This is a genomic window from Sulfuricurvum kujiense DSM 16994 (genome assembly GCF_000183725.1).
GTDB lineage: Bacteria > Campylobacterota > Campylobacteria > Campylobacterales > Sulfurimonadaceae > Sulfuricurvum > Sulfuricurvum kujiense.
In genome coordinates this window covers 746,591-1,207,963 of record NC_014762.1, presented here as the reverse complement: position 1 = coordinate 1,207,963, position 461,373 = coordinate 746,591, and the positions used below count along the sequence as shown (strand labels likewise).

The following is a 461,373-nucleotide window of genomic DNA, read 5'->3' as shown; positions in this document are numbered from 1 at the left end:
ACGAGATTATCAGCCCCTTCGGTTACCGATTGTATAGCGGCCAAATCGATGATACTGCCGTCATAAAACGTAATCGTTTCGACTCGGTCGAGGGTGTTGACCCAGTTTTTGATCGTGATAACGTCACTCAGTTCTTCGAAACTTTTACCCTCCTCGCGCACTCCCACGAGCAGATCATTACTGCCGGGTTTGACAACCTCGATCAGATCGCTCTGTGCGATCCCCTCGCCGAACGCAAGAGTATCGGCTCCGGCCTCGTCGATAACGGTATCTTTGCCGTCGCCGCGCACGTAGAGATAGAGATCATTTCCTCCACCCCCTTGCAAGGTATCGACTCCGCTGCTGCCGCTGAGGGTATCATTCCCCGCTCCGGCACTCAGTATATCGGCTCCGCTTCCCCCTTCTAGACTATCGGCTCCGCTTCCGCTCATAAGAGTGTCATCCCCTTCACCTCCATGAACACTATTAGCTCCATTCCCCGCATTGATCGTGTCGTTTCCGCTGCCGCCGTCGATCACATCGGCTCCACTTCCGGAGGTAACCCGATCATCGCCTCCGAGTGCATTAAAAACGATACCGCTATCACCGAAGAAGAGGGTATCCGCCCCCTCACTTCCGACTTGCAGCGTATCAATACTCAGTGCGGTGCCGTCGCTCAGAAGAATCTGCTCGATACGGTTAGAAGCATTGCTCCACCCTTTGATCGTGATGGTATCACCGAGTTCCTCAAACGTTTTATCCGCGTCTTTGAGGGCGATCATCATATCACCGTTGGCGAGATATCGTACAGCGATTAACTCTGCCGTTATCCCTGCACCGAATCGGAGACTATCCGCCCCCGACAAATCCGTAATGATATCTTTACCGTCCCCGAGATTATAGATATAAGTGTCATTACCCTCATCGCCATAAAGAGTATCATCTCCCTCTCCACCATTAAGGGTATCGCTTCCACCCAAACCATGTACTACATCGTTACCCGCTAGTGTATTGATGATATCTGAAGAGGCTGTTAGATCGATACGATCATCATTGTTCGTAATAAAATAATCTTTAATCACCTGAGAGAAATCGAGACTGCTGCCGTCGCTGAAACGGACATTCTCGATTCGGTTCGCACTCTCCGCCCAATTGACAAGCGTTACGGTATTGCCCAGTTCTTCAAACGTTTTCCCCTCTTCGACACACCCGATAATCAGATCGGTGCCTGATGAGCGCAAAATGATATCGCTTTGGAGGATATCGGTGAGACGGAGGGTATCGCTTCCCCCTCCGTCGATAATCGTATCGACTCCGTCACCTCTGCGGTAGAGATAAACGTCGTTTCCGCTTGAGCCGCGGAGAACATCGTTCCCCTCACCTGCAAGTACCGTAGAACCTGCCGAACCGTTGATGGTGATCGACTCGCCGTTCTCACTTCCAACGGCGAGAATATTGCCCGATGTGTAGGTACCGTTTTCATAGACGTGCGCTTTGTAGGTTCCGGCATAGATTCCGCTGATGAGCTCTTTCATGAGCGGGTCGGTGATACTTGCCGTTACATCGGCAGCGCTAAAATTTAGAAACGTCGTCTCCAGCGTATTCATGGTATCGGCAAGATAGAGCTTGGATTCGAGTGATTTATCCGCATTGTTCAGATAATCGATGACATTTTGGGTAAATACCGCTGTATCGGGAATAGTAAATTCATCGATACTGACATTATATGTCATGATATCCATGATCTGGGGATAAAGTGCTTGGAGAGCGAATACGGCTTGATAGCGATCGTGAAGTCTGCCATAAGCGGCATTGACATTGGCATCTGTATACCGTCCTGAAGCTACATTCGCCGAAGCCCCTGTCTTCATCGCCGATGCCGTTGTATTAATCCGTGCTTCGATACCGCTGCTGAAACGGTCAATTCCGATAAAGTGTTCGTAAATCCATACTTTTTTATCCATTTCCGAGAGGATTGGTGCGGTGGTGAGAGCGTATTTCTCCTGAGCGTTTCGCAATAGAGTATTCAATCCCGACCATTCGGCGATAAACGCATCAAACTGTGTGGCTACGGCGGTAATATCTTGTGACATACCGATAGCTAGATTTCGGAGATTATCGTTGACGTTGTAGGCGATTTCACTGTTGTAGACCGTTCCGTATCCTCGCAGTTTCGGCAGGGTTGCTGCATCAGGATGGACGGTATAATCGGGGATCAGAGAGGTATCGACGGTAGTGATCCGCGAATCAAAGGTGAGTTCGATATCGGCGGCGAGAGAACGGGTACCGCTACTGTCACCGTAGCGTCCCGCTTCGGATAATACATTACCGTTAAGATTGATGTTGGTGGCAAATACGTTTAACTCTATATTTTTGACTCCTGCTTGGGTGAGGGATTTGAGTTCATTGGATTGGGAAATACCGTCACCGTTGGTGTCTTGCCAGATTTTCAGCTGATTGTAGAGTTCGTCACGTCTATCGATGATGTTGTCATAGTTGCTGTCGGCGATACTTCTCAGTTCCGCAAATCCGCTCGTCGTAGCGGTTCCGAATACTTCACTGATTCCGTCTATCTTACCGTTACCGTTTTTATCGAATGCTACGATCCCCTCAGAGGCACTTACCCAGCCCACTTTTTCTTTTATCCCATCCCCTGTGAGGTCGAAATAGGCGGTGGAATCAGCAAGCGATACGGTGGAAATCAGACCGTCTTTGTTTAGGTCGAGTACCAAGGGATCACGGCGCGGTGGATCGAAGCGCTCAAGGGCAAAGGGGTGACCGTCGGCGGGGTTGTCAGGCTGTGGTTCGGGTGTCAGCGGATCGGGATCGATGTCATCAGGGATACCGTCATTATCCATATCAGAATCTTGGTTGTCAGGGATTCCATCGTTATCCATATCGGGATCATAGATATCAGGGATACCGTCATGATCGAGATCGGGTTGCGGTGTGTTTGGATTAAACTTACTTGGGTCGTAGGTGAGGTCGTCTGGAGAAGGAGTGTCTCCGTTATCGTTTAGGTAATCTGTTACTTGATCCCATTTAGATTTGATATCATTATACATTTCTGTGGTATCGTAGTTATGTTCGTCGGCATAGTCTAATGCTGCTAAACCAAGACCTAATCCAAGCAATAATAATGGATTTACTGCAACTAAACCTGTTAAGTTTGCTAATGCTGCTGCTCCAGTTCCAACTGCACCTATATCTTTCAATACATCAATATAGTCATTACGTGTAACAGTACCATTGTCTATTTTGTTAATCAAATCGCCAAGACTGGTTACTAATCCCCCATTCGCACTTAAAAATCCTATATAAGGTTTTTGTGGACCAGGTATTAAACCCATTAGTTGTATTTTGTCAGCAAAAGCTTCAATTTCGGTAGTTGATGTCGCCATAGTTCTTCCTTAGTAAACTGATTTTAATATGCATCCTATTGCAACAACTATCAAGCCAGCTACAATAGATACTTTTGAAATACTCTTCATAATACTTTGTGATCGTAAATTAAGATAATCACCAAAACTAAGTGTTTCTTTCTTTCTTTCTTTTTCTTCAAGATTTTTTAATTTCTCTTGAAATCCAGGAGCATTCCTATTATCCCAATAAATAGTCGCATATAACCAAATACCAACAACTATTAAAATCACACCAATAATACATAAAGAAGATGCCTTAACCATTTTTTATTCCTTGCTGATAAATTCCTTTATTGTTTGTCATGCTGCTTTCCTTTGTGTTGAATTTGATTTAAAATACCGCCCCGCTGCTACATTCGCCGAAGCCCCTGTCTTCATCGCCTGTGCCGTTGCATTAATCCGTACTTCGATACCGCTGCTGAAACGGTCAACTCCTATAAAGTGTTCGTAAATCCATACTTTTTTATCCATTTTGGAAAGTATTGGAGCAGTGGTGAGGTTGTATTTATCTTGTGCAGTTCGTAGAAGAGTATTCAGCCCCGACCATTCGGCGATAAACGCATCAAACTGTGTGGCTACGGCGGTAATATCTTGTGACATACCGATAGCTAGATTTCGGAGATTATCGTTGACGTTGTAGGCGATTTCACTGTTGTAGACCGTTCCGTATCCTCGCAGTTTCGGCAGGGTTGCTGCATCAGGATGGACGGTATAATCGGGGATCAGAGAGGTATCGACGGTAGTGATCCGCGAATCAAAGGTGAGTTCGATATCGGCGGCGAGAGAACGCTCACCGCTACTGTCACCGTAGCGTCCCGCTTCACTGAGGAGGTTTCCGTTAAGATTGATGTTGGTGGCAAATACGTTTAGTTCGATGTTGCTTACCCCTGCGGGGGTGAGGGTTTTTAATTCACTTTCCTGAGAGATACCGTCACCGTTGGTGTCTTGCCAGATTTTCAGCTGATTGTAGAGTTCGTCACGTCTATCGATGATGCCGCACCCCAGGGTGGTCTCTCTGGCTTCGCCATTCACCTTCTCATAATTGCTGTCGGCGATACTTCTCAGTTCCGCAAATCCGCTCGTCGTAGCGGTTCCGAATACTTCACTGATTCCATCTATCTTACTATTACCGTTTTTATCCATTACGACGATCCCCTCAGAGGCATTTACCCAGCCTACTTTTTCTTTGATACCGTCTCCTGTGAGGTCAAAGAACGCTGTCGAATCCGCGAGGGAAACGGTAGAGATCAGACCGTCTTTGTTTAGATCTAGGACTAGCGGATCACGACGACGGGGCGGATCAAAGGTTTGAGGATCGAATGGATGACCGTCGGCGGGGTTGGGTTCAGGTGCTGGTATAGGAATTAAATTAGGATCAATGCCAAGTTGTTCCAGTAAGTCATCAATACTGTACTGTTTTTCAAGATCGTACCATATATCAAGCCATTCATCTTGTGTCAATGGATTTGAGAATAAGTCTAATATGTCACTTTTGAGTTCAGGATGTGTATCTAAATAATCCAATACACCTCGCGTCCCACCAACAATTGTCAGCCATCCAAACATCCAAGGATTTGCATATCCTGCCATTACTCCGAATCCTGCAACAATGGATGCCATATCTTGCAGTGCATCAGCGACATCGTCTCCTGTGGCAGTCCCTTTATTGAGCTTATCAATAAGATCACCTATACTGGTTGTAGCAGCTCCATTTCCAGTTAAAAAATTTGAAAAAGCTTGCCCCGTAGTATTTCCAAATTTTTTCGCAACTATATTTGCTGTTGTTTGAATCCAATTCGCTATTATTTCAGCTCTTTCAATGTTTGACTGATTGTTATTAGGAGTTACTACAATTGGTTCCAATGTTATTGTTTCGATTGCCATTTTTTTTCCTTTTATTTTGTAATATAATTCATAAATAAGCCTGATATGACTAAAATAACACCAAATTGGAAGATAATGCTTCTAATTTTAGATGTGACGTATGCATACTGATTATTCCAAACAAACTCACGTTCTTCTTCAGTTTGATTTTCTTTTTTCTTACTAGATATCAAAAGATATTTTTCTCTATCTTCTTTGTTAATTAATCCACTTTCCAGCCATTGATGAATAAAAACAACTGCACTAACTAAAATACAAAACAATCCTATTGAAACTATAATCATGCTACTCTCCTTGTATTTTTAAAATTCCGATTATTAATTGTCTCAAATATAGCGGCGAGAGAACGCTCACCGCTACTGTCACCGTAGCGTCCCGCTTCACTAAGGAGGTTTCCGTTTAGGTTGATGTTGGTAGCAAATACGTTGAGTTCGATGTTGCTTACCCCTGCGGGGGTGAGGGTTTTTAATTCACTTTCCTGAGAGATACCGTCACCGTTGGTGTCTTGCCAGATTTTCAGCTGATTGTAGAGTTCGTCACGTCTATCGATGATGCCGCACCCCAGGGTGGTCTCTCTGGCTTCGCCATTCACCTTCTCATAATTGCTGTCGGCGATACTTCTCAGTTCCGCAAATCCGCTCGTCGTAGCGGTTCCGAATACTTCACTGATTCCATCTATCTTACTATTACCGTTTTTATCCATTACGATGATCCCCTCGGAAGCTTGTACCCAGCCTACTTTTTCTTTGATACCGTCTCCTGTGAGGTCAAAGAACGCTGTCGAATCCGCGAGGGAAACGGTAGAGATCAGACCGTCTTTGTTTAGATCTAGGACTAGCGGATCACGACGACGGGGCGGATCGAATGTTTCGGGATCGAATGGGTGACCATCGTCTGGACTGGGTTCAGGTGCAAATGGATCGGGATCGATTTCGTCTGGAATATTGTCTCCATCTCTATCTGTATCATCTCTATCGTCTATTCCGTCTCCGTCCATATCAGTATCACGCCAATCCGGTGTTCCATCGTGGTCGGTATCGCGATCAGGTGTAATTGGTGTAAGTTTATTGGGATCGTAGGTGAGGTCGTCTGGGGAAGGAGTATCTCCACTTTGGTAATCTTTGAGTAAATCATTAAAATTTGCCAGCGGTATCGAGTCATTGGTTGTCGAATCAAGCCATTTTTCCCATGTATCTTTATAGCCTAAATAATCCTTCAAAATCGGCATAAGATGCTCTTCAAATTGTTGTTCTAAAATTTTATCAACATCAATGCCATATTCCTTTTTTAAAAGATCATCCAAAGCCTTTCCAAATTCTGCACCATTTAATTTTCCAGTTTGTTTTACTGCAACATAATATGCCATAGCACCTGCAATTAATCTTGGGTCACTTGCTCTTCCTGATCTCAATATTAATATTGCTGCTGCAATAGCAGCCGTATTAACAACTGCACTACCTATCATTCCACCCGCTGTTTCTAATGTTCCTGCCATATTAAAATCCTTTTAAACAATATTAGAGAGCCAAGTTAATGCTCTTTTGAATGTATCACCTTGCTTACACTGATATTCTGAGTCATTCGTAACAAGCACTCGTATAAATTTCCATATAAATAAAAATATATAGATTACAATAGCTATTACGCTAGCAAGCAATATGACTTTTGAATAAGACTCTGCTCCTATAATTTTTACAATAATATTGACTGTTATTAGAAGTCCTACTAACTTCAATAATGTGAAAAATTCACATTTTAAAAACTGACTCATGCTGCTTTCCTTTGTGTTGAATTTGATTTAAAATACCGCCCCGCTGCTACATTCGCCGAAGCCCCTGTCTTCATCTCCGATGCCGTTGCATTAATCCGTGCTTCGATACCGCTGCTGAAACGGTCAACTCCTATAAAGTGTTCGTATATCCATACTTTTTTATCCATTTCCGAGAGGATTGGTGCGGTGGTGAGAGCGTATTTCTCCTGAGCGTTTCGCAATAGAGTATTCAATCCCGACCATTCGGCGATAAACGCATCAAACTGTGTGGCGACGGCAGTAATGTCGTGTGACATACTAATGGCGAGATTACGGAGAGTATCGTTGACGTTGTAGGCGATGGAGCTGTTGTAGACCGTTCCGTATCCTCGCAGTTTCGGCAGAGTTTCCGCATCGGGATGGATGGTATAATCGGGGATCAGAGAGGTATCGACGGTAGTGATCCGCGAATCAAAGGTAAGTTCGATATCGGCGGCGAGAGAACGCTCACCGCTACTGTCACTGTAGCGTCCCGCTTCACTAAGGAGGTTTCCGTTTAGGTTGATATTGGTGGCAAATACGTTGAGTTCGATGTTGCTTACTCCTGAGGGGGTGAGGGTTTTTAATTCACTTTCCTGAGAGATACCGTCACCGTTGGTGTCTTGCCAAATTTTCAGCTGATTGTAGAGTTCGTCACGTCTATCGATGATGCCGTCATAATTGCTGTCGGCGATAAGCCACATTTTTTTCTCTTTAGTCATTTTTAATTACCTCTTTTCATGAAATTGATTCCTTTTAAATGCTTTTTCTTCATCTCACACTCAACCCTTCATCGAGATATTTGATCATCGGGTAGATAAAGAACTCGATCACTCTGCGTTTACCGACTTTGAGTTCTGCTGTGACGCTCATCCCCGGATGGATGGAGAGGGTTTTTCCCTCCCCTTTGAGCGTCAGACTAGAAGGTGCGATAGCGATCTCATAGACGGGTCCGAGCTTCTCATCGTCTATCGCATCATCGGCGATGTGTTTGACCTCTCCGTGAATAAGTCCGTACTTTTGGAAATCGAACGTATCGATCTTCACCGCTGCTTCCATCTCCTTGGTTACGAATCCGATGTCTTGGTTGAGGACGGTCGCTTTGATGATAAGGGGGACCCCTTTGGGGATCACAGTGAGGAGTTTCTCTGCCGGGGTAACGACACCGCCTACGGTATGGACAAGAAGTTTGCCGATAGTGCCGTCAACAGGGGCGATGATCTGCTGTTTGGCATTACGAAACTGGGTCGTTTCGACTTCGGTACGCAGAGACGTCGCCTCTTTGGACTTTTGGGTGAGGTCGGCTAGGAGTTTGTTACGGTACTCTTGGGTAACGAGTCTGAGCTGTTGGTTGAGCTCATTGAGTTTCCCTTGGGACTGAGCGATGGCATGCTCTTTCATGGTGAGCTGTTCTTGGTATTCTATCCGCTGGTTTTGTGCATCGATATACTCTTTTTTGGCAATGATGTCGAGTACCTCTTTGAGTCTGGCTTCATGTTCTTTTGCGGAGGTGAGAAGTTGTTTGAGTCTGCTTTTATCCGCTTTTGCCGCTTCGGTCGCTTCATCGTTCTGACGAATCTGCTCTTGGAGCACTTGACGCTGTTGATCGTAGGCGAGTTTACCGGAGGTATACATCATCTGCTGAGTGGCGATGGCGGTGCTCTCTTGGCATTTGCGGCTAGGATGGAACGCTCTATCGTTGATCTGGGCATCGAGCCTCTCAATTTCGAGTTCGAGCAGTGTGAGGTTCTTTTGTTTGGATGCGAGATCGCTCTGCGTTACCGAAGGGTCGATCTCCATGAGCACCTCCCCTTTTTTAACGCTTTGCCCCTCTTTGACGAGGATGGAGCCGATCACCCCCGTCTCTACGGGTTGGAGAGTTTTGATCTCACCGTCGGGGACGACTTTACCCCGTGCACTGACGACGACATCGATTTTGGCAAGGAAAAGCCATAATAAAGAGATAGTGAGAAATGCGAACAGACTCCACAGCAGGCTTCTTCCCAGTGGTGAAGTCGGACGCTCTTCAATCTCAACGAGGAGCGGAGTAAATTCGTGTTTATCCTTAGTATGAAAAAGTCCCATTAGAATCCTTGTGAATCTTTCGCATTTATGCGAAAAGCTTTAGGGGATTGCAAAGGACAAGATTGTCCTTGCCATACAAAGCGGCTTTGCCGGTTTGTATGCGTAACATCAATATGTAAGTGAAAGAGTCCCATAGTTTTATCCTTGCTGAGTATAAAGTTTGTAGTAATACCCTTGAAGCCGCATCAGTTCCTCATGGTTTCCGCGTTCGACGATATACCCTTTTTCCATGACGATGATGATGTCGCAATCCTTGACCGTAGTGAGACGGTGGGCGACGATGAACATGGTGCGTCCGCTCTTGATCGTGTTTAGATTATCCTGAATGATCCGTTCGGACTCGTAATCCAATGCCGAGGTCGCTTCGTCAAATATGAGTATTCGGGGGTTAGTGATCAGGGCGCGGGCGATAGCGATACGCTGACGCTGACCGCCGGAGAGTGCGGCACCCCTCTCCCCGACCTGCGTATCGTACCCCTCTGAGAGTTCGGAGATAAACTCATCGGCTCCCGCCATACGCGAAGCCGCGATGATATGCTCCATCGGAGCATCGGGACGGGAGAGGGAGATGTTCTCTTTGATCGTGCCGCTAAAGAGGTAGTTCTCTTGTAATACGACGCCGATATTGTTACGGAGCCATTTGGGATTCATATGGCGGACGTCTACTCCGTCGATGTAGATCGTTCCGCTGTTAGGGATATAGAGACGCTGGATGAGTTTGGTAATAGTGCTCTTACCGCTGCCGCTGCGTCCCACCAGTCCTACACTGCTACCTATCGGAATATCGGCACTGATACCGTTTAGAACAGCGGGAGAATCTGGAGCGTAGGAGAAGACGATGTTATCGAAGTTTACACGCCCCTCGACCTTGGGGAGAGTGATCGCTTTATCATTGGTTTGCTCTGTCGGAGTGTTGAGGATGTCACCCAATCTATCCACCGAGAGGAGCGTTTGCTGAAACTCATTCCATAGGTTCACCAGTCGTAATACTGGACCGGTGAATTGCCCCGCGAACATCTGAAATGCGATGAGCTGACCGACACTCAGTTTCCCCTCCAACACTAACGTCACCCCCATATAGAGCATCGAGATTGTGAGGAACTTTTGGAGCGCTCCGCTCACCCCTCCGAGGATGTTCGAGAGATTGGAGAGCTGAAATCCTGCATTGACGTAACGGGCGAGGTAATCTTCCCAGCGCCGCTGCATCGAACCCTCCAGCGCGAGGGATTTGACCGTCTGCACCCCTGTCACCGCTTCGACGAGATAGGCGTTGCTTTGCGCCCCCATCTGAAACTTCTCTTCGAGCCGTCGGCGCAATTCAGGGGTGATGATTAGATAGAGGATCGCGATGATCGTGACAAACCCCAGTACGATCAGGGTGAGTTTGACGCTGTACAGCAGCATCACCGCGACAAAAACCACCGAGAAAAGGACATCAAGAATCAAAGTGACCGATTTGTTGGCGATGAATTCGCGTATCTGATCGAGTTCACGAACACGGGCGATGATATTCCCCACTTTGCGCTTCTCGAAATAGACAAACGGCAAGGCGAGGAGATGGTGGAAAAGTTTCGCCCCCAGCGTTGCATCGATTTTCGAGGTTGTATGGGCAAAAATGTAGCTGCGGATCAGGTTGAGCATCAGCTCAAATATCGCTACGGCGATAAAAGCGATCGCAAGAACATCGAGAGTACTCATCGAGCGGTGGACGAGAACTTTATCGAGGATTACCTGCGTAAAGAGCGGTGCGACGAGTCCGAAGAGCTGTAGGACGAAGGAGGCGATCAGCACCTCTGCCATCACCTTTTTATACTTCATAATCTGTCGAAAGAACCACCCAAACCCGAATCGTGCATCGACGCTGAGGATGCGGTGTTTAAGGACGATACTTTTCCCAGAACTCTGAGCGTTACAATCAACATATGAGATAATATAAGGCTCTTTACGGGTAATATCAAAGACCAGAAGCTCCTGCTTTTCCGTGTTCGCCTGTATGATACTCATATAGGTGCCGTCATGCTTTTGAACGATGATCGGCATCGGATAGCTCTCGACCAGTCTTTCGATGGAGAGTTTTTTGATGCTTGCACGAAACCCCTGCGCCGAAGCGATACGGGTCAGCTCTTCGATGGATGGCTCGTGCTCGCTGAGGGCGTACTCTTTGATGATGACACGGATATCGATGGCGATGCGGTTGAGTTTGCCCGCGACTTCGAGGGCGGTTAGCGCGGAGTGCATTCTTCTACCCCCCTATAAAGTAATTTCAATGCTTCTGTTTCAAAAGCATGTTGTATCGTTTCATTCTCCAGTGTCAATTCTCTCTCCAGTGCTTCGAGTTTTACGCTCACTTCGCCCACGGCATCCGCTTCCCCCTGTTCTCTTAGTCGGGTCAACATCGCTATTTTGCTACGTGACTCATTGACTATAAGCACGTCATTTTTTTGCAATTGATCCAAACGGTCTATTTTATGTTGGGATATTTGCGTCTGGGCATCAAATTCCCGTTTAGCTAGTTTGTATTCTTCATTTATACGGTCTAATTCAAAATGTAGCCGGGCCGATTCACTGTTGTATTTGAACCCTTCAAAAAGATTCCATCGAATACTCAAGCCCATATTCCAGCTATTAGGACGAATGTCGTTTAAGGCATCATAAGCGTTGTGCTGATCGGAGCCGTAGAGGTAGTAGTTCGAGTAGAACGATATTACAGGGAGCTGAGAACGCATGTTGAGAGAGATTTCTGCGTTTTTTTGTGCAATTTTCTCTTGGTATTGATGTGCTTGAACATTATCTTCAAATCTACCGATATGAATATTTTCAGGTTGTGTATTTAACGGAAGTAATTGTGTGTGCTTCAAATCAAGCTCGATATGGGAAAGTTTAGTAAGGGCTAGAAGGTTTTCCTCATAACTCATAAGTGAACGTTCAATATCCCGTTCAAGATCGATAAGTCGAACCGCTTCATCTCCTATCGAAACACGGGACTCTTTTCCTGCCGCATAAAGGCGTTGCTTATAACCATAGAGTTTTTTACGCAAAGCGTGCATCGCAGTTTTAAATTTATGTTCACTCTGGGCTTTTTGAGCATCGGCATAATGATCCAATAACTCTTTATAAAGTTTATTCTCTTCATTACATACTTCAAGCTTTTTGGAGGCAATCTCTTTTTTAGACATTTCGATCTGTTTAAGAGTCGTACCGAAGTGATAGAGTTCGTAATTCAGACTCAATGCCAACGAGTCTTTATTTTGAACGCTAGAGTTTATTGTCGTACCCCCTACCGAAAGGGTTCCTGAATCAGCTTTATCGATATTTTGATTATACTCACCGCTGTATCCGAGAGATAGTTGTGGATACAGTGATGAGTAGACACTTCCCAATCTGGCTTCCTCTATAGAGGTATCAATAGTACGGAGTTTGAGTCGATGCGAGTATAATGAAGCGGATGCTTTTAATTGTTCAAAGGAAAGATTTTGTGAAGCGGCAACCATCTCAAGAAATACTAAAAATAATAAATTTTTCATATGTTATTGATATTTAGACTCCGGCTAAAACTTCTTTCAAAGAATTTTTATCAATAATATACAACAATTAATAGCAATTAAAATAATTAAATATTAACTTATTCTTTGTAAAATAAAGTGATACTCATATTAAATTAAATATTAAAATATGTCGAATTACCGCAATGTGGCAACTACAGAACATATCATTATTTGAAAATATTATATAACAACAAAAAACCTAATTAATCGTAAAGTTACATTTTGTTACATTAACTGTACATTTAATTGAGAAATTCAGCATAGAAAAAACTGAAAAGAATCAGTCGCGATCAAATGCTTATGAAACTCTCATGGGTATATTGGCATACTACAAATGTCCCTCAAAAATCAGAACCGAATATCGTCTGATCAAATCATCAGATACGGTTTGGAATCTGATACTCCCAACAAAAGAATATTTGTTGAAGTGATCTGTGAAACGTTCACTTTCATTCATGAGCAAGCAGTTGCTAAACCCCAAAAGGGTTCCCCTTTAACATGAGAGGTGGCCAATGATACGTTTTCTCAAAAGATTGTTTAATTTTCGTCGTAGAGAGTATAAAGAATACCACATCACCAACATGACATTCGGATGTATTGAATAATATCAGAGTGTTATGTCCATGCAGTTGAGTATCTCCAACGTTTTTGTAACATCATAGAGGGCTGAGTGGTATTGATCTTCATCGAAATCGATGCGGTAATGTCGGCAGGTTTCTAACAGTTTCGGATTTTTGAGACTCCCTCTGATATTGAGGGCGCCGACGCTCTTCTTATTGGCTTTCATGGTACAAAAATGTTTCTCAAATGTAACAAGTTGGCCTAAGTGGCGCAGTTCGAAAGCTATATTGTGGGCTATGAGCGTTTCAGCCCCCCGACAGAACTCCACAAACTCATGATCTTCTGCAAAATACTCGGCATAATCAACATTCGAGCGCAGTCTCTTTATCCGATCGGGCGAGAGCTTATGAACGGCAAGCGCATGAAGATTTAGATCATATTCGGAAAAGTAATAACGGTGAAACGTATCGGCGATAACATAGGCGCCCGATTCTCTTTTTATCCGAAATGCCGCTGCTTCGATCACGTCATGGATGTTGGCGGAGTTGGTTTCAAAGTCCAGAATAATCACATGTTCTCCATCGGCATACACTAATATTGTTCGGCATTTTACCCAGAAGTGCAATCGATTGGTTTAGTGTGTCAAAATCTTCCCTGCCTTTCCATGTTTCCAACTCCCCTCTTACGTTGAGAGCATTGTCTAAATCTATAACATCGCATAAATACAACTTATAATATATTTAACATCCAGGGCATAAATCAGAACTGTTATAAATATATAATGTTTTTTTGTGTAAAAATTATGAAAGTAAGTAGGTTCTAACCTTCATGAAAGAGATTACGATCATGCTGGCATCTTTAATGACCTTTCTAAAAAACTCCCGCAGTAAATTTGGATGTCCCTGTAATGAGGGGGCTGATATTCCTCGGAGTCAAAACTTACACTCTCTAATCTACTTTCACAGCAATGACTGTATTGTTATTGCGGATGAGAGAGGGGTAATTCTCAGTGTTAACCCCGCTTTCGAGCGATTATCCGGCTATGATTCTTCCGAACTTGTTAATGTACTGCCGAACAAAATAGATACCTATATTAAAGACGGGGAGTTTTACAAAGCTTTAAAAAATGCCATAGCTTTAAAACAATCATGGGAAGGTGAAATTACCTATACCGACAAAGAGGGAAAAGAACTCTACTACAAATTATTGACGATTCAGCGTATAATCGAAGAGGACGGAAGCAGCAAATACATTGCCGTCTTATCCGATATGAGCAAAATGGAAGAAGCCAATCAAAAAATTTGGTACGAAACAAATTTTGATGCGTTAACCGACTTGCCGAACAGACATATGTTTCTGCATCATTTGGAACAGCAGCTTTCCAAAATTGAGCGCAACAATTTTCGCCGAACGGCTTTGATGTATATCGATCTGGACGATTTCAAAGAGATTAATGATATGTACGGTCACCAGATCGGCGATACTTTGCTGAAAAAGGTAACGACACGTATCATCAGCTGCATACGCAACACTGATTTATGCTTCCGTATCGGAGGGGACGAGTTTACCGTCATTCTACCGGATATCGAAAATCTGTATATGGTGGAAACCATCGCGCAAAATATCCTCAAAGAGCTTTCGTCCCCTTTTGAACTTGAAAACTCGAAAAACGTATTTATATCCGCATCGATCGGGATAGCCATAGCTCCGGATGACGCTGCGGATAGTGAAACGATTCTCAAATATGCCGATCAGGCAATGTATCAGTCCAAAAAATCAGGTAAAAACACCTCCAATTTTTTTGCGCAAAGTATGCAGGATGCTCTGATCAAAAGATTTCAATTGATCAAAGATATGCATATCGCGTGTGCCGAAGAGCAGTTCGTTTTATATTATCAACCGATTTTTGAAATCAAAACAGGGCAAATTCATAAAGCCGAAGCCCTAATACGATGGAAACATCCGGACGGGTATTTGATAAATCCGGCTGATTTTATCTCGATCGCCGAAGAGACCGGAATGATTTTAGAAATCGGCGAATGGATCGTCCACGAAGCCATCAAAACAGTGTCCCAATGGCGCCGTATGTATAATGAACGTTTTCAGATAAGTGTCAATATATCACCGGTTCAGTTTCATCAAAAAAACGGAAGCATGCCCGAATGGATAAAGGTTCTGACCTCCGATGCGTTTGCCAAAGATTCCGTCGTTGTAGAGATCACCGAAAGCGTTATGCTGGAAGATTCCGCGATAGTCTGGGAACGGCTAAAATTACTGGAAGATGCCAAGATTGAGATATCGCTGGATGATTTCGGTACAGGATATTCGTCTTTGTCCTATCTCAAAAATCATCCGTATCAGTACCTTAAAATCGATCAATCCTTCGTCAAACAGCTGGAAATCAATCTCAGCGACCAAATCTTATGCAAAATGATTATAGATATCGCACATCAGCTGAATATGCTGGTAATTGCCGAAGGGGTGGAAACACAATATCATCGAGATATTTTGCAAGAGATGAAGTGCGATTATCTTCAGGGTTATGCCATCTCAAAGCCGCTTCCGGCTGATGAATTTGTCAAACGATTTTTTAATTCCGAAGAATGACGATATCATCATGGCGTATGTAAATCGTTGCGATCCGTTTTAAATATTTCAGTACTCTATGTACACTATATCAAGCCGTCTCTTGATTTTGCAGCGTTCTTAACACTCTGCTTCCCTGCAGGAGGGTCGTAACGGTTTTATACTCGGATATTCTTATATCCGGTTTCCGGGTTAAATTCGGCTCTACTTTCAACGTGAGGCAAACCTGAGCATATTCGTTGTCCCACCCAAAATATCCGTGATAACGTTCGAGTAACAATTGTTCTTCTCCGATAGGCGCATACAGCTCAATCTCATGAACCAAAGCTTTTTTAAAAAGCAAAAGATTTTTTTCTTCGAAATATTCTATAGTCAAATATGGGGCTAATAGCTTCATGACTTTCGTCACTTCTCCGTTTTTTGCAAGATTATTAGCAGGCGTCACAATATTTCTTTTATAGGTATCGATTTGGTCTTTAAAAATCTGTGTCGTTCGCAGTGCAGGATATTCGGTTGAGAGCAAAAACAGCTTTGCGAGGTTATTACCCGCAGCGTAACTGACAAACGCGTCAAAAGCTTTGATTTGATTTTTAAAATAGTTACCGGTATGGAAAAACGGCTTTATTTTGATCAGCTTCACAGCATACTCTTCGGCTTGATCCATTTTTCCTGCCGCCATTCGTGCGAGTATTTTGTCGATAAGGGCTTCACCATAATTCATAAAACGGCGGTAAACTTTTGTCTGTCGCAATATCTCGTGCTGTTCGCCTATTTCCGCCAAAGCCGAGAAATTTCCTGAAGATGCGCTGGAAAGCAGTTTTTTATAATTCTCTTCGAGTTCCTCCGGTCTTGGAATGAGATTATGAACGCATTTATTGCATCCGCCCTCTACAGATGAGATGTATTCGTTAAACTTCTCCGGATCGATCTCCAAAAGCTTTATTTCGTGCATAAGCTCTTTTAAACAGCTGGAGCGGACTTCATGAAACTCGCGCAACTGCCGTAAATGGGGGGATTTATACACTGATGTACAGGCCCCTTGAGCATTTCCGAGCGAAATTTTCTCCATAAACGGTACGATCTCTTCAGAGCTGTACAAACTCTGCATCAATTCCCTACGCAATGTACTGTCGGCTATAATCAGCGATACAATGGCTTCATGCCCTTTGCGCTCATTAACGCCCGAAGGCTTGAAACGAAAAATCGCTTCATAATGCCGCTCCATTTTCGTACACAAATCCTGATTAATAAAAATCAGAGGCTGTTCCGCTACGAGACGAGAGAGTTTGGCAATATTTCCGCCTTCAAGTGCGCTTGATGCCTCTTTGAGTGTTTCATTCATGTCGATAACGACACCGTTTCCATCTGAAAATCCGACCAAAACTTTTTCCGCGGATACGCTAAGCGAAGTAATGCCCCAGAAATTGAAATTGAAACATCCCAATTTGATACCGTCTGAATTATTGTAAATCAATAGTTGATTGCTTCTTGTTCCGAGTAAAACAATATTATCATTAAAGCCCGACGCAACACGAGTCGGCCATTCAAAAGTAGGGTCTCCGATAAATTGTTGCTTTAGCAAAATATTAAGGACATACGTAGCTCCAAAGCGGGTAAATCCAATGATTTTATTATGATCTGCAGAGAAGGTTAAAGATTCGACTATCCCGTCCACACGAAAAGCGTGGATGATTTTGCCGGCATCGAGGCGGTACAGGTGTATTTTTTTATCCATCGTCGCGATAGCGACACTCGTACCGTTTTTTGAAAATGCGGCACACACAATCGAATCCGAAAAATGCAATTCGAGGATTCGCGAGCAATCATCCGTCTTGTAGATATCCAACCGACCCGATTCGCTTCCGATAATCAGCAATGTACTGTCTTCGTTAAATAAAACAACATCTGGCTTAGGCATTGATATGATCGAAAGCATCTTGATCGGCTCAAGAGATAAAAATAAAGCCCGGTTATTCGTTTGATCGCTGACCAAAGCGAATTTACCGTTGCTTGACATAGCAACTGATTTGCCATATCGATTAATAAAAGACTCGACACCTTTTAAATTGGCGTGCTTAACATATTCCCCCTCTGCCGAATAACCGTAAATGGTCGGCGTCGAATCGATCAATGTTATACCCTCTTCATTGATTGACGAAGCGAGGATACTTCTTAAGGTATGTAAGGATGAGGAGACTAAAGACATTGCTACCTCCAAACCATTGGGATATACTAATTCTTTCTCTTTAGTGTTGCAAATATGTTGCAAAATGAAAAATTATGTTGTAGTGAAATCAAAACCCTCTAAATCGCTCCGGAATAAAAGCCCTCTCGCCTATAGCAAGCGCGAATTTTACTTCATCCAGCAATCTCATCGTATCTTTAGGAAGAGTTCCGGCCAGATGCAAAGCATTGGAAGCATGGTTTGATCTAAAAATCACTTTATTGACGGGGTGAAGCAATTCCAGAAATCGTTTCTGTTCATCAAGAATTTGGTAGTCATTGAGCATTTGAAAATGTTCGAAGCATTTGAGAAATCGCTCTTTAACATCGTTCTCCAACCCCAGTTGCAATGTCGAAAGATAATTGATCGTTGAAGCGTTAATGATTGCGGCAGTATCTTTGATATGCTCTGCCGTGTATTCTTCACCGCCGATGCCCAGAATAACCGTCGCAGAGATTTTTATTTTAGCAGCCGATGCCTTGTTCAGCGATTCGATGATTTGCTTCGCGCTTACCCCCTTGTTAATCTTTTTTAACAAGCCATCGTTGCCCGTTTCAATACCGAAGTAGATCAAATTAAGAAGATTGGCTTGTAACAGCCGTAACTCTTCCTCTGATTTTTCTAAAACATTTTGAGCCGTCGCATACACGGAAACTCTGCTGAGTCTAGGAAATGAACGTTTCAAATACTGTAATACGGTGATCATGTACTCTGTCGGCAGCGATAAAGCATCGCCGTCTCCCAAAAACACTTTGTTGGCATCGGGGTACAATGCGGCAAGCGTATCGATATCTTTAAAAAGATCGCTGATCTCTCGTATCTGATACTTCTTTGTCTTATACATGGAGCAAAAAGTACACTGGTTATGACTGCAGCCGTAGGTCGCTTGAAGAATAACGTTATCGGCTTCTGCCGGCGGTCGGTACAGCGGAAAAGAGTAGTTGATCATGTTAGATTTTCAGACGAATCCCGACGGGACAATGATCCGATCCCATAATCTCTTGAAGAATAAAAGCATCTTCGAGCGATTCGGCAAGGTCATCCGAGATAAAAAAATAATCGATTCTCCAGCCTACGTTTTTCGAACGTGCACTGAAACGGTACGACCACCAGCTGTATTCGTTCTCTTTATCTCCGTGAACATGACGAAAGGTATCGATGTAGCCGTGTGATAACAGCTTGTCAATCCAATCACGCTCAATCGGTAAAAACCCGGAAGTCTTTTCGTTCGATTTTGGATTTTTGAGATCGATCGGACGATGGGCCGTATTGACATCCCCGCAGATGATTATCTTTTTACCCTCACGGCGAAGGGCCTCGCAATAGTCCAAGAAACGCTCATAGAACTCCAGTTTATAGGCGAGACGTTCTTCATCCTTTTGCCCGTTGGGAAAATAAACGTTAAACAGGGCAATATCTCCGTAGTGATGTTCGACGATACGCCCTTCATTCATAATATCGATATCGGCTCGCGTATCCGAATAGATCGGCTCCAGTTTGCTTGCGGTCAGTGTCCCCGAATATCCTTTCTTTTCTGCACTGTTGACAGTAATGTTGGAAAAATGATGTGAAAATAGATTCTGCGGTATTTGTTCACTCAGGGCTTTTATCTCCTGCAGACACACAATATGAGGCTGACGCTCTTCGAGCCAATCGAATCCCCCTTTTTCCGCAACCGCTCGGATGCCGTTGACGTTCCATGATATAATCTCGATTGATTCAGCCATTCTTTCCCTTTCCGTAATCTACCGTCGTATATTTATATTGATATATTCTCATACAGACCTCATCCGTTACGTTAGTAAACATGTTTTTCGCAAAAAAGCCTCTCTGGAGAGCACCTTTGCACCCAATACTTTTTTATACTCCATCTGCGCATGTCCAAGATTCCAAAATCGCACTTTCTGCGCTTCAAGATACTTTCCCAGCAGTACAAGCTGCAAAGTCCCCCAGTTGTCGTATCGCTTATTGTGGATATGAAATCCGGAGAGACTGGTATAGATATTATCTGTGATGTACCCTACTTCGCCGGCAATGAGTTCACCGTTCTCTTTATCAAAAAGCTCCGTACTGAACAAACGGAAGTTCTCATAGGTATTGTCTGAAAGCTCATGCATCAGCCCTTCATACTCTTTCGTGATCCAACACGGGTGATAAGCATCCTTGATCGAATTGATAACATGGCTAAAACAGGTATTAAACGAGAGCTTATATCGTTCCTGATTGAGCAGTTTTCTCACCTTCTTTGAAATGTGCAGATCCGAAAAATCCAGGACCGCATACTCGGTCTGCATCTCAGGCAGAAGGAATAATGTATTATCGATATCATGCGAAACACAAATAAACCCTGCACGGGCCAACGCAATATAAAACCGAGGTGAAAAGTCATCACTCCAGTAATAATTGATATCCAGATTGGGATAAATGTACCGCTTTACCAACTCACTCTCGCTGAGATCGTCTAAAGAGATATAAGGAATTTGTTTGATTTGTTTATTGACATCAGAGTTCATCTTTCAAACCTCATAAATACCATTATATCGAATCAACCTATCTATTGCAGGGAACCTATTATCATGTACCCGTAGCCGAGAGGATAAAAACATGTTATTATTTTCTTATCTAAATCGGTGAAACGGATCAAACAAGGGTAGAAGGAAATCCTATAAACAGATGAATATACAGGTATCGCCCTCTCACTATCAGTACTCATCCTACACTTCGAATCATGACAAACCATCAAAAGAACCTGCAACTCCCGAAAAATCGCCTTCCTATCAAGCTTTAATCTCTGAATTGGCATCCTCCGATACCAAAGTACGTGCCCATGAAGCGGCACACGTTGCCGCAGGCGGCGGTATCGTCAGCGGCGGAGCAAATTTCAGCTATACCAAGGGTCCTGACGGGAAGATGTACGCCACGGCCGGGGAAGTCCCCATCGATACGTCCGAAGGAAAAACCCCTGAAGAGACTATCCGAAAAGCACGCCAAATCGTCGCGGCGGCTATGGCCCCCTCCGATCCGAGTCCGCAGGACTATCGTGTCGCAGCATCAGCAGCCGTCATGGAGATGCGGGGCCATTTGGAACAAAGTAAAAAAATCCAAGACACACTAAACGGCCAAAAAGCCTACAATGCAATCGCATCTTCAGATACACCGCCTGCAGAAGCTTCCTCTTCTGTTCCGAGCCAGTCGTAATACTCTCTTTATTCCTTATACTTTCATACCCTTTTTCAACATACCCACTTAACCTATACCGTCTGATTCAATGCAGATACCTCGTGAATGGCTTTTCGTTCGGAATTTGAGAGCGCACATTTTTTTATATCGTGAACCAATCCCGTAAGGGAATGATAATCTCTAAAATCGACGTTCCTGCCATATAATGCCCGTTTTGAAAGCACTCGAAGAAGACTCTCATCGTCAATGCCTAGTTCGGGATGTCTACTAAGATTATCAAACTGGCGATCGACCTCAGCATGATTCGATAAAAAAAGACTCGATACTTTTTCAAACGCGGCTTCTTTCTCCAATCCCCCATCTTCCAATAGTTTCAATACACTGTGATGTATATTAGAAATTTCAGACTTTCTTTCAATTCTCGTTTCAAAATTTTCGGCATTGACTGTAGGTATAAATAAATTTGTAGAGAGAATAACGACCAATGCGGCACGGGGAGTAATCCAAAACATAATTTTCATAGCATTTCTCCGGACTTGTTTTCCATATCATCGTTTATTTTCAATAACCAATGGTAACAGAAAGGAAAAAAACGCAATTAAGTCGGAAGTAAATTTGATTGCTTGGGTTTAAAACAGATTCATGATGAAAAAAAGTTTTTTGGAAACTCATAAAATGAGTTAAGTAAGTGGTACCAGTGGGCGGACTCGAACCGCCACGACTCGCGCCACCGGATTTTGAATCCGGCGTGTCTACCATTTCACCACACTGGCATGTCTTGTGAAGAGGTGGAATTATAGAGAGACTTTGCTTAAAAATACGTAAAAGTGATTTATCTAATCAAATTTTTACTTTTGCCGATAATAGAGTATGGAACTTTTATTGCTTTAGGCAGATATGCTTGTACAAAAGGATTTGACATGAGAATTACATCAGGCTCTTACTACAATAATATATATGGCGAAAATAATAAAATTAATAAACAATTGTTTGATGTCAACAAACAAATTTCATCCGGCCAAAAAATTCAATATGCACATGAAGATCCGAGCATATTTATCAATACGATTCGTTTAGACGATGAGTTAACAACACTTGGGCAAGTTAAAAACAGTGCTCAAAATGCTTATAAATTCTCTACGCAAACCGATACGACGATCGGTGATATCGTAAAAACACTCGAATCAATGAAAGTAAAACTCCTAAATGCAGCGTCGGACACCCAATCGGATGCGAGCCGAAATGCTATTGCGCAGGATTTACGCGGATTACAAAACCATTTGCTTACATTGGCCAATACATCGATTGGCGGGCAGTTTATCTTTTCCGGAACAGCACTCTCCGTAAAACCGATTGACGAAAACGGTAACTACAAAGGAAACGACAAAACCTTGGAAGCCTTCTTGGGCGCAGGTCTTAAACAACCGTACAACATTTCCGGAGCCCAACTTTTTTTCGGTGACGAAAGTATAATCAATCGTAAAATTACGACCAACGTTCCCCAAACAAGTTTAACGGATCTCTATCCGAATATTATGCAAGGTTCACAAATACCCGATAGTTTCTCGAAAGAAACGTATATAACTTCCAGCAGTACCATACGTGATTTAATGGGGGACACCAATAGCGATGCTACTGACGATCCGTTGAGAAAAGCTTATTTTTACATCCAAGGAACCCGTTCAACCGGAGAAACATTTAAACAAAAAATTACTCTGGGAACAGATGCGACAATGGAAGATTTAACGAGAGAAATCAGTGATGCGTTCGCTCCCAATCAAGTCGATGTCACCATTAATACCCGCGGACAAATTGAGATTAAGGACAAAATTGCCGGCTCGAGCAAATTGGATTTCCATATGATCGGTGCCATGGATTTGGGCAGTGACGGTATTGACAGTGCTGATACGCCGGATTTAAGTACGCTGCAATCGGGAACAACCGATTTTGCCGATGTCCTCTCAGGCTCAAATCAGCTCTACATCAAAGAATTTGTCAAAAGCGGCCTGGCACCTACCGATTCTACAGCTACTATAGAGGGGTTAATTTACGACCAATTTAATTTTACAAAAGACGGGGCAAAGCTTTTATCCAATATGTCGCAGATTTTAAAAGATACCAATGTGTACGCCACTCCGAGCGATAAACTTGTCGACGCATCGGGTTCAAACAATGTCAACGGCAGAATTTTAGCATTAAAAGGGACCAATATAAACGGTTCTGCATACGATATCAGCATTAATCTAGGAACGCCGTCCACCTTTACCGATAATATCGGCGGAACTACCTACTCTATCTACGGATCGGCTTTTAATGACTTAAATGCAAACGGTGTGAAAGAGGCATTGGAAGGTATTCCTTCCAATGCAAATGAAGTTACCTATCAGCAGCTTATGGACGTCGTGAATATGGCGGTAACCAATACCTTGCCGACGGTACCGAATGATCCGGTAAGCTATGATGCCGCTATCAGTGCTTCAAATGTATTAGGCAAAGTCTCATTGAGTACAACCGGTAATCTAGGGTTTGAAGATTTGAATCATCCGACAACCCGCGCTGAGCTTGCATTGTATGATCAGACAAGCAGCAGTTTTTTCCCTCCTCTGATTACGGGAAACGCACTTTCGTTTCAAACTAATAACGCTTTAACGATCAGCGATCCGAAAAAAAACTTTTTTGATGAAATCGAAGAGATGATAAAATCGGTTGAAGAAGGAAAAATGCAGGCAAACGGGCAAGACGATATAGACCCTCGAAATATCGGCATTCAAAACTCGATTCAGAAAATGGATGATCTTACCGATCATGTTTCGCGTCTTCAAACATTAGCGGGGTCTTATTCTCAAGTCCTGCAGGCTTCATCTGACCGAAGCGATCTTCTAATCATCAGTACCAAAACACTTCAGTCCGATGTCATCGATACGGATATTGCCGAATCGCAATTGAAATTGCAGCAGCTTACACTTAATTACCAGGCACTTTTATCTAATATCTCAAAAGTTTCTCAACTTTCTCTTGTCAATTATTTATAGCATAGTGCAATAAAAGGGGTTTATATCCCCTTTTTTGCTATAATCGATCTACTTTTCAACCTGAATTGCAAGGATCTCTCATTTTACGCGATACACTGTTTATTGCCGGCTTCGGTATTTTATTTTATTTAGGAATTGCGACAATTATCGCGGATGCGTCCATAATCGGAGCATACGGCGAATCATTTGCCCAGATGAATGTCCATGTGTTCGGATATGTGGCGTATACCTATCTTCTCCTTTTAATGGTCCCCCTGTTTTATTGGTATAAATACCATGGTGACCTACATCGACGTCTGGAAATGACCGGAATTTTCGCTTTACTCTTTTTCGCCCTCCTATTTTTTCAGGCAATGGTGGTAGATGATATTTACAGAGGTGCCCTGGTCGGAACAATCGTAGACTTCTTATCACTGTATATCGGAGTCTTCGGGTTATGGATATTATGGCTCATGATGGTTACCGTATCAATCATTTTAGTGATGGAGCAAAGCCTATCCGAACTCGCACAGCCGATCAAAGAGTATATGGACAAACCCCTGACTTCTCCTAAACCGACCCAAACGCCTGCTCATGCAGATGATATTTACGCATCAGACAATATCAAAGAAGAGTTTGCGATACATCACGAAGAAGAAAAACCGTTTGTTCCGGTTTTTGAACCGGCACCTGTTGTGCAACACCATGAAACAAACTCACATGTTCCCGTATCAAAACCGAATGAAACTCTTTTCTCAGAACCTGCTGAGACTGAAGAAACCCCGAAAACAGCCGACATCACTCCTAAAGAGTCAACGATTTTGAGTATGGCAAAAAAAGTCAAAGAGTCCAAACAGCACGCACTTGTCGTTGATGAACTCGAAGAGAATAAAATGCTCTTGGAACAAATCGACAAAGGGGTCAGCGAAAAACCGAAAAATTTCAAGCTTCCCCCTTTGGATTTCTTTCAAAATCCCCCTAAGAAACAGACTTTGGTGGACGAAGCGGAGCTGGATGATAAAATCCGTGATTTGATCGAAAAACTCAAGCACTTTAATATCGAAGGGGATGTGGTACGAACCTACGCCGGACCTGTCGTCTCCACATTTGAGTTTAAACCGGCCGCCAATATCAAAGTTTCAAAAATTCTGGGACTTCAAGATGACCTAGCGATGGCACTCAAAGCGCAGACGATCCGGATTCAAGCCCCTATTCCCGGCAAAGATGTCGTAGGGATCGAAATACCGAATAAAACCGTCGAAACGATCTATCTGCGCGAGATGCTGGAAAGCCAGCTTTTCCAAGAAGCGGCTTCCCCGCTCACATTGATATTAGGAAAAGATATCGTCGGAAAACCGTTTATCACCGATCTTAAAAAGCTTCCCCATCTTTTGATCGCAGGGACAACAGGGAGCGGTAAGAGTGTCGGTATCAACTCGATGATTCTGAGTCTGCTGTACAAAAACTCGCCCGATCAGCTCAAACTTTTGATGATTGACCCGAAAATGCTGGAGTTCTCTATCTATAATGAGATACCGCACCTTTTGACCCCGGTCATCACCAAACCTAAAGAAGCTATTTCAGCCCTCAACAATATGGTCTACGAAATGGAACGCCGTTATCAGCTGATGAGCGAGACACGTACCAAAAATATCGAAAACTTTAATGAAAAAGCGAAAAAAGAGGGGCACGATCTTCTCCCCTACATCGTCGTTATTATCGATGAGCTGGCCGATTTGATGATGACCAGCGGAAAAGATGTCGAATATTCGATCGCACGTCTTGCCCAAATGGCCCGCGCTAGCGGTATCCATCTCATCGTAGCGACCCAGCGCCCGAGCGTCGATGTCGTCACCGGTCTGATCAAAGCCAATCTCCCCTCTCGTATCAGTTACAAAGTGGGGCAGAAAATCGACAGTAAGATCATCCTCGACGGCATGGGGGCCGAATCGCTCCTCGGCCGTGGGGATATGCTCTTTACCCCTCCGGGGATGAGCGGCCTTGTACGGCTGCATGCTCCGTGGAGTACCGAAGTCGAAATCGAAAAAGTGGTTGATTTCCTCAAAGCACAGCGTGAGCCGGAATATGATCGTCGATTTCTTCGCGATAAAGAAGATGTTGCGAAATCCGATAGCGGAAGCGGAAATGATGAAGAGTCTGACGAGCTTTATGAAGAGGCAAAAAACATTGTCCTCACGGAGCAAAAAACCTCTATCAGTTATTTGCAGCGGCGACTTCAAATCGGCTACAATCGCTCTGCCCGTCTTATAGAGCAGCTTGAAAACAACGGTATCCTCTCCGCCCCAAATGCCAAAGGGAATCGTGACATTATCGTCAACGACCCTTTTTAACTCCATCTGTGCGGAATTTTTCCGCATCCACCGGATTTGTAACTTTTTATCCCATTCTTTCTTTTTGAAAAAAAAAATATTCTTATGCAAAATTTTCTATATGTTACTTTATTACTCATTTTTTTCGGTAAAATCAAAAAGAATTGAGTAATATAGTAACACTGTGATTAAACTGATTTTTTCTTCTGATATAATCATTCAAAATTAACATGCACAGGAGTCACTATGGCTTTTATGGACGAATACAAAGCACACGTAGCGGAACGTGAAGCACAGGGAATCCCCCCGTTGCCACTTACAAAAGAGCAAGTTACCGCTCTTGTTGAACTAATTACGGCAGAGAGCTCTAAAAACGCTGAATTGGTCGAAATGCTTGCAGAGCGTGTCAATCCGGGTGTGGATGACGGTGCTCACGTTAAAGCGGCATTTTTACACCAAGTCGTCCAAGGTCAAGTAAAAGCTTTCTTGGCTGATAACAGCGATATCAACAGCGATGATCATAAAAAAGCGGCTATTAAAATCCTCGGTAAAATGGTCGGAGGATATAATGTTAAGCCTCTAATCGACGCACTCAGCAACGATGCCATCGCAAACGAAGCGGCGCATGAACTCAAACATACCCTATTGGTATACGATGCGTTCAACGATATCGTCGATCTGTCACAAACGAACAAATATGCTAAAGAAGTTCTTCAATCATGGGCTGATGCGGAGTGGTTCACAGCGAAAAAACCGCTTGCTGAAAAATTCAGCGTTGTTGTTTTCAAATTCCCGGGTGAAACGAATACGGATGACCTCTCTCCTGCAAGTGCGGCATTTACCCGTTCGGATATCCCGCTTCATGCGACAACTATGCTTTCGGCTAAAATGCCTGAAGGTATCGCTAAAATCGCTGAACTTAAAAAAATGGGGAAACAGATCGCTTACGTCGGTGACGTTGTCGGAACCGGTTCAAGCCGTAAGTCTGCTGCAAACTCTGTTCAATGGCACATGGGTGACGATATTCCGGGTATCCCGAACAAACGTACCGGCGGTGTTGTAATCGGAAGCATTATCGCTCCGATCTTCTTCGCTACGTGTGAAGATTCAGGCGCATTGCCGATTGAAGCCGACGTATCTCAAATGGAAACCGGTGATGTACTCGATATCGATACAAAAGCGGGAACTATTACTAAAAACGGTACGCAAATCGCTACATTCAGCCTTCGTCCGAATACGATCGAAGATGAAGTACGTGCAGGCGGACGTATTCCGTTGATCATCGGCCGCGGTTTAACGGCTAAAGCACGTGCGGCACTCGGTATGGCTCCGGCAACTATTTTCGCAACTCCAATCCAGCCTGCCGATACGGGCAAAGGGTATACCCTTGCTCAAAAAATGGTCGGTAAAGCATGCGGTATGGAAGGGGTACGCCCGGGTATGTACTGCGAGCCGATGACTAGCACCGTAGGTAGCCAAGATACTACCGGACCGATGACGCGCGATGAGATCAAAGAGCTTTCAGCTCTCGGTTTCTCGGCTGATTTCGTATTGCAGTCTTTCTGTCATACGGCGGCGTATCCTAAACCGTCCGACGTGAAATTGCACGCAACATTGCCGGCATTCATCAGCTCACGCAGCGGTGTAGCTCTTCGTCCTGCGGACGGTGTTATCCATTCATGGTTGAACCGTATGGTTCTTCCGGATACTGTAGGAACCGGCGGTGACTCTCATACCCGTTTCCCGATCGGTGTGAGTTTCCCTGCAGGTTCAGGTCTTGTTGCGTTTGCAGCGGTTACCGGTTCTATGCCTCTTGAAATGCCGGAATCCGTTCTTGTACGCTTCAAAGGTGAAATGCAGCCGGGTATCACTTTACGTGATCTCGTTAACGCGATCCCGTATTATGCGATCAAACAAGGATTACTCACGGTTGAGAAAAAAGGTAAGAAAAATATCTTCAACGGACGTGTGTTGGAAATCGAAGGTCTTCCGAACATGAAAGTGGAACAAGCGTTCGAACTTTCCGATGCATCGGCTGAGCGTTCAGCGGCTGCTTGTACCGTTCGTTTAAACAAAGAACCGGTTATCGAATACCTAAAATCAAACGTAACGCTGATCGAAGCGATGATTAAAGACGGTTACGAAGATGCTCGCACGCTTCAACGCCGCGCCGATAAAATGAAAGAGTGGTTGGCCGCTCCGTCATTGATGGAACCGGATGCGGATGCAGAGTATGCAGCGATCATCGAAATCGATCTTAATGAAGTTAAAGAGCCGATCCTTGCTTGTCCGAACGATCCTGACAATGTTAAATTGCTCAGCGAAGTTGCGGGTGAAAAAATCGATGAAGTATTCTTGGGCAGCTGTATGACCAATATCGGTCACTACCGTGCAGCGGGTGAAGTAATGCGCGGCGAAGGCAAAATTGCGGTTGAAAAGTTCTGGATCGTTCCTCCGACCCGTATGGATGAGCAACAACTTATCAACGAAGGGTACTACGACGTTTACAAAGCGATCGCAGCACAAACCGAAGTTCCGGGATGTTCACTCTGTATGGGTAACCAAGCGAGTTCACGCGAAGGATCAACCGTATTCTCAACCTCTACCCGTAACTTCGACAACCGTCTTGGTAAAGGGACTCAGGTTTACCTAGGATCAGCCGAGCTAGCAGCGGTATGTGCAAAACTCGGACGTATCCCGACCGTAGCGGAATACATGAGCATCGTTCCTGAGAAATTGGCAGGAAAAGCGGATGACGTTTACAAATATCTCAACTTTAACGAGATCGCTTCGTATTCGCTTCAAGCGCGCAACGTGGCTGAAGAAAAATACGGCGTTACGATTAAAGCCGTATAACGCATACCACTCAAACTCCCTCCCCTGCGGGGGATTTCCAACTATGCTATAATCGCGTATCTATATTATAAAGCGACACAATGTCCACCTTCGAAACCTTAGCATTACGTATCCCCCTAAAAGAAGCATTGAAACGGTTGGAGTTTACTCAAATGACCTCTATTCAATCGCAAGCTTTGCCTGTTATCTTACAAAAAAAAGATTGTATCGCCCAAGCCGCCACCGGAAGCGGAAAAACCTTGGCATTCGGACTAGGCGTTTTGGAACGGATCAACCCCAAATCCTTCGGCACCCAGTCACTGATCCTCTGCCCTACCCGCGAACTTGCCGAACAAGTGGCAAAAGTGATCCGTTCGTTAGCATCTGAAATCGGCAATATCAAAGTTCTCACCCTCTGCGGAGGGGTTCCGATGAAAGGGCAGATTCATTCGCTCAAACACGGCGCCCATATCATCGTCGGCACCCCGGGGCGCGTCTTGAAATTGCTTCAGATGGAGACATTTGATCCGGCTCAAATCCAAACGGTAGTACTCGATGAAGCCGATCAGATGATCGATATGGGATTTATCGAAGATATTACCTCTATTCTAGGTTTTACGCCGCCATCACGCCAAAGCCTCCTTTTCTCCGCCACCTTTCCCGAATCGATCCAAACCATCACTTCGGATTTTATGAAAGACCCCGTCATGGTCACTGCCGAGCATTCGCTCAGTAAACCCAAAATTGAGGAGATCGCCTATCTCTGTAACGATAAACTCCCCGCGATCAGCATGGTGCTTCAACTTCACGGAATTACCAATACGATCATTTTTTGCAATACGAAAGTAGACGCAAATGCATTATGCGAGGATTTAAACCGCATCGGAGTACATGCCCTTACCCTTCACGGAGATATGGAGCAGTTCGACCGCAACGAAGCGATCATCCAATTTCGCAATCTAAGCGCCCCTATCCTTGTCGCTACCGATGTCGCCGGCCGCGGAATCGATATTGAAGGGCTGGACGCCATTATCAACTACGAAGTACCGATTCAAAACGAACGCTACACCCACCGTATCGGACGTACCGGACGGGCAGGAAAAAACGGTATTGCCATTACCCTGGTCAATCACTACCAATATGAACGGTTTATCGATTTAAAACGTCCCGTCACCCCAATAGAACTCCCTGGCATTAAAAATGCATCCCCATTAAAAACCCTAATGCGCACGATCTGTATCGATGCCGGCAAAAAAGAAAAACTCCGTGCAGGCGACATTGTCGGAGCGCTAATCCATGAGTGCGGCCTGAGCAAAGAAGAGATCGGAAAAATCGATCAGCTTGACCATCTCAGCTATGTTGCGGTCCCCCGCAACATAGCCGAAAATATTTATCAAAAACTGGTTAATCGGCCGATAAAAGGGAAAACATTCAGGAAATGGCTGTTAGACTAGCGGAAACGGTTTATGATTTTTTATTATGCAGATGAGGATGATTATGTCTAACCAAGAACTATCTTTCGGTGACGAAGAGTTTATCGTATCTAAAACCGATTTGAGCGGAAAAATTACGTACGGTAATGCCCTTTTTATTAAGATGTCCGGCTATGAAGAGAAAGAACTGCTTCATCAGCCGCATAATATATTGCGGCATGAAGAGATGCCCGCAATTGTGTTCAAGCTCCTTTGGAGCCGTATTAAAGAGGGGAAAGAAATATTCGCCTACGTAAAAAATAAAACCAAGAACGGTGATTTTTACTGGGTATTTGCCCATGTAACCCCGTCATTTGATACTAACCGAAAAATCAGCAATTACCATTCAGTACGGCGCAAACCGACACAAAATGCACTAAATATCATAAAACCGCTGTATACCGCTTTGTTGCAAAAAGAAAAAAACGGCGGTATAGCCGCTTCGGAAGCGGCACTCAATCAAATACTCAAAGACAAAGGGATGTCATATGACGAATTTATCCTCTCTATCTAAAGTTCAGTATGCCAATATCATTTCGATAGCCCTTTTTGTTGTTGCCCTTTTTATCGAAGTTATTCTATACGGATGGAGTTGGATTCGACTCTTAAATATTGCCAATTTCGGCCTTGCATGGTTTGTGTTTATCAATATCCGTGAAGCGCAAAAAACAATCCATGAAGTAGCCGCCGTTATAAAATCGGCGGAAGTCGGACATTTAGAGAGCCGTATCACCAATATCAAAGACCACGGCGAACTTCACAACCTGTGCTGGAATACCAACAATATGCTCGACCAGACTGAAGTTTTTATCCGTGAAATCCGTGCCAGCGTCGAAGCGGCAAGCCGTGATGAATTCCACCGTAAAATCAATACCCAAGGGTTGCAAGGAGAATACAAAGAAGCCAGTAATTTTGTCAATATGGCTATCGGTTCGATGCATTCAACCTATCTTCATATCCAAAAATCGCTTCTTAACAGTTCATTAGGAAAAATCGGTGCAGGCGTCGGCGGTGGTATGGAAGTGATACAAAAAGATCTTCAAAATACCATTCAGCGTCTTCACACGATTGCAGCGATCAGTCAGACAACCTCAGAAAAATCGTCTCACAGCGTTGAAGAGCTTGAAGAAATTATCGGTAAACTAAGCCGTCTTATCGAGTTGGTTCAGGTTTCCGTCGATGCTATCAACTCGCTCAACGAAAAAACGGGTGAAATCAGCTCAGTCGTCAATCTGATCAAAGATATTGCCGATCAGACCAATCTTCTGGCTCTCAATGCTGCGATCGAAGCGGCACGTGCCGGAGAGCACGGACGCGGATTCGCCGTCGTAGCTGATGAAGTGCGCAAACTCGCCGAGCGGACCCAAAAAGCGACCGGAGAGATCGGTATCGCCGTCCAGACACTTCAGCAAGAGACCACTGAAATTCATTCAAATTCAGAAATCATGAACGATATCGCCCAAGAGTCGAGCGAATCGATCGGTTCGTTCCGCCAAACGATCCACATGTTCAATGAAGATGCCAAAAAAGCGGCATTGCAGACAACCGCTATCGAAAACACGACCTTTATTACGTTGGCGAAAATCGACCATATCATCTTTAAATCCAACGCCTATAAAAGCATTGCCAACGGACAAAAAGAGGCTGAATTTTCCGATCATCACGGCTGCCGCCTAGGCAAATGGTACGATTCTGGACAAGGTCAAGAGCGTTTCGTACATCTTCCAAGCTATAAAAGTATGGAACAGCCTCATGCAAATGTTCATACAATCGTTCTACATAATATGCAATATATTGAAAAAGAAGATACCTCCATCTATCACAAAGAAGAGATTCTCAGCAGCTTCCAAGATATGGAAGATCAAAGTCAAATGCTCTTCACGATTATGGATGCTCTGAATAAAGAATCGGAAGACGATTTGATGAAGAATGTTTAGGCACTTGGCCTAAACGAAGTGTAAGAAGATTTAGAACTGAGTTTCTAATATCTTTTTGCCGATTTCTACCCCCGGCTGGTCATACGTGTTAATCTCCAGCAATGCCCCGCTTAGCGACGTCAAAAGCTCATAATAGAGAATCAACTCTCCCACAGAAGCCTCATCGATTTGTTTCCAAGCTATCTCATCCACACTGACACCGCTTTGCAAAACACTCTGCATCGTAGCGTGGCACTGCGCGTTGATCAGTTCATTGAAACTCTTTCCGTTGACAAAATCACTTTTTTCCAAATAATGGAGTGAAAGTTCGGGAATCATAAGATGATCTTCCGAATGCTCAATATGCATAAAGGTAACGGTTTTATTCAACGGCCCTTCAATAATCAACTGCAAAAACGAGTGCTGATCGACCGAACCTATCAAGGAAATCGGAGTCAACCCGACCCGTTCACCTCGGCGGTTACGTTTGCCGAGCGATTCGCCCCATATCTGAACGACCCATTTACCGAACTCTTCAAACGTATCGGAATAGGCAAAAAGGACATTCATAGGATACTGATCGCTTTGGGTTACGTAATAGGCCGCTTTTTGGAGCATATGCTCTTCCTGGCGGTTCCAGAATTGCTCTAAAAAGGTTTGTGCCCCTTTGAGTATTGCAGCCGTATCAAACCCTGCCAGCGTTAACGGAACCATACCTACGGCGCTTAAAACCGAAAATCGTCCTCCGACATTACTCGGTATAACAAAACGGCGCAAATGGTGCTCATCGGCGAAATGGGCTAGGATAGAATTCTCATCGCTCACGACATAAATCTGATCGGAATGATCCAGCGGGAGTTCAAAACTTACGACAAGACGTTTAAAGATGGAAAGGGTCTCTACCGTACCGCCCGATTTGGATATAACGATAAAAAGGGTACGAAACTTATCGATCTGTTTCATCTCCTGCATAATGCTGATGGGATCAGAATTTTCGAGGTAGATAAGTTTTTTGGCATTTGGAGTACTGGGGCGGAGCAATCTCTCAATCGCCTTGATCCCCAACGATGATCCCCCGATTCCGATGATTGCAATCGTATTAAAACGGCGGTCGATATCGTGATAGAGAGATTTGAGCTCTTCGACAAGAGGCTGTGAAGAAATAGGAAGATGATAGTAGCCTACCTCTCCCGAGGCAGCTTCGTAACGAACCGCCTCAAACCCTTTTTCAAGGGTGAAAGGATCGAGTGTTTTCGTATCGAAATGGTTCGTATAGGTCAGCATTATCGTGTACCGATAAGAACCGTCATATCAACCAAACGGCTGCTGTATCCCCACTCGTTGTCATACCATGCTAAAACTTTGACCGTATGTCCGTCAACGACACTCGTCATGTCCGGAACATACGTCGAACTGTAGGTCGATCCGATGAAATCGCACGATACGCGTTTGTCGTTATCGACTTCAATCAACCCTTTGAAATCACCGGCTGCCGCAGCGTTGAAAACAGCATGGATATCTTCTTTAGTGACCTCTTTTTTCAAATTGACGGTCAAATCGACGACGGAAACATCCGGCGTCGGTACGCGCATCGCATAGCCGTTAAGCTTGCCGAGCAAATGAGGCATGACTTTGCCGATCGCCTTTGCCGCACCCGTAGAAGTCGGGATCATGTTAAGAGCCGCCGCACGCGCACGACGAGGATCTTTTGAGTGTTTAACGTCCAAAATATTTTGGTCATTGGTATATGAGTGGATCGTTGTCATCAAACCGTTTTCGATACCGAACGCATCGTCAAGAACTTTACAGATCGGCCCGAGGCAGTTGGTCGTACAGCTGGCGTTTGAGATAATCGCTTCGCCTTTATATTGATCCGAGTTTACACCGAAAACGTATGTCGGACTGTCATCTTTTGCCGGAGCCGACATAATGACCTTTTTAATTCCGTTTTTTAAATGCTTTTGACAGCTCTCCTGATCCAAAAAGACGCCCGTACATTCGATAACCACTTCAGCGCCGCAGCTTCCGAAGTCGACTTTATCGATGTCCCGTTCACGAAACATACGGACATTTTTCCCGCCGATCGAAATTGTATTCTCGTCGATCACTTTTGCGTCGATTCCGCGATGGACGCTGTCAAATTTAAGTAAATATTCCAACATGTCAGGTTTCGCCGTCGTATTTAATGCTACCAGCTCGATATCACTGCGCTCTGCAATGATCTTTGCTACGATAATTCCGATTCTGCCCGTTCCGTTAATCGCCACTTTGAGTGCCATGGAAACTCCTGTTCTTGTAGAAAATTTTAGATTATGATTAATTCTAACAGATTATCGTTAAAAAGAGGGTAATAAAATGGAGATTTTTCTCCCACAAACGGGAGAAAAGAGGAGTTAATAGCTGTAGGTCACGGTAACGGGAATTTGTTTTAAAGGCTGATCGCTCTCGACGGTGATCGTTTTGCCTTTGAATTTGGCGACATTCGAATAACCGCCCAATACCTGACGGCTTTTAACCGTAGTAATATTTTCGCATTTGCGAACGGTTTGATAGGTCGTCGTTCCCGGAGTGTTGTATTTGCTCCCTACGTTTTGACCGGCCAAGGTTCCCAAAACGGCTCCGCCGACGGTTGCCGCCGTTTTACCTTTTCCCCCTCCGATCTGATGTCCGAGCACACCTCCTAAGGCACCTCCGACAACGGCACCGACGACGTCGTTGTTACTGCTTCCGCCCGAGCTTACCGCTTCTTGGACATCGTAACATTTTTGGCTTGGAATTTCCTCTTGAATCGTTGAATAGATAGGGGTCGATCGCGTGACCGTAACATATTCAACCGTCGAAAAACTTTCCGCCATTACCGCTGACGTCGAAAAAAGAACTGTTAAAGCGACCGGTAAGATAATCTTTGACATTTGTATATCCTTAATAGTTTTCAGTATTCTAAATCGTATTCGTTAATCAATTGTGAATTGCTTAATTAATTGCCGTACAAAAGTGCGTTTATCTTTTCGTAAATATCCAATATCTCGCTTTTTTTCTCGAAAAAGCTGTTTTTATTGGCGATCAGATGGGTCGTCGATTCCATGATCGTCTCGACCACTTCCAAACCGTTTTGCTTCATCGTGCTTCCCGTCTCGACGACATCGACGATCATGTCGGCAAGCCCTACAAGGGGAGCGAGTTCGATGGAACCGTAGAGTTTGATGATATCGGCGGCAACGGCGCGCTCGGCGAAATAGCGTTTGGTGATGTTCACCATTTTGGTCGCGACTTTGATCTCGCTTTTGGTGAAATCGGGTTTTTCACCCGCACGCATCCCGATGGCGACACGGCATTTCCCTTTTTGCAGATCGAGCAGACGGATGACGTCCAGCCCCTGCTCTTCGAGGGTATCGAGACCGACGACACCGATATCGGCGGCTTGGTGATAGACGTAGGTGGCGACGTCTTGGTTGCGTACCAGCAAGAATTTGAAGTTTTCGGTTTGCAAGATCAATTTGCGATCATCGAATTTAAAACTGCTTCCGAAAATCGTTTCGAAAATTTCCAACGTATCTTCGGCAATTCGCCCTTTCGGGAGTGCGACACTTAGCATTTAGAACCTTTTTGAAGTAACTTTTCCATCCCGCGGAAGATCAAATCTTCATCCACTACTGCCCCGGATAAATAACGGGACAACAGCAAGCCGTCCCCTCCGGTCAAATAAAGGGGTTTTCCCAGACTCTCGATCTTCTCTATCAAAGGAGCCAAAAAACCGACCGTAAGGGCATCGGGAGTATTTTTCGCCATTTTAGCCAAATCTACCTCAAAGTTAAATGACACGTCCAGTGCGCCGGAGAGATTCGCGTACGCCGATTGTGCCGCACGAAGCCCTAAAGAAATAAATCCCCCCTGATACACGCCGCCGCGCATCACATCGACTGTGATGGCACTCCCCGCATCGACGATAACACCCTCTTCCACCGCTTCGCACACCATAATACGGTCAATGCCCATCGTAGGATAGTATTTATCCCAGTCGATTAACTCTCGTAAATTATGCCAATTTGTATAGTTTTGTACCCGTTCGTTAAACGCACTGTTTACACTGACAAAATAGACAGTGTCATAGAGTGTTGCAGGATCAAAATCGTCCACACTGAGCTTGGTCCGCTTACCCGCATAAAACAGATCAACCGATGTATTTCCGACGTCACATAATATCATGCGGGTATTATAGCTTAAGTACCCCGTTTACCCGTGCAACACTGTCACCTTTATGCAGACTAAGGCGGACAATCGAATCTTCGAGGGCATTGAGATCATGTATCACATTACCCTCTAATGCGACGACATCGCCAGCGACCAATTCGTAGCGCTCTTCCCCTACTCCGAAATCGATACGTCCCTGCACGATCATCACCGTGATCGGAAACGATGTTTTATGCGCTTTCATCGATTGACCGATGCGAAATACGATCCGAATCTCTTTGGTAAACTCGTTGGTAATGAGCGGCGTAATAACGGGCTGTGTATCGCCGTAGACGACATCTGCGGTAAATGAAGCGTAAGTCATAGGAACATCCTTTTATTGAATAACGGATGATAACCTTATAGAGAAAATTAATTCTTGATAAATATCAAGAGTGTGCCATCGGATGATGGCGAAGTACCGTCTCTTGAAGATTTTGCTTTTGAACATGGGTGTATATCTGCGTGGTAAGCAGTGACGCATGCCCGAGCAGTTCCTGTACGACGCGCAGATCGGCTCCGCCGAGGATAAGTGCCGTCGCGTAGGAGTGGCGAAGCGCGTGGGGAGAGACACCCAGATATTTTTGGGTGATTTTAAACGCCGAAATGCGGCTCAGAGGCTCTCCGCGGTAGTTGAGCCACAGATACGGCTTATTGTAGGGGGAAGCCTCCTGATAGGCACGAAGCGCTTTTAACGCCTCATGAGCTATCGGAACGTAGCGCTCTTTCTCCCCTTTACCGTGGCGTATACGGAGCCATTCTATCTCGATATCCCCCTCCTCGGCGATCAGAGCCTCGCTGATACGCGATCCCGTCGCGTACAAAAAGAGGATTAGGGCGTAATCGCGCAGTCCGATCCAATCGCTGCGGTCAATCATCCCCAGACCCGCTTGAATGGTCTCATAGGTTACATATTTAGGGAGATTTTTCGGTACTTTGGAGAGGGAAAATTTCGTGGACAGGGAATCAAAACGGTTACGGTGGCAAAAATCCAAAAAGGAGTTAAATGCGGAGAGTTTTCGGTTCAGGGTTCGTTTATTGGAGAGGGTTCCGAGGATTTGAAAAACGGTGTTTGAATCGATATCGACAAGGGCTTTTTGAGCGTTCTGCTCAATCTCTCCCAAGTCGCGGCTGTAGGCCTCGATTGTTCGAGGACTAAGCGCTTTGATAACGGTTATGTATTCGATAAAAGCCTCAAGCTCTTTCGACATTATTTGATATCGATATAGCGGTCGTCAAAATAAAAACGTCCGTCTCCGAGGAAAATTTTGTTGTCGTTGTCCATATCAACGTCATAAACATCGTACGCCAATAGGTTTTTAGTGATAGCGATCATGTACCCTTCTTGTTCAAGGGCATAAACGCGGTCATTTTGGACACTGAGCCCGACGAAGTGAGCAAACGGGAATTTTTTCTTCGCTTTAAACTGCAATGTCGGCGTCAGGGCGATGATCTCCCCTTGTTTGGTAGTCAGCCAGATACCGTCCGATGCATACGCGATGTTGCGGATTTCATACTTCTCACGCGCCTCTTTTTGGGAAAGCGCCAGAACAGCGTTATTCGTAGACACCACAAGATTGTTGTCTATGACATTCATATAGGTGACATTGTTGAAATATTCTTCCGAACTCACAACCACCGATCGCAAAACCTGTTTGGTTGCGGAGTTGACGATAACGATTTTACCGTCAAGCGTCAAAAAGAGTACCAGCTCTTTTAGAAAATAAGGGTTGGCAATACGAGAATCTACCGCGATAGGTGCATTCGCACTCTCTTTGAAAAGGAGTTTTTTACTTTCCAGCGAATACAGCGCCATTTCGTTGTTGGTAAATAAAATAGCGACGGTATCGTCTTGGATATTTGCGGCCGCGATCTGGCGTTTAAGTTCAAACGTTACTTTAGCATCGCTTCCGTCAGCCGGAAAAAGGACGAGATTGTTTTCCGGGCTCTCCGCAATGATCCACGTATCGGTAGCGTTGATGAGACGATACTCTTCAGGGATTTTAATGTTTTTCTCCCCTTTTGCCGTCAACAAACGGCCGTTATCCAGCAACGCCGCCGAGTCGGCCGTTTGGGAAATAGAAGAGCTCAAATGGCCGGCAGTGCGCCATTCGCCTTTGACATTCTCGGGTTTATACACCTCTTTATGGGAACATCCGCTTAAGAGAAGGATGGCCCCCAGCGATAGAGCTAAAGTCGATAATTTCATTATTTTACTCCATAATGGGAAAGAGATTGCGCGACTTGGTAAAGAGGAGAATTTTCACCGATAAGGGCGATTTTTTCGTTCGCCGCTTTCGTATTGCCTTTATTGATTTCCCCTACGGCAGTTTCCAATAATGCCAAATCTTTATAAAGGGCACCTTGCTGCTTGGTATAGTTCTCCAACGCTTTCGTGTCCCCTTTGATAGCGGCAGATTCATACGATGCGATATCGGCGACACCGAACGCTTGAGAGTTTTTGAGCCCTTCAAGTATCGTTACGTCATTTTGGGCGATCCCCCGGGAAAGTTTCCACAGATCATACAGTTTAGGATTGTCATTTTTCAATGTCTGTTCGGCTTTGGTATCTGCCGGATTCGCCAAAAGGAGATTTAAAGCGGCATTGGAACTCTCGATTTTTGCAGTCGTATACGATTGATATCCGATCGCCCCGCCCACAGCCAATAATGAAGCCGCCACCGCAGCCATTAACGGCTTTTGATACCGTTTGACGAAACGTTCTGTTCGAATGGCACTTTCAAAAAACTTCTCTTCGGAACTCAGCTCTTCTTTTAGGGCTTCCATATTCTCTTTTAGACTCAAAACGGCTCCTGTCATTTACAATCATTATATTAGAGCAATAATATCTCACCCTATGTTAAAGTTTTGTAAACCTCTTTTTTGGGTACAATTATTTCTATAAATTTATTATGACTTAGGTTAACTATGAAAATTGATGAAACTCTCTTGCAACGGCTAGAAAAATTATCTTATCTCCAGATTCCCCAAGAACATCGTGAAGAGATGATAGCACAACTTAGTGAAATCGTCTCGTTTGTCGACAACCTCTCAGAGCTCTCGACGGAGGGGGTGGACGCAACATTCGCCATGTCCGAAGTATCCACTCGGCTGAGAGAAGACGTCGGCACAGTCGACCGCGCCGTAAACGACGATATACTTGCCCATGCTCCCCATTCGCAAGAACATTTTTTCATCGTCCCTAAAATCATCGAGTAACCGATGGTAGACGTCTACGGAATCAAAAGTTGCGGCAGTGTCCAAAAAGCGCTCCGGTTTCTGGACGCCCGCGGTATCGCCTATACATTTCACGATTTTAAAACTGCTCCCGTTTCAGATAAAAAAATTCTAGACTGGACCGCAAAAGTTCCCCTTTCAACCCTTTTAAATACCAAAGGGACGACCTACCGAACGTTAGGGATGAAAAACCACGAATTAGACGACAACGGCAAAATTGAGTGGATGGGGAACCATAATCTTCTGATAAAACGCCCGGTTATCGAATACAAAGATGCGCTTGTCGTCGGATACGATGAATCTTACTATGAAGGGATATTTCGATCATGAATACCACGTTGGATATTTACAAGCTTCTTAAAAGCGTTGTGGCGTACAAGGCATCCGATTTACATCTTGTCAGCCGTTCAGAACCGCAGATTCGCATCGACGGACGCCTTGTCGCCCTGAACCTCCCCGTACTAACCGGGCAGGATATCGAAGAGATGGGATATTCTCTCCTCACCGAGAAGCAAAAAAAAGCGTTTGAAGAGAATAATGAACTTGACTTTTCGATTGTCATTCCCGATGTCGGCCGTTTCCGTGCCAACTACTACAAAACCATGGACGAAGTCGCCTGTGCGTTTCGTATCATCCCCGTCATTATCCCCTCTTTGGATGATTTGAACGCCAAAAAAGTATTTAAAGAGCTGATTAAACGCGAAAAAGGGCTAATCCTTGTCACCGGACCGACGGGAAGTGGTAAATCGACCACCCTTGCGGCGATGCTGAACGAAATCAACATGAACGAAGCCCGCCATATCATCACGGTCGAAGATCCGGTCGAGTTTGTCCATAACAACAAAAAATCGCTCTTCTCCCATCGTAATGTCGGAACCGATACCAAAAGCTTCTCGAACGCACTGAAATACGCTCTGCGTGAAGACCCGGACGTTATCCTGATCGGGGAGATGCGGGATCGCGAAACGATTTCAGCGGCGTTGACGGCGGCAGAAACGGGACACTTGGTCTTCGGAACACTCCACACCAACTCGGCACCGCAAACCATCAACCGTATCATCGACGTTTTCTCGGGTGATGAACAGCCGCAGGTACGGGCTCAATTGTCTACCTCCCTGATCGCCGTCATATCCCAAGCCCTTTTGCCGAAAATCGGCGGCGGACGTGTCGCTGCGCAGGAGATTATGATCACCAATCCGGCGATTGCCAATCTGATCCGCGAAGACAAAGTCCATCAGCTCTATTCGCAAATGCAGCTCAATCAGCAAGAGACCAATATGACGACCCAGACACAGGAAATCGTCGACTTCCTGCGCAAAAAACTGATCAACAAAGAGACCGCTTTGCAATATTCCAACAAACCCGACGAATTGGTTCGTATCATCAATTCACTCTAATGATTCTCCCTTTTGGGGGAAATCTTAAAAATTATTTCGAAACTCACCCTTTCTTTCATTGTTTATGAAACATAGCGCCTCCGATCGTTTATAATTCCTTATTATGAAACATAACCTATTATTAAAACAATATCATCTCAAGGCAACACCGCAGCGGATAGCCATTATTCAATTAATGCACCACAGCGGCCACATAAGTATCGATGAACTCTATCAGGAAGTTAAAAAGCGGTTCTCCTCTATCTCGCTTGCGACGCTGTATAAAAACATCCATACGATGCTCGACGTTTCCCTTATCCGCGAAGTCAAAATTCCGGGGCACAAAACAAAGTACGAGATTTCCAAAGAGTCTCACGCCCATGTTTTGTGCACAGCATGCAATGAAATTAAAGATGTTCCGCTGGAAGCGGCATCGCTCCTGCAAAAATCGATCGATGTGAGTCAGTACAAAGTGGAAGAGGTTTCGGTAGTTATTTCAGGACTCTGCCCGGAGTGTCAGAAAAAGTAATGCAGTGTGCTTCCGCAAAAGCGGAAACACTTTTAGCGATGCGCTTCTTTAAGCGTATCGGCAATCAAAAATGCCAATTCCAGTGACTGGTCTGCATTAAGACGCGGATCACAATGGGTGTGATAACGGCTTTTGAGATTTTCGGAAGTGATCTCAAACGATCCCCCCAGACACTCGGTAACATTTTTGCCGGTCATCTCCAAATGGACCCCTCCGGCGTATGTCCCCTCAGCCTTGTGTACTTGGAAAAACTGTTTCATCTCTTTAAGCACCGCATCGACCGGACGGGTTTTGTATCCGTTGCTGGTGATCGTATTTCCGTGCATCGGGTCACAGCTCCAGACCACTTTTTTCCCTTCGCGCTCAATCGCGCGGATCAAAGCCGGCATACCGTCGGCTACTTTATCGGCTCCCATACGGACGATGACGTTCAAACGTCCCGCTTCGTTATCAGGGTTGAGGATATCGCACAAACGGATCAAATCTTCCGGATCCATAGACGGTCCCGCTTTAACCCCGATCGGATTTTTGATACCGCGCATAAATTCAACGTGTGCACCGTCGAGCTGGCGTGTACGGTCACCGATCCACAACATGTGTGATGATACGTCATACCATTCTCCCGTTAGAGAGTCCTGACGGGTAAACGCCTCTTCGTAATTCAGAAGCAATGCTTCGTGAGACGTATAGAAATCAGTTTCACGCAAGGTTCGATACGTATCCGAAGTAATTCCGCACGCCGCCATAAAGCGCAGGGAATCATCGATTTGGCGCGAAAGATCATCGTATTTTTTTGTCATTTCGTTTTGACCGACAAAGCCGAGATTCCATGCATGGACTTGATGCAAATCGGCAAGACCTCCCGATGCGAAAGCGCGAAGAAGGTTCAAAGTTGCCGCCGATTGGTTGTAGGCTTGAACCATTCGATGAGGATCAGGTACGCGTGCGGCTTCGTTGAAATCGACACCGTTAATGATATCTCCGCGGTAACTCGGAAGGGTAATCCCCTCAACCGTCTCCGTATCGGATGAGCGCGGCTTGGCGAATTGTCCGCCGAGACGTCCCACTTTTACTACCGGAACTCCGCCCGCAAAAGTCATTACAACCGCCATTTGCATCATAACTTTAAAGGTGTCTCTGATATTGTGGGCATGAAACTCAGAAAAACTCTCCGCACAATCGCCCCCCTGCAACAAGAAAGCTTTTCCCTCACACACGTCGGCCAAATTCTTTTTTAACGTACGCGCCTCGCCCGCAAATACGAGTGGAGGGTAGTTGCGAAGCTGCGATTCGATTTGCTCCAGTACCGCCGTATCCGGGTAGGTCGGCTGCTGTTTAATCGGTTTTTCTCTCCAGCTTGATCGGCTCCATGTACTCATATGATCTCCTGCGTGCTATTGCACCTATTTATTTATAGTTGCCGAATTTTATCCTTTTATCCTAAAAAGGGACTGATTAAGGAAACCAAATCTTAGATTTATGTTTGAAAAAGTATAATGGCGCCAATTATATCGGCTCATAATCTTTGCTTTTTTCCCCGTAAAGAAGAACTTTTAAGTGTCCGTATCTTTTAAAGGTAAGTGTGTGGAATACAATCAAATTAATCCTTTTTTATTCCATTTTTGCAAAGAACTCTCTATCCATTTAGAAGCTGCCGCGAAGCGACAGGCGACCATAGAGCCCTCAGAATTCGCGGAGCTGGTTACCAATGCGACCCAAGAAGTGCTAGAGGCTTACACCTCAGGAGAGATCGATCTGCTGGCATATCGCAACACTTCAGCAGAAGAGTACAAAGCATTGGCCATAAAAAGTATCGATTCGTATGCCGATACCAATGAAAGAATCGGAAAGATCACCGAAGAACAAGCCGAATTGCTGGAACAAAGCAACGGCGATACACTGATAAACTTTGAAAAGATCACCGAAAAATTCAACGACATCCAGAATCATCTGAGCGATGAAGTTTCCCGTGCCAACGATGTTATCTATACGCTGATGGAACAGGTGAAAAGTCTGGAGGTCAAAACTTCGCTTGACCCTTTGACCAAAACATTTAACCGTTATGCGCTCAACGAACACCTTCGTACGATACTCGACAAAGGCAAACTTAATTTTGATATTTTCTGCTTTATGATCGATGCCGATAATTTTAAACAGATTAACGATAAATTCGGCCATATTGCGGGTGATAAAGTACTTATCTTTTTGGCTAAGTTATTTAAGAAAGCTCTGCGCGACGGTGACCGGGTCTATCGTTTCGGAGGCGAAGAGTTCATCATTTTGCTGAACCGAACCGATTTGGAAGGGGCGCGTTTGGTCGGTGAACGGCTGTTAACCCTTTGCCGTAACAATAAACCTCTCTTCCAAAACCAGCAAATTACTGTTACGCTCAGTATCGGTATGACGAAAATCAAAGAAACCGATACGATTGACGCTATTATCCAGCGTTCGGACACCGCTTTGTACAAGGCTAAAAACAACGGTAAAGACCGTTTGGAGATGGAGTTGTAATGGATTTGAATTATTTTGATCTTGTTGTCGGATCGGTAATCCTGCTACTGGGGCTAAAAGGACTTTTAAACGGTTTGTCAAAAGAAGTTTTCGGGCTTGTCGGAATCGTCGGAGGCGTTTTTGTCGCATCTCATTTGGGCGGGATTATCGGCAAGTTTCTGAGTGATGTCCTTTTTCATTTTGAAAGTTCGGCGGCCATTAATCTAGTCGGATTTATTTTCGCCCTGGGTATATTCTGGCTCTTAATGGTCGCACTCGGATCAGGATTTAAAAAGCTTACCAGCTTAAGCGGTTTGGGCCCCTTGGACAGAGTATTGGGATTTGTATTGGGGAGCAGCAAGTTTTTCTTTATTGTCTCTATCATAGTCTATGCCCTCTTCAGCGTCACGGCAATCCGTGAAAACTTTGAGGGGAAAATGGCTGACAGCTTTTTTTATAAACCGATGTTTGCGACGGGGAATTTCATTTTGCATATTGAAACCGATGATATTAAATCATTGATCAGTGATGAAAATGCAACCGATACCAACAGCTCGGATAAGGATCATTAACCGATGAATGCATATACCGATTTTACGGAACGAACCGTCGAATACAATAAGCTTTTAAGCGATTTCAAACAATTGCTGAAAGAGAACGGACTAAAATTCACGATTCAGCGTGAAGTCATTTTGGAGATGCTCTATAATTCCGACGAGCATTTAACCCCGGAAGGGCTGCATCATCTGATTCAGGAGAAACATCCTGAATTGGGAACGGGGATCGCAACCGTTTACCGTACCCTCTCTTTGCTTGAAGATTCGGAGATGGTTACCTCTCTCTCTTTCGGTGCGCAAGGAAAAAAATACGAACTCGGTGCCAAGGATCATCATGACCACATCATCTGTACTTCGTGCGGGAACATCACGGAATTCGTCGATGAAGAGATCGAACGTCGTCAAAAAGAGATCACCGAAGCCCTTGGATTCGTGATGCAGGAGCACTCTATGCAAATTTACGGCATCTGTAAAAACTGCCAAACCGATTCTAAAAAATAACTATCGAATAAAGGAAAAACATTGGCATTTGAAAACCAATACGTACAACAACGGATCGAAAAAGCCGAAGCACTAAGAGCACTCGGAATCGATCCGTATGCAAACCACTCAGAGCGCAACACGACCATCGATAAATTTCACAATGTCAATTCCGATCTTTTTCAAAAAGAAGAAAAACGGGATGAGCACCGCCACTACACCGTTGCGGGACGGATCAAACTGTACCGATTGATGGGTAAAGCGAGTTTCGTCAAAATCGAAGACGAAAGCGGAATGCTCCAAATCTATGTTGCCCGAGACAACCTTCCTGAAAATTTTTACAACGACGTTTTCAAAAAGCTGATCGAGGTGGGTGACATCATCGAAGTAAGCGGCTATCCGTTTATAACCCAACACGGCGAATTGTCACTCCATGCCGACAAGCTAACCCTCCTTACCAAAGCGATCTCCCCTCTTCCTGAGAAATTCCACGGGATTCAGGACAAAGAGATGCGCTATCGTCAACGCTATCTTGATCTGATTATGAACTCCGAAGTTCGCAAAACGTTTCATATACGTTCCAAAGTGATCAGCCTTACCCGCCGCTTTTTCGAAGACAAAGGATTTTTAGAGGTCGAAACGCCGATGATGCACCCGATCGCGGGGGGAGCAAACGCGAAGCCGTTCGTTACCCATCACAATGCTCTTGGGATCGACCGCTATTTGCGTATCGCACCGGAACTCTATCTCAAACGCCTCATCGTCGGCGGATTCGAAGCGGTATTTGAAATCAACCGTAATTTCCGCAACGAGGGGATGGACGCTACCCATAATCCAGAGTTCACCTCTATCGAATTTTACTGGGCATTTAAAACCTATAAAGACCTGATCAGTATCACCAAAGAGTATTTCGAGTATCTCTTCGATCATCTCGACCTTCCTAAACGTCTCCCGTACGGTGAGTTGGAAGTCGATTTCGACCAATTTAGCGAAATCGAACTGGTCAAGAGCCTCAGCGTCATCGGCGGTGTCCCCGAAGAAATCGTCAATGACAAAGACTCAATTTTGGCATTTTTGAAATCGAAAAACCTCGAAGCCAATGCGGCGATGAACCTCGGACAGCTGCAAGGGGAACTCTTTGACGAATTCGTCGAAGCCAAACTCATCAATCCGACCTTTATTACCCACTACCCGGTCGAAATCTCTCCTCTTGCGCGCCGTAACGACGAACGTCCCGAACTGACCGACCGCTTTGAGCTTTTCATTGCCGGACGCGAAATCGCCAACGCGTTTAGCGAGCTGAACGATCCGGTCGATCAATTAGGGCGTTTTGAAGGGCAAATGGCGGCCAAAGATTCTGGCGATGATGAAGCCCATGAGATGGACGAAGATTTCGTTACCGCTCTCTCCTACGGTATGGCACCGACCGCCGGACAGGGGATCGGAATCGACCGTCTCGTCATGATGCTGACCAACCAACACTCTATCCGGGACGTATTGCTCTTCCCGGCTATGAAACCAATCCACAACAACCAAACCAACAACGGAGAAGAAGAATGAGTTTCCTCAAAGAATACGACAACGAAATTTACACATTATGTGAGCAAGAGCTTGAACGCCAAACCGACCATTTAGAGATGATCGCATCGGAAAACTTTACCCTCCCTGCCGTTATGGAAGCAATGGGTTCTGTATTTACCAACAAATACGCCGAAGGATATCCCGCTAAACGTTACTACGGCGGATGCGAATACGCAGACGGTGTAGAGCAATTGGCGATTGACCGCGCCTGCGAACTGTTCGGGTGCAAATTTGCCAATGTACAGCCGCACTCGGGTTCATCGGCGAACGGCGCGGTTTATGCGGCGTTGCTTCAAGCGGGAGATAAACTCCTCGGTATGGATCTCAGCCACGGCGGACATTTGACACACGGTTCAAAAGTAAGCTTTTCGGGTAAAAACTATCACAGTTTTTCCTACGGTGTCGAACTGGACGGCCGCATCAACTATGAGCGTGTCATGGATATCGCAAAAATCGTTCAGCCGAAAATCATCGTATGCGGCGCTTCAGCCTATGCTCGCGAAATCGATTTCAAAAAATTCCGCGAAATTGCTGACGCCGTCGGGGCTATTCTTTTCGCCGATATCGCCCACATCGCAGGACTTGTATGTGCAGGTGAGCACCCAAGCCCGTTCCCATATGCGGATGTTGTTACGACAACGACGCACAAAACCCTAGCGGGTCCTCGCGGCGGTATGATCATGACCAACGACGAAGAGATCGCTAAAAAAATCAACTCGGCTATTTTCCCTGCACTTCAAGGGGGACCGTTGGTTCACGTCATCGCGGCAAAAGCGGTCGGCTTCAAATACAACCTCTCAGATGAGTGGAAAGTGTACGCTGCGCAAGTCAAAGCGAATGCGGCTGTTCTTGCCAAAGTATTGATGGAACGCGGTTACGACATCGTCAGCGGCGGAACCGACAATCACCTGGTATTGGTTTCATTCCTTAACAAACCGTTCAGCGGTAAAGATGCCGATGCGGCACTCGGACGCGCGGGAATCACCGTTAACAAAAATACCGTACCTGGAGAAACGCGTTCACCGTTCGTTACTTCAGGTGTCCGTATCGGAAGCCCTGCATTGACATCACGCGGTATGAAAGAGAAAGAGTTTGAACTTATCGCAAACCGCATCGCCGATGTTTTGGACGATATCGAAAATGAGACCAAACAAGCCGCTATCAAAGAAGAGCTAAAAGCATTGGCGAAAAATTTCGTTATCTATAACCAACCAACGTATTAATTCTGACCCGCAGGGGCAAGCTTTAGTGCCTCAGCGGCAAGCGAAAGGGTCGGGGACTTTGTTCTCGACCCGCAATTAAATATATAAAAGGCGCCCCAATGACATCGATGGACATGAAACTGATCAAAATGATTTCAGATCATTACTGGCTGAAACATGACACCGTCGTTGACAAAATCGATTTCAAAGGGCGCACTTTTTTCAATAAATACGAAAGAATCGACAAAACGCTTACTCAGGCGATTATCGATCAGCATCTAAAAAAACAGATCACCGTCGCCCATTCACTGATCAATAAGTTCGACAAAGTGGAAAACATCGTTATCGACTACAACGGGACTGATCCGCAGCGCTTTTACCATAAGGCACAATTATTGCTTAGAGAAGAGGGATTCATCAATTTTACCGCTTTTGAGACCAAAACACCGGGGCATTTGCACGTGTATATCCATAAAGGACATACGACTTTACAAGAAGCCAATCAACTGGGTAAAATGATTTCGATGAAACTTGCCGCAAAACAACCGAAACAGTGGCGAATGTTTCCGTCGTTAGATTTACCGATGGAATACAATATTCTTAACCTTCCCTACGAAGTGTACGCTAAAGAGCGCGGTGCTTCGTGGTCTAAACATATGTAAATTCGATAAGCACAACTCTTATAAGGAACGGCACTTCAATGGAAGAAAAAAATGAACTCAATGACATCATTCTAAGCAAAGGCGGATCAAATTCCAATAGTAAAAAGTTATTGTTGGCAATCGCTGCACTGACACTTATATTGATCATCGTTTTGGTAATTATGAATTCGCTCAAAACGCAAACGGACGAGAAGCCGCCGCAAGCCGTAGTTCCGCCTGCACCGACGTCGCCGACCGAGATTGCCAACGATCCTCTCTTTGAACCGGTCGAAGTGATCCAAGAAGGTTCAAATACATCTGCCGCAACAACGCCGTCTGCACCTCAGGACTTGGGACAAATCGCTCAAAAAATCAAACAAGAGTCGATGCAAAATTCTCCGGTAGAGGAAACGACCGTTATTCAGCCCGCGGTCCCGGCACAGCAGCCTAAAGCAGCTACACAAAGCGTTTCCGCACCTGTGACACCGGCACCGGCTAAAGCCCAATCGACCCAAAAATTCGCTCAGCCGGTCGTCAATACACCGACAATCAAATCGGTCAAGCCGACAGAGACCAAAAAAGCTTCTTCGGTACAAAAAACAGCTGCTGCGCCGAAACCTGCCGCTGAAACTGCTCAGAAAACAACCGATAAACCGGCGGCAGAGCCTGCAAAAACCGCAGCCGAAACAACGACGAAACCGGCTGCTAAAACCGTTGATACGACCGGAACCTATTACATTCAAGTCGGATCCTTTACGAAAGAACCGAGCAAAACCCTTTTCGATCGCCTCAACGCCAGCGGATTGAAATACACAACCGTTCCAAGCGGTGCTGCTACAAAAGTCATGGTCGGACCGTTCCAGGGTGAGAAAGCGGCACGTGACGTTTTAGGAAACGTAAAACGCAACATCGAATCCGGCGCATACATAGTAAAGGGGTAACGTGATTTCATCGCGCCATTTTTCTCTCGATCAATTCGCTCCCATAGCCGTCTACGAAAAGGCGAAAAGCCTTTTCCCTCAAGAAGTCAGTTTTCTCTTTGAAAGTGCCGGCAACAGCGAAGGTAACTACACGATAATCGTTATCGGTGCACGCGAGCGTCTCACCTACAGCCAAAAAAACACTATATACACAAATGCAAAGGGTAAAGCCGAACACCTGAACATTTCACCGTTTGAGTTTTTAAAAGAGTATTACCGCAAACTCAACCATAAAGCGTATCGTGAAAAAGCACAGGAGCTGGGTGTCGGGTATATCGACGGCTTTATCGGCTATATCGGATACGATATGGTACAGGTATTCGAACCGGTACTCGAAGAATCGATGGGCAATCTGATCGATCAGACCGATATCCCCGATATGGATCTGATCCTACCGAAACTTACCCTCGTCGTCTCCCATAAAAATGCGACCATCACGATGCTTAGTTCTCTCACACCGATGATTGAACGTTTTGAAGAGATAGAGAACGTTCTCAAATCTCCCTACAGCTATACCCCGCTAAAACCGATTGAAACCGATAACGGGGGAGAATTTATTTTCTCGAAAGAGAAATTTTTCTCAATGGTCGACAAGTCCAAAGAGATGATCAAAAGCGGTGACGTCTTTCAAATTCTGATGACCAACCGCTATATCCGCCATGCCCATATCGATCCGTTCAGTTTTTACCGTATTTTGAGACTCAAAAACCCCTCTCCGTATATGTATCTGATGGAATATGAAGATTTCAGCATCGTGGGAAGCTCCCCTGAAGTAATGGTACGTTTGAGTGACGGAGACATCCTCCTTCGTCCGATTGCGGGGACACGCAAACGCGGCGGTACCAAACAGCGCGATCTGGAACTCGAAGAAGAGCTCCTCTCCGATCCGAAAGAGCTTTCCGAGCATCTGATGCTGATCGATTTGGGACGCAACGACGTTGGCCGCGTCGCCAAAACGGGAACGGTAAAAGTAGAAGAGATGATGCATGTCGAGCGCTATTCGCACGTTATGCATATTGTCTCGGACGTTCATGCCCGGCTCGCCGATGATAAAGACATGTTCGACCTCCTCGCCGCCACCTTTACCGCGGGAACGATGACGGGTGCTCCGAAAATCCGTGCAATGGAGCTGATTGCCGAATATGAAGGGGTCAAACGGGGCTTTTACAGCGGAACAATCGGCTATTTCGGGTTTGACGGCAACATGGACAGTGCCATCACGATCCGTACTGCCCTCATCAAACCTGACTTTGTCGTCTTGCAGGCGGGTGCGGGAGTCGTCGCCGATTCGGTACACGAGCTCGAATACCTCGAAGTGACCAATAAACTGGGGGCTTTGATGAGTACCCTGGACGATCTGGTCTGCGTTGAATGAATGTTTTTACCATCTTCGGTGACCCCGTGAGCCATTCGCGCTCGCCGCTGATGCACAATTCTGTTTTCAAATCGCTCCGTATCGATGCGTGCTATACCCGAACCCCTTTGAAAGAGGGTTCGCAGCTCCGCGACGTTTTTTTTGCCAAAGCCCTTAGCGGCGCCAACGTTACCGTCCCCCATAAAGAGGCCGCCTATGCGCAATGCGACGAAGTTCGCGGTATCGCCCGGACGATTCAAGCGGTCAATACCCTCGTTTTGGAAGATGGGAAACTCATCGGCTACAACACCGATGCGGATGGCTTTATGCACGCTATCAAATCATTCGGTGCAATCAAAACCGCTCTGATATTGGGGGCGGGGGGAACGGCACGCGCCCTCAGCGTCGCCCTCAGCCAAGGGGGAATCACCCCGACGATTCTCAACCGCTCTTCAGGACGGCTGGAGTATTTCAAAAACGGCGGCTTTAAAACCTATTGCTGGGACGATTTCATCCCTACAGAGTACGATCTGATCATCAACACCACCTCCGCCGGTCTGAGCGATAACGAGCTTCCGATCCCCCAAGAACTTTTGGGTGTACTCCTCGTTAAGGCCAAAGGGGCGGTTGACGTCATTTACGGCAAAGTAACCCCGTTTTTGAAAGAAGTCAAAGCAAGTGCCCTCCCCTATAAAGACGGTTCAGATATGCTTTTAGCGCAGGGGGTTCTCGCTTCCCGCCTATTTTTGCACGGCGCCTATGAACCCGATACTATTGAAGTGCCGATGAAGCACAGCTTCAGGCTCCCATGAAAATCGACGGACGTTTCTGGCTTACCAAAGAGGGGCAGAGCTTTTTAGGTGCAGGACGTATCGAACTGCTGGAGCGGATCGACAAAACCGGATCGATCAACGCCGCCGCCAAAGAGATGAAAATGAGCTATAAAGCGGCATGGGAGCGTATCAACGGAATGAACGCCCTCGCCGACCAGCCCCTCATCGAGCGGTTAACGGGAGGTAAAGGGGGCGGAGGAACGAAACTCACCCCGTACGCGCGCGAACTTATCGCGACGTTCCACCGCTTCAACGAACTGCACCGCCAGTTTATCGACCGCTTTTCCGAAGCGGGTGACGACCCCGAACGTCTTGCCCGCATCCTCAGCCGTACCTTTCTCACTACCAGTGCGCGCAATCAGCTCCCTGCCACCCTTCTCAGCATAGAAGAACGAGGTTTAAACGGCATCCTTACCCTCTCATTGGCGGGAAATCATACCCTCCGTTCCGTTATCACCCTAAAATCGATCAAAAACATGGGGCTTAGCGTCGGATGCGACCTCTATGCCATCATCAAATCGAGCGATGTAACTATCGTAACCGATCCCGCTGAAACGGATGAAACGCTTAATTGTCTACAAGGGACAATCGTTCGTATCGAATCGCAGGACGAAACCGATGAAATCATTTTTCAGCTCAATCACTCAACCGAACTGGTCGCCCTTATGAATCCAAAAGATACGCAAAAACTTTCCGAGGGGATGAACGCCTACGCCCTTATCGCCCCTAGCCATATAATTATTGGATTATAATCTTTTTCGTCATTCCCGACTTCATTTAGCATTTAGAGTATATCTGCAATCTAGCATCTTTTCCTATTTAAGATATAATTTGTTGATATTAACATTCAACATATGACAAGGATTTTCTGTGAATTTATATGATTATATTTACGTAGACCTTGATAAAGTAATTTCGCTCTATAGTCAATTAACAGGTGGCGTGGTTGAACTAAGAGAAACTCAAATAGAAAAAAGTGCTAGTTCTGATAACAAACGAAACTATGATTTTACAGTTTTTAAACATGACGCTGGTGGAACAACTCAAAAAAATGAAGCCAATAAAGAAACAATAAAACCTCACCATTCTTTGCTTCAAGAACTTGAACAAGAGCTTTCTTCTTCAGGTTTTCTTGTAGATTTGTCTCAACTTCCAAACAATTTAACTCTTAAAGACAATGAAACAAGAGCTTTACTCAAAAGTGCCTTATGTGTTAAATGTACAGGCAGAATAGTTATTGAAGATTACGAAAGAATTAAATCAATAGGTCAAGTTTTTCCAGATATAACTAAACTAATCAATCGCAGTCATGAAGAGTCATTAAAAAATACTCCAGAATATAAGGAGATTGAGCATAAAATTATTGAATTAGAAAATGTAAATGGTGATAAAAATACTAAATTAAAAAAACAACAGGAAGCAAAAGAATTAAAGAAATTATTAGAATCGCTTGTAATATCTTCTTCAGCAATAGAGACAATTCCTCAATGGATATTAGAAGGCATGAAAACTTGGATTGATGCATTTCTTCCTAATATTACAAACATTAGAGTTTATCCTTTTCCTAATGAGACTGATGAACATTTATTTGGACATGTTGATACATTAAATTTTTCAATTCCAAATTCAAATGCATTTCATTTTACTTATGGCTCATTCCCAACAGAAGAATTTACAATGTTAGGTGTAATTACTTCTGTACCTATGCAGACTGATGAAGATTTTAATCCTCTAATCGAATTTGAAAAAGAAACAATAAATGACTATGAATCCGTTGAAAGAGGATTTCGTGGAATGTTTAAAGGATTTACAGGTATGGAATCAATGGTTAGAACTTGTCGTTATCCACGAGTATTAGTTCATCCAATATTAGTATATCGTCAATCTACCCCCAATAAAACACTACAAAAAAAAGTTACAAAAAAGTAAATTATTCCCATTCTATTCTTACAAAGATAGAGATAGGAGTCAGGAATTAAACCTTCATATTTCCCTGTTCGTAAAAGCCTATCGAACCATGAACATCCACACTTTGACTAATTTATGGCAAACGAAAGACAAAATTCAATTTACCTTTTTTTATTACTGCATTCTCTAAATCGATACTCGTACTACAAACTTTCATAAATATCTATGACAATAAGTTAAGAATAACTTATGTTAATAAATGTAAACTATTGTTAAATCTTTGCTTCACTTCACATCAATAGCTAAGGAATTTAAAATGGCAACTCATATTGACATCGAAAAGACAAATTCTTTTATAAAATATAATGCAGCTATTCGAAAGTGTTTTTTTTATCCATTATTACTACTTATATCAATATTTTTCATTTCATGTTCATCATCTAAATTTTCTCCTACATTGCCAACAAATGGAGATTCAGTGTCTGACTCCAATAGAATATATCCTGTAATAGTTCCCATGTTGAATACTAATTCTGATGTATTGAGAGAATCATCATTTCCTGAACCTGAGCACAATCTTCCTACACCAAAAGCTGTAAATCTGACCCCATTCAGTACCTACAACGATGAATGGGTTAACAATAAACCTGATGGGGCATCTTTTTCTAATGCTTATACGCGATTACTTATTTTCAGTGCACTCCCAGCAGATGGAGAAAATAACAACAATACAAATATCTTACCTTATGTTGGAAGACCTTGGTTAGTTCGGGCACTCATAGGAAAAGATTTTTCCGTTAATCTAACTGCAAATGTCACAGTAGGTGCATTCGAGTCTACAATTCCTTTGGCAACAATCGGACATCAAAGCAACTCTGACGGGGAAAAATGGAACAGAGTCATTCATCATTCAAAATCAAATTTTCCACTATTTTTAGTAAAAACTGACGGAAGTGCTTCTGTACCAGTAATTAAACTTTCTGTAAATGGAACAAAATCATATACTTCCCGTGGAGCAGCTGCAGCTCTTCAAATTGCTCTTGGTATTGCCCGCACCACAGGAGAAGCACCGTCTGTTATTACACAGCTATCAGAGCAATCAACAAAGGACAAAGCACGTGCTATTGATGATGCAATTTCAAAACTATTTTCAAGTGGAATAACAGAAGAACACTGGACTGATAGAGACCTACGTACTTGGAGTATAAATAATAATCAGCCGAGAGGCGTAGTTGTGAACTTCCGCATCCCTAGTGACGAAGATGATTGGAATTCTACTCTTTTAGATGTCGGGAATTGGACCATAACTTTCGATTATCCGCGACCGTCGATATTTTCAGATTGGCGAATTTGTTCAACCAATACATTGCCTCGTTGTACAATAAATCGTTCTTCCGCTGAAAAAAATATAACTAAAGAAATAGATGCAGGTCAGGTCTTAAATTACAAATTGATCAATGGAAATCAAGAGCTAGATACAATTAGAGCCTTTCTCTCTCAACAAGACTGGTATATTTCTGCACAAGTAGGCTTAGTAAGTAAAGATAAAAAGATTGTTCAAGAAACGGCAGCTAATATGTGCAGAAGAATCACAAATGAAATTACCGGTTTAGGGCTTAATGGTTTTGATGCATCAATCGTATTATGGTCAGTAGTAAATGGAATGCCTCTACCAACTGATATAGATTTTAAAAAAATAAAAGAGTGTAATACCTCTTTATCATTCATAGACAAAAATAGACAATAATTCAATGAAATTAGAAAGAGAAAAATTAAGTATAAATATTTAATTTTCAATTTTCTACGCTTTCAATAGGATTATTCAAAATTAAAGATAGCGTATTGAACTATAAACAATCACTTTTCGCCAAAAACAATGCTACCACATGCAAAGGGATGTTTCCTTGAACTGATAGCGAACGGAAGACGACCCTTAATTTGTTTCCTTTATAACACATTTTTATCAACTCCCTACAAACTTTAAGCCTTTTACTTTATAATTTCGTTGTATCTTACAAAACATAACGAAATTGTCGCATTTTTCTGCGAACCGTTTTTGCAATGTTTGGTTTGTGTTTATCGTTATATCAAAATAGATACTAAGGAAAGAAGATGAAATTACTCAAGCTTGTTCTTGCTTCATTGGCATTTGCCTCTGCCATTGCGGCTCAAACGATTACAGTAGCCGCTGCGGCCAACATGAAATATGCGGTGAACGATATTGCCAAAGCGTTTAGCCAAGAGAGCGGTATCGGTGTCAAAATCATCACCGGTGCATCGGGAAAACTTACTCAGCAAATTATGAGCGGTGCTCCGTATGATGCCTTTTTATCTGCGGATGTAGAATTTCCGGGAAAACTGGTTCAAGGCGGTTACACTACGACTCCCGCTCAAGTCTATGCCTACGGTACGCTGGTATTGTGGAGCGATACCGGTGTCGATCTCTCCAAAGGGGTCACAGTCGTAGCGAATCCGGCCGTCAAGAAAATTGCCATCGCTAACCCTAAAACCGCCCCTTACGGAATAGAAGCGATGAATACGATGCGCTTTTATAAAGTAGCCGATGCGGTAACCTCAAAAATCGTCACCGCCGAATCGATTTCGCAAGTGGGAAGCTATGTCACGACCAAAGCGGTCGATGTCGGCTTTATGGCAAAATCGATCGTTCTCTCTCCTGAGATGAAAAATGTCGGAAAATGGGTCGAAGTCGATCCAAAATCGTACAACACTATCGATCAGGCGATGGTAGGTCTCAAAAACGGCTCTCCTGAAAACCAGATTGCTGCCAAAAAATTCTTACGTTTTATGTCATCAGCCAAAGCACAAAGCATATTAAAAGAGAGCGGATACGGCTTACCGAAAAAATAAACAGCTCTGCTTTGGCAGAGACACATTTGCGGTATAGACAGTCGAATTTTTGAATCAATAGCGTTATATCAAAAAATATACAAGGATATAAAATGACAAAACTTAGTTTAGCAGCAGCATTGCTCTTGGGATCGGCAGTATTTGCATCGGCAGCGGATAATCTAGTCAGTGCTTTTAAAGAAGGAAAACTTGACGGGCGCCTCAGAGCCCAATATTTTGTGACCGATTGGGATAATGATGCAAAATACAGTGCAACAGGCTTTGCCGTCGGCGGAAGTTTGATCTATAAAACAGCACCATTGTACGGTTTTAGTTTCGGAACAGGTCTTTATACCACTCAAAATCCGGGTGGATGGACAGATGCGGAAGACGGCAAAAATGCCAATACCTCCAAAGACCTGTTTGCACGAGGCCCGGGTTCTGCCTACGATTATGGCGACGGATACGCCGTTTTGGCACAGGCCTATTTGCAATACGACATTGCCAAAAGCAAAATCAGAGCGGGCCGCATGCTGGTAAGTAATCCGTGGATGTCGCCCAACGACACCAAGATGATCCCGGTTGCTTTCGAAGGGGTTGATTTTGTTTCAAATGATCTCCTTAACACTACCGTTCAGTTGGACTATATCGATAAAATCAAAGAACGCGGTATGGACTATTTCGGAAATATGGCCGAAACGCTCGATACTCCTTCTAAAATCAGTTCGTATTACGATACCGGCTACGGTACCGCTACTCATAGACACGGAGACGCTCCGGATGTCACCGTTTTCGGTATCAAAAACCGTTCATTCGACAACCTTGAACTTGAAGGATGGGTCATGCATTGGCCGGATCTGGTAGATCATCTTCGTCTGGAAGCCAATTACGCGTTTGAAGCGGGTGATGTGATCCTCGGACTCGGCGGTTTATATATGCAGCAATACGACAAAGGGGCCGGGGATATTATCTTGCCTAAAACCAATAACTACGACAGTGATAACAGCGTCGATACCAATCTTTGGGCTTTAAGAGCTACGGCAAATTACCGTGCAGCAAAATTTCTGCTAGCGACATCACACACGGACAGCGGTGCAGATATGATTGCCCCGTGGCGCGGATTCCCGACCCAAGGCTATACGCGAAGCATGACGCAAACCGATTGGAATGCCAATACTACGGCATATAAAGCAGAGTTTGATTATGACTTTGATGCCATAGTAGCGGGTATGAGTACGATGCTCAGCTATGCCTATTACGATCGTGATCCGAGCAAAAAACCGTATCAAAGCATGACGGATAGAGCCTTCGGAAACGGGGATACCCACCAATGGAATTTCGATATTCTCTACAAACTTGCCGGAGACTGGAAAGGGACGGAACTCAAAGCCCGTTTGATGGATCAAAATAATGATAAGACAGCTTTAGCGACAGCTGAAACATCGAATCAGGAAATGCGTTTGGAAATCAATTACCGTTTCTAGAATACGTATTTTTTAAATCTCCGGCACATGCCGGTAGCTTTAGGGGATTGCAAAGGACAAGATTGTCCTTGCCGCTAATTTGAGCTTTGCCCAAATTAGCGTATCAAAACAAATGGAACATGAGTAGAGACGACGGGAGTGTTTGTCTGCGGTTAATTCAAATGCCTGTCGTCTCCCCTGATGTTCTATCAATACCACAAAAAAAGGATAAAAAATGACACACATAATGTCTGAGGGAAAACCGGTATCCCTATTTAGCGCGTGCGGGACTAAGCCGTTCGAACCTGCAAGTATGACACCCCATACGGCCGAAGCCAAAATCGATTTTGTGTATCCCGAAGTTCCGTTTCCAACCATCATCCTCATTCAGCAATGGGGAGAAGAGAATATCCGCAAAATGGTGCGTTATCATCATGAGTTATTGCGCAAAAGCGCAATCGGCGATCTATTCCCCTCCGATGATGCGGCATTTGCCCACGCGACCGAGAAAACCGCCGATTTTTTCGTCGAAGCCCTCGGCGGTGAAAAAAGCTACACACCGGTACATGGGCACCCTGCCCTTCGGATGCGTCATTTTCATATTACGATCGATGAAAAAGGGCGTGAAATATGGCTGATGATGTACAAAAAAACAATTAAAGATTTAAAGATGCCCTCAGGCTGCGTTGAAGAGTTTTGGAACTGGATTGAACCGCTCTCTATCCGTATGATTAATCGCAGAACCACTGTTGCGCCGATCGAACGCCACCCCTACAGCGCGATTTGGGGAAAATGATGATTTTTTTTGATCCCATCGTTATATCATTTAAGATACAACAAAACGATTTTGCCTTAAAAGCCAAATCGTTCGCCGCATCACTTTTCGTGCATGCAACCGTGCTGAGTACGGCACTCTATTTTTCACTCCACCAGCCCTCAGAGTTGCCGAAGAAGAAGCCGATCCTGATCTCGTTAGCCGACTATGCACCTGCTGATGTTATATCCGATCAACAAAAACCAATCATCAACCATGCCGAATCTGTGAAAACTTTACGATCAAAAACCGATACAATTCCCCGTCATGTGACTTCTCAGGAGAGGCTGCCACTCACTCCGGCAGCTTCTCCCGAGGCGTCAGCGCCTCAAACTTCTCCTGTGCGTCCCGGTGTTGCCCCATCGGATATCCAATCAAAAGAGCCGCTTCATTCGGCTCTTAACCCCATCGCAAATGATTCTCCTCATGATGCATCTACACTTAGACAAACGAACGAATTACCAAAACCGAACGTTTCATCGGAAGATATCAATGGGGCAACACTGGGACGCATACGAGCTATGATTGAAAACTCCCTTACCTACCCCTCTGTTGCACGCAAATTGCGCATAGAGGGGACGGTAATCGTATCCTTTGTCCTCAAACCGGACGGATTGGTGGAAAAAGCCGAAATACTTTCCTCGAGCGGCAGTCATCTACTGGACTCCAAAGCGATTCAAACCGTTTTGGCGTTGAGCGGCGATTATCCTAGCCTTTCCAAAACAGCCTATTTGAAAATACCTATCGTATTTTCACTCTCAAAATCTTAAGGAACTCCCATGAAACATCTTATACAGATACTGAGTATAGCGTTGATTGCGTTTACGCTTCACGCCAAGACTCTTAACGACATGGACGGTCATCCCGTCATATTGCCCGACCAGACCGACCATGTTTTCGGTTCATCTCCTCCGATGAACTATCTGCTCTATACGCTCAATCCGGACAAGATGATAGGGCTGAATTTTAAAGCCAGAAATCCGAATAACAGCGCCGATGAGCAGTTTTTGAATAAACGGTTTCTCTCGTTGCCGGTCATAGGATCGTTTCACGGCGGAGGCCAGAGCATTAACCTCGAAACCCTGATGAAATACAAGCCTCAGCTGGTACTGGTATGGCAAGACGATATGCTGGTGCAAACCGTTGCCAAAGAGATTGAAAAAACAGCGATACCGTCTTACCTGATCCCTTTTCGCCATATTAACGATATGCCGCGTGCATTCCGCCTCGCCGGAAATGCGATCGGCGAGTCGAAACGGGGCGAAATACTCGCAGCGTATTCCGAGAAAATCATCAAAGATGTCCAAAAAAGCGTCTCCAAAGCCAAACCGGTCCGCTACTACTATGCGGAAGGGTTGGACGGTCTCTCTACCGAATGCGACAGCTCGTTTCATGTCGAAGCGATGAATTTTGCCGGCGGACGCAATGTCCACTCCTGTCAACAAAGCGGCATATTGGGACTTGAAAAAATAAGCTTTGAAACCCTGCTCGCCTATAACCCCGATGTCATCATCGTCCAGAACCGTGCGGTGTATAACGATCTCATCACCGATCCGATGTGGAAAAGTCTGCGTGCGCTCAAAAGCGGGCGTATCTATTTGGTTCCGGTTCAGCCGTTTAACTGGGTCGACCGCCCTCCCTCGTTTATGCGGGTACTCGGTATTCAATGGCTCGCCCATCTCTTCCATCCCAAAGAGTTCAAAGCCGATCTGAATCAGCGAACCAAAGAGTTTTATGACCTTTTCTTACATGTCAAACTCAGTGACGAACAAATCAAAAACCTATTAGGAGCCAACCGATGAAACTTTCACCACTTGTCCTTTCTCTCGCCGCATGTGCGGTACTCACCGCTGATCCTCTCGGGATTGAACGGATCATCGTCAGTGATGCTGCTGATGACGGCACTTCCATGATCTCAGATTCCAATATAAGCGGGTCTAATCAGACATTCAGTGCCAAAAGCATTGCGACGCTCAGTACGCAGGCCAACATGAACCCCTATAGCGTTATCGCCTATTCGCCTTCCGTCAATTTTACCCCGGTCGATCAGGCCGGTTCCAACGAACCCTCCTATCACGATCCTATCCGAATCCGCGGCAAAAGCCAAAGCGGTCCGGGAGGGGTTTATATGATCGACGGCATGCCGATCTCCAGCAATCCCGGAGGCGGAAAACAGCTTCTCGATATGGAAAACGTCTCTTCTATCGACCTTCTCAAAGGGTATCTTCCTGCGGATAAAAACCTCGGGTTCTCATCTCTTATCGGAAAAGTCGATATGAATCTCCTCTCGGCACGTTCCCGCGCAGGTGCCGAAGTATCTCAATCGTTCGGTAGCGATGATTTTATGCGTACCTTTGTCCGATTAGACTCCGGTAAAATCGGAGACGTCGCGATTTTCGGCTCATTTTCCCATCTTAGCAGCGATAAAAACAAAGGTTCAGGCGATCTTACACGTCTCAACGGAACATTGGGGCTCACCTATACTCCTAACAATGCATTTAAAGCAAAAATCACCGCTATCCGCAACTCGGACGATCACCACAACTATTACAACCTCTCGTATGACGAAGCAAAAGATCTCGGATCAAATTTCACAAAAGATTTTGCAACCGCCAAACCGACCGTATCCAACGATGTCGATTATTACGACTGGAACAAACAACATTTCCTGACAACGGCATTGCTGGGAGAGTTCGAATACCGCCCGACTTCATCGGACACCCTCACGATCAAACCGTATTATAAAAAAGACGAAGGGGATTATTGGTTCTCTAAATTTGATACTGCCGCGGCCAAACAGCGTGTTATGGACTGGCGAATGGAGCACGATCTCTACGGTGCAACCGCCGCGTACGATCACGAATTTTCCGAAGCGCTGAAAGCCGAAATCGGATATTGGTACCACAAACAGCTCCCTCCCGGGCCGCCGAGCGATCAGATCAAATACAAAGTGGTCAACGGGAATTTGGTGTTTGACGGGTATGCCGTCCTATCCGACAACGACTACCATATTCTCCAAGCACCGTTTGCCCAAATCAGCGGTACGCTGGATCATTTCAACTATGTCGCCGGAGCCCAATTGCAATCTTTCAAACTCGGAGCACTGGAAAGCCATACATTCGGCAATCAAACGGGAGCAGCCAATCCCGATTATAATGCAGCGATTGACTCAACCGCAATCGATCCGTGGGCAAGCGTCGATGCGAAAACGTTTCATACCTTTATCCCATCGCTCTATCTCGGATATGCGTTTACCCCATCAACAACCGCCTATATCGATTATTCGCGAACCTACGGATTCGATGTCAATCTGTTTCCAACCTATATCTCAAACCGTGATACGTTCAAAGCCAAAAATGTCACCTTGCAACAGCTGTGGGACAAACTCGATCTTGAACTTTCCGACAATATCGACGTAGGGGTTAAAACGACGATAGGAGGACTTACCCTCAATCCGAGCCTTTTCGTCTCATTCGTCCAAAACAAACAGGCCAATATCTACGATCCGTCATTCGGCGTCAACTATCCCGCTAACGTCGGTGACGCGTTAGGCTACGGTGCGGAGTTCTCTGCCTACGGTCCGATCAATGAACAGTTGGAACTTTTACTGGGGCTCTCCTATAACCGCTATCAATTTACCCAGGATTTCAAAAGCGGCGCGACGACTACGGTCGATACCGACGGCAAACAGCTTCCCGATGCACCGAAGTACATGGCCAAAGCGGCCCTTTCGTATCACATCGGCGATTGGACCCTTACTCCGAGTGCCCGATACAGCTCCAGCCGCTACGGTGACGTCGCGAATACCCAAAAAGTGGATGCCTATACCCTTGTCGATTTTGACCTGACGTATCGTATGGCACAGTTCATGAGTTCACGTAATGCCCTCTTTCGTCTTACGGCAACCAATCTTACGAATGAGAAGTATATTTCAACCATCAACGCCGCCGACAATTTTCTAGCGGCAACCGGTACGGCAAGCACGTATCAGAGCGGTGCCCCTTTCGGACTGTTTGGCAGCATCAATCTAAAATTTTAAGGGCAGTAATGAAAAAGTTTAAAACGGCGGGATGGATGATCGGCTCGACACTGATGTTGTGCATGATAGCCATCTTATCCCTTTTGTGGGGTCAATACCCGATCTCACTGGAGACATTGATCGCTTATCTTCAGTTTAAACTGTTCGGCGGCGCAGGGTGCGATACCTATACACTGCTCGACAATATCATTTTGCAAATCCGTCTTCCGAGGGTATTGCTCGCCATCCTTATCGGATCGGCATTGGCCACGTCAGGTGCCGCATTTCAGGCGATGTTTGTCAATCCTCTCGTATCGCCCGGTATTTTGGGCGTATTGGCGGGTGCATCGTTCGGTGCTGCGCTGGGGATGTTGGTAAGCGAGCAATGGTATGTCGTCCAACTGCTGGCGTTCGCTTTCGGTTTTGTCGCCGTCGGCGTCGCCGTATTGATCGGAACGATGGTGACCAATTCACGATCCACCGTGATGCTGGTGCTCGGAGGAGTCATCAGCAGTGCCCTCTTTACCTCTTTGCTCTCAATCATCAAATATCTCGCCGATCCCTACAGTACCCTTCCCGCCATTGTCTACTGGCTGATGGGGAGCCTGACGATGGCGGATCTGCACGGCGTATTACTTATCTCTGTCCCTATGCTCGCCAGTATCATCGGCCTAATCGTACTGGGCAAATACTTCGACTTGATGAGTTTGGGAGACGAAGAAGCGAAAGCGCTGGGAATCAATGTCACCCTTGTTCGCCTCGGAGCGATCGTATTAGCAACCCTTGCCGGCTCGCTTTCGGTCGTGATGGCGGGGATTATCGGATGGATCGGGCTTATTATCCCCCACATCATCCGTATGGCACTCGGACCGTCCCATCGTGTTCTGATGCCCCTTTCGGCTATCGTCGGCGGAGCGTTTTTGCTCCTAGCCGATACGATCTCCCGCCTCTCTTTCAGTGTCGAAATCCCCATCGGGATACTCACGTCGCTCATCGGGATTCCTATCTTTATTATCGTACTTAAAAACGCGAGGGCAGCATGGAACTAACACCGATAATTACGGTCAACGACCTCCATTTCTCTTATCCGACACGTCCGGTACTCGAGGGTGTCGATTTCACCCTCCGACGCGGAGAAGTAGTCAGTCTGCTGGGGCCAAACGGATGCGGCAAAAGCACGCTGATCCGTCTTATCCTCAAACTCATCCGCGCAAAGCGCGGTGAAATATGGCTCCATGAGAAATCGCTTCATCGCTATTCGCACCGCGAGATCGCGTCGCATATCGCCTACATTCCGCAGTACCATAACGTGCCGTTCAACTACAGCGTATTGGAGATGGTAATCATGGGTCGGGTATCGAAGCTCGGTTTTTTTGCCGCCCCTTCCGCAGGTGATCACACCATCGCCCGCGAATCGCTCGAGAGAGTCGGAATTTCCGATTTAGCCAACCGTCCTTTCGGGCAGCTCAGCGGCGGGCAAAAACAGATGGTTCTTCTCGCACGAGCACTGACACAGGGTGTCGATACCTTTATCATGGACGAACCGGTATCGGGGCTAGATTACGGAAACCAGATCCGGCTTCTGGAACTGATCGTCCGTCTCAGTGAACAGGGATATACCTTTCTCAAAACGACCCATTACCCCGATCATGCCCTCCTGGTCTCCACCCGCGTTGCGGTGATGAACGGCGGAAAGATCATTGCCGATGGAAGCCCCGATGACGTCATTACCCCTTCCATGATCCGTGACGTCTACGGGATCGAAGCCGATCTCATCACCCATGACACCCATACGCGATGTCTTCCCATCTTTAACAAAGGAATTTCATGAAAATTGTGATTTTTCTCATTGCCGTTTTTATCCTATCCGTATCCTCACACGCCAGAACGATTACTGATGATTACGGGAGAGTCGTCACAATCCCTGAACGCGTGACCAAAATCTATGCGGCATCGCCGCCGATGACAATGAGCGTTTTAGCATTCGATCCATCCCTGATCGCCGCACTCAATTTCCCTTTTAAAGAAGATCAAAAGCCCTACGCCGGTATCGCCGCATCCAAACCGGTAGCCGGCGGTTTTTTCGGCCAAGGGAACACCCCTAATGTTGAAGTACTGGCTTCCGTTAAACCGGATGTCATACTGATGTGGGGAAAAGCGACCGGCGCCGAAACCCAACTAAAAAAATTGAGTGCGCTCGGTATCCCCGTACTGATGGTCAATAACGAATCGATCAACGATTTAGTCACCCAGTTCCAACTCTACGGGAAACTTACGGGAAATACCAAACGCGCCCAAGAGCTCGTCTCCTATACCCTAGAGACGCTGGGGCTCATCCGATCGCTTCAGCCGAAACTCGATAAACGAAAAGATATACGCTACTACTTTGCCGAAGGGCTTGACGGCTTATCGAGTGAATGCGACGGCTCGTTTCACCTCGAACCTTTCACCTACAGCGGTGCGAAAAATGCCCTAGAGTGCAAAATGTCTTCCAACTACGGAATGGAAAAAATATCACTGGAAACCATTATGCTGGCCGATCCCGATGTTATTGTTGCGATGGAACCATCTTTCGCTTCATCCGTTCGAACAAACCCGCAGTGGCAATCTCTTCGTGCCGTAAAAACCGGGCGGGTTTTGAGCGTCCCGAACACTCCGTTCAATTATATTACACGGCCCCCTTCATTTATGCGGCTGCTCGGGATACGATGGCTTATCCACTCGTTTAACCCCGATCTGATAAAACCGATCGATCAGGAGGTAAAACGGTTTAATACCCTTTTCTTCCCTGGGTACAGGGGCTAAACGTTTTAGATACCGTTATATCAAATTTGATACATTAAATCACAAAAAGATTCACATCTTAAGGAGTAAACAATGAACGTTACAAAAATCGTATATTCAAAACACGCTGTCCTCAGTTTATTTGCCGCAGCAGCTATTATTCCCTCATTCGCTTTTGCTGAAGCGGATACGGGGAGCACAAAAGCGTTGGAGCCGATCCATGTCTCAGTACCGCAGAGCGTTGAGCGCGATGATCTGAAACCAGACAGCGTCACCAATCTTTACCGTGTCGAATCCACCGCACAATTCGGTACGCAGGTAATGACTCAAAAAGAGATTGCGGCTTATGCCCCAAAAGATATATTTGATTTATTGGGCAAAGCCGACGGCTTAGAACTAACCTATCAGGGGCGTAGAAGTCCATACAGCTTGGAAATGAGAGGCGGAGGCAATATTACATATATGCTTGACGGTGCTATTTTGCCTCCCTCTGTGAGCCGAATCCTTCAAAACATCCCCTTAAGCGCTATCGAAGAAATTCAGATTATTCGCGGTTCCACTGCACTCGCCATAGCTCCCTCCATCGGTATCGGGGCTTCAAACAGCGGTTCAGGTTTGAATACCGGATTTATCGTCATTCGTACCAAACAGCCTAAAAAAACTGAGGGACTCATCACCGGATATCTCGAACAGGCCGTATCACAGCCCAGCGCAAACGGCGAAAGTCTCTATGTCGGAACACGGTTAGGTTCCGCGGCTTCAGGATTAAACGGCTACATCGGCGGGCTAATCTCTCGATATGACCGTCCGAGCAAAGAGAGCTGGTTTGACGGCAGCGATGCCGATTCGGGCATGATCTCGGGAGGGATCAATTTCGGACGCTTTAGTCTGAACATGATGGGATATAAAGACAGCGGACGCTTTGAAATGCAGCGGGGTATAACCCTAAGCGGCGGATTGGACAGTGCAAAATGGTATTATGATCCTCTGAAAACATCCGTTTTCTCTACCGATATGAGTATGCAGTGGAATGAATCCCATACAACTCTCTTTTCCGCATTCAAAACCGAGTATGAACAAAATGAACATAATGAAAACTTTGCCAATGCGACGAAATCGACACGGCACTATGATGAGAAAACAAAAGGCTATAGCCTCAGACATAATGCCCGTTTTGGGGATACACTGATTCAACTTGGAGGGCAGATCACCGATTCGGAAGGATTCGGACCTAACCTCAGCAGTACCTACAACCGCTATGACACTACCGTCACAGGATACTCAGCCTCGATCGAGCAAAAACTTTTCAATGGCGATGTTATTCTGGATGCAGGATACCGCCGTGACGTCAAACACATCGACAACTCCAGTACCAGCTCAGCCAAAGATGCCGCTAACAATGACGTCGATATGGCACCTGCCGAAGTGATCGCACTCGGAGCGCGCTGGAAAATTAACGAGATATTGAATACAAATGCCCGATATTTTCACGGAAGTGAAGGGACATCAGGCGATTTTGATCTCAGAACCCAAAACGGCGTTCCCCTCCATTCCGAAAAGCAAGATCGGATCGAACTAGCGCTTGAAGCCCGGTTAATTCCGTTCTTTAATCCGACCTTCACTTGGTTTGATATCGATACCAAAAACCAAAAAACAGCGACGACAAACACCTATACCGATACGGACGGCAATCTTTATTATTACTATACCGAATCAGACGTTCACCGCCGCGGTATCGAGCTTGCGATCAAAGGGGATATTGCACAAGGGACAAACTATCAGTTTGCATGGACCCACATGCTTAGCAATGAAACGGCAACAAACGGCGTGAGCACCGATGCGATCGGCTATTCGTCTCCTGAAGACGGTATAACGGCTATCGTATCGCATTCATGGGATGACTACCGCGCCAATCTCTCTTATAAGTACACGTCGGGATGGCAAACTTCTGCAAGCCCTATCGGTACGTTGTATGCCGATTTGGGTGATTACAACCGTATCGATGCCAATATCGCCAAAGATTTCAAATATAAAAACTATACCTTTACCGGCAAACTGTATGGACGCAATCTAAACAATGACCACTATGCGACCCGTTACGTTACGGGGTATTACTATGATCGAGGGCGCACGCTCGGTTTAGAACTGAGCATGGTTTTCTAAAGGAGGTCGAGTATGAAAGGCGCTACCAATCCCCAAAGTTTCGACTGTATTGTCCGTGAAGTATTCGCTCCGATCTATCCCGTAATCGCCGAGCAGATTAAAAATGTTACCTCCATCACCGAGGGGCGATGCCTCGATGCCGGATGCGGCACAGGAGCTCTCGGTATCGCAATGGCAAAAATAACCGATTTGCACATCACTTTTTTTGACCAATCCGAAGAGATGCTCGATCTGGTATTCGGCTACACCTTTACTAACAATCTGTTAGAACGCAGTGCGTTAGTCTGCGGTGATATACATGCTATTCCCTTGCCGGATGAAGATGTTCATCTCGTCATCAGCCGCGGATCATCTCCTTTTTGGGATGACTGGCATAAGGCCTACAGCGAGATACTGCGTATTCTAAAGCCCGGAGGGATGGCATACATCGGCGGCGGATTCGGCAATGCAAAACTGCGCGAGACAATTATTGCAACGATGAGTGAACGCAACCCCGACTGGCGCAGCCCGTTTAAAGATCGAATTCAGCCTGAACGCGAAGCCCTGCCGGAAATTCTTGCATCGCTCAAACCCTCCGAATATCAGATCATCGACGACGAAAGCGGCTTTTGGGCCGTGATTACCAAATAAAGGCATGGTATGAAAATCGGATTATTTTGCCTGGCCGAAAACTATTCGGGCAACGTCAATGAAAGTATATTAGAACAGCTTCATCTCGTCGAATTGGCCGATGAACTCGGCTTTGATGAAGCGTGGTTCGGCGAACACCATTTCAATGCCTTTAGCGTTATCCCCGACCCCGCCTCCATGATAGCCTATTGTGCAGCGAGTACCGGACGTATCCGTTTGGGAACGGCAGGCTTTCTGGCTCCGTTTTACCATCCGGTTCGCCTCGCCGAAAGTATCGCCGTACTGGACAACCTCTCAAAGGGACGGATCAATGCCGGCTTTGCCAAGGGGGGATTTGCCCCCGATACCCGACATTTCGTCCGTTCCAAAGAGGAGCTTAAAATCGTCATGTTCGAAACGGTAGAATCGATCGATCTGCTGCTGCACGGAAAACCTACAGAGTATAACGGGCAATTCGTCCACATCAACAATGCCCTTCTCGCACCTCTGCCTCTCCAACAAGAGATTCCCTTTTATATAGCCACCTTCTCTTCCGAAGAGACCATCGCATTCGCCGCGACACACGGGTACGGGCTGATGATGTCACAAGGAGCCTCGTTGGACGAATGCATCGAGGCACGCAACTTTTATCGCTCCATCGCCGGGCATGATCCGCAGATGGTCGTCATGCGGGTCTTTTACGTCGCCGAAACGACAGATGAAGCGCAATGCGGTGCGATCCCCGGCATCGATCATTTTGTCAAATGTATGCGCGCCGCACAAGCCGAACAGATACAGCCGCATTTTGACCCGGAAAACTATAAAGCCCTGTTAGAAGAACGCAACGCGTTTTTCAACGGTGCAAAGTTCTTCGAAAACGGCATTATCGGCAGTGTTGAGGAGTGTCTAAAGACGATTAAAACCATTCAAAAGGAGTTGTCGAATATCCATCTTGTTCTCAAACCTTCTTCCACCGACTACGGTCAAAATCGGTGGATGCTCTCTCGGTTCAATACCGAAATCCGACCGTACATTTAAACTTAAGGAAATGAAATGAAAAAACATCTGTTGCTGATCTCTCTAGCCGCTTCCGCGGTGCTGGCAGACACCTTTACTCTGGGACAGGTCAACGTCCTTAATACCCCGCTCGAAGAGAGTCCTCTGGAACAGACGATGAGCGCAGAGACCATTGCGCAGCAAAACAGCGAAACCGTCGCCGACGCGCTCAATAATATCAGCGGCGTCAGCATGAGTATGATGGGGGCACGCAATGAAGCGACACTCAGTATCCGCGGATTTGATGCAAAACGGGTCGGCGTATTCATCGACGGTATTCCGGTGTATGTTCCCTATGACGGAAACTTTGATTATGACCGTTTCCTGACAAGCGATATTGCCCAAATCGATGTTTCAAAAGGATTTTCATCCGTTGCGTACGGAGCCAATACAATGGGAGGCGTTATCAATATCATCTCCAAACGTCCTACCAAACCTCTGGAGGGCGAAATCAAAGTGGGAATGGTTCTCGATAGCGATACCGCACTCTCCCGTAAAACCGCTTCGCTTAATCTCGGTACACGCCAAGACCATCTCTATGCCCAGCTCGGAGCCGTATATAGCGATCAAAACCATTTCCGCCTGAGCGATGATTATTCAGGGAGCGCTTCACAGCCGGAGGGGGATCGTCTTCGCTCCGCTACCGAAGATTATAAAATCAGTTTTAAAACCGGATACATCGCCGATGACGGCAGTGAAATCGCCATCGGTTACTCGAACCAAAACGGTGAGAAACAGCAGCCGCCGAGCACAAATCCCGTCTATAACAGCGTCCGCTATTGGGATTGGCCGTACTGGGATAAAGAGTCCGTCTTTATCACAGGACAGAAAAATCTAGGCAACGGCTACATCAAAGCCCTCGCTTATTACGATACGTTTGAAAACTCACTCTATTCGTATGCCAATAACACCTATTCGACGTTCAACTCGTTCGGTTCGACCTTTAAAAGCAAATACGACGACTACAGCTACGGCGGACGGCTCGAATACGGTATCGAGTTGGAAAAACATTTCCTGAGTGCTGCACTCAATTATAAAAAAGATGTCCACAAAGGGTATGACATCAACAAAGCCACCAGCCATGAAACCCTTACCGAAAATTATGAAGACCACACCCTCTCCGTCGGTCTCGAAGATGTCTATACCCTCTCTTCACAATGGCAGATTCTCGGCGGTGTAAGTTATGACCGCCGCGATGCGGACAAAATTTACGACACCAATCCGACCTTGGCCAGCGCTCTGAGTCTGGAGACGCAAAGTTCTTTCAATCCCGAAGCGGCAGTCGTTTATTCACCCGATTCAACGTCCAAAATCCGCGCCAGTATCGCGCGTAAAACCTATATGCCCTCCATGAAAGACCGCTATAGCCGAACCCTTAAAATCCCGCCCCTTTACCCTAATCCGGAACTCGATAACGAAACGGCTACCCATTACGAGCTCGGTTACCAAAAAAACTTCGGCCTCTTCTCAACCCGACTTAACGGCTTTTTTACACGGGTCGACGATGCTATACAACAAACACTCTATGCTCCGAATCCGAGCTTTTACCAAAATCAAAACGTCGGAAGTTTCTACCATCGCGGTATCGAGACCGAGCTAAGCTATAAATCCGATACTCTCGAAGCGGGCGGAAACTACACCTATACCTCCGTCAAAAACCGTACCGATGCCAGTATCAAACGGACCGATGTACCGCGTCATCAACTTTTTGCCTACTCCCAAGTCGATGTAGGAGCAAATATTGCACTCTATGGCGATATGAAATTTAGAAAAGGAGCCTACGATCAAATAGCGGACAATTCGTATATCATCAGCCCGACCTTCACGACGTTCGATCTCAAAGCGATCTATAAACCGACGGCAAACGTCACGGCGGAAGTGGGAATCAAAAATCTTACCGATAAATTTTATCAATACGATTTGGGTTTCCCGACTGAAGGACGCGAATTTTTCGCTACTCTCGGCTACAAATTCTAATCCTCCCCTCTCCTCGGAGGGAGAGGAAACGGATACGTTAGATCAAATGTGATACAATAAAATACTTTTTCAAGGACACCCTATGTTTTTAGAACCGATCGATTTTGCCTCCATGTACCGCGAGCATAAAGCCACTACCGATTTCAAAGGCAAAACCAATACCGACTGGGATGAAAAGTCCAAAGATATGGCGGCATCCGTTATCAACAGCCCCTATGTAAACGACTTCATCTCCCATATGAAACTCACCGGAGATGAAGTGGTTTTGGATATCGGATGCGGACCGGGCACCCTTGCCGTTCCGTTGGCAAAATTGGTCAAAGAGGTAATCGCCATCGATTTCTCCGCACAGATGCTCGAAGAGCTAAAAGCCTATGCGGCACGTGAAGGGGTGACTAATATTAAAACATATCATATCGGTTGGGAAGATGACTGGAGCCATTTGCCGCCGATCGATATCGTCGTTGCTTCCCGTTCGATGGAAGTTTCCGATATCGACGCGGCACTCGCCAAAATGTCCGGCCATGCATCCAAAGCATGTTACCTCACCTACAAAGTCGGGGGAAGTTTCGTCGATATGAATATCCTAGACTACATCGGCAAAAAGGTCAAAACCAAACCCGACTACTGGTACATCCCGATCCTCCTTTATTCAAAAGGCTACCTTCCCCGCGTCGACTACATCGAAACGGGTCGGGGAAGCGTCCGTGCAGGCAATGAAGAGGAGTTTGTCGAATCGCTGATCTGGAGCGTCCATGAGTTGAACGATGAACAAAAGGTAAAAGCGCGCGAATACTACCGCGACGTCATCGTCGGACAAAATCATCCTCCGCGTGCCGTAAACTGGGCGTTCATCTCTTGGGAGTGCGCACAATGATCATCCTGAACGATCACGAATTGGAAGCCTTGCTTGCCGAAGATGTCCCCTACGGCGATTTGACGACGGCATCGTTGGGTATCACCGATCAGCGCGCCCGGATCACTTTTGCCACCCGCGAACGCCCGCTCGTCGTCTCCTGCACCGAAGAAGCAGTACGGCTGTGCGGACTCTACGGATTAGAGATCGACGGTTTCGTGAAATCGGGGACGCTGGTTCCGCCTAAAAGCGTCTTTCTCGAAGCACGCGGCGAAGCGGGCCACATCCACCGCATCTGGAAGAGTGTCCAGAACCTCCTCGATTACGCCGGCGGGATCTCGACCTATACCCGTGAGGCGGTACTGTTAGCCCGCAGTATCAATCCCGATATCGTCGTGGCCACTACCCGAAAAACGACCCCGTTTACGAAAAAAATCGCCATCAAAGCAGTCGAAGCCGGCGGAGGCGTCGCCCATCGTCTCGGCCTCTCCGAGAGTATCTTGATTTTTGACTACCACCGCGTATTTTTCCCCTCCGAAGAAGCATTTGCCGAAGCGCTGAACAAAACCAGAAAAGCGAACCCGGAGAAAAAAATCGTGATGGAAGCGGGGGACATCGCCGAAGCGTTGAAGTTCGCCCGTCTCGGTATCGATATCCTCCAACTCGAAAAGTTCCCGCTCACCAAACTCTCCGATGCGGTGCAGATACTGCGGGCTGACTATCCGCATATCACCCTTATCGCGACCGGAGGGATCAGTACCAAAAATATTGCCGAGTATGCAAGTACGGGGGTCGATATGATCGTTACCTCTTCTCCGTATAACGCCCAGAGCGCCGACATCAAAGTGAGAATTGAGCCGTTATGAACATTCTGAATGCCGTTTTGACCGCTATCACCTCTTCTGAACATTTGAGTATTCTCTCCGTTAGCGTGGGGGAAGACAACTTTCATCTTCTCCTTGCCGAACAGTGCCACGAGTCGATAGGCGAACCGTTGAAACTGGCATTCAAAGAGACCGAAATCATCCTCTCCAAAACCTATACGGCAACCACGGCGAATATTCACCGTGCCGTTGTTACCCGTATTTCACAAGGGAGCGTTCTAAGCCAGATTACCCTTCACTATCACGATACGGCTATCAATGCCCTCGTCCCGACCTTGAGATTCGATACACTCGATATCCATGAGGGGGATGAAGTGTGCTGGATGGTTCAACCGAGCGAAATATCACTCCTGAGAGGTCATCATGGAAGCTGAATTTATAAATACGATGCTGCTTACCTTTAAACTGGCCTCCATCACCACGGTCATTTTGCTGGTAATCGCCATTCCCCTCTCCTCATTCTTGGTCTTCAGCCGTATGCGGTTCAAGAGTATCATAGAGACGATTGTCAGTATGCCGCTTGTCTTGCCACCATCGGTACTGGGCTTTTATCTGCTGTTGGCATTCAGCCCCGCCTCCGCGATCGGCAGTTTTTTGACCGAACACGGCATCCGTTTGGCTTTCAGTTTTGAGGGGCTTGTGATCGGATCTATCCTTTTCAGTCTCCCCTTTATGGTACACCCGATCCAGTCGGCACTTGCGCAAGTTCCTCGATCGATCTTCGAAGCCGCCTATACCCTCGGCAAATCGAAATGGGAGACGATGATACGGGTTATCCTCCCCTCTATCCGGCACGGCCTTATTTCAGGGATCGTTCTCGCCTTTGCCCACACGGTCGGTGAGTTCGGGGTCATCCTCATGATCGGCGGAAACATCCCCGGAGAAACACGCGTCGCCTCCATCGCCATCTATGACGAAGTGGAATCGCTCAACTATGCTCTGGCACACCAGTACGCCCTGACCCTTTTTGCGGTAACGTTTGCCATCTTGCTTCTGGTTTACACTCTTAACAAAAAATCGTTAGGGGGGATTCGATGATATCAGTTAATATCACAAAGCGTCTCGATACCTCCGAAGGCTCACTAAACGCCTGTTTTGAGCTCACCATCACGGATGGTGAATTCCTGACCCTCTTCGGCCCTTCCGGGGCGGGAAAAACGACCCTGATGCGCATGATCGCCGGACTGGAACAGCCTGAGAGCGGTATCATCGAAGTGGACGGCGAGGTATGGTTCGACAGTACCAAAAAGATCAATCTCACCCCCCAAAAGCGAAGCGTCGGATTTGTCTTCCAAGACTACGCCCTCTTCCCGACGATGAGCGTAAGAGAAAATCTCCTTTTTGCCGCCGAAACGGCCGAGCAGCGCCGCAGTGTGGACGAACTGATAGAGCTGGTCGAACTATCGCAGCTCTCGGAGCGTCTCCCCGCTACCCTCTCCGGCGGACAGAAACAGCGTGTCGCCCTCGCCCGCGCACTGGTACGCCATCCGAAGATCTTGCTCCTCGATGAGCCTCTCTCGGCGCTTGATCCCACTATGCGCCAAAAGCTGCAGGACGAACTCTCACTGCTGCACAAGCGTCTGGGAATCACGACACTGCTGGTGAGTCATGACATTTCCGAAACCGTTAAACTCTCCGACCGGATGGCGTCGATTGAGCTGGGCAAAATCATCCGCGTCGGCGATCCGTTGGAATTTTTCAGTCCCCATACCCTGAGTACCAAGCTTCAGCTTATCGGAGAAGTTTTAAAGATAGAAGAAGATTTTCCGATCAGCGTAGTGACCTTGCTAGTAGGCTCGTCCGTTGTTCGTACCGTACTGAGCAATGAAGAAGCACATTTGTTATGTGTCGGAAAGCACGCCATTATTTCGACCAAAGCATTCAATCCGATCGTCATGCCGGTAGAATAAGCACATACGTTCTTGTTCCAATGTATATCCAAGACAGTTCTCTTATGTAAAAAAACAAATCAAAGAAATAGGCGGGAATGATTTCGGGCAAAGCCCGAAATTGAAGAATTATTTGGCAAGTATGATGAAATTGGCCTTAATGAGGGCATAGACGGTATCGCCGACATTAAAATGGAGGTCTTCCACCGCATCTTCAGTGATAACGGCGGTAAGCGTTTGGCTCCCCATCGCAAGCTTGAGTTCGCTGTTAACCATCCCGTTTTTCACTTCGGTCACTTTGGTTTCGATGATATTGCGCGTGCTGATATTCGTCGGTTTGTCTTTAGCGACCATGACAAACGGTGCTTTGATAATCGCGTAGGCCGTATCCCCTACACTCAGTTCCATTTCGTCAACCGATTCATTCGTAATGACCGATTTGATGACGATACCGCTCCCGATGGAGAGGACGACTTCACTGTTGATCTGCCCTGTTTTTATCTCGCTGATTGTCCCTTTGAGTTCATTGCGTGCACTTGTTTTCATAACATCCCTTTAAAATATATTGCGAATGTCTGCGGTTATGACAGTATCGCCAAATCAAACTTAATATTTTGCTTATTGTATTTCTGATATAACGTTCATTAACATATATTTTATATCCAAGGGATTTGTATGACCGTCACAAAAAACACTATCGTTACTCTCAATTATACCGTCACAACCTCCGATGGTCAGATGATCGACGAGGGAAAAGAACCTCTTGTCTATGCACACGGCGGGTATGAAAACATATTTGCCCCTGTAGAAAAAGCTATGGAAGGAAAATCTCTCGGCGATTCGTTTAAAGTCGCGGTCTCAGCAGCCGAAGCATTCGGAGAGTATGATGAAGAGCTACTCGTTATTGAAGCGTTGGAAAATCTCCCGGAAGAGCTGGCGGTAGGAATGCAGATTGAGGGATATATGCCCGAAAACGAAGACGATGTTCTTATCTATACCGTCACCGAAATTAAAGGCGACAACGCCGTTCTAGACGGTAACCATCCACTTGCCGGCATCAATATGGTGTTTGAAGGAACCGTTACTGAAATCTATCCGGCGACTCAAGAGGAAATCGATGCAATGCTTCATCACTCCCATTCAGACGATTGCGGATGCGGCGATCACTAAAAAGAAAACCGACATAATTGATTTAAATGCCTATTCTCAATGAGCGGATAAACCGCTCTACTCTCTTGCTAGCTTGTCGAATTCACCATTATCTTCTGTAACGGATAAGTTTACTGTTCTAACCATCCCTCTATCTCTTCTATGACAAATTCCATGGATCCGTCCAAAGCATGGTTGGCCCCCTCGACACCGTATTGTCGGTAATTTGCTCCGACAAGCGGTGCACGCAATAGGGCATATGCTTCGTCTTCACTGTTTTCTTTGCCCCAGATATCGAACGTTTTTATCTTAATTTTCGTCATATTATCGGTGCATGAAATCACCTTGCTTTTGTTCCCGCGGCACCCGATAGCGATATATCCCTTGATCGGCGCATTGGGATGAGAAACCAGATAGCCGTTCGTCATCCCCGCCCCCAGAGAGTGTCCCATCAGGTAGATCGTCTTGACCCCCTTGCTTTGTAAAAAAGCGATCGATTGATCAATCATAGCATCCACTTTCGGCTGTTCTTTTTCATAATCTTCATAGGCTTCGTGTTGATTAGGCATCTGCAGTGATAAGGTATGAAATCCCATATCTTTATGGAGTGCCAGCCTCAGCGGCTTCACCACTTTAAAATCGGGGTCCATTCCTTTACCGTGCGCCAAAATAATCCCCTTGTCGGATGAACCTTCCAAATAGAGAGCTTTCTCAGGGGCCGATACGGCAAATAGATAGATTGGAAATAAAATCGTCAACAGAGTAAAACGCATGAGGTATCCTTATTCTTCTTTTATATAAGGATACTTATATTGAGTAAATTTTATATAAAAAAATATTTTTTGATTGTTAAATCGATCAGCACTCGCATTTCATATCGGAGGCTTTGAATCCCTCACCGATCTGGCGATGGGTGAGGAAAAACTCATCGACTACGGCGCGGAAATGTACGGGATCATCGATGCGGTTGACCTGATCGCGCAATGCCGATGCCCCCTCGTACCCTTTTGAATAGGTGTGGACATGCTTGCGAAATGTCACGACACCGCGTGCGCCGTAAAAGCTTACCATCCCGTCGAGATGTTCCATAATGATCGCATGTTTGATCAACGGATCGACGGCAGAACTGCCAGATTTCAGCTGATGGAAAATCCACGGCGCACCGACCGCTCCGCGTCCGATCATCACACCATCGGCTTTAGTGTGTTCCAAAACCCATTGCGCTTTTTCGAACGAATCGATATCGCCGTTGGCGATCACGGGGATACCGATAGAGGCCTTAATCTCTCCGATCGCGTCGTAATCGACGGGAGCTTTGAATTTTCCCGCACGGGTACGTCCGTGAACGGCAAGGAAATCGGCACCGCATGATTCAACGAGCTTGGCGATCTCGATATGGTTTTTCGTCTCGAACCCCAAACGGATTTTGACGCTGAGGGTCGATTTGTTGGAGGTTTTTTTGATCGTCTCGATGATACGCGCCATGCGAGGCAAATCATTCAGAAGTGCACTTCCCGAGCCGTGACAGACGATCTTCGGAACCGGACATCCGCAGTTAAGATCGATAATATCGATATCATCGACCGTATTAAGCACCTCTACGGCACGTCGGACGATATCCTCCTCCGCACCCGCGATCTGAACCGAATAGGGATCTTCATTGGGACTGCGTTCTAGCATTTTAATCGTTTTTTGCGAGCCGTAGGCCAAGGCATTGGAGCTGAGCATCTCGCTTACCGTCAAATCGGCGCCGAACTTTTTTACGACGTTGCGAAACGGCAAATCGGTATAACCGGCTAACGGTGCCAGAGCATAAACGGGTGAAGAAAAATCTAATTTGGGAGTCATTATGTACCTGTAAGACGATTATTCTCGCCCTTTAGGGCGAAGCTTCAGTGCCATAGCGGCAAGCGTAGCTATAGGGGTTTTACTCCTATAGCGTTCTAAAATACTAACTGCGACGCAAGAAGATCGCGATATCGTAGTGTTTATTGGCACGTTTGAGGTCACGGTACGCTTTGAATATTTGATAATCGTTGTTTGACGTATTGTTCAAAATCTCGTTTGCCGTATCGATCATTTGCAAATCATACAGGGTATACAAATACCCTTCCATTGCATCGTCATTATTTTCGCTCAACATCTCAAAAAGACGGATGCGCTGTTCAGGGAGCATATTTTTGGACATTGCCGCTGATAGGTCGATCCAGTCATTAGCGTCGAGTTTAATCGATGCAAAAAGTGATGAGAGTTCTTCGTTGCTGATCTGGATCCCGTTTTCACCCGCATTGATGCGTTGAATAAAATCGGCCAAAGAAGCTTTGGTAAAAAATTGTTTGAACTTCATTACCGATCCGACGGAAGCCGTTTTTACATACGACTCATACGCTTTCGCACATACGATTTCACCATAACGTTCCGAGCGCGAGAGAATGCTGTCGGCATCCAATTCGCCGCGCTCAAAACGGTTAAGATTATTCTGAATAGCAATCGACGTGCTAGAAGGCAAATGGAATTTTTTAATTTCCACTTTTTTATTCTCTTTCACATCGCGCATAAGCTGCAAAGCGTCATCGATTTTTTCGTTTCCGACCGAGCGGAGCGTTTCATACGGCAAAATCACAGAGTTATCGATCAGCTTGCCCATAAGTTTATACGCATCGCTTTTATAAACGTTGTTGCGTTCTCCGACACCCAGCAGAGCGTCGCGAAGCGCATCGACCATTTTTTCATGGTCTTTGTTCAAACGGCGAAGTTTGAAATTTCCGACCAACGCGAAAACACCCATATGGAGCAAACTGGCTACATACATAATCGCCAGAGGAACTACGACCCAAAAAGCTACCGGAAGATTTGGAAAATGCATCCCTAACAAATCAAAAGATATCGATCCGTTATCGATCGAATAAACCGCCGCAGCGACTAAAATCATTAAAATAAGCGATGCGATGGTATACCGTTTTAACTGCATTTTCTTCCCCTTTTAGTGTTTGTTTTTTTCGACGATCGGACGACAGACAATGCAGTATTTTGCATGCGGTTTTACTTTGAGGCGCTGAAAACCGATGTCGTCTTCGCACATTTCGCAAATACCGTATTGTTTAGCCTTGATTTTACCCAGTGCAGCTTCAATTTCGTCAAGTTCATGCATTTGTTGTGAACCGATCGCATTTTCTACCATATTGTCATTGCTGACAGACGCATAATCACCCTCGTCATTGAGTTCCAACTCACGCAACTGGTTCATTTCACTCTCAACGCCGGTAAGATTTTTGATAATCTGAGTTTTTCGCGTCAGTAATATCTCCTCGAAATAATGCAGTTCATGGTCTCTCATCAATGCTCCTCATTTGTGGTACGGATGGTTTGCTAACAGTGAATAGGCACGGTATATCTGCTCTAACAGCACCGCTTTTGCGATTTTATGGCTCATTGTCATCTCAGAGAGGCTGATCGCCGCATCGCACTGGTCTACGAAACTTTTTTCAAAGCCGTATGCCCCGCCTATAAAAAATTGCAACGAAATTTTATCACTTATAAGCTTACTAAATGCAAAGCTGTCCATTTTTTTTCCCTCGGGGTGGAGGGCAATCGAGTAATTTTTACCCAACATCGGTGATAATAATTTCGAATACGCCGCTTGCGATGCTTCAGGACTGATCGTATGCGCTTTGACAATCTCTTTGGGAAAGAGTTCAACATCGTCCACTTTTGCAAAGCGGGAGATCATTTTCATCTGTTCTTGATAGAGGGGATCGTATAAGGAACGCTCTTTTTTCGCTATCGTGACAATGGAAATGTTCATAACAGTCCCGATCCTATGACATGATAGGCTACATGCTGAAATCTATCGTCAAGTTTCACTCCGCCGATAGCGGCAACAGGATGCTTGGAATGTGCGGCGATCGCATCGAGACGATCTCCCAGAACTTTGGCATCCGATTTTGTCGATGTAGCGCGATAAGCTCCCAAACCGACATAATTAAGGTCAAGGCGGTTTGCAATCTCAATCTCTTCAACATTATGGGTGGAGAGACCGATAATTTTATCTTCGCCGATTGCCATTTTCAGGATCTTGATCGCACGTGCGGGATCGGGATCGATCGTATACAAATCTTCCTGACCGATATGGACGCCGTCGCAAAAGGGGGCAAGTTCATAATGATCGTTAATGATTAAAAAACCCTCCCAAACTTGGCGTAGGGCGATCAATTCCGTTTTGATGGTAGCGATATCGGAGTGTTTGTTGCGGTATTGAAGAACGCTTGCCCCGAGAGATTTGGCACGTTTGGCAAAAGAGAGGGTATCTACCCCCTTTTGATGAAGCGTCTGCGTGTCACAAAGAGCGTAAAGCTGCATATTTACGGAAGAAGCAGTTTGAGCATATCACTCAACGTCTCTTTAAGTTCGCTGCGCTCCACGATCATATCGATAGACCCCTTTTCGAGTAGGAACTCCGCACGCTGGAATCCTTCGGGAAGATCGCTTCCGATCGTTTGTTTGATAACACGCTGACCCGCGAATCCGACCAGTGCACCCGGCTCGGCGATAATGATATCTCCCAGTGTCGCGAAAGAGGCACTGACACCCCCCATCGTCGGATCGGTCAGCAATGAGATATACGGAAGCTTCGCATCCGCAAGCTTCGCTAACGCTGCCGATGTTTTAGACATCTGCATAAGGGAGAACGTACTCTCCTGCATCCGTGCACCGCCGCTGGCGCTTACGATGATCAGCCCCATACGTTTCTCTAAGGCACGGTTTACGGCACGGACGATTTTCTCGCCCTCAACCGAACCGAGCGATCCACCCATGAAATTAAAATCAAAAACGACGAGCTGTGCGGGAACAGAGTTGATCGTACATTCCCCGCTGACTACCGAAGAGTAGGTTCCGTTTTTGGCATATCCCTCTTCGACACGCGCCGCATAGCTTTTTTTATCCACAAAGTTCAACGGATCGATCGGGCGGAGATTGCTGTCGTATTCGACAAAACTCCCCTCGTCGCTAATCAAAGCAAGTCTCTCTTTAACACCGATACGTAGATGAAATCCGCATTTTGGGCAAACATGGTTTTGTTTTTCAATCTCTTTGTAATACATCAGTGACTGGCACGAAGGACATTTTACCCAGTGAGACGGCGCCTCGCTTTTAGTGGGCTGTTTTTTCTTTTCGGAGTCCCCGAACAGGTTAAATAGACTCAAAAATACTCCTTTTCTACAATCGAACGTATCTGCTCAAAAAGCTCTTTATCCGCACACATCAGGATATATCTATCATCGTTAAACACATAAAGGTGCTCACTCAGATAAAGCCCGGCTTGGATATCGTATGGCCGCATTGTACCTAAAAATAGCACATATTTCACATAAGGGGCATACGCCAACGAGAGGGCTAAGGCCCCGGGAGAGCGAAATTTGAGCTTTTTTTCCATCAGTTTTCGGACTAGATCGGGATGTTCCGGCGCTTTTTCAAAAAGACCGATTTTGGCAGATCTGTTGATCGTAATTTCATGTTTTTGGGAAGAAGCGCGCAGCGTAGTCGTATAATATTCGTTCTGTGTGCGGACGAAAATATCACCGTTTGCCAAATTACAAACGAGTGCTTCGGTTGTATTTCCTTCTGTAACGCGCGCAATGGAAATACCGTAATAAGGAAGTCTGGAGATAAAATTGTCGCTGCCGTCGATGGGATCGAGGATGATATTGATCGAAGATTCGGGGCTCATCCAACCGCTTTCTTCGGAGAATACCGAACCGTACGGTGAAAGACGGTTAAAACAGATCGCTTCGGCTTTGAGATCGACGCCGTTGCTGATGTCTCCGCCCGCCCCTTCTTCATGAAGAAGGTATAAGGAGGAGTCACCCTCTTCCAAGAGTGCCGCTATCTCTTGGCATGCGGCGATGGCCGCATTGACAAAATCGCTCATTAGCGAAGGAGAGATTTAACGATAGAGCGTGCCGCTTCGCGACCGTCATACGCAGCCGTAACAACCAGATCGGCACCGCGATAGCAGTCACCGCCGGCGTAGATTCCCGCCGTCGTTGTTTCGTGTTTATCGTTGACGATAATACCGCCCCAGCTGTTCACAGAGATACCGTTTTCGGCTAAGAACGGAGGGACGCACGGATCGAATCCGAGCGCCATTATGATAACGTCGGCATTGACGTTAAAATCGCCCCCTTTGACCTCTTCCATTTTTTGGCGTCCCGACTCGTCTTTGGCACCGAGAACGGTTTTGGCCATATGGATACCGACCGCTTTTCCGCTGTCGTTTAGGATAACCTCTTTCGGAGAGGCGTTAAAGGTGAAATCCACACCCTCTTCGATCGCATTTTTGTACTCTTTGACCGAACCCGGCATATTATGCGCATCACGGCGGTAGAGACACGTGACACTTTTCGCCCCTTCGCGTTTTGCGGTACGGACACAGTCCATCGCCGTATCACCGCCCCCGATGACTACGACATCGAGGTCTTTGAAATCAAACTTTTTGTCATAGCTCAGAGCGAAATTTTTTCGCTGAATAGCGGTCAAATACTCCATCGACATATAAACGTTCGACGCATTTTCTCCGGAAATTTTAGCCCCTTTCGCTTTCGTCGCACCGATTCCGATGAAAACCGCATCGTGCTGATCGGCAATCTCGTCAAATTCGATATCTTTGCCCACTTCGCAGTTTAGAACCAGTTTCAATCCCGCTTCGATCAAAAGATTGACACGGCGCTCTACGATTTTTTTATCGAGCTTGAAATTCGGGATACCGTAGGTGAGCAATCCTCCCGCACGGTCTGAACGCTCATACATCGTCACGGCGATACCGGAGCGGAGTAGATACGTTGCCGCAGAAAGACCCGCAGGACCTGAACCGATGATCGCTACTTTTTTATCCGTCGTAATTCCCGGAAAGTACGGTTTTAGCCCTTGGCGGAATCCCTCTTCGTTGATAAAGGTCTCCACACCGCCGATTGTAATCGCACCGTGGCCGTCGTTAAGGGTACAATCCCCTTCGCAAAGACGATCGTGAGGGCATACGCGTCCCATCACTTCCGGAAACGGTGAAGGCTCATTGGAGAGGTTAAACGCGAATTTCAAATCTTTTTCGGCAACCGATTTAAGCCACTGCGGAATATAGTTGTGCAGCGGACATTTATTCAAACAAAACGGGTCACCGCATTGGATACAACGGTCACTTTGCGACGTTGCATCGCTCGCGCTCATAGGCTCATAAATTTCACTGAAGTCTTTTAGGCGTTGTAAAACAAGGCGTTTCGTGGGGTCGAGACGCTCAATCGTTAAAAATTCTCTCATATTTCTTAGTCCCCTTTATCCGGATTGAGTGGCAATTTGGTTAAGTTTTTCGGGCGAACAAGCCAGAAATTTCGGATTTCAACACGGAAGTTTTTAAGCAGCTCCTGGGCCATTTCGCTCTCGGTCTCTGCTACATACTCTTTTAACAAACGTTTGAGATAGTGGCGTGCTTCATCCCCATCATCAGTATCGATACGGAGCGCATCGATCAACTCACGGTTGACGTTTTCGACAAAACTGTGGTCTTGATCGTATACGAACGCAAAACCGCCCGTCATACCCGCACCGAAGTTGATACCCGTTTTACCGAGGATCACGGCAACACCGCCGGTCATGTATTCACACGCATTGTCTCCGGTCCCCTCGACTATTGCAAGAGCACCCGAGTTACGTACCGCGAAACGTTCGCCGACCGAACCGGCAATAAAGAGTTTACCGCCCGTCGCACCGTAAAGACACGTATTTCCGCCGGCACTGAAGCGCTCACCCTGGTTTTTCGATTTGATCACGATTTTACCGCCGTGCATCCCTTTACCGATGTAGTCATTCGCCACACCCTCAAGACGGATTGAGACACCGTTGATCAAGAAAGCCCCGAGGGCCTGACCCGCAATCCCTTTTAAATCAATACGGATCGTATCGGATTTAAGTCCGCCATCACCGTAGTAATGGGCGATTTCACCGCTGATTCGGGCACCGAAACTGCGGTTGAGATTGCAGATGTCACGGACGATTCGGATCGGACGTTCCGGATTTTTGATCGCATCCATCGCCTCAGCGAGAACCTCTTTTTCAAACTCGTTGGAATCAAACGGCTCATTTGAAGCGCTTTGGCAGGTATTGAAACCTTCTTCGCGGTGCAACACCGAACTGAAATCGAATTTTTGTGCAAATTCGGTATCGATAACGCGTAGCAAGTCGCTGCGCCCGACCAGTTCTTCGATCGTTTTATACCCGAGCTGAGCCATGATTTTACGGACATCTTCGGCTAAATAGGTGAAATAGTTGATCAATTGTTCAACCGTTCCGTTGAAATACTCGCTTCGCAATTTTTCGTTTTGAGTCGCAATTCCGACCGAACATTTATTAACGTGACAGATACGGAGCATTTTACATCCGATGATGGTCAATGCTCCCGTACCGAACGCATAACTCTCCGCACCCAACAATGCCGCTTTAACGATATCCTGACCCGTTTTGAGTCCGCCGTCGGTTTGAACGTGAACCAATCCGCGAAGATTGTTGACTTTCAATGCGTTATGCGCTTCGGAAAGCCCGAGTTCCCACGGATTCCCCGCAAATTTGATCGAGGTAAGTGGAGCCGCACCCGTTCCGCCGTCACCGCCGGAGATAATGATCTTGTCGGCATACGCTTTAGCAACACCCGCCGCAATCGTTCCGACACCTGCGGAAGAGACGAGTTTAACCGCCACTTTCGCATTCGGATTGACCTGTTTCATATCGAAAATCAGCTGCGCCAAATCCTCGATCGAATAAATATCGTGGTGCGGTGGAGGTGAAATCAAGGTTACGCCCGGCATCGTGTAACGAAGACGCGCGATCAGGCCGCTGACTTTATGACCCGGAAGCTGTCCGCCCTCACCCGGTTTTGCCCCTTGGGCTACTTTGATCTGAATCTCTTCGGCTGAGCGCAGATACGCCGGAGTAACCCCGAAACGTCCTGATGCTACCTGTTTGATTTTCGAGTTTTTGAGCGTTCCGAAACGTGCCGCATCTTCACCGCCCTCACCCGAGTTGCTTTGTGCACCAATGGTATTCATCGCTACCGCCAAACACTCATGTGCTTCCGGTGAGATTGATCCGAGCGACATTGCAGCCGAGGCAAACCGTTTGAAAATTGCCTCTTTCGGTTCCACTTCGCTGATATCGATCGGAGAACGGTCAGATTTAAACTCAAAAAAGTCACGGATGAATTTTTGTCCGCGGCCGTTAACCAATGCACTGAGCTTATCAAAATCTTCGCGCTTACCGGTTTTGGAAACACGGTGAATCGCATGGATCACATCCGGACTGAAATCGTGGTGTTCCTGACCGTTGTAGAATTTGTAGTATCCCCCTATTTTAAGCGGGAATATTTTATTAAATCCGCCCACTTCAAACGCATCTTTGTGATTGCGATCCAGTCGTGCGTCGATATCCTCATAGGTGAGTCCCGGAATCATCACATACGATTCTCCGAAACACTCATGAACAATCTCTTTACTAAGACCCATAACATCGAAAAGTCCTGAATTGCGATACGATGCGATCGTTGCAATCCCCATTTTCGACATGATTTTAAGAAGTCCCGCATTGAGGGCATGATGGACCGATTTAAACGCTTCGGAACAGTTCACATCATTGACGCTGTTCTCGGCACGTGCCGCTACGGTTGCAAACAATAGGCTCGGATAAACGGCGCTTGCACCGTACGCGATCAAGGTCGCCGCTCCGTGAGAATCGATCACCTCAGAGGTACAGGCGACGATAGAAGCCAAATGGCGGATTTTTGCATCCAGCAACGCACGGCTGATACGCCCTACCGCCATTAGCATCGGGATCGCTTTGTGCTCTTTGTCAAAACCGCTGTCATCCAGGATAACGATACGGACACCCTCTTCGCGGACTGCTTTAATCACTTTTTCAACCAACGCTTCAAGCGCCGGCTTCAGTGCACCGCTGTAAGCGGTTGAGAACTCTTGATTGGAATAAAACGATTGATATCGCGGCGATTTTTTATCTCCGAACGATTTGAGAACATCAAGTTTTTCACGGACGATAATCGGTGAAATCGCTTTGAGACGGTTCGCATGCGACGGAATCTCATCGAGAATATTGTGCGTTTCTCCGAATCCGGTGTTGAGACTCATCACCACTTTTTCGCGTATCGGGTCGATCGGCGGATTCGTAACTTGAGCAAAACGCTGTTTGAAATAATCGGAGAAGTTGCGTTGTACGGTACTGAACGCCGCCAACGGAGTATCATCCCCCATCGATCCGACCGCTTCTTTTCCGTCTCGCATCATCGGTTCGATCACCTGTTCAACCACCTCTTGGGTAATGTTGAAATAGCGCTGACGCTCGATCAAATTGTTTGTGTCGTATTCACAACGGGTAGAATATTGCTCTTCCACATGTTCCTGAAGGTAGATCATATGGTCGTTGAGCCATTTCATATACGGGTTGGACGATTTGAGATACTGGTTGATATCTTCGTCTTTAAGCACTTTTCCGAATTTAAGATCCAAACCGATCATTTGGCCTGACTGCAAACGTCCGCGCTCTTTAATCTGATCTTCGGGGATATCGATAACACCGTATTCGCTTGCGATTAAGAGGGTATCATCTTTTGTAATGATATATTTGGACGGGCGAAGACCGTTACGATCCAGTACACATCCGATATAGCGGCCATCCGTCAGTGAGAATGCCGCAGGGCCGTCCCATGCTTCGAAAACGGTAGAGTGGTATTCGTAAAACGCTCTCAGCTGCGGGTCCATATGCGGGGCATTTTGCCACGGAGCGGGGATAACGGCACGCGCCGCTTTAAAGAAATCCATTCCGTTGATGATCAAAAACTCGAAAAAGTTATCGGCACTCGCACTGTCCGATCCGCCCGGCTGAAGGATCGGGAGAAGGCGTGCGATCTCTTCGTCGGTAAATACTTCACTTTTGATCGATTCGGATTTAACCGCTACGTTGAAGCGGTTCGCCTCAACCGAGTTGATCTCACCGTTATGGGCAACCGCACGGAACGGTTGAGCCAAACGCCATTTTGGAAGGGTATTGGTAGAGAAACGCTGATGGAAAAGGGCAAAAGAGATTTTGAAATTTTCGTTTTGCAAATCGGTATAAAATTCTTTGATATGCGTCGGCATAATCAAACCTTTATACGAAACGACACGTGAGCTCATCGATGCGATGTAAAAATCTTGATCATCCACAAGAGCATGCTCGATCTCTTTTCGGCTCAAATACAATAATGCATCAAAACGCTGGCTTGCCATCAAAGAGTTCGCGGTAATAAAAATATGGTGAATTTCCGGCAACGTTGCAAGAGCCTGCTCTCCAAGAGCGTTGGTATCAACCGGTACACGTCGGTTCAGGACCACTTTAAGATCATTGGCAACACAAATTTGCTCAAAGCGCGCTAATGTTGAGGCATCACGGGTAAAAACTACGGCAACCGCGTACATTTCAGGGAGTTCAACCCCCGCTTCCGAAGCGCAGGTACGCATAAATTCGTGAGGAAGGGAAAGGAGCAATCCGCTTCCGTCCCCCGTCTTTCCGTCGGCTGCTACCGCTCCGCGGTGCATCATTCTCTCGAGCGCAGTAATAGCATTTTCTAAATTTTCATGCGAAGGACGGTTTTTGATGTTTGCAATCAAACCGAATCCGCAGTTATCTTTAAATGATCGTAATAGGTCTTGGTATTCCACTCTAATCGTCACCTTTCACCAAAAATTTCGGCAAATTGTTATTTTTTAATCTCTTTTTAAACATAAGTAGTTTAAAGGGAGATGAAATTTTCTTATTTTAACAATAGTCAGGTTAAAAAAGGTTAAAATAATAGGAAGTAACGAATAATTTAAAAAGAAACGTGTAAAAGTAGAACTAAAAATGCAGGGCTTTATTATCAAACTCAACCGTGCCCGCGAAGAAGATATGATTGTCAGTATCATAGCCGAGGAAAGCTTACAGACCCTTTACCGTTTCTACGGAGCCCGCCACAGCCCTATCAATATGGGATTCAAAATTGACTACGAAGCGGAATATTCTTTAAAATCTTCCATTCCGCGTATGAAAGATGTCATCCATCTGGGATTTTCATGGATGGGCGAATATGAGCGGCTGAGGCTGTGGCAGCAGTTTATCGCCCTTTTTCATCCCCATCTCAAAGATTCCGAATCGATAGGGAATTTTTACTTCGATCTGCTAAACGATGCATCGGCAAGGTGGAAGGATCAAAACCCCAAGCGGGTAGCCATCGAATCGTATATTCGTATCCTCGATCATGAGGGGAGACTGCATCGGGAATTGAACTGTTTCTTCTGCGATCTTCCCATCGAAAACGATATTTCGCTGATACGGGCATTTTTACCCGCACACCAAAACTGTTCCCACACCCTCTCGATCAATCCGAAAGGGTTTGAATGGCTCTACACCCGTGCATCAACCCTCTTTTTAGATGACAACGAAGTAGAGCGGCTATGGTATGTGCTCAATGAGGGGCTTTAGCCTACCGAATAAAACTTCGTCCCATCTTCATAATGCTCGTGCAAAGTAGCGGGCGTATTGACAAAATCGGCATGTCCGAAAAACAATATTGAATCTTTGCTTCGGGCAAGCCGACCGAGCCGTTCAACAGCCTTGACAACCGTCGCCTCATCAAAATAGATCAGCATATTGCGTGAAAAAATCGTATCAAACCGCCCCAGATCGAAAATACGGTCATCGAAAATATTGATCGTATAAAAGGTGACCAGACGCTTGACTTCATCCGATATTTTAAAAAAATCTTCCTCTTGTACAAAATATTTCTGTTGAACGGAAAGAGGGGTTTTATGCAAAGACCTGGCATTGTACCGCCCTTCTTTGGCTATGGTGCTGACATCACTGTTAATATCCAACGAAACGATATCGATGCGATTCGGAAAAACACCCGCATCGAGTAAAGCCATCGCAATGGAGTAAGGCTCTTCGCCGGTCGAGCCGGGGGCACATAGAATACGGACATTATCGTGATTCCGAACGACTCTCTCCGTTAAAAAATAGATTTGTCGGGATTCCCTGAAAAAATAGGTTTCATTGACGGTCAGCAAATTAATCAATGCTTCAAGAATATGACGATCGTTTCCGAGACGAAAATCGAGTTCCTCAAACGAACTAAGATTGTGATTTCGGCAAAAGTGGATAAGTTTAGAAGCGGTAATCGCCTCTTTATGATTAAAATGGATCCCGGTAATAGCGGTAAACTTTGCCAATACCGCTTGCGGATTATCAAAGTGTTCCACGGGTTTAACCGTTTTCTCTTGAGGCTCGGGGGTTTTATTCGATTTGAACCAGCTAAACACGGCACCCTCCGAAATCTTTGATCCGCTCTATTATCTCTACGATTCCCGCGACATGCGCATTGCTTACCAGCTCTTTAGCACGCCGCGGCATCCCGTATACGATAGAACTTTCTTCACTTTCAAAAAGGCATTCTCCGCCTGATTCATAAAGAGACAAGGCACCGAGGGCACCGTCATCACCGATTCCGGTCAAAATAATCCCTAAGCGTCTCATAGATGCGGGGAGAGACGATGCGGATGCGAATAACCGATCGATTTGAGGATTATAGGGGTAATCACCCTCTTCCATCGGTTCAATCCATACTTCGCCGCCTTTAAGAACCAACTCGGACGTAACGGAGCAGACATAAATATGCGCTCGTTTTATCTTTTGAGGTTCATTGACAGAAATGATAGGAAGCGAAACGATAGATTGAAGCTGATTGATAAAACTGGGGATAAACGGAGCGCTCATATGCTGCGCTATGACGACAGAGCCGACAAAATGACTCTCCAATGCCGAAAGAATCGAATAAATTCGACCCGGACCGCCTGTTGATGCTCCGATAAGGATTAATGATGATATATTCATAATGCTATTTTACACGATAAATCCGCACTTGGAATACCAAAATTTAGGTACGGTATTTGCTTGCATGATTGTATTCAAACAAAATGAGAACAGTATGCGAATCAATAAAACAAGCGAAGCGGTTTTAGCAAAATATGCCGCACCCAAAGAAAAAGTTCGAGTCGAGCCTTTTTACAAAACGCAAATAGCGACTAAAAAAGGTTCGTCGCTCCAAGATTTTTACGAAGAGGTCAATGCAAAAAGCCATCTATGGGTAGAGCAGGTCTATAGCGGTAAAAATGCCCATGAAATTGAGCTGATGATGATGGAAAAACGTAAGCTTATCGAATCAAAACGTACACAGCAATACTAAAATCATATTTCATAAAAATGGGGCTGGTATGCCTGGTCAAGTTCGGAAAGCTTCATACTGAAAAGAGTGCGCATCTTCTCTTCTATGTCGTTCCAAAAATACTCTAAAATCAGGCTTGATCCGATATTTCCTTCGATCTTGTAAAAGGGCCCTTCTAACGCTTCGATTATCTCAATGACTTCGATTTCGTGTGCAAGACGGGCAAGCTTGTATCCTCCCGATGCACCCCGTATACTGCTGACGAGATTATTTCTGCGTAAAATGGAAAGAAGCTGTTCAAGATATCCGTGCGATATCTGCGTCATAGCCGAAATTTCTCTTACCTGCATCGCTCGCGAACGGGGTGCATGGGCAAGCACATGCATAGCGGCAAGTCCGTAAATCGCTTTGGATGAGAGTGCCGCCATTACTCAAACCATTTCGGATAGATTTTTTTGGCGATGTAATAAATTTTACACGCAACACAATATCCGAAAAATAACTCCAATGATGCACAAAAAAGAAATATTCCTCCGATAACCGTTACCGCCGCATATGCATTCAAAAGTGTCCCGGCAAGCAAGAATATACTGAATACCAGCCCGAAAAATGCGGCTAAACGCTTAGCACCGGCATCTTCCATTTTAATGCCCAGTGACAACTTTTGCTGGATAAGCAACGAGCCTCTGTTAATAGGGCTGAACTGTTTGTACCCGTAGAGACGAAGAAAAAAATCGACAATTAAAAAAGAGACGATCAACGTGTTGTAGGTAACCATGAATCCGATAATACCGAGAACTACAAAGAGAGTATTGATCCGAACAACGGTTGCATCAACCTGACGAAAAATCAAAGGACATTGTTGAGCCATTGTTTCCTCCTAAATTTTTCACCATTCTAATATAGCTTTTTCTTATTGTCAAGTATTCATACTATATTACTAAGGATTAAATTTTTAGGCAAAAAAAAACGGAAGGCGAACCTCCCGAAAATCAGGAACGTACTTTGACCAATTCTCGTATTTTTTTCTCTACGTTTGCCAACGAGTCAAACGGCTTGAGAAGATAATGGTCCGCTCCGACTTTATGGCTTTGCAGTACTTTATCCAGTGTCGAATAGGCGGTCATCATGACAACCACACACTCCGGGTCTTTCGTTTTAATCTCTTCCAAAACACTCAAACCGTCTTTTTGGGGCATCATAATGTCCAACAAAACACCGTCATACTCCCCGGCACGAAAGCGGCTGAGCGCATTTACAGGATTATCAATATAGGTTATTTTGAAATCACCCGAACGTCCCAGTGCTTTTTCAAGCATCGTACCGATAGACTGCTCATCATCCACAATTAACAAACGTATCATTTTAACCCTCCAAACAATTTTTCAATAGCACTTCCCATCAAATCTTCCGATTTTTCGGCTACCAATACATCCAAAGCTTCAAAAACACCGTGGCTTGCTTCTTCAATCGTTTTAATACGCTGTTCGATCTGAGTACGCGAGCACAGTTTTTTCCCTTCGCCGCAGTCGGCAATCAACGCGTTAGCTTGTGAGTGGACGGCGGCATGCGGTTTCTCCAGCATAGCGTATGATTTAAGATGCCCAAACTGCTCTTTGCCGACTCCGTTTTCATACCATTTACCTAACCGGCATGAATGGTGATCCACCGGTTTAAAGTCGTTGGCTTGACCGAATAAGAACGCATAGACGTTATTTTTGAAAATTACATGGTCTATTTTTGCCAAGTTGCTGAAAATATAGTTGCTGATATCCATAATTTCATACACGCTGCGTGACGAATTACGTTGGAATATCGCCATACGATTACTTAGCTGCGAAACTTCGTCTTTTGTACTGGCGACGATACCGGAAAGTTCTTCCGTCGCGGATTCAATCTCATTGGTATCCTGCTGCATCGATTGGATGACGATTTCAATCTCTTTCGTCGCTTTTTGCGTCCGTTCGGCGAGTTTTCGTACTTCATCGGCGACAACGGCAAAACCCCGTCCGTGTTCACCGGCACGAGCCGCTTCGATAGCGGCATTGAGCGCAAGGAGATTGGTCTGATCGGCGATATCTTTGATCAGTGCGATAACGCTCGATACTTCATTTGATCGTGTCACCAAACTGGCCGTAGTAGCGAGTGTCCCCTCCATCAGCTCAGCCAGATTGTTCATATACTCATCGACACGATTTGAAATTTTTAGCCCCTCGACGGAACCTTCCGCCGTTTCGCGGGACTGCTGAACCATTTCTTTGAGTTTTTCAAGAATATCCATGAATACTTTTTGGGTCGCGTTCAAAGCCCCTTTGATGCTCTGCTGATGCATCTCCAGCAATCCGCCCTCTTCACCGCCGACTACCGATGATTTATGTAAAATAAATCCTTTCATCCCCTGGCTGAGATTTTTGCTTACAACCGAAGCTTCGCACTCTCCGACGACAATTTCATTCAGCCCTTTGGAGAGTTCTTGGACTACGGCATCTTTGTTGACGATTTCCTCGCCCCGTGAATTGAAGAAAAGCGCTTCTCCTTGAGCATTTAGGACAACTACAGCTTCTTTGTCACTCAAAGCCGCTATCTCTTTGTAGAGTGCCAATTGGGCTTTAAGTCCGTTGCATTCTTCTTGCAAAAGACGATTCTCTTCCTTTAGTTTTACGCTCTCTCCATCAAACCACATCCGCTTTCTCCTCATACGTTTTCAAACTTATTTTAAATGCGGCACCCTGATTCTCGTTCCGCACTTTAATGTTTCCGCCATGTTTCTCAATAATCGCTTTGGCTACATTCAACCCTATACCCATACTCTTTTTTTTCTCTCCGCTTATCGCAAAATCGAAGATTCCTTCCAGCATAGATTCAGGTATCCCCCCTGCATTATCGCTCACAGTGATATTAATCAGCTCTTGAGTACAATTAAAGTGAATATCGATTCGGCGATTTTCATACGGTATTGTACCCTTTTCAAATTCATCTAACGCATTATTTAATAATATTATCCACACCTGTTCTAACCGATTTGATATTCCCATCGTCATACATGCTGTCGCATCATAAGTACTCAAAGCCGTAAAAAGAGCGTCATTGATCCAGATTGGGGCGATATGTTTGGAACGGTTCAAAATGATCCGAAGAGCATAGATTAACGTCATATTGATATTGCACGGCTTCATCTCCTCTTTGCCGGTACCGGCAAATTCGTACATTGAACTCACAATCGATTCTATTCTCGCTATCCCCTCACGAATCGGCTGAAACGAAGCAACCGCTTCGGGCATTTTCTCCTCACACTCCCATTCAAGCAATTCCAGATTCCCTTTGATATACGTGATCGGGGTATTGATCTCATGGGTTATTGCCGCCGCCAGACGACCGACACTCATCAGTTTGGCATCATTGATCTTATCCTCTTTCAGCCGCTCCAAATGGGTAACATCGATAAAATAGAGAATATGATACTCTTCGCTTCGAATCATCGGATTAGGCATCGAACTGATGTGTACGGTAAAAAATTGCTTGTCAAGATTTAGATATTCCATCACCAATCTTCCCTCAATATTCCCGGAGTTAACACGTGTAAAAATAGACTCCAATACCTCTTTTCGGCTAGCTCCGCTCTCGGTAATCTGTTCCAAACCGTGAGATGTTTCAACATACCATCTGCATAATGCACACGATGAAAAAAACTCTTCATTGTTCTTAAATCCGTTTGATTCCAAATGCTTTTTATTAATCAAAATTGCTTCATAGCGGTGGTTAAACAAAACAGTCAGTGAAGATTCATAATCGATCAGTTGTTCCACACTCGCCAAAATCGCACGATTGACTTCACTGACATCCTGCGCGATACAGACGATCTCTTCGATCTCTTGATGCTGATTGCGAATAGCATAAATCGTGCTGTCAACCGTTATCGGTTCCCCTTTGGCATTCACCATTTCAAGAATTCCCCGATAGATTTCACCCGCCCTGAGCCGTTCACGCACCAAAGAACGTAAAAAATTCCAGAAACGTCGCTCGACAAACCGCATCCAGTGACTGCCGATCATCGTGTCGCTCTGGTAGCCCAACAAACGGCACAGCAGATCGTTGACTTCAATAATAAGCCCGTTCTCTTCCATTCGGATCAAAAGGGATGTCTTCGAGATGGCTCCGAACATCAGATTGATCTGTTTAAACGCTTTTTGAGCCTGTTTTGCCTCCAACGATTGACGTATTAGACGTTCGGCAACTTTTTGTACGGCACTGGGGAGAAGCGGTTTGAGGAGATATTTATCTACCCCGACATCTATCGCCTGCAAAAACAGATCGCTTCCGTGTGCACTCGAGATAACAACGGTCTTAATGGCAGGATTTTCCAGTTTACTCCGGCTGATCGTCTCGAAAATCGAGCTGTTCATCTGCATCGGATGAAGAATTAAGAGATCGATCTCGTCAAACGTTTCCGGCACGCTATTTTGAATGGTGATTTGAGCATCAAGCCCTAATATTACATCGCCGAATGGGTCACGGTTGGGAAGATAATTTTCTACGGCCCAATCAGTTACATAAATAATCTTAATAACTTCTGTCATAAGTTCCACATTCTTTTTTGTAATGGTACATTAATTTTTTTCATCTGCCTATAATCTTCATACAGATACAATTCGCGTTTATAATTTCCAGAGGATTAAATCAATGAAAAAACTGCTGCTTATTCTCCTTGCCTGCGCGGCTTTGAATGCCGAAGATATTTACGAGGGGGATGTGAGTGCCGCCGAAGCGTACGATATGCAAAAAAAAGGGACGGCGATTATTGTCGACGTCCGAACCACTCTCGAATATATTTATACCGGACACGGCGAAGGATTTATCAATATCCCGGCCTATGAATGGACCTATATCCCCAAATCGATCGAAGAACGGGTGAAAAGTTCCGAGTTTGAAGTCAAAACCGACAAGGCAAAAGGGCATGTCGATACCCAAAAACTTTATGACGCCAAAGAAGTTTTCAACAAAAACTTCGTCAGCGACGTCATGAAAGCGATGAAACTCCGCAACGTCGATTCGGTCATTCTGGTCTGCCGAAGCGGCCCCCGTTCAACTGCCGCCGCCAATCTTTTGGCTAAAGAGGGGATCAAGGCGTATAATCTCGAAAACGGATTTATGTTCGGATGGAGAGAGGCAAAACTGCCATACGACGGCTATTAATACCGTTTTATTTGAACGCCGACGGAGCGCAGGGCCCGCTCGGTTACCGATATGGCACTGAAAATTGCCTCTTACGAGACTACGTTATCGTTTGATAACGTCGCTCTCTTTTACCCACATATCCTGATCCGCTCTCTGCCAGACACGATTCACGAAATACCCCGTAATCTTAACCCATCCGTTGCTTGCCGTTCCGGACGTAAACGATCGTCGCTCTTCCCACGTATCGATTACCGATCCGCCCGGAGCACTGTAAATCGGAGCATTTTTCGCCATACGATAGGCGGACGGGGAGGATTTTTTCGGTGTTTCGGACGGAGTGTTAACAGGAGTTTTTGTCGCTTGCGATACTTTCTGAGCTTTTGCGGGAACAGCGGCAGCCGCTAGTTTCGTTTCTTTCGGCGGTGTCAGTTTCTGCGTTGCAGGTGCTTTGAGTTTCGCGGTCTGTGTCTCATTTTGTGCCAGTTTTTGATGCAGTGCTTTGTTCAGCTGTTCCGTCGGATTCACCGCTTTAGCCGCAACCTTTTCGACGGTTACCGGACGATCTTTATACACCACTTTTTCAACAACTTTTTCTTGCACGACGACTTTAGGAGAAGACCCTTTTTTAAGATTGGCTATCGTTAATTGTGCATTGGAAAGTTCGCGCTTCAATGCGGCGATTTTTTCGGTCGGTTCGACCACTTTGGTCACAATCTTCTCCTGTATGACAGGACGGTCTTTGTAGACCACTTTTTCGACAATTTTCTCTTGGGTAACGGTTTTTACCCCTTTTTGAAGATTCGAAATTGTTGCCTGAGCCGATGCAAGCTGACGCTGCAACGCAACGATCTTTTCGGTCGGTTCGACTGTTTTTATGACGATTTTTTCCTGTACAGCACTCTGAACCGGTGCTTTTTGCAGTTGGGTAATCAATGCATTGGCTTTGGCAAGCTCGCTTTGAAGCGCCTTGATTTTCGGAGTTTGATCAACAGGGGCAGGAACATTTACCGGAAGTTTTGCAGTATTCTGCCCTTGGGCAAGCGGCTGTGCACGAAGTTTTTCGATTTCGGCTTTGGCAGTTGCCAAAGAAGCACGCAGTACTATCACCTCTTTATCATTTTTACCCATCGACTTTTCAAGTTTTTCCAGATCCGCCTTTGCCTTGAGCAACGCATTTTTCATACTTTCACGTTCAATTTTCCCCACTTTAACCGCATTGGCCTCTTTAGCAAGAGCTTCCTTTTGGGTTACTGTTTGGCGGTATTGCTGGTCCTTTGTCGTCAGAGATTTCTCCATGCTTCGGATTACCCCCTGCTTTTGGGAAAGGTCCCGTTCCATCTCTGTTTTTTGCTTTTTGATTTGCAGCATCTCATTTTCACGCTGTTTGATCTGATTTTCGAGAACGGCGAGGCGTTTTTGATACCCTTGAATTTTTACCGCCGCATCAGAAGGTGAAAGGCTGTTTTGTGCTTGACGGCACTCTTCGTATTTTTGCCGTAGTTTCGCTACTTCATTCACAATGGCTTGCGGGTCATTGGAACCGTACAGGTATATCGCGCACAAAGCGCTTACTAAAACTGCTCTCACACGCATCCTTTTTTCGTTAGCTTTACACCCATCTCCAAATGGTGGGTATAAGGGAATTGATCGAATGCCGCCATAGCCTCTATCGTATGGGTACGGCTCAGTATCTCCAAATCGCGAAGAAGCGTTTCGGGATTGCAGGAAATATAAAGAATATGATCAAAGCGCGATGCAAACGCACACGGTTCTTCACCTAAACCGGCGCGCGGGGGATCGACAAAAAGAGTTTTGAGATGATAATCGGCTACGTTTAATCCCTCCAAACGGCGAAATTCGCGTACGCCGTCGAGTGCCTGGGTAAATTCTTCTGCCGAGAGGCGGACGAACTCGATATTCCCGACACCGTTAAGGGCCATATTTTGTTTCGCCGCATGGATGGAGGCTTTGGAAATCTCCGTTGCCAGGACACGGTCAAACTTGGTTGCAAACGGAATCGTAAAATTTCCCGCACCGCAATAGAGTTCGAGAAGATCGCCGCCGATTTTATCGATTTGTCCCAAAGACCATGTGATCATCTGTTCGTTCACTCTCGGATTCGGCTGGGTAAAACTGTTTTCAATATGGATATAACGGTACATACGGCCGCCGATGTTCAGTGTTTCGGTAACGTAATCCTGGGAAAGAACCACTTTTTGTTTACGGCTGCGTCCGATAACGTAAACTCCCAGCCGTTTTTCCAGTTCATGCGCTTTGCTCTTCCACTCGTCGTCCAGTGCTTTGTGATAGAGCATACTGAGGGTAATCTCTCCCTCTCCCGAGGCTAAGAAATCGACACCGAAAAGCTTATGGGAGATCCCAAGATCGCTGATTTCGATCAAAAGTTTTTCCATAACCGATGCGATAGACGGTGAAACGATCCCGCACCGCTCGATTTTCAATGCTCCCTGACGGTCAAGCCGGTTCATAGCATACGATATCCCGCCATCATCATGATAGATTTTGAACTCGGCACGGGATCGGTATCTCTCGGCAGGAGAAGGGCAAACGGTGATATTCCCTGAATATAAGGGAAAAAACAGCTCTTGAACGGCCGAGACTTTGCGCTCAAGCTGCCCCTCGTATCCCTCTTCATAATCGCGGCAGCTGCCGCAGATACCAAAATATTCACATTTCATTTTATTTCCTAATACGACACAGGAGTAAAACCCCTGTTGTCTGCGCTAACGCTGTGTTCTCTTCGGCAGAGAGCCCAAACACGCAAGCGTGTTTTGATATCACTATTCATTTATTTAACACTGGCGATCAAATTCCCGATCAGCAGATTCCACCCGTCCACCATGACAAAAACAAGTATCTTAAACGGCATCGAGATCATAACGGGCGGAAGCATCATCATCCCCATCGACATCAAAATGGAAGCCACGACCATATCGATGACCAAAAACGGCAAGAAGAGCAAAAATCCGATCTCAAACGCCGTTTTCAGTTCACTGATCATAAACGCGGGAATCACGATAGTGAGGGGTACTTCTTTGATCGATTGGGGATTTTGCATGTGACGGATACGCAAAAAGAGGGCCAGATCTTTTTCACGGGTATTGCGCACCATGAAATTTTTGAACGGTTCAGTCGTTTTTTCAAATGCCTCATCGTAGGTGATCTTCTCTTCGCTGTAGGGTTTGATCCCCTCATCATACGCTTTCGTCGCCACAGGTTCCATCACAAATACGGTCAAGATCAAAGCGAGCATAACCAAAAGCTGTGTCGGGGGAACCTGCTGTGTCCCCAATGCCTGACGCAAAAAACCGAATACGATGACAAAACGGGTAAACGTGGTCATCACCAGTACAAGGCTCGGTGCCAAAAACAAGACGGTGAGAACCAGCAATACATTCAGGGAACTGACGACTTCGGCGGGAGTTTCGGGTGCGGTGAGGTTGAAATTCATTGCCGGAACCTGCGGATCGGCACCCCATAGCATCAGCGGGATCATAAAGAGAAAAAAAGCTAAACGACCCAAACAAAACTCCGCGAATTAAAGAATAGTTTTAATGAGGCGATAATACCACAATCTAAGGGTGTATCTTCATTAAATTCTGATAAAATTGCAGGAAATAATCTCAGGAGCCTGTATGGTAAACTCTCTCTCCATCGTCATTTTAGCTGCCGGAAAAGGGAGTCGGATGAAATCGCCCAAAGCGAAAGTACTCCATGAAATCTGCGGTCGTGAGATGCTCTACTACAGTATCAAAGCCGCACGAGAGATTACCGATGACGTCATCGTCGTCGTCGCCCATCAAAAAGATGCCGTCATCGCCGCGATGGAAAAACATTTCACCGATTTGACGTTCATCACCCAGGATGCCGATAATTTTCCGGGGACGGGCGGCGCGATGATGGGAGTGAAACCGAAATACGACAATGTCCTCGTTCTCAACGGAGATATGCCGCTGATAGAGCGCTCTTCCATCGAAAAATTCCTCGCCAATCCGGCTGATATCGTTATGTCGGTTATCCCTCTCGACAATCCGAGCGGATACGGCCGTGTCGTTATCGAAAACAACTCCGTTTTGAGAATTGTCGAAGAAAAAGATGCCTCTGCGGATGAAAAAGCGATCAATACCGTCAATGCGGGGGTTTATGCTTTCAAACACCACGTCCTCCAAACGTATATCCCCCGTTTATCCAACGCCAATGCCCAAGGGGAATATTACCTCACCGACGTTATCGAGATGGCGCGCAACGACGGTTTGAGTATCTCACCGCTGTATGTCGAAGAGGTGGAGTTTAAAGGGGTCAACTCGAAAAACGATCTTGCTGGGGCCGAAATGATTATGATGGATCGCATCCGCCGTTTTTGGATGGATGCGGGGGTAATCATGCAGTTGCCTGAGACAATCTATATCGAAGAAGGGGTAAAATTCGAGGGGGAATGTATCGTCGAAAACGGTGCGCGCCTCTGCGGCAATACCCTCATCGCAAACTCCCACATCAAAGCCCACAGCATCATCGAAGACTCAACCGTTCGAAATTCCGACGTAGGGCCGTTGGCCCATCTGCGCCCGCTTAGCGTACTGGAGGGGACCCATATCGGGAACTTCGTCGAGGTGAAAAAATCAACCCTTACGGGAGTCAAAGCGGGACACTTGAGCTATCTGGGCGACGCTACTATCGATACGGGGAGCAACATCGGTGCGGGAACCATCACCTGCAACTACGACGGGGTGAAAAAATACCAAACGATTATCGGTAAAAACGTCTTCGTCGGAAGCGATACCCAGCTTGTCGCTCCCGTAGAAATAGCCGATAACGTCATGATCGCTGCAGGTACCACTGTCACGGCGGGAAAATACGAGAGCGACATCCTCATCCTCAGCCGTACCCCGATCCGTAAAGTAGCGGGATTTTTCACCAAATTTTTCGGTAAAGGGAAATAATGGAGATCCCGTCCAATCTTTTGAGAGGGAAAAAAATCCTCCTCGGTGTCACAGGGTCGATTGCGGCGTATAAATCGCTCGAACTCCTCCGACTCTTCATCAAAGCGGGTGCCGAGGTTCGGGTCGTAATGACTCCCTCCGCCAAAAAATTCGTAGCACCGCTCAGTTTCGAGGCATTAAGCCGCAACCGCGTTCTGGATGATACAAATGAGTCATGGGCAGATGATTTCAACCACATTAAGATCGCCCAGTGGGCGGATCTGCTCGTCATCGCCCCCGTTACCGCCAACACGATTGCCAAACTCGCCAACGGTATCGCCGATACGATCCTCACCCAGTGCGCCCTCGCCTATCCCGGGATCAAACTTCTCGCCCCCTCGGCCAATACCTCTATGATCCAAAACCCGATGATCCAAGCTTCCCAAAAAATGCTCGCCATCGCCAACTACGAGATCATCGCGACACAGACCAAAGAGCTTGCGTGTCAGGTCGTGGGTGACGGTGCCATGGCCGAACCGCAGGAGATTTTCTGGCAGAGTGCCCGTATTTTGCTTAAAAACGATTTTTGGAGCGATCGCCGTGTCATAGTGACTGGGGGCGGAACGATCGAAAAACTCGATGACGTACGCACCATCAGCAACCGCTCCAGCGGCAAAATGGCCTCCGCACTCGCAACCGCGCTGTTTTTACGGGGAGCGGACGTAAATCTGATCGCTACGCGCTTTGAATCTAATCTTCCGAATACGATCCATACCATCGATGTCGAAAGTTCCGAAGAGATGGGGGAATATCTCACCGATTCAATCCGCATCGCCAAAAAAGGGAAACTTTCCAAAGCTTCTCTCATCCATGACGCGCCGATAGCCTTAATCCAAAAAGAGCCTTTTTTGTTTATGGCGGCGGCGGTCAGCGATTATATCCCCGAGCATCCGCAAAACGGAAAACTCAAAAAAGAGATCATCGGAAAGCATTGGAATATCCCGATGAAACAGAATATCGATCTCTTGAGCACATGCAATAAAGAGGGGATAAAGACGGTTGCGTTCAAAGCCGAAACCGATACAACCGTTGCGGCGAACAATGCCAAAAAGCTCTTAACAAACAAGAGAGTCGATGCGGTCTGTCTGAATGTCATCGACGAGTCCAATCCGTTCGGCAGTGATACCAACCGGATCGACTTTATCACAGAAGGTGCTACCGTGCCGTTAAGCACAATGGATAAACTCACCCTTTCCCTCACCCTCTTGGACGAAGCGGCCCGTTTATGAGCAATCTCCCCAGCCATATCGCGATCATCATGGACGGAAACGGCCGCTGGGCTGAAGCTCAGGGAAAAAACCGAACCTACGGACATGAAAAAGGGGCGGAGACCGTACGTGCCATCACTACCTACTGCGCCCGCCATAGCGAAATTGACCGACTTACCCTTTATGCGTTCAGTACCGAAAACTGGAAACGGCCGAAAATCGAAGTCGAATTTTTGATGAAGCTTTTGGAACGCTATCTCAAAAGCGAACGCTCCACCTATCTGGAAGGGAATATCCGATTCGAGCCGATCGGCGATCTGAGCATATTTTCCAAATCGCTTCGAAGCGTTATCGACGATGTCCAAAACGCGACTGCACAATGCGACGGCCTGACGCAGTGTCTGGCACTGAACTACGGAGGACGCGACGAAATCGTCCGTGCCGCCAACGCTCTGCGTGAAAACGGCCCTCTAAGCGTAGAAACGCTTACCCGCGCCCTCGACTGCACCCACGACGTCGATCTGCTGATCCGGACGGGGGGAGACCACCGCCTCTCGAACTTTCTTTTATGGCAGGCGGCGTATGCGGAGCTGTTTTTTACCAAAACCCTTTGGCCCGAATTCACGACCGATGAACTCGAATCGATAATCAAAAAATTTAGAACCGTTGAGAGACGTTTCGGAGGATTGAACTGATGGAATTAGCTTTTATTTTTGTTTTGGGAGCTGCGATAGGCTCTTTTTTGAATGTCGTGATACTCCGTATTCCGTTGAATGAGAATATATCTTTCCCCGCATCGCACTGTATGAGCTGCAGTACGCCGTTGCGTTTTTGGCACAATATCCCGATCCTCTCTTGGCTGTTTCTCCACGGTAAATGTGCATTTTGCGGTGAAAAGATTTCGATGCAGTACCCGCTGATTGAGCTTCTCAGCGGCCTTATTTTTCTCTTCAGCGCACTGAAATTCGGACTGACGTTCCAAGCGCTCGGCATCGCCGTAACGTTTGATTTCCTCCTTGCCCTCTCCGCCATCGACTACCGCTACAAAATGGTACCGGACAGCCTCAACCTCGGTGCACTCACCGTTGCCGTTTTCAGCGTAACCTCATTGGAGAGTCTCGGTTACAACGTTACGAACGCCCTGCTGTTTGCCGGAGGTTTTTCACTTCTGCGTTTTTACATCTCCTATATCATCAAAAAAGAGGCTATGGGTGAAGCGGACATTATGATTGCCGCGACGATGGGGGCATTACTGGGAATCAAACTGGGACTGGCAGCCGTCTTTCTGGGCGCCGTTTTGGCCCTTCCGGCACTGATTCTTACCCGTGATGAAACCGAAGAGTCCAAAGAGCTTCCGTTTATCCCGTTTTTAGCGATGGGATGCTGGATCGTTTTGATGTTTGACACGTATGTCAATAATATTTTGGTGGGTATTTATGGATAAATTACGCCGATATATCCTCTCCAATCTTTCGATCCTCTTTTTTTCGATTTTTTTACCTCTATTTGCTATCGCTTCGGTCATTTTTATGATCAAGCTCGCCACCTATACGGCGGTCATTCAGATCACACTCTCAGAGATGGCGAAACTCTATCTTTTTGTCGTTCCCGAGCTCCTTTTTTACACGCTCCCCATCGCTTTCGTCGTCGGCGGCGCGCTGGCACTGTACCGCCTCTCCAACGACAACGAGATGGTAGTTGTCTTCTCACTTGGGATATCTCCCCTCTTTGTGGCACGGATATTAGCCGTCCCTGCACTGCTTCTTTCGCTTTTGCTGTTTGTCAATTTTGTCGTCGTCACCCCTTACATCAAAATCATCTCCGCCAATTTTTTGGAGAAAAAAAGGGCGGAAGCCAAATTCAATCTGGGTGCTTCGGAGTTCGGACACCATTTCGGCGACTGGATGCTCTTCATCAACAAAAACGATCCGCAATCGCGTGTTTTCGGGGATGTCATCCTTTTTAACAAATCGATGAAAGACGAAATCCTCATTAAAGCCGACAAAGCTGAATTGATCAATAAACAAGGGGTCTTACAGCTGCGATTGGACAACGGCGTAAGCTACAGCTATGACAATATTCTTCTTCGAACCATGCTGTTTAAAACCGGCTATATCAACGACAAGCTCTCCACCGATCCGATGGTATACCGCAATACGCTCGATTATTGGACCAATAACGAACTGCGTGAACGGAAAACCCAACGCTTTATTACCAACACTCTGCTCAGCCTCTTTCCCCTTATCTCCGTCTTCTTGATGATTGCGCTGGGGATTGTCCATGCCCGACACCAAAAACGGTGGATATACCTGTGGCTTTTTCTCTCCATCGTCGGTTTTTATGCGGCGGCCATCATCACTCAGCAATGGCTCGGATTTCACACGATATGGGTCGTCACTTTGGTATGGCTGATCATCACCTACAGTTTTTATAAACGTCTGGTAGGGAGCCGTTTTTGAGCCGTGTAAAAATAACACTGAGCTACAACGGCTCGGCGTTCATGGGGTCTCAACAGCAGCCCAATACCGATAACACCGTGATGGGACATCTTATCACCGTCTTGCATCGGCTTAAAATCACCGCCACCCCGAAAGCTTCAGGACGCACCGATCGCGGCGTTCACGCTACCCATCAGGTTATCCATGTCGATCTCCCCGATTTTTGGACCGACCTGCACCGTCTTCGTGAAATGCTCAACGTTCAGCTCCCCCCCTCCATGCGGATACAGCGCATCGAGTTCGTGGAGGATGATTTTCATGCCCGCTACAGTGCCAAGCGCCGTGTCTATCGATACGTCATCAAAGAGGGACTTAGCAATCCGTTCGAGGATAACTTTATCACGTTCGTCCCGAGCCTCAACCGTGAAGCAATTTGTGATGCGATAGGCTGTTTCGTCGGAACCCATGATTTCGAGTTTTTTAAAAAAAGCGGCAACGATTTGGAACACCATACCCGAATCATCTACCGTGCCTATGCCTACTCGTACAAAGGGCACTTTATCATCGTTTTCGAAGGAAACGGCTTCTTACGCTCCCAAATCCGCCTGATGGTCGGTTTTTTGCTCCGTATATCGGCGGGGAAAGCGACGAAAGAACAGCTGATAGAACAAATCAACTGTGTAAAGCGCCATACTACCGATATTGCGCCGCATAATGGGCTTTATCTTACCCACATTAAATACTAGTTTATTACTTTTCTTTTTCATAAGAAAAGTAAACAAAAGAAAATCGCCCTCACACCAGAACGCTAGCGGTACGCGTTAGCCCTACGGCACGCGACCTTGCTCTTGGTGTGCTGTGAGGGCATCATTGTTTTCATTAAATTCCCGCAATCCATTACCTAGAGCCGCTCCGGAGGCAGTCGTGCCGAGAGGAGCGAAGCGTTTTTGGATTGCGGTATGCTCTTTTGGTACTTTTCGGCTAAACAGAAAAGTACATATCTTTCTTTTCTAAAAAGAAAAGTACAAGAAAAAAACATTACAAAAAGTAAGTTTAGTGCATTTGACTAAACTTACTTGATACTTCTTGCATTATTAAAACTATTTTGTTACAATCACAGCTCAAATTTTTAAACAATAAAGGATAGTCACATGGCAAAACATCAGTTCCAGACTGAAGTCTCACAAATCTTGCATCTCATGATCCACTCTTTGTACTCCAACAAAGAGATTTTCGTCCGCGAGTTGGTTTCCAACAGCTCCGACGCACTTGATAAACTAAACATGCTCGTCCTTACCGACGAAAACTACAAAGGGGTCAACTTCGCTCCGCGCATCGACATCGTCATCGACAAAGAGGCGAAAACACTCTCTATCAGCGATACGGGTATCGGTATGAACGAGACCGATCTCGTTGAGAACCTCGGAACCATCGCGAAATCGGGAACCAAAGCGTTCTTGGAAAAACTCAGCGGCGATCAGAAAAAAGATTCCAAACTCATCGGTCAGTTCGGGGTCGGATTCTACGCGTCGTTCATGGTAGCGGACAAAGTCGAAGTTATTTCTCGCAAAGCGGGTGAAGAAAGCGCGTACAAATGGTCATCCATGGCGGGAAGCGAATACGATATCGAACCCGCAACACGCGATTCTCACGGTACGACGATCATCATGCATCTCAAAGACGATGAAGCGGAGTTCCTAGAAACGCACCGCATCGACTCTATCGTTAAAAAATACTCCAACCACATCCCGTTCCCGATCTTTATGGACAAAGAGGAGTGGGTAGCACCGGCAGAGGGTGAGGAAAAAGGTCACAACGAGATCGTTAACAAACAAATCAACAAGGCTAACGCTCTGTGGACAATAAGCAAAAACGACATCAGCGACGAAGAGTACAAAGATTTCTATTCGAGCATCGCGCATGATTCATCTGAGCCGCTTATTTGGATGCACAACAAAGCGGAGGGGGCGTTAGAGTACACTACCCTCTTCTACGTACCGTCTAAAGCGCCGATGGACTTGTACCGCGTTGATTACCAAAGCGGTATTAAACTCTACATCAACCGCGTCTTCATCACCGACGATGAAAAAGAGCTTATGCCGACCTACCTTCGTTTCCTTCGCGGGGTGATCGACTCTGCCGACCTTCCGCTCAACGTCAGCCGCGAAATCTTGCAAAGCAACCGCGTGATGGCGAAGATCAAAAACGCATCGGTCAAAAAAGTGTTGGGCGAGCTTGCTAAATTGGCGGAAAACGACACCGAAAAATACGACGCGTTCTATAAAGAGTTCGGAAACGTCCTCAAAGAGGGTCTTTACAGCGATTTCGGAAACCGTGAGAAAATCCTAGAGCTTCTCAAACTCAACACACTTAATGCTCACGAGCCGGTAATGTTCAGCAAATTCGTCGAGGGTGTCGATGCCGAGAAAAAAGAGATTTACTATATCACGGCAAAAATGTCTCTCCAAATGCTCAAAAACTCCCCTGCCCTAGAGCGTTTCAAAGCCAAAGGGATCGATGTGTTGGTGCTCAACGAAGAGATCGACACGATCGTATTCCCGATGGTGAGCGAGTACAACGACTATAAATTCGTCAACGTCACCGATGCGAAACTCGAAGAGTCCGAAGAGGAGAAAAAAGAGCACGAAGAGAAAGCGAAAAGCCTAGAGGGCTTCGTCGGACAGCTCCAAAATGCTCTTGGGGAAAACGTATCGAAAGTCGAAACGACCTTTGATCTCACCGAGTCAGCCGTATGTCTGAAAGTCGATAAAGAAGACCAAGGGTACATGATGGCGCAGATGATGAAACAGTTCGGAAACATGGGCGGGGATTTCCCGGCTCCGAAACCGATCCTCCAAATCAACCCGAACCATGAGTTGATCAAAAAACTCAGTGATTCAGCGGATATGAACCTCATCGACGATGCGGCGCATGTGTTGCTCGATCAAGCGAAACTCTATGAGGGAGAGACGCTTGCGGATACTGCAGGGTTTATTGCACGTCTTAATCGTATTATGGCGAAAGCGCTGTAAGTCCTCCGTCATTCCCGCGAAGGCGGGAATCCATTCACACTATCTTGAGAAATAACAAGGAAATGTGAAAGAAAAAGAAAGGTTTTGTATGTTTGAATTATTTCTTTCTGCAATTGGAGGTGCATCAATTGCCATAGCCATAGCAGCTTATCTAAGTAAATCATTTATCAAAATTCAAACAGATAAAATGTTAGCACGTCATATTCATGCCTTGGCTATTGAAAAAGAGAGATTAGGACATGAACTTGCAGTTGAATTACATCAAAAAAATCTACGCATATCTAGATATGAACAAGACAAAATTGAAGCACTAAAATCTTTATATGAAGCGGTAATTAATTTATACAATTCGCTTGGTGAATTAAGAAAATATGCAAGTCTTGATAAAAATCAAGATTTTGCAGCTTCTTATTTTAATGGCTTAAAAAATATGTTCCTTGAGTTAGCTAAAGCTTTTACTGATATTTCCCAGACATATCGTTCTCTTGAATTAAACTCAGTATACATAGATATTGAAACAGAACAACAACTAAAAACTATGATTGATAGTATACATATTTATTATACAAAAGCATTAGCACGCTGTGATCAAATTTTACTCGAAGCTCAAAACTTAGGAAGAGCGCTAAATAGTGAAACACAACCCATAGAACTCGTGACTTTATGGAATGAAATGGCATATAACTGGCAAAATTTAATCGATCCGAGTGCTAAATTATTAAAAGAAGCAATACGTTCTAAATTACAAGTTTAAAAAAAGCGGACAAACTACTTTTTCTTCCCTTTCTCTCATCCCACATTTCAAAACAACTCTCTACTTTTCTGTTTAGCCGAAAAGTAGCAAAAGAGCATACCGCGATCCAAGAACGCTCGTTCCTCTCGGCACTGCTGCCTTCGGAACGGCTCTAGGGTTTGGATCACGGGAATGTATCTATTTATTTTCGCTTTGCGAAAATTATTCTTTCAAAATTTCCTGCCGCGAAAACACACCAAGAGCCCAGCCGATGGCAGAAGTGCCGAATCGGCTGGAAGCGTTCTGTTTGAGCGGCGATTTTCTTTTGGTACTTTTCTTATGAAAAAGAAAAGGACATAATATCTTTCAATATGTAATACAATTCCAAGCTAACCTAACACGGCATTACAATAACCGATCAAAAGGTGTTTGACAATGCCAAAATATAGGAAATCAAACGATGAAGCAAATACACTCCATAAATTCCATTACGATACCATTTCCAGCCGAAGAAATATGGATGATTCTTACAGATATTACATCTTATTCTCTTTGGTGGCCTTCGAATGTCAAAATTAAAGTCCTTAATATTACAGAAGATTTTATAGGTTCTCAGGTAGAAGTTAGACCTTACGGTGGAATACCATTTTTTTGTGAGTTCTCTGAGTGTGTTACCAATGCTAAACTTGTTATGCAATATTCAGGTATTTACTCCGGATTAGGTGTTTGGACACTTACAGAGACAAATGGCCAAACAAAACTAGATTATGAAATAAATTTAGAGATAAATAATCTATTTATCCATCTTTTATCCTATGTGGTTCCCGTTGATACAATACACCACAATCTAATGAATGAAGTGCTTTTGGGTTTGGAAAATAGGCTCAAAAATTTTGTAAAATAGATATCTGAAAATAGTAAAAAAGGGAATAAAAAAGAAAAAAAAAGGGGGCAGCCTACTTTTTAATCCGATTCTCTCAACACACACCTCCGTACTCGCAATATCAGCCTAAAAATTAGGCAAAAAGCACGCTATTCATCGCTTGACTTAGAACATGGATCGTACTATCGTAGTAGGTGAAATTTGTGTTGTGTAAGGAGTTAGAAATGTATCAGGTTATTTTTTCAGAAGAGTTCCCGGGGCATGGAAGAGAACGAGGATTCAGAGCGTCACCTGCGGATGTCCTGCTTGCGATTGCCAAAAATCATAATGTACAAATCCCGTTTGACTGTGAAGACGGCGAGTGCGGAAGCTGTGTCGTAGAGGTCGAAGAGCTCGGCGAAAAAAGTGCATTTCATATGACCGACAAGGAACTCGATAAATTGATGGCTTTGGGTGTGATTACCCAGGCCGAAGCTGATGAATTGACCGAAAAAGACGTTATGTGCAAATACCGCCTCGCCTGTCAGTGCAAAATCTGGAATGACATCAAAGTCAAACCCTACAAAAAATAATCTCTCCTCTCGTTCCCAACGTCCTCGTTGGGAATGCAAATTTTCCTACCTAATTTAAAACATTTCTCTACTTTTCTGTTTAGCCGAAAAGTAGCAAAACAAGCGTAGCGCTCCCGAAGGGATGTTTCTCTGAAAAGAGCATACCGCGATCCAAGAACGCTCGTTCCTCAGCGTACCGCCAGCGTTCTGGTGTGAGCGGCGCTTTTCTTTTGGTTCTTTTCTTTTCTAAAAAGAAAAGGACAAACTTTCAATCATCATTAGAATACTTTATGTATACCGTTTCAAACCATCGCACGCAGGGAGAATACTTGAATCCATGTTTGATACGTATATGTGAACGATTTGAAACGATTGCCGATTTTCTCGCACACCGATCACCGGAACAAGACGAGGTCGTAAGTACTCTCTTTATCGATTTTCTGGAGTGTTTCGCATCGTTGCAATCAGAAAAACTGGAGTATCCCAAAGAGTTTCAAAAAGACGTGAAATACTATCTCCAAGGCGAACCGGTCATGATGAAACAATTCGAAGATGTCGAATTTAAGTATTTGATGCTGAGCGATTTTTACGATTTTTGCAGGCTGACAAAAAGGTATAAACAGATATAACCTCTAAAACTCTCTTTATGTACTCATAAAAATACTTGTTATACAATGAAAAAAGATACCTTTATACACTAAAAGACGTGCACGTATCTGATTTGCGGATTTCATTTGATGAGGGAAAAAATACATGTATCGTCAGATAGTATACTTTAGCATCGGTTGGATTGTTATCGTACTCTGTTCCTTCGGATGGGGATATTACAATAGCAGTCAGAAAGATGAGCAAAACATCCTAAAAGTGAGCCGTGCTTTCTTCGATCAGATTGTCCTCACCCGTGAGTGGAACGCTTGGCACGGCGGTGTCTATGTCTATGCTGATGAAAAGACTCCGCCCAATCCCTATCTTAGCAAAGACCCGGAGCGGGACATCTGCCTCAAAAACGGAAAAATACTGACCAAAATCAACCCCGCCTATATGACCCGTCAGATATCCGAGCTTGCCGCACAGTACAACGGAGCTCAAATTCACATTACAAGCCTCAAACCCATCCGGCCGGCAAACGGACCGACGCCATGGGAACGAACAGCCCTGAAAATGTTTGAAACGGGAGTCGATGAAGTGGGCACCTTTACCGACGGGCACTATCGCTACATGGCGCCCTTAATCTTGCAAAAAAGCTGCCTGCAGTGCCATGCGGAACAGGGATACAAAATTGGAGACGTCCGCGGCGGTATCAGCATCACCCTCCCCTACAACCGCTACGCTTCCCTCTGGCCGCGCATCGCCGGCTATCTGGCAGTCACCGTAACGGGACTCCTTTTTATCCAATTCTTCGGACGCCGCCTCGCCAAAGCCTACCGAATGCTCGAAGAACAGAGCATCATCGATCCCCTGACAGAGATCCCGAATCGCCGATTCTTCATGAAACGGGCCAAAGAGGAGTTTCAGCGCGCCGAACGCGACCATACCCCAATTGCTCTGATCATGGTCGATATCGACTATTTCAAGGGCTTTAACGACCGCTACGGCCACATAGAGGGAGACGTTACCCTAAAAACAGTGGCCGAAACGATGAAACAGCAGTTGCGTCGTCCGCCGGACTGTATCGCCCGTTACGGTGGGGAAGAATTCGTCATTATGCTCCCTAATACCACGCCGGAAGGAGCTGCCAAAGTTGCCGAGCTGCTGCGTACCGAAATCGAAGCCTTGAAGATCAACAACGAAGCGTCCAAGTGCGCCGACGTCGTGACCATCAGCCTCGGTGTCGCGACCGCTCCCCACGACGGCGTCTCTTTCGAAATCCAGCTCAAGCAGGCGGACGAAGCGCTCTACGCCGCCAAACAAAATGGGCGCAACCGCTGCGAGAATACGATCGTCGAGCCAACGGAGAAAAAAATATCGAGTGTTTTTTAATCTAAGTTATAATGTTCGCCTACCCCATCAAAAGGAGAAGATTATGAGATTCGCAACCGTATCCATCCTATGTGGCGTAATGTTACTCAGTACCGGATGTGTCAGTTCAAAGACACATGAGGCAACATTACAAGAACTTGAAAACACACGGAGCGCTTTAGCTTCGGCACAAAGAACCGTCAACGAACAAAAGCTCCAGATCAAACGTAACCAAGAAGAGATCGAGCGCTACAACAAAGAGATCAATGAGCTGAAAACGAAAAAGCAGGAACTCGAAGCGGAGTATCAAAAACTTCAGGCATCTTTGAATACAACCCGTATGGAACTGGCCGAAAAACAATCCATGCTTAATCTCACCGAAAAGCAGCTCAAAACGCTCCGACAGATCGAAGCAGAGACCCAAAAACGCAACGAAATCTACGCCCGTTTTGTCGGAAAACTGCAAAAAATGATCGATGCGGGCAAACTGACGGTATCCATCGAAAACGGACGCCTTGTCATCAACCTGCCTGAAAATGTCCTCTTTCCGACAGGGCGCACTACCCTAAATGCCGGAGGTAGCGAAACGCTCAAAGAGATCGCCGATGTCCTCAAAGAGCTGCCGGAGCGCCGTTTCCAAATCGAGGGACATACCGACACCGTGCCGATCCATAACGACCGCTTCGCCAGCAACTGGGAGCTCTCATCCGGACGTGCGCTGAGGGTTGTGCATCTGATGATCGATGAGGGGGTACAGCCTGCGAACATTTCGGCAGCCGGCTACGGAGAGTTCCAGCCCCGCGCTGATAACAATACCACAGAGGGGAAAGCGCTTAACCGCCGTATCGAGATCGTCATGCTTCCGAATCTCGATCTCCTCTCCAACGAGCTTCCTAAGTTGCCTCCGTCAAAATAATATTTTCGTGACGCTTTCTGCCGTTCCCGCTCTCCCGAGTGGGAACAAGCGTCTACACAAACGTAACGTTCTGCGCTTTAATTCTCTTCATATCATCTTCGTCCAGTCCGTCGATAGCATGGACGAAACAGCACGGTTTCTCTTTGATCTGTTTGTGTATTTCCCAAAACGTTTCTCTGTCTTTGACGATGTAAATGTTTTCGGCATACAATGCCTTCAGCGGCAGACCGATACATCCGTGCGCGAGGGTGATCGTGAGCAATTCCATCATCTCATTGTTGATCGTGATTCCTCCGTTGCCTTTGAGCAGTATGACCTTCGGGGATATGCTGTTTCGTGCCATGAAAAACCTTTTATCATTCCATATTCATTTACCGTTCCACCGCGGTAGCACATATTTTGCATTATGTATTAAAACCTTTTATCCCACGGCAGGAGAAAGAGCATGCAAGAGATCGAATATGAAGAGTGGATCATTTGGAACGCTTCATTGGGTATCCGCGATTTTGTCACCATCGGTCGTATCGACACCACTGAGAGCGTCGCATGGCTGGATGCCCCTTATGACATGGTAGGACCGTTTTCTCTGGATGAACTCATCACTGACGGGTTCATCCGTTTTGCCGCGTGCGCCGTCATGTCCAAACAGCGATGGCAAACCGACCGGGAAGCGCTGAGAGAAGAGGCGCTGAACAAACGCCGCAAAGCTCAAAAAGAGTTCTATGATGAACTCGAACGGCACAACCGACGCAAGATAAACGCCATGCAATGCAGCCAAAGGGAGTATCGTTCCGTATTGAACCTCCCCCAGATAGGTGCGCTGGAACTTTCCCAGATCAAATCCGCCTACCGAAAGGCCGCTAAAAAAGCTCACCCCGACGCCGGAGGCTCTCAGGAGATGTTTATCCGCATCAAAGAGGCATGCGACGCTCTGCTGGAGTTGGTATAGTTTTTGATCTGATGTTTAAAAATTATTTCGTCGGAATCGACAACGCGCTCAGCGCTTCGTTCACCGCAAAAATCTTGCCCCGTATATTGCTGTATCCGAATGCCTGTAGGCGCTCCGTATGTTTTTTCAAATACCGTTGCGCATCCTCTTCATTATCAAACAGATATATCCCCCCTGCTTCCTTGGTCGCTTCGTTTTCCGTCCACAGCTTTGAAATCAGCCCTTTTTCATTCGCGATGTCTTTTGCCAAATCTTCCATTGCCGTGCTCAGTTCGTCACCGAACGGTCCGTTATGGGGAAAATCGACTTGCAGAAGGTATCTCATGTTATACTCCTTTGAATATTTATAGAATCATAATTCAATACATCCAATTTGTCAACTAGGTTTACAATGTCAATCTGCTTTTTATCGTTAGAGACCAGTAAAATATTTAATCAGCTCATTCTGGATGAACTCTCATCTCAGGGATTTGAGGGGCTGAGCAATGCGTTGATCGTCCTGTTTCCCTACATCGACGAGTACAAAGGGATCACTACCAGTACCCTTGCGTCTAAAATCGGCTATACCCGACAGGCGATGCACAAGAATCTGATCAAACTTGAGACTCTGGGCTACATTACATTCGAGTCCGGAGAAAATAAAAAAGAGAAAGCGGTTGTATTGACCCAAAAAGGCTCTGAGCTAATGAAAAAAGCCACGGTATTCATCGAAAAGACCCAGCAGGAACTCTCCGGACTTTTGGGTGAAAAAGGGCTGCAGGAATATATGGAGTATCAATATAAAGTGGTCACTTTTCTTACTCATAAAAAATCGAATAACGCTCAGTAAATCAGCCATTTCAGCATCCAATCCTAATATATTTCAGAACGGATCGACTCTCGTATCAATCTCAACAGCCTAAGTCAAAAAGGCCTACACTAACCAATACCCTCACTAATTGCCAAAAAAACCTCTCCTTTCCGTCTGTACAAAATGACAATATATCTAAACATAAATTGATAAAAAAGAATAAGTTGATTTTAAACAAAAGAGCGTAAGATTATTATTAATAGTAATAAAATATTAGTAAATAACAATAGGTTGGAGTCTCTGGATTCTATCACTTCAATTCAAAGGAGCAATCATGATAACCGGAATCGCCGCAAGCCAGCTTGCGAAAATGGGTGAAAATGAGCTGTATGAAAGCCTAGGTGCCCTCCATAAGGAGAGTAAGATAAACTCGTTTCGCCTTATGTCGCTCGATAAGCTGACAGGCAACGTGAGCATTCAAAAAGACGAGGATGCAGGACGCTTATTTTTCCAACGGCTAAACAAACAGGCGTATGACTTCTTTTGCGGAGGCTGCGGACACGGAAAAGATCAAAGCTGTCTGGATCATCTCAAGTCGGCACTCAATATCAGCAATGATCAATCAACAATGATTTCGGCAGTAGCTGGGCTACTTGGAGCCAGCTTGGGGTGGAGTGCCGTGATAGCGGGTATCGTTGCGGCAATCTTGATTAAATTCGTGCTGCCAAATGCCGTAGAAGAGTTATGTAGGGTGTGGGGAGAGAATATTTCAGATGTAGCGGGCATAAGTATTTAAGTTGACTCGATATGATCAGAACAGATCTAAAATTCCTTTTCTAAACAAGATAATAAAGAGATTTCCTGTCTCGTATCCCCTCTTATGAAGGGGATTCATAAACCTAATTATAAAGCTTCAGCGTCTGTCCCACACTCACGTTCATTTCTCTCTGTTCCATCGGGATAGACTCGCGCCAAGGCATCGGATTTACATCCGGAGACATGAGCCCCTTTTTCTTGTGCTCGCGTATCACGTAACGGTCACTGAATACGAAGTAGTCATTATATTCCGCAATGTAGGGCATATCCCAGACGATACAATCTTCGGTCGGACAGACATCGGCGCATTTAGGGACTGCGGCATCGACACACTCGATACATTTCTCGGGCTTGACGTAGGTGTACTCTCCATTCTCAAGCGGCGATTCGTCGGCACTGACAATGGCCGTCGCGGGGCATTCCTCTATACATGCGTCACAATTGATACAAGAATCGGTAATCAAAACAGCCATAAAATACCCCCTTTAATTAGTCAAATACTGTGCATTAAGCATTCTTAAAAGTTTACCAATCTGCCAAACGGCTTAAAACTTAATATAATGTTTAATGTTTTTTTTTACTACAAAACATTGTTAATTCTTTGATAATTGTCTGCTACAATGATTACCCTCAAAAAAAATACGGCGGAGGAGAAAACAACCATGGAACCCATATTTAACCGTCACGGACGGACAATCGGATGGCTTTATAACGGTGTCATTTATGACCGTAAAAATTACTGCAGAGCATTTATACGGGACTTCAATGTCTTTTCCTACAATGCTCAACATCTTGGGATAATTCATAAAGGTGTCTTTTTTGATAAAAGAGGGCAGCGCATAGCCTATATGGACGAAGCTTCCTATGATCCGAGGCTTCCGATCCCTGAGATCTCGCCTCCTCCGCCTATTCCCTCATCCGCTCCGCAGGCTCCGATGAACACGGTCCCCTCAAAGACGCTCCGTGACTCAAATCATTGGAGCCCTCTAAATTGGGAAACTTTTTTATACGGATAAAATTAAAGAGCAGGTCTTTCCCTTAGAAGCGATAAATAGATATAATCAATTTATCAAACTTCTAAAGCGGTAAAAGACTCATGCGCCTATTCAACATCTTCTCTATCTCTTTTTTGCTAATTCCCATTTTATCCGCAAACGAAACAATCACCTATACCCTAAACGGCCAAAAAGATCCACGACTTGGTGCCGTATACGAACTCACCTATGTTGCCACAAACAAAGAGAAAGAGTGCACTGAAAAACGGGAAAATTCGCTTGTAGCCAAAACAAAAAAAGAGCTGTTTGAGGTGAATGAAGACACGTATAACCTCCGCATTATCGTCAATGCAACACCAAAAGAGGATGACAAATGCGCATACGAATTTCAATCGCTTAATCTGATCGTCAAACGTCTATACGATGAAGAACGCTACAATCAATTTCCCGTCGTAGGCCGCTACCCTTCCGCTTCTCCGCGGCAAAAAGGCAATTGGGCCATACCCGTTTATAACGGCACAAAAGAGGGTACGGCTTTACCTCTGGGATTTTTTAACAAACGCAATAAAATCCCTTACGCATACCGATCGGATGAAAACTATTTTCGTCTGCTCTATCAAACCAGATTCAACTGCATGACATCCCGCACTGATGAGTCGACGCACGCGGAGTTTATGTGTCTTATGGATATCTCCGATCCCCTTTATCGCTATCAGCCCTGCGACTCCTCAAGTCCGAAACCTCAAGATGAATGCGGTACGGTTCACCATTCCCAGTTTGAAATAAACCGTTTGATAGATCAAACTTTTACTATCGATATCATCGCCGATGACTCAAAGTCGATGAAATGGAATACATCCAAACTAACCATGGAAAACGATACGTTTCAAATGCCGAATCCATCCGTATGGGAAAAGTTCAAACATTTGTTTACTCCGTTTACACTCGATATCTTCCCTTTTTAAATGAATAATACGGCTGCATTATGTAATCTTTAAAAGCTGTGAATATGCTAGTATTGCGCATCTTAAAAATAATACGAGTTTTATGCAGATCATCCCCGTTACAGAAGCCAATATAGGCATTTACTATAATCTTGCCCAAACGTATGAAGCTGAATTTTCGCCTCTCACACAAAAACAACCTGATCCCTCGGGGATGTATGAGCTTGATACCTATCCAGGAGGCGATGTACTCGCTTTTTTGCTTGAAATTGACAATACTCCCGCAGGGATCGCCGCCATCGCCCGCAAGGGGGATCAGGGCTACGAAGTATGTGAATTCTACGTCATTCCCCGCTTCCGTAAAAACAGTATAGGGATGCGATTCGCACACGCCATATGGAACAATCACCCCGGATCATGGGAAATCAAACAACTTGTCGCGGCGGATTACGCCACCCGCTTCTGGCGTAAAACGATTCAAAGATATGAGAACACTACATTTTCCGAAGAGCTCTACGATGATCCCTACTGGGGGAATGTAACACGCCAACAATTTATCATTAATTTTATGCACTAAAGTGATTTCAGGCTATAATGGTTGCTATATATCTGTCGAAAAGGAGCAATCATGTCACAAGCCATTTTCAATGCCATCGCATTTCAGGACCTTGAAACGCTTGAGCAATGCCTCGAAAGCGGTGCTTCGCCTAAACTTCCGAATGACGAGGGGATTGCACCTCTGACTCTCGTCGCTTCCCAGATTAAAAAAAGCTTTGAGGAAGGGGCCTACCAAGAAGAAGATATGTACAAAAAGATGGCGGCAATGCTGATCGTCCACGGGGCTCCAGAAGATGACCTGCATCATGAATGCGGTGAAGTAAGCAATCTCTGCCGCTTCATCTGCCGCCATGTCATTGACCTCTCTCTCGCACAACAAGACTCACGAAGAATTTCCGAACTGATAGATGCGAACCGTCTGTGGTTTGAGGGGGATGATGTAGAGTTGAAAACAGCGTTTATCACTGCCATCGAGAAAGGAGACAAGAACCGGATCGATGCAATGTTCGACAACGGCCAAGTCCATTACACCTACGAACAATAAAAGATAAATGGAAAAGCGTTTTCTAGAAACGGAGCCGTTTTACTATAGCCGAAAATATGCTTCTCAATACGGATGTGATCTATCCCTTCCCAGTTGGGCGGCATTGGGAAGTATGGTTGTATATACGCGATTGATAGAAGCTTACGCCCTCAAACTTGGTAGACCTCTTAAAATTTTAACTGCTCCCCATTTTTATACGGAAGAGACTATCGCTCTCAACGAGAGACACTATCCCATACTCGATGAAAATCCGTATATTAAAGAGATTATCAATGCAGATCTTATTGATATAAAAATCATGCGTGAAGTTTCCGCTGAGATGGACAATTTCCCCCAATTAGGCCATATTACTGAAAATATCTGTGCGCCTTTTGGACTAAAGCCGCGAAAACTGCATGGTGATTTATACCTTACAAAAGAGGAAAAGCAAGCCGCACTGGAGACATTGAGCCATTTACCGAGACCCTTGGTCGCATTATGTCCTTATGGAAATTCATCTCCGCTTCAAGAGAGTGATTGGTACGAAAGAAAATGGTTGATGATTATTCAAAAGCTAAGCGATGACGCAGGTTTTTTTCAAATAGGACATGATAAATTTAATCATAAAGCGCTGCCGATATTTACCCCTATGAACACAACTGTCAGGGAAATGATGGCTTTAATATGGGCATGTGACATATATGTCGGGTTCGATACAGGGCCATCGCATATAGCAGCCGCATTCGAAAGACCGGCCATGGTGATTTGGGATGCCGTTAGAAAAGCCAAACTCGAAGAAAATAAAGAACCCGGATTTTCCCTTGCTACAATGGGCAGATGGACCTACCCCCATACTAAAAATTTAATCTTGCTTGGTGAAAGAGAGAATGAAGGCGTTTCATGGGTAGTCGATTTTATTTTAAATACGGATGTAATGAAACAAACGAGAGGATGAAATAATGGTAAACTTCGTCCATGAAATTATTACTCTCTTTTTGCAGTTCTCTACTCCTTTCTGCCTCTTTATTCAGTGCTCCGACCCAATGTGACGGGCTCTATTTCGGCAACGAAGCACCCGATATTTTAAACGCCAAACTACTTCCGAAAACCCAAGAGCTATGTTACAGCAGCTTTGCAGTTATGCACTCGGGAGTCTCTCGAACACCTTTATGGAGCGCTGAGCATCTCACTAAAGAAAGATTGCGCCATAAGAGCAAACGAACGAACGATTTTCATCCCGAAGAGCGGTTAAAGGGCGATGAACGTGCCGAGCTCTCCGATTATGCCAGATCAGGATATGATCGCGGACATTTGGCACCCGCAGCCGACATGGGAAGCAAAAAATCTCAGCATGAGTGCTTTACCCTCGCGAATATGGTTCCCCAAAATTCCGAAAACAATCGCGGAATATGGTCGGCGATCGAAAGTGCTACGCGCTATCTGACAAATCAAAAAGGCGAGCTCTATATTATTACAGGACCCATCTTCAGCGGTTCACAGATCAAACGTATAGGCGGAAGAGTATTGGTGCCGACCAAGCTCTACAAAGCGATCTATGATCCTTCCAGCGGACAGGGTGCCGCCTATATCGTTACCAACGCCGCCAGTGATGAGTATGAAGTTCTCAGTATTGCCCGACTCGAGCAAATAAGCGGACTGAACCTTTTCCCAAAAATGAGTTCAAGCGCAAAAGAAAATACGATGGATTTGCCCGACCCGCAGGAGCGTCGCGGCGGTTCGTACAACAATACGACGAATAAGGATATAATATATTTAATCGAAAAACTTTTAAAACGGATGTTCTAAAATGCCCACACAATCTTTTATGGCATACGAAAACGAAGCGGAATCATTTCAAATCGATAATCTGACTGTCGAAAACCGTTTGGACCGTATCTCGATCTACGGCTCGCTAGAACTTACAAAAGACCGTCACGGGCTTGAATCTGCCCTAACGCTAAAACGCCTTATCGATGCCTCAGTCGATGCGCTGAAACGGGATAAAAATTTACCCGATCGTATTGAGACAACCCCTTCCGAAGAGATTAGCAACCCTTTTTAAAAATAACGTTCTGCCGCTCACTCTCATATTCAGCATAGCAACCAATTAGAAACATAAACTAACTAAACTTATTTACACTACTGTAAGTCGATCTTAATCATAATACCAAACATCCATTGTTAAATTTTAATATAAACGGGGGGACAGATATGGAAAATAAAACTTCTATCATGATCAGTTCAGTTTGTATGCCTCTGGGGGCGGGAGTAATGTTTTTCTCTCTTCTCTCTGAATTCAGTATCCTTTTCCTCATAACGGGAGGATTAATAATGCTGCTTCCTCTCGCACTTTTCAAAAACACGTTGAAAGGTTCTGCCTCTTATGATAAAAAAACATATAACTGGTATCGGGAAAAATACCCTGATAGCGTTCAAGGCGACATTGTTACATGTTCGAGATGCGAAACTAACACTCTGGATATCCGACCGTTGAAAAACGAGATATTTAAAAGAGAAATTTACTGTACAGAATGCGGAAAGACCCTTTATTATTTCAATATATAAAGGTAATAACTTTCTCAGCAACAAAGAATAATCGGATACGCTTTTTTGAGAAAGGGTTAGGAGAAAAGAATGGACAGGTTTAATTACCTATCCGGAGAAAGAAAAGGCTTTTAAGCATGGAATCTGACACTCTTGTCCCTCTGATAAGAAGCGTACTCATCGTTTATCTCGGAATTGAAGTAATTTATGGATTCTGGGTATAGGACTACCGATTCCATACCGCAAATCGGGCACATGACGACCATGTCTCCATCTACCCACGCCGTTTCTACATCTTCACTTTTGCAAAAGCCGCATTCAGATTTCATAGCAACGTCCTTTCCGTTAAATATAACACTTTACAACTAATAAAATTAAATTAATGTTACTTTTTTTATTACTTCAAAATCAATGCAATAAATATAAATTTTAGATCAGGAAAAGGGAATATTTTTGTAGAATGGCATTAATAAAATATTTTTTTTGCCGATATGGTTTCTGACAATTTTTAAATGAGCTTTTTTAATGAAAACAACTAAACTTTATTCTCGATTTATGACTTTTTTTCTGCTTCTGCTTTTCGGATTCGCTATCGGTGCCAAGTCAAGCGGACTGGATACGTACCGCTTCGCCATCCTTATGACGGTAATCGGGGTGATATCGATATTCCATGTTAGAATGATGCGTAAAAAATTTGCCCGATAACAAAAAGCCCAAAGCAATTCAAGTCGGACTCTTTATTTTCTAAATTCTATTGCACGACAATATGGTCGAACTCACAAAACATTTTGGTGGCCGGATCTTTATGGACAATATGATTGGCTTCCAGTAACCGTTCGCAAACGCTATCGATCGATTCACCCTTTCTCAATATGATCAAGCTCCCTTTGAGTTCAAATTGTTCATACAGATTAACCAGTTTTTCCAAGGCACATCTAGCCCCTATATAATCTACAAATGTGAATAAAACAGCGATATAGTGTTCATTTACTTTTTTGATAACATCACTTTTGCGTACACTGTCCATAAGATGCGCTTTATCGATGTCGTAATCATCGCACGCGACTAAAGCCAAATTGGCATCAATGTTATATCGTTCAAGTGTATAAAGAGCCATTTTAATATCCTGTTCAAACGCAAGTTTTAAATCAGTTACGCTCAATTCTTTCATCTAATCCCTTGCATCTCATAGAATATTTTATTATATTAACAAAGATCGATATTTTATCGTGTATCTAAATTTTTAGCAAAAATAACTACAATACGATACACAAAAGGATACGAAGGATACCTCATCAAACCGCCAGCTACCAACAAAAAGCCCTCAATGTCGCGGGATAACAAACATCATCAGCAAAGTTTTGCCCGCAAAGCACCGCCGAAAAAAGAGAACATCGAAACGACCCAAAAAAATGAAATCAAAGCGATGTTCATGAACTGGTTCAAAAGCAGTCGTTCGGTTGCGGGAGATATCATGACCAAACAAGACGTCATCAGCGCCATTTTGAAAAAACTCGATTCCAAGCAAGACCGCCCTTTTCAAATCGCGATGGACGAGCTCAAAAATGACGGATTGATCGAACTCAAAGAAGACGGTGTGACGGTAGTCCTAACCCAAAAAGGTGCCGAAAAGCTTTAAGGAACAGCTATGATCGAAAAACTTGCATTATCGCTACTAACCGTATTCTCTCTTATTACCTCCGCTCATGCGGCCGAAAATACAACCGCATGGGAGCTGTTTGACTGGATGGACGCCGCTTTGAGCGGTGAGTGGAAACTCTCACCCTCCGAAGCACAGACCGGTACGGAATCGTATAAACATAAAGCAGTTTTGCCTCTGGCAGGAACCGACACAACGGCTATGGCGTTCAAACTGATCGGAGGCGAAGTGACGATCCAAGAAGACCTCCTCCCCAATACCTCAAAGCAGATGGTCACCATGTATCATTGCAAAGATATCGCGTGTACCAACCTCAAAGCAACCCATTACTGCTCCAAACAAAATCAGCCGGAATTTCTGGCGAATTTCAAAGAGAGCACACCGGAACGGTTTGTATTCGACTGCGATATGAGCACTGAGCTGTGCCGATCGGATGAAGACCATGTCCATCAGATCATACATGAAATCTCAAATGAGGGAAAACACCTAAAATCATCCTATCTGAGCTGGAAAGAGAAAAAGCCCCTCCAAAACAGTTCGATTTATCATTTCGACCGCAAATAAGACTACACAGAGCGAAAGCGGGCATACAACGCATTATGATCTGAAAGATGTTGGACATCGACGGCACGGCTCTCGATCAATTGCAGCCCCCGATAAAATATATGATCCAGTTTATGATTCATAAACGATTTAATCAAGTGGCTGTGTTCGATCTCGCTGTTTTTTAGATCCAAAGCTTCCGAGAGCTTCATCAGATATTCCATCCGCTGTTTATTCCAACTGTTAAAATCCCCCGTCACGATCATCGCCCCCTGGTGGTGGCGTATCGCATCAAAGATGAGTTCGATCTCTTTGTGGTAGATATTATCCGCTCTGAAATTGATCGCATGAAGGTTAAGCAGTAAAAGTGGCTCACCGCTGTAGAGCGTGTAGGTTGAAAAAATCGCACTTTTTCGGGTTTGGATCATCCCCTCGCGATGGGAAGAGAGAATCGAGAAACTATTGTTTTCAGGGATGCAGGAACCGTTTAAAACTCCGTATACATGGTTCAAAAATCGGATATTCGGTGCACAGGAAAAATGAAATTTTCCCGGCAATGATGCAGAAGAAAGATTGAGTTTTACCTCCTGAAACGCCAAAATATCAATCTTGTAATGCTCAAGCAGTTCAGAAAAAAAGCGGTTAAACCGGTATCCGAGATTCTTCTTCTGGACATTCCAGCACAAAAGTCCGAAATCCTCAGGTAACCGATTTTCTTCATGCGGTTCACAAATATGGCGAATTATCCCGGGCATAACAATTTACTCTACAGTTGGGGTGAAAAGATACGCATAAAGTTTTCCATGATGAGCCTTTTTTTTGATCCTTTTTTCATTCCTATTATCGAATGTTTCATAAGGCTTTTTATCCACTCTTCCATCTGAGTGATAATCGGCGGAGAATAGACGAAACTGACCACTTCATAATTAAGGAACAAACTCCGGTTATCAATATTGACCGACCCGAGCATCACCGAATAATCATCAATCAAGACAGCTTTGGTATGAAGCATGTTTCCCTGGTAGAGCATTACACCTATACCGTTCTCTTCAGCCTCTCGCATATAACTGCTCCGTCCTATGTCGGCAATCCAGTGATTCGTTATCTGCGGCGTGATCAATCGTACATCGACCCCTTTGTGTTTGGCAATGATCAGAGCGCGTAAGATTGTCTCATCGGGGACGAAATAAGGGGTAACGATCCATACTCTCTGCCGTGCCGAATAGATGGCATTGAGCAGTGCTTCATACAAAGCGTCGCCGCTCATATCCGGACCGGACGGGACGACTTGAACACGGCTGTTGCCGATGCCGTTTACTTCCTTTTTTATTACACTACTTTTTTGCCCCGTCGCATATTCATAGTCGGCATAAAAAATTTCTAAGTACGTCACAACAGCATCCCCTTCAAGGCGAAACATCATATCGACCCACCGTTTTTTCATCGGCTTAGGCCCAAGATACTGCTCCTCCAGATTCATCCCTCCAGTGAGTACGATACGTTCGTCAAACATATATATTTTACGGTGATTGCGCAGATTGATGTAGTTTTTCAGCGGGTGTTTTAAAATAGGCATAAAAAATACCGCTTTTCCTCCGGCATTTCTCAAAGTTTGGAGCGGACGCTGATTAAAATAGAGCTCAAAGGAGCCGACACTATCGATCAGTATTCTAACATCAAGTCCCTCTAACGCTTTTTGCGTCAATGCTTTTAAAATTGGTTCGGACGTTGAGTCATTTTGCAAAATATAGGTGCTGATATAGATTGATTCGCGTGCATTTTCGATCTCATTCATCAAGATAGTATAAGCCTCAACGCCCTCAAAGTACAATTGAAGCTCATTGTGCGGTGTCGTGTTCGAAATGGCATGTGAGGAGAGTACCGTTTCAATGGGGTTAAGTTCTGTCATTTTCGTGGGATGAAGCGTGCGAAGATTCAAAACCTTTTTTTTGCATTTTTGACGTATTTTTCGATTTCCGAAAATAAAATAGAGGATGAATGCGGGAAACGGAAACATGAGAATCGCCATCGACCATGCAAGTACGGTGCTGTGATTTCTCCGCCAATAAAGCATATGAAGCATCGTTACGGCTTGTGCCGATGCCACCAATCCTACATAAAGGATAATATAATCCATGATTTCGCCGCCCTGCTGTTTCTGTACTTTATTATACCGTTCCTGATCCGTAGGATATAATACTGAAAAAGTACTCAAGGCTTCCCTTTATGAACAAACACCCTTCCCTTCTTCAGCAATTTCGATCATTTTGTTTTCAAAACAACGCAACCGATATCGAAAAAGCGATAGAGTATTTTGCCGTGTTCGGAGGTATGGGATACAGTGTCGATCTCTCCAAACCGCTCGAAGAGCTGATCGAAGAGAAGGTTCTGAAAAACTACCGCTATATCCATGCCGATTTGACCAAAATCACCCAAAGCAACAAAGCGCACCATGCCCTCCTCTCTGCCGTCGCGCTGGGCGACCGACGCGAACACTCTGCCTACCGACGTGCCGATCTCAGCCGCAAAGAGGGTGAAGAATCCGCTGCTTTTTTAATCAAATTCGGCCTTCTGAGCCGCCAGGAATCCCAAGCAGACCCAATCGATGAGAACGAAGAAAAAAGTGACCGGCTCATCTTTAACGCTCCGTTTTACCGTTTCTGGTTCTCTTCCGTATCACCGTATTACAAGGGGATCAAAGAGGGGGATTTTAAAGAGATGAAAGAGAAATGGGAAAACACCAAGCAAAGCTTTTTCGATCAAATCTACGAAGGACTCGTTATCGCCCTCGTCAAACAAAGTTACAAAGAGGACTGGATAGCCAAAATCGGCTCCTACTGGGACAAAACAAACGAAATCGAAATTTTGGCTAAAACCAAAGGGGGAAAAGTGATCGCGGGATCGTGCAAATACGCGAAATCCAAAGCCAATAAAAGCGAACTCTCCAAACTTCAGGAAAAATGTGCGAAAGCGGAACTCACGGCCGACATCTACGTCATCTTCTCCAAAAGCGGATTTTCAAGCGAGTTCAAAAAAGAAAAAAGCGATACCCTGAAACTCTATTCTCTCAAAAATCTCAAATCACTGATGGAAGATCTGAGCGAAAAAGATCTCCTCGTCAATACCAACAAAAAATACTGATGATCCTATTATGAACCGCCTGTTCCTTGCCGTTCCGGTTCGCCTCTACGACTATGAGAAAATCCGATCTGATTTCTCGCCGCTTTTAGAGGGACGATGGCGAGACGAAAAGCACCTCCATATCACTATCGCTTTTTTAGGAGAGCGATTTAATGCCGATGAACTGATCGAAAAACTTTCACACTTTCAGTTCACGTTTACCGTATCCGAATTAACCCGGTTTGATTATTTCGCCAACAGCCGCGTCTTTGTCACAACGACATACAACCCAACTCTTCAGCATCTGTACGATCAGCTTGCATCTCTACTCGGACTGGAACACGTTGTCCTGAATCCTCATGTAACACTGATGCGCGTCAAAAACATCGTTGAGCCGTCTGCATTTTTTAATTGTTTGGAGGGGTCATCCCAAACGCCTATAGGGATACTTGAGCCGAAAATCGCACTGTATCAAAGTCATCTGTATCCGACCGGAGCCCAATACGAAATACTAAAAAAATGGAGCCCTTTTAACTGATGGATTACAGCCTCGCCCTCCTCCTCATCTTCGCCGCTTTGGGAACCTTCTTTTTTGCGGGGCTGTTCTACAACGATTTTCGGCGACAAAAACGCTTAGAGGAGATCAAAAAAATCCCTTTCAAAGAAGAGTACACCCTCTTTCTCGACAAAACGCCCCATTACCGAAAGCTCACCGATGAAGATCGGCAAAAAATTCAGCGTTCCATCGTCTATTTCATCCATTCCAAAGAGTTTATAGGGATAGGTCTACATGTGAGCGATGAGATGAAAGTGATTATCGCTTTTTACGCTTGTCTGCTGCTTCTGGGGAAAAATACCCAAAACTGCTATGACAATCTCAAAACGATCATCATCTATCCCCACTCCGTCATGATCAACCATGTGCGCTCATCCGGAGGGATATACGCCAAAGAACAGTTTATGATAGAGGGGCAATCGGCAAACGATACGGTCGTTATCACATGGCACGAAGCCAAAAAAGAGTCCTACCATATGCGTCATAACAACGTCATCATCCATGAGTTTGCCCATGAAATCGATTTTATGGACGGTGCGATCGACGGGATACCGCCGATTGAGAACTCCAAATACGACGGATGGGTAAACACCCTGCATAAGGAGTTCGACCGTCTTAGTTCCATCACCCTTAAAAACCGCGGGTGGGGAAAGTACAAACTTCTCGATGCCTATGCCGCCAACAACGAAGCGGAGTTTTTTGCCGTCGTTACCGAACGCTTTTTCGAATCACCCACAGCGCTGAAACTCCATTTTCCGGAGCTTTACGAAGAGTACAAGGATTTTTATCAGATCGATACGGCACAACTTTTCGGGTCTAACCGTTCGAAAGATTAATAAAAATCGTATTTTCCCGCTTCAATATCCGCTTTAATCGCATCGAGAGAGTCTTGCATAATGGAAAGCAAAATTTTTGCCGCTTCGCGATCATCGCCCTCCGGTACGTCCCAATCGGTGATCGTCATATTGGCTTTAAACATTAGTTTCATCGCACTTTGAATCTCTTCTTTTCGATTTTCAAGATCTTTTTGAACCGCATCCATATTAAATCCCCTCTTTTCGATTTTCTCAATCCATTATAGTACAAAATGATCGCCTATCCTGAAATGTGCTTAAAATTTAACCCATTCAATACTCTGTAAGCGGTTATAATGGACTCACTCACTTAAACTAATCGGCTCCTATGGAACTTTTTACTTCACTTGAGAGTAAAAGGATCCCTTATGCCTCACTATCACCTCGAATCGCTTGACCGTAACGGCTACATTGCTTCAACCGCACTGATTCAAGATTCCGAAACACTCCGATTTGCCGATCAATCGCTGGCATGGTGGGATCGACATTTTAGCTGGAATGCACAAGGGTGCAGTGTATTGTGCGATCAGGATAATAATCATCTATGCTATCTTTTCTCCAAGATCGACCGCTACGGCGAATACCTTATTTTGTACAACCTCTTTACACCGCTGAATGAACAACGCAAAGGATATGCAACACAAATACTTCATCTGATCATGGAAGAGGCCGTAAAAAAACATGTCCGCCGTATTACCTTCTCTTCGGTCTCCGCTTCATTGGACTTTTACCATTTGTTGGGATTTATCTACTGGGGAATCAACGATATCGGCGACTATTACTGCAATCTCCCCTTGCCGAAAGAGGGGCTGGAGGGGATTTTAGCTATGACGAAAAATAACGATCATAAAATGATGGCCGGTCAAAATCTAGCCAAAATTTATGCCAAAGTGTATGGAAATGAATCCAAACTCACACCGCAACAGCATCTTAAATTGATGGCGGATATTCTCAAACTCGGAAAAAGCTACGCCCATAATGAGCTTCAATGTTTAAAAGAACGTTCCTAAACAGAGAGGAATAGAGTAAAATTTCGAAAAATAAAAAGGATCATCATGGCATGGGCAACCGCACGTCATATTTTGGTAAGTACCGAAGCAGAGTGTAACGAACTCAAAAAACAAATCGAAGAGGGAGCATCATTCGCCGAAATTGCGGCTGATAACTCACAATGCCCATCAGGCCGCAAAGGGGGAGATTTGGGACGATTCAGTCCGGGACAAATGGTAAAAGAGTTTGATACCGCTGTTTTCAACGGTGATGTCGGTGTTCTCTACGGTCCGATCAAAACCCAATTCGGCTACCATCTTTTAGAAGTAACCGCCAGAGGCTGATCGTAAAAAATAATAAAAAAAATTATAAGCACCAACTAAAGATAGTCGTATTACACTTGTGAAAACCACAAGGAGTTCTCATGCGACATTCAAAAAAATTGTTGGCTCTTATCGTAACGGCAGGAGTTGTTTCAGGTCTGAACGCCGCCTCTATCAAAAGCGGAACCGTGTACACTAAAAATTGTGCATTGTGCCACGGTGCGAGAGCTGAGGGGAATTCCAAAGTTCCTGATGCTCCGGCATTAAATCGCCTGAGCAAAGAAGAACTCGTCACCAAACTTTCCGATATCAAAGGGCAAGGCTTTGACAATGCCCATGAACGGATGGAAAAAAATGCGAGAATCATAGAGTTGCGCGGTATGAAATACGATGCGCACGACATGGCGGAATATATCTACTCACGCTTCAATAAAGATAAATAATAGCTTTGCTATTACGCCCTCTCCAAAATTTTCTCGGCCATATTGGCGAATATAAGATGATGAAACGGTACGAGGGCGTACCAATAAAGACGGCCGCTGACGCCGTCAGGATAAAAATAGGCGCTTTGGATCAAATTTCCCTGATGAATTTTAAATTCAAGCCAAGCCGAACCGGGAAGTTTCATTTGTGCGTACAGCAATAGTCTTTCATTCTCCACTAAATCGACTACTTTCCAAAAATCAAGACTGTCTCCTATCCGCAAGCTTTGCGAATCACGCCGTCCTCGATTGACTCCGGCACCCCCTAAAAGTTTGTCGATTCCGCCGCGTACTTTCCAAAGCCAATCATATCCGAACCATCCGTTTCCCCCTCCGATTGCACAAAAACTTTTATAAACTGCCTCAGGAGATTTATCCCCCAGCGAAAGCACCCGACGATCAGTGAAAACAGCCGTAGCAATATCATGCGCATGGTCAATTTCCCATGCGCCGCCGCCGCTGTCGCTCCATCGGCTGATGATCTGATGATTCCGTATCTCATCTATCGCTTTTTCGACCGATGCTTCCAACCCCATTGGATGACGTCCAAACAACTCTTCCGCACGATTATTCGTCATAATGACTTCACTTTTAAGCCCCTCGATCAGCGAACTCGCTACACTGTAAGGGACGGGGGTAAACAAAGTGAGCCAATACGAAGAGAGCTTCGGTGTCAAAAACGGCACCGGAATCAGTCGGCGGTTCAGCCCCATCGCCGAGGCTGTACGGAGCATAAGCTCACCGTAGCTCATCGCTTCGCTGCCGATATCGATCATCTCATTTTGTGAACCGCTTAGTGTTTTCGCATCATCCAGATAGCCGATAACATCATCTACCCCGATCGGAGTGATACGGCTCTGTACCCAGCGGGGTGTAATCATAATCGGAAGTTTTTGAACCAGATTACGTATGATTTCAAAACTTGCACTTCCCGAACCGATAATTACCCCGGCCCTAAACCACAGGCATCGTACCTTATCGGGTCGTGAACTGAGGATTTCCCCCGTCTCTATACGGCTGAGAAGATGTTCGCTCGCACTGCTTTTCTCTCCCAAGCCTCCGAGGTAGATAATTGTTTTAACCTTATTCCGGATTGCCGCATCGAGAAAATTTTGAGCACTTTGACGATCCAGTTCCCGATAATTTGGACGTGCAAGGCCGTGTATCAGGTAATATGCGACATCAACCCCTTCCAATGCCGCATCGAGTGTCTCTTTTTTCAAAACATCGGCTTGAACGATATCGATATCTGAACGAATTTCTGATGAAAGGCTGGCTCGATTGCGCACCATCAGACGCAATGATATTCCCCCTTGTCCCATTAAAACACGTTTAAGACGGCGTCCGATGTAGCCGTCAGCTCCCGTTAAGAGTATCCGCATATTTTCCCTTTTTTCGTTTATCGTTTCGTATACTATAACAGATTGATTACTAAATTTTTTAATTTCCTTTTTGAATATAGTTCTTAGCCTATATAAACTACTATAATGAAATTATGTTTGTTTATAACATTTTATTCATTATAAAGGAGATCCCATGGAAACGTCATTGACAACATTCAGGGATGGTACCGGACGTTTATGGAACATAATATGGCAGGCACTGATACTCGGTGCACTCGTCGGCCCTCTGGAAGGAATCATCATCCATTTTTTGATGACATTTTTTGGAATCTTGGATACCCCTACTATTTACGGATAACCGTTCATTGATTGCCTTTAGCCTCTAAACGCTATAATGGCGTATGCAAAACTTTGATAAGACCTCTTATGACGTAATCGTCGTCGGTGCCGGAGCGGCGGGGCTGATAGCGGCAATTACCGCCGCACGGGGAGGTAAAAAAGTGCTCCTTCTCGAAAAACTCTCCAAAATCGCTTCCAAACTCAAAGCAACGGGGGGCGGACGGTGCAATCTCACCAATACCCTCGGCAATGACGAATTTATGTCCCGTTTCGGACGTGAGGGGCGGTTTATGACCCCTGCGCTCAATTGCTTCGATCATAAAAAACTCATCTCTTTTTTCGCTGAAATCGGTGTGGAGAGTCATGCGCCCGACGGATATCGGGTTTTTCCGCTATCCCACAGTTCGACCACAATCATCACGGCCCTTGAAGAGGAGCTGGAGCGCGTCGGAGTCACCCTTATCACAGAGGTTCGGGTGGAGCGTTTAGAACATGACGGCGAACGGATTTTAGGGGTCAGTACGGCGAATCAAACCTATAATGCCCCTCACGTTATCATCGCGACCGGAGGGCTGGGATATCCGCAACTGGGAGCTGAGGGAGACGGATTTGCCATTGCCGCTGCGGCAGGCCACAAAATAACCGAACTCTACCCCGCTATGATGCCGTTGCAAACCGCTGAAACATGGGTAAGCGGATGCCGCGCCGATACGATCCCCAAAGTGGAAATTCGCATCGATCTCCCCAAAGCCAAAAATATCCGTGCGTCAGGGGATCTCATATTCACCCAAACCGGTATACGAGGTCCCGTCGTCCTCGACGTTGCCCGCGAAATTACCCCTCTGATCGAGAAATACGGTTCCGTACCTTTGCTCATCAATATGACCAAAGGACTTAACGAAGAGCAACTCCGAAACCATATCAAAAATGAGATTCACAGAAATCCGGAACAACCGATTCTTACCCATCTCATGACCCTGCTTCCCGAATCACTCTGCCGTGCGCTGTGTACTCTCGCAAATGCCGATCCGGACATCGGATTCAATCAGCAAGAGGGGATTGTCAGAGACCGTCTCATCAAACTTCTCGCATGGACACCCCTCACCGTAATCGGACATGATGGGTTTAAAATGGCGATGATCACACGCGGAGGTGTATCGCTCAAAGAGATACGCCCCGAGAGCATGGAGAGCAAACTGATTAAAGGTCTCTATTTCTGCGGCGAAGTGATGAATCTCGACGGTCCCTGCGGAGGATACAATCTCCAATGGTCATTTGCCAGCGGTTATCTAGCCGGGCATTTGGGAAATATATCCGTACCTTCCTAACGTTAGATTTTTATATTTTATTGACTAAAAATCATCTCAAAACCATTCGCTTTTTGATAATTTTCTCATTTGCAACATATTTGCGACACTAAAAGGAAATAATCTGCTTCTATGAGTTAAAGTGCAGGATAAATAATATGAACCAACAACGAAAAAATTCTCTTAACATTGATCAAATCGATACCGAAATACAAGACATTATGAGTGAATTGGAAAGTTTAATTTCCGAAAAATACGAGAAAATGGATTATGAACAGAAAGTGGTAAACACCGAAGCATTTTTACAATTTTTTGATCGATTTATGGAGCAAAATCTACAGCCTTGTCCACCAATATAATTTGACTTCACAATAGCAGCGGCATCTAAACAATATTGTCTCTTAGGCGCTATAATAATTGGTATGAAAACAACAGCACTCTTTTTGCTCATTCCACTGTTTATATTCGGCGGATGCCAAAGATCCGACATTCAAACGTATAGCGGATATGCGGAAGGGGAATTCGTCAATCTCTCCTCTACCCAAAGCGGAAAACTCGACAAACTTTTCGTCAAACGGGGAAGTCATGTTTCCATCAATGAGAATCTTTTTGCCTTGGAGTGTGACAGTGAGCTTTTGACACTTAAGGAAGCAACTGCCGATCTCGCTGCAGCCGAAGCAATCCTCAAAGATTATCAAAAAGGCTCCCGCCCCGAAGAGATCCGCGTGATCGAAGCACAGCTCTCTCAAGCGACCGCTTCGGCGGAGAATGCCGCCAAAGAGTTTGAACGCAACAGCGCCCTCTCTCCTGCCAACGCCGTCTCAAAAACCCAACTGGACGCTTCGGAAACATTAGCCAAATCAACCGCCGCAAAAGTCAGAGAGCTCAAAAACAGCCTGAATGTTGCCAAACTCGCCAAACGCCTCGATCAAATTTCCGCTCAGGAGAAACGGGTTGAACAACTCCGTTCAGCGGTAAAACTGGCACAATGGAAAGTCAATGAAAAAGGGGTGAAATCCCGTTACGACGCTTTGGTATTCGATACTCTCTACCGTGAGGGGGAGTTTGTTCCGCAGGGGGGAATCATCATCAGACTCCTCCCCCCTGAAAATATCAAAATCCGTTTTTTTGTCCCTCAAAAGATTTCCGAATCCTTGCACATCGGCGACAATGTATCCATTGTCTCCCGCAGCGACGGCAAAAAAATCCCTGCACAAATCACCTATATCTCACCGGAAGCCGAGTTTACTCCTCCGATCATTTACAGCAATGAGACCAAAGAGAAACTCACTTACATGATCGAAGCGTATCCGCAAAAGAGTGATGCGGTTCATCTGCATCCGGGTCAGCCTGTGGAAGTCTCTCTTGAACGCCTCTGATGCCGTCATCGATGTTCGAGGTCTGAATAAATATTTCGGCGATAAACACGTCGTCAAAGACCTCTCGCTCCAAGTCGGACGGGGTGAAATACTCGGATTTTTAGGGCCAAACGGCAGCGGAAAAACAACCGCGATCCGAATGATGTGCGGATTATTGACCCCCGATAGCGGTGAAGGGCATTGTCTGGGATACGATATCCGTACCCAAAGTGATGCGATCAAACGCGAAGCGGGATATATGACCCAGAAGTTTTCCTACTGGGAAGATTTGAGTATCCGTGAAAATCTCGATTTCGTCGCACGGATCTATGAACTGGCCAACCGCAAGCATGTCGTCGATGAAGCGCTCGAAACCCTCGGTCTCACCTCCCGTTCCTCCCAATTGGCACGTTCTCTCTCAGGCGGATGGAAACAGCGTCTCGCCCTTGCCGCCTGCATGCTCCGCCACCCCAAATTGCTGCTCCTCGATGAACCCACCGCCGGAGTCGATCCCAATGCACGCCGCGATTTTTGGGAAGAACTGCATGAATTGGCTTCACAGGGGGTATCCGTCCTTATCAGTACCCACTATATGGATGAGGCAGAGCGGTGCCATAAACTCGCCTATATCGCCTACGGCAATCTCCTTGCACAAGGGAGTGCTGAGAGTATTATCGACAGCCAAAAACTTTTTACCTATGAAATTACAGGAAGTAATCTGATGGAGATTTCCAAATCGCTCGAGAAAAGTCCTGCAATTGAGCAAACCGTCATATTCGGCTCAACGCTCCACGTCAGCGGAAAAGACCCTATCGCGCTTGAGAATGCTCTTTCCCATCTCCGTTCTAATGCTATCGCAACCTCTTTGGAAGATGTATTTATCTATCTGATGAAACATACGCGCGATAATTACGGTGAGATTCATGAGCTTTAGTCTCAATCGCTGGTGGGCGATCGTCCTCAAAGAGTTTTTGCAGCTCAAACGCGACCGCGTCACGTTTGCCATGATGGTAGTCTTGCCTATCATACAGCTTGCCCTTTTCGGTTTTGCGATCAATACCGATCCGAAACATCTCCCGACCGCCGTCGTCGCCTATGATGAGAGTGAATTTACCCGCACGTTTCTCTCTTCCCTGCAGACATCGGAATATTTTGAACTCGATCCGCAGTTCGATACCGCCGAAAAAGCACAAACGGCATTAAAACAGGGGAAAGTGCAGTTTATCTTTACGATCCCGCCCGATTTTACCCAGAAGCTTTTACGAGGCGAAAAGCCCTCCATGCTTCTCGAAGCCGATGCGACCGATCCCGTCACGATCACGATCGCGTTGGCATCCATCGAGGGAATTTCCAAACAGGTTCTACAAAAAGATTTGACAGGAAGCCTCTCAACGCTATGGAGTCAAAAAGAGCCGTTCGATGTACGAATCCACCGCCTCTACAATCCTAACGGCATCAATCAGTACAATATCATCCCAGGACTCATGGGAACCATTATGACGATGACGCTGACCATGATGACGGCACTGGCCATCACCCGTGAGCGCGAACACGGAACGATGGAAAATCTCCTCGCCACTCCCGCACGTCCGTTGGAGATCATGACAGGAAAAATCATCCCCTATGTCTTTATCGGGCTTGTTCAGGCCACCATCATTTTATTTGCGTCCCATTTTGTCTTCGGTGTTCCGTTCAACGGTTCGATTCTCCTGGTCTATACCGTTGCACTCCTCTTTATCGCCGTCAATCTCACCATCGGTATCACGATCTCCTCTTTGGCGCGAAACATGCTGCAGGCGCTGCAGCTCACCATTTTCTATTTTCTCCCCAGTATTCTCCTCTCCGGGTTCATGTTCCCCTTCTCGGGAATGCCGATATGGGCCCAGCACATAGGGCAGCTGCTTCCCCTCACCTATTTTAACCGTCTTATTCGGGGGATTATCCTCAAAGACAACGATCTCTTTATGCTGTGGCCTAATATTTGGCCGTTAATGATCATAGGGGTGATTATGATGACACTGGCAGTCAAATTTTACAAAAAGACCCTCGATTAGAGGGTATAATGGCGTTTACTTTTTAACCGAAACGATACTGCATGACCAAATTTTTTGCCCTTTTTACCCTCATTTTCCAACTCTTTCTTTTTGCCGAGTCCAATGTCGTTTATGATATTCGCGGAGCATCACCGCTTTTGGATGCCAACATGAGCCAATTTCTGGATAAATGGCGTAACGATACGATCACACCCGTCCAAAACGGTATATATAAAAACGTCCTCGTCAACGGCGACCCTTCCCGTAAAAATATTGCCCTTACCTTCGATGACGCACCCGACGAAAACAACACCTATAAACTCCTCGATATCCTAAAATCACACCATGTCCAAGGGGCATTTTTCATGATCGGCGGAACGATGAGGGATACCAATGCCACCGTAGTTAAACGTACATTTGACGAAGGGCATCTGGTTTTAAACCATACCTTTAATCATCCACGTCTGAGTGATCTCAATGAAAGTACGATCGTCTATCAGCTCGACCATGCGGCCATGCGTATGGAAAGTATCACCGGACACTACCCTCTCCTAATGCGTCCGCCATACGGTTCGATCAATCCGATTGTCGTCGATACCATCAACGCCCAAGGGCTTACTACCGTGCTTTGGTCTCTCGATTCGCTCGATTGGACACTCAAAGACCCCGATGCCGTTGTCACCAATGTTCTCTCCAATATCCGCAACGGCGATATCATCCTGATGCACCGTAATCCGACCAGTGTCGGCGCCCTTGCGAAAGTGATCGAACAACTCACATCTATGGGGTATACCTTTCTGCGTTTGGATGAATTACTGGGAATAAAAGCGTACCGATAGAATTACGCTATAATTCCATAATCATTTGCGTCTTCGGTCTACGCTTGACATTCCCCAACGACCGCTTATCCCCCCTCTTTAATGAGGCTTATATACCCAAGGACTTCTTATATGTCATCGACACCTATCAAACGCCAGAATCATCGTATCCACCCGTGTAACCGCCCTCGCAAAAATGAATTAGTCCATTTTTTGATCGAACGCAATGCAGGTAAAACAATTCTGATCGTTACCTCCAACGACTCGGGAGAGCTTACGAGCCTCTTTACAGAAAATAACATCACCGTCCTAAGTGATACAGATTTGGCAAAAACTCCCGATCTGCGCTGTGATGTACTTATCAGCTACGACCTTCCTGAAAAAGCGATTCTTTATATGTCTCGCTTTGCGCGAGCCAACGAATATGCACTCATCACACTCGATGAGGAAGATCAAAAACGGCTCTACCCGATCGAGCTTCTAAACGGGCGCACCATCGTCCAAGAGGTGGTCAAAGGGTTCGAACCCGATTTCGGCATCGCCGTCGACAATCAGCAAAAAGCCGAAGCAAAAGCCCGCCGCGAAGAGCGTGAAGCTCGTGATGCGTCAGATCCTAGAAACCGTGATAAAAAACCTGTTCGTGACACCCGTCCTGAGCGCAAACGCGATGACGCACCTCGCAGTGACCGCCGTCCTGCACACGGCCAAGATGACGGATTCAGTGCAAAAAAACAGCACAACAGCAAACCGAGATTTGTCGGAAAAGATGAAAGCGGCAAGCCGATTTTCGAGGGCAAAACCCGCGAACGAAATCACTACATCGACGGTACACCGCGAAGCGATGCGGAAAAAGCAGCCCGAACCAAATTCAGCAGCAAACCGAAGTTTTTCGGAGACAAAGCGAAAAGCGGTGATGATTCCAAACGCTCTGAAGGGGACAAGAAGCCTTACGGTGACAAAAAACCTTACGGCGATAGACCGGCATTTGGAGAAAAGAAACCCTTCGGTGACAAGAAAGAGTTTGGAGATAAAAAACCTTACGGGGATAAAAAACCGTTCGGGGACAAGAAGCCTTTTGGAGATAAGAAACCCTTTGGAGAAAAGAAGCCTTTCGGTGAAAAGAAAGATTTTGGTGATAAAAAATCGTTCGGAGATAAAAAGCCATACGGTGATAAAAAGCCTTACGGAGACAAGAAACCGTTTGGAGAGAAAAAACCTTACCAAGATCGAAAGCCCTCAGAAGCTCCCGCCGCACCGAAACGTGCACCGCGCAGAATTGACGTCAAATCGTTCAAATCGCCGAAAGAGAGCGAATAATCTCTTCTAAATCGATGTCCTTAATGGACTATTAACGCTAACTCCAATACAATATCTCCACTATACCCAATAGGAGAAGAGATTGGCTGGTATTTCTACAAAAGGAAGCTATGGCCTCGCCGCCATGTATGAGTTAGCGCTTCATTACGGACAAGGGCATCTTCAAATCCGCGACATCGCCGAAAAAGCGAATATACCCCAAAATTATCTGGAACAAATTCTCGCAACCTTACGCAAAGAGGGATTGATTCAAAGTATTCGCGGAGCGGGCGGAGGCTATTTGCTGGCCAAAGCCCCGAATGCTATCGCGGTATTTGAGATATTGGTCGCGTTGGAGGGGGAGCTTTGCAACCCTACCGATGAGCGGTTGCAGCCGATTTTGCATCTCTACTGGGACCGCATTCGAGAAGACATGAAAAATGTATTTCATGAGACACTCCAAGACCTCGTTGATCAGGGCAATGCTCTCAATCAGCAATCAATGTATTTTATATAAATTCCACTTGTTGAAGCTGATATTCCGGAAGCTTTCCATGAAGGCTGACAACATCTCCGAACACGATAACCGCCGGGCCTTCCAATGTTTTTGCCGTTTTAGTCAATCTGCTTAGCGTCGTCACGACGCTTTGCTGATTTGCACGGGAAGCATTGGAGACGATTGCTACCGGAAGATTTTTAGGCACGCCCGATTTTAATGCCGCTTTTTGGATTTTACCTGCCAAACTAAGCCCCATCAAGACAACCGTCGTATGGTTTGAAAGTTGTAGCAGCGGCAACCACTCCGTATTGAATTCCCCCTCTTTAAGATGTGCCGATACGACGGAAAAACTTGCCGCATAACCCCGTGCGGTCGGAGGGATACCCGCACATGCGGGAGCGCTGACACACGATGATATCCCGGCGATTACATCGACTTTAAATCCCCTCTCCTGCAAAAAGATCGCCTCTTCGCTCCCCCGTCCGAAAATATAGGGATCACCGCTTTTGAGTCTCGCCACGCTAAACCCTTGCCCTGCGTAGTCGGCAATAAGATGATTGATTCTCTCCTGGCTGATGCTATGGTTGTCTTTGGGTTTTCCCACATAAATCTTGCGAGTTTCAGGTGGAATCAAATCGATAATCTCCTGCGGAATGAGATTATCGTATAAAACGATCTGCGCTTCTTTGATAGTCCGATACGCTTTAATCGTCAACTGTTCTACATCTCCCAGACCGCAGCCCACGAGATACACATTTCCTTTTCTCACCGAAAACGTCTGATTAGTTTCGGCTGAATTGTGTTGTATGATTTTTGTCATTCGAGCCTCTTTACTGATTTTTTAATCGCTTCCAATAACGCATCGATATCTTCTATTTCTTGCGAATAATGGATACTGATTCGCAGCCATCCCGGCCGCTCTTGAAGAGGCGTATCATCCTCCAGTCCTAATAGGTCATGTCCGTACGGCCCTGCACACGAACAACCTGCACGTGTTTGAAACCCTTTTGTCTGAGATAGAAGCGAGCATAATGCATAGGGATCGATCCCTTTGACATTAAACGACACGATTCCGATATTCTCTGCCTTACGACAGCCGTAGCAGGTCGATCCCTCAATCTCTTTAAGCCCGTCAACAAAGCGCTCGTAGAGACATTTTTTCCTCGCAGCGATCCATCCGAATCCGAGTTCGTTTCTAAGCTGATACGCCAAAGAGGCGCGAATAAGCTGCAATATCCCCGGAGTTCCCGCATCTTCACGATCTTCAATACCGTCTACAAAATAGTGGCTGGTACGGCTGACATAGCGTACCGTCCCTCCGCCCGCAAAGGTCGGCTTGGCATCAGCATCGAACAAATTTCTCCGAACCGCCAGCAATCCGCATGACCCGGGGCCGCCTAAGAGTTTATGAGGCGAATAAAACATCGCATCATAGAGATGACACGGGATATTCATATACGGCGATGAAGCCGCCGCATCAAAACAGACAATTGCCCCATATCGGCGCAGTATCTCCGATATCTGCTCATAAGGGGTAATCGTCCCCGTCACATTGGAAGCGACACAAAATGATCCGATAATCTCTCGATTTTCATTTATTTTTAAAATCTCTTCGAGCTGTTCTAGGTCAACCAGCCCACTGGCATTCAATCCGACCCGTACCGTCTCGCATAAAGCTTCCCGATAGCTGATCTCGTTAGAATGGTGTTCATACGGTCCCACGATAACCAAAGGCATTTCATACGTCGGCGGTAAAGAAGAGTATCGTGCGCGTGTTGCCGGCGGAATATACAGTCCCAGTATCTCCTGAAGCCGTTTTACCGCTCCCGTAGCACCGCATCCGCACGGCATCAAAGCAAATGAACTGTCCAGTCCCAGCAATGCCTTTAAATGCTCTCGGGCATGACGGTAATAACGATCCGTCGTTGCCGCCATAGTCGCCTCTTTGGAATGGGTATTCGCATACGTCTCAAGCACTTCGTGTATGCGCGCTTCTATCGGCTCGTACGCCAATCCCGACGCGGTAAAATCAAAATAGGTTTTTTTATGTACTCCGATCGTATTGCGGCCTATCTGCTCTAATTTGTCTCCTGGATCAAGCAGTGGACGGAACAGCTGTTTCATAAACGTATTTCTCCCATAAAAAATTTCCAAAACTGTTACTGCTGCCGGCCTCAAACTCATGAATCAACGATTCCACCAACGGCGCCACTTCATCCGCGGCAACCTTAACTCCCGTCTTCACGGCGAAACGGCTAGATTCCCCTTCAAGATGCCCTCCTACGATCAGATCGAACCCTTTGAGCCGTTCCTCACCGCGTTTGACGATAGCGCCGACAAATCCAAGATCGACGATATGCGGATGGGCGCAGGAGTTCGGACAGCCGTTGATGCTGATGCTCACCGGCTCATCAAAATCAGGGAAACGATGATTGAGGTATTCCACTACTTCAATCGCCAAATCTTTGGTCTCACTGACCGCGAATTTACAAAAATTTAGCCCCGTACACGCCAAAGTACGCGCTTCAAAAACCGAAGGATGCGGATGAAATCCCACTGCACTCAAAGTATCGATCATCGGTTCCGTCGCATCGGTATGAACGTTTAGAATCACAAAGTTTTGTGTCGTCGTCAGCGTAATCCCCTCGGCTTTATACAAATCAAGGATTCGTCCGAGCTTCAAGAGCTTCTCGCCGCTGATCCGACCGCTGGTGAGCGCACAGCCGATGGTGTTGTACCCTTTTTGAACCGTTGCACCGACACCGAAATGACTGCGTCTGGGATACGGGGTAAACGGGGCTCCGTCATATCTCTCCAAGGTCACATGCGACTCTTTTTCAAGCTCGCAGGCAAAGCGTTCAACACCCCATTCCTCGACCAAATGGCCCAAACGGGCTTTGCTTCGGTTGTCGCGTCTTCCAAAATCTCGGTAAATACGCGCCACCGCTTCGGAAATTTTGACGATGTCGCGCCGTTTAACGTATCCGATATGATCGGCAATGCGCCGATTGCTCGCCTGACCGCCGCCGACACTGACGCTGAAACGAAGTTCATCGCCGTTTTTGACGGCGGTAAACGCCAGATCCTGTACTTCATGATGGATACAATGTTTGTTGCATCCGCTCACGCCGATTTTGAACTTTCTCGGCAAATTTGAAAAATCGGGATTCCCCCGATAAAGATTGTTCAACGCTACGACCACATCCCTGACATCATCGATCTGATGGTAATCGATACCGTTGACCGGACAGCTGACGATATTGCGCGGACAGTCTCCGGAGGCTCCGAGGACACTTAATCCGACGACAGCCAGCCTTTCTAAAATTTCCGGCAAATCTTCGATTTTAAGCCAGTGAAACTGTATATCCTGACGCGTCGTGATGTCGCCGCTGCCTCGTGCGAATCGGAGCGATATCTCACCCAGTACTTCCACCTGTTTTGCGTTTAGATACCCCGCTTCCAGTTTGACACGAAGCATGTAATACTGTGTCTCATCCTCCGCTTCCTGGAGATTCCGGTTTTGCGTATAGATGCCGTACCATTTAAACCGGTCGACATCTTCAGGATCAATCGCTTCGCCGCTCTTGGCGTATCGATAGATGTCGGAAATAACGTCCAAACCGTCTTTCTCACGTTTGATACGTTCAATCCGCTCAGCTTTTGTTTCACTCGCCATAATCTGTTCCTTAAACGATTGTCGCGGCATTCCAATGCGGGAAATGCCGCCGTATAAGAGCATTCAGCTCAACTTCAAAGGCAGACGCATTGCTCTGCCCTTCTTTTTTAGACACTGCATCCTGAGTAATCATTCCGGCTGCCACCGTGTTGTTGGTGATTTTGTCAATCAGAATAAATCCACCCATCTGCCGATTCTCGTCGTATCGATCAAATGCAAGCGGCTCGGCCAAATTCAAACGTACCGATCCGATATCGTTCAGTTCGAGCTGCGTGACTTGAAATTTCTCTTGGGTATTGACATCGACACGATAATCGATACACTCGGCATACGCCATTGTTACACTCGATCCCCGTTTCAATAAAAAGCTTTTCCCCGTCGACAATTTCTCCTCATCCATCCACACGAGATTCGCGGTGATTTGATCGCTTTGCTCTATTGACTCACCCGACTTGCCCAAAACATTTCCTCGGCTGATATCGATCTCTTCATGCAATGTCAACGTAACCGCATCACCGCTGGAAGCCGAATCCAAATCACCCTCATACGTCACGATCGCTTTGACGCTGGCCTCTTTTAGTGAGGGATAAACCCTGATACGGTCTCCGACGCTAATCGTCCCCGATGCTATCGTCCCGGCAAAACCTCTGAAATCGAGATTCGGCCGGTTGACGTATTGCACCACCATCCGAAACGGAGCATCCGCAGCAGCTGAAGCCAAAGGGACATCTTCCAAAATATCCAGAAGGGTTGAACCTTCATACCAAAGACTACGCTCGCTTTTTGTCACGACATTGTCCCCATCCAGCGCCGAAAGGGGAACAGAATAGATCCCTTCAATCCCCAGCCCTTTCGCAAAAGAACGATATTCGGTATCGATCTTCTCAAAAACCCCTCGATCAAAACCGACTAAATCCATTTTGTTGATAGCAACGACTACATTTTTAATCCCCAAAAGACGGACAATGTACGAATGGCGGCGCGTCTGCGTCACAATCCCGTAACGCGCATCGATAAGGATAATCGCCAAATCGGCCGTCGATGCACCGGTCGCCATGTTGCGGGTATACTGTTCATGGCCGGGGGTATCGGCGATAATAAACTTGCGTTTATCGGTCGAAAAATAGCGATACGCCACATCGATCGTAATCCCCTGCTCCCGTTCGCTCTGCAATCCGTCGACAAGAAGCGCCAAATCGATTTTATCTCCCGTCGTTCCCGACTTTTTACTGTCGTTCTTGATCGATTCGAGCTGATCTTCGAATATCATCTTCGAATCGTGCAGCAATCGCCCGATCAGGGTACTTTTACCGTCATCCACACTCCCGCAGGTAATAAAGCGGAGCAACTCTTTGTGTTCTTGTTCTTTGAGATAGCCCTCGATATCGGTGGCTATCAAATCGCCTTGATGTGCCATTAAAAATATCCTTCTATTTTTTTCTTTTCCATAGAGCCTGAGCTGTCCGCATCGATCAGACGCCCCTGACGTTCCGACGTTTTCGTCAAAAGCATCTCCTGAATGATGTCGGGCAATGTGACCGCATCACTCACGACCGCTCCGGTCAGGGGATAGCACCCTAACGTTCGGAAACGGACATTTTCGATCGTCGCTACCTCCCCCTCATTAAAGGGAAAGCGATCGTCATCCACCATGATTTTTACTCCGTCTCGCTCAACAATCGGACGCGGTGCCGCGAAATACAACGGCACGATCGGAATCTGTTCCAAATAGATGTACTGCCAGATATCCAGTTCCGTCCAGTTCGAAAGAGGAAAAACACGGATGCTCTCCCCTTTGTGAATCCGTCCGTTGTAGATGTTCCACAGTTCAGGCCGCTGATTTTTCGGATTCCATCGGTGATTTTTGTCCCGAAACGAATAAATCCGCTCTTTTGCGCGGCTTTTCTCTTCATCACGGCGCGCTCCGCCGAATACCGCATCGAATTCATAATAATTGAGCGCCTGCTTCAGCCCCTCCGTTTTCATCACGTCGGTATGTACCGAGCTGCCGTGGGTAAACGGGCTGATGTTCTGTGCGATCCCATCAGGGTTCACATGGGTCAACAACGTCAATCCCAACTCTTTGACACGACGATCGCGAAACTCGATCATCTCTTTAAACTTCCATGTCGTATCGACATGCAGCAATGGAAACGGCAGTTTTGCCGGATGAAACGCTTTAATCGCCAAATGGAGCATCACCGATGAATCTTTGCCGATCGAATAGAGCATCGCGGGATTTTCAAATTCCGCAACCACTTCACGCATGATGTGGATCGATTCGGCTTCCAATGCTTTTAAATGTGTTTTTCTTTCCGGTGATATCATGGTCTACTCCTTTATTTGAACGCCAAAGGAATAAATCCCTTTGGCTACGCTAGCCGCTAAGGCACTAAAGCTTGCCTTTTCAAGGCAGAATTTTTATTATTTTTAGACAAAAATAGCCCAATCGGCCAAATCTTCGCGCTGCGATGCGCAATCATCCCCACAAATCTGCTTTAAAATTGCCAATAAAAACTTCATTGTTTTTCCCTTTTTAAATGGAGCCCGCACTCCTTGTGCTCGGGATTTTCCCACCACCATCTTCCGGCGCGGAGTTCTTCTCCCTCACGAATCGCTCTCGTACACGGCTCGCATCCGATACTCGGATAGCCTTGCGTGTGCAGAACGTTATAGGGAACTTTGTTGGTTTTAATATAGTCCCAAACTCTCTCTTCGTCCCATTCGATCAATGGGTTCAGCTTGATGAGGCCGTTTCCCTCATCCCATTCGATAAGCCGCATCGTCTCGCGTGTCGGAGACTGCGATCGGCGCAATCCTGTAATCCAGACTTCCAACTCACTGAGCGCACGACGAAGCGGTTCCAATTTCCTCACGTGACAGCACGTTTTTCGATTTTCGATGCTGTCTCGGAAGCCGTTGATCCCCTGTGCTTGATACATCGCTTCGAGCGCAGTGCGATCCGGACAGTAGACATCTACTTTAATCCCGTATTTTCGGTTCGTCTGATCCATCAGCGCATAAGTCTCCTCGGGGAGTCTTCCCGTATCGAGGGTAAAAATTTTTCCCAAAGGATCGATGTTTAAAATCATGTCGGTTAACACCTGATCTTCTGCACCGAAGCTTGACGCCAAAGCGATCCGTCCCTTATGGGATTCTAAAAAACATGCCAACAATGATTCAACCGCTTCATTTTCAAATCGCCGATTCAATACATCCAGATTGATGCTCATAACCTCTCCTAAATTTGGTAGTCGTTTTCAACGACTTTGATCCGACCGAAATTGGTTTTATCCCAAGCTCTCTCATGGAAGTAATACAAAACCATCTTGGTCAAGACCTCCACCGATCCGATCGAAACCGCCATGACCAAATTTCCCGTAATAAAAAAAGAGACGATCATCGTATCGATGGTTCCTACCGTACGCCAAGAGACCGCCTTGATAACACTTCTATAATGTTTTTCTTTCATCCGTATCCTTCCCCATGACGTTTGTCATCCGTTTTCAGAGGGAAATTCATACAATTCCGTACTCAGATACCGCTCGCCGGTATCGCACAAAATCGTGACAATGGTTTTCCCCTTGTTTTCGGGACGATCAGCGATTTTTTTTGCCGCCGCCACATTCGCTCCGGAGGAAATTCCGACTAAAAGCCCCTCTTTTTTGGCAATCTCTCTCGCCGTCTCAATCGCTTCGGCATTGGTTATCCGTACAATCTCATCGTAAATATCCCGATTGAGTACCTGCGGGATAAATCCGGCTCCGATCCCTTGGATTTTGTGAGGACCGGGACCTTCTCCCGATAAAACCGCCGATGCATCCGGTTCAACCGCTATAATCTGGATATCGGGATTGTAGTGTCTAAGAACCTCTCCGACACCGGTAATCGTTCCTCCCGTTCCGATCGCCGCTACAAAGATATCGATCTTTCCGTCCGTATCTCTCCATATCTCTTCCGCCGTGCTCTGACGGTGAATCTGCGGATTATCCGAATTATTAAACTGCTGCAAAACGACCGAGTTCGGTATCGTTTTACCCAGTTCGATCGCTTTGGCAACCGCTCCGCCCATCCCTTTTTCAGGTTCGGTCAAAACGATCTCGGCGCCCAAAGCGGCTAAAAGGCGTCTGCGTTCCAGACTCATGGAACTCGGCATTGTCAATATCAGCTTCAGCCCCAGACTCGCGGCAACGCTTGCCAGTGCGATCCCCGTATTTCCGCTGGTCGGCTCGATAATGACACTCTCATCGGTGATCTCCCCGCGCTGCAAGGCTTGGAGGATCATGTTGCGCCCGATCCGGTCTTTGACCGAACCTGACGGATTCATAAATTCACACTTTCCTATGACCGTAGTCGATTCATCTGAAAAATGGTTCAGCGTAATGAGCGGCGTATTGCCGATCAGTTCCGTAACATTGGCTGCAATTTTCATGTTCTCTCCTTTCACTCGATGAGATTCACACTAAATGAATGCTCATTCATTTTTAAACTGGAGAAATTATACGCCGAAAAAAAAGTATTGTCAAGTATTTCTACTGAATTAGTATGGTTTATTTAAAATCCGTAAGAAAACCCCGCAGTTTAGGGGCTTTTAAAATTCTAAAAAACAAGGGGATTTAGTATAAAAGGGGTAAGTAAAGTAAATCAGTAGGCTTTATTGTCCAAAAAAATCTTTGCAAATGCGTATAATTTTTTCCTGACGCTCTTTGCCGACAGGTTCGCTATGGCGAATCGAATCGACATGATCGATCAAATCACCGATCCCTTTTGGAATCAGCGTCGTCAAAAATTTCCGAAGCGCCGAGCTGACGGCGGGAGCACGTCCTGCGGTATTGATCCCTATGGTTAGATCATCGTTTACAATCAAGGCCGGGAAAATAAAACTGCATAAGAGCGGGGAATCGACACAATTGACATGGATATGGTTTTCCTTGCAATAGTTAAAAATCCTCTCCTGTTCAAACAGATCATCGAGCGCACCGATCACCAAGAACCGCCCTTCCAGATCGTTGATCGAGTAGCCGCGTTCATAGATTGCGATGGGATAGTGTCGAGCCAATTCGCTGATTTCGGGATGAACAGAGGGGGCAATCACGGTGAGTCTCGGAGAAAACTTTACAAGCTGCTCTATCTTGCGCAAGGCGACCTCCCCTCCTCCGACAACCAGACAATCACATTGTTCGAGATTAACAAACATCGGAAAATAAGCCATTTTTTTCCCTTTTTTAAACTCTTATGAGATGCATACCGCCATAGTAACCTAAACTTCTTTAGCGTAATGCCAAAAATTTTGACGATAAAATACTCTTTATGATACGATACCAAAAAAGTTAGCGAAGGTACTCCATGGCAATCATCTCAATCGCTTCGACCAAAGGGGGAGTTGGAAAGACTTCTCTGGCATTTTCTCTCGCCAAAGACCTGCGCTACCGCTACGCGACCAACGACATGTCGGTTGCCCTCAACAAATACAAAAATGCCCGCTATTATCCGAACAAAATCCCCCTTTATCCCGATACCGTCTATGACTTCGGAGGATTTGAAAATCCGCATGCGAATGAGATATTGAGAGAATCGGACATTATTATCCTACCGACGACGAACGATCTCAACTCCATCATGAAAAGTTTGATTTTTATTAAAAATTTCAAAGAGAAGCCGATCCTCGTTTTTGCCAATATGATCGACACCCCAGCCGATGCGGTGATGATACGGGAAAAAATTCACGAACATTTTCCCAATCTTGCATTCACCTATCTGCGACGGACGAAACTGCTGAAAAATGCGCTCGAAAGCGGTATGAGTGCAACGGAATTGTTTGAAAGCAACAACCACACTCAACATCTCTACAAGCAGGCGTTTGCCGAATATTCTAAAATCCTGAATCTCTTTGCTTCCGAACAAACCGGGTTTTAGAATCCGGCAGCTTTTTTCACCTCAAGACGATCATACATTTCGAGCATATTCATATAATCGCGGTGCAATGCACTTGATACCAAAAACTGCTCACCGCTTAGTATTTCCAGTGCTTTATCGACACGTTCTTGAGTATAAAGATCATACAGAGCTTGAGTGTAGTCATTCAAATCCAATCCCAGCTCTTCCATCCGGATAAGTTCAAGAACCAGATTCCCCATTATAGTGTTGCCGAATTCCAGATAGCTCACCGCTTCGTCGATATTGCCCATTGAAAGATTCAGCTGTGCTTTGAGCTCTCCGATCGTAAAATTCTCCTCGAAAATAACCCCTATGAACTTCTCGACATTCAAATGATCTTCAAGCGCTTCGATCTCATCGAGCACCGTTTCAGGATCATACTCGGCAAAATTCAAAATCACCTCACGATACATCTTGCCCCGATTACGGTTGTTATAGATCAGATCATCGATCGGATAGACTTCGGAAACTCCGGGAACGACGATCTGGCATGAATAGAATCCGAGGTAGTTGTACTCACGAATATAAAGTTCTTTGCCCATCGATTCAAATATCCCGGCAAGATAGGCAAATTCATCCTCGGTGGTATTGCCGCCGTATGTCCATGGGGCGAGTTCAAAGCTCTTTTTGTTACTTAAAAACTGTATCCCCATCTTGCCGTTGGAGTCGATAAAATGGGACTCGAGATTAAAGCACTCGGAAACAAGGCTCATATCAAACGTCGGGACTTCAAAGCTTTCCAGATTATCCAGCCCGCGCCCCTGCATCAGCTCCGTCATCGTCCGCTCCAACGACACTTCCAAAATCGGATGGGCACCGAAGGAGACAAACAGCGTCGCATTGGCGGGATTGATAAACGAAATCGCCGTTACGGGGAATTTACCCCCTAACGAAGCGTCCAAAACGTTGACGATATACCCGAGTTCCCGAAGCTTCTTCAAATCGCTGTAAAGACGTTCAAACTGTGATAAGAACTCATCATCGTAATGCGGCAGCGAATAGCCGTTTTTGATGATCTCGATCTTTGCGTACCGCTCCAATATCTCGCTCATCGACTGAACTTGTGCTTCTTTTGCCGTGTTACCCGTTGCCAGACCGTTACTGACATAGAGGTTGCTGAGGATATTGATCGGAAAATAGACCGCCTCATTATCGGAGAGCTTGCGAAACGGCAATGAGACGATCTTATCCTCGGTATCGCTGTTAAAATCGATCAACTCATCCATACTCAGCTCACCCTTAGGATCATAAAAACCCATCAGTTCAGGGTTCAGATAGCCCCCGTCCAAATCAAATTCCACTTCATCGGGATAATACTTCCGATCCGGCAGATGAAAATCGATAAAAAAGTTGTTGGTCTGAAGCCGCTCGATATACTCACCCAATGCACTCGCCGTGGAGGCTTCGGAATAGATACCCTTGCCGTTAGAGTAGATATGTTTCGGGGCTTCTACTGAGGCAAGATTGACCGAATAGCAGTGAGCCAAAGGGTGTTTCTCGCTTGAGTAGGTAACATTGCATCCCATATCGTTTAAGATGCTCTCCATCTTCTTGATGGACTCTTCGACCGGGGCATTCTTGGAGGCTAAATTCATAGTGGTTCACTTCATTTAAATTGTACTAAGTATAGCCAAAAGAGTTTACGTATTGTTATTATAGATACGTTACGATGTCAGTATTACTAAAATAAATCGAGGTTGCTTATGATGGAAATGATGCTGGGATTGAATCTGTTTTTAGTTTTTATTGTTATCGGTTTATTTGCGATATGGATATGGGCTATGATCGATATTATCACCTCCAAATTCAAAGAGGATTTGATGCAGATCGTCTGGCTGCTCGTCGTCTTCTTTTTGCCGTTTCTCGGCGTTTTACTCTATCTGTTGATCGGACGGACAATGAAACGTATTCCGCCCGAAGAGCAAAATCCGGCTGATAAATATGACCATCTTGCCAAACTCAAATCACTGCTTGATCGGGGAATACTGACCCCTGAAGAATACGAAGCGGAAAAAGAGAAAATACTCAACCGATTTTAGTCTATTCTCTTTGTAACCTGAGCCGTTATAAATTCAGTAAACGATTCAGGGCTTAAAGGCTTGCTGAAGTAATATCCCTGCACCTCATCACACCCCTGCTCTCTCAGATATTTAAGCTGTTCAACCGTCTCTACCCCTTCGGCTATCGCTTTTAATCCCAAAGAGTGTGCCATACTGATCACGGCATTGACAATAGCTTTGTCTTCGGGATCGGTACTGATATCACGAATAAACGACTGATCTATTTTGAGCTTGTAGACTTTAAATTTTTTAAGGTAACTGAGCGAGGAGTACCCGGTTCCAAAATCATCGATGGACATCCGGATACCTCTATCATGCAGATTATCCATAATAGCATAAGCACTTTTCGGATCATGCATGGCAACCGCTTCGGTCAACTCCAGTTCCAAATACTCAGGCGGCAGACCGACTTCTTCCAAAATTGTCGTGACCAGTTCCGGAAGATGGGGATGGCGAAACTGTACTGCGGAGAGGTTTACCGCTACGATAATCGGAGGAAACCCGCTATCAATCCACATTTTTGCCTGTGTCACCGCAGTTCGCAGAACCCATTCTCCGATCGGGAGGATCAGACCGCTCTCTTCGGCAAGGGGAATAAATTCGGCCGGTGAAATAGCACCTAACTCAGGATGATTCCATCTTAGCAATGCTTCTGCCCCTATAATATGGGCATCTGATATGTCCACTTGCGGCTGATACACGACATGCAGCTCATCTTTTTCCAGCGCATGACGCAGAGCATTGGTCAGTTGTATATTGCGTGCCAACGTTTCCTGCATCGCTTTGGTAAAGAATCGATAGTTATTGCGTCCGTTTTGTTTGGCTTGATACATAGCAGTATCGGCATTTTTGAGAAGCGTCTCGGGGTCGGTACCGTCGATCGGATAAATGGCGATACCGATTGAAGCGGTTACAATCAATTCATTTTGCTCAATCGAAAAAGGTTTCGTAATCGTTTCCAAAAGTTTTTCAACCACATTAGCAACCCCGTGTACCGAGGTGCTGGGGAGGATAAAAATAAATTCATCTCCCCCCAAACGGGATACCGTATCTTCTTCACGTATAGTTGATTGGATCCGTTTGGCCAATTCAATGAGTAAAATGTCCCCTATACTGTGCCCGAGCATATCGTTGATGTCTTTAAAATGATCCAGATCCAGAAACATAACGGCAAATTCACCGTCATGACGCTTAGCCACATTGATAAAATAGGTTATACGTTCAATCAATTGGACTCTGTTCGGAAGGCCGGTCAATAAATCATAATTGGCAAGATAATGTACACGCTCTTCCGTGCGCTTTTTCTCGGTGATATCATCTTTTATAGCCATATAATGGCTAAGGCTTCCGTCCGTTTGATAAATGGGGGCGATTTTGACCTCTTCGATAAACTCATTCCCGTCTTTTCCCCTATTGATAAACTCACCATGCCAGCTTTTCCCTTCCCTGAGCTGGTCCCACAAAGCAATATATGCGGATGGAGACGTTTTACCCGATTGAAACAAACGGGGATTTTTTCCGATCACATCATCAAGCGTATATCCCGTTGCCGCCGTAAATGCGGCATTAACATATTCGATATTCGCTTCGCTGTCCGTTATGATGACACTGTTCGGACTCTGTTCGATCGCTTGCGAAAGTTTTCGAAGTTCCCTCTCTGATTGTTTGTGTTCGGTAATGTCCTGTGCCGTCGACAATGCTCCGATCGGATGACCGTTCTCATCATTCAAAGCACGGCACCACCAAGCCAAAAGACGTATCTCTCCGTCACAGCGTCTTTGAAAACTTTCGACATAAATTATATTTTGGTCTCCCTCAAATAAGGGATTCGTCGTCTCATAGGTATCTTGTTCCCCTTCAAAATAATACGATGCCTCTTTTCCGATCACATCGTCTCCGAAAAAAGCGATACCGCTCTTGTTCGCCCAAATATATTTCTTATCATTATCCACCTGCATGATGATGTCCGGTACCGAATCCAATATGGCTTCATTCCGCAAAAACAATCGGTTAAATGCTTCAGCCGTTTTTTTACGCTCGGTAATGTCCCTCACAATTTTTGATAGCCCTATTATCGTATTACTGGAATCTTTTATCGGTGAAAGGGTTACGGCGACATCGACATACGCACCGTTTTTTGCAATAAATACCGTTTCAAACTGCTTTACAGATGCCCCATCTCTGATTTGACGAATATTTTCACGCTCCATCATGGCGGCAGAAGGGCTATAAAGAATTGACACCGATTTTCCGATCACTTCATCGGCCGTATATCCAAAAAGACTTTCCGCCGCCGCATTCCATGTCAGAATTAACCCATCCATAGATTTGGTAATAATCGCATCGGCAGAAAATTCAATAATGCTCGACTGTATCTCCCGATTAATAAAAAGTTGGTTTTTTTCTTCAATAAAGCGGATGAAATACAAAAGGAGAAAAAAGAAACCGGACAAACGGATAAAATGCCAATACCACCATGTCGCTCCCCAAAGCATTGAGTATTGAAAAAGAAAAGCTGCTGCCGAAAGCAGCAATGCAAGCGCGAAAAAATAGATGTCTTCATATTGGTGTTTTTGCCGGTAATAGTATGCAAAAGGGATCGAAGCCAAAAAGAAAAATATAGCAGAAAGGTTACTGACAAAAATCTCGCTGTTTGAAAATTTCCCACCAACAATCGGATCGGGAAGCATGTCATGCATATAGAATAACAATGCGGCAATAATGACTGAAATAACCGCAGAAACCAAAGGGAGTGCCGTATACACAAAATACGAAACTCTTCTTTCGGGTATAAAGACCGTAAGCATCAATAGACTCCCGATGAACATTCCGGTCGTATATAACCACACAAACATAGTCCCCGGAAGACTTATGGCATGAAAAAGCCCGATTACCGCGATAGCTATCAGTGAAAGCGAAACATAATGAAATCGGCTTAAATAATAGTTATTGTTGTTGTCAAACTTAAAAATGAAAAATGAAAAGAAAAGGGCGATAAACGAGCCTGACGTTTCCAATGCCACATGCAGAGGAACACTCTCCATCAATCCATACATTTGTAGGATCTTTACGCCGATCCCGCTCACTAAAAAAGTACCGGCAGCTAAAACCACTAAGCGATAAAAAATTGCAGTTTCTATTTTCATTATTCAATCCTGTTTCAAAAACACAGTTTAATGCAAATTATCAAATCACTTTGGTCAATACTCTTTTTACGTCTAAAAACAACACTTGTTTACCGGCACATAAAAAAAGATCAAAAATTTGGCGATTGTAACACAATACTACAATAACATCAAATCACATTGTTTAAAAAAGTGACTAATAAATAGTCAAGTATCAATTATGACGTTGAAAAAATTCAATTTCTGAAAAAATACTTAACCGTAATCTTATTAAATACTATTTAGCTGAATTTATTACTATTAGTTATTATAATAGTACATCTCTCTAAGGAAAGGGTTCAGTATGAAACATTCACTTATGGAACTGCCTTTTGGGCAAACGGAATTAGAACCTTATATTTCTGCCGAAACAATTTCTTATCACTACGGCAAACACCATGCCGGATATGTAAATAAGCTCAACTCTCTTATTGAGGGGACAGAATATGAGGACAAACCTCTTGATTACATTATCAAATACGCGCATGACGCAATTTTCAATAATGCGGCTCAAATCTACAACCACGACTTTTACTGGAAGGGGCTTAAAAATGGATCGACAATTCCCTCTGTGGAACTACTAGGCATGATCGAACACGACTTCGGATCGATTAAAGCCTTTGAGGATGCTTTTTTAGCCGCCGCTACAGCTTTTTTCGGGTCGGGATGGGTATGGCTTATTGTTTCAAAGAGCAAGAAACTGGAGATCAAAATGACCTCTAATGCCGATACACCTATACGACACGGAGACACTCCGCTATTGACGTGTGATGTGTGGGAGCATGCTTATTACATCGATTATCGTAACGGTCGGGCGGCATATCTTTCCAATTGGTGGAAACTGATCAATTGGAATTTCGTTTCCGATAATCTTTCCGATTTTATGAACGACCCGATTGCGGGCTATAATCAATCATGCAATGATCTCAATTCAGTATGTGAGTATGTCGATTTTATGCAAAACAATGAACGTATGCCGTCTTAAATGACAGCTAACCTACTTTAAGGAGTATATTATGGTACGACAATTATCTATTTTGATTCTCTCAGGTCTATTAAATTCTGCCGCTCTGTACGGTGTCGATTATGACGGTGAAAAAAGCACACTGACAGAGATTCCCTATGCGATGTGTGTCATTCCTCCGCAAATAAGCGAGGCCAAGGCTCAAGGGATAAACGTTGTGAATACAAAAAAAGCAAAATCACTGTATGATCAAAATGCTCTGTTTTTCGACGCACGTGAAAAACGCCACTATGCGCAGGAACATATAAAAGGTGCATATCCTGTCTATTTCGATCAATCAAAAGCACAATACGTGGCTCTGCAACTCCCTACAGATAAAAAACAGCCTCTTGTTTTTTACTGCTACGGCGAATCGTGTGCCAATTCGTATGAAGCAGCTCTATCGGTACGAAAACAGGGATATAAAAATGTCTATTGGCTCCTAAACGGCTATGCAAAATGGAAAACAGGGGGATACCCTGTTCAATCGGTGCAAAAAACCAAATAAAAGAATGACCTGACATTTTAGCGATTCGCCGCGTTAGTCGGCCAATTCGCTAAAATCTTCTTTCCCGACACCGCAGACAGGGCATACCCAATCTTCGGGAAGTTCCTCAAAACGCATCCCGGCTTCTATACCGTTATCGAGGTCGCCTACTTCCGGATCATAAATGTAACCGCATACATTGCACTCAAATTTTGTCATTTTCTACCCCTTTGTTAAATATATTTATCCATCTCTTTGCTAAGCGCATGAAAGTCAACCTGATGAAACAAGAGAGGACGTTCATCCATTCCGTTCTCAATCCTTAAAATATCTTCCAATGTCATTTTAGGAGGACTTTTGTAAAGTACGCCGATCGGAAAAGGATGAGACTCCAGCGCTTTTTCAAATGCTTTTACTTTATCCGTCGGGTCATAACTCTCCGGCAGCTCGTACACGTTATCCTTAAACCACTTAAAGGTATTGGTTTTATTGAATGTAATGCACGGCTGAAAAATATCGATCAAAACATATCCCTTATGCTCAATAGCGATTTTGAGCATTTTTTTACAATGTTCCTTGTTCCCTGAAAAAGTACGGATCACGAGCGATGCATCGAGCGATATCGCCGTGGCAATCGGATTGAAAGGCTCTACATGCACCCCCTCGGTCTGCACGGGCGTTTTAAACTCCCGCTGAGATGTCGGAGAAGCCTGCCCTTTGGTGAGGCCGTAAACCATATTGTTATGGACGATATTAATGATATCGGCATTTCGGCGGATTGCGGCCATAAAGTGGTTTCCCCCCTCTCCGTACATATCCCCATCTCCCCCTTCGGCAATGACCGTGAGTGAAGGATTGGATACTTTTACCCCCTGCGCGACGGGGAGCGCTCTGCCGTGAAGACCGTTGAACATATGAACAGACATATATTGCGGTGTTTTCGCCGCCTGCCCTATCCCCGAAACCACTACCGTGTTAAGCGGGTCAAGCCCCATTTCATCCAGTGCCTCTTTTAGATGGGCCAGAATCGAAAAATTTCCGCATCCGGGACACCATGCATTGTCTTCGACAATTCGATCAAAGCGTGTATTCATCGTATCTCCTTTAATGCGGATGCGAGTTTTTTAGAGAGTTCATCGACAAAAAAACTCAAGCCGTCGGATTTCAGAATCTGATGATCCACTCTAATACCGTGCAATCGTAAAAGTTTTGCAAACTGCCCCGTGGCGTTATTCTCAACCACCACGATCGTTTTATCCTCTCTCAGCGGAGTCAGCTGAGATTCGCTCAGCGGATGGACCCACGAAAAATGGATTATCGATACCCTCTCATCGCCGATTCTCTCAACGGCCTCTTTGATAATGTGTTTCGTACTCCCCCATCCGAGAACAATAATATCGCCCTCCCCCTCAACTTCGGGAACAATCGCTTCATCAAAGATCAAATTTATCTTTTGTAACCGTTTGCCGTTTTGTTCGTTACGTACCGACATACTCTCGGTGATCAGCCCTTCTTCGGTATGTTCGTCCGAATCGACCAATACCAGCCCCTCGCCGTACCCCGGAATTCCGCGCGGACTGATCCCATTGTCGCTCAAACAATAGCGTTTATACTCCGCATCGGTTTTAACGATGCGAGAAACTGGCTGTCGGGAACCGATTTCAAACCGCTCGATATGAAAATAGCTATCCGCCAAATACTGATCGCTCAAGATTATCACCGGAATCTGATACTGATCGGCGAGATCGAATGCCATGCGGGTCAACTCAAAACACTCTTTAGGATCACCCGGAGCCAGTACAATCCGCGGAAATTCACCGTGGCCGCTATAAATGGAGAGTTCCAAATCCCCCTGTTCCGTCCGTGTGGGAAGTCCGGTCGCGGGTCCGGGACGCTGCGCCAGATAGACAACCATCGGAGTTTCGGTTATCCCGCTGAGACTGAGTCCCTCACCCATCAGGGCAAATCCGCCGCCGCTCGTCGTCGTAATTGCCCGTCCACCGCTGTACCAGGCACCTAGCCCCATCTGAAACGCGGCAATCTCATCTTCGGCTTGTTCGACACAGATACCGAACGTTCGGCTCTGCTTCGCCAAAAAGGTTAATACCCCCGTCGAAGGGCTCATCGGATAGCTACAGATAAAATTGCATCCTCCCGCAATAGAGCCGAATCCTACCCCTTCCGTACCGCTTAAAAAGAAATCTCCGGCTTTTCTTGAAATTGGATTCGGTTCGATACAATAGCGGCAATTTCCGTTATCTTCAGCCAGCTGCGCTCCGATATCCAATGCTCTAAGATTTATCTCAAGCATCTCATCTTGATACAGCTCCGACACAATCTCTTTTAATATACCTAAATCGCATCCGAGCATTCCGAAAACCAGTGCCGCGGCTATCGTATTGGAGACGATCGGACTTCCGATACTTTTGGCCAGTGAGGGCAAATCATGATCATAGAGGGTACAGTCACACTCAAAATCCCCTTTTTTGGCGATCAAAAATGTCTCTTGGCTTATCCTCTCTAGGGCATGATAGTATGAATCCGTGTCCAGCGGGACAAAGATGTCCACCTTGAATACAGGGGCGTTAACAGGACGCTTCGAAATACGAATCAATGTCGTATTGCTTCCGCCTCGGATTCTGGACATAAACTCTTTGGTTGAAAAAGTGTAAAAACCCGCTCTTTTAAACCCTTTGGTGAGCAAAGTCTCTATACTCGCGATCCCCTGACCCGCTTTCCCCCCGATCAATACCGAAACCGAATCTTTCATTGTCTCGCCCCCCAGGTGATTTTTCCACCGTAATACGCCACTACGGTAATCGAAATAACCGTAACAAAAATTATAGAGTGATAGATAAACCCGTCTATCCCCTGGCTAAAAGGGACATCCTGATTCATCATTTTTTGAGCAATCGGAATCAACCCGACAACAAGGGTAAAAGATGCACCATAAAGCTTAATCATAAAAGGCTTGGATTTGACTAGATCATAATTGATCCACCAGCTGAAAACCCCTGTTATTAATGCGAAGAATCCCATTATTGTTGCGATAAGAAATGATAAAAAAACAGCCGCTTCATACTCTGCTGAGGGGTTGGCAAGGAACAAAACATCCGCGCCCGCGCTGAAATAGTGCAGTGCTATCGGGAAATGGATGACCATAGGATGAGGATGATAAGCCGCGTACCACCGTCGATAGCGCTCTTTTTTGCTTTCGTCTACAGCATGAGAGATAGCGATAAATTCACCGACACACGGAAAGTTTTCAAACACTTCGTCGCTGTGCGGTGCATTCGCCAACTCGGGTGTCAGATCACAACCTGCAAAATGCTTTTTAAAATGAGAACCGTTTTTCCAAAGCTTGGACTCGCTGACATCGTACACCCGTCCTTTATAGGCGATATAGGCAGGCTTACCCTCTTGACCGTTGTACTCTAAAAGCTCTATCTCGTTAAATTGGTGCATAGATTCCTGCTTACGCTTCATAAATGCTTATATCAGCATTGATTGATACATATCAAACCATCTACAAAAACACTCTAATCGTTACAGATACTTTAGTCCAACTTGGTAAATACAAAAATATAAAATCAAACTAATTGCAAAAATTATTGTTTAGCCTCAAACGCACTCACGACTTGTCGCATTTTAAGAAGCGAATCGGGGTTAAGAGAGATCGAATCGATTCCCTCCTCTACCAAAAATCGGGTGATTTCGGGATAATCTGAGGGAGCCTGGCCGCAGATACCGATGTATTTGCCCCGCTCTTTGCATGCGCGTATCGCCTGAGAGAGCATCCGTGTTACCGCATCATTGCGCTCATCGAATACCGCCGCAACCAATGTACTGTCCCGATCTACTCCGAGGGTAAGTTGGGTTAAATCGTTTGAGCCGATACTGTAGCCGTCAAAGATTTCCAAAAACTGATCGGCAAGAATGACGTTGGAGGGGATTTCGCACATTGCATAGATTTCCAGAGCATTCTCCCCTTGCACCAATCCCGCTTCGTTCATCACGGCAATCGCTTTGCGCCCCTCCTCGGGAGTACGGACAAAGGGGAGCATCACTTTGACATTATCGAGCCCCATATCATCGCGAACCCGTTTCAACGCTTCACACTCCCATTCAAATGCTTCGCGGTACTGCTGCGAGTAATAGCGGCTGGCTCCCCGAAATCCGATCATCGGGTTCTCTTCGTCAGACTCATACGCCGCACCGCCGACCATGTGTTTATACTCATTGGATTTAAAATCTGAGGTACGGACGACTACGGGACGGGGATAAAAAGCCGCCGCGATCATCCCTACCCCCTCAGAGAGCTTGTCGATAAAAAACATTTTGGGATCGTCATACCCTTTCATCGCCGCTTTCACCGCTTTATATTCACGTATTTTTTTGCCGCGAGAGAGTTCCACCAATGCCATTGGATGGGCCTTGACGTAGTTGGTGATAATAAACTCCATACGTGCCAGACCTACCCCGTCATTGGGCAGTTTGGCGACCTTAAACGCACTGTCGGGATTCCCGACGTTCATATAGAGTTTCGTTTTCGTCGGAGCAAGATTGCCCAGATCGATCTTAGTGATCTCATAGGGGATTAACCCCTCATACACATGGCCGTTCTCCCCCTCCGCACAGCTCACGCTCACCTCTTCGTTCTCATACAGAAGCTCGGTCGCATTAACCGTCCCTACAATGGCGGGGACACCGATTTCACGCGCGACGATGGCGGCATGGCACGTCCGACCGCCGCGGTTGGTGATCACGGCGGAGGCTTTCTTCATGATCGGTTCCCAATCGGGATCGGTGATATCGGCGACGAGGACATCTCCGACGTTAAACCTCTCCCCCTCGGCAGGTGAGTGGATAATCTTGACATTCCCCGAGCCGATTTTCTCACCGATGGCTTTCCCGCTGAGAAGTATTTTTGCTTTGACTTCCTCTTTAAAACGGTATTGTTCGAGCGTATTGTTACTGAGTTTTTGGCTTTGAACCGTTTCAGGCCGTGCCTGAACGATAAACAGCTCGCCGCTCATGCCGTCTTTGGCCCATTCGATATCCATCGGGCGATATTCTCCCGCAAGAATGGTGTAATGATCCTCAATGAGGAGTGCATATCTAGCCAACGTCGCAACCTCATCGTCATTAATCGAAAATTGTTCCTGCAGCTCTTTGGGGGTGGAGAGATTCATCGTATGATGGCGTTCATCATACGTCATCGTCAGCGCTTTGGAGCCGAGCTGACGTTTTAGAATGGAGACTTGGTTTGCTTTGAGTGTCGGTTTGTAGACATAAAATTCATCGGGATTAACCCGACCGCCGACGATATTTTCACCCAAGCCCCAGATCGAATTGATCAAAATCAGCTTATCCGATCCATTTTCGGTATCGATCGTGAACATAATTCCGCTGCTGGACAGATCACTGCGTACCATTTTCTGAACTCCCACGGAGAGGGCAACGGCAAAATGGTCATACCCCCGACTGTGGCGATAGCTGATCGCACGGTCGGTGAACAGCGATGCGAAACACCGTTTGACATGCTCAATCAGCATCGTCTCCCCGCGCACATTCAGATAACTCTCCTGCTGCCCCGCAAAACTCGCATCGGGCAGATCTTCCGCCGTTGCGGAAGAGCGTACCGCAACATCGACGGAAGCCATGCCGTACTCTTTTTCCATGATTCGGTAGCTTTCGGAAATTTCGTTTTTGAGGACTTCGGGCATCTCACCGGTAAGCATCAAAGTGCGGATAGAGTTTCCGCATCGGTTGAGTTCTTCGATATCGGTGAGATCGACCCCTTTGAAAGAGTCTCGGATTTTAGGTTCAAACTGATTATGAGCAATAAAAGCGCGATACCCATCTGCCGTGACAGCAAACCCTTCGGGTACTTTGACCCCAAGCGATTTAAGAGAACCGATCATCTCCCCCAAAGAGGCATTTTTGCCTCCGACTAAAGCTATGTCTTCTAATCTCAACGAATCCAAACGGCGAATATAGTTCATAATGCACACTCCCCACTCTTTTTAAGATTACTAATCTTTATTCAGACCTTGAAGGCACTCAGTTCCTCGGTAAGCTCATGCGTAACAGCGTCAAGTTTACCCGCAATTTGCTGCAACTCATTGGCGATCTGTTCGTTTTCGCTCGCAAGACTTGATGTTTCGGTCATCATTTGCATCAGTTCCTTGGTTCGCTGTCCGATCGCCACCACTTCCATCGATGCCTTTTTCGCTATTTCACTTGTCTCTTTATTGGTATTTTTAGTGGTATCCGCTTGATCTTTGACCAAGGTGGCCTCTACGCTCACTCCGTTAATCCATTCCGCATTCTCATGCATTGTCTGACTCACGTCCTCGACACTTTGAACAACAACGTTTACTGTCGCATCGATTTCAGACAAACTCTTTTGTGTCCGCTCGGCAAGTTTGCGTACCTCATCCGCCACCACGGCAAAACCCCGTCCGTGTTCACCCGCACGTGCTGCCTCGATAGCGGCGTTGAGAGCCAATAAATTTGTCTGATCCGCAATATCACGAATAATAGTCAGAATCTGTTTGATTTCTACCGTTTGCTGCGCGGTTGTAACCACTTTTGCACTCGTATCAAGCTCGCGGCGGCTGGCCATAAGAATATCTTCGACTACGCGGTCCAAAGAGGAGACCATTTTTTCCAGCGTCTGATAACTCGTAAGCATCTCTTCTGCGGTTTGAATGGAATATTCTTCGCTTCGATCCAGATCTTTTTCGACCAGTTCAGTGAGTTTTTTCGACTCATCTACTTTGATGCTCTGAGTAACGGTACTGCTTTGCAGTGCTGTAGCATGTTTGGACAAAACAGAAGCAATTTCCTTTGAATCCGATGCCGTCGCAAGAACCGTTACAATAACCTGCTGTATTTTTTCAATAAACAAATTGATATTACTCGCGATTTCGCCTAATTCGTCTTTGCTGTTAACGCTGACGCGAGACGTAAGATCCCCCTCACCTCCCGCAAGGTCCTTAACTCTTTCCAAAAGTTCCTTAAGCGGTGTGCCTATGATACGGCGTAAAATCAACATCAAAAAGATGATAGTGAAAATTGCTCCCGCAATCATCGTTAAAACTGTTTTCGTCATCATCGCGGCAATATCATTTTCAAGATCTGCAAGTGAATATTCCAGATCCATTACTCCGAGGACATCCCCCACTTTGGCATTGGTATGACACGCCATACACTCTTGCGTCGCCACAAGCGGACTAAGAATTTTTAATGCATGTCCGCCGTCACTGATCAGCGTTTCCTGCTTAGAGTTTTTAAATACACCGGCAACCTCTTGTGAAATCGTACCGGTGTTTTGAAGATTAAATAATTCAATGACCTGCGGTGATTTGTAAATAGTCAGTTTTTTTACCCCTTTGATTTCTCCGGCTTTTTTCAGCGTCTCTTCAACCACAACGGGATCGCCAAGATTCATTGCGCCGCGTACGGTTTGAAAGACGGATTCACTCAGCATCTGTAGATGTTTTTTTCCCGATTCAAGCTGTGACTCTTTAAATTCACGTGTCACTACCCACTGCAGCATCGCAGACGTTATAAGCAAAATCGCAATCAATGACAATACAATTTTTAATCCGATCGAACGGCGAATACTATCCATTTAAAATCCCATTACCGTATTTTTTTTGTTACGCTGAGTTGTGAAACAAGACACAGATTATCCAGCAGCTCATACAATTGAGGTTCCCCCGCTATTACCGATATTTTGGCATTATCTCCGAGAATAAATTTTTGAAGCGCACCTATCAAGGCCGAAGGGATTACGAATGTATCGACAAAATCGATAATGATCTTTTTCTGCGGTTCACGCTGAAGCAATGATGCAATCTGCTCTTTTATGGAAATCGTATCGGCTATCGTTTTTACGATCCCTTCTACAACTATAACAGTAGCTGTACTTTCATTATTTACTCTAATATCCATATCTACACCTTTCAGTTAAATTATTCTAGCACTTTTTCCGGTTATTATTCTATTTTGTGTAAAAACAGCACTGAATTTCCGGTTTGATTGTAATAGATCCCCAATGACGATTGACGCGAAAGATAAACCCCTTTGCCGTTATAGCGACTTGTATTTCTGAATATCTGACTCAGGAGTTTCGTGTTAAAACCGTTCCCCTCATCCGTAATTTGCGTCACGATATAGACCGATGGGTCATTTTTGAGAACGTGCACTGTGATATCGATTTGTTTGATACATTCGTTTTCGTATGACATCAGCGTCTCAATATAACGGTCTTCTTCCAAAAGACGATGCTTTTCAAGCGACTCTATACCGAGATTTCCGTGTTCATAAGCATTCATCATTAATTCGTTAAAAACAACCAGTGCATTGTTAATCATGGATTTATTATCCGTTATTGACGTGCAAAGCGATTCATACCAATCCCCGGCCTCGTCGATAGCGATTAGCGATGTCGAAAATTTTCGATGGTAGGGAGTGCTGTTCCCAAAATCGAAGCAATTGATAAAAATCAGCGTCACGTCATCTTCTTGTTTATCAATCCTATTTAAAAAAAGTGTTTTCAACTCTTTTTGTGTAAACGCATCGGCAAAATCATCTTCGATCACCGATTCATAACTGCCCTGCCCGTTTTTAAGGGTATTTTCGACCAATCCGTCCGTACAAAAAAGAAATTTTACAATCGATGAAATATCGATTCGCATAATATTAAATTCTTTTTGATACCTGTTTAATGGCGGATTATTCGACTTTAGTTTGATAATTTTTCTCGTATTATCCTGCAACAGCGAAGGGGGCATCGCAAATTTTGCATAATGCATTGAAGTCTCATATTGGTTCATCACAATAAAATCAACCGATATCATCTCATCTTCAAGCAAAATCGGTTGAATATACGCAATCGCGTCATCTATAAGATTATGCAGATCGAAATTCCCTTGTTTAAGCATATTGTCGATCGAATAGTTTATATGTGCCGTCATCAACATCGCGCTCAACGACGCCGACACCCCCTTACCCATTCCGTCAACTAGCAGGTAAAACGTAGTGTAGTCATCGATTTTACGTGCCGAATAAGCATCACCGCTAAGAATATCGAGAGGACGATAGATAAAATCAGGAATAATGACCCCTGTATCCGTACTGCGACAGTGACTTTCAAGAAGCTGATAGTAAAAATCATTCCGTAAAATTGAAAGTTCTTTATCGAAAGCAAGCCGTTCCTGGTAGGCCGAATAGCGTTCTTTCTCTTGAAACTCTTTGATTTTTTTGTTTCGTTCCGCCTCAACATAGCGTTTAGAAAGTACAATGCGCGCAGCCGTAAGAACAGCATCAAACAACTCTTCGGTATCAACTGGTTTATGGACAAAATTCGATACATGCAGCTTTAAAGCCTTAATGATACTATCCGTCGAATCGATTGCCGTTACTAAAATGATAGGCATAGAGGGATTATCGGCACGAACTTTTCGAATCAGTTCAAAGCCGTCCAGCTGAGGCATATGATGATCTGTAATGATGATATCTATATGCTGCTTTTTGTATTGTGCGTATCCCTCTTCTTCATTATCCACAACGATCACTTTTGATACCAAAGTGTCAAAGAACGAAGCATACAATACACGTGAGAATTCATCGTTTTCTACGCACAACAGTGTCATTTCACTGAGATATTCATTATAAAAAGTATTTTGCATCATCATCCGCACGTTAAATGTTCTTAACTCAATTATAGCGACGATTATGCAAATAAGTTAAATAAAGAATCGATTATACGGCAAATACTTTAATATGTTCAGGCAAAACGATATGAGAATTACTCAACAAAGCCGTACTCCATACTCCTGCATCAACCGTTGTCGGTGCAATGATGCTCACTTGGGAATAATGCTTTGAACACTCTTTAGAGGCTATGACATGGGATATTTTCTCATCTTCAAACATCACATAGCGCTTGGAATGGCCCGAAGTACACAAAGATGTATCATTCAACTCGACTTCCATTAGATTACAATCAAAATTCTCAGGGTCCTGTATACCGATTTTCCACAAAGAATCTTCATATTTTCCGATTGCCGCTATATCACCGCCAAAATTGACAAGAGCCGATGAGACGCCCGCGGATTGCAGGATGAGAATACTCTGATCGACCGCATACTCTTTTACCAAGCCTCCGAGATCAATTTTGGTATATTCATTGGCAAACGTCAAATGATTTCCTTCCAGTATAAGGTGAGCACACGAGGCAAAAGGGGCTAATTTCTTTTTTTGAACCCGATAATCATCAAGCGTTGCAAGGTTAGAGAGACTTTTAAATGTCCCCGCCAAAGCAATATCAAAAGCACCTTTGGTCGCATCGGCATAAAAGATGGCGAGCTGAATAAGACCGGCAAGTTCATCGCTGAGGAGATGATGGGCACATATGCACACAACAATTGACAAAGATGTCAGTGAGATTAACCCTCTCGAAAAAGGCTCTTATCGGAGTTTCAAAAGTATTATAAACGATAAAAATACGATACCTCTAAGTATTTTTTGTATTGCTTCTTGAAAGGTGGAAATAAGTTTCTCGATATTTTGTCAAAAGTTGAGAATCTTTATGCAGAGCTAGTGAATAAGTAACCACATCAGCATTTGCTTTATTCAGAGCTTCTGCATTTTCTGCATTCATTGGCCCATCGATATATGCTTTACCAAGAGCTCCTGCTTTAGTTGATGCATCCTTATACGCTTGTGCGTCCACTGTCATTTGCTTCATTTGATATATAATTGTAAATATTGACACTGAATTTTTATTGCCTGTAGACGTATTTTTACTATGTTCTTCGGTAACTTTCTGAGCAGGAACTGTTTGAACTTTTGAGAATAATGACTCTTCCAACGTACTTTGTGTCGTATCGCTCAATGTTGATTGTGCCGTCGTATCCAATGCCTCCGTCTTAAGACGATGAAACCCATCGTGTGCGTGTTTTTTTTGTGACTGCTGAAGCGCTTTCATCAATTCATCCGAACTGATAGCACCGTCAGTATTGATATCAATACTGTTAAATACGGTATCGGCATCATTGTAAGTCTTTCCGGTTTTTTCGGTCAATGCCTGCGCCGCTTGTCTAAACTCGGCTTTATCGATCGTACCGCTTTTATCAGTATCTGATGTTGACATCAGAGTATCTGATGCTTTCTGCAACATCGATGTATAATCAGTGGAAGCCGTACCGCATGCACCGCTTTGACGCTGGACAGTATTACCGTAAGACTGTGATGAAACCGCCCATCCGGCTCCGCCATTGATCGTCATGGGGTCTCCTTTGAAAATAAAACACATATGGGAAATTCTCAAAACCGTACAATATCCGTCTTACGGCTTTTAGCTTCGAATATACTACGTCCTACAAGCAAAAATCGTACCGTAGAATGTTCCAATAAGCTTCTTAGCGTTACTATACGAATATAGAAATATTTTATCGGATAGCGAATGCACACAATTCTCCTCACGACACTCAATGCCCGCTACGCCCATACCGCGTTAGGTCTGCGCTATCTCTATGCCAACCTGCACGAACTGCAACCAATAGCAAAAATTGTCGAATTTACGATGAATGAACAGATACAGAGTATTGCCGAATCTCTTTTAAGCCATTCTCCCCGCATTATCGGTATCGGTGTTTATATCTGGAATGCCGCACAAACGTCCGAACTGATCCAAACCCTTAAAAAAGTCTCCCCGGATACGATCATCATCCTCGGCGGCCCCGAAGCCGGGTATCTGCCCCACCGCGTCGATTTAAGCAAAGCCGATTATATTATCAGCGGTGAAGGAGAAGTGGCTTTTTATGAATTGTGCAAAAGCATTCTCTCCAATGACGCACCGCAGGAACATTTCATCAAAGCTCCCCTCCCCGATTTAAAATCGATTAACCTCCCTTATAATGCTTATGAGGACGAAGATGTAGAACATCGCTATATCTATGTCGAAGCCTCACGGGGATGTCCGTTCGAATGCGAATTCTGCCTCTCTTCCATTGATGAGAAAGTGCGAAACTTTCCCCTCGATCAGCTCCTCGAAGAGTTTGAAATTCTTTGGCAGCGGGGAGCACGCAGCTTCAAATTTATCGACCGTACTTTTAATCTCAATATGACCTTTGCCAACCGAATCTTGGATTTTTTCCTCTCCAAAGAACCGCCCTATTTTGCCCATTTTGAAGTGATCCCCGATCATTTTCCCGATGTACTCAAAGAAAAAATCGCCCGTTTCCCCGCAGGCTCTTTACAGCTCGAAATCGGCATTCAAACCCTCGATCCCCTCATAGCCAAAGGGATCAACCGACCGCTCAAACTTGATAAAATAATGGACAATATCCGTTTTTTGGAAAATGAGACGCGTGCGCATATGCACCTTGATCTGATCGTAGGACTCCCGGGAGAAAGTATCGAAGGATTCGGACGAAATCTCGATACACTGGTCTCTTTGACCCACAGCGAAATTCAGATCGGCATCCTTAAAAACCTCTCGGGAACCACCCTCTCGCGCCACGATAAAGCGCATGGCATGGTCTACTCCGATATTCCCCCCTATGACATCCTCCAAAACAATCTTCTGAGTTTCGCCCAAATCCAAAAAATGAAACGGTTTGCACGTTTTTGGGATATCTTTTACAACAGCGGAAGCTTTAACAAGAGTATTCCGCTGGTGTGGAGTGACGGGAAAGTTTTCGATGGGTTCTACACCTTTAGCGAATGGATATTTGATCAAACCCTCTCGACATGGAAGATTTCTCTGGAACGGCAGATTGCTTTGCTCCACACCTATCTGTGCCTGCGTCACGATAAAGCGATTGTCGAAGCGGCTTTGAGCGATGATTTGTCGCAGCGGCCCGAAAAAACCATTCCGTTCTTTTTACGGCAATCGACGCAAGAGAAAAAAAACAAAGAGGCTGCTTCCGTTACCCCCAAACGTCAGTCCAAACGCGCTTAGCTTTCTCCTTAAAACTTAAAGCTAATGCCGCTTCATTAATCATTTGGCAATAAGTTTAAGCTATAACTATCAATAATTTATCTCCAAAGGATTTCAATGAAAACGTTTATTTTAGCCGGGTTACTCATCGTAAGCAGTGCTTTTGGGGAGTGTACCTATTACTCTGAAAACGCCAAAGTGACATGGAAAGCGTTCAAGACCTATGAAAAAATCGGGGTCGGCGGAACGTTTAACGATGCCGTATTCTCACCGAAATCATCAAAAACAGTAGAAGAGTTCCTGACAAACAGCCATATAACAATACAAACCGCAACTGTCAATTCAGGCAATGCGGGACGGGATGCCACACTCGTCTCCTCGTTTTTTAAAGTGCAGAACATTGATGTGATTACGGCCAAGATTACATCGGCAAAAGATTCAAAAGCTCAGGTAGAAATAACGATGAACGGTGTTACCAAAACGATTCCGATGAGTTATACGGTTCAAGAGGGGAAAATTGTAGGTAAAGGGGTGATCGATCTTAGTGACTTTACGATGCTAAAATCGCTTCAAGCCATCAATACGACCTGTTTTAATCTCCACGGCGGAAAAACATGGCAGGATGTCGAAATCGGATTTGAAATTCCGGTAGCCAATAACTGCTATTAAGTGTCTCAAAAGGACGTAAAAGAAAGGTGCCCGAGAGTGACGAATTCTCAGGCGGAAAGCTTAACATAAGAAGAAGAGTGAAGAGCCCGAAGGCCCTTTTAAAAAGCTTTTAGAAAGCCAATGTAGCAATAAGGCGGAGAGTATCGTTGTCACGACCTGCATACACTTGTGATGTTCCATCCGTATCATTGTTAACTTGCGTATAAATCGCTGTCAAACCAAGTGCACCGATTTTTCCGCTCGCAGATACATCCCATGCTGAGATGTCATGATTTTGCACTGAAACATCGCTTGCATCACAATAACTTGCAGCTAAACTTACACCCGGAACCATTTTTGTTGATGCACCGATTTTAAATGCCTCTGTACCCGGTCGAGTTACAATTCCATCCATGTAGATTGAACCATCGCCCGTATAAATTTTAGTTTTATCGTTTGTTGAAACGTTAGCAAAACTTGCAGTACCGTCTTCGTCAGCATCTGAATATGCTGCGTAAACATTGAATCCTGCTACATCAGCAGAAGCCTTAACGGCCCAAATGCTAGAATCTTTAGGACCAGAAGCTTTAGGATCCAAATTTGCATATTGAGCGCCGACATCTATCATACCTACCAATTTTGCGTCTGCTTGCAACCAATAGGCATCTGCAACGTCACAAACGTTGTAATACCATGCTTGTGCGGTTGTATTTGGAATAGACTTGTTAATCGCACCGAATGCATAAGCACCGCTTACACCGAAAGTTGTATATGTATTTAGATGAGCTACATAACCTGCACCTGTAGTGTCACCATTATGTTTTCCAACCCAAGCTGCAACCAAAGTTGTATTCGGAAGATCATTATTCAATACAACGGCCGCATCAAATGTATTTTTAATCAAATTCCATTTTTCTGTAAATGCAAGCGGTGTATCAAGTTCCATACGTCCTGCTTTTACCGTTGTTTTGCCCAAAGTGGTTGCCATCCACAATTGTGCCATAGAGGCAGCATCATCCACATCCAGTCTGCTTCCTTGCATAGAACCGATTACTAGGTTGTTTTCTAAACCGAGTGTTGTGAATCCTTGCACTTCAGCACCGGCACTGACACCTTGAGTAAGATCAGCTGTTCCGCCGACAGAAAAAGAAAGACCGCCTGATGCAGCTCCGCCATAGGAAGCTCCGCTTATAGGATTATTAATATTACCTTGCTTGAACAAACCGGTTTCATATAATCCACTTGCTTTTTCAGCGCTTGTCAATTCCCAATCGGCAGTTTGATAGATAAATTTAATTCCACCATTTACTTTTGCATTATCAATAGCAAATGCACTTGTTCCAAGAGCCATTACAGCTACAAACTAAGTTTTCCTAACTTCATTCGTTCTCCCTCTGAAAAAAAATTCACGAATAAGATTTTCTTATTGCGAATCGTGCAAGAATGATAACAGGCATTTCTTTATTTTTTCTTTATTTATATTAATTTTTTTAATATAATTGTAATTTTACAATTTCGATTGATAAAAATGTGATATCTATAAAAATTACGCTGCACATGGAGTTTTAAGAGATTTATAAATTTGAATTTATAATATTATTTAAATTTATTTTTCTAGACTATTTTGTTTTTTATAAAGAAGAAAAAAATTTGAAATCTCCGATTTTTTCGGAGATTCATTAATGAAGCTTTATCACCAATTTCTAATTCGAATATGGCAAGAAGTGCATTGTTTTAGCAGTTGCGAATAATCATCCAACGCCTCATCCATCCGGCCCGCTTCAATAAAAACGATCATGTCGTCTGAATAGAGGCGCAGCATATGTGCTGTTTTTTGGGCAAACTTATAGGCATACACTTGATCCTTCGGGAGAATAAATTTAATCTCTTCACTTTCAAGTGTTTTAAGCGTGGATTGAAGTTTTTTTATCCCGGCTTTCATATCATCCGTTGAACTGTACAAACCTCCCCGCTGGATCTCTTCCATAGCATCCAACATCGTACGCATATCTTTCATCAACATCGTTCGGTGATCTGTTCCTGAACCATTCGGCGCTCCGAATAAAGTCGTTGCCGTCACTAATGCTATTAATATTTTTTTCATAATGACCCTTTTATTAGTATTGAATTACTTCTTTAGAATACTCAGTGAGTTTGACCGTTTTTGCAGAAATAGAAACCAGTTTTTTTGCTTCTGCCGGTCCGCCGTAAAACTCTTTAAGTTCAGGACGGAAACTTTTGAAATAATCTTGAAACTTATCAGAGCCTAAAATACCGACTGCCCATAACGTATCATCTGCCGCATGCTCAAGGACAACTGCATTTAGCGGTTGCGTAGCCGCACCGCCTAATACTTTAGCACCTGCACCGGCATCAAAGGCAGAAAGATGCGATGAGCAGACGATAATGCCGCTTTTTTCGTATGCCATTGTTTTTTTAGCTGTCGGTACATACGTGATAAAGCTGTCATTTGGAGTAGGATGGGTCATTTGATGCGTACAAATGGCAACGTATGCGACAATGGTTCGTTCTTTTCCGACACCGCTTTTCCATACATATTTTTCACCGGATTCAGAGGTTAATTCAACATCTTTGCCAGTCGGTTTCGGAAGATTGATTAACATACAAGGGGTAGAAGCATACGGATAATTAAAAATATACGTAACCTCTTTTTGAAGTGCCGACGCTTTTATCGGTTTTCCTGCCGCATCAACCAGCTGTGCTTTTTCATAGGCACTAAACAACATACCATCAGCCGCGTAAAGATTTCCCCGTATAAGTGACGGGCTGACCGCAATAACCGTTGCACCCGCAACGACTTTTAAAAAATTTCTTCTATCCATGATATTTTCCGTGTGAATTATTTTGAGTAGATTAGTGTAGCAGAATTAGCTTTGTACTCTCCAAAAGAAGAGTACACAAACTCGATCTTAGTTGAAAAGGTCGCGCATAGCCCCTTTGTACCAGTCACGAGTTGCTTTTCCAAGTCCGGTTGAGCGAAATTTATTATTCGCTTCGTCACCTTTTGGAACCGATCCTTTAGATCCGATAACCGGTCCTTGAACCATGAATTCATGGTTAACCATGATTGCTTCTTCAGGATTCCCGTTGACCATTGAGTAACAGACGTTTGCACTTTTGTACGGTAGTGCGGATGCAACGCTGTACGACTTACCGTGAAGTTTGTGGGCGATCTCTTTTGCACACTCTTTTCCTGACCAAATGGCCGATTGTCCGCTCGGAGGAATCGCATGTCCGACAACATCGCCGACCGCAAATACGTTAGCATCGGTAGCGGTTTGGAAAGAGACCGGTTTTTCAGGACTGGTTGCCATTTTAACTTTTTTGAACCCGTCCGGAGTAGTTGCGACTCCTGACATTTCGATAACCGGGCTGGACATATTGTGAGGGATAAAATTGAAAATCCCGTATTTCAATGTCTTAGTCGTTTTTACCCCCTCCGTATCCTCTTTATTGGCAAATACGGTTTGAACATAGGTGATCTCTTTTTTATCAAAATCAACATCTACGATTTTACAGTTATCTTGGTGATCTACGATTCCGGCATAAAGGTCTTTCCATGTCTCTTTGAATGCCGCACCTTTTGCAACTTCAGCCGTTTCATTCAAGATAATAACTTTTCCTTTGAAGCCTTCTGTTTTCATGTAGTTTGCAATCATGCTCGCACGCTCAAACGGAGCCGGAGGGCAACGGTATTTACCTGCAGGTACGGTAATGACCACATCGCCGTCTTCCATATTTTTAACCATACGATCCAGCGCTACGTGTTCACCGCCCGGCATCAATGCAGCAGGTGCTACACGTTTTGCTTTTGCAATTTTCGCATCAGACCATGTCGGGAATTGCCCTTTATAGTTATAGTCGATACCCGGTGCGAGAACGAGAATATCGTAGCCTACGCCGCCTTTAGAGGTATAAACAACTTTTTTCTCACGGTCAATTCCGGTTACAACCGCAGTCAACATCCCATACCCGTTATTTTCGATCGCCTGAGAGTAATCATGCGTCAACGTGCTGAGGCTAACCCCTTTGATTCCGCCCAAGTTACAGTTGGAGAATGGGCATGACATAAAACTATCGTTCTTCTCAATAATAGCAACATCAAAACTTGGATCGATTTTTTTCAACTCTTTTGCAACTGTCAAGCCGCCGAAACCGCCCCCGATAATTACAACTTGATGCTTACCGAGCATTTTACTTGAAGTGCCTTGTGATGATCCCTTTGGTAGTGGGTCAAAAGCAGTCGTACTGCATCCTGTTACTGCAGCCGCTGCTACACTAAGCCCGGCAAATTTAAATAAGTCCCGTCTTGAAATATTCATTTTGAGTTCTCCCTCGTCTTTTGTATGATATAAGATTTTTGTATCGAGCAGTAGTGTATCCGTGCAAACCTTAATGCTTTTTAAATATTAATAATACTTATCTTATAGAAATTATCACTACATGTTAAATCTCAAATTTTTATCACTGTTTTTGGTTGATAATCCCCATTTTTTGGTGCATTTATCACTTTTTTGGCACAATTTTATTTTTATAATCACAACAAAATCATCTTTTTTGGTGATAAAAATGTGATTAGCAAAACGATGAGGCCTTAATGTACAAAATGCTATGATAGTAGGAAATAATTTGAAGTGGGAGGATAAGGGGATGCAAATTAACAATTGCCAAAGCTTAGAAGAGGTACGTCACCATATTGACGGATTGGATGATCAGATCGTTGAGCTGATTGCCGCTCGTAACGCGTACGTCAAACAGGCTGCCAATTTCAAACATTCCGTCGAAGAGATCAAAGCGAATGAGAGAATGGAAGCGATAATGGATCGGGTAAGAAATAAAGCAATGGAGTTCGGTGTCTCTCCTAATCTTCTCACAAAACTTTACGGAATCATGATCGATGCGATGGTCGAATCGGAAATCTCTGAGTTCAGAAATGCCAAGTCACTTTAATATTTAGAATTTTGTCACTTCGCCTCGGCAAATCGCCATGATCACTTTTCCTTGCAGCGTTTCGTTTTTATAAAGACTGTGATGGTGAGGAACTTCCGTCGTCTGCGAAGGGTCAAAGAGGATGCAGTCGAACGGCAATCCTACCGTAATCTCTCCTGAACTCAGCCCGATATGTCTTGCCGGAGCATAAGAAGCGACCTGTACCAATTTCGGCATATCTATCACATCCGTTTTAATCAAATAGGTATAAAGCAGCGGCAGATATTCGGCAATAGAGGTCGTCCCGACATTCGTATCGTAAAAGGTGATATCTTTATGAACATCGGAGTTGGGCTGATGGAGCGCGGTTAGGGAGTGGATATCTCCTCTCACAAGTGCGTCGATCAGTAAAAGACGTTTGGTTTCACTTACCAACGGAGGGTTGATTTTTGCATCGGTATCAAATCCTGCACATGCCGAATCGTTTTTAAACAGATGATGGATTGCCGCTTCGCATTCCACCTCTATTCCCGCCTTGCGCGCATCGGCGATCAATTCGATCGATCGAGGCTCCGTAATGCTCTTGAAAACGATTTTAATTCCGAAATGGCGCGCTATTTCAATCATGGAAGCGACATGAACGACCTCTGAAATCGGAGAAATCCCCGGCAGACCGAGCTGAGCGGCTATTGCACCGTCCGCCATAACACCGCTGTCAATAAGACTTTTCTCTTCCGCTTTGTAAAACAGCGTCTTATCGGCCATTTTGAGATACTGAGCGATTCGGGTGATCAGGTTGTAATCGTTCAGTGTCGAGGTATGAACGCACAGGGAGCCTTTTTTAAGCATGATCGCAATGTTGCTCAGTGCACCCGAATCGTTCAACGCACTGACAGCTGTTTCAATCGTCGCACCGTTGCTCAATTTTCGATGCTGCTGAATAAATTCCAGCGTTATCTCATTATCGATGCGCGGTGCGCAGTCACTTGCCAAAAGAGCTGTGGTAACTCCGCCGCTGAGGGCACGCGAAGAGAGCTTTTCGAGATTAGTACCATTGAGCTGAGAATCTTTGAGGCGTACATCGGTATCGACCAACCCCGGGATCAAATAGCACCCCTGCGCTTGGATAACATCATCCCCGCTCAGATTGTCTCCGATCCGTGTCACAACCCCATTTTCTATCTGAATGTCGCTACAACGTTCTCCGTGGATATCACAGATAATTGCACCTCTAATGATCATCTCAACGCTCCCATTACTCTTTTGCAGGTATAATTACGGTATTTTAGTCCAAAAAATGTTAAAGGTACCTCTAAAGTGCTCAGATTTATGATGTTTTTAATGCCGATACTCCTCTTTGGTGCAGTAGATACGTATAAAATGGGTAAAAATCTCTATTTTGAAAAAGGGTGCAGCGGATGTCACGGTATTTCGGCAGGCGGAACCAATCAATACCCCCCTCTGGCCTATCGGCGCAAACCGTTTTTAACCTCCAAACTAAAAGATTACCGTGCTAAAAAAAGTACTACCCAGCAATCTCAGATAATGATCCCTTTTGCCATGGGGCTAAGCGATAAAGAGATTGATGCCTTGAGCACTTTTTTGAGTGACTACCATGAGAACAAAAGCAATTACAAGCCTGATTCAAGTACACGGGGAGACGGAGGATCATGAAATTACTCGTCAGTGCGTTAGAGCACTCTGCAAACATTCATCTCAAATATCTTGTCAAAGAACTCGGAAACGAGGTAGATTTATCAGGGATCTTCGATTCATCACTCGGGAAAAGTATCGTCGATCTGCGTTCAACCTCAATCATGGGATTTGTCGATGCGCTCAAAAAGCTTCCCTTCTTTTTTGATCTCAAAGATCGGATGGTGGAATTAGCTCAGGATGCCGACAAAGTGCTCCTTATCGACTCTTCAGGCTTTAATCTTCCTCTCGCACGTGCGATCCGCAAACGCTATCCCGATAAAGAGATTATCTACTATATCCTGCCGCAGGCATGGGCATGGAAGAAAAAACGAATCCCGGTACTCGAAAAAACGATTACGAAACTCTGTTCCATCTTGCCGTTTGAACCCTCCTATTATTCGCCGGATGCACCTATCGAATATGTCGGGCATCCTCTCCTCGATGAGATTACGGTACACAAGAGCGATATTGCCTACAGCGGAAAAATCACCTTTATGCCCGGGAGCCGTCCGGGGGAAATTAAACGGCTGATGCCGATTTTCAGAGAACTTTGCCCTATGCTGGACACGCATGCGCTCATCGTCATTCCTCCCCATTTTAATAACAAACAAATCGAAGAGCTTTACGGAGATATCTCCATGTTCAAAATTACCCATGAAGCGCATAAAAGTTTGGCTGAGTCGGATTTCGCCTTTATCTGCAGCGGTACGGCAACGCTCGAAGCATGCCTTATCGGAACACCGTTTGTACTGACCTATATTGCCAAAACACTGGATTACACCATCGCCAAAACATTGGTTAAACTCAAATATGTGGGGCTTGGAAATATTTTGTTCTCCCATGCTTACGGAAAAGCGCTCCATCCCGAGCTCCTTCAAAAGGAAGTCACGGCACAAAATCTGTATAATGCGTATCAACAAATGGATAAAACCGCTTTTATCAACGATGCCGCGCGCTTGCGTGAGCTCTTAAAACACGGAAGTGCCCTCCGTGTCAGCCAGATTATCAAGGAATTATAATGTTTAGAATTTGTTCATGGATGAAAAACAAAAGCCGTGCCTTTACCGATGAGAAGATTATCCCTTATGTCTTTACCCTGAGTGACGGTCCAATGCTCTTTCGCGATCTGCTCAGAACCAATAAAATGTATCAAGAGGGGCTGAAACTGGAAGGGAAAATACCGGGATTTCGCCTTAGCATCGGAAGAAGCTACCTCGTCTTCATCGCCCTTTGGCATCTGTTTATTTTGCCCGTATCGGTCGTATTCCACCCGTTTCTGGCTAAAATCGACTGCCATTTGCTCATCATAATGGCAATCTTGTTTACGGGGATGTTTTTTGCAACCTACGCTATTTTTAAAGAGTATCTGATCGACACGGTCGCCTTGAAAATCATCAAAAACGGATGGGAAAATCACTTTCCCCATTTTGATTACGACCTGCACGCCAAAGAGGTAGCAAAAATATACTCCGAAGCGCTGGAAAAAGAGATACCGCATAAAAATATGCAGCTCTATATTTTGGATAAACTGGTCGAAAACAAATAGTCTTCAGTTAATAAACATAGATAAAATCAAAAGATGCCTTATTATCGGGCTCATCACGCTCTAAACTTTTCGTAACGCTGAGCGATGTTTTGATTTTTTTATTCAGTTTATGTTTATGGGCAAATTTAATTTTTTTATAGGCTCTTTGTGCCGGATTCGTATCCTGAATCAACATATAAGAAGCATTGATCGCCGTATCACTCCCGTCGGCATACGTTAACCCTGTAGTATAGCTGTAGGGGTTGCGATATTCCACATTTTCCGACGACGGGACCTGTAACAAAGAGTAGCTCCCCTCGGCAAACACATTATAAAAATCGTTGAGCGGATAAAGTGCTTTAAGCAGACTCGTATATTTTAGCGGATCGGTTTGATCATTGGCTGACTTAACAGGAATATAAACGTTTTCCGTAGCGCTTAAAGCCAGCGAATCCCATAGTTTCTTGTGATATCGCACCGATATATTCGTATTGCCTATTGATGGGGTATTGTCAAATCTTCCTTTGACGTAGGAGCCTTGCAGCTGCGCGAAAAACTGATCGTACGAATACTTGGCACCCATTGAGACGGTTTCAGTAGAATTATTTTTCTTTAAATCGTAATTCATGCTCGTTTGACCGCCGAATAACTGTATTAGGGCCTTGTTATGGGTGAAATGTACGGTTTTTTGATCACTGCATTCTCCACGGTTGTATGCCCATGAGGGAAGCATCTTATTACAGGGAAAGACAGCACTGTTATAATCCGCTCCTGATAATGCAGTTACAAACACAACCCAAACAAAAGCACTCCTTCGCACCAATCGACACCTATTAAACAGCATTTTTCTTTATAGTTTAAAAATGTATCTAAATATAGTTAATAAGAAGATTTGTTGATCACCCGGGCCAAATCGCTGTCCATATTGAGCAGATGGTTGCGAAACCAGTCTCCTAGCCGATCTTTTACATACGCTTTGGCAAACATCAGCTTGCCGCTTGAGGCTTTTTCTCTAAAATAATTCATCTCTTCCAGCGCTTTTTTGTGTTCTTGGATATGTTCGGCTTTATTAGGATAAACAATCTTCTCCATATCCGCCTCTTCTTCGGAAAAATGCCCCTGCGTATGCAGTATCACTGCATCAAAAGCCTCCAAGAACTCGCCATCGCCGGCTTTTTTCAAAACTTCGAAAAGAGTATAGAACTCTTCATGTCTTTGATCGATTGAATCTATCCCGACTTTCAGGTTATCCGGTAACGGTGACATAGAGAGCCTTTTTTAGTACGGTATTCAATTATTGTTCTACTCGCTGAAAAGCTGGGGATAAGAGGTTTGCAAACGCCCGCGGCAAAGAGAGCGGGCGGAGAAAAGAGCGCGTATAAATCAGACAGAAATTATTTTTTATATTTACCCAAGACACCCATAAAGGTAGGAACATTCGCTCCGCCGTCATAACGTCCGAGTTTCTTTCCCGAAGCATCGAGAAAATGGAACGTCGGCGTTCCGATGTATCCCAAGCCCTCCGGCACAAAGTCGTTATGAACATCGATATGGACGGGGACATACGATTTTTCGACTTCAGATACCACCATTTTCTCTTCGAAAACGATGTCGCTCATATATTCACACGCCGGACACCCCTCTTTCGATAGCATTACCATCACTTTTTTCTTCTCTTTTTTCGCCTGCGCCAATGCGGCGTCATACGACGGTGCCCATTTGAGTTCCGCCAAAGCACAGCTTGCCAACAATGAAAGCGCTAAAATAATTTTTCTCATGACTATTTTCCTAAAAGTTTAATGAATTCTTGAGGCTCTTTGAACCCTATGATATCGGCATTTTTTTGGCGTACGCCGTTTTCATCGAAAAACAAAATCGCCGGAGGGCCGAAAATACCGTATTTTGAGCTGATAGCTTTGGCAGCATCGTCGTTGGCGGTCAGATTGACCTGCACGAGAACATAGCTATCCATCGCTGTTTTTACATTCTCGTCGCTGAATGTTTTTTCTTCAAGTTCTTTACATGCCGTACACCAGTCGGCGTAAAAATCAACCATTACTTTTTTCCCTTTGTTCTCCGCCAAAATAGCATCGAGTTCTTCGATCGAAGTAATGCGCTCGAACGTGTTGTGCAAAGGTGCACTGACAACCGCTGCACCCTGTGAAGGGAGAAACGGATTCAACGGATGGAGCGGATCTTTAGCACCGGCCATACCGCCCAAAAGCAGCGACATACCGTAAAGCAAAATGATAATCCCCAGCGCTTTCTTATTGGCACGGTGGCAACGGATACAGCGCCCCCGTATCGGTTCCAGTGCACCGATATTGATCGCGATGAATACCGCCAATCCCCCCCACAGCATCATTGAGATATTCTCATCGAGGATACGGCTGATCATCCAAATCGAAATACCGATCAGCATCACGCCGAAAATGGATTTGATATTATCCATCCATACGCCGGGACGAGGCATAAACTTCCCGGCACTCGTTCCGATGGCGATCAACGGAATCCCCATCCCGATACTGAGAGAGAAAAGAGCTACACCTCCGAGCAGCGCATCCCCCGTTTGACCGATATAGATCAATGCTCCGGCCAACGGTGCCGCGACACACGGTCCAACGATAAGAGCCGATAAAAATCCCATAATCGCAATGCCGATAACACCGCTTTGGGATCCGCTGATTTTAGTGATACGAGATTGAATCGCATTGGGGATTTGAAGTTCGAACAGATCGAACATTGACATCGCCAACACGACAAAGATCAGAGAAAAGAGGGTAATTATCCACGGTGTTTGAAATGCCGCCTGCAGATTTGCACCGAACAGTCCTGCCAAAATACCGGCAATCGTATAGGCAACCGCCATCGATAGAACGTAGACGACAGAAAGCCAAAATGCCCGTTTCGTACCCAGTCCTGCACCCTGAGCCATGATAACCGAGGATATAATCGGGATCATCGGGAATACACACGGGGTCAACGCCAGTAAAAGGCCGAATCCAAAGAAACTGAGGATAATAAACCAAAGGCTTCCCCCTTCGATTACCCCTGCGATTTGATCGGTTTCCGATTTTTTCTCAACAGGTGCGGCCGTAGAATTTTTTTCGATAATATCCGCAACCGGAGCCGTCGTTGCAGGAGCGTTGATAACGGAGGGCTGCTGCATCGGAATTTTGTCGGTATTCACGCTGACGCTCAAAACTGTCTCAATCGGCTCATAGCAGAGTCCCGCCGATGAACACCCCTGATAGGAGAGTTTGACTTTTACCTTTTGTTCACCGCCGAGTTCTTTGGTTTTGACCAAAACGATGCGGACTGAGGGAGACGCTTCAAACACTTTTTCACCGTCGAGTTCGATCGGATCGGCCATCGTGATTTTTTGAAAATCGATCCCGTCACTTTTGTCCGCGTCTTCCACTTTCAGCTTATCGGCATATACGTGGATTTGATCCCCCATAACGATCTCTACTCCGAGCGTTTTGTCGTCAATCATCTTGGCAGAGGGTTTAAATGCCTCTTCAGGCTGTAGAAACCCGAATCCCCAAACATTCAAAGAAATAAGTAAAAACAATAGAAAACGCATAAATAAACCTCATTTGAATTTCACCCTTATTTTACCGCATAAAGCTGTTACATTTCTCACAGAGCAACATTGTTAATATTTTTCAGGTTACCTATAGCCTGAAATGCTACACTACTCCAATTTCAAACGGAGCATCTTTTATGTCAAACCGTCTCTCACTTGAAGATTCCCCATACCTTCAACAGCACAAAAACAATCCGCTCGATTGGTATCCGTGGTGTGACAAAGCGTTCGAGAAAGCGCGCACTGAGCACAAAGGGATTTTTATTTCTATCGGTTATAGCAGCTGCCACTGGTGCCATGTAATGGAACATGAGGTATTTGAAAACACCGAAATCGCCGCATTCGTCAATCAGCATTTCGTCTGTATCAAAGTGGATCGCGAAGAGCGCCCCGATATCGACAAACACTACCAAGAACTCCATAACCTTCTCAATCGGCGCAGCGGCGGATGGCCTTTGTCGGTATTCTGCACCCCAGAAAACAAACCCTTTTACGCCGCTACCTATATCCCCCCCTACTCTCGGGACCGGATGATGGGCTTTAGTGAGCTGACCGCCATCATCGCCGAAAAAATAGCCCAAAACGATGAGAAGCTTTTCCAAAACGCCGATGAGATCACAGGCTATCTTCGCCCGAAGAACGAGAGCGTACAGGCGGCCGTATTGAACGATAAAATCATTACTCAATTTACCCTCCAAGCCCAGCACAACTACGATGAAACGAACGGAGGCTTTTCAAAGTCGCCGAAATTCCCCCATGTATCGACGCTTCAAACTCTCATGCATATCGAACGTCTCGGATCGGATGAGAAAGTCAAAAACATCCTCTTTCACACTCTCGACTCTATGTCGCTGGGCGGGATGTACGACCTGATCGACGGCGGTTTTTGCCGCTACAGTACCGATGAGGCGTGGCTGGTTCCCCATTTTGAGAAAATGACCTACGACAACGCACTGCTGTGTCAGCTATACGCCAAAGCCGCTATTCATTATCAAAACGACCGCTATCTCCGCATTGCCCGCGAGTGTGCCGATTTTATGATGGATTTCATGATGGAAGACGATCTCTTTTACAGTGCCAGCGATGCCGACAGTGAAGGAGAGGAGGGAAAATATTTCGTCTATTCGTATGAGGAGATCACCCAAGCGCTCAAAGCGTGCGGCGTAGCCGATATCGATCAAGCCGCCATGATGATCGGGGCATCCGCTGAGGGAAATTTCGAGGCTCATTGCATCATCCGTCTCTCCGACAACGAACGCCCCGAATGGTTTGAAGCGCTAAAATCACAATTACGCGCTCTTCGTCAAACACGCACCTATCCCTTTATCGACAAAAAAGTGATTACGGCATGGAATGCAATGATGATCAAAGCCCTCTTCGTATTGGGCAAAGCGGACTCCCGCTACCAAGCTCAGGCGATACGCTCTTTGGAAAAACTCAAAACAACGATGTTTTTGGATGAGCGGCTCAAGCACTCTGCGCTTATTCATAAAACCCCTAAAATCGATGCCTTTTTGGAAGATTATGCCTATTTATGCAGCGCTTTGATCGAAGGGTACCAGTCGACGCTTGATGAGAGTTATCTCATCGACGCACAGCGTTTTGCCCATAAAGCGTTGGAACTTTTTTACGAAGAGGGTAAATGGTATTTCAGCCGCGGAGCGTTCACCACGGCTGCCGAAATGGATGACGGCACCTATCCGAGCGCACTTGGAATCATGGTCAATGTGCTTCTTGGCCTCGGCATACTGATCGATCCAAAATACACCCGATTCGGCTTTAAAAGCCTCGAATACGTCTCGCTGAATCTGATGAAAACTCCGATTTACTATCCGACACTCGCCGCCGAAGCGATCACCCATCTCAAGGGGCTTCGTGTTATCAAAAGCAGTTCCGAAAACCTTCTCGAAAACGATTTTCACGTCACTTATCCGTTCGTCCTTCTAAAAAACGATGAAACGCTGCAGGAATATACGGTTTGCGGCGAAAATTCCTGCTTTGCGGCGACAAAAAAAGGTGAAGAACTTGATGAATTAATCACTTCAACGTTATAATCAAAAAAACGAGGAGCTATATATGGGTGCAACACGTGCGATGGCAAAAACAGAAATAGCCGAAGCTCAAAAAATAGAAGATGTTATTCACGATGATCGGCGAAAAACAAAAGAAGAGAACGAACAGGAACGCCGAACAAAGAGCAAAGCCGAAGAGAGGCTCCCCGTATGGGTCAAAAAATCGGTTTTAGAATACGAAAAAGAGCTGAAAGATCTCCAAATCGAACTTCTTAAACTTCAAAACCATGTAAAAGACCAGGGGTTGAAAATCCTGATGATTTTCGAAGGGCGCGATGCGGCAGGCAAAGGGGGGACGATCAAACGGATCACCGAACACCTCAATCCCCGCGGCGCGCGTGTCGTGGCGCTTGACAAACCCTCTGACGTCGAAAAAACACAATGGTATTTTCAGCGCTACGCCGAACACTTGCCAAGTGCCGGGGAAATCGTCCTGTTTGACCGCAGCTGGTACAATCGCGGTGGAGTTGAGCCCGTTATGGGATTTTGTACTCCCGAAGAGCATCAGGACTTTTTGAACCATGTCAGCGAGTTTGAACGGATGCTCGTCAACTCGGGAATCATCCTCTTTAAATTTTATTTTTCGGTCTCAAAAGCCGAACAGGCAAGACGGTTTAAAGAGCGTAAAACCGATCCGTTGAAACAATACAAACTCTCCCCTGTCGATGCCAGATCACAAGAGATGTGGGACAAATATACCGTTGCCAAGTACTCTATGCTCCGTGCGTCTCATACCGGCACGTCACCATGGATCATTATCCGATCCGACAACAAGAAAAAAGCCCGTATCAACTGTATCAAGCATATACTATCAAGTGTTCAATACCCGACAAAAAATCCGCCGGATCTAAAAACGTCAAAAAAAGTTCTGATTTGGGGAGATGAAGAGATTAACTTGATGGAACCGAGTATGCTGGCAAAAGAGTCGCAGAAAAAAGGCTAAATATTTTTGCCTCGATAGAGGCAAGTGTAGCCAAACGGAGTTCACGTACTCTTTAAAGTATTACTCCGTTGGCGTTCTAAAATTATAAAAATTTTAGAATTTCAGCTTCAATATTCTCTTTTTCGATTACCGTTGCCTGAGTAACCGGTTTGCTAAACAGCCCTTTAATCATCGCAGGGATCGGTGTTTTAGCTGTCGTTGAAATGGATTCCAATGCATCGATATCGTTAGCGTCTTTCTCACCCGTAAGAGCATTGGCGATCGTCGGAGAAAACTTCGTCCACTCGGCAGTCGAGTAAACGATTGTTTTAAGCGGTTTGGTCGCACAGCAGTCATACGCTTTGAAACAGGTCGCCGTATGCGGATCCATCAAATAGCCGTGATCGAATGCCTCTTTGATATACCCTTTCCCCTCGGCGCCGTTACAGTAATCGGCCGTAAAAAGGTTTTGCAGTTTCATCGTCTCATTATCGCTAAGCGCATAGAAACGTTCCGCTTCCAACCCTGCCATCAGCTCTTTGGTACGCTCATATCCGAAGAGATCGAACAAGATGCGCTCGACATTGCTGGAGATCAAAATATCCATAGCCGGGGATGTCGTAGCGACGACATGCTCCCCACGCAGATCATAGCGCCCCGTATTGATCAAACGGGTCAAAACATTGTTCTCATTCGAAGCGATAATGATTTTCTCGACCGGAAGACCCATTTTATAGGCGTAATATCCGCCCAGCGCATTCCCGAAATTCCCGCTCGGAACATCAAGATAGACTTTTTCACCCATTGCGATGACGTTTTGGCGAACGAGTTCAAGGTAGCTGTGGATGTGATAGATGATTTGAAAAATGATCCGTCCGAAGTTGACCGAGTTTGCCGCAGAGAGGGAGATATTTTTCGCTTTCAGGGCATCCTTAAACGTTTGAGACGCCAAAAGCTTTTTCAATGCGCTTTGAGCATCATCAAAATCCCCTTTGATCCCGATTACTTTGAGATTTGAGGCATCCTCGGTCACCATCTGAAGACGCTGAACATCCGACGTACCGCCGTCAGGATAGAGGCAGGCGACACGGACGTTCGCTCTGTTTTTGAACGTCTCTAGCGCCGCAGGACCGGTATCACCGCTGGTTGCTGCCAAAATCAGATACTCTTCACCGCGCTTTTGGGCGATGGAGCTGAGTACGACACCGAACGGCTGCAACGCCATGTCTTTGAACGCACGGGTCGGACCGTGATAGAGCTCGCTTACATAAAGATCATCACGAACTTTGACAACCGGTACAGGATTGGTCGGATCATCAAATTTATCGTAAAGTGACAGTGCTTCGTCAATGACCGATCCGTCAATATCGATCGCAAGTGTTGTCAACAAATCTTTTGCCAACTCTTTATAGGATGAATTCAGATGTTTCGTAAGAAACGGCTCACCCAACATCGGAAGGCTGCTGGGGACATACAACCCGCCGAACGATGCGATAGGACTTAAAATCGCCTCTGAAAAAGTCACCTGCTGTGGATGGATTCCGTCATTTCCGCGTGTTTCAATAAATTTCATTAGATCCGCTTTATAAAATTTTCGTGATTATAACAAAGTGGCCATCAGGGAACGCTTAGAAATCAAGAGATAATCAAAAAGGATGCTCCATTGTGTGAGTGACGATAGGATTAATTTATATTTAATAAACATTCACATATAGTATTGGTAACGTCATTCAAGGAGTTTTCATGGGTAAAAGATTTTTAATAAGTGCCATTGCGGTTTTAACATTATCCACAGCAGCAAGCGCTGCAGGGCAATATGATTTAAAAGATAATATGCTGAAGCTTAATACTTATATGAAGACGATGCAAGCCGGTTTTATTGAAGGGGATAAGCAAAAAGCATTACATGCAGCGGAAGCACTCGGGGTAGAGAGTGAAAAGCTCCTGGGAAATGAAGAGATGATGCGCAATAAACTTCCTAAAGATAAAGCTCACAAAGCCCGTATCGCATCAACCTCGGCACATTTGATTGCCGACAATGTCGAAATAATCAAAACAAGTATGGACAACGTGCGTCGGGATACGGCACAAAATGCATATCTTGATATTCAACGCGCGTGTATGCGCTGTCATAACCTCGTACGCGACTGGTAAAAAGGTACGGCTTACGCCGTATCCATAAGCTGCTTATTTTCCTTTTTCAAAATACTCGACTTTGTATCCTTGTTTTCGAAATTGCTCCAATAATCCGTCCCGACCCAATAGATGCATCGCACCCACAAGAACGAATCCCCTCTTCTCCTCATGTAACAGCGCAATGAGTTTCGGCATCCACGCCTCATTTCGCTGTTTTAAAATGATGCGGTACATTTCCGGCGAGCTGTTTCGCATCTCGTCTACCAGCTCGCGCTTCAAGCGCTCGGTTTTTCCTTCACGCCACTCTTTTACCATCCATTCCATCATGGAGGGAAATGCATCCATATCCCTCAGAGTCTGCAGAATCACCGCATCCTCTTCCCCTTTTCCGATCTCGGTTATGATCGCACTCTGCTCCTCTATACTCTCCAGATAGCGCTGCGGGAGGCGGTCAGCAAGGGAGCGCCGGTTGTAGTAGCCATCCACCCCGTTTTGATCTATCCCGATGGATGAGAGTTTTAATTGCGAAAGGGTCAGTATCACCGCCCAGGGCCGCATACGATCGAACATTTCGATTTTGTAGCCTTGTTTATTGACATAATCTTTGAGCTTTGCATAGGTCTTCGCGGAAAGTACGGCGGATAGATTCCGGTTTGGGGGAAGCATCATTTTTTGTGCCAATGTGCGCTGAAGCGTCTGGCTGTTTGCCAAAGCCAAGTCGGTCTCAAATACGACGTATTCGGATCGTTTATACGCTTCGTCAAACTCTTTTGGCAAAGGGAAATCGCCTGAGCGAAGGACGTGGATCGTTCCAGCGATATAGATCGCATGGTTGTCCTTATCGCTGATTTTCCAGACACTCGATTGGGCACAAAGGTGTACATAAAGAAAAATGAGCGCAATTAGAACTTTCATCATTATTCGCCGATATCTTCGTCCCAAAGTATCGGATTTTCATGAATGAAATTTTTCATCATTTCGATGCAGTTATGATCATTGAGGACATCGATTGTCACACCGCGGGATTGAAGCAGTTCCTCTTCCCCCATGAAATTTTCGTTTTCACCGACGACTACCTTCGGAATACCGTAAAGCGCTATCGCACCCGAGCACATCGGACACGGAGAAAGTGTCGTGTAGAGGGTGCACTCTTTATAGAGCGAAGCACTGAGCCTTCCGGCATTTTCAAGGGCATCCATCTCGCCGTGCAAAATCACACTCCCCTTTTGGATACGGCGGTTGTGTCCTCTGCCGATAATCTTCCCGTTATGCACCAATACCGATCCGATGGGGATTCCCCCCTCCTCTAAACCTTTTTGGGCTTCTAAAAGAGCCTCTTTCATAAACGGATCCATACAAACTCCTTATAGCAGGTGTATTGATATTTTACGACTGTTTCGGGCGAAACGCTTTGATAACCTCTTCGTTGCACTCCAGATACGGCCCATCGATCAGATCGATACAGTACGGCACAGCGGGAAATACCGCGTCCAGACACTCACGGATCGATTTCGGTTTCCCCGGAAGATTGATGATAAGGCTTTTACCTCGGATTCCCGCCGTCTGACGTGACAAAATTGCCGTAGGAACGTATTTGAGGCTCACTTGACGCATCAACTCGCCGAAACCCGGCATCATCTTCTCGCAGACGTTCTCCGTCGCTTCGGGGGTCACGTCGCGCTTTGCAGGACCCGTTCCCCCCGTCGTTACGACGAGACAGCACCCCTCGCGGTCACACAATTCCATCATCGTCTCTTCGATCGTGTCTTGATTATCAGGGATACAGCGGTAGACGATCTCGTGTTCGGATTTGAGGTAATCTCTCATCGTGTCCTGGATCGCTACCCCTGAAATATCTTCGTAAATCCCCGCACTCGCGCGGTCTGACGCGGTAATAACCCCTATCTTTATCATTTAAACTCCTGTTTGTAAAAAATGGTTTCCCCGTTTAATAGAGGTGACGGTAGCATAGGGGAGAAAAAACTCCCGTGCCCCCGCAACATCGATAACCTGATCTTCCAGCCCTAAATAAACCTCAATAATGATCCCTTTGGCACGGATAGATTCCATCAGTTCACCCGTCCACTCAAAATAGAGCAGTTCCTGAAGCGACTCCGCATCGTTGTTCCCTAAGGTAATCGGTTTGATCGGAGAAGGTGCGAAACAGCTCGTGATAAAGTTATCGAGATACCGTTCGGCATCTTTAAAGTATCCCCCCATCTGCAGGCGGCGAAACGACTCTTTTTTCGTCTGAAAAAAAGCGGGGGAAAAAAGTTGAAGGGTATCGATCCTCTCACGGGCATATAACGCATACTGCGCCGCTTTGATCGCACCGTAGCTGAATCCCGCTACCGTGTAGTCACTGTGCTTTAAATACGGATCAAAGAAGTGCTGATCATCCGCGAGGGCGAATCCGCTATAAAATCTCATGCATCGTGGCTCGGGCAAGGGCTTTGGAAATATGTTCGTACTCGTCTAAAATCGCTTCGAATTTGGATAGGATTTTTTCATTCCGCTCCAGAAGCGTACTCATCTCGGTGTAGAGACGATCCATCAGTTTGGCTTCATCCTCTTCTGAGGGGAGGACACTGCTCCCCATGCCGTATTCGTAAATCATTGCATGCACCAGATCTTTGGCGACGGAGAGATCATGCGACGCGTTGCTGGCATGTTCGCCGAAGCGTAGATGCGAGGAGGCGATACCGGCCAAATGCACCCGAACGTGTGCCTCGATCTCATGCCGCAGCTGCGGTTCCGCCGTCGGTGGGGTGATCGCATCGTTGGTGAGGGTGATTTTTTCGTAAGGGAGATCGAACCATGTCGCGGCAAACACTTTCCCCGCCTGATAGCGCACCTGATAGCGCCGCTGCTCGTCACTGAGCATCGCGATCTTCTTTTTCCCGAACATCACTTTGTCTTTGACCGCCAGAAAATGCTCCTGTTTTACCTGAATCTCTTTTTGGCGCATACACAGCAATGCCGCTTCGTTGACCAATGCCGCCAACGACGCACCGTTAAACCCGACCGTCATTTTGGCGACATCGCTCACGGAGAGATCATGGGGAATATGGCGGAGATATTTTTGCAAAATCGCTTCGCGCTCGCTCGCGGTCGGAAGCTCGACAAAAATACGGCGGTCAAACCGCCCCGCACGCAAAAGTGCCGCATCCATCACATCGATATTGTTCGTCGCGGCGATCACGACGATACCGCTCGTCTCTTCAAACCCGTCCATCTCGGTGAGAAGCTGATTGAGAGTTCCTTCGCGTTCGTCGTTTCGCCCCCCCTCGCGTTTTTTGCCGACGGCATCGATCTCATCGATAAAGATAATCGCAGGGGCATTTTTCTTGGCGGCGGAGAAAAGTTCGCTCACCCGTTTTGCCCCCATACCGACGTAAATCTGCACGAACGAGGCACCGCTTTGGTAGAAAAACGGAACATCCGCTTCGGCGGCAACCGCTTTGGCGATCATCGTTTTTCCAACACCCGGAGGACCTACGAGCAATACGCCGCGCGGCATACGGGCACCGAAACTGTAATAGCGCTTCGGATTGCGCAAAAAGTCGATAATCTCCTCGAGTTCCTCTTTCACATCGCCGATTCCGCCGATATCGCTGAAACGTACCGTCGATTTTGCGGGGGTGACATTGGTTGAGGGGACTTCCGGTTCAGCTGCAGCCGCTGCTTTGACTATCGGAGCCTCCAACGGGGAATCATCCTCAAATCCGAGCCTGTTTTTCCATGCCCAATACCCTGCACCGCCGATAACGGCAAAAAAGAGGAAAAACCATATCCAGCCGTTGCCGCTTTTAGGCTCAATTACCAGATTTGCCGTTAATTCCGGCGGCAGTTGGGAAGAAGAAATCTTGACGACACCCTCATTTTTAGTCGCAAAATAGGTATACCCGTTATCGCTGAACGCTTTTTCTATCTGATTGTTTTCAATAAGTTTGGTGGCTTCTTCGAGGGTTACGGTATTGTCGCTGTTACGCAATAGTGCAAATAGCAGCAACAGTAAAACAATACCCCCCGAAACGATGAGAATAAGCTGATTTCGGTTAAAATTTGGCCATGTTATATTCATTGTGTACCTCGTAATCTTCCAGTGTCATCCAGTCGCCGCTGATATCTTCATTCGATTCTATCACTACCTTGTTGTAAAACTGATCGTACCCGATGTAACGGTTGTCTTCACCCGATTCGATCAATACCTCCAATGGGACAGCTTTCATCGCTTTGCGGAAAGTATAGTTGTTCGATTCTATCAATGCGTTAAGCTCCGCCATCCGCTGTGAGGAGACAGCCCCGTTGACTTCCGGCTTCATCGATGCACTCGGCGTTCCGTCACGCTTGGAATAGGTAAAAGGGTGGATATGGGTCAGGTGAAGGGAACGGATGTTTTCCATCGCCTCCCTCCATATCGCGTCACTCTCTCCGGGATGCCCGACGATAAAATCGGTCCCCAATGCGAATCCTTTAGAATGGAGCATTCCGAACAATTCCTCATCGCTTTTATGGCGGTTACGGCGGTTCATCAAGCGAAGCATTTCGTCACTGCTGTGCTGGATCGCGATGTGAAGATGCCGCTCCAGCCACGGCTCACTCAAAATTTCCCGAAACGATTCGTTGATCTGAATCGGCTCCAAACTCCCCACACGGATGCGGCGAACACCGCGGATCAATGACATTTTTTTCATGAGTTCGGCTATATTGCGTCCCTCTCCCTGTCCGTAGCTTCCGACATTCGTCCCGGTGAGGACAAATTCGCCGAAACCGTTGGAGGCAAGACGTTGAATCTGCTCGAGTATTTTTGCTTCATCCATACTGCGAGCGTCACCGCGCACAAAAGGGATGATACAGTAGCTGCACCGAAAGTTGCATCCCTCTTGGATTTTGATGAATGCACGCGATTTTCCGACAAATTCATCAACGATCGCGTCATCGATATAGTTCAAATCACCGATCTCATAAAATCGGCTCTCCTGTGAAATGAGGGTATTGATCTTCATTTTCTCCGAAGGGCCGAAAACACCCTGTATCTTCCCGGCGCCGAATAAAGATTCCCCTTTGGTATGTGCGCCGCATCCGGTTAGAAAGAGTTTTTTTCCCTGCTTATCCATTTGATTGATATAGCCTCGCACACTTACATCCGCACCGTTGGTCACCGTGCAGGAGTTGACGATGACGATATCAGCTTCCCCTTCGATTTCAGTCACCTCGTAATCACTCAAAGCGCTCATCATCACCTGAGAGTCAAAAACATTCGTGCGGCACCCGAACGTTTTGAAATAGACTTTCGGCTTCATTGATCTTCCATCGACGGCATCGGAGCTTTAGGAGGGATCGGCCCCGTATAGAACGTCTGCGTCGGATAAGCGATCGTGATGTCCGGTTCAGCGTTAAACGCATCGACGATATCGGCAGAAATCGTACTGCGCAGTGTCAGTGTCGCATACGCGTTGGTAAGATACCACGCGCTCACTTTTATCCCGTGAGGAGCGATCAGCGTAAAGACACGCGGTTCAACATTGCTGTTTTTCAGACTGTATTTGTCTCGGAGCTTATTGAGCTGCTTTCGGGTAATGTCGGTATACCCTTTCGAGTATTTACGGCAGATCTCTTTGACCAGATGGGCCGCCTTTTTATGGTTCGAATCAAAAGTGATAATAATGTCGATTCCGTCCCAAACCGTTTTCAGGGCTCCATGCGTATAGTTGGCGATCATAGAGGTAAAAATGTAGTTGTTCGGGACAAATATAATCCGTCCGGCCCGGCGGTTTGTCTCAAGAGTCGTTATTGTAACATCTTCCATCAGCGTAATGCGCTGAAGCGAAATATCGAGTACGTCCCCGACATAGATCATCCCGTCTTTTTCAAAACGGACACGATCACCGACATGAATGGAACCGCCCATTATGATCACCAGCCACCCCAATGCACTCATAAACCAATCACGCATCGCAATCGCCAAACCTGCAGATGCGAACCCGAGAACCGTCGCCAAATAGCCGACATTATCGATATAGCTGAACAAGATAATGAGAATAATCAGTGACACATTGATAAAGGTCACGATTTTATTGGCGGTATAAAAGCGTTCATTATCGGTGATGTAACGCTTGGCGATCCGCTTCAAAAGAAGTGAAATACCGAAAAGAACGACAATGATGACACCAATATTGAGAAGTTTGTAGAGCTGATCTTTAATCTCTTTGTTGATTTTCGCCTCGGTCGACTCGATCCGCTTTTGATACAGATCTGCCGTAGAGATAAGGGTATCGAGTGCGAGTTTAAACTTTTCGACCTGCAGCAGCGTCGCATCCAGCTCAACCTCATAATCCTCTTTCGGATTCAGGCGCATCATATCTTTGTAGAGTGCGACTTGACGCTCCAATAATCCAATGATCTCTTGAAGCTCCTCTTCACGGAGGACATAATCTTTGTACTGGCTGTTTATCCGTTTGACATACGACAATCCGGTCACGATTTCAAACGGGTTGGTGATATTCGGGAGTTCCCCCGCTTCATCCGGTTTCAGCAACGATACAAACGGAGATGCCCCCTGCGCTTTCAGAAGCTCGATCTGATCGGTTAAGACTTTTTGCTTGGCCTGCAGCGCTTCGATTTCCAGTTTGCGTTCTACGGTCGGAGAGCGATCTTCGAGTTGGTTTATACGGTGCTGTACCTCTCGGAGGCTTTTGCGCGATTCCTGATAGGCCATATAGGAGTTGTAGCTTTTGAGCCATACGCTGTTTCCGCGTGAAAGCTCTTTTTGTATTTTGGAAAGCTCGTCTTGCGTGTTTTGGAGCTGTACCTCTTTTGGCAATTCCGTAACGACCGGCTCTTCTACCGCTTTCTCTTCATTTTTGGCGGCATTGAGGGTTAATACGGATACAAACAATGCCGCTAAAAGAAATCGATATCCTCTCACGCACCGGCTCCTTTAAACATCGTTAATATTTTTTTCACCGTGTCAGCTTCGATTTTATCGGTAATTTCAACTCCGCCGATTCCGCGGGGGAGGATAAACGTGATAGCGCTGTCGGCACTTTTTTTATCCAGGAAGAATGCTTGGTAAAATTTCTCAATATCCGTTATCGGATACGAAAGCGGCAATTCGTAACGTTCCAAAAGAGCTTTAACCCGCTCAGCTTCCGAACGCTCCATCAGTCCGCACTCACACGCCAGTTCATTCGCCATAACCATTCCGATTGCAACGCTCTCACCGTGCAGATAAGTCTCATACTTTGTTTCATTTTCGATGACGTGACCGAACGTATGCCCGTAGTTTAATGCGGCACGAAGCCCCTGCTCTTTTTCATCTTCTTCAACAACCGCCGCTTTGGTCTCAACCGCTTTTTTGATTGCGACCAACAGATTGTCCCCTTCACGCAGATCGTGAAGTTCCAGCCACTCGAAAAACGGTGCGTTAAACGTCACCGCCATTTTGACGATCTCCGCGACACCGGCTCCGAATTCACGGGACGGGAGTGTTTTGAGAAAACTCGGATCGATGTAAACCGCGCGAGGCTGATGAAACGCACCGATCAGATTTTTGCCGTAACGGTTATTGATCCCCGTTTTTCCGCCGACACTGGCATCGACTTGAGAGAGAAGCGTTGTCGGGATTTGAATAAAATCGATCCCTCGGTTATAGAGGCTTGCGCTAAATCCCCCCATATCGCCGATGACTCCGCCGCCGAAAGCGACCAGCAACGATTTTCGGTTAAGCCGATGATCGAACATACGGTCCAATATAAATTCAATCGTCTCAAGTGTTTTGTAGTGTTCGCCGTCGGGTATAGTGATGACGTAGACCTCTTTAGCACTTATGCGGGAAAGCAAAGTGTGCAGATGTAGACCCGCCACTTTCGGATTGGTCAGAACCGCTACCTTGCCCTCAAAATTAATCTCCGGCAATGGACCGATCTGGATGGAATAAGAGTCGTCAACAATACGTTTGAGATTGATAGATACCGTCATAAAAAAACCTGATAAATTAAGTTGTTGTGCAAGCAGAACTATGATACTAAAAAATGACTTAAAACCCTCTTGTCAAGGGTTAAATTTGGGTAGGGATGAAAAGTTGGTGATAGTGGCCGAGCTTACGATAAAGCACTTCCGGATCGGTCGAAAAATAGGCGGTAAACGGGTTCATAAACATTTTAGAGGTAAACGGCATTACATGCAGAAAATTCTCTTTTTCACGCAATTCCCGAATCGGATTTGTCTCCTGAGCGGAAACATGAATCGATTTGGAAAAGATGGCGGAGAGGTTGTTAAAATGTTCAATCACCTCACGTTTATGAGTTCCCTCTTCATTGACGTAATCGATCAGTTCCAAATTAAATCCGAACTGGGAAGAAACGTCAAATATGGTCGTTGAAATATTTTCGATATGCCCCTCTTCGCTCAGTATTACGACGCTTTCATGCAAGGATGAGAATGATCTCTCGGCAAGCTTCAGTACCGGAACATTCCCCGCATAAAGCTTTTTACGAATCGATTTTAGGGAAAAAATCTTGCGAGACACCAGAAAAAGACCGATGTGATATTTCTTAATATCGTTGAGTATAGTCCCTTCATCACTGAGTGGAGCATAATCGATTTCAACCGAAACATCCACCCCCGATGAGGCTTTGATCATCCGTAAAATATCAATATTTCCGGGATTGACCACCTTTATAATCAGCGGTTGGCGAAGCTTCTTTTGGATATAAATGCTCCGTCTGACCAACGCCATAATGGAGGAAGTTTTTTCAATACTCATATCGATATAGAGGTAGATTTTAGATCCGAACGGTGCAGGAAACTGTCCCAATTCCCGTTTAATCGCCCGATAGATAGAACGTAAAACTGCCGGATCGCCGACCAGTACCAACGTATCATTGGGCTGAATCATTTTATTGTCGCTGGGGATGATAAGCTGACGATTACGGTAGATAGCCGCAATTTTCCAGTTTTTTTGCTCTATAGAACCTATATGACGGTATACGAAAGAGTTTCCGAACGGAACCAAAACCTCCATAATCTCACCCGAGCCCAACCCGATATTTTTTGCCAAAACCGGGATATTCGGGAGATAATCGATCAAATTGGCGGCAATGAGTTCTTGCATATTTACCCATTCGATATCATCGCACGGACTGATTGTATTCCACAAATCAAGCGCGATGATCCGGATGGAGGGCTTATACAAACGGATATTCTTGATCGTCTGTTCCAAATCGTTCTGGTTTTCCATTACTAAAACCACTTGCCAAAAATCCATTTTTAACAAATTAGAAATTTTGTAAAAACTGGTAGGATCAAATTGAAAAAATTTATACCGTCCGGGATTGTACCCTTCGAAATTTTTTTCGGTAGTTTGGACAATATAGTAGAGATTTTCACTCGTGTAGGTACCGATAACACGTTCAATAAAGTGTTGACCGATAGCTCCGTCTGTGACGATTAAAATTTTTTTCATTAAAGCGTAAACTTCTTAGCGTTCTAAATTTATGGACGAGATTGTACCACAATTGACAATGGTAGTTTTATGACCCAATAAAATGGAACTTGAATTCACACTATACCGATAGGCTTATTCACCTCGTCGAACAGCTACAACTTCAGAAGGAAATTTTTTCGCACACGGTTCAATAAACCATGTTTCACCGTTTGAAAGTTCTACTTCACCGCCCCATTTTTCGTCCGTATCGAACTCGCTTTTTACAATTGTCTCTTCCATGTCTTTTTTAGCGACATAAAATGAGATTGAGCCTTTAGAGTCGTAACGTAGCATAACTTTTGCCATAATATTTCCTTTTTTATTGTTTGAACGCCATCGGAATCAAACCCCGATTGGCTGACTTAATACTGAGTCAACTTCGGCAATAGGCCAAAATTCATTCAATATTACATAAATTCACTACCCGATTTGGGTATGAAAAAGCCGCCGTATTCGATCCCACCAGTCCGAAGAGAGGTGACTCTCGAAACTGATTCGTAAAAACGCTTTTGCCAAACGGCGTATAATAGTATTTGTCTCATAATTCTTGTCATCTTTTTCGGGAAAATCGTTGCGATAATGGCTCCCACGTGACTCTTCACGCGCCAATGCCGACATCACCATCGCTTCGGCGACGGTAAGAGAATTTCGAAACTCGATGATCGATAAAAGCTCTACATTGTCATTGCGTTCTTTGTTAATACAGCACAATCCGGATGACATTTTCATCAGATAATGGACATATTCCAATGCATTGGCCAAAGAGTCATGTGTTCGGAATACCCCGGCATTATTATAGAGGTTGTTTCCGAGGTTACGGCGCATCGTATTGATATTAAATCGGTTTTCACCCTCTAAAATAGACTCGACATACCGAAGCTCTTTGGCTACGATTGCATAATCGATCGGGTGGAATACCCCTTTTTTAGCCGCTGTTGCCGCTTCGCTTCCCGCTAGACGACCAAAATAGGCCGCTTCGAGCAAACTGTTTCCCCCTAATCGGTTGGCGCCGTGCACACCGCTGTAGGCACATTCTCCGCATACAAATACATTAGGGATATCCGTTGACGTATCGTTTCGGCTCCAGATTCCCCCCATCGTGTAGTGAGCCGATGGGGTTATAGGCAAAAGTTCGCTGCAGATGTCGATTCCCGCTCCGTTAAGGGCATGTTTACGCGCTGATGGGAGTTTTTTATCGATCAGTTCTTCCCCTAAATGGCGGAAATCAAGATAGATAGTGTGCCCTGCCAACTGATGGCGTACGATATCACGGGAGAGTTTGTCACGGGTTTGAAGCTCATCGGTAAAACGGACTCCGTTTTCATCGACGATATAGGCTCCCTCACCCCGTGCCGCTTCACTGATCAATGTTCCGCTGTTGGCCAAAGTCGTCGGATGGAATTGTACAAACTCCATATTGACCAATCGCATTTTAGACCGTAAGGCGATGGCGAGAATATCACCGCTGGATTCTTGCGAGTTCGTCGAATGCCCCCGATATATTCCGGCAAAACCGCCCCCGGCCAATACAAGTGATTTACAGGCAAAAGCGATGACATTCGAATCCCGTCTCCGTAACAGCGTAATTCCCGATAATTTGCCGTCAAACGTCGCAATAGAGAGCATTACATGGTTTTGAAATATTTCAACCCCCTCTTTACGGCATTGTACGAGGAGCGTTTGAGTGATCGATGCACCCGTTCGGTCGGCGATATAACAGGTCCGCTTTGCTTTTGTTCCCCCGAAAGGTCTTTGCGCGATAGCACCGTTTTCATCGGTATCGAATTTGACCCCTAAAGATTGAAGCTCTTCAATAATCTCTCCGGCGCCGGCTGCCATTGCGCTGGCTGCCGAGAAACGTCCTAACTTATCCGCACCGTTTAACGTATCGGCGATATGTTCTCGTATCGAATCGTTGCGGGTTGTTTTTAATACGGCATTGATACCGCCCGAAGCAACGGCGGAATTAGATCTGAGCGGATTGCTTTTACAGACAAGTGCGACATGCAATCCCGCACGACGGGCATTCAACGCCGCATACAGTCCTGAAATGCCGCTCCCGACTACAATTACGTCATACAGCATAGCTGTCGCCCATCAACATATTCATAGCCTCTGAAGAAGCGGCAGGAATATATGCCAAAATTGTATTGTCGATCACGTGAGAAGGGTCCACGGCTCCGAATACCGCACTAATGGCACCGGCTGAGCGGGCAAACTGTAATGCACTCGCCACATCGCTAAGCTCTGAGGTATTCATCAACTCACCGATTTTCGGAGCAAACGGCCGCTTAAAAAGATTTTTCTGAAGCAGCGGAGATGAACCGATATAGCTAATTCCGTATTTCATGCACGCATGCATCAGCGGATAATATTTTCCGTCTTCGCATTGCTGATTGGTATAGCCGTACGCATGCGGTTTAGCCAGATTAAACGGACTTTGCAGGTATTTAAACCCGTGATTTTCTCCTCCGACATCCTCTGCGATTTTTACGATTTTGCCAAGAGAAATATACTCGGTGTGATCCTCTTCGTACAAAAATCCGTTCCATGCCGCTACCCCGTATGATCCGATTTTCCCCTCTTCGCGCAAGGTTTCAAAAAGTTCGAATGCCGCCTTTATCCGTGCATAAAACGTCTCTTGATCGACATATCCGAGCTGCGTTTCGGGATTATGCAAAAAGAAAATATCAATCGTATCGATTTCAAGATTTTTCAATGACTGTTCGCAGCTCCAACGCAAAAATCCCGGCGACATACAGTGCTGATCGATAATCACTTCTTCTTTTAGTGCCAGAGCTTTATCGATCATATTCTCCTGAATCCATCCGTACGGATTATTCGGAAAAGGAAAATCGAGGGGGACAAAACCTGCTTTGGAAGCGATAATGACCTCTTCACGTTTGATCTCGCCGTTTGCAAACATCTCATTCAGCGCTTCGGCAATTTCCCTCTCCGACATCTGATAGCGGTAATTTATCGCCGTATCGATCAGATTGATTCCGTTGCGAAGCGCTGCTTTGATAGCTTCGGCATAGTTGATAATATAATTATCCTCTTTATACGGCTCAGGTTTATAGGTTCCGATTCCAAGTGTCGGGAAAAAGAGTTCTCCGTTAAAACGGTAAAAATCTTTAGAATATTTACCGAATTTTTTCAGATACCCGAAGGTTCCCTCTTTGGTTGCGCCAGACATTAGACCACCATCACTCGCAAATTGGATTTAAGTTTGAAATTGAGCATATCCTGCATACCGGCAAGCGTTGTCGTTGTGTTCATCGAACAGCTCATACACTCTCCTTTGTACTGGATGTAGAGTTCATGTCCCTCTTCGGTCTCTTTAAGATCGATCACTTCGACATCGCCGTGGTCGGCTTTGAGTGTCGGACGGATATACTCTTCTAGAATCGATTCGATGCTGCGGAGTTTTTGAACCAGACTCATCGCATTGAAGTTTCCATCCCCTTTAGCCTCTTTGATTTTTTTGCTGATTGCCTCTTTTTGAAGCTCTGCAGTGATTTCTGAGAGCATATCGACGAGATAGACATCTTTTTTCTCATGTCCGCCCGGTTTGATACACGATTTACAAAATCCGCCCGCTTTGGTGTAGTCGGTAATTTGTTCAATTGTTTCAAGTTTGTTCAGACGAATGACTTCTTTGAGGGTATCGAGGCTGACACGGGCACATTCGCAGACGATAAATTCGGTCTCGAACTCGCTCATATCGACCCCTTTATAGATCGATGCCGCTTTTTTGATCACATCATACGCCATAACCGAACAGTGCATTTTTTGTCCCGGAACCGCAGGGATATCTTCATGATCACGCAATGCTTTTTCAACATCGATATTCGTAATTTTCAAAGCTTCGTCGACCGTTTTATCCATACAAAGCTCTGCCATCATATCCGAGCTGGCAATCGCCGTTCCGCAACCGAAACTTTTAAATCGGCTTTTGATGATAACATCATTTTTCGGATCGATCATCCAATAAAGCCGTACAGCGTCCCCGCAGCTCTCCGCACCGAAATCGGCAATTACAAGTTGTTTCTCGGCCGCATCGGCTTCTTCTTGAGTAATTTCACCCATATTGATTGGATCGTTCATCCGCCGTTGCACTTCACTGGAGTACTCTTCCCATAACGCTCCGCCGATTAATGTGTCCCGTGCCATTGTTGCTCCTTGATGGATGATATTATCGGCTAGATTGCAAGTGCCGTTCTTGTTCAAAAACGACATTTTTGTCGTCCTTGAAGCTGCGAACAAAATATGCAGTGTTTTGGGCATGAGTTGTTTATAAAATAATCAGCTTATCGGTAATAGCTCATAAAGAATCAATTTATAATGACATTATCACAAACCACTAAAAGGGGTCCGAAATGGTCCAGATTACTGCCGTATTTAATAAACACTGTCTAAATGATGTTCTTCGCGAACTATTTGATAACGAAATCGAAGGGGTAACCGTTACCGATGTTATCGGAAAAGGTTCCTTGGGAATTGCGGAAAAAAACAATGCGCCCGACTTGTATCCGAAAGTCATGCTCCTTATTGTCGTATCCAATGATAAAACCAAAGAGATTACTATGGAAGCGATCCGTGCGCATACACAGGATCTGGGTCACGGTGCAGGAAAAATGTGGGTCACTCCGGTACTCGAAGTGGAACGTATCCGTACGGGAGAAAAAGACGAATCGGCGTTAACGCAACCTATTCCGCGCGCTATCGCCAAAAGCAACACTCACTTCACTGCTGTCGATACGCCATCAAGCTAACGATTAGCTCTCAGCAGCGCTGAGAGAAGTTTTCTGGATTTTCCCGACCGATATGCCGTCTCGGCTACTCTGTCGCGATTCTTTCACCCTTTTCTATCTTCTCTTTTTTCTTATAGCTTTTGATTTGTTTTTTGATCTCTTGTTTTAACTCTTTTTTGAGCAAATTCTTGACTTGTTTCTTAACGATTTTTTTGATTTTACTACTCATCTGCACCCCTTTTTATTTAGCTATTCATACATGATAGTGCATGTAGCCTTGTTGTAATATTAAACATTTTTATCCAACGTAAACCGCCGCACGTAGATTATGGATCAGCACAGATTAATCAGCATATTATCAAACCAAAAGTTTCCACCCGCTATAATTGCAAAAAATTTTCACAAGGACTTTGATTTGAGAAGTCATTTTTGTACTGATTTAAGTGAAGCAAACGTAGGCGACAATGTCATTTTGTGCGGTTGGGCGAACAGTTACCGCGACCACGGAGGAATTGTTTTTATCGATTTGCGCGATAAAAGCGGCCTGATTCAACTCGTTTGTGACCCTGCAGACAATGCACATGCCCACAAACTTGCCAGTGAAGTGCGTGACGAATTCGTCCTTATCGCCCACGGACGCGTTCGTAACCGCGGTGAAGGTCTCGTCAACCCGCGTCTTAAAACCGGAGCAATCGAAGTAGTTGTTGAAGAACTCATCATTGAAAACCGCTCTGAACCTGTCCCTTTCGGCATCGGTGACAACAGTGTCGGCGAAGAGATCCGTCTTAAATATCGCTACCTGGATCTGCGTAACCCGTCCATGTACAACACCTTTATGCTCCGTTCAAAAGCGGCGATTGCGGCACGTAACGTACTCGATCGTCTCGGATTTTTGGAAGTTGAAACCCCTATTTTGACCAAATCGACTCCTGAGGGTGCACGTGACTATCTCGTGCCGAGCCGTGTGCATGAGGGTGAGTTCTATGCCCTCCCGCAGTCTCCCCAATTATTCAAACAGCTTTTGATGGTGGGCGGATTTGACCGCTATTTCCAAATCGCAAAATGTTTCCGTGACGAAGATTTGCGTGCCGACCGTCAACCTGAATTTACTCAAATCGACGTCGAAATGAGCTTCTGTAACCAAGAAGACGTTATCCGTGTCGCCGAAGAGCTGATTACCGGGATGTTTGCTGCAGCAGGACACGAAGTTCATACACCGTTCAACCGTATCAAATACAACGATGCGATGGAATGGTACGGTTCAGACAAACCCGATCTCCGATATGACCTGAAAATGATCGACGTAATCGATATTTTCGCACGCTGCGACAATGAGATTTTCACCTCTATCGCCGCTAACCCGAAAATGAACCGCATTAAAGCGCTCCGCGTTCCGGGTGCCGATTTGGTATTTTCCAAACGTGAAATGAAAAGTTTTGAAGATTACGTCCGCAAGTTCGGAGCCAAAGGGCTCGGATACTTCCAAATGAAAGAAGACGGCCTTAAAGGACCGCTGGAAAAATTCTTTGCCCCTGAAGATTTGCAGCTTCTCGTAGAGCGTACCGGTATGGAAGTGGGCGACGTCGTCTTCTTCGGTGCGGGTGACAAGAAAACCGTTTGGGATTATATGGGACGTTTCCGTATCTTTATTGCCGAACACGAAAAAATGAACCTGATTGACCAAGACCGCTTCGAGTTTGTCTGGGTTGTCGATTTCCCGATGTTCGAAATCGAAGACGGGCGTGTCAAAGCCCTTCACCATCCGTTCACCATGCCGCGTGATTTGAATCACGAGCACCTTGAAGATATCGAATCGATCGCCTATGACATCGTCCTCAACGGAACCGAACTCGGCGGCGGATCGATCCGTATCCATAAACAGGCGTTGCAAGAGCAAATATTTACCCTTTTGGGTATCGGCGAAGAAGAAGCGCAAGAGAAATTCGGCTTCCTTCTCGATGCGTTGAAATTCGGTGCACCGCCACACGGCGGTTTTGCGATCGGATTTGACCGTTTCATGATGCTATTGTCTAAAAAAGAGAGTATCCGTGATGTTATCGCATTCCCGAAAACTCAAAAGGCTTCTTGTATCATGACTCAGGCACCGAGTCCTGTAGAGTTGACACAACTTCGTGAACTTCATATTCGCCTTCGTGAAAGTGTGAAATAATTGATGAAACAACTCTTCTTAATCATCGGTGCACCGGGTTCAGGGAAAACAACCGATGCGGAAATGATTGCGGAACGCAACAGCGATGAGATCATTCACTACTCTACCGGAGATCTTCTCCGCGCTGAAGTAGCCAGCGGAAGCGAGCGCGGAAAGCTGATTGACAGTTTCATCAGCAAAGGGATGATTGTTCCGATTGAAATAGCGATCGAAACCATTGTTACGGCAATCAAAAATGCCCCGAGCAATATCATTCTTTTTGACGGCTATCCGCGTTCGTCAGAACAAATGAACGAACTTGACAAATTTCTCTCGCACGACACCGATATTGAGCTTGTCAGCGTCATTGAAGTCGTCGTCAGCGAGGAAGTGGCACGGGAACGTGTATTGGGTCGTTCACGCGGAGCGGATGATAAAGAAGAAGTCTTTAATAACCGAATGAAAGTCTATACAGACCCTTTAGCGGATATTCAAAACTTTTACGAGAGCAAAAACCTCCTCAAAAAAATCGACGGCGAACGCTCAATCGACGCCATCGTCAACGAGATGGAACTCTTTATCGAAAGTAAAATCTGAGTATTCACCGGAATTTTATTCCGATGACCGATAAATCAATTATAGTAAGGAAGTAATTATGAAAATCATTCTTTTGGGTGCTCCGGGTGCAGGAAAAGGGACACAGGCACAATTTTTGACTAAAGCCTTTGACATTCCGCAAATCTCTACCGGAGATATGCTCCGCGCCGCTATTAAAGCGGGAACGGAACTCGGTACATTGGCAAAATCGTTTATGGATGCCGGTAAACTGGTAACCGATGAGATCATTATCGGTTTGGTTAAAGAGCGTATCACACAAGATGACTGCAAAAACGGTTTTCTCCTTGACGGTTTTCCTCGCACCGTTCCTCAAGCCGATGCTCTCAAAGAAGCGGGTGTAGCGATCGATGCGGTAATCGAGATCGACGTTGCCGACAGCGTTATCGTAGAGCGTATGTCAGGACGACGCGCACACCTCGCATCAGGCCGAACGTATCATATCGTCTACAATCCGCCGAAAGTGGAAGGAAAAGACGATGAAACCGGTGAAGACTTGGTTCAACGTGATGATGACAAAGCTGAAGTCGTACTGGATCGTCTCCGTGTTTACCACGAGCAAACCAGCCCGCTTGTCAATTACTACAAAGGCGTTGCCGCTTCCGATGAGACGGTTAAGTACATCACCATCGACGGAACGCAAAAAATCGATGCCGTCGAAAAAGAGATCCTCTCTAAACTCAAATAACGGCTTCAATTATATACGCCCGATGAGCCAAGCCCATCGGGCTACGCTAACGCTGAGTTCTCTTCAGCAGAGAGCTCACGTCCAGTCAACCGGATTATGATTTTACTTTATCTTCTCGTGTTATAATCTTTCCATGAAAACACCCCATTTTTACGCCGTCATTATCGGTTCTGAAATTCTTAACGGCCGTCGGGAAGACAAACATTTTCTGTATCTTCGCGATACTCTGCTGCAGCTGGGGCATACCCTCTTTGCTTCATTCATTATCAAAGATGATCCCGTTTTAATCCGAAATACATTTTCCATGATTAAAAATGATCCCTATGCGGTGATGTTCAGTTTCGGAGGGATCGGTTCTACCCCCGATGATTTAACCCGTCAGATCGCATCCGATGTTTTCAGTGACGGTATCTTAGTCTCCCATGCACAGTTTTGTTCCGATATTATCGAACGCTTCGGCGATGCAGCCTACCCGCACCGTATCCATATGGCGGCACTGCCGAAAAATTCCGAATTGCTCCATAATGTCATAAATAACATGTCGGGATTTTATCTCGAGAAACGCTATTTTTTCATGCCGGGTTTTCCCGAAATGTCACATCCGATGGTTAATGAAGCCCTAAGCCGCTTTTATCCCCGGGGTAAAACGATTTATCGTCAAACGCTGATTGCTCAAACCTCGGAAAATACACTGATTGAGTGTATGCATCAATTAGACCCTAGCGTCGATTTTTCATCCCTTCCGATGATTAACGGCGGAAATCCGATCGTTGAAATTTCCGTTGCTTCAGAAGATAAAGAACTGTGTGATAAAAGTTTTCAATTTTTCATCCATGCTTTGGAGAAAAAAACAATTTCTTATAAAATTATCGTAAACTAATAAAAATAAACATTTAAAAAATTTTGCCGATATAATTAAGCCAAGGATGGAGGAAGATTATGGGTAAAATAAATTTTTTAATTATCGGGCTTGGGATCAGTGTCATTATTTACTTAATATATCGTCATACTTTTTTAAAGCAACCAAAAAAAAAGATGCCGCATAAACCCCATTTCACCCTGAAAGTCGAATCTGAATAACATCTTTTCTCAGACGTAATGACGATCATAAAGTTTATTACGTTCCTGAAGTGTATTAAACTCTCTTTTGAGCTGTTCCAACCGTTCAAGTCGTTGTTCGGTCGTCGGGTGGGTGCGAAATAAATTCGCAAATGAAATATTCTTGCCGTCAAACGGGCTAATAATAAACATATGGGCATTTTCCGGCGTAGCCCCCTGTACTTCTCCTCTTAAATTATAATTTGAAAGTTTTATCAGAGCATCTTGGAGCCATTCGGGATGTCCGGTTAAGCGTGCCGCACCCTCATCCGCCATAAACTCGCGTGAACGGCTGATGGTCATCTGTATAATACTCGCCGCCAGCGGGAGGATGATTGCCATAGCGATCATTAATATCGGATTTCCGTTACGATTGTTTCGATTCCCGAACATTGCCCCGAACTGAAGCATATTGGCGATAAAAGCGACCGCTCCCGCAATCGTCGCCGCTATGGTAGCAATCAGAATATCGCGATGTCCTACATGGGAAAGCTCATGCGCCATAACCCCCTCGATTTCATCTTCATTCAACAGTTCCAGCAATCCTGTCGTAATCGCAACCGCAGCATGTTCAGGATTGCGTCCGGTAGCAAATGCATTGGGAATATGATCGTGTATAATATAAACTTTCGGCATCGGCAATGAACCGCGTTCCGCCAACCGCTCAACGACCCGATAGAGCATCGGCGCTTCGCGGGGATCGACTTCTTGGGCATTATAGTGTTTCAAAATCATCTTATCGGAGAAATAATAGGCATAGAAATTCATCCCTCCCGCAAAAAGTAGCGCGAGTACCATTCCCCCCTGCCCGCCAAGATATCCGCCGATAAATACAAGCAGTACACTAAGCGATCCGAGCAACAAAAAGGTTTTAATCTGTTCCATTCTTTTCTTCTCCCTGCAATAAATCTAAAATAGATTTTTTATGCATTTTACGGGCAAAATCAATCGCATTGAGTCCATACGCATCCCGCGCATGTACATCTACCCCAAGTTCCAATAGTTTTTTAATAACTTCCGTTCGCCCGTAGCATACAGCCCCCATTAATGGGGTAAATCCGCTTTGGCGTGTCGGATGGTTCACATCAAACCCGCTCTTAATCAAACGCTCAATCAAACTAAGATTATTATAGGTGACCGCAACATCAAAGACACTCACCCCTTCATTATCAGTATGAGTGACATCGGCTCCGCTTTCGATGAGAAGATCAATAATTTCTTGATCACAATGATAGCGCAGAGCAAAACAGATAACCGATTCCCCGTTCTCTTCCACCTCATTCGGATTGCCGCCGCTTTTGAGATATTTTTTGATACCGAGATAATCATTTGCTTTTAATAATGTGATCCATTCTTCCATAAACATTCCAATAATAATTTATCGTAGTATAACACGCAACCTTCAACCCATCCATAGGCGATTGTGGTAAAATTACCTATTAATTTTACACCAAGTGAGACAATATGGAAATTTTAGAGACCGAAGCGGCTTTCAAAGCATGCGTTCAAGAGATTCAAAACACTTCAGGATACAAAAATCCCCTTGCATTCGGTATTTGCCGTGTCGATTTCGGTCAACTCAACAGCGATAAAATCCTCCAGGCTACCTATCCGCATATCAACTGGAACGAAAACTTCGGCAGTGCGGCTATTTTTATCAAAAGTGCCCAAGAACAAGGATACGTCGTCGATTTTAACGCCGATGAAGTCATTATCCCCGTAACGTTGAAATTTTTAGAGGGATGCTTGAACGCTTTTACTCCGTACGCCGATGAGGCATTCGGTGATGCCCACAAAAATATCCAAATGATCTCAGCGCTTTACAACCAAGTTAAAGAGCGCGGTATGCGCGAAGGCGAATTTCGCCTGGTTATTTTGTTTAACGATGTGGCCTGCACAAGTGTCGAAGGGACGTACTTGAAACTCTACGCCCTCTCAACATCAAAAGCGGCTCTTCGTTCTCTCAATCTTAACGGTGCGTTCGGTGCACTTCACAACGTTGCTTGGTCGGACGGGCAGCCTATCGAACTTGAGTGGCTTCGCGAAAACGAAATCGAACTAAAATTTGCCAACGAATATCCGAAGATCGATTTCGTCGATAAATTCCCTCGCTATCTCCAACATATTATCCCGGCCAATAATACGCGTGTATTGGACGATTCAAAAGTTCGTTTCGGTGCGCAGCTTCATGCAGGAACAACCATCATGCCGGGTGCGAGCTATGTGAACTTCAATGCGGGAACGACCGGAGTCAGCATGGTTGAAGGGCGTATTTCAAGTTCTGCCGTTGTCGGTGACGGCTCAGACGTCGGCGGAGGGGCATCGATCCTCGGAGTTCTCAGCGGAACGGACGGTATTCCTGTCACCATCGGGAAAAATACCCTTTTGGGAGCCAACTCGGTTACCGGTATCGCATTAGGAGACGGATGTATTGTCGATGCGGGAATCGCGGTATTAGCCGGAACCAAATTTGCGGTTGATCCGCAAGAATTGGCAAAAATACAAGAAGCCAACCCGAGTGCGACGCTGAACGGAAGCAGTTTCAAAGGGAAAGATTTGGTCGGATTGAACGGCATTCACTACCGCCAAGACTCGACAACGGGACAGCTGCTTATACGCCGCTCAACCCGAGAGGTCAAGCTAAACGCCGATTTGCACTGATCGGACTAATTTGATTTCCCTGCTATCTCTTAAGGTAGCCGGGATTATACTTTCTTTATCTGATATACAAGGAGCTTTAGATGATAAGCTCAAACGTCTCTTCTTTGATGTCCAATCAAGTCTATATGAACAATAATGCTCAGAATGTTGCAAATGTCAATACGGACGGGTATGTTCCTCGCCAAACAACTATAAGCGAAACGCAAAACGGCTCGACACAGGCTAATACCAAACAGGCTGATTCAAACGGAAGTGAAAGATCTCAAACCGATTTATCCAAAGAGATGACGGATCAAATCAGCATTGAAAAAATTGCCGCTTCCAATGTACAAGCTATCCGTACACAAGACGAGATGCTCGGTTCCCTCTTAGATATGCGAGGATAAAGGATTTAAAGCTGCTTTTTAGTGCTTGCAGCTTTAGCATTCCGAGTCAATTTAAGAGGTGCATGTGTAAAAATATTCATGCTCTCCACACGGTTTAATAACTTCATAGTCGGATCGTAGTTGTCTAATTCAGCCCCAAGTTCCAGTGTACTGATAACGGCTCTGCCGATAATGTGTCTCCCCGTGTTCCCCTCATTATCAACGGTACGAACACCCCAAAAATTATGCATTACCAAAACATTGTCCTGATAGGTACCGATATACAGCAAGACATGTCCTTTTAGATAAATGATCGTCTCAAAAGGGACCCCTTTGGATTTGATCGCTGCTAGTTTCTCGTCATTAGAGAATTTAGCAAACGAAATCACCTCTCCTTTGCGAGACTGTGCTGCAGAATTTCGGGGAAGCCAAATGCCAAACGGGGCGAACATATCCCGAATCATTGACGAACAATCACGTTCACCGTACATTCCGCCCCAGCCATATGTATTTTTGAGTAATTGATTCCCTATCGTAATTAAATCTTTTTTATTGATTTTACTGGCACCTAAATGTGCAGAGTGCTTCGGAATGGTTACGACAGTAACGATATTGTTTTGATCGTACGTTTTAACCAAATAATTATCCCCTTCTTCACGTTCCAGAGGAAGAATCATTCCGATTCGCGTATAAGCGATAAAACGATTTTTAGCATCACGCATCGGAAAGTTGTCTTCAATAATAAAGACTTTATCAGACTTTTGAATGCTTGTAATCGTTTGATTGTCTACAATACTGATACCGTCAGATTTTACCCAGCCTGATGCGTTATTGGTAAATATATAGCTCCACGCTCCGTCTTTGGTGGTATGAGACACAAAAATGGGCTCATTATAGTTCACACTGCTGTTTTGGAGCAGATCAAACGGATATCCGTCTCCCGCTTTTTCCGGATTTTTATAGAGAGGTTTATCGGTCGGGAGTGCACGTATATCCATCCATCTTAAAGTAACGGCTTTTTGGTTTAATGTCCCGTACGCATCAAAATTACTCTGATTAGATATCTCTTCAAACCAAGACGGAGGTACCGGTCTTAGATTGCTCCCGTATCCTCCCCTAAACGCACGAAGAGGCCATGAAGCATTTTCTCTTTTTTCCGGTGGAGCACCATAGCTCCACGGGGCGTAATAACGGGCATCAAATGCAGTCTGTACCTCCAATAAATTATCTCTATCCACACCGTTTTGTTCCACATAAGGGACTAACGATTGCTCAAAACGGTCTAAATCATTCACTTTCGGACCGAATTCAGGTAATTTAACGCCGATATCTTGGGGGAGCATACAACAAAACGGATCTTCTAAACCGCTTTGATTAACATCTGTTTTGGAAGGGGGCAACGATAATTTCGGTGTAGGAAGCAGATCAGGGGTATGTGTACTGCATCCTCCTAAAGCCATCAATAATATGCCGCTCATCCACATCGTTGTTTTCATTTGTATTTCCAATATTATTCTATTCCGCCGAACCGCCCGACCACTCTTCCGATCACTTCGACTTCATCCCGTCGTGCAACATAGGTCGGATAATCTTTATTATCCGAAATGATATCAAGTTTGCCATCAATTCGAACTTGTATTCTTTTGATAAACAACCCGTGTTCGGTACGAATCGTAAAAATTCCTCCACGACTAATATCGGTCTTTGAACGATTTATAAAAATGATATCGTTATAACTGAAAGAGGGTTCCATCGAATCACCCGATACATTTATAGCTTCAATATGGCGCAGTTCTTTTTCACCGCCTAAAGAGAGTACAAAATTATCTTCAAGCATCAGAGGCTCATAATCCAATTCTTCATTATCGGCGCCTCCCCCTGCCGAGGCATTTACCGAAGAGAAATAACGTACCATGTAAAAGCGGTTTGTCGGTTCAATCAAACTCTCTGGAGATTGGTTATATAAAAGCCAGTTAATGGCGATGGAACGTTTGGCACAAAAGTCGAGTAATTCCGTAAAGGGGATTTTATTGCGCTTTTTCATCGTTGCAAAATTCATTTGCGAAATATCCAATAGTTCTGCTACATCTTTATCGAATACCTTTTTTTCCGGAAATTCGGAAGAGACGATATCTTTTATCGTCTCGACAATATCACTGAATGTTTTCATAGTGAAATCCTTTTCTATTATCGATAGTGTATTGTAGGAATTATGACATAGATTTTAGAATAATATGTCATTTTGAAATATTTTTAAAAGGATAGATAAAATTATTTTACTATTTGCCTAATATCACTCAAGGAGTTGACAATGGCAATGGTTATTATTAAAGCTAACGGTTGGATGGAGAGACTAGAGGTCAAAATGGAGAAATGGGCCGAGAGATTATTTTAATCTTCGTTCATATCTTTCTCACGGCGAGATATATGGTATCCGCGAAAAATATAGACGAGAAATAGAATGAACAGTACGGTCATTACCGTATCAAGTATTTGCATCATGGTTTACATCATCTTTCTGTAGGAATTAAAATTTTGTTTAATCGCTTCGTAGAGGATTATTCCGCTACTAATGGCGAGGTTCAGACTACGTCCCTCTTTGGTCATCGGAATCGTCATTGTCTGCTTCGGATAAGCTTCTAAAATTTCTGAGGGGATCCCGGCGGTCTCACTCCCGAAAAACAGATAGTCCCCCTCTTGAAACTCATGCTCGAAATAAGGGATGTCCGTTTTGGTCGTAGCAAAGAAAAAACGCTCCTTGATCGGATGGGCATCCATAAATTCTTCTATACTTTCCCAGACATGCAAATCGATTTTATGCCAATAATCCAAGCCGGCACGACGTACCGCTTTTTCATCGATATCGAAACCGATCGGTTTGATAAGGTGGAGCGAAGAACCGGTATTAACGCAAAGCCGGCCGATTGCACCGGTATTATTGGGAATTTGAGGATTTACTAAAACGATATGAAACATTTAAAAAATGATCGTTTTGTTTGCATGGACAAATATACGATCCTCCAGCGCCATCTTTAACGCTTTGGATAAAACGATTTTCTCCACATCACGCCCCAGACGCTGCATCTCTTCCCATCCATAGGCATGATTGACATGAATGACATCCTGAGCGATAATCGGCCCCTCATCAAGATGATTATTGACAAAGTGCGCCGTAGCTCCGATAATTTTTACGCCGCGCTCATACGCTTGTTTATAAGGATTGGCTCCGATAAAAGCGGGAAGAAACGAGTGGTGGATGTTGATGATCTTGTCTTCGTACGTTTCAACAAACCGCGGAGTTAAAATCCTCATATATTTTGCCAAAACGATATAGTCGATTTCGCCTAATTCAGAAAGCTTTTGCAGAACACGCTGCTCATGTTCATCCCTGTCACACCCCTCATGAGATACCGTATAAAATGGGATGTCAAATTTAGAGACCAGCGGTTCAAGCAAATCATAGTTGGAAACGACACCGACGATGTGGCAGTCCAGCTCACCCGCTTCGTATCGTATTAGAATATCACCTAGGGCATGCGACTCTTTGGTCGCCATCAGAACAATCCGTTTTTTTCGGGGAGCGATCACTTCAAGATGGGTATTCTTCGGCAAAATTGCGCTTAGTTCGCTTTTGAGCATATCCGGTGCAATTTCACCGGCTACTTCGCTGCGCATGAAAAATTTATTGTGTGTTTTATCGACAAATTCGTTATTGGAAATAATATTAAGATTGCGGTGGAAAAAAATGCTGGATACTTTGTAGACCAGCCCTTTTTCATCATTGCAATGGATTAATATACGGTAATGTTCATTCATTTCTTATCCTCGGATTGAAAGCGGCTACGATTCTTTTATCGTTTCTAAGCGATTGTCTATGGTAGCTAAAAGATATTCAAAAAAGTTGAGTGTCAAATCTACTTTGGCTTCTATTTGCGTGTTATTCGGAGACTGAAATCCTTCGAAGAGAACAAGTAGCCGTTCCCGGATCCCCTCAAGCATCCGTGCTTCATCATCGCGAACGGCATGTACCGTTTCAATCACGGTTTGAATCGTCTCTATAATCGGCGGTTTAGGAACGGCCGTTTCTTCTACAGACTGAAGCGGTTTCTCTTCAATAATACGTTCAAGATATTCGCTCTTCTCGGGTACGCTTGATAACTCTTCAATTTCGGCTAATGTAGATAATATGACATCTTTTAGTTCCATGCTTTCATCAACCACCTTTCAAATTGAATAAATTCAGCCTCTTCTTCCATCTGAATAAAAAAAGTCTTCATTTCGTTATTGACCCCTAAAAACTTTTTTCGCATACCCGAAAGTCGGCGAATCGCAATTTTTGCATCGGCATTAGAAGGATCTTTTTTCAAAATCTCTTTGTATATTTCAAGAGCATCTTCTTTGAGCCCTTGAAGCTCGTAAATATTGGCGAGGGTTAGAGTTTGCATTTGGCTGCGAAATTAGCGATGATGGATCCCATCTCGCTAGTTGAGCAAACTTCTTTAGCGTCAAATCCCGCGATATCTTTGGTACGATATCCCTCAGCAAGAGCTTGTTTGATACCGTAATCGATACGGTCTGCCGCACGATTTTCGCCCAATGCGAAACGAAGCATCATCGAAGCGCTCGCAATGGTCGCGATCGGATTGGCAATCCCCTGCCCTGCAATATCCGGCGCTGAACCGTGAATCGGCTCATACACACCGATTGAAGAACCTACCGATGCCGATGGAAGCAACCCGATGGAGCCTGATAGCATACTTGCTTCGTCACTGAGAATATCACCGAAAATATTTCCGGTCAAAATGACGTCGAATTGTTTCGGATCGCGGATCAGCTGCATCGCCGCATTATCGACATACATATGGCTGAGTTCGACTTCAGGATACTCTTTGGCAACTTCTTCAACCACTTCGCGCCATAACTGGCTGACATCAAGGACATTGGCTTTATCGACCGAACACACTTTTTTAGAGCGTTCCATCGCAATTTTGAACGCGACATGTGCAATCCGTTCAATCTCAGGACGGGTATACACCATAGTGTTCCATCCCTTATTCTCATCACGTCCTTTCGGTTCTCCGAAATAAATCCCGCCGATCAGTTCACGTACAACCATCAAATCGACACCTTTGACGATTTCAGGTTTCAATGAGCTGGCATTTACAAGTTCATCATAGACGTTAGCCGGACGAAGATTGGCGAAAACACCCAATTCTTTACGGAAACGAAGCAATCCGCTCTCAGGTCGTTTTTCACGCGGAAGAGTGTCCCATTTTTGGCCTCCGATAGCTCCGAACAGTACCGCATTGCTGGATAATGAGATATCGATCGTCTCTTGAGGAAGCGGATCGCCCGTTACGTCGTAAGCACACCCTCCCATCAGGGCTTCTTGATAGTTAAACTCGATATTTTCGCACGCTGCAACCGCATCTAAAACTTTAACGGCTTCATCAATGATCTCAGGACCGATTCCGTCCCCTTTAATCAAGGCAATATTGTAACTTTTCATCAATTATTTCTCCTGTGCGGCAATTTCGGCTTCTGCATAATTCATCAAACCGCCTGCCGCGATTAGTTCTTGCATAAAAGGCGGGATCGGAATAAATTTGTAGACTTTCCCGTTGGTAGTATTGGTAATCGTCCCTGCATCCATGTCGATACTGACCGATTCTCCCTCTTTGATCTCTAAAGATTCGGGAAGTTCAAAAATCGGCAATCCCATGTTAAAAGCATTACGGTAAAAAATACGGGCGAATGTCGGTGCGATAACCGCTGCTACACCTGCCGCTTTAAGTGCGATAGGAGCATGTTCGCGTGACGAGCCGCATCCGAAATTTTCATCGGCTACGATAATATCGCCCGGTATCATTTTGCTTACGAATGTCGGATCGGCATCTTCCATGACATGTTTAGCAAGCTCTTTCGGGTCTGAGGTGTTGAGATAACGGGCAGCAATAATCAAGTCTGTATCGATATCTTTACCGAAATTCCAAACTTTCCCTTCAATTTTTTGCATCAAAAATCCTATGGTACGTAAAATTGACTGGATTATAGCAAAGATGTGTTGAAAGAGTTTTAAAGCCTATTAAAAGGCTTTTATGTCTGTTGGTGCAAATTATGATGTTTTAAACTGCGCCAGTGACAAGCTTAAACTTTCTGCTCTTTTTGCCAAATGTTCAGCGGCGGCTGCAATCTCTTCTACGCTTCTGGCATTTGTCATTGATAATTTGTTGATAGTATCGATTCGCATGATTACATCTTTGGTTTTTGAGTTACCGTTAGATGCATCTTCTGCCGTTTGGTTAGCTATTTTTGCTGCATCGGCAATGATATTGACTGTTTTATTCATTGTAGATTCTACTTCCTTGGAGCGTTTTCCTAACTCTTCAAGTTTTTTCGCACTTTTAGACATAGACTCTGTTGCCTCTAGGACAGATTGAACAATTACGGATACGGTAGCATTGCTTTCGGTCAAACTTTGCTAAGTTCTCTCTGCCAGTTTTCTAACTTCATCGGCTACTACAGCAAAGCCTCTTCCATGTTCTCCGGCACGAGCCGCTTCAATTGCGGCATTCAGTGCCAATAAATTTGTTTGATCTGCAATATCCGTAATTACCGAAAGTACTGTTTTTACCTGTTCTGCTTCAGATGATAGTCTCTCTAACTGTCCTGACAGTTCCATCTGTTCAACAACAATAAGCTGCAATGCACCTGACACGGACAAGACATCTTTAGCAGCATCGGACACCTCGGATGAAGCTTCTCTTATTTCCTCTTCAGCTTTTTTGGACTCATCTTCACTATTGCTTAGCAATTCAGAAACATCATTTGAACTTTGTTTTGTCTCATCTACAACAATTGAAGTATCTTCAGTGCGTTTTCCTATCTGTAGACTTGTCGCAGATAATTCTTCCGCTACTGAAGCATTTTCTGTTGCCGATTTTTTTGCATCGTCTATTGCTTTGGCAAGATCGCCTAAAAGTTCATTAACATAGTCCATTGTTTCAGCAATTTCATCTTTAGTCCCGGTCACAATTTTTTTTGTTAAATCCTTACTGTTCTTAATCTCCTCACACCCTTTTTTTGCTGCTGAAATGGAAAAGTTTATAGACTTCAAAAGTAGTAAAAAAGTTCCGATAGAGAGTAGTACAATAAGAGCTATCATTAGTTCTGAGAATACAGAGCTATCTCTTATATATTTAAGATTTCTTTTCTCTACACCTTCTTTAAAAATAGAAATTTTTTCTTCTATGATTTTGTATCTATCAGCAGACAAGAGTGTGAGGGCAGCTAGTCTTTTTCCATTTTCAGAAACAGAAAAAGCGTCACTATTGATCTCTTTTTTGTACTGTTTAATTAGCTTAACCCTCTCATCATTACTCTCCTTCCACTCTTTTATTAATACTAATATCTCTTTAATTTGAGTTTTTGCCATTTCTGCACGGGATTGTTTAAGAAGGGAATTTAAATTTTTGACAATTGATACATACTCATCTTCATAGTTTTGTGCATATGTCTCATCAAATAAGAGCTGATATCCTCTTAAATTCATCATAAGTTTTGCTTCTGAGGTTTCCAAACTTCCTATGTCGCCAACTCTTTTTATAGCTCTATCGGCATCGGCATTCCCTTTGAAAGTCAGATACGCAATGATTGAAAATCCTAAAATTAATAGCGTAAAAAAAAGCGTTAATTTACTCTTGATAGTTCCAAAACTCATGATATACCCTCCTATCATTTCACAATTGAAAACGATTATATTCCCTTTCTCTTTATGATTCCTTTTATTTAATACTTTGGAACAATAAAAAATTAGCTGGAATAAATAGTAAATGAGTTATAAACGAGTAAGATTACAGTAAAGTAGAATTTAAAAATCAGAAGCCATCATAATGGCACTGATTAGGAAGATTTATTAACGTTTCAAGCCGTTCGTTGTCGCAAGCATTTCATCACTCGTGGTGATCACTTTGGAATTGGCATCATAGGCACGCTGTCCCGTAATCAAATCGGTAAGCTCGACAACCAATTGTACGTTTGAGAGTTCCACGAACCCTTGTCGGATATTTCCGATCCCGTTCTCACCGGGAGTCCCCTCGATCGGCTGACCTGAACTGTCGGTTTCAACAAAAAGGTTATCTCCCATCGCATGCAAACCGGCCGGATTGATAAAGCTGGTCAAAGAGATTTGCCCCACTTGGGTTGCTTGGGCCTGCCCCGATTGGGTAACGCTGACGATACCGTCGGTACCGATGCTGATGTTGGTTGCATCTTCGGGAATAACGACTTCCGGAACCAGTTTGTACCCGTCAGAGTTTACGATCGTTCCGTTTTCATCTATTTTAAAAGAACCGTTGCGGCTGTAGACTTCGGTTCCGTTCGGCAGTTCAAGTTTGAAAAAACCTTTTCCGGTAATCGCCAAATCAAGAGAATTATCCGTTTGTTTTAGACTCCCCTCGGTAAAGATTTTATTGATTGATGTAGGACGTACCCCAAGCCCCACTTCGATCCCCGTCGGTGATTTGGTCGTATCGCTGGTGGAGGTTCCGGCATAGGTCATGACTTTATACATCAAATCGGCAAATTCGGCACGGGATTTTTTATATCCCATAGTGTTAACGTTGGCAATATTATTGGCAGTGGTATCGATTTGGGTTTGCATAGAGAGCATCCCCGTTGAGCTGGTATAAAGTGATTGCATCATAGTCTTATTTCCTTATCTTATCGACGTGTTACCGCGAGTTTTTCAATCGCGTCTTTATTTAGATCATTCATTTGCGAATCCATCGCTTTTTGATACATCCCCACCAAACGGTTTGCTTCGACCAAAGCGATCATCTCATTGACGGCATTGACATTACTTTTTTCAATAAATCCCTGCATAACGCTTCCGCTTTCCGCCAACGGCGTAAGAGGATCAGCCGCTTCTGGCAAATAAAGGTTATTTCCCTCTTTCATAATATTTCTGATATTTTGAGGTTCTACCACTAAAAGTCTTTTATTGGCAACCATCTGTGTCGTCCCCGGGACATTGGTTGAAAACTGACCGTTTTTATCGAGTGTGATTACACTGTCCTGCGGATTGAAAGTTATCGGTGTTTTATCAGCCGCAAGAACCTCGTGCCCTTGTTTATTGACCAGTTTCCCCTCATCATTCAAAGTGAATGAGCCGTCACGGGTAAGACGTATCCCCTGCGGTGTATTGACTGCAAAAAACTGACCCTCTTTGGAAAGGGCCAGGTCAAACGTGTTATCCGTCCGCTGCATCGCACCCAGACTTTGGTCCGTATACGCATCGGTTATTTGAGGGACACGGGAAAGTGCACGATTGAAATACTGCGCCGCCGCCTCCGTTTGATTGGCAATCGGAAGCTCACTTTGCGCCGTTTTATACAGACGTGCGAAGTCTCCCGTAATCAATTGATCTCTTTTATAGCCAGCAGTATTGGCATTGGCAAGGTTTGACGCAATCGTGTCCATACGATTAAACTGCGCTACCATCCCGCCTGTTGCCGCATAATATCCGGTCTGCATTCATCATCCTTGTGGAGTGTTACGGTTTTGTTAGCAACAAGTGTTCCACTCTATGCAAATTTTAAAGACACTCATAAAATAACACTCTTTAAGAAAAATTTCGGTATAATCCAACTCTTTTAACGTTAAGGGAGTCCTCCTCGTATGAGTGTCAAAGATCTAAATAAACATCTCGAAACCCTATTTTCCGAACATAAATCTAAAAATTGTCTCACGTATGAAACAATTGTCGATCCTTTTGACAAACAGCCTACCCTTGCACAAGCAAAAAACATCCTTAAATTGGCACAGAAACATAAAATTTGCCTATTTACTTCTTCTGAACATGCCAAAATGCTCAATCAGCAAGAAGCCGCCGCTAAGCGTGCCGCACAACTGAAATACATCGAAGAAGCCAGCGGAGACGAGTTCGACATTCTTAAGCAGCATGAATTGCTCGAGTGGTCGCGTTCTGATTCTCCCGTACGTATGTATCTTCGCGAAATGGGTCAGATCCCTCTTCTCACCAAAGAAGAAGAAGTTGAGATTTCCAAACGGATGGAGATGGGGGAAGGGATTATCATCGATGCGATCTGCTCGGTTCCCTATCTGATCGATTTCATCCTTGACTATAAAGATCCGCTGATCAATCGCGAACGCCGTGTCAAAGAACTTTTCAAAAGCTTTGAAGAAGAGAACGAAGATGACAGTGAAGATGATAGCGATGACGAGGGCGATGATGATGAATCAACCGAAAAAGCCCCGTCGGTAAAAGATAAAAAACGGGTAGAAAAAGTCGTAACTTCTTTTAAAGCGCTTGAAAAAGCGAAAAAAGAGTGGGTAAAAGCGACAGAAAAAATGTTGGAAGAACGCTCTATCGATGAGATGGATGCGGAGTACGTACTATTCTTCCTCAATGTCAGCTTCAAGAAAAAAATGCTGAAAGAGGCATTGCTCGACCTCGGACCGACCTCTAAACTGATCAACGAACTTGTCCGCTCCATGGAAACGGCATTGCGCAGTGACGAAGGGTTTGACCGTGAGTTGAAACGTTTGGAATACAAGCTTCCGCTATTCAACGATCAGCTTAAAAAGAATCACACATTGATTCTCAATAAAATCTGCGATTTGACCAAAGAAGAGATCGCGACGAAAGTTCCCGAAGCGACGATGGTCAGCACCTATATGGAGATCAAAAAACTGATCCAGACCAAAGAGGCGTCCAAAGGGGGCTTCAATATGGAGCCGGAAAAACTGGCCGACATTTTGGAGCAGATCAAACGGGGTAAAAATATCTCTGAAGTCTCTAAAACCCGTATGGCAAAATCGAATCTCCGTCTCGTTGTCTCGATTGCGAAGCGTTATACCAACCGCGGTCTCCCTTTCCTCGATTTGATTCAGGAAGGAAATATCGGCTTAATGAAAGCGGTCGATAAATTCGAGTACCAAAAAGGGTACAAATTTTCGACCTATGCGACATGGTGGATTCGTCAGGCAATCAGCCGTGCGATTGCCGATCAGGCACGTACCATCCGTATCCCGATCCATATGATCGAAACAATCAACCGTATCAACAAAATCATGCGTAAACACCTCCAAGAGCACGGAAAAGAGCCGGATGTCGAAACCATCGCAGAAGAAGTGGGGCTTTCAGTTGAAAAAGTCAAAAACGTCATCAAAATCACCAAAGAGCCGATCTCTCTCGAAGCTCCTATCGGTAACGAAGAAGACGGACGTTTCGGAGATTTCATCGAAGATAAAATGTCTCTCTCTCCGAGCGATGCCATTTTGAAAGACGATTTGAAGGTTCAAATCGAAAGTGTTCTCGAGCAGCTTAATGAACGTGAAAAAGCGGTTATTAAAATGCGTTTCGGAATCATGGATGACGAGAGTGACCGCACACTCGAAGAGATCGGTAAAGAGCTTAACGTTACCCGTGAACGTGTTCGCCAAATCGAAAGCAGTGCGATCAAAAAACTGAAACACCCGAAAGTGGGTCGTAAACTTAAAAACTACATCGAGGACTGATGACGTTTGATCAGCAATGGATTGAGTACGATTTTAATCCGTTTATCCTTTTTAATTCCAACGGTAAGATCGTGTCCCTCAATACCGAGGCACAATACCTCCTCGGTGCAATAGACGCTTCCGCTATCTATAAAATAGCGACTACCTATGCCAATTCGTCGTTCGGATTCAAAACAACCTTTTTGGAACTCGAGTTCGGGCGGTTCAAATTTTTCGGAATTACGGTCGGTTACGAAGACGAAGAACAAATCGGCATCCGACTCTATCAGCTCCCCTCTTTTCAATTTACGGCACAAAAACCTGACGGGCAGTTGGTTAATGTCTATACGCTGATCGATTTATGCATCAGTTCAAATTCGATCGGTTCATCCACTAAATATCTCAAAGAACTCGATCCGACCATCCCAGAAATCCGTCTTCACACCGAAATTTTTATCAAACTTCTCAATAAGATCTATATCTCTATGGCAAACAATGAAAAGATTTTAACCCGATTGTTTTTTCGCGTCGGAGAGCATATCAAATTTGAGGGTGAAAAATATTCGCTCTTTTCCATCGAAATATCCGCAGACTCGGTTACACGCAAATATCTCCCTGAAATCACCCATTTAGCAGAAGAGAATAATCTCTTTATCGATCACAAAGAGAATAAGATTACGATCAACGTTCCGATGATCGTGAAATAAACAGCTTTTTAGCAAGCAGGTATCCTACAGGTATTCCCGCCGCCAAACCGATTAAATACGGTAATACCGATAATGCATGTGTGTTACTCAATGCGATAAACCCGAGCACCAGTACTGCATAGGGAATTAGGCGATAAACGGATACCATCGCTGAAGCATTTTGGGTCGTATTTTTGAGTACATTGCCTTTTTGGCGCGCTTTCTCTTCTTTAATCATCTGCTTGATATCGGTAATTTCCTGTTCACGATCCTCTTCGTATAGATCATACGGATCATCCATCATATCGATGCTGTCTTTCATATCCTCTACATTCACGTCACCGATACGGCTTCGAATCATGTTGCGATACGAATAGAGCGATCCCGTAACGATCAGCATCGATGAAATCATCGCGACTAGAAAACTGCTCAACATCAATCTTCGTCCTCATCATCGTCTTTTTGAGATTGTCCCATATTATACCGGGGGTCTTTTGCCAGCTTTTCGAATTCTTTGTATTGTTTGCTGTAGGCTTTGTAGACATTCATAATCGCTGCGGCGATTCCGATCCCGACCCCGACCCATAGAAGCCATGTAATACCGGTTAGCTTTTTAAGCCCCAATCCGATAGCCACACCGATCAATACGGCAACGACCATCGAAATGCCGAGGGATAAAGTTTCCGCCCCTTCGATAATCGGTTTTAAGCGGGGTTTTTCTTGCGTATTTTCTTCCATTACAGTTCTCCGAAAATTTTGTTCGCGGCGGCAATCGTCTCTTCGATCATCGCATCGGTTGTTGCGGTAGAGATAAAGCCCGTCTCGAACTGTGAGCAGGCAAAATAGAATCCCGCGTCGAGCATTGCCGCATGAAACTTGGCAAACCGAGCCGTATCACTTTTCAATGCCTCTGCAAAATTGGTTACAGACTCACCGCTGAAGAAAAATCCGAACATAGAACCGCGTACATCCGTTTGCAAGCCTATATTGTGTTTAGCAGCCGCTTCGGCAAAGCCGTTCATCAACCGTTTGGCGCGCTCTTCGAGGACATTAAAAACTCGTGCATTGGTTTTGAGTTTATTGATCGAAGCCAATCCTGCCGCCATCGCTACCGGATTACCGCTGAGGGTTCCAGCCTGATAGACGCCTCCCTCTGGTGAGAGATGCGCCATAATCTCACGACGTCCGCCGAACGCGCCGACTGGCATACCGCCGCCGATCACTTTACCCAAAGTCACAAGGTCAGGTTTGGTTCCCGTAATGCTCTCAGCACCGTGCAGACACGCACGAAATCCGCTCATAACTTCGTCGAAAATCAGCAATGCACCGTATTGATCACACACTGCGCGCAGTTCGGAAAGAAAATCTTTGTTCGCGGGAACGAGTCCCATATTTCCGGCAATCGGTTCGATAATAACGCAGGCAATCCCCGGGCTGTCTTGGAAGCATTTTTTAACACTTTCGATATTGTTGTATTCGGCCAATAACGTGTGTTTGGTAAAATCGGCAGGAACCCCAGGTGAACTCGGTGTTCCGAACGTCACGGCACCTGAACCCGCTTGGACAAGAAGCGCATCGCTGTGCCCGTGGTAGCACCCCGTAAATTTAACAATATCATCACGCCCCGTAAAGCCGCGTGCAAGACGGATAGCGCTCATAACCGCTTCGGTTCCGCTGCTGACAAAACGGATTTTTTCAATCGAATCGTAAATCGAGATAATAAGCTCTGCAAGTTCGGACTCCGCTTCGGTAGGGGCACCGAAACTAAGCCCGTGTTTTACCGCTTCGATCACCGCATTTTCGATACTCTCGTCACGATGACCGAAAATTAACGGTCCCCAGCTTTGAACGTAGTCAATGTAGCGGTTTTCATCGATATCGATCAAATAACCGCCCTCACCTCTGGAAATAAAACGGGGAATTCCGCCGACGCTTTTAAACGCGCGAACCGGTGAATTGACACCCCCCGGAATAAGTTGCTGGGCTTTTTCGAAAGCTGTTTGAGAGTGTTCGATACTCATAAAATATCCTGCATAATTGTTTTCAGTATTATAGAATGTTAATGCTTTGGAGTTGCCTATAAACCTAATGTACGGTAAAATAACGAAAAAACGTAAGGCTTTTTATGCAATTTAACGTCGATGCCACGTGTGGCAAAGCAAGAGCGTGCACCATTACTACGGCACACTCTACGATCCAAACCCCCATTTTTATGCCCGTCGGAACGGTAGGATCGGTTAAAGCGCTCGACATGGCGGATATGACGGAACTTTTGGATACTCAGATCATTCTTGCCAATACGTACCACATGTATTTACGCCCCGGAGACGAAACCGTCGCCAAAATGGGAGGATTGCACGGCTATACAACCTATCCGAACAGCTTTTTGACCGACAGCGGCGGATTTCAGGCATTCAGTCTCAGCGATATCTCCAAACCGACCGAATCGGGGATCGAGTTTAGAAGCCACATCGACGGGAGCAAACATTTTTTTACCCCCGAAAAAGTGATCGACATCCAAAACAATCTGAACAGTGACATAATGATGATTTTGGACGATCTCGTCGCCCTCCCCGCCACGCAGGAGAGGATCAAAACCTCGATACAGCGGACGACTCAGTGGGCACAGCAATCGATCGATTATCACCGCTACAACCAGAGCAAAGGGATCGGAATCAATCAAAATATCTTCGCGATCATACAGGGGGGAACCGATTTTAATTTCCGTACCCAATCGGCTGAAGAACTGTGTGCAATGGATTATGACGGATTTGCTATCGGAGGATTATCGGTCGGAGAATCCAATAATCTCATGTACGATACGGTAGAGCACACTACCCCTCTGATGCCTGCCGACAAACCGCGCTATCTGATGGGAGTCGGGACACCCGAAGATTTGGTCGAAAATATCGAGCGGGGCGTCGATATGTTCGACTGCGTTATGCCGACCCGTAATGCCCGTAACGGAACACTTTTCACAACTTTCGGAAAAGTAAACATCAAAGGTGCCGTCTACAAATACGATGCTCAGCCGATCGATCCGGATTGTCAGTGCTATACCTGCCGCCGATACAGCCGTGCCTATCTGCATCATCTTTTCCGCTCACGCGAGATTACCTATTTCCGTCTCGCATCGCTCCATAATCTTCACTACTATCTGTGGCTGGTACGACAGGCACGCGAAGCCATCATTGCAGGTCAGTTTATAGAATTTAAAAAGGATTTTTATGCACGTCGACAGAGCTAAAATGACCCTAGGGGTCAATATTGACCATATTGCCGTCCTACGGGAAGCGCGTAAAATTAACGATCCCGATCCTCTGATGGCACTGGCGATATGCGCTCAAAGCGGTGCAGACCAAATCACGATTCATTTGCGCGAAGACCGCCGTCATATTCATGATGAAGACGCACGCCGTATCATTGCATCGTCCTCTCTTCCCGTAAATTTGGAGTGTGCGATTGAGCCTTCCATTATCGATATTGTCTGCTCACTGCGTCCTCATCGCGCGACCCTTGTTCCTGAAAAGCGTCAAGAGGTAACGACAGAGGGGGGATTGGACGTTCTCGGAAACTACGACGCGATTTTCAACGCCGTTAAAAAATTGCAGGAACACGAAATAGATGTTTCCCTCTTTATCGATCCTACGCACGAAGCAATAAAAGCTTCCGAGCAGCTCGGTGTGCAGTGGATAGAACTGCACACCGGAAGCTATGCGAATCTCTACGCGATGCGCCACAGTGCCCTGCCCCATTCTCACCACAGTATTGAATCACTGAACCTCTCGCGCCGTGAATTGGACTCTCAGTTGGAAAATGCCTACGGTGCGATTGTCGATGCGGCCAATTATGCCCGATCACTCGGTTTAAAAGTAGCGGCCGGGCACGGACTCAATTACCAAAACATTGCCCCGATCGTTACCATCGATACTATCGAAGAGCTCAATATCGGCCAAAGCATCATAGCCCGCTCCGTATTTACAGGGCTCTCATCCGCCGTGAAAGATATGAAAGCATTATGTCAGCGCTGAAACGCATTGCTATCAGCGTCGGTGATCTAAACGGCGTAGGATTTGAGATAATACTAAAAGCCCATAATCAGATTAAACAAGTCTGTGATCCGCTTTATTGTATCAACTACACTATGGCACATCAGGCAGCACATTTATTGCATACTCAAATTCCCAATGACTTTCATATGTATAAAGTTTCGGGAGAATTCACCATTGAACCTGGAAAAGTATCGGCTTCAAGCGGACAATACAGCTATGATTCTTTTATCTCGGCGGCAGAACTGGCCAAATCTAAATCCGTTGATGCTATCGTCACCCTCCCCATCCACAAAGAAGCATGGATGAAGGCGGGAATCGAATATGTAGGCCATACCGATGCATTACGTGATCTTTTCAGCTGTAATGCGATTATGATGCTCGGATGCGAAAAACTCTACGTTGCACTTTATACTGAACACATTCCGTTACGTGAAGTCGTTTCCCATATTCAGCTCGATCCGTTAGTAGCCTTTTTACTCCAGCTTTTTTCTGAGACAGTGCATGAACCTATCGCCGTTTTAGGAGTTAACCCCCATGCTGGAGATCACGGTGTACTTGGGGATGAAGAAGAGATTATCGCAGCGGCTATCGAACGTGCCAACGCTCAACTCGGACGTGAAGTTTTTGTGGGTCCTGTCGTCCCCGATATTGCATTTACCCCCCGTTTTCGCCAAAACTACTCGATGATTGCAGCGATGTATCACGATCAAGGACTTGCTCCGCTCAAAGCGCTCTATTTTGATGAGGGGATTAATGTCTCTTTAGGGTTGCCTATCATCCGGACCTCCGTCGATCACGGGACAGCATTTGATATCGCGTACAAAAACAAAGCTTCCCTGTCAAGCTATATCAATGCCGTTTCTTCAGCGTTAGACTTTATTCAAATAAAGCGCGGTGAATCATGAATCCCCGGATTATTTTAGATATCGTCACCATTTTGGAAGAGAATTTACCCAAGTATCTCTATGCCCTGGACTTTACGACGGAACAGTACAAAAATATTCTCAGTAAACTTTTGATTGAGAATAATGAAGAGCTTTTTGATGAAAAAAAAGGCTCCATTCGAAAAGCATTGATCAAATACTTTTCCAAAAGTTATCAGGAGATCGAAGTACAGGTTACTTTTGCCTCATTTGCCCTTAAAAAACATTTTACAGACCCGTCAAAGTCTGAAGCGTATGACCGGATGCTTCATCAAAATACCGTTACGTTCCTCGACATATTAGAACGAAAAACCGATTTTTCCCCGATTCCCTATCTGGTTTCGATCCCGGAAAAAATACGTGAAGACATATTAGAGAATTTCCTGAAATTTAATAACGATATAGACATGGCCCGAAAAGTGACACGGCAACAGATTGAACAGATATTTAATCTCGACATGCGCGACATTGTCTTTTTTTTACGAGGCCGTATCACTATACGCCATTACACACCGCCTAGAAAATTTGCGGAAGGTGCGGACAAACGCTTTGCCGGTGAATCGATTGAAGATATGGAAGCTATGTACAATGCCTATTTTCCTGAAGGCGCATGGAGCAATATCGAACCGATTTTAGGAGAAGTCCTTGCTGAAAAACTAAATTTTTCACTTATTGACAACATCACCTTTACCCGAACATTTATCCCGGTATTCCGTTCTATGATCGAAATCATATTACTTGAAATCATAAAACCGGAAGATAGAAACAAAGTCGAGGGATTCAGCGGATATGTACTTCGGCAGTATTTTCACCAGATTCTCCTCTATACGGCAAAAAACCTTTTACAATATGTCGAGAATCGGGATAAAAATGCCGAAGCGTTTATCAAATATTTCGCTGATGAAGTTGTTATTGATGTCAACGGTAATAAAGTTCAAAAATATGCCATTACCGATTCCAAACAGCAAAAATGGAATTTTAGTGCCGTTATTTCAATCATGATGCAGTATAAACAGGTCAAACTGAAAATCATCTCCCAAAGAGAAACAATACAAATTGCGGAAAATGAATTCAATGACTGTCAGAATGAAGTCAGTATTGAAAAAAGCAATAAAGACGTTGTCGCCGAGAAACTAGCCGATCTGCAAGAAACTCTGGCGGAAAATGATGCAGCCGTCTTACGGCTCAAAAATCAAATCGGAACGACACCTGAAGAAAAAGTATCCTTAAAATCACAGATCAACAGACTCAATTATCACCAAACAGAACTTTTGGATCTGAAAAAAAAGACCGTAAACCAAATTGAACTCTGTAAGAATAAAATCGCCAATAAAATCAGTGAACTTACGCGACGACAACGAAAGCTGGATTATGAAAAAAAATCACTGCAGACGTATTTGGAACAGATGGCTGCTATATTAGAGACATACGAAAACATTGCACAAGCGTTAGCGACAGTTTTGACAAAACGATAATCTTCATTTCCGTACAGCACATTAAAATTTTTATGTGAATAAGCTGGAATGAACATTGCTATCGAATAATCAACTACCTCGAATGGGATTGATTATGCAGATTTTAATGGGTCCGCAACATACTCTTATCTATGTTGACGAATCGAAAATGAGTACTTACAATCTTTTTCACTTTATAGAAAATCAATTTTCATCCTATCATATTCACAAAAACCATCTTCTACTCCATTATTCGCAGGAAAATCATTATAAACATATTTTTTTGATCAAATGGCTCTACTCGATTCACAGAAAAACGCATAATAAAGATATCTTGCATTTTAAAGAGGTTCTTGTGAACCGAATCGAAAAACCTGTGAAGATCATCACTAAAAATGAGATCAAAAGGATCAATACGGTTGTCATACATATTTTAAATGACAAAATCCGATTTCAGCTTCTTGAAAAAAATGACAAATTATTAAAGGGATTGATTTGCCGACTAACGTCAGAAATTGAAAAAATATCCTATGAAAACAATTTTTTTGAAATCGCCATCCGTACGGACGGCATTAAACATACAATAAATGCTCTTTTGAATCAGAAACAAATTGACAATAACCATGTTATCTTTCAATGTGACAAAAGTCACTTGGATCGTGTTTTTGAAAGCACTCAAGAAAATGATCTATTATTGGATGCGTTAAAACTTTTAAATTCGCATCAGGATGAACATTTTGACGTGATAAAAGCACGTTATAAAAAACTTTTGATTCAATTTCATCCTGATAACGTCTATACTGACGGTTTTGAAAAAGTAAAAGAATATACAGATAAATTTCAAACATTACAACATTCCTATGAACTTATTAAAAGTTATTATCGGTAAGAATTAACGTATTTAGTTATTTTACACACATTTTTTTTCTCTTTTCAAAGTGTCAAAAAAGAGTTCAATCTTAAAGACGAATATAATTTCCATTTAATCTAATTTAGATTAAGATGCATTAAATGTAAGGAGAATCAATGGCTAATGTTTTAATTGTGGACGACTCAAGTTTGATCAGGAGTGTCGCCACATCAGCTATTAAAGAGGCCGGTCACAATCCGGTAGTAGCAACAAACGGTCAAGAAGGTTTAATGATGCTAGAGCAGCAGCACATCGATATCGTTTTTTCGGATGTAAACATGCCGATTATGGGCGGTCTAGATATGGTAGAGAATATTAAAGCCAATCCCAATTACAAATTCATCCCGGTAATCATGCTTACTACAGAAAGCAATCCTCTGTTAAAAGAGAGAGGCAAAGCGCTTGGGGTTAAAGCGTGGATGCTCAAACCTTTCAATAAAGAGAAGTTCTTTATGGTTCTTCAAAAACTAATGTAGCCAAAGTAAAAATATGTATAAACTTGAATTTGAAAAGCTCACGATTTACGAAGTCGAATCACTGCATAAAAGTTTATTAGAATGGTGCGAGAAGAGTGATAAGGAATTAATACTCGATTTGGGGAGTATCAATACCATAGACATTGCGGCTATACAACTTCTCATCGCAGCTCAAAAAACATGTGAAAAAAAATCAACTGAATTCATATTGAAAAACTTATCTGCTGAAGTACAAAATTCTATGCGCATTGCCGGGTGCGATACTCTCTTTAAAGGTTCTCTGCATGACTGAAGAACTCAAACTCTTTTTAGAAGACAGCGACGAACAGCTCAATTTCATGGAGAGTGCTTTGATCAATATGCAAGATCAAGGGGTCAATGAAGAGGATATCGGCGCTTTGTTTAGAGCTATGCATACGATCAAAGGAACAGCCGGTATGTTTAACTTTGACGATGTCGTCAGTTTCGCACACATTGCCGAAAATTTATTATCGGAAGTACGAGCCCAAAAAGTAGAATTGACTCCCGAACTTATCAGTCTGTTTTTGTTGTGCAAAGATCATACGGAATCCCTGATAAGCGCATCAATAGATCAAAAACCGATTGACGATGAGATAAGAGAAACAAACGATCGTTTAGTAGCCCAGCTTCTCAAATTTACACCCGGAAGTTCCGAAAGCGGCACAGACAGCTCTCTTTTCACCGAAACATCCGTCTCTTCGGATGGAGTTTCGGAAGAAACCCTCTGGCACATTAGCCTTGGTCTAAAAGTAGACTTTTTCAGTACCGGGATGGATGTTTTAAATTTAATCGCTTTTCTGAACAGATTGGGGAAAGTGATTAAAAAAGCTATCGTTACCGACCATATTCCGACATTAGAACATTATAACCCTATTGAAGCCTATATCGGATTTGAGCTACAGTTTTCTTCAAGAAGCAGCGCCTCAGAGATTGAAGAGGTATTTGAATTTGTGCTAGATGACATCGACCTTGTCATTTTCGAAACGGATGATAAGCAAAAACTTCTCAATTGGATCGACACCTTAGAAGAGAAGCAAAGCAAGGTTAAATTCCTCATTTCTAACGGTTTTTTTACCAAAGCAGATTTTGTCACTGAAGAAGAATCTCCGGTCATACAAAGCCCGCTCAAAAGCATCGAGACACGAGATGAAAATAAAGTTACGCAAGAAGAAACCAAATCAGCTAAGAAAGAGCAGCATAAAAGTTTTTCACTTCGGGTTGAGTCCAGTAAAATTGATCAGTTGATCAATCAAATGTCCGAAATGGTTATCGCCAATGCCAAAATAGCTCAGCGGGCAGATATACTCGATGACGCTGAATTAAGCGAATCCAGTGCCATTATGAGCGATATGCTCGAATCTGTCCGATCCAGTGTCATGAACATTAGAATGGTTCAAGTCGGAGACAGTTTTACTAAATTTAGAAGAATTGTTAATGATGCCGCTAAAAAACTAGGCAAAGAGATCGAATTTATCATCAACGGCGGAGAAACCGAACTCGACAAAACGGTGGTTGAAAAAATTTCAGATCCGTTGATGCATATGCTGAGAAATTCTATTGACCACGGTATCGAAACTCCTCAAGAGAGGATCGCAGCAGGCAAGCCTGAAAAAGGGACCGTAACTCTCAGCGCCTATCCCGATGCCGGAACAATCGTCATTAAAATCGTCGATGACGGCAAAGGACTAGATAAAGATAAAATTTTGGAAAAGGCGATTGCGCAAGGAATCGTCAATAAAAATCAAACCCTAACAAATAAAGAGATTTTTACCCTTATTTTTGCAGCAGGCTTATCAACAGCAGACCAAGTTTCGGATATTTCAGGCCGTGGAGTCGGCATGGATGTCGTCAAACGCAATATTGAAGAACTCAGAGGAACTGTCGAAATTGATTCCAAAGAAGGAGAAGGCTCTACATTTACCATTCGCTTACCATTAACGCTCGCTATTATCGATGGGTTTTTGATTCAGTCCGGAGATACCAAATACATTATCCCTTTAGAAATGATTCAAGAGTGTATCGAATTGAGTCCGGCATACAAAGAACATATGAAAGGGAACCATTTTATTAATCTAAGAGATTCCATCTTACCGCTTTTGGATATACGTACCCATTTCAACGAGGGAGAGAGCAGAAGTGGACGTGAAAACGTTGTTGTGCTCCGGTACGGGGAGTACAAAATGGGGCTCCAGGTAGATGAACTGTATGGTGAATTTCAAACGGTAATTAAACCGTTAGGGGATGTATTCGTAAACGTCGCGGGTATCAGCGGCGGAACTATTTTAGGGAGTGGAGAAATCGCACTAATCTTTGATATTCCGAAGTTGATAGAACAAAAAATGAGACAAATTAATTAAAAAAAGGAAAGAAAATGAACAACCTAAATCTAGACGTGACAGAGTTCGGTATCGCTGAAGCTGATGTTGCAAAGTATATTCGCCTAGGTCTTGAATGTGAGAAAAATCTCTCAACGTTAAATAAAGATTCTTTCACCGTTTTAAATGAAATTTCCGCAGGTTCTTTAAATACCAGACTCGACGTTACCCGTTACGAAGGAGTCTACAAAGAGGTAGCTCAATCTGTCAACGCCATGGCGGATGTGTACACAGGGTTTATGGACCGATTGCCGATCCCGGCTGTCGCTTTTGATAAGAACTTTACCATTAAATGGGCGAATGCTCTATCTGAAACAATTACGAGAAGTCCAAAAGGGGGAATGGTCGGGACAAAATGTTATAACCAGTTTCATGCCGACGATTGTAATACGACATCATGTGCATGCGATATGGCTATGCGAACGGATAAAATGTGCGATCATGAATGTCAAGCCAAACCGGTCGGCCTAACTAAAACGTTAGACATCAAATATTTCGGTTCGCCTCTAAAAGATACAAACGGTGTCATTGTCGGTTCTTTTGAATATATCTTGGATCAAACCGATGCTCAAGAAAAAACGAGAGAAATCGATAAAATCATGTCTTATACCAATAATGAGATCAAAGAATTACAAACCATTTTGGACAATGTGGCGAAAGGGGAACTCAATACCTACTACGTTCCAATGCCGACCCAAGATGCCGATTTGATTGATGCTAACAAAACATTTAGCGCATTGTCCGTCTATACGACTCATACCATCGATAATCTCAAAAGCATGATCTCTAACTTTGAAGTAGCCAGTGCAGCCGTAACTGTCGGTGAGCTATCAACCCGAGTGGATGACAAAGGGCTTGAGGGGGGATATAAAACCATTATAACCGCCGTCAATAATCTCCTTCACGATGTCGAAACAGCCTTTAAAGAAGTAAACGGCGGTATGGAACGTCTGGTAAACGGAAACTTCGTCGATAAAATCACAAATGAATACAAAGGGGACTATAACGTCACCAAAACAGCGATCAACAACGTTGCCGCGACGATGGAACTGATGCTCTCCAATTTTGAAGAAGCCGGAGCGGCTGTTGCGGTCGGAGACCTAAAAACTCAAGTAAAAAAAGAAGGTTTGATCGGCGGATACATGACCATAATCAATGCGGTCAACAGCCTTCTTAGAGATGTTGACGGTGGCTTTGCAGAAGTGATCAACGCATTAAAAGAGTTAGAAGCAGGGAATTTAACGTACAGAATCACAAAAGAGTACAAAGGTGATTATGATACGGTGAAACAAACGGCAAATAATTTGGGAACACAGTTGGAGAACATGGTTGCACAAATTAATGGTGCCGCGTATGAAATTACAAGTGCATCAGGGGGAGTCAGTTCTTCATCCCAATCTCTTTCAGCCGGAGCTACACAGCAAGCGTCTTCATTGGAAGAGACGAGTGCCGCATTGGAAGAGATGAGCGCAAGCATCAGCGAATCGGCTAAAAACGCTCAACAAACCAATCAATTGGCTGAAGAAGCGGCCTCTATGGCGATCGAAGGGGGAGATGCCGTCGTCAAAACCGTGCAAGCCATGCAAAGCATCAGCGAAAAAATCGGTATCATCGAAGACATCGTATATCAAACAAACCTTCTCGCCCTCAATGCGGCGATCGAAGCGGCTCGTGCAGGCGAGCACGGTAAAGGATTCGCCGTTGTCGCCGCAGAAGTTCGAAAATTGGCGAAACGTTCTCAAATAGCGGCTCAAGAGATTTCTCAGACTGCGAGTGAAAGCGTCAAAGTAAGCCAACGTGCAGGATCTTTGATCAGCGAAGTGGTTCCTAAAATTCAAAACACCGCTAAACTGGTAAAAGATATCGCCAATGCGGCAAAAGAGCAAGATGTCGGTATCGGACAAATTAATAGTGCCATGACACAGTTAGACCAAGTGACGCAAACGAATGCAGCATCATCGCAAGAGATGGCAAGTGCGGCGGTAGAGCTCAATGAACAAGCTAACAGTTTGATTCGAATGATGCAGTTCTTTAAAATTTCAAATACCGGAAATGCTACCTCTAACAATCCTTTAGCGAGAGTTTCATCGGCTTCACGTCCATCAGCGATTGCAGGAAATCAGAGTGGTTTGGATTTACGAAACTTTGATCGCTACTAAGGATTATCATGAATCATGAAGATGCACTGGAAGCTGAATTAGAGCAAGATGACCAATACCTCCTATTTTATGTAGGAGGAGACATCTATGCGATTAGAGCTTTAAGCACAAGTGAGATAGTTGAATATTCGACCATTACAAAAGTTCCGTTGATGCCCTCTTTCGTAAAAGGGGTAACGAATATTCGCGGAAATATCGTCCCTGTTATCGATATGCTTGATCGCTTTAATCTAGGCAAAACAGAGGTCAACAACAAAACATCGATTATTGTTGTCAACTACAAAAAAAATGACGAAACGACGACACAGCTCGGAATTATCATCGATGAAGTGTACGAAGTTGATGATATTGATAGCGACCTCATCCAAGAGACCCCGGGGTTTGGGACTAAAGTAGATAAAAAATTCATATCTAAGATGGGCAAATATCAGGGTGATTACATTGCGATTTTAGACACGCAAGCTATTTTGAATATCCAAGAATTGTCACGAGTAGTAAAATAAAGGGGCGTTATGACAACTTATAATACCGATGAGCTGGAAGACATTACGAAAATGGGGCTAACCGATATTGATGAGGATGAAGATGAATTGGATATCATCAAACTCGTCAGTACGAACGCCAATGACACCAGTCAATATCTTATTTTTGTAGGAAGTGACAACCAATACTACGCTAAAAATGTATCTAAAATTGAAGAGCTCCTCGTTTACAGTGATTTAAAAATTGCCAGAAATCCTGAGGGCGGACTAATCATAGGGACTGCTGATGTTCGCGGTAATATGACGACTATTGTCAATTTTGACCGCTGGTTCGGAAACAAAGTATTGGATGACAGTGAATATGAGTTGGTAATATTAGCCCATTACGGCGGTCATAAAATGGGAATCGTCGTTAAGAAAGTTGAATATATTGTCAATATCCCGGCCGAAACAATGATCGATAACTCCGAAAACAATGAAAAAACATCGTTCATTACGAAAGTACTGATTTCAGGAAAAGAGGAACTATGCAGCATTTTTGACAGCGATAAAATGCTTTTGGATGTTTTTGACAAAATCGATACAGATAGCCGTTTGCATTTCAAAGACCTGAAATCTATCGACAGAACTACTAAGAAAGTTATTTTTGCTGACGACAGCCGTTTTATCCGAAAAATGGTTGTAGAACTTTTCCATGCATTAAATGTGAATTATGTGATGTATACAAACGGAAAAGAGCTTATAGACGGAATCAAAAACATTCCGGACGACGAAATAGGGCTTTTTATAACCGATTTGGAGATGCCGGTGATGGGCGGCAGAGAAGTCATGAAATTTATAAGAGATAATAAGAGTTATGACTCTATCAAGATTATCGTCCACACGAATATGTCCAATGACAGTATGAAAGAAAATCTCGCGACAGCCGGTGCCGATAAAATAATCGGAAAAGTAAATATGCTTAAGCTTGGTGAAGCAATCCATGAATTGATCATCTAAGGCAATATGTGTCTATACCGATATTAGAAGATGCAGAGTTTCGAACTTTCCAAAAAATTTTTTTTCAAGAAGCCGGAATCGACTTAAATGATAAAAAGAAATTATTAGTACAAAGTAGGTTGCTAAAACAGCTGCTTAAATACAAATTTGAAACCTATACCGAATATCTCCGTTTAGTACAGATCAATCAACTCGAAAAAGTGGAAATGATTAATCTTTTAACCACCAACGAAACCTACTTCTTTAGAGAAATGGAACATTTCGAGTTTTTACAAAAAGAGCTGATTCCCACCTATCCGATCCATACAAAATTTCGTATCTGGAGCGCAGCCACGTCCGTCGGTGCGGAAGCATACAGCGCCGCTATGCTTTTGGACACGATGCTAGATAAAAACAAATGGGAGATAATCGGAACGGACATCAATTCCGATGTGATTCAAAAAGCAAGAGTAGGTCTCTATCCTGAAAGCTGGGTTGAAAAAATCCCCGCCTATCTACGTAAAAACTACTGCCTAAAGGGAAAAGGGATTAACGAGGGTAAATTTTTAATTGACCGCTGCTTAATTCCGAATATGCGATTTGAAGAAGGCAATTTGCTCAATATCCCCAGTGATTTCGGACAATTTGATTTGATTTTTTTACGTAATGTATTAATATACTTTAATGACGCAACAAGGCAAAAAGTTGTGGATGGTGTTATGGACCATCTTCTGCCCGGCGGGTATTTTTTTATTTCTCATACCGAAAATTTAAATATGATAAATACAAATGGACTTGAACGGATCAAAACTTCCATATATCGCAAACAAGGATAACACGAATGAAAAATAAAAATATAAAAATTGCTGTAGTTTCAAGTAAAGGGGGAGTGGGAAAAAGCACCGTTTCAATGCAGCTGATCGCCCCATTTTTATATGAATTAAATAACAAACAACCGGTCTATTTTTATGAGTTTGATGATGAAAACAATGATTGTCTGAGCTATGGCGACAGTAAATTGACAAACCGAAAAATCGTTGAAGTCTCTTCTCCTATTTTACATGAAGATATAACCGAGATGTTTTCACGAGACGAAATCGCTTGTTTTGATATCGGCGGAAATATAACGACGACAGTCGTATTAAATGCGTTCAATGAAAGCGGAATGATACATTTTGTCGACTTAGTGGTCATTCCTCTCCTAGACGGCGAACAAGACGGTATAAATGCCGTAGTAATCTATTCGATTTTAAAAGATATGAGGCCCGATTTAAAATTCATTTTTGTTCTCAACCGTGCTAAAAATCATCGCTATATCGAATATCAGTTCGATAACTTTTTCGGAGATGTCAGAGGCATTTTTGAAAACAACAATTCGGTTATGAACTGTGTCATTGACAATGATCATAACTATCTGGTGATGCTGGATGACGATATCATCAAATACAGCCGAAGATTCGGATTAACGATCTATGAGATAGCGCATCAGAACAAAGATTTTATCTCCCTGCTGAAATTGAACATGGCGAATCTCAATCAAGAGCAAGAGGTCAAACTGAACAGTTTTAAAAACTACATTAAAAAAACTTCAGACACTTATTATGAAAATGTGCTAAAGTTAGGATTTAGCAAACTAAAGTCCATTTTGGAGCAGTGAATATGACAACCAAGCAACATAGTCACTACCTGCAGTTTTTAGCACAAAATTATAATATCCTTTTATTCAGTGAGAGGCACTATGAAGCATACGATAAATTAGAAACTTTTTTTGAAAGTGCAATCCAAAGAAATCTTCATGATTCCGAACTTGAAAATATTAATATCACGCTAATAACAAATAAAATCGAAGTGGTTATTCTAGACTCCACAGAATATGCCGCTCAGGCTAAATTATTTTATAATGCTCTCCAAGCGTACAGTAACCGAATCGTCGTGCTGACTATCATCAATAGACATATCAACGATGATATGTTGGATTTAATAGAATGGAGCGACCATATCATTTTTGATAATTTCTCCTTCAATGAATTAAAAGGGAGACTGGTTCAGGTACTGAGTACTTTTTATGCCGTTTTATCGATCGGCCGCAGAGATATCAGTTTAAAAAACGGTTCGGCGAGTGTTAACACGTTAGTTAATTTTTTAGACCTTTATGAGGGAAGTTCATTATTTATCGTCGATGAACTGACCGAATTAAACCAAAAATTGAAAGACGGTGAGTTATCGAAAGAACTGCTGTCGCAAATCGGGAAAAAATGCTATGAAATAGCCGATATCTTTTCAAAAAATGAATTTATTAAAACCGCATCTACATCATTTAAAGGGTTGGGTGACTTTTTAATCAATTTGGATTTGACAACCGTAAAACCAGAGGGGCTGAAAGCATTCGATTATTTATGTGAAATCATCAGCGATGTAAATAAAAATTTAATGGATATGTTCGTAGACCGGATTTTTCAGGATGTAAATATTTTTGAACACTCTTTAGAAAACAATATCGAATTTATGAAACTAAATCTTTTTCCGGAACAGACGGAAGATAAAAGCCAATTGGATTTTTTTGAATGATTAAAGTATTTGTCATTGACGATTCCGCCGTTGTTAGAAATGCCTTTAAACGAATTTTCGAAAAAGCCAGCGATATAGAGCTGATTGGTCAAGCAACCAACCCTGTCGATGCATTTAACGTTTTTAAAACCGTAGGGCTTCCGGATGTTTTTATCTTGGATATCGAGATGCCTAAAATGGACGGTTTGGAGTTTTTACAGCTGATTAACCGGCAAAAGCCGATCCCGGTCATTATCTGCTCTACGATGGCCGGTCCGGGAAGCAGTGCGGCTATCGATGCGATGCGGATGGGAGCCGTCGATGTCGTTCATAAGCCGAATATCAATGTGGGTAAATTCTTCGACGATGCGACTGAGGATTTTTTAGACAAAGTAAGAGCCGCTTCGAAAGCAAAAGTTCGTTTCAACTCACGCATTGCTACCCGAAAATATACCTTATCGGAAGAAGAGTACGGAAAGAATTCTGCCCTTCCCGCATCCAAAAAAATCGTCGCTATCGGCTCATCCACAGGAGGCGTTCAGGTCATCGAAGAGATTGTTCAGCATTTAAAAGTAAACCACCCGGCCATCGTTATAACCCAGCATATGCCTCCGGGATTTACCAAATCGTTTGCGGATCGTCTTAATTCGTTAGTCCCCCATTCGGATATCAAAGAAGCCTCGCAAGGAGACAAACTGCTGCCGGGGCGTATCTTGATCGCGCCGGGCGATCTTCATATGGAAGTCAAAAAATCAGGTTTCGGCTACGAAATCACATTAAAGGATTATCCAAAAGTCAGTTCCCACAAACCAAGTGTTGACGTACTGTTTGCTTCGATGGCTAAAGAAGTCGGTCCGATGGGAGTAGGCGTTATCTTAACAGGTATGGGAGAAGACGGTGCCAGTAAGTTGTTAGCGATGAAAGAAGCAGGTGCACTTACCTATGCGCAAGACGAAAAATCTTGTACTGTATACGGGATGCCAAAAAAAGCGGTGGAATTCGGAGCCGTTAAAAGCTCTCTCTCAATCTTAGAGATTGCCGATATGATTAATAATTTGAGATAAAACCATGAAATACTCTCTTTTAATATTTAGTAGCGAAAACGAATTTCTTCGTAATGTTTTCGCATCGGACTTTGAAGTAAATGTCATAGACAAGTCTCAACCGCTGATAGATCAGATCCGGCACATCAAGCCGCAATTGCTGATTATAGATGAAGAGATCCTTCTTTCAGAAAAAGATCAACATTATTCAGACCTGACCAAAGACAAAGTCTACCATGATCTTCCGGTAATCGCCTATTACAGCGGGCAGGATGAAATCGCCCGACTCAAACTCTATCAATTTAATGTCAAGGGAATCATCCAAAAAGGGTGCGAATCTAAACGTTTTCTCGAATGCGCCCATAATGTTCTCGCACGTTCCAATCCGCACGTAGGAAGCGAAAGAGACAAATTTATCAAAGCATTCATAAGCTATGAAGACGGACGCTCTATTATCATCGATGCTCTATATCTGGCAAATTATCTGCTGCGCTATTATCGTATCGATGCTGAAAATGCTTCCAATGTCAGGCTTGCCGTTATCTTATTGACCATCGGACTGAAAAAACGGAAGACTCTAAAGGTATTGCAGCTCATACAAAGTTTTGATTTTTCTCCACTATTAATCGACTATCTTAAAAACTACCATAAACCCAAAACCGTAGAAGAAAAAATCATTATCGCCGCAATGACGCAAATCGAATATGACAACAAGAACCCTCTTCTAGCCAAAGCGTACGAATCACTTGAAGCGGAAATTATACAGACCACAAATGATGCTGTCGAGCACCATAAAATTTATATCGCCTGTGCTCATGACATCTACGTTTTTGTCATGCGCCTTAATAAGATATTGGGGGAAGCGAGCGGAGAAATTGAAAAAATTGAAAAATATATTTTGCATCTGAGCGACATATTGTTTCATACGTTGGTAAAGTATGGGAATTTCTATGCACAAATCACCGTCGATGATGGGGCTTATTGCATCGGCGCAACACTGGAAAGCGAGTCTCTCCCTTTCGATGAACATACAACATCCATGCTTACTTGCTATTGTGAAGATAAAAGCATTGAATTCCAAGTCAGCAAATATAGCCTTCTCGCCTGTATGAAGTTTGATGGAAGTGATGACAATACTTTCCCAACGAATAATGCTCCATCCACTATATTTCCCGAAAGTGATCCGATAGCATGTAGCGTAACATCAGCACTTGCCGATACCGGACAGCCTGAATGCAAGCAACGGCAGGTTGATATGGGCTTTATCAATTGTATGCATTATGAAGATCATCAAAAAATTACCGCCAAAGCGTTTTTAGAAGAGTTTGAATACGATACCGCATTAATAGACGATCTGAATGAAAATGAAAATGATGCCAAAGATGCGTTGTATTTTGATGAAAACCTTACGGCATCTGTTCTCGATTCCGTTATTGTCACTTTTGTCCACTACACCCATATTTTCAATGAAACGATAGAATTTAGAGATCTTGCTTATTCGGTCAATTCGTTGATAACCCTGCTACAGTCGATCGATGTGGAAAGTTTAGAAGAAACTAAACAAAAAACTTTGAAAACCTATTTAACAGGTATTTTCGATAATCTTGCAAACTGGAAAATGCATATTTTCATTGCACAGGACTGTCCGGATATCCATTATCTTGATGCCTCTTTGCTAAGTGACTGTGCACTCGTCGAATCGCTTTTCACCACCGTCACGAATGAAGATGAAAGCGAACTGGAGTTTTTCTAGCCGAACTTTTTTATGTCTCAGGAGAGTCGGTTCCGATAATCTTCATAACCGAATGCATGGACCATTTTGAGCTCTCCCTCTTTGGTCCAAATTGCCAGAGAGGGGAGTTTGATTCCGTTAAACGTCGTATTTTTGACAAATGTATAATGAATTTGATCTTCGAAAATGATTTTGTCCCCCACTTTCAGCGGCTCATCAAACGAATAATCTCCCATAATATCCCCCGCTAAACAGGTATTTCCGCCGAAACGGTAGGTATGCGCTTTCTCTCCCGCCTCCCCCGAACCACGTACCATTGCACGGTACGGCATCGCGAGGGTATCGGGCATATGCGCTTCGGCAGAGGTATCGAGAATCGCGATATCCATTCCGTTACGGACGATATCGAGCACCGATGCGACCAGCGGGCCCGTCTGCCAACCGACGGCTTCGCCCGGCTCGAGATAGACGGTGATATCGTTATGACGCGCTTTAAACGCACGGATCACGTCGATCAGACGCTCCACATCATAATCGACTCGGGTAATATGATGCCCTCCTCCGAAATTGACGTATTTGAGTCCGTCGATAAATGGGCCGAATTTTGCTTCAAACGCTTCGAGAACCCCCTCCAGCGCATCGACATTCTGCTCGCAAAGGGCATGAAAATTAAGGCCGTCGAGTTTACCGACGATACTCTCATCGAAATTAGCCAATGTCGTCCCCAAACGGCTGTACACTCCGCACGGATTATACAAATCGACGGGTGAAGAGGAGTACTCCGGATTGACACGAAGCGATACCGAAATATTCGGATTAATTGATTTAACACGATCGTAATAGCGGTGAAACTGCGCAGGGGAGTTGAATACGATATCGTCGCTGATACGGGCGATTTCGTCGATATCCTCGTCTTTAAAAGCCGGAGAGTAGGTATGGACCTCTTTGTTCATCTTCTCGCGCGCGAGCTTCGCTTCATGCAGTCCGCTGGCTGTACATCCGTGAAGGTATTTTGCCACGAGCGGAAACGTCGACCACATCGCGAACCCTTTGAGGGCGAGGATGATTTTTGCACCCGATTCTCTCTGCACCCGCTCCATCACTTGCAGATTTTTTTCTAACAAAGCCTCTTCGCAGATATAGCACGGGGTATGGGGTAAAAGGGAGAAATCGATAGTGCTCATGGGAATTCCTGTAGAGGGAGTTTTAATGACGTGATTGTAGCACAGAGTTATTTCCGAATCGAAACCCTCTTATAAAAAAGCGTTTAAATATTGTGACGCAGTTATTCTTGCAAAGAAAAAAAACTCACCCTTCCCCGCCGCTCACTTTCCCCCGCATCTTTTTAATATTCCCATGCTTCGTCTTACTGTCCATCCGTCTTTTCTGCGAATTTCGGGTCGGTTTGGTCGGTTTACGCTTTTTCTGCACCACCGTGACGCTTTTGATCAGTTCTTTGAGCCGCTCCAATGCCGCTTCTTTGTTCTCTTCCTGTGAGCGTGATGCTTGGGATTTGATGTTGATGATCCCCTCTTTCGTAATACGGTGATCGGTGATCTCTAAAAGCCGTTCTTTGTAAAAGTCGGGAAGTGTCGAGGCGTTGATATCAAAACGCAGATGGATAGCGGTGGAGACTTTGTTGACGTTCTGCCCTCCCGCTCCTTGTGAGCGGATAGCGGTTATCTCGATCTCAGAGTCGGGAATACTAACGGTGTGGGAGATTTGCAACATTAAAACCCGAGAGATTATCTCCCCCGTCCGCCCGATTTTTTCGGCGAAGGTTTTTTAGTGTTTCCAAAAGCGCTGTCTCTGCCTGAAGCACTCTTACCGGCGGGTTCGTCACGTGCGACACGCGGTCCGCGCTTGCCGATGAATTTCGGCTGTACCGGCTCTTTTTTGCGTTTGTTTCCGAACGCTCCGGCGGTTTTCCCTTTTTTCTCCCCCTCTTTCGAGAGGCTTTTACCCCGCGTTTTGACCAATGCGTTATCGGCTGGCGGTTCAAACCCCGGAACGAGTACCGTTTCGACGTTTTTTCCGAGCATCGTGATGATTTTCTTCCATGAAATATGCTCTCCAGATGAAAGAAGCGTTATCGCCAGCCCCTCATTACCTGCACGTCCCGTACGACCGATACGATGAAGATAGTCGGTCGATACATGGGGAATATCGTAGTTGATAACAACGTCGAGTCCCTCGATATCCAAACCGCGGGCCGCGATATCGGTCGCGACAAGAATACGGGCAGACCCTTCACGAAATTCGCTCAATGCACGATCCCGTGCTCCGTGCTTTTTATCGCCGTGGATGACGGCATTTTTCAATCCGCTTGCGGTGAGTTCGGCGCTAACCTCGTCCGCTTCGGTTTTGGTACGGGTAAATACAAGTACCTGAGGATAGTTGTTAGAGCCGATCAAAAATGACAACAGCTCCTTTTTACGCTCTTTTTCCACCGGATGAACCACCTGACGTAATGTCATATCGGCGGCTTTGAGATTATCGATCTCAACCAAAAGAGGCTTTTTGAGAATTTTCTCGCTTAATTGTTTGACCGCACCCGTCATCGTTGCCGAAAAGAGCATATTTTGACGATTAAGGGGAAGAAGATCGATAATCTGCCCCACTTCGCGGATAAAGCCCATATCGAAAATCGTATCGGCTTCGTCAAATACCAGATATTCGATTCGCGACAGCGGAACATGTCCCTGCTTATTCAGCTCAATCAGACGTCCCGGAGTAGCGACGATGATATCGACCCCTTCCGATAACTCTTTCGCCTGACGTGCCATATTGGCACCGCCGTAAAGGGCAATACAGTTAAGTTCAAGTCCCTCGGCATACGAACGGATCGCTTCTGCCACTTGGGACGCGAGTTCTCGTGTCGGAACGATGATCAGCGCCCGGGCACTGGCTTGTCCGGATTCAGAAGAAGCGTTTAGTTTTTGAATGATTGGAAGAGCAAATGCGGCTGTTTTACCCGTCCCCGTTTGTGCCGCTCCGAGGATATCGCGTCCCCGCAGTACAAGCGGAATCACCTGCGCTTGGATCGGAGTCGGCTCACTGTACCCTTTTGCGCTTAATGTCTCTAAAAGATGGGCACTAAGCCCTAAAGTCGTAAATGACATAATAATATTACCTTTTTGGTATCGTATTCGAAAATATTACCATTTTATCGCTTCATGCCTGCTATTTATGGACTGTTTTTTGCTACGATACCATAATTATTTTACAGGGGACAGAATTGAGAGCATTACTTGTATTAGCCGCATCTGCAACATTGAGTTGGGGGGCTTTCATCAGTGGAACGGTTTTAGATAAAACAACCTCAAAACCGATAGCAAACGCTATCATTATTTCGCAAAACAAAGAGTACAGAAGCGACTGTAACGGTTTATTTAAAGTTCCCTCTTCCCCAATTATCGGCGTACGAGCGGTAGGTTATGAGCGAAAGTTTTACAAAAGCGGCGGAAAAATGTATTTGAAGCCGTTTAATCCCAAAGCACTTTACCTTTCAAGCTTCGGGGCTACCAGCAGTAAAATCATGGGGAATGCAAAACATTTGCTTGAGACAACAGAGATTAACGCGCTGGTTATCGATATGAAAATGGATCGCGGTCAAATCGCGTTTAAAACAACCAATCCGACCGCCAACGCTATCGGAGCGCAGGAAATCGTTTTATTCAAAGATGTTAAAAAATTTGTTGCCGATTTGCATAAAGAGGGGATCTACGTCATTGCCCGTATCGTCTCGTTTAAAGATACCCCGTATGTAACCGCTCATCCGGAGATGGGAGTTCGTACTAATGACGGGGGCTTATTTAAAGATAAAGAGGGACTCTACTGGATCGACCCTTCACGCAAAGAGCCGCGCAATTATATTATCGGTATCGCCGCCGAAGCGGCTGCGGCAGGATTTGATGAAATCCAATTTGACTATGTCCGTTTCCCCGATCGTAAAGGGGTAAAATTTTCGGTCGAAAATACGCAAGCCGAACGGGTAAAAGCCATTGCGGGATTTTTGGAAGAGGCACGGGAAAAACTCACTCCGTACAACGTCTTTATTTCAGCCGATATTTTCGGATATGTCAGCTGGCATAATGCCGATATCGAGATCGGGCAACGTGTCGATGCCCTCTCGCCGTATGTCGATTATCTCTCGCCGATGTTATATCCGTCGGGATTTAACGCTGGAATCCCAGGCTATCCCGATCCGGTAAAAGCCAATTATGAAATAGTCAAACTCTCTCTCGATAAAGCGCTGGAAAAATCGGGGACATCGCCGTTGGCCTATCGGCCGTGGCTGCAAGCCTTTCGTGATTACGCCTTCGACCGACGGGTTTACGGAGCAAAAGAGATTCGTGAACAGATTGCCGCAAGCGAAGCATTCGGAAGCTGTGGATGGATTCTTTGGAATCCTCGAAACGTCTACAGTTCAGAAGGGCTAAAATAAAAATTATATAAAACTTTTCCACTAGTATTAACGTGATTAATGCCTATGCTATAATAAAACAAACTAAAACATTATTTGGGCATTATCATGAAAGAAGAGGATATTTTTATCGGTCGCCAACCCATTTTCGATAAAGAAGGCAAATGTGTCTCCTACGAACTTCTTTATCGAAGCACACTGGATTCAAGTGTTGCGGTATTTTCGAATAATGCCAATGCTACCGCACGTGTCATTTTAAACCTCATTCATAATATTGGGCTCTCTTCCATCATCGGCAATAAAATCGGATACATAAACGTCGATGAACAAATTATTCTAAGCGATGTTTTTTTATCCCTTCCTAAATCAAAATTCGTATTTGAAATTTTAGAATACACAAAAGTCTCACCTGAAGTTATTGAAAAAATAAGCCATTTGCATACGTTAGGATATCGGTTTGCACTGGACGATTTTGCCTGCGACGATGAAAATATTGAATATTTCAAGCCTCTTTTCCCCTATGTCGATGTCATCAAAATAGATTTGCTCGCGACCACCGACCTTAGTATCGAAGCAATAGCGAAAAAATTCAACGCACTTAATGTTAAGTTATTGGCTGAAAAAGTAGAAAATTTAGAGATATTCGAACGGTGTAAACATGCCGGGTTTGATTTGTTCCAAGGCTATTTTTTCGAAAAGCCGAGCATCATCAGCGGTACCAAGATCGAACCCTCCGTCATTAATACGATTGATGTTATCAATACACTCTATGCAACGACCGATATGAATATCATCTGCGAAAAATTTTCTATCTATCCGGAACTCACTTTCAACCTTTTGCGTTATATAAATTCTGCCGAATTTTCTTTTAGACAGGAAATAACCAGTATAAAACAAATTCTCAATCTGTTAGGGCCCTCAAGAGTTCGTTCATGGCTGGGGCTTTTTCTGTATTCGGGGGTACATAAACAAATGTTTCAGGAAGCGATCTTTGATGCCGCAAAGTTTCGTGCCAATATGATGAGAGAGCTCGTGAAAGCACAAAACAAACCCGAGCTGTGCGATGAAGCGTTTTTAACCGGAAGCCTTTCATTGATTGATACCTATTTGCATCTTGAAATGTCCAGTATTATTGAAAAAATCCGTCTGAACAAACTAATTGCCGATGCCCTGCTAAAGCGTGAAGGATATTTCGGTAAACTGCTCCTAATCACCGAAAAGCTGGAGAAAAGCGATAATTTGGCCACATTTATTGAAACCTTAGCCCCAAAATTACAACTGAGTCCTTATCAGCTCTACAACATCTATTCAAAAGCTTACGAGTCTACCCTACACGAATCTCAAGAATAACGTCAAAATTCTGTCCGTGAAACTACTTCCTCTCAGATAATAATGCTACAATATATATTAATTGATTAGGTTTAGTACCTAATAAAGTTTTGCAGGAAAAATAATGGGTAAAACCGATAGCAAGAGTCAAATCATCTCGATTCATGAGCAAACGCTCAGTATGCTTAAAAGACTTTCTCTCCCCCCCTTCCCCAGCAATTACGAAAAATGTTTCAATGAAATATTTAATGAACAGGCGAATCAAGAACTTATCAATGAGCGAAAAAAAATCGAAACGGCTGCAGACACTGAATTAAGCCGGTATCTTGATATTGCACATCGTACCATTGCATCTTTTGTGGAAGCACATGCCGATATCTCACACGTTGCGCAGATGCAGGAACGTTATATCAACAAAGAAGCCGATGACGGTATCGTTCGATGTGCTAATTTTCTCGAAGGGCTGAGCGAACTCGGAAAAAATATGTCCGTTGAACTCAAAAAAGCTCAAAGCAAAATTGACGAACTGAGTACAGAGCTGAATGAGACGGTTTCATTACTGACTATCGACCCGCTTACGAAGGTTACAAACCGCAAAGGATTAATTGACGATTTGAACAACGCACTTCAGATCGGCAAAAATAAAGCGCTCTCTATCATACTGCTCATGATTGACGCCGACGACTTTAAATTGATTAATGATCAGCACGGCCATCTGGCGGGTGACAGGGTGCTCTATTTTTTTGCACAAAGCATTAAATCCGTTATTCGTCCCGGTGACAAAGTCTATCGATACGGCGGAGAAGAATTTACCGTCGTTTTGCATCAATCCGATAAAGAACAGGCTTACAGTTTAGCCGATAAGATTCGTTCCAAAATCGAACAAAGCCAATTGATATATTCGGGTAAAACCATAAAAATGACTGTGAGTGTCGGAGCTACCGTACATCATCAGGGTGACAGCTATGACGATTTTGTCGGCCGGGCGGATGACGCACTTTACCGTGCAAAAAAAGAAGGGAAAAACAGAACGATATTAATAGATTAGACCGGAATCTTTATATCTTCCGCTTCATTTTCCAAGAAGGATTTTTCCTGTCCTAACCGGTAAAGGGCAAAGTCGTATTTAACGGGATCATAGGGATCAAACTTTTTAAAGACTTCCGTAAGTTCAATCGCAGCTTGCAGATTGCATTGTGATCGTTTTAAAAGACCCAAACGGCGGGAAACGTTAAAAGTATGGGTATCAAGCGGCATAATCAAATCGCTCTGATCTACGCCCCTCCATAGTCCCATGTCGAGTTCGTTATTCCGTACCATCCACCGAAGATACATCATCCACCGTTTCATCGCTGAGGCTTTGGCTATGGAAGCTATCGGTTTTGTGATCAAAAACTCATACCCTTTGGAGCGGTAGGGATTAAGATCATAAAGAGTCGTAATCAACGCATTTAATCCTGGTATAAATCCATCGGTGTACCCGTCCATAAAAACTTTTTCGGCTCCCCCTGCCGCTTTCAGTGCGCGGAGGGTAATAAACCATTGTACGATATCTTCATTTGATTGAAAGCGGTAATATTTCCCCTCCAAGCGGCGGCGCAAATGTGCTTCATCCGCATCGATCAGATCCTGCTCCAGCGATGAGAGAAAAGAGACGATCGCTTTGGCATTGCCGTACGCGAAGAGCGCACAGGTAAGGGAGTGATGTTCCTCTTTAAAACGTCGTGCGACCATTAGAGGATCGGGGCGCTCATTGCAGAGTTCGTCAGCACAGTTGCGTGCTTCTACCTGTGCATCGAGATAGGCTTTGATATCTCTCAAGTGCGCCCTAAAAGATAAAGCTGCTTGCGCTCGCTTGAACCGGCTATGTTAAGCTGTTTACGGTATTTGGCGATGGTACGGCGAACCATCGTGATTTTAAACTTGTCCTGGATCATCTCGAGGAGTTTCATATCGCTGAGAGGCTTTTTATGCGATTCGTTTCTGACCAGTTCCGCAACATAGTCTTTGATCGCCGCATTGGAAACGTCTTCATCTATCGCTGTCGTGAAGAAATCTTTCATCGGGTAGATACCGCGGTCGCACGCGATGTATTTGTTGGCGATGGCCCGCGAGATCGTCGAAGGGTTATGTCCGAATTCATCGGCGAGGGTTTTGAGGGTAAGAGGTTTGATGGCACCGCCGATAAAAAAGTCATACTGATACTCGACAATCATCAGCCCGACTTTATACAGCGTCGCTTTGCGCATTTCCAACGCATCGACGAGACTTTTGGCCTCTTTAAACTTTTCGCGGACGAACGGATGGTCGACTCTGTACTCGGCATCGATGCTCACGCTCGGATAGTAACGGTCGTTTAATCGTACTTCAATCCCCTCATCGGGATCATTATAGATCATCAAATCGGGAATTACCTGCTGTGAATCTTCCAAGAAATCAATCGCAGGGGGATTTTTAAAACTTCCGATCACCCGCATCGCTTCATCGAATCCTTCCTCTTTACGATAGCGGCCGAGTTCATCCATATGGGTAATCATCTCACGGGCGAGCGAATAGGCCGTATCGTCGATGTCTGCAGACTCTAGCTGGAATAAAAACGATTCGCTCACCGACTTTGCACCGATTCCCACCGGTTCGACATGGATAAAACGGAGGCGAATTTTCTCAAATTGCTCTAGAGTGATCCCCTCATTCCGGCAAAAAACATCACAGTCGCCTTCATAGTAACCACCCTCATCCAGGTTTTCGATGACATGCTTTGCTATCAGCTGTGATACGGGCGTGGGAAAGAGTGAACCGTCAATCTGTTCTTCGAGAATGTCAAACAAACTTTTATGCTGAACCGTAAGGGCTTCAATCGCTTCGCTGTGGGAGTTTTGGACATAGCCGTATTGGATTTTTTTCGGAATCCTCGATTCAAAAGACTCTTCATACCCTGATTTGATATCAATTAGCGGGTTGCTCTCGACAAACGGAGCCATCGCTTCACCCAAATCGCTCAAACTCGACTGGAGGATCGGAAGCCAGTTGCGAAGGGTATTGGAGAGCTTGTTTTTTAGCTCGACGCTTGTTTTGACCCGTAACATAAGGTGTTAGAACTTAAACGACTCACCGAGATAGTGCTGACGCACATCCGGGTTGTTGGCAATTTCATCGCTTGAACCGCTTGCGAGCAATTCACCGCTTTTGATAACATACGCACGATCGCATACCGCCAGTGTTTCACGGACGTTATGATCGGTTATCAAAACCCCGATACCGTATTCGACAAGCTGCGAAATTACCCCTTGAATATCCATCACCGCAATCGGATCGACTCCGGCGAACGGCTCATCCAAAAGTAAAAAACGGGGTTTGTTGACCAGCGCACGGGCAATCTCGGCACGGCGGCGTTCCCCTCCGCTGAGATTGATCCCGCGGCGGTTGCGGATCGGCTCGATGTTGAACATCTCGAGCAGTTCCTCTATCCGTTTTTCGGCCATCTCCTGATCCAATTTTCCCGCTTGAGCGGCGATAATAAGGTTTTCCTCGACCGTAAGATCTTTAAAAATAGACGCCTCCTGAGGCAGATAGCCGATCCCCATCCGCGAACGCTGATGCAGCGGCAGGCCGGAGACATCTTCGCCGTCGATGTAAACTTTCCCGCCCGTTGCTTCGACAAGACCGCAAACCATATAAAATGTCGTTGTTTTACCCGCACCGTTAGGCCCGAGCAATCCGACAACCTCTCCGGTACGAAGATCCATGCTGATTCCACGGACGATTTCGTGGTTTTTGATCGTTTTGACCAAATTCTCAATTCTCAATTCATGCATGCTGCACCTCATAACATCGCGATTGCTCATCGCATTTGGTAATTTTTAAAATCACAGTCTCAATAGCGGCACGTTTCAGCCACGCGACAAGGGTTTCATCTCCCCATTCGATCAGATGGTACCCCTTGCGTTCAAGCTCTTCCATCATCCCCAGTGAAAGAAACTTATCAAATCCGTAGTTGTACAAATCATAATGGTACAGTTTATCGCCGTAGCGCTGTTGGAGCGAAAAAGTAGGAGACGTCACCGCATCCTCCATTCCGAGATACCGCGCAAAAGCCTGAGTCAGGGTCGTTTTCCCGCTTGCCAAGTCTCCTTGCAAAATAACCACCCCTCCGTTTGGAAGTTCATTCGCAATGCGCTCGCATAACGGTGTTAGTTCATTCAGAGCCAGCTTCATCATAACTTTGAAGATACCGATACGATTTGTTTGAGTTTTTCTGCCGCCTTGCCGCTTAAAAGTCCGTCTCTGGCAATCTCAAGCGCTTCTTGAACATCACGTGCCATCCCGTCGGCGATTAGAGCATACGCCGCATTGATCAACACCATATCCCGTTGAGGATCGGTAGCACGGTTTGTGAGAACATCTCTGAAAATTGCTGCGTTCTTTTCGACGTCACCGCCCAAAATCGCTTCGAACGGAGCTTTTTTGATCCCAAAACTTTGCGGATCGATCTCAAAATATTCGATAGCATTATTTTTTAATCGCCCGGCATAAGTGATATCGCTGATGCTGATCTCATCCATTTTTTCGCGTGAGCTGACCACGATCGCTGACGTCATTCCCAGTTCACGTGCCGCTTCGGCCATTTTCGGAACGAACACCTCATCAAAAACCCCGAGAAGAATTTTAGAAAGGCCTACCGGATTAGTCAGCGGCCCGAGGATATTAAATATGGTTTTCTCCGGAATTGACCGGCGTATCGGCATAATGAATTTCATTGCCGGATGGTGATATTGGGCAAACAAAAAGGTAAATCCCGTCTCTTCGAGAAGCTTTGCGCTGTTATCCAGACTCAAATCGAGTTTCACGCCCAGATGTTCTAATACGTCGGCACTCCCCGATTTGGAAGTGATGGAACGGTTGCCGTGTTTGGCGACGTGCGCTCCGCATGCCGCCAGGAGGATGGAAACGGTGGAACTGACATTAAAACTGCCGCTTTTGTCTCCCCCCGTCCCTACGACATCGATCAGTTTGGATTTAAGCTCCGAAGCAACGTCCAAAGCCAGAGCGTGACGTTTCATCACTTCGGCTGCCGTTGCGATCATGGAAGAGGGGGTATCGGCATTCAGAGTGAGTGAGAGCAAAAACTCCCGCATCTGTTCATCAGACATCTTATGTTCGAATAGTGCTTCGAAATCGGACTTCGTAAAATTCATGAAAGTTCCTTAACATAAAGATGCTGCTGTGATTTTGGAGTCGATTTGATCGTCGGAATCGCCAAAACTTCGTACTTCATCTCTTTATCAAGATAAATCAAGGTGATAATATCTCCGACTGCCACATTTTTAGAAGGCTTAACCGCTTTGCCGTTAATATAGACGACCCCCTCTCCGATCATATCCTGAGCGACGGTACGGCGTTTGGTCAGATTGACCGAATTGAGAAATTTATCGATTCGCAAAATTATTCCGTTTACTTTATTTTTGAACGTCAACGAAGCTATGCCCCGTTTGGCCGTATTTACCTCCTCGGCAATGACGGGCCGGATGACTTTTGTAGGTTTATTGTAGGTAATGAAAGCTAAAAGAGAGGTAAGAGCGCAAAAATTGTTCCAAAAACTACCGGTGTTAAAAAAGAGGGAATTTTTTCATAAAAAAAAGTCTCTGTGATTTATGCTATACACGACATTTTTCAATAGAATACAGCTATACTTATGGCTAAGCAATTATTGAGGATATATCCAATGGGCCAAAATAGAGATGTCTACTTGTCACTTAAAGAAGAAGTCATTCTCTCTCCCTATGAATACGGTGTCATTCTTGATATTCAACAAAACATTTACGAATTGCTGATAATCGGCCATAATCAGCAAGAGGTTCTTGAACGGCTTTGTTTCTTAGCTGAAAAACTGCTTCCCAACTCCGTAGCTTCCATTATGCTCCTCGATCCTGAGAGCGGACTTATGAATGTCATATCAGCCCCTTCGATTCCCCCGGTAGGACATGAAGCGCTTCAAGGGCTGAAACCGGGAAACGGCGGAGGATCATGCGGAAATGCGGTCTATCACAATGAAGCCCAATATGTTCATGACACAAAAACGGATAAACGATGGAGCGATATCCGTCAAATAGCTTTTGATTTTAATTTATGTTCATGCTGGTCCATGCCGATTCGCAATCAATATAAAGAAGCAATCGGGAGCTTTGCACTCAGTTCGTTTGAACATCGTTCCCCTTCCGATTTTCATAAACGTTTGCTTGAAATATGCGCATTTATCGTTAATATGGTGTTAAAACGTACCGAATACGAGGCTCAAATCGATACTCATCAGCAAAAGCTCCTTTCCCTCGCCTACTTTGACCAGCTCACCAATCTCCCTAACCGCCAAAAAATCGTAGACGATATGGAAGAGAAAAAACCGAAAGCATGTGTCCTTTTTAATATTGACGATTTTAAAGAGGTAAACGATTTTTTCGGTATCGATGCGGGTGATGCCATTTTGCAGGAAGTGGGGAAATGGTTTAATGAAATGAATTTTTCCCCTTATCGGACGGGGGGAGACGAATTTGCCATACTTCTGTATGATGATTTGACATGGAAGACCCTCAAACATAGAATCACGACGCTGATGTCTTTGTTTGAAGAAAAAGTTTTTGTCGTCGGAGATGAAGTATTAAGTATCCGAATGACGGTAGGTGCCGCCATCGGAGAGGGGAAACTCCTCACCCGTGCCGATATCGCATTGCACCGGGCCAAAGAGAAAAAAGTTTCCCTCGCTCTGTATGAGCAAGAAGAGAACATCGAAGAGACCTACCGCACCAATATCGCCATGACGGCAACCATCCGCAAAGCATTAGCCAACCAACGGATCATTTGCCATTATCAGCCCATCGTCAATATGGCGACCGGAAATATCGACAAATACGAAACACTTGTCCGCATGGTTGATGAAAACGGCGAGCTCATCCCTCCGATGAAATTTCTTCCGATTGCCAAAAAAACAAAACTCTATCCTCAAATTACCCGCGAAGTTGTTTATCAGGCATGCACCCTCTTTTCCAATCGCAGTGAGCAATTTTCGATCAACCTCTCCGACAGCGATATACGCGATCCCCATACCGTACAAGAGATTATCAACACTATTATCCAAACCGATACCGCATCCCGCGTAGTATTTGAAATTTTAGAGTCGGAAGGGATCGAAAACTATGACGAAGTGGCCCGCTTTATTACACAGGTAAAAGCGTTGGGGGCAAAAATAGCGATTGACGATTTCGGAACGGGCTACTCCAATTTTGAAAATATCCTCAAACTCGGAGTCGATTATATTAAAATCGACGGTTCCCTCATCAGCGGAATCAGCAGTAACGAACGCCACCGGATTATTGTCGATACGATTATCGATTTTGCCGATAAAATCGGGGCGGAGACGATTGCCGAATTTGTCAGCGACGAATCGATCTACCGCTCCATCAAAATACACGGAATCGATTATGCGCAAGGATATTACACCGGAAAACCGGAACCGTTAGAGTAATTTAACTCGCAAACCCGCTTTTAAAACTCTCTTTGGCGACGACGATCTGTTTTTGCTTCTCTTTTCGCGCCGTATCTTTTTCGACGAAGATTTTTTTGCGGGTTGCGGGATCCATCTCAGTGTAATACATCACCGCCGAATAGGTCCCCGGTGTCGGGGTAAATACTTGGGCCTGTTCGGGATTCATCTTCAGCTCTTCACTCGTAAAACGTTTCAGATCGTGCATATCTTTCTCGGTGCATCCCGGATGGGCGGCGATGAGATAGTAGGTCAAGAACTGTTTTTTTCCCTCTTCGCGGTTTAACTTATCGTAGAGTTTTTTGAAATCAACGAGAGTCTGTTTTCCCGGTTTGTTCATCAGATGCAGAACATGTTCGGAGGTATGCTCGGGGGCGACCTTCATCTGTCCTGAGATGTGATGACGCACCATCTCTTTAAGATACTCGTACCCCTGCCGTTTGTCCTCGTTGATGAGATCGTAGCGCACCCCCGAAGCGACAAACGCTTTTTTGACCCCCCGCACTTCACGCAACCGTCGCAGAAGATTGATAACACGGGTGTGATCGACCTTCATCGATTTGCACAGATGGGTATCATCGACACACCTCTGATGATCACACGTACCGTGTTTAAGCTTTTTATTGCACTCATACCCGTACATATTTGCCGTAGGACCTCCGACGTCGCTGATGATCCCTTTGAAATCTTTGTACTCGGTAAATTGCGTTGCCTCTTTTAAAATCGATTCTTCACTTCGGGTACGGATGGTGCGCCCCTGATGAACACCGATGGCACAGAAATTACACTCTCCCCAGCACCCCTGATGGGTCATGATGGAGAATTTGATCGTCTCCAGACATTTGACAGAGCCTTTCGGACGATGGTAGGGGTGCAGTTCCCGGGTAAAGGGTAGAGAACTCACTGCGTCCATCTCAGACTCGTCCAGATAGTCGGCGGGAGGGTTTTGGATCGCATAGCGCCCGTCTACTTCCTGACACAGCCCTTTAGCGGAGATCGGATCGTTGTTATTGTAAAATGTATCAAACAGATCGATATAGCGCTCTTTGTTATCCAAACATTCCTGATGCGACGGCAGCTTCAAATATTCCTCACGCGGCTCTTTGGCGATATAACATACGCCTCGGATATCGTTCGGCGATTCGCCTCTCTCCAGCGCTTTTGGCAAGGCGATAATCGCCCCTTCCCCCATTCCGTAGATCAGATAGTCGGCTTTGGAATCAAACAAAATCGGTTTGCGCAGTTTGTTCGTCCAGTAGTCATAATGGGTCACACGGCGCAAACTCGCTTCAATCCCCCCCAGGACGATCGGGACGGTGTTTTTAAAATGTTTACGGATCAGGTTGGTATAGACCAGCGTCGCACGGTCCGGTCTGGCATTGTTGACACCGCCGGGTGTATAATCGTCGCTGTTGCGGAATTTTTTGGTCGCCGTATAGTTCGAGACCATCGAATCGACGCTTCCGCCGCTCACCCCCCAAAACAGTTTCGGCTCCCCCAGACGCATCACATCGTCGGTGTTGATATCGGGTTGTCCGATAATCCCGACACGGTACCCTTCCCGCTCCAATATCCGCCCGACAACCGCCACACCGATAAACGGCGAATCGATATAGGCATCGCCTGAGATCAGGATAACGTCGCATCGGTCCCAGCCTCGCTCATCCATTTCTGCGCGTGTTGTGGGTAAATAACGGAGATGTTCGGGTGTAATAGTTTTCATAACGCGATTGTACGGTGAGGACTCTTACAAAGAGGTTCAACCTGCGGTATAATCTTCGGATGGAAAACAATCTAAACCAAGAGATCATTGAGCATCTCATGCACCCTCGTAACTACGGTCCTCTCGAAAACCCAACAGGCGTGGGTGTCGGGCATAGTGAAAAAAGCGGAGAATTCGTCATTTTTTACGTTAAAAGTAAGAATGATATCCTGGAATCCGTCGGGTATGCCACCAACGGCTGTCACGATACGGTCGTACTGGGATCGATGTTTACCGAAATGATAAAGGGCGAATCGCATGAGTATGCCCAAATGGCATCTCAAAACTTACAAGATAAAGTTGCACTGGGACCGCTAAAACAGCAAGCATGCGCGCAAATGGTTCTTAGTGCTTTCGAAGCGGCTTTGATCAATGAAGCCCATAGAGCCGAAGGGGCGGAAGAAGACCTTCATGCGATTGAAATCGATATGGAATGTGAGGTGGAAGAATGATTGACACATCCTTGTTTAGAGCAAAACACCAACTGTGGCTTCGAATCGCCTTTATGTCCTTCTCGGTTAATGATCCGCAGGTTAAAAGCCGTCTGTACGAGTTTTCGCAAATCGAATTTCGCCATCTTAAATGGCTCGCCGGATCGCTTTACGAAAACACTCTGGCATATGACTATGAACGCAACCCCGACTTCACGATTGAAAGCGATTCGTTTTTTAATCTTGTCCGTACAACCATTGCCGAAATTCAATCGCTCCATCTACTATACGCACAGACTCCACTGACAGAGCGAATGCGTCATGATGAAGAGTTTCTCCTCTTTACGTTGAACAGCTATCTGGAGAATCTGCTCCTCGATGAACCGCTCAGCGCTTTCAACCGATCCCGTCATTGGCCAGACTCCTTTTTAAGCCTAGCCGAAATCGATGCTCTCACCCTCTTTTTATTTGAAGAGCTGTACAAAGAGTATGAACTCATCATGATTTACTTTTATCGGCAAATCCGGGCTACGAGTGCAGCACAGGTCAGCCATTTCCAAGACCTGATCGACGAATCGCACTTTCATCTGCGATCATTCGGCGAGATGATGGCCAAGATGGGGATTTTGGCCCTGCCTAGAACCCTGCATCCCCGTACCTATGAAATTACCGATATGGAGAAGTTTCTCCGCGACGGTATTATCGAAGAGGAAAACGCGAAGGAGGAGTGCCGCAAACTCTCCTCCACTATCACCGATTCAAAACTCTCCGCCTTTTTTGAATTTATCAATTACCAAGAGAGCTATCACATTGAAATCATGAAAAAATTATTGGGAGAAACACATGATTGAGCAAGGAAATATTTTTATTTTATTAGGGGTAATTGCGGTTTTCGCATTTGTCCTTACGCGAAAAAAAGATAAACAGTAAAAAAACTATTTATTTGAGCTTTAATTCGTAGACGTTGTTATCTTTTGTCACACAGAATATCTCAAATTGCATCAGATGGTTCTTTTTGACGGCAACCTCTTCTACAGCGGGGATTGAAAGGGCAAATTTTTCGATTTGGTCTACTACTTGCGGACTTCGGGTCGTAATTTTTACCAATAAACCACCCTTATATCCTGAATAGGTATGTATGTCATGGATATCAAACTGCAATGCATATTGAATGATTTTTTTTCTATCTTCGTCCATACATCCTCCCTTTCTTAAAATTTTAAACTGTTTCTAAAGTGAAATAATAGCTTTTTTCTTTTAACCGACTATATATTACCTCAAAATCGGTCGAATATACGCGAGTTTGAGCGATTGAGGTAATAAAATTGGTATCTCGCTCCCATCTCGGTACCAAATGCAGATGGATATGTTCGGCAATCCCTGCCCCTCCGGCACGTCCGAGATTCATTCCGATGTTGACACCGTGCGCTCCGAAGCCCTCTTTCAAAAGACGTACTCCCTTCTGAGCCAAAGCGCTCATATAAAGCCACGTTTTAGGTTCTAGCGCTTCAAGAGCATCGGTATGGCGATGCGGAATAATCATAAAATGGCCCGGCGTATAGGGATAACGGTTCATGACGATAAAACAATGTTCATCCCGATAAAGAACATGGAGCGTCTCATCTGATTGCGGATGTTCGCTGATATTGCAAAACACACACCCCTCTTCTTTCTCACCGCTTACATATTCGGTTCGCCACGGCGCATAGAGTACATTTTCCATCAGATAAAATTCGGCGCGTCGTTAGCAAAGAGGATAATATCTCCCGCTTTCGTCACCTCTCCAAGAGTTTTAACCATCTGCGATTTATCGGCCAGCATAATTTTCTGCGGAACTCTTAGCTCCTTGTCAAACTGTGCGGCATTCAAAGAACCGGTAATAATTGCAATGTCGAATACACCGTTGATAGCACTGATCAACTCCGAATTCAGCTCCTCGGTACTCTCGACGAGTCCCGGGGTTACGATCACCTTGCGTCCCGGATGAAGAGAGCACAGCCGTACCCCTTCCAGCATCCCGTCGATATTACCGTTGTAGCCGTCATCAAGGATGATTTTGCCCCCCGCATCGATCCGCTCCAACCGGTGTTCCACGCTTTTGAGCTTCTCGACCGCGCCAACGATCTCATCACTGCTCATCCCCATCTCTGACGCGATCAAAATCGCCGCATTGATGTTGATCGTCTGAAACCCGCCCAATACCGACGTGTGAAAATGGCGCTCTTCGCCCTCAATATTGAGATCAAAATCGATCCCCTCCAGCGTCGCTTTCAGATTACGGACATCATCGCCGAAAAACGTGACCTTCTCATGCGGCTCGTTCGTAACCGACGTATGGATAAACGCTTTTTTCAGACGATTGGAATGGATGATTTCGAGTTTGGTGCGCTGGATACGCTCCAGTGTTTTAAAATATTCCAGATGCTGCGGCCCCACTTTGCCCACGACGACGATCTGCGGATGGAGAAGCTGTGCGATAGCGTAGATATCGCCCACTTCGCGCGCTCCCGCTTCACAGATATACACCTGCGTGTTTTCGGGAAGCGATTCGTTGACGTCACGGATAATACCGCCGAGGGTATTGACGCTGCGCGGCGTTGCGTATACATTGAATTTTTGACCTAAAACCTGAGCGATAAAGTTTTTCATCGACGTTTTGCCGTAGCTTCCCGTCACACACACGATCGTCAGATCCTTCATCGAGGCGATTTTACCCTGCGCCTGACGTTTATACGCCAAAAATAAAAATTTCTCGATCCCCCATGAACCGAAATAAGTTAAAACTATCGGAAGAAACACGCTGTACGTCGTCCCTAATCCTTTGAGTTTTAAGAGAATGTCTAATAAAAAAGCAATCGAAAAAAGGAGAATCAAAAACCTCTTCACCCGCCAGGTCAAAACCAATTTTTTATCGAGTTTGCGGTGCCAAATGATCACCGAGGGGAGAAGCGCAAAATAAAAATAGATCCAAAAGTATTCATGGATAATAAAATAGACCATAAAAGGGAATAAAAAATAGATCAAATGCCACCACGTTTTATGGTGGCGTAATACGACCCTCTCAATCCGATAATCGTACCACTGCAAATTGGTGATCAAATACCATCCCAACGTCATAACAAATAAAATATTCGTAAAAAATGCAGCTATTTCTGTCAATTCCATATTTTTTCCTTAGTGTTTCAAACTTTTTAAAACAATTTTTTCAATCTCTTTGGAAACCGTTTGCCCCTGTTCTAAAAAGAAATAGTGGTCTCCGTCGAATTCCACGACTTGCGATGCAGGAATAAGCTCTGAAATTTTATACGCGGTCCACATCGGTGTCGCGGTATCCTGAGCCCCGAAGCACAAAAGAGCTTTCCCTTTGTACGCACGAAATTTGTCGGTAAAATCCTCGTTAACGACCTGTTTGAACGTCTCATACATCGGCTGACTCAGTCCCTGCGCGTCCGGAGCGACAAAAAAGCGGCGAAAAGAGGATAATCCCGTAAATTTAAGAAGTTTGAACAAGGCAATTTTAGCACGGATTTTAAACGGCTTTGGAACCAAAATCCCCGCAGAACCGACCAACACCAAAAATTCGGGATTTAAAAGGGTAGCTACTTTTCCCCCGAACGAGTGGCCTAAAATAATCATTTTATCCACTTCGATCATGGAAATAAATGACTCCAGAATCGTTGCGTAATCTTCGGTCGTAAGGCTCATATTGCAGGTACTGTTTCCGAATCCCGGCATATCGATGTAAATATGGCGGAACTGCTTTAAGTGGGCGCCGAAAGCGTGCTTCATCAGATTTTTATGTGAGCCCCAGCCGTGGAGAAAAATAATATCGTAATGGGCACCCGGATTGAGTATTTCATAACTGATCGAAAATGTATGCTGTTTGTATTGAACGCTCTTAACCGCCACGCTTATTTCCCTTTGGCTTGGGAGATAGAGTGGATGTAGTCATATTTGACGCGAATCATTTTTTTATCCGGCAACGAGCCGAGCAGTTTTTGGATAGCATCGCCGAAATCGTCGAAAAGATAGTTGGCCATCGATCCGGGAATAGGGTTTATCTCATTGAGGTACACTTCACCCTCGATCTCGAAGAAATCGCAGCGGATCAGCGCCCCCTCGAATAACGGCAGGTAGATCGTCTTGAACGCATCGCGCAGCTGCTGAACCAATGTGTCGCTCACGGAAGCTTCGGCGACGTTTCCCGAGCGGGAGAAATCGAGATATTTTTTCTCAAAATCGAGAAATTCCGCTTTTTGAGGCTCTTCCACAATCGAATAATTCATCTCGCCGCGGGCGCTGAAACCGGCTAAATTATACTCTTTGACCCCCGCTATGAACGGCTCGATCAGCACAACGCTGTCAAATTCGAATGCCACATCCAAAGCATAATCAAGCTCGCGCTCTTCGCGGACGATACTGACCCCGATAGAGCTTCCCAAACGGGCAGGCTTGATGATAAACGGATAGGCTGTTTTTACAGCTCTTTTGTCCTCTTTATGCAAGATCTCATACGGCAATGTTTTGATGCCGAGCGAATTGGCCAGCCACTTGGTGTAGTGCTTATCAAAGCTGAGCATCGATGCCTCTTTGCGCGGACCGATGAAAGGGATATGGAAAAAATCCAAAAGCGACGCGATAGAACCGTCTTCTCCGTCTCCGCCGTGGATCAGATTGAGTATCGGCATATCATGTTTTTTACTGCCGAATAATCCGCGCTGTTCAAAGCCGCCGTTGGCCAGAAAAATTTGGGGCATTTTACGATGCTCTCCGCGTGAAAAGGTGACCGCTTTCATTTTGGTACCGTCGATCAGATAAAATTTATGGTCCTGATCGCAAAAAATAAAACTGAGCTCATATCGGCTCAGTTTCTCTTTGACGGTGATAGCGCTGACAATGCTGATTTCGTGTTCGTAACTGGCTCCGCCGAATAAAATGGCTAATTTCAATTGAGTATCCTTATTAGAGTTTTTGAAGTTGTTTCAATGCGTCTTTCACCAATGCCGCCGTATCGGTTGCACCTGAAGCACTGAGCGCTTTGCCGATCTGCTCTTTTTTAAATCCGAGCGCTTCTAACGCCATCGATGCTTCCGTCGTAGCCGTTGTAGCGGTTATTCCCGAACCTAGCAGCACGGCATCGAACCCGGCCAGTTCGACCATAATACGACCGGCACTTTTAGGTCCGATCCCCGGAACTTTTTTGAGCGCATTGATATCTTTAGATGAAATAATACCCGCAAACTGCTCCGGCGTAAAGGTGCTGCAGATAGCAAGGGCGGCTTTCGGCCCTATTCCGTTGATTTTCAGCATCCCCTCAAAGAGAATTTTTTCGCTTTTTTGTTCAAATCCGTAAAGCTGTTGGGCATCCTCGCGAATCACATGATGCGTGTGCAGCTTAACCTTCTCGGAGCCGATGCTGCTGTAGGTGTGCAACGAAATAAACACCTCGTAAATCACGCCGTTGACATTCAAATGAACCGACGACGGCTCTTTATACTCTATAATCCCATCTAATCCTATAATCATTGTGCCATTACCTTAATCGAAAATTCTCCGTCGTCATCTTGGTGAAGTCCCAAGATTTTTTCTTCCGAATTTTCGGACGGAACATAAAAAATTTCTACCGGAGGATCGATCAGTTTGAAAATAATCTCATTACGATTATGCCAGCGATCATGGTTGATGATCCGCGCGTCATAAATTTCCGCCTGAAGCGCCGTATGTTTTTGTGCCAGCCACGCATACTGGTCTTCTTTGCTTTTGAGTTCGTTACGCAAAGATTCCAGTTTCTCTTTGAAAAGTTGATTCTGCTGGTATTTTTGGACCAGTGCCGAGGGCATTTTTACTCCGCTGCTTTTATAATAGGCAAGCTTTCGTTTTAAATCTTCCATCATCGGTTGATTTTCCCGCCACGTATGTTCGTACCCTTCCAGCTCTTTTTGAATATCGCGCATTGCCGTTTTTACCTGAGCCATCTGGTCGGAACGCTCAAGAAGGTTTGTATCCGCTTCATCGATCATCGGATCAATCATGAGCTGATTCTCTCCCCCTTGAATTTTTCGGATCTCGATCAAATGCGATGCCGCCATTTTTACATGCGATCCCAGTACTTCGATCACGATTTCGCGCGCTCTGATTTTTCCGCCGGTCGCCTGCGTTATCGTCACTTTGTCGGCTTCGACGGTTCCATGTTCCAATCGTGTAATATGGACCTCTTTGCCGTATGCCGTCCCTTTGTGGACATTGATCGTTAACTCGTCGGCTTTTATGATGGCACTTTGATGCACTTGGCCGTCAACTGTCGCTTTATGTGCCGTTACCTTGGCATTGGGTCCGACATTTCCCTCGATGTTGATGACATTGACGGTTACTTCCATCCCCTGCCCGATCGCATCTTTCATCGAATCTTTTTCTTTGACATTGATGGAAACATCGGCATCCAGCTGCGTATCGATCGATCCGGTCGTTTTAAAACTGATTTCGGTCACTTCCACTTCAGTTTGGATATCGTATACACCCCCTTCGAAAGTGACGTATCCGCCGGATCCTGCCCGATATTCGATACATTTAGGGGTATCGATCACCGTAATTTTTTCCCCGACCGAAAACGTAGGCTCATTTTTAATAATCGGCTCTTTCGGGATAATAAACTCCCCGCGGCAATTGCGCCCGTTCTCCCCTTTTTGCGGTTTTACGTACTCTATTATGAGTTCGTCTTTCACCACGCCGATGACATATCCGCGCTTAGAATAATCGACTCTGCCGTGTTCGTCCTCGGCTTGGCGTTTCGAATTATAATGGAGAATCAGCTTGTCATTTATCGTTTCTACCGGCTCGTACGATTGGGCGATAAGATAACGTTCCTGCGTCTCGAAACGATAGTTTCCGGCCACATGGATTTTGGCCAAAAGTTCACTGATATTTTCGATCATCATTGAATCGAATACACCTATCATCAAGTTTGCACGGAGTTTCTTCTTGTTGATCAAATGGATGAAATCATCTTTGAAACTACTGTAATAGCGGGCGACACTTCCCGCTTTTATCGTCAGATAGATTTTGCACAGTGTATGGTTCCCCCCAATCGACATATCGATCGATTCGAGAGAACTATGTTCGGTAATCGAATAAATTTCGATTTCATGTACCTGTTTGATCTCAAATTTCGGGTCTAAAAAATGCTCTTCTTTGAGATCTCTCACCTCATCGGACGTCAGTTCCACCCAATCTTCCGGGGAGCCTTCTACGACCGCTTTCGTTAATGTCTGGGTACCGAGAAGGTGAAAATCGAGGGAATGGACAGATACTTTATAGGTCATTGAGACTTGCAAAAGCTCTTTGGCGACATTCGATGTACGTACTATGACAGGAGAGATGGGTGCTGCGGCGGCACCTTTTTCATCCTCTTTCGTAAACAGCCCCATTCGTGATCCTTTACATGATTGCCCTTATTTTAATCACATATCGGTTAAAATTGCGTAAACTTTATTAGAAGGTTTCCTAAATAACCATGTTTAAATCGGTATTTTCCAATTCGTTCGGTATCCTTATTTCCCGTGTGACGGGACTTGCACGCGACATTTTAATGACGTCTGTATTGGGTGCGAACGTATGGAGCGATATTTTTTTAATGGCCTTCAAATTTCCCAATCTTTTTCGGCGAATCTTCGCGGAAGGTTCATTTACCCAAAGTTTTATGCCCTCTTACATCGCTTCACGGCAAAAAAGTGTTTTCGCCGTCGCCATCTTTATCCGTTTTATGCTCGTTATCATCGCCTTTTCTTTGCTGGTGACCCTGTTTCCGGGATTTTCGACAAAATTGCTGGCATGGGATTGGGATGCCGATCTCATTGCCAAAACCGCGCCGCTGACCGCTATCAATTTCTGGTATTTGGATCTAATCTTTATCGTCACTTTTTTAGGGACTCTGCTGCAGCACAAAGAACACTTTTTTACGACCGCTTTTTCAACCGTATGGCTCAATGTCGCGATGGTCGTCACATTGCTACTCTTTGCCCATAGCGACCCGAAAACGATCGTTTACGCCCTCAGCTTTTCGATTCTCGTCGGGGGATTGCTGCAAGTGATCACACATCTCTACTCGATGCGTCAGCAAGGGCTTATGAAACTCCTCATCGGGGGCTGGAAATACCGAAAAGCCAAAGACGTCAAAGCCGAAGAGAAAAAATTCAGTTCCCTCTTCTTCCCATCCGTTTTGGGCAATTCGACGGCACAGATAGCCTCGTTTATCGATACTTCCCTCGCCTCGTTTTTAGCGGCAGGATCGGTATCGTATCTGTTTTACGCAAACCGCATTTTCCAGCTTCCCTTTGCCATCATCGCACTGGCAATCACCACGGCACTTTTTCCGACTATCGCCAAAGCGATCAAAAACGAAAACAACGACCTCGCCTACCGGAACCTGCACAAATCGTTTTGGCTCCTAAACGCCCTTTTGGGAATCTCGGTATTGGGCGGAATGCTTCTTGCCGAACCGATCATTTGGCTCTTATTTGAACGGGGCGCCTTTAGTATCCAAGATACGCACAATACGGCGGACGTTCTGATGATGTATATGATCGGGCTCCTCCCATTCGGGTTGGCGAAACTATTTTCACTGTACCTCTATGCCATGCATAAACATATCAAAGCGGCCAAGATCGCCGCGATATCGCTTATCGTCAATATCATTTTCTCCGTCCTTTTGATGAAACCTCTCGGAGCCGCCGGTTTGGCGTTGGCCGGAAGCATCGGCGGCGGTGTTCAGATGTTACTCACGGTACGTGAAGTAGGCTGGGGGGTCTTTATTGATCTTTTAAAAACCAGATACAGCCTCTATTTTCTGCTCGGCATGATCAGTTTGGGATCGGCTTTTTATCTCCTAAACCAATTTCTGCTACACTTAATACGATAACTTTTAGGAACAAGAATGACTATTTACGACAGCGTCAAAAAAACAAAACTGAAATTCGAGCCGCTTAGAGAGGGGAAAGTTTCCCTCTACGTCTGCGGCCCTACCGTCTATGACGATGCTCATCTGGGTCATGCCAAAAGCGCTTTGGTTTTCGATCTTCTGCGCCGCGTATTGGAAGCGGAAGACTACGAAGTGCTCTTTGCGAGAAACATCACCGATATCGACGATAAAATCATCAACAAAGCGCAGGAACTCGGGATCACTACCTCCGAGATCGCCGAGCGTTATACCGATGCCTATCACCGCGACATGGCGGCCATCGGTGTCAGGGCGCCGACCTTAGAACCCAAAGCGACCGAATCGATCGATGCTATGTGCGATATGATCCAAAAACTCCTGGACAAAGGCCATGCGTACTCGATCAGCAACGGCGATATCTATTTCGATACCTCCAGCGACAAAAACTATCTCAGCCTCTCGAACCGCCAAAGCAGTGAGAACGTCAGCCGTGTCGAAAAAGTGGGCGAAAAACGCAATGAGGCCGATTTCGCCCTTTGGAAAGCGGTTCACGATGAGGGGGTAGCATTTGATTCTCCGTTCGGACGGGGACGCCCCGGATGGCATTTGGAGTGTTCGGCGATGATCGAGCGCTATGTTACCTCGAACGAGGGAGAATATGCAATCGACATTCACGGCGGCGGAGCCGATCTGCTCTTCCCCCACCACGAAAACGAAGCGGCACAAACCCGCTGCGCAACCAATCATGAACTGGCCAAATACTGGATGCATAACGGCTTTGTCACCATCGCGGGTGAGAAAATGTCCAAAAGCCTCGGGAACAGTTTTTTTCTCAAAGACGCTCTCAAAGCCTATGATGGTGAAGTGCTCCGTTTTTATCTCCTCAGTACCCATTATCGGGGAGATTTTAACTTTAACGAAGACGATCTGATCGCATCCAAACGGCGGCTCGATCGTCTCTATCGTCTCAAAAAACGCATCTTCGGACTCAGTACCGACGGAATCGAAACCGAATTCAAAAAAAATCTCCTCGAAGCGCTGGGGGACGATCTAAACGTCTCACGCGCCTATGCGCTGATCGATGAGCTGATAGCGCAGGCGAACGAAGCGCTCGATACTAATCCCAAAGACAAAGCATATCGCCAAATTCTCCTCTCTTCTTTGGCAACCGTTGAAACCGTGCTGGGCTTCGGAGGGCAAGATCCTTACGAGTATTTTCAATTCGGCTTGGATGAAGAGACTAAAACCAAAATCAACGAGCTGATCGCCAAACGCAGCGAAGCCAAAAAAGCCAAAGATTTCGCCGCTTCCGATGCATTGCGGGATGAACTAACCGCACTCGGAGTCTCAATCATGGATACCCCTGCGGGAACGGTATGGGAGATACGTGAATGAGAGAGAGCTATAAACGCTTCTGGCCTTATATACGCGAATATAAATTCCAATTTTTGATGGTATTGATCGGGATCATTCTCACCGTCAGTGCGACGGCGGCTACCGCACATATCATGAAACCGCTGATGGACAATATGTTTATCAACAAAGAAGCCCGGATGCTCTACATCATTCCGGTGCTTTTGATTGTGATTTACATCATAAAATCGGTCGGGCGCTATATACAAGCAGTTTTCAATACCTACATCGGTCTGCATATCGTTTCAAGAATCCGAGAAGAGCTGCTGTCCAAAATGGTCAATATGGATATGCAATTTCTCTATCTAAACCGTAGCGGCGAACTTATTTCCCGTATTACAAACGACATCAATCGAATCCAGTACTTCGTATCTTCGATGATGCCCGAACTGATTCGTGAAAGTCTTACGGTTGTAACACTCGTCGGATATATCATCTACCTCAATCCCACCCTTGCATTCTGGGCATTGATCGTCATGCCCACAATCATTGTTCCGTTGCTCCAAATCACCAAACGGCTAAAACGCCTTGCCCACCGATCACAAGAAAAAAATGCCGATATCGTTACACGTCTAACCGAAGTTTTCAACAATTCCGAAATCATCAAATCCAATGCGACCGAGCAGTACGAACTGGAGCGTTTTCATCATGAAAACGACCATTTTTTCAAACTCAATATGAAATCTTCCTATACCAGCGAATTGATCTCCCCGATGATGGAGATTATCGCGGCAATCGGACTGGCGGCGGTCATCTTTATAGGGGGAAGGCAGGTTTATTCAGGTGCAATGACCGTCGGAGAGTTCACCGCTTTTTTAACGGCCTTCGGCCTTGTGTTTCAACCGCTTAAAGGGGCCAGCAACATTCTGGGAAGAGTACAGGATGCCCAGGCCGCAAGCGAACGGGTCTTTCATATTTTCGATATCCAGAACCAAATAACGGATGGAAAATCAACATTAAGCGAGGCGGTAAAACGGATTCAATTTGATCAGGTAACGCTCAAATTTGAAGATAAAACGGCATTGGAGAACATCAGTATCGATATTCAAGCCGGAGAGACCATCGCCCTCGTAGGACAAAGCGGAGGGGGAAAAAGTTCTTTTGTAAATCTGCTTCTGCGCTTTTACGATCCGATATCGGGAACTATTTCCATCAACGGACATGATCTGAAAGAGTATACACAAAATTCGCTCCGTTCTCAAATCGCTTTTGTTTCCCAGCGGGTCTATATCTTTCAAGACACTCTGGCAGCCAATGTAGCCTACGGCGATACCGTCGATGAAGCACGTGTCAAAGAAGCACTGCACATGGCGGATGCACTCGAATTTGCCCAATCATTGCCGGATGGAATTTATACGGTGATGCAGGAGTTCGGGGCCAATCTTTCCGGCGGACAGAGACAGCGGATTGCGATAGCCAGAGCTATCTATAAGCATGCGTCTCTTCTTATTCTGGACGAAGCGACCAGTGCTCTCGACAATGAGACGGAACGCAAAATTCAAAATACGCTTAAAGAATATACAAAAGACAAAATTACTATCCTGATCGCACACCGTCTCAGCACTGTTCAAGATGCGAACAGAATCCTTGTATTTAAAGCCGGGCAAATTGTAGCGCAGGGGTCGCATCAATATCTTTTGAGCTCTTCGGAAGAGTACCAGCGTCTTAGCCAAACACTGACAGAAAGTTAAAGGAACAAGTATGGGATTACCGCTCCACTCACGCATCCGGCAAAAAGCCAAAATTATTTTAAATGCCCTTTTGGCTCTTATTTTTCCTTCTCACGCCAAACATGAGACGATACCGACGGAATCGATCCGCCGTATTTTGGTCATTCGGATCAATTACCGCATCGGAAACATCCTTTTTACGACTCCGCTGCTTCGTGCGCTGGAACACCGTTTTCCCGGTGCAAAAATCGATGTTCTGATCGGAGCGAAATACCCCTCGCCTCTTCTCAAAAGCACAGCGGTCGAAAACATATTTGACTTTCCCCGTCGTCTTCTGAAAAATCCGTTTCATTTATACCGCTATATCCAACGGCTCCGTACTACAGAATATGATCTCGTTCTTAACCTAAACAGCGGTTCGGCCAGTGACCGCGGAGCAACTTTTTTGGCACGCGGTATATACAAACTCGGCTTTGACGCATCGGGAAATTGGTCTCCCCTGACACATGTCGTCACCGCACCCCACCAATCGGTTCATGAAGCGTTGAAACCTCTGCATTTGATGGAGGCTTTCGGAAACAATGCAAACGATTTCCCTCACAAAATGGATATCGCCCTGAGTAAAGAAGAGAAAATTCAAGGGCTTGAAGAGCTGAAAAAACGGCTCTCACTCCAAGGATATGCATGGGGAAGCAAAGCAAAAATCATCGGTATTTTCCGTGACGCCCGTTTCGAAAAGAAAATCGAAAACGGTTGGTGGAAAGAGTGGTATCGCCATATGAAACAGCTCAATCCGAATGCCGTATTTGTCGATATCCTCTCTCCAGACGTAAAAGAAAAACTGGAAGATGATTTTTATACGCTTATAGAGTCTAATTTACGTTTGTTAGGCACTATCCTCTCCCAGATGGATGCTTTTGTGTGCGGCGATACGGGACCGATGCATTTGGCCAGTGCTTCCGGAGTCCCTACCATCGCTTTGTTTAAAGCCACTACTCCGACACTTTATGGAACATTGGGGACAAATGACCGATCATTATCTCTTCAGGGATTTACCCCTGAAATGACGGCGGCACAAATTACTCAACACCTTCAATCTCTCCCTCCTGCGGCACAAGGCTCGCTTGATTAACAAACCATTCAACCTTTTTTGAGTATAATCGCGGCAACTTTTACCATGACGAGGCGGGTCACTATGCTTGATTACGAATCTTTAAAACCCTGGCTTTTTAAACTTCAACCCGAAAATGCCCATACGGTTGCCGCGGCAGTGCTCCGCAGCGCAAGCTTTTGCCCGCCACTCTTTAACGGCTGGATGGCAAAACATTTTGTTACCCATCCCTCGCTTACCCAAGAGCTTTTCGGACGTACGTTTTTAAACCCGGTCGGTTTGGCTGCGGGATTTGACAAAAACGCGACAATGTTCCACGGCATCATGTCTTTGGGATTCGGGTTCAGCGAAATCGGAACCCTCACCCCAAAACCCCAGGAAGGCAATCCCCGCCCTCGCCTATGGCGCCATATCGAAGAAGAGAGCCTTCAAAACGCGATGGGATTCAATAACGACGGGTTGTTCCGCATTTCACACCGTCTTAAAAACATCTACCCGTTCAGCACCCCTATCGGCGTAAACATCGGAAAAAACAAAATCACCCCCGATGATAAAGCGATCAAAGACTACACTACCTTGATCAAAGCGCTTCACGAATACGCCGATTATATGGTCATCAACATCTCATCGCCGAATACGCCGGGCTTGCGCGATCTTCAAAATGAAGCGTTTATCAGCCAGCTTTTCGCCGAAGCCAAAGCGCTGACGACTAAGCCTATTTTGCTGAAAATCGCGCCGGATATGACCGAAGATCAGGCAGTCGCCCTCTGCGTTCATGCCGTGGAAAGCGGAGCGGACGGGATCATCGCGACCAATACGACCATCGATTATTCTCTGGTATCCGAACCCGAAGATATGGGGGGACTCAGCGGTGAAGTGCTGCGCGAGCGAAGCTTCTATATTTTCGATGCGATCGCGCGCGAGTTGTACGGTAAAACCACCCTTATCAGTGTCGGCGGCATCAGTACCCCCGAAGAGGCTTACCGCCGTATCCGTGCGGGTGCGTCTTTGGTACAAATCTATACTTCCTTGATCTTCAAAGGTCCCGAAGTCGTCGAAGAGATTAACAGCGGTCTTATCGATCTCTTGGCGTCTGATGGCTTTACCTCGATCACTGAAGCGATCGGCGCAGATCGGCGATGAAAATCCTCGCCGCACTTATTTTGAGTTTAGGAACCCTTATGGCCTCATCACTGCCTCATTACGAAACCAAAACCCTCTCCAATGGATTGCAGGTTGTTGCCATCCCTATGGAAAACGGTTCGCAGGTTATCTCTAGCGATATTTTTTATAAAGTGGGAAGCCGAAACGAAGTTATGGGAAAAAGCGGTATCGCCCATATGCTCGAGCACATGAACTTCAAATCGACTAAAAACCTTAAAGCGGGTGAGTTTGACGAAGAGGTCAAAAGCATCGGGGGGATGAACAACGCCTCGACGGGATTCGATTTCACCCACTACTACATCAAATCAAGCAGTGAAAATCTCGCCAAATCTCTCTCTTTATTCGCGGAGTTGATGCAAAACCTCAATCTCAAAGACGATGAGTTCCAACCCGAGCGCAACGTGGTCGCCGAAGAGCGCCGATGGAGAACCGACAATAACCCTATGGGGTATCTCTATTTCCGTCTCTTTAACAGTGCCTATGTCTACCATCCGTATCACTGGACACCGATCGGGTTTATGAACGATATTCAGACATGGACATTAAACGATATCCGCACCTTTCATGAGACCTATTATCAACCCTCAAACGCTATTTTGATCGTCACGGGCGATATCAAACCGCAGAGTGTTTTTGACGAAGCGGAAAAAAACTTCGGATCGATCAAAAACACCCTCGATATCCCGACGGTCAAAACAACCGAGCCGGAACAAGACGGTGCGCGCCGCGTTATCGTCAACAAAGAGAGCGAAGTAGAAATGCTCGCCATCAGTTTTCCGATACCGAATTTTCAGCATGCCGATCAGCCGAAACTCTCCGCACTCAGTGAAATGCTCAGCTCGGGCAAGAGTTCGCGGTTAAGCCGCCTATTGGTCGACGAAAAGCGTTTAGTCAACCAAATCTATGCCTATAATATGGAGAATATCGATCCGGGCATCTTTTTGTTTTTAGCGGTGTGCAACAACGGTGTCAAAGCCGAAGAGGTTGAAAAAGAGATTTGGAACGTTATTCACAATCTCCAAAATACACCGGTAGAGAAAGCCGAACTTGATAAAGTAAAAATAAATACCAAAGCCGATTTCATCTACTCTTTAGAGAGTTCGACATCGGTTGCCGAATTGTTCGGAAGCTATCTGGCCCGAGGTGATATCGCTCCCTTGATGAATTATGAAAAAGCGATCGAAGCGCTTAAACCCGATGAGATTCAAAAAATTGCCGCGCAATATCTCATCAGCGAAAAATCCACTACACTAATCCTACGCAAAGGAAAAAAATGAATCTCGTAACCGGTTCAACGACTGCTCTTATAACCCCCTTTAAAAACGGAAAATTAGATGAGCAAAAATACGCTGATCTCATTCAACGACAGATCAAAAACGGTATCAATGCGGTTTGTCCGGTCGGCACGACCGGGGAAAGCGCTACATTAACCTACGATGAAGACCGCATCTGTATGGAAATCGCGGTAGCGGTGTGCAAAGGGACCTCCACCAAAGTCCTCGCCGGAGCGGGAAGCAACTCGACCGCCGAAGCGATCGAAGCGGCACGCACCGCACAATCATGCGGCGTCGATGCGATCTTCTCCGTAGCTCCGTATTACAACAAACCATCCCAAGAGGGGCTTTATCAGCACTACAAAGCGATTGCCGAATCGGTTCCAGAGCTTCCATTTATGCTCTATAACGTTCCGGGACGTACCGTAGTCGACATCAGCGCCGACACCGTTATCCGTCTTTTCGACGACGTCAAAAATATTTACGGGATCAAAGAGGCGACGGGGAGCATCGAACGTACCATCGAACTTCTCTCCCGCCGTCCAGAGCTTAAAGTCTTCAGCGGAGATGATGCGATCGACTACGCGATTCTTGCCAACGGTGGAGCCGGTATCACTTCGGTGACGTCAAACCTTTTGCCGGATCTGAAAGCTCAGTTGGTTGCCAAAGCGCTAGACGGTGATTTTTCGGCCGCAAAAGCACTCAATGACGAGCTATTCCCGATCAACAAAGCACTGTTTTTGGAATCCAACCCGGTCATGATCAAGGCGGCAATGTACATCGCCGGATTGATCGATACATTGGAGTACCGTCTCCCTCTTGTCGCGCCGAGTGCCGAAAACCTGAAACGGCTTGAAAATGTCATGAAAAACTACACCATACAAGGAGCTTAATTTGTCAATGCAAGGAAAAACACTACTCATCAGCGGCGGCACACGCGGAATCGGAAAAGCGATTGTCTATGCGTTCGCCGCACAGGGGTGCAACGTCGCTTTCACCTATAACTCCAATGCCGAGATTGCGGCCGAAATCGCAAACGATGTTGAAAAAAATCACGGTGTCAAATGCCGAGGATATGCCCTTAACATTTTAGAGCCGGATGAGTACAAAGAGGTTTTTGCCAAATTTGACGAAGATTTCGATCGACTCGACTTTTTTATCTCCAATGCGATCATTTCAGGACGTGCCGTAGTCGGCGGTTTCGGGCCGTTCATGCGCCTCAAACCTAAAGGATTGAACAATATCTATACCGCTACCGTCAACGCCTTTGTCGTCGGTGCACAAGAGGCGGCGAAACGGATGGAGAAAGTGGGCGGCGGTTCAATCATCTCGATGAGTTCGACCGGCAATCTCGTCTATACCCCGAATTACGCAGGTCACGGAACCAACAAAGCGGCTGTTGAGGCGATGGTGCGCTACGCTGCGGCCGAACTGGGAGAAAAAGGGATTCGGGTCAATGCCGTCAGCGGCGGACCGATCGATACCGATGCACTTAAAGCGTTCCCGAACTATGAAGAGGTCAAAAGCGAAGTTGTTGCGCGCTCGCCGCTTAGCCGTATGGGTGAAGCCGAAGATTTGACGGGAGCCTGCCTGTTCCTCTGCGGAAGCGGTTCTTCATGGCTTACGGGACAAACGATCGTTGTAGACGGCGGGACGACGTTTCAGTAATTTTAATACGGCTACGGGCAAAGCCCGTTAGCCTACGTTAACACTTGGTTTCGCTCGGCGCGATGCCCACGCGCAGTTTACCGCGCTTAAAAAACCAAACCCTAAAAGGCAAAATTGGTGTTTAACCTTCCCAATCTCCTAGCGTTCGCGCGACTTCTCATCGCACCGGTGATGTTTTGGATCATTCTCAATCCTCAAGTGTTTACGGACATGGGATGGCACGTCAGCTGGAACTATTATGCGGCATCGCTTCTGTTTGTGATTGCAAGTGTTACCGACTTTTTTGACGGCTATATTGCCCGTGAACTCGATCAAATCACCATCGTAGGACAGATCCTCGACCCGCTAGCCGACAAAATGCTCACCCTCGCCGCTTTTTTAGGTCTTATGATGGCGGGTGCCGCATCAGCATGGGCGATCTATATCATCATCGTCCGCGAACTCTTTATCACCGGACTTCGTACCCTCTCACTCTCCGAGGGGATCGATATCAGCGCCTCATGGGCGGGAAAAGTCAAAACGGTCGCACAGATGATCGCCATCGGATTTTTGCTGATGCACTGGCCGTTTGGCGATATGCTGCTCTGGATTGCCGTCGCATTAACCGTTTATTCGGGCATCGAGTATTTGATCGGGTTTAGCAAAGCCTACCAAAATCGGAGCAATGCATGAGTTGGCTGGTCGCCCTTCTTGTCCTCTCGGCACTTATTTTTTTCCATGAACTCGGCCATTTTGCTGCAGCACGGGCATTCGGCGTTTACGTCGAAGTTTTCAGCATCGGCTTCGGAAAAAGACTCGTCTCCTTTCAATGGCTGAATACGCGGTGGCAAATCTCCGCTATTCCGTTGGGCGGCTATGTCAAGATGAAAGGGCAGGATGATCTCGACCCTGGCGCAATCAGCTGCGATACGGACAGTTACAACTGTAAAAAGCCGTGGCAGCGTATTATTATCCTCCTCTCAGGCCCATTGGCGAATTTTGCCCTTGCCTGGTTTTTTTTCTATGCTCTTGCATTAGGGGGACCGCAGGCACTCTCCCCCGTAATCGGCAACGTACTCCATGAATCTCCCGCGAATATCGCCGGACTTCAAAAAGGGGATCTCGTCCTCTCCATCAATGAAGAGCGCATTACCCAATGGAATGAAATCTCCGACGCCGTAAAATCGTCTATAGGGACACTGACTTTTCGAATAGAGAGGGGAAATACGGTTCATATCCTTACCGTCAATCCTAAAATCTCCGAAACGCAAAATATTTTCAAAGAGACGATCCAGCAGCGGATGATCGGAATCGCCCCCTCCGGAGATACCCACACCCTGCAGTTCACTCCGCTCACCGCCCTCTCGTATGCGACCGAAGAGACGTATACCTCTTCCTTGCTTATTTTCCAAAGTGTCCAAAAGCTCCTTAGCGGCATCGTTCCCGCCAAAGAAGTAGGCGGTGTGGTCAGTATTGCCAAAATCACCGCCGATGCGGCAGAATACGGGTGGATGAGCCTTTTCTTTTTCTCGGCACTTATCTCGGTCAATCTGGGTGTCCTCAATCTTCTCCCCATCCCGGCACTTGATGGCGGACACATCATGTTTAATCTCTATGAGATGATCCGCCGCAAAGCTCCGAGCGAAGCGGTTATCACTCAGCTTACCATCGGAGGCTGGGTACTCTTGCTCGGACTTATGAGTCTGGGGCTCTATAACGATATAACGAGGTTGATGCAATGACACTATTAGAGCAAAAACGGCACTTTGACCATATCATTGAGAAGGTTGAAAAAGCCCGTCTTCGGGTTAGCGACCACCATATCGTCAAAATTGTCGCGGCAAGCAAGTATGTCGATGCAGAAGCGATCAAATCGCTTTATGACATCGGGCAGCGGGCGTTCGGCGAAAATAAAGTTCAAGATCTCATCAACAAAAGCGAACAGTTGAAAGATTTACCGATCGAATGGCATTTTATCGGTACATTGCAGAAAAATAAAATCAATCATCTCTTAAGCGTCCGTCCCCATCTGCTCCATTCCATCGATTCGATCGAGCTGGCTCATGCTCTTAACGAGCGCTTGGAGCGCGATGAGATGTATTTACGTGCATTGGTACAGATCAATTCCGCCTACGAAGAATCAAAAAGCGGGTTTTTTCCCGAAGAGATCAATGAAAAATACGCTCAAATTATGCAAGAGTGCCCGAGATTGAAGCTTCAGGGGGTAATGTCCATCGGAGCACACGTCGACGACCCTGTTCTAATCCGCAAAAGCTTTGAGACGACACGCCGTATTTTCGAAACCCTTCCTCAAGCTACTATCTGTTCTATGGGGATGAGCAGTGACTTCGAACTTGCCATCGAGTGCGGATCGACAATGATACGATTAGGATCAATTCTCTTTCCTAAATAGCATTGAGAGTGAAAATTTGTAACGTATTTGTGACAAAATCGTTTAAGCTATGTTATAATCGTATACCTTACAATATCGCAAACAAGGCTCATGAGTGAATAAAATCAAAGTTCGTGCTACACTTTTTTCTATTGCTCTTGTCGTCTTGCTGATCACCATATTCATCCTCACTATTATCCAAGACAAAAAACATGTTTTAGATGAAAAAACCTCCGCTCACCGTGCCCTTTTGCGCAACTCATTTGATTTGGCGATGCTCGATACCCAAAAAGGTCTCAGTGAACTGGCCTGCCAAATTGCGGGAAATCGTGAAATCGTCGATGCATTCGCGGCACGTGACCGTGAAAAACTCTATCAGTTGACATTGCCGTATTTTAATGAAGCCAAACACCGCGGCGAGGTCGATATGAGCGGCTTCATCGGTGCGGACGGTGCCCACTTTCTTCGTATGCAGGAGCCGAAAAAATACGGGGACAATATCCTTAATAAACGGCCGGTTTTAGCCTATGCCATCAATAACCGGAAAATCGTCTCTACGCTGGACGTTACTATCTACGATGTTTCCGTCATCACAATCGTACCGATCTTTAAAAACAAAACATTTATCGGTATCATTCAGACCGTTGCCAAAATCAACCGTGTCCAAAAACGGCTCGATGCCCATTCGGGAATTAAAAGCGCTATCGCTTTCGATACTAAAAAACTTAAGATTTTACTTCCAAAATCCAATAATATAACCTATCAAGGGTATTCGATTGTTTCCTCGAACGACCCTCTGTTCGATCATCTGCCTAAAACGTTTACCTTTAATAAAAGCAGCCGCTACAGTGTCGATTCACGCGATTATGTCATTGCATCACGTCCGCTGACCAACTATAAAAACGATGTTATCGCGATGATGACCTGCGCATTTGACGTTACCGAAGATGTTACGGAGTACAAAACAGAGATACGAAATCTTCTCATCATCAGTCTTTTATCCTTGGCAGTTGTTGCCGCCATTTTGCACTACGGGTTTCGCATCCTTATTCGAAGGATCGAGCGGGATACCCAAATAACCAAAGAGCTTAACCTGAAACTTGAGCACCAGCTCCATACCGATCATCTGACATCGCTTCCCAACCGAAATGCTCTTATCCGGGACATTCGAACCAACCGTTTTTATGCCCTCATGCTCCTGAATATCGATAATTTCAAAGAGATTAACGACTTTTACGGCCACGCCATCGGGGATGAAACACTCCTTGCTTTGGCACAGTCTGTTCTGGAAGCCATTGCAGATTTTCCGATGCAGCTGTATAAAATGCCATCAGATGAGTATGCGATTGCGTTGAGAGAACCGATGAGCACTTTTGAACTGGAAGCTGCCCGACTCAAAATTGTCAATCATCTCCAATCGCAATATTACGACCTGCAAGGTGCAAGTATCTACGTTACTTTAACGATGGGAATGGACATCGCACGAAGCCGTAAAAGCAATGTTATCGATCTTCTCGCCAATGCCGATATGGCACTAAAATCGGCGAAAAAACGGCGTCTTAGCTATCAGCTCTACGATGAGACCATGCAAATCAGACAAGAGTACCAAAACAATATTTTGTGGAGCAAAAAACTCAAAGAGGCGATTGAACAAAAACAGTTCTGTCTCTACTATCAGCCGATCTTTGATGCGCTCAGCCGAGAAATCGTTGAGTATGAAGCCCTTATCCGGATGATCGACAACAACGGCGAAATCGTTTCTCCGGGCTATTTTCTCCCTGCCGCACGGCAATCCCGTCTCTATCCACACTTGACACGATTTGTTATAGACGAAGTTTTCAAGATGATAGAAACGACTCCTCAAACCTATTCAATGAATTTATCGGTCGATGATATTTTTGATACCAAAGAGTTCATCATCCAAAAACTTGGCGAATCTTCTTACCCAGAGCGTATTATCTTTGAGCTTTTGGAAAGTGAGGGGATCGAGAACTATCCGGAAGTTTCTACGTTTATCAGCGATGTAAAAAAATTCGGATGCCGCATCGCCATCGACGATTTCGGTACCGGATATTCCAACTTTGCCCACATCATCAAACTCGATGTGGATCTCCTTAAAATCGACGGTTCTCTAATCCGCAACATCGACACCGACAGCAATGCACAAACGATACTCACCGCGATTACCGAATTCTCAAAACACTTAGGGCTAAAAACCGTAGCGGAGTTTGTCCATTCCGAAGCGGTCTATCACAAATGCAAAGAGTTGGGAATCGACTATCTGCAGGGGTATTATCTCGGCGAACCGAAACCTCTCTAAGAAGAGAGGGTGAAACGGAACCCTTTGCGTTCACCCTCGCAAAGAGCTATCTCGCCCCCGTGGGACTCGACGATATTTTTAGAGAGTACCAATCCCAGGCCGTTGCCCCGTTCTTTCGTGCTCTTAAACGCTTCAAAAAGCCACTTTTTGTTCTCGATAGGGATACCGCTGTCATAGATTTCAAAAACATGGAATTCCCCCTCCAGCGAATGGAGGATTTGTATTTTTCCCTCCTCCTCTTCATCCAGCTCGATGGCATCGATGGCATTAAAGACAAAGTTCGTAAAAAGCATCGTCAGCAGATCCAAATCACCGTAAAGCTCAAAATCCTCTTCGGGAAAATCGAACTCTATGTTTTTAGCATAGCTGTAATAGCCGATAGCGCTGGTAAGCGCTTCGCGAATCTGCCACCACCGCAGAGCGTTCTTTTGCGCATTTGAGCCTTTGGAAAACATCAACGTCGCTTTGATGATCCTCTCGATCCGATAGAGCGATTTTTGGATCTCCATCACAATCGGCTTGTTCTCCTCTTTGACCCGCTTCATCAATGTCGAAGCGAGCAGCGCGATAGAGCCGATCGGATTACGGATCTCATGGCTTAGATGTGCCGCCATTTGCCCCATCGTGGCGAGATTTTCTTTGCGCTTTTGTTCGGTGATGTCGGTGGCGCTCAACAACCGTTTCTCATTATGCTGCGCCGATTTGATGAGATAGGAGCGTTCTTTGAAGGTCATCTCATAGTCTTCTTCGTCCAGATGCAGCGTATCGAACAGTTTTCCCAGCGCTTTGGCTTGCGAGTTTTGCAAAAAGATGCTCCCGTCCGTCTCCACAATCCAAATAGCGTTGGGGAGAAACTCGATCACCTGCTCGATAGTGCTTTGTAAATGATCATACGATTGGCGAAGGGCGACATACTCTTCTTCGACCTTATAGGTCTGATCGATCAGCGCTTTGAGTTCGGCGGGGGATATCATCTCAGGCATCAATAATCTCCCAAATGGATCAGAATGCGATAGAGACCGAACGCATCGCTGATTCCTGCAAGTTCGCGAATAGAGTGCATCGCCAGCGTCGGTACACCGACATCGATCGTCTCGATCCCCAAACGGGTTGCCGTGATCGGCCCGATCGTCGATCCGCATGCCGTATCGCTGCGTGTCACAAAGGTCTGCGTCGGGATATGAAGCGCTCGGGCACACTGCACAAACCGTCCCTGCGTCCGTGAGCTTGTCGCATAGCGCTGGTTGGAGTTGATCTTGATCGCTACCCCCTGATTTAACAGCGGTGCGTGCTCAGACTCGTGTTTACCCGGAAAATTCGGGTGCTGGGCATGGGCATTGTCACACGAGACCATCAATGAGCGGCGCATCAGCTTCTCAAAATCATTCCCGGCAATGCGGCGCAACGTCTCTTCGACAAACGTCCCCCCTGCTCCGACATGGCTCTCGCTTCCCACCTCTTCGTGATCCATAAATGCGCACATCATCGGATACGAGGTCTCCAGCAGTGCCTGCAATCCTACATAGCAGCTGAGGAGGTTATCCAAACGGGCCGATGTGATAAACTCACTCTCGACACCGACGAATGAACCTTTCTGGTGCTCATAAAAGCTAAGCTCATGCGCCAAAAGGGTCAGCTCACCGGTATCGTCTTGTATCTGGGAAAGGATAAAGCTCTCAAATTCGACGTCCCCCGTCGCGATAATCGGGACGATATCGCTCTGGGCATTGATCGTTCTGGAGCTGTTTGCCTCGCGGTCGAGATGGATCGCCAGCGAGGGGATCACGGCGATCGGACGGTCGATATTGATAAGGGTTTCTTTGCGCACTTCACCGTCTAAATAGACGATACGCCCCGCCAATGACAAATCACGGTCAAACCACGGATTCAGCAATACTCCGCCGTAGGGTTCGACGCCGAGACGTTTGACGCCCGAAACAGTAGTCAGGGGACTCGGTTTGAGACGCAGGTGAGGAGAGTCGGTATGGGCACCGACGATGGTATACCCTTTTTCGCTGCACGGCGGATAGCTAAAAGCGATGATCGACGAGTCATTACGGGTAACGTAGTAATCCTGCCCCTCTTCAAGCTCCCATTTCTCATCTTCTGCCAGACGGGTGAATCCTCGGCACTCCAACGTACGAGCCATCCACTCGACCGCATGAAACGGGGTCGGGGAGGCATCGATAAAGCTGATCATCTCTTCGTTAAATTCGCGCATATTTTTTACTCTCTATCTAAATTTTATTTTTTGTTATTATCCGATAACTTCGACAATCCCTGTCTCATTACTCAAAATCATCGTTTTAATCCGCTCCGCATACCCAAGCAGAAGCTCTGCATTTTTTTCTACCGAACTGTTTCCCGCGCGAAGCCAAATAATATGAGGAGGGAATCCGTGATAGGTAGTGAGATCATTGAAATCAGAATCTTTTGTTACGATAACAAAGCCGTTCGTTTTGGCATATTCCCAAACTTCATAATCAGAGGCTTTATCGAGTTTTAGAGCGGCAACATGAGCCGATTCGGGGAAAATGTCACTTACTTTTGCGACCAATCTATAGGAGATATTTTGGTCAAATAGAAGCTTCATGCGCAGATCGAAACTTTGTGTTCTTTATCTGCTGCATACGAGAGTGCCGCGAGGATATCCTCTTCAGTGAGTTCGGGGAAATCTTCGATGATATCGGAAAAACTCATCTTGTTCGCGAGCATATCGAGGATGTCATACACGCTGATACGCATCCCGCGAATCGTCGGTTTACCCGAACGTATTTGAGGGTTGATGGTGATAATGGATTGGTATTCAGCCATAATGTTTTCCTCATGGAAAGTTAAAACATTATAACAAATATTTCGTGATACTTTCCCACGCACTAATCATAGGTACTTTTCTTGTCTCTCACTTTCTTGAGTGAGAGTTTTAACTACTTTTAACTACTGCAATAACGGCAACTATCAAACTAGCAAATGCCACTAAAAAAGAGGCTATAGCTATTTTATTTGATATTGTTGCTTGTTTTAATGCTTTGTATGCTGTACGGCGACGTTCTTCGGCTTTAATAATTTCATGAACCCATGGATCACCAGTCTGACCAAAAGAATTCACAAGTTCATGATCAGATAAATCAGAGAATTCATTTTTTTCTTTTTCCATGTAATCGCCTCTATATTTTATCACTTAAACTTTACGATTAAATCACATCCACATCTTCTAAAGCACTTAATTCTTCGATCACCTTGTTATCCACCCGTATCGCCGAATCGATCACTACATCGGCAAGTTTCGAGACAATCGTGAGTTTGATCTCTCGGCGTCCCGGATGACGGCGGACGAGAGTATAGAGTTTCTCTAATGTCTCAAGATTGTCGCTGAGGCGGATACGCAGCTGCAACGGCTCCTGCGGAGGGAGGTTTTCGACGATCTTCGTCTCCACCTTTTTCGCCTCTTTTTTCGCTTCGGTTAACGTCATGATTTTGGTGACGCTGATACGGGTGAACATCTCGGTATGGGTCACTTTGACCTTGAACGCGATCGGCTCGTCCAAATCCATCGCTTCGAGCTGGTCGACTTTATCGCTGAAAAGCATCACTTCGATATTGCCGTGGAAGTCCATGAGGCTTACTAATCCGAACATAGACCCTTTTTTCGACATCTTTTTCGTGATCTCTTCGACCTTTCCGATAAAGATGGCGCTGGAGCCGTCGGCGATATTCTCGATCTCAGATGAGAGGGTATAGTTGATCGCGTCGATCTGATCGCGGTAGTTGTCGAGCGGATGGCCCGAGACATAGAACCCGAGGGTATCTTTCTCGAAATCCAGAAGCGTTTTGAGATCAAACTCATCCATATTTTTGAGGTTCAACTCGACTGCCGTCACCTCTTCATCATCCCCGAAAAGGCTGAACTGGGCATCTTTTTTCAAAGACGACCCTTTTTTCGCCGTCTCGACGAGGGTTTCGACCTGCTCCAACAACGCTCGGCGGGAATATCCGAAGTGATCCAGTCCCCCCGCTTTGATGATACATTCGATCACCTTTTTGTTCACCTTTTGCGGTTCGATGCGGTTGATGAAATCCTGGATGTCTTTGAACTCACCCTCGCTACGCGCCTCTAAGATCGACTCGACCGCCGCTTCGCCGACCCCTTTGATCGCCCCCAGACCGAAGAGGATTTGATCCTGATCGTCTTTCGTGATCGCGGAGAATTCGAGCTGCGAGTGGTTGATATCGGGAGCACCGAGGAAAATTTTCATCCGTTTGGCTTCATCGATGTATTTGACGACCTTGTCGGTGTTGTCTTTTTCCGAGGTGAGCAATGCCGCCATAAACTCCTGCGGATAATAGGTTTTGAGCCATGCCGTCTGGAAGGTGACCATCGCGTACGCCGCCGAGTGGGATTTGTTGAACCCGTATCCGGCAAATTTTTCGATCAGATCAAAGAGTTCGGAGGCTTTTTTGTAATCTAACCCTTGATTAGCCGCACCCTCAGAGAACTCTTTGTTGTACTTTTGCATCTCTTCGATTTTCTTTTTCCCCATCGCACGGCGAACGATGTCCGCCCCGCCAAGGCTGAAGCCGCCGACCGTTTGTACGATCTGCATGACCTGCTCTTGGTAGACGATAACCCCATAGGTAGGCTTTAGGATCGGTTCCATTGAGGGGAACGTATAACTGATCGCCTGACGGCCGTGTTTACGCTCGATAAAATCATCCAGCATCCCCGATTCCATCGGTCCCGGACGGTAAAGGGCGAGTACCGCAATCAAGTCCTCGAATGAACTCGGTTTGAGCCGTTTGTTCAAATCCTGCATCCCCGAGCTCTCTATCTGGAACATCCCGATCGTGTCACCGCTTTGGATAATCTCGTACACTTTCGGATCGTTCTCGTCGATCGTGTGCCAGTTGACCTCTTTGTTGTACCGTTTTTTGATCAGTTTGATCGCGTTGTCGATAACATCGAGCGTTTTAAGTCCCAAGAAGTCGAATTTGATCAGGTCGATGTCTTCGAGGTAGTTGAGCGAATACTGGGTGACAAACGTCTCCTCGCCCGAGGGTTTGTAGATCGGCGTTTTCTTCCACAGCGGTTCGTTGGAGATAACGACCCCCGCCGCATGCATCCCCGCATTGCGTTTGAGCCCTTCAAGCTTTTTAGAAAACTCCCATACCCGCATTGCTTGAGCATCATTTTCAATCAACTCTTGAATCTTCGGCTCTTTTTGGAATGCTCCGGGTTTGAATTCGCCCCCTTTGGTTTTACCGTTAAGGGTGATTCCCAACTCATCGGGGATCAGTTTGGCCATCATATCGGCTTGGGAGAGCGGCATCTCCAAAACGCGCGCAACGTCGCGGATAACCCCTTTGGCTAACAACGAACCGAATGTGATGATCTGTGCGACCTGTTCGCGCCCGTATTTTTGGACGACGTAATCGATGATCTCGCCGCGGCGCGCCTGCATAAAGTCCATATCGATATCGGGCATCGATACCCTCTCCGGATTCAAGAAACGCTCGAAAAGCAAATCGTATTTCATCGGATCGATGTCGGTAATCTCGAGCGCGTACGCGACGAGGCTCCCCGCCGCCGATCCCCGTCCGGGACCTACCGCGATCCCCATCCGTTTTGCTTCACGGACGAAATCCCAAACGATGAGCATGTAGCCGGGGAATTTCATCTGGTTGATCACCTCCATCTCGAACTCTAGGCGCTCGCGATATTCGGTATGCCGCGTCTGTGGCACATGGATCAGACGCTCTTCGAGACCGATGCGGCATCGGTGGATAAAGTACTCCGAATCTTCCGCAATTTCCAACCCCTCTTCACGGGCATATTCGGTCGTAAATTTGAAATTCGGCGGTGTCGGATTCCCCAGTTTCAGCTCCAGCTGGCATTTATCGACAATTTCCTGAGTGTTATAGAGCGCTTCGGGGATATCGGCAAACAGCCGTGCCATCTGCTCAGGGGACTTGATATAAAACTCATGGACGGAGTGGCGCATACGCTTGGGGTCATCGTAGAGTTTATTCATCCCGATACACATAAACGCTTCGTGATACTGTGCATCGTCCGCATAGGTGTAGTGGGTGTCGTTGGTCGCGATGAGCTTGATATTGGTCTCTTGGGAGATACGAATCACCTGCTCGTCGATAAAAAGCTGATCGGCGATACCGTGACGCATGATCTCCATGTAAAAATCATCCCCGAAAATCTCGCGGTACTCCAACGCGATCCGTTTGGCTTCGTCATACCCTAACGCTCCGTTTTTGACGTTACGTTCGCTATTGGTGTTGAGATGCCAATTCACCTCCCCCTGCAAACACGCCGAGGTGCAGATGATTCCCTCGCTGTTTTCGCGAAGAAGCTGTTTGTTGATACGGGGGAAGTAGTAAAAGCCGTTGATATAGGCTTGGGAAGAGAGGTACATGAGGTTCTTATAACCCGCTTCGTTTTTGGCAAACAAACAAACGTGAAAACGCTGTTTGATCGTTTTATCCCCCAAATCCTCGCCGTTATGAATATACGCCTCCATCCCGATGATCGGTTTAAGCCCCGCTCCGCGCATCTGCTGATAAAAATCGATCGCCCCGAACATATTGCCGTGGTCGCTCATCGCCACCGACGTCATCCCGAGTTCTTTGACACGCGCGGCAAGTGCGGATATTTTGTTGGCACCGTCAAGAAGAGAGTATTCGGTATGGAGGTGCAAATGGGTAAACGGAGGAATCGTGCTCATAAAAAAATGCCTTGAAAAAAACTGGTAAAGATTATAGTAGGTGAGCGATTAATATCTCATTTAAAAGAAAACGGACTTTAAAATCCAATCTTTTATAAAACGGTGATCGGCAGATAAAACTCGAGGTCAAATTCATCGGATTCATCCACAAAATGGTTTTTCCGATAAATCGCATACGGAGGCAGTGTTTTCGCTTCAAAACCGCTCTCAGGAAGCCATATCTGATAAACATAGCGCATAAAGTGGAGAACATCCCCGTATTTTCCCTGTATATGGAAAACGGCACACAACGATGCGGGGATTTCAAAATACGCCACGCTTCCATGCAGCCGCATCCCTTTTTTTACCTCGATAGCGGCTATATAGGCACACTCGTCCGGCGGGGTAATCGTAGGATTGTCGTGATGAAATCCGATTTGCCGTGCATTTTCGGGAATAGTGTTTTCGATACTCCATCCTACCAACCGATTCCAACTGTTTTTTATGGAAATATTGTATCCTCTATGACGTATATACGCTGCATAAATAGGGGGACTTTTAACGATTTTCGGAATCGTTCCGCTGAAATCCCGATCGGAATTTCCAAATGACGAACCCTCAAGAATTTTTTCGGAATAGAGCAAAGATTCCCCGCTTTTCCATACTTTCGGGGTCGTATGAAAGCGCTCTTTAAACGCTTTGATAAAGGAGGTTTGCGAACTGTATCCGCACATCTGCGCGATCTCCGAAACAGTGGCGTATTTATTGGTCAATAACAGACTGGCAGATTTTTGGAGACGTATCGATTTGATCGTTTCAAACAGATTCCGTCCCGTCTCCTCTTTGAAAATGCGGTGCAGGTGATGGGGGCTTATCCCCTCCATCTCCGCCAATTCCGCAACATTCAAATCGGTATCGATGTGCAGATAGATATACGACAAAACTCTGTTGACGCTATCGGCATGGTGATGTTTCGTTTCCCGTTTCATTTTATTTTATACATCCCGACCGGCAAAGCCGCTCGGGATGGCAGGGACAGGTTTGTCCCTTGCAACCCCCTAAAGCTTTCCGCATCAATGCGGAAGATATAAGCCATATTAGCACAATTGAATAAATATATTGATGATTTTGGATAATTTTAGTGTGTATTTGGATAAAGAATAAAAAAATTATTTTTTTTACAATGTCATAAAAAAGGAGATCCCGTGAAACGATCGTTTATTCGAGAAATTTTAGAAGTTATCGGCAGCGATACGGTATCGTTTGCCGGAGGGTTGCCGGATGAGAGTCTCTTTCCGATTGAGGAGATGCAAAAGGCTTCGCAAGAAGTTTTCGCCACCCCAGGAGCACTGCAATATTCGATTAGTTCCGGCATACCGTCACTCCGTGAAAAACTGGCGTCCTACTATAGCGCGATGGGATTGGAAACGAAAAGCGAAAACATTCTTATCACGACCGGTGCGCAGCAGGCACTCGATTTGATCAGCCGCATCTATTTTACGGCCGGAACCGTTGTCGAAGCTCCGGCCTATTTGGGGGCTTTGAACGCATTCAGCGCCAACGGATGTCCGCTGCATCCCGTAACTTTAAATCCTACCGGTCTGGATATGGATGCTTTTGAAGAGAAATACAAACAAACCAAACGTGCCTATCTGATGTGCGATTTTCAAAATCCTACCGGAATCAGCTATACCGATGCGGTTCGACAAGAGCTCGCTCGAATCTCGGTCGAAAACGACGGAATTATTGTAGAGGATGGAGCCTATATGGAACTGTTTTTTGAGGAGCGCCGTGCTCCGCTGTCCCTGTACGCTCCGCACAATACCCTTCATGTCGGGTCGTTTTCCAAAACACTCGCACCGGGGCTTCGTTTGGGATGGATCAGAGGGGATACAAAACTGCTCCAACCGATTTTGGCGCTTAAAGAGCGTTCCGACCTGCATACGTCGACACTATCTCAGCTTTTAGCCGATCGTTTTTGGGAAAGCGGTTTTTTCGGAAAACACTTGCGTAAAATTCGTGCCGCCTACAAACGCAAATGCGATGCGCTGGCCGACGAACTTACCTCACAGTTAAGCGATTTTTGCTTTATAAAACCGAAAGGGGGGATGTTTATCTACGGTACTTTTCCCGATGAAATCGATGCCAAAGAGTTAGCGATGCGGTGTTTAAAAAACGGTGCGGTATTCGTACCGGGAGGGGAATTTTATTCCGGCGCTCCCCTCAGTGCCGAAGCCCGTTTTAATTTCAGCAATGCAACATCCGAAGAGATGCGTCGGGGAATCGAAATCATCGCACAAACCTATAAATCCTATAAAGATCACAGGGAGAGAAACGGTGCATAATATCAAGTTTCCGTTTTTAGAACATATCGGCGGTAAACTGATCCGCTATGAACAAGGGAGTGCCGAAGTTGAACTCTCGACCATGCCCTATCACCTTCAACATTTGGGATTTATCCACGGAGGGGTGATCTCAACGCTGATGGATAACACGGGATGGTACGCCGCCGTTTCCAATCTCGGCGAGGGTTTTACATCAGTAACGATGGAGATCAAAATCAATTATCTAAAACCGGCATCGGGAAAACATCTCCGTGCTCTCGGAAACGTCATCCGTCAGGGAAAAAAGACGTCGTTTGTCAAAATCGAACTGTATGATGCCGATAACCTCGTCGCCTTCGCAACGGGAACGTATGCCGTATTAGAAGAGACAAAAGACTAACGCCGTTTTGAGAGGACGTTATTCAACCCGTCCGCAAACGCCCGCACCGTTTTTTCACCGATTGTCGAGGGGCCGCCTGTGATCTCTCCGTTATTGCGCAGCTCTTCCATCAGATTGCGCATCGCGAGGAGATGTTTGATGTTGTTTTCATCATAAACCGTCCCTCGAGGATCGAGTCCGACTCCCCCTTTCGTGACGATCCGATCCGCCAGAGGGATATCGGCGGTTATGACCAAATCTCCCGCTTCGCACAGCTCGGCGATGCGGTGGTCGGCTTCATCGGGCCTCTGTGCCACCACCTCCATCGAGACATGGTGAGCATCGGGGATACCGATACGCTTATTGGCGATAAAAATGGTGGTGATCTCCCGTTTCAAAACCGCTCGAAGCAGTATCTCTTTGAGGGCATTCGGAAAAGCATCGGCATCGACAAGGATTTTCATAAGTAGCGTCCTAAAACTGCCAAAACAGACTCGTCATATAGGCGGTATCTCTCTTATCGACACCGACGGCGGGACGGCTGTCATACAGATATTTCGCACTCAGGCTCAGATTGAGCTGTCCGACGATCGGCAGAATCAATTCCGCACTTTGCGACGAAACATAATCGGATGTTTCATTGAATTTCGGCTGAAAATACCCGATATAGCTCACTTTCGATCCGATCAAAAACCCTTTGGTATACGCAATATAGCTGTTTAAACGACTGTTCTGTTCATTCGGATTGAACTCGGTATGGGTATACTCGATTTTTTCGGCTAATCCTCCCATACCGATATACCCCCTGCCCCACTCCTCCGAGTTCATAAAACGCCAGCGCACCCCCGCACCGCCGAGAGAGCGTTCGTTGATATCTTTAAATTTATCCTGTTCGGATTGGAGAAAGAGTTCCCATGTCCAATCGCCGTTTTGATTCAATGCATGGATATAGCGTACATGAGCATAAATTTTATCTTCATTTTTTGTCCCGTTGGATTTGCCGTAATCATACGTAAAAGTCCCCCAGGTCAGGTAATCATTCCCCTGATCGTATTGCAAGCGTATCCCGAGAGAATACTCATCTTTTTGCGTGTTACCGCTTTTAGAACTGAGCGATCCCGATACATTTCCGCTCAGCCCGGGCTTTGAGCCGATATCTACCGGTGCGATACTCACGAGCGCAGACAACGATGTCGAAAGAAAGAGGGGGAAAATAAGAAAATTGCGCACTAAACACCTTTGCCGTAATTTTTTCGAAATTATAGCGACCGGAGATTGCATTGATCTGATTTTTTTCTAAACGTTAGAAAATTGAAATAGAATGTTAGAAGATCATCCCCTATAATAATACTACATAAAATAACTACTCTTAACAGAATACATTTAGTTAAAAGGCTTAATAATGGTCATTACCAATCTTGACAGCGAATATGAATATACAAACGATTTCATCTCCATAGATTTATCCAATCCCAGCCACCCGAATCGGATTTTGGATATTTACGGCCGATTTAACCATTCGACAAACGAATATGAATACAACATTCAGGCACAATGGATAAATCATGAGGAGCGAACTCTCGAACTAGACGAAAAACTTTTTTTGGATTTTGCGAAAGCGGTCAATAAAATAGCCGAAAAAATTCTAAATCGATGAAATCGACCGACTACGTTATCTTCTAAGGATATACCCCGTACCGTAAATATTCTCGATCGATAATATTTCCGCTTTGTTTCGTAACCGGTTGATTAGTTCACGTATAGCGGAATCACCGATACTCTTATCCCCCCATACGGCATGACGCAGCTCCTCCATCGTAATCGGCGAATCGGGTTTATTCAAAAACAGCTTGAGTGCGCCGGTCTCATTTTTACTCAATTCGATGATTTGGGACCTCCAATACAATCGGCACGCCTCCTCATCCAGCCGGCACTCCGAAAACTGTTCTTGCCGTTGTGATTTGTCGATCCCCTCCCGCTCTTTTCTCACCCTCGAAACGACCATCAGCAATACGGCAATAAGATCGGTCTCCCGAAACGGCTTCACTACAAATCCGTACGGATGGGTTCCCGCCGCCTCTTGAAGCGTCTGAGGATCGCTATACGCACTGATATAGATAACAGCCAGATTGTATTCGCTTAAACCCCGTACCAATTGTATTCCGTCGGTTGAGCCTTGGATATTAATATCCATAATGACAATATCGATACGGTGCCGAGCCAAAAGGCTCCGTGCCTCGTCGGCACTTTTAGCCGTTCCGGCGACCTCAAAACCCTGATCCTCAATAATCTCACGAATAAATCGGGAAGTTATCGGCTCATCTTCAACGATCAGAAATGTAAGATTCATTCAGAAACTCCAAACTAAAATAGGTACCGCACCATTTTTTATAAACGATTTTCGCATCCGGCAATTTTTCCGCCAATGAATGTACCAGCATAATACCGATACATTTCTTATTCTGTGAAAATCCTTCAAATCCGATCCCGTTGTCTTTAATCCGAAAACGGATATGATTGCCGTACTGTTCGCATCGTACCAACAGCCTGTTTCCGGTTTCATGGGTTCTAAACGCATGTTTAAACACATTGCTTAAAACTTCATTACAGATCAATCCCATCGTAACGGCCGTATCCATAGTGATCTCCAGCGGCTGCAACGCCGATATAATCTGAACGCTTTCCCCCAGCGTATTTCGCCGACAAAGATCAACTAACGATTGCAGATATTCATCCAGCTTAACCATCGCAATATCATTGCTTTGGTAGAGCATCTCATGGATCATGGCCATACTTTGCAGCCTTGCCGTACTGTCATCGATCAGCGTATGCACCGCTTCATTATCCGTCCGTTTCCGTTGAAGCCACATCATCGAAATGATCACCTGCAAATTGTTTTTTACCCGATGATGCACCTCTTTGAAAAGAGCCTCTTTCGCCGTTATACTTTTACGAAGTTCGAGATTGGCCATATAAAGTTCGAACGTCCGATCTTTGACCTCTTGAGCAAGCTCGTCTTTTGATTTTCTCAATATGTCGGTTAAAACTTTAGCCTTTTGTGCCGCCTCATCCTGAAATCGCTCTTTCTCCGAACGTATGACGTTAATTCGATCCGCCAAACCGAACGAGAGGAGCAGCAGTTCAAAAAAAACACCTATCTGCGTTCCCCAGATCGTAAAGAAATTGATCGGCATAAGACCGATATTTTTCATCCCTGTCAATGTTATACCAATAAATATAAATATCCATGCGATCATGTAAAATTTTGAAGCTCTGACTTTATAGCGAAAATAGGCTATCAATCCGACCGTCGTCAGGCTCACGGCCGTCGTAAACAGGACAACGACCGATAAAATAATCCCGCGGTGATAATCTAGTACAGCCGTCAGGAGAAGAATGACTATCGCAAAAATCAAAATTCCCAGCAGTACTTTATCCTGTTTCGGCAGCAATGTTTTTGTATCCAAATAGGCGCGAGTAAATTTAATGGCAAGCACATGGGATAATACGAGCAAAAACGGGATAATGCTATTGTTGATTTCAGGGTAAGAGGGCCATAAATAGCGTAAAGCGACGCCGCTCAGTGCCAATAGGGTCAAAATGTTGACAATCTGAAAAATGACGTAATAAAAATAGCTCTCTTCGCGGATGGAGAGAAAAAGGAAAAAATTATACAAAATCATGATGCTCGCACCGCCGTAAAAAATCCCTAAAAGGGCTGTTTTAGTTATCTGCGAAGCATAATACTGTTCATTATCCATTAGATAAAGCTGTAAATCCATCGAACTCATCGAGTGGACATGAAAATAGAGCACCTCCTTGCTGTGCGGCTTCATAACAACCGGAAATATAATATTCTCGTCTTTTTTTTCATGCAGAGCAACGGCGATGGAATCCCCGCTGATTTTCATACTGTAGGTTCCATCGGGATTATTCTGGTAAAAAGTCACTCTGTCTAAAAGGGGATAGTCAAATTTTAACAGCCGGCTAATCGGAAAATTGTGCGGATTTTGCAGGGAAACTTTGATCCAAAAATCGGATTTTGTCAATCCGAATCCGGCAGAACGGCCATTGAGCGGGTGAAATCTTTTTTGAACATCCTTTGTAAGAATCTCTTCATACGTCAAATTCCCGCTTTTATCTTCCAAATAAAGATAGTGTTCGTGCAGAACGTAACTCTTAGGGTCTGACACATCGATGTAGTTTTCTGAAAAAAGAAGCGTGCAGAAAAATAATAAAACTGTAACTATACGCATCTGCTCTCTTCGCCAAAAATAAAATACACCGATTGTATTGTGAAGAAAGCATTATAAAAACAACTCTTCTAACAATCCACTGTTTTTTTCTAACGATAGACTACTATAATATTGCTAATTATTATAATATACAGGCGATACATGATATGGATCCAATAAAATTTAATGGTTTGGGATCGTTATTTGATACACAGCTAACATCGCAAATAAATCCGGCATTATCACTAGTACAAAAAGCAGACAAACCATCCAATATGACTGAAAACATCAAACTCATTGAAGATCTCAACCATTCTCTCGGCCAACTCAACACCACGTTACGTTTTAGGGTCGATGATGAATCCAATGTTTTTTATGTTGCGGTCATCGACACAAAAACAGATGAGATTCTACGCCGTTTCCCCCTCGAAGAGTTGCCAAATTCGGCAGCGATCCATCCTAATGCTTCAGGAATATTTCTCAATACAAGTAGTTGAATTATTCAGATACGCACCGCGCATGCGTTGCATCATTTTTCGGTGCGGTTGCAACGGAACCCAGCTTAAAACCGACGACATAGGCTTCTTGCGCATTCAGTGTATCAGCACTCCAGTAATAACGATGCATTACGGGCCCAAAAAATTTCATATCCAATGTCGGACGAACATAATCGTAATCGACTATCCCATACAGCTCTTCAGTGCTTGGCAAACGCCATGTCCGTCCATACAGCGATAGGTTCTCGCACATCTCTTTGGCTTGGTCGTAGGTATAGCGGGCTTTTTTGTCGGTAGCATCCAGATCATGCCATAAAAGCCCCGTATCTTCGTCCAGCGTCCCTTGGGAAGTTTTTGTGTAATGGTGTATCCGCTTCGGAAGGATCGGATCGTTCGTACAGATGGCGGCAATCTTTTTCCATTTCGGCGAAAAGGTTATATTGCGCTCTTTGGGATAGAAACTGAATCCCAATTCCTCTAAAACACCGCCGTCCCCTTCGCTTCCCGTACCGATGACGGCATTACCCGAAGTGATCGTATTCTTCGACCAATAGCTGAATCTATCAGCAAACGGCACCGCTGTATCAAGAGCATAAATTTCACCGATCTCCATCGCTCGATATCCGGGTCCCAGGGTACGGCAGTATTCGATAGCCTGTTCTTGTGAATAAGCTTCTTTTTCAGAAAGTTTTATATCCGCCGTCGCGGCAGCAGTCATCGAAAAAAGTGCTAAAAAAAGTTTAAAGTGATGCACAATAATCTGCCAAAAGTCCTTTTCGTAATTTTTGGGCGCTCTCATATCCCACAAATTTTTCTGCAATGGAGAGAGCAAAACAAATAGCGGTTCCCGGGCCGCGCGATGTCATGACGTTGCCACTTTCGACGACGGCATATTCGTCCCCGGTAAATCCGGCGATATCAATTTCTTCTTCAATTCCGGGATAGCAGGTATATCCCTCTTTCAAAACTCCTGCGGCGTGTAATGCAAAAGGGGCGGCACAGATGGCACCGATATTTTTCCCTGCCGCATCCATCTCTTTGAGAAGTTCCTGAACAACCGTATCGTGTGCAAGAGCTTTTGTTCCTCCCCACCCCCCCGGAAGAACGATCATATCGAGTTCGTCCGCATGCATCCCTTTAATTGGGGTATCTGCTTGGATTGTAATACCGTGAGCCCCTTTGACCAGGAGATTCTGAGTCAATGTCCCTATAATGACGTTGATACCCGCACGTCGCAATACATCAATAATACTAATAGCTTCAATCTCTTCAAAACCCTCTGCAATAGGGACTAAAATACTAGACATTGGCTCTCCTTTATCGATAGCTGCTGTTATTGTACTCTGAGAAAATAAAAAATGATTGTAATTTAAATTGTAATTAAACAGTGCAGAAAAAGCGGTCCGCGGAAAATTTCCGCGGGGAGAGTGAATTATTTCACTTTCTCCATATATTCACCCTCAACGGTGTTGACGCGGATAATATCCCCTTCCAAAACATGGTAAGGAACCTGGACTACCGCACCGGTTTCAAGAGTAGCCGGTTTTTTAGAGGCACTTGAAGTATCACCCTTGAAATTTGGAGCCGTTTCAACGATTTTGAGTTCCATAATTTCAGGAGCGTCAACGCTGATTGCATTGCCGTTATGGAATACCATTTGAACGCTTGTACCGTCTTTGATCCATTTCATCGCATCGTCGCATTGATCGTACGTCAAACCGAGTTGCTCATAGCTTTCATTGTCCATAAACTGAAGCATTTCGCCGTCATCATACAAAAACTGCATCGTTTTATGCGCCATATTCGGTACTTCGAATTTATCACCGGCATGAATCGTTTTCTCGATCACTTTACCGTTAAGAAAACTTTTTACTTTACAACGGACGAATGCCGCCCCTTTACCCGGTTTAACGTGTTGGAACTCTACTACTTTATACGGTACACCCGTAATCTCCAAACGTACACCTTTTTTGATATCACCCATACCGATTGTTGCCATCAGGAAACCTTTTTTTGTCTTTTATTTGTCCGAATTTTACCCGAAACTGCACCGAATTTCAAACCCGATGTAACTTATGGTATGATTTACCACAGTAATCAGAGAAATCTGTGACAGTTTTTAGCTCTATTAAATACGTTAATGTGTATAATAATCTTATATGATTGATTAGAATCACAAATACATTATAAAAGGATCAATGTTCATGACAGCCTTTTCACGTGTCTTCAGCGCAACGCTTTTGATCGGCTCCTGCAACCTATTCGGTGCAGGTCTTTCACTCCCTGCGGCACTGGAAATTTTAGAAAACAACAATCTTGAAATCAAAACCGCCGCCCTTGATTTGCAAAGCGCGCAGCGCGATACGTCGATTGCGAAAGGGTACAATTTCGGCTCGCTTGACTTGACCCAAAACTTCGTACGCTCCAACGATGCCGGAAACGTTTTCGGATTTAAACTCAGCTCGCGTGAAGCTAATTTCGGCGATTTCAGCGCTGATGAATTCATGGCCAATTTTATGGCCGGTTCACCCGATTATACGACTCCGCCCAAACGGCTTAACTATCCGGGCTACCAAAACTACTACCAAAGTAAACTCACCTACATGCTCCCTATCTTCACCGGCGGCAAATTAAGTGCATACGGCGATATTGCCGAGAAGATGGAGCAGATCAAAAAACTTGATTCTGACCATATGAAAACCGAAAAACGGTATGAATTGCGTAAAAGCTATTACGATATGGCACTTTTGCAACACTCTATCGACCAAATGAATACCATCCATAAAAACATCTCGACCTTGGAACGGACCACGCAAATGATGCTCCAGGAGGGGTATGCGAAAAAAGTCGATCTTCTCGAAGTGGAAGCGAAAAAAGCGAACGTCGAACGCAGCCTTACCGAGATGGAAGCAAACAAAAAACTCCTCTATCACTACCTCAGTTTTTTACTCAACGAAAATGTCACCGAGATCGAACTTCCCGCTTCGGATTATCCGGCTTCGCTCATCAGCGAAGAAGACGTATTGTCCAACAATACCGATCTGAAAAAAGCGCATGAGGGGCTGGAAATCCGTGATCGTATGGTCGACCTTGCCTATGCACCGTTTCTTCCTCAAATCGGTGCTTTTGCCGAAGCCAGCAGCGCCGATGATACATTTTTAGGCAATTTCAACGACCACAAAGCTTACACCGTCGGAGCAAAACTCAGCTGGAACCTTTTTAACGGTGCCGTAGACAAAAATGCTCTGGAAAAGGCCCGTATCGAAAAGCTAAAAACAACCACCGAAGTGGAACTGGCTAAAAAAGGGATCGCCCTTCAATACGATAAAATCCGAACCGAAATCGATAGCCTGAACTCTCAAGTCAAAAGCTTGGAAAAAGAGCTGGAACTCTCCGATACGATCTATAAAAACTACGAGGGGCGTTATCATGAACACCTCGCCTCTATGAGCGACGTCATTATCAAACAGTCCCAGCAAATCGAAAAAGTACTTAATCTACAGATGGTCAAAAATCAACGAAACGAGCGAATTTTCGCCCTCGAAAAACTTAGCAACGGAGTCAAATAATGAAATTTTGGATTACATCCCTCGCCCTCGCCTCAACCCTCAGTGCTGCAGGGATCAGCCTCTCAGGCAGCGTTATCAGCGATAACCAGAAAATGATCACTAGCCGCAATATGGGGTTCGTGACCAGTGTCAATGTCTCAGAAGGATCACGTGTTTCCAAAGGACAGCTTCTGTATACGATCGATTCCAAAGAGATCGATTCGGCAAAAACCCAAGTGGAACTCGGCATCGCCCAAGCCGAACTTTCGTTACAAATGTACCAGAACCAGTATGCCAATCTCCAACTTAATCTGGAACGGAACAAACGTCTTTTGACTCAGGACATGGTAAGCAAATTCGAAGTTGAAAACCTTGAGCTTTCCAAAAAGAACCTTCAAAACATGATCGCTATCGGCGAGCGTCAAGTCAATCAGGCCAAAGCCCGTCTGCAAGAGGTCAATAACCAATACAACTATCTTCGCGTTACCGCCCCCAATAACGGTGTCGTCGTCGCTAAAAACATCAAAGTGGGAGAGATGGCGATGCCGGGAATGCCGGCAATCGTCTTATCCGATTTAAATGCCCTTAAAATCGAAGTCGAAGTAGCCGAAAACAATCTTCAGCTCGTGCCGATGGGGAAAAAAGTGAAAGTGACCATCCCTTCCGTAAACTATGTCGGGATCGGGCGGGTCAGTGCCATTATCCCGAGCTCCAATCCGATGACCCATACCTTTAGAATCAAAGTATCGTTCAGTGCCAAACAAACCGTCTATCCCGGAATGTATGCCACTGTTGATATCGAGTAAGGATCACGATGCACGCTCCACACTCCTACCAACCCACCGATTCTGCCGGAAAGCTTGCCAAAGGCTTTTTGCGCAATCCCCTAACGCCGATCCTCGGAATTTTTCTCCTGGTTATCGGGTATATGGCTCTCATGCTTATGCCGCGCGAAGAGAACCCGCAAATGGTTGTCAGCGGATCTACCGTCATTATTGCCCTCCCCGGGGCGACTGCCAACGAAGTTGAAAACGTTATCGTCAAGCCTCTTGAACGCAAACTCAAAGAGGTCAAAGGGATAGAACACATCTACGGGATGGCAATGGACAACGTTGCGGTTATCAATGCCGCATTTTTTATCGGAGAGGCCAAAGAGGATTCTAACCTCAAAATCTACGACAAAATCATGCAAAACATGAGTATCCTCCCCAAAGGAGCCATGCAACCGATCATCAAACCGCTCGATATCGACGTCGATATCCCGATCGTTTCGGTAGCCTTTTATTCCAATAATCCTAAAATGGACCCGACCCTTCTCTACGATCATGTGAAAGAAATTCAGCACCATATCAACGGGTTGCCGAATGTTGCCATAACCGATATCAAAGGGGCGAAAAAACACCAATACAACGTATTGGTCGACATGAACCGTCTTGCCGGATATAACCTGTCTCTGGGGCAAATCGTCCAAGCGACCCAGTCATTGGCCTATAACGTTCCCGAAATCAAAGGGAAAACCGAAAAAAATGAAATCGTCATGATCGGCGTCCGCAACGCTATCGACAGCGTCGAAGACGTCGGAAATATCATTGTCGCCCAATACGGCGGCTCTGCGATTTATCTGCGCGATGTCGCCACTATCACCGCCGGAGAGGATATTCAAAATTTCAAATCAGCTTTGGTCAGTGTCAAAGGGGAGGAAGGAAAATTCTCGCCGCTGAAAGATCAGGTTACCCTCACCGTTTCCAAACTTCAGGGAACTAATGCCGTCATAATCGCCGAAGCGGTCAAAGAAGAACTTGAAAAGTACAAAGAGCAGATGAAATCTGAGGGGATCAGCTACGTTATTACCCGAAATGACGGTGAGCGGGCGAATGAAGCGGTTAACGAACTCGTATTCCATCTCCTTCTCTCGATCGTTATTATCGCTATCTTGCTTGTCTTCGTTTTGGGTTGGAGAGAATCGCTGATCGTCACCTTTACCGTTCCGGCTATCTTGGCAATCACCCTTTTTATCGCTTACCTTACCGGCCAAACGATCAATCGGATCACCCTCTTTGCCTTTTTACTGAGTTTGGGGCTTTTGGTCGATGCGGCCATTATCGTTATCGAAAATATTCACCGCCATTTCCATGCACCGGGTGCAGCAGATATGGATGTCGATGAACTGATGATCGAAGCAACCGATGAAATCGGGGCACCGACCAACATCGCAACCCTAGCTATTATTCTTACAATGGTTCCGATGGCTTTCGTCGGCCAAATGATGGGGCAATTCATGAAACCGATTCCGGCAAACGTTCCTGTCGCGTTGGTGGCGTCACTCTTTGTAGCCTACATTTTTACACCGTATTTGGCGGTACGGCTCCTTAAAAAACCCGAACACCACGGAGATTCCCACTGATGTATAAAAAATTTGAAAATTATTTGCTCGATATGCTTAATACTCCGGCTAAGAAAAAAAAGGTTTTAGTGGCAACGCTCATCGCCTTTATAGTAGCCGTCGCCTTTATTCCGACCAAGCTGGTTTTGGCGAAAATGCTTCCGGGCAAAAATAACGACACCTACTCTATTTATATCGATTTGGCCAACGGAAGCTCCATCGAACAAACCCGTCAAGTCAGTGAATGTGTCGTCGGGGTCTTGCAGCATGAGCATGAAGCTTTAGATACCGAGGTCTTTTTAGGAAGCGGTTCTCCGCTTGATTTTGCCGGACTGATCAAAGGGAGCCACTTCAAAAACAGCGAAAACGTTGCCGAAGTTGTGGTTAATCTGACCAAAAAACATGACCGTGACGAACCCTCTTATATGATGGTTCAGCGTCTTCGTCCTGTTATCGTAAAACAGTGTGAAAACTTATATCCTCAGACCAATATCAAATTTATCGAGCCCCCGGCAGGTCCTCCGACCATGGCGGCTATCGTAGCCGAAATCTACGGCAGCAAAGCCGAAGGTATCCGCCACTTGGCTGAGCGTGTAGAAGGAGTTTTTCGAAAAACGGACGGTCTTGTCGACATCGATATTATGCAAGATGAGATTTACGATAAATTCGAAGTGCGTGTCAATACCGATAAAATAAGCCTCTCAGGGCTCAATGTCAAACAGGTCAACGATATTTTGTACCTTGCATTTGAGGGGATGGGCGTTGCGGTTAAAAACTCTCAAAAAGCGACCGATCAAATTCCTATTTTCCTGACATTGACCCCGGAGGGAAAAAAATTCGCTGCGCGCGACAAACTTTCTATCGAATACAAACTCGCAAGCCTCAAACTGATGAATCAGATGGGGATGATGGTTCCGATTACCGAGGTTGTCGATATCGTCCCGGTCAAATCCAATCCGATGATTATGACGAAAGATTTGCACCAAATGACCAATGTTTTAGCAGAAACCGATATGGTTTCCCAAGTTTATCCGTTGATGGCGGCGCGCAATGTCATCCTCGATACTTTCAGCGACGAATATGAGATTTCCAAAACAGGCTTATTCAATCTACGACTTATTGATAAAAAAACCAAAGAGGTCTATGATCTTAAATGGGACGGAGAGATGAAAGTGACATTGGATACGTTTGTCGATCTGGGCGGTGCATTCATCGCGGCGCTAATATTGATTTTCCTCCTTATGGTCGTGTATTACAAAAGTTTTGTCCTTAGCGGAATCGTTTTATTGGGAAGTTTTCTCTCCATCATCGGAGTTATTTTCGGTCACTTCATTATGAATATATTTACCGCCGATACCTTCTTTTTGACAGCGACATCATTGATCGGGTTTATTGCGCTCATCGGTATCAGTTCGCGCAACTCCTTGCTGTTGATCGACTTTACAAAATCGTTGATGTCGGATAAAGGGATGCATAAAAAAGAGGCGATCGCCTACGCAACCGCTACCCGTGCAAAACCTATTTTCCTCACCGCAGCGGCTATTATCCTCGCTTCAACACTTTTAGCCAGCGACGCCGTATTCGGAGGGCTTGGAGTTTCTCTTATTTTTGGTACAATAGCAGCAGTTATCGCGTCGCTCATTGTTGTTCCCGTTCTAATCGATAATTCCGATTTGGAACGCCATTTTAATTTTGAAGAGCGCAAAGCGGTACCCATAATGGAGCCATAAAGCAAAATGTCCAGTTTTGTCCCGATTACCGTCGTCTCAGAAAATATACAACAAGATATAAAAAAAGCTGCAATAGCACACAGAGTTCCGGTTGAATCACTTGATTTCGATCTTCTCTCGTTTGAAACCTATTTCAAAGAGACGACCGATGATGAGTGGCAGCAGCTGAGCGAGAGCAATCTGCTTTCGCAAACCACCGAAATTGAAGTGCGTTCTCCCCATTTTATGCTGCGTCAAGAGTACCAAATCCGTATTCGGCCGCAAAAACCCCACCCTTATCTCGATTTACGCTTTACCATTGCGACAGACAAAACGAAAAGCAAGGTCATTGCCATTATTGATCCGGCCTCAAAAATACCCCTCAAAAAAGGGGTTCATGAATGGATTGAAGAGGCAATAGTACGTAAAATGCTTCGTCACGGGCTCCTCATCGGCTTGTATGATCAAGATCTCGATCGTGAGATTAACCGCCTTATCATCAAGATTCAAAAAGAGGGACCTCTCAATTTCCTCTATCGTCTCCCCATCGGCGAATTTTTTATCCCTATACCTCCGATCAATGATAAAATAATCCTCCATTATAAAGAGGCGAATAAAAACAACAGCCTTATCGAAGGGGTATCGCCCGGAGATTTGATTATCGAATATATTTTTCCGAAATACGGACGCGACGGACGTGCCTGCAGCGGAGAGCATATCGCCGTTCCTGATCCTATCGTGAAATATGCAAACTACATCGTTATCGATCCCGAAACGGTTCGGAGTGAAGAAGATGAGGAGAGCATCCGTTTTTTTGCAACGGTTTCAGGCTTCGTCGAACGAAAAAACGGAATCATATTTATCTCTCAGGAGCTTCAGATCGAATCGGCCAGTCTCAAAAAAACCGGTTCTATCGAAACAGGTCTGGATAAAGACGTATCGCTGAAAATTAATAAAAAAGTCGCCAATGAGGATTCCGTCGGAATGGGAGTCAATATCGACGTTTTAAAACTCGATGTCAGCGGAACGGTTGGAAGCCACTCCAAAATACAGGCGTGTGAGGTCAATATCGGAGCGCAGACGCATAAGAAGTCACAAATCAATGTGTCCGAAAATGCCAATATCCACCTCCATCGCGGCAACCTTAAAGCCAAAGAGGCAAATATTACTATCCTGGAAGCGGGAAAAGTCGAAGCCGATGTTATCCGTATCCAAAAAATGGTGGGAGGAGAGGTAATCGCACGTGAAGTACATATAGATACCCTCTATTCCAATGCCCGAGTAATAGCTCTGGAATCCATCACTATACAGAATATCGAAGGGGACGGAAACAACCTTATTATTGACCCTCATGCCATCGAAAGCTATCATGATCAAATCACCGATTTGGAAATAAGTATCCGTGATAAAACATCCCGTCTACAAATTGAGAGCAAAGAGTTTATTGCCAAAAAACTTTCCTTTAAAGATAAAAACAGCCGGATCAAAGAGATTCAAGAACGTGTTTTGATCAAACAAAAGAGGGGGGAACTCCCCTTAAAAGCCGATCTCGTCAGATTGCAGCAATATAAAATCGAAGGTGAATCGCTTCAAGATTTTTCTGAGAAGCTCAAAAGCCTGGAAGAAGATATCCAATTAATACAAGAAAAGCTAGAGAGCCTGTACGAAGCCGATCTTCATGCTGTCGTAACACATTTCGGAACGTATAACGGCCATACCCGTATTACGTTCATCGATCCTAAAACACGCCAAGAATACGGCATCTCTCCGACTAAAAATGTAACCCATATACGTCTGAAAAAAGATGATGACGAAAAGAAATTTCAGATGGATACCTAAAAAAATCAAACTCCTTTCATAAACACGCAGAGGTTTTAGTTTTTTTAGGTAAAACTCTCTGTATGAAATTATCCGACTTAACCCTAAATACCCCCTATTTATCGCTCAACCCGATTTTCTATGACAAAGTGGCCCCCTCACCGCTTAAAAATCCCCGATTAGCGAGCTTTAACCCCAAAGCCGCCGAACTTTTGGGACTTGATCCCGCACTGCTTGAAACGGATAAATTGGAAAAGCTTCTCAACGGTACTCTGCTCCTCAACGGTTCCTCACCGTATGCCATGTGCTATTCGGGCCATCAATTCGGATACTATGTTCCGCGTCTCGGAGACGGCCGTGCTATTAATTTGGGCTCTGCCAACGGATGGAATCTTCAGCTGAAAGGTTCCGGACAAACACTCTATTCGAGGCAGGGTGACGGACGTGCCGTGTTGCGTTCCTCTATTCGCGAATATCTTATGAGTGAGGCAATGAATGCGCTTGGAATTCCGACAAGCCGTGCATTGGCGATTATCAGTTCGGATGAAAATGTGGCACGTGAGAAATGGGAACGCGGTGCAGTCGTTCTGCGACTATCCCGCTCATGGATACTGTTCGGAAGTTTCGAGTATTTTTTTCACACCAACCGATACAAAGAACTCGAAACACTTGCCGATTTTTTACTCCAAGAATCATTCCCTGAGTTGATCGGTGCAGAAGAGCCCTATCTCAAAATGTACGGCTTAATCGTCAAACGGACCGCAGAGCTGATGGCTCAGTGGCAGTCGGTAGGCTTCAACCACGGAGTGATGAACACCGATAATATGTCGGCGGTGGGGATTACTATCGATTATGGCCCTTTTGCCTTTATGGATACGTTTGAAAGCGGCTATATTTGCAATCACACCGATACGCAGGGACGATACAGCTATGACAATCAACCCCGTATCGGATACTGGAATTTGGAGCGTCTCGCTCATGCCCTCTCACCACTCGTCACCAGTGATAAACTCAAAAACGAACTGGAAAAATACGGGGAATATTTCACCGCCCGGCTAATGGAACTTTTGCGTGCAAAGCTGGGTCTGGATACACCGGATGAAAACGACGGCAATTTGTTCAGAGCATTATTTTCGCTTATGGAGAACGGACGGATCGATATGACACCGTTTTTTCGTACTTTAAGCCGATATGACGGAACCCGCGAACCGTTATTGGCACAAACGTTGGCACCGAATCAGCTCAACGAATGGCTCGATCGATACGACGATAGACTGTCTCTGAATGCCTCATCCGAAGCCCAACGCCATGTTAAAATGCTCCGTACCAACCCGAAATACGTTCTGAAAAATTATATCCTGCAAGAAGCGATCGATAAAGCCCAAAACGATGACTTCACCCTCATTAACGATCTGCTTCATTTGGCACAAAATCCGTATGACGAGCACGAAGCTTTTGAACGCTATAGCCAAAGCACACCGCATCAATTTAAAAATCTAAAGCTAAGCTGCTCGTCTTAAAATCGGCTCGATTGCAACGCTCCATAGTTGATTAATTTTTAAACAATTTTTATATAATTAGGACTTTTTTATCTTGATTATTGACGAATTTAGATCAATTTAACACGTTTTTATCAATTAATCATTTAGAAAATTGTACAAATGATTAAAAATTAATCATTTGTGTACTATTTTTCGTTCGATTGCTCTTTATACTGTCACTCATATTTACTATATCCCTTTATGGAGCTATCGTGCAACGCAATCATCTAATTAAGTATATGTCCGATGTTCAAAATTTCGAAAAGAATATGAGTACCTTATCAGGCAAATGGGATTTACTGACTCTGCTCGGTTCCATGTCCAATATCGGAATGGATACAAGCGAAACGCGAAAAGCGTTTGAAGACCTGCTCGATGAGCCGTTATTGCGCCTGATCGAAGAGACGTTTAACAAAAGCCTTAATGAACTCGAATCCAAAGCGCAAACAGCCATCGATATCCTGATTCGTAACCTGTTCGAACGTACCGCCGATATCGGATTTTTGGCTACCGATGATGATATCCGCGATTATCTACTCTTTTTAAACTCTGCCGATATGTCCGCATCCGAAGAGATGCGTGAAATTAAAATCAAGAAAAAAGAGGCGTTGACCGAGCGTTTTCGAGAATACGTCGCCAAATACAGCGTGTATGAAAATATCATTCTTCTCGATACCAAAGGAAAAGTGCTCGTACAGCTCGATGCCGCCAACCCGATCACCCACTCAAAAGATCCGTTGATCCAAGAATCGCTTCGAACCTACCAGGGATATGTCGAAAACTACCGCAGCAGCGACCTTAACCATAACAAACCCTCGCTGATCTACTCTTACCGTGTCTGCAATCCGCAAACCGAAGAGCCGATCGGCGTACTGTGCCTCATTTTCCGGTTTGAGAACGAACTCCAAAGTATTTTTCGAAAACTGACACGGGAAAATCCCTATATCGCATTGGAACTGCTCAGTCATGAAGGAGAGGTTATCGCCTCGTCATCGGGACATCATGTTCCGGTAGGTTCCTATCTCTCTCCGCGTAACAATGCGGATCATCAAACCTACTATGCCGGTTTCGAGTATCTCTATCAGGCGGTAAAAACGACGGGGTATCAAGGGTATAACGGTAGCGGATGGATCGGACACGCTATGGTACCGCTGCATTTGGCATTCCGTTCCTCTTCCCGTCCATCATTTCTAAAAAATGAGCTGTTCAATTCGGTCGCCAATGCTCAAGCCTACTATCCCCAAGAGCTGAAAGATATTTTGGAAAAAGCCAAAAAAATCCAAAGCGAACTCGATATTACCGTCTGGAACGGAAACGTCCAAATCGCCAACGCAGTCGGGCATGAAAGCCCGTTTACCAAAGCGCTCCTCTCCGAAATATCGAAAACCGGGGAAGAGACGAAACGGGTTTTTGATCATACCGTCGCCAACCTCAACAGCGCCATGCTGATCCAGTATCTTGAGGATTTGAAATTCCAATCCTCTCTTGCAATCGATATCATGGACCGCAATCTCTATGAGCGGGCGAACGACTGCCGATGGTGGGCACTGACGACAACCTTTCGCGAATGTTTGTCCCATATCAACATCAGCGACGAAAACCGAGAAAAGATGAACTCCATACTGGGCTACATCAACGGACTCTATACCGTTTACAGCACCATGTTCATTTACGATCGAGAGGGGACGATCATCGCCGTTTCCAACCCGTCCGACAATGCGATTATCGGCAAAAAAGTAGGTTATTCATGGGCGATGGAGACTCTTGATCTGAAAACGACGCAGGATTACGTCGTATCCACGTTTGAACCAAGTCCCTATTATTCCAACCGCTCTACCTATATCTATAATGCCTGTATCCGCAATTTCAAAGAAGAGAACGTCGGCGGTATCGGAATCGTCTTTGATGCGGAATCGCAGTTTGAAGCGATGCTGCACGATACCCTTCCCAAAGATGAACATCATAATATCCCTGAGGGAATGTTTGCTCTATTCATCGATCGCAGCGGCCGTGTTATCTCTACCACCACTACTGAGATCAGCGTAGGTGAGGTACTCAATCTTCCGGTATCGATTTTGGAACTCACGCCGGGACAAAGCGACGCGCAGATTCTCCCGTTCAATGGAATCTATTACGCACTCGGCGCAACCTGCTCCAACGGATACAGAGAATACAAACAAAGCGACGGGTACGACAACGATATCATCGCCCTCCTCTACCGTCCTATCGGTGAAGTTCAGGCGCTAGATTGTGAAGCTCCGGCCCAACGGGTCTACACCTATCCGAAACCGAACGGCACCGAAGAGACGTGCGAGATTTCGACCTTCTTCGTTGGCGGATCGCTTTTTGCGGTTGAATCCAAAAACGTCGTCTGCTAGCTGGCGCATCAGGAGCTTACCTCCATCCTGCACGCCAGTGAATACAATCTGGGAGTCATCAGTTATGACAAGCGGATGGTAAGTGTCATCTCAGTGGCAAAACTGCTCGGGATGGAGATAAAATACGACAAAAAGATCGAAACGATTGTCCTCGTCAAAACCGTCATTGAAAAACAGGTGGTGTATCTCGGATTTGCCGTCGATGCGATCTATAGCAGCCCTGAAATTCCGTTCCGCTCGATCAGCCACTACAGCAATGTATTGAAAAATGAAAATTCATTGACCAAAGCGGTCATTATCCCGGACAATCCGGAGGATTTCGGAAATGAGATGATTTCGATCCTCGATATACCGAAAATCTATTCGCAGCTCATCCAGCCGTACGCCCGCCCGCTTCACAAAGTGATGGCGTAAGGTTATTGGTTGATTTTTCGACCGATTTTGGACTCCACCGAATCGATTTTCCCTTTTAAACGTCCGAGTTTTCCCTCTCGGATATCCAGTTTGATCGTCGAATACACTCTCTCGCATCCCGCTAGCTGTTCATACGAACGCTCAACCACACTGAGAGCCTCTTTAACACTCTCACACTCAACGATCGTCCCCATCGGGGTGAGTTGATAAGCCAATCCGCTTTGATCGATCATATCGATGATTTTAGCCACCTGATGCGATACGGAAGCACCCTTCCGGCACTCATCGCTGGTCGGAAACATCGCAAATTCGAGTAATACGCTCACAGATCATCCTTTAGTGTTGTATTTTCGCTGTAACTCAGCCGTAAACCGTCCTCGCTCATCACAAATCCGTGGATGGCAATTTTCCCCTCATGAACCAAACGGTGGTGTTTGGCACACAGCGGAATGAGGTTGTAGCGATAATTTTTTTTCATTTTAAATACCCTATTTATCGGAGTTTCAAGTATATCATAAAAAAAATATGTGAAGTTTTTGTGTAGTTTTTTTTGCATCAAATTGCATCAAAATTGATATTTTTAGCAATTTTTGTACTAACTTAAACACTTTTTTCAATATAAGAATGAGAGATTTTTTTGTATAAAGATAGATAATCAAGCAGCAAATTTGACACAATCAACTGATTTGAATGGTTATAAACTTTGAGGTGTTAGCGGAAAACTAATGTGTCTATAAAACGGGGATCATTCCAATATTATGAAAAGCTACGTCCCGCAGGTAAAGCTCCTCTGGCATAAGAAGAGTTATTGTTTATTTCAAGTCTCCAAAAAAATCGCCCTATCAGCCCTTTTGCATAATATATCTGTAGTTCATCATGCTCTCTATCTATCCAGCCACCAATTCTAGTCATCATATTCTTGAAAGCATTTTCTTGATCTTTGTCATCTCTGAAAAGTATTTCATCCATTTTTATAGCTCGTTCATTTTCGGGTAATTCCATAAACTCTGATTCTTTATCAAGAACCTCATCAAAAAGTTCTTTTAATATATCAGATGCGTAGATGCTGTTTTTTATGTATATCTTCTTGAGTGCTAGAAAGTTATTATATGGCTCCTCTGACCCATATCTCATATTTTCTAAATAATACTCATATAACGGACTATATAGCTTCTCTATGCGCTCTTTTATCTCAGCTTTTTTACCATTGTGTATGAAGATATACAAATTAGTCCCTGCAACAACTGTTGCGCCTATGATAGCACCTATTCCGATAGCATTCAAATCCATTACAACTCACCCCTAAACGCTTTATCCAAGATAGACGCTTTCAACGCTTTGAGACTTTCCATTTTTTCTTTTTGAATCGTTTTAACTTTTTCCATTTTTTCGGATACAGAATCTAAATAAACTACAACTTTTTGTTGGATTGGAAGTGGAGGAAGTTCGATCTCAACATTTTTAATTTTTGATAAGTTAAGGTTTTGTTGACGAACACCTTGACGTTCTTCTAAAATCTTTGGTTTTAAATATTCTAGTTGATATTTCAAAAAGAATATGTTTAATTCATCTTCATTTGGTTTGATTCCAACGATTGCTTGATTACAGCTACCATCAGTATGCAATATGGACATTTTCATTGCGGCAGTATCGTACATACCAATTAATAATGTACCTTTAGAAAAAAGCTTTGCTGATGAATTTTTAAGACCTTCGTCAGTTATTCGTTCTTTTGCTGGTAATGTAAATTGTTGATTCAACTCTCCAGAACTAAACCATTCGATTGTGCCATCATCCCAATATTCATTTTTTGCCCGCAAAGGAGTCCCACCAGCAGACATTTTTCGGTCAAATTTCTCTAGTTTTTCTTTTTTGTATTGACCATCCATCTCCTCAAAAACTTCATTCAAAACACTTCCCATAAACACATCAGCTTCATCAATATTTTTCTGATGAAGAGAGATTGCTTTATCGATTTTTTCGAAAAGTGAATCGAGTTTTGAAACAATTCGTTGCTGTTCTTGGAGTGGCGGAAGCGGAATTAAAGTAGATGCTAAATTCTTTTTACTTACAAATTTTACTGTAGCACCTTTTAAAAATTGATCATAGTAACTATCATTATCTAATTTATCTAAAAATACTTTCAAAAACTGAGCTGATACAAGCTCTGTCTGTGGTTCAATCAAAAATATATTCCAATGAATTAAAAAATTATCATTTTGATTTACAATAATACTTTTACCAATTGTTCCAATATTTGACAATAAAATATCATTTATTTTTGGTTTGTATTTTTTTTCATATAAATTCCAATCTTCTTCATTAACATACTTAATGTTCTCAAAATGTAATTCACCAGAAGTAATATTTCTACTCTGAATAATAGGATAACCATCAGAATAAAATTCAACTTTATCTGCAGCAGTATTTACCCCTTGGTGCATTCTGAATACAATTTCATCTAATTGTTTATATACCCACCCATTCGGAAGTTCATATAACTCACTCATTAATATCTTTTCCTATCAATATCGCTTCAATCTCATTCATCAAATCATTGATTTCTTCATTGTTAAGTTTGATATTTTCCACCAATTCAATCGGTGATTTATGATCGATGGTTTCATTTCGATTTGGATTTTTTGCCGATATATCAAAATCTTTGATATCGTTAATATTTACTATCCAACTGTTGTCAGTAATCTTTCTCTCTTTCCATACGGCTAAAAATTCGGTGAAGTGATCATAGGTAATAGGCTTATTCTTTGTGAGTTTTGATAATGGATTGACTTCGTAATAAAATATATCCGATGTTGATCCGTTTCTATCGAAAAAGATGACATTCGTTTTAACGCCACTGTACGGCAAAAACACCCCTGATGGCAAACTAAGTATCGTGTGAACATTAAAACGTTCTAAAAGCTCTTGTTTGACCGCTTGGAACGCATTATTAGTTTGGAATAAAACACCCTCTGGAATTACTACACCACATCTTCCATTTACTTTTAAACTATTCATCATATGTTGTAAAAATAGTAGCTCTGTAGCATTGGACTTGATAGGGAAATTTTGTTGAATTTGTTCTTTTTCTTTTCCACCGAATGGTGGATTTGCTAGGATAATATCGTAACGATCTTTTTCTTCTAGCCCTCGGATATCTTTGGTCAGCGTATTGGTCTTAGAGATATTCGGGGATTCGATTCCATGTAGAATCATATTCATAACACCCATGACATAGGACAATGGTGTTTTCTCATTTCCGAAAAATGTATCTTCGCTCAAAAATTTTAACTGATTTACAGATATATCTCGTTGTTTATTCTCTTTTGCATCGAGATATCGAATATGGTTATACGCTTCGATTAAAAATCCACAACTCCCTACAGCAGGGTCATAGATCGTTTGTCCGACTTGTGGATTAACCACATCCGTCATTACTTTGATAAGTGGACGAGGAGTATAAAACTCCCCACTGTTTCCACCATCACTTCCCATGTCCTTGAGCAGTTTTTCATAAATGATTGAGAGTTGAAAAAGATCGGATTGGTTGTGGAAGTCTAACTCATCGATAATATCCAATATCTCTCTGATAGTATGACCATTTGCGATACGGTTGTCTAAGTATTCAAAAATTGCACCGATTTTATATTTGATCGATTTTGGGTCTTCAGTAATGTTTTTGAATCCCTTAAGATACGAAAATAGCTCTTTGTTTACGAAATCCAGTAGATCAGCTCCGCTTTTAGCATTGATGAGATCGATTTTCCCATTTACTTTTGGAACCGCCCAATTGCTCCATTTGAATTTATCATCTAAAATATAGTTGTAGTCTTTACCGATAAGTAATGCTTCATCTGCTTTTGAGTCTTCGAGATCATTGAGAAATTTTAAAAATAGTATCCAACTAATTTGCTCCGTATAGTGCATCGCACCACTGATACCGTCATCCCGTCTAAGGATGTCGGTTATTCGATTAATTTTTGATTCCAATTATTGTTCCTTATCAATATAGGTAATTTATTAATTTTTGAACCATCTTTATTTCTACTATCACCTAGTAACTTTGATAGTGAGGAATGACGGATCAATAACCCATATTTTTCTTAATGCCGCTCAAAGGCTCAAGTAATCGTTCATTCAAAGCCTTAACTTCTTGATAACTTTTATAAATACTATCTATAATACCATCATGCCTTACCAATGGTCCATTTTGAGGAGCTAAGAAAAAAATATCTTCTTTTAAGATTCGTACTCTTATTTCAGCTTTACCATTAAGCTTGACTTTTTTGCCATCGATTTCAGCCCAGCCAACATCAACCTCACCCCTCTTGATATAGTGTCCATTAAACAATCCAAACTCTTCACTGACATATTCTGGTTTTATTTCATATACTCCACTTGACTCTAAATTGTCTGTTTCTATTATTATGCAACTACATCCTAAGTTGTAATAATGTTTAAATATCCATATCGATTTTATTTTTACTTCGTTATAACCAATTAGCCAACATCTATCACATAAACCCAACTTTTTTATTCTATTTATACCTAAATCTGAGTAGCCTTGCGAAAGCCAATAATTTAATCTCGACTCTCCATTTTTCAAGTCCTGCATGATTTCATTGATAGAGTCAATATCCTCAAACTTTTTAAAGCCTTGTCCACTTTGTCCTAAATGACTCATATGCTTAAAAATAATGTCCTCAAACTCTAATAAAATCTGATCTGGGCTTAATTTCTTTTTTGACTCCAAATGCTCAAGTATCTCATTTTTTGAGCTAAATCTATCTTGGGGATTTTCAGATAAAAGATTTGCTATCAAGCTTTCATATTTACTATATCGTGAATCAATATGAGTTAACTGTATTTTTGATTGTCCTCTTAGAGCAGTTTCAGTAATAATCCAATAAAGTACTTGAGCAAAAGCATACCAATCTGCACTTGTAGTTAATTCATCTGTATCAACCTTAACTTGCTCGGGAGCGGAGAAAAGATAATTCGCCAATCTATCTGTGGGACTAGTTTCTATAAGCTTAGTATATAAATCCTTATCAAACTTCGCAATATCAAAGTCACCAAGTACAAATTTCCGTTCAAATAAAAATATATTTTCAGGTTTTATATCTCTATGGATAATACTCAGCAAGTGTATAGAGTCTATGATATGAAGCAAATTGTCAAATATCTTCTCAAATAACTCAAACGAAAATTCACCTTTTTTCTTTTTTTCTTTGACAAAAGATTTCAGTGTCTGCTCAACTCTTGGCATCACGATATAAGGCACTTTAATATGTGCTATATTCAAAACATCAAAATGCAACTGTGGTAAAATTGCACCGCTATGCTGGATACCTACTAAGTTTAGATGAGCTTGTTTAAATCTTTTGAAAGCTTGACTCTCTTTTTGTGATACATCTTCAAGTAAAAACTTAATAGCATACTGTTTACCACCAAACTCAAAGCCTTTAACCTCTGATGTACCGCCATTTCCTATATTTTTGTCTGTAAGTGTAAACTCTCCATATATATTTAAAAGTACATTATGTGATATAAAATACTCTTTTAGCTCTTGTTTTATAGAGTCTTTGGTGTGTGCATATTTTTGTAGTGCGGGTAATGAAGTTTGACTATTTTCTAGCATTCGCAAAATTGGTTCAAATTCTTTTGTTAGAAATTCTGTTCGTTCATCATAAGTAGAAAATTTATCTTTAATAAATCTCCAAAAAGAGTTTAGTTCCCCATTTGTTTTTATAAAAGTTGGCAATACACTCTGCAATATTTTATTTGACAAAAGCTCTTCTCTAAGCTCTGTATATTCTCTCTCAGATACATTTTTACCCGATGCTCTTGATTTTAAAAGATTTACAAAATATGCTAGTTTTTCATAATCTGTTTTTAGATATTCAGTGCTCATAATGTTTTTTCCTTCTATAATTTAAATACTATATATTTCACTTATAAATCTCTTTTTGTAACTCTAAATACTCATGCCCCATCTGCGGTATCCCACCAAAGTTAACCGCAACTTCTCTGATGGTTCCCAATCCGCTCAAATCCACCAACTTACCTAGCTTATCATCATCCAACTCTTTTACACCGTCTTTACGGTATCGATCTAATATGAATTCAATAAACTGTTTTGCTTTTTCATTGTGATACTTCTCTACGAAATCAGAGTTTTCAACCGCTATAACTCTTTCATTACGGCTCTTAATATCCATATTGAATGATAGATGTGCCAATACATCGTAAATATCACTATCTTGTGCTTCAAATATCTGTTTTAGGTCATCCAATTGAGATTCATCGATATTCATCTCTTTGAGTTTATTCAGTAAATCTTTACGATTTTTCGGGTTACTCCATATCTCTCTTAATCCATCTTCGTTATTGTAAAATTTACCTAACACACCGATCAGCAATTCCAAATAATCTTCGGTTTTGAGTGGGATACCGTCTTCACCGACATAGGTTGTTTCGATATTAATGACTTTTAGCTTTTTGCCTCTGATATCGATGGTCACTTTTTCTCTTATTGGAGGATCAACAATTATAGTATTATCTCCTCCACCCGTATTACTATCTTCATCTTCTTCTTTTGGAGGTCGTGGAGTTGGTGATGTTTCTCCTTTTCCTCCACTAACTTCTTCGGGAATTCCATCCCATCTATCATCATAAAATAAATTGGTTGCCCCTACGAAATCGATAATGGTAAAAAAGTCTTTTCCCTCGTATACCCTCGTACCTCGTCCAATAATCTGTTTAAACTCCGTCATTGACTTGATAGGTGCGGTTAATACAACGTTTCTAACATTCTTTGCATCAACACCAGTAGTTAACATTTTGGATGATGTTAGAATGGTTGGGATATCTCTATCGTTGTTTTGAAACATCTCTAAAAAGTTTCTACCTATGTCACCTTCATCCGATGTTACCCTGACACAATAATTATTGTCTTTGATCGTTTTAAATTTATCGATTGCGATTTTCATATCGGAAGCGTGTTGTTGATTTACACAGAATACGATTGTTTTATCCATCGGATTCATATTTTCTAAAACCGTTTTTGCTATCAATTCAGTTCGTTTGGGGATTACGATTTGCTTTTCAAACTGCTCTAGTGTAACAATTTGGCTTTCTAGCTCACCCGTAATAATATCATTAGGATCAAATCTATATTCATCAATATTGGTTTGAATTCTTTTAACTTTATATGGTGTGAGGAATCCATCATTGATTCCATCTTTGAGTGAATATTCATAGATAGGATCACCAAAATATTTGTAGGTATCACCGTTATCATCTCTCTTTGGTGTTGCCGTCAATCCTAAATGAACAGCTGATTTGAAATGATTTAGGATCTCTCTCCAACTACTCTCATCGTTTGCACTTCCTCTGTGACACTCATCGATAATAATTAAATCAAAAAAGTTTGATGGATATTGTTGATAATATCCTTTTACATCATCCTCTCCATCTTCTTCGGATACTTCGATTACTCTGTTTTTATTCTCTGCAATGGATTGATAAATTGCAAAAAAGACATTGGCATTTGTGGGGACTTTTCCCCCTCGTTTTTTAATCTCTTTACCGTTGATTCTTACACAATCTTTTTCCAATGGATTAAATGTATTCATCGATTGATCTGCCAAGACGTTTCTATCTGCTAAGAACAATACCTTTGGTCTACGGTCACTTCCGTCTCGATTCCATTTGGATTGGAATAAACGGTACACGATTTGAAAAGAGATATAGGTTTTACCCGTACCAGTTGCCAACGTTAATAAGATTCTATCTTTACCGTCTGCTATCGCTTCAATTGTTTTTTGAACGGCGATTTGTTGATAGAAACGAGGTTTCATACTCCCTTCGATGTGAAAAGGATAGGTGATGATTGCTTCTTGTTTGGTTTGGGGCTGTCCGTATTTTCGCTCGAATAGTTCTGTTGGTGTCGGATAATTCTCGATCCATCTACCATTGCCCTCTTTCAACGAGTGTTCGTAAATTTTATGTCCGTTAGTGGTGTATACAAAATCGATTCGGAGTTTTTCTGCATAGTTAATAGATTGTTGTAATCCATCCAAAGGGTCTTTGTTTTCAGCTTTGGCTTCGATAATGGCTAGGTTGGTATTTTTGTAGGTAAGAAGGTAATCCACAAAATATTGCTTACCTCTTTTGTTACCGATAAGTTTACGTCCATCCGTAAAGAAATACTCTCTAACGATATGGGATTCGTTCCATTCACTCTCTTTGATTCTTGGGTCAATGAGTTTTGAACGAGTATCTGATTCAGAGAGTGCCATTATCGATTCCACCACTTTGCTATAAGTAGTCACTATTTTAGCCAAAACAATGTCAATCTAAAGTTTAAAAAATAAATATTTCAAAATAAATAATCACTATAACTGTATATTTATTCTTTGACAAAAATTGTGTAGTTTATATTGCATCAAAAGATATATTTAGCAGTAATTTTGGCACTTAAAGCAATACTTTTTACCCTTAAGGGGATGAGATATTTTTTTGTCAATATAGTATAAGTATTTATTATTTAAAAAATGTGAAGTTTTTGTGTAGTTAACTTGAAAAAGCATTACACAAAAATTATGAAAAAACTGTTTTAAATTTCTCTATTTTACTGCATAAAACATTGAGAAAACTCCCTAAAATAGGGCTTATAAATCACTCCTCGTTTCACTATAACTGAGCCGTAAACCATCCTCGCCCATGATGAACCCATGAATGGCGATTTTGCCCTCGTGCACGAGCTTGTGGTGCTTCGAACAAAGTGGTATCAAATTATAGCGGTGATTCATCCCGTAATGGCCGATGGAGCCGCCGTCATCCGCATTCGCCTGAGGGACGATATGGTGTACCTCATCCACCGCCTCATCGCACAGCGCGCATTTGGTGAGGTAGAGTTTCGTATTGTAGCGGCTCTTTTTCTCCCGCTTCAGCATCGAGGCTTCATGGGTTTTGTCGGTAATGCGTCCTCGGATTTCGTACGCCTTTTTCAAAAAGGTCTCATCCATGTGGAGCGATTTGGCAAATTCCAGCCCGTACAATGTCGAGCCGCTGCTGCTTTTGAGCTTGCGGTCATAGACGAGGCGGTCGCTCGCCTCGTCGTAATAGACCCCCAGATGGAGTAATACGATCTCTTTCGCTTTTTGGATTTCACTCAAGCTTGAAAGCTGATGCAGATGGGTCGCAAAGATAAACATACTCCCGATCTCGCGCAGTTTTAGGATCGCACTCGCCACGATCGCCAGCGCCGATTCGGTCTCCGTTCCGTGGCTGATCTCATCCCCGAGGATAAGGGTATTCTCGCTCGCACGGTTGAAGATGTTTCGCAGCTCCAGCATCTCGACCGCAAACGTCGACAGCCCTTTATAGAGATTGTCTTTGGAGACGATACGGGTGAGGAGTTTATCGACGGGAGAAAACCTCATCATGGCGCACGGGACGAAAAATCCCCCCTGCGCCATCACGACAGAGAGCCCGATACTCTTCATCAAGGACGATTTACCGCTGGAGTTGATTCCGTAGAGAAGCACCCCTTTGACATCTTCGCCGTTTTCGATCGTCGGATGTTCTTCATAGGTGTGCTGATCTGCCGCACCCAAAAAGAGATCGTTCGGAACAAAGATACCGTTCTCTTCTCGCGATTCGATCAACGGGTGGCGTAGGCCGACCGTCTCGATAAACGCTTTAGGCGACGGAACGATGGAAGGTCTGACGTAGCGATACTGCTTCGCACACTTCGCACCGCTGAGACTGACGTCCACTACGGCGAGAAAAGAGATCAGATGCTCGATTGCATGGGAAAAGCGCCGTTCGATCTCTTCGAGATGCTCGCGGTAGCGCTCTTTCACCTGTGCGATCATCCGCGATTTGGCCCCCGCATTTTCGATGGAGAGTTCATCGAGGAGATTGGAGGTGAGTTTAACCGCCGTTTTGAGTTTGCGCACCTGAAAATCGCGGAAGAAATAGTGCTGTCCTTCTAAGGTGAAAAAACTGTTGTAAAGCGCTTCTTCGATGCTCACGTAGCGGTTACGGGTCATCAGGAGATGATACCCCTCGCTCTCCAGCCATCCGATAGAAGCGTATGACCCCTCCCCCTCAAAAAAAGTATCGATATGGGAAATGATGGCATTCAATTTCGATACGTTGTTGCTCTGAAGCTGCTCCAGCGCATCGATGGAGGGATCGATCCCTTCGTTAAAGAGGTTCTCATCCACCTGATCGCGCCGAAACTTCGCGCACGCTTCGATATTAAATATCCGCCGCAGCTCGGAAGCGCACAGACGGCACTCCTGCGCGCTCGATTTGTCATAACCGATCTTTAGACGATCCGCCTCTTCGAACAAGCTCTCCGCCGCACTCAATGAGGCATAAAAATAGGCCAGCTCAAACGGGTGGAGTTTCCCGAGTTTCAAGCGGCGAAGTATCCGCTCCAGATCGTATACCTCTTTGAGCTTCGTCTCCAGCGGCGCGATGTGCTCGCCCATCTTGTCGATCAGGTCAAAGCGCTCTTCGAGGAGCTTCGCATCGCAGATGGGGTTCAGGAGCCTCTCACGCAGCAGCCGTTTCCCCATCGCCGTCGACGTTTTGTCGATGAGTTTGAGCAGCGTCATCTCATCGGCATCGCGGGATATGATCCCCAGTTGCTCCGCCGCATTGTTCCCCAGATACATGTAACGGTTGGTTCCCAAAAACGTCGGGCGGTTCATCTTCTCGATGATCCCCGCGTCATGATCGATAATGACATTGATGAGGATACAGAGCGATTCGGAAGCATACGGATAGCGTTCGAGATCGAGATACTCGATCGGGCTGAGAAGCGAGCGGATCTGATAGATACGTTCAAACAGTTCGTTTTGGTAATCGATCTTCAGCCGTTTTTCGTTCATCGAGGTACGGTGGTGATTTTTGATCTCCAGATAGCGGCTCACCTCATCCCGGTCGATATCCCCCGCACAAAACGTCACGACCACTTCGGAGGTTTGATAGCTTTGAAGGAGGGTAAACACTTCATCGAGGGCATACGTTTTATCTTCGCGGGTTCCGTGTATCTCGTTAATAAGAGTTTTTCCCGTCCCTACATCGATGGCGGAGTAACCGATGGAATAAACCCCGTTGTTTTGATCGATCAACAGTGATGCGATATAGTTTTCGCTCGCTTCGGCGATGTAGTCGAAGTTCGTCCCCGGAGAGATGATATTGGAGATATAGCGGCGGATGTTTGGGACTTCCCCCTGCTGTCGGACGAGGACGATCGTGTATTTTTTCGATTGTACCAAACGGCTGAGATACCGCTCGATCGAGACGGTCGGAACCCCTGCGAGGAGAGGGTTTTGGATCGAGTTTTCGAGAATCGTTTTATTTTTGCGGGTGAGCTGGATGTTGAGAAACTCGGCGACTTCTTTCGCCTTGCCGATTTTCATCTCCTCGTTGTTTACTTCATACACCTCGAAAAACGATCCCACTTCGATGATGACGAGGGTATCGGGGCCGTATTTGGCTTCACACGCCGCTTGGAGCTCAAAATAGATTTCGGAGAGGAGCTTCTTTTTATCGTTTAATATCGCCCCGATCTCTTCCGTATTCATTAACGCTCCGCATCTTTAAAAGTATTTGATTATAGCAAAGTGGGGCTAAAGGTTCTTAATGTCCGCCCATCACTTTTTCGATTTCCGAGGGTTTATCGTGGATACCGAAACGGTCGATGATGGTTCGGGTCGCTTCGTTCTGCCCTACCACTTCAACCTCTTTGCCCGTATTTCGGAGCTTTATCACCGCTTTATCCAGCGCATACACCGCCGAAATATCCCAAAAGTGGGCGCGGCTGACATCGATGATGACATTTTTGACATCCTCTTTGTAATCAAACGCATCGGCGAAACGATCCGCAGAGTTAAAAAAGATCTGCCCGATAAATTTGTAAACCCGTGTACTGCTCGTCTCTTCGTACGATTTGTCCCAGTACATAAAATGGCTGATTTTATTGGCAAAAAACAATGAGGCGAGCAATACCCCCGTAAAGACACCTAGTGCGAGATTATGGGTCCAGACGACAACAATGACGGTTGAGAGCATCACAATATTGGTTGAGAGCGGCAAAGTTTTCAGCCCTTTGATCGACGCCCAGTTAAACGTCCCGATAGAGACCATGATCATCACCGCGACCAGCGCCGCCATCGGGATGATTTTGATGAAATCGGACATAAAGACGACCATAATCAGCAGCAAAACTCCGGCCACGAGGGTAGAGAGACGGCCGCGGCCGCCCGATTTGACGTTGATAACCGACTGGCCGATCATCGCGCATCCTGCCATCCCTCCGATGCACCCTGAAGCGATATTGGCGATCCCCTGCCCTTTGCACTCGCGGTTTTTATCGCTGTCGGTATCGGTCATATCGTCCACGATCGTCGAGGTCATCAGAGACTCCAGTAATCCGACCGCCGCCAATGCCGCCGAGTATGGAAAAATGATTTTTAAGGTATCGAAATTGAACGGGACTTCCGGCCATAAAAAGATCGGCAACGTGTCCGGAAGCGATCCCATATCCCCGACCGTATGAACATTAATCCCCATCATCACCGTCACAGCCGTTATCACCAAAATACTGACAAGCGGAGAAGGGATCATCTGCCCGATCTTAGGGAGATACGGAAAGAGGTAGATGATCGCCAATCCCCCCGCCGTCAATGCGTAAACATGCCATGTCACGTTGGTAAGTTCGGGAAGCTGCGCCATAAAAATAAGGATCGCCAACGCATTCACAAACCCGATCACGACGGTACGGGAGACGAAACTCATCAAACTTCCCAGTTTGAAATACCCTGCCAAAATCTGCAACATTCCGGTCAGCAAGGTCGCCGCCATCAGATACTGCAGCCCGTGTTCTTTGACCAATGTCACCATGAGCAGCGCCATCGCCCCCGTGGCTGCCGATATCATCCCGGCACGCCCTCCGACGAACGCGATCACCGTCGCGATACAAAACGAAGCGTACAACCCCACTTTCGGATCAACACCCGCGATAATCGAAAAAGCGATCGACTCAGGAATCAGTGCCAAAGCCACAACCATACCGGCGAGGATATCGCCGCGTATATTGCCAAACCACTCTTGTTTGGTAGACAGTAAAAACATGTAGGCTCCTGTAACGTAACACTCAACATCATTTTAGGGGAAAAAAGAGGTAATAGCGAGGTAATAATTAGTGGTGGAATTCTACTGAATAAAGGATTATTAAAAGCTTTTTTTGCGGATATCCCCTAAAGGGGATAGGAAAAGGATTAATTATGTTGCCGTAACATCTACCGGCTGTTCTACAACCAAACCGACATCAGAAGCATCAATATATACTCCGGTTAAATCTTCTGCCGTATTCGTCGTTACCGCAGTAGCATCTGTTGTGACTGCGGTAGCATCGACAGCCGTCAAATCTTCTTCAAACAGCGCTACATTCGGATCTTGATCCAGCGTAAAGATTTGACCTAAATCGATCTCTTCCGACAAAGAATTTTCTGCCGTACCGCCACTATCGTGCGCTAAATCTGACAAACCGGAGAAATCGATCGATTCGGTATCACCCGTTACCGTGGTGGTTGCGGTAGAAGGATCGTCATTGTCATAAGAAGTGATACTGGCACTAACACCCTCAAACTGCTCAGACGTAATCTCATGAGTCGTGACCAATGTCATTGAAACCGTTGAACCCGTTTGTGAATCAATCGAGTAGCTGCCGTCTTCATTAGGTGCTATCTCTTCTCCGTCGGTATTATGGAGCTGAACCCCTTCCGGAAGGTTGCTCAACATTAAATTACCCAACGTTTCACTGCCGTCGGTATCGCTCAGCCCCACGTCATAGCTAATATCGTATTCATATCCGACCACAACCTCTTCGGTCGTCATAATCGGCTCTACCTCTACCTCTACCGTCTGATTTTCCATAACCATTGGTACACCGCCAGGGATATCGGCAGGATCGACGAGTGTACCGGGAGCATCGACAAACACCGTCTCCATATAGGTTTCAGTCTCTTGTACGGTTTGGACGTAACCGGTATACCCTTCATATTGAGCCGTTATATTTTGGACATTAACCACTTCGTCCGTAGCGGTGGAAGCAACCATAAAATCCAACTGTGCTTGACCGTTTTCATCCAGGATCACATCGTAGGTATAGGTCTTTGCCCCGATTTTTTCTGCACTCTCACCCTTAGCGACAGCGGCGTTATAATCGCTGTTACTGCTTGTATAATTATAGGTCTGAAGCGGTTCGCCGTTAGCACTCACTGTCAAAATATCGTGGGTAGAAGTCGCGTTATTATCCCAGCTCCCCGATGCGGTCAAATCAACCGTCACAGAAACTTTCTGATGAGCCAAAGCCGATCCGAAATCAAATACCTGACTCGTTTCACGATCTTCGGGATTGAACCCTTTGGCATCATTATTTCCGACATTCCCTATATTTTGGAGATCATTGGTTTCACTCCCCGTCTTGGTCGGGGTTTGAACGATTGTTTGGCTCACCGTATCGATCCATGTGATTCCCGCCGCTTCCATCGCTTCGGTATCGGGGACCAATCCACCCGCTTCAACGGTCACTTCTTGAGCCGCTTCACGCCCTTTAATCGACTCGATTTGAACCGCTTTCTCCTGTGCACTCAAACGAACACTGTCAAACTCCTGACCGAAACCGTATCCGACGGCTTTATTTCCGACATGATTCTGGCTGACACTTTCAACCACTTCACCGTTCTTTAAAAAATCGATTTTCATCGAACCTTGGTTAAATGCATTAAAATCGATCTCGATGTTTTTCGTCGAAGCCCCCAAATCGATCGTTTGGGTCGTATTTTTGGCAATCGTTCCCGGATTTTTTTCAATCTCATCACCTGCAACCATGACGGTAGTTGCCTCAGTAGCCGTTTTCATGATCGGATCGACGGCGACCACTTTCGTGACCGTACGGGTCGCTTCCTGCTCGATCTGTACCTTGGCTCCTGTCGTATTGATCGTATAGATATTTCCGTCCGTCCCTAATGTATAACCCATTGCTTTAAGTGCTGCTACATCGACGGTATTGGTCGCAACCTCACGGGTCTCGTTTTTGTAATAATGCCCGTCTCGTTCGTAAATACCGGCCGCTTCCGTCGCTTCGGCATCGACTACCGTACGTTCTTCCGTCACTTCTCTGACTGCATTGACCGACATGCGAGAGAGGTTCGGAGCTTCCGCGTTATCTGCCAGCAATGCAGCTTCTGCTGCCGCTTGGGCTTCTGCTGCCGCTTGGGCTTCTGCTGCCGCTTGGGCTTCTGCTGCCGCTTGGGCTTCTGCTGCCGCTTGGGCTTCTGCTGCCGCTTGGGCTTCTGCTGCCGCTTGGGCTTCTGCTGCCGCTTGGGCTTCTGCTGCCGCTTGGGCTTCTGCTGCCGCTTGGGCTTCTGCTGCCGCTTGGGCTTCTGCTGCCGCTTGGGCTTCTGCTGCCGCTTGGGCTTCTGCTGCCGCTTGGGCTTCTGCTGCCGCTTGGGCTTCTGCTGCCGCTTGGGCTTCTGCTGCCGCTTGGGCTTCTGCTGCCGCTTGGGCTTCTGCTGCCGCTTGGGCTTCTGCTGCCGCTTGGGCTTCTGCTGCCGCTTGGGCTTCTGCTGCCGCTTGGGCTTCTGCTGCCGCTTGGGCTTCTGCTGCCGCTTGGGCTTCTGCTGCCGCTTGGGCTTCTGCTGCCGCTTGGGCTTCTGCTGCCGCTTGGGCTTCTGCTGCCGCTTGGGCTTCTGCTGCCGCTTGGGCTTCTGCTGCCGCTTGGGCTTCTGCTGCCGCTTGGGCTTCTGCTGCCGCTTGGGCTTCTGCTGCCGCTTGGGCTTCTGCTGCCGCTTGGGCTTCTGCTGCCGCCGGCTCTACCGGCACATCTGTTGCAGAATCAACAGATGCAATGTCAGCATTCGGGTTAAATCCCAGCGGAGTTTCAACAGCTACCGTATCGTGTTCAAGAAATGCTCTGGCGACAAAATGTTCCGGTTCAATCTCTCCTGTGATCAATTCCGGATCTACGTTGACAACCCACTCAGCTGAATTCACAGCCTCTACGATTTGCTGAGGGTCAACTTCTCTCTCTTCAACCATAGGAGGCTCTTTAGTGATTACACTTTCACTGAGAGTAATCACTTCATCTGCCCCGATTATCTTCGTATCACCGTTGACAAGCTGGATCTCAAGTTCCTGACTTCCGCTTCGTCCTTGGATTACGTCATCTTCGAAAAGAAGTGTTCCGGGAGCTAGAATTTTTAACGTACCGTCACCTGATTTGACGATAAATTCTCCCTCAATACGGGCTACCTCACCGATTGCTTTTGACATAATTCACTCCTCATTCGGAAATTCATAGTATTCAATTATTTCATAACGGGAAGAAAAAAATCAATTGTCCGATCGGACAACTTTACATATCGGCGAGTATACTGGCGTGAAGTTCTTTAAGTTCGTAGACGACATGATAATAAAGAAGATACTTATTTTTAAGGGTATGCGCTTTAAAAGAGGGGTCTATAATATATAAAATACGGTCGATTTGCGCATTGACGGTCAATTCCAGAATAATATCGTGTTTCGATATCGCATATTTCACCAATGCCAATAAACAAATATAGATAATATAAAAATTGTCGACAATTCTCTGAATCATTTTATCACTGTCGATTTCGATTCGTTCGTTGATTTTTTCAAGTACTTCATCTACCTTTCTCAACACATCTTCAGCCATGCAGTACTTTGAAGCGGGAGTATAAAACTGATACCAACGTCTTTTTTTACGTTGTACGATAAAGTTTTTCAAAAGCTCGCGAAGTTTGTTACCGTACTGTTTTAGCTGGATCAGCTTTACTAAATTGTTTTCGCTGATAAAGGTATAATCATCAACCTTTTCACTCGAAGGGACAGAAGCGATGTAGAGGGAAATAAACTCTTCTATCTGATTACATAGTATATCGCCAGTTGCATTGACATCAATATGGCACATAAACGATAAAACGTGTTCTAGATGGGCACTGTCGGAATCGCCCAACTCTTCTTGGCACATTGCGACGATCCCGTTAAATGCACGAATCGCCAAAACGGTCACTTCCGGAGCTTCAGCCGGCTCCTGCATAGTACCGTTCAAAATATAAGGGGTGGCGTCGGCCAAAAAACGTTCTGTCAGGCTGGATAGCGTTTCATCGACTTCGTTACGCATGGTCTCTCTTTTTGAACCATAAAGCAAGACTTACACGATCGTTCAACCCCAGTTTTTTATAGCATGAGAGCAAATGGGCTTTGACGGTACGCTCCGTTATCTCAATCGTCTGTGCTATTTGATAGTTGCTAAGCCCTTGAGCTACATAACGCCCAATCTCTTGTTCACGTTCGCTCAACTTTTCTAAATCTCCGTCCATTCCCTGAGAAGCACCCTGATAATCGATACGGCGAATCAAATCATTCATAAACCCTGGATCAAACCAGCTTCCTCCCGATTCGAGCACACTTAACGCATTTTCTAGATTAACAGAGCCTAGATGGAGATTGGCATACCCTTTAATCCCCATCCGAAGAAGCGGATATCCCTCTTCAAAAGTTGGGATCGGAGTCAGTACCAACATAGGATAAGGATACTCTTTTAAAAATTCTCCCAAATCACGAAACGTCATCGGAACCGATTGGATATCGACAAGGATAATGTAATCATTCTTCCCTTTTTCATGAAATTCAACCTGCTCGAAGGGGATCCAGGAATATCCTAAATCGGAAAGGTTGGTTCCAAATCTCTTCGTAAAAAGTGCCGATTCGCTGACAAGGATAATTTGAGACATCTATTTCTCCGTCAGAGCATTTTGGCGCGCTTTGATGATCGGTTTCATCAAATACTGCAAAATCGTCTTTTTCCCGGTAACGATATCGACATTGGCGGTCATACCCGGCATGATAGTCACTTGGGAGAGTTTGGAGTTGATTGCCGATTTTTGGTTGATTTTGACTTTCACCAGATAATAACTCTCCTGCTTTTGCTGATCGACAATGGTATCGGAACTGATTTGATACACTTCTCCCACCATACCGCCGTATATGGAAAAATCGTATGCCGAAAATTTAACAATCGCTTTTTGTCCCGGGTGGAGAAAAGCGATATCCGCGGGCTTGATTTTCGTCTCGATCAACAGAGAGTCTTCGGTTGGAACGATCTCGGCGATATCCATCCCGGGACGCACTACACCACCGACCGTATTGATAAACATCTGCTTCATAATACCCGTCACCGGAGAGATGATTTTAGAGCGGTCCACTTGATCACTCAGAGGTACGGAACTCGCATGGATACGCCCCAGTTCGGCATCATTCTGACTCAATTCCTGTTTCGCTTTATTCTGATAATCGATTTTTTCCTGAATCATCTTCTCTTTAAGCTCTGCAATCGCATGTTCAAGACGGGGAACTGAATTTTTGGCCTCTTCCAACTGCTGTTCGATCGTAGAGCGTTCGCGCTGCAGCTTCCAGTTGTCCGACTTCGATTCGACCCCTTTTTGAAGCATCGACTGCGACAAAGACTCCTCTTTGGCAATCACCTCATACGCTTGAGTTAAAAGTTTTACTTTGGATTTGGCATCGGAAAGTTCCGTAATGCGTTGATTAATCTGTTCATTCAATATATTGAGTTTGCTGATCAACAAGCTGCGATTCGTATGAAATGCCTCCTCTTCTTGCTGAATAAAGCCATCGAGTTTTTGCCGTTCGGCTTTGTCTACCGAAAATTCCCCCATCGAGGCTTCCGCTAAAAGGCGATACTGCTTCGCTTTTAACCCTTCATACTGAATCCTGTTCCCCTCAAATTCGCTTTTGGGCTTCACGTCGCTCAGACGGATCAGCAGATCCCCTTTTTTGACATGATCCCCTTCATTGACACGGATCTCTTCGACAATCCCTCCTTCGAGGTTTTGAATGACCTGCAGATGGCTGGAGGGGATCACTTTTCCGTCCCCTTTGGTGATCTCGTCCACCTCAGCGATACTCATCCAAATCAATGTCCCAAATACCATCGTAAGAACTGACCATAAAAAAATTCGTGATGATTTCGCTGTATTCCGATTTGCAGCCGTAGAGAGGCTCGACATATACTCTAAATCAGAGTCGTCGTACACATGATGCTTTGAATGTTTCATCATTTTCCCCCTCCGAGTTTTTTAAGAACCTCTTCTTTAGGCCCGTCAGCCACTATTTTTCCCTCTTCAACAACAATCAAACGATCGACCAAATCAAGCAGCGATGTTTTATGCGTTACCAGTATGACCGTTTTGCCCACCAAAACCTCTTTTAGATTCCGTTTGACTTTCTCTTCGGTAAGGCTGTCCATCATATTGGTCGGTTCATCCAAAAGCATAATAGGTACATCCGAAATTACAGCACGTGCAATAGCGATACTTTGACGCTGTCCTCCGGATATCGACTCTCCCCGTTCACCGACATTCATTTCAAACCCTCTGGGATGGCGATTGACGAAATCTTCTACCCCGCTGATTTTTGCGGCACGGAAAATCATCCTCTCATCCGCCGATGGGTCGCGAAAAATCATATTGTCCCGTACGGTTCCCTTCATGAGAGTAATATCCTGAGGAACATATCCGATACTTTTACGCAGATCGATCGGATCGATCTGGAACATATCGACGCCGTCAACCAAAACAGACCCCTCATTGACGCTGTAAAGTCCCAAAATAATTTTTTCTATCGTTGATTTTCCCGATCCGATCCGTCCGACAATCCCGACTCTCTCACCGGCTCGAATTTTAAAGCTGACATTTTTCAATGAGTACTTGTCCTCACCCGGATAGCGGAAAGAGACATTTTTAAATTCGATATCCCCTTTTAGCCCTACCCGTTTCAAAAACTCGGTTCCGTTGGGATGTTCTGCAGGCATTTCAATAATTTTGCTTAACGTATCATAGGAGCTTTTAACATTTTGATAACTTGAAATGAGTGCCGCAACCTGCCCCATCGGCGCCATCGCACGCGAAGCGAGCATAACGATCGCAATCAATGCCCCCATCGTCATTAAACGGTCCTGAATCATATAGACCCCGGCAAGAATAAGTATGACCGTCGTCAGCTGTGTCAAAAATGCCGTTACGGTAGGAATCGACGCACCCAACAATTTTGATTTGAGACTGACATTGGCAATGTGGCCGTTTGCCTCTTCCCACTCCCATTGCGAACGTCCGTTCGCCCCCATTGTTTTAATCGTCTCCAGATTCATCAAACTTTCGATCAATACGCTGTTTTTGTTAGCCGATGCCTGATGGGTCGCTTCAATGCTTTTTTGGAGCTGCGGCTTAATCGTAATCGTATAAAGTAAAATCAAAAAACCCATAAAAATAGGAATCAATACCATCAATCCGCCGAGCATCCATATAATAATTAAAAAGATAACCAAAAACGGCATATCGACCAATGCCGCTAAGGTTGACGATGAGATGAAACTTCGTATCGAATCAAAATCCCTTAAATTATTGGCGAACGAGCCGACCGATTTCGGGCGGGCTTCGAGCTTCATATCCAGTACTTTTTCAAAAAGGATCGAGGACATAATCACATCGCTTTTTTTTGCGGCCGTTTCAAGATAGTAGCTTCGGGTAAACTTCATCAACCCCTCAAGTATGTAAACCAAAACGATACCGCTGGCCAAAACCCACATCGTTTCCATCGCATCATTGGGGATGACACGGTCATACACGTTCATGGTAAAAAGGGGACTGGCGATAATCCCGATGTTGATAAGCAACGATGCAAGAATAACATCACGATAAATAAAACGGGACATCCATAAGGTTCCCCAGAACCAGTGTCCGGTCGTGTGCTCGGTCGCTTTTTGGGAACGTTTTTCGAGAACATATTCCTTTTTTAGATAAAAAACATAGCCGATATACTCTTTTTCGAGTTCAGCGATATTAACCCACATCTCTGATTCATCCAACTCGGGCAATATGATTTTTGCCTGTTTGCGATCCTTGCTAAACGATTCCAAAATACAGGCCCGCTTGCCGTTAAGAACCAAAATCGCGGGCAACACGAGCGGAGATATTTCTGAAAGCCTTTTATGTGCGATACGGCTCGTAAGTCCCGCTTTGCGCGCCGCACGGGAAAAAAGCCCTTTGGAACTGTTGGGGGCGAAAAGTTCAGGGGTACTTTCTCCGGGTTTTAAGGGCAAATCCGACGTCAATACTTCGGCACTGAAAGGGGTATGATACAGTTTGGTAAATAGAACCAGACACTTTAATAACGGATCGGTTTTATCATCATACTGGTGATTCATATTTTAGCCCTTTGTCGTTGTTTCATCGATTTTTCATCTTTATTTTTTCAATCCGTTTAAAATGATCCCCAACTCTTTAAGCCGCTCGTCTAAAGATTTGGCTTTTTCTTTCGGAGCAGAAAAAACTTCGTTTTTAGATTCAGAAATCATTAGAACACTTTGGATCGGGAGGTATCGGTTAGCCAATTCTTTGTATTCGATAACCTTCCGGGAATTAGCGGCAATAGATCCTTTCCTTACGTAGCGATTTTTCCAGTAGCGTGCTTTATCTGCGTCCGGTGCCGTCCCGATCCCTTTTGCATACAATTCTACCATCACTCTTTGACTCTCTTTGTCACCTAATCGCGCCGCTTTGAGATAATTTTCATACCCTTTTTGTAGATTTGTCTCTTTTACCCTCATCACGGAAACATTGTTTTCTGACTTTGAAAAATTGTCTTTTAATGGAATCTGAACCGTTGATACGATAAAAGGGTATTCCCCTATTGACGGGGCATTTTCAACATTTACAGTAGATTCTACACGCTCGCTCAAAGTATAATTTTTAGGAGAATAGCCGCCGCCGTCGATCCCAAAATACGACATCAGTCCGTTTTTAGCGGCAAGGACGCGGAAATAAGAATACAAAAGTTCGAATTCGTTTTCAACCTCTTTACGGCGTGCCGTACAATATTCATTTTCAGAATCCAAAAGATCGATCAAACTGCGCCGTCCCAAATCAAACTCTTCTTCATAATACTGTGTTTTTTCAAAACTTGCATCACTGTAGACTTCCAAAAAAGGCTTTTGACGGTTAAAAACCGTATAGGCGTTATACGCTATCGTCATTTTTTCAGCCACATCTCTCTCGATCGAACGAAACCTCTCGATAGCATTATACGTTTGGCTCAAGCTCCGTTTTATCCGTGCTGAATCGCTTCCCCCGTTGTAGAGGTTGTAGCTCAGCGTCACCATTGCCGCCGTCGTTTTATCGATGTTTTCCGTTCCGTTAGCATTGTTATACGAACGGGTATTGAGCTCGGCATCCACTTTGGGATAATAACTGCTTCGTTCCAGACTAACCGATTTTTTGGCACTCTCTATCTCGGCTCGGCCTACTAAAATCATCGGATTTTTTTCTACAGCCTCTTTTACCGCTTCTTCGAGAGTTCGAGGAATAACCGAAACTTCCAAAGAGGGTTTGACCAATTCACTTACATCCGTATAGCGCCCCATAACCGTATTTAATACTGTCGACGCGTCATTATAGTTGTTATCCTGGGTCAGAGTATTGACGTAACTGAGAGCCAATTTGGAAAGTACCTCTTTATAATCGGCCATTCTGCCGCTTCCGCTTTGGGTCTTCAACTTGATCTTTTGATACATCTCTTCATGAGCTTTGACATTTTTACGCTCGACGTCCAAAAGTATACTCGCTTTAACAACGTCTAGATAGCTTTTAATCAGCCGTAATGAGAGGTCATTTTTTTTCTCTTCAAGCTCATGCATTTTTATCTCAATATTATGCCGTTTAACCTCAACTTCCGAATCGGTTGAAAAACCTGAAAAAAGATTTTGCGAAAGTACGGCATTCGTATTGACCGTATTAAAATTACGGTTTTGAAAGCCTGTCATTTGAGTATTTGCTTTCTCTTTCGCCACACTGCTTCGAATATCAATTTTAGGCAGAAATCCGGAACGGGCGATAGTGAGTTCATGTTCGGCGGCAGAAAGTTCTTGCCGTTTTTGCAAAATATCGGGATGGTGTTGAAGCATTTCATCCAAAGCCGATTTTAGATCCAACGCGTAAAGAGATGCAGAGCTCACAAACACTGAAACAGCCAAAATAGTTTTAACTATACCACCTTGTTTTCCCAAAATAACCCCTAACCCTATGCAAAAAATATGTTTTTTTCTATTTGTTAACTGATTATAACATACTAATTTTATAAAATATGGAAAAATTTATTTTTAAAGAATTATTGTCTATTTATGTGACAAAATTGTTATATGAAAGATAACTTTTTCTGAAGAATATTTTCTTCCCGTATAGGCATACGGAAAGAAAAAGAAGGATTAAATCCGTGCGTATGAAACACTGATGCAGGCGTTGAGATTCGAGAGTTCTTTAAGAGTTTTATCGTTGACGGCAGAATCGACAATAATTACCGCAAGCGCTTCAGAGCTTTTATTACGTCCGAGACGGAAATCGGCGATATTGACTTCATGTGCCGCGAGCAACGTGCCGACCTGTCCGATAACACCCGGTACGTCGGTATTTTTGAAAAGAATCATATTCCCTTTCGGCTCAACATCGACACCGAAACCGTTGATGTCAACAATGCGTTGTACGTCATCATTAAACATTGTCGCGCTGATCTCGATCACATCCTTATCGGTTGTCAATTTGACGGTTACAAGGTTTTTATAGACCGGACTTGCAGGAAGTTCTTCCGTCTCTACCTTGATACCGCGCTCTTTTGCCACGAAATCGGCATTAACGTAATTGATCGTATCGCCTGAAATATCGGCCAAAGCGCCGACAGTCACAAATGTTGCCAAAGAATTGACGTATTCGGCGATATCGCCGCGCCCGCTTACTTTGATCGATACGATCGGCGCTTTGTTCATTTGAGAAGCCAAGAAACCGATTTTTTGTCCCATTTCCAGGAACGGCTTCACGAATGCAGGGATTTTAGTCTCATCGATCGGCAAGTTTAGAGCGTGAGGGTAAGCGATCCCTTTCGCCGCTTCGATCGCCTGCTGTGCCGCTTCTACCGCAATGTTATATTGAGATTCGAACGTGTTGGCACCCAAATGCGGAGAAACACAGATATTATCCAAATCAAGAAGCTTGTTATCGATAGCCGGTTCTTTGTTAAATACGTCGATTCCGGCGAAACGGATTTTTCCGGATTTAAGACCGTCATACAAAGCATCTTCGTCATACAAACCGCCGCGTGCACAGTTGATGAGGACAACACCGTCTTTCATTTTTGCGATCTCGTCCGCACCGATCATTCCGACCGTCTCTTTGTTTTTAGGCGTATGGATTGTGATGATATCGCATGAGAGAATATCATCGAAATTTGTCGTATATTTGACCCCGACATCCGTCGCTTTTGACGGGTGGATATACGGGTCATACGCGATAACGTCCATCTCAAATGCTTTCGAGCGGATACCGACACGGCTTCCGATGTTACCGAATCCGATGACACCCAGTTTTTTCCCTTTAAGTTCGTATCCGTACCATTTTTCGCGTTTCCAGATACGTTGATTTTTCAAATGATCGTGAGAATACGGAAACATACGCATACATGAAAGCATATGAGTCATTGTAAGTTCGACCGCGGCGATGGTATTTGCCGTAGGAACGTTCATGACGATGATACCTTCTTTTGAACATCCCGGAATATCGACGTTGTCGACACCGACGCCGGCACGTACGATCGCTTTCATTTTCCCTTTGACGGCATTGATAAATTTTTCATCGACATCGGTAGAACTGCGGGTGATGGCGACATCCGCCTCTTTAATTACGTCTAAAAGGGCTGTCTTATCCATGTCAGCGGCAAAAACCATATCGATTTTATCATCACGACGGAGAAGATTCAATCCTTCTTCGTGAATATGGTCACATACGACAATTTTATATTTTTCCATTACTGTTCCTCTGAGTATGGCGACAACGTCGCCGTAATTTGGTAGGTTTTTAGTTTTGTTACAAGAGACTGAAGCTGGGTTTGATCGGTTGAATCAACCGTAAGGATCATCGGTTCCTCATTATTTTGCAGCTCAAAAGGGAGTTCGCATTTTTTCAGTTCTTCTTTGACCTGCAAAAGTTCATCAGTACTCTTCGGTGATACGGTAAGTCGGTATATCACCAAAGAGGTGTTTTCTCCGTCTGGATCAAGTTTTAAAGTAACTTCATTCACCGGATAAAAGTATCCGCTCTCTTTTGTTGCGGAAAAATGGCTGAGCCAACTCCCTAGTTTCTCGCCGAGACCTAGGGAAGTTCCATCATCCTTACCGTTATCCGAAGAACTTATTTTCGGAGCTGAAGGATTTATTTGGACTAAAAATAAGACAATAAAAAGCGCTACACCGAAAGCTATTAAGGGGACCAGCCAAAAAGCAGCGCGTCGCATTGAATTTATTTCAATTGGTCTTTAATCAAATCACCAAGGCTGTGCGCATCGTTATCATTGATTTCGTCTAACATTTTTTGATCGTTAAGACGCTCTAGCTTTTTAACGGAAAGGCGGATACGGTCACGTTTAGCATCAATTACTAAAATTGCCGCTTCGATCGTTTGACCGATTTCAAGCTCTTCAGCAATCAGAGGGTAAAGGTCTTCATTACGGATAAGAGCATCTACGCCGCCTTCCAATGAAACGAATACACCGAAATCTTTCACATCGCGAACGGTCGCTTTAACCACTTCGTTCATTTTGTGTTTCGCTGCAAATTGATCGATCGGAGACTCTTCGAGTGATTTGCGGTTCAATGAGATTTTTTCATCTTCAGCATTGATTTTTGCAATTTTCACTTCGATTTCATCACCGACTTTGAGAGTCTCTTTACATTTGACGTTTTTGTCCCATGAAAGATCTTGATTGTGCAACAATCCCTCTACGCCGCCGACTTTTACGAATGCACCGAAATCGGTCAATGACGTAACGGTTCCGCTAACAACATCACCCTCTTTGAATTTTTTAGTAAATTCTTCGAAAGGTTTCGGCTGAAGACGTTTGTATGAAACGCGCAATTTATGGGTTTTAGAGTTGATTTCGATAACTTCAACATCGATCTCTTGACCGACCGTGAGGTAATCTTTAGGGTGTTTAATGTTTTTATCCCATGTGATTTCAGAGATATGCAAGAACCCTTCAATATCGTTTCCGAGGTCAACGAAAATACCGTACGGTTCGATATTGCTGACGGTAACAGTGATAGTATCGCCCTCTTCCAACGCCTCTTCAACCTCTTGCCACGGATCCGATTGAACCGCTTTGATTGAAAGGGATAGATGACGTTTGTCTTTATCATACGCAATCGCTTTTACGTTGACAACATCACCTTCTTTGTACAGTTTAGAAGGGTTAACCGGCCCTTTGTAGCTGATTTCATTATAATGAACCAATCCGTCTATGCCGCCGACGTCAACAAACATTCCATAGCTGGTGATTTTTTTGACGGTACCTTGGATAACTTTATCCTCTTCCATCAATGCATCGATTACTTCTTTTTTGCGTTTACGCTCATCGTTGAAAAGTTTGCGGCGAGAAACGACGATTGACGCTTCTGCAGGATCGACTTTTACTACTTGTGCTTTGATCGTTTTGCCGACGACTTGATCGGTCTCTTTGAATGCAGCGAGTGAACGAGGAAGGAAGAAATGGACATCGTCCGCTTCCAAAAGGTATCCGCCTTTATTTTTCTTGGTTACCAATGCTTCGATGACAACCGATTCGAAATCGTCTTTGTGCGCATTGATAAATGCAAGTGTTTTCTCTTGTTCAAGCACTTTTTTATAAGAGATTTTCGGACGCTCATTATAGTGTCCCATCACCATTACCGTAATTTTATCGCCAACGTTAAAAAGAAGATTTCCCTGAGCATCACGGATTTCATCGAGTGAAAGGATCCCTTCGAGTTTTTCACCGACGCCTACCAACGCGCGGTTGTCACTCTCTTGGATCTCTACTACTTCACCTTCTGTAATACGTGTTGATTCTTGCTCTTTGAAAGATGCCTCTAACATCTCAGCAAAATTTTCTTCTTCGAACGATTCGTTATCGAAAGCCATGCCTATTCCCTTGTAACTAAAAATTGGCTGATTATAGCGCAAAAATGCTTGTTTTAAGTTTAGGAAATATAGAAAGTTAGGAGTTTGTCAAGCTCTTTATCTTTGAAATGACATCGTCAATAATCCAATCAGGGGTCGAAGCACCGGCACTGATTCCGCAGAATTCTTTCTCACTGAACCACTCGGATTGCAAGTCATTTTGGCTTTCGATGTGGTAGCTGTCCTGACAATATTCTTTGGCAATCGAGTGGAGTTGTTTGGTATTCGAAGAGTTTTTTCCTCCGATAACGATCATTACATCGGCTTTCTGTGCCAAATCCCGCACGGCGTCCTGGTTATCGAACGTCGCATTGCAGATCGTATTGAATACCCGAACCTCTTTATGATCCGCCATCAATTTTCCGACAATTTGCTGATATTCTTCAATTTTTCGGGTTGTTTGGGCAACGGTGGCGACCTTTTCGCGTAAATTAAGCCCATCGATTTCACTCGGGCTGTTCACGACAAAAACATTCCCGATAGCGTAGCTTTTTACCCCTTTTATCTCCGGATGGGACTCATCGCCGAATATGACGATATCATATCCCTGTGCCGACATCTCCTCGCAAATTTGCTGCGGTTTGGTCACATACGGGCACGTCGCGTCGATAACGTTGACATTGCGTTCATTGAGTGTGGAGAGTTCCTGTTTAGGGATACCGTGCGTACGGATAACCGCCGTATCACCGGCACGAAATGAATCGAGATTCTCGCTTAGTGCAACATTGAAATCATTTTTAAGGCGGTCTATCTCGTTGGCATTATGGATAAGAGGACCGTACGTAGCGGAGTTCCGGTTCTCTTCGGCAATCTTAATCGCCCGTTTCACTCCGAAACAAAACCCGTAGCTCTCCGCCAACTCGATTTTCATCGCTCGACCTTTGTACACATCTCCAACAGTTCAAAAAAGTTCGGAAAAGAGGTATTGATGCACTCGATGTCTTCGACTTCCATCCCGCATTTGAGCCCTCCGATGAGAAAACTCATCGCGATACGGTGATCGCCGAAGCTGTTTACACGGGCACTTTTGAGTTCGCCGCCGATAACGGCATACCCGTCAGGGTATTCTTCCGTCTCGATCCCGCAGAGGTTCAGATTGTCCACGACCGTTTTAATACGGTCAGACTCTTTAACCCGCAGTTCTTCGGCATTTTTTATGATGCTTTTACCCTCAGCGCATGCCATGGCGATAGAGAGTGCCGGAAGTTCATCGATCAGCCATGCGATGTTTTCTTCTACCGTGACGGCATGAAGAGGAGCATGCTCAACCCGAATCGTTCCGATCGGCTCATACCGCTCGTCATTCAACGTATACGTAATTTTTGCACCCATACGCTCCAAAACTTTAAACGCTTCGATACGGGTCGGGTTGAGGGTAACCCCTTCAATCAGTGTCGATGAGTTCGGAGTAATTGCCGCCGCCACCGCAAAGAAAAATGCACTGGAAGGGTCGGCGGGGACACGAATGTTGAGAGGTTTTAAAGGAGCTTCAAGGGGCCATATCTTGGTTTCAAGTCCGTTAATCTCAACCCGTGCCCCCATACCGCGCAGCATCCGCTCCGTATGGTCACGGCTGAGTTCCGGTTCACGGAACGTACAAACACCGTCCGAGCGGAGAGCTGCGAGCATCATCGCACTTTTTACCTGAGCCGAAGCGATCGGAGAGACGTAATCGAATGCTTTGAGCGACGCTCCGCGGATGGAGAGAGGTGCCAGATCACCGTTATTGCGTCCGTCCAGTTTTGCACCGATAGAACGTAACGGCTGTGTCACCCGTTTCATCGGACGGCGTTTGAGATACTCATCACCTGTGAGGACAAAATGGCCCTCAGCTGAGCTAAGTAATCCGCAAAACAGCCTCATTCCCGTACCGGAATTGCCGCAGTCGAGAATTTCGGAAGTCTCTTGTATCCCGTTGGAGCGGATCGTAATGACTTCTCCGTCATCGTGGATTTGTGCACCGAGGTGCCCTACGATTTTAAGGGTATTGAGGGTGTCTTCGGCACGGAGAAAATTCTCTACCCGGCTCTCACCCTCCGCCAAAACGGCGAACATCGCACAGCGGTGCGAAATCGATTTATCGGGTGCGATGGCATCGCTTTTAAACTCAAAAGGATATGCGGGAGTAACCTTGGCCGAGATCATCTTAGACCTGCCCCCAGTTCTTCACGAAGGCCGCTGAGTATCCACTCCATAGCGGCATTGATATCCTCTTCTTCCAAGGTTTTTTCATCCGATTGAAGGACAAAACGAAGGGTCAGACTCATCTGGTCACCCAAATTCTCGGATACATAGCGATCCACCGGATAAAATCGTCTTACTTGTGCGGACGCATGCTTATTGATGACGGCTTTAATCGACTCGTAACTCACCTCTTTGGAGATCAAAACACTCAAATCTCTAAAAGAAGCCTGATATTTTGAATACGGTTTGGCTTCGATCAAACCGTACGGCAAAGCATCCATTTTAAGCTCGCACATAAACGTTTGGGCGAGATCAAATTCCTCTTCTACCTGCGGATGCAGACGGAAAAGCTCACCCGCTTCGACGCCGTTAATAAGTACTTTGGCACATACATACGGGTGTGCTAACGAATGATCCGGCATATGCGAAACCAGCTCAAACGATCCTGCGACATCGGCGATCAATTTGGTAAAGGCAGCAAAATCGATGACTGAAGGTTTACCTGAATTGGCGATTTTTTCGCTTTCCATCGCTCCCGAAACGATGAAACCGATACGTTTCGTTTCGTGACGATCCGCATCAAAAACCATTCCCGTTTCAAACAACGCGATTTTTTTCTGGTTCACTTTGACATTCGCCGAAGCCGAATTTAAAAGCCCCACCAAGAGTGTCGGACGGAGGGTATCAAAAGTCGCCGTAATCGGGTTCAAAAGCTCTTTTGACGCTTCGGTACAGACAAATCCGTATTTTTCTACCTGAATACGTTCGTTAAAGACGAAATGGACCGACTCATAAAATCCGCTTTGAGCGGCGCGGTGGCGGTACAAACGTGTCTTTTTGTACTCTGCCAAATCAGTGCTCATTTGATTCGCTTCCGCAAAAGAAAGCGGTTTTGAGGGGATATTGTCAATTCCGATAATACGGACGATCTCTTCGATAATATCTTGTTTGTTCACAATATCGTGGCGAAATTTCGGTACCGAAATAGCGAATGTCGATCCCTTCGGCTTACCGATATCGAGCCCGAGATTTTTGAAAATCTGCGTAATGCGGGTCTTATCGATTTTAAGACCGATGAACGATTCGAACTCGGCTTCCACCATACTGATAATACGAGGTTCATACGTCGTCGTCAACTCGATATTTCCGCCGTACACTTGAGACGAAGAGTATTTTTCAAATAGCTCCGCAGCGTATCGGATACCCATCTCGATTGAAGGTTCGCTTCCGCGTGACGTTCGGTAATAGTGAGGACAGCTCGGAACTTTTTTCTCACCCATCTTTTGCGAAATGACATCCGGGGCAATATAGCTGGCTTCGATAACCGCAAGCCCATCGTCCGCAGAAAAATGAGCCTCTTTTTCTTGTGAAACACCGATAACGGCTACTTTCTCTTTTCCGTACAGCGCCGCATAGCCGTTTTCGTCATTGCCCAGGGTAATGATCCCTTTATTCTCGAGATCACCGAATTTTTCAAACGGATAGGCCCGCAAAATGACACCCGTACTGTGTGTCGCATATTTGAGCAATGCGTCTACCGCGGTCGCGTATGTCTCTTCGATAACGGCCAAACGGATCGAAATGATCAAAGGAATACTCAGTTCTTTAACTTCGACCGCACCGAATAAAAGATCAGTGCTAAAGGTATCGGTATGCTGCAGCTGCAAAATACGCCCGATCCCTAAACGCCCCTCTTGATCGTCTTTTACGTTTTTCTCTCGAAGCGGTCGGGCAAGTGCCGCGCGCAAATCACGTGCAATCCCGTGAATACTTAAACAGTCGCCTCTGTTTGCCGTTAGCTCAATTTCAATGATGTCATCGTTAAATACACTGTATTCATTGAGGTTTTTACCCACTACCAATTCGCCGATGCTTGAATCGAGGATCATAATCCCCTCTCCCATCGCAGGCAAACCGATCTCTTTGGATGAGCAGATCATTCCGTGGGATTCTACACCGCGCAGTTTTGCCTCTTTGATTTTAAGGCCGCCCGGAAGTTCGGCTCCGACAGTCGCCAGTGCGATATGGATTCCGGCACGGACATTCGATGCACCGCACACGATTTGACGCACCTCTTTGCCGACATTGACTTGACAGACATTCAGTTTGTCGGCATCCGGATGTTTTTCGCACGCTTCGACATATCCGATGACAACACCGTCAGCCACTCGCATTGCATCATGGCGGTCCACTTCCAACCCGATTGAATTCAACGTTTTTAGCAACAGCTCCGTGCTTACGTCGGTGAGATCGATCCACTCGTTTAACCAATTTTTTGTTACGATCATCTAAACTGCTCCAATAATCTCGTATCTCCCTCAAACAAAGAGCGTAAATCGCCGATTCGGTGGATCAGCATCGCAAACCGCTCAACCCCTAAACCGAACGCATAGCCGCTGACATTCTCATACCCGACCGCTTTAAAGACATTCGGATCGACGATACCGCATCCGAGAACTTCAAGCCATCCTGTTTTCGAACAGACACGGCACCCTTCCCCGCCGCAGAAAATACAGCTGATATCGACTTCTGCAGAAGGCTCCGTAAACGGAAAAAAGCTCGGACGGAAACGAACTTCGACATCCCCGAACATCGTTTTGAGGAAGTCTTCGAGGATGAATTTAAGATTGGCGAACGACACCTTGCCCGCTTCTTCAACAACAAGCCCTTCTACCTGATGAAACATCGGCGTATGGGTAATGTCGTAATCGCGGCGGAATACGGCGCCCGGAGCAATCATCCGGATCGGCGGCTGGGTAGAGAGCATGGTTCGGATTTGTACCGGCGAGGTATGGGTACGAAGCAGCATAGAGTCTTTAAAATAAAAGGTATCCTGCATATCGCGCGCCGGATGGTATTTCGGAAGGTTTAACGCTTCAAAATTGTGAAAATCGTCTTCCACCATCGGCCCCGTTTGTACCGAAAAATTCATGGCGACAAAATACTCGACGATACGGTCCATCGTCTCCATGACCGGATGCAGCGATCCGCGTTCCGTCTCGGAAGAGTAGAGACTGACGTCGATAGCTTCCGCTTTCATCGTCGCTTGCAAATGTTCCATCGCCAAGAAAAGCTTGCGATCCAGCAACAGAGCGTTTAATCCCTCTTTGTGAATATTCAGTTCTTTAGCAAACGTCCCTTTTTCCGCATCAGGAATATCTTTCATACGGGCGAACTCGGCGTTCATAATCCCTTTTTTTCCGAAAACGGCGATTCGGATCTCTTCGATTTTATCTATCGAGTCGGCCGATTTTATAGCGTCATACCACTCTTGCAAAATAGAGTCTCCATTCATGATTTTGTGAAAGCCTTAAACATATTATCACTATTTCTGAAACTGCTTTCAATTTGAAGTATATTATAGTCAAAACTCGTTTATAAATTGCTTCAAGGTATTAACCATGTGCTACAATAGCATAAAAAAAGAGGTTTGCAATGTGCATTTTCTGTAAAATAATCAATAAAGAAATTCCTTCAAATACCGTAGCCGAAAACGACGAATTTTACGCGTTTCACGATATCAATCCGAAAGCGCCTGTGCATGTTTTAGCGATACCGAAAGCCCATTATCAAAGTTTCAACGATATCCCGGGAGATGTAATGGGGAGAATGTCAACATTTATGCAAGAAGTTGCCAAAGCGTGCGGAATCGATGAGAGCGGGTACCGCATCATCAGCAATATCGGCGAAAACGGAGGGCAGGAAGTAGGTCATCTGCATTTTCATATCCTCGGCGGGGCCAAGCTTAAATGGGGCCATTTTGCCGATGCGGATCCGAAAGACTTCTTTTAATTGAACGCAGAGATGCTCTTTCCTTACTCGGGATAGACCATCTTTTTCGTCACGCCTCCGTCAATTACAAAATTCTGTCCCGTAATAAACCCCGCCGCTTCGCTGGAGAGATACCATACCATTTCAGCAATATCGTCTACGCGTCCGACCCGCCCAGCGGGGTGAAATAAGTGATCGCTATTCCGCAACGTTTCAGAATTAGCGTGTTCAATCCAGCCGGGACTGATCGCATTGACCCGTATAGGGGCAAGACTCATTGCCAAAGCGTGGGTAAGGCTCAGTATTCCCCCTTTGCTCGCGCTGTAGGCTTCGGTATGAGGCTCGCTCATCAAAGCACGTGTCGAGGCGATATTTACAATCGAGCCTTTGCTTGATTCGAATTTATCTGCCAATAAACGCGAGAGTAAAAACGGAGCCGTAAGGTTGACGCCAAGAACACGATTCCATTCACTGAGCAAAAGAGTTTTCGGATCCGTATTGGCACTGATAGCGGCATTGTTGACCAGTACATCAAGAGTATGAATCGATTCTGCCGCTTTCTCAATTTGTTGCGGATCGCTTAAATCGCAAAGGATCGGCTCAAAACCTGTCTCTTTAGACGCTTTTTCAAGGAGGTTTTCATTACAATCAAGCCCGATCACCCGCCAGTTTCGGCTGGCAAAAAGGCGTGCCGTGCCCAAACCGATTCCCTGAGCCGCTCCGGTAATCACTATGGTCGGCATGACTACCCCTTTTATGAATTATTTTATGCGTTGCACCCTTGCAATGCACCGAAATCGACGGCACTTCCGCCGCCGCTGATCATCTTCTCATTTTCACGGATGACATTCCCGTTGTGGATTATCGTATAGCTGATAGCCGTCGTGTCACGGATCGTATTGATCGTTGAGCAGTAGGTTTCCAGACTCGCCATTACCCAACGTGCCGCAAGGGTATCATCGGCATTCGATTCAAAGCGGTACTCGAGATGGAGCGAATTGAACTTGCGCGGGGCACTCTCGTTGCGGACGACTTCACCGCTGACTTCAAGATTTTTAACCTCATATCCCTGTTGTTTCGGGAGCAAGACTACATCTGTCGCACTGCAGGTGATAATCCCGCTCAAAAAATATTCGATCGGAGAGATTTGAGGGCAATCGATGATGAAACTGCTTTTTTCCGTTTTAGCTTCAAATTTCATCTCATTCTGGTGGGAAACGGTAATTTTCATTTTACATCCTTTTAAATTTTAAAACGCCCTCGGAATAGAATCCCGATGACTACGTTAACACTCGGTTCTCTTTAGCAGAGTGCTCAAGTGCAGTAAACCGCACTTTATTTTATATCTTTTAAATAATGGTCAAAATAGATAATCTGTTCCAAAGTACGAACTTCCGCAGTCCCACCCTGAGATACACGGGCGTTCATCGAATGCTCAATTGCCAAAAACGGCATAACATCCTCTTTGATTCGCTCATCAATCGCATGCAGTTCCGTATACGCGATATCGCTTAGATCAATCCCCAATACTTCGGCGCGGGCGACCGCACGTCCGGTGATATGGTGCGCTTCGCGAAACGGAACGCCGCAATGTTCGACCAAGTAATCGGCCAAATCGGTTGCCGACAGATGTCCGAGTTTGCACGCTCGCGCCATATTCTGAGGTTTGATCGTCATCGTCTTGAGAGCTTCACGTAGAATTTCAAGAGAGATTTCAGCCGTTTCAACGCTGTCAAATACCCCCTCTTTATCCTCTTGGGTATCTTTGTTGTACGCCAGAGGCAACCCTTTCATAACCGTCAGCAATCCCATCAGATTTCCAAAAACCCGTCCCGTTTTACCGCGAAGCAATTCAGGGACATCGGGGTTTTTCTTTTGCGGCATGATAGAGCTTCCGGTCGAATACTCATCGGAGAGTTCCACGAAACGAAATTCATAGCTCGACCACAAAATAATCTCTTCGGCCAAACGGGAGATGTGCATCATCAAGGTCGAAATGTTAAACAAAATTTCTAACGCAAAATCGCGATCGCTGACCGTATCGAGACAATTTATGCTGACCGAATCAAAACCGAGCGACTGGGCCGTCATTTCACGGTTGATATTGTGCGGTGTTCCCGCCAAAGCGGCACATCCGATCGGAGAGATGTTATTACGATGTGCAGAGCTCTCAAAACGTTCGCAATCGCGTTTGAACATCGAAGCGTATGCCAGTAGATGAAAGGCGAAATTAATCGGCTGTGCGTGCTGCAAATGGGTCATCCCCGGAAGCACGGTAGTCGTATGATCACGGGCGATATCAACGATAACACCCATCAGTGCTTTAATCTGCCCCGTGATTTCGCGATTTTTACGAAGCACGAAACGGCGAAAATCGAGTGCAACCTGATCGTTGCGGCTGCGCGCCGTATGGAGTTTTTTGCCCGCTTCACCGATGATAGCGGTGAGACGCTTCTCAATCGCCATATGGAGATCTTCATCTCCGATTTTCCACTCAAACGACCCCGATTCGATTTCACTGAGCACCTGTGCCATCCCCGATTCGATCAAAGAACACTCTTCATCGGTCAAAATTCCTTGATGCGCCAACATTTTTGCATGGGCGATGGAACCTTCGATATCTTCACGGTAAAGTTTTTGATCAAACATGATCGAGGCATTAAATTTTTCCAAAAGGGTTGACGCATCTTGTGTGAAACGTCCGGACCACATCTTTTCCATGGTATCTCCGAATAGTGTAAAAGTGGGGTATTTTAGCGAAGTTTGGTTTAGAAGAAAATCATCCCCAGCGGGATGTAAAGATTTGGCTAGTTACAGGCGGGGACATTTCCGCTGTCGGCAGCGTATTCAACTAGAAAATCTTCCAAATGTTTAGCGTTTTTTGTATATGTTTTACTGTTAAAATAAGGCCATGAAGCGTCCGCTTTTTTGGAATTCAAATGGATTTGAGCCAATTTTTCGCCCTGATTATCCATCATTTTTGCCCATATGCGCTGTTTTTTAGAGGCAGCTAACGCTTGCCCTCCGCCATGGCACTCTTTACAGGTCTCAATATAAATTTTCTGCCCTTTGTACGTAGCCGCATTCAACATGGAAGAGGCGGTTAAAAGTGTTAGTGCTACTGTAGCATAAAAGGTGCGCATAAAAATATAATTCCCTATTCTCTATCTTTCTAATAAATACTACATTAGTCATTCTAATAAATTGCTTAAGTTTTCCCCTCTAAAATAGGGAAAACGATAGCTCATAGCTGGTATTTCTTCTCTAATTTCGGATCCAAATCCCACAATGAAAGTGCTTTTAATCGTTCTACGACCGATGGGGTACATTCGACGTCTCCCGGCCACTCACGTTCAAACCCGTCAACTTCGGTTTTTGTTGTTCCGTCAATCGCTACGATGGATTCGGAACGGTACACGTCACGGGCGGCATCCATATTATTGGTCACCCGCCAAATAAGCATATACGGGTTATGGATATCGTTTTTTTCTTCATCCACAAATACGACAATACGCAAGACCGATGTAAACGCTTCCAATGCACCAAAACACTCTTGTAATGAACGTTTTTTATTTACACTGATAACCGTTATAGGATTCGCCGTATGACGCATATACTGTGTGGCACCCGTAATTTCGGGGATAGACGCCCTCAACTGTTCCAGCAATACGGAACTGTCGATCGATTCAGGGGCAATCGGAGAATACGATGCGGTAAAATCGATCCCGAGTTTTCCGCCGACGAGCGATTCGGGGCTTGAGTGATCCAACGCATCGGTTATCCCCTCCGAAATAAAGAGGCATTTCGGGAGAAAACGGTTTAAGGCATAGGTAACCAATGCTTCATAGTTCGTAAGCTTCGGTGCATCTTCGCCGAAGAAGAGCGCATGTTTGACAAAACTCATCTGCCCCGAGCCCCAAAAAATATGCATAAACTGTTTGGCGTGCCCTTTGTACAACGGTTTCATTTTTCCCAGAATCAGATTATGGAAAACACCGTTTTCGGGCATATGGTAATCGATCAAATCGGCCGCATTGGTTTTGAGCAGCGGCAAAAATACACGCTCTGTCGCCCATCCCATGTATTTATCTTCCAACGGCGGCTTTCCGACAACGGTCGCCAGATAATAAGGATTTTTACGGTGGGTTATCGCGCTGACTTCCAATTCTGGATAGAACTCTTTAAGGGTGTAATATCCCGTGTGATCTCCGAACGGACCCTCTACCCGCAATTTTGCGGTATCCACCCACCCCTCGATCACAAAGTCGACATCTTCGGGGATAAACAGCGGTGTCGTCAAAGATTCCACAAGTTTCGGAGACTCTTTTTTGATCAAACCGTAGAGCAGCAGCTCATTGACACCGTACGGAAGCGGAGCGGTAGCACACCATGTATAGAGCGGATCACCGCCGATAGCGATAGTGACCGGCATTTTTTTCCCTTCACGCTGATACTGGTCAAAAAAGTGCGAAGAGTCTTTGTGAATCTGCCAATGCATCCCCAAATGGTTCTTGTCATACACCTGCAAACGGTACATTCCGAGATTAACAAGCGCTCCGTCGAGACTTTGGGTATAGACCTGCCCCATTGTGATAAACGGTCCGCCGTCTTCTTCCCATGTCGTTAAAACAGGCAGATCATACAGGTTTACGTCATCGCCTTGCTTGACTATCTCCTGACAGCTTCCGCGTATTTTGAGCTTTTTCGGGAATATATCTTTCATTGCGAACAGATCGCCGAGCATCCCGATTTTTTCTTTGAACCCTTGAGGCGGTTTCATATGGAGGAGTTTTTCAATCTCGCTCGCGACCCCTTCGACTTTACGTCCGAAAAGAAGCTCAGTACGACGGTATGAACCGAAAAGATTCATAACGACGGGAATATCAAAATTTTTACCGGTAGCTTTATCGACCGGATGGGTAAAAAGGAGCGCTTTCCCACCGTTCTCTTTTTTCACTTCGGCATACGCCAAGTGGGGAATTTCGAGATTGATATCCAAAGGGGTATCGATAATACGCAATTCCCCTTTTTCGTTGAGTAAATCAATGGTTTTCGTTAGTGTCACGACTCAGCCCTTATTTGCCATAGTTTCAGCGCGGTGCAGCAATTCCATCGCACCTTGAGCGATCAAACGTTTTGCCATTGCTTCGCCGACACCTTCGGTTTGTCCTTTGGCTACAACGACTTCATCTCCCATCACTTCCGATCCGTCCGGCATTCCCAGTGTCGATCGCACAATGACCTCACCGTTCGGCTGAACCCGAGCACTCACACCGATAGGAACCTGGCATCCCCCCTGCAGGGTATCGACGAACCCGCGTTCGATTGTCGTTTCGATTCGGCTGTTTTCATCTTCTAAAAATTTGGCGATTTCCAATACCCACGGCTCGTTAACCGTTTCAATCCCAAGAGCACCTTGGCCCATAGCAGGAAGCATCTCATCCAACGCAATCGGGTAAAAATACTGCACTAAGTTTGAAAAGCCCAGACGGTTAATTCCCGCTGCTGCCAATATAATAGCGTCAAATTCCCCCTCTTTGAGCTTTCGGATACGGGTGTCGACATTCCCGCGCAGATCTTTGATTACCAAATCGGGGCGCTGTTGTACCAGCTGCATACGTCGGCGCAATGAGGAGGTGCCGACCACCGCTCCTTGCGGAAGCGATTTGATATCCGGGTATTTTTCACTGAGCATCGCATCGCGTACATCTTCACGTACCGTAATCGCTGAAAGCAGCAGCCCTTGCGGCATTACCGTCGGTACGTCTTTGAGTGAATGAACCGCCATCTGCGCTTCTCCGCGAAGCATGGACTCTTCGATCTCTTTTAGAAAAAGCCCTTTCCCCCCGATTTTGGCCAAAGGAACATCCAAAATCTTATCTCCCGACGTGATAATAATTTTGAGTTCCACTTCAACATCACTAAACTGTGATTCGATCACCGATTTGATGTGATTGGATTGCCAGAGGGCAAGTTTGCTTCCGCGTGTTGCGATGGTGAGTTTTTTCATCAATTACTTAACCTTTACATCTTTGTATTTTGTTTTTGAAGGGTCTTTTTGTCCGTTAAAAAAGACGGTAGGCGTGCCGGCTACCATCATCGATTGTGCAACATTTTGATCAAATTCAAACTGTTTCATAACCGACGGACGTCGAAGGTCATCCGAGCCGATTTTCGTTCCGAATGTTTTATTAAAGGCGCTGAGAATTTTCTGCTCATTTTTCTCACTGGCATTTACATCTACTTTATAAAGACTTAAAACAACGTTTTCAATTCCGTTTTGTTCCGCCGCTATTGCCGCTTTTGTCAACGTAATTGCCGCCGGGTGCAGTCCAGCGAGAGGATAATGGTAATAATAGACGGCAAATGTTTTCGGATACTTGGCCATATAGGCGATAGCTTCCGGAACATAGCGGCGGCAGAACGGACACAGCGGATCTGAGAAAATAGCTACTTTCTGCGGTGCATTGGCTTCTCCGCTGATTCGGTTGCTTTTAGTATAAAACGCATTGCTGAAATCCGGGGCAAGCGTATCATTGTAACGTTCGCCGGTTTTCAGATTGATCAACTCAGGTGCGATAACATTTCCATTGACGAAATAGGTCCCGTTTTGATTGATATGCCGGGTATCGGATCCCTGTTTTACATCGGCTTCTATGCTCATAAAATAGGCTTGCCATCCACTCATGCTCGGGATGTTTTTTTTGCCGCTTACATCGATTTGCAAATTAGTAATGTTCGGATTTCCGCCAATCCCTTTTTTTAAAAAAGCGATGACTTCGGCATCCGTTGCCGCCATAAGGCTAGCGGAGAGTAGTAGTGTGCTCGATAATTTCAGCATCAATGACATGGTCGTCCTTTGGTTGAGTTGGTGGTTGGTATTTTCGCGTAAAACGGTTAATGATCAGTGTTCCGATAAAAGAAAACTGTAGCAATATCCCTATGATATCGGATAAAAATCCGGGAAGAATCAACAAAAGCGCCCCCAATAATCCCGTCATATTTCGATTGGAAAATCCCTGAACATCGATTTGACGGGTACGCAGCGCCTCCAGATTTTCCGAGAGGGCATGGCGGAAATTCATCAGGATAAATATCCCCAAAAAGGCACTTCCGAGTATCTCTAAAAAAGTGGCCAATCCACCGATTTTTGAAGCGATCTCTACGGTGAGGGTCACTTCGGCAAAAAGGTAGATCAAAAAATAGATCATCGGGTTAATTCCTCGATTTTACTCAGTACGTCCGCCGCATCGACCGTAATCATTTCACGGGTTGCACGTACCATAATCTGAACCGAACCGTTCTCAAGCTCTTTTCCGACAATAACCGTGTACGGGAATCCGATCAGCTCGGCATCGGACATCTTAAACCCGAAACGCTCTTTTCGATCATCAAGCATTGTTTCGATTCCGCGGCTCTGCAGGGATGCGTAAAGCTCTTCGGCATAGGCCATATGGCTCTCTTCTTTGATATTGGAAACCATAACGTTGACCAGATACGGAGCCGTGGCATGCGTCCAGATACACCCTTTCTCATCATGGTGCTGCTCGATAACGGCGGCGACCAGACGGCTGACACCCATTCCGTACGTTCCCATGATAAACGGCTGGCTACGTCCGTTTTCATCCAAAAACTCCGCTTTAAGCGGTGCAGAGTAAACGGTCCCGAGTTTAAAGATATGTCCTACTTCGATCCCTTTGGTATGGAGAATTTTTCCGCCGCAGTGAGGACATCCGTCCCCTTCCTGAACACTGACGAGATCGGCGAAGTGTGCCTCGTTCATAACGCTCAAATCAACCCCGACAAAATGGAAATCCGCTTCGTTCGAACCGCAGATCATCGAAACACCGTTCTTCGTATCATTATCCATGACAATACGGATTTTATCCTGATCGAGCGGCCCGATGAATCCCGGAACCAAGCCTATCTCGATCAACTCCGCTTCGGTCGCATCGACCAGATCAATCGCCCCGACACTGTTACGCGCTTTGACTTCCTGCAACTCGTCGCATCCGCGGATAAAGAAACAGACCAGTTCGCTCCCCTCCGTATAAACAGCCCGTTGAACGACCGCTTTGAGGGTATAGTACGGATCGACATGGAAGAAATTGCTCAAATCCTCGATCGATTTTACATTCGGCGTTTTAAAACGGGCGAAATCGGCTTGCGGAGCTTCCGGGATAGTGGTACGGGGTGCACGGCGTGCCGCTTCGACGTTTGCACCGTATTCGCAGCTATCACAAATCGCCAACGTATCCTCACCGCTTCCGGCAAGTACCATCAGCTCTTTTGATCCCGTGCCGCCGATGGCGCCGCTGTCGGCCTCAACGATACGAAATTCGAGTCCCAAACGCTCCAAAATACGTTTATAGGCCGCTTCCATCGCGTCAAATTCGCGATCCAAGTCTTCATTTGAAGAGTGAAAACTGTATCCGTCTTTCATAACAAACTCACGTCCGCGCATAAGACCGAATCTCGGGCGCGCTTCGTCACGGAATTTGGTTTTGATCTGATAAAGATTAAGAGGGAGCTGTTTGTAGCTGGTAACGCGATTGCGAACGATATTGACCATCATCTCTTCATGGGTCGGCCCGAGGACAAAAAGGTTATCTTTACGGTCGCGAAAACGGAGAAGTTCTTTGCCGAATTTCTCAATCCGTCCGCTCTCTTCCCACAACTCGGCCGGGGTAACGAAACTAAGATCGACTTCCTGCGCGTCACACGCCGCCATCTCTTCATTAATAATAGTTTCGATTTTTCGCAATACCCGTTTTCCCATGGGGAGGAAATTATACAATCCTGCCGCTACCTGCGTCACAAATCCCGCACGTGAAAGATAGATATGACTAGGGAGCTGAGCATCTTTCGGAGCTTCTTTGGTGGTTGGGATATAGGCTTTACTAAAACGCATTATTTTCCTTTAGGGTAGTAGGTACATGAATTTTGGGAGAGATCGGAGCCCTCTTCCTGATTCATTAAAAAACTCATCGATTCGATTAGCGTATCGACACGCATCGGATCGGAACCGTCGCGCATCCGTTCGGCGAAAGGGTGCAAAAACCGTTTCAATGCCTGAAAGGTCGCTTTTTGGAGCGCATATTCATATTCTTTGGGGATATACCCGTTTTCGATGACACGCATCGATTCTTGCTGTGCCGCATTGGACGCTTTAAGATACATATTTTTAATCAACGGTTCGATGGAGAGCGTTTTGAGCCATTCGAAAAATCCGACGACATGGCGGCGGATGATTACATAGGAGAGCTTGGCTTCATCCTCGCGCAAAGCGATGTTTTCGGAGACGATCTCTTTGAGATCATCGACATAGAAAAGTGCAATCGACCAAAGGGCCGCATCACACTCGATATCGCGCGGAACCGCCATATCAAACCAATAGCGGTCAAACGGAACAGGCTTGATCATATCATCGGTGATGATCGGAGCAAGCGAGCCCGTAGCGGTAAAGAGCAGCTCGTTTTCGTTGATGGCGTGCGAAATCTCTTCGAAAGAGCGGACACGCGCATTGCATTCTGCAGCAATCGCTTCGGCTTTTTCGAATGTGCGGTTCATCACCGTTACATCGACCCCTTGGGCACTCAAATGTTTACAGGTGATGACCGACATTTCGCCCGAACCGATGACCAGCGCTTTTTTGCCGCTAATATCGCCTGCCGACTCTTTGACTTTGGCGACGGCAACGCTCGCAATCGAAACCGGCTTGGACGAAATATTGGTCGCATTGCGCACTTCCGCGGCACATTTAAAGGCATAGCTCATGGCACGGCCGATTTTCTGTGCTGAAAACCCGTTATCGACGGAGAGCTTGTGCGCATCTTTGAGCTGTCCTGCGATCTGCGTCTCTCCGACGACCATCGAATCAAGGGAACTGGCGACGCTGAAGAGATGGTGGATCCCCCCCTCGTCGTCAAAAATATCGGCACGTTCATGCAGTTCATGCGCACTAAGCCCCGAATGACCCGCTAAGAGTGCGAACAAGGCATCGCTTGCGGCCTGCACATCGCTGCAGCTGCATACGATCTCGACACGGTTACAGGTGGAGAGAACCATCGATTCGCTGATGCACGGATTGGCGTTTAACGTTTCCATTGCTCGGATCTGCGCCGTTTCATCGACGAATGCCAATTTTTCACGTATGGCTAACGTCGAATTTTTATGTGAAAAACTGACAATCAAATAGTGCATTAATGGCTTCTTTTGATAACGGTTTCGATGATGGCGCGCAATGCGGCATCATCACCGATCACCGCAATCGCTTCATCGCACAGCTCTCTGGCATAAGCGTAGGAATTTTCAATGATATTGAATGCATCCATTTTGGATCGGATCCACCCTTTTTCTGCCTCGTCTACCACTTTTGCATGGCTGCGGACGAGGCGATCTTGGTCTTCACCTTCCAGTTTCTCATACAAATCGATATACGGCAGTGTCACTTTCCCTTCCGAGAAATCGTTCAGAGATGGTTTCCCCAGCGTCGCCTCATCGGCGGTGATGTCGAGAATATCATCGACGATTTGGAAAGCAAGACCCAGATTTTTTCCGTAGGTGGCGTGTGCCTCTGCATCTTTTCCTGCCAAAACGGCCGCACTGTAGGCGCACGCTTCGATTAACGTCGCCGTTTTGAGATAGAGCATTTTGAGATAGAGGTCGCGATCGGTGTTGAAACGCTCCGCCATGGAAACGTCCATCATCTCTCCGACCGAGAGGCGGGTGACCGATTCGGCAACCGCGCGGGCGATCGAGGGGTCAAAGGAGGTTAATTCACTGAATGCTTTGGAATAGAGGATATCGCCGAGCATGATGGCGGTTTTGCTCCCCTCGGTTGCATTAACCGACGGAACCCCCCGGCGTAGCTGTGCCTCATCGATAACATCATCATGCAGCAGACTCGCCGCATGGATCAGCTCGACAATGGCACCGAGCAAAGGGGCTTTCGGTTCGTGCGGAGCAATCGTCAATATCAGCCGTGCCCGCAGCCGTTTTCCGCCCGAGAGTTTTTTAAAAAGTTCTGCGGCATGAGGATAATCGACCTCATCGATCAATTTGGCAATCAGGTTTTCTACAGTTTCCAACATTCCTATCATCACTTCTTAGTTAAATAATCCAACACGATTCGACTCTCTTTGTCAAACAAAAAAAGATCCATTTGCGCCGTCGCGTTCCCTTCGTCGAATTTTTTAAATACGACCGTAACATAGGGAACATCTTTGTGGCTTCGTTTAGCACTCAAGAGGACTTTGCGAAAACTCTGATTCGTATAGCCCGCATATAGAACATGCTGTCCGACGATCCGGTCAAAACTCTCGTGTACCACCAGCCCTTTGTCGGTATAGAGCGTCCATCGAAAGTTCAAAAGGCGCTCTTGCCCTTCACTTTTGACCAGAATTTTAACCAACTCATCTTTTTTAAGAATAAAACTCTTCGATTCTCTCCACCCAGCCGCATCCAACAATGACACCGCTCCGAATATCAAGAAAAGAAAAAAGGGTTTCAAGACTACTCGTTTTGGGTCAATACGTTTCCGACCGAAGTCAGGTAAAGATTTTTTGCCATCATTTCGATTTCATCCGCACGTTCAAAGTCCATTGACTTGATCACACGGTCAATTCCGTCTTCTCCGTGCGTCTCTTGCAACAGCAATTCCATTGCGGCCAAACGTCGCATCAAACGATCCAATTCATTCTGAACCAAATCCCGGTTTGCGTTAAAAACGATATCCATGAATTTGCTTTTCGGTGAACCTTGGAAAATATCGTCTTCGTCTTCAAACAGATTATACATTGTATCTCCAAAGTATCAATTTAAGTCGGGGATTATACCACCAGAATTCTTATTTGATTCGATAGAGATTACGATAATAAAGAGGAATATAGTTTAGATTAAATAAATGTATTTTAGAAGTATCAGGGAAAATTGTTAAAAGAGGGTATCCAAGACCTGATTTTTGTACTTCATCGACTCCACTTTTGCCCGGATAAGGCGGTTTTCTTCCAGCAGGGCATCGTGTTCATGACTCAGCGTCGAGATTTCGCGGCTTTTGAAATAGATTTGGGTATTGATAAATATCTTGGGAAATACGATCACCAGCACCAGAAAAATTCCCACAAAGACATTCCGTAGAAAAATCGGCCCCATCGAGTCTTCGGGGCTGATGATATGCTGAGTCTCTTCTAAGATATCGAGTTTATCGCTCATAGGGTTCAATCTCTTCGTATTTCAAAAATTCGTAATTTGGCGCTTCGGCTCCGTGAGTTTGCACGAAGTTCGTCATCCTGGGCACTCAGCGGCTTTTTCGTAATAATCTTGCCGATAGCGTTCTTGTTCCCGCAGGTACAGCGCATCGCGTCATCGGGACAGATACAGTTTTTTCCCCATTTGGTGAAGCGGTTTTTGACGATCCGGTCTTCGAGCGAATGAAACGTAATAATCGCGACACGCAGATGCTTGAGTTTTGAGGCTTCGATCGCATCGAGCAGCCGCGTCAACTCGCCGAGTTCATCGTTGACTTCGATCCGGATCGCCTGCATCACCAGCGTCGAGGGGTGGATCTTTTTTCCCTTCGGCATCAGGTGAAAAATAGCGTTTGACAGCTCTTTAGCGGAGCTAAACGGACGGCGCTGAACAATCGTCTCCGCTACTTTTCTGGCATTGGTAACTTCGCCGTATTCGCGCAGGATGGTCTCCAGCGCGCCCTGCGAATAGTCGTTGACCACTTCGCCGGCACTCAGCGGCGCATCGGGGTTCATCCGCATATCAAGCGTATCGCTCTCGTACGAAAATCCCCTCTCACGCTGATCGAGTTGCAGCGACGATACCCCTATATCGGCCAAAATCCCGCAAATCTTTTCCCCTTTTTCTTCGATCGCATCACGGGCGACCTCAGAAAATCGCCCGCGGCGGATTTCGACACGGTTACCGAACGGTTCGAGCCGTTTGGATGAAAAAGCGATGGCGGTCGGGTCTTGATCGATCCCAATCAAGGAGAGTGCGGGATTGTTTTCGAGCAGCAGTGAGGAGTGCCCGCCGTATCCCATCGTGCAATCGATGACAATCCCCTCTTTGCACGGAGAAAACGCTTCGATCACCTCTCGGTACAAAACGGGGATATGGGGAGTTTCTTGCACACGGATGCCTTTGATTTTATTAGCACATATAATAGCTAAAGCTCACTAATATAGCGTTTAAATATTACCCAACGCCGACTCGATCGCATCAAAAACGCTCTTGAGTTCATCCGGGGTAATCACATACGGGGTCATAACGTAAATTACGCTTCCCAGCGGACGTATCAGAACCCCCTGTTCCATACAGAGCCGATGGATTTTCAATCCGATACGTTCATGGGGTTCAAACTCCTCCACTTCGATCGCCGCAATCATCCCGCATTGGCGTACCTCTTTGACTTTCGGCAGAGACTTGAAACGTTTCAGCTCCTCAGCCATGGCGGCAATGGTTTTACGGTTGTTCTCGATCACGTTTTCCGATTCGAAAATATCCAAAGTCGCATTGGCCGCTGCGCACGCCAACGCGTTGCCCGTATAGCTGTGCGAATGCAAGAAAGAGCGGACCGGATTGTAGTCGCAGTAAAACGACCCGTACACCGATTCCGTCGTAAGGACGACCGACAAGGGCAGATATCCCCCCGTAAGCCCTTTGGAGAGGACCAGAAAATCGGGGGTGATTTGCGCCTGTTCGCAGGCGAACATACTCCCCGTCCGCCCGAAGCCGACCAGAATCTCATCGGCAATGAAATGGATGCCGTACTCCTCGCACAACCGCTTCGTTTCACTCAAAAAGGCCGGATGATACATCTTCATCCCCCCTGCCCCCTGCACTAACGGCTCGACGATCAGTGCCGCAATCTCCTTGCCTCTTTCTTGAAGCAGTATTTCAAACGATTTTGCCGCTTCCAAAGCCGCTTCGATGCTCTGATCACGGGGGGACAGAGTCTGAATCGATCGGATCAGCAGCGGCTCATAAGTCTCCTTATAAAGCGCCACGTCTCCGACGGAGAGAGCACCCAGTGTTTCGCCGTGATAACTGTCCGTTAGAGAGACAAACAACCCCCTCTCTTCCCCCCTGTTTTTATGTGAGTGATAGGACATCTTTAATGCCACTTCTATCGCACTGGAGCCGTTATCGGCATAAAAACAGCGCGTTAGCCCCTCTGGGGAGAGTGCCACTAACCGCTCGGAAAGCCTGACAATCCCCTCATGGGTGAATCCTGCCAAAATGACATGTTCGAGCGATTCCAGCTGCTCTTTGATTTTTCGGTTGATATAGGGGTTGCAATGGCCGAAAAGATTGACCCACCAGCTACTGATCGCATCGATGATCCGATTTCCCTCAAAATCTTCCAGATAGACCCCGTCCCCTTTTGCAATCGGGACAAGAGGAATCGTCTCGTGATCTTTCATCTGTGTGCACGGATGCCACAAAACGTTCAAATCCCGTGCGGAAATCTCTAAATTATTCATTGAAACCCTCTATATATTGATTGTTTTATGATAACATCTGTTAGTCATGGTCTATTTTCATCGAAGTTTAATGCTAATGTGAATAGAATATCTGAATTTTACAACAGGATCGTTTAATATGATTACTTGGATGCAGCGCCATCGGAAATACTTGGTCATTACAATCTGGATCTCCACTATCGCTTTTATCGGAGCCGGATTCGTCGGATGGGGACAATACAACTACGGAGACAAAGCAGGTGCCGTTGCCAAAGTGGGAGATATTTCAATCACTTCAGCCGAACTGCAAAAAAGCTATTCCAACCTGTTTAACCAATACAATCAGCTTTTCCAGGGAAAATTTGACGAAAAACAAGCGCAGCAATTCGGACTTCAGCGTCAAGCCCTCCGTCAGCTTGTCAATCAGGCACTGGTTCTAAACCTTGCAAACAGCTACGGATTAACCGTAACCGATCAAGAGCTATGGGATGTTATCAAATCCCAAAGCGCATTTAGCAAAGACGGCACATTTGATAAATCAACATATGCCGAAGTACTCAAACAAAACCGCCTTACTATCAAAGAGTACGAAGAATCGATGAAAAAGGAACTTTTGATCCAAAAAACCCTCTACCTTCTCTCCTCGGGTGTAAAACCGATCGAAGAAAACACTCTTGCCGATGCACTTGGGGTATCGGATAAGATCAGCTACAAAATCCTCACTCCGGATATGATCTCTCTTGCACCGACCGATGCCGAGCTAAAAGCATTCTGGGAAAAACGATCGGGCGATTTTAAAACCACTCCGAGCTATGAAATCAGCTACGTAACGCAAACACCGATTACCGCCGCTCCGTCGCAAAAAGAGATCAGCGACTATTATGATATCAACCGCCAAATGCTCAAAAACGGCGAGGGAAAAGTGTTGAGCCTGCAAGAGGCCCAACCGATCATTGTTGCCGCGCTTAATGAAAAAGCAACTGAAAAAGAGGCGCTCCGACTCTATATCGATTATAAAAAAGGATCCCTCAAACCCGGGATGAAACCTCAAACAGCAACCGTAACAAAAAGCGTATCTCCTTTTGCTCCGGAACTGACAAAAGAGATCACAGAGCTCTCGACAGAAAAAGCGTTCTTAAAACCGCGTAAAGTCAGCAACGGCTATGTGATCGTCAAACTCGATAAAATGGACCCAGCACGACCAAAAACGTACGAAGAGGCAAAAACCGATGTTATGGCCCTCTATTTGAACGATACCAAAAAAACCAAACTTCAAGAGTTAGCCCAAAACAGCTATAAAACATTCAGCGGAACAACAACCGATTATCTGACACGCAAAGAGAGCGCCAAAATAGCAGGATTGAGTGAACCTGAGGGTTCGGAGTTTTTATCAAAACTGTTTGCGTCCAAACAAAAACAAGGTTTTATCACTTTAGAGAGCGGAAATGTTATTATGTATAACGTTTTGGAACAAAAGTTGCTTCAAGATAGAACATTAGCGGATGGAAATGCCGTGCTTAAGCTCAAAGGGAGCTTGATGGATCAGGGGCTGATCAAAGCACTTGAGAGCAAGTACCCAGTTGAAATCTATGTAGAGGGGATTTGATTTGAAACGTACCGTTTTAGCCATTGATATCGGCTCAACTAAAATTTGTGCGCTCATCGCGGAAATCGACGATGACAACAATGCACAAATTATCGGAGCCGGTATTGCAAAAGCACAAGGGCTTCGTAAAGGGAGTATCACCAACATTGAGCTTGCATCCAAATCCATCAAAAGTGCCCTGAACGATGCCAAGCGGGTTGCGGGAACGGAACTGCGCAGTGCCATCGTCACGATTTCGGGTGCCTATACGAAAAGCTTAAATTCCAGCGGTATCGTCAATATCCCGAATAAAGAGATTACACTCAATGAGATCCAGCGTGTTATGCACACCTCATTGTATAACGCCAATATCCCCAACGAATTTGAAGTGCTGCATGCCCTCCCGTATAACTTCAAAGTAGATGATCAGGATTTTATCGAAGATCCGCTCGGAATGAATGCCGCGCGTTTAGAAGTTGAAACCCATATCATCACTACCCAAAAGAGCAATCTCAACAACCTTCGCAAAGCGGTCAAAGCTGCCGGTGTCGAGGTTGAGAGTGTCGTTCTAAGCGGCTATGCTTCAGCTATCGCCGTTCTCAATGCGGATGAAAAAGAGCTCGGTGCCGCCGTCGTCGATATGGGAGGCAATACGAGCAATATCGTTATCCATTCGGGGCATGCTATCCGATACAACGATTTCCTCGGTGTCGGTTCCAACCACATCACAAATGACCTCTCTATGGCTTTGCACACCCCTCTGCATACCGCTGATAATGTCAAAATCACTTACGGTTCGCTGTATGCGCCTAGCAACGATCTTATCGAGCTTCCGGTTATCGGCGATGAAACATCCAGCCATGAGGTCTCTTTGGAAGTCGTTCATAACGTTATCTATGCACGGGTAGAAGAGACCTTGATGATTATCGCCCAATCGATTGAAAAAAGCGGCCTGAAAGAGCACATGGGTGCGGGTGTCGTCCTCACCGGAGGCTTTACCAAAATCGAAGGGCTTCGCGAACTGGCAGTTGCCATTTTAGACAATATGCCGGTACGCCTGGCAAAACCGACCGATGTGGGCGGATTATTCGATACACTCAGAGATCCTTCTTATTCGGGGGCTGTCGGTTTGATTAAATATCTGGCCGACGGCTACACTGCCTATGAGATCGATGTCAACCGTCGTATGCGTCATGCCGGCGAAGAGTCTGCAACGCATACCGGGTCGCTCCCCGAAGAAGCGCCGAAATTTGAACCTATCGCTCCGGCATCCTCTACTCCGACATCAGCGGCGCCAACGCCTCCGGTCAAGGATGAGAAGATAGCCGAATCAGCGACAATGGTCAATATCGGATCAAACAAACCTGTTCAAGATGATCAACCTAACCCTATTTCCAAGTTTTGGAATTGGGCAACTCAACTATTTTAATCACGTCAAGGAGCAAGCATGGAACCATTTTCAATTGAAGAATCAACAACACTCACCGGGGCGAGAATCGTAGCTGTCGGCGTCGGCGGCGGCGGCGGTAATATGATCGGCTATATGCTCAAAGAAGCTATTCCGGGCATCGAACTGATCATGGCAAATACCGATGCCCAAGTTTTGGAGCAAGGTTCTGCCGCTACCAAAATCCAACTCGGTGCAAAACTTACCAAAGGTTTGGGTGCAGGAATGAAACCCGAAGTGGGTAAAGAATCGGCGTTAGAAAGCTATGAAGATTTATCACGCGCCCTAGAGGGTGCGGACATCGTTTTCGTTGCGGCAGGTCTCGGAGGCGGTACAGGAACCGGTGCGGCTCCGATCATCGCCAAATGTGCCAAAGATGTCGGTGCATTGACCATTGCGGTTGTCACCAAACCTTTTTCGTTCGAAGGGAAAAAACGTCTCAAGCTTGCGGAAGACGGTCTTCAAGAACTTAAAAACGAATCTGACTGTATCGTTGTTATTCCAAACGACAAACTTCTCTCGATTATTGATCCGAAACTCGGAATCAAAGAGAGCTTTAAAATCGTTGACAGCGTACTTGCTCGCGCCGTTAGCGGTACATCGGGTGTTATTCTTGCCAGCGGCGACAACGACATCAACCTTGACTTTGCCGACTTACAAACTGTTATGAGCCACCGTGGTTTGGCTCTCATGGGTGTGGGTGAATACAAAGGTGAAAATGCGGCATACGAAGCGATTAAAAACGCTATCGAATCTCCGTTGCTCGATAACATGTCGGTTAACGGCGCACTCGGTGTATTGGTACACTTCAGTATGCACCCTGAGTTTCCGTTTATGGAACTCTCTGCGGCGATGGATGTCGTCCATAACAGCGTCGATGAATCAGCTGATGTTATCTTCGGTACGACTACCGATGAATCATTGCCGAAAGATTTTATCCGCATTACCCTCGTTGCGACCGGTTTTGAGAAAAAAGCGGCACAGGGAATCAATAACAGCGAGTTTGAAAACAAAGAGGCGGTTGCCGCAGCTGTTGATAAACCGCGTGTTGTAGCACGTCCTGCTGCCCGCATGGTAGCCAACGGCGACTACACGGAAGATTTTCTGGATGTTCCGACATTCATGCGTCAGCAAAGAGACTAAACCCTCCCTTCCATGCTCTCATTTGACACGCTCATGAAGGCCAAAACGCTCCTTGGCCTGAGCGATAAAGCTACCCTCTTTGATATCAAAAGCCGCTATAAAAGTATGATGCAGCAGTGGCATCCCGACAAACATCCTGAAGACCCTGAAACGGCTCACGCCATGAGTACACAGATCAACGAAGCCTACGCGATCCTTCTCGAATACTGTTCCAACTACGAATACAATCTGGATGAAAACTTTTTAAAAGAGCAGACCCTCACCCCGCAGGAGTGGTGGGCAAAGAAGTTTGGGGGAAGATAGATCAGTATCTCAATGAAATGCTATCGGCCCTTCGGCACGTGCATGGATAAACTGCTGAACGACGGCATTCGATGAGTTTTTAAAGGCCTCTTTATCCCCCGCTTCGACGATCACGCCGTCAAAGAGCATCGCATAATTGTCTCCCGCTTTAAAACTCTCGGCGATATCATGGCTGATAAGGACGGAGGTCATACCGATATCGTTACGCAAGCCGTTGATCATCTGCGTGATAAAGTCGCTGGTGACAGGATCTAAACCCGACGTCGGCTCATCGTATAAGATAACTTCCGGTTCCAATGCTAACGTGCGGGCAAGCCCTACACGCTTGCGCATCCCGCCGCTCAGTTCTTCGGGATAGAGCGATTTGACGATTGCAGGATCAAGACCTACCATCGTGAGCTTCTCGTCGATTTTATACTCCAGTTCCTTCGGAGTCAGTTTTTGATGTTCCCGCATCGGGAATGCGACGTTCTCACTAATGTTCATACTGTCAAACAACGCCCCGCTTTGAAACAAAAAGCCGACCTTCGTTCGAATAGCGCGCAAGGTTGTCTCGTCGGCGTTATCGACCCGTACCCCGTCAACCGTTATGGTTCCGTGATCAGGTTTTAACAACCCGACGATATGTTTGATAATCGTCGATTTTCCTCCGCCGGATACACCGAAAATAACGGTCGTTTTGCCCCGCTCTATTTCGAGATTTACCCCTTTGAGGATTTCGCGTTTTCCAAAACTTTTCGTTACATTTTCAAAACGGATCATCTTTTCACCGCCATCAAGTAAGCTCGTCGAACGAATAAAATCACTAACATCACCAACAGGATTTTAAAGTCGATTTCGCTCGCTTTGTGGAGCGCTTCAAACGACTCGTCAATCGCCGCTTCCCCACGCGCTTGGTATTCCAAAATCTTTGGGGTATAGACGGCACTGAATAAAAGGAGTGTCCCGATAGAACCCATAGCGCTTAACATCGAGATTTTATCGATTTGCATAACTTTGTAGCGGGAAACTTCATAGAGTGCTATGATCACCGTCATAAAGTAAGCCCAATAGGTAAAACGGTGAAAGATTTCACCCATGATTTTCCCCTCTTCATACCGCGAGAGAAGCGGCAATGTCAAATAGAGTTCCGAATGAAAAACCACGGCGGCTACAAAAGCGCCCAATACCAAAACGGCACCGGCCGTCATAGCGATCAATAAAAGATAGGCAATGTCGATAAGTGCTTTTTTATTATTCATTTTGTTCCTTTAATACGCTCAGGGAATAAAATCCCCTAAGCTACGCTAACACTAGGTTCTCTTCGGCAGAGTGCCCGCGCGCACTTTTGCGCTCTTTGATCCCTTAAATTTTTAAAATAAATCCCCGATCAAACGAGGCGTAATCGGTATAAAAATCCAAAGATTGTACCGCAAAAGATTTTAGATATTCCTGCACTTTGATCCGCTGATCGTAACCCATCTCACATGCAAACATCGGGATACGCCGTTTGTAGACTTCATCCAGCAAACGCTGAATAATCTCATCACCCACGTCACCACCGAAAAGTGCATTTTGAGGCTCATAGCTGAGATTCGATTCCAACGGTGCATCATGAGCGATGTAGGGGGGATTGGAGACCAACAGATCGATTTTTTCATCGATGCACGAGAGCAGATCCCCTTCGCGCAGTTCAATCCGATCACTGAGACCGAACGCCTCGATGTTGCGCCGTGCGACGGCTAACGCTTTGGGCGAGATATCGACGGCGATTAAACGGGCTTGGGGAAGATGAAGTGCCAGCAAGATCGAAATAATGCCGCTCCCTATGCCAACTTCGACGATAGTAATTACATCATCTGCGGGTACCCGTGACAACACCTCATCAACCAAATGTTCGGTTTCGGGTCGGGGGATCAATGCCCCCTCATCGATGTAAAATTCACGGCTGTAGAAACTGACACGGTTTGTCAGGTATTCGAGAGGGACATTACGGCTGCGCTTTTCGATCCACTCAAACAATCTCGGATCATTATCATCGATAAAGTCATCTTGATGGGTAATAAAATAGAGCTGGTCTTTTTGCAGATAGGCCATCAGCAGAAGTTCCGCTTCACGGCGCGGAGATTCAACAACTCCGTTCAAGCGGAGTGTAATCTCTTCGTGAAGCTCTTTTAATCGTTTGGACATGGATCGGCGTATCCCTCATCCGCATTAACATGAATATCATACCCCAGCGCACGCAGCCGATCGACGACCGGCGGATGGGTGGTATGGAAAAAGCGGTAAAGAGGATGCGAAAGAGGAAAACTCTTATTTTCAGCCACCAGTTTTTTCAGAGCGTTGACCAGATACTCCGCACCGCCGAGTTCGGCACCGGTCCGATCCGCCTCATACTCGTTATGACGGCTCATCATTCCAAAGAGCGGCATAATGACAAAACTCACGACCGGGAGGAGAAGGACAAAGAGCATCATCACGATCTGCGGAGACTGAGCGACTCCGAGCTCCATGTAAAGGGTGTCGGGGAGATTGCCGAATATCGCAAACATCCCGAAAAGCATTGCCCCTACCATTGCGATATTTTTGTACAGATCGCCGTGGGCAAAATGGCCAAGTTCATGCCCGAGTACCGCAATCAGTTCGGACGGAGAGAGTTTTTCGATCAATGTGTCAAACAAAACAACCCGTTTGGTTTTTCCCAGACCGCCGAAATAGGCATTTAGCCGCGCATCCCGCTTGCTCGCGTCACTCACATACACGCCGCTGCTGACAAACCCCGTTTTGTTCATCAACTCTTCGATCTTTTCGCGCAGCTCGCCGTTTTCCAGAGGAGTGACTTTATCAAAAAAGAGGGCCCGAATCGTCGGGAAAAGCATGTTGATCGCGATCACGACGGCAAAAATAAAAGCAAAGCTCCACACCCACCATAACGCACTCGACGTTATAATCATCGCGACGATCCAGACAATAAAACTTCCGATGATAACCGTCAAAACAGCACCGATCACAGTGTCTTTAATAAACTGCGCCGTAGTTGAACGGTTGAAACCGAACTCTGCATCGATTTTGAATTTAGCGATCCAGCCAAACGGAAGCTGAACCAGTGAATTGATCAAAATCATTCCGATGACAGCGGTGATCGTATGAAGGGTTTCACTTTCAATCGCTAACGCGCCGTCCAACCAAGCCATCATGCCGCCCATCCAGACCAGGAACAGGAGAAATTCGACAAAGGTTTCGACCATACCGAGTTTCTCTTTGGCCACAGCGTACGCCGCGGCGTCACGATACTCTTTTTCGCCCATCAGCACGGCGCCTTTGCATTTAACCTGATTGATATAGCCGATTTGCATGACACTTACATACAATCTGACAAAAATATAAAGCGTATAAATCCCAACTATGGTTGCAATCATTCAGTTCCTTGGATAAAAAAGGGGAATTCTACCATTATTTTACGGGAACTTTTCCGATGGACTCTTCGACCGGGATCGAATCATTCGCTTTTCCGTAATAGTTTTTAGCCATGGTAAAAGCAACACCTATGAGCAAGACGGAAATGATAACCGTCCATACGACTTTCTTTTTAGACCCTTTTAACGTATTGTAATCTTCAATCGACTCCAATGTAGGTTCATTGTTTTTCATAGCTATCTCCTTAGGATGATATTAACAAAATCTTAGCTATCTTAACCTAGAAACGGTTAACGAATATTCCCTAGTTTGACGATTTAAGTTTGAATATTATTTTGTTTTTACGTCAACTAGGTTCGAATTTTCAATGCATAATTGAGTGGGACGGTAATTCTGACCGATTTGGGAGGCTTTGGAAAATACTCTGCGGTTTTTTTAATGAGAGAAAGCGCATCCTCATCTAAAATATCATAACCTGAGCTTCCGACAACTTTAACATCTTCGACCTCACCGTTATGTTTCAAGCGAAAGGTTACTTTTACTGCTCCCTCTTGTTTCAATCGTACTGCTTGAGAAGGATACTTACGATATTTCACTAAAAGATCCCGAATAGTAGAGAGATGATCATCTAAATATTGTTCTTCGGCATTGACCGGAGGAGTTATCGGCTGATGAGTCGATACCGGTGGAATTATTTTTGGCTCCATCTGAGCTAATTGAGATGTTTCAATGGGTTTGCTTTCTACGATTAGCTCTCTGGTTTCAGGCTGTGGTTTTATCTCTTCGACAATTTTAACCTGTTCAACAATGGGAAGCTGTGAAGTTGGCTGAACCGTCTCCTTTGGTATAGGTTTTACTATCTGCTTTTCAACATTCTGTGGTTGCGATGGAGTGGGTTCGGTTAAAGAAAGTTCCAACACAATCTCTTCATCTTTTTCTTTTGGGATAGTCGTAAAGGCTATGGCACCGGTTATGAATCCAGCATGTAAAATGGCAGATAAAAGAAAAGAGCGTTTGGTTTTCATGATTCCTTCTTGGTCATAATCGATATTTTCTCGATTTTTTGGAGTTTTAGCTGGTCTAAAATGAAAATGAAATCATTAAAAAATGATTTTTTATCCCCCAATACACTCACACTCACATCACTGTCCAGAGTCGAAATAGCTTGTGTTAATTCACTTTGGCGCATCTCTTTGCCGTTCCAAAATATCGTTCCATTTTCATTGATCGCAATTTCAATCTTCTGAGGTGGCTGCTCTTTAGCGCTTGCGGCTTTGGGGAGATCGAGTTTGATCGCACCGGAAGCTACAAACGTCGAAATCGTCAAAATAATCGCCAAAAGAACCAATACGACATCAATAAGAGGAACGACGTTGATCCCCTCGACACGTTTAAGCGCACGCATCTTCGAATTTCCCCATCAATAAATCGACTTTACGTAAACATGCACTGTAAATCATCATGGACGGAATGGCTACCAATAATCCTAACGCCGTTGCTTTTAGGGCAAGAGAAAGACCGATAACAACCACTGATGGTTCCATACCACCACTTTGGCCAATCTCATAAAACACCACCATAATCCCCGAAACCGTTCCGAGCAATCCGACATAAGGAGCATTAGAACCGATGACTGAAATAGTGGTAAGATTTTTCGTCAGCTCTGCTTCGGCTTGGTTTTTGGTTTCGTAATGGTTTATCTCAATGGATCGATAGTAAAAAAATCGCTCTATCCCATATGCAAAAGCAATTACGCTCATCAACCCTAAAATACCCAATGTCGCGTAATCGACTACTAACTTTAACTCTTCCATTTAACACTCCTGTTAATAAATTTAATCGCCCTGTTCTCTCGTCATACTCGCGAAGACGGGTATCCAGCTAGATTCCCGCCTTCAGTGGAATGACGATGATTACGTATCAGCCCACGTACGGAGCAGATTATGATAGATGCTGGTGAGTTTTACCGTATCTTCATCGTCTCCTAAACGCTCACGAAACGCCATGATCGACATGTCCAAATCAAACAATAGTCGCCGTCGATCGGTTTCACGAATCATGCTCTCCAACCATGTAAAACACGCTATACGAGCCCCCCTTATCACCGGTTCAACGCGGTGAACACTTGAGGATGGATAGAGAACCAAATCCCCTGCTGGTAGTTTGACCACTTGCGACCCAAACGTATCTTCGATGACCAACTCTCCCCCATCGTATTCCTCAGGATCGGAAAAAAAGAGGGTAAAAGAGAGATCGCTACGAACCCTCTTTCCACCGCCGCGCATCGTTCGGACCGCGTTATCGACATGGTTTCCAAACGTGTTGAACTTACCCGTATAACAGTTGAATAACGGTGGGAAAATCTTTTTCGGCAATGCCGCCGTAAAAAACAACGCGTTATTGCTCAGTGCGTCCAAAACGATTTTTTGCAATGCAATTGCTGCTTCAGAATCTTCGGGAAGCTGAAGATTGTTTTTGGCTTTCGCCGCCTGTGTGCCGCTCGTCACATTGCCGTCAACCCATGTTGAAGAAGTTAAAATCTCTCGACATTGAGCCACCTGTTCTTGAGTAAGAACATTAGGTATATGGAGTAACATTTCTTTTCCTTTGCCTAAATTTTGGATTGAAAAGATCGCTATCTTCTCAATCCAAAACTCCCGCGAGGGGAGTAGACTCTTTTAAAAGAATTTATAATCGAAAGTCACTTGTGCGGTACGTCCCGTTCCCGGTACGGCAAAACCGCCATTGATATAGACCGATTCATAATAGGTTGTGTCCAAAAGATTTTTGACATTTAACTGCACCGCATAGTTCTTTTGAATATACGCAATCATCGCATCGTATCGGATATAACTCGAAGCCGTATTCGGATCAAACACGTTTGATGCGTTTTCATTCGCATAACTGTAAACTGCACGATCCCCTTTTCCTTCTAGACCTGCACCAATTTTCCATCCACCACTCAGGTTATAGGTTGTCCAAAGATTAAACGTATAGTCCGTCGAGTTTGGCGGTTTTTGTCCGATGTACATATCGTCTTTACCCGGGGTGACCTCATCGACTTCAGGATCCATCAATGCCAATCCCGCAAACACATCCCAATTGTCACTGATTCGACCGGCTACCTCAAACTCGATACCGTCGGTATGCCGCTCTTTGGAGAGAATCGGATTACTCGAAGCACTCGCTACGTCGGTATTACGTTCCCACTCTTTGATGGTGCGATAAATTGCGGTACGGATAGAAAGATCACCATCCATCAGCTCAAATTTTGCCCCTAACTCATAAGTTTTAGAACGTTCCGGATCATACGCGTTTGAGAATGAATATAAATCTCCGGTTGTGTTGAACGAATTATTCCACGACAAATAGTAATGTTGCTGTTTGTTCGGCTGATACGATAATCCAGCACGGTAACTCATCTCGTTAAAATGGAGCTCACCGTTTTGCACCATATCGGCTCCGGTATAGTAGTCCATATTGAGCCAGTCTTTACGAAATCCTGCCATCACTTTCCAATTCGGGATCACTTCAATGACATCCTGTGCGTAAAGTGCCCACGTACGCCCTTTGTATCCGCCGCTGATATTGCGTTCTTTATTTCCGTAAATTGCTTTATACGCATCCGGAAGGGTTGAACCTGATTCGGCGGTTGTCGGCATTTGTGCTGACCACGAACCGGTGGCACTGGTACGAGAATAGATAATCCCGTTACTCGCTACGTATCGTCCTGTCGCTGAATCCGGTAATCCATTAGCAGGACCATTGGCATCGGTTATAGCAGGATAATACGATGATAATCCATCATGACCCCAACGTACTTGTTCTTCACGCAAAAATTCAGACCCGACAAGCGCTTCGTGTTTCAATCCGAGTGCTTCAAATTTGGTGATGAAATCGTTTTGCCATGTATCCGTTTTCTCTTTTGCTCCGTTTCCTTTGGTTCCTCTGGTAATTTCATTATCAGGACCGCTGGTCGTATCGTATCCTCCCGGTGCCGTCGCCCAGTTATCACGGAGGTAATCAGCATGTCGAATCACCGAACGTAACTGGGTATCTTTGGCAAATTTATGGGTATAACTCGCCGTCGTAATGTTGACACGGTTATCTTCATAATCATCGGTAAAACCGTAATAGGCTTCATTACCCACATCCGCAGGGCGCTGTGTCGCACGATCAAAAGGCACCCCATAATCGGGAGTAATATGAGTTTTCATGTACATATGGGACAAACTAAACTCGTTATCGGTATTCAACCCAAACGTAATCGTCGGAGCGATCCCCGTCGTTTCGTTATAGACATCGTTACGGGTACTGCCTGAATCCATCCCCATTGCATTAAATCTCAATGCCGTCGTCTCATTCAACATTACATTAATATCGGTCGAAGCTCGTTTGTACTCATCCGTTCCGGCTGTGATGGAGAGCTTCCCGAAGTTTTCCGCTTCCGCGTCTTTACTCACTTGGTTAATAACGCCGCCCGCTTGACCACGACCAAACAACATTGCCGCACCGCCACGCAGCACATCAACCGATTCGAGATTAAACGTATCACGATTGTACTGAGCAACATCACGGATACCGTCGAGATACAAATCGCCGAATGTATAAAACCCGCGTAAGTTCATGTTATCCCCGATCCGTCCCCCCTCAGCAGCATTGAAAGTAAGACCTGATACGTTACTGAGAGCCTCTTTGAGGGTAAATTCCGATTTATCGTGCAGCAACTCTTTCGTTACTACCGTGATTGCCTGCGGGATATCATGTGCCAACTGTCCGGTTTTAGCAGTTTTAGAAATCCCCGGCTGATAGCGTGGCAACTCAATTTCGACGGTTTCTTGAATATCGATCACCTTGATCGACGCATTGGAATCGGCAGAATTTGCCAACAACGAGCTTGCACTCATACTAAGCAACATCGCACCGATCGGCAGTGATTTCGAGTTTAAAAAACGGTTGTGATAGGCCATAGGCACTCCTTAAGTTATAGAAGTGGCTGGCTACAGGCTTAAGGAGAATAAAAAGCGTTGGCTGGCTAATTCTAAAAGCAATTGATAATTACTTTCATTTGTGAAAATATAGCCTAACTCTCAAATCATGTCAATAGTGATAAGCATTATTAAATACACAAGGTGCAAAAATTTAGGTTTACATAAGAAATAATGGAGCGCTACCAGCGCCCTTCCAAACTCAGCAAGACTTGCGGTTCGGAATTTTCATGATCGATTTGGATTTCACTCAGTACACCGCTGCTGTATCGTTTGGTCGTTGTTTTAATAGATTCCTGAGTAATATTTTTCACATTCAACCCGAGTTTATAGGTGGGGCTTAGACGTTTGGTCGCGTACAAATCGAGCGTCCCGTACCCTTTTTGCGATTCGGCGACGCCGCTCTCATCCGTCGGATCATCATAGCCGCTGACATAACGGTATGCCGCACCGTAGGTAAGACGGTACGGTTTTAGAGTGTGATCGATACCGATATTGTAGAGATAGTCATTGGTCCCCTTAATCGTCCGTTTCACACCGTTACTGACAAGCGATGAGTTTTGAAAAGTTGCATTTCCGAAAACGCCCAGGCCGCTCACATACGAATCGAGTGATTTTTTGAGCTCCAATTCCAAACTCCATAACTTCCCTTCACCCGCATTATACGGACGTTGCACGTACCGTCCACCCTCCAATGTCGTCAGCTTTTCGATTTTGTCACTGATATCGCGATAAAAACCGCTGAGACTCATAATCCCTTTGTCGTTGAAGAAATGTTCATAACGCAGTTCGTAGCTCAGTGCCGATTCCTCTTTTAGATGCGGATTACCCGCTACATCCGGGTGGTTTAAGTCATTTTGATTCAATGAACTGTCAAGTGAAGCGGAAAGTTCATTTAAACGGGGCAATTTAACCGTTTTGGCAATGCTTGCGCGAAGGTTGTCGTTTTCGCTCAGTTTAACCAGAGCATGAAGAGACGGAGCAGCGTAATCGATGGCCGAATTTTGTTCAACTTGCCGTAAAGAGCGCTCGAAACGGATTCCCGGAGTTAAAACCATTTTCTCTCCGATACCGATTTCATCTTGAATATACCACGCTCCCTTATATTCCCGCAGGCGTTGATGATCATCCGTAGTAACTGCACCGTTTACAGTGTTCACTACATCATCGCTCTGTCGAAGACGTTTGAGTACAGCCCCGGTTTTGATAAAATGCGCATCCAATGCTTTCGAATAACTCCCCTCTGCGCCGACGGCACGAAACGATCCCTCATCATTCTGTTTGCGTCTTGTTATTCCGTTATAAGTACGCGTTATCCCCTCTGAATCGTTTTCATGGTATTTGAGTTTCCATTCGATCAGTTCCGTTCCCGAAAGATTATGAGTACCGGAAAGTTTTGACCACAGCATCAAAGCATCTCCGTCATCGCTTTGATCAATCGTCTCGTTTACCCCACCGAGCCGTTTTTCGAGCGTATCGCGGCGGTAGTCGCTTCGATTGAGTGCTCCGTCAAACATATATTTATCTTTTGACGTGGGGGCATAAATGAGTTTGGTATTCAAACTGAGTGAACGAAACCGTCCCTCTGAATCGCTATCTTCCACGTAGGTGCCGGTTTGGCTGGATGCGGTATTTTTTTCTGAATTATCCGAGAGAGTCGTATTTATAAGATACGAAAGCTTTCCGACTTTGCCCTCATGCTGTGCGAACACTGACGCCAGCGGCTCATCCCTATAGGCTCCCGCGGTCAGTTTCGCCGTCGTTTTAGTATCCGATGAAGGTTTTTTAAGGACGATGTTGACGATCCCTCCCATCGATTCGGCAGTGTATTCGGCAGAACCGTTGGTCATAACCTCTAAACGTTCAATCATTTCCGGGCTGATCTGTTCCAGCGGATTTCCCCGTTTTGTAGCGGATATCTCTTCACCGTCGATCAGTACTTTCGTATACCCTTTCCCGGGGGCGCCTTTTTTCCCTTTTCCGTCACTGATCGTGACTCCCGGAGTCCGTTTGAGCATCTCTAATGCATTCATATCGCCGTATTGGGTCAACTCTTCGCCTTTGATAATCCGTTTCGCAATCGAGGCATCTTTACGCTCCTCGATTACACTGTAGGTTTCTTCAACGGATATTTTATCAAGTTGAAGTATCTCTTCGGCGCAGACAAGTGAAAAAGAACAGGCTAGAAAAATAAACGGGCGGTAAAACAAAAAAGTCCTTTGATAGAGTATGTTTTAAAATAGACTATCTATTTTGTAAGGATCAGTTTGTTCCCTTTGGTGATCCGCAAAATATAGATAGCATCGCCGTGAACGATACGGATTGACGCTCCGTTTTTAAACAACTCTTTGCTTTCAATAACGGCGTTATTATACTCTAAAGATATTTCTTCATCCCTGTTTTCATTTAACATGTGCACCCTTTTCGCAGCAGACGATGTATCGTTTTATCCTCTCTCGAACCTTGATCATTACCATTTTCCATATTGGTTTCCTTGATTGTTTTTTTCTGATTTTTCGGGAAAAATCCCGAAATCGTTTTATACTTTATTCGACATTTTCCCTATCTCTTTGTCTACGAGGAATAATCCACGCCCATCAAGCCCGATAATCTCGATCATATCCAGTATAGAACGGAATAAATGTTCCTCTTCGTGCTGTTCGGCAACATACCATTGAAGAAAATTGAACGTCGAGTAATCTTTCTCTTCCAAGCACGCATCAACCAGTGCATTGATTTTTGCCGTAATGAATTTTTCGTGTTCGAATGTTTTTTCAAAAACATCGTTAATCGATCCAAACTCATACGGCGGTTCATCCAATGCACCGATACGGGCCATGGCTCCGGTTTCATTCACATAGGTAAACAGTTTGCGCATGTGCGAATGCTCATCATCGCTGTGTGCTTCGAGGAAGCGTGCCGATCCGCTCAGTTTCTGGTGTCCGCACCATGAACTCATTGCCAGATATAAATTGGCTGAATAGTCTTCGAGTGCGATCTGCTCGTTGAGCAGTTTTAATATAGTGGGTTTTAGCATTGTATGCCCCTCATAAAAAATGTGCTGGCTAATGGCATGTATGCGTTGGCTCGCAAAAACAGACGTTTATTTGCATCCCCCTGAACAAGAGGGATTCATGCACTTATTCTGCCGAATCCCCTCTACCATTTGGGTGATTTGACACTCGCTGCATCCGCTGAGGCCTTTAACACAAATAAAAGGGATATCGCATTTTTTCGCTTGTCGTTTGAAATGGTCCATCGAATTGTGTTTCAAAAAATCGGTCAACATAATAATCATGTCGGTATTTTGTGGAAGCTGCTTATGGGATGTTGAATTTCGTCGGCTGTTCCAATGATGTGTTTTGGTAGCACCCAATGTTTCCAACAGCGATTGAAGCCGCGTGATTTTATCTCCGCCGATAACCAGTACAGACATTGGAAAATCCTTTTTGATAATTTATATCAAAATACTATCTGTACCATCCTTAAAGTTTTATAATATTGATAATAGATATCAACGAAAAAAGCTCTTGATTTCTTCTTTTTCTGCTACTATATACAAAATACAGCGAACACAAAGGGGGATACATGCGTCAGTACGAAACGTATCACTGCAATATCTGCGGCAATGAAGTCGAAGTCCAAAATGTCGGAGGCGGAACGCTGGTGTGCTGCGGAAAAGAGATGGAGATGACCACAACAAGCCTCACCGCGGTAAATCTTATGAAAGCGTTCGGCGGCGAGAGCATGGCGAGAAATAAATACGAACTGTTTGCCGATATCGCCCGTGATGAGGGGTGGCATGCGGTTGAACGCCATTTTCGTGAAGCGGCGGTAAACGAAATGTATCACGCACGCGCCCAGTACAAAGCGTACCATAAGCTGATTCACGGATGTGAAGTCGATGCAACCGCCGCTAATCTCGACACCGCAATGGCAGGGGAACACTATGAGCACGAAACCATGTATCCCGGATTCAGCCTCATAGCCAAAGCCGAAGGGCACAACGACCTGGCCCGCCTATTTACCGCTATCGGTAAAGTCGAAGTAGAGCATGAGCGGGAATACGCCGCACTCAAAGAGGCCCTCATCACCGACAGTTTCTTCAGCAGTGAAGAAGAGGAGATATGGGTGTGCGAAGTGTGCGGACATATCCATCGGGGGAAAAAACCGCCGGTTGCCTGCCCTTTGTGCAAAGTGGGTCGCGAATATTTCAAACGTGAACATTTAGCTTAATGCTATCCCCTTTTTGGGGAGATGGAGGCTCTGATGAAAACACTGTGCAAACTCAAAAAAGATGAACTGGCGGATGACTTTAAACAAATAGTCAAAATCGTCAAAAAACCGAAATTTATCTGTGAAAAATGCGCACGGGTCGCCAAAGAGAAAAAATATCTCTGCAATCCGGTCAGTCTATAAGGAAAAAGCGATTCGACAGCACGGATTGATACCGAATGTTTAATTTTTGTTAACATCACTGTTACCGAATTTGCATTACAATGGTGGAATGAAGTCTTTGTATTATTTTTCTTTCTTGCTGCTGTTTGTCTCCCTCAATTCGGCATCGGGAGACGACCTTTCTCTTTTAAGCGAACCCAAACAATCTCTCTTACGCTATGAAAAAGAAAATATAGATGCCGAACATGAAAAGCTCCGCACCAACTGGCTCTCTCCGATTAATCTAAGCGGTTCGTATTCACACAACAAAAGTGCTCAAAGCGATTACCATAACGACATGACCGGGATCTCGGCGTCCGTCTCGCAGGATATTTTTCGCTCCGGAGGAATCACGTACCAAATCGAGTATGCCGATACCAAACAGCAAACACGTTTTATTCAGCTCAAACAGACGATAGCCTCTTTGAACAGCCAGATTTTCAACACTCTGCTTAATCTTAAAAAAAGTTCGTACCAGCTGGAGCAAAGCGACCTTCGGCTCAAAAACAAAGAGATCGAGATCTTCATCAAACGGCAGCTGTACGATGCGGGAAAAGTGGACATTACCGAACTCAACAACGCTCTGATGGAAAAAAGCGGCGAGCTGAAAACCCGCTCATCTTTGCGAACTACACTCTCCCAGCTGCGTCTGGAACTCTCTAAATCGAGCGATATCGATCCGGATAACCTCATACTTCCTACTTTTTCACTCATCGAAAAAGAGCGGTTTCTAAATAATCAGTTCGATATAGCCTACGTACGAAGCCAAAGTGAAACGCTCTCTCACCTTTATGATGTCACCCGAAGTACCTACCTCCCTTCCCTCACACTAAACGGTACCCTCGGCTACCAAAACTACAATGCCAAAGAGCTCCCTACCGATTACGAAGGAGATTATTACACCGCAGGATTTACTTTAAATCTCCCGCTAACTTATAATGCTTCGGCAACCATCCAAGAAGCCAAAGCAGCCTATCTGAAAGAAAACGCCGCCACAGCCGATAAAGCACGTGAACTCGAAGCGACCTACAAACAATCCTTAGAACTGATCGATAACTATAAGGATGTTATCTCCATTACGTCCCAAAACCTAATGCTTTATGATGATCTGATCAAAGCGATCCGAGCCGGCGTCAATGCGGGAGTAAAAACCGGGTATGATCTCCAAACACTGAACAATACCAAATCGATTGAAGAGTTGGAAATCAAAATCAATGAGATCAATATCCAGCTCGAGCTTACCAAACTCCATTTTGCCATCACCCCTTCCAAGGAACTTTAATGAACACTTCTCCCGATTCGATCAAACAGACGCTCGGCTTGGATACACCGAAAAAATCATCTCTGAAAAAATACCTCATCATTGGCGGTGTCTTAGCGCTAGGCATAGCGGGAGGATGGTTTTGGACACACCAGAATGAAAGCGAAAAAACGCAATTCATTACGACACCCGCCCAGATAACAAATCTCACAACCACCGTATCGGCAACGGGTAATCTGGAACCGACGAATACCATCGATGTGGGGATCGAAGTTTCCGGAACCATCACCGATGTTCTCGTCGACTATAACGACCGCGTGCACGTCGGACAGCTGATGGCGCGAATCGATACCACCAAACTCGCTTCTAACGTCACCAGCGCCAAAGCCGTTTTATCACGCGCTGAAGCAAATGTAGCCGTTGCAAAAGCTTCTCTTTCCAATGCCAAAAACGAATGGGAACGGGTCCATCAGATGTATATCTCGACCGGGGGAAACTACCCCTCTAAACAAGCGGTAGATGAAGCAGATAACGCTCTTGCTTCGGCAAAAGCATCCGTCGCCGCCGCCATAGCGCAGACACAGCAATCTAAAGCGGAACTCGCCGCAGGAGAAGATAATCTTCGAAAAGCGGTCGTTGTCTCTCCGATAGATGGGATTGTATTGAATCGGAAAGTGGAACCGGGACAAACCGTCGTTGCCGCGATGCAGACTCCCGTTTTGTTTACGATGGCGAAAAGTCTGAATACGATGAAAGTGATCGTCAGCGTAGACGAAGCCGATATCGGTGAAGTCAAAGAACGCCAAACGGTGACCTTCACGGTCGATGCCTATCCGAATCAGGAGTTTAAAGGGGTCATCACGCAGTTGAGGCTCAATTCCGAGATAGTCAACGGGGTTGTTACCTATGATGCCGTCGTCGAGGTTCCGAATGACGATCTGCGCCTCCGCCCGGGAATGACCGCTACCGCGCAGGTTATAACGGGTATTTTGCCCAACAGGCTCACGGTTCCTAACGCGGCGCTCCGTTTTACCCCTCCCAAAGATAAAGACGATAAGACGAAAAAAGCCAAAGAGAACATAAACACCAACAGCAAATCGGTGTGGGTACTGCGAGAGGGCAAACCGGTGAAAATCGATGTTACCATCGGAAAAAGCGACGGTATTTCTACCGCCGTTCTCTCTTCTGCTCTCAAACCTAACGATAACGTCATCATCGGAATTGAAGAGAATTGAGGATGCAAAAGCATGTTATCAGCTTGGAAAATGTCACCAAATCGTACGGTGAGGGGGAAGCTACGGCATACGCCCTGCGCGGGATAGACTTAACCATCGAACGCGGAGAGTTTGTCGCCATTATGGGCCCCAGCGGATCGGGCAAATCAACGGCCATGAACATTATCGGCTGTCTCGATACCCCGACAAACGGCAACTATCTCTTCGAAGGGGTAAACGTCACGGCACTAAGCCGCGATCAGCGGGCACTCCTTCGCCGCAATTACATCGGGTTTATTTTTCAGGGGTTTAATCTGCTGGGAAAAACCTCCGCCGTCGAAAATGTCGAGCTTCCGCTGCTGTATCGGGGGGTCAATGCCGCTGAGCGAAGAGCCAAAGCTATGGAGGCTCTCAAAAGTGTCGGATTGGAACATGTCGCCCACCATACTCCGGGTGAACTCTCCGGCGGCCAGCAGCAGCGTGTCGCCATTGCCCGGGCGATCGTCACCGATCCCGTGATACTTTTGGCCGATGAGCCGACCGGAAATCTCGACAGCGCGAAAAGCGTCGAAGTGATGGAACTGCTGCAGTCGTTTAATCGGGAAAAAGGGATTACCGTCATTATGGTCACCCATGAAGACGATATGGCGGCCTATGCCGGGCGGACCATCCGATTTCGCGACGGATTGATCGACAAGGCGCACGTATGATCTGGAACGCTTTTATCTTGGCACTTCGTGAGATCCGCCGCAGCGCATTACGCTCCATCCTCACGACACTGGGAATCGTAATCGGTGTTGCCTCGGTGATCGCGATGGTGATGCTCGGCGATGCGACTACCGCCTACGTCACCAACAGCATCTCCAAACTCGGCAGCAATATGCTCATCGTCCGTCCGGGACAGGACCGCCACGGACCGCAAGGAACCGATGCGACGGCAAAGCGGTTTACCCACAGCGATATCGCCACCGTTCGGCGGGAAATCGGAGGGCTCAAAGGGGTAGCCCCCGTCGCTTCCAAAGGGATGCAGGTCGTCTACGGAAATCAAAACTATTCCACCTCCATCGACGGAAGCGATAACGACTATTTTACCGTCAAAGACTGGGTATTCGAATCGGGAAGGGCGTTTGCTCCCGCCGAGCTTCAGGGGGGAAAAGCGGTCTGTGTCATCGGTGAAACGATTAAAAAAGAGCTCTTTGGGGATCAAGACCCCATCGGCGCCTCGATACGATTGGGCAATTTTTCGTGCAAAGTAATCGGTCTGCTCCATCCCAAGGGGGCTTCAATGTTCGGAATGGATCAGGATGATATTATCGTCGTCCCTATCCGCATGTTTCAGCGCCGCATCAGTGGAAATCAGGATATCTCCGTCATAATGCTCTCCGCCAAAAATGCCTCCAGTATCGAAAACATTAAAAACTCCATTACCGCACTGATGCGTGAACGGCGTCATATCCGTAACGGTGATGAAGACGATTTCAATGTCAGGGATCTGCGGGAAGTGGTTCAGACACTCACGTCCACCACTAAAATGCTCACCCTGCTCCTGGGCGCCGTCGCGACGATCAGCCTCCTAGTCGGGGGAATCGGGATCATGAACATTATGCTGGTCTCCGTCACGGAGCGGACGCGTGAAATCGGAATACGTCTGGCTATCGGTGCGTTGGAGCGTGAAGTTCTCCTTCAATTCTTGGTCGAAGCGATCGTCCTCTCTTCGCTCGGCGGGTTGATCGGTGTTATTTTGGGGATTGGTTTCGGGATCGGGATCAGCATCTTTTTCGACCTCCCTTTGATATTCAATACAATGATTGTTATCGTCGCTTTTTTATTTTCTACCCTGGTCGGGATTGTATTCGGATACTTTCCCGCACGCAAAGCGGCCCGCCTAAATCCGATCGATGCTTTACGATACGAATAAACGGCCGATATTATCTTAATTTAGAGACAAGGAGTTATCATGCAAATCGGAAGCGGAATATCACTCAACCCTTATGCACAAAGCGGTATGTCACTCAACGAAAAAGAGAGCGAAGAGTTTAAAAACAAAATCAAAAGCGGCGAGATTTCCGGTAAAACCCTCTCTCAGGCGTATCTTGTCGAATACAGCCTTCAGGTAGAGAGCTATTCATCCAATAACCTCCAGGCACAAAGCGCTCCGTTTGATTTCGCCAAAGTCAAAGATATACTCAACAGCATCGATTTTCAATCGATCGGCTATACCGGAAAACCGATCGCCGATATGACCCCCGATGAAGCCAAAGCTCTGGTGAGCGAGGATGGCTATTTCGGTGTCTCTAAAACGTCAACGCGATTATCGGATTTTGTATTGAGCGGCGGCGGAGATGATATCGAAAAACTCAAAGCTGGCCGCGAAGGGATCATTCAGGGATTTAATGAAGCAGAAAAACTATGGGGAGGCAAACTACCCGATATTTCCTATGAAACACTGGATAAAGCATTAGCAAGCATCGATGAAAAAATCACCTCCTTAGGAGGAAAAGTGCTTGATACCACGGCCTAAGCATTAATCACTTCCCTCGGAGGGAAAGTATACTTACTGAGCAGTGCGGCAGTGCGGGCATAGTTTTGCCGCCTGCGGTATATCCATCGCACATTCGGGACAAACCTTGGTTGTCGGTGCAGCCGGTTCATTTACAGGTTCTGCTACTTTAAGTTTATTGTAGGCTTTTACCATCATAAACATCACAAATCCTAGAATTGTGAAGGATATCACATCGTTAAAAAACACCCCCAGTTTGATCGCCGGCGCACCTGCCGCATCCAGTGCGGACAAAGAGAGGTATTCTTTACCATCCAATGCGATAAACAATGACGAAAAATCGACTCCTCCCATCAGCAATCCGATAGGCGGCATAATGATATTGGATACCAACGATTTGACGACCGTAGCAAATGCCGCCCCGAAAATAAATCCGACCGCCATATCCACTACATTGCCGGAAATGAGAAATTTTTTGAATTCTGAAAGCATAGAACCCTCCTCTTCCTGAGCTAATAATGATTGTATCATAAAACTATTTTCATGTTTCGATTTACACAGACAGGTTTTACAGTAACGGTGCTATACTCACTCAGTATTATCTTTTCAATAAATCTTAGAAAAAATAACCGAAAAATCACGTATTGGGGTTATTATTTGATTTCTATACCACATGTATAATCGAAAAAGTACACGAATAGGTTTCTAATGGCTTCATTATTTCCATCTTTTTCTCTATCGAACACCTACCATGCGAAAGAGTTAAGAGCGGGTATATTTGTTTTTCTCATTACTTTCGCCGTATCGGCCGGTGTAATTTGGCATTTCGATTCGATGCATGTCAAAGAGATGAAACATGAAATCGACGATATTGCAAAAGATAATGTTTTCCGTTTACATAAAAATATCCATCAAATTATGGCACTTAGCTATCCGCTCGCTTCAACCGTACATGAAAACGGAGCGATAAACAATTTTAACTTTATTGCCGAAAAACTCGTAGCCTTTTATCCCCTTATTTCGGAAATTGCCCTTGCACCGGGTGGGATTATCACCCGTGTTGTACCCTACAAAGGAAATGAAAAGGCGGTAGGCTTTAACCTATTGGCCGATCCGCATCAGCAGACTGAAGCGCTCCTTGCGCGCAAAAGCGGAAAACTCACACTTGCAGGCCCTCTGCATCTGGTACAGGGTGGAGACGGGCTTGTAAGCCGTTTTCCCGTATTTATCGGAAAGGAGAAGAAGTTTTGGGGATTTATCCTCATTGTTATCCGTTTTCCGGAAATTCTTCATGCCAGTGCACTGAAAAATCTAACCGAAAACGGATATGAATATACGCTTACGCGAATCCATCCAAAAACAAAACAGATGCAGATTATCGCCTCCTCAGGTGACAATGTACTGGATCAGCCCGTTAAAACAGTTATAAAGCTCCCTAACGTACAATGGACATTAAATATCGCTCCCGCCAATGGATGGCATACCTCATGGGTGATATTGGCACTGCAGGGGACACTCGGTTTTTTTATCAGCTTTCTGATGGGATACATTGCCAAGCAACATTTCGAACTTCGAAACCACCGCCGGATCCTCGAAAAACGGGTTCAGGAGCGTACTTCTGAGATTTTAGAAACCAAAAATCATCTTCATACTTTACTCGATACCATTCCCGATCTCATCTGGCTTAAAAACAGTAACGGCATATATCTCCTGTGCAACCCGCCGTTTGAACGCTTTTTCGGTGCGAAGGAGGAAGAGATCGTCGGAAAAAGCGATTACGATTTTGTCGACAAAGATTTAGCCGATTTTTTCCGCCAAAAAGACCGTATCGTCATGCAAAGTAATATGCCCGCCATCAATGAAGAATGGGTTACCTTTAGGGATGATGGACACCGAGCCCTTCTTGAGACCGTCAAAACCCCTATGATGGATGAAAAAGGGAATCTTCTGGGCGTTTTGGGAATCGCACGTGATATTACGGAACGCCATAATCATGAAGTACGTATCGAACAGCTTTCCCTTCTCTATGCAGCTCTCAGCCACTGTAATAAAGCGATTGTCCGTTCATCCACCCCTGAAGAGCTTTTCCAGGAAATCTGCAAAGGGATTGTTTCTGAACATAGTATCGCCATGGCGTGGATCGGGCTGATTGACCCGATAACCAAACTTGTCAAACCGGTCGCTTCGTACGGAGATACACATCATTATCTCGACGGAATAGAGATTTCCACGCAGCCCGATACGGTAGCCGGCAGAGGACCGACAGGTACCGCTATACGGGAAAATCGCCCCTATTGGTGCCAAGATTTCCTAAACGACCCTTCAACCGCCCCCTGGCATGAACGGGCCATGACGGCAGGATGGAAAGCTTCCGCGGCATTACCGTTTCATTTGTTCGGTGAAGTCGTAGGGGCATTCACCGTCTACTCGTACAAGCGCAACGCTTTTGACCCTTCAAGTCAAGAATTGCTCAAAGAGATGACCATGGATATCAGCTTTGCCATGGAAAATTTTGATCATGAAACGAATCGGGCATTGTCAGAAGTGCGACTCCATCAAACCGAACAGCTTCTTGAAGAAATGAGCGCCATTGCCCATATCGGCGGATGGGAAATCAATCTGAAAACCAATGCCGTAACCTGGACGAAAGAAGCGGCACAGATTTTCGACATGGATCCGAATGATACCATCACGCTAGAAACCGGTCTAAGCGTCTTTCACGGAGAATGGCATGAAAAAGTCAAAACGGCTTTGGATCAAGCGATTTATCAGGCGACCTCTAGTGATCTTGAGCTGTATATCGTGACACTTAAAGGGAATGAAAAATGGATTCGTGTTATCAGTACCCCTCTCGTCCGAAACGGTGAAGTGATTGACATTCACGGTTCGGTTCAGGATATTACGGTCCAAAAAACAACCGAAGAGAAAGTCCATTGGCTCGCCCATTTTGATCCCCTTACAGGACTTCCGAACCGCACTCTGCTCAACGATCGGGTCGATTACGCCATACATATTGCCGAGAATAACCAAAGTTCGCTTGCATTACTCTATGTGGATCTTGACCATTTCAAATACATCAATGACACCCTCGGACACCATGTCGGCGATGAGATGCTCGTTCAAGTCGCTTCACGCATCCTATCGGTGCTTAATGAGGCGGATACCCTCTCTCGTCAGGGGGGAGATGAGTTTATGATTCTTTTACCGAGTGCAGATTCTGACCATGCGGCGCACGTAGCCGAAAAACTCGTAGAGTACGTTTCACAGCCTTATCAACTTCAAAACCATGATCTCTCCGTCACTCTATCCATCGGGATTGCCCTTTATCCGATCGACGGAACGAACCTTACCGAACTTTCCCAGGCAGCCGATGCGGCGATGTATCGCGCAAAACATGACGGACGGAACTGCTACCGTTTTTTTGCCCCTGAAATTCAGGAGCGTTCGACGCGAAATCTCGAACTTGAAAATGCCCTGCGCTCTGCATTAGTGCGTAATCAAATGGAACTTTACTACCAACCTCAGCTCTCCATAGAGACCCAGCAACTTATCGGTGCCGAAGCACTATTGCGATGGACTCATCCGACACTCGGAGCCATCTCTCCTTCAGAATTTATTCCAATTGCCGAAGAGAGCGGCCAAATCATTGCTATCGGGGAATGGGTACTGCGCCAAGCGCTCGGACAACTCAAACTGTGGATAGATGAGGGGTTGGAACCTTTTATTATGGCCGTCAATCTCTCCGCTATCCAATTTCGAGACCCGAATTTGGTTTCTCAAATTGTGGGTATCCTGGATGAACTTCATCTGCCTCCGCAATACCTCGAACTTGAACTAACGGAACGGATCGCTTCGGAAAATCCGCTTCAGGCTATCGATATTATGAATACACTCCATGATCACGGAATACGAATGTCGATTGATGATTTCGGAACCGGATATTCTTCACTTAACTATCTCAAAAAATTTCGGGTCTATAAGCTCAAAATAGATCAATCGTTCATCCATGACATCGCCGATAATGCCGAAGACCAAACGATTGTCAATACGATCGTCAATATGGCGCACAGCCTAAATATGATCACCATCGCCGAAGGGGTTGAAACGGCTGAGCAGCTTGATCTGCTCCGACAAAACGGATGTAAAGAAGTGCAGGGATATTATTTCAGCAAACCCATCCCCGCAGAGACGTTCAAAACATTTGTACTCAACTTACCGAAAAGCTAAAACCGTTTTATCCATTTTCTCCCCTCTTCGGCAGCCAACACCGTTACGGTAACGGCAACAACGCCCCACCAGTAGATCGGATCAAATGCAACAGTGCCGAAAACGGTACTGAGGGGAGTAAAAAAGATCAAAAGAAGCAAAAGTCCCAATTCTACACCTACTCCACCCCAATAATAACGGTTATTCCACCATCCGATTGTAAACAACGATTCTCTAGCGCTTCGACACGATAATCCGTTAGCGATTTGAGCGAAAACTATCGCGCTAAACGTTAATGTCGTCGCTTGAAGATAAATCGGATCATTCCACGAAAGCGGCCCGCCATTCCAGCCGTGGGCTTTTAGGTAACACCAAAAAAGCCCCATAGAGAGTATCGCGGTAATAAGTCCTAAAAATCCGAATGCCCGGAAATAAACCCCGGCTGTCAGTATCCGCTCTTTTTTACTGCGGGGTTTTTGTATCATCAATCCTTTGTGCGGGGGTTCCAATCCAAGTGCCAATCCGGGCATAATATCAGTTCCCAAATCGATCGCGAGTACCAGCGGAACGGGAAGAGCCAACGGAAGTCCTATCCAAAAGAACAATACATACGGAACCGCTTCGGGAAGATTGCTGGAGAGCATGTAGGTGATAAAGCGGCGTATATTTTCATAAACGGCACGCCCCTCCTCGATCCCTTTTACGATCGTGGCAAAATGATCATCCATCAAAACAGCATCGGCGGATTGCTTCGCGACATCCGTACCCGAACCCATCGCGATACCGACATCGGCACGTTTCAGTGCCGGAGCGTCATTGACACCATCCCCCGTTACGGCTACCGTTTCCCCCATCTCTTTTAACAAAGTCACAAGAAAAAGTTTTTGCTCGGGAGAGACTCGGGCAAATACATGATTATGACGTAACAGCCGCTTGATCGCGGAAGAAGGGAGTTTTTCCAGATATTCACCGTTTGTGACTTCCGTTTCAGAAGCGATAATCCCGGCCTTCATTCCGATGGTGGCCGCGGTGATAGGGTGATCCCCCGTCAGCATCAACACTCGTATCCCCGCTTTATGGCATAACCTGACAGCTTCTTCGATATCCTCGCGCAACGGATCGACCATGGCAATAAATCCGATAAACTGAAGCGCATTTTCGGCGTCCTGACGTGATGAGGGCAATAGATCAAATTCCCTCATCGCAAACGCGATTACCCGATAGCCCGATGAAGCCAAGACGTCATGTTGTTCCATCAATTTTTGATGCATCATATCATCAATCTTGTGTTTGCCCTCAGATGTCATTACCTCATCACAAAGTCCCAAAATAACTTCAGGTGCCCCTTTGCAATAAAGCAAAAAACCATCTTCCCCCTTATGGATCGTGCTCATCCTTTTGAGATGATAATCAAATGGGTAATCACTAAGCATCGGCAACTCGCTGCGACGATGCACTACATCGGTATAGCTACTTGCAAATGTGAGCAATGCCCGCTCTACGGGATCACCGTTTTGTTCGTCGGCACGGTTGCATAACAGCGCCGCATCGAGCAAAAGTGATGAGGGTTCCTCACTTCCCTCCTCTTTCCATGCCGTTACTTCCATTTTATTTTGGGTAATTGTCCCCGTTTTATCGGTAGCGATAACACTCACTGCTCCCAAATTTTCGATAACGGAGAGGCCGTTAACCAAAAATCCCTTGGATGCCATCCTCTGTGCTCCAAACGCCAATGCCAGCGTCACAGTCGGCAGCAGCCCCTCGGGAATCAAAGCGACCAAGACACCCAGTGCAAACAAAAACGTTTTCCAGAGTTCAAACCCGCCTGCCCCGCCGATAACGATCAATCCAGCCGCTATAACAAACGATGTAAAGGCAATGATCTTGGAGATATGGGCTATCTCTTTATGCAAATGCCCCTCACCCGACTCCACGCTCTGAGTCAACGCGGCGATTGTACCGTATCGGCTCTCTTTGCCCGTCGCATAGACAACCCCTCGTGCTTCCCCTTTGACAATATAGGTTCCCGAATATAAAAGGCTCTTAGTATGCCCGCTTCCCAATGCATCCGCCGATACCGGTTCGCTCTCTCCGGTCAGTGCACTCTCGTTCACCCATACGTCAAATGCACGAATCACATAAATATCGGCAGGGACTTTATCCCCTTCCGATAAAAGTACGATATCACCCGGTACAAGCTCTTCGGCCATCACGATTCGCTCAATCCCCCCGCGGTGTACACGTACTTTTATAGGGAGCATACTTCTCAATGCCTCTAGACTTTTCTCGGTACGAAATTCCTGATAGAAACCGAATACGCCGTTAAGAACGATGACAATGACGATGGCCCACCCGATCGGAAGCATATTTGAGGCAGGATCAATCCACGCAATCGCAAAACTGATTGCTGCAGCCGCCCATAACAAAAGGGCAAAAAAATGGGTGAATTGGGATACCAATCTGTTGTAAAGAGAGATGGTCGCTATTTTGGGAAGAGTATTGAGTCCGTATTGACGTTGTCGGCGTTCTGCTTCTTCATCACTTATCCCCTCTTCAGAGGTAGTGTATACCGAAAATAATTCCGAAAGAGTTATTGCCTTCATTTTAAGATTTTACTCTAAATCCTCTGATTTGTATTACCAAAGTAAATAAAAAAAGTCTGTTTAAATAAAAATAATTTTTAAGACAATGCACATTGAAAATTCCGTTATTTTATAAATAAATCTTAATACTAATCCCTCTATAATAGATCAAATTGATGATTAAAAAGATTGACACATGCTTAAAAACTTTCGAAAATCGGTACTTTCCAGATATTTCCGATTTATCTTGATCGGATTTATGCTTTTAGTCATGTCATCATTGATCTGGAACATCATCAATGTCAATCAGCAGGTTTTGCAGCTCGCCGAACTGGAAGCCCAAACCAATCTCAATAAAGATCGGGCATTCAGGCTCTGGGCGACACGGCACGGCGGGGCCTATCTTATTGTCAACGAAGATACCAAGCCTGTCGAATTCCTAGCCGACATAAAAGAGCGCGACATTACCACTCCCTCAGGCCAGACACTGACCCTTTATAATCCGGCCAGCATGTTACGCGAAATCATGCATGACTACTCTAATCTGTATGGAATCAAAGCCCGAATTACCGGTAAAATGTACCTCAATCCGGAAAATGCCCCCGATGCATGGGAAATGAAAGCGCTTGATGAATTGAGCCGCGGTAAAAAAGAGTTTTTTAAAGAGGTGATTCTAAATGACGGGAACGCTTCTTTACGGGTGATGCAACCGATGTATATGGAGCAAGGGTGCATGAAATGCCACGCATGGACGGGACTCAAAGTCGGCGAACTCAGAGGGGGGACGGATGTCACCATTCCCCTTGGGTTGTTTGACTCATTTAAAAGCAGCTCGATACAAAATCTTCTTGTAAGCCACCTACTCATATGGGTTGTCTGATTCGGTCTCCTTTTCTTTTTGGGCCGGCGTCTGAACAGAAGCGAGCTCTCATCCCACATCCATGAGAAAAAGCTGGCTATACTTTCTCATGCCCTGCAGCAAAGTGCAAACGGTATTATCATCACAAACTCATCCGGTGTTATCGAATACGTCAATCAGGCTTTTGTAACGATTAACGGCTTTTCAGAATCTGAACTCATCGGAACCACCCCTAAAAAAATGAAATCGGGACTCAATTCTCCCGAATTGTATGATGAAATGTGGTCTACGATTACACAAGGATATACCTGGAAAGGGGAATTTAAAAATCGCAAAAAGAACGGTGCGATTTACTGGTGTTTTGAAACGATCTCCCCTGTTTTCGACGATAACAACAACATAACCCATTACATAGGGATAATCGAAGATATACAAGATCGCAAAACGACCGAAGAGCATATCCGTCATTTAGCGAAATTTGATCCGCTCACCAATCTTCCGAACCGAAATTTTTTCCGCGATGAACTCGAAAGCAGAATTAATCAAGCCAACAGCAGCAGTCAATATTTCGGACTGCTCTACATCGACCTTGACCGCTTTAAAATGGTGAACGATTCGCTAGGACATACGGTAGGCGATAGACTCTTGCAAAAATTGGCGGAACGTTTTACATCCATCAATGAGCAAAATCATTTTATTGTCCGTCTGGGAGGAGACGAATTTGCCGTTATAACGGCGCTTGTCGATTCCAAAAAAACGGTCGAAATGTTTGCCAAAAATGTTCACGAAGCTATCAAAACACCGTTTGTTATCGACAATAATGATATTTATATGACCGCCAGTATCGGAATCGCTCTCTATCCCCAAGACGGAGAGAACAGCGAACTGCTTATAAAAGCGGCGGATATGGCAATGTACGGGGCTAAGATCAATGGGAAAAATACCTATCTGTTCTTCGAACCGACGAAAGGGGATTTTGCGTCCGAAACACTTATCATTGAAAACGGTCTGCGAAAAGCATTGAAAAACAATGAACTTTTTCTGGTCTATCAGCCGAAATGGGATACCAAAGAGGATCAATTCATAGGATTAGAGGTATTGGTCCGATGGCAAAGTCCCGAACTCGGGTTTATGAATCCCGGGCAATTTATCTCCATTGCCGAAGAGACCGATTTGATCATTGTTTTAGGTGAATGGATTTTGAAAGAAGCGCTAAACTCGATGATGGAACTTTCAAAAACAATCGGATTTATCCCGAAGATATCGGTCAACCTGTCTCCGGTACAATTCCGAAACAGTGCACTCAATACGACGATCAAAGAGATTTTGGAAGAGACCCGCTTCCCAGCTGAAAAACTTGAATTGGAAATCACCGAGGGGGCCCTTGTAATCAATCCGAAAATGGCTATAGAGAAGATGAACGATCTCGTCAATCTGGGAATCACGTTTTCAATCGACGACTTCGGTACAGGCTATTCATCGATGTCCTATCTTAAAAAATTCCCGGTATCTACCCTTAAAATCGATAAATCGTTTGTAGACGATGTTGTTAGCGATCATCAAGACAGAGCTATTATTGAAGCTATCATCACGTTAGCCGCCTCTTTGGAGATGAAAACGATTGCTGAGGGGGCTGAAACGAAAGAGCAGGTTGATATCTTAAATTTCATCGGCTGCTACGCGATTCAAGGATATTGGCACAGCCGTCCGCTGGACTACACCGCTTTGATGGCTTATTTTCAAAAACTAAACTAAGCCGTCAGTTACCGTCCGCTATAATTCGCATATGAACAGTGAACGTCCTATTTTCAACATTGATCCCACTCCGACCCTGCCGACACGCCAATGCCGTCTTATGGCACGTGCCATAGGATGGAGTCTGAGTTACGGAAACTATATATTTGCGTTGATCGTATGGTGGAAAAGCGACTGGTTTATCGCGATCGGAACGCTATTGCTAGGATATATCGTTTTTGGAATCATCCGAAGCAAACTCCGCAACGAATCAATCCCTCCGGCACAACGTGAAACCCCCTATAACGATTACGCGATTGCGACGTGGTATTTATCACGAACTACTTGTTTTACACTCCCTAAGGAATAAATAAATATGGCATTAGTCGATCTACTCGGTGTCAGCAAACACTACGAAGCCCAAAAAATTTTAGAAAATATTAATTTCCACATCGATGAGGGGGAGAGAGTCGTTATCGTCGGCAAAAACGGCAGCGGAAAATCAACTTTGATGAAAATCGTCCACGGCTCGCTCGATGCCGACGAAGGTGAGCGGATCAACCGTCAGGGGATCGAGATCAAAATGCTCTCCCAAGTCCCCAAATTCGATCCGGACCACAATGTCCGCGAAGCGATCGAAGCGGGTCTTGGGGAACTCAAATCGGCGAAAGTCCGTTTTGATGAGATTTCCGCCCTGCTTGCCGAAGCATTCGACAATACGGCACTTCTTGACGAACAAGCCCGCCTTACCAATTTTCTCGATCATCACAATGCCTGGAACCTTGACGATAAAATTGAGCGGGTGATGCACCACTTTATGCTTAAAGAGTATGAGACGAAAAAAGTAAACCTCCTCAGCGGAGGGGAACAGCGCCGCGTCGCCCTCGCCTCTTTGCTCCTCCAAAAACCCGACGTTCTGCTTCTCGATGAGCCGACCAATCACCTCGACGTCTACATGGTCGAGTTTCTCGAAGAGCTGATCCTCAAAGAACGGTTCACCCTCCTCTTTATCTCGCATGACCGCTATTTTATCGACCAGATCGCTACGAAAACCATTGAGGTTGAAGACTGCTCCCTGCGCGAATTCAACGGCGGCTACAGCAACTATCTGGAGCAAAAACAAGAGTTGCTCCGCACGATGGCACAGCAGCACGAAAATCTCCTCAAACTCCTAAAATCCGAGAACGAATGGCTGCGCCGCGGGGTAAAAGCACGCCTCAAACGGAACGAAGGACGTAAGCAACGGGTTTTACAGCTGCGCGAAGATGCCAAAAACAACCCGAGCCGCATCCGCAAAATGAAACTGGAGCTGGAGCGCGAAGCGAAACACTTTAACCGCTCCGAGGGGATAAACCGCCAAAAGATGCTTTTTGAAATCGAGCATCTCGGACTCAAACTCGGCGACAAAACACTGATCAAAGATTTCTCGACCCGAATCCTCCAAAAAGACGTTATCGCCGTCGTCGGCCCCAACGGAAGCGGTAAATCGACACTCCTCAAAGCACTTCTCGGGCGGCTTAAACCGACCAGCGGAATCATCAAAATGGGTGAACTTACCATCGGCTATTTCGATCAGCACCGCGAAATGCTCGATGACAATCTCAATCTCATCGAAACCTTTTGTCCCCACGGCGGAGACCGCGTCGATGTAATGGGGCAGGATTACCACGTCTACGGCTATCTCAAAAACTTCCTCTTTCCGCGTGAATTTCTCGATAAAAAGGTGGGAGTCCTTAGCGGCGGAGAGAAAAACCGTGTCGCCCTCGCCCTGTTGTTTACCAAAAAGGTCGATTGTCTGATCCTCGATGAACCGACCAACGATCTTGATATCCCGACCATCAATATCCTCGAAGAGAAACTTCAAAGTTTCCCGGGTGCGGTCATTCTGGTCAGCCATGATAGATACTTCGTCGACAAGATCGCCAAAAAACTCTTTATCTTTAAAGGGGACGGGTCGATAGAAGAGAGCTACAAGCCTTACAGCGAATACCTCGAAGACGAAAAAGAGTTTATGGAGATGGATGCGATGGAGGCGGAGTTTTCCAAATCTGAAACTGCCGCTTCGGTAACAGTACAAAGCGAAAAACCCAAAGCCCTCAAACTGACCTTCAATGAGCAAAAAGCGTTGGAAAAACTCCCTGTCGAGATCGAAGCGCTTGAGGCCAAAATCGACGATCTTAACGCTTCTCTCGCCGATCCGAAAAAATACGAAAAAATAGGGATCAGTGTTTTAGCCGAAGAACTCGAAAAGACCAAAGCGCTCTACGAAGAAAAAGTGGACGAACTCCTCGCTATTGAAGAAAAAGTTGAAGAGATCGAAGCATTAAAGAATAGCTAATGGATATTGAAACGCTTAACTCACTCTACTCACATGCCGGCTATGTAACGTTCAAAGAGGGGCCGGGAGGTTTTCCCGTTGCCCTTATCACGACGCCTCACGCTACCGCTGCCATTACCCCTTACGGCGCTCAGCTCCTCTCCTATACGTTTGCTTCCGATTCCAATGACCTGTTGTTTCTCAGCGAAAAAGCAATTTTTAAAGAAGGGACTCCCATCCGGGGCGGTGTCCCTATCTGCTGGCCGTGGTTCGGTCCCGACCCGCAAGGCCAAGGACGAAGCGATCACGGACTCGCCCGTACCCGCATGTGGAGTGTTGTCTCTTCCGATCTTCTCAGTGATCAGGAGTGCTCCATCACCTTCGAGCTTACCGATACCCCGGAGACCTATACACTATGGCCGTACCGTTTCCGCCTTATCCTGACACTCAGCGTTGGCAGAGTACTCACCATGGAACTCACAACCCATAACCTCGGTGATACCCCTATGGAACTCACACAGGCACTCCACACCTATTTTTCGGTAGGTGACATCACCCATACAAGCGTCACGGGATTAGAGGGGTTCACCTACAGCGATAAAACAGACGGCGGAGCCGAAAAAAAAGAAGATATTGCCATCCGCATCAATGCCGAAACCGACCGCATCTATCCGTTTGACAGCGGTGACATTCTAATAAACGATGATACGCTGAAACGGACGATACGCATTAAATGCGAGGGGAGCAAAACGGCGGTCGTGTGGAATCCGTGGAGTCGGGTGTGCGAACAGAAAGCCGATCTCTCACTCGAAGATTACAAAAAAACACTCTGTATCGAAACCGCCAATGCGGGAGATGAGATTATCCGTATAGCCCCTCAACAAAGCCATACGATTAAAGCAATCTACTCACTCGAATAGCGGTTAATGATATCGAGCAAGTTCGGCAAAATCGATCGCTTCACCCTTCTCTTCCGCCTTTTTTTTATCCTCTTCGTAACTGCCTGTCGTAAAAACGACCTCAGCACCTTTGTTAAGGATACACCCTTTGATACCGGGTTGGCACGGGACTTTCAAGAGTTTGCAAAATCCTTTACTGTCATGTTGACATGTCCATCCCATCTTTCTTTTCCTATTTGCCAATTTTTAAATAATTTCGATATAAAGATCACACAAAAAGGATTAGTATCGAATATGATGAGAGTAATAAGCGTACAGCCAAACGAGAGCTATACGCTAAAGGCGATCAATTCGGTCGAGTGAGACGATTAACGTCCCCCCATGCCGCCGCCCATTCCTGAACCCATACCGTTACGTTGTCCTTGCATCATTCCTTGACCCGAACCTTGATTTTTCATTTTCGGGGTACGGTTTTCGGGTTTCTTCATAAACTTATCATGCTGCTCTTTCGTCATCATTTTCTGACGGCTCATAAGCTCGTTATGAAGTGCTTCGCGCTCTTGTTGCGTCGTCATAGTCCCGCGTTTTTCTAAAAGTTCATCCGTTTTCATCTCTTTAAAACGGTTTTGAATTTCTTGTTGAGCTGCTACTTTCTCTTGAGTCATTGCCGGCATTTCAGCAAATGCGATTGTCGATAGAATTACCGATGCCGATACGATCGTAAGCAATGTTTTCATTGTAAACTCCTCTGACTAATTTTGTCTATTGTAGTCCTAAAATGTTAAAAAAATGTTAATTCATTAACGTTAATCGCTGTTGACCTCTAATTTAAACTTATCATCCATATATTTTTGCGCTTCCACATCACTCATTGCGGAAGACTTCTGCAATTCATTTTGGAGTTGAATCATTGTCAGCTTTTTTTGGTTTTTTCCTTCCAAAGTGATCTCATTGGTCTCCCCTTTGAGCATTTGAATCATTGCATTGATCAAATCTTTTTCAACCATACCGGACGTGTTCGGCAAATCAGTTTCGAAATGTTTAGCAATCGCGATATTGATCAAATGGGATGCTTTCGGTCTGTTACTCATCTGAGGGAGCGTCAAATTAAACTCTTTGAGAAAAGCCTCTTTTTCATTATCCGCAAGAGAATCGGCAAAACTTTTAACCGATTCATACGTCACATCCGAAATCGCACGATCTTCCATCGTCAGAATAAAATGATCCAGAATCATCGTATCGGGCGAAGTGTTGGAGATATCCCGTGCACTCATCGAAAATTCCAGCGGCATAATGGCGTTGTCTATGCGGAGTTGATCGACATTCAGATACTTTATATTTTTTGAACTTCCTTCGATATCGCCTCTGAAGGCGAAACTGACCGTATCAAGCTTATTGAGCGTATTTTGCTGAAACGCGTTACTTACATTTTGAGAAATTATCTGTGCCAGTAGCGGTTTAGGCAAAGTAACGTCATCGGCTTCGATATCGATAGAAGCGTCAATATTCTGTCCGCTTGCAAACGCTTTCAGTTCCGAAAGCTCTTCTACATTCCCTAATCGAAGAGCCCCTATACTGAGCTGTTCTTGCCCCATGATCGACAATTTTATAGCTTTGATTTCACAATCGGTTGAAATAATTCCGCCGCACTCCACACTGCCGTACTTCATCTCGCCGCCGCTGAGGAGCAATTCCTCTTGATAATGGTTCATCGCACTGATCAGCTCTTCTTTGACAATAGTATTTTTATAATGGGCCAGTGCGCTGATCCCTACCGCTGCGATTGCCGCTGCAACGGAGAGGTGGATTTTGTATTTTTTATAAAACGGATCGCGAACACTCTTCTCTACACTTGATATTTCGTCCACAGATTATTCCCTTATTGTATATAATCAACGACTTTGGAAAGGAGCGTAACCTCTTTAATCACACTCACCACTTCCAAATGTGCCGGATGGATCGCATAAACATCCAATGCGGCCTGTTCCTCAAACTGTGAGACCAAAGCCATATCGAATGAGCGTTCGCTTCGGCTGATATCAATCCCCACTTCCATCGAATGGAGCGTATTGATTTTTGAAGGCAGCGCTTCGAGCATCTCTTTGACGCGCGCCATATTGGCCTCTTTATTCTCATCTTTAAACTGAAACATTACAATATGTACTAACATCTCTATCTCCTTATCTTTTTATTTTTTTTAACGCTATCGGAATACAATCCCGATTAGCTACGCTAACGCTGTGTTTCACCCGAAGGGCACTCCGTCTTCAGCAGAAAGCTCACGCACAGTGAACCGTGCTGTTTTTACTACCTCTCTATCAAATCTTTTAAACTTTGTCGGGGAGATTTCCCCTCCAAAATCGCATATACTTCTGAGGCGATAGGGAGATAGATACCTCGTTCCTGTGCTATCTCATGTAATGCATAGGCCGTCCCGATCCCCTCACTCACTTCACCGATTTCAATGCATATTGTATCTTTATCTTTGCCTTGTGCCAACCCGAGCCCCACACGATAGTTGCGTGACATAGACGAACTCGCCGTCAAAAACAGATCTCCCGCTCCGCTGAGCCCCAGAAAACTCTCCTGCGTCGCCCCGTAAGCCCGTCCGAATCGCTCCATCTCCACCAGCCCCCGAGCAATCAGACTCGCAGCTGCATTATGCCCTAAAGAGAGTCCCTCGCAGATCCCTGCAGCGATGGCGATCACGTTTTTATACGCTCCAGCGATTTCGGCTCCGATGACGTCTTCACTCGTATAGGTACGGATAAAGGAAGGGAAAAAAGCGGCAAATTCTCCAGACGTATCCTTTGAGAGAGAATTCACTACCAGCGCGGTAGGGAGTTTCTTCATCACTTCCACGGCGAATGACGGCCCCGACAAAAAAGCGAGATTCTCTTCGGGCACGTATTCTTTGTAAATATCATTTAAAAACCGTCCGCTGGAAGCTTCGATCCCTTTAGCCGCAACAAGAATTTTTTGTCCCGAAAAAACAAAGTGCTCCTTCAGCCATTGTGCTATCTGTTGGGCCGGAATCGCAATGACAAGATACTCGCATTTAAGTACTTCATCCAAAGCTCTAAAGTTCGGCCACGGGCGGGAAGTTCGGGAGGTAATAATGACCTCGTTTTTTTCGCTCAGAGCATAGGAGAGCGCTTCTCCCCATTTACCTGCACCGATGACCCCTATTTTGCCCATTTTACCACTCCCATCGCTTCAGATAATGCCGATATGCTGTCTTCGTACCCGACGACAACCAAAATATCGTCAGGATCGATATGATGATGGTGCCCTTTTGAGGTAAAACTGAACGTCGCAGAGAGCTGATGATCGACGATGGCAAGAACAAGAACATCAAACTCCTCACCCCAATCAATCTCATGCAGATGTTTACCGACCAAAAAGGAGTTTTCCGGGACGGTGATCTGCGCTATTTTCAAAAATGACTCTTCATACAAAATATCGTGCAGCACTTCGGTTACCGTCGGTTTTTCAAGCATTTCGGTGATGATATTGGCGGTAATCTGCTGTGTCGCCATCACTTTGTTGGCTCCGGCGCTTTTCATCTTTGCGGCACTTTCATGATCACCCGCCAGCGCAATGATCGGAAGCTCTTCAAAAATAGACCGCAGCGAAATGGTCAAAAAGACATTTTCGGCATCTTTATCCAAAGCACAAAACACGATCAGACTTGAGGGATCAAACTGCTCTTCGATCAGCTTCCAATCTTCGCCCAAATCAAAAAGTGCAACTTCAAAACCTGCCGCTTTTGCGGCAAGGCGCTCCGATTCGGTCATAACAAAAATAGCAAAAGAGAGATATTCGGGAGCGATCTGCATCGCTATTTGTTTTGCATACTCGTTAAATCCGAATACGATCGCACTTTGATAACTCATAATCTCTTCTTCCTTCGCACCAGTGCCTTAAATTCATCGATCAAAGAACGGGTACCGACAACGATGGCAACATCCCCCGCTTCGATAATCAGAGTATTGGAAGGGTTAAAGAAAAAAGACTGGCTCGATTGTTTGTAAATACCGAGCATAATAAGCCGTTTATGAAACATCGAAAGTTTGCTCGTTTCAAAAAACTGCTCGGCCATAATGCTGTCCAAAACAATCTCTTTGATAAATACGCCGCTGTTTTCTGAACGCAAAGCATGAATCACTTCAAAGGCTACCGGTCTTCCGCTCACCTCTTTACTCATCAGCCCGATAAGCTCTTGGGTATAAACGATCTCGTTGATCCCCGCCAAAGAGAGTTTTCGTCGGTTTTCCTGATGCAGCAAAATAGAGAGCATCTGAACCTTTTTGGAAAGTTCGCGAATGGTCAAGGCCGTGTAAACATTTAACACATCGCTCTCTTCGAGCAATATTGCCGCAATCACCTGCGTATTAAAATCAATTCTTAGCGCATGATACGAGTGCAGCGATGCCGGATCGCAGGTCAGAGCTACAAGCCCATCTTTTTGAGCTTCCGCTACTTTTTTATGGTCGTTCTCTAAAATAACGACCTGCTTGCCGTCTTTTAAAAAACGATGGGCGACTTGCGAGCTTAACGGGCCGTATCCACAGATCAGGTAGAATTGATTGAACTTGGATACGTCATCGATCATCTTATCTTCTTTAATCTCATCGAGTTTCTCTGTAAACGCCGATACGACAATCGAGGTTGCAAAAGAGATTACGGCGATACCTGCTACGATGATGGCCATCCCGACCGTTCGCCCCTCCGTCGTAACCGGGACAAAATCACCGTACCCGACGGTGAAAATCGTCACGACCGACCAGTACACCGCTTCGAAAAGGGTATTGATCGGAGAATCGGGGTTGTTCGCTTCCATAACGTAGATAAGGACGGAAGAGACGATGATAATAACGCTTGCAAAAACACCGAGGGTCAGAATCTCAAATTTTTTAGACGAGAGGATCGAGACGAATTGCTGCAAACTTTTTGCATACCGAAAAAGTTTAAATACACGGAACAGGATAAAAACCCGCAGCAAACGCATCTCATGGAAAAACGGCATAATCGCCAGAAGGTCGATAATTGCGGGGAGTGAAAAAACAAAACTCATTTTGGTCATAAAGATGTTATGCAGTACGTTCCAGAGCTTAAACGGACGCTGCAAAAAAAGATCATGTTCATACTGTTCGATAATCACTTTGGAGTTATCGCTGTACACCCAAAATCGTAAAAGATATTCGATCAAAAATATAAACGAAATAACGTAATTATTAAAAAAGAGCCAATCTTGATTGACCTCATGTTTGACATGCCGGATGAGGATATAGACGCTGATGGCGATCAGCAGCATCATCGTATAGTCAAAAAATTTTTTGTAAGGATAGTTGGGGTTTTCTAAAAGGTTAAAGGCGAATTTTTTGAGATGCCGATAGGTAGGAGACGCATGGAGAAAAAATGCAATCCCTACGATCCATCGGCTGATCATCTCCACCCTTATTGTGCTAATTTGGCTTGAAGAATTTCGTTCAGTGTATTCGGATTTGCCGAACCTTTGGATGCTTTCATCGCCTGACCGACGAAGAAACCGAAGAGTTTGTCTTTACCCGATTTGTACTCGGCCACTTTATCGGCATTAGAGCTCAAAATCTCATCGATCAACGCTTCGAGCGCACCCGTGTCACTGACCTGCTTAAGTCCGAGTTTTTCGATCACGTCATCAATATCACCGCCGTTTTCAAGAAGGTAATCCAAAACCTCTTTCGCCGCTTTACCGCTGATGACGCTCTCTTCGATCCGCTTGACGAGGGTTCCGAGCATTACGGCACTGATCGACGATGTAGACGGTGTCACTCCGCCGCTTAGACGCCCTTGTAGCTCGACGATAAGCCATGTTACCGCATTTTTAGCCGTAATCCCCTGCTCCAGCATCGCTTCAAAATAGTGCGCGTTTTCCAAATCAGCGGTGATCAGCGATGCATGGTATTCACTGATCCCAAACTCTTTGACAAAGCGCTCTTTTTTAGCGTCCGGAAGTTCCGGAATAGTACAGATTTGCTCATACATCGCATCATCGACGATCACTTTGAGCAAATCAGGCTCAGGAAAGTAGCGGTAATCGGCCGCTTCTTCCTTCCCGCGCATTGAACGGGTCTCTTGTTTTACTTGGTCGAAAAGGCGTGTTTCCTGAACGATTTCACTCTCATACGTACCGTCTTCCCATGCCTCTTTTTGACGGGCAACTTCGAGTTCGATCGCCCGCTGGATAAAGCGGAAGCTGTTGATATTCTTGATCTCGACACGGGTGTAGAGTTTTTCATCCCCTTTAGGTCTGATCGAGACGTTTACATCGACACGAAACGACCCCTCTTGCATGTTGGCGTCAGAGATATCGATGTAGCGGACGATCGAGTGGAGCTTTTTGAGATACAAAATAGCATCTTCTGGCGATCGCATATCCGGTTCGGATACAATCTCTAGCAGCGGAGTCCCCGCACGGTTCAAGTCTACTTTCGAGATAGAACCTTCATGGATATTTTTCCCCGCATCCGCTTCGATATGAGCGCGGTTGATGCGGATCGTTTTATGACTTCCGTCTTCAAAATCGATAGTCAGATTACCGTGTTCGACGATCGGTGTATAGAGCTGAGTGATTTGATACGCACTCGGGCTGTCGGGATAAAAATAGCTTTTACGGTCAAAGAATGAAGTACGGTTGATCGTAGCGCCGACCGCCGTTCCGAACATCCCCGCTTTACGCAGCGCCTCTTTGTTCAAAACCGGCAACGCACCCGGAAGTGCGAGACAGGTCGGACAGGTATTGGTATTTTGTTCGTGATTAAAACTCGTAGGACATGAGCAAAAAAGTTTAGACTGGGTATTGAGCTGGACGTGAACTTCCAAACCGATAATGGTTTCAAACATGTGAGAAAATCCTTAGATTATATAAAATAACGGATAGACGCGAAGCCGTAAGCACCGCACTTTTCAACCGCGTTTATCTGCTCTTGAGCCGTAATTCCGCCCAATGCAAAAATAGGTATCTCTATTTTAGCCACTATTTCTTTTAAATCCTCTAAACCCTTGGGTTCTCCCTTATTAGGCGAGAAGAAAATAGGGCTGTAGGTGATGGCATCGGCGCCGAGTTTCTGCGCTTTGATCGCTTCCTCGTGGGTATGGGTACTGATAACGACATAAAGCCCCAGAGCTTTCGCCTCGGCTATCTCCTCAGACTGCGTCGAGGTCAGATGAACCCCGTCAGCTCCCAAAACGGATGCAAGCGCATAATCGCCGTGCAAAAGCACTTTGGAAACCGTATGATTTCGGCAGATACGGATAAAAACGGATGCAAGTTCTGCATAATCGCTACTCTGTTTGTCTCGAAAAAGGGCAAAGTCGGGAAGATTTTGTGAGAAGACGGCAGGTAACGCCGATTCGATCGAATCGGGAGTAGTACCGTACAAGGAGGGGTCGGTGATTAGATAGCTCTTCACGCGTCCGTAGATGAGTCTTTTACACTCTCCCGAATCTCTTCGAGAAGTTGGTTTTGTTTCGCCATCATATCATTGCGCTCGCGTGCCATAGACATCGTCTCTAATACCAACAGCAAAAAGATAGCCAAAAAGATAAAGAGGAATGTAAACATCAATGCGGGAACGATACCGAGGAAAACAAGGGATTGGAAAGTGACCCAGGCTCCGACAATGACGAAAGCCCAGGAGACACCTCCGAGGAAGCTTAAAAGCGCGTCGAACGTACTTCGCTTCATCAAGATAACTTAGTGGTCGTCGTGAAGAAGAACTGCACCGCCGAGATATACGTAGGTGAGCATCATAAAAATGAACGCTTGCAAAAATGCCATGAACGTCAACAACGCGAACGGTACGATCGGAAGGATCCACGGAGCCAACATCAACAATACCATCAAGAACATGTCGTCCCCTTTAACGTTACCTAACAATCGGAAGCTAAGAGAAATGATACGAGAGATGTGTGAAACGATCTCGATCGGGAACATCAACCATGCCAACCACCATACAGGACCCATAAAGTGTTTGAAGTAGCTGATCAAACCGTTGCGGCGGATACCTTCGAAGTTATAGTAGGTAAATACTACCAAAGCCAACGCAAGGGTAAAATCCAAAAACGCACTCGGCGCTTCAAAACCCGGGATAACACCGATAACGTTTGCGATACCGACGAAAAGACCGATAGTCGCAACAAGCGGAAGATAACGGCGTGCTTCCGCTTTGCCCATAACGTCCGCACCCATAGCAAGTACGCCGCTAAGATAAGCTTCCATAACATTTTGAGTTCCGGTTGGAACCAAACGCAGATTTGAGGTTGCCATTTTCGCGATCACAAGCACGATAGCCGCAGTTAAGAGCATGTGTGTGAGGAAAATGAACGAATGTTCGTGGCTGATAAGGCCGAAGAAGGTAAACAACTCACCCATAAGTAGTGTTCCTTTGCATGAAAAATTAGCGGGATTTTATCCCAAGTGAGATTAAATTCCTATAAACTCAAATGAATCAGTTCCCGACGGGCGTTTAAAATATCATCACTGATCGCTTTTTTAAGACTCTCCAGTGACTCAAACTTCTGATTTTTGCGTAAAAATTTGACAAAACTGATCGACGCCCTCTCACAGCTCGGGATATTTTCATCCAAAACGTGACACTCAACCGCGTAACTTCCGTCCGTCGTAACGCGGTGCCCTACAAAAACGACGCAGGGGTGATAATGCTCTTCACTGTCCAAGCGGACAAATGCCGCATATACACCCTCATAAGGGAGAAGATAACCGGGGCATTCGAGATTGATTGTCGGGACGAGATCGGTTTTACCGATCCCCTGCCCTTTGATAACCGTTCCTTTGATCGCGTAATTGTGACCTAAAAAGCGGTTGGCTCCGCTCAGGTCGCCGATTTGTATTTTGCTGCGGATTTTATGGGAGTGGACCGAGTCGTTTTCGATGCATACCTGATCGATCACTTTGACTTCGCCCGAAAAGAGTTCACCCAAATTGGCGTGTGAGTAGCGGCGGTTTTTCCCGAAATGAAAATCATATCCCACCACTATTTTGCGCAGATGGGGAAACCGCTCTTTGAGTAAAGCGACGAACTCTTCCCCTTCCAGATGACGAATATCATCAAGAGAATAATAAAGAATCGGATAGTGGGTGTAGTGCTCGCGCTCGCGTCCGGGGGTTAAGTTCGCATACCCCGTCTCGATAACGACTATAGCCCCGTTTTTCCCCAGTTCATTAAATAATTTCTGATGCCCGGCATGCATCCCGTCAAATCCGCCGATAGCGATGGCATCAACCTTTGATAAAGCCATAACAAATCTCCTGATTTCCCTCTTTGCCGCTGATATGCGCCACCTCTTTGGCAATCAGCTTCCACCCCATCAACGTACATGTGTCTTCAAAACGGATCATCGCTTTGCCGATCGCTTTATCGTCTTTGACGACACCGTTTTTGTCCCGTTTGACTTCACGCCCGACCTGAAACTGAGGCTTAAATAGAAGAACAATGTATTTGGATGCCAGAGAGTCAATCGATTCAAGGATCAACTCAAGCGGGATAAAGGCCACATCGCACGTCACGAGATCATACGGCACTTCGGACGCAAAGGAGCGGATATCGGTATTTTCATGCACGCTTACACGCGGATCTGAGCGCAGTGAGGGATGAAGCTGATCGCTTCCGACATCGACACACGTGACGCTTGAGACGCCGTTTTCCAAAAGGATTTGGGTAAATCCCCCCGTCGAAGAGCCGATATCGAGTGCGCGAAGCCCTTTTATCTCCCATTCGGTATAGGGGAGGAATCCTTTGAGCTTAATCGCGGCGCGGCTCACGTATATTTCGGTATCGGCCAGAACGACTTCCATCCCCTCCGCTACGTCAAAGGAGACTTTGTCGACAATCTTCCCCTCCACGCTCACGGCGTGTTCTTTAATCAACTGCTGCGCTTTCGTGCGGCTCTCGACAAATCCCTGCTCTACCAAATAACTATCCAGTCTCATATCAATCCATTATCTTTTAATACGTTATCGTGACATAATTTTGTTTAGGATACCATTGCGCGAAAGTTTTAAAGGGTAGTTAATGCAATCAGTTCATGTGGTAATCATCGGAGGAGGATACGGCGGCATCCGTGCTATGGAGCATCTCGCCCATCACAGCCAAATTTCCATCACCCTGATCGATAAAAACCCTTACCACTATATGCAGGCTGAAGTATACGACTTTATCGCCAACAAAGTAGACATGTCTTCTGTGATGATCGATCTCCCCTCGCTCTGCAAAAGTTTCGGTCTCGTCGAGTTCGTCTGCGAAGAGGTCAGCGGCATCGATACCCAGAACTCTACCGTTTCGACGACGGCGCAGACGATTCCGTATGACTATCTCATCATCGCAACCGGAAGCCGAACCTATTTCCCCGATTTTATCAAGGGGCTTCGCCAACACTCCCACGGGGTCAAAAGCATCCCAGCGGCACTTGATTTTAAACAGCAGTTTGAACGATCCCTCCTCAACCGCATCGAAGCGCAAACACAGGGTTGCGACGTCAAGCCCTTCAACATCGTCATCGGCGGTGCGGGGCTTTCGGGAGTAGAGATCGCGGCGGAAATGGCGGCATACGCGAACCATTTCTATGCCAACGGCAATTTCGGATGCCGCGGCGTCGACGTCTACCTCATCGACGCGTATGAGACTATCCTCTTCGGAATGGATCCGTATTTGATCGAGAGTGCCCATCAACGGCTTGTCCAGCTGGGGGTACACGTCTGGCATAACAACCGTATCGGCGAAGTACGGGAGAATCAGATCATCCTCGACAGCGGCAAAGTGCTCGATTTCGAGTTTATGATCTTCACCGGGGGGATCGCCGCATCGACGCTCACCCAGCATCTGGGGTTTGAGACGAACGGCAAAGGGCACCTGATCGTCGATGCGAACCTGAACATCCCGATGCATGAGAATATCTATGCGATCGGCGATATCACTCAGGCAATCACGGAGGAGGGAAAATTTATCCCTCCCACGGCGCAGCTGGCGGAGCGCGGCGGCGAGCATGTCGCACGAAACATCCTCCGCTCGCTCAAAGGAAAAGCCAAACACCCCTTTACGTATAAAAACCAAGGGGTTATGATCGCACTGGGCGGCGAATACGGAGCGGGATTGCTCCCGGGAGGGATCAAAGTTAAAGGGTACGCAGCCTATTTAATCAAAAAGGCTATATTTTGGCTCTACAGCGCTCCCCTGCGGCGTCGAAGCAATATCGGGAAGCGGCGCTGAATCGCCCGCTTCGCACATTTCTCTAAATTCGCTTTCGGTGAGGAGCGTCACACCGAGCTCTACCGCTTTATCGTATTTATTCCCCGCATCTTCCCCGTACACGACGTAATCGGTCTTTTTCGACACTGATGAAGCGACTTTTGCTCCCAACTCTTCTAACATCACTTTGATGTGATCGCGCGGTACGCTCATCGATCCGGTAATGACGACACTTTTGCCTTTAAACGGGTTCTCTGCCGCTTCGATCTTAACAGGAGCGGCAGGGTTTAAAATCGATCGGAGTCTCTCGATCTTCTCGCTGTTGACGCGGACAAATTCGAGGATCGATTCGACCATCTCTCCCCCGAACCCCTCCAACGCCAGAATCTCTTCGCGGGATGAGCGATCAAACGCCGTACCGAACGCACCGCAGAGGGTTTTGGAGGCGACTTCTCCGATATGCTCGATCCCCAGTGCATTGATAAAGCGCCAGCAGTCGCACCCTTTGGCCGCCGCGATCGCATCGAGGAGGTTGCGGCTCTTTTTCTCTTTGAATCCCTCCAATGAGAGGAGCTGATCCATTGTGAGGCCAAAAAGATCACTTACCTCATGCACCATCCCCGCGCTATGAAGCGCTTCGACGATCTTGTCTCCCAATCCGTCGATGTTAAGGCACTGTTTGGAGGCGAAATAGATGATCGAGTTGACCACCCGCGCTTCGCATCCCATGTTTTGGCATTTGATCAACGCCCCCTCATCGAGCAGTTCACTTCCGCAGACGGGGCACTGCGTAGGACGTGGAATCACCTGCTCGCTTCCCGTCCGCTCCGCCGTAATGACTTTGACGATTTTGGGGATAACGTCGCCGCTGCGGAGAATGATCACCTTGTCCCCGATGCGGATATCTTTGCGCTCGATCTCGTCGAAATTATGCAATGTCGAACGCTCGACCGTCACCCCCTCGATATCGACCGGTTCGACGATGGCGACGGGAGTGACGACACCGCTGCGCCCCACCTGCATAATCACCTCTTTGAGTGTCGTGAGCTTCTCGATGGCGGGGAATTTATACGCCGCCGCCCAGCGGGGATTTTTGACCGTATAGCCCAGTTCATCCTGTACCGCAATCGAGTCGACCTTGATCACCATCCCGTCCAGCAGCATCGCGAAGTTATCCCTCTCAACCCTCATCTCATGGTAAAAGGTCTCGATTTGATCCGCGCTCTCGCACAAGTGGGTCATATGGGGATTGCGAAATCCGAGGCCATAGACCCACTCCATCCGCTCACTGAGGTTTTTGATCTCGAGGGTATTAGCTCCAATGCCGTAAGGCATAAATACCAGACGGCGCGACGCCGTAATCCGGGTATCGAGCTGTCTCAGGCTCCCCGCCGCCGCATTGCGCGGGTTGGCGAACAGCGACTCGCCGTTGCGGGAGCGCTCGAGATTGATCTTCTCAAAATCCTCTTTGAAAATGACCACTTCGCCGCGTATCTCGATCCGCCCTTTGTACTCGATTCTAAGGGGGATACTCTGAATCGTTTTGGCGTTTTGGGTAACGTCTTCCCCCTCGACCCCGTCTCCGCGGGTAATCGCCTGAACGAGTACGCCTTTATCGTAGATCAGGTTCAGACTCGCCCCGTCGAATTTCGGTTCGCAGTAAAAGCGGACATCGCCGTAGCCTTTGGTGATACGGTTTACCCACGTCTCCAACTCCTCGCGGTCAAAGAGGTCTTCGAGACTCCACATGCGGCTGAGATGCTGTGCTTTATCAAACTTATCCTGCGGCACGTCCCCGACCCGCTGTGTCGGAGAATCGCTGATGATCTCACTCGGATGCTCATGCTCGTACGCCACCACCTTATGGTAGAGGATATCGTACTCCTCGTCCGTCGTGATCGGATCGTCGAGGACGTAATAGTGGTAAGAGTATTTTTTGAGTTGTTCTACGGCGTTTTTATAGTCGGTTTGGGTCATTAAGATTCTCGTCTTTTAATCGGCAATGTAAAGTGTTTGTGTGATTTTACGCAAAAGTTTATAAATATCCTTTTCTTTTTAGTAAAGGATCAAAAGAAAAGCACCTCTCAAACAAAACGCTACCAGCCGATTCGGCACTACTGCCATCGGCTGGGCTCTATGTATGTTTTCGCGGCATATTTATTGCAGTAATGATTTTCCCGTGATCCAATACCTAAAGCCGCTCCGGAGGCAGTCGTGCCAAGAGGAGCGTCGCGTCTTTGGATCACGGTATGCTCTTTTGGTACTTTTCGGCTAAACAGAAAAGTACAGAAATTTTTGACGATACAAAAAAAGTGACGGAAATAATTATTTGTCACGACCTTTGCCGTGATCATTCCCTTTGCCTTTGTCACGGTGGTCATACCCGCGGTCACCGTGTTTTTCCTTATAACGCGGAACATACTCGCGCTCGTACCAGTCGTTGTGTACAAAGAAAACCCGCTCGCCGCAGGCACCGTATTCGTGACAGTGTTTTTTCCAATTTTTGGCATGCCCCGGCGGAACGCGCAAATAAATCGGCTCTCGATTCATCGGTATCCCATGCTCAATAATGACCGCCTGTTTATAGACTAGTCTCGGCTGCGGGAAATCACCGATATCAATCCGACCATAGAAACCCGGCTGACCAACGGTAACCGAAACACCGACATCGGCTGCACATGTCGGTGCCGTAAAAGTGACAGCGGCCATTACCGCTGATAGAAGAAAATGCTTCATTATGATCCCTTTTTTCAAAAATTACTGCTTTACTATAACATAAAATTAACTAATTTTACAGATTCTATTGTAAAGCCAGAAAATACTCGATTTCCGCCTCGATCTTCGGCGCAGCGGTGGTTGCTTTTTCGATGTAGAGGGTCTTGAAAAACGGATCGAGCATATCATCGGATTCGAGGTTATTGAGGATCGAGTGTTCAAACCATTGAGCGATCCACGCCGTATTGATCACCTGACCGCTTGAACCTATGACGACAAACAAATCACACTCTTCGATTGCTCGTTGAAGTTCTGCGTACATCGGTGCCTCTTCCCCGAACATCACGACGTTATGGCGGATGTTATCACTCTCGCACGACGGACACGTCGATCCCTCCTGCGACTCATATCCGATCTCGTAAACCCATCCGCACTCCTCGCACCGCAGATCGGTGAGGGTGCCGTGCAGATGGATTACATCGGGACACCCCGCACGCTCGAACAGATCGTCGACGTTTTGGGTCAGTACTTCGATCTGATCGGGGTAATGCTGTTTGAGGCGGGCGATCATCTCGTGGGCGGCATTGGGGAGTTTGTCATGCAGGTCGCGACGGCGGGCATCGTAAAAATCGGCGACCAGTTTGGGATTACGCTCGAACCCTGTGAGCGAGCACACTTCCATCACGTCGTATTCTTCCCATAGTCCATTCGTATCACGGAATGTGCGAATACCGCTCTCGGCGCTGATCCCCGCACCGCTAAGGATTAGGACTTTTTTCATACAATCTCCTTAAACCAAACAACTTTCGTCTCGATTCTCACCCTATAGCTAATTAACCAAAAAAGATGAAATTCCTATCTAGTACAGGGTTGTAAGTCTTTTTTAGTCATGGCCGAGGCATCTTATTTTGGAGAGCAGTGAGAAACCTTGGATCAAGTTCTGCATGGCGCGGTGTTGCCTCAGCCAGCTTAATTTTTTTCCATGCCTCAGCAAAGTTGCCAGCATAGAACAACATAATGGCCCAGTTTTGAAGGTTTAGTGTATGTTGCGGAGCCTTTTCGTGAATGCGAGCAAAACGGGTGAAAGCGTCGTTGAGCATGGCTTTATTTCTTGTTTGAGCACCAATGACGCCAAGAAGCTTGGCATAGTCTACGGAAAAATCTATGTCATCACCGATAATACGGTCTGCCTCTGCGAAGAGCGTTAATGATTCATTGAGTTTTCCCGAACCTGCCTCAAATGCAGCCATTCCCCAAAGGGCATTACCGTTTGAACTATCCAGTAGCCATGCTTGGTTAAAGCGCTTCATCGCATCCGGTGCATTTCCCTGCCGCAGAAACTGCCAACCACGGGTAGCGACGTCTGCTGCAGCTTTCTTTCGGTCGCCTTTGTAGTAACTGTCAATGTTTGCAAGAAACTTTTCATCAGCTGCTTTCTGCGCATCATTCTTCGGCTGTACACCGTACTTTGGCTGAAGGTTGATGTCCTGTGCAAAGGCATTTGATCCCAGCAAACTTAACGTAAGTGAAAGAGTAATGAGAAGAATTCGGATGATCAGCATAAAAACCCCTAACTATTTATTCCTACAATATACTTGATTACCAAACATTCAAGAGATGACATGCAACATATCTAAATATCGAAGTTGGTACGCAATATTCAACAAAATGAAATATTTTAAAGATTTTACTGTGAAACAAAAAAATATACAAATACGGAAGATAAATAAGAGAGTTCCGATTCCTGGGGAAAACAGTGATTCTTAGGGGAGCATCACTGAAACACTTGGGAGACTAAAATATTTTTTGAGATGTTCTACTGCGGTTTTATTGTCGGTTTGGGTTATTGATCACTCTCGTCTTTATAATCTTCGTATTTTGTCAATGCAAATACTTTTATTTCATCATCTTGGATTTTATATATCACTGTCCAACCCTTAAAAATTAGATCGCGGATGTTATCGTCGTTATAATGGATCGAGCGACGGCATCGATAAGGAAAATCGCTGAGACTATAACACTCACGCAAAATCTCACGGCGAAATGTGTGTGCCGCGCTTTTTTTATCCTCGGCAATCTTTTCCAAAACAAACTGCAGTTTGGCGATAAAAGAGGGAAGAATTCTAACTTTCATACGAGTCGATGATCCGTTCGAGATAGGCATCTACTTCTTCTATTGAATAGTTCCGTGAACTATCGATACTCTCATGCGATTTTTGAAGATACTCTTTTTCGCTCATCGTATTCCAATGACGATAATCGCGTAGCTGTTCGTATTCGAGTGCGCTTAACACTACCGCTTCAGGTTTGTTGTTTCGCAAAACACAAATTTTATCGACTTCGTGGTTCGCGAGTTTGGAGAGAACTGCGCCGAAGTTTTTCGCGACATCGGTCGAACTCATCATTTCGTTGGATTTATAGGCTACCATCGTAATCTCCCGTATAATCTTACGGAATATTATACACGAAAATTAAATATCCTTTTCTTTTTAGTAAAGAAAAAAAAGTGTCATTGCTCTAGGTATGGTGTGAGGGCTAAACAATTGGATGGAAATGATTTTCGCGGAATGCGAAAAGAGATAAAATCAAAATCTCCACGATCTAACTCCTAGAGCCGAGTGCGGTGCAGAAGTGCAAGGAGTCACGCGAGCGTTCTTGGATCACGGTATGTTCTTTTGGTACTTTTCAGCTAAACAGAAAAGTACAGAAGCTTTTGCTGAAACAAAAAAAGTGACAAAGGTTTTAATGAGATGAGAGTATGCATTCCCAAGCTAGAGCTTGGGAACGAGGGGAAAGATGCGGATTCCGCTTTCGGCGCTGATCCCTGCACCGCTAAGGATTAGGACTTTTTTCATATCTAACCTTGACTAATAGTTAAACAGTTTCATAAATTATCTAAACCTTAGTAAGCCAATTAATCATCATAATTCTTACAACACGCTGTAAATTTCTTAATTCCATTCCATCATTCATTTCTACAACAGGGCCAGAAATTTTCCCTGCCAAATCATGAGAAAGTAGTTTTCCAACATGACCAATTTGTGATCGCCGATTATATAATTTGTCCGCATACTTTTTAAACTCGCGACTATCATTACCATAGTCTCTTGCAAATGCGAGAAATTTTTGCCTTACTTTATATTTCGGTTGACCACAATCAGGATCAGAACACTTCTCGGTTTTTACATCCTTGTTCTCGTATTCGATTAGAGCTTCAATACTTGAAATAAAACCAATATATGCAAGACTATGGGATATTACCCAAGTACGGGATGAACGTTCAAACAAAACACATGCAGATAAAAATGCTTCTTTCTTAGCTTCATCTAATGAAAAGTATTTATCCAAAAGCGAAGAAGTAGAGTCACTGAGCTTAAATGACTCACCCAAAAATGCATCATTACCGTAATATTGTTCATAATGAATCTCAGGAATACTTGCAGTATCAATATCTGTCAGTTCAGCACCGAATTGACTCATCCCCGTCCAGAAATAACCTACCCCGCGTTCAACAGAAATCCAGTCCTCATCTTTATCACATAAAACCCATCTTTTACCGTTTTCGTCCTTGGTAATAAGATATTTTGTAATTACAGATAATACACACAGTATTTCATCCTGCTTTGTAAAAGCATATTGTGATTCAAGAATTCTCTCATCAAAGCTATCAGTTGCAATACTTGCTACATTTTCTTCATCAATGGTGTCATATCTATACTCAATAATTAGAGGGTGCAGCGCACCCATTATATATTGTGGCTTTGGCGCTTCGTCAGGTAGTGACATTATTTGAAGCACATCTTTATAACGGTAAGAACCTTTTATTGGGAATGAAGAAAACGCGACAAATCTCAATAAAATCTTTTCATCATTTTGAAATATTCTTATTGCCATATGATTATCCTCATTACTAAAAGAGATCTTTTAGAGCCTCACCACTTTCGCCCCAAATCCACCCAAATGTTGTGGCGCATCACTAAAGCTTTTGACACTCGGGTGCTCTTTTAGAAACTCTTTGACGGCGTAGGCCAGTTTCCCCGTCCCGATCCCGTGATAGATAATCACCTCATCAAATCCCTGCAAGAGTGCATCAGAGAGAAATTTATCCATCCGCTCGCATGACTCTTCCCCTCGAAGTCCATGAAGATCGAGTTTGAGACCGCTTTTTTGATCGATTTGAGAGGTGACGGTGACCTTCGGCTTTTTCGGGAGATTGCCGCTCGGTTTAAGGTCACTCAGTTTGACCCGTAAGCGCATCCCCTCCACCTCGATCATCGCGTCTTTCGCCCCGACGCTGACGACCGTACCGCGCTGAGTGCGGTATTTCACCGCCTGCCCTACTTCGTAGCGGATCGGTTCGGGTTCGGCGATTTTGATCGGCTCCGCTTTCGGAAGTTTCGCCTGCGCTTTGTTTAGCTGTCGGTGGATGGCCGCCATGTCCATGCCGCGCGCCGCCTCTTTGGCCTCGCGCACCGCTTCGTCATACCCTGCGCGAAGCTTCGCTTTCTCCGCATCCAGATCGCTTCGCAGCTGTTCACGCGCCTCTTTGAGTGCCGCTTCCTGCGCTTTGAGGGCTTCGAGCCGTTCGTCCACCTCTCGGTTTTTCCGCTTCAACTCCCGCTCCAGCTCGCTTCCCCGTTCGATGAGGACGCTCAGTTTTTCGTGGTTCTCGCCGTACAGTGCTTTGGCACGAGTAATGATGGCGGGATTGATCCCGTAGCGCGACGCCGTCTCAAACGCGTAGCTCTTTCCGATCACCCCTTGCAAAAACTCATAGGTCGGGACGCGACGCTCTTCGTCATACAGCGCCGCCATCAGCTCGACATCGCTCCTATCCGCCATCAATGCCGCGAGCCGTTTGTGGTGGGTGGTGACGATGATCTTCTGACCCCGTTTAATCAGCTCATCGAGGACGATGGCAAAGAGTGCCGCCGCCTCGTCGCTATCGGTTCCCAGCTCGATCTCATCGACCCCTACGAGGGCGCTTTTGTGTTCAAATAGATGGCTAAACTGCACCATCCGCCCGGCAAAGGTGGAGATGTCGTTGCTGACGCTTTGGGGATCGTCGATGACCGCTTCGATCCGTTTAAAACTCCCGATCCGCGATTTGTGAGGGTTGATCTTCATCGGGATGAGATATTTCGCCATCAGACTCGCCGAGAGGAGCGATTTGAGGAGCATCGTTTTACCCCCCGCATTGACCCCCGTGATCATCAGGAGGTTGGAGCGAAAATCGACGCTGATCGGTTTAGGCTTATGGATGGCGGGATGGGAAAACTCTTCGAGGACGACATCGGCGTTGTTTTGGGGTTTGAGGATCGCAAAATCGCGTGCACGGGCAAACAGCACGCGTGCCTGATAGTGGTCAAACCGCTCGAACTCGCGATCACAAAATCCGATGAAAGGGACGAGGTTGGAGAGTTTTGCCGAAAAGCGTTTTGCGTATTCATAGAGCTTCGTCTCCCGCTCCTGCATCACATAGCGCAGCTGCTCTTTGGAGCGGAGCACCGCGTCGGGGGCGACGTAAAAGAATCCCGCCCCCGTCCGACCGACGACCGAGCCTTTGAGGACGTGGTTAAACCCGCCGCGCACCAGCAGCGTCTCTTCATCGTTGATATAGTGGATCTGGGTATCGACGAGGTAGGGGGTCAGTTTTTGGGTGTGAAAGAGACGCTTGATAGAATCATTAATCTCCGTTTTGATCGCTTTGATCCGCTGTGCGATTTTATGGAGTTCTTCGTCACGCGATTCGATAAAGTTCCCCTCATGATCGAAATACTCATCGATCTCACCAAACGGTTCGGGGATGATAATCGTCTCCATCCACTCGCCGATAAGACCTGCGAAGTTATGATTACGCATCAGACGAAAATAGCGGACGACTTTGAGAAGTTCGTGAATCTCTTCGAACCGTAAAACCCCTTGCTTTTTGAGGTGGTTGATGATAGACTCAAAGCCTACACTTTTCGGCGGGGCTTTGAACTCCAGCGCATCGAGGGCCTGAATATAGCGAAAGTGCCGCTCCTGGTCTCCGGGGATGGCGATATTCTGCTCCCGAGAGAAAAACTGCTCCAGCGAAGCGATATGAGGAAGAAGATCGAGCTTTCCGAAAAGCTCAGCGAGGTTGGAGGAGAGACGCGTCATTGACACTCACGCGCATTAAAGATTTGCTGAAAATATTTCGTTCCGCGGTTCCCGACAAAACTCTGCGTCCCGACACTGTAATCGAACGTGGTACTGTTGACCTCGGTCCCCCGACACATCAGCATTTGCCCCTGCTCATATTTCAGTACGACGCTGTTGACCTGTTCGCGATCACGGTCACTCCGGATATTATAGGCGATGGCCCCTATGACCAACAGTGTGACGACGAGAGAGATTATTCCCTTTTGTTTGGCACTGAGTTCCGTAAAAAAATGCATCAGCGCAAAGACAAGGGCGACAATCCCGAACCAGAGGAGGTAACCCATGGCTTATTTGGTTCCTCTGAGCTGATAGGTCAGATCGCCCGCTCCGAATCCGACGATAACGTTTTTATCGTACGTTTTCACCACTTCATCTGCGACAATCACTTGAATCGTATCTCCTTCGCGGTGAAGCTTATCGGCCATAATAAGGTTATACCCAGCAAAGCGCCCTTCAAAATCGATCTCACGAGGCTCTTCGCTCGCGGCCCAGACCGGAAGAATAATCAGTGTATCGCACCCTTCGAAGCACTCGACAAAGGCATCAAGGTTATCGATGGTACGGGAATATTTATGCGGCTGCCAAATGGCTACGATACGTTCAAACCCTTTGAGCTCGGTATAGGTTTTAAGCGACTGCATCGTTGCTTTGATCTCGGTCGGGTGGTGGGCGTAATCATCGATAATGACGCGGTCGCTCCCTTTGAAAATCACGTCGAACCGTTTTTTGATTCCGCGGAAATTGAGCAAACGGACACGGATTGAAGCGATACTCATCGTCTGCGCCGCGGCCATGATCGCCAATGCGGCGTCCATCGCGATATGTTCGCCGAATCCCCACACCTCGAATTCTCCGAATCCTTTGAGGTGAAAACGGGTGTAGGGCTCATCATCGATCAATGTATAGGTGATATTGGTAATATCGACGCTCGGATACAAACGCAGCGCATCGCACTCCAGCGTTGCCATAAATGGATCTTCGGCATTAATAACACGTACAGGAGCCATTTCAACAAAACGACGATACGCGCTGTGAAACTCGTCAATATTGTAGTTATAGTACTCCATATGCTCCGGCTCGGCATTGGTGACGATCGAGCAGTAAGGGTTTGAGTTGAGAAAACTTCCGTCGCTTTCATCCGCTTCGAAAAGCATAATGTCGGTACTCCCGTCATACCGGACGTTGGAGCCGAACCCTTTGGATTCCGCACCGATAATCGCACTTCCGTCCATAATCGCCGCCAAAATTGCCGTCGTCGTGCTCTTGCCGTGCGCTCCGCACACCGCATACACTTTTTTCTCACTCAAAATACGCAGCAATGCATCGCGGCGATGAAGCACTTCAATCCCGCGGCGATGGGCTTCCACGATCTCAGAGTTGGTCGGTCGGATAATCGCCGAATGGATCACCAAATCGCACCCCTCAGGGATATTCGACGCGTCATGCCCGATATGAACCGTAATGCCGCGGTCAATGAGACGCTGCGTAATGTGCGTCTCTTTCATGTCCGAACCGCTTACTTCGTGTCCGCTGAAGCGCATGTATTTTGCCAGTCCCGAAATACCGATCCCGCCGATGCCGATAAAATGAATTTTCATGTTGTCTCCTTTTGATACGCCAAGGGAGCAAAGCCCCCTTTGGCTACGCTAACGCTGTGTTTCCCTCGGCGGGAAGCCCAGCGCACTGGTGCGCTTTTGTTATTCGATCTCTTTTTTGAAAAAGCTGATATAAAATTTTCCGCCGTTTTGCGTTGCGGCCATATCGACATACTCGTCGATAAAATCGTCAAACGAAATCCGTGAATCACACCCTGCACGATGCACTTTCATCGCTGCAGAAAACGCTTCGTCATTGCTGATTCCACCGAGCACTTCAAACAACGCACTCGCATCCGTTGCACTTCCCGCGCTGTAATGCTCGATCGCGTATTCGTACAAGGCGCGAAGGGTTGCAAAGTCCTGCACTTCGGTCATATCGAGCTTTTCGAGATTTTCCAATGCATTCGTCAGGCGCTCCAGCGCCAAATCGAGGATATTGGCATAATAGGCCATCAGCGTATCTTCGTCAAACGTCTCATGCGCCTGAGATTCAAGAACATACAAAGAGGCAATATCCCCCTCGCTTTGCGCTTGGAAAATTTTTTCTTTCAACTCTTTCATGACAATGCCTCCTTTAAGCGTTCAAGTGCTTGGATGGTTCGTACCGTCTCTTCGACAAGAGCGATACGGATATAGCCGATTCCCGGGTTTTCGCCGCGTGCATCCTCACGTGCCAAAAACTCTCCCGGCAACACTTTGACGTTATAGTCACGATAAAGTCTTTGGGTAAATTCGAGTGCGTTAGGGACTTTGAGCCAAACGTAAAACGTCGCATCTGAGGTCTCAATCCCCAAAATCTCCTGCGCCGCTTTGAAATTTTCCGCATATACCTCACGCGCTTTTGCCACATGATACTCATCCGCCCACGCCATGGCCGCAGCCGCTTGCAACGGAAGCGGAGACGCGCATCCGACATAGGTGCGATACTGTGCGTACCCTTTTAAAATCGAGCCGTCTCCCGCGATAAATCCGCTGCGAAGACCCGGTGCGGAAGAGCGTTTGGAGATCGAGTTGATAACGAGGACGTTTTTAAACGAACTGTTGCCGACATAGAGCGACGCTTCGAGAAGCGAGGGGATTTTCTGATCGGTATAAATCTCGCTGTAGCACTCGTCGTTGATGAGACAAAAATCGTGTTTGAGCGCCAGTTTTACCCAATCACCCAATTCCTCAAGGCTCAGTACCGATGCCGTCGGATTGTTGGGAAAATTCAAAATCACGAGATCGCATCCAGCGAGTTCCGCTTCGTCAATAACCGGTTTGAACCCGTTTTGCTCGCTCAGATTCAAATGGATCACTTTCGCGCGTGACGCGATCGCAGAGCCCTCATAAATCTGATAGAACGGGTTCGTATACGCCATGACCGGCTCTTTTTTATCGAACAGATAGTACTGCGGGAAATTAAAAAGCACTTCGCGGGTCCCGAATGAACTGACCAATTCATTCGCTTTTAGTTTTACCCCGAATCGGCGTTCGACAAAACCGCGCATCGAATCATTCAGATAGCTTTCCCCTGCCGTTTTCGGATATCGGCGAAGCTCTTCGGAGTGCTTGGCAAGCGATTTTTGGATAAATGCGGGGGTCTCGAACTGCGGTTCGCCGATCGTCAAAGCGATAGGCGAATAGGCAGAATTTGGGGTAATCCCTTCCAGTAGAGCGGTAAGTTTTTCAAATGGATACGGTTCAAAATGCAAAGGACGGTCTTTATAATGGAATTAATAGCTATATTATAGCGTTAGACGGCTGTAATTTACTAAGCGACCTTCTCTTTTTTATTCTCGTCCATATAGGCACACGTAAATCATCATCGGTGCAGCTGGATAAACATATCCACCAGTTTTTCATCCAATTGCATATGCATCTCACGCTTCATTAACAACAAGGCTTCAAAACTGGTGTAGTTTTCACGAAAAGTCCGGTTGGTCGTGAGGGCATCAAAAACATCGCATACACCGATAATACGGGCATTTTGAGGAATCAGTTTCCCTCGAAGGCCATCGGGATACCCTGACCCGTCCAACCTTTCGTGATGATGCCGAATTCCTTTTAAAATCGTTTGATTTTCGATTCCGTTGTGCTCCAATATCTCGCACCCCATCTGCGAGTGGTGTTTGATCGATTCAAATTCATCATCGTCCAAAGAAGACGATTTTTCCAAAATAGATTCATCAATCCGCAGCTTACCGATATCATGCAACAGTGCTGAAAAAGAGAGATCGATGAGTTCTTCATTGTCCATTTTCAGCATAATGCCCAGAATCGTAGCAAAATAGGCGACATTGGTACTGTGATTATGTGTTGAATAGGTGTCGGGAAGTATTTTTAAAATAATCGGCAATACATGACTCTTATAGGAAAGGACATTTACAATTTCATTCACACAACCTGAGAGCGCGTCAAGAGGAAGTTTTTCGTTTCCGCTTTCAAAAATAGACCCCATCAATTCCGATACCGTCGAATAGACAAAAAAAAGCCTCTTTTCGATTTCATTAATCGCCGATGATTTCTCTTTGATCGCTAATGCCGCAGATAACGGGTCTAGATTGTTCGTCTTCTCTTCATCCAAAGAGATGGTAGAGTGAGAAAAATATGATTTTAGTTTTTTGACGTCATGATTGACGATATAAATTCTTTCCTGTTGTAAAAGTTTATGATAAAGGCCCTCATTCAATAAAGTTCCGGCTTCGATGATAATGACGAAATCATTATAGCGTTTGATATAAACGTCAAAAGGGACAACCTCACCTTTGATAAACTTATCCGTTTTTAAAGGTACATATTGATCGTTTATTATTAATCGGACTACTTTTGCCATTCGTGTTGCGGTTATCCCTTATTAATCTCTACATAGATACTCAAAAAAATATTCTCTTGATTATTAAAGGCGGAATTATATAGCTAGTAGGTCATTTTTAGGTTATTTTTCCCCTGTGGCATTTTTTCTTCCGATCCGTTCACCATACGTTCAAAATCTTTGATCGTGTGTTTGCTAATCACCATATAACGCCCTAACGCCATCATATTATCAGTTGAAGAAGCATGTTTTCTGTCGATTGTAAATGCCGTCGTATACCCTGATTTTTTTGCATCAACAAGAAGCGTGTCATCATAAATACCGAATACCCAAGCAAGGTATTTAATCTCATGCCCTGTCTTCTCTTCGAGTTTTTTCTTCGCACCGCCGAGCTGTTTGTCAACCGACTTGGCATACTCTTCGCTTGAGAGTTTTTTCTTCTCATGATTGAAATTCGGATGCCAATAGGTGTGAGACTCAACATGAAACAGTTTCGTTGTTTCAAGCTCGCGGATTTGGTCCCATGTCATCGCATACTTGGCGTTGGAGATTGCGCTCGGGTAGATAAAGAGTGTCACCGGAATGCGGTATTTTTTGACGATCGTAGCCATATCGCTATAGACGCTTTTGTGGCCGTCATCGACCGTAATGACGACCGATTTTGCGGGGATCGATTTGATTTTACCTTGAAGATATCCGACAGCCGTATCCAGAGGGATAACCGTGTAGCCGTTGGCTTTGAGCCACTCCATCTGTTCAGTAAACGCAGCGGATTTGATCGTCATGGAATCGACTACTTCAGTCCCGAAACGGTGATAACACAAAACAGGGACTTTTCTATCGCTCGCCGCACCCCATAGAACACCCATTAATACCGCCAAAATCACAACCAAACGAACCATTGCACCCACCCTGAAAAAATTGGTGGGATTATACTGCATCTTTGAGCTTTGTGATTAATATTATTAACAATTTGTTCTTGACATTCAACCTAAAAATGAATTAGGATTCGCCCAATTAGTTGCATAGTCAACTATTAGGAGTTTAGATTATGAATCGATGCGAATGCCCGACCCATGAATCATTAGGTTGTTTAAGCAACCATGCCGCTTTCGCCGCACGTAACTATCTGACACGGCAACTCGCCCTTCACGGTATCGATATGACGATTGAGCAGTTTAAAGTGATGGTGGTTTTGTGGAAAGAAGGAAGTTCTACCCAGCAAAATATTGCCGATTTCGTCGGCAAAGACAAAACCAGCGTTACCCGGCTGATCGCCGGATTAGAAAAACGCTCTCTGATCCAAAGGGCAACCGCGTGTCAGGACAAACGGTGCAATCATGTCACCCTTACCCGTCAGGGAATCGCGCTTGAACAGCCGACCATGAAAGTGTTGGAAGAAGCTACCCGATACCTCCATGAGGGGATCGATCCTGACGATCTGGCTATAGCCCTGCGCGTATTAAAACAAATGTGCCTTACCCTAAACTACACCCCAAAGGAATCCGAATGAATCGTCTCACCACCCTCTCCCTCTCAGCCGCATTGATCTTAGTGTTCGGCGGATGTGAACGTCCCAAAGCCGCAGGAATGGAAAAACCGCCTGAAGGTCCTGTGCCCGTGACAGCTTCCGAAGTCAAAACGGGTAATTTCCCTGCCCTCTTGCAGGCGACAGGACAAACACAGGCATTTAATACCGTACAGGTATTTGCCCGGGTCAACGGATATCTGCAAAAACGCTCTTACACCGAGGGCTCAGCCGTAAAACAAGGGGAGACGTTATTCGTTATCGATCCGAGCGATCTGAAAAATTCTCTTAACAATGCCAAAGCGGCCTATGATCTCGCTTCCGCGAACTATACCAATGCCAAAGCGGTCCTCAATCGTATCAAACCGCTTGCAGAAGCCAATGCCGCAAGTCAGCAGGATCTCGATACCGCAACCGCCAATGAACGCAATACGGCTGCGGCACTATCGGCTGCAAAAGCCTCATTGGAACAGGCGAAACTGAACCTCAGCTATACCACCGTTACCGCTCCGATCAGCGGCTTTGTCGACAAATCCAAAATCGATGTCGGTACCTACGTTGCCGCCGGAGCGAACGGGCTGCTCACAACCGTCTATCAGACCGATCCGATGTACGTCAATTTTACATTTAGCGAAAATGAAAAGCTTGCCCGTCAAAATGCAATTGCATCCGGGCGCCTTGTTCCGCCGAAAGACGGTAAATACGAAATCGAGCTTACCCTTAGTGACGGAACGACATTGTCACGAAAAGGTTCTATTAACTTTATTGCACCGTTTGTCGATTCGACAACCGGAAACATCACCTATCGCGCCGTAATCGATAACAGCGACCGCAAACTGCTCCCCGGACAGTTTGTTCAGGTCAAAGTCAAAGGGATGGAGTGGAGAAATGCCCTCTATGTTCCCCAAAAAACACTTCTTACAGGTCCGCAAGGAAAATTTGTCTATGCCATCGAAGCAAACAATACCGTTAGCGCAAAACCGGTTGTACCGGGAGAATGGGTAGGGGAAAACATCCTGATCGAAAGCGGAGTCAATGCCGGAGACAAAATCGCCGCAGACGCTCTTCCTAAACTCAAACCGGGAGCGGAAATCATTCCGAATACGAAATAATTATGTTTAGTAAATTCTTTATCAATCGCCCTATCTTTTCAGCAGTCATCGCCATGATAATCATGCTGCTCGGATTTGTGGCGATCAAGACCCTTCCGATTTCGCAGTTGCCGAATCTCACTCCCCCTACGGTTGTCGTTACGGCACAATATCCGGGAGCCGATGCACAAACGATCGCAAACAATATTCTGACTCCTCTGGAATCACAGATCTCGGGGGCGGACGGATTGATGTACATGTCGTCCAAAGCGGCGGCACTGCCGGGAAGCGCGACAATCACCTGTACCTTCAATATCGGCGTTAACCAGGACATGGCGGCGGTCGATGTTCAAAACCGTATTAACTCGGTTCTGGCTCAGCTTCCCCAAACTACCCGTGATCTGGGTGTAACCGTACAAAAGAAAACGTCCGATATCTTGCTGATCGTCGCTATCACCTCTCCCGATGGAAGCTATGATGCGACCGGGATCAGTAACTATATCTCCGCCAATCTTCTTGACGAAGTCAAAAAAATCCCCGGTGCCGGAAGAAGCCAGATATTCGGCCAACGCGATTATGCGATGCGTGTCTGGCTCAACCCTGATAAAATGGCATCACTCGGGGTAAGCGCCTCTGAAATTGCCGCGGCAATCAAAGATCAAAATCTCCAAGTATCACCCGGCCGTTTAGGGCAGGCTCCCACAAACGATGAGCAGATGTGGACGATGCAGCTGACATCCAAAGGGCGGTTCTCAACGCCTGAAGAGTTCCAAAACATCATTGTCAGAGCAAAAAATGACGGCTCAATGATCCGTCTGCGCGACGTTGCCCGTGTCGAACTCGGCAGCCAGAACTACGAATTTTTCGGACGGGTAAACGGCAAACCGGCCGCAATGATAGGGATTTTCGCCGACGTCAATGCCAATGCGCTCGATACTTCCGCCGCGGTCGCCGCGAAAATGGAAAAACTATCCAAAAAATTCCCGAAAGGGATTACCTACGATATCCCGTACGATACGACCGATTTCGTCAAAATCTCAATCGAAGAGGTCGTATTTACCCTTCTGGCATCCATCGTACTTGTCAGTATGGTCATTTACCTCTTTTTGCAAAGTTCCCGTGCGGCAATGATTCCGATCCTATCGATCCCGATCTCGCTTACGGGTGCCTTTATCGGAATGTATCTGTTGGGGTATTCGATCAACACCCTCACCCTTTTCGGTCTGGTACTTGCCATCGGTATCGTCGTAGATGATGCCATCGTCGTTATCGAGAATATGGAGCGGATACTTCAGCATGAAAAACTCTCACCGCGTGAAGCGGCGATCAAAGCGATGGCTCAGATTTCAGGTCCCGTCGTCGCGATCGTCCTTGTTATGTGTGCCGTCTTTATTCCGGCAACGTTTTTAGGGGGAATGACGGGGCAGCTCTATAAACAATTTGCCGCCACTATCGCCATTTCCGTCGTTTTCTCAGGATTTATGGCGCTTACGTTTGCTCCGGCAATCGGTGCGTTGATCCTCAAACACCATGACAAAGAACCGGCACGTTTTTTCCGCTGGTTTAACCGGGCATTCGGGAATATGACCGAAAGCTACGTCCGCCGATCGGGCTTTATGATCCGAAAGTCACTGATTTTCCTGGTTATCTATTTATCAACTTACTTTTTCATCGGTTTTTTCCATAAAACACTCCCGAGTGCATTCTTGCCGATGGAAGATCAGGGGTATTTTATTACGAGTATCAACCTCCCTGAGGGTGCGACGGCAAACCGAACACTGGAGGTCGTCAAACAGGTTGAAGCGATTTTGGCTCAGCAGGAGGGTATTTACAAATATACGGCAATCACAGGGCTTAATGTCCTCACCTTCTCCCAAGAGCCAAACTCCGCCGTTATTTTCACACGGCTCAAACCGTGGTCTGAGCGTACCACCAAAGAATTGGCGGTATTCGGTATCCTAAACTCGCTCGGACCGAAATTCGCCTCTATCAAAGAGGCTAAAGTTTTCGGGATGCCGCCTCCACCGATTCGCGGTATGGGGCCTTCGGATATGTTCAGCCTTCGCCTCTTGCAGCCGGGGGATAATGATTACAACAAACTCGCCGAAGCGACCAACGCTTTCGTCGCCGATTTACGTCAAGAGCCGAGCATTAAAAACCCGATGACGACGATGAATATGAATACGCCGACCCTTTCAATCGAGGTAAATCGCGAAAAAGCTAAAATGATGGGGCTCTCCATCAGCGACGTGTTCCAAACGCTCCAAGCGACGATCGGAGCGATGTACGTCAATCAGTTTGATAAGAACGGTAAAACCTACTGGGTACAGATGCAAGCCGATTCCCCGTACCGCGCAACGCCGGAAGATATCGGACGGGCATGGGTTCGCTCTTCCAGCGGACAACTCGTCCCTCTTTCATCGGTGGTTACCGCCAAAATGTCGAGTGCCCCTTCCTCGATCGAACACTTTAACGGGGTTCTCTGTACAACCGTCATGGGCTCACCCGCTCCGGGATACAGTTCAGGCGATCTGATCAAAATTTTGGAAGAAAAAGGGGATACCGTACTGCCCAATTCGGTCAGTTACGATTGGGAGGGGCTGTATCTTCAGGAGAAACTCGTCGGTTCCAAAGCGCTTATGATTATGGCATTTGCTTTAATGATGGTGTATCTCATCCTTGCGGCATTGTATGAGCGCTGGACACTGCCTATCTCGATTATGCTTGCCGTACCGTATGGGATTATGGGGGCATATGCGGTAGTATGGCTCATTCCGTTTCTTAATAACAACGTCTTCTTCCAAATCGGATTGCTGACGTTGATCGCCCTTTCGGCCAAAAATGCGATCCTGGTCGTCGAATTCGCCGAAGAGCAGCGACTAATGGGCAAAAGCATCTACGATTCGGCAATGGAAGCGGCACGTCTGCGTTACCGTCCGATGATGATGACCTCTTTTGCCTTTTTGGCAGGGATGCTGCCGCTTATTTTCAGCTCGGGAGCGGGAGCGGCAGGACGTTTCTCAATAGGGGTGGCGATGTTCGGCGGGATGTTGGCGGCTACCTTTATCGAACGGTATTTCATTCCGTTCCTTTACTACTGGGTTTCAACGATAAAAGAAAAAATTGCCCCGGACAAAGGAGTTTCTCATGAATAATATTTCACTCTCGCTCATCCTCTCAGGGCTTCTTGCAGGGTGTGCTATCGGTCCTGATTACGTCCGGCCCGATCTGGCTGTACCTGAAACGTTTATCCACAGCGATTCTAACCGATCCGCCGTACAGGCTGTTGATATACAATGGTGGAAAACTTTCAACGATACCGCTCTGACGCAGGCGATAGAGGAAGCGCTCACAACCAATTATGATGTCCAATCTTCCCAAGCCTCCGTCGATGCTCTGTTAGGGCAATTCGATCAGGCAAAATCGTATCTCTATCCTCAGATCAATGCGACCGGATCAATGAATCGTAAATCGGTAGATAACGCCTCTAACGGAGGGTATCAACTGCGTGAAGGAATCACCTCAACCTATGCCGGTTCTTTATCGCTGGCAAGTTATGAGATTGACCTGTTCGGAAAAGTACGCCGTGCTAACGAAGCGGCACGGGCAACCCTCTTATCCGGCGAATATGCTTCTCAAACGATGAAACTCTCGATTGCATCCAGTGTTGCCGCTTCGTATTTTAAACTCGCATCTCTTCAGCGTCAAATCGATTTGGCTCGTCAGAACGTAGCCCTCAATAATGAGCTGGTCACCCTTAACGAGCTTAAATACAAACACGGTGTTATTGCTGAAGCGGTTTTACTGCAATCGGTATCCGAGCGGGAGAGTGCCAAAGCGACTCTATCACAGCTGGAAGCGTCCAAAACTTCCGAAGAATCGACATTTAACATCTTGTTGGGGCGCAATCCTGCCCCGGTTCAGGCTTCGCCGATCGATACGATTACTATTCCGACAATCCCTGATGCGCTCCCCTCAAGCGTGCTTAGCAGACGCCCCGATATCGCAATGGCGGAGCAGAATCTGATCGCGGCCAATGCCAAAATCGGCGTTGCCCGCGCCGCCTATTTTCCGAGTATCAAGCTCACAGGAATGTTAGGAGTACAAAGTATAGAACTGAGCAATTTCGTCTCTGATCCGGCACGAATATGGGAGATTGCACCGTCTGTCAGTATTCCTCTCTTTTCGGCAGGCCTAATAGCAGGACAAATTAAAACAGCGGAAGCCGATCGGAACAAAAGTATCGCACAATACAAAAAATCAATTGTAAGCGCTTTCAATGATACCGACAACGCCATCGCCCAGCGCGCTAGAGTACAAGAGCAGACAACCTATCAAAGTGCACGCACTGCAGCCATCGAAAAAGCACTCACGCAAAGCAAACTCCGTTATCAAGTAGGAAGTATCAGCTACAGCGATATGCTCCTCGTACAACAGCAATGGATCCAGGCATCACAGCAGCTGATCATAGCCAAACAAAATGCGCTTGTCGCTTCCGTATCTCTTTATAAAGCATTAGGGGGAGGATGGAGCGAAGAGCTGACTCCTCCTCTTCCCGATTATCTCCCCTCCGGACGATAAAAACAGTATCCCAAACCTGCCGCGCCAACTTCTGCGGCAGGCCGATCTTCTTCTAAAAATGCCTTTCAAAAGATAATCATTAGTAAACAAAAGCCAAAAAAAGAAAAAAATTTAAAAAAAATACATTTTTTTGTCACTGATCTACTCTAATTTTCAACTGTTTTGATAAGTTTTTGATCTTTTTGAACCCCCTATTTTAGGGGCTTTTAAAAAATTTTTGTGAAATTACGCAAAAGTACTTGACAACCATAGGGGTTCTAGTGGTATACTTCCGCCATATTTTTTTAAGGAGCCTTACCATGATGAAAATCATTTCTGCGTTGCTTTTGGCTGCAATGTTTATCGGATGCAGCGAGTCTGCTACTACTGAAGCACCTGCTGCTACTGAAGAAGCTGCTGCACCTGTAGCTGAAGAAGCTGCTGCACCTGTTGCTGAAGAAGCTAACATGACTACTGAAGCTGCTGCACCTGCTGCTGAAGAAGCTGCTGCACCTGCTGCTGAAGCTGCTCCAGCTAAATAAGTTTTAACTTATTAGCATGTTTCACACTTCGGTGTGAAACTTTCTTTCTTCGAAACCTTCCTCTTTAAAACAAAATCAAACTAAAATATACTACACTTCCTTTAGTCAACTATAGGAGTCATGCTTTATGAAAATCTTTATTCCCGTTCTGTGTTCCCTACTGCTAATCGGATGCAGTGAATCTACTCCAAAACAAGCATCAGAGTCCAATGGATCTCAGGAAATTTCAACGCCTCTTGCTGAAGAAAACAGTTCAGCGGCTGCCCCTGCCGAGCTGAATGAAACGGTTGCGGCTCCGAGTGCGGCGGCGGCCCCTGCAGCTGTTGAAAATGCTTCCGTGGACGCTAATGCACTGTTTTCTCAAAAATGTGCTTCATGTCACGGTGCAAAAGCTGAAAAATCGGCTTTGAATAAATCCCAAATCATCGCAACACTCAGTGAGCAGCAGATTGCAGATGCACTCAAAGGGTACCAAAACGGTACATACGGACGAGAAATGAAAGCGCTCATGCAAGGACAAGCCAAAGGGCTAAACGATGCTCAAATCGACGCCTTGGCCAAATATATCTCCGCCCTTTAACCTTCAGATTTAGGTAACGCAAATTTTTGCGTTACCAATTCCCCTTCACCATTGAAAAAAAGATAATAGAGTTTGTCTTTTTTCACACTGAGCCCTGCAAGATAGCGGAGCGCTAAATTGGCTTGCAACGAAGCGATGTGCATAACGATCGGCGCGGCAATCCCCTCAGGTGTTTTTTGGGTGATTTTAAACAGTTCGTTAAACGATGCCTCTTCAAAAAAGCATACTTGTCCGTTAAAGGCCTCCACCGATCCGTATACCCACGGTAACCCTTTAGACTTGGCGTAGGAATTTATTTCTCCGCGGGAAGGGAGATTATCGGTGGCATCGATTATCAGATCAACCTCAATATTCTTTTCGGCAAACTCTCCAAATCGGCATACATGAGAATATGCTTTTACATACGGACAGCGCTGCTCAATCAACTGTGCCGTAACGTCGGCTTTAAATTTCCCCTCATCGCCCATTCTAAAAGCGATTTGTCGGTGAATATTATGCAGACTTACCGTATCAAAATCGATCATATGGATTTCACCGATCCCGGATGCACCCAGAGCGAACGCTAAGGACGTTCCAAGCCCTCCACTTCCGATAACGGCTATTCTCTTTGATTGCAGGGATTTTTGCGTTTCTTCGCCCCATAACTGTACCTGACGGTGAAAATAGTTCATCATATGATCTCTCCGGTAAATATTTTAGTACTTTACCATCGTTTCAATAAAAATCGATCTTAATCTGAGCCGATTACTGTGGTTTTACTCTCATCCAGCGGGAGTACGATAATAAATCGCGCACCGTTAGTGATATTTTCAACCCAGATTTTTCCTCCGAAACTCTCTTCAATGATGTATTTGGACATATGAAGTCCAAGCCCGCTGCCGTGCTCGGCATCTTTTGTCGTAAAGTAGATATCAAAAATATTGCCGATTATGTCGGATGCAATCCCTCCGGCGTTGTCCTCAACACTTATTCTGATCCCGGTTTCTGCTTCATCTTCAACACGGATAGTTATTTTCCCGTCACTGATCTTTTTCTCTACAATCGCATCATGCGCATTTTTAATCAGATTCATCAAAACCTGTATCATCTCATTTTTTGCAATATTCACCTGACGGGTCGTGGAAATATCAAGACGGGTCTTGATTTTCGCGTATTTGAGAAAGACGTCACTGAGCTTCAATGCTTCCGCAGCCAAAATTCCTACATCTTCGAGTGATTTTGATTTATCGGTTTTGTAAAAATTACGGAAATCGTCAATCGTTTTGGAAAGGTACTGCAAGTGCGTATCAATACTTTCATGCGCTTCCTCAAAACATTGTACATCGCATTTTCCGAGCTTATGCTTTACATACATATCCTGATTGATCAATGCCAGCGTATTGAGCGGCTGGCGCCACTGGTGAGCGATCTGTTCAATCATCTCCCCCATCGCCGCGAGTCTGGACTGCTGGACGAATAGACGGTCTTTAAGACGCGCTTCGTTCAATGCACACTCTACTTTCTCCCTCAACGTAACGTTTAGCCGATTTAATTTTTCAATGTATTCGCGCTGTAGCAGATAGACCCTATCGGCCAGTGCCAGAGAGAGAAAAATCATCTCGATGGCCGATCCGACCTGCTGCACGTTATTGATTCCGTAAAAGCTCGGGATAAGATCGAATTTATTTAATGTGAAAATAATAGTAGCGATCAAAAATGAGCTCCAGCCGGCTACATAAAAACGTGCGGCTCTGTATTCATGCCGCATGACGCTGAGACCTGCGATAAGCAGCAACAGCGGCAAAACCGAAGCGAGCGCCGCATTAAACGGAATCACTATGCTGTAAGAGAAATATAACGAGGCCGCCACCATCAAAAAACTGATAAGCATCATTAGAACAATCAGATTGTCCACTTTCGGAGCATACAACGGTGTATTTAAAAAATGGCGGCTGAAATAGAGAGCGAAAAACGACGTTAATGCGATAAACATGCTCGATCCGTGTTCAATGAACCACAGAGTATCGCCCCAAATGTATTTAATTCCCAATCCGTCAAAAGAGAGCTGCCATAAGATAAAAGAGAGCAAAAACAGAATATAGCGCATGTAATTGCGGTCGCGGGTATAAATATACAATACGATGTTGTAGAGCAATACAATAAAGAAAATCCCGTAATATATCCCCACAAAAAAATTGTTTTGCTCCAACTCTTCCATCAGTGTTTCCGAAGAAAAAATGGAGAGTGGAAGCTGCATCGAACTTTGGGTTTTTACCCGCAGGTACAATGTCGAATCAGGAATATTTTTAAGAGGAAGGTTCGAAATAAAGTAGTGCGATCCGATATCGCGCAAAGAAAACGGTTGGGATGTCCCCATTTTTTCATGTTTGATCAGCGTCCCGTCCGGCGTAATCAAATAGATATCGATATATTCCAAGAGAGGATAATCGATTTTTACCCACCACCGGGTTTCATCTGTAGCCGAAAGGTTACGAAGATCGATCTTAAACCAAAAAACCGATTTTGTAAATCCGAAATTAACGCTCCGTTCTTTCAGATAGGGGGTAAATTGTTGAGATTTTATGTGCTCAAAGTCTATCTTACCTGAAACATCTTCCACGTAAGAAATCGCATCATTAGCGGGAGAGATAACATCTTTTTTCAGCGTTAACAGAGATGAGTGAAGCGTTAACGCAAAAAAAACGGCAAGAAAAATTAGTTTTCGCACGCTAAATTCGTTTGCGCAACGCCTCTTTGAATCCCCAACCTTTCCGCGATTCGGTAAGAGTTTTTCGATCCAAATCCACAATTAAAAGCTCTTCGGTATTCCCCAGGTCCGCTTCGACCTCTCCATCAGGAGAGACAACCATGGAATCGCCGTAAAATTTCCACGCGTGTTTTTCATCACAATACTCACCGACCCGATTAGCGCGAAGGATGTAGCAGTTATGGGTAAACGCTCTCGTTTTGATGAGTTCACGCCAACGGTTGTGGGATTCAAACGTCGAAGCGCTCGGAACCAAAACGACATCGACCATCTTTGTATCCACCGCCTGCCACAAGGGGTCAAAATGGGTCTCAAAACCGCTCATTACGGCAAATTTTAGCCCCTCGCACGCAAAAATCATCGGAGGTTTTACCGCTTCTACCGGATTGTTAAAAAACTTCTCCTCATTCCAGTGAGGATAATTAATCAAAAATTGCTGCGGATAATAGGTAACGCTTCGGCCGTTTATTTTCGCGATCATCTTCGTACACTCTTTTTTCTTTACCGTTACAATCGGTGCGACAAACGTAAGCTCGTATTTTGCGGCTAACGCTTTAAGCGTTTCAATTTGATGGGCACTTTGTTCGGAAATCATATTCAAAGGCATCTGAATCAGCTCTTTGAAAAAAGGGTTTAGAAGATATTCTCCCAATAAAATCAGTTTTACCCCTTTTTGCTGAGCGACACGGGCATAACTTTCAAGTTTGTTGCTCCCCATTCCGATAGAAGGAAGTTGCAGTATGGCAGCACGCATTATTGCTCCTGATTTTTGATGATTTGTATCTGTAGCTGTGCATTTTGAAGCATCGTCTCGGCTAATTTAAGCTCTTTCATCCCCTCTTCATACGCCTTTACACTCTCATTCATCGGCAACGCGGGATCCATCAATTTTTCTAAAATGGCTTTGGCATTGGTAATTTTTGTTTCAAAACTCTCATCACTCTTCATAGTGCCTCCCGAACATAATTTTCTATTTTATCGATTTCCACCAAAAAAGCGTCATGCCCGTAATCGCTGACAACTTCGAGATAGTCGCTGTTGGTTTTTCCCATTGCCAACATCGCCGTATGGATAGATTCCATTTCAGAAGGGAGAAAAAGGATATCTTTTTCAAATCCGACCAGATAAAGCTCGGCATTGATTTTATTCAAAGCCTCTTCGATCGAATCGAACCCGCGTGAAAGATCGTAGATATTGATCGCTTTGGTAATGTAAAGATACGAAAGAGGATCAAACCATTTCGTAAAATTGTACCCGTTGTACTCCAGATACGATTCGACCTGAAACTTTCCGAATAATTCAAACAAACCATCCGTCCGTTTGTATTCGCGTCCGAATTTTTTTGCCATCGACTGATGTGACAAAAAGCTGATATGCCCCGCCATCCGCCCGATTGCCATACCGCTTAGCCCGTTCTCCCGTATCACTTCGGGATCATAATAGCCGTTTTTGAATTCGGGATCTTTGAGTATCGCCTCTTGCGCCACTTTGTTAAACGCGATAGCCCACGGCTGCGTTGCCGCCGTCGTCGCCATAGCGATAATTTTTTTGGCAAAATTGGGGAAAAAGACGCCGAATGCCAGTGCCTGCATTCCCCCCATCGAACCGCCGATTACGGCATGGACCTGATGGATCCCCAAACGATCGAATAAAATCCGCTGCGCTTTGACCATATCCAAAATAGTGATTACGGGAAATTTATAGCGGTAAGGATCGTTATACGGATAACGCAGAGACATCGGTCCGGTTGAGCCGAAACAGCTCCCGATCACATTGGTACAGATCACGAAAAACCGGTCGGTATCGACCGCTTTTCCCTGTCCTATAAGGCCGTCCCACCAACCGGGTTTATTGTCCCCCTCATACGTTCCCGCCGCATGATGAGAACCTGTCAGTGCATGGCAAATCACGATCACATTGTCCCGCGCTTCATTGAGCTCGCCGTACGTCTCATAGACGATATCATACGGCTCCAAGATACGCCCGCTCTCTAAATAGAGCGGATTGGTGAAATGTTCACTATGAATTTGAAGGTTTAACATAAAGCCCTTTTTCTATGCGTCTAACGCCGATTTCAAATCTGCAATCAAATCATCACTATCTTCGAGTCCGACACTTAAACGGATCAATCCCGCGCTTACTCCCGCTTTTTTCAGCTCCTCAGGACTGAGTTGCTGATGGGTTGTCGACGCAGAGTGATTGATGATCGATTTACTATCTCCGATATTAGCGACAATGGAGAATATTTGGACAGAATCCAACACTTTTTTTGCCGTCTCAAAATCTTCGACCTCAAAGCTCAACAATCCGCTCGCACCTTTGGCAAGATATTTTTGAGCATTGGCATAGCTTTTGTCACTTTCGAGAAGCGGATAGTTCACTTTTTTGACCCGAGGGTGTTTCTCAAGCCACTGGGCAATACTCAACGCACTTTGTGAGTGTTGTTTCATTCGTAGCGACAATGTCTCAACCCCTTGGATAAATAACCACGCATTAAAAGGACTTAATACGGCACCCGTATCACGCATAAGCACCATGCGGGCTCTAAAGGTAAATAAGATACCACTCACCACCGAATCGGCAAACACTAATCCGTGATAGCTCACTTCCGGTGTATTAAAATCGGGATAACGGGCGTTTCCTTTGATTTTTTCGGCCAAATCTTTTCGCTCAACGATCAATCCGCCGATAGCAAGCCCCTGCCCTGTGGTGTATTTGCTTGCACTGTGAACGACAACATCCACACCGAGCAATAACGGCTGACATAACATAGGTGTCGCAACCGTATTATCAACGATTGTAATAATGTTATGTTTATTGGCAATCGCAATAAGTACCTCAAAGTTCGGAACATCGATACTCGGATTGGTAATACTCTCAAAAAAGAGACATTTGGTATGCTCATCCACTAACGCTTCGATGGCATCAGGAGAGTGAATATCAAAAAAACGGGCTTCAATCCCAAGACGTTTTAGCGTTTGAGAGAAAAGGGTAACCGTTCCGCCGTAGAGCTGATTAGCAACGATAATATTATCACCCGCTTGGGCAACATTGAGGATACTGTAAAATATTGCACTCATACCGCTGCTCACAGCTAGCGCACCACTCCCACCTTCTAAAACAGCAAATCGTTTTTCCAAAACAGCTGTTGTAGGGTTGCCTACACGGGTATAAACATTGTCCGTACCTTGCTGTAGATTAAAGCTACTTGCAGCAAAATCGGTACTGCCAAAATCAAATGCCGTACTCATGTACATTGGTACAGCCATCGTTCGTTGCGTATCTTTTTCGTATCCCGCGTGGAGTGCTTCAGTTTGAAGTTGCATGTTCATCCTTTAGGTTGTTTTGTGCAATTGTATCAATATAGCCCGCATTTTCCCATGTTTCCCTAACGGCTTAATGTCCATTAGTTTAATAAGGATTATTTATACGTGATAATTCGGTGCCTCTTGGGTGATGATGACATCATGTACATGAGACTCTTTGAGTCCTGCACTGGTGATCTCAACAAACTCCGCTTTATCCCAGAACGCTTCGATGCTTTCACTTCCGCAGTATCCCATAGAAGAACGAAGTCCCCCCATCATTTGGTGTACTACCGCCGCAATACTTCCACGAAACGGTACGCGCCCCTCGATCCCCTCAGGAACGAGTTTATCCGCAGCGGTTCCCTCTTGGAAATAACGATCGGTTGAGCCTTTCGTCATTGCTCCGATTGAGCCCATACCTCGATATGATTTGTATTGACGCCCTTGATACATGATCGTATCCCCCGGGGACTCTTCGGTTCCGGCTAACAATGACCCCGCCATAATAACGCTTGCACCAACGGCAAGGGCTTTCGCAATATCACCCGAGTAACGGATACCGCCATCGGCGATGATCGGTACTCCGTGCTTGCGTCCAACCGCTGCACACTCATCGATAGCAGAGATTTGTGGAACACCGACACCGGCAACAATACGGGTTGTACAGATCGATCCCGGTCCGATACCCACCTTAACACCGTCAGCACCCGCTTCGATAAGGGCCAACGTCGCTTCGCCCGTCGCAACGTTTCCTGCGATGATATCGACTACCATATCTTTTTTGATCGCTTTTACAGTATCGATAATCCCTTTCGAGTGGCCGTGCGCCGAATCAAGAACCAATACATCAACACCTGCATCGACAAGAGCACGTGCGCGGTCAAGCTGTCCGACACCGATCGCCGCACCGACGCGGAGACGGCCGAAATCGTCTTTGTTCGCATGCGGATATTCAATCCGTTTTTTGATATCTTTGATCGTGATTAGACCTTTTAAAAATCCGTTCTCGTCGATAATCGGAAGTTTCTCGATCTTGTTTTTGTGCATGATCTGCTCAGCCTCTTCGAGGGTGATTCCCGCTTTTGCCGTTACCAGAGGCATCGGTGTCATTACCGCCGACGCCAATTTTTTCAAATCTTTCTCAAAACGCATGTCGCGATTGGTCAAAATACCCAAGAGTTTATTGTGTCCGTCTACAACCGGAACACCTGAAATTCTGAACTCGCTCATCAACTCTTCGGCTTCGGCAAGGGTCGCATCCGGATGAACGTAGATCGGATCGATGATAATACCGCTTTCCGATTTTTTTACTTTTTTGATCTGCTTGACTTGCGTCTCGATGTCCATATTTTTGTGGATGATCCCGATACCGCCCAAATGGGCCATAGCAATCGCGGCACGGTATTCGGTTACCGTATCCATCGCCGCAGAGACCATTGGAATATTCAGAGGAATATTGCGGGTCAGCATCGTTTTTAGACTTACCTCTTTAGGAAGAACCTCAGAGTATTTAGGGATGAGCAATACATCTTCAAAAGTGAGGGCGCGTTTACGAATATTCATGAGGTTATCCTTGTAATTGAGTTTCGAGGCTAAGCGCCCCGTTAAAGAGTGTTTGCTCCGCATACGGAGCGGCTATCAGCTGAAGACCGACCGGCATACCGTTTTCTGCCGTATCAACCGGTAAAGAAATGGCGGGAAGCCCCGCCAGATTTACCGAAATCGTATAAATATCGCTCAAATACATCTCGAGCGGATCACTAAGAGCCCCAAACTCATACGCGGTACGAGGAGCTACCGGAGTTAGTATAAGATCAACTTCTTCGAAAATCTTATTATACTCCTCTTGAATCAATCGGCGTACTTTTTGAGCCTTGACATAATACGCATCGTAATATCCCGATGAGAGGACGAAGTTACCGAGCATGATGCGGCGTTGAACTTCAGGGCCGAATCCGTTTGACCGGGTTTGAAGGAACGTATCTTTGAGATTTTCACCTTCGACACGGTTGCCGTAGCGGATTCCGTCATAACGGGCGAGGTTCGTCGTCGCTTCCGCCGTTGCGGTGATATAGTAGGCTGAGATATCGTATTTCGGATCCATAAGCGACTTTTCGACAATGGTATGTCCCGCATTTTTGAGCGCTTCGATCGCTTTGGCATACGCTTTACGAACCTCTTCGGATGCGTCTTTGACATAATCGGGGACAATCGCGATTTTGAGTTTCACGTTTGCGTCAAGTTTATCGCTGACCGTTCCGTCATTGCGATCCGCGCTTGTGGAATCTTTCGGATCGTACCCTTGGATGATGTCGTACAAAATCGCCGCATCTTCGACGTTTTGGGTCATCGGCCCGATCTGATCGAGTGAACTCGCATAGGCACCCAGACCGTAACGGCTTACGCGGCCATAGGTGGGTTTCATCCCGACGATTCCGCAAAATGCCGCCGGCTGACGGATTGATCCGCCGGTATCGCTTCCGAGCGCCGCTACCGCGAGTCCCGCCGCGACTGCCGCCGCCGAACCGCCCGAACTTCCTCCGGGGACACAATTATGGTTAAGCGGATTAAGTGTTTTGCCGTAACAGCTGCTCTCGGTCGTCGAACCCATCGCAAATTCATCCATATTCGTACGCCCAAACGGTGACATGCCGTTTGCCAAAAGTTTTTCAATGACGGTTGCGTTATACGGAGCGATATACCCTTTGAGGATATTCGAACCCGACGTTACCGACCATCCGCTTACCTGGATATTATCTTTGATCGCGATCGGGATCCCCTCGCCGACATTGAGAATGTCAACATAGGCATTGAGTTCAGCCTTTGCGGCAATTTTGGCTTTTAACTCTTCTTTGAGCGAAGCGAGTTCTGCTTTTGAGAGTTTTAACGCCTCTTTGAGTGTGATCATACACTTTCCTTTCTATCTAAATACGCCATCGGATTAAAAACCTTTGGCTACGCTAACGCTGAGTTCACTTCGGCAGTGAGCCTTTTTTTTGTTTTGCTTGTTTGACCATCGCGATTCCGATGGCGATTACGATAAAAATGACTCCGACTGTTTGTGCGATAAAACTGAGCGGAACCGCTTGTGTGACGTCGATCATTAGGCAACGACCTGCGCACAACGGGGACACAATGTCTCTTCGTCTTCACTGTGATATTTCCAGCAGCGAGGGCATTTTGCTTTGGATGCAAGGGCGATATTAAACGTCTCCCCTTCGATCTCAAACGTTCCCAAAATATCTTTCAGCTCACAAGCACACCATTTAGAGATGACAAGATACTCTTCGATATCCGCTTTTTTCATTTCTTTGGCGCACTCTGATTTTGTTGAGATAACGAGTTCAAGGGTATTCTTGATCACTTTCTCTTTTTTCAATCCGTCTACGATCTCATTGAATTTCTCACGAATCACTTTCATCGTTGCTTCGTCCCAACTGCTTTCAACACTCTCGATCGAGGCATACGTGACATCGAAAATGTCGTTTGCCGATCCTTTGATGACTGAGGGTGCATTTTCGAAAATCTCATCGGCGGTATAGGTCAAAATCGGAGCGATCAGTCCCAGCATCGATTTAGCGATAATCGCCATGGCACTCTGGGTTGAGCGGCGCTCCGCTGAATCAGCTGCATCACAATACATACGGTCTTTCGTGATATCGATATAGACACCGCTGAGTTCATTCACGATGAAATAGTTCAAAGCGCTCATTCCGTGAACGAAATTGTATTCTCCGAATAAACGATGGGTCTCGTCAAACACCTCTTTGGCTTTGGCAACGATCCATTTATCGATTTCGCCCATCTCAGAGTAAGGGACAACCTCTTCAAGACCATCGAGATTCGCCAGCATAATACGAAACGTATTACGAAGCTTACGGTATTGATCGGCCGTTTGTTTGAGAATATTACCGGAGATTTTCAAATCTCCCTGATAATCGCTCATCGCAACCCATAAACGCAAAATCTCAGACCCGTACTCTTTGAGAACCGATTCTGGGGCAACGACGTTCCCTTTGGATTTTGACATCTTCTCGCCCTTCTCATCGACGGTAAAGCCGTGAGTGAGGAGCGCTTTATACGGAGCGATATGTTCCACTGCCGTACTCAAAAAGAGGGAGGATTGGAACCATCCGCGATGCTGGTCTGAACCCTCGATATACAAATCGGCAGGATATTGCCCGGCATCGTAGTTGCGGGATTTGAGTACCGCATTCCACGTCGAGCCGCTGTCAAACCAGACGTCCAAAATATCGGAAACTTTTTCGAGTTCATCGGCTTTGTATCCCGATCCCGGATACAGGAGCTCTTCGATGCTCATCGAATACCACGCATCGGTGCTGTGCATCTCGAAAATCATCGCGATATAGTTGAGCACCTTCTCATCCAAGATCACTTCACCCGTCGCTTTGACCCGGAAAAATGCGATCGGAACTCCCCAGTCACGCTGACGAGAGATACACCAGTCCGGGCGGTTTTCGACCATAGAACCTAGACGGTTACGCCCGCTCTCCGGATAAAATGCCGTTTTAGCCACTTCAGCCTGCGCGATTTCTCGAAGTGTTTTGCTCTCCCCCTCAGGGGTTCCGTCCACGCTGATAAACCACTGTTTTGTCGCACGATAGATAAGCGGTGTATGGGAACGCCAACAGTGCGGGTAGGAGTGGCGGAATTTGGAGACTTTCAACGCACTTTCGCCTAAAAGGGCGATAATCGGCTCGTTCGCTTTGAAAATATGGGTTCCGACAAACTCTTCGGCATTCGGAAGAAGTTTTTCTCGTACGACCGTCTGATCGTAGCATCCCGTCTCATCGACCGGCATTACCACTTCGAGGTTATAGCGAAGACCTACGCGGTAGTCGTCTTCCCCATGCCCCGGCGCGGTATGAACACACCCCGAACCGTTCTCCATCAATACGTGTTCCCCGAGAACCAAATGAGATCCGCGGCCGTTTAGCGGGTTGATCGCATAGCTGTTTTCAAATTTTTTCGCTTCGATTTTTTGTACGACGGTTCCGGTGAATACACCCTCTTCGATCAGTGCGTTGTAGCGTTTTTCCGCGACGATATATCCGTCTGACGTTCGTACGTATACTTCATCGGGATTTAGAGAGATCCCCGTATTCGCCGGCAACGTCCACGGTGTCGTCGTCCAGATGACGATCGCCGCTTTCCCCTCAATCCCGGCACGTACTTTGGCATCGTCATTGAGCTCAAACGCGACGTAAATCGAGTAGTCTTCTTTGTCTTCGTATTCGACTTCCGCTTCGGCAAGTGCGGTACGCTCCGCCCAGCTCCAGTAAACCGGTTTTGAACGCTCGATCAACAGCCCTTTTTTGGCAACCGAACAAAGAGTACGGTAAATGTTGGCTTCAAACTTGGAATCCATCGTCAGATACGGATTGTCCCAATCGGCGACAACGCCCAGTTTTTTAAATTCTTCGCGCTGAATATCGATAAACTCTTTTGCATGATCGCGGCACATTTGGCGCACTTCAGCGGTAGTGAGAAGCTCTTTTTTCTGCTTCCCGCCCAGTTTTTTCTCGACCTGCTGCTCGATCGGAAGACCGTGACAGTCCCAGCCGGGAGTAAAGCGAACCGATTTTCCGTTAAAATAATGATATTTGACAATAATATCTTTAAGGACTTTGTTCAATGCATGCCCGATATGGGTATGTCCGTTGGCATACGGAGGACCGTCGTGCAATGTAAAACTTTGCGCATCTTTACGATTTGCTTTCATTCGGCCGTAAACGTCTTTGGCAATCCATGCGGCATAGCGCGCAGGCTCGTTTTGAACCAAATTTCCGCGCATCGGAAATTCGGTCTGAGGTAGAAGGAGGGTCTCTTTATAATCCATCTGTTACCTTATATAAAAAGTGGTGCATTATAGCGTTTGGGTGATTAAATTTTGCTGTCACTGTGCTATACTCTTGATGAAAAACGCCAAAGGAATAAAATCCCTTTAGCTGCGCTTGCCGCTATGGCACTAAAGCTTGCCCTTTGGGCAGATAAAAAATTTGCTATGCAACAAATAGGATTTAACCAATGAAACGTGATGTTATTTTCGTAGGTAATCGGCTGATTTTGAATGAAGCGTATGAACGCTATATCCTCCGAAGTATTAAAAATCGTCTTGCTTCTATCGACTCGATCAACTATTTTGAAGAGTCGGACAAAGGGTTGTTTCTGCACCTTGAAGGACTTTTGAAACACGAATCGAAACTCATCATCGTTACGACCAAAAACACCTTTACCATCGTTGGAAAACTCCTAAGCACGGTGACCGCCGACAATCAGGTTTTAAAAGAGCAGATGCTTATCCCCTCGCGTGCCAGTATTCTCGAAAACGGCAGCTATCTTCTCACCCATAACACGTCTGAGATTAATGTAGTTTTGGCAAATGAAGGGAAAGTTCTCCCTCCGATACTCATCGATGAAGAATCACGTTATGCCACTATTCATCTTTTTAACGAAGAACTTCTGAGTGCCCAAACCCTCCTCGAACCGCTAGCCCAAAATTTCGATGTAAGACTTGAATTTAGCGAACTCATCGAAGGATGGCTCAAAATCCGTATCCAGACACGGAAGCACGGAAATCTCTCGCAGTTTATCGCATCCGCACGCGGGCTCATGCATCATAAGGTCATTGCCGCCACCAATATTGCCGCATTTATTATTGAAAAATTGAGTCATCACCATAAAAAACTCTCTTTTGCCGAAAGCTGCAGCGGCGGATCGCTCGCCCATTTTTTTACTTCCCAAAGCGGTGCGTCTAATATTTTTGACGGTTCACTGATTACCTATTCCAATACCCTCAAAGCCAACTGGCTTGCCGTTGACGAGGCGGCATTGGAACAACACGGTGCGGTGAGTGCCGAAGTTGTTTTAGAGATGTCAGAGGGGGCAATGAATGTCAGTTTTGCCGATTATGCCCTCTCGATCAGCGGCATTGCAGGCCCTACCGGCGGCAGTGAAGCCAAGCCGGTCGGAACCGTCTATATCAGTGCACGCTCCAAAACCTCCGTACATACCGAACGTTTTTACTTCGAAGGAGATCGTAACTATATCCAAGAACAGAGTGTCTTAATGGCCGTTAAAATGCTTCTAAATATTGATAAAGAATTATTTTTTACCTAAATCGCTTTTTTTCCTTGACAAAACAACATCTTTCCCCTATAATTTCGCCCTCACAATCACCGAGTTTTGATGATTGAAGAGGTCTCGTTAGCTCAGCCGGTAGAGCATCTCACTTTTAATGAGGGGGTCGATGGTTCGAATCCATCACGGGACACCATATTGTTGATATAAGTGACCCTTTCGTCTAGTGGCCAAGGACACTATCACTTCATGGTAGGAACAGAGGTTCAAATCCTTTAGGGGTCGCCATTTGTTCGAATAGATATTTTTCGGGAGTTTAGCTCAGTTGGTAGAGCGCTACCCTTACAAGGTAGATGTCACAAGTTCGAGTCTTGTAATTCCCACCATAATTTTTGGCTGCAGCGGTAGTTCAGTTGGTTAGAATGCCTGCCTGTCACGCAGGAGGTCGCGGGTTCGAGTCCCGTCCGCTGCGCCATATGTTATTTCGATTTATTTTTTAAACTCACGGGAGTTTAGCTCAGTTGGTAGAGCGCTACCCTTACAAGGTAGATGTCACAAGTTCGAGTCTTGTAATTCCCACCATTCGTTTAGGTTGCAGCGGTAGTTCAGTTGGTTAGAATGCCTGCCTGTCACGCAGGAGGTCGCGGGTTCGAGTCCCGTCCGCTGCGCCACCTTTACTCTCTCTTTCTAAAACAATCACATTGTATCTTTCTATTATGCTATCATATTCAAATGAAACTCAAACCTTCTCTTTTTATCGTTTATATTTTTATTTGGCTGGTATTGGCAATCCATCCATCCTATCGGAATGACTGGGCGCTGGAAAATATTTTGGTCTTTATAGCTCTACCGATTATTATTGGGAGCGAGAAACGGTTCGGTTTTTCCAATGCAAGTGCCTGGATGCTCTTTGTGTTTTTTGTTTTACATGGAATCGGCGCACACTACACCTACAGCGAAATGCCCTATTTCACACCCGTTACCGATTTTTTCGGGTTCGAACGCAACCATTATGACCGCCTCATTCACTTTCTGTTTGGGCTGTTACTCTTTTTACCGTTTTATGAATGGTTCTCATCCTTTCAAAAATCGCATAAGCTCATATCAACTCTTACCCTTCTTTTTCTATTTTCCGCTTCCGGATTTTATGAAGTAGCCGAATGGCTCATTACCCAAATGACACATCCTGACTTGGGAACCGCATTTTTAGGAATCCAGGGAGATCAGTGGGATGCGCAGAAAGATATGGCATGCGGCTATCTCGGAGCACTCATCGCGGCACTCCTGCATACCCCTTTTATACGACGCTCGCGCCGTACACTCTCAAACGATCTTTATCAATTGACCGAATAAGCTTTTTGTGCCTGATTGACGCTGCTTAACGATTTAAATTCGGAAACACCCTTTTGTGAACTGCCCGATTCAAGCGTGCTCAGAGAAACATAAATCCCCGAATCAAGAGTCGGTTTGATTTTGGCCTCACCGACTGAGACTTTCTGGTTTTCTACCGCCCCTGTATTTTGAGTACTATCCTCTTTTTTTGTGCTGGCAGGATCAGGACGGCCTACCTGAAACGGTTGAGGATAAGGCGTTTGAAAAGTATATGAAGTAACTTGCATATCACACCTCCTATTTAAATAACTATAAACCTCTCTTTAGAAAATTTCGCTTAAAATTAAGGACTACTTCACAAAAGGAAATATAATGAATCTGTTTATTGTTATTCTCATTCTCCTCGTTGTAATTACTGTTTTAATGTACAACTCACTCATCGGCAAAAAAAATCAGGTTGATAATATCTTTGCAAGTGTTGATGCCGTTCTCAAAAAACGGTTTGATCTGATCCCGAATCTCGTGGCTTCGGTTGAACGGTATATGGAACATGAAAAGTCCGTATTGGAAAAAGTTACCGAGCTCCGTGCAGAGGCGATGAAGCCAAATCTCACAAATGAGCAGAAAATTGCGTATGATCAAAAACTCTCAGCGGCTCTGGGATCCATCACCGTTGCGATGGAGGCGTATCCCGATCTCAAAGCCAATGAAAATATTAGTCATCTGATGCGTTCGCTCAATGAAATCGAAGAGCAGATTTCTGCCGCCCGCCGTGCCTACAATCAATCGGTCACCGACCTCAACAATGCCATAGAGATGTTCCCGACCAATCTGTTGGCCGGATGGATGAATCTGAGCCGACGCACCGTTTTTGAAATCACTCTCAATGAACGCCAAAATATCAACGTCAAAGAGTTATTCAACCGATCATGAAATCTGTATCCGAGCTCACCGATTTTTATTACAAAGAGCTCTATCCGCAGCTGAGTGAACTCGAAAAAACGCGGATAGCTATCCTTTCTCAAATGAAATTTTATGGAGTCATTGGTGCCGTTATTTTCTTAGTTATCGCATTCTGGATTGAAGAACGCTTCGGTCTTTTCTCTCCGTTCATGATTTTTTTGTTTGTCGGGATGGTCGCACTCGGCGGAGTTATCTATAAAATGCTGATCCGCGACTATACGAAAGACTTCAAAGAACGGATCATCTCTCCTCTCATTCAAGCCATCGATCCGCAGCTAAGCTATACCCCCTATCTGTTTCTACCCCGTCATCTTTTCGAACGCTCGGCATTGTTTAACCACTCTATCGACCGATACGGCGGTAACGATTGTGTCAGAGGATCGGTTCACAATATCCCCATCGAATTTTCCGATATCCATGCCGAATACCAGACCCGAGATTCCAAAGGGCGAACCCAATGGCATACGCTGTTCCGAGGGCTTTTTCTTGTCGCAGAATTCAATAAATACGTTAAAAGCAAAACGGTTGTTCTCCCCGATCTTGCCGAAAAAACATTCGGTGATTTGATCGGAGGATGGCTGCAGTCCATAAATCTCTCACGTGACAAAGTAATACAATTGGACGATCCGGAATTTGAAAAGCAATTCGTTGTTTACGGCAATGACCCTATCGAAACGCGCTATATTCTAACCCATTCAATGATGCAAAGAATTGTAGATTTTCAAAAAAAGATCCCTCACCCCCTTTTCATCTCTTTTGTCCAAAATCATATTCACGTTGCCATCAATACGGGTAAAGACCTTTTTGAACCTTCCGTATTTACCTCGCTTCTCGAGTACAAACAAGCAATGGAATATGTCAATACCCTGCATTATACGATCGGACTGATCGAAGAGCTTAAACTAAGCGAAAAACTCTGGAGCAAAATTTAATATAAAGCTTGAGAGTTATTGCTGTATAATAATTTTTTATGCTAAATGCCGATAGAGAGAGGAGAGAGGGGATGTTTTTTCGGATTATTTTGCCATTTATATTCTACGTTTCCTCCTCATTTGCTTCAATCGTAATTGCTGAAAATACAGATCAAATTTCTAAGTTTTCCATCCCTTATGTTTATGATGAAAAATCGCTTTTATCGGTCGATGAAATTGCCGATAAAAATTTCACCCAGACAGTCCCTTCCCAATTTTCATTCGGATATAAAGACGGAACCGTATGGTTCAAACTAACTATTGAGAACAAGAGTCGAGACAATGATTTCATCCTGTACTTTGGCGAGCCGTTTTGGTCCACTTTTAATCTTTATGAACCGACTGAATCAGGATGGGTAAAGCACAGTGCCGGACTTTTAACACACCTTAACGAGCGTCAAATCGAAGATGCAAACCCCACTTTTCGCCTCACGATAGCTCCCGGGATGTCAAAAACATACTTTCTCCAAGGACAGACGATCAATGCCCAAATCGGTGCTTTTACACTTTACAGCGAAAAAGAGTTTTTTAGACCTAGTCGTTTGACCCTAAGAACGTTTTACCCTTTTTACTCAGGTATCCTTTTTATCATTATGATTCTGAATATATTTTTGTTAGTCGAGATGCGTGAGCGGATATATGCCTACTATATCGGATACGTCTCATCATTTATCGCTTTTGTCACTATGTTCAACGGCTGTTATCTCTATATCGGCTTTCATCCGTGGGAACAGGGACTTCACGTCGTCGGTACCGTAGTTTTGGCATTTATGGCCCTTTTTTCCAAAACGTTCCTTGAATTGGAAAAGTATTTCCCTAAAATGAACCGGTTATTCAAACTCTTTGCTGTCTCTTTTTTGACATTGGGAGTTTTAATCCATCTCGAAATACCTTTAGCAACACTGTTTTTTAATATTCTCTCCACTGTGTTTATCACGATTTTACTTACGCTTGCCGTTAAAATCTGGCAAAACGGCAAGATGCAAACCCCCTTCTATCTCATTGCCCTCATGATTTATATGCCGACAATGGGGATGATGGTATTAACGTTCAACGGCTTTTTGGAAAACACCGATATCAACCGGTACGCTTTTTTATTCGGGGCTTTGATCGAAATCATATTTTTCGCTCTTATCCTGGCCCAAAGATTTCATGCGGCAAAAGATGAAAAAATCCAACTACAAAAAGAGCTGTTGATAGAAAAAGAGAAGAATCAAGAGTATCTTGAACACAAAATTGACAAACAACGCCAAGAGATCAAAGAAAAAAATGCCATTCTTTTTCACCAGTCCAGACATGCGGCAATGGGTGAAATGATCTCCATGATCGCCCATCAATGGAGACAACCGCTTAATACCCTGGCCATCATCATACAAAACCTCTATTTTCAGCATAAACTGGGGCAATGGGATGAGGGGAATTTTGAACAATCGCATGATCAGTTCAATGAACATTTACAGTATATGTCCAAAACCATCGATGATTTTCGCAATTATTATAAAAATGACGAGACGAAACGGCCTGAAAATATCGGAGAAATCGTCGAACTGGCTTTAAGGCTGTGCGATGTCTTTTTAAAATATGCCAAAATCAAAACGACATTGACGATTTCAACCGATAAAATGGGGTACCTTTCAAAAAACGAATTGACCCAAGTATTGATGAATTTGATCAAAAACGCTCATGATGCCATCGTAGAACGTGGTATCCATCCAGGAAAAATTACAATCCTTGTAGAAGAAACAGACGGTTCTATAGCTATAAATGTCTGCGATAACGCAGGAGATATTTCGGGTGCTATTGCGGATAAAATTTTTGAACCCTATTTTTCGACAAAATCCGAAAACGGGACAGGATTGGGACTCTATATGTCCAAATCAATTATCGAAGACCACTTCCATGGTGCCCTTACCTTTCAGAACATCGATGCGGGAACCTGCTTTACGATAATGATTCCTATCTATGATAAAAGCATGGAAGAGGATAAAACACCCTAACCGATCCGAACTAGATTTTTTGTATTGCTCGACCCAGCGTATCAAAGAAAATCTCCAGCTTCTCCGCAGTCGCTTCTATCGTAAATTCCGCCCCTCTTTCTCCGAATACTTTACTAATACATCGAATAGCTTTTTGGGTAATCTCATATTCCACCATCGAAACGTTCGTATATTCACAGGAAAAGCGTTGTGTGTAAAGCTTTTCATAGGGCAATAACTCTGCTTGGGCATACGCCGCATTTGCCGCTTCGGCATACGCCCTCACCAGTCCACCGGGTCCCAGTTTCGTCCCTCCGAAATAGCGTACCGTAATCACTGCGGCATTGATGAGTTCATGTCCCTGCAGCACTGATAGCGTAGGCTTCCCTGAAGTCCCTTTAGGCTCGCCGTCATCACCGCTGTATTCGACGATCTGATCAAACTCATTCAGACTCCGGGTAGCACTGACAAAGTGAACCGCTTTGGGATGAATGGAACGCAGATAAGACATCTGTTCCTCATACTCAGAAATGGGCATTAAAAATGCGATAAATTTCGATCCTTTGATCTCGATCATATCGGTAAAAATTTGATTCACGGTATTCATGAATGCGATTATAGCATTTGCTATAATGGCGCATTTACTTTTGGAGCATAAATGATCGATTTTTTAATGAGCGGATATGGACTTGGTTCGATGGGACTGGTCGGAGTTATCCTTTTTTTAGTCTATCTCAAGCTGATGAAATGGGTTTTTAAAGCTGCCTTTTTCGGTATTCTCATCCTCGGAGCGTTTTGGTATTTCAATCGCTGATGACACCGCAACAATTGACAAAATAAGCGTTTAGAGTACAAGCTATACTTAAAATAATTTAAGTATAATTTCAGTCCAATCGCATTATAAGATGTGTTCGATATAAAAATCTTACAAATATAGACGATTTATATTGCATTAATGAAGTTGTGTTAAGATAGTGACAAGATGTTCCACTCAAAGTTTACTTCGGTAGATTTTAAGTGGCATATTCTGTTGATATGTCCATTTTTTTTCCTTAAAAACCATCGGAGTCCGTTTAGAACGTCAGACTGGGGTTAATTCATCAGTCCACACCCGTAGAATGCAGTAGTTTTTGGTCTACTGCCCCTCATCCCCTATCGTAAACAATGTTTTCAAATTGATTGTTTTATCTTGGTGTACTCTTACTTTAACCAATTTCACGACATTGCCGTTATATTTTTTGTAAAATTTATAAACGAGCTGTGATTTGCCCGTTCTTCGATCTGTTGTGTTTTCTTTTTCTATTCTATTGAAATTTTTTAGTATATCGGGAATGTAGCATAAATAATGGTGGTCTAATGGATGTCTATTATAGACATGACGAATATCATTGCAATGGATATAACATTGATAGCCCGTCAGATTTAGATTCAGAATAGCATGAACCCGTCTTATGCACTTTTCATGCAGAGGAAAAGTGATATAGTCTTGGGAGCGGCTATCCGATAATGCAACTTTCATCAAATCACAGATTAGTTGTTTGGGCATACCCCATACTTCCTTTTACAACAGATTTTTACTTTTCATCCATTCGATTGCTTTTTCCCATGTCTCGACGGCTATATTTTTTTTATTATCATGCCAGTTATTCCGTGCTTCATTAATAAGTATTGCATCGGTAATAGATACGTTAGCCTTTTTCAAATCCGTGTAGGCACTGTAAAGTGTCGCTACGATTTCGGCTTGCAACGTCCTCATCGGTTTCATAAGATGAAAAATATGCTCTATTTTTTGCTGATCCCAATATCGCCCTACATATTTTTTGTACTCTTCTACTTTTTCGAGAGGGTGGTAAACATATCTACTTATTTCACCATCCAATTTTTTCACTTCAAACCATTTTGCTTTTTTTAGTTGAGAGTCCACGGATCGAATCAGTTTTGGATCATACGGACCCATCGCATGACGTTTATAGTCTGTATCAAAATCCAGATTATTGACCGCTTCACACATATAAAGCATTTTTTGGAGCTTGACGTGTCCGAAAAATTGATCATCTTGACTGTTATCGATCAAGTAGGCGGCAAGGACACTGCGTTGGAAGGTTTTCGGTGCGTGTGGCTCCGTTGTATCGACTTCCGATTTTTCTTCAAACGCCTCTTTAAGAACTGATTGCATCAACATTTCAGCATTGGCTTTGGATTCATTGATTTGTTGTTCAAGGTCATCGCACATAGCAAAAAGATTTTCTACTTTTTCAACAATCACGTTCTGTTCTTCTATTGGAGGCAAGGGAATTAAAAGATTGGAAATCTCAACACTATTAATATTGTTAATTCCGACAGTCGTTCTTAACGGCATTTCTATTTGTTCTCTTATATATGGGCTTCTCAACGCATACTGAATATATTTAGCATCTATTGAAATACCAATGAAACGCAAACGAATTAGATACCCTGCATATCCATAATTTTGGAATTCATTGGATACCAATACCGACCTACCAACTATTTCTCTACTACCATTTGAACGGATAATTAAGATGTCATTATTTTCAAGAGTATACTGTGCTTTTTCTTTCTCAGAAAGATCTGTAAATTTTAAATCATCGACATTAATAATTCCAGATGATATATTAGGTATTCTTAAAATCGGAGTATTATATTTTTTCTCTTGAAAACATTTTTTCGATGTGCCATATTCTAATGATCTTAAAAGATTCCCTAATCTGCACCAACCCCAATTTTGAGGGATAATAAATGGAATATCATTGGTAAGAATTGGTGAAACCTCTGCACCCTTTTTAATTTTTTTCTCTTTGATAAGTCGTTCTTTCTCATCCCTTATTTTTTTGAGTAGTTTGGATACTGACTCTACGTCTGAATTTTCTTTTCGCCATTGCGCTGTCAATTTCCCTTCGATAGCTTCTTGAAGTATCGATTGACGGAGTTTTTTTAGGAGATTTTGTTGGCTAAAAATTTCATCTTCTATACGAATACTATAATTAGTTATGGAAGATATTTTATTTAAAATGCTTTCCTGTTGATCGATAGAGGGCAAAGGGATTTCAATTTTAAAAAAATCTTTTGGACTTATCCGTTTAGAACCTGCTCCTCGTGCAATCTTTTCAAGTGTTTTATAAAAATTCCCTTTTTTGAAAAAGTATAAAATCCACTCAGGCTTACATCTATTTATGTCTATATCAAAACAAGGTAAGTCAGAACTCGTTTCAAAGCCATCTAATTCTTTTGGAATGATTCCAAATGCACCTTTAAAGAGATTTTGTTTGCCATAAATGAATTGATTGAAACTTCTTATATAATATTTAGTAGCACCTTCGGTGTCATTTTTGACAGGTCTTTTTTCAACACCTTTAACGTTTAATCTTACAGTAATTCTGTTATTTGGGTCTGGATTAAGTGATTCTACCTTACTTTCCGTAAGAATGTCTCCAAGTAAAACTTTATTCATTAGTTAATTCACTTTTTAACATATTCAACAATACTTCACTTTTAGCAAATGATTGATGAAGCATCTCAAGAAGTTGAGTAGAAGTGTGTATCTCTTCTTCCTCTTTTTTATGAGGATTTTTGAAGTCAAGGTTATATCCACTATTTTTTATCGTCTCGATATCAACTTTCCACGCTTGTTCACTCTCTAAACGGTTATCCCACCATGCTTTTATCGGATCAAATTCTTTGAGTTGAATAGGATTCGTTTTGTTATATGCTTTCTGTCCTACTGGAAGTTGGTGTTCGTAATACCAAATCTCTTTTGTCGGCTCTCCTTTGGTAAAAAAAAGAAGGTTCGTAGCGACACTGGCATACGGTTGAAAAACCGAATTCGGAAGTCTGATGATTGTGTGTAGATTACAATCTTCGAGGAGCTTTTGACGAATACGGGCTTTTACCCCCTCCCCCGTCAGTGATCCATCAGGGAGAACGATCCCCGCTCTTCCTCCGTCTTTTAGATATTGTATTATCAGAATCAAAAACAAATCTGCCGACTCTTTCGTGCGGTAAATCATCGGGAAATTCATCTCCATCCCGTCCGTCACATTTCCACCGAACGGAGGATTGGCAAGAATGACATCCACTCTATCTTTTTGGGTAATCGAACTCAACTCTTTTGAGAGGGCATCATCGTATTCGATATTCGGCACTTCTATATCGTGCAAAACGAGGTTTGTAAGAGCAAGCATATGAGGAAGCGGTTTGAGTTCCACTCCTTTTATAGACTTTTGAAGCGTTAGACGGTCATCGATGTTTTTGACCTCTTTTTGTCGAATATGCTCAATCGCCGAGGTGAGGAATCCCCCCGTTCCGCAAGCAGGGTCAAAAACGATTTCACCGAGTTTCGGATCAACCCTATCGGTGATAAAATTGGTGATCGCACGAGGGGTATAAAACTCTCCGCTATCTCCCGCACTTTGCAGCTCTTTGAGGATAGTTTCATAAATATCCCCAAACATATGACGGTCTTCGGAGCTGTTGAAATTGACTTCATTGAGCTTGTTAATAACTTGTCGGATAATCGTCCCCGACTTCATATAGTTATTGTTTCCCTCGAACACTTCACGAACCAAAATCGCCCGTTTATTAGTCGTTCCTAATGCCAATTTTTGCAAAGTAGGAAATAGCTCCGTATTGATAAATACTAAGAGTGCCTCTCCCGTCAATCCCTCATCATCCGAAGCCCAGTTTCTCCACTGCAATTCAGCAGGGATGGGCGAGACATAGTTATCATCGAGAAGTTCCATTTCGATGTCTTTGTCATCAAAGATTTTGAGAAAAATCATCCATCCGAGCTGTTCGATTCGTTGAGCGTCACCATTGACACCCTTGTCTCCACGCATTAAATTACGGATTGTTTTTATAATTCCACTGATGTTATGACCCAATTTATGCTACCTTGTATAATTCGTTTTCTAGTTCTGCTATGACTTGCAAATATTTTTGTTTTCCGCCGAAAAGGGAGACGATTTCCACAGGTGATCCGATTTGATCAAACGGCTGAACCGTCAGCACTTTCATACTCTCGATATTTTCGATACCTTCATCGGCATATTTATCCAAAAGAGCTTCCAAAACGGCTTTCGCTTTATCCCCGTATTTGGTGAAATAGTCTCGTTTTCTAACATTTTCTGCCCTCTCTTTTCGACTAAGAGGCGGTTTATCAAATGCGGCATGACATATTAAATCAAAAATATCCATATCCCGACCAATCTCTTCACGAAAGTTATCTAAAATGATCCCTTTGTCTTCCAATTCGTCAATAAGAGCTTGTTTTCGCTCACTGGAAGTCCATCGATTGAGAAATTCATCCAATGAAGCGAACTCTTTTTTCACCTGCTGTTTGGTGTAATCTTTGAGGCTCCCCGTAATCAGCTTTCCGCTAGTGTCCATATATTGGATCCGCTCATTTAAAACAGCGACATTGACCCCATTCACAAAGATTTTTCCGCGAGGCTCAGGCGGCGGTTCTTCAATCTCTCCTCCATCTCGAATCGTCGGCGGTTCAAAAATTATCTCTTCGCCCGTCTCATCATCGGTAATCGGCTCATCATTATTCTCTTCGTCTTCGGGTGTTTCAATCTCATCGGTTTCGGAGATTTCTTTGATACGAACGGGATCGCCGTCAAAATTATAATCGGCAAACAAATCCGTCACGTTTCTAAAATCCATAATGGTGAAAAAGGTTTTGCCGTATTCCTCATTGATACGAGTTCCTCGACCAATGATTTGTTTAAACTCCGTCATTGAAGCGATATTGCTATCCAAAACAATTAACTTACACGTTTGAGCATCTACCCCTGTCGTCATCAGCTTGGAAGTTGTTGCTATAACGGGGTATCGTTCTTGGGGATTGATGAAGTTATCCAACTCCATTTTTCCCTCTTGATTGTCCCCTGTAATCTGCATAATGTATTTTGGATTTTGTGCCATTAAATCCGCATTTTCATTCGCAAGTGCGGCTCTCATCCGTTCTGCATGATTGATGTCGATACAAAAGACGATTGTTTTATCAAAACGGTTGGTCTTCTTCAAAAATTCGGTAATCTTTTTAGCGACAGTTTCGGTTCTCTCATCGATCACAAGATTCTTTTCAAAATCTTTTTTATTGTAAAGCCTGTCTTCAATCTCATTACCGAATTTATCGGTTTTCCCTTTTTCAGGTCTCCACCCTTCCAAATCGACATTCAATCCGACACGGATGACTTTATAAGGAGCGAGGAATCCATCTTCGATCCCTTGTTTAAGAGAATAGGTATAAATTGGATCACCGAAATATTCAGTGCTTGAAATTTCATTTGTCTCTTTGGGAGTAGCGGTTAAACCGATATGGGTTGCACTTTTGAAATATTCTAAAATCTCTCTCCACGCACTGTCTTCGGAGGCACTTCCTCGATGACACTCATCAATAACGATTAGATCAAAGAAATCAGAACTAAATTCACGATAAGCATCTTTGTCTTCATCGTAGTTAGTCAATCCTTGATACAAAGCCAAATAAATTTCAAACGATTTATCAATCTTTTTTTGCTTTACGACTGTCATAACATCTTTAAAATGTCGGAAATCACCCCGTTTAGTTTGATCAATCAGGGCATTTCTATCGGCAAGAAAGAGAATTCTCTTTTTCGTTCCACTCTTCCAAAGTCGATAAATAATCTGAAAAGCGGTATAGGTTTTCCCCGTTCCTGTTGCCATTGTTAGGAGAAGTCTATTTTGCCCTTTTGCGATTGCTTCGACTGTTCGATTGATAGCTATTTGCTGATAATATCTCGGACTTCGATTTCCACCGTCAAAATAATAATCTTGTGCAATGATTTTTTCTTCTTCGGGAGAAGTAATCCCTTTATACTTTTGGTATCGTTTCCAAAGTTCTTCAGGAGATGGGAAATTGTCCAAAGAAATTTCACGTTCTATCTGTCCATTTGACAAGGTTTTGTCGTATTCGTAGAATCCATTCCCATTACTGCTAAATACAGTGGGAATATCTAAAATGGTAGAGTATTCAATCCCCTGTTGGATTCCAGCTCTTACGGTGTGTTTATTGTCTTTGGCTTCGATTATCGCAATGGGTATATTGGGTTTGTAATAGAGAATATAATCAGCCCGTTTTCGAACACCACGAGCCGTTTTATTTCCTTTGACATAAATTCTACCGTCGGTAAAACTTACCTCTTCTCTAATTTGGGTTTCGATATTCCATCCCGCTTTGATTAAAGCAGGTAAAATAAATTGGGTACAAATGTCTCTTTCAGATAAATCTTTTTTAGAAGCCATTCCCAACCTTTTCACCCAATATATATGATTCTTAATTATAGCTAAATATATCAACCTATCAAAATAATATCCTTACCATATCTCTGAATTCACTATAATAAAATGATTTCGCTACAATTCTCAAATGGAACTTACCCCTCAAACTTCTCTCCTGCAATGGTACAATAAAAACGGTCGCCACGATCTGCCCTGGCGTACGACTGATAATCCTTACCACATCTATGTCAGCGAAATCATGCTTCAACAGACTCAGGTCAAAACCGTCCTCGAGCGGTTCTATTTTCCGTTTTTAGAACGTTTTCCGACCCTGCTGGATATAGCCGAAAGCGATTTGGATGATGTTCTTAAAATGTGGGAAGGACTCGGATACTACACACGAGCCAAAAATCTGCATCATGCCGCCCGTCAATGTAACGGCATCCTCCCCGACAATGCCCATGATTTGATGAATCTCAGCGGCATCGGACGTTCTACCGCCCATGCGATTGCCGCCTTTGCGTACCGTGAAAGCCTCCCCATACTTGATGCAAATGTCAAACGGATACTGCATCGCTATTTTGCTCTAAAAGAGCGAAATGAAAAAAAACTGTGGGAATACGCTTATGCCCTCTTCGATTCCAGCCATCCGTTTGAATACAATCAGGCGATGATGGATGTAGGCGCTACGGTATGTCTTGCCAAAAAACCGCTGTGCGAAGTTTGCCCGTTTAAGGAGAGCTGCCAAGGAAAAACAGATCCCCTCACCTATCCTGATGCAAAAGCTAAAACACGCAAGCCCATCCGAAAACGCTCCATCATTGTTTATCAGCGCCATAGCCGATACGCACTAATGCAACGGAAAGAACGTTTCTTACACGGATTATGGGGATTTTATGAAACAACAGAAATACCGGGTGGTACAGCATTAGGAAATATTACGCAGCACTACAGCCATTTTACCCTTGAAGCAAACGTTTACCTAAGTCATGAAGATGTCGAAGAAGAGTTCGAATGGTTTACGATAGAAGAGATCACACAGCTCTCACTGAGCCGTGCCGATCATAAAGTGGTCGAATTTATAAAGAAAAGCGCTTAGGATCGAAAAAGGTATCGTCACTGATATGGCCGAATGCTGAGTTGATAGAGACGAACAGATCCGGGTATTTTGCTTCCATCTCTGCGAGCATCACTTTCATACTCGCTCTGGCATGAGGCATTTTAACATCAAAGCGCATTGACGGACACGCTTCATCTCCGATCGTCGGCATCTCGTTTTCCAACGCGCAGGCGGCTAGCTGACGCTCTCTAAGCTGTATCAACGGACGGATAACGATCAAACCGTTCCCCGCTTTATATTTGGGAGCGAGTGCTCTCATATGACCGTTATAGATCAAATTCATAAAAAAACTCTCCGCCGCATCGTCTAGATGGTGTCCCAGAGCTACTTTATTGCATCCGTATTCTTTTGCGGCACTGTACAATGCTCCGCGTCGCATCCGTGAGAAAAAACTGCAAAACGAAGAGTTCTGACGGATTTTATCAGCCGCAATCTCATAGGTATTGGTCTCGTAGATTTTATGGGGAATCTCATGCTCCGCACAATGTGCGATCAAAGCCGACAAATCCTCGCCCATACCGTACGTTACCGTTACAGCAAGAATCTCAAATTTAAACGGGGCGCGCCGCTGCTGTTCACGCAATGCATGAACCATGGTCAGCGAATCTTTCCCGCCGCTAAGACCGACAAGGATACGATCACCCTCTTCAATAAGAGCGAATTCGGCATTGGTACGGCCGATTTTGCTCATAATTTTTTTACTGAGTTTAATCGCCAATGCGTTTTACCATCTCTAAAATAAATTTGGCACTTACCTGTGCCGAGCTTTTGAGGAACGTATCAAAATCCATTCCGGCATCACCGTCAGCCGCATCGCTGATCGCACGGAGAATAAAAAACGGAACACCGAAATTTTGACAGACGCACGCTACGCTTGTCCCTTCCATTTCCAAAGCATCGGCATTAAACGTCTTCTCTATCCATTCTTTTCGCTCGCTTGATGCGACGAATTGATCTCCCGTTGCAATAATCCCTTCATAAAGATCAACCCCCATATCAACAGCGATTTCAGAAGCAAGAGAGCGCATATCCTCATCCGATTCGATCATAACGAAGCTCTCGGGAATAAAGCCCTCAGGATGCCCGAAAGCGGTGATATCGACATCATGCTGACACAAAGCACTTGCCATAATCAAATCGCCGATTTTCAAATCTTTGCTGATCCCTCCGGCGACACCGCTAAATAAAAGCGCTTTCGCACCGTAGCGTTCCAACATGATCGTAGCGGTAATCGCTGAAAAAACTTTCCCTATTTTAGAATAGGCGATAATAAGCTCATGACCTGCATATTCAGCATGATAGTATATATTTCCCGCATATTTCTCAATGGTGTAATTACCCAATGCGGCTAAAATCGGTTCTATTTCTTCGCGCATTGCACCCATAATGGCAATTTTCATTTTTTCCCTTATCTGTTTTTTACTAAATATCGACCCAGTTTTTTCAACCGTCCGTCGAGAGAACATATTTTTTCTTCACATTCAAAAAGTGATAAACGCTGCTCTATTTTTCCCATCGGAGAGATGACACGGCTTCCGCCCCAAAAACCTAGCCCGTCTTCAAATCCGACACGATTAACGAAAACAACATAATTATGGCTCAAAAGTGCGGTAGATTTCAACAACGCATCCCATTGGGATTCAATGCTGATCCCCTCCTCCGTAAAATCACGTGCCGGAGAAGCGGCCAATACGTAAACAACCTCTGCATCCGATGCAGCAATCTCGGCCATCGTCTCTGCTCGCCATACATCTTCGCATATGACCATTACGGCATTTCCGTGAGGAGTTTGAAAGGATATGATCTCATTGCCTGCGCTAAAATAGCGCCCCTCTTCGAACATCCCATAAGTCGGAAGATGATTTTTATGGTGAATGTGAAGCAATTGGCCTTGTGAAAAGTAAAGGGCGGAGTTATAAACATGCCCCTCATCCCACAGTGCCGCACCGATGACGATATCACATGCTTCACTTGCCTTTTTAAGATCATCCAACTCGTCAATTTTCCACGCATCTTCATAGAGTTTATCTTGAAGAAGATAGCCGCTGAGAGCAAGTTCGGGGAAAACAACGACATCCGCACTTTTGTTTGATTCAACCAAGGCGAGAACGTCAGCGAGATTCGATCGGCTGAGTTTCGGTGCAGATTGAATCAAAGCTACTTTCATGAGAGTGCTTCACAAACCTTGCTAAGCGATTCCATATCCGAAATGCCCAATGTCTCGACATCCGGGGCATTGCGTTTATTCAGCCCTTTTAAAACCGCACCGTTACCGAATTCGATCATCATATCGATCTCGCCGGCAACCGCTTCGATCGATTGCTTGTATTTAACGGGCTGAATCAACTGAACTTTAAGCAGTTTCAATGCCTCGGATTTCGTCGCATACTTTTCAGTCGTTACGTTCGATACGATCGGAGCGCTGAAACTGTCATTCACCATTGCTTCCATCGCTTCGCCCAGCGGCTCCATAGCACTTGAGAGGAGCGGACAGTGGCTGGCGATTGACATGTTCAGCAATAATGCCCTCTTCGCACCCGCTTCTTTGAATACGCTCTCCATCGATTGAAGATCTTCTTTAATGCCGGCAACAACAAGCTGACCCGCTTGGTTATAATTGGCAGGCCACACCTGCTTGCCCTCGCTATTTGCTTTTGCGCAAAGTTCTTCGACCACTGCGTCATCAAGACCCAAAATAGCCATCATCCCCGCATTAATGCTCTCACATGCCTGAGACATAAGCTTTCCACGTTTATGCACCAATTCAACCGCATCGACATAGTTGATCGCACCGCTGGCGCATAGAGCACTAAATTCGCCCAAAGAGTGGCCCAAAAACATTACGGCATCACTCGGTCGGGATTCTTGAAACAATTTATAGGCGATCATCGATACCAATAAAATCGCGGGTTGGGTGTATTCGGTTTTATCGAGTTGATCGTTTTCCTCAAACAAAAGTTTTGCAAAATCAACTCCGATACGCTCGCCCGTTTTTTCAAACATTTCACGAGCGAGCGCGCTGTTTTCATAAAACGATTTACCCATACCGATGCTCTGGCTTCCCTGACCAGGGAAAATCATCGCGATTTTTTTTGACATTAATGCTCCTTGATTTCTAATTGGTATTCGCCATGATCGGCAATTTTTTTCCGTAACGTATTGCGGTTCAATCCAAGCCGCTCAGCCAACTGTAATTGGGACTTAAACCGTTTGATACCCGCACGGATAAGGGGAACTTCGTACAGATGCAAAAACGCCCTATAGTCATTGTTGCTTCCGAGTTTTTCTTCCAAATAGTGTTCCATAATCTCCATCAAATCATTTTCATTAATGCTGTCAAACAAATAATGCATGTAAACTTGACGCCGTAGAGAAATAGCGTTTTCACTCAAGTCAGGAATAAACCCCTCATAATCAAATGGCTCAGATTTTCCTAGGGTATGGCTTGCTTCTTTGACAAAAGCTTCTACCAATACGGCAACATCTTCCTGCCGCTCACTCAATGGCGGTAATGCAAGACGAATCGTAAAAATCTCATCCAACTGATCTTGAGAATAACGGCCTCCGCCGGTTGCTATGACACGTGTACGTGTTTTTTGGATCGTCTCTATAAGACGTTTTAGATTAGCGACATTATCCAGTCGATGAATAATGACATCACTATGCGACTCCAATGCATCAAGAAGTTCATCAAAATGACCGGCATCAATGATGGGTGCATGGGGAAGTATATAACGGGCAAGGGTAAGTTTACCCGTCCCCCGTTCTCCGAAAATGATAGCGTTAACCCCTAATCCTTTTAGTAGGTTAGCGGTTTTAAACGCTTCAATAGAAGCGTTCGATGCAGTTAAAAAATTAGTGACATCCACAGCCGTGATTACCGCCACTTCCACAACATCCGCTATTATCCACTTTGTTTTCCGCCGGAATTCCGGTCATCGCTTCTTCTGCCGATGCATCACGTACATTAGAAATAGTAACGGTGAACATCAAATCTTTTCCTGCAAGAGGGTGATTGAAATCGATAATGACCGCATCGTCTTTAATTTCTTTTACCACAACTTGAACGGTTCCGCCGTCTTCGCCTTGTCCGTACAATGTCATACCGACATTCAAATCGATCCCTGCAAATTGTTCACGAGGAAGTTCTTGCTGCGCTTCTTCGTTGTAATCACCGTATGCATCGTGCGCTTTAACCAATACGTCGCCTTTATCACCCATATTCATGTGTGCGATTCCAGCTTCAAGACCTGGGATAATTTGACCTTTTCCAAACATAAATGTCAACGGGTGTCCGCCGACATTGCTGTCCACGACAACTCCGCCGTCACGTACTTCATACTCGATCGATACAATTTGATTATTTTCAATTGCCATTTGATTAGCCTTCTTTTAAGATTTTGCGATTGTAGCACATTTACCTATGGTGATGCTGAAAACAGACATTTAGCACAATGGCGCTTATTTTAACTTAGACAGACGTTCTTGTGCCTCTTTTGAAGCACCGCTCCCGCCGAATTTGGAAATTGTCGCTTGATAAAAAGCTTTAGCCGTAGCCGTATCTCCCGTTTTTTCCATCGAAATACCCGAATGAAGTAACAACGTAGGCATATAGAGCGCTTTCTCGTTGCGAGATGCCGACTCCTTGTAACTTAAGACGGCTTCTTTATATTTTTTACGTTCAAACTGTGTCTCGCCGATCATAAAATATGCATCAGAGACTTTATACTTTTTTTGAATCATTTGTTCAAAATAGCTTTGAGCATCATCGTATTTTTTTTGAGAAAAAAGCTTATTTGCCTCTTTTTCAATATCGGCATTGGACATTTTTGCAGAAGACGCTGCCGGACGCTCAGGCACACTGACTTTAAGCTGTTTTATCAACACCGCAAATTGCTCTTTCGAGACATAATTCATATTGATTTCATCTACCGCATGGGAAAGCTCTTCGAGAAGTGCTTTAAACTGGGCGATATTTTCTGTATTGGCGTTCACTTGTTTACTGAGATCATCCAAACTGACACTTCCGTTACTTTCAACCGAAAGTTTGTCTTGAAGCTTTTGTAAGATTATACTTTGTTCGTTAGATCGTTGTCCGAGTCCTTCAAGAATCCCCTGCATCCCGTCTAAACGTTCGGTAACCGTCTCAACTTTTGCATTTTGCATATTGTTTTTTTGAATAACGGATTGAAGCTCTTTTTTATTTTCTAAAATTAGTTTTTCTTCGTGGGTAAGACCGTAAGGATTAGGGGAGTTCAGATCACCCGCACCGAAAACGGAGGGTTCCGTTGCGGATGCAGTAATTGTTAGTAAAAAGGGAATAATGACTAACAGACGCATTTATGGAAGTTTGAAATCTACACGACGATTTTTTTGCCAGCAATCTTTGCTTTTTTCCAAACATACCGGATTGCTTTCTCCAAGACTTGACATAGCAATAGAATCAGCGCTGATGCCGCTGTTTACCAATGCTGCTTTAACAGAATTTGCACGTTTTAGTCCAAGCGCGAAGTTGTACTCATCACTTCCGAATTCGTCACAGTTACCTTCGAGTTTGATTGTTTTGCCTTTAACCAACAACGCGTTTTTTGCCATCGCATCTTGCATATCTGCACGAATGTCAAATTTGTCATAGTCGAACAAAATGCTGACCAACCCGCCATCAGAACCGTTTGCACCGTTTGCGCCATTAGCATCTGTAACGTTAGCATTGCTAACCGGTGAAATAACTGAGTTTGCATCAGAACCGTTTGCTTTTGTACCTGCAGATGCGTTCGCATTTGCAGATGCATCGATTGCAGGCTCTTTTGAACTACATCCGCTCAAAACGAGCATTGCTACTGTTGCGCTTAAAAAAGCAACTTTCTTCATCATGATATCTCCTCAGGACAATAAATATAAGTGGAATAATAGCGTAAAATTTGTTTTCTACCAATCAATTGATTGAATTCGTCCGATTTTTAACGGAAAAACAAAGCTTTTATTGACCCCGAAACGGATGACGCCGACAGAACTTCGGGCTCCCTCTTGTTTAATATACAAAATCGCTTCGCCGTCATATGAAAACTTCGGAAAATCGTTCTCCCCGCTTGCGGTTAAGCGTTGTACATTCCCGCTATTCAGTGATAAAAGATGCAAATTAAATGAGTTTCCTGCAAACGTAGCGCTGTTTTCACGCGCCTTATAAACCAAAAAATTCTTGTACGAACTCAATGAAGAGTTATTTTTGCCGTGATATACCAATTGTGATACCGCCGTACTGTTCATCCGAGTCGAGAATATATTCGGATAGCCTAGCCGATTTGAAACGAAGGCAATCGAGCCGTCCCCCATAAACTGTCCGTTGACGTCGATCCCTGAATAATTGGTGATTTGTGTTTTAGCCCCCGATGTCAAATCAAAAAGATAAATATCGGGTTGCCCGTTGGGAGCAAGGGTGAGTAACAGACGCTTAGAATCCTCACTGACATCCGAACATACCGCCATGCCGTCTGAACTGACGATCTTATCTTTTTTCCCGCTTTGGAGGCTTAACTTATAAATTGTCGGTTTAAAATCTAACAATGAGGTGTAATAAACCTCGCTTTGTTCACTATTAGCCCACTTTGCAAACCCGTACATCCCTCCGCTCATAACGACTTTCTGATACGAGAGCGTATAATCAGAAACTACGATTTCAGAACGTTTCGGACTCGTCAATCGGACGAAAACGACTTTGCGCTTAATCCAGTCAATCGGTGAGCCACCCAATTTAGCATTAATATCATACGCGATTGCGTGCGATAGAAAAACGGCCATTTCACTCTGCTTTAAAATATAGCTTTTGGCAAAGAATTCATTTCCGTTTTGAAGCATCTTTACATCCGCACGCATTCCGCCTGCTCCGTCATCCACCAGACGATATCGAATCAGGTACTGAGCATCCTGATGCTGTGGAGATGGTGATAACGAATTAAACGGCACAGATGCGTAGCTTTGATCTACGGTAAATAAAGAGACGACATTCATATCCGCCGCTAGCATTTGGGTAAATTTGCGGCTTAAATCACTGGTTTGCAACGATGAATCTTCGATTGCCAACGGTGATAATCCCCCAACCCCTTTTACCACTTCCAATGTTGCGTCTGCGCCCCAGGAAAACTGTACTAATGTTAGAAAAATTAGAATGATTTTCAAATGATTACTCCTTAGCCGTCAAAATGAATTCTAAAACCGTATCTTTTCCCTCAGGATGTTCCGGAAAACGGATGGCACTCAGTCTATCTTTCAGCCAATCGACTTCGCCGTTAAACGAAATATTTCCTGAATAACGAAGCACTTTATATCCCGTTAACTTGCCTGATGCACTGATATTCATCCTTACACGTGCTACTTCTCCGGCCGTTCCTGAGGGAGGATGGAAATAGGTATAAACCAGCCCTTGAATCTTAGCATGGTATTCGTTAACAAGCGGCCCGCTCGATCCGCCTGGAACAACCATTTTTATTGAAGGTTTAGCTAACTGGACATTGGATACTTTTTCCGAATATCGGGGAGTCTCTCTTTTTGTTAAAATTTCATTTTCAATTTTATTAAGCTGCTCTTGACGCTTATTATCTTCTTTAGCAACCTTCTGAGGTTTGATTTCAGAAAAGAGATCGGAAATTTCCGGAACGGGTTCAGGTTGTGCAGCCGGCTCTTCTTCCTTTTGAGTTTGTTCAGGTGCAACAGGTACGCTTGCGGGCTCAGGAGACGTTTGTACATTCTCTTTTGTATCGGAAACAGCAATAGAGACATTAATCACGTCACTTTTGGTCATAGCAAACTGTTGAATTTTTGGAGATAGGATCACGCTGTACACCGTAAAAAAAAGCATGGTGACAAAAAGAGAAATCGAAATCAATCCGCTGAGATAAAAATAGCGTTCCTGATGCATATCCATTTATAAAATCCTCATCATAATAAAAACTTTAGAAATGAATTTTATTGAGCGGTAACAAGAGAAACATTTTGAAAACCGGCTTTTTTAACTACGGCTAAAACATTCATGACATCACTGTAATTCAAACGGCCGTCAGCACTTATACGTACGGTGGAATCTGCTTTATAAGAAGGTGCAAGACGGATAAAATCATCCGCAAATGTCTCGACCTGAAACTGCTCTTTCCCAATTTTTATTTTACGATTCTCTGAGATTGAAATCTCTATCGACTCTTTTTTGGTTATCTCTTTTTGTGCAGACCCTTTTGGGAGGCGAATCAACTCTTCATAGACAATATTCGGCGAAATTACCATTAATATGGCCAATAAAACCAACATTACGTCGACAAGCGGCGTAATGTTCAATTCCGGTTTTTCATCCCAATCAAACACGATTATGCTTCTTTAGAGAGGAGTGCATCACCTTGCATACGGATCAATCCGGATAACTCAAAAGCTTTTCGCTTTAGAATTTGATGATAGGTATAGGCAAAAATAGCGACAAAAATACCGGATGCGGTTGCGACAAGGGCGTCCGATACACCCGAAGCAATTATGCTCATCGTACCGCTTGCTTGACCGATGTGGTCAAACGTGCTCAAAATTGAAACGACGGTGCCGAATAAGCCGATAAAAGGGGTTGTTGAAGCGACAACGGAGAGAAACATCAGCCCTTTCGTCGCTTCTTTCGTAGCGGCATACGAAGCCATATCGAATAAAGAAGTAGAAAGACGTGATGATGATTTCGTAAAATGGCTTAAATAGGCAAAATCGGGAATCTTTTGCGAACCGAGCAATAATGATTCAAGTGATTGGTTTTCAGTAGATATCCATTGATTCAAAGAAAATAGACGGTAAAAAAAAGTCCAATTGACCGCAATGAAATAAATAGAGAGGACCAGTAACACAAAAAGTGTTACCGGATGGCTTTTGTCATAATAATCAGCAAATGTTTGAAACATATCAGTGATTAAATATGGTGCGCCGCAGTATCGATACGTGCTGAAACTGAAGCGATCATTGCATTCGAATCTGCAATGCTGTTAATCAATGATTTCGCTTCATCAAGAGCTTTTGCGATTTCGCCTTCGCTCTCTCCGCGGATTGCAACGGCACCGTCAACCAAGACAACCACTTTGTTTTGGGTAATTTGTACAACACCCCAATTCACAACGATTGACTCGGTTTTACCGTTCTCTTTTTGTATATCAACAACTCCGGCTTGGAGCAATGTTGTTAGAGCAACGTGTTCAGGGAGAACACCGAATTCTCCCTCTTCCCCCGGAAGGGTGACGCTTTTAGCCGGACCGTTAAAGATAGATCCGCTTGGCGTTAGCACTTCTAATTGGAGTGTTTCCATAGTGTTTCCTTTAAGGCGAGAAGCAATTACTTGCTTTTCATTTTTTCAGCTTTCTCAATCGCCTCGTTCATATTACCGACCATGTAGAAGGCACCTTCTGGCATGTGGTCGAATTCACCTTCAAGGATACCTTTGAATCCTTTGATAGTGTCTTCAAGTTTAACATATTTACCAGGAGCTCCGGTGAATACTTCTGCAACGTGGAAAGGCTGAGAAAGGAATTTCTCGATTTTACGTGCACGTTCAACCGTTGCTTTGTCATCTTCTGAAAGTTCATCCATACCGAGAATCGCAATGATATCTTGCAAATCTTTGTATTTTTGAAGTGTTTTTTGAACACCGCGAGCAACATTGTAGTGCTCTTCGCCGATGATTTGCGGATCAAGCAAGCGAGAAGTTGAATCCAATGGGTCAACCGCAGGATAGATCCCTTTTTCAGCGATTTTACGGTTAAGAACCGTAGTCGCATCCAAGTGAGCAAATACTGATGCAGGAGCCGGGTCAGTCAAGTCATCCGCTGGTACGTATACCGCTTGAACCGAAGTGATTGAACCTTTTTTGGTTGATGTAATACGGTCTTGAAGAGCACCCATTTCACGAGCCAATGTCGGTTGATAACCAACGGCTGACGGGATACGTCCAAGAAGTGCTGACATCTCAGAACCTGATTGTGCAAAACGGAAGATGTTGTCGATGAACATCAATACGTCAAGCCCTTTCTCATCACGGAAATACTCCGCCATGGTAAGACCGGTAAGAGCGATACGGTTACGTGCTCCCGGCGGTTCAGACATTTGACCGTAGCACAGTGCTACTTTGTCCAAAACGCTTGATTCTTTCATCTCGTGGTAAAGGTCATTCCCCTCACGAGTACGCTCACCGACACCGGCGAAAACAGAAAGACCGCTGTGTCCTTGAGCAACGTTGTTGATCAATTCCATGATAATAACGGTTTTACCTACACCAGCACCACCGAATAGACCGACTTTACCACCTTTTCCGTATGGAGCCAAAAGGTCGACAACTTTGATACCCGTTTCGAACATCTCAGTTTTTGTGCTTTGATCAACAAGCGGTGGAGGATCACGGTGGATAGACCATGTATCACAATCAGTGATTTGATCTCCGCCGTCGATAGTTTCACCGATAACGTTGAAGATACGTCCGAGAACTTTTTCACCAACCGGAACTTTAATCGGAGCGCCAGTTGCTTTCGCAGCCATACCGCGAACAAGACCTTCTGACATATCCATAGCGATCGTACGTACACGACCGTTTCCAAGGTGAGATGCTACTTCAAGAACAAGACGAGTCGTATTCCCTTCAACACTTACATTTACTTCGATTGCTTCATTGACTGTAGGCAAATAACCTTCAAAATCAACGTCAACAACCGGACCAATTACTTGAGCAATTTTACCAATCATTCTTTCCTCCATAATTATTTCATCGACTCGACGCCGCTGATAATCTCGATAAGTTCGGTTGTGATCGCCTCTTGTCGAGCTTTGTTAAACTTGACTTTGAGTGAATTAACCATCTCTTTAGCGTTGTTTGTTGCCGCATCCATTGCCTGCATACGTGCACTGTGTTCTGCCGCAACTGAATCGATCAGAGCGTAATACATGTTGTATTCAGCATATTTAGTTAGCAATGAATCGAGCATTTTCTCTTCATCCTGCGCTTCAAGTTCCAACATTGTATTGGTAACTTTCTCACAGTCATAAGCCTCTACATTGACCGGCAAAATTCGATTGACGTGCAACTCTTGGGTAATTACGTTTTTATATCCGTTATACACAAGGTAAACCGCATCAACATTCCCCTCTTTGAAATCATTGATCGAACGTGTCATAAACTCGCTTGAACGCTGCATATCAGGAGCAGAACTGAGATTTTTAACTTCATCAATCATCTCGACTTGATTGTAGTTGAAAAATTCAATCCCTTTTTTCCCGATCCCGCGAAGACGGATTTTGACATTTTTATTTTTGTACTCGTTCATCAAACGTTTAACCGCTTTGATGGTTTGCATGTTGAAACCGCCGCACAAACCTTTGTCCGCAGTTACAAAAATAATATCGATCGTTTCAGGAGCATCATTTTCGATAAAGCATCGGTTTTCGATTCCGCCGACTTTATTACATTTGATGCGCCCTGCGATTTCAGCTATCACTTGATTCGTTTTTTGTGCAAACAGACGTGAACGTTTCGCAAGCTCTTCAGCACGGCGAAGTTTCGCCGTAGACACGAGCTTCATAGCACGTGTGGTTTTTTGCGTGTTCGAAACACTCTTGATCTGTCTTTGAATCTCTTTCAAGTTAGCCATAAAGATCCTTATTCAGCAACGAAAGTAGATTTAAACTCTTCGAGTGCTTTTTTCATTAGAGCCATCGTCTCATCATCGATTTTTGATGTTGTACGGATGCTTTCGAGAATTTGAGGGTATGAAGCCTCAACGAACGGATAAAGATCCGCTTCGAATTTCACAACGGAGTTTGCAGAGATATCATCAAGATACCCTTCGTTACCCGCGAAAATGATCAATGCTTGTTTTTCAGCACCGAGTGGAGAATACGGAGGTTGTTTCAATACTTCCACCATACGCTGTCCACGCTCAAGCTGTTTACGACTCACTTCATCAAGATCTGATGCGAATTGAGCAAACGCTTGAAGCTCACGGTATTGCGCAAGGTCAAGACGCAATGTTCCCGCAACTTGTTTCGTTGCTTTGATTTGCGCGGCACCACCGACACGTGATACTGAAAGACCTACGTTGATCGCAGGGCGGATACCTGAGTTGAACAAATCAGTTTCCAAGAAAATTTGACCGTCAGTGATCGAAATAACGTTTGTCGGAATATACGCCGCAACGTCACCCGCTTGAGTTTCGATGATCGGAAGTGCTGTCAATGAACCTGCACCCATCTCATCGTTCAATTTCGCTGCACGCTCTAAGAGACGAGAGTGTAGATAGAAAACGTCACCCGGATACGCTTCACGGCCCGGAGGACGGCGAAGGATCAATGACATTTCACGGTACGCTACAGCGTGTTTGGAGAGATCATCATAAACGATCAAACCGTGTTTTGCGTTATCGCGGAAATATTCACCCATCGTTACACCGGTATAAGGAGCAAGGAATTGAAGAGCTGCCGCTTCAGAAGCAGTCGCAGAAACGATGATAGTGTAATCCATCGCACCGTTCTCTTCAAGACGACGGATAACTTGTGCAACAGTTGATTCTTTTTGACCTACGGCTACATAGATACAAACAACACCGTTACCTTTTTGGTTGATAATAGTATCAAGAGCAACAGTCGTTTTACCTGTTTGACGGTCACCGATGATCAACTCACGTTGACCGCGACCGATCGGAACAAGAGCGTCAATCGCTTTAATACCGGTTGCCATCGGTTCATGAACCGATTTACGAGCCATAATACCAGGAGCTTTTTCTTCTACGAAACGAACTTCAGTTGTTTCGATCGGACCTTTACCGTCGATCGGCTCACCAAGAGCATTAACAACACGTCCGAGAAGTGCATTACCGACAGGTACACGTAAAAGACGTCCGAGACGTTTTACCGACATACCCTCACGAAGTTCTTTCCCTTTACCGAGAATAACAACACCGACACTGCTCTCTTCAAGGTTCATTACAAGACCGCGAGTACCGTCTTCGAATTCAACCATTTCACCGGCCATAACGTTGTTCAAGCCATAAACTTGAGCGATTCCGTCTCCGTATGAGATGATTTTTCCGGTTTCATTAATATCTACATTTAGTTCGAAATTCCCAATTCGTTCTTTAATGATCGAACTGATTTCGTCTGCTTGTACTTTTGCTACCACTATTTCTCCTTTCCCGAGGGTTAAATTGCTTTTAAAATATGCTCAATAAGTTGAGCGTTGAGGCGGCTTTTTGAAAAATTGATCTCGACATTCAGATCATCAACTTCAACACGGATACCGTCATAATCAGATGCGACATAATCCAAAGCGATTGTAGTACCTGTTTTGGTTCCCAAATCACGTGCGATTAGATCAACTGACGCTTGATCGACAACAGTGTTGCTGTAGATACGACCTTTATACATACGTTTTGAAATTGCGATTGAGCGTTTCAATTCCGTTGCAAGGACAGGGATCAAAAGTAAACGACCGTTTTCTGCCAATAATTTGACAAGGTTATTTATCTCTGAGCTGTTCGCCGGAGCGACCATATCTAAAACCAGTTGACATTTAGCGTTTGCCGTGACATCAGTGCTATTCATAATAGCAATAAATTTCTGATCGTCGTATGCTTTAGCAACGTTGCCGAGCAACTCTGCCAAATTTTCCAATGACGACTGATCACAAACTTCCATTAAAGGCTTGATGTAACGTTTAGCAATGAGTTCATACTGCATTTATGCCACCTTCTTTTTCAAGATTTCGGTCATTGCTTCTTTACCCAAAGCTTCATTGCTGCGACTCATCACGTCTGTCATAAGTTCATCAACAACTTCACGTACCATTTTGCGTTTATCAAGCTCCATCAATGCCCCATTTTGCTTTCCAATAATTTCAAGCTCTTGTTCGCATTGTGCCAAAATTTTGTCAGACAAAATTTTGTTCTCTTTTTTACTTGACTCAGCCAATTCAGCCGCGAAGCGCTCTGCTTCTTCAACTTTGTGCTCAGCCGCCTCTTTAAGACGCTTTGACTCCCGTAGACGTTCTTGAACTTTGTCAAGTTCGTCAGCGATTCCCGTACTTCTGCCGCTAAAATAGTTTTTAATCGGCTCTGCCAAAAGATAAATTAAAATTCCGGCAAAAATTAGGAAGTTAACCGTTCTCTGAACGATATCCGTAGACCCTTCTGCAGCGGCATCTGAACCAAATAGATAGGCGCTGAGCAGTAATACTGTAACGATTATTTTACCCATTGCATACCTCATATTTGACTTAGTTTTGCTGATACAGCAGATTGGAAAGCAGGAGCTTCATTTTGAAGCGCAGCAATCAAACGGGCTCGTTCTTCGGACAACTCGTCTTGGAACTTTGTGTACTCTAGTGCTAATTCAGCACGTTTTGTCTCTATTTTGCTATTTGCCAGCGCTTTGGCCTCAGCAATAACTTTTTCTCTTAATGCTGCAGCTTCCAGTTTAGCATCACTCATAATCTTTTCAGCTTTGGCATGAAATGCAGCGATTTCGGAATCGTTGTTGCCAACTTGATCCAAATCTTTTTTAATATCTGCATCTCGTTTTTCCATATAACTGAAAAGAGGTTTGTAAAGCAAACTGTTTAGCAGGGCAATAAGGACAAGGAAGACAATCAGTGTGCTGCCTAGCAGCATCGGACTTATATCTAACATACCACCTCCTAAAAGTTGCGTGATTATACAACTTATAAATTGAAGGGACAGTTAAACGTGGGGGGATATCAAGAAAATAGGTCTAAAAATGATTCAATTTGGCCATTATTTTTAAATTCGATGGTAAGTTTGTAACCTTTTGTGCCACATTTATAACCAAGCGCATCCAATTGTTTTTTGAGAGCCGCAAAATCTAGCCCTTCAACTTCGAAAGAAGTATTTGATGAAGTTGCAGGCAATTTGATTTTTTTAACCATGCTCTCAACATCGCGGACGCTGAGTTTCTGCCCGATGATCGAATCGATCATCATTGCCTGCTCGTTGGACTCTAATCCTAAAATCACTTTTGCATGACCGGCACTAATTTTTCCGTCTACCAATGCTTTACGCCCTTTTTCATTCAGCTGTAAAAGACGCAATGTATTGGTAATCTGCGTACGGCTTTTATGAACCGTTTGAGAAAGCTGTTCATGTGTCAGCTCGTGAATATCGATCAATTCTTGATAGGCCTGTGCCAAATCGATGACATTAAGCTCATCACGTTGAATATTTTCAATCAATGCATGCTCGCGCATCTGTTCATCACTGACCGATACGACGATGGCTTTGATCGTTTTGTTTTTAGCCAGTTTGCTGGCGCGAAGACGGCGTTCGCCCGCAATCAGAATATATCCGTCAAGATCTTCTTTAATAACAATAGGTTGCAATAA

Annotated in this window: 452 protein-coding genes, 7 tRNA genes and 3 pseudogenes (2 of these 462 only partly in view); 195 read left to right on the top strand and 267 right to left on the bottom strand. The window is 45.2% G+C overall.

Annotation, left to right across the window (positions count from 1 at the left end):
* The 11 genes from SULKU_RS14875 to SULKU_RS06025 form a co-directional block, all read right to left on the bottom strand.
* On the bottom strand, window positions 1-3,113 hold the 5' end (the start) of the coding sequence (locus SULKU_RS14875; protein ID WP_172633601.1) for a calcium-binding protein. It extends 6,652 nt beyond the left edge of the window; only the first 3,113 of its 9,765 coding nucleotides appear in the window; its start codon is at window positions 3,111-3,113; its stop codon lies off the left edge, out of view.
* Window positions 3,114-3,389: 276 nt separating this feature from the next.
* Window positions 3,390-3,665: a hypothetical protein gene (locus SULKU_RS06070; protein ID WP_013460065.1), complete on the bottom strand. Its 276-nt coding sequence runs from the start codon at window positions 3,663-3,665 to the stop codon at window positions 3,390-3,392.
* Between the two features lie 36 nt (window positions 3,666-3,701).
* Window positions 3,702-5,285: a hypothetical protein gene (locus SULKU_RS06065; protein WP_013460064.1), complete on the bottom strand. Its 1,584-nt coding sequence runs from the start codon at window positions 5,283-5,285 to the stop codon at window positions 3,702-3,704.
* An 11-nt stretch (window positions 5,286-5,296) separates the two neighbouring features.
* On the bottom strand, window positions 5,297-5,569 hold the full coding sequence (locus SULKU_RS06060) for a hypothetical protein (RefSeq protein ID WP_013460063.1): 273 nt from the start codon (window positions 5,567-5,569) through the stop codon (window positions 5,297-5,299).
* Entirely contained in the window at window positions 5,566-6,513 is a 948-nt protein-coding gene (locus tag SULKU_RS06055; protein ID WP_151174256.1) for a hypothetical protein, read from the bottom strand. Before SULKU_RS06055 ends, SULKU_RS06060 begins: the two co-directional genes overlap by 4 nt.
* 279 nt (window positions 6,514-6,792) lie before the next feature.
* Window positions 6,793-7,056 (bottom strand): hypothetical protein, encoded by a 264-nt coding sequence (locus SULKU_RS06050; protein WP_013460061.1) that lies wholly within the window; start codon window positions 7,054-7,056, stop codon window positions 6,793-6,795.
* Window positions 7,053-7,796, bottom strand: a complete 744-nt coding sequence (locus tag SULKU_RS06045; RefSeq protein WP_013460060.1) for a hypothetical protein — start codon at window positions 7,794-7,796, stop codon at window positions 7,053-7,055. Before SULKU_RS06045 ends, SULKU_RS06050 begins: the two co-directional genes overlap by 4 nt.
* Before the next feature lie 49 nt (window positions 7,797-7,845).
* Window positions 7,846-9,159 carry an HlyD family type I secretion periplasmic adaptor subunit gene (locus tag SULKU_RS06040; RefSeq protein ID WP_013460059.1) on the bottom strand — a complete coding sequence of 438 codons (1,314 nt, stop codon included), beginning with the start codon at window positions 9,157-9,159 and terminating at the stop codon, window positions 7,846-7,848.
* Between the two features lie 138 nt (window positions 9,160-9,297).
* The gene (locus SULKU_RS06035; protein ID WP_013460057.1) at window positions 9,298-11,397 is read right to left on the bottom strand and encodes a type I secretion system permease/ATPase; all 2,100 of its coding nucleotides are present in this window, start codon (window positions 11,395-11,397) and stop codon (window positions 9,298-9,300) included.
* On the bottom strand, window positions 11,382-12,683 hold the full coding sequence (locus SULKU_RS06030; protein WP_013460056.1) for a TolC family protein: 1,302 nt from the start codon (window positions 12,681-12,683) through the stop codon (window positions 11,382-11,384). The genes SULKU_RS06035 and SULKU_RS06030 overlap by 16 nt, the downstream gene beginning before the upstream one ends.
* Window positions 12,684-13,311: 628 nt before the next feature.
* The gene (locus SULKU_RS06025) at window positions 13,312-13,836 is read right to left on the bottom strand and encodes a 3'-5' exonuclease (protein ID WP_013460055.1); all 525 of its coding nucleotides are present in this window, start codon (window positions 13,834-13,836) and stop codon (window positions 13,312-13,314) included.
* 257 nt (window positions 13,837-14,093) lie between these two features.
* Here SULKU_RS06025 and SULKU_RS06020 point away from each other — a divergent pair, with 257 nt between their 5' ends.
* Entirely contained in the window at window positions 14,094-15,872 is a 1,779-nt protein-coding gene (locus tag SULKU_RS06020) for a putative bifunctional diguanylate cyclase/phosphodiesterase (protein WP_013460054.1), read from the top strand.
* A 70-nt stretch (window positions 15,873-15,942) separates the two neighbouring features.
* Here SULKU_RS06020 and SULKU_RS06015 read toward each other — a convergent pair whose 3' ends face one another.
* The 4 genes from SULKU_RS06015 to SULKU_RS06000 form a co-directional block, all read right to left on the bottom strand.
* Window positions 15,943-18,057 carry a WD40 repeat domain-containing protein gene (locus SULKU_RS06015; protein WP_013460053.1) on the bottom strand — a complete coding sequence of 705 codons (2,115 nt, stop codon included), beginning with the start codon at window positions 18,055-18,057 and terminating at the stop codon, window positions 15,943-15,945.
* Between the two features lie 88 nt (window positions 18,058-18,145).
* Window positions 18,146-19,024: a radical SAM protein gene (locus tag SULKU_RS06010; RefSeq protein WP_013460052.1), complete on the bottom strand. Its 879-nt coding sequence runs from the start codon at window positions 19,022-19,024 to the stop codon at window positions 18,146-18,148.
* Window position 19,025: 1 nt separating this feature from the next.
* Window positions 19,026-19,802 (bottom strand): exodeoxyribonuclease III, encoded by a 777-nt coding sequence (locus tag SULKU_RS06005; RefSeq protein WP_013460051.1) that lies wholly within the window; start codon window positions 19,800-19,802, stop codon window positions 19,026-19,028.
* 66 nt (window positions 19,803-19,868) lie between these two features.
* On the bottom strand, window positions 19,869-20,588 hold the full coding sequence (locus SULKU_RS06000; protein WP_013460050.1) for a leucyl/phenylalanyl-tRNA--protein transferase: 720 nt from the start codon (window positions 20,586-20,588) through the stop codon (window positions 19,869-19,871).
* 160 nt (window positions 20,589-20,748) lie between these two features.
* On the opposite strand from SULKU_RS06000, the gene SULKU_RS14360 reads away from it, so the two are divergent.
* Window positions 20,749-21,273 (top strand): putative metalloprotease CJM1_0395 family protein, encoded by a 525-nt coding sequence (locus tag SULKU_RS14360; protein WP_013460049.1) that lies wholly within the window; start codon window positions 20,749-20,751, stop codon window positions 21,271-21,273.
* A gap of 53 nt (window positions 21,274-21,326) precedes the next feature.
* Here SULKU_RS14360 and SULKU_RS05990 read toward each other — a convergent pair whose 3' ends face one another.
* The gene (locus tag SULKU_RS05990) at window positions 21,327-21,776 is read right to left on the bottom strand and encodes a hypothetical protein (RefSeq protein WP_013460048.1); all 450 of its coding nucleotides are present in this window, start codon (window positions 21,774-21,776) and stop codon (window positions 21,327-21,329) included.
* A gap of 168 nt (window positions 21,777-21,944) precedes the next feature.
* Window positions 21,945-22,028: transfer RNA gene (locus SULKU_RS05985), tRNA-Leu, on the bottom strand.
* A gap of 147 nt (window positions 22,029-22,175) precedes the next feature.
* Here SULKU_RS05985 and SULKU_RS05980 point away from each other — a divergent pair.
* From SULKU_RS05980 to SULKU_RS15145, 7 genes and pseudogenes are all read left to right on the top strand, one after another.
* Window positions 22,176-24,287, top strand: a complete 2,112-nt coding sequence (locus SULKU_RS05980) for a flagellin N-terminal helical domain-containing protein (protein WP_013460047.1) — start codon at window positions 22,176-22,178, stop codon at window positions 24,285-24,287.
* A gap of 65 nt (window positions 24,288-24,352) precedes the next feature.
* Window positions 24,353-26,617: an FtsK/SpoIIIE family DNA translocase gene (locus SULKU_RS05975; protein WP_013460046.1), complete on the top strand. Its 2,265-nt coding sequence runs from the start codon at window positions 24,353-24,355 to the stop codon at window positions 26,615-26,617.
* 225 nt (window positions 26,618-26,842) lie between these two features.
* Complete coding sequence (acnB, locus tag SULKU_RS05970; protein WP_013460045.1) at window positions 26,843-29,452, top strand: bifunctional aconitate hydratase 2/2-methylisocitrate dehydratase; 2,610 nt, start codon at window positions 26,843-26,845, stop codon at window positions 29,450-29,452.
* Between the two features lie 80 nt (window positions 29,453-29,532).
* Window positions 29,533-30,885: an ATP-dependent RNA helicase DbpA gene (dbpA, locus tag SULKU_RS05965; protein ID WP_013460044.1), complete on the top strand. Its 1,353-nt coding sequence runs from the start codon at window positions 29,533-29,535 to the stop codon at window positions 30,883-30,885.
* A gap of 43 nt (window positions 30,886-30,928) precedes the next feature.
* Window positions 30,929-31,417 (top strand): PAS domain-containing protein, encoded by a 489-nt coding sequence (locus SULKU_RS05960; RefSeq protein ID WP_013460043.1) that lies wholly within the window; start codon window positions 30,929-30,931, stop codon window positions 31,415-31,417.
* A gap of 700 nt (window positions 31,418-32,117) precedes the next feature.
* A pseudogene (locus tag SULKU_RS15435) lies at window positions 32,118-32,396 on the top strand (methyl-accepting chemotaxis protein); the annotation flags it as partial.
* Between the two features lie 12 nt (window positions 32,397-32,408).
* On the top strand, window positions 32,409-32,840 hold the full coding sequence (locus tag SULKU_RS15145) for a CZB domain-containing protein (RefSeq protein WP_245535170.1): 432 nt from the start codon (window positions 32,409-32,411) through the stop codon (window positions 32,838-32,840).
* A gap of 30 nt (window positions 32,841-32,870) precedes the next feature.
* Here SULKU_RS15145 and SULKU_RS05950 read toward each other — a convergent pair whose 3' ends face one another.
* From SULKU_RS05950 to SULKU_RS05910, 9 genes are all read right to left on the bottom strand, one after another.
* A complete protein-coding gene (locus SULKU_RS05950; RefSeq protein ID WP_013460041.1) occupies window positions 32,871-34,103 on the bottom strand; it encodes a glucose-6-phosphate isomerase in 1,233 nt (410 codons plus the stop codon).
* Window positions 34,103-35,098, bottom strand: a complete 996-nt coding sequence (gene gap / locus SULKU_RS05945) for a type I glyceraldehyde-3-phosphate dehydrogenase (RefSeq protein ID WP_013460040.1) — start codon at window positions 35,096-35,098, stop codon at window positions 34,103-34,105. Before gap ends, SULKU_RS05950 begins: the two co-directional genes overlap by 1 nt.
* Window positions 35,099-35,212: 114 nt before the next feature.
* A complete protein-coding gene (locus tag SULKU_RS14355; RefSeq protein WP_013460039.1) occupies window positions 35,213-35,731 on the bottom strand; it encodes a glycine zipper 2TM domain-containing protein in 519 nt (172 codons plus the stop codon).
* A gap of 65 nt (window positions 35,732-35,796) precedes the next feature.
* Window positions 35,797-36,414 (bottom strand): ATP phosphoribosyltransferase, encoded by a 618-nt coding sequence (gene hisG, locus SULKU_RS05935; RefSeq protein WP_013460038.1) that lies wholly within the window; start codon window positions 36,412-36,414, stop codon window positions 35,797-35,799.
* Window positions 36,408-37,025 carry a type III pantothenate kinase gene (locus SULKU_RS05930; RefSeq protein WP_013460037.1) on the bottom strand — a complete coding sequence of 206 codons (618 nt, stop codon included), beginning with the start codon at window positions 37,023-37,025 and terminating at the stop codon, window positions 36,408-36,410. Before SULKU_RS05930 ends, hisG begins: the two co-directional genes overlap by 7 nt.
* Before the next feature lie 7 nt (window positions 37,026-37,032).
* Window positions 37,033-37,374: a cupin domain-containing protein gene (locus SULKU_RS05925; protein ID WP_013460036.1), complete on the bottom strand. Its 342-nt coding sequence runs from the start codon at window positions 37,372-37,374 to the stop codon at window positions 37,033-37,035.
* A gap of 64 nt (window positions 37,375-37,438) precedes the next feature.
* Window positions 37,439-38,260 carry a tyrosine-type recombinase/integrase gene (locus SULKU_RS05920; RefSeq protein ID WP_013460035.1) on the bottom strand — a complete coding sequence of 274 codons (822 nt, stop codon included), beginning with the start codon at window positions 38,258-38,260 and terminating at the stop codon, window positions 37,439-37,441.
* Window positions 38,260-39,258 (bottom strand): PQQ-binding-like beta-propeller repeat protein, encoded by a 999-nt coding sequence (locus tag SULKU_RS05915; protein WP_013460034.1) that lies wholly within the window; start codon window positions 39,256-39,258, stop codon window positions 38,260-38,262. The genes SULKU_RS05920 and SULKU_RS05915 overlap by 1 nt, the downstream gene beginning before the upstream one ends.
* Complete coding sequence (locus SULKU_RS05910; RefSeq protein ID WP_049766960.1) at window positions 39,258-39,869, bottom strand: hypothetical protein; 612 nt, start codon at window positions 39,867-39,869, stop codon at window positions 39,258-39,260. The genes SULKU_RS05915 and SULKU_RS05910 overlap by 1 nt, the downstream gene beginning before the upstream one ends.
* Before the next feature lie 108 nt (window positions 39,870-39,977).
* Between SULKU_RS05910 and gatC the strand changes: the two genes are divergently transcribed.
* The 4 genes from gatC to SULKU_RS05890 all read left to right on the top strand — a co-directional run bounded on the left by gatC (window position 39,978) and on the right by SULKU_RS05890 (window position 42,191).
* On the top strand, window positions 39,978-40,268 hold the full coding sequence (gene gatC, locus SULKU_RS05905) for an Asp-tRNA(Asn)/Glu-tRNA(Gln) amidotransferase subunit GatC (protein WP_013460032.1): 291 nt from the start codon (window positions 39,978-39,980) through the stop codon (window positions 40,266-40,268).
* Between the two features lie 3 nt (window positions 40,269-40,271).
* The gene (locus tag SULKU_RS05900) at window positions 40,272-40,616 is read left to right on the top strand and encodes an arsenate reductase family protein (protein ID WP_013460031.1); all 345 of its coding nucleotides are present in this window, start codon (window positions 40,272-40,274) and stop codon (window positions 40,614-40,616) included.
* Complete coding sequence (locus SULKU_RS05895; RefSeq protein WP_013460030.1) at window positions 40,613-41,683, top strand: type IV pilus twitching motility protein PilT; 1,071 nt, start codon at window positions 40,613-40,615, stop codon at window positions 41,681-41,683. Before SULKU_RS05900 ends, SULKU_RS05895 begins: the two co-directional genes overlap by 4 nt.
* A gap of 103 nt (window positions 41,684-41,786) precedes the next feature.
* A complete protein-coding gene (locus tag SULKU_RS05890; protein ID WP_013460029.1) occupies window positions 41,787-42,191 on the top strand; it encodes a Fur family transcriptional regulator in 405 nt (134 codons plus the stop codon).
* A 32-nt stretch (window positions 42,192-42,223) separates the two neighbouring features.
* On the opposite strand, the gene SULKU_RS05885 is transcribed toward SULKU_RS05890, so the two are convergent.
* Window positions 42,224-43,570, bottom strand: a complete 1,347-nt coding sequence (locus SULKU_RS05885) for a class II 3-deoxy-7-phosphoheptulonate synthase (RefSeq protein ID WP_013460028.1) — start codon at window positions 43,568-43,570, stop codon at window positions 42,224-42,226.
* Between the two features lie 205 nt (window positions 43,571-43,775).
* Here SULKU_RS05885 and SULKU_RS05880 point away from each other — a divergent pair, with 205 nt between their 5' ends.
* The 30 genes from SULKU_RS05880 to SULKU_RS05735 all read left to right on the top strand — a co-directional run bounded on the left by SULKU_RS05880 (window position 43,776) and on the right by SULKU_RS05735 (window position 75,598).
* Window positions 43,776-44,702, top strand: coding sequence for a GGDEF domain-containing protein (locus SULKU_RS05880; protein ID WP_013460027.1), 927 nt, complete (start codon window positions 43,776-43,778; stop codon window positions 44,700-44,702).
* Window positions 44,702-45,253 carry a CvpA family protein gene (locus SULKU_RS05875; protein ID WP_013460026.1) on the top strand — a complete coding sequence of 184 codons (552 nt, stop codon included), beginning with the start codon at window positions 44,702-44,704 and terminating at the stop codon, window positions 45,251-45,253. Before SULKU_RS05880 ends, SULKU_RS05875 begins: the two co-directional genes overlap by 1 nt.
* A 3-nt stretch (window positions 45,254-45,256) precedes the next feature.
* Window positions 45,257-45,739 carry a Fur family transcriptional regulator gene (locus SULKU_RS05870; RefSeq protein WP_013460025.1) on the top strand — a complete coding sequence of 161 codons (483 nt, stop codon included), beginning with the start codon at window positions 45,257-45,259 and terminating at the stop codon, window positions 45,737-45,739.
* A 21-nt stretch (window positions 45,740-45,760) separates the two neighbouring features.
* The gene (lysS, locus tag SULKU_RS05865) at window positions 45,761-47,278 is read left to right on the top strand and encodes a lysine--tRNA ligase (RefSeq protein WP_013460024.1); all 1,518 of its coding nucleotides are present in this window, start codon (window positions 45,761-45,763) and stop codon (window positions 47,276-47,278) included.
* Window positions 47,275-48,522, top strand: a complete 1,248-nt coding sequence (locus SULKU_RS05860; RefSeq protein ID WP_013460023.1) for a serine hydroxymethyltransferase — start codon at window positions 47,275-47,277, stop codon at window positions 48,520-48,522. The genes lysS and SULKU_RS05860 overlap by 4 nt, the downstream gene beginning before the upstream one ends.
* Window positions 48,523-48,620: 98 nt before the next feature.
* Window positions 48,621-49,163 carry a DUF1882 domain-containing protein gene (locus tag SULKU_RS05855; protein ID WP_013460022.1) on the top strand — a complete coding sequence of 181 codons (543 nt, stop codon included), beginning with the start codon at window positions 48,621-48,623 and terminating at the stop codon, window positions 49,161-49,163.
* A 38-nt stretch (window positions 49,164-49,201) separates the two neighbouring features.
* Entirely contained in the window at window positions 49,202-50,083 is an 882-nt protein-coding gene (locus tag SULKU_RS15290) for an SPOR domain-containing protein (RefSeq protein ID WP_013460021.1), read from the top strand.
* A 1-nt stretch (window position 50,084) separates the two neighbouring features.
* Window positions 50,085-51,497, top strand: coding sequence for an anthranilate synthase component I family protein (locus SULKU_RS05845; RefSeq protein ID WP_013460020.1), 1,413 nt, complete (start codon window positions 50,085-50,087; stop codon window positions 51,495-51,497).
* Window positions 51,494-52,288 carry a shikimate dehydrogenase gene (locus tag SULKU_RS05840; protein WP_013460019.1) on the top strand — a complete coding sequence of 265 codons (795 nt, stop codon included), beginning with the start codon at window positions 51,494-51,496 and terminating at the stop codon, window positions 52,286-52,288. The genes SULKU_RS05845 and SULKU_RS05840 overlap by 4 nt, the downstream gene beginning before the upstream one ends.
* Window positions 52,285-53,061 carry a TOBE domain-containing protein gene (locus tag SULKU_RS05835; RefSeq protein ID WP_013460018.1) on the top strand — a complete coding sequence of 259 codons (777 nt, stop codon included), beginning with the start codon at window positions 52,285-52,287 and terminating at the stop codon, window positions 53,059-53,061. The genes SULKU_RS05840 and SULKU_RS05835 overlap by 4 nt, the downstream gene beginning before the upstream one ends.
* 118 nt (window positions 53,062-53,179) lie before the next feature.
* Window positions 53,180-54,238 carry a DUF6414 family protein gene (locus SULKU_RS05830; protein ID WP_013460017.1) on the top strand — a complete coding sequence of 353 codons (1,059 nt, stop codon included), beginning with the start codon at window positions 53,180-53,182 and terminating at the stop codon, window positions 54,236-54,238.
* Window positions 54,239-54,533: 295 nt separating this feature from the next.
* The gene (locus SULKU_RS05825) at window positions 54,534-55,964 is read left to right on the top strand and encodes a hypothetical protein (RefSeq protein WP_013460016.1); all 1,431 of its coding nucleotides are present in this window, start codon (window positions 54,534-54,536) and stop codon (window positions 55,962-55,964) included.
* Between the two features lie 365 nt (window positions 55,965-56,329).
* On the top strand, window positions 56,330-57,085 hold the full coding sequence (gene modA, locus SULKU_RS05820; RefSeq protein WP_013460015.1) for a molybdate ABC transporter substrate-binding protein: 756 nt from the start codon (window positions 56,330-56,332) through the stop codon (window positions 57,083-57,085).
* A gap of 92 nt (window positions 57,086-57,177) precedes the next feature.
* Complete coding sequence (locus SULKU_RS05815; protein WP_013460014.1) at window positions 57,178-58,548, top strand: OprD family outer membrane porin; 1,371 nt, start codon at window positions 57,178-57,180, stop codon at window positions 58,546-58,548.
* 214 nt (window positions 58,549-58,762) lie between these two features.
* On the top strand, window positions 58,763-59,323 hold the full coding sequence (locus tag SULKU_RS05810; protein WP_013460013.1) for a globin domain-containing protein: 561 nt from the start codon (window positions 58,763-58,765) through the stop codon (window positions 59,321-59,323).
* Complete coding sequence (locus SULKU_RS05805) at window positions 59,320-60,111, top strand: energy transducer TonB (RefSeq protein ID WP_083801876.1); 792 nt, start codon at window positions 59,320-59,322, stop codon at window positions 60,109-60,111. Before SULKU_RS05810 ends, SULKU_RS05805 begins: the two co-directional genes overlap by 4 nt.
* 9 nt (window positions 60,112-60,120) lie before the next feature.
* Window positions 60,121-61,143 (top strand): ABC transporter substrate-binding protein, encoded by a 1,023-nt coding sequence (locus SULKU_RS05800; RefSeq protein WP_013460011.1) that lies wholly within the window; start codon window positions 60,121-60,123, stop codon window positions 61,141-61,143.
* Window positions 61,140-63,380 carry a TonB-dependent receptor gene (locus tag SULKU_RS05795; RefSeq protein ID WP_013460010.1) on the top strand — a complete coding sequence of 747 codons (2,241 nt, stop codon included), beginning with the start codon at window positions 61,140-61,142 and terminating at the stop codon, window positions 63,378-63,380. The genes SULKU_RS05800 and SULKU_RS05795 overlap by 4 nt, the downstream gene beginning before the upstream one ends.
* An 8-nt stretch (window positions 63,381-63,388) precedes the next feature.
* A complete protein-coding gene (locus SULKU_RS05790; protein WP_013460009.1) occupies window positions 63,389-64,408 on the top strand; it encodes a FecCD family ABC transporter permease in 1,020 nt (339 codons plus the stop codon).
* Window positions 64,399-65,190: an ABC transporter ATP-binding protein gene (locus SULKU_RS05785; RefSeq protein WP_013460008.1), complete on the top strand. Its 792-nt coding sequence runs from the start codon at window positions 64,399-64,401 to the stop codon at window positions 65,188-65,190. The genes SULKU_RS05790 and SULKU_RS05785 overlap by 10 nt, the downstream gene beginning before the upstream one ends.
* On the top strand, window positions 65,187-66,164 hold the full coding sequence (locus SULKU_RS05780) for an ABC transporter substrate-binding protein (RefSeq protein ID WP_013460007.1): 978 nt from the start codon (window positions 65,187-65,189) through the stop codon (window positions 66,162-66,164). The genes SULKU_RS05785 and SULKU_RS05780 overlap by 4 nt, the downstream gene beginning before the upstream one ends.
* 72 nt (window positions 66,165-66,236) lie before the next feature.
* Window positions 66,237-68,306 (top strand): TonB-dependent receptor plug domain-containing protein, encoded by a 2,070-nt coding sequence (locus SULKU_RS05775; RefSeq protein WP_013460006.1) that lies wholly within the window; start codon window positions 66,237-66,239, stop codon window positions 68,304-68,306.
* A 12-nt stretch (window positions 68,307-68,318) separates the two neighbouring features.
* Complete coding sequence (locus SULKU_RS05770) at window positions 68,319-68,936, top strand: class I SAM-dependent methyltransferase (protein ID WP_013460005.1); 618 nt, start codon at window positions 68,319-68,321, stop codon at window positions 68,934-68,936.
* A gap of 9 nt (window positions 68,937-68,945) precedes the next feature.
* Entirely contained in the window at window positions 68,946-69,953 is a 1,008-nt protein-coding gene (locus SULKU_RS05765; RefSeq protein ID WP_013460004.1) for an LLM class flavin-dependent oxidoreductase, read from the top strand.
* A gap of 15 nt (window positions 69,954-69,968) precedes the next feature.
* The gene (locus tag SULKU_RS05760; protein WP_013460003.1) at window positions 69,969-71,948 is read left to right on the top strand and encodes a TonB-dependent receptor plug domain-containing protein; all 1,980 of its coding nucleotides are present in this window, start codon (window positions 69,969-69,971) and stop codon (window positions 71,946-71,948) included.
* 82 nt (window positions 71,949-72,030) lie between these two features.
* On the top strand, window positions 72,031-72,825 hold the full coding sequence (locus tag SULKU_RS05755) for a class I SAM-dependent methyltransferase (RefSeq protein ID WP_013460002.1): 795 nt from the start codon (window positions 72,031-72,033) through the stop codon (window positions 72,823-72,825).
* A complete protein-coding gene (gene modD / locus SULKU_RS05750) occupies window positions 72,822-73,670 on the top strand; it encodes a ModD protein (protein WP_013460001.1) in 849 nt (282 codons plus the stop codon). The genes SULKU_RS05755 and modD overlap by 4 nt, the downstream gene beginning before the upstream one ends.
* Window positions 73,667-74,062, top strand: coding sequence for a tobe domain-containing protein (locus SULKU_RS05745; protein WP_013460000.1), 396 nt, complete (start codon window positions 73,667-73,669; stop codon window positions 74,060-74,062). Before modD ends, SULKU_RS05745 begins: the two co-directional genes overlap by 4 nt.
* Window positions 74,052-74,726, top strand: a complete 675-nt coding sequence (gene modB / locus SULKU_RS05740) for a molybdate ABC transporter permease subunit (protein WP_013459999.1) — start codon at window positions 74,052-74,054, stop codon at window positions 74,724-74,726. Before SULKU_RS05745 ends, modB begins: the two co-directional genes overlap by 11 nt.
* Window positions 74,723-75,598: an ABC transporter ATP-binding protein gene (locus SULKU_RS05735; RefSeq protein WP_013459998.1), complete on the top strand. Its 876-nt coding sequence runs from the start codon at window positions 74,723-74,725 to the stop codon at window positions 75,596-75,598. The genes modB and SULKU_RS05735 overlap by 4 nt, the downstream gene beginning before the upstream one ends.
* A 108-nt stretch (window positions 75,599-75,706) precedes the next feature.
* On the opposite strand, the gene SULKU_RS05730 is transcribed toward SULKU_RS05735, so the two are convergent.
* Entirely contained in the window at window positions 75,707-76,123 is a 417-nt protein-coding gene (locus tag SULKU_RS05730; protein WP_013459997.1) for a TOBE domain-containing protein, read from the bottom strand.
* A 129-nt stretch (window positions 76,124-76,252) separates the two neighbouring features.
* Between SULKU_RS05730 and SULKU_RS05725 the strand changes: the two genes are divergently transcribed.
* Window positions 76,253-76,747, top strand: a complete 495-nt coding sequence (locus tag SULKU_RS05725; protein ID WP_013459996.1) for an FKBP-type peptidyl-prolyl cis-trans isomerase — start codon at window positions 76,253-76,255, stop codon at window positions 76,745-76,747.
* A 110-nt stretch (window positions 76,748-76,857) separates the two neighbouring features.
* Here SULKU_RS05725 and SULKU_RS05720 read toward each other — a convergent pair whose 3' ends face one another.
* The 10 genes from SULKU_RS05720 to gltB all read right to left on the bottom strand — a co-directional run bounded on the left by SULKU_RS05720 (window position 76,858) and on the right by gltB (window position 88,476).
* Entirely contained in the window at window positions 76,858-77,499 is a 642-nt protein-coding gene (locus SULKU_RS05720; RefSeq protein ID WP_013459995.1) for a DUF3530 family protein, read from the bottom strand.
* Window positions 77,500-77,584: 85 nt separating this feature from the next.
* Window positions 77,585-78,574, bottom strand: coding sequence for a tRNA dihydrouridine synthase (locus SULKU_RS05715; protein ID WP_013459994.1), 990 nt, complete (start codon window positions 78,572-78,574; stop codon window positions 77,585-77,587).
* Window positions 78,575-78,677: 103 nt separating this feature from the next.
* On the bottom strand, window positions 78,678-79,697 hold the full coding sequence (locus tag SULKU_RS05710; protein ID WP_013459993.1) for a hypothetical protein: 1,020 nt from the start codon (window positions 79,695-79,697) through the stop codon (window positions 78,678-78,680).
* Between the two features lie 12 nt (window positions 79,698-79,709).
* Window positions 79,710-80,063, bottom strand: a complete 354-nt coding sequence (dksA, locus tag SULKU_RS05705) for an RNA polymerase-binding protein DksA (protein ID WP_013459992.1) — start codon at window positions 80,061-80,063, stop codon at window positions 79,710-79,712.
* 9 nt (window positions 80,064-80,072) lie between these two features.
* Window positions 80,073-80,531, bottom strand: coding sequence for a 23S rRNA (pseudouridine(1915)-N(3))-methyltransferase RlmH (locus SULKU_RS05700; protein WP_013459991.1), 459 nt, complete (start codon window positions 80,529-80,531; stop codon window positions 80,073-80,075).
* Entirely contained in the window at window positions 80,528-81,085 is a 558-nt protein-coding gene (locus SULKU_RS05695; RefSeq protein WP_013459990.1) for a thiamine phosphate synthase, read from the bottom strand. Before SULKU_RS05695 ends, SULKU_RS05700 begins: the two co-directional genes overlap by 4 nt.
* Before the next feature lie 2 nt (window positions 81,086-81,087).
* A complete protein-coding gene (gene accD, locus SULKU_RS05690; protein ID WP_013459989.1) occupies window positions 81,088-81,930 on the bottom strand; it encodes an acetyl-CoA carboxylase, carboxyltransferase subunit beta in 843 nt (280 codons plus the stop codon).
* Window positions 81,927-82,655, bottom strand: a complete 729-nt coding sequence (locus SULKU_RS05685) for an inositol monophosphatase family protein (protein ID WP_013459988.1) — start codon at window positions 82,653-82,655, stop codon at window positions 81,927-81,929. Before SULKU_RS05685 ends, accD begins: the two co-directional genes overlap by 4 nt.
* Complete coding sequence (locus SULKU_RS05680) at window positions 82,655-84,037, bottom strand: glutamate synthase subunit beta (RefSeq protein ID WP_013459987.1); 1,383 nt, start codon at window positions 84,035-84,037, stop codon at window positions 82,655-82,657. The genes SULKU_RS05685 and SULKU_RS05680 overlap by 1 nt, the downstream gene beginning before the upstream one ends.
* Window positions 84,038-84,042: 5 nt before the next feature.
* On the bottom strand, window positions 84,043-88,476 hold the full coding sequence (gltB, locus tag SULKU_RS05675; RefSeq protein ID WP_013459986.1) for a glutamate synthase large subunit: 4,434 nt from the start codon (window positions 88,474-88,476) through the stop codon (window positions 84,043-84,045).
* Between the two features lie 181 nt (window positions 88,477-88,657).
* Here gltB and recO point away from each other — a divergent pair, with 181 nt between their 5' ends.
* Window positions 88,658-89,275: a recombination protein RecO gene (recO, locus tag SULKU_RS05670; protein ID WP_013459985.1), complete on the top strand. Its 618-nt coding sequence runs from the start codon at window positions 88,658-88,660 to the stop codon at window positions 89,273-89,275.
* Here the strand turns inward: recO and SULKU_RS05665 are convergent.
* Together SULKU_RS05665 and SULKU_RS05660 are read right to left on the bottom strand one after the other, a co-directional pair.
* Window positions 89,272-90,111, bottom strand: a complete 840-nt coding sequence (locus tag SULKU_RS05665) for a CheR family methyltransferase (protein WP_013459984.1) — start codon at window positions 90,109-90,111, stop codon at window positions 89,272-89,274. The two genes, recO and SULKU_RS05665, sit on opposite strands and share 4 nt — an antisense overlap.
* On the bottom strand, window positions 90,104-90,682 hold the full coding sequence (locus SULKU_RS05660) for a CheB methylesterase domain-containing protein (protein WP_013459983.1): 579 nt from the start codon (window positions 90,680-90,682) through the stop codon (window positions 90,104-90,106). The genes SULKU_RS05665 and SULKU_RS05660 overlap by 8 nt, the downstream gene beginning before the upstream one ends.
* A gap of 94 nt (window positions 90,683-90,776) precedes the next feature.
* On the opposite strand from SULKU_RS05660, the gene SULKU_RS05655 reads away from it, so the two are divergent.
* A complete protein-coding gene (locus tag SULKU_RS05655; RefSeq protein WP_013459982.1) occupies window positions 90,777-91,034 on the top strand; it encodes a hypothetical protein in 258 nt (85 codons plus the stop codon).
* Window positions 91,035-91,036: 2 nt separating this feature from the next.
* On the opposite strand, the gene SULKU_RS05650 is transcribed toward SULKU_RS05655, so the two are convergent.
* The 6 genes and pseudogenes from SULKU_RS05650 to SULKU_RS05630 all read right to left on the bottom strand — a co-directional run bounded on the left by SULKU_RS05650 (window position 91,037) and on the right by SULKU_RS05630 (window position 95,590).
* Window positions 91,037-91,441: an RrF2 family transcriptional regulator gene (locus tag SULKU_RS05650; protein WP_013459981.1), complete on the bottom strand. Its 405-nt coding sequence runs from the start codon at window positions 91,439-91,441 to the stop codon at window positions 91,037-91,039.
* Window positions 91,441-91,884, bottom strand: coding sequence for a DUF4395 domain-containing protein (locus tag SULKU_RS05645; RefSeq protein ID WP_013459980.1), 444 nt, complete (start codon window positions 91,882-91,884; stop codon window positions 91,441-91,443). The genes SULKU_RS05650 and SULKU_RS05645 overlap by 1 nt, the downstream gene beginning before the upstream one ends.
* A gap of 121 nt (window positions 91,885-92,005) precedes the next feature.
* Window positions 92,006-92,377 carry a response regulator gene (locus SULKU_RS05640; RefSeq protein WP_013459979.1) on the bottom strand — a complete coding sequence of 124 codons (372 nt, stop codon included), beginning with the start codon at window positions 92,375-92,377 and terminating at the stop codon, window positions 92,006-92,008.
* Entirely contained in the window at window positions 92,374-92,790 is a 417-nt protein-coding gene (locus SULKU_RS15430; protein WP_245535167.1) for a CZB domain-containing protein, read from the bottom strand. Before SULKU_RS15430 ends, SULKU_RS05640 begins: the two co-directional genes overlap by 4 nt.
* A 54-nt stretch (window positions 92,791-92,844) precedes the next feature.
* Window positions 92,845-93,171, bottom strand: a pseudogene (locus SULKU_RS15425) (methyl-accepting chemotaxis protein); the annotation flags it as partial.
* A gap of 514 nt (window positions 93,172-93,685) precedes the next feature.
* Window positions 93,686-95,590: an ATP-binding protein gene (locus SULKU_RS05630; protein WP_013459977.1), complete on the bottom strand. Its 1,905-nt coding sequence runs from the start codon at window positions 95,588-95,590 to the stop codon at window positions 93,686-93,688.
* A 103-nt stretch (window positions 95,591-95,693) separates the two neighbouring features.
* On the opposite strand from SULKU_RS05630, the gene SULKU_RS05625 reads away from it, so the two are divergent.
* Complete coding sequence (locus tag SULKU_RS05625; RefSeq protein ID WP_013459976.1) at window positions 95,694-96,206, top strand: rhodanese-like domain-containing protein; 513 nt, start codon at window positions 95,694-95,696, stop codon at window positions 96,204-96,206.
* An 84-nt stretch (window positions 96,207-96,290) separates the two neighbouring features.
* Here SULKU_RS05625 and SULKU_RS05620 read toward each other — a convergent pair whose 3' ends face one another.
* From SULKU_RS05620 to fliP, 3 genes are all read right to left on the bottom strand, one after another.
* Window positions 96,291-97,775, bottom strand: coding sequence for a coiled-coil domain-containing protein (locus SULKU_RS05620; RefSeq protein ID WP_013459975.1), 1,485 nt, complete (start codon window positions 97,773-97,775; stop codon window positions 96,291-96,293).
* A complete protein-coding gene (gene trmA / locus SULKU_RS05615) occupies window positions 97,772-98,887 on the bottom strand; it encodes a tRNA (uridine(54)-C5)-methyltransferase TrmA (protein ID WP_013459974.1) in 1,116 nt (371 codons plus the stop codon). The genes SULKU_RS05620 and trmA overlap by 4 nt, the downstream gene beginning before the upstream one ends.
* Before the next feature lie 110 nt (window positions 98,888-98,997).
* Window positions 98,998-99,705, bottom strand: a complete 708-nt coding sequence (fliP, locus tag SULKU_RS05610; RefSeq protein WP_049767008.1) for a flagellar type III secretion system pore protein FliP — start codon at window positions 99,703-99,705, stop codon at window positions 98,998-99,000.
* A gap of 139 nt (window positions 99,706-99,844) precedes the next feature.
* Here fliP and glmU point away from each other — a divergent pair, with 139 nt between their 5' ends.
* The 13 genes from glmU to SULKU_RS14345 all read left to right on the top strand — a co-directional run bounded on the left by glmU (window position 99,845) and on the right by SULKU_RS14345 (window position 112,908).
* Window positions 99,845-101,149, top strand: coding sequence for a bifunctional UDP-N-acetylglucosamine diphosphorylase/glucosamine-1-phosphate N-acetyltransferase GlmU (glmU, locus tag SULKU_RS05605; protein ID WP_013459972.1), 1,305 nt, complete (start codon window positions 99,845-99,847; stop codon window positions 101,147-101,149).
* On the top strand, window positions 101,149-102,417 hold the full coding sequence (gene coaBC / locus SULKU_RS05600; protein WP_013459971.1) for a bifunctional phosphopantothenoylcysteine decarboxylase/phosphopantothenate--cysteine ligase CoaBC: 1,269 nt from the start codon (window positions 101,149-101,151) through the stop codon (window positions 102,415-102,417). The genes glmU and coaBC overlap by 1 nt, the downstream gene beginning before the upstream one ends.
* Window positions 102,414-103,091, top strand: a complete 678-nt coding sequence (locus tag SULKU_RS05595) for a di-trans,poly-cis-decaprenylcistransferase (protein WP_013459970.1) — start codon at window positions 102,414-102,416, stop codon at window positions 103,089-103,091. The genes coaBC and SULKU_RS05595 overlap by 4 nt, the downstream gene beginning before the upstream one ends.
* The gene (locus SULKU_RS05590; protein ID WP_013459969.1) at window positions 103,091-103,840 is read left to right on the top strand and encodes a prepilin peptidase; all 750 of its coding nucleotides are present in this window, start codon (window positions 103,091-103,093) and stop codon (window positions 103,838-103,840) included. The genes SULKU_RS05595 and SULKU_RS05590 overlap by 1 nt, the downstream gene beginning before the upstream one ends.
* A complete protein-coding gene (locus SULKU_RS05585; RefSeq protein ID WP_013459968.1) occupies window positions 103,833-104,855 on the top strand; it encodes an LptF/LptG family permease in 1,023 nt (340 codons plus the stop codon). The genes SULKU_RS05590 and SULKU_RS05585 overlap by 8 nt, the downstream gene beginning before the upstream one ends.
* Window positions 104,852-105,580 (top strand): tRNA pseudouridine(38-40) synthase TruA, encoded by a 729-nt coding sequence (truA, locus tag SULKU_RS05580; protein WP_013459967.1) that lies wholly within the window; start codon window positions 104,852-104,854, stop codon window positions 105,578-105,580. Before SULKU_RS05585 ends, truA begins: the two co-directional genes overlap by 4 nt.
* A gap of 405 nt (window positions 105,581-105,985) precedes the next feature.
* A complete protein-coding gene (gene htpG / locus SULKU_RS05575) occupies window positions 105,986-107,866 on the top strand; it encodes a molecular chaperone HtpG (RefSeq protein ID WP_013459966.1) in 1,881 nt (626 codons plus the stop codon).
* Window positions 107,867-107,930: 64 nt separating this feature from the next.
* Window positions 107,931-108,620 carry a hypothetical protein gene (locus SULKU_RS05570; protein ID WP_151174254.1) on the top strand — a complete coding sequence of 230 codons (690 nt, stop codon included), beginning with the start codon at window positions 107,931-107,933 and terminating at the stop codon, window positions 108,618-108,620.
* A 439-nt stretch (window positions 108,621-109,059) separates the two neighbouring features.
* Complete coding sequence (locus SULKU_RS05565; protein ID WP_013459964.1) at window positions 109,060-109,503, top strand: type II toxin-antitoxin system RatA family toxin; 444 nt, start codon at window positions 109,060-109,062, stop codon at window positions 109,501-109,503.
* A gap of 203 nt (window positions 109,504-109,706) precedes the next feature.
* Entirely contained in the window at window positions 109,707-110,054 is a 348-nt protein-coding gene (locus SULKU_RS05560) for a 2Fe-2S iron-sulfur cluster-binding protein (RefSeq protein WP_013459963.1), read from the top strand.
* Between the two features lie 308 nt (window positions 110,055-110,362).
* Window positions 110,363-110,662, top strand: a complete 300-nt coding sequence (locus tag SULKU_RS05555; RefSeq protein WP_151174252.1) for a hypothetical protein — start codon at window positions 110,363-110,365, stop codon at window positions 110,660-110,662.
* Between the two features lie 124 nt (window positions 110,663-110,786).
* On the top strand, window positions 110,787-112,013 hold the full coding sequence (locus SULKU_RS05550; RefSeq protein ID WP_013459961.1) for a diguanylate cyclase: 1,227 nt from the start codon (window positions 110,787-110,789) through the stop codon (window positions 112,011-112,013).
* Window positions 112,014-112,056: 43 nt separating this feature from the next.
* Window positions 112,057-112,908 carry an OmpA family protein gene (locus tag SULKU_RS14345; RefSeq protein WP_013459960.1) on the top strand — a complete coding sequence of 284 codons (852 nt, stop codon included), beginning with the start codon at window positions 112,057-112,059 and terminating at the stop codon, window positions 112,906-112,908.
* A 52-nt stretch (window positions 112,909-112,960) separates the two neighbouring features.
* Here the strand turns inward: SULKU_RS14345 and SULKU_RS05540 are convergent, their stop codons facing one another.
* On the bottom strand, window positions 112,961-113,251 hold the full coding sequence (locus tag SULKU_RS05540; protein WP_013459959.1) for a hypothetical protein: 291 nt from the start codon (window positions 113,249-113,251) through the stop codon (window positions 112,961-112,963).
* 102 nt (window positions 113,252-113,353) lie between these two features.
* On the opposite strand from SULKU_RS05540, the gene SULKU_RS05535 reads away from it, so the two are divergent.
* Window positions 113,354-113,857, top strand: coding sequence for a DnaJ domain-containing protein (locus SULKU_RS05535; RefSeq protein ID WP_013459958.1), 504 nt, complete (start codon window positions 113,354-113,356; stop codon window positions 113,855-113,857).
* A 22-nt stretch (window positions 113,858-113,879) separates the two neighbouring features.
* Here SULKU_RS05535 and SULKU_RS05530 read toward each other — a convergent pair whose 3' ends face one another.
* Entirely contained in the window at window positions 113,880-114,182 is a 303-nt protein-coding gene (locus tag SULKU_RS05530) for a monooxygenase (RefSeq protein WP_013459957.1), read from the bottom strand.
* Between the two features lie 66 nt (window positions 114,183-114,248).
* On the opposite strand from SULKU_RS05530, the gene SULKU_RS05525 reads away from it, so the two are divergent.
* Complete coding sequence (locus SULKU_RS05525; RefSeq protein ID WP_013459956.1) at window positions 114,249-114,686, top strand: MarR family winged helix-turn-helix transcriptional regulator; 438 nt, start codon at window positions 114,249-114,251, stop codon at window positions 114,684-114,686.
* Window positions 114,687-114,981: 295 nt separating this feature from the next.
* Window positions 114,982-115,443: a hypothetical protein gene (locus tag SULKU_RS05520; protein ID WP_013459955.1), complete on the top strand. Its 462-nt coding sequence runs from the start codon at window positions 114,982-114,984 to the stop codon at window positions 115,441-115,443.
* Between the two features lie 103 nt (window positions 115,444-115,546).
* Here SULKU_RS05520 and SULKU_RS05515 read toward each other — a convergent pair whose 3' ends face one another.
* Complete coding sequence (locus SULKU_RS05515; RefSeq protein ID WP_013459954.1) at window positions 115,547-115,936, bottom strand: 4Fe-4S dicluster domain-containing protein; 390 nt, start codon at window positions 115,934-115,936, stop codon at window positions 115,547-115,549.
* Window positions 115,937-116,125: 189 nt separating this feature from the next.
* Here SULKU_RS05515 and SULKU_RS05510 point away from each other — a divergent pair, with 189 nt between their 5' ends.
* The 9 genes from SULKU_RS05510 to SULKU_RS15000 all read left to right on the top strand — a co-directional run bounded on the left by SULKU_RS05510 (window position 116,126) and on the right by SULKU_RS15000 (window position 121,732).
* The gene (locus SULKU_RS05510; protein WP_013459953.1) at window positions 116,126-116,479 is read left to right on the top strand and encodes a 4-fold beta flower protein; all 354 of its coding nucleotides are present in this window, start codon (window positions 116,126-116,128) and stop codon (window positions 116,477-116,479) included.
* Window positions 116,480-116,559: 80 nt separating this feature from the next.
* Window positions 116,560-117,423: a hypothetical protein gene (locus SULKU_RS05505; RefSeq protein WP_013459952.1), complete on the top strand. Its 864-nt coding sequence runs from the start codon at window positions 116,560-116,562 to the stop codon at window positions 117,421-117,423.
* A gap of 82 nt (window positions 117,424-117,505) precedes the next feature.
* Window positions 117,506-117,979 carry a GNAT family N-acetyltransferase gene (locus tag SULKU_RS05500; RefSeq protein ID WP_013459951.1) on the top strand — a complete coding sequence of 158 codons (474 nt, stop codon included), beginning with the start codon at window positions 117,506-117,508 and terminating at the stop codon, window positions 117,977-117,979.
* A gap of 51 nt (window positions 117,980-118,030) precedes the next feature.
* Window positions 118,031-118,504, top strand: coding sequence for a hypothetical protein (locus tag SULKU_RS05495; RefSeq protein ID WP_013459950.1), 474 nt, complete (start codon window positions 118,031-118,033; stop codon window positions 118,502-118,504).
* Window positions 118,505-118,511: 7 nt separating this feature from the next.
* Window positions 118,512-119,438: a glycosyltransferase family 9 protein gene (locus SULKU_RS05490; protein ID WP_013459949.1), complete on the top strand. Its 927-nt coding sequence runs from the start codon at window positions 118,512-118,514 to the stop codon at window positions 119,436-119,438.
* Between the two features lie 20 nt (window positions 119,439-119,458).
* On the top strand, window positions 119,459-120,289 hold the full coding sequence (locus SULKU_RS05485) for a DNA/RNA non-specific endonuclease (protein ID WP_013459948.1): 831 nt from the start codon (window positions 119,459-119,461) through the stop codon (window positions 120,287-120,289).
* Between the two features lies 1 nt (window position 120,290).
* Window positions 120,291-120,545: a hypothetical protein gene (locus tag SULKU_RS05480; protein WP_013459947.1), complete on the top strand. Its 255-nt coding sequence runs from the start codon at window positions 120,291-120,293 to the stop codon at window positions 120,543-120,545.
* A 149-nt stretch (window positions 120,546-120,694) separates the two neighbouring features.
* Window positions 120,695-121,048 (top strand): hypothetical protein, encoded by a 354-nt coding sequence (locus SULKU_RS05475; protein WP_013459946.1) that lies wholly within the window; start codon window positions 120,695-120,697, stop codon window positions 121,046-121,048.
* Window positions 121,049-121,582: 534 nt separating this feature from the next.
* Complete coding sequence (locus SULKU_RS15000; protein WP_172633600.1) at window positions 121,583-121,732, top strand: hypothetical protein; 150 nt, start codon at window positions 121,583-121,585, stop codon at window positions 121,730-121,732.
* 46 nt (window positions 121,733-121,778) lie between these two features.
* Here the strand turns inward: SULKU_RS15000 and SULKU_RS05460 are convergent, their stop codons facing one another.
* Window positions 121,779-122,198, bottom strand: coding sequence for a hypothetical protein (locus tag SULKU_RS05460; RefSeq protein ID WP_013459943.1), 420 nt, complete (start codon window positions 122,196-122,198; stop codon window positions 121,779-121,781).
* Between the two features lie 156 nt (window positions 122,199-122,354).
* Between SULKU_RS05460 and SULKU_RS05455 the strand changes: the two genes are divergently transcribed.
* Together SULKU_RS05455 and SULKU_RS05450 are read left to right on the top strand one after the other, a co-directional pair.
* Window positions 122,355-122,666, top strand: coding sequence for a hypothetical protein (locus tag SULKU_RS05455; protein WP_013459942.1), 312 nt, complete (start codon window positions 122,355-122,357; stop codon window positions 122,664-122,666).
* Between the two features lie 9 nt (window positions 122,667-122,675).
* Window positions 122,676-123,251: a hypothetical protein gene (locus SULKU_RS05450; protein ID WP_013459941.1), complete on the top strand. Its 576-nt coding sequence runs from the start codon at window positions 122,676-122,678 to the stop codon at window positions 123,249-123,251.
* A 2-nt stretch (window positions 123,252-123,253) separates the two neighbouring features.
* Here SULKU_RS05450 and SULKU_RS05445 read toward each other — a convergent pair whose 3' ends face one another.
* The gene (locus tag SULKU_RS05445) at window positions 123,254-123,985 is read right to left on the bottom strand and encodes an endonuclease/exonuclease/phosphatase family protein (protein WP_013459940.1); all 732 of its coding nucleotides are present in this window, start codon (window positions 123,983-123,985) and stop codon (window positions 123,254-123,256) included.
* A gap of 11 nt (window positions 123,986-123,996) precedes the next feature.
* Window positions 123,997-125,445, bottom strand: coding sequence for a phospholipase D-like domain-containing protein (locus tag SULKU_RS05440; protein ID WP_151174248.1), 1,449 nt, complete (start codon window positions 125,443-125,445; stop codon window positions 123,997-123,999).
* Window positions 125,446-125,456: 11 nt separating this feature from the next.
* On the opposite strand from SULKU_RS05440, the gene SULKU_RS05435 reads away from it, so the two are divergent.
* From SULKU_RS05435 to SULKU_RS05425, 3 genes are read left to right on the top strand one after another with little or no spacing between them, the layout of a single operon-like run.
* Window positions 125,457-126,371 (top strand): DUF234 domain-containing protein, encoded by a 915-nt coding sequence (locus SULKU_RS05435; protein WP_013459938.1) that lies wholly within the window; start codon window positions 125,457-125,459, stop codon window positions 126,369-126,371.
* Window positions 126,372-126,381: 10 nt separating this feature from the next.
* A complete protein-coding gene (locus tag SULKU_RS05430) occupies window positions 126,382-126,888 on the top strand; it encodes a 2'-5' RNA ligase family protein (RefSeq protein ID WP_013459937.1) in 507 nt (168 codons plus the stop codon).
* On the top strand, window positions 126,888-127,742 hold the full coding sequence (locus SULKU_RS05425) for a M90 family metallopeptidase (RefSeq protein ID WP_013459936.1): 855 nt from the start codon (window positions 126,888-126,890) through the stop codon (window positions 127,740-127,742). The genes SULKU_RS05430 and SULKU_RS05425 overlap by 1 nt, the downstream gene beginning before the upstream one ends.
* Here SULKU_RS05425 and SULKU_RS05420 read toward each other — a convergent pair.
* Window positions 127,739-127,948, bottom strand: a complete 210-nt coding sequence (locus SULKU_RS05420; RefSeq protein ID WP_013459935.1) for a hypothetical protein — start codon at window positions 127,946-127,948, stop codon at window positions 127,739-127,741. The genes SULKU_RS05425 and SULKU_RS05420 overlap by 4 nt on opposite strands.
* A 180-nt stretch (window positions 127,949-128,128) precedes the next feature.
* On the opposite strand from SULKU_RS05420, the gene SULKU_RS05415 reads away from it, so the two are divergent.
* The 3 genes from SULKU_RS05415 (at window position 128,129) to SULKU_RS05405 (ending at window position 129,516) form a co-directional block, all read left to right on the top strand.
* On the top strand, window positions 128,129-128,770 hold the full coding sequence (locus SULKU_RS05415; RefSeq protein WP_013459934.1) for a GNAT family N-acetyltransferase: 642 nt from the start codon (window positions 128,129-128,131) through the stop codon (window positions 128,768-128,770).
* Between the two features lie 45 nt (window positions 128,771-128,815).
* Window positions 128,816-129,094, top strand: coding sequence for a peptidylprolyl isomerase (locus SULKU_RS05410; RefSeq protein WP_013459933.1), 279 nt, complete (start codon window positions 128,816-128,818; stop codon window positions 129,092-129,094).
* Between the two features lie 80 nt (window positions 129,095-129,174).
* Window positions 129,175-129,516 (top strand): c-type cytochrome, encoded by a 342-nt coding sequence (locus tag SULKU_RS05405; RefSeq protein WP_013459932.1) that lies wholly within the window; start codon window positions 129,175-129,177, stop codon window positions 129,514-129,516.
* A gap of 11 nt (window positions 129,517-129,527) precedes the next feature.
* Here the strand turns inward: SULKU_RS05405 and SULKU_RS05400 are convergent, their stop codons facing one another.
* Entirely contained in the window at window positions 129,528-130,937 is a 1,410-nt protein-coding gene (locus SULKU_RS05400) for an SDR family oxidoreductase (RefSeq protein WP_013459931.1), read from the bottom strand.
* Window positions 130,938-131,091: 154 nt separating this feature from the next.
* On the opposite strand from SULKU_RS05400, the gene SULKU_RS14995 reads away from it, so the two are divergent.
* The 9 genes from SULKU_RS14995 (at window position 131,092) to SULKU_RS05360 (ending at window position 138,566) form a co-directional block, all read left to right on the top strand.
* The gene (locus SULKU_RS14995) at window positions 131,092-131,256 is read left to right on the top strand and encodes a hypothetical protein (protein WP_013459930.1); all 165 of its coding nucleotides are present in this window, start codon (window positions 131,092-131,094) and stop codon (window positions 131,254-131,256) included.
* A gap of 43 nt (window positions 131,257-131,299) precedes the next feature.
* Window positions 131,300-132,565, top strand: coding sequence for a BaiN/RdsA family NAD(P)/FAD-dependent oxidoreductase (locus tag SULKU_RS05395; RefSeq protein WP_013459929.1), 1,266 nt, complete (start codon window positions 131,300-131,302; stop codon window positions 132,563-132,565).
* 137 nt (window positions 132,566-132,702) lie between these two features.
* The gene (locus SULKU_RS05390; RefSeq protein WP_013459928.1) at window positions 132,703-132,903 is read left to right on the top strand and encodes a hypothetical protein; all 201 of its coding nucleotides are present in this window, start codon (window positions 132,703-132,705) and stop codon (window positions 132,901-132,903) included.
* A 63-nt stretch (window positions 132,904-132,966) separates the two neighbouring features.
* Complete coding sequence (locus SULKU_RS05385; protein ID WP_013459927.1) at window positions 132,967-133,923, top strand: HlyD family secretion protein; 957 nt, start codon at window positions 132,967-132,969, stop codon at window positions 133,921-133,923.
* Window positions 133,910-134,836: an ABC transporter ATP-binding protein gene (locus SULKU_RS05380; protein ID WP_041666750.1), complete on the top strand. Its 927-nt coding sequence runs from the start codon at window positions 133,910-133,912 to the stop codon at window positions 134,834-134,836. Before SULKU_RS05385 ends, SULKU_RS05380 begins: the two co-directional genes overlap by 14 nt.
* Window positions 134,826-135,956 carry an ABC transporter permease gene (locus SULKU_RS05375; RefSeq protein WP_013459925.1) on the top strand — a complete coding sequence of 377 codons (1,131 nt, stop codon included), beginning with the start codon at window positions 134,826-134,828 and terminating at the stop codon, window positions 135,954-135,956. The genes SULKU_RS05380 and SULKU_RS05375 overlap by 11 nt, the downstream gene beginning before the upstream one ends.
* A 41-nt stretch (window positions 135,957-135,997) precedes the next feature.
* Window positions 135,998-136,774, top strand: a complete 777-nt coding sequence (locus tag SULKU_RS05370; protein WP_013459924.1) for a polysaccharide deacetylase family protein — start codon at window positions 135,998-136,000, stop codon at window positions 136,772-136,774.
* A gap of 111 nt (window positions 136,775-136,885) precedes the next feature.
* On the top strand, window positions 136,886-138,070 hold the full coding sequence (locus tag SULKU_RS05365; protein WP_013459923.1) for a DEAD/DEAH box helicase domain-containing protein: 1,185 nt from the start codon (window positions 136,886-136,888) through the stop codon (window positions 138,068-138,070).
* An 82-nt stretch (window positions 138,071-138,152) separates the two neighbouring features.
* Entirely contained in the window at window positions 138,153-138,566 is a 414-nt protein-coding gene (locus tag SULKU_RS05360; protein WP_013459922.1) for an RrF2 family transcriptional regulator, read from the top strand.
* Here the strand turns inward: SULKU_RS05360 and cobA are convergent.
* The 9 genes from cobA to SULKU_RS05315 all read right to left on the bottom strand — a co-directional run bounded on the left by cobA (window position 138,559) and on the right by SULKU_RS05315 (window position 147,436).
* Entirely contained in the window at window positions 138,559-139,368 is an 810-nt protein-coding gene (gene cobA / locus SULKU_RS05355) for a uroporphyrinogen-III C-methyltransferase (RefSeq protein WP_013459921.1), read from the bottom strand. The genes SULKU_RS05360 and cobA overlap by 8 nt on opposite strands.
* Window positions 139,365-140,672, bottom strand: coding sequence for an aminotransferase class V-fold PLP-dependent enzyme (locus tag SULKU_RS05350; RefSeq protein WP_013459920.1), 1,308 nt, complete (start codon window positions 140,670-140,672; stop codon window positions 139,365-139,367). Before SULKU_RS05350 ends, cobA begins: the two co-directional genes overlap by 4 nt.
* Window positions 140,644-142,224, bottom strand: coding sequence for a nitrite/sulfite reductase (locus SULKU_RS05345; RefSeq protein WP_013459919.1), 1,581 nt, complete (start codon window positions 142,222-142,224; stop codon window positions 140,644-140,646). The genes SULKU_RS05350 and SULKU_RS05345 overlap by 29 nt, the downstream gene beginning before the upstream one ends.
* A gap of 10 nt (window positions 142,225-142,234) precedes the next feature.
* A complete protein-coding gene (gene cysN, locus SULKU_RS05340; RefSeq protein WP_013459918.1) occupies window positions 142,235-143,641 on the bottom strand; it encodes a sulfate adenylyltransferase subunit CysN in 1,407 nt (468 codons plus the stop codon).
* The gene (cysD, locus tag SULKU_RS05335) at window positions 143,641-144,552 is read right to left on the bottom strand and encodes a sulfate adenylyltransferase subunit CysD (RefSeq protein WP_013459917.1); all 912 of its coding nucleotides are present in this window, start codon (window positions 144,550-144,552) and stop codon (window positions 143,641-143,643) included. Before cysD ends, cysN begins: the two co-directional genes overlap by 1 nt.
* 191 nt (window positions 144,553-144,743) lie before the next feature.
* Window positions 144,744-145,457: a phosphoadenylyl-sulfate reductase gene (locus SULKU_RS05330; RefSeq protein ID WP_013459916.1), complete on the bottom strand. Its 714-nt coding sequence runs from the start codon at window positions 145,455-145,457 to the stop codon at window positions 144,744-144,746.
* 8 nt (window positions 145,458-145,465) lie between these two features.
* Window positions 145,466-145,696, bottom strand: coding sequence for a DUF2061 domain-containing protein (locus tag SULKU_RS05325; protein WP_013459915.1), 231 nt, complete (start codon window positions 145,694-145,696; stop codon window positions 145,466-145,468).
* Window positions 145,697-145,720: 24 nt separating this feature from the next.
* Window positions 145,721-146,656 carry a cysteine synthase A gene (gene cysK / locus SULKU_RS05320; protein WP_013459914.1) on the bottom strand — a complete coding sequence of 312 codons (936 nt, stop codon included), beginning with the start codon at window positions 146,654-146,656 and terminating at the stop codon, window positions 145,721-145,723.
* A 222-nt stretch (window positions 146,657-146,878) separates the two neighbouring features.
* Window positions 146,879-147,436, bottom strand: a complete 558-nt coding sequence (locus SULKU_RS05315) for a precorrin-2 dehydrogenase/sirohydrochlorin ferrochelatase family protein (RefSeq protein WP_013459913.1) — start codon at window positions 147,434-147,436, stop codon at window positions 146,879-146,881.
* A gap of 134 nt (window positions 147,437-147,570) precedes the next feature.
* Here SULKU_RS05315 and SULKU_RS05310 point away from each other — a divergent pair, with 134 nt between their 5' ends.
* Window positions 147,571-148,140 (top strand): nucleotide-binding protein, encoded by a 570-nt coding sequence (locus SULKU_RS05310; RefSeq protein WP_013459912.1) that lies wholly within the window; start codon window positions 147,571-147,573, stop codon window positions 148,138-148,140.
* On the opposite strand, the gene SULKU_RS05305 is transcribed toward SULKU_RS05310, so the two are convergent.
* Window positions 148,137-149,756 carry a YcaO-like family protein gene (locus SULKU_RS05305; RefSeq protein WP_013459911.1) on the bottom strand — a complete coding sequence of 540 codons (1,620 nt, stop codon included), beginning with the start codon at window positions 149,754-149,756 and terminating at the stop codon, window positions 148,137-148,139. The genes SULKU_RS05310 and SULKU_RS05305 overlap by 4 nt on opposite strands.
* A gap of 108 nt (window positions 149,757-149,864) precedes the next feature.
* Between SULKU_RS05305 and SULKU_RS14340 the strand changes: the two genes are divergently transcribed.
* Complete coding sequence (locus SULKU_RS14340; RefSeq protein ID WP_013459910.1) at window positions 149,865-150,200, top strand: SHOCT domain-containing protein; 336 nt, start codon at window positions 149,865-149,867, stop codon at window positions 150,198-150,200.
* On the opposite strand, the gene SULKU_RS05295 is transcribed toward SULKU_RS14340, so the two are convergent.
* Window positions 150,197-153,367: a sensor domain-containing protein gene (locus SULKU_RS05295; RefSeq protein ID WP_013459909.1), complete on the bottom strand. Its 3,171-nt coding sequence runs from the start codon at window positions 153,365-153,367 to the stop codon at window positions 150,197-150,199. The genes SULKU_RS14340 and SULKU_RS05295 overlap by 4 nt on opposite strands.
* Window positions 153,368-153,689: 322 nt before the next feature.
* On the opposite strand from SULKU_RS05295, the gene SULKU_RS05290 reads away from it, so the two are divergent.
* Together SULKU_RS05290 and SULKU_RS05285 are read left to right on the top strand one after the other, a co-directional pair.
* The gene (locus tag SULKU_RS05290) at window positions 153,690-154,370 is read left to right on the top strand and encodes a superoxide dismutase (RefSeq protein ID WP_013459908.1); all 681 of its coding nucleotides are present in this window, start codon (window positions 153,690-153,692) and stop codon (window positions 154,368-154,370) included.
* A 31-nt stretch (window positions 154,371-154,401) separates the two neighbouring features.
* Window positions 154,402-154,896, top strand: a complete 495-nt coding sequence (locus SULKU_RS05285; protein WP_013459907.1) for a rhodanese-like domain-containing protein — start codon at window positions 154,402-154,404, stop codon at window positions 154,894-154,896.
* 33 nt (window positions 154,897-154,929) lie between these two features.
* Here SULKU_RS05285 and rd read toward each other — a convergent pair whose 3' ends face one another.
* From rd to SULKU_RS05235, 10 genes are all read right to left on the bottom strand, one after another.
* A complete protein-coding gene (gene rd / locus SULKU_RS05280; RefSeq protein WP_013459906.1) occupies window positions 154,930-155,094 on the bottom strand; it encodes a rubredoxin in 165 nt (54 codons plus the stop codon).
* A 14-nt stretch (window positions 155,095-155,108) separates the two neighbouring features.
* A complete protein-coding gene (locus SULKU_RS05275) occupies window positions 155,109-155,969 on the bottom strand; it encodes a thiamine pyrophosphate-dependent enzyme (protein WP_013459905.1) in 861 nt (286 codons plus the stop codon).
* On the bottom strand, window positions 155,966-157,645 hold the full coding sequence (locus SULKU_RS05270) for a 2-oxoacid:acceptor oxidoreductase subunit alpha (RefSeq protein ID WP_013459904.1): 1,680 nt from the start codon (window positions 157,643-157,645) through the stop codon (window positions 155,966-155,968). Before SULKU_RS05270 ends, SULKU_RS05275 begins: the two co-directional genes overlap by 4 nt.
* On the bottom strand, window positions 157,642-158,340 hold the full coding sequence (locus SULKU_RS14715; RefSeq protein ID WP_013459903.1) for a DUF2231 domain-containing protein: 699 nt from the start codon (window positions 158,338-158,340) through the stop codon (window positions 157,642-157,644). The genes SULKU_RS05270 and SULKU_RS14715 overlap by 4 nt, the downstream gene beginning before the upstream one ends.
* 143 nt (window positions 158,341-158,483) lie before the next feature.
* Complete coding sequence (gene ppsA / locus SULKU_RS05260) at window positions 158,484-160,880, bottom strand: pyruvate, water dikinase (RefSeq protein WP_013459902.1); 2,397 nt, start codon at window positions 160,878-160,880, stop codon at window positions 158,484-158,486.
* 41 nt (window positions 160,881-160,921) lie between these two features.
* Window positions 160,922-162,514: a methyl-accepting chemotaxis protein gene (locus tag SULKU_RS05255; protein WP_013459901.1), complete on the bottom strand. Its 1,593-nt coding sequence runs from the start codon at window positions 162,512-162,514 to the stop codon at window positions 160,922-160,924.
* Window positions 162,515-162,525: 11 nt separating this feature from the next.
* A complete protein-coding gene (locus SULKU_RS05250) occupies window positions 162,526-162,837 on the bottom strand; it encodes a hypothetical protein (protein ID WP_013459900.1) in 312 nt (103 codons plus the stop codon).
* 44 nt (window positions 162,838-162,881) lie between these two features.
* Window positions 162,882-164,582, bottom strand: a complete 1,701-nt coding sequence (locus SULKU_RS05245) for a response regulator (protein ID WP_151174244.1) — start codon at window positions 164,580-164,582, stop codon at window positions 162,882-162,884.
* Between the two features lie 67 nt (window positions 164,583-164,649).
* On the bottom strand, window positions 164,650-165,321 hold the full coding sequence (locus SULKU_RS05240; protein ID WP_172633599.1) for an FAD:protein FMN transferase: 672 nt from the start codon (window positions 165,319-165,321) through the stop codon (window positions 164,650-164,652).
* Window positions 165,322-165,403: 82 nt separating this feature from the next.
* Window positions 165,404-166,177, bottom strand: coding sequence for an EF-hand domain-containing protein (locus SULKU_RS05235; RefSeq protein WP_013459897.1), 774 nt, complete (start codon window positions 166,175-166,177; stop codon window positions 165,404-165,406).
* A 177-nt stretch (window positions 166,178-166,354) separates the two neighbouring features.
* On the opposite strand from SULKU_RS05235, the gene SULKU_RS05230 reads away from it, so the two are divergent.
* Window positions 166,355-167,854 carry a B12-binding domain-containing radical SAM protein gene (locus SULKU_RS05230; RefSeq protein ID WP_013459896.1) on the top strand — a complete coding sequence of 500 codons (1,500 nt, stop codon included), beginning with the start codon at window positions 166,355-166,357 and terminating at the stop codon, window positions 167,852-167,854.
* Between the two features lie 96 nt (window positions 167,855-167,950).
* Window positions 167,951-168,502, top strand: coding sequence for a YceI family protein (locus tag SULKU_RS05225; protein WP_013459895.1), 552 nt, complete (start codon window positions 167,951-167,953; stop codon window positions 168,500-168,502).
* Between the two features lie 109 nt (window positions 168,503-168,611).
* On the opposite strand, the gene SULKU_RS05220 is transcribed toward SULKU_RS05225, so the two are convergent.
* The 4 genes from SULKU_RS05220 to SULKU_RS05205 form a co-directional block, all read right to left on the bottom strand.
* The gene (locus SULKU_RS05220) at window positions 168,612-169,832 is read right to left on the bottom strand and encodes an OprD family outer membrane porin (RefSeq protein WP_013459894.1); all 1,221 of its coding nucleotides are present in this window, start codon (window positions 169,830-169,832) and stop codon (window positions 168,612-168,614) included.
* Between the two features lie 342 nt (window positions 169,833-170,174).
* Window positions 170,175-170,585, bottom strand: a complete 411-nt coding sequence (locus tag SULKU_RS05215) for a hypothetical protein (protein WP_013459893.1) — start codon at window positions 170,583-170,585, stop codon at window positions 170,175-170,177.
* A 13-nt stretch (window positions 170,586-170,598) separates the two neighbouring features.
* Window positions 170,599-171,324, bottom strand: a complete 726-nt coding sequence (locus tag SULKU_RS05210) for a Rieske (2Fe-2S) protein (protein WP_013459892.1) — start codon at window positions 171,322-171,324, stop codon at window positions 170,599-170,601.
* A gap of 87 nt (window positions 171,325-171,411) precedes the next feature.
* Window positions 171,412-172,824, bottom strand: coding sequence for an FAD-dependent oxidoreductase (locus SULKU_RS05205; RefSeq protein ID WP_013459891.1), 1,413 nt, complete (start codon window positions 172,822-172,824; stop codon window positions 171,412-171,414).
* A gap of 328 nt (window positions 172,825-173,152) precedes the next feature.
* Between SULKU_RS05205 and SULKU_RS05200 the strand changes: the two genes are divergently transcribed.
* Complete coding sequence (locus tag SULKU_RS05200; RefSeq protein WP_013459890.1) at window positions 173,153-173,452, top strand: chorismate mutase; 300 nt, start codon at window positions 173,153-173,155, stop codon at window positions 173,450-173,452.
* A 3-nt stretch (window positions 173,453-173,455) separates the two neighbouring features.
* Here the strand turns inward: SULKU_RS05200 and SULKU_RS05195 are convergent, their stop codons facing one another.
* Complete coding sequence (locus SULKU_RS05195) at window positions 173,456-174,673, bottom strand: amidohydrolase family protein (RefSeq protein ID WP_013459889.1); 1,218 nt, start codon at window positions 174,671-174,673, stop codon at window positions 173,456-173,458.
* Between the two features lie 87 nt (window positions 174,674-174,760).
* On the opposite strand from SULKU_RS05195, the gene SULKU_RS05190 reads away from it, so the two are divergent.
* The 3 genes from SULKU_RS05190 to SULKU_RS05180 are packed head-to-tail and all read left to right on the top strand — an operon-like array spanning window position 174,761 to window position 176,672.
* On the top strand, window positions 174,761-175,105 hold the full coding sequence (locus SULKU_RS05190; protein WP_041666953.1) for a c-type cytochrome: 345 nt from the start codon (window positions 174,761-174,763) through the stop codon (window positions 175,103-175,105).
* Complete coding sequence (gene lpxB, locus SULKU_RS05185; RefSeq protein WP_013459887.1) at window positions 175,102-176,145, top strand: lipid-A-disaccharide synthase; 1,044 nt, start codon at window positions 175,102-175,104, stop codon at window positions 176,143-176,145. The genes SULKU_RS05190 and lpxB overlap by 4 nt, the downstream gene beginning before the upstream one ends.
* Window positions 176,145-176,672 (top strand): hypothetical protein, encoded by a 528-nt coding sequence (locus SULKU_RS05180; RefSeq protein WP_013459886.1) that lies wholly within the window; start codon window positions 176,145-176,147, stop codon window positions 176,670-176,672. Before lpxB ends, SULKU_RS05180 begins: the two co-directional genes overlap by 1 nt.
* Window positions 176,673-176,679: 7 nt before the next feature.
* On the opposite strand, the gene SULKU_RS05175 is transcribed toward SULKU_RS05180, so the two are convergent.
* The 4 genes from SULKU_RS05175 to dsbD all read right to left on the bottom strand — a co-directional run bounded on the left by SULKU_RS05175 (window position 176,680) and on the right by dsbD (window position 180,237).
* Window positions 176,680-177,279, bottom strand: a complete 600-nt coding sequence (locus tag SULKU_RS05175) for a hypothetical protein (RefSeq protein WP_151174242.1) — start codon at window positions 177,277-177,279, stop codon at window positions 176,680-176,682.
* Between the two features lie 251 nt (window positions 177,280-177,530).
* Window positions 177,531-177,917 (bottom strand): bacteriohemerythrin, encoded by a 387-nt coding sequence (locus SULKU_RS05170; RefSeq protein WP_013459884.1) that lies wholly within the window; start codon window positions 177,915-177,917, stop codon window positions 177,531-177,533.
* 128 nt (window positions 177,918-178,045) lie between these two features.
* Window positions 178,046-178,429 carry a thioredoxin family protein gene (locus tag SULKU_RS05165; protein ID WP_013459883.1) on the bottom strand — a complete coding sequence of 128 codons (384 nt, stop codon included), beginning with the start codon at window positions 178,427-178,429 and terminating at the stop codon, window positions 178,046-178,048.
* A 2-nt stretch (window positions 178,430-178,431) separates the two neighbouring features.
* Window positions 178,432-180,237, bottom strand: a complete 1,806-nt coding sequence (gene dsbD, locus SULKU_RS05160) for a protein-disulfide reductase DsbD (protein WP_013459882.1) — start codon at window positions 180,235-180,237, stop codon at window positions 178,432-178,434.
* A 140-nt stretch (window positions 180,238-180,377) separates the two neighbouring features.
* On the opposite strand from dsbD, the gene SULKU_RS05155 reads away from it, so the two are divergent.
* Together SULKU_RS05155 and ppk2 are read left to right on the top strand one after the other, a co-directional pair.
* A complete protein-coding gene (locus SULKU_RS05155) occupies window positions 180,378-182,294 on the top strand; it encodes a thioredoxin domain-containing protein (protein WP_013459881.1) in 1,917 nt (638 codons plus the stop codon).
* A 22-nt stretch (window positions 182,295-182,316) separates the two neighbouring features.
* Window positions 182,317-183,255 (top strand): polyphosphate kinase 2, encoded by a 939-nt coding sequence (gene ppk2 / locus SULKU_RS05150; protein ID WP_013459880.1) that lies wholly within the window; start codon window positions 182,317-182,319, stop codon window positions 183,253-183,255.
* Between the two features lie 82 nt (window positions 183,256-183,337).
* Here ppk2 and thrC read toward each other — a convergent pair whose 3' ends face one another.
* Window positions 183,338-184,807 carry a threonine synthase gene (thrC, locus tag SULKU_RS05145; protein ID WP_013459879.1) on the bottom strand — a complete coding sequence of 490 codons (1,470 nt, stop codon included), beginning with the start codon at window positions 184,805-184,807 and terminating at the stop codon, window positions 183,338-183,340.
* A 170-nt stretch (window positions 184,808-184,977) separates the two neighbouring features.
* Here thrC and SULKU_RS05140 point away from each other — a divergent pair, with 170 nt between their 5' ends.
* The gene (locus SULKU_RS05140; protein ID WP_013459878.1) at window positions 184,978-185,388 is read left to right on the top strand and encodes a hypothetical protein; all 411 of its coding nucleotides are present in this window, start codon (window positions 184,978-184,980) and stop codon (window positions 185,386-185,388) included.
* A gap of 33 nt (window positions 185,389-185,421) precedes the next feature.
* Here the strand turns inward: SULKU_RS05140 and SULKU_RS05135 are convergent, their stop codons facing one another.
* From SULKU_RS05135 to SULKU_RS05075, 13 genes are all read right to left on the bottom strand, one after another.
* Window positions 185,422-186,288, bottom strand: a complete 867-nt coding sequence (locus tag SULKU_RS05135) for a TraB/GumN family protein (RefSeq protein ID WP_013459877.1) — start codon at window positions 186,286-186,288, stop codon at window positions 185,422-185,424.
* The gene (locus SULKU_RS05130; protein ID WP_013459876.1) at window positions 186,288-186,725 is read right to left on the bottom strand and encodes a nucleoside deaminase; all 438 of its coding nucleotides are present in this window, start codon (window positions 186,723-186,725) and stop codon (window positions 186,288-186,290) included. Before SULKU_RS05130 ends, SULKU_RS05135 begins: the two co-directional genes overlap by 1 nt.
* Window positions 186,726-186,756: 31 nt before the next feature.
* On the bottom strand, window positions 186,757-187,284 hold the full coding sequence (mog, locus tag SULKU_RS05125) for a molybdopterin adenylyltransferase (RefSeq protein ID WP_013459875.1): 528 nt from the start codon (window positions 187,282-187,284) through the stop codon (window positions 186,757-186,759).
* Window positions 187,285-187,800, bottom strand: coding sequence for a pimelyl-ACP methyl ester esterase BioV (bioV, locus tag SULKU_RS05120; RefSeq protein ID WP_013459874.1), 516 nt, complete (start codon window positions 187,798-187,800; stop codon window positions 187,285-187,287).
* A complete protein-coding gene (locus SULKU_RS05115; protein ID WP_013459873.1) occupies window positions 187,787-189,454 on the bottom strand; it encodes an AAA family ATPase in 1,668 nt (555 codons plus the stop codon). The genes bioV and SULKU_RS05115 overlap by 14 nt, the downstream gene beginning before the upstream one ends.
* Window positions 189,429-190,676, bottom strand: a complete 1,248-nt coding sequence (mtaB, locus tag SULKU_RS05110; protein WP_013459872.1) for a tRNA (N(6)-L-threonylcarbamoyladenosine(37)-C(2))-methylthiotransferase MtaB — start codon at window positions 190,674-190,676, stop codon at window positions 189,429-189,431. Before mtaB ends, SULKU_RS05115 begins: the two co-directional genes overlap by 26 nt.
* Complete coding sequence (locus SULKU_RS05105) at window positions 190,673-192,301, bottom strand: mechanosensitive ion channel domain-containing protein (RefSeq protein WP_013459871.1); 1,629 nt, start codon at window positions 192,299-192,301, stop codon at window positions 190,673-190,675. Before SULKU_RS05105 ends, mtaB begins: the two co-directional genes overlap by 4 nt.
* Entirely contained in the window at window positions 192,298-193,353 is a 1,056-nt protein-coding gene (aroB, locus tag SULKU_RS05100; protein ID WP_013459870.1) for a 3-dehydroquinate synthase, read from the bottom strand. Before aroB ends, SULKU_RS05105 begins: the two co-directional genes overlap by 4 nt.
* A 79-nt stretch (window positions 193,354-193,432) precedes the next feature.
* Window positions 193,433-194,839 carry a COG3400 family protein gene (locus tag SULKU_RS05095; RefSeq protein WP_013459869.1) on the bottom strand — a complete coding sequence of 469 codons (1,407 nt, stop codon included), beginning with the start codon at window positions 194,837-194,839 and terminating at the stop codon, window positions 193,433-193,435.
* 114 nt (window positions 194,840-194,953) lie between these two features.
* Complete coding sequence (gene nifT, locus SULKU_RS05090) at window positions 194,954-195,166, bottom strand: putative nitrogen fixation protein NifT (RefSeq protein ID WP_013459868.1); 213 nt, start codon at window positions 195,164-195,166, stop codon at window positions 194,954-194,956.
* Between the two features lie 114 nt (window positions 195,167-195,280).
* On the bottom strand, window positions 195,281-196,945 hold the full coding sequence (locus tag SULKU_RS05085; RefSeq protein ID WP_013459867.1) for an FAD-dependent oxidoreductase: 1,665 nt from the start codon (window positions 196,943-196,945) through the stop codon (window positions 195,281-195,283).
* Window positions 196,935-198,056 carry an aldo/keto reductase gene (locus tag SULKU_RS05080; protein WP_013459866.1) on the bottom strand — a complete coding sequence of 374 codons (1,122 nt, stop codon included), beginning with the start codon at window positions 198,054-198,056 and terminating at the stop codon, window positions 196,935-196,937. The genes SULKU_RS05085 and SULKU_RS05080 overlap by 11 nt, the downstream gene beginning before the upstream one ends.
* A complete protein-coding gene (locus SULKU_RS05075; RefSeq protein ID WP_041666744.1) occupies window positions 198,056-199,033 on the bottom strand; it encodes an iron-sulfur cluster assembly scaffold protein NifU in 978 nt (325 codons plus the stop codon). The genes SULKU_RS05080 and SULKU_RS05075 overlap by 1 nt, the downstream gene beginning before the upstream one ends.
* A 206-nt stretch (window positions 199,034-199,239) precedes the next feature.
* Here SULKU_RS05075 and SULKU_RS05070 point away from each other — a divergent pair, with 206 nt between their 5' ends.
* Complete coding sequence (locus SULKU_RS05070) at window positions 199,240-199,635, top strand: P-II family nitrogen regulator (protein ID WP_013459864.1); 396 nt, start codon at window positions 199,240-199,242, stop codon at window positions 199,633-199,635.
* Between the two features lie 64 nt (window positions 199,636-199,699).
* Here SULKU_RS05070 and SULKU_RS14990 read toward each other — a convergent pair whose 3' ends face one another.
* A complete protein-coding gene (locus SULKU_RS14990; protein WP_013459863.1) occupies window positions 199,700-199,843 on the bottom strand; it encodes a hypothetical protein in 144 nt (47 codons plus the stop codon).
* Between the two features lie 186 nt (window positions 199,844-200,029).
* Here SULKU_RS14990 and aspS point away from each other — a divergent pair, with 186 nt between their 5' ends.
* The 4 genes from aspS (at window position 200,030) to SULKU_RS05050 (ending at window position 203,946) form a co-directional block, all read left to right on the top strand.
* Window positions 200,030-201,784, top strand: a complete 1,755-nt coding sequence (aspS, locus tag SULKU_RS05065; protein ID WP_013459862.1) for an aspartate--tRNA ligase — start codon at window positions 200,030-200,032, stop codon at window positions 201,782-201,784.
* 3 nt (window positions 201,785-201,787) lie between these two features.
* On the top strand, window positions 201,788-202,360 hold the full coding sequence (locus SULKU_RS05060; RefSeq protein ID WP_013459861.1) for an adenylate kinase: 573 nt from the start codon (window positions 201,788-201,790) through the stop codon (window positions 202,358-202,360).
* Window positions 202,361-202,418: 58 nt separating this feature from the next.
* Entirely contained in the window at window positions 202,419-203,066 is a 648-nt protein-coding gene (adk, locus tag SULKU_RS05055; protein WP_013459860.1) for an adenylate kinase, read from the top strand.
* Window positions 203,067-203,199: 133 nt separating this feature from the next.
* Window positions 203,200-203,946, top strand: a complete 747-nt coding sequence (locus tag SULKU_RS05050) for a competence/damage-inducible protein A (protein ID WP_013459859.1) — start codon at window positions 203,200-203,202, stop codon at window positions 203,944-203,946.
* Between the two features lie 209 nt (window positions 203,947-204,155).
* Here the strand turns inward: SULKU_RS05050 and htpX are convergent, their stop codons facing one another.
* Window positions 204,156-205,049: a zinc metalloprotease HtpX gene (gene htpX / locus SULKU_RS05045; protein ID WP_013459857.1), complete on the bottom strand. Its 894-nt coding sequence runs from the start codon at window positions 205,047-205,049 to the stop codon at window positions 204,156-204,158.
* Entirely contained in the window at window positions 205,036-205,524 is a 489-nt protein-coding gene (locus tag SULKU_RS05040) for an ankyrin repeat domain-containing protein (protein ID WP_013459856.1), read from the bottom strand. The genes htpX and SULKU_RS05040 overlap by 14 nt, the downstream gene beginning before the upstream one ends.
* Window positions 205,525-205,628: 104 nt before the next feature.
* On the opposite strand from SULKU_RS05040, the gene SULKU_RS05035 reads away from it, so the two are divergent.
* On the top strand, window positions 205,629-206,825 hold the full coding sequence (locus tag SULKU_RS05035) for a tetrahydrodipicolinate N-succinyltransferase N-terminal domain-containing protein (protein WP_013459855.1): 1,197 nt from the start codon (window positions 205,629-205,631) through the stop codon (window positions 206,823-206,825).
* 80 nt (window positions 206,826-206,905) lie between these two features.
* A complete protein-coding gene (locus SULKU_RS15125; RefSeq protein ID WP_013459854.1) occupies window positions 206,906-207,211 on the top strand; it encodes a flagellar basal body rod C-terminal domain-containing protein in 306 nt (101 codons plus the stop codon).
* Window positions 207,212-207,216: 5 nt separating this feature from the next.
* On the opposite strand, the gene SULKU_RS05025 is transcribed toward SULKU_RS15125, so the two are convergent.
* From SULKU_RS05025 to SULKU_RS04975, 12 genes and pseudogenes are all read right to left on the bottom strand, one after another.
* Window positions 207,217-208,698, bottom strand: a complete 1,482-nt coding sequence (locus SULKU_RS05025) for an SH3 domain-containing protein (RefSeq protein WP_151174240.1) — start codon at window positions 208,696-208,698, stop codon at window positions 207,217-207,219.
* A 2-nt stretch (window positions 208,699-208,700) separates the two neighbouring features.
* Window positions 208,701-209,360: a S24 family peptidase gene (locus SULKU_RS05020; protein ID WP_013459852.1), complete on the bottom strand. Its 660-nt coding sequence runs from the start codon at window positions 209,358-209,360 to the stop codon at window positions 208,701-208,703.
* 335 nt (window positions 209,361-209,695) lie between these two features.
* Entirely contained in the window at window positions 209,696-210,166 is a 471-nt protein-coding gene (locus tag SULKU_RS05015; RefSeq protein WP_013459851.1) for a tRNA (cytidine(34)-2'-O)-methyltransferase, read from the bottom strand.
* On the bottom strand, window positions 210,167-211,006 hold the full coding sequence (purU, locus tag SULKU_RS05010; RefSeq protein ID WP_013459850.1) for a formyltetrahydrofolate deformylase: 840 nt from the start codon (window positions 211,004-211,006) through the stop codon (window positions 210,167-210,169).
* A gap of 24 nt (window positions 211,007-211,030) precedes the next feature.
* Complete coding sequence (locus SULKU_RS05005) at window positions 211,031-211,396, bottom strand: CiaD-like domain-containing protein (protein WP_013459849.1); 366 nt, start codon at window positions 211,394-211,396, stop codon at window positions 211,031-211,033.
* On the bottom strand, window positions 211,387-211,635 hold the full coding sequence (locus SULKU_RS05000) for a tetratricopeptide repeat protein (protein ID WP_013459848.1): 249 nt from the start codon (window positions 211,633-211,635) through the stop codon (window positions 211,387-211,389). Before SULKU_RS05000 ends, SULKU_RS05005 begins: the two co-directional genes overlap by 10 nt.
* The gene (gene leuB, locus SULKU_RS04995) at window positions 211,623-212,699 is read right to left on the bottom strand and encodes a 3-isopropylmalate dehydrogenase (protein WP_013459847.1); all 1,077 of its coding nucleotides are present in this window, start codon (window positions 212,697-212,699) and stop codon (window positions 211,623-211,625) included. The genes SULKU_RS05000 and leuB overlap by 13 nt, the downstream gene beginning before the upstream one ends.
* A 3-nt stretch (window positions 212,700-212,702) precedes the next feature.
* Window positions 212,703-213,206 (bottom strand): 3-isopropylmalate dehydratase small subunit, encoded by a 504-nt coding sequence (locus SULKU_RS04990; RefSeq protein WP_013459846.1) that lies wholly within the window; start codon window positions 213,204-213,206, stop codon window positions 212,703-212,705.
* A 99-nt stretch (window positions 213,207-213,305) separates the two neighbouring features.
* A complete protein-coding gene (locus SULKU_RS14330) occupies window positions 213,306-213,602 on the bottom strand; it encodes a methyl-accepting chemotaxis protein (RefSeq protein ID WP_049766958.1) in 297 nt (98 codons plus the stop codon).
* Between the two features lie 72 nt (window positions 213,603-213,674).
* Window positions 213,675-214,190, bottom strand: a pseudogene (locus SULKU_RS15420) (methyl-accepting chemotaxis protein); the annotation flags it as partial.
* Window positions 214,191-215,105: 915 nt separating this feature from the next.
* Window positions 215,106-215,894, bottom strand: coding sequence for a flagellar basal-body rod protein FlgG (gene flgG, locus SULKU_RS04980; protein ID WP_013459845.1), 789 nt, complete (start codon window positions 215,892-215,894; stop codon window positions 215,106-215,108).
* A 17-nt stretch (window positions 215,895-215,911) separates the two neighbouring features.
* Window positions 215,912-216,724, bottom strand: coding sequence for a flagellar hook-basal body protein (locus SULKU_RS04975; RefSeq protein ID WP_013459844.1), 813 nt, complete (start codon window positions 216,722-216,724; stop codon window positions 215,912-215,914).
* A gap of 144 nt (window positions 216,725-216,868) precedes the next feature.
* On the opposite strand from SULKU_RS04975, the gene rpoD reads away from it, so the two are divergent.
* Entirely contained in the window at window positions 216,869-218,731 is a 1,863-nt protein-coding gene (gene rpoD / locus SULKU_RS04970; RefSeq protein ID WP_013459843.1) for an RNA polymerase sigma factor RpoD, read from the top strand.
* Complete coding sequence (locus SULKU_RS04965) at window positions 218,731-219,417, top strand: hypothetical protein (RefSeq protein WP_013459842.1); 687 nt, start codon at window positions 218,731-218,733, stop codon at window positions 219,415-219,417. The genes rpoD and SULKU_RS04965 overlap by 1 nt, the downstream gene beginning before the upstream one ends.
* Here the strand turns inward: SULKU_RS04965 and SULKU_RS04960 are convergent.
* Genes SULKU_RS04960 through hemL form a run of 3 tightly spaced genes read right to left on the bottom strand, consistent with a single transcriptional unit; the run spans window position 219,392 to window position 221,417 of the window.
* Window positions 219,392-219,832 carry a hypothetical protein gene (locus SULKU_RS04960; protein WP_013459841.1) on the bottom strand — a complete coding sequence of 147 codons (441 nt, stop codon included), beginning with the start codon at window positions 219,830-219,832 and terminating at the stop codon, window positions 219,392-219,394. The two genes, SULKU_RS04965 and SULKU_RS04960, sit on opposite strands and share 26 nt — an antisense overlap.
* Window positions 219,832-220,134, bottom strand: coding sequence for an AtpZ/AtpI family protein (locus tag SULKU_RS04955; RefSeq protein ID WP_013459840.1), 303 nt, complete (start codon window positions 220,132-220,134; stop codon window positions 219,832-219,834). The genes SULKU_RS04960 and SULKU_RS04955 overlap by 1 nt, the downstream gene beginning before the upstream one ends.
* The gene (hemL, locus tag SULKU_RS04950; protein WP_013459839.1) at window positions 220,134-221,417 is read right to left on the bottom strand and encodes a glutamate-1-semialdehyde 2,1-aminomutase; all 1,284 of its coding nucleotides are present in this window, start codon (window positions 221,415-221,417) and stop codon (window positions 220,134-220,136) included. The genes SULKU_RS04955 and hemL overlap by 1 nt, the downstream gene beginning before the upstream one ends.
* Before the next feature lie 104 nt (window positions 221,418-221,521).
* On the opposite strand from hemL, the gene tgt reads away from it, so the two are divergent.
* The 16 genes from tgt to SULKU_RS04870 all read left to right on the top strand — a co-directional run bounded on the left by tgt (window position 221,522) and on the right by SULKU_RS04870 (window position 238,569).
* On the top strand, window positions 221,522-222,643 hold the full coding sequence (tgt, locus tag SULKU_RS04945; RefSeq protein ID WP_013459838.1) for a tRNA guanosine(34) transglycosylase Tgt: 1,122 nt from the start codon (window positions 221,522-221,524) through the stop codon (window positions 222,641-222,643).
* Between the two features lies 1 nt (window position 222,644).
* A complete protein-coding gene (locus SULKU_RS04940) occupies window positions 222,645-223,427 on the top strand; it encodes a pyridoxine 5'-phosphate synthase (RefSeq protein WP_013459837.1) in 783 nt (260 codons plus the stop codon).
* The gene (gene pdxA / locus SULKU_RS04935; RefSeq protein ID WP_013459836.1) at window positions 223,415-224,353 is read left to right on the top strand and encodes a 4-hydroxythreonine-4-phosphate dehydrogenase; all 939 of its coding nucleotides are present in this window, start codon (window positions 223,415-223,417) and stop codon (window positions 224,351-224,353) included. Before SULKU_RS04940 ends, pdxA begins: the two co-directional genes overlap by 13 nt.
* A complete protein-coding gene (locus tag SULKU_RS04930) occupies window positions 224,350-225,846 on the top strand; it encodes a coiled-coil domain-containing protein (protein ID WP_013459835.1) in 1,497 nt (498 codons plus the stop codon). The genes pdxA and SULKU_RS04930 overlap by 4 nt, the downstream gene beginning before the upstream one ends.
* Before the next feature lie 94 nt (window positions 225,847-225,940).
* Complete coding sequence (locus tag SULKU_RS04925; RefSeq protein WP_013459834.1) at window positions 225,941-226,714, top strand: J domain-containing protein; 774 nt, start codon at window positions 225,941-225,943, stop codon at window positions 226,712-226,714.
* 137 nt (window positions 226,715-226,851) lie between these two features.
* A complete protein-coding gene (locus SULKU_RS04920; RefSeq protein ID WP_013459833.1) occupies window positions 226,852-227,211 on the top strand; it encodes a response regulator in 360 nt (119 codons plus the stop codon).
* Window positions 227,212-227,224: 13 nt separating this feature from the next.
* Window positions 227,225-227,503, top strand: a complete 279-nt coding sequence (locus tag SULKU_RS04915) for an STAS domain-containing protein (RefSeq protein WP_013459832.1) — start codon at window positions 227,225-227,227, stop codon at window positions 227,501-227,503.
* Entirely contained in the window at window positions 227,496-229,589 is a 2,094-nt protein-coding gene (locus SULKU_RS04910; RefSeq protein ID WP_013459831.1) for a chemotaxis protein CheA, read from the top strand. The genes SULKU_RS04915 and SULKU_RS04910 overlap by 8 nt, the downstream gene beginning before the upstream one ends.
* Before the next feature lie 14 nt (window positions 229,590-229,603).
* Entirely contained in the window at window positions 229,604-231,766 is a 2,163-nt protein-coding gene (locus SULKU_RS14325; RefSeq protein WP_013459830.1) for a methyl-accepting chemotaxis protein, read from the top strand.
* A gap of 8 nt (window positions 231,767-231,774) precedes the next feature.
* Window positions 231,775-232,269 carry a chemotaxis protein CheW gene (locus SULKU_RS04900; RefSeq protein ID WP_013459829.1) on the top strand — a complete coding sequence of 165 codons (495 nt, stop codon included), beginning with the start codon at window positions 231,775-231,777 and terminating at the stop codon, window positions 232,267-232,269.
* A 9-nt stretch (window positions 232,270-232,278) separates the two neighbouring features.
* The gene (locus tag SULKU_RS04895) at window positions 232,279-233,247 is read left to right on the top strand and encodes a chemotaxis protein CheV (RefSeq protein ID WP_013459828.1); all 969 of its coding nucleotides are present in this window, start codon (window positions 232,279-232,281) and stop codon (window positions 233,245-233,247) included.
* An 8-nt stretch (window positions 233,248-233,255) separates the two neighbouring features.
* Window positions 233,256-234,062, top strand: coding sequence for a CheR family methyltransferase (locus tag SULKU_RS04890; RefSeq protein WP_013459827.1), 807 nt, complete (start codon window positions 233,256-233,258; stop codon window positions 234,060-234,062).
* 5 nt (window positions 234,063-234,067) lie between these two features.
* Complete coding sequence (locus SULKU_RS04885; protein ID WP_013459826.1) at window positions 234,068-234,883, top strand: hypothetical protein; 816 nt, start codon at window positions 234,068-234,070, stop codon at window positions 234,881-234,883.
* A 2-nt stretch (window positions 234,884-234,885) separates the two neighbouring features.
* Window positions 234,886-235,794 carry a hypothetical protein gene (locus tag SULKU_RS04880; RefSeq protein WP_013459825.1) on the top strand — a complete coding sequence of 303 codons (909 nt, stop codon included), beginning with the start codon at window positions 234,886-234,888 and terminating at the stop codon, window positions 235,792-235,794.
* Window positions 235,791-236,837, top strand: coding sequence for a protein-glutamate methylesterase/protein-glutamine glutaminase (locus tag SULKU_RS04875; protein ID WP_013459824.1), 1,047 nt, complete (start codon window positions 235,791-235,793; stop codon window positions 236,835-236,837). The genes SULKU_RS04880 and SULKU_RS04875 overlap by 4 nt, the downstream gene beginning before the upstream one ends.
* 4 nt (window positions 236,838-236,841) lie before the next feature.
* Window positions 236,842-238,569, top strand: a complete 1,728-nt coding sequence (locus SULKU_RS04870; RefSeq protein ID WP_013459823.1) for a hypothetical protein — start codon at window positions 236,842-236,844, stop codon at window positions 238,567-238,569.
* 17 nt (window positions 238,570-238,586) lie between these two features.
* Here SULKU_RS04870 and nspC read toward each other — a convergent pair whose 3' ends face one another.
* The 3 genes from nspC to SULKU_RS04855 all read right to left on the bottom strand — a co-directional run bounded on the left by nspC (window position 238,587) and on the right by SULKU_RS04855 (window position 241,670).
* A complete protein-coding gene (gene nspC / locus SULKU_RS04865; RefSeq protein ID WP_013459822.1) occupies window positions 238,587-239,732 on the bottom strand; it encodes a carboxynorspermidine decarboxylase in 1,146 nt (381 codons plus the stop codon).
* A gap of 124 nt (window positions 239,733-239,856) precedes the next feature.
* Entirely contained in the window at window positions 239,857-240,279 is a 423-nt protein-coding gene (gene arfB, locus SULKU_RS04860; RefSeq protein WP_013459821.1) for an alternative ribosome rescue aminoacyl-tRNA hydrolase ArfB, read from the bottom strand.
* A gap of 14 nt (window positions 240,280-240,293) precedes the next feature.
* Window positions 240,294-241,670 (bottom strand): DEAD/DEAH box helicase, encoded by a 1,377-nt coding sequence (locus SULKU_RS04855; RefSeq protein ID WP_013459820.1) that lies wholly within the window; start codon window positions 241,668-241,670, stop codon window positions 240,294-240,296.
* Window positions 241,671-241,786: 116 nt separating this feature from the next.
* Between SULKU_RS04855 and SULKU_RS04850 the strand changes: the two genes are divergently transcribed.
* The 3 genes from SULKU_RS04850 (at window position 241,787) to SULKU_RS14320 (ending at window position 245,351) form a co-directional block, all read left to right on the top strand.
* Window positions 241,787-242,995 carry a putative glycoside hydrolase gene (locus SULKU_RS04850; RefSeq protein WP_013459819.1) on the top strand — a complete coding sequence of 403 codons (1,209 nt, stop codon included), beginning with the start codon at window positions 241,787-241,789 and terminating at the stop codon, window positions 242,993-242,995.
* Between the two features lie 87 nt (window positions 242,996-243,082).
* Window positions 243,083-244,324 (top strand): EAL and HDOD domain-containing protein, encoded by a 1,242-nt coding sequence (locus SULKU_RS04845; RefSeq protein ID WP_013459818.1) that lies wholly within the window; start codon window positions 243,083-243,085, stop codon window positions 244,322-244,324.
* Window positions 244,325-244,427: 103 nt separating this feature from the next.
* Window positions 244,428-245,351: a GGDEF domain-containing protein gene (locus tag SULKU_RS14320; RefSeq protein WP_013459817.1), complete on the top strand. Its 924-nt coding sequence runs from the start codon at window positions 244,428-244,430 to the stop codon at window positions 245,349-245,351.
* On the opposite strand, the gene SULKU_RS04835 is transcribed toward SULKU_RS14320, so the two are convergent.
* Genes SULKU_RS04835 through SULKU_RS04810 form a run of 6 tightly spaced genes read right to left on the bottom strand, consistent with a single transcriptional unit; the run spans window position 245,348 to window position 249,743 of the window.
* Window positions 245,348-246,124 (bottom strand): TIGR02757 family protein, encoded by a 777-nt coding sequence (locus tag SULKU_RS04835; protein WP_013459816.1) that lies wholly within the window; start codon window positions 246,122-246,124, stop codon window positions 245,348-245,350. The two genes, SULKU_RS14320 and SULKU_RS04835, sit on opposite strands and share 4 nt — an antisense overlap.
* Window positions 246,121-247,389, bottom strand: a complete 1,269-nt coding sequence (locus SULKU_RS04830; protein WP_013459815.1) for an RNA polymerase factor sigma-54 — start codon at window positions 247,387-247,389, stop codon at window positions 246,121-246,123. Before SULKU_RS04830 ends, SULKU_RS04835 begins: the two co-directional genes overlap by 4 nt.
* Window positions 247,390-247,395: 6 nt before the next feature.
* A complete protein-coding gene (lptB, locus tag SULKU_RS04825; protein WP_013459814.1) occupies window positions 247,396-248,118 on the bottom strand; it encodes an LPS export ABC transporter ATP-binding protein in 723 nt (240 codons plus the stop codon).
* Entirely contained in the window at window positions 248,111-248,521 is a 411-nt protein-coding gene (gene tsaE, locus SULKU_RS04820) for a tRNA (adenosine(37)-N6)-threonylcarbamoyltransferase complex ATPase subunit type 1 TsaE (RefSeq protein ID WP_013459813.1), read from the bottom strand. The genes lptB and tsaE overlap by 8 nt, the downstream gene beginning before the upstream one ends.
* Window positions 248,518-249,498, bottom strand: coding sequence for an anthranilate phosphoribosyltransferase (trpD, locus tag SULKU_RS04815; RefSeq protein ID WP_013459812.1), 981 nt, complete (start codon window positions 249,496-249,498; stop codon window positions 248,518-248,520). The genes tsaE and trpD overlap by 4 nt, the downstream gene beginning before the upstream one ends.
* Entirely contained in the window at window positions 249,495-249,743 is a 249-nt protein-coding gene (locus tag SULKU_RS04810; protein ID WP_013459811.1) for an RNA-binding S4 domain-containing protein, read from the bottom strand. The genes trpD and SULKU_RS04810 overlap by 4 nt, the downstream gene beginning before the upstream one ends.
* Before the next feature lie 282 nt (window positions 249,744-250,025).
* Here SULKU_RS04810 and SULKU_RS04805 point away from each other — a divergent pair, with 282 nt between their 5' ends.
* Window positions 250,026-251,819 carry a sensor domain-containing diguanylate cyclase gene (locus SULKU_RS04805; RefSeq protein WP_013459810.1) on the top strand — a complete coding sequence of 598 codons (1,794 nt, stop codon included), beginning with the start codon at window positions 250,026-250,028 and terminating at the stop codon, window positions 251,817-251,819.
* A gap of 1 nt (window position 251,820) precedes the next feature.
* Here SULKU_RS04805 and SULKU_RS04800 read toward each other — a convergent pair whose 3' ends face one another.
* Window positions 251,821-253,560, bottom strand: a complete 1,740-nt coding sequence (locus tag SULKU_RS04800) for a YgiQ family radical SAM protein (RefSeq protein ID WP_013459809.1) — start codon at window positions 253,558-253,560, stop codon at window positions 251,821-251,823.
* A gap of 59 nt (window positions 253,561-253,619) precedes the next feature.
* On the opposite strand from SULKU_RS04800, the gene SULKU_RS04795 reads away from it, so the two are divergent.
* Entirely contained in the window at window positions 253,620-254,051 is a 432-nt protein-coding gene (locus SULKU_RS04795) for an iron-sulfur cluster assembly scaffold protein (RefSeq protein ID WP_013459808.1), read from the top strand.
* Entirely contained in the window at window positions 254,048-254,881 is an 834-nt protein-coding gene (locus tag SULKU_RS04790; RefSeq protein ID WP_013459807.1) for a hypothetical protein, read from the top strand. The genes SULKU_RS04795 and SULKU_RS04790 overlap by 4 nt, the downstream gene beginning before the upstream one ends.
* An 88-nt stretch (window positions 254,882-254,969) precedes the next feature.
* Here SULKU_RS04790 and SULKU_RS04785 read toward each other — a convergent pair whose 3' ends face one another.
* Genes SULKU_RS04785 through SULKU_RS04755 form a run of 7 tightly spaced genes read right to left on the bottom strand, consistent with a single transcriptional unit; the run spans window position 254,970 to window position 261,454 of the window.
* Window positions 254,970-255,227 (bottom strand): hypothetical protein, encoded by a 258-nt coding sequence (locus tag SULKU_RS04785; RefSeq protein ID WP_013459806.1) that lies wholly within the window; start codon window positions 255,225-255,227, stop codon window positions 254,970-254,972.
* Window positions 255,228-255,249: 22 nt separating this feature from the next.
* Window positions 255,250-255,753: an HIT family protein gene (locus SULKU_RS04780; protein WP_013459805.1), complete on the bottom strand. Its 504-nt coding sequence runs from the start codon at window positions 255,751-255,753 to the stop codon at window positions 255,250-255,252.
* Entirely contained in the window at window positions 255,753-257,195 is a 1,443-nt protein-coding gene (locus tag SULKU_RS04775; RefSeq protein ID WP_013459804.1) for a Mur ligase family protein, read from the bottom strand. The genes SULKU_RS04780 and SULKU_RS04775 overlap by 1 nt, the downstream gene beginning before the upstream one ends.
* 9 nt (window positions 257,196-257,204) lie before the next feature.
* Window positions 257,205-257,939 carry an alpha/beta fold hydrolase gene (locus SULKU_RS04770; protein ID WP_013459803.1) on the bottom strand — a complete coding sequence of 245 codons (735 nt, stop codon included), beginning with the start codon at window positions 257,937-257,939 and terminating at the stop codon, window positions 257,205-257,207.
* Between the two features lie 2 nt (window positions 257,940-257,941).
* The gene (locus SULKU_RS04765; protein ID WP_013459802.1) at window positions 257,942-258,979 is read right to left on the bottom strand and encodes a D-alanine--D-alanine ligase; all 1,038 of its coding nucleotides are present in this window, start codon (window positions 258,977-258,979) and stop codon (window positions 257,942-257,944) included.
* A 13-nt stretch (window positions 258,980-258,992) separates the two neighbouring features.
* A complete protein-coding gene (ruvA, locus tag SULKU_RS04760; RefSeq protein WP_013459801.1) occupies window positions 258,993-259,556 on the bottom strand; it encodes a Holliday junction branch migration protein RuvA in 564 nt (187 codons plus the stop codon).
* Window positions 259,553-261,454 (bottom strand): flagellar assembly protein A, encoded by a 1,902-nt coding sequence (locus tag SULKU_RS04755; protein ID WP_013459800.1) that lies wholly within the window; start codon window positions 261,452-261,454, stop codon window positions 259,553-259,555. Before SULKU_RS04755 ends, ruvA begins: the two co-directional genes overlap by 4 nt.
* 86 nt (window positions 261,455-261,540) lie before the next feature.
* Between SULKU_RS04755 and murJ the strand changes: the two genes are divergently transcribed.
* From murJ to SULKU_RS14315, 12 genes are all read left to right on the top strand, one after another.
* On the top strand, window positions 261,541-262,944 hold the full coding sequence (gene murJ, locus SULKU_RS04750) for a murein biosynthesis integral membrane protein MurJ (protein WP_013459799.1): 1,404 nt from the start codon (window positions 261,541-261,543) through the stop codon (window positions 262,942-262,944).
* A 15-nt stretch (window positions 262,945-262,959) separates the two neighbouring features.
* Window positions 262,960-264,357 carry a cysteine--tRNA ligase gene (gene cysS, locus SULKU_RS04745; protein ID WP_013459798.1) on the top strand — a complete coding sequence of 466 codons (1,398 nt, stop codon included), beginning with the start codon at window positions 262,960-262,962 and terminating at the stop codon, window positions 264,355-264,357.
* On the top strand, window positions 264,354-266,066 hold the full coding sequence (locus SULKU_RS04740) for an ABC transporter ATP-binding protein (RefSeq protein WP_013459797.1): 1,713 nt from the start codon (window positions 264,354-264,356) through the stop codon (window positions 266,064-266,066). The genes cysS and SULKU_RS04740 overlap by 4 nt, the downstream gene beginning before the upstream one ends.
* Window positions 266,067-266,076: 10 nt before the next feature.
* Window positions 266,077-267,177: a glycosyltransferase family 9 protein gene (locus SULKU_RS04735; RefSeq protein ID WP_013459796.1), complete on the top strand. Its 1,101-nt coding sequence runs from the start codon at window positions 266,077-266,079 to the stop codon at window positions 267,175-267,177.
* Window positions 267,178-267,240: 63 nt separating this feature from the next.
* Window positions 267,241-268,299 (top strand): quinone-dependent dihydroorotate dehydrogenase, encoded by a 1,059-nt coding sequence (locus SULKU_RS04730; protein ID WP_013459795.1) that lies wholly within the window; start codon window positions 267,241-267,243, stop codon window positions 268,297-268,299.
* A complete protein-coding gene (locus SULKU_RS04725; RefSeq protein WP_013459794.1) occupies window positions 268,296-269,597 on the top strand; it encodes a M16 family metallopeptidase in 1,302 nt (433 codons plus the stop codon). Before SULKU_RS04730 ends, SULKU_RS04725 begins: the two co-directional genes overlap by 4 nt.
* Window positions 269,594-270,487: a 4-hydroxy-tetrahydrodipicolinate synthase gene (gene dapA, locus SULKU_RS04720; protein ID WP_013459793.1), complete on the top strand. Its 894-nt coding sequence runs from the start codon at window positions 269,594-269,596 to the stop codon at window positions 270,485-270,487. The genes SULKU_RS04725 and dapA overlap by 4 nt, the downstream gene beginning before the upstream one ends.
* Before the next feature lie 7 nt (window positions 270,488-270,494).
* Entirely contained in the window at window positions 270,495-271,262 is a 768-nt protein-coding gene (locus tag SULKU_RS04715) for an enoyl-ACP reductase (protein WP_041666937.1), read from the top strand.
* Between the two features lie 117 nt (window positions 271,263-271,379).
* Window positions 271,380-271,934: a CDP-diacylglycerol--glycerol-3-phosphate 3-phosphatidyltransferase gene (gene pgsA / locus SULKU_RS04710; RefSeq protein ID WP_013459791.1), complete on the top strand. Its 555-nt coding sequence runs from the start codon at window positions 271,380-271,382 to the stop codon at window positions 271,932-271,934.
* On the top strand, window positions 271,931-272,983 hold the full coding sequence (rseP, locus tag SULKU_RS04705) for an RIP metalloprotease RseP (protein WP_013459790.1): 1,053 nt from the start codon (window positions 271,931-271,933) through the stop codon (window positions 272,981-272,983). Before pgsA ends, rseP begins: the two co-directional genes overlap by 4 nt.
* Entirely contained in the window at window positions 272,980-273,654 is a 675-nt protein-coding gene (locus SULKU_RS04700; protein ID WP_013459789.1) for a YggS family pyridoxal phosphate-dependent enzyme, read from the top strand. Before rseP ends, SULKU_RS04700 begins: the two co-directional genes overlap by 4 nt.
* A gap of 94 nt (window positions 273,655-273,748) precedes the next feature.
* A complete protein-coding gene (locus SULKU_RS14315) occupies window positions 273,749-275,953 on the top strand; it encodes a bifunctional diguanylate cyclase/phosphodiesterase (RefSeq protein ID WP_013459788.1) in 2,205 nt (734 codons plus the stop codon).
* Here the strand turns inward: SULKU_RS14315 and SULKU_RS04690 are convergent.
* From SULKU_RS04690 to SULKU_RS04660, 7 genes are all read right to left on the bottom strand, one after another.
* Window positions 275,950-276,936, bottom strand: coding sequence for a sensor histidine kinase (locus tag SULKU_RS04690; RefSeq protein WP_013459787.1), 987 nt, complete (start codon window positions 276,934-276,936; stop codon window positions 275,950-275,952). The two genes, SULKU_RS14315 and SULKU_RS04690, sit on opposite strands and share 4 nt — an antisense overlap.
* On the bottom strand, window positions 276,936-278,174 hold the full coding sequence (locus SULKU_RS04685; RefSeq protein ID WP_013459786.1) for a M18 family aminopeptidase: 1,239 nt from the start codon (window positions 278,172-278,174) through the stop codon (window positions 276,936-276,938). Before SULKU_RS04685 ends, SULKU_RS04690 begins: the two co-directional genes overlap by 1 nt.
* 36 nt (window positions 278,175-278,210) lie before the next feature.
* Window positions 278,211-278,546, bottom strand: coding sequence for a DUF5615 family PIN-like protein (locus tag SULKU_RS04680; RefSeq protein WP_013459785.1), 336 nt, complete (start codon window positions 278,544-278,546; stop codon window positions 278,211-278,213).
* Window positions 278,543-278,767 carry a DUF433 domain-containing protein gene (locus tag SULKU_RS04675; protein WP_013459784.1) on the bottom strand — a complete coding sequence of 75 codons (225 nt, stop codon included), beginning with the start codon at window positions 278,765-278,767 and terminating at the stop codon, window positions 278,543-278,545. Before SULKU_RS04675 ends, SULKU_RS04680 begins: the two co-directional genes overlap by 4 nt.
* Window positions 278,768-278,876: 109 nt before the next feature.
* Window positions 278,877-279,110, bottom strand: coding sequence for a hypothetical protein (locus SULKU_RS04670; RefSeq protein WP_013459783.1), 234 nt, complete (start codon window positions 279,108-279,110; stop codon window positions 278,877-278,879).
* A gap of 37 nt (window positions 279,111-279,147) precedes the next feature.
* Window positions 279,148-282,687 (bottom strand): DNA polymerase III subunit alpha, encoded by a 3,540-nt coding sequence (dnaE, locus tag SULKU_RS04665; RefSeq protein WP_013459782.1) that lies wholly within the window; start codon window positions 282,685-282,687, stop codon window positions 279,148-279,150.
* A gap of 92 nt (window positions 282,688-282,779) precedes the next feature.
* Window positions 282,780-283,655, bottom strand: coding sequence for an AraC family transcriptional regulator (locus SULKU_RS04660; RefSeq protein WP_013459781.1), 876 nt, complete (start codon window positions 283,653-283,655; stop codon window positions 282,780-282,782).
* Between the two features lie 216 nt (window positions 283,656-283,871).
* Here SULKU_RS04660 and SULKU_RS04655 point away from each other — a divergent pair, with 216 nt between their 5' ends.
* Together SULKU_RS04655 and SULKU_RS04650 are read left to right on the top strand one after the other, a co-directional pair.
* Window positions 283,872-285,011: an aminotransferase-like domain-containing protein gene (locus SULKU_RS04655; protein ID WP_041666743.1), complete on the top strand. Its 1,140-nt coding sequence runs from the start codon at window positions 283,872-283,874 to the stop codon at window positions 285,009-285,011.
* The gene (locus tag SULKU_RS04650; protein WP_013459779.1) at window positions 285,004-285,390 is read left to right on the top strand and encodes a PaaI family thioesterase; all 387 of its coding nucleotides are present in this window, start codon (window positions 285,004-285,006) and stop codon (window positions 285,388-285,390) included. Before SULKU_RS04655 ends, SULKU_RS04650 begins: the two co-directional genes overlap by 8 nt.
* On the opposite strand, the gene SULKU_RS04645 is transcribed toward SULKU_RS04650, so the two are convergent.
* Complete coding sequence (locus SULKU_RS04645) at window positions 285,387-285,833, bottom strand: YaiI/YqxD family protein (RefSeq protein WP_013459778.1); 447 nt, start codon at window positions 285,831-285,833, stop codon at window positions 285,387-285,389. The genes SULKU_RS04650 and SULKU_RS04645 overlap by 4 nt on opposite strands.
* A 10-nt stretch (window positions 285,834-285,843) precedes the next feature.
* On the bottom strand, window positions 285,844-286,599 hold the full coding sequence (locus SULKU_RS04640; RefSeq protein WP_013459777.1) for a DUF481 domain-containing protein: 756 nt from the start codon (window positions 286,597-286,599) through the stop codon (window positions 285,844-285,846).
* Between the two features lie 172 nt (window positions 286,600-286,771).
* Here SULKU_RS04640 and SULKU_RS04635 point away from each other — a divergent pair, with 172 nt between their 5' ends.
* Window positions 286,772-287,026, top strand: coding sequence for a hypothetical protein (locus tag SULKU_RS04635; RefSeq protein WP_013459776.1), 255 nt, complete (start codon window positions 286,772-286,774; stop codon window positions 287,024-287,026).
* Window positions 287,027-287,041: 15 nt separating this feature from the next.
* On the opposite strand, the gene SULKU_RS04630 is transcribed toward SULKU_RS04635, so the two are convergent.
* A complete protein-coding gene (locus SULKU_RS04630) occupies window positions 287,042-287,719 on the bottom strand; it encodes a response regulator (protein WP_013459775.1) in 678 nt (225 codons plus the stop codon).
* Window positions 287,694-289,625 (bottom strand): 7TM diverse intracellular signaling domain-containing protein, encoded by a 1,932-nt coding sequence (locus tag SULKU_RS04625; RefSeq protein WP_013459774.1) that lies wholly within the window; start codon window positions 289,623-289,625, stop codon window positions 287,694-287,696. Before SULKU_RS04625 ends, SULKU_RS04630 begins: the two co-directional genes overlap by 26 nt.
* Window positions 289,626-289,771: 146 nt before the next feature.
* Here SULKU_RS04625 and SULKU_RS04620 point away from each other — a divergent pair, with 146 nt between their 5' ends.
* Complete coding sequence (locus SULKU_RS04620; protein ID WP_013459773.1) at window positions 289,772-290,101, top strand: flagellar protein FlaG; 330 nt, start codon at window positions 289,772-289,774, stop codon at window positions 290,099-290,101.
* Between the two features lies 1 nt (window position 290,102).
* Here the strand turns inward: SULKU_RS04620 and SULKU_RS04615 are convergent, their stop codons facing one another.
* From SULKU_RS04615 to efp, 3 genes are all read right to left on the bottom strand, one after another.
* The gene (locus tag SULKU_RS04615) at window positions 290,103-290,900 is read right to left on the bottom strand and encodes an Lcl C-terminal domain-containing protein (RefSeq protein ID WP_013459772.1); all 798 of its coding nucleotides are present in this window, start codon (window positions 290,898-290,900) and stop codon (window positions 290,103-290,105) included.
* Window positions 290,842-291,408 carry a DJ-1 family glyoxalase III gene (locus tag SULKU_RS04610; protein WP_013459771.1) on the bottom strand — a complete coding sequence of 189 codons (567 nt, stop codon included), beginning with the start codon at window positions 291,406-291,408 and terminating at the stop codon, window positions 290,842-290,844. Before SULKU_RS04610 ends, SULKU_RS04615 begins: the two co-directional genes overlap by 59 nt.
* Window positions 291,409-291,533: 125 nt before the next feature.
* A complete protein-coding gene (gene efp / locus SULKU_RS04605) occupies window positions 291,534-292,100 on the bottom strand; it encodes an elongation factor P (RefSeq protein WP_013459770.1) in 567 nt (188 codons plus the stop codon).
* 205 nt (window positions 292,101-292,305) lie between these two features.
* Between efp and SULKU_RS04600 the strand changes: the two genes are divergently transcribed.
* The 8 genes from SULKU_RS04600 to SULKU_RS14310 all read left to right on the top strand — a co-directional run bounded on the left by SULKU_RS04600 (window position 292,306) and on the right by SULKU_RS14310 (window position 303,892).
* Complete coding sequence (locus tag SULKU_RS04600; protein WP_013459769.1) at window positions 292,306-293,670, top strand: TolC family protein; 1,365 nt, start codon at window positions 292,306-292,308, stop codon at window positions 293,668-293,670.
* On the top strand, window positions 293,670-294,455 hold the full coding sequence (locus SULKU_RS04595; protein ID WP_013459768.1) for an efflux RND transporter periplasmic adaptor subunit: 786 nt from the start codon (window positions 293,670-293,672) through the stop codon (window positions 294,453-294,455). Before SULKU_RS04600 ends, SULKU_RS04595 begins: the two co-directional genes overlap by 1 nt.
* An 8-nt stretch (window positions 294,456-294,463) precedes the next feature.
* On the top strand, window positions 294,464-296,053 hold the full coding sequence (locus tag SULKU_RS15280; RefSeq protein ID WP_013459767.1) for an efflux RND transporter permease subunit: 1,590 nt from the start codon (window positions 294,464-294,466) through the stop codon (window positions 296,051-296,053).
* A complete protein-coding gene (locus SULKU_RS15275; RefSeq protein WP_013459766.1) occupies window positions 296,053-297,762 on the top strand; it encodes an efflux RND transporter permease subunit in 1,710 nt (569 codons plus the stop codon). Before SULKU_RS15280 ends, SULKU_RS15275 begins: the two co-directional genes overlap by 1 nt.
* Window positions 297,763-297,768: 6 nt before the next feature.
* Window positions 297,769-299,580: a flagellar assembly protein A gene (locus tag SULKU_RS04580; RefSeq protein WP_013459765.1), complete on the top strand. Its 1,812-nt coding sequence runs from the start codon at window positions 297,769-297,771 to the stop codon at window positions 299,578-299,580.
* A gap of 62 nt (window positions 299,581-299,642) precedes the next feature.
* The gene (locus SULKU_RS04575) at window positions 299,643-301,079 is read left to right on the top strand and encodes a protein adenylyltransferase SelO (RefSeq protein ID WP_013459764.1); all 1,437 of its coding nucleotides are present in this window, start codon (window positions 299,643-299,645) and stop codon (window positions 301,077-301,079) included.
* A gap of 290 nt (window positions 301,080-301,369) precedes the next feature.
* Window positions 301,370-303,478, top strand: coding sequence for a cache domain-containing protein (locus tag SULKU_RS04570; protein WP_151174234.1), 2,109 nt, complete (start codon window positions 301,370-301,372; stop codon window positions 303,476-303,478).
* Complete coding sequence (locus SULKU_RS14310; RefSeq protein WP_083801868.1) at window positions 303,479-303,892, top strand: chemotaxis protein CheW; 414 nt, start codon at window positions 303,479-303,481, stop codon at window positions 303,890-303,892.
* A gap of 2 nt (window positions 303,893-303,894) precedes the next feature.
* Here SULKU_RS14310 and SULKU_RS04565 read toward each other — a convergent pair whose 3' ends face one another.
* From SULKU_RS04565 to pheS, 22 genes are all read right to left on the bottom strand, one after another.
* Window positions 303,895-304,218, bottom strand: a complete 324-nt coding sequence (locus tag SULKU_RS04565) for a thiamine-binding protein (protein ID WP_013459763.1) — start codon at window positions 304,216-304,218, stop codon at window positions 303,895-303,897.
* Complete coding sequence (locus SULKU_RS14985; RefSeq protein ID WP_172633598.1) at window positions 304,215-304,370, bottom strand: hypothetical protein; 156 nt, start codon at window positions 304,368-304,370, stop codon at window positions 304,215-304,217. The genes SULKU_RS04565 and SULKU_RS14985 overlap by 4 nt, the downstream gene beginning before the upstream one ends.
* Window positions 304,371-304,648: 278 nt before the next feature.
* The gene (locus SULKU_RS04560; RefSeq protein ID WP_013459762.1) at window positions 304,649-305,182 is read right to left on the bottom strand and encodes a hypothetical protein; all 534 of its coding nucleotides are present in this window, start codon (window positions 305,180-305,182) and stop codon (window positions 304,649-304,651) included.
* Window positions 305,182-306,402: a restriction endonuclease subunit S gene (locus SULKU_RS04555; protein ID WP_013459761.1), complete on the bottom strand. Its 1,221-nt coding sequence runs from the start codon at window positions 306,400-306,402 to the stop codon at window positions 305,182-305,184. The genes SULKU_RS04560 and SULKU_RS04555 overlap by 1 nt, the downstream gene beginning before the upstream one ends.
* Window positions 306,395-307,882, bottom strand: a complete 1,488-nt coding sequence (locus tag SULKU_RS04550; protein WP_013459760.1) for a class I SAM-dependent DNA methyltransferase — start codon at window positions 307,880-307,882, stop codon at window positions 306,395-306,397. Before SULKU_RS04550 ends, SULKU_RS04555 begins: the two co-directional genes overlap by 8 nt.
* Before the next feature lie 94 nt (window positions 307,883-307,976).
* The gene (locus tag SULKU_RS14305; RefSeq protein WP_013459759.1) at window positions 307,977-309,806 is read right to left on the bottom strand and encodes a protein kinase domain-containing protein; all 1,830 of its coding nucleotides are present in this window, start codon (window positions 309,804-309,806) and stop codon (window positions 307,977-307,979) included.
* Window positions 309,807-309,843: 37 nt separating this feature from the next.
* Window positions 309,844-312,195, bottom strand: coding sequence for an EcoAI/FtnUII family type I restriction enzme subunit R (gene hsdR / locus SULKU_RS04540; RefSeq protein WP_013459758.1), 2,352 nt, complete (start codon window positions 312,193-312,195; stop codon window positions 309,844-309,846).
* Window positions 312,196-312,567: 372 nt separating this feature from the next.
* On the bottom strand, window positions 312,568-315,501 hold the full coding sequence (locus SULKU_RS04535; protein WP_013459757.1) for a MutS-related protein: 2,934 nt from the start codon (window positions 315,499-315,501) through the stop codon (window positions 312,568-312,570).
* Window positions 315,502-315,556: 55 nt separating this feature from the next.
* Window positions 315,557-317,050 (bottom strand): SulP family inorganic anion transporter, encoded by a 1,494-nt coding sequence (locus SULKU_RS04530; protein ID WP_013459756.1) that lies wholly within the window; start codon window positions 317,048-317,050, stop codon window positions 315,557-315,559.
* Window positions 317,051-317,200: 150 nt separating this feature from the next.
* The gene (locus SULKU_RS15055) at window positions 317,201-320,254 is read right to left on the bottom strand and encodes a hypothetical protein (protein ID WP_013459755.1); all 3,054 of its coding nucleotides are present in this window, start codon (window positions 320,252-320,254) and stop codon (window positions 317,201-317,203) included.
* Between the two features lie 82 nt (window positions 320,255-320,336).
* Window positions 320,337-321,125 (bottom strand): hypothetical protein, encoded by a 789-nt coding sequence (locus SULKU_RS04520; RefSeq protein WP_013459754.1) that lies wholly within the window; start codon window positions 321,123-321,125, stop codon window positions 320,337-320,339.
* On the bottom strand, window positions 321,118-321,738 hold the full coding sequence (locus SULKU_RS04515; RefSeq protein ID WP_013459753.1) for a response regulator transcription factor: 621 nt from the start codon (window positions 321,736-321,738) through the stop codon (window positions 321,118-321,120). Before SULKU_RS04515 ends, SULKU_RS04520 begins: the two co-directional genes overlap by 8 nt.
* Entirely contained in the window at window positions 321,739-323,085 is a 1,347-nt protein-coding gene (locus SULKU_RS04510; RefSeq protein ID WP_013459752.1) for an HlyD family type I secretion periplasmic adaptor subunit, read from the bottom strand. It lies immediately after the preceding gene.
* Window positions 323,082-325,229, bottom strand: a complete 2,148-nt coding sequence (locus tag SULKU_RS04505; RefSeq protein WP_013459751.1) for a type I secretion system permease/ATPase — start codon at window positions 325,227-325,229, stop codon at window positions 323,082-323,084. Before SULKU_RS04505 ends, SULKU_RS04510 begins: the two co-directional genes overlap by 4 nt.
* Before the next feature lie 39 nt (window positions 325,230-325,268).
* Window positions 325,269-327,086, bottom strand: coding sequence for a TolC family outer membrane protein (locus SULKU_RS04500; protein ID WP_013459750.1), 1,818 nt, complete (start codon window positions 327,084-327,086; stop codon window positions 325,269-325,271).
* Between the two features lie 198 nt (window positions 327,087-327,284).
* Window positions 327,285-328,874, bottom strand: a complete 1,590-nt coding sequence (serA, locus tag SULKU_RS04495) for a phosphoglycerate dehydrogenase (RefSeq protein ID WP_013459749.1) — start codon at window positions 328,872-328,874, stop codon at window positions 327,285-327,287.
* The gene (locus tag SULKU_RS04490; protein ID WP_013459748.1) at window positions 328,874-329,359 is read right to left on the bottom strand and encodes a hypothetical protein; all 486 of its coding nucleotides are present in this window, start codon (window positions 329,357-329,359) and stop codon (window positions 328,874-328,876) included. Before SULKU_RS04490 ends, serA begins: the two co-directional genes overlap by 1 nt.
* A gap of 5 nt (window positions 329,360-329,364) precedes the next feature.
* On the bottom strand, window positions 329,365-331,020 hold the full coding sequence (locus SULKU_RS04485) for a 30S ribosomal protein S1 (protein ID WP_013459747.1): 1,656 nt from the start codon (window positions 331,018-331,020) through the stop codon (window positions 329,365-329,367).
* Between the two features lie 76 nt (window positions 331,021-331,096).
* The gene (locus SULKU_RS04480) at window positions 331,097-331,930 is read right to left on the bottom strand and encodes a 4-hydroxy-3-methylbut-2-enyl diphosphate reductase (RefSeq protein WP_013459746.1); all 834 of its coding nucleotides are present in this window, start codon (window positions 331,928-331,930) and stop codon (window positions 331,097-331,099) included.
* Entirely contained in the window at window positions 331,927-333,204 is a 1,278-nt protein-coding gene (gene aroA / locus SULKU_RS04475; protein WP_013459745.1) for a 3-phosphoshikimate 1-carboxyvinyltransferase, read from the bottom strand. The genes SULKU_RS04480 and aroA overlap by 4 nt, the downstream gene beginning before the upstream one ends.
* Window positions 333,201-335,531: a phenylalanine--tRNA ligase subunit beta gene (gene pheT / locus SULKU_RS04470; protein ID WP_013459744.1), complete on the bottom strand. Its 2,331-nt coding sequence runs from the start codon at window positions 335,529-335,531 to the stop codon at window positions 333,201-333,203. The genes aroA and pheT overlap by 4 nt, the downstream gene beginning before the upstream one ends.
* Window positions 335,528-336,538 (bottom strand): phenylalanine--tRNA ligase subunit alpha, encoded by a 1,011-nt coding sequence (pheS, locus tag SULKU_RS04465; protein ID WP_013459743.1) that lies wholly within the window; start codon window positions 336,536-336,538, stop codon window positions 335,528-335,530. Before pheS ends, pheT begins: the two co-directional genes overlap by 4 nt.
* A 140-nt stretch (window positions 336,539-336,678) precedes the next feature.
* Between pheS and SULKU_RS04460 the strand changes: the two genes are divergently transcribed.
* Window positions 336,679-337,035, top strand: a complete 357-nt coding sequence (locus tag SULKU_RS04460; protein WP_013459742.1) for a histidine triad nucleotide-binding protein — start codon at window positions 336,679-336,681, stop codon at window positions 337,033-337,035.
* A gap of 23 nt (window positions 337,036-337,058) precedes the next feature.
* On the opposite strand, the gene SULKU_RS04455 is transcribed toward SULKU_RS04460, so the two are convergent.
* The 16 genes from SULKU_RS04455 to SULKU_RS04380 form a co-directional block, all read right to left on the bottom strand.
* Entirely contained in the window at window positions 337,059-337,757 is a 699-nt protein-coding gene (locus tag SULKU_RS04455; RefSeq protein WP_013459741.1) for an SDR family oxidoreductase, read from the bottom strand.
* 23 nt (window positions 337,758-337,780) lie between these two features.
* Entirely contained in the window at window positions 337,781-338,245 is a 465-nt protein-coding gene (locus tag SULKU_RS04450; protein ID WP_013459740.1) for an OsmC family protein, read from the bottom strand.
* A gap of 104 nt (window positions 338,246-338,349) precedes the next feature.
* Window positions 338,350-339,735: an argininosuccinate lyase gene (gene argH, locus SULKU_RS04445; RefSeq protein WP_013459739.1), complete on the bottom strand. Its 1,386-nt coding sequence runs from the start codon at window positions 339,733-339,735 to the stop codon at window positions 338,350-338,352.
* Window positions 339,736-339,821: 86 nt separating this feature from the next.
* Complete coding sequence (locus tag SULKU_RS04440; protein ID WP_013459738.1) at window positions 339,822-340,157, bottom strand: cytochrome c; 336 nt, start codon at window positions 340,155-340,157, stop codon at window positions 339,822-339,824.
* Window positions 340,158-340,258: 101 nt separating this feature from the next.
* Complete coding sequence (locus tag SULKU_RS04435; protein ID WP_013459737.1) at window positions 340,259-342,079, bottom strand: menaquinone biosynthesis decarboxylase; 1,821 nt, start codon at window positions 342,077-342,079, stop codon at window positions 340,259-340,261.
* A 3-nt stretch (window positions 342,080-342,082) separates the two neighbouring features.
* A complete protein-coding gene (hemC, locus tag SULKU_RS04430; RefSeq protein ID WP_013459736.1) occupies window positions 342,083-343,024 on the bottom strand; it encodes a hydroxymethylbilane synthase in 942 nt (313 codons plus the stop codon).
* A 3-nt stretch (window positions 343,025-343,027) separates the two neighbouring features.
* Window positions 343,028-343,855, bottom strand: a complete 828-nt coding sequence (locus tag SULKU_RS04425; protein WP_172633597.1) for a DsbA family protein — start codon at window positions 343,853-343,855, stop codon at window positions 343,028-343,030.
* Window positions 343,818-344,225: an FxsA family protein gene (locus SULKU_RS04420; RefSeq protein ID WP_013459734.1), complete on the bottom strand. Its 408-nt coding sequence runs from the start codon at window positions 344,223-344,225 to the stop codon at window positions 343,818-343,820. The genes SULKU_RS04425 and SULKU_RS04420 overlap by 38 nt, the downstream gene beginning before the upstream one ends.
* Window positions 344,222-345,925, bottom strand: coding sequence for a proline--tRNA ligase (locus SULKU_RS04415; RefSeq protein ID WP_013459733.1), 1,704 nt, complete (start codon window positions 345,923-345,925; stop codon window positions 344,222-344,224). Before SULKU_RS04415 ends, SULKU_RS04420 begins: the two co-directional genes overlap by 4 nt.
* Window positions 345,925-347,217 (bottom strand): glutamyl-tRNA reductase, encoded by a 1,293-nt coding sequence (hemA, locus tag SULKU_RS04410; RefSeq protein ID WP_013459732.1) that lies wholly within the window; start codon window positions 347,215-347,217, stop codon window positions 345,925-345,927. The genes SULKU_RS04415 and hemA overlap by 1 nt, the downstream gene beginning before the upstream one ends.
* Window positions 347,217-348,116: a polyprenyl synthetase family protein gene (locus SULKU_RS04405; protein WP_013459731.1), complete on the bottom strand. Its 900-nt coding sequence runs from the start codon at window positions 348,114-348,116 to the stop codon at window positions 347,217-347,219. Before SULKU_RS04405 ends, hemA begins: the two co-directional genes overlap by 1 nt.
* Window positions 348,116-348,526 carry a hypothetical protein gene (locus SULKU_RS04400; protein WP_041666738.1) on the bottom strand — a complete coding sequence of 137 codons (411 nt, stop codon included), beginning with the start codon at window positions 348,524-348,526 and terminating at the stop codon, window positions 348,116-348,118. Before SULKU_RS04400 ends, SULKU_RS04405 begins: the two co-directional genes overlap by 1 nt.
* Before the next feature lie 2 nt (window positions 348,527-348,528).
* A complete protein-coding gene (locus SULKU_RS04395) occupies window positions 348,529-348,813 on the bottom strand; it encodes a DUF2018 family protein (protein WP_013459729.1) in 285 nt (94 codons plus the stop codon).
* Between the two features lie 135 nt (window positions 348,814-348,948).
* Window positions 348,949-349,227, bottom strand: a complete 279-nt coding sequence (locus tag SULKU_RS04390) for a hypothetical protein (protein ID WP_013459728.1) — start codon at window positions 349,225-349,227, stop codon at window positions 348,949-348,951.
* A 5-nt stretch (window positions 349,228-349,232) separates the two neighbouring features.
* Window positions 349,233-350,156: a 16S rRNA (cytosine(1402)-N(4))-methyltransferase RsmH gene (gene rsmH / locus SULKU_RS04385; protein WP_013459727.1), complete on the bottom strand. Its 924-nt coding sequence runs from the start codon at window positions 350,154-350,156 to the stop codon at window positions 349,233-349,235.
* A 57-nt stretch (window positions 350,157-350,213) separates the two neighbouring features.
* Window positions 350,214-351,509, bottom strand: coding sequence for an adenosylmethionine--8-amino-7-oxononanoate transaminase (locus SULKU_RS04380; protein ID WP_013459726.1), 1,296 nt, complete (start codon window positions 351,507-351,509; stop codon window positions 350,214-350,216).
* 118 nt (window positions 351,510-351,627) lie between these two features.
* On the opposite strand from SULKU_RS04380, the gene SULKU_RS04375 reads away from it, so the two are divergent.
* Genes SULKU_RS04375 through SULKU_RS04360 form a run of 4 tightly spaced genes read left to right on the top strand, consistent with a single transcriptional unit; the run spans window position 351,628 to window position 355,966 of the window.
* A complete protein-coding gene (locus tag SULKU_RS04375) occupies window positions 351,628-353,094 on the top strand; it encodes a peptidylprolyl isomerase (RefSeq protein ID WP_013459725.1) in 1,467 nt (488 codons plus the stop codon).
* A 1-nt stretch (window position 353,095) separates the two neighbouring features.
* Window positions 353,096-354,502, top strand: a complete 1,407-nt coding sequence (gene ftsA / locus SULKU_RS04370) for a cell division protein FtsA (protein ID WP_013459724.1) — start codon at window positions 353,096-353,098, stop codon at window positions 354,500-354,502.
* A gap of 18 nt (window positions 354,503-354,520) precedes the next feature.
* Window positions 354,521-355,663, top strand: a complete 1,143-nt coding sequence (gene ftsZ, locus SULKU_RS04365; protein WP_013459723.1) for a cell division protein FtsZ — start codon at window positions 354,521-354,523, stop codon at window positions 355,661-355,663.
* Between the two features lie 12 nt (window positions 355,664-355,675).
* The gene (locus SULKU_RS04360; RefSeq protein WP_013459722.1) at window positions 355,676-355,966 is read left to right on the top strand and encodes a J domain-containing protein; all 291 of its coding nucleotides are present in this window, start codon (window positions 355,676-355,678) and stop codon (window positions 355,964-355,966) included.
* A 9-nt stretch (window positions 355,967-355,975) separates the two neighbouring features.
* Here the strand turns inward: SULKU_RS04360 and SULKU_RS04355 are convergent, their stop codons facing one another.
* The 14 genes from SULKU_RS04355 to SULKU_RS04295 form a co-directional block, all read right to left on the bottom strand.
* On the bottom strand, window positions 355,976-356,728 hold the full coding sequence (locus SULKU_RS04355) for an ABC transporter ATP-binding protein (protein ID WP_013459721.1): 753 nt from the start codon (window positions 356,726-356,728) through the stop codon (window positions 355,976-355,978).
* Window positions 356,725-357,207 (bottom strand): DUF4149 domain-containing protein, encoded by a 483-nt coding sequence (locus SULKU_RS04350; protein WP_013459720.1) that lies wholly within the window; start codon window positions 357,205-357,207, stop codon window positions 356,725-356,727. The genes SULKU_RS04355 and SULKU_RS04350 overlap by 4 nt, the downstream gene beginning before the upstream one ends.
* 103 nt (window positions 357,208-357,310) lie before the next feature.
* Window positions 357,311-358,135, bottom strand: a complete 825-nt coding sequence (gene prmC / locus SULKU_RS04345; RefSeq protein ID WP_013459719.1) for a peptide chain release factor N(5)-glutamine methyltransferase — start codon at window positions 358,133-358,135, stop codon at window positions 357,311-357,313.
* Window positions 358,120-359,364, bottom strand: coding sequence for a M48 family metallopeptidase (locus SULKU_RS04340; protein WP_013459718.1), 1,245 nt, complete (start codon window positions 359,362-359,364; stop codon window positions 358,120-358,122). Before SULKU_RS04340 ends, prmC begins: the two co-directional genes overlap by 16 nt.
* 34 nt (window positions 359,365-359,398) lie before the next feature.
* Entirely contained in the window at window positions 359,399-359,596 is a 198-nt protein-coding gene (locus SULKU_RS04335) for a hypothetical protein (protein ID WP_013459717.1), read from the bottom strand.
* A gap of 116 nt (window positions 359,597-359,712) precedes the next feature.
* A complete protein-coding gene (locus SULKU_RS14295; RefSeq protein ID WP_013459716.1) occupies window positions 359,713-360,387 on the bottom strand; it encodes an energy transducer TonB in 675 nt (224 codons plus the stop codon).
* Window positions 360,384-360,767 (bottom strand): ExbD/TolR family protein, encoded by a 384-nt coding sequence (locus tag SULKU_RS04325; RefSeq protein WP_013459715.1) that lies wholly within the window; start codon window positions 360,765-360,767, stop codon window positions 360,384-360,386. Before SULKU_RS04325 ends, SULKU_RS14295 begins: the two co-directional genes overlap by 4 nt.
* Window positions 360,754-361,176 carry a TonB-system energizer ExbB gene (gene exbB, locus SULKU_RS04320; RefSeq protein ID WP_013459714.1) on the bottom strand — a complete coding sequence of 141 codons (423 nt, stop codon included), beginning with the start codon at window positions 361,174-361,176 and terminating at the stop codon, window positions 360,754-360,756. Before exbB ends, SULKU_RS04325 begins: the two co-directional genes overlap by 14 nt.
* A gap of 99 nt (window positions 361,177-361,275) precedes the next feature.
* A complete protein-coding gene (locus SULKU_RS04315) occupies window positions 361,276-361,959 on the bottom strand; it encodes a Fe2+-dependent dioxygenase (RefSeq protein WP_013459713.1) in 684 nt (227 codons plus the stop codon).
* An 81-nt stretch (window positions 361,960-362,040) separates the two neighbouring features.
* Window positions 362,041-364,332 carry a TonB-dependent receptor gene (locus SULKU_RS04310; protein WP_013459712.1) on the bottom strand — a complete coding sequence of 764 codons (2,292 nt, stop codon included), beginning with the start codon at window positions 364,330-364,332 and terminating at the stop codon, window positions 362,041-362,043.
* Between the two features lie 200 nt (window positions 364,333-364,532).
* On the bottom strand, window positions 364,533-366,560 hold the full coding sequence (locus tag SULKU_RS04305) for a TonB-dependent receptor plug domain-containing protein (RefSeq protein WP_013459711.1): 2,028 nt from the start codon (window positions 366,558-366,560) through the stop codon (window positions 364,533-364,535).
* Between the two features lie 38 nt (window positions 366,561-366,598).
* On the bottom strand, window positions 366,599-366,763 hold the full coding sequence (hemP, locus tag SULKU_RS14700) for a hemin uptake protein HemP (protein ID WP_013459710.1): 165 nt from the start codon (window positions 366,761-366,763) through the stop codon (window positions 366,599-366,601).
* Between the two features lie 126 nt (window positions 366,764-366,889).
* A complete protein-coding gene (ftnA, locus tag SULKU_RS04300; protein WP_013459709.1) occupies window positions 366,890-367,387 on the bottom strand; it encodes a non-heme ferritin in 498 nt (165 codons plus the stop codon).
* Window positions 367,388-367,453: 66 nt separating this feature from the next.
* Window positions 367,454-367,786 (bottom strand): DUF2325 domain-containing protein, encoded by a 333-nt coding sequence (locus SULKU_RS04295; RefSeq protein ID WP_013459708.1) that lies wholly within the window; start codon window positions 367,784-367,786, stop codon window positions 367,454-367,456.
* 152 nt (window positions 367,787-367,938) lie between these two features.
* On the opposite strand from SULKU_RS04295, the gene SULKU_RS04290 reads away from it, so the two are divergent.
* From SULKU_RS04290 to SULKU_RS04265, 7 genes are all read left to right on the top strand, one after another.
* Window positions 367,939-368,586: a ferritin family protein gene (locus SULKU_RS04290; RefSeq protein ID WP_013459707.1), complete on the top strand. Its 648-nt coding sequence runs from the start codon at window positions 367,939-367,941 to the stop codon at window positions 368,584-368,586.
* Between the two features lie 33 nt (window positions 368,587-368,619).
* Entirely contained in the window at window positions 368,620-368,769 is a 150-nt protein-coding gene (locus SULKU_RS14980; RefSeq protein ID WP_013459706.1) for a hypothetical protein, read from the top strand.
* Between the two features lie 88 nt (window positions 368,770-368,857).
* Window positions 368,858-370,069 (top strand): TolC family protein, encoded by a 1,212-nt coding sequence (locus tag SULKU_RS04285; RefSeq protein WP_013459705.1) that lies wholly within the window; start codon window positions 368,858-368,860, stop codon window positions 370,067-370,069.
* Window positions 370,069-371,283, top strand: coding sequence for an efflux RND transporter periplasmic adaptor subunit (locus SULKU_RS04280; RefSeq protein WP_013459704.1), 1,215 nt, complete (start codon window positions 370,069-370,071; stop codon window positions 371,281-371,283). Before SULKU_RS04285 ends, SULKU_RS04280 begins: the two co-directional genes overlap by 1 nt.
* A 2-nt stretch (window positions 371,284-371,285) precedes the next feature.
* Complete coding sequence (locus SULKU_RS04275; protein ID WP_013459703.1) at window positions 371,286-371,972, top strand: ABC transporter ATP-binding protein; 687 nt, start codon at window positions 371,286-371,288, stop codon at window positions 371,970-371,972.
* Window positions 371,969-373,180 carry an ABC transporter permease gene (locus tag SULKU_RS04270; RefSeq protein ID WP_013459702.1) on the top strand — a complete coding sequence of 404 codons (1,212 nt, stop codon included), beginning with the start codon at window positions 371,969-371,971 and terminating at the stop codon, window positions 373,178-373,180. The genes SULKU_RS04275 and SULKU_RS04270 overlap by 4 nt, the downstream gene beginning before the upstream one ends.
* Window positions 373,181-373,219: 39 nt before the next feature.
* The gene (locus tag SULKU_RS04265; protein ID WP_013459701.1) at window positions 373,220-373,783 is read left to right on the top strand and encodes a hypothetical protein; all 564 of its coding nucleotides are present in this window, start codon (window positions 373,220-373,222) and stop codon (window positions 373,781-373,783) included.
* Between the two features lie 33 nt (window positions 373,784-373,816).
* Here SULKU_RS04265 and mscL read toward each other — a convergent pair whose 3' ends face one another.
* Window positions 373,817-374,254 carry a large conductance mechanosensitive channel protein MscL gene (gene mscL, locus SULKU_RS04260; RefSeq protein WP_013459700.1) on the bottom strand — a complete coding sequence of 146 codons (438 nt, stop codon included), beginning with the start codon at window positions 374,252-374,254 and terminating at the stop codon, window positions 373,817-373,819.
* 216 nt (window positions 374,255-374,470) lie between these two features.
* Between mscL and SULKU_RS14290 the strand changes: the two genes are divergently transcribed.
* Window positions 374,471-377,989 (top strand): bifunctional diguanylate cyclase/phosphodiesterase, encoded by a 3,519-nt coding sequence (locus SULKU_RS14290; protein WP_013459699.1) that lies wholly within the window; start codon window positions 374,471-374,473, stop codon window positions 377,987-377,989.
* Here SULKU_RS14290 and SULKU_RS04250 read toward each other — a convergent pair.
* Window positions 377,986-380,571, bottom strand: coding sequence for a cation-translocating P-type ATPase (locus SULKU_RS04250; RefSeq protein WP_013459698.1), 2,586 nt, complete (start codon window positions 380,569-380,571; stop codon window positions 377,986-377,988). The two genes, SULKU_RS14290 and SULKU_RS04250, sit on opposite strands and share 4 nt — an antisense overlap.
* Window positions 380,572-380,746: 175 nt before the next feature.
* Between SULKU_RS04250 and SULKU_RS04245 the strand changes: the two genes are divergently transcribed.
* The 5 genes from SULKU_RS04245 to SULKU_RS04225 are packed head-to-tail and all read left to right on the top strand — an operon-like array spanning window position 380,747 to window position 386,380.
* Window positions 380,747-381,430, top strand: a complete 684-nt coding sequence (locus tag SULKU_RS04245; RefSeq protein WP_013459697.1) for a Tll0287-like domain-containing protein — start codon at window positions 380,747-380,749, stop codon at window positions 381,428-381,430.
* A gap of 18 nt (window positions 381,431-381,448) precedes the next feature.
* Window positions 381,449-383,164 carry a putative bifunctional diguanylate cyclase/phosphodiesterase gene (locus SULKU_RS04240; protein WP_013459696.1) on the top strand — a complete coding sequence of 572 codons (1,716 nt, stop codon included), beginning with the start codon at window positions 381,449-381,451 and terminating at the stop codon, window positions 383,162-383,164.
* Window positions 383,165-383,195: 31 nt separating this feature from the next.
* Window positions 383,196-383,513 carry a hypothetical protein gene (locus SULKU_RS04235; RefSeq protein ID WP_013459695.1) on the top strand — a complete coding sequence of 106 codons (318 nt, stop codon included), beginning with the start codon at window positions 383,196-383,198 and terminating at the stop codon, window positions 383,511-383,513.
* A gap of 6 nt (window positions 383,514-383,519) precedes the next feature.
* The gene (gene abc-f / locus SULKU_RS04230) at window positions 383,520-385,481 is read left to right on the top strand and encodes a ribosomal protection-like ABC-F family protein (protein ID WP_013459694.1); all 1,962 of its coding nucleotides are present in this window, start codon (window positions 383,520-383,522) and stop codon (window positions 385,479-385,481) included.
* The gene (locus tag SULKU_RS04225) at window positions 385,481-386,380 is read left to right on the top strand and encodes a D-hexose-6-phosphate mutarotase (protein ID WP_013459693.1); all 900 of its coding nucleotides are present in this window, start codon (window positions 385,481-385,483) and stop codon (window positions 386,378-386,380) included. Before abc-f ends, SULKU_RS04225 begins: the two co-directional genes overlap by 1 nt.
* A 3-nt stretch (window positions 386,381-386,383) precedes the next feature.
* Here the strand turns inward: SULKU_RS04225 and SULKU_RS04220 are convergent, their stop codons facing one another.
* From SULKU_RS04220 to tlyA, 13 genes are all read right to left on the bottom strand, one after another.
* Entirely contained in the window at window positions 386,384-386,581 is a 198-nt protein-coding gene (locus tag SULKU_RS04220) for a hypothetical protein (protein WP_013459692.1), read from the bottom strand.
* Between the two features lie 146 nt (window positions 386,582-386,727).
* Window positions 386,728-387,096 (bottom strand): hypothetical protein, encoded by a 369-nt coding sequence (locus SULKU_RS04215; protein ID WP_013459691.1) that lies wholly within the window; start codon window positions 387,094-387,096, stop codon window positions 386,728-386,730.
* A 69-nt stretch (window positions 387,097-387,165) separates the two neighbouring features.
* On the bottom strand, window positions 387,166-388,227 hold the full coding sequence (locus SULKU_RS04210; protein WP_013459690.1) for a hypothetical protein: 1,062 nt from the start codon (window positions 388,225-388,227) through the stop codon (window positions 387,166-387,168).
* A gap of 11 nt (window positions 388,228-388,238) precedes the next feature.
* Window positions 388,239-388,529, bottom strand: a complete 291-nt coding sequence (locus SULKU_RS04205) for a Dabb family protein (RefSeq protein WP_013459689.1) — start codon at window positions 388,527-388,529, stop codon at window positions 388,239-388,241.
* Between the two features lie 137 nt (window positions 388,530-388,666).
* A complete protein-coding gene (locus SULKU_RS04200) occupies window positions 388,667-389,557 on the bottom strand; it encodes an NAD(P)H-dependent glycerol-3-phosphate dehydrogenase (protein ID WP_013459688.1) in 891 nt (296 codons plus the stop codon).
* Complete coding sequence (locus SULKU_RS04195) at window positions 389,545-390,255, bottom strand: TrkA C-terminal domain-containing protein (RefSeq protein ID WP_013459687.1); 711 nt, start codon at window positions 390,253-390,255, stop codon at window positions 389,545-389,547. Before SULKU_RS04195 ends, SULKU_RS04200 begins: the two co-directional genes overlap by 13 nt.
* On the bottom strand, window positions 390,252-391,811 hold the full coding sequence (locus SULKU_RS04190) for an ion transporter (protein WP_013459686.1): 1,560 nt from the start codon (window positions 391,809-391,811) through the stop codon (window positions 390,252-390,254). The genes SULKU_RS04195 and SULKU_RS04190 overlap by 4 nt, the downstream gene beginning before the upstream one ends.
* Window positions 391,812-391,819: 8 nt before the next feature.
* Window positions 391,820-393,247, bottom strand: a complete 1,428-nt coding sequence (gene gatB, locus SULKU_RS04185; protein WP_013459685.1) for an Asp-tRNA(Asn)/Glu-tRNA(Gln) amidotransferase subunit GatB — start codon at window positions 393,245-393,247, stop codon at window positions 391,820-391,822.
* 17 nt (window positions 393,248-393,264) lie between these two features.
* A complete protein-coding gene (locus SULKU_RS04180; protein ID WP_013459684.1) occupies window positions 393,265-393,816 on the bottom strand; it encodes a thiamine phosphate synthase in 552 nt (183 codons plus the stop codon).
* Window positions 393,813-394,091 carry a hypothetical protein gene (locus SULKU_RS04175; RefSeq protein ID WP_013459683.1) on the bottom strand — a complete coding sequence of 93 codons (279 nt, stop codon included), beginning with the start codon at window positions 394,089-394,091 and terminating at the stop codon, window positions 393,813-393,815. Before SULKU_RS04175 ends, SULKU_RS04180 begins: the two co-directional genes overlap by 4 nt.
* Before the next feature lie 9 nt (window positions 394,092-394,100).
* Entirely contained in the window at window positions 394,101-394,778 is a 678-nt protein-coding gene (locus tag SULKU_RS04170) for a F0F1 ATP synthase subunit A (RefSeq protein WP_013459682.1), read from the bottom strand.
* 59 nt (window positions 394,779-394,837) lie between these two features.
* Complete coding sequence (locus SULKU_RS04165) at window positions 394,838-395,665, bottom strand: bifunctional riboflavin kinase/FAD synthetase (protein ID WP_013459681.1); 828 nt, start codon at window positions 395,663-395,665, stop codon at window positions 394,838-394,840.
* Entirely contained in the window at window positions 395,646-396,356 is a 711-nt protein-coding gene (gene tlyA / locus SULKU_RS04160; protein ID WP_013459680.1) for a 23S rRNA (cytidine-2'-O)-methyltransferase TlyA, read from the bottom strand. The genes SULKU_RS04165 and tlyA overlap by 20 nt, the downstream gene beginning before the upstream one ends.
* An 82-nt stretch (window positions 396,357-396,438) precedes the next feature.
* Here tlyA and SULKU_RS04155 point away from each other — a divergent pair, with 82 nt between their 5' ends.
* A complete protein-coding gene (locus SULKU_RS04155) occupies window positions 396,439-397,632 on the top strand; it encodes an NAD(P)/FAD-dependent oxidoreductase (RefSeq protein ID WP_013459679.1) in 1,194 nt (397 codons plus the stop codon).
* Here the strand turns inward: SULKU_RS04155 and ligA are convergent.
* The 14 genes from ligA to SULKU_RS04085 all read right to left on the bottom strand — a co-directional run bounded on the left by ligA (window position 397,558) and on the right by SULKU_RS04085 (window position 411,845).
* Complete coding sequence (gene ligA, locus SULKU_RS04150; protein ID WP_013459678.1) at window positions 397,558-399,588, bottom strand: NAD-dependent DNA ligase LigA; 2,031 nt, start codon at window positions 399,586-399,588, stop codon at window positions 397,558-397,560. The two genes, SULKU_RS04155 and ligA, sit on opposite strands and share 75 nt — an antisense overlap.
* Window positions 399,589-399,936: 348 nt before the next feature.
* Window positions 399,937-400,347 (bottom strand): hypothetical protein, encoded by a 411-nt coding sequence (locus tag SULKU_RS04145; RefSeq protein ID WP_013459677.1) that lies wholly within the window; start codon window positions 400,345-400,347, stop codon window positions 399,937-399,939.
* Window positions 400,348-400,411: 64 nt separating this feature from the next.
* The gene (locus tag SULKU_RS04140) at window positions 400,412-401,107 is read right to left on the bottom strand and encodes an SIR2 family NAD-dependent protein deacylase (protein ID WP_013459676.1); all 696 of its coding nucleotides are present in this window, start codon (window positions 401,105-401,107) and stop codon (window positions 400,412-400,414) included.
* 106 nt (window positions 401,108-401,213) lie between these two features.
* Window positions 401,214-401,888, bottom strand: coding sequence for a tetratricopeptide repeat protein (locus SULKU_RS14285; RefSeq protein WP_013459675.1), 675 nt, complete (start codon window positions 401,886-401,888; stop codon window positions 401,214-401,216).
* 281 nt (window positions 401,889-402,169) lie between these two features.
* The gene (locus SULKU_RS04130; RefSeq protein ID WP_013459674.1) at window positions 402,170-402,460 is read right to left on the bottom strand and encodes a type II toxin-antitoxin system RelE/ParE family toxin; all 291 of its coding nucleotides are present in this window, start codon (window positions 402,458-402,460) and stop codon (window positions 402,170-402,172) included.
* On the bottom strand, window positions 402,450-402,755 hold the full coding sequence (locus tag SULKU_RS04125; RefSeq protein ID WP_013459673.1) for a type II toxin-antitoxin system Phd/YefM family antitoxin: 306 nt from the start codon (window positions 402,753-402,755) through the stop codon (window positions 402,450-402,452). Before SULKU_RS04125 ends, SULKU_RS04130 begins: the two co-directional genes overlap by 11 nt.
* Window positions 402,756-403,221: 466 nt before the next feature.
* Window positions 403,222-404,220, bottom strand: a complete 999-nt coding sequence (locus SULKU_RS04120) for a hypothetical protein (RefSeq protein ID WP_013459672.1) — start codon at window positions 404,218-404,220, stop codon at window positions 403,222-403,224.
* A gap of 30 nt (window positions 404,221-404,250) precedes the next feature.
* A complete protein-coding gene (locus SULKU_RS04115; RefSeq protein WP_013459671.1) occupies window positions 404,251-406,470 on the bottom strand; it encodes an endonuclease MutS2 in 2,220 nt (739 codons plus the stop codon).
* The gene (locus SULKU_RS04110; protein WP_013459670.1) at window positions 406,467-406,796 is read right to left on the bottom strand and encodes a DUF1129 domain-containing protein; all 330 of its coding nucleotides are present in this window, start codon (window positions 406,794-406,796) and stop codon (window positions 406,467-406,469) included. Before SULKU_RS04110 ends, SULKU_RS04115 begins: the two co-directional genes overlap by 4 nt.
* 3 nt (window positions 406,797-406,799) lie before the next feature.
* Window positions 406,800-408,110 (bottom strand): UDP-N-acetylmuramate--L-alanine ligase, encoded by a 1,311-nt coding sequence (gene murC / locus SULKU_RS04105; RefSeq protein WP_013459669.1) that lies wholly within the window; start codon window positions 408,108-408,110, stop codon window positions 406,800-406,802.
* 99 nt (window positions 408,111-408,209) lie between these two features.
* On the bottom strand, window positions 408,210-408,671 hold the full coding sequence (locus tag SULKU_RS04100) for a hypothetical protein (protein WP_013459668.1): 462 nt from the start codon (window positions 408,669-408,671) through the stop codon (window positions 408,210-408,212).
* Window positions 408,668-409,804 (bottom strand): succinyldiaminopimelate transaminase, encoded by a 1,137-nt coding sequence (locus SULKU_RS04095; protein ID WP_013459667.1) that lies wholly within the window; start codon window positions 409,802-409,804, stop codon window positions 408,668-408,670. The genes SULKU_RS04100 and SULKU_RS04095 overlap by 4 nt, the downstream gene beginning before the upstream one ends.
* A gap of 110 nt (window positions 409,805-409,914) precedes the next feature.
* Window positions 409,915-410,925, bottom strand: a complete 1,011-nt coding sequence (locus tag SULKU_RS14280; protein ID WP_013459666.1) for an HD-GYP domain-containing protein — start codon at window positions 410,923-410,925, stop codon at window positions 409,915-409,917.
* 83 nt (window positions 410,926-411,008) lie between these two features.
* Window positions 411,009-411,845, bottom strand: coding sequence for a polysaccharide deacetylase family protein (locus SULKU_RS04085; RefSeq protein ID WP_223175449.1), 837 nt, complete (start codon window positions 411,843-411,845; stop codon window positions 411,009-411,011).
* A 110-nt stretch (window positions 411,846-411,955) separates the two neighbouring features.
* On the opposite strand from SULKU_RS04085, the gene SULKU_RS14275 reads away from it, so the two are divergent.
* From SULKU_RS14275 to SULKU_RS14270, 6 genes are all read left to right on the top strand, one after another.
* Window positions 411,956-412,417, top strand: a complete 462-nt coding sequence (locus tag SULKU_RS14275) for a MarR family winged helix-turn-helix transcriptional regulator (RefSeq protein WP_013459664.1) — start codon at window positions 411,956-411,958, stop codon at window positions 412,415-412,417.
* Window positions 412,414-413,544 carry an efflux RND transporter periplasmic adaptor subunit gene (locus tag SULKU_RS04075; protein WP_013459663.1) on the top strand — a complete coding sequence of 377 codons (1,131 nt, stop codon included), beginning with the start codon at window positions 412,414-412,416 and terminating at the stop codon, window positions 413,542-413,544. Before SULKU_RS14275 ends, SULKU_RS04075 begins: the two co-directional genes overlap by 4 nt.
* A gap of 2 nt (window positions 413,545-413,546) precedes the next feature.
* Window positions 413,547-416,678 (top strand): efflux RND transporter permease subunit, encoded by a 3,132-nt coding sequence (locus SULKU_RS04070; protein WP_013459662.1) that lies wholly within the window; start codon window positions 413,547-413,549, stop codon window positions 416,676-416,678.
* Window positions 416,671-418,104, top strand: coding sequence for an efflux transporter outer membrane subunit (locus tag SULKU_RS04065; RefSeq protein WP_013459661.1), 1,434 nt, complete (start codon window positions 416,671-416,673; stop codon window positions 418,102-418,104). The genes SULKU_RS04070 and SULKU_RS04065 overlap by 8 nt, the downstream gene beginning before the upstream one ends.
* A 299-nt stretch (window positions 418,105-418,403) precedes the next feature.
* On the top strand, window positions 418,404-418,625 hold the full coding sequence (locus SULKU_RS04060) for a hypothetical protein (RefSeq protein ID WP_013459660.1): 222 nt from the start codon (window positions 418,404-418,406) through the stop codon (window positions 418,623-418,625).
* Window positions 418,626-418,752: 127 nt separating this feature from the next.
* Window positions 418,753-419,205 (top strand): c-type cytochrome, encoded by a 453-nt coding sequence (locus tag SULKU_RS14270; protein WP_013459659.1) that lies wholly within the window; start codon window positions 418,753-418,755, stop codon window positions 419,203-419,205.
* Here the strand turns inward: SULKU_RS14270 and SULKU_RS04050 are convergent.
* From SULKU_RS04050 to ileS, 10 genes are all read right to left on the bottom strand, one after another.
* A complete protein-coding gene (locus SULKU_RS04050) occupies window positions 419,202-419,879 on the bottom strand; it encodes a HesA/MoeB/ThiF family protein (RefSeq protein WP_013459658.1) in 678 nt (225 codons plus the stop codon). The genes SULKU_RS14270 and SULKU_RS04050 overlap by 4 nt on opposite strands.
* A 56-nt stretch (window positions 419,880-419,935) precedes the next feature.
* Window positions 419,936-421,912, bottom strand: coding sequence for a sensor histidine kinase (locus SULKU_RS04045; protein WP_013459657.1), 1,977 nt, complete (start codon window positions 421,910-421,912; stop codon window positions 419,936-419,938).
* Between the two features lies 1 nt (window position 421,913).
* Window positions 421,914-422,705: a carbon-nitrogen hydrolase family protein gene (locus tag SULKU_RS04040; RefSeq protein WP_013459656.1), complete on the bottom strand. Its 792-nt coding sequence runs from the start codon at window positions 422,703-422,705 to the stop codon at window positions 421,914-421,916.
* Entirely contained in the window at window positions 422,705-422,899 is a 195-nt protein-coding gene (gene xseB, locus SULKU_RS04035; RefSeq protein WP_013459655.1) for an exodeoxyribonuclease VII small subunit, read from the bottom strand. Before xseB ends, SULKU_RS04040 begins: the two co-directional genes overlap by 1 nt.
* Entirely contained in the window at window positions 422,896-423,993 is a 1,098-nt protein-coding gene (gene metX, locus SULKU_RS04030; RefSeq protein ID WP_013459654.1) for a homoserine O-acetyltransferase MetX, read from the bottom strand. The genes xseB and metX overlap by 4 nt, the downstream gene beginning before the upstream one ends.
* Window positions 423,994-424,005: 12 nt before the next feature.
* Window positions 424,006-425,277, bottom strand: coding sequence for an O-acetylhomoserine aminocarboxypropyltransferase/cysteine synthase family protein (locus SULKU_RS04025; RefSeq protein ID WP_013459653.1), 1,272 nt, complete (start codon window positions 425,275-425,277; stop codon window positions 424,006-424,008).
* Window positions 425,278-425,376: 99 nt separating this feature from the next.
* Window positions 425,377-426,822: an IMP dehydrogenase gene (guaB, locus tag SULKU_RS04020; protein WP_013459652.1), complete on the bottom strand. Its 1,446-nt coding sequence runs from the start codon at window positions 426,820-426,822 to the stop codon at window positions 425,377-425,379.
* Window positions 426,823-426,826: 4 nt separating this feature from the next.
* On the bottom strand, window positions 426,827-428,167 hold the full coding sequence (gene gatA, locus SULKU_RS04015) for an Asp-tRNA(Asn)/Glu-tRNA(Gln) amidotransferase subunit GatA (RefSeq protein WP_013459651.1): 1,341 nt from the start codon (window positions 428,165-428,167) through the stop codon (window positions 426,827-426,829).
* Between the two features lie 64 nt (window positions 428,168-428,231).
* Window positions 428,232-428,363, bottom strand: coding sequence for a hypothetical protein (locus SULKU_RS15270; RefSeq protein WP_013459650.1), 132 nt, complete (start codon window positions 428,361-428,363; stop codon window positions 428,232-428,234).
* Window positions 428,363-431,119 carry an isoleucine--tRNA ligase gene (ileS, locus tag SULKU_RS04010; RefSeq protein WP_013459649.1) on the bottom strand — a complete coding sequence of 919 codons (2,757 nt, stop codon included), beginning with the start codon at window positions 431,117-431,119 and terminating at the stop codon, window positions 428,363-428,365. Before ileS ends, SULKU_RS15270 begins: the two co-directional genes overlap by 1 nt.
* A 188-nt stretch (window positions 431,120-431,307) precedes the next feature.
* Here ileS and SULKU_RS04005 point away from each other — a divergent pair, with 188 nt between their 5' ends.
* The 8 genes from SULKU_RS04005 to SULKU_RS03970 all read left to right on the top strand — a co-directional run bounded on the left by SULKU_RS04005 (window position 431,308) and on the right by SULKU_RS03970 (window position 433,713).
* Entirely contained in the window at window positions 431,308-432,399 is a 1,092-nt protein-coding gene (locus SULKU_RS04005) for a CinA family protein (RefSeq protein ID WP_013459648.1), read from the top strand.
* 81 nt (window positions 432,400-432,480) lie between these two features.
* A tRNA-Lys gene (locus SULKU_RS04000) sits at window positions 432,481-432,556 on the top strand.
* A 16-nt stretch (window positions 432,557-432,572) separates the two neighbouring features.
* Window positions 432,573-432,648, top strand: a tRNA-Glu gene (locus SULKU_RS03995).
* A 22-nt stretch (window positions 432,649-432,670) separates the two neighbouring features.
* Window positions 432,671-432,746: transfer RNA gene (locus SULKU_RS03990), tRNA-Val, on the top strand.
* 12 nt (window positions 432,747-432,758) lie between these two features.
* Window positions 432,759-432,835: transfer RNA gene (locus tag SULKU_RS03985), tRNA-Asp, on the top strand.
* A 31-nt stretch (window positions 432,836-432,866) separates the two neighbouring features.
* Window positions 432,867-432,942 (top strand) — tRNA-Val (locus SULKU_RS03980).
* A 12-nt stretch (window positions 432,943-432,954) separates the two neighbouring features.
* Window positions 432,955-433,031 (top strand) — tRNA-Asp (locus SULKU_RS03975).
* Window positions 433,032-433,092: 61 nt separating this feature from the next.
* On the top strand, window positions 433,093-433,713 hold the full coding sequence (locus SULKU_RS03970) for a DUF2238 domain-containing protein (protein WP_013459647.1): 621 nt from the start codon (window positions 433,093-433,095) through the stop codon (window positions 433,711-433,713).
* Here the strand turns inward: SULKU_RS03970 and SULKU_RS03965 are convergent.
* Window positions 433,698-433,979 (bottom strand): hypothetical protein, encoded by a 282-nt coding sequence (locus SULKU_RS03965; RefSeq protein ID WP_013459646.1) that lies wholly within the window; start codon window positions 433,977-433,979, stop codon window positions 433,698-433,700. The genes SULKU_RS03970 and SULKU_RS03965 overlap by 16 nt on opposite strands.
* Before the next feature lie 85 nt (window positions 433,980-434,064).
* On the opposite strand from SULKU_RS03965, the gene SULKU_RS03960 reads away from it, so the two are divergent.
* From SULKU_RS03960 to SULKU_RS14265, 3 genes are all read left to right on the top strand, one after another.
* Window positions 434,065-434,625: a LemA family protein gene (locus SULKU_RS03960; protein ID WP_013459645.1), complete on the top strand. Its 561-nt coding sequence runs from the start codon at window positions 434,065-434,067 to the stop codon at window positions 434,623-434,625.
* Window positions 434,622-435,587: a DUF3137 domain-containing protein gene (locus SULKU_RS03955; RefSeq protein WP_013459644.1), complete on the top strand. Its 966-nt coding sequence runs from the start codon at window positions 434,622-434,624 to the stop codon at window positions 435,585-435,587. Before SULKU_RS03960 ends, SULKU_RS03955 begins: the two co-directional genes overlap by 4 nt.
* 71 nt (window positions 435,588-435,658) lie before the next feature.
* Complete coding sequence (locus tag SULKU_RS14265) at window positions 435,659-437,623, top strand: sensor histidine kinase (protein ID WP_013459643.1); 1,965 nt, start codon at window positions 435,659-435,661, stop codon at window positions 437,621-437,623.
* A gap of 10 nt (window positions 437,624-437,633) precedes the next feature.
* On the opposite strand, the gene SULKU_RS15380 is transcribed toward SULKU_RS14265, so the two are convergent.
* On the bottom strand, window positions 437,634-438,209 hold the full coding sequence (locus tag SULKU_RS15380) for a YigZ family protein (protein ID WP_013459642.1): 576 nt from the start codon (window positions 438,207-438,209) through the stop codon (window positions 437,634-437,636).
* A gap of 51 nt (window positions 438,210-438,260) precedes the next feature.
* On the opposite strand from SULKU_RS15380, the gene SULKU_RS14975 reads away from it, so the two are divergent.
* The gene (locus SULKU_RS14975) at window positions 438,261-438,416 is read left to right on the top strand and encodes a hypothetical protein (protein WP_013459641.1); all 156 of its coding nucleotides are present in this window, start codon (window positions 438,261-438,263) and stop codon (window positions 438,414-438,416) included.
* 321 nt (window positions 438,417-438,737) lie between these two features.
* Here SULKU_RS14975 and SULKU_RS03935 read toward each other — a convergent pair whose 3' ends face one another.
* The 4 genes from SULKU_RS03935 to hsdR (SULKU_RS03920) are packed head-to-tail and all read right to left on the bottom strand — an operon-like array spanning window position 438,738 to window position 444,889.
* The gene (locus SULKU_RS03935; RefSeq protein WP_013459640.1) at window positions 438,738-439,148 is read right to left on the bottom strand and encodes a PBECR3 domain-containing polyvalent protein; all 411 of its coding nucleotides are present in this window, start codon (window positions 439,146-439,148) and stop codon (window positions 438,738-438,740) included.
* A gap of 15 nt (window positions 439,149-439,163) precedes the next feature.
* Window positions 439,164-441,071: a restriction endonuclease subunit S gene (locus SULKU_RS14260; protein ID WP_013459639.1), complete on the bottom strand. Its 1,908-nt coding sequence runs from the start codon at window positions 441,069-441,071 to the stop codon at window positions 439,164-439,166.
* The gene (locus SULKU_RS03925; RefSeq protein WP_013459638.1) at window positions 441,064-442,500 is read right to left on the bottom strand and encodes a class I SAM-dependent DNA methyltransferase; all 1,437 of its coding nucleotides are present in this window, start codon (window positions 442,498-442,500) and stop codon (window positions 441,064-441,066) included. The genes SULKU_RS14260 and SULKU_RS03925 overlap by 8 nt, the downstream gene beginning before the upstream one ends.
* A gap of 1 nt (window position 442,501) precedes the next feature.
* Entirely contained in the window at window positions 442,502-444,889 is a 2,388-nt protein-coding gene (hsdR, locus tag SULKU_RS03920; RefSeq protein WP_013459637.1) for an EcoAI/FtnUII family type I restriction enzme subunit R, read from the bottom strand.
* Window positions 444,890-445,013: 124 nt separating this feature from the next.
* Here hsdR (SULKU_RS03920) and mutY point away from each other — a divergent pair, with 124 nt between their 5' ends.
* Window positions 445,014-445,964, top strand: coding sequence for an A/G-specific adenine glycosylase (gene mutY / locus SULKU_RS03915; protein WP_013459636.1), 951 nt, complete (start codon window positions 445,014-445,016; stop codon window positions 445,962-445,964).
* Here mutY and SULKU_RS03910 read toward each other — a convergent pair.
* The 20 genes from SULKU_RS03910 to SULKU_RS03815 form a co-directional block, all read right to left on the bottom strand.
* Entirely contained in the window at window positions 445,945-446,676 is a 732-nt protein-coding gene (locus tag SULKU_RS03910; protein ID WP_041666909.1) for a PP-loop family protein, read from the bottom strand. The two genes, mutY and SULKU_RS03910, sit on opposite strands and share 20 nt — an antisense overlap.
* 16 nt (window positions 446,677-446,692) lie before the next feature.
* The gene (locus SULKU_RS03905; protein WP_013459634.1) at window positions 446,693-447,385 is read right to left on the bottom strand and encodes a 5'-methylthioadenosine/adenosylhomocysteine nucleosidase; all 693 of its coding nucleotides are present in this window, start codon (window positions 447,383-447,385) and stop codon (window positions 446,693-446,695) included.
* 8 nt (window positions 447,386-447,393) lie between these two features.
* The gene (locus SULKU_RS03900; RefSeq protein ID WP_013459633.1) at window positions 447,394-448,152 is read right to left on the bottom strand and encodes a nitrilase-related carbon-nitrogen hydrolase; all 759 of its coding nucleotides are present in this window, start codon (window positions 448,150-448,152) and stop codon (window positions 447,394-447,396) included.
* Window positions 448,149-449,084 carry an ACP S-malonyltransferase gene (fabD, locus tag SULKU_RS03895; protein WP_013459632.1) on the bottom strand — a complete coding sequence of 312 codons (936 nt, stop codon included), beginning with the start codon at window positions 449,082-449,084 and terminating at the stop codon, window positions 448,149-448,151. Before fabD ends, SULKU_RS03900 begins: the two co-directional genes overlap by 4 nt.
* Window positions 449,084-449,878 carry a helix-turn-helix domain-containing protein gene (locus tag SULKU_RS03890; RefSeq protein WP_245535162.1) on the bottom strand — a complete coding sequence of 265 codons (795 nt, stop codon included), beginning with the start codon at window positions 449,876-449,878 and terminating at the stop codon, window positions 449,084-449,086. Before SULKU_RS03890 ends, fabD begins: the two co-directional genes overlap by 1 nt.
* On the bottom strand, window positions 449,841-450,362 hold the full coding sequence (locus tag SULKU_RS03885; RefSeq protein ID WP_013459630.1) for an FKBP-type peptidyl-prolyl cis-trans isomerase: 522 nt from the start codon (window positions 450,360-450,362) through the stop codon (window positions 449,841-449,843). Before SULKU_RS03885 ends, SULKU_RS03890 begins: the two co-directional genes overlap by 38 nt.
* Before the next feature lie 84 nt (window positions 450,363-450,446).
* Complete coding sequence (locus SULKU_RS03880; protein WP_013459629.1) at window positions 450,447-451,325, bottom strand: tetratricopeptide repeat protein; 879 nt, start codon at window positions 451,323-451,325, stop codon at window positions 450,447-450,449.
* The gene (locus SULKU_RS03875; protein ID WP_013459628.1) at window positions 451,326-451,859 is read right to left on the bottom strand and encodes an OmpA family protein; all 534 of its coding nucleotides are present in this window, start codon (window positions 451,857-451,859) and stop codon (window positions 451,326-451,328) included.
* Window positions 451,860-451,913: 54 nt separating this feature from the next.
* Window positions 451,914-453,161: a Tol-Pal system protein TolB gene (tolB, locus tag SULKU_RS03870; protein ID WP_013459627.1), complete on the bottom strand. Its 1,248-nt coding sequence runs from the start codon at window positions 453,159-453,161 to the stop codon at window positions 451,914-451,916.
* Between the two features lie 4 nt (window positions 453,162-453,165).
* Window positions 453,166-453,906 (bottom strand): TonB C-terminal domain-containing protein, encoded by a 741-nt coding sequence (locus SULKU_RS03865; RefSeq protein WP_013459626.1) that lies wholly within the window; start codon window positions 453,904-453,906, stop codon window positions 453,166-453,168.
* A 41-nt stretch (window positions 453,907-453,947) separates the two neighbouring features.
* Window positions 453,948-454,337, bottom strand: a complete 390-nt coding sequence (locus SULKU_RS03860; protein ID WP_013459625.1) for an ExbD/TolR family protein — start codon at window positions 454,335-454,337, stop codon at window positions 453,948-453,950.
* A gap of 2 nt (window positions 454,338-454,339) precedes the next feature.
* On the bottom strand, window positions 454,340-454,906 hold the full coding sequence (locus tag SULKU_RS03855; RefSeq protein WP_013459624.1) for a MotA/TolQ/ExbB proton channel family protein: 567 nt from the start codon (window positions 454,904-454,906) through the stop codon (window positions 454,340-454,342).
* Between the two features lie 8 nt (window positions 454,907-454,914).
* Complete coding sequence (gene atpC / locus SULKU_RS03850; protein ID WP_013459623.1) at window positions 454,915-455,304, bottom strand: ATP synthase F1 subunit epsilon; 390 nt, start codon at window positions 455,302-455,304, stop codon at window positions 454,915-454,917.
* A gap of 26 nt (window positions 455,305-455,330) precedes the next feature.
* Window positions 455,331-456,731 carry a F0F1 ATP synthase subunit beta gene (gene atpD, locus SULKU_RS03845; protein ID WP_013459622.1) on the bottom strand — a complete coding sequence of 467 codons (1,401 nt, stop codon included), beginning with the start codon at window positions 456,729-456,731 and terminating at the stop codon, window positions 455,331-455,333.
* A gap of 14 nt (window positions 456,732-456,745) precedes the next feature.
* Window positions 456,746-457,633, bottom strand: coding sequence for an ATP synthase F1 subunit gamma (atpG, locus tag SULKU_RS03840; RefSeq protein ID WP_013459621.1), 888 nt, complete (start codon window positions 457,631-457,633; stop codon window positions 456,746-456,748).
* 8 nt (window positions 457,634-457,641) lie between these two features.
* On the bottom strand, window positions 457,642-459,159 hold the full coding sequence (gene atpA / locus SULKU_RS03835) for a F0F1 ATP synthase subunit alpha (RefSeq protein WP_013459620.1): 1,518 nt from the start codon (window positions 459,157-459,159) through the stop codon (window positions 457,642-457,644).
* Between the two features lie 20 nt (window positions 459,160-459,179).
* Window positions 459,180-459,716, bottom strand: coding sequence for a F0F1 ATP synthase subunit delta (locus SULKU_RS03830; RefSeq protein WP_013459619.1), 537 nt, complete (start codon window positions 459,714-459,716; stop codon window positions 459,180-459,182).
* Window positions 459,717-460,232 carry a F0F1 ATP synthase subunit B gene (locus SULKU_RS03825; protein ID WP_013459618.1) on the bottom strand — a complete coding sequence of 172 codons (516 nt, stop codon included), beginning with the start codon at window positions 460,230-460,232 and terminating at the stop codon, window positions 459,717-459,719.
* Window positions 460,233-460,240: 8 nt separating this feature from the next.
* Window positions 460,241-460,663, bottom strand: coding sequence for a F0F1 ATP synthase subunit B family protein (locus SULKU_RS03820; protein ID WP_013459617.1), 423 nt, complete (start codon window positions 460,661-460,663; stop codon window positions 460,241-460,243).
* A 68-nt stretch (window positions 460,664-460,731) separates the two neighbouring features.
* A protein-coding gene (locus SULKU_RS03815) for a ParB/RepB/Spo0J family partition protein (protein WP_013459616.1) crosses the window boundary here: on the bottom strand, window positions 460,732-461,373 show its 3' portion. Its footprint extends 201 nt past the window's final position; 642 of the gene's 843 nt are visible here — the last part of the coding sequence; its start codon lies beyond the right edge, outside the window — the gene reads right to left on this strand; the stop codon is at window positions 460,732-460,734.

Coding starts and splice junctions, on each gene's coding strand:
- SULKU_RS03910 (WP_041666909.1), bottom strand. CDS start 446,676: ATGAGCAAAATCGGCCGTACCAATGCCGAATTCGCTCTTATTGAAGAG.
- SULKU_RS05780 (WP_013460007.1), top strand. CDS start 65,187: ATGAAAATTGTGATTTTTCTCATTGCCGTTTTTATCCTATCCGTATCC.
- SULKU_RS04700 (WP_013459789.1), top strand. CDS start 272,980: ATGACACTATTAGAGCAAAAACGGCACTTTGACCATATCATTGAGAAG.
- SULKU_RS04050 (WP_013459658.1), bottom strand. CDS start 419,879: ATGATGAACTATTTTCACCGTCAGGTACAGTTATGGGGCGAAGAAACG.
- cysS (WP_013459798.1), top strand. CDS start 262,960: ATGACTATTTACGACAGCGTCAAAAAAACAAAACTGAAATTCGAGCCG.
- SULKU_RS04575 (WP_013459764.1), top strand. CDS start 299,643: ATGAAATTATCCGACTTAACCCTAAATACCCCCTATTTATCGCTCAAC.
- ruvA (WP_013459801.1), bottom strand. CDS start 259,556: ATGATTATAGGATTAGATGGGATTATAGAGTATAAAGAGCCGTCGTCG.
- SULKU_RS04070 (WP_013459662.1), top strand. CDS start 413,547: ATGTTTAGTAAATTCTTTATCAATCGCCCTATCTTTTCAGCAGTCATC.
- SULKU_RS14330 (WP_049766958.1), bottom strand. CDS start 213,602: ATGTCTAAAAGTGCGAAAAAACTTGAAGAGTTAGGAAAACGCTCCAAG.
- SULKU_RS04165 (WP_013459681.1), bottom strand. CDS start 395,665: ATGGCTTTATCAAAGGTTGATGCCATCGCTATCGGCGGATTTGACGGG.
- SULKU_RS04660 (WP_013459781.1), bottom strand. CDS start 283,655: ATGAAACGGGAAACGAAACATCACCATGCCGATAGCGTCAACAGAGTT.
- gatA (WP_013459651.1), bottom strand. CDS start 428,167: ATGATCACACTCAAAGAGGCGTTAAAACTCTCAAAAGCAGAACTCGCT.
- SULKU_RS06045 (WP_013460060.1), bottom strand. CDS start 7,796: ATGACTAAAGAGAAAAAAATGTGGCTTATCGCCGACAGCAATTATGAC.
- ppk2 (WP_013459880.1), top strand. CDS start 182,317: ATGGGTGCAACACGTGCGATGGCAAAAACAGAAATAGCCGAAGCTCAA.
- modA (WP_013460015.1), top strand. CDS start 56,330: ATGAAATTACTCAAGCTTGTTCTTGCTTCATTGGCATTTGCCTCTGCC.
- SULKU_RS03825 (WP_013459618.1), bottom strand. CDS start 460,232: ATGGGTAAAATAATCGTTACAGTATTACTGCTCAGCGCCTATCTATTT.
- SULKU_RS14980 (WP_013459706.1), top strand. CDS start 368,620: ATGAAAACACTGTGCAAACTCAAAAAAGATGAACTGGCGGATGACTTT.
- SULKU_RS05395 (WP_013459929.1), top strand. CDS start 131,300: ATGCAAAACTTTGATAAGACCTCTTATGACGTAATCGTCGTCGGTGCC.
- SULKU_RS04350 (WP_013459720.1), bottom strand. CDS start 357,207: ATGAATAATAAAAAAGCACTTATCGACATTGCCTATCTTTTATTGATC.
- SULKU_RS14305 (WP_013459759.1), bottom strand. CDS start 309,806: ATGAGCACTGAATATCTAAAAACAGATTATGAAAAACTAGCATATTTT.
- SULKU_RS05455 (WP_013459942.1), top strand. CDS start 122,355: ATGTCGCGGGATAACAAACATCATCAGCAAAGTTTTGCCCGCAAAGCA.
- SULKU_RS04275 (WP_013459703.1), top strand. CDS start 371,286: ATGCAAAAGCATGTTATCAGCTTGGAAAATGTCACCAAATCGTACGGT.
- SULKU_RS04990 (WP_013459846.1), bottom strand. CDS start 213,206: ATGCAAAAAATTGAAGGGAAAGTTTGGAATTTCGGTAAAGATATCGAT.
- SULKU_RS04060 (WP_013459660.1), top strand. CDS start 418,404: ATGATGAAAATCATTTCTGCGTTGCTTTTGGCTGCAATGTTTATCGGA.
- SULKU_RS05680 (WP_013459987.1), bottom strand. CDS start 84,037: ATGAGAGAATTTTTAACGATTGAGCGTCTCGACCCCACGAAACGCCTT.
- SULKU_RS05415 (WP_013459934.1), top strand. CDS start 128,129: ATGCCTCACTATCACCTCGAATCGCTTGACCGTAACGGCTACATTGCT.
- pheS (WP_013459743.1), bottom strand. CDS start 336,538: ATGAATGGAGACTCTATTTTGCAAGAGTGGTATGACGCTATAAAATCG.
- SULKU_RS05190 (WP_041666953.1), top strand. CDS start 174,761: ATGATGTTTTTAATGCCGATACTCCTCTTTGGTGCAGTAGATACGTAT.
- SULKU_RS14295 (WP_013459716.1), bottom strand. CDS start 360,387: ATGAAAACCAAACGCTCTTTTCTTTTATCTGCCATTTTACATGCTGGA.
- pheT (WP_013459744.1), bottom strand. CDS start 335,531: ATGATCGTAACAAAAAATTGGTTAAACGAGTGGATCGATCTCACCGAC.
- SULKU_RS04415 (WP_013459733.1), bottom strand. CDS start 345,925: ATGCGTTTTAGTAAAGCCTATATCCCAACCACCAAAGAAGCTCCGAAA.
- fabD (WP_013459632.1), bottom strand. CDS start 449,084: ATGTCAAAAAAAATCGCGATGATTTTCCCTGGTCAGGGAAGCCAGAGC.
- SULKU_RS04785 (WP_013459806.1), bottom strand. CDS start 255,227: ATGGACGAAGATAGAAAAAAAATCATTCAATATGCATTGCAGTTTGAT.
- SULKU_RS05520 (WP_013459955.1), top strand. CDS start 114,982: ATGATAACCGGAATCGCCGCAAGCCAGCTTGCGAAAATGGGTGAAAAT.
- SULKU_RS05170 (WP_013459884.1), bottom strand. CDS start 177,917: ATGTCACCGTTACCGGATAACCTGAAAGTCGGGATAGATTCAATCGAT.
- SULKU_RS05760 (WP_013460003.1), top strand. CDS start 69,969: ATGAAAAAACATCTGTTGCTGATCTCTCTAGCCGCTTCCGCGGTGCTG.
- SULKU_RS03830 (WP_013459619.1), bottom strand. CDS start 459,716: ATGCAGTATGAACTCATTGCTAAACGTTACATCAAGCCTTTAATGGAA.
- SULKU_RS05385 (WP_013459927.1), top strand. CDS start 132,967: ATGAAAACAACAGCACTCTTTTTGCTCATTCCACTGTTTATATTCGGC.
- SULKU_RS06055 (WP_151174256.1), bottom strand. CDS start 6,513: ATGCCGATTTTGAAGGATTATTTAGGCTATAAAGATACATGGGAAAAA.
- SULKU_RS04130 (WP_013459674.1), bottom strand. CDS start 402,460: ATGAAAGTTAGAATTCTTCCCTCTTTTATCGCCAAACTGCAGTTTGTT.
- SULKU_RS05245 (WP_151174244.1), bottom strand. CDS start 164,582: ATGATGATGCAAAATACTTTTTATAATGAATATCTCAGTGAAATGACA.
- SULKU_RS05175 (WP_151174242.1), bottom strand. CDS start 177,279: ATGAATTACGATTTAAAGAAAAATAATTCTACTGAAACCGTCTCAATG.
- SULKU_RS04670 (WP_013459783.1), bottom strand. CDS start 279,110: ATGGAAAAAGAAAAAAATGAATTCTCTGATTTATCTGATCATGAACTT.
- SULKU_RS14320 (WP_013459817.1), top strand. CDS start 244,428: ATGGGTAAAACCGATAGCAAGAGTCAAATCATCTCGATTCATGAGCAA.
- SULKU_RS14270 (WP_013459659.1), top strand. CDS start 418,753: ATGAAAATCTTTATTCCCGTTCTGTGTTCCCTACTGCTAATCGGATGC.
- SULKU_RS05630 (WP_013459977.1), bottom strand. CDS start 95,590: ATGACAGAAGTTATTAAGATTATTTATGTAACTGATTGGGCCGTAGAA.
- SULKU_RS04395 (WP_013459729.1), bottom strand. CDS start 348,813: ATGTATAATCTGTTTGAAGACGAAGACGATATTTTCCAAGGTTCACCG.
- SULKU_RS04715 (WP_041666937.1), top strand. CDS start 270,495: ATGCAAGGAAAAACACTACTCATCAGCGGCGGCACACGCGGAATCGGA.
- SULKU_RS03875 (WP_013459628.1), bottom strand. CDS start 451,859: ATGATGAAGAAAGTTGCTTTTTTAAGCGCAACAGTAGCAATGCTCGTT.
- cysD (WP_013459917.1), bottom strand. CDS start 144,552: ATGATATCACCGGAAAGAAAAACACATTTAAAAGCATTGGAAGCCGAA.
- SULKU_RS05860 (WP_013460023.1), top strand. CDS start 47,275: ATGAGTTTCCTCAAAGAATACGACAACGAAATTTACACATTATGTGAG.
- ligA (WP_013459678.1), bottom strand. CDS start 399,588: ATGACCCAAACCGACTATAAAAACGCCGTAGAACAACTCAAAAAATAC.
- cysK (WP_013459914.1), bottom strand. CDS start 146,656: ATGAAAATTGCAGCCAATGTTACGGAACTGATCGGCAATACGCCGCTC.
- SULKU_RS06050 (WP_013460061.1), bottom strand. CDS start 7,056: ATGAGTCAGTTTTTAAAATGTGAATTTTTCACATTATTGAAGTTAGTA.
- SULKU_RS14265 (WP_013459643.1), top strand. CDS start 435,659: ATGTTTTTTCGGATTATTTTGCCATTTATATTCTACGTTTCCTCCTCA.
- SULKU_RS05275 (WP_013459905.1), bottom strand. CDS start 155,969: ATGAATACACGCTTTGATCGAATTGTCGAAGACAATGCATGGTGTCCC.
- SULKU_RS04295 (WP_013459708.1), bottom strand. CDS start 367,786: ATGTCTGTACTGGTTATCGGCGGAGATAAAATCACGCGGCTTCAATCG.
- SULKU_RS15290 (WP_013460021.1), top strand. CDS start 49,202: ATGGAAGAAAAAAATGAACTCAATGACATCATTCTAAGCAAAGGCGGA.
- SULKU_RS05625 (WP_013459976.1), top strand. CDS start 95,694: ATGAAAAAACTGCTGCTTATTCTCCTTGCCTGCGCGGCTTTGAATGCC.
- SULKU_RS05305 (WP_013459911.1), bottom strand. CDS start 149,756: ATGAATTTAGCCTCCAAGAATGCCCCGGTCGAAGAGTCCATCAAGAAG.
- SULKU_RS05135 (WP_013459877.1), bottom strand. CDS start 186,288: ATGATGAAAGTTCTAATTGCGCTCATTTTTCTTTATGTACACCTTTGT.
- SULKU_RS03855 (WP_013459624.1), bottom strand. CDS start 454,906: ATGTTTCAAACATTTGCTGATTATTATGACAAAAGCCATCCGGTAACA.
- SULKU_RS05645 (WP_013459980.1), bottom strand. CDS start 91,884: ATGGCTCAACAATGTCCTTTGATTTTTCGTCAGGTTGATGCAACCGTT.
- SULKU_RS04155 (WP_013459679.1), top strand. CDS start 396,439: ATGCAATCAGTTCATGTGGTAATCATCGGAGGAGGATACGGCGGCATC.
- nifT (WP_013459868.1), bottom strand. CDS start 195,166: ATGGCAAAAGTTATGCTACGTTACGACTCTAAAGGCTCAATCTCATTT.
- pdxA (WP_013459836.1), top strand. CDS start 223,415: ATGTCAGCGCTGAAACGCATTGCTATCAGCGTCGGTGATCTAAACGGC.
- SULKU_RS14260 (WP_013459639.1), bottom strand. CDS start 441,071: ATGAATAAAGTTTTACTTGGAGACATTCTTACGGAAAGTAAGGTAGAA.
- SULKU_RS04920 (WP_013459833.1), top strand. CDS start 226,852: ATGGCTAATGTTTTAATTGTGGACGACTCAAGTTTGATCAGGAGTGTC.
- SULKU_RS06065 (WP_013460064.1), bottom strand. CDS start 5,285: ATGGCAATCGAAACAATAACATTGGAACCAATTGTAGTAACTCCTAAT.
- trpD (WP_013459812.1), bottom strand. CDS start 249,498: ATGAATTTTACGAAGTCCGATTTCGAAGCACTATTCGAACATAAGATG.
- htpX (WP_013459857.1), bottom strand. CDS start 205,049: ATGGAACAGATTAAAACCTTTTTGTTGCTCGGATCGCTTAGTGTACTG.
- SULKU_RS04955 (WP_013459840.1), bottom strand. CDS start 220,134: ATGGAAGAAAATACGCAAGAAAAACCCCGCTTAAAACCGATTATCGAA.
- SULKU_RS04925 (WP_013459834.1), top strand. CDS start 225,941: ATGCAGATTTTAATGGGTCCGCAACATACTCTTATCTATGTTGACGAA.
- lptB (WP_013459814.1), bottom strand. CDS start 248,118: ATGCATGAATTGAGAATTGAGAATTTGGTCAAAACGATCAAAAACCAC.
- SULKU_RS05835 (WP_013460018.1), top strand. CDS start 52,285: ATGAAAATCGACGGACGTTTCTGGCTTACCAAAGAGGGGCAGAGCTTT.
- SULKU_RS15145 (WP_245535170.1), top strand. CDS start 32,409: ATGTTCAATGAAGATGCCAAAAAAGCGGCATTGCAGACAACCGCTATC.
- mutY (WP_013459636.1), top strand. CDS start 445,014: ATGGAACTTACCCCTCAAACTTCTCTCCTGCAATGGTACAATAAAAAC.
- murC (WP_013459669.1), bottom strand. CDS start 408,110: ATGAAAATTCATTTTATCGGCATCGGCGGGATCGGTATTTCGGGACTG.
- SULKU_RS04520 (WP_013459754.1), bottom strand. CDS start 321,125: ATGCGTAACGAAGTCGATGAAACGCTATCCAGCCTGACAGAACGTTTT.
- SULKU_RS05020 (WP_013459852.1), bottom strand. CDS start 209,360: ATGAAAACATTCAGTGATATTGTCGAGACGATAAAAGATATCGTCTCT.
- SULKU_RS04535 (WP_013459757.1), bottom strand. CDS start 315,501: ATGAATACGGAAGAGATCGGGGCGATATTAAACGATAAAAAGAAGCTC.
- SULKU_RS04315 (WP_013459713.1), bottom strand. CDS start 361,959: ATGTTACTCCATATACCTAATGTTCTTACTCAAGAACAGGTGGCTCAA.
- SULKU_RS04960 (WP_013459841.1), bottom strand. CDS start 219,832: ATGTTGAGCAGTTTTCTAGTCGCGATGATTTCATCGATGCTGATCGTT.
- hemA (WP_013459732.1), bottom strand. CDS start 347,217: ATGCACTATTTGATTGTCAGTTTTTCACATAAAAATTCGACGTTAGCC.
- SULKU_RS04530 (WP_013459756.1), bottom strand. CDS start 317,050: ATGTTTTTACTGTCTACCAAACAAGAGTGGTTTGGCAATATACGCGGC.
- SULKU_RS14990 (WP_013459863.1), bottom strand. CDS start 199,843: ATGAGTAGTAAAATCAAAAAAATCGTTAAGAAACAAGTCAAGAATTTG.
- SULKU_RS06010 (WP_013460052.1), bottom strand. CDS start 19,024: ATGATCAACTACTCTTTTCCGCTGTACCGACCGCCGGCAGAAGCCGAT.
- SULKU_RS15380 (WP_013459642.1), bottom strand. CDS start 438,209: ATGAATACCGTGAATCAAATTTTTACCGATATGATCGAGATCAAAGGA.
- mog (WP_013459875.1), bottom strand. CDS start 187,284: ATGATAAAGATAGGGGTTATTACCGCGTCAGACCGCGCGAGTGCGGGG.
- SULKU_RS04795 (WP_013459808.1), top strand. CDS start 253,620: ATGGAAAACAATCTAAACCAAGAGATCATTGAGCATCTCATGCACCCT.
- SULKU_RS05365 (WP_013459923.1), top strand. CDS start 136,886: ATGTCATCGACACCTATCAAACGCCAGAATCATCGTATCCACCCGTGT.
- atpG (WP_013459621.1), bottom strand. CDS start 457,633: ATGGCTAACTTGAAAGAGATTCAAAGACAGATCAAGAGTGTTTCGAAC.
- gatB (WP_013459685.1), bottom strand. CDS start 393,247: ATGTTTGAAACCATTATCGGTTTGGAAGTTCACGTCCAGCTCAATACC.
- SULKU_RS04375 (WP_013459725.1), top strand. CDS start 351,628: ATGATTACTTGGATGCAGCGCCATCGGAAATACTTGGTCATTACAATC.
- nspC (WP_013459822.1), bottom strand. CDS start 239,732: ATGAGCACTATCGATTTCTCCCTTTTACCCCATACCCCGTGCTATATC.
- SULKU_RS05800 (WP_013460011.1), top strand. CDS start 60,121: ATGAAACATCTTATACAGATACTGAGTATAGCGTTGATTGCGTTTACG.
- SULKU_RS14345 (WP_013459960.1), top strand. CDS start 112,057: ATGAGATTCGCAACCGTATCCATCCTATGTGGCGTAATGTTACTCAGT.
- abc-f (WP_013459694.1), top strand. CDS start 383,520: ATGGCATTAGTCGATCTACTCGGTGTCAGCAAACACTACGAAGCCCAA.
- SULKU_RS04425 (WP_172633597.1), bottom strand. CDS start 343,855: ATGCTGAAATTATCGAGCACACTACTACTCTCCGCTAGCCTTATGGCG.
- SULKU_RS05505 (WP_013459952.1), top strand. CDS start 116,560: ATGCGCCTATTCAACATCTTCTCTATCTCTTTTTTGCTAATTCCCATT.
- prmC (WP_013459719.1), bottom strand. CDS start 358,135: ATGTCCAAACGATTAAAAGAGCTTCACGAAGAGATTACACTCCGCTTG.
- SULKU_RS05155 (WP_013459881.1), top strand. CDS start 180,378: ATGTCAAACCGTCTCTCACTTGAAGATTCCCCATACCTTCAACAGCAC.
- SULKU_RS14975 (WP_013459641.1), top strand. CDS start 438,261: ATGATCGATTTTTTAATGAGCGGATATGGACTTGGTTCGATGGGACTG.
- SULKU_RS04405 (WP_013459731.1), bottom strand. CDS start 348,116: ATGATAGGAATGTTGGAAACTGTAGAAAACCTGATTGCCAAATTGATC.
- SULKU_RS05425 (WP_013459936.1), top strand. CDS start 126,888: ATGGATTACAGCCTCGCCCTCCTCCTCATCTTCGCCGCTTTGGGAACC.
- dnaE (WP_013459782.1), bottom strand. CDS start 282,687: ATGAGCACGATTCCTCCGTTTACCCATTTGCACCTCCATACCGAATAC.
- SULKU_RS05540 (WP_013459959.1), bottom strand. CDS start 113,251: ATGGCACGAAACAGCATATCCCCGAAGGTCATACTGCTCAAAGGCAAC.
- SULKU_RS05460 (WP_013459943.1), bottom strand. CDS start 122,198: ATGAAAGAATTGAGCGTAACTGATTTAAAACTTGCGTTTGAACAGGAT.
- SULKU_RS05725 (WP_013459996.1), top strand. CDS start 76,253: ATGACCGTCACAAAAAACACTATCGTTACTCTCAATTATACCGTCACA.
- hemC (WP_013459736.1), bottom strand. CDS start 343,024: ATGAAAAAACTCACCATCGCAACACGCGGAAGCAAACTTGCCCTCTGG.
- rseP (WP_013459790.1), top strand. CDS start 271,931: ATGAGTTGGCTGGTCGCCCTTCTTGTCCTCTCGGCACTTATTTTTTTC.
- SULKU_RS04265 (WP_013459701.1), top strand. CDS start 373,220: ATGCAAATCGGAAGCGGAATATCACTCAACCCTTATGCACAAAGCGGT.
- SULKU_RS03960 (WP_013459645.1), top strand. CDS start 434,065: ATGAATCTGTTTATTGTTATTCTCATTCTCCTCGTTGTAATTACTGTT.
- arfB (WP_013459821.1), bottom strand. CDS start 240,279: ATGTTGCAAATCTCCCACACCGTTAGTATTCCCGACTCTGAGATCGAG.
- hemL (WP_013459839.1), bottom strand. CDS start 221,417: ATGAGTATCGAACACTCTCAAACAGCTTTCGAAAAAGCCCAGCAACTT.
- purU (WP_013459850.1), bottom strand. CDS start 211,006: ATGAATGAACATTACCGTATATTAATCCATTGCAATGATGAAAAAGGG.
- SULKU_RS04675 (WP_013459784.1), bottom strand. CDS start 278,767: ATGGCTGAATACCAATCCATTATCACCATCAACCCTCAAATACGTTCG.
- aroA (WP_013459745.1), bottom strand. CDS start 333,204: ATGATCTCGGCCAAGGTTACTCCCGCATATCCTTTTGAGTTTAAAAGC.
- dapA (WP_013459793.1), top strand. CDS start 269,594: ATGAATCTCGTAACCGGTTCAACGACTGCTCTTATAACCCCCTTTAAA.
- SULKU_RS05450 (WP_013459941.1), top strand. CDS start 122,676: ATGATCGAAAAACTTGCATTATCGCTACTAACCGTATTCTCTCTTATT.
- exbB (WP_013459714.1), bottom strand. CDS start 361,176: ATGGAAGAGTTAAAGTTAGTAGTCGATTACGCGACATTGGGTATTTTA.
- SULKU_RS03935 (WP_013459640.1), bottom strand. CDS start 439,148: ATGCCCAAACAACTAATCTGTGATTTGATGAAAGTTGCATTATCGGAT.
- SULKU_RS04570 (WP_151174234.1), top strand. CDS start 301,370: ATGAGTACCTTATCAGGCAAATGGGATTTACTGACTCTGCTCGGTTCC.
- SULKU_RS04245 (WP_013459697.1), top strand. CDS start 380,747: ATGCTTAAAAACTTTCGAAAATCGGTACTTTCCAGATATTTCCGATTT.
- SULKU_RS03820 (WP_013459617.1), bottom strand. CDS start 460,663: ATGTTAGATATAAGTCCGATGCTGCTAGGCAGCACACTGATTGTCTTC.
- thrC (WP_013459879.1), bottom strand. CDS start 184,807: ATGAAATTTATTGAAACACGCGGAAATGACGGAATCCATCCACAGCAG.
- argH (WP_013459739.1), bottom strand. CDS start 339,735: ATGGAAAAGATGTGGTCCGGACGTTTCACACAAGATGCGTCAACCCTT.
- SULKU_RS03955 (WP_013459644.1), top strand. CDS start 434,622: ATGAAATCTGTATCCGAGCTCACCGATTTTTATTACAAAGAGCTCTAT.
- SULKU_RS04875 (WP_013459824.1), top strand. CDS start 235,791: ATGATTAAAGTATTTGTCATTGACGATTCCGCCGTTGTTAGAAATGCC.
- SULKU_RS04025 (WP_013459653.1), bottom strand. CDS start 425,277: ATGCAACTTCAAACTGAAGCACTCCACGCGGGATACGAAAAAGATACG.
- SULKU_RS04290 (WP_013459707.1), top strand. CDS start 367,939: ATGCGTCAGTACGAAACGTATCACTGCAATATCTGCGGCAATGAAGTC.
- SULKU_RS14360 (WP_013460049.1), top strand. CDS start 20,749: ATGAATATACAGGTATCGCCCTCTCACTATCAGTACTCATCCTACACT.
- SULKU_RS05550 (WP_013459961.1), top strand. CDS start 110,787: ATGTATCGTCAGATAGTATACTTTAGCATCGGTTGGATTGTTATCGTA.
- lpxB (WP_013459887.1), top strand. CDS start 175,102: ATGAAATTACTCGTCAGTGCGTTAGAGCACTCTGCAAACATTCATCTC.
- SULKU_RS04555 (WP_013459761.1), bottom strand. CDS start 306,402: ATGAGTGAGTTATATGAACTTCCGAATGGGTGGGTATATAAACAATTA.
- SULKU_RS04170 (WP_013459682.1), bottom strand. CDS start 394,778: ATGGGTGAGTTGTTTACCTTCTTCGGCCTTATCAGCCACGAACATTCG.
- SULKU_RS04505 (WP_013459751.1), bottom strand. CDS start 325,229: ATGAATCACCAGTATGATGATAAAACCGATCCGTTATTAAAGTGTCTG.
- SULKU_RS05700 (WP_013459991.1), bottom strand. CDS start 80,531: ATGAACATTTCCATTGTCACGATAGCGAAAAAAGAGCGTTCCTTATAC.
- SULKU_RS04285 (WP_013459705.1), top strand. CDS start 368,858: ATGAAGTCTTTGTATTATTTTTCTTTCTTGCTGCTGTTTGTCTCCCTC.
- SULKU_RS04040 (WP_013459656.1), bottom strand. CDS start 422,705: ATGCGTGCTGCCATACTGCAACTTCCTTCTATCGGAATGGGGAGCAAC.
- SULKU_RS03900 (WP_013459633.1), bottom strand. CDS start 448,152: ATGAAAGTAGCTTTGATTCAATCTGCACCGAAACTCAGCCGATCGAAT.
- SULKU_RS05420 (WP_013459935.1), bottom strand. CDS start 127,948: ATGGATGCGGTTCAAAAAGATCTTGAAAATCGAAAAGAAGAGATTCAA.
- atpC (WP_013459623.1), bottom strand. CDS start 455,304: ATGGAAACACTCCAATTAGAAGTGCTAACGCCAAGCGGATCTATCTTT.
- SULKU_RS04485 (WP_013459747.1), bottom strand. CDS start 331,020: ATGGCTTTCGATAACGAATCGTTCGAAGAAGAAAATTTTGCTGAGATG.
- SULKU_RS04175 (WP_013459683.1), bottom strand. CDS start 394,091: ATGAAGCGAAGTACGTTCGACGCGCTTTTAAGCTTCCTCGGAGGTGTC.
- SULKU_RS05210 (WP_013459892.1), bottom strand. CDS start 171,324: ATGGATAGAAGAAATTTTTTAAAAGTCGTTGCGGGTGCAACGGTTATT.
- SULKU_RS04740 (WP_013459797.1), top strand. CDS start 264,354: ATGAGAGAGAGCTATAAACGCTTCTGGCCTTATATACGCGAATATAAA.
- dksA (WP_013459992.1), bottom strand. CDS start 80,063: ATGAGAGACCATGAACTGCATTATTTCGAGGAGATATTACTGACGCGA.
- acnB (WP_013460045.1), top strand. CDS start 26,843: ATGGCTTTTATGGACGAATACAAAGCACACGTAGCGGAACGTGAAGCA.
- SULKU_RS05895 (WP_013460030.1), top strand. CDS start 40,613: ATGAATACCACGTTGGATATTTACAAGCTTCTTAAAAGCGTTGTGGCG.
- SULKU_RS04310 (WP_013459712.1), bottom strand. CDS start 364,332: ATGGCCTATCACAACCGTTTTTTAAACTCGAAATCACTGCCGATCGGT.
- mscL (WP_013459700.1), bottom strand. CDS start 374,254: ATGCTTTCAGAATTCAAAAAATTTCTCATTTCCGGCAATGTAGTGGAT.
- SULKU_RS05405 (WP_013459932.1), top strand. CDS start 129,175: ATGCGACATTCAAAAAAATTGTTGGCTCTTATCGTAACGGCAGGAGTT.
- SULKU_RS04630 (WP_013459775.1), bottom strand. CDS start 287,719: ATGAATCTTACATTTCTGATCGTTGAAGATGAGCCGATAACTTCCCGA.
- SULKU_RS06040 (WP_013460059.1), bottom strand. CDS start 9,159: ATGGGACTTTTTCATACTAAGGATAAACACGAATTTACTCCGCTCCTC.
- SULKU_RS04635 (WP_013459776.1), top strand. CDS start 286,772: ATGGTCATTACCAATCTTGACAGCGAATATGAATATACAAACGATTTC.
- SULKU_RS05855 (WP_013460022.1), top strand. CDS start 48,621: ATGACATCGATGGACATGAAACTGATCAAAATGATTTCAGATCATTAC.
- SULKU_RS05790 (WP_013460009.1), top strand. CDS start 63,389: ATGAAAAAGTTTAAAACGGCGGGATGGATGATCGGCTCGACACTGATG.
- SULKU_RS05075 (WP_041666744.1), bottom strand. CDS start 199,033: ATGGCACGGGACACATTAATCGGCGGAGCGTTATGGGAAGAGTACTCC.
- SULKU_RS05310 (WP_013459912.1), top strand. CDS start 147,571: ATGGCAATCATCTCAATCGCTTCGACCAAAGGGGGAGTTGGAAAGACT.
- SULKU_RS05430 (WP_013459937.1), top strand. CDS start 126,382: ATGAACCGCCTGTTCCTTGCCGTTCCGGTTCGCCTCTACGACTATGAG.
- SULKU_RS14290 (WP_013459699.1), top strand. CDS start 374,471: ATGGCTTCATTATTTCCATCTTTTTCTCTATCGAACACCTACCATGCG.
- SULKU_RS05490 (WP_013459949.1), top strand. CDS start 118,512: ATGGAAAAGCGTTTTCTAGAAACGGAGCCGTTTTACTATAGCCGAAAA.
- SULKU_RS04100 (WP_013459668.1), bottom strand. CDS start 408,671: ATGAAAGAGTTGAAAGAAAAAATTTTCCAAGCGCAAAGCGAGGGGGAT.
- trmA (WP_013459974.1), bottom strand. CDS start 98,887: ATGAAATGTGAATATTTTGGTATCTGCGGCAGCTGCCGCGATTATGAA.
- SULKU_RS04075 (WP_013459663.1), top strand. CDS start 412,414: ATGAATCGTCTCACCACCCTCTCCCTCTCAGCCGCATTGATCTTAGTG.
- SULKU_RS04800 (WP_013459809.1), bottom strand. CDS start 253,560: ATGAAAACTATTACACCCGAACATCTCCGTTATTTACCCACAACACGC.
- SULKU_RS05685 (WP_013459988.1), bottom strand. CDS start 82,655: ATGAGCGATTTTGTCAATGCGGCCATCGCCGCATGCCAAGAGATAGCG.
- coaBC (WP_013459971.1), top strand. CDS start 101,149: ATGGAGATCCCGTCCAATCTTTTGAGAGGGAAAAAAATCCTCCTCGGT.
- SULKU_RS04975 (WP_013459844.1), bottom strand. CDS start 216,724: ATGCAGACCGGATATTATGCGGCAACAGGCGGGATGGTAGCGCAGTTT.
- SULKU_RS06020 (WP_013460054.1), top strand. CDS start 14,094: ATGAAAGAGATTACGATCATGCTGGCATCTTTAATGACCTTTCTAAAA.
- SULKU_RS05475 (WP_013459946.1), top strand. CDS start 120,695: ATGGAAAATAAAACTTCTATCATGATCAGTTCAGTTTGTATGCCTCTG.
- SULKU_RS05230 (WP_013459896.1), top strand. CDS start 166,355: ATGCACACAATTCTCCTCACGACACTCAATGCCCGCTACGCCCATACC.
- SULKU_RS04790 (WP_013459807.1), top strand. CDS start 254,048: ATGATTGACACATCCTTGTTTAGAGCAAAACACCAACTGTGGCTTCGA.
- ileS (WP_013459649.1), bottom strand. CDS start 431,119: ATGGATTATAAAGAGACCCTCCTTCTACCTCAGACCGAATTTCCGATG.
- SULKU_RS04685 (WP_013459786.1), bottom strand. CDS start 278,174: ATGCGCGAATTTAACGAAGAGATGATCAGCTTTATCGATGCCTCCCCG.
- SULKU_RS04930 (WP_013459835.1), top strand. CDS start 224,350: ATGAATCCCCGGATTATTTTAGATATCGTCACCATTTTGGAAGAGAAT.
- SULKU_RS04600 (WP_013459769.1), top strand. CDS start 292,306: ATGACAGCCTTTTCACGTGTCTTCAGCGCAACGCTTTTGATCGGCTCC.
- SULKU_RS05525 (WP_013459956.1), top strand. CDS start 114,249: ATGTCAATCTGCTTTTTATCGTTAGAGACCAGTAAAATATTTAATCAG.
- SULKU_RS04200 (WP_013459688.1), bottom strand. CDS start 389,557: ATGGGCAAAATAGGGGTCATCGGTGCAGGTAAATGGGGAGAAGCGCTC.
- SULKU_RS15280 (WP_013459767.1), top strand. CDS start 294,464: ATGCACGCTCCACACTCCTACCAACCCACCGATTCTGCCGGAAAGCTT.
- SULKU_RS05840 (WP_013460019.1), top strand. CDS start 51,494: ATGAATGTTTTTACCATCTTCGGTGACCCCGTGAGCCATTCGCGCTCG.
- hemP (WP_013459710.1), bottom strand. CDS start 366,763: ATGTTAAATGAAAACAGGGATGAAGAAATATCTTTAGAGTATAATAAC.
- SULKU_RS05745 (WP_013460000.1), top strand. CDS start 73,667: ATGAACATTCTGAATGCCGTTTTGACCGCTATCACCTCTTCTGAACAT.
- SULKU_RS05050 (WP_013459859.1), top strand. CDS start 203,200: ATGAAAACACCCCATTTTTACGCCGTCATTATCGGTTCTGAAATTCTT.
- SULKU_RS05485 (WP_013459948.1), top strand. CDS start 119,459: ATGAAATTATTACTCTCTTTTTGCAGTTCTCTACTCCTTTCTGCCTCT.
- SULKU_RS05655 (WP_013459982.1), top strand. CDS start 90,777: ATGCGAATCAATAAAACAAGCGAAGCGGTTTTAGCAAAATATGCCGCA.
- SULKU_RS06070 (WP_013460065.1), bottom strand. CDS start 3,665: ATGGTTAAGGCATCTTCTTTATGTATTATTGGTGTGATTTTAATAGTT.
- serA (WP_013459749.1), bottom strand. CDS start 328,874: ATGGAAAAATATAAAATTGTCGTATGTGACCATATTCACGAAGAAGGA.
- SULKU_RS14280 (WP_013459666.1), bottom strand. CDS start 410,925: ATGGCAAAAGTAGTCCGATTAATAATAAACGATCAATATGTACCTTTA.
- SULKU_RS04420 (WP_013459734.1), bottom strand. CDS start 344,225: ATGATCTATTTTTTGATCTACCTTTTTGCCGAAGTGACCCTCACCGTA.
- SULKU_RS05990 (WP_013460048.1), bottom strand. CDS start 21,776: ATGAAAATTATGTTTTGGATTACTCCCCGTGCCGCATTGGTCGTTATT.
- SULKU_RS05980 (WP_013460047.1), top strand. CDS start 22,176: ATGAGAATTACATCAGGCTCTTACTACAATAATATATATGGCGAAAAT.
- dbpA (WP_013460044.1), top strand. CDS start 29,533: ATGTCCACCTTCGAAACCTTAGCATTACGTATCCCCCTAAAAGAAGCA.
- mtaB (WP_013459872.1), bottom strand. CDS start 190,676: ATGAAGCCGAAAGTCTATTTCAAAACGTTCGGGTGCCGCACGAATGTT.
- SULKU_RS05770 (WP_013460005.1), top strand. CDS start 68,319: ATGAAAGGCGCTACCAATCCCCAAAGTTTCGACTGTATTGTCCGTGAA.
- SULKU_RS03880 (WP_013459629.1), bottom strand. CDS start 451,325: ATGCGTCTGTTAGTCATTATTCCCTTTTTACTAACAATTACTGCATCC.
- SULKU_RS04510 (WP_013459752.1), bottom strand. CDS start 323,085: ATGATGAAACATTCAAAGCATCATGTGTACGACGACTCTGATTTAGAG.
- SULKU_RS05650 (WP_013459981.1), bottom strand. CDS start 91,441: ATGGCGGCACTCTCATCCAAAGCGATTTACGGACTTGCCGCTATGCAT.
- SULKU_RS05225 (WP_013459895.1), top strand. CDS start 167,951: ATGAAAACGTTTATTTTAGCCGGGTTACTCATCGTAAGCAGTGCTTTT.
- SULKU_RS04885 (WP_013459826.1), top strand. CDS start 234,068: ATGAAAAATAAAAATATAAAAATTGCTGTAGTTTCAAGTAAAGGGGGA.
- SULKU_RS04125 (WP_013459673.1), bottom strand. CDS start 402,755: ATGGTAGCCTATAAATCCAACGAAATGATGAGTTCGACCGATGTCGCG.
- SULKU_RS04440 (WP_013459738.1), bottom strand. CDS start 340,157: ATGCGCACCTTTTATGCTACAGTAGCACTAACACTTTTAACCGCCTCT.
- rd (WP_013459906.1), bottom strand. CDS start 155,094: ATGACAAAATTTGAGTGCAATGTATGCGGTTACATTTATGATCCGGAA.
- atpD (WP_013459622.1), bottom strand. CDS start 456,731: ATGATTGGTAAAATTGCTCAAGTAATTGGTCCGGTTGTTGACGTTGAT.
- SULKU_RS05400 (WP_013459931.1), bottom strand. CDS start 130,937: ATGCGGATACTCTTAACGGGAGCTGACGGCTACATCGGACGCCGTCTT.
- SULKU_RS05885 (WP_013460028.1), bottom strand. CDS start 43,570: ATGAGTACATGGAGCCGATCAAGCTGGAGAGAAAAACCGATTAAACAG.
- tgt (WP_013459838.1), top strand. CDS start 221,522: ATGCAATTTAACGTCGATGCCACGTGTGGCAAAGCAAGAGCGTGCACC.
- SULKU_RS04480 (WP_013459746.1), bottom strand. CDS start 331,930: ATGAAAATCGAGTTGGCGGAGAGCTACGGGTTTTGTTTCGGAGTGAAA.
- SULKU_RS04830 (WP_013459815.1), bottom strand. CDS start 247,389: ATGTTACGGGTCAAAACAAGCGTCGAGCTAAAAAACAAGCTCTCCAAT.
- SULKU_RS05755 (WP_013460002.1), top strand. CDS start 72,031: ATGTTTTTAGAACCGATCGATTTTGCCTCCATGTACCGCGAGCATAAA.
- SULKU_RS04625 (WP_013459774.1), bottom strand. CDS start 289,625: ATGCGTATAGTTACAGTTTTATTATTTTTCTGCACGCTTCTTTTTTCA.
- SULKU_RS06035 (WP_013460057.1), bottom strand. CDS start 11,397: ATGCACTCCGCGCTAACCGCCCTCGAAGTCGCGGGCAAACTCAACCGC.
- SULKU_RS05035 (WP_013459855.1), top strand. CDS start 205,629: ATGGAAATTTTAGAGACCGAAGCGGCTTTCAAAGCATGCGTTCAAGAG.
- SULKU_RS04460 (WP_013459742.1), top strand. CDS start 336,679: ATGTGCATTTTCTGTAAAATAATCAATAAAGAAATTCCTTCAAATACC.
- SULKU_RS04205 (WP_013459689.1), bottom strand. CDS start 388,529: ATGTTAGTACATATTGTAATGTTTCAGTTTAAAGATGAGAATAAAGAG.
- efp (WP_013459770.1), bottom strand. CDS start 292,100: ATGGCAACAATCGGTATGGGTGATATCAAAAAAGGTGTACGTTTGGAG.
- SULKU_RS05815 (WP_013460014.1), top strand. CDS start 57,178: ATGACAAAACTTAGTTTAGCAGCAGCATTGCTCTTGGGATCGGCAGTA.
- SULKU_RS05345 (WP_013459919.1), bottom strand. CDS start 142,224: ATGGCGAGTGAAACAAAAGCTGAGCGGATTGAACGTATCAAACGTGAG.
- SULKU_RS04340 (WP_013459718.1), bottom strand. CDS start 359,364: ATGATTGCAACCATAGTTGGGATTTATACGCTTTATATTTTTGTCAGA.
- SULKU_RS14285 (WP_013459675.1), bottom strand. CDS start 401,888: ATGCTGATCATCCGAATTCTTCTCATTACTCTTTCACTTACGTTAAGT.
- SULKU_RS04910 (WP_013459831.1), top strand. CDS start 227,496: ATGACTGAAGAACTCAAACTCTTTTTAGAAGACAGCGACGAACAGCTC.
- SULKU_RS04895 (WP_013459828.1), top strand. CDS start 232,279: ATGACAACTTATAATACCGATGAGCTGGAAGACATTACGAAAATGGGG.
- SULKU_RS04120 (WP_013459672.1), bottom strand. CDS start 404,220: ATGGCAATAAGAATATTTCAAAATGATGAAAAGATTTTATTGAGATTT.
- ppsA (WP_013459902.1), bottom strand. CDS start 160,880: ATGAACTATATTCGCCGTTTGGATTCGTTGAGATTAGAAGACATAGCT.
- flgG (WP_013459845.1), bottom strand. CDS start 215,894: ATGATGCAATCACTTTATACCAGCTCAACGGGGATGCTCTCTATGCAA.
- SULKU_RS04145 (WP_013459677.1), bottom strand. CDS start 400,347: ATGAAGCATTTTCTTCTATCAGCGGTAATGGCCGCTGTCACTTTTACG.
- SULKU_RS15055 (WP_013459755.1), bottom strand. CDS start 320,254: ATGTCAAAAGCAATCGGTGAGGTAGCCCGTATTGAGGGAGAATTTATC.
- SULKU_RS04870 (WP_013459823.1), top strand. CDS start 236,842: ATGAAATACTCTCTTTTAATATTTAGTAGCGAAAACGAATTTCTTCGT.
- SULKU_RS04780 (WP_013459805.1), bottom strand. CDS start 255,753: ATGGAAAATGTACTCTATGCGCCGTGGCGAACCGAATATGTAAGCGGT.
- SULKU_RS05785 (WP_013460008.1), top strand. CDS start 64,399: ATGGAACTAACACCGATAATTACGGTCAACGACCTCCATTTCTCTTAT.
- SULKU_RS05910 (WP_049766960.1), bottom strand. CDS start 39,869: ATGACAGGAGCCGTTTTGAGTCTAAAAGAGAATATGGAAGCCCTAAAA.
- SULKU_RS14340 (WP_013459910.1), top strand. CDS start 149,865: ATGATGGAAATGATGCTGGGATTGAATCTGTTTTTAGTTTTTATTGTT.
- SULKU_RS05165 (WP_013459883.1), bottom strand. CDS start 178,429: ATGAGAAAAATTATTTTAGCGCTTTCATTGTTGGCAAGCTGTGCTTTG.
- SULKU_RS05130 (WP_013459876.1), bottom strand. CDS start 186,725: ATGGATCCGTTTATGAAAGAGGCTCTTTTAGAAGCCCAAAAAGGTTTA.
- SULKU_RS04845 (WP_013459818.1), top strand. CDS start 243,083: ATGAAAGAAGAGGATATTTTTATCGGTCGCCAACCCATTTTCGATAAA.
- SULKU_RS03970 (WP_013459647.1), top strand. CDS start 433,093: ATGAAACTCAAACCTTCTCTTTTTATCGTTTATATTTTTATTTGGCTG.
- modD (WP_013460001.1), top strand. CDS start 72,822: ATGATCATCCTGAACGATCACGAATTGGAAGCCTTGCTTGCCGAAGAT.
- SULKU_RS04805 (WP_013459810.1), top strand. CDS start 250,026: ATGGGCCAAAATAGAGATGTCTACTTGTCACTTAAAGAAGAAGTCATT.
- SULKU_RS05205 (WP_013459891.1), bottom strand. CDS start 172,824: ATGAATATTTCAAGACGGGACTTATTTAAATTTGCCGGGCTTAGTGTA.
- SULKU_RS05950 (WP_013460041.1), bottom strand. CDS start 34,103: ATGCTGACCTATACGAACCATTTCGATACGAAAACACTCGATCCTTTC.
- gatC (WP_013460032.1), top strand. CDS start 39,978: ATGAAAATTGATGAAACTCTCTTGCAACGGCTAGAAAAATTATCTTAT.
- SULKU_RS04085 (WP_223175449.1), bottom strand. CDS start 411,845: ATGCAGTATAATCCCACCAATTTTTTCAGGGTGGGTGCAATGGTTCGT.
- SULKU_RS04755 (WP_013459800.1), bottom strand. CDS start 261,454: ATGGGGCTGTTTACGAAAGAGGATGAAAAAGGTGCCGCCGCAGCACCC.
- SULKU_RS04725 (WP_013459794.1), top strand. CDS start 268,296: ATGAAAATCCTCGCCGCACTTATTTTGAGTTTAGGAACCCTTATGGCC.
- SULKU_RS05250 (WP_013459900.1), bottom strand. CDS start 162,837: ATGGATATTAGAGTAAATAATGAAAGTACAGCTACTGTTATAGTTGTA.
- SULKU_RS03905 (WP_013459634.1), bottom strand. CDS start 447,385: ATGAAAATTGCCATTATGGGTGCAATGCGCGAAGAAATAGAACCGATT.
- SULKU_RS03885 (WP_013459630.1), bottom strand. CDS start 450,362: ATGGCAATTGAAAATAATCAAATTGTATCGATCGAGTATGAAGTACGT.
- SULKU_RS05875 (WP_013460026.1), top strand. CDS start 44,702: ATGGATTTGAATTATTTTGATCTTGTTGTCGGATCGGTAATCCTGCTA.
- SULKU_RS04280 (WP_013459704.1), top strand. CDS start 370,069: ATGAACACTTCTCCCGATTCGATCAAACAGACGCTCGGCTTGGATACA.
- SULKU_RS05060 (WP_013459861.1), top strand. CDS start 201,788: ATGAAACAACTCTTCTTAATCATCGGTGCACCGGGTTCAGGGAAAACA.
- SULKU_RS05410 (WP_013459933.1), top strand. CDS start 128,816: ATGGCATGGGCAACCGCACGTCATATTTTGGTAAGTACCGAAGCAGAG.
- SULKU_RS04450 (WP_013459740.1), bottom strand. CDS start 338,245: ATGAAAATTACCGTTTCCCACCAGAATGAGATGAAATTTGAAGCTAAA.
- gap (WP_013460040.1), bottom strand. CDS start 35,098: ATGGCACTCAAAGTGGCGATTAACGGAACGGGCAGAATCGGAATTATC.
- SULKU_RS05795 (WP_013460010.1), top strand. CDS start 61,140: ATGAAACTTTCACCACTTGTCCTTTCTCTCGCCGCATGTGCGGTACTC.
- glmU (WP_013459972.1), top strand. CDS start 99,845: ATGGTAAACTCTCTCTCCATCGTCATTTTAGCTGCCGGAAAAGGGAGT.
- SULKU_RS04455 (WP_013459741.1), bottom strand. CDS start 337,757: ATGCCGACCATAGTGATTACCGGAGCGGCTCAGGGAATCGGTTTGGGC.
- SULKU_RS04775 (WP_013459804.1), bottom strand. CDS start 257,195: ATGGAATTGACAGAAATAGCTGCATTTTTTACGAATATTTTATTTGTT.
- SULKU_RS04225 (WP_013459693.1), top strand. CDS start 385,481: ATGGATATTGAAACGCTTAACTCACTCTACTCACATGCCGGCTATGTA.
- guaB (WP_013459652.1), bottom strand. CDS start 426,822: ATGAATATTCGTAAACGCGCCCTCACTTTTGAAGATGTATTGCTCATC.
- SULKU_RS04360 (WP_013459722.1), top strand. CDS start 355,676: ATGCTCTCATTTGACACGCTCATGAAGGCCAAAACGCTCCTTGGCCTG.
- tsaE (WP_013459813.1), bottom strand. CDS start 248,521: ATGATGAAGCTGGCTCTGAATGAACTAACACCGTTATGCGAGCGCATT.
- SULKU_RS04235 (WP_013459695.1), top strand. CDS start 383,196: ATGAACAGTGAACGTCCTATTTTCAACATTGATCCCACTCCGACCCTG.
- SULKU_RS06060 (WP_013460063.1), bottom strand. CDS start 5,569: ATGATTATAGTTTCAATAGGATTGTTTTGTATTTTAGTTAGTGCAGTT.
- SULKU_RS04110 (WP_013459670.1), bottom strand. CDS start 406,796: ATGGGTTACCTCCTCTGGTTCGGGATTGTCGCCCTTGTCTTTGCGCTG.
- SULKU_RS05560 (WP_013459963.1), top strand. CDS start 109,707: ATGTATCAGGTTATTTTTTCAGAAGAGTTCCCGGGGCATGGAAGAGAA.
- SULKU_RS04005 (WP_013459648.1), top strand. CDS start 431,308: ATGAAACGTGATGTTATTTTCGTAGGTAATCGGCTGATTTTGAATGAA.
- SULKU_RS05445 (WP_013459940.1), bottom strand. CDS start 123,985: ATGCCCGGGATAATTCGCCATATTTGTGAACCGCATGAAGAAAATCGG.
- SULKU_RS05350 (WP_013459920.1), bottom strand. CDS start 140,672: ATGAAACAGCTGTTCCGTCCACTGCTTGATCCAGGAGACAAATTAGAG.
- SULKU_RS05730 (WP_013459997.1), bottom strand. CDS start 76,123: ATGAAAACAAGTGCACGCAATGAACTCAAAGGGACAATCAGCGAGATA.
- ftsZ (WP_013459723.1), top strand. CDS start 354,521: ATGGAACCATTTTCAATTGAAGAATCAACAACACTCACCGGGGCGAGA.
- SULKU_RS04355 (WP_013459721.1), bottom strand. CDS start 356,728: ATGATCCGTTTTGAAAATGTAACGAAAAGTTTTGGAAAACGCGAAATC.
- SULKU_RS05015 (WP_013459851.1), bottom strand. CDS start 210,166: ATGTTTCATATCGTTTTAGTAAATCCTCAAATTCCCAATAATACCGGT.
- SULKU_RS04140 (WP_013459676.1), bottom strand. CDS start 401,107: ATGAAAAAAGTCCTAATCCTTAGCGGTGCGGGGATCAGCGCCGAGAGC.
- SULKU_RS04270 (WP_013459702.1), top strand. CDS start 371,969: ATGATCTGGAACGCTTTTATCTTGGCACTTCGTGAGATCCGCCGCAGC.
- SULKU_RS05640 (WP_013459979.1), bottom strand. CDS start 92,377: ATGATACGTTTGTTAATTGTGGATGATGAGCAGTCTATCGGTACGATG.
- SULKU_RS04855 (WP_013459820.1), bottom strand. CDS start 241,670: ATGTCATTTACGACTTTAGGGCTTAGTGCCCATCTTTTAGAGACATTA.
- fliP (WP_049767008.1), bottom strand. CDS start 99,705: ATGATCCCGCTGATGCTATGGGGTGCCGATCCGCAGGTTCCGGCAATG.
- SULKU_RS14275 (WP_013459664.1), top strand. CDS start 411,956: ATGAATCGATGCGAATGCCCGACCCATGAATCATTAGGTTGTTTAAGC.
- aroB (WP_013459870.1), bottom strand. CDS start 193,353: ATGACGGTATCTATCAATCTCAAACGTATTGTTGACGACTCTTATTCC.
- SULKU_RS15430 (WP_245535167.1), bottom strand. CDS start 92,790: ATGGATATCAGCAACTATATTTTCAGCAACTTGGCAAAAATAGACCAT.
- rpoD (WP_013459843.1), top strand. CDS start 216,869: ATGAGTGTCAAAGATCTAAATAAACATCTCGAAACCCTATTTTCCGAA.
- SULKU_RS04325 (WP_013459715.1), bottom strand. CDS start 360,767: ATGCGTGCGCTTAAACGTGTCGAGGGGATCAACGTCGTTCCTCTTATT.
- SULKU_RS05435 (WP_013459938.1), top strand. CDS start 125,457: ATGAACAAACACCCTTCCCTTCTTCAGCAATTTCGATCATTTTGTTTT.
- SULKU_RS05220 (WP_013459894.1), bottom strand. CDS start 169,832: ATGGCTCTTGGAACAAGTGCATTTGCTATTGATAATGCAAAAGTAAAT.
- SULKU_RS05115 (WP_013459873.1), bottom strand. CDS start 189,454: ATGAATATAACATGGCCAAATTTTAACCGAAATCAGCTTATTCTCATC.
- SULKU_RS05925 (WP_013460036.1), bottom strand. CDS start 37,374: ATGACTTACGCTTCATTTACCGCAGATGTCGTCTACGGCGATACACAG.
- SULKU_RS05510 (WP_013459953.1), top strand. CDS start 116,126: ATGGAACCCATATTTAACCGTCACGGACGGACAATCGGATGGCTTTAT.
- SULKU_RS14985 (WP_172633598.1), bottom strand. CDS start 304,370: ATGAAAAAAAATTATCGCTACAACCTCATTCCGCTGTGTGCCAAACAC.
- SULKU_RS14355 (WP_013460039.1), bottom strand. CDS start 35,731: ATGTCAAAGATTATCTTACCGGTCGCTTTAACAGTTCTTTTTTCGACG.
- SULKU_RS04560 (WP_013459762.1), bottom strand. CDS start 305,182: ATGGATTTGAATGCTATCGGAATAGGTGCTATCATAGGCGCAACAGTT.
- SULKU_RS06005 (WP_013460051.1), bottom strand. CDS start 19,802: ATGGCTGAATCAATCGAGATTATATCATGGAACGTCAACGGCATCCGA.
- SULKU_RS05040 (WP_013459856.1), bottom strand. CDS start 205,524: ATGGAAGAATGGATCACATTATTAAAAGCAAATGATTATCTCGGTATC.
- SULKU_RS04645 (WP_013459778.1), bottom strand. CDS start 285,833: ATGAAAATCCTTGTCGATGCCGATGCTTTTCCGAATGCCCTCAAAGAG.
- tlyA (WP_013459680.1), bottom strand. CDS start 396,356: ATGAGACTGGATAGTTATTTGGTAGAGCAGGGATTTGTCGAGAGCCGC.
- SULKU_RS15000 (WP_172633600.1), top strand. CDS start 121,583: ATGACTTTTTTTCTGCTTCTGCTTTTCGGATTCGCTATCGGTGCCAAG.
- SULKU_RS05515 (WP_013459954.1), bottom strand. CDS start 115,936: ATGGCTGTTTTGATTACCGATTCTTGTATCAATTGTGACGCATGTATA.
- SULKU_RS05000 (WP_013459848.1), bottom strand. CDS start 211,635: ATGCAAACTCTAACCCTCGCCAATATTTACGAGCTTCAAGGGCTCAAA.
- SULKU_RS05920 (WP_013460035.1), bottom strand. CDS start 38,260: ATGTCGAAAGAGCTTGAGGCTTTTATCGAATACATAACCGTTATCAAA.
- hisG (WP_013460038.1), bottom strand. CDS start 36,414: ATGCTAAGTGTCGCACTCCCGAAAGGGCGAATTGCCGAAGATACGTTG.
- SULKU_RS14325 (WP_013459830.1), top strand. CDS start 229,604: ATGAACAACCTAAATCTAGACGTGACAGAGTTCGGTATCGCTGAAGCT.
- SULKU_RS04190 (WP_013459686.1), bottom strand. CDS start 391,811: ATGATCAGCCGATGGATCGTAGGGATTGCATTTTTTCTCCATGCGTCT.
- SULKU_RS05930 (WP_013460037.1), bottom strand. CDS start 37,025: ATGATATTATGTGACGTCGGAAATACATCGGTTGATCTGTTTTATGCG.
- SULKU_RS05140 (WP_013459878.1), top strand. CDS start 184,978: ATGGGTAAAAGATTTTTAATAAGTGCCATTGCGGTTTTAACATTATCC.
- SULKU_RS14715 (WP_013459903.1), bottom strand. CDS start 158,340: ATGCACCAATTTAACGAGATAGAGCTTTTAGAGTACAACGGTCAAGAG.
- SULKU_RS04615 (WP_013459772.1), bottom strand. CDS start 290,900: ATGAGAGCGCCCAAAAATTACGAAAAGGACTTTTGGCAGATTATTGTG.
- SULKU_RS05285 (WP_013459907.1), top strand. CDS start 154,402: ATGGTACGACAATTATCTATTTTGATTCTCTCAGGTCTATTAAATTCT.
- SULKU_RS04335 (WP_013459717.1), bottom strand. CDS start 359,596: ATGAAAAACAATGAACCTACATTGGAGTCGATTGAAGATTACAATACG.
- SULKU_RS05390 (WP_013459928.1), top strand. CDS start 132,703: ATGAACCAACAACGAAAAAATTCTCTTAACATTGATCAAATCGATACC.
- murJ (WP_013459799.1), top strand. CDS start 261,541: ATGTTTAAATCGGTATTTTCCAATTCGTTCGGTATCCTTATTTCCCGT.
- SULKU_RS05765 (WP_013460004.1), top strand. CDS start 68,946: ATGAAAATCGGATTATTTTGCCTGGCCGAAAACTATTCGGGCAACGTC.
- SULKU_RS05315 (WP_013459913.1), bottom strand. CDS start 147,436: ATGGCTTATTTTCCGATGTTTGTTAATCTCGAACAATGTGATTGTCTG.
- SULKU_RS06000 (WP_013460050.1), bottom strand. CDS start 20,588: ATGAACTCTGATGTCAATAAACAAATCAAACAAATTCCTTATATCTCT.
- ftnA (WP_013459709.1), bottom strand. CDS start 367,387: ATGCTAAAACCCACTATATTAAAACTGCTCAACGAGCAGATCGCACTC.
- SULKU_RS05810 (WP_013460013.1), top strand. CDS start 58,763: ATGACACACATAATGTCTGAGGGAAAACCGGTATCCCTATTTAGCGCG.
- hsdR (WP_013459758.1), bottom strand. CDS start 312,195: ATGGCACTCTCTGAATCAGATACTCGTTCAAAACTCATTGACCCAAGA.
- SULKU_RS05085 (WP_013459867.1), bottom strand. CDS start 196,945: ATGCTGTATGACGTAATTGTAGTCGGGAGCGGCATTTCAGGACTGTAT.
- bioV (WP_013459874.1), bottom strand. CDS start 187,800: ATGAGATTTTATAGCGGATTCGCCCTCGCGGATGATCAGCACTTCTTT.
- SULKU_RS05295 (WP_013459909.1), bottom strand. CDS start 153,367: ATGAAAATAGAAACTGCAATTTTTTATCGCTTAGTGGTTTTAGCTGCC.
- SULKU_RS05530 (WP_013459957.1), bottom strand. CDS start 114,182: ATGAGATACCTTCTGCAAGTCGATTTTCCCCATAACGGACCGTTCGGT.
- SULKU_RS04610 (WP_013459771.1), bottom strand. CDS start 291,408: ATGTCTAGTATTTTAGTCCCTATTGCAGAGGGTTTTGAAGAGATTGAA.
- SULKU_RS05915 (WP_013460034.1), bottom strand. CDS start 39,258: ATGAAATTATCGACTTTAGCTCTATCGCTGGGGGCCATCCTTCTCTTA.
- dsbD (WP_013459882.1), bottom strand. CDS start 180,237: ATGCGTTTTCTATTGTTTTTACTTATTTCTTTGAATGTTTGGGGATTC.
- SULKU_RS05535 (WP_013459958.1), top strand. CDS start 113,354: ATGCAAGAGATCGAATATGAAGAGTGGATCATTTGGAACGCTTCATTG.
- SULKU_RS05080 (WP_013459866.1), bottom strand. CDS start 198,056: ATGTCTGGCGCAACCAAAGAGGGAACCTTCGGGTATCTGAAAAAATTC.
- SULKU_RS04595 (WP_013459768.1), top strand. CDS start 293,670: ATGAAATTTTGGATTACATCCCTCGCCCTCGCCTCAACCCTCAGTGCT.
- SULKU_RS04900 (WP_013459829.1), top strand. CDS start 231,775: ATGAATCATGAAGATGCACTGGAAGCTGAATTAGAGCAAGATGACCAA.
- SULKU_RS05900 (WP_013460031.1), top strand. CDS start 40,272: ATGGTAGACGTCTACGGAATCAAAAGTTGCGGCAGTGTCCAAAAAGCG.
- SULKU_RS04250 (WP_013459698.1), bottom strand. CDS start 380,571: ATGAAGGCAATAACTCTTTCGGAATTATTTTCGGTATACACTACCTCT.
- SULKU_RS04915 (WP_013459832.1), top strand. CDS start 227,225: ATGTATAAACTTGAATTTGAAAAGCTCACGATTTACGAAGTCGAATCA.
- SULKU_RS05325 (WP_013459915.1), bottom strand. CDS start 145,696: ATGAAAGAAAAACATTATAGAAGTGTTATCAAGGCGGTCTCTTGGCGT.
- SULKU_RS15125 (WP_013459854.1), top strand. CDS start 206,906: ATGATAAGCTCAAACGTCTCTTCTTTGATGTCCAATCAAGTCTATATG.
- SULKU_RS05595 (WP_013459970.1), top strand. CDS start 102,414: ATGAGCAATCTCCCCAGCCATATCGCGATCATCATGGACGGAAACGGC.
- SULKU_RS04220 (WP_013459692.1), bottom strand. CDS start 386,581: ATGGGATGGACATGTCAACATGACAGTAAAGGATTTTGCAAACTCTTG.
- SULKU_RS04115 (WP_013459671.1), bottom strand. CDS start 406,470: ATGACGCGTCTCTCCTCCAACCTCGCTGAGCTTTTCGGAAAGCTCGAT.
- SULKU_RS05005 (WP_013459849.1), bottom strand. CDS start 211,396: ATGGAACTAAAAGATGTCATATTATCTACATTAGCCGAAATTGAAGAG.
- SULKU_RS06030 (WP_013460056.1), bottom strand. CDS start 12,683: ATGAAAAATTTATTATTTTTAGTATTTCTTGAGATGGTTGCCGCTTCA.
- SULKU_RS04880 (WP_013459825.1), top strand. CDS start 234,886: ATGACAACCAAGCAACATAGTCACTACCTGCAGTTTTTAGCACAAAAT.
- adk (WP_013459860.1), top strand. CDS start 202,419: ATGAAAATCATTCTTTTGGGTGCTCCGGGTGCAGGAAAAGGGACACAG.
- SULKU_RS15275 (WP_013459766.1), top strand. CDS start 296,053: ATGTATAAAAAATTTGAAAATTATTTGCTCGATATGCTTAATACTCCG.
- SULKU_RS05710 (WP_013459993.1), bottom strand. CDS start 79,697: ATGCAGTTAAAACGGTATACCATCGCATCGCTTATTTTAATGATTTTA.
- SULKU_RS05255 (WP_013459901.1), bottom strand. CDS start 162,514: ATGGATAGTATTCGCCGTTCGATCGGATTAAAAATTGTATTGTCATTG.
- SULKU_RS04690 (WP_013459787.1), bottom strand. CDS start 276,936: ATGCCTGAGATGATATCCCCCGCCGAACTCAAAGCGCTGATCGATCAG.
- SULKU_RS04730 (WP_013459795.1), top strand. CDS start 267,241: ATGCTTGATTACGAATCTTTAAAACCCTGGCTTTTTAAACTTCAACCC.
- SULKU_RS05195 (WP_013459889.1), bottom strand. CDS start 174,673: ATGATCATTAGAGGTGCAATTATCTGTGATATCCACGGAGAACGTTGT.
- SULKU_RS05720 (WP_013459995.1), bottom strand. CDS start 77,499: ATGCGTTTTACTCTGTTGACGATTTTATTTCCAATCTATCTATTTGCC.
- SULKU_RS04380 (WP_013459726.1), bottom strand. CDS start 351,509: ATGAATAATTTAGAGATTTCCGCACGGGATTTGAACGTTTTGTGGCAT.
- SULKU_RS05235 (WP_013459897.1), bottom strand. CDS start 166,177: ATGACGATCAATGGCGGAGCCGGATGGGCGGTTTCATCACAGTCTTAC.
- SULKU_RS05180 (WP_013459886.1), top strand. CDS start 176,145: ATGTTTAGAATTTGTTCATGGATGAAAAACAAAAGCCGTGCCTTTACC.
- SULKU_RS05070 (WP_013459864.1), top strand. CDS start 199,240: ATGGTCCAGATTACTGCCGTATTTAATAAACACTGTCTAAATGATGTT.
- SULKU_RS04735 (WP_013459796.1), top strand. CDS start 266,077: ATGGGATTACCGCTCCACTCACGCATCCGGCAAAAAGCCAAAATTATT.
- SULKU_RS05495 (WP_013459950.1), top strand. CDS start 118,031: ATGTCACAAGCCATTTTCAATGCCATCGCATTTCAGGACCTTGAAACG.
- SULKU_RS05805 (WP_083801876.1), top strand. CDS start 59,320: ATGATGATTTTTTTTGATCCCATCGTTATATCATTTAAGATACAACAA.
- SULKU_RS04215 (WP_013459691.1), bottom strand. CDS start 387,096: ATGAAAACATTGCTTACGATCGTATCGGCATCGGTAATTCTATCGACA.
- SULKU_RS14995 (WP_013459930.1), top strand. CDS start 131,092: ATGGAAACGTCATTGACAACATTCAGGGATGGTACCGGACGTTTATGG.
- modB (WP_013459999.1), top strand. CDS start 74,052: ATGGAAGCTGAATTTATAAATACGATGCTGCTTACCTTTAAACTGGCC.
- SULKU_RS05480 (WP_013459947.1), top strand. CDS start 120,291: ATGCCCACACAATCTTTTATGGCATACGAAAACGAAGCGGAATCATTT.
- htpG (WP_013459966.1), top strand. CDS start 105,986: ATGGCAAAACATCAGTTCCAGACTGAAGTCTCACAAATCTTGCATCTC.
- SULKU_RS04580 (WP_013459765.1), top strand. CDS start 297,769: ATGTCCAGTTTTGTCCCGATTACCGTCGTCTCAGAAAATATACAACAA.
- SULKU_RS05330 (WP_013459916.1), bottom strand. CDS start 145,457: ATGAGCATCAATCTGGATGTATTGAATCGGCGATTTGAAAATGAAGCG.
- SULKU_RS05775 (WP_013460006.1), top strand. CDS start 66,237: ATGAACGTTACAAAAATCGTATATTCAAAACACGCTGTCCTCAGTTTA.
- SULKU_RS05715 (WP_013459994.1), bottom strand. CDS start 78,574: ATGACTCCCAAATTAGATTTTTCTTCACCCGTTTATGCTCTGGCACCG.
- SULKU_RS05500 (WP_013459951.1), top strand. CDS start 117,506: ATGCAGATCATCCCCGTTACAGAAGCCAATATAGGCATTTACTATAAT.
- SULKU_RS05215 (WP_013459893.1), bottom strand. CDS start 170,585: ATGAAAAAAATATTAATAGCATTAGTGACGGCAACGACTTTATTCGGA.
- SULKU_RS05290 (WP_013459908.1), top strand. CDS start 153,690: ATGAAACATTCACTTATGGAACTGCCTTTTGGGCAAACGGAATTAGAA.
- SULKU_RS04490 (WP_013459748.1), bottom strand. CDS start 329,359: ATGCGACGCGCTGCTTTTTGGCTGGTCCCCTTAATAGCTTTCGGTGTA.
- cysN (WP_013459918.1), bottom strand. CDS start 143,641: ATGGCACATCAAGGCGATTTGATAGCCACCGATATCGAGGGCTATCTC.
- SULKU_RS05960 (WP_013460043.1), top strand. CDS start 30,929: ATGTCTAACCAAGAACTATCTTTCGGTGACGAAGAGTTTATCGTATCT.
- SULKU_RS04065 (WP_013459661.1), top strand. CDS start 416,671: ATGAATAATATTTCACTCTCGCTCATCCTCTCAGGGCTTCTTGCAGGG.
- SULKU_RS04620 (WP_013459773.1), top strand. CDS start 289,772: ATGGATCCAATAAAATTTAATGGTTTGGGATCGTTATTTGATACACAG.
- SULKU_RS05660 (WP_013459983.1), bottom strand. CDS start 90,682: ATGAATATATCATCATTAATCCTTATCGGAGCATCAACAGGCGGTCCG.
- recO (WP_013459985.1), top strand. CDS start 88,658: ATGCAGGGCTTTATTATCAAACTCAACCGTGCCCGCGAAGAAGATATG.
- SULKU_RS05585 (WP_013459968.1), top strand. CDS start 103,833: ATGGATAAATTACGCCGATATATCCTCTCCAATCTTTCGATCCTCTTT.
- SULKU_RS04390 (WP_013459728.1), bottom strand. CDS start 349,227: ATGAGCGATAAACTCGATATCTTAGAAGAGACTCAGCATATCATCAGC.
- leuB (WP_013459847.1), bottom strand. CDS start 212,699: ATGAAAAGTTACAATATTGCCTTGATTAAAGGGGACGGAATCGGTCCT.
- SULKU_RS05370 (WP_013459924.1), top strand. CDS start 135,998: ATGACCAAATTTTTTGCCCTTTTTACCCTCATTTTCCAACTCTTTCTT.
- SULKU_RS04680 (WP_013459785.1), bottom strand. CDS start 278,546: ATGAAGCTTCTATTTGACCAAAATATCTCCTATAGATTGGTCGCAAAA.
- SULKU_RS03865 (WP_013459626.1), bottom strand. CDS start 453,906: ATGGATATGCATCAGGAACGCTATTTTTATCTCAGCGGATTGATTTCG.
- SULKU_RS05695 (WP_013459990.1), bottom strand. CDS start 81,085: ATGCAGCTTTACGCTCTTTGTGACACGCAGACGCTTCATCAAAAGGGG.
- SULKU_RS05590 (WP_013459969.1), top strand. CDS start 103,091: ATGGAATTAGCTTTTATTTTTGTTTTGGGAGCTGCGATAGGCTCTTTT.
- SULKU_RS05200 (WP_013459890.1), top strand. CDS start 173,153: ATGCAAATTAACAATTGCCAAAGCTTAGAAGAGGTACGTCACCATATT.
- SULKU_RS05095 (WP_013459869.1), bottom strand. CDS start 194,839: ATGAAAAAAATTTTAATCGTCACAGACGGAGCTATCGGTCAACACTTT.
- SULKU_RS03965 (WP_013459646.1), bottom strand. CDS start 433,979: ATGCAAGTTACTTCATATACTTTTCAAACGCCTTATCCTCAACCGTTT.
- SULKU_RS05890 (WP_013460029.1), top strand. CDS start 41,787: ATGAAACATAACCTATTATTAAAACAATATCATCTCAAGGCAACACCG.
- xseB (WP_013459655.1), bottom strand. CDS start 422,899: ATGAAGAGTGATGAGAGTTTTGAAACAAAAATTACCAATGCCAAAGCC.
- SULKU_RS05825 (WP_013460016.1), top strand. CDS start 54,534: ATGGCAACTCATATTGACATCGAAAAGACAAATTCTTTTATAAAATAT.
- SULKU_RS15270 (WP_013459650.1), bottom strand. CDS start 428,363: ATGATCGACGTCACACAAGCGGTTCCGCTCAGTTTTATCGCACAAACA.
- SULKU_RS05375 (WP_013459925.1), top strand. CDS start 134,826: ATGAGCTTTAGTCTCAATCGCTGGTGGGCGATCGTCCTCAAAGAGTTT.
- SULKU_RS04940 (WP_013459837.1), top strand. CDS start 222,645: ATGACCCTAGGGGTCAATATTGACCATATTGCCGTCCTACGGGAAGCG.
- metX (WP_013459654.1), bottom strand. CDS start 423,993: ATGTTAAACCTTCAAATTCATAGTGAACATTTCACCAATCCGCTCTAT.
- cobA (WP_013459921.1), bottom strand. CDS start 139,368: ATGACAAAAATCATACAACACAATTCAGCCGAAACTAATCAGACGTTT.
- SULKU_RS04965 (WP_013459842.1), top strand. CDS start 218,731: ATGACGTTTGATCAGCAATGGATTGAGTACGATTTTAATCCGTTTATC.
- SULKU_RS05735 (WP_013459998.1), top strand. CDS start 74,723: ATGATATCAGTTAATATCACAAAGCGTCTCGATACCTCCGAAGGCTCA.
- SULKU_RS04515 (WP_013459753.1), bottom strand. CDS start 321,738: ATGTCTCAAATTATCCTTGTCAGCGAATCGGCACTTTTTACGAAGAGA.
- SULKU_RS05270 (WP_013459904.1), bottom strand. CDS start 157,645: ATGAAAGATTCGGTTTCGGTATTGATCGGGGGGAAAGCGGGTCAGGGG.
- hsdR (WP_013459637.1), bottom strand. CDS start 444,889: ATGGCTTCTAAAAAAGATTTATCTGAAAGAGACATTTGTACCCAATTT.
- SULKU_RS06015 (WP_013460053.1), bottom strand. CDS start 18,057: ATGTCTTTAGTCTCCTCATCCTTACATACCTTAAGAAGTATCCTCGCT.
- SULKU_RS05565 (WP_013459964.1), top strand. CDS start 109,060: ATGAAGCAAATACACTCCATAAATTCCATTACGATACCATTTCCAGCC.
- SULKU_RS04195 (WP_013459687.1), bottom strand. CDS start 390,255: ATGAGTTATCAAAGTGCGATCGTATTCGGATTTAACGAGTATGCAAAA.
- SULKU_RS05870 (WP_013460025.1), top strand. CDS start 45,257: ATGAATGCATATACCGATTTTACGGAACGAACCGTCGAATACAATAAG.